The following is a 461,373-nucleotide window of genomic DNA, read 5'->3' on the forward strand; positions in this document are numbered from 1 at the left end:
TTGCCGAGCTTAGCAGAGATCGTTCCATCAACGATAAAGTCAAGGAGCTCGGATAAAGCATCTGCTTTAATTGGAGAGCTAACAATATCAATATTTGTTTTATTTAAACGACCGAAAAGCTCGACGGTTAACCAGGTAACTGCAATCTTTGAATCATGCTTTTTTGCTAATTTTTCAAAATAATCGGCAATTTCTTTATCAGAAGTGATAACGTCTGCATCATATTCATTGATACCTAATTCCTCTATGTATCGAAGTTTTTTTTGATCTGGCAACTCGGGTAAAGATGATTTAATAGAATCAATTTTGTCTTGGCTTATTTCAACAGGTAGTAAATCAGGTTCAGGGAAATATCTATAGTCACTTGAATCTTCTTTGCTTCTCATCACTTTTGTTTTTCCTAAAGTGACATCAAACAATAAGGTATCTTGACTTATTTCTCCTCCGCTTTCCAAAATTTTGATCTGCCTTTGTGCTTCATAATCTATAGCTTGTACAATATAACGTATTGAATTTAAGTTTTTTATTTCACAACGAGTGCCAAATATGCTACTACCCTTTGGGCGAACAGAAACATTTGCATCACAGCGAAGTGACCCCTTTTCCATATCACCATCACATGAACCGATGTAACGCAAAATCTGCCTCAATTTTTTCATGAATTCTGCAGCTTCTGCAGATGAACGGAGATCTGGCTCTGAAACAATTTCCATTAAAGCAACGCCTGCACGATTTAAATCTATGTAAGTTTTGCTTTCTTCATGAATACTCTTTCCTGCATCTTGCTCTAAGTGAATTCTTGCGATTCTTATTTCTTTTTCATTATTTTTGATAAAAACTTTGCCATTTTTAACTATTGGCTCAAAGAACTGGGTTATTTGATAACCTTGTGGTAAATCGGGATAAAAATAATTTTTCCGGTCAAAGTAAGAGCATTTATTAATTTCTGCAGAAATTGCAAGTCCGGTGCATATTGCTTGCTCTATGCAGCTATAATTTAATACTGGTAGTGTACCTGGCATTGCTGCATCAACTAGAGAAACTTGAGTATTGTGCTCAGTGCCAAATTCCGTTAGTGAACTAGAAAATAGCTTTTTCTTAGAAGAAACCTGAGCGTGTACCTCAAGTCCAATTACTGTCTCCCAGTTTTCTTTTGTCATGTATTTTATTCAATAAATAACTTTATATTCTGCAAACTAGCACAAAAAGTCAAATAAAACTCATTTAACCTATGATCCAAGAGCGGTATATATCAATAATATAAGAGTTACTACAGTTTCTATTGACTAGGCTATTATATAGTAAAGTTAAGTGCTGCCAAAAAATATCTATGGTAGGCCAAAACATAATTTTGATGGCAACTGATTAGCTAACAAATTTATAAACATCAGTATATAGTTCATCAATGCCTGGCTCTTTACTATTTTTAGCAAAATCTTCTGACTTTTTTACTAAATCTCGTATTTCCTTATCAATAGCTTTGCATTCTTCATCAGAAGCGATTTTATTGTCTGTTATGTACTGCTTTAGGGTGCTTATAGGATCATGATTTTGCTTCATATCTTCAACTTCTTCTTTTGAGCGATAAGTAGCAGGATCTGACATTGAATGGCCACGATATCGATATGTCTTCATTTCAAGCAAGAGAGGTCCTTTTCCCCCACGTACGTGCTCAGTTATTTCACTTGTTAACTCATAGACAGAGAAAAAATCCATTCCATCAACTTGTTTTCCAGGAATACCAAAACTCTCTCCTCTTTTATATAGTTCAGTTACTAAAGTTGATCTTTGTACAGAAGTTCCCATTGCGTATTCGTTATTTTCTATGATATAAACCACAGGTAACTTCCACAAAGATGCCATATTAAATGATTCATATACTTGTCCTTGATTTGCAGCACCGTCACCAAAATATGTGAATACAACGTTATCTTTTTTCTTGTATTTATTAGCAAATGCTATTCCTGTGCCAATTGGGACTTGTGCACCTACTATTCCATGTCCACCAAAGAAATTTTTTTCAACATCAAATATGTGCATGGAGCCACCTTTGCCTTTTGAACACCCTGTTTCTTTGCCGGTTAGTTCTTCCATCACAACATTCGGATCAGAATTACATGCAAGCATTAAGCCATGGTCTCTATAGCTTGTGATAAAAGCATCACCAGGTTTTGATGCAGCTTGAGTCCCAACTGCAATTGCTTCTTGCCCTATTGATAAGTGACAGAATCCGCCTATTAATCCCATTCCGTATAATTGTCCTGCTTTTTCCTCAAATCTGCGTATGAGAAGCATTTTTCTGTAGAATCCAATCACCTGTTCTTTAGTGAAATTTTCTGCTTTCATATTGACTTTCTTTTATTAAATTGAGATCATACCAGAAATTTTTAACATTTTATAATACTATCTATATGGGCTACTATCACTGGCTTGAAGCTTTTCACGTTATCTCTGTAATTATGTGGGTGGCAGGTATGCTCTATTTGCCAAGGCTTTATGTTTATCATGCATCTGTAAAACCAGGGTCAGAAAATGACAGCTTACTTCAAATAATGGAGAAGAGACTCCTTAGATATATCGTAAACCCTGCAATGCTTTTCTCCCTTAGTTTTGGAATTATGCTAATGATTATTAGGGAAGCATATCGCGAAGGGTGGTTTCATGTAAAAGCGCTAGCATTATTCTTAATGTTTGCTATTCATGTCCTACTTGCAAAGCATAGGAAAAATTTTGCAGTGGGCTTGAATAAGAAAACTCACGTTTATTTTCGTATTTTAAACGAAGCAGTAACAGTGTTAATAATAATTATAGTTATTATGGTTGTTGTAAAACCTTTTTGATTTTCTAGCCTAATGATGAACCATTGAATGGAGTATAAGAATTGTTACTAAATAGTTTATTCTGATGTTCCGTAGTCTAAGTAAAGTACTTAAGGTATAGATTCTTTGTTTTTGTGTGTTATCCTGGTTAACAAGAATTCGCAGTAGTATTATAATGAGTAAGTTAAAAAAGCTTAGTGCTGGACTTTCTTTGACAGGCCTAGTTGGTAGTGATGATATAGATATGCAAAGGGCAGGAAATAGAAAGAAGAAATATCAATTTTTGGATAAGACGTTCGCATGGATTGATGCGATGATAAATTTTATTTTGAAACGTGAGAGTAATAGCGTAAATGAAGTCCTAAAAGTCACATGGGGACCACTATTTTTTGGTTTAGTGGTGATATTCATCTTTTTTGGAATAGGTGGTATTTGGTCAGCTATAGCTCCAATTGACGGAGCAGTGCATGCAAGTGGAGAAGTTATTGTCTCTTCAAATAGAAAAATAGTGCAACACTTGGGTGGGGGGATAATAAGCAAAATTTTAGTAAAAGAAGGTCAAGCAGTTAAAAAAGATGAGCCTTTAGTTTTATTAAGTGATGTTAACGAAAAGGCAAATTTGAGTATAATTAAAGAAAAACTCTTATCACTTTTGGCAACTGAAGCAAGACTTATTGCAATCAGGGGAGACTTAGATACGCTAGAATTTTCTGATGAGGTTAAAAGATTATCTAACGATGAACTTGTAAATAAAGCGATAAAGAATCAGGTAAAGTTGTTCAACTCTCAGAGAAAGAGTATATTAGGAAAAACTGACATACTGCAACAACGTATAAAGCAGTTAAATGATGAATTAGCAGGGCTAAATTTTCAACTAAATGCAGCCCATAAGCAATATGACTTGATAACTGAGGAGTTAGAAACAAAAAGACAATTACTTGATAGTGGCCATATAAGCAAACCACACATTTTAGCTTTAGAAAAACAGTTTGCTGAAATTGAGGGTAGAGTTGGACATTACCGTTCTGCAATATCTCAAGTACAGCAAAAGATTGGAGAAAATGAGTTAGAGATTATAAATGTGAAGAATGATGCTCAAGAAAGAGCAAATGCTGAGCTTAAGGAAGTTAATACATCTATTGCAGACTTAAAAGAGAGGCTGATGGTTGCTGAAGATTCGTTAGCACGTACAATAATTAAATCACCTCAAGATGGTATAGTTACAGATATAAGATACCACACTGAAGGTGGTGTTATACAATCTGGAGTCCCAATCCTGAGTATAGTACCATCAGATGATGATCTAATAATAGATGCTAAAGTTCTAACCAGAAACATAGAAGAGATACTGTCAGCAAAAAAGAAAGATAGCAATATAGTCTCTATCGACGGACTAGAAGGGCTGAAAGTTAAAGTAAGGCTGAGCGCTTATAGTGCACGTCGCTTAAGTTTAATTAACGGTATAGTAAACCATATTTCCCCTGATGCTCTTGATGATCCAAGGATGGGGCGTTATTATTCAGTGCGAGTGGTGATACCAAAATCAGAACTTGCTCAATTTAAAAACGTATACCTATATCCTGGTATGCCAGTAGAAGTATATATAGTTACTCAATCTCGCACTCTTTTATCGTTCTTGTTTACACCTATAATTGCAACATTCGATAGATCTTTCATAGAGAGATAATTTATTTGGCTTTTCTAGAAAATTTGTTTACAGAGTTTGATATGCAAAAAAAAATTTACACACAAGTAGTGTATTATTTTATAATTATTTTCTATAATATGTAAATCTTTGATTTAAGATGCAAATGCTAACGTAAACATTAAAGGTTAATTAGTAAACTCAGCTGTATAATAGAATTAAAGGAATCAGTAAGATTTTTACCTCAATGAATTATAAATAGGCAAACTTACTTAAAGTTTAATAGTGTCTGTTACTGCTTTTAGGTGTGAGGCTAGAGGGTTATTAGCAATAACAGACACTATTAAACTTATTATAGAACTTCCTTAAAGTAAATACTTAACTTAAAATAATATAATATTTTAACTTAAAGTAGATTCATGTAAATGCTTTTTCCTCAAGTTAGTATCGTATTATTATATTTATTAAATGCTAAAAAAACATTAATCATCATTTACTTTTGATTCAATATTTAGCAAAACACTTGTGTAAATTCTATAATCTCTGTTTGCATAGTAAGTGTATATATATTATTATACAGTTAGTTTTACAGCAAAAAATATGGTGAAGTTATTTGCATTATTGATAATGTTTTACTCAAATATATCAGTTGCTTCTGCTCCTACTTCTTGGCAATTTGGATTTCCTGCTCCTGCAACTGAGATAATGGAGGTTATAGTTAAGTCACATTCGTTTGTAATGAGTGTAATGATTGCAATTATGCTTTTTGTATGGGCCCTGCTTGCTTATGTAGTATTTCGCTTTCGTAAGGGCAAAGTGAAAAATGTCAGTAAAATAACTCATAATATCTTTGTAGAAATTATCTGGTTTGTTATACCAACGATTATTGTTGGGGTATTGGCTTTTAAAAATGCTGAATTAATTAAACTACAGGAGAAAGTGCCAAAAGCTGACATAACACTAAAAGTTATTGGTCATCAATGGTATTGGAGTTACCAGTACCCAGAATATCAAGGTATTTCATTTGACAGCTATATAAAAGGAAAAGAAGACTTTACCGAAAGAGATTTAAAACTGTTCTCTGTTGATAATGACGTTATTTTACCTATTAATACTAATATTCGTTTGCAAGTGACAGCAGGAGATGTAATACATAGCTGGGGAATACCTGCTTTTGGTATAAAAATTGATGCAATACCAGGTAGGCTGAATGAAGCATGGTTTAACGTTACAAAGCCCGGTATTTATTATGGGCAATGTTATGAACTATGTGGTCAAGGTCATGGATTTATGCCAATTGTTGTTGAAGCAGTGAGTAAAGAAGATTTTAATAAGTGGATTGAAGATAAAAAATTAGTAAGTTAAGTTTGGAGTATAGATATGAGTGATGTACCAAAAGGTATAAGACGTTGGCTGTTTTCTACTAATCACAAAGATATAGGGACACTATACATTATTTTTTCCATATTAGCTGGAATTATTGGTGGATTATTATCGGTAATTATTCGTACTCAGCTAATGCACATTAATATACTTAACAATAATTACCAGCTATATAACGTAATGATTACAGGGCATGCGGTAATAATGGTGTTTTTTATGATAATGCCAGCATTAATGGGAGGATTTGGTAATTGGTTCGTACCTCTCATGATTGGTTCACCAGATATGGCATTTCCTCGTATGAATAATTTAAGTTTTTGGTTATTAGTATCATCTTTTATTCTGCTCATTCTCTCGGTGTTTGCTGGCGAAGGTCCTGGGACAGGATGGACTTTATACCCACCTCTATCGCAAATCATGTCTCACCCAAGTGCAGGAGTTGATCTTGCTATACTTGCACTTCATGTTGCTGGTATGTCATCAATTGTTGGGGCGATCAACTTTATAGTCACTATATTCAATATGCGTGCAAAAGGCATGTCACTCACTAAAATGCCACTATTTGTTTGGTCTGTTTTACTAACGTCATTTATGTTAATTGTTGCCTTACCGATACTTGCTGGTGCTATAACTATGCTGCTCACTGATCGTAATATAGGTACCTCCTTTTTTGATCCTGCTGGTGGTGGTGATCCTGTGTTATTTCAACATCTGTTTTGGTTTTTTGGTCATCCCGAAGTTTACATAATTATTTTTCCTGCATTTGGTATCATCAGTCAGATTGTGTCAACTTTTTCTCATAGGCCAGTATTTGGTTATATGGGAATGGTTTATGCTATGATAGGAATAGCAACGTTTGGCTTCATGGTTTGGGCTCACCATATGTTTACTGTTGGGCTTAGCGAGGATGCTGCTATATTTTTTAGCACTAGCACAATTTTCATTGGTGTTATAACTGGTGTAAAAGTCTTTAGTTGGATTGCAACTATGTGGGGTGGAGCGATTGAATTGAAGACACCAATGCTATTTGCATTAGGTTTTATTTTCATGTTTGTTGGAGGTGGTATAACAGGGATAATTCTTTCTCACGGTGGAATAGATAAGCTTTTGCACGATACCTATTATGTCGTTGCTCACTTTCACTATGTCATGTCGCTTGCTGCATTATTTGGAGCTTTCGCCGGTTTTTATTATTGGATAGGCAAAATGTCAGGTAAGCAATATAACGAGTGTTTAGGCAAGATACACTTTTGGCTCACTTTTATTAGCACCAATGTCACTTTCTTACCCCAGCATTTCCTGGGATTAGCAGGTATGCCAAGGCGTATACCTGATTATCCCGACGCGTTTATCCCTTGGAATTATATATCCTCAATTGGCTCATATATGTCCTTTGTTTCAGTTATGTTTTTTGTATTTATAGTTATACATCTCTTTAAGTGGGGCAAAAAAACTGGAGATAATCCTTGGGGGGGTGATACCTTAGAGTGGACGGTATCTTCACCACCACCTTTTCATACTTTCGAAAAGCCACCAGTGGTAAAATAAAGTGTATATAAGTGCTTTGTTAAACGTTGAATCGACAATATTGGACTTTTGGCATTTGCTGAAGCCAAGGATAATGTACCTTGTAGTGTTTACTGCAATTGCTGGAATGGTTGCTGCACCAGGTAGCATTCATCCTTTCCTTGCACTAATATCTCTTATGTGCATTGCTCTTGGTTCAGGATCTGCAGGTGCAATAAATATGTGGTATGACAGAGATATAGACTTGGTTATGGAGAGGACAAAAAATCGTCCTATACCTTCAGGTAGAGTTTTTGCAGAAAGCGCGCTTGAGTTTGGCATAACTATTGGAATATTGTCAGTATTTATCATGGCAATAGCAGTAAATTATATTTCTGCTGCTTTACTTGCAGTTAGCATATTATTTTACGTTTTCGTATATACAATTTGGCTAAAAAGGCGTACTCCGCAGAATATCGTTATCGGTGGTGCAGCAGGTGCTTTTCCTCCAATGATTGGCTGGGCGGTTGTAACTGACTCTGTAAGTTGGGAAAGTTTTATTCTATTTTTAATAATTTTTATGTGGACTCCACCACATTTTTGGGCTCTATCTTTAAATAGATCTGAGGACTATGTAAAAGCATCGATACCAATGTTTAATGTTATCCATGGACCGAAAAAGACAAGAAAACATATATTAATTTATAGTATATTGTTGGTATTAACTAGCTTACTCCCAGCACTATTTTTGAAAAAGTCATTATTCTACCTCAGTATGGCAATTATTGAAGGTTGCGTTTTTATTTGGTTTGCCATATCAGTTATAAGGCTTAAGAATCATAGCTCGCAGAAAAAAATGTTTTCTTACTCAATTTCTTATCTATTTTCTCTATTTGCTAGTATTATTTTTTGTTCTATTGACTTATTTTAACTATGAAAGAACATAAAAACTATCTTTTACTTTCTCTTCTAATAATGCTCGTTGTAGCACTTTTTTTTATTTCCATAATAAAGTTTAAAGATGTGGCTTAAATTGCCTCTATATCTATAAAAATAGTATTTTCATAGAGGTAACGGTATACTTTCATTCATTCACTACAGTAAAGATGAATAAAAAGGAAGTGACAATATATACAGATGGAGCATGCCTTGGTAACCCTGGTTTAGGGGGATGGGCAGCAATCATATTATTTCAAAATCATAGAAAGAACATCTGTGGTAGAGAAGAAAATACTACAAATAATAAAATGGAGTTAACAGCAGTGATCAATGGACTGAAGGTATTAAAATTTCCTTGTAATATTAGTTTGTATACGGATAGCCTCTATGTTAAATACGGTATAACAGAATGGATAAATAAGTGGAAAATGAACGGCTGGAAGACAAGTAATAAGAAGTCAGTAAAAAATATAGAATTATGGAAAGAATTAGATAATGCTGCTTTGCAACACGAAATTAATTGGAATTGGGTGAAAGCGCATAATGGTGACAAATACAATGAGGAAGCTGATATTCTAGCAAGAAAAGCAATAATCAATGCTTAAAAAAATTACTATATTATTTTCTATAATTTTATTATTTATATCCTGCTTCTTTATCTTTTTTAAAGGTGAGGGACCTCTAGAAATCAATATTAGTTATATTAATTTCTACATAAAGAAAAAAATATCAAAAATATTCGCCAATTCGGATGTCAGCATGGAGAGTACTTCGGTTATTTGGCATCAAGATGGCAAGCTAGTCATTACAGATTTAAAAATAACAAGTCCTGATTTTACAATAGAAGTTCCTGAGCTTTTCGTACACTTTAAGTTAAGTTCCAAAAAGTTCTCTCAGGTTTTAGCTGATAATGTACACATATATATCAAGAGGGAGGAGAGCAAAGAGATAACATCTGTAATGACAGAGAAGATGAGTAGTACAAAAAATCTGCTAAAGACAATAAGAAAATTTTTTTTCTACTTCAATGCAGACTCAAGGATTAAAATTACTAACATCGCTATCAATAAAAGCATGGAAGGTGAATTTTTTATTGATAAAGTATATGTAGGGAAGGGGGAAGATTTCAATGTTTTGGATATTCGTGTCCATACAAAAGAAGGTAAAGGGTTTCTAGATGATTTATCCATTACGATAAAAAACCGTAATAATTTACTAAATTTCTATGGAACATTCTATAACCTAAAGTTGGGGCTATTTAACGAATTTTCCACACTAGTTAAAAGTCACAATTTGGACAAAGAAATAGGATTCAAAGGAAACTTTTCAATTAGAATTAATGGAAAGGATGAAGTTGTGGACGGAAACATATACGTGTTAAATACAGAGAGTCACTCAGGTAAAAACTTAGCCTTGACTAATGTAAATGTAAATTTGACATATAGTGATGAAATCATTAGCATAAAAAACTTTCATTTTAAGTTAAATGATACTTACCTTTCTTTGATTGGCAAAATGAACTTTGGCACAAATCATGCTTTGCTTAGAGTTAATATTAGTAAACTTGTTGCAAAAGATTTATGTACTTATGTACCAGATGGTCTAGTGAACAATGAATTTAGAAAGTGGTATTGTAATAATATTGATGGGAATATTATAAATACAATTATAAGTTTTAACGGTAAAATCGATAGTTTAATAAATGATGATCTGTCAGGTATTGTAATTGTTGCTGATATAGAAAATGGCAGCGTTCAATTTGATGAGGATTTTGAACGAGTAGAGAACTTGAACGGTGAGTTAACTATCAAGGATAACAATCTCAAAATTATTGTAAATAGCGCTAAGTTCCAGAATTTCAATATTGATGGTGGCGAAATTGAGATGCAATCTCTCAATAAAGAGGATTCTGTTCTCACAATTAATGGTCAGGCTGTAAGTGATGCTTATGGGTTATATGAACCTATAAAATTTAAGCTGGATGATATGATGAAGATTGCAAGGGACAGTATAGGTGGAATAGCAAAATCTGTATTCAGTTTTCACATTTTTAATTTAAATGCTGATGATAAAAAAGTAGATTTTTTAGCCAAATTTCATTCTGAAATTGATAATTTTGTCGCGTATAATGGCAGTCTTGGTAAATATGAGATTAAGCTTGATTTCGGCGGAGATTTTATTGATTTAAATGGCAGTGGTATGGTAAATAATACACAGCTGCTATTTGACCTCAAAAGTAGCAATAAAAATGAAAATTTTGCCTGGAGTTTGACTGGAGATTTGCCTGCTCAAATACTTAATTTCGGTGATGGCTATATCAATGCAAATATAGAGTCAGTAATGTATAAAGACAAAACAGGGTATGTTAATGGTAATATAGATTTATCAGAGCTCGAGTTGCGTTCAAGCTACTTAGGGTGGAAAAACCATTTTGAAGATCACAATGAAGTTTTATTTTCTACAAGGCTAAAAGGAGTAGGTAAGTTACTAATAGATAAACTAGATGTTGTAGTAAATGATCTAGACATAAAATTTAGCGGAAGAGTAGAAAATGGAAATCTATATTTAAATTCTAGCAACTTTAAATTACCTGATAATAATTTTAGTATAGAAATTGAATCAGGTAAGGAGAAAAATTCCATAACTATTCACGGTGAGAAAATCAACTTAAGTGATGTGTTAGGTTTACTTGACAAAGATAGTAATCGATTAAATAACAAAATAGAAGTTACTATGAATGTTGATAATATAATTATGAAAGAAGGAATTATCATAAAAGATGCTAAGCTAAATGTAACTTGTGCTAAAGGTGATTGTAGTGGAAGTCAATTCACAGGACAGTTTTTAGAAGATAACAGTAATATACTAGTAGAACATAGTGAAATAGGGCTTGAAATATATTCGGATAATTCAGGTATGCTTTTGCGTTCTTTAGGTATTGGTAAATCAGTTAAAAATGGCAAATTATCTCTTTATCTATCTTCTAAGAGAGAAAATGGAGAACATTATGGTATGTTATCTATCAGCAATTTCTATATCAAAGATGCTCCGCTGCTTACCACTTTATTATCAATGTCTTCACTGCCTGGTATTGTAAATGCTATAAAGAACGAAGGTGTACATTTTTATAAGTGTAATGCACCTTTTTCATATAAAGATGGCACTGTTGAAATTGAAGAATCTTGGTTTGAAGGAGAGGAACTAGGCATTAGCACTAGTGGTACGCTCGATATTAAGGGTTATAAATTCCAGGTTGAAGGACAAGTAATACCGGCATACTCAATTAACAAATCTTTGTTGAAAATCCCTATAATCGGAAAACTTCTGACTGGTGGAAAGAGTAGGGGGATTATTTCAATAGACTACAAAGCAAATGGTGATGATAAAAACAACAACGTATCTGTTAATCCTATCTCTTCGCTAACCCCAAGCTTACTTAAGAGGTTATTAGGAGTATTTGATCGTATTATGACAAAAACTAATAAAAGCATTTTAAAAGGTAGTTTGAAGAAGAAATTTAGCTCAATATGACCAGAAGAAAAGTTGTTTATTGATGTTTAGTTAGATGGTAAACGTTAGATACAACAAACAGAGGAAGTTAGATAAAATAATTAAGGGAACAAGAATATAAAGGTTTAACTTGAAGTAACCGGATAAAATCTGAGTCACACTTCCAAGTGCTGGTACCCACGAAAGCAATGCAACTGCACAAATCAGTAGGTGCCTTACAATTTTTGGTGTTTTGTCTTCATTCTCTAATTTGTGATGTGATCTTCTGATAAAAATTGTTATTCTACCTAAATACCAGTTAGCTATTCCACCAAGAGTGGATCCTAATACTCCAAAAAGTAATATAAGTAGTTGATCGTAGTTTGACCTAAAGCATAACATAGTGTAAAGTACAAAACCTTGATGTATGGGTAAGATAAGCGATGATACTAGGCTATCTATAAACAATAGGAGATAATTTTCCATACCAAGTTGTTGTACCATCTTCGTTGTCAGAAATTGTAACCCCCATTTGTTCCAATTGCTCTCTTATTTTGTCTGCAGTATCATAATCTTTATTTTGTTTTGCTACTTTTCTTAAGTCTATCAACCTTTCTATTTCTTGATGACTCACACCACTTGCAAACCACTCTTGATAACTTGACTCAAGAATACCAATGAACCTTGCGCTTTTAACAAACTTCTTAGTTAATTTGAGCTTCTCATATTCATTACTTGTCTTATTGATTTCTGTAGCCATTTCATGCAATATGGCTACAGCTTCAGGAATGTTTAAATCGTTTTTCAAAGCCTCTATAAAATCTTTAGAGACTTCTGTATCACTTTCCTCAATACATGTACTACGTAATAACCGATAAAACTTGTTTAAAGTTTCTTGCGACTCAGAGATAACATTTTCTGTCCAATCAAGTGGTTTTCTGTAGTGAGTTTTAAGCAGCGCATAACGTATTACTTCACCCTTTATTCCACTATCTAACAAATCCCTTACTTTGACTATATTAAATAAGGATTTGCTCATTTTCTCTTCATTTACCGTAAGAAACCCGTTGTGTACCCAATATTTTGCAAACGTTGACTCAGCAAATGCAGATTTACTCTGTGCAATTTCATTCTCATGATGAGGAAATTGCAAGTCTATACCCCCACCGTGAATGTCAAAATCTTTGCCAAGGTAAGCATATGACATTGCTGAACATTCTATATGCCACCCTGGTCTTCCCTCTCCCCATGGACTATTCCAGTGACTTGAAAGTTTATAGTCAGTTTCGTTTGCAGGTTTCCAAAGTACGAAGTCTCCTGGGTGTTTTTTATTTTCACCAACTTCAACTCTACTACCGTAGTTTAATTCATCAATTTTTTTTCCTGATAAAACGCCGTATTCAGGGTAAGATTCTACACTAAAATATACATGTTTATTGGATTCATAAGCATGACCAGCTTGAAGCAAAGACTCAATTAACTTGATAATGTTATCTATGTTTTCCGTTGCTTTTGGTTCATATGTTGGTTCTGCACAATTTATGCTTTCCATGTCTTCATGAAAAGTTTTAGTGTAATATTTGCTAATACTTTCTATATTACTATTTTTCTCATTTGCTGCATTGATTATCTTGTCATCGATGTCGGTTATATTACGTACATAAGTAACTTTTCCATAACAAAATTTAAGCAGTCGAAATAATACATCGTAAACAACAATAGAACGTGCGTTACCTATATGTGCTGTATCATATACTGTTGGCCCACAAACGTACATTTTTATATGATCTTTATCGATCGGTGTAAAGGGCTCTTTTTTTTTTGTTAAAGTGTTGTAAAGCTTAACCATATACAAAGCTTTTTAGAAAAGAAAATGCTCCAAATATAAGCTGTGGTCCTTTAACTATTACGACAAGAGTAAGTAATAACCCACACAATGATACTAATACTCCCATTATAGAGAGAAATCCATCTTTGCTCATGATACCCAGTGAAATGAGAGTTGTACCAATTGCAGGAATGAAGTTAGTTAAAGGAAGTGGGATTGCTATCGATAATGCACAAAGCAGCATTATAAATGCTAAAATATTTTCACCAGGACCACGAAAAATGAAAGACATTCTTGGTTTCATGAACTTTTCTATTTTTTTTAATGTAGGTGAAGTTTTCTCTACCACGAGAGCTAGTGTTGAACGTTGAAAAGATTTCCTTTCTAGCCAATTAGGCATCCAAGGAGAATCAAACCCAAATAGAAGCTGCAGTGAAAATAAGATTAAAGGTATAGAAAGAATGGTTGTATAGCCAGGTGGAACAGGTATAGGTACTGATAGCGGTAAAGAGAAGATGATTATTAAAATACCAAAACCACGCTCATGTAAAGCTGTTTTAATATCAAATAATGTTACTTTATCATTATCGTTATTATTAGTATCTGCAACCTCTTTTAGAATATCAGAGGCCAATTTTTTATCTTCAGTCAATTTCACACTTTTTTCCATAGTTACCCTTTAATAACAATATAACTTCTAACTAACATAGTTATTGCTATATTTCAATATCGATTATTCATTTCATGCTGTACTTCATTCTTTTATTAAAGTGTTGTAAAGCTTTGAAGTTATAAGGCTTTTAAGAAGAGAAAGTGTTCCGGCTATAAGTTTTGGTCCTTTAACTATTACAATAAGGGTAACCAATAACGCACAGAATGAAACTAACACTCCTAACGTAGATAAAAATCCATCTTTACCCATAATGCCGAGTGAAATAAGAGTTATACCAATTGCAGGAAGGAAGTGAGTAAAAGGTAATGGAAGAGCTATTATTATTGCACAAAGCAACATCATAAAAGCTAGAATCTTTTCACCCGGACCAAGAAAAATAAAAGACATTCTTGGTTTCATGAACTTTTCTATTTTTTTTAATATAGGTGAAGTTTTCTCTACCACGAGAGCTAGTGTTGAACGTTGAAAAGATTTCCTTTCTAGCCAATTAGGCATCTACCGTCTTATACCAAATTCCATTACTAATCGAACAAATAAGAAACATTACAAACTCGTTTAATAGTAGCACTGGAAATACTGACAATAAAATTACACAGAACATCTTCAAGTAAGCCTATGGTATCGTAGACTCTGTTGCGTAAAGTATTGTGTTTGATATATTGCCACAACCTCTCAACAGGATTCAGTTCTCACTTTTACCCACAACTTTGAGAGGTCATTATGCGAAGCATAACCATGCTTTCCCTGAGGTTTTCATAACCACGCCATAGAGTCATAGTTCCTGGTAAATTATCACTTTTTCTATTCATAAATCCACCTAATTTTCCTAACCAAATAATAGCTTGTTTTATGTTTGGAGGTTCTTCTGGCAATTTGGCTACTTTATGCTCACGTATGTAAAGGGTTTTCCACTCTTCATTACTTAAAACCTTAGTACAAACCTCCATAGGATTCGATAAAGCGATTTTTGTTAAATATAAAATATTAAATGCAATAATGCTCTTTATAGCGATTAATTTCTCTAATCTTTCTTTTGTAGCTAAACGAGAGCTTTCTACCTTACATCCTGATTTTAAAATCCTAAAATACTCCTCGATTTTCCATCTTAGCTTATACCAATTTATCCTTTCTATAGCATCTAAAGTGCTATTAACTGGTACATTAGTCAGCAAAGTCCAATCAATAGCTTCTACTCTTTCAGGAGGATTTGTTTCTTTGGCACTTACTACATATATAGCGATTTTATCACTTATTTTATGCTCTGTATCTTTCGATCCATAAATGTAAGGAGATCTGATAGGTATATAGCCTTTCATATACCTGACTTCAATGTTAGCTTTTCTTGAGATCTGGTATTTATTTTCAGCAACATTCAAGACAATTTCCTTTTTTACAGGCAGTTGAGTTATACGTGTTTGCAAATCCGTTTTTCCCCCTTCAATACAGATGAATTTCCTATTAGTTCGGTTGCGGATTACATAAAAACTGTCCAATGATTCAACAGTCCATAAAAACTTAAAAATATCTGCTTCCCTATCACCAATAGTAACAAGCTGTACACCTTCTGCGAGGTTATTTAGGGTTTCTTTTAGTGCCGCTATCCACTTATAGCTTTCTTTCTCCTTTATAGCAGTACGGTATTTCCTGTTTGCTTTTTCTTGGGCTGTTTCTTCCCTGATAGAACGTGCCCAACACTGTTGAGAAGATAGCCCTAAAGGTAATCCGTCTTTGTTAACCATTAAGTTACTGTGCAATAACAAACCCTTTTTATATTTTGTATAGGCTTTAGAAATACTACCTAGACCCTTAGTCTTTATATGAGAGTCAAAATCCAAATAACTTGTATCTTGAACTGAAAATACCAGCTCATTTCCTTTTATCCTTTCCATAGTTTCTTTATAATGGGAAGAATAAATTTCCTTAGCTTCAAGCTTCTCATTGCTAAATAATCTGTATGCACCTTTAGCTTCTTTCCATCCTACACAGCTTTGACTAATTGACCCAGACGCCTTATTCTCTATTAAATAGCTTGTTTTAATAAGTCTTGTATTAAGCCTTACATCTCCCAGATTAACATGTCTCAACTCTTTTTCTAGCCATTTATCTCCTAAGCCATCAGCACATTGTACATTTCTATTTACTTCACACATTTTTACCTCATCTTAAGTATATTTTTCTCTATCTTACTTGCTTTTTATACTTGTGGGTAAAAGTGAGGATTCAGTTCTGGTGAATAAGGAGGCAAGTATATAATGGTAATGTTTTTCTGAATTTTCAAACTTTTTGATCTATGCCAGCCTGCACAATCCATTACAAGAAAGGCTTTTTTCGTGCCTAAATCTTTCGACATCTGCTCCAGAAATATATTCATACAATCAGTGTTTACATATGGAGCAAGTAGGCTAATTTTCTTACCACTTCTTGGATTTACCGCACTGTAGATATAGAAATTTTGTCTACCAATTTTCATTTAACCTGCGTTCTGACCCCTTTTTTAAACCATCCGTGTCCGATTTTTGAATGAGTTCCAAATCGTGATTCATCAAAAAAATACCTCCTTTTCAGGGTGGGAATTGACTATTTTATTGAAGTATTTTTTAAACTCTTCTTGCTTGTTTTTATCTTGTTTATGGTGAATTGGCCTCGGTGTTATATAAGAAAACTTCATCCTTTGTATCTCACGATGCACTGTTGATTTGCTAATGTTTAGGCCAAATTCCTCTGAGATTTTTATTTGCACTTCCTTAATAGTAATATTTGGATTTCTTTCTACCCATATTTCAATTTGCTCACGTTGATTTTTGTTTAATTTGCTTTTTCTTCGCCGCTGAGAAGGGGAAAATAATTTTTCTACTCTACCAAATTTTAGATGCTTTATCCATTCAGTCAAAGCAGTCCTTAAAATTTTACATATTCTTGCCACAGCGCTTATACTACTTTCTTTTCCTGCTATCACCGCTTGTAACTTTTTTGAAACATATGCGTTATTTCTGACCTTTTTTAACATTTCTTTCGCCAAATTTACAACTTTTTCGTCTAACAGTTTTGACCTTAATGCCATTTATACCTCTCTATTTTATCTACTCTAGTATCACTTCTTTCCCATTATTGTCTATCTGTTCTTTACATAGTGGGAATTGGTATCAGTTCATGATATGTTCTATCCAGTTTTATCATCAACATTGACTAAATTAGCAGTGTTTTTCCCTCTGTTACTCTGGCCCGATACAATCGGTAAATTTATGCAGTGCATACCAATTACAATAATTCTAACTTTAACTGGATTGCTAATTATGGCTTTGGTTTTTATACCAACACTTGGTGCAATATTTGGTAAACCTTCAATAACTTCAAAAAAAGAAATAATAATACCAATTCTCATTATTAATGAACCAAATAAGAAGCATAGCAGAGTTGTTTAACCGTGGAAGGGGAAAGAGAGGTAATAAATTTACACAAAGCGCATTCAAGCAGAACAATTGTATTGTAGATTTTATTGCGTAAAATGTTCTGTTTTATATATAACCAAAACCTCTCAACAGGATTGAGTTCAGGTGAGTATGGTGGTAGGTATATAATTTCGATATTTTTAGGTGCCTTCCATTTCTGGGATTAACTGCACTATAGAGATAAAAATTTTCCCTACCTAATTTTACCTTAACCTGTGTCCTACTGCCTTTTTTAAACCACCCATGTCCAACTTTTGAATGTGTACCAAACCGTGATTCATCGAAGAAAAATAGTTCTTTTTCAGAATGCATGACAATAGTTTCATTGAGGTTTTTTTTTAAACTCCTCTTGCTTGTTTTTATCTTGTCCACTATGAACTGGTCTTGGTGTGATATATGAGAATTTCATTCTTTGCATATTACGATGTATTGCGGATTTGCTGATATTCAAACCAAATCTTTCTTGGATTCTTATTCTCATTTCTCTAATAGTAATATTGATAACGCTAATTCTGGATTAAGGAAGGAAGAAAGTATAGGAAATGGAAGGCTTTTTGGATTTCAAGGAATAGGAAATGAGAGTAGAAAAGATGTGAACCAAGAAATTAACGGGAGATCTATGGCGAGTATGTTCAATTTCAAGTCTATTTTTGAGGTAGCCAAAAATCGTCTCAATGATCGACCTTTTTCTCAGCAAAATCTTTTCATGTAGTGAAATTAATGCGTTTTTCATCCCCTTTTTCACCTTGGTAACAAGTTTCAAACCGCGGTTAAACAACTCTTGGAAAAGCTCTTTTTTAATATAGCCTTTATCACCAAACAAAAGACCGGTTAATTTCTTAGTTAGGTTTGCTACAGGCTCTCTATCGTCAACATTACCTCTTGTAAGCGTAAAAGCTTGAATTTCACCTTTCTCGTTAATTATCAAATGTAGTTTAAAGCCGAAAAACCAGCCATATGTACTCTTGCTTAATTTTGCAATTCCAGCAAAAACCTTATTTCTTGATATTCTTTTTGCATGGCAAACTGCAATAGGAGTTGTATCTATGTATGAGATTCCAGTAAGTTCTGACCATCCGCAAAGGCACTGTAATAGCATGGCTAAATGCCACAAAACCCTGGACTTTAGAGCAACAAACCTAGTGTATGAAGGCAACTTCGAAAACTCTGATTTGTAGAGCAATGTTAGGTAATGCAGGTAGAAAGCCTTAAAATTTTCACAGGGAGATTGCTGATACAGGAGGATTATTGTGATAATTTCCGAATGTGTAATTTCTGGCACTCTTGTGGGTTTTTTACCGTTTGGCAGTAGTTTATCTGCAAAATTTTTCTCTATATCTCTGCAAAAATCATCGACCAGACAAAACAGTTTTGTTATATCTTCCATGGGTAACCTCATCTATTTTTTTCTATTTGTTGAGTTTACCCTACTCTCCTGACTTTTCTATTCTCTTTTTAATCCAGAATTAGCGTTTTAAAAAAGGCAGTAGGACACAGGTTAAGGTAAAATTAGGTAGGAAAATTTTTATCTCTATAGTGCAGTTAATCCCAGAAATGGAGAGAATTTTAGCTTATTTGCACCAAACGTCAACACTGATTGTATAAATATATTCCTTGAACAGATGTCGCAATATTTAGGAATACGAAAGGCTTTTCTCGTGATGGATTGCGCTAGTTGGCATAAGTCAAAAAATTTAAAGGCACCTAAAAATATCGAAATTATATACCTACCACCATACTCACCTGAACTCAATCCTGTTGAGAGGTTTTGGTTATATATAAAACAGAACATTTTACGCAATAAAATCTACGATACAATTGTTCTGCTTGAATGCGCTTTGTGTAAATTTATTACCTCTCTTTCCCCTTCCACGGTTAAACAACTCTGCTATGCTTCTTATTTGGTTCATTAATAATGAGAATTAGTATAAGAAATTAACCGGTCTTTTGTTTGGTGATAAAGGCTATATTAAAAAAGAGCTTTTCCAAGAGTTGTTTAACCGCGGTTTGAAACTTGTTACCAAGGTGAAAAAGGGGATGAAAAACGCATTAATTTCACTACATGAAAAGATTTTGCTGAGAAAAAGGTCGATCATTGAGACGATTTTTGGCTACCTCAAAAATAGACTTGAAATTGAACATACTCGCCATAGATCTCCCGTTAATTTCTTGGTTCACATCTTTTCTACTCTCATTTCCTATTCCTTGAAATCCAAAAAGCCTTCCATTTCCTATACTTTCTTCCTTCCTTAATCCAGAATTAGCGTTAATAGTAATATTGGGGTTTTCCTCTATCCACAACTCAATTCGTTCAAGTTGACTTTGGTTCAATATAGTTTTTCTACGGCGTTGAGGTGGAGCAAATAATTTTTCTTCTCTTCCAAATTTTATGTGCTTTATCCATGTAGTAATTGCCTTTCTCGAAATGCAACATATTTTTGCTACAGCTGTTATACTGTGCTTTTTTGCTGCAATTACAGCATTTAGTTTTTTTGCAACATACGCATTATTTCTTACTCTCTTCAGCATCTCTTTTGCTGATTTCACCACTTTTTCATCCAATAATTTTGATCTTAATGCCATCTAAACCTCGCTATTTTACTTACTTCAGTATGGCTTTTTTCCATTATTTTCTATTCGTTGCTTGTATAGCGGGAATTGGTATTAGTAGTGTAGCTAATGATACTATATCAAAATATCTAAGTTTACATCTTCAGAGTTTTGAAATAATTTTTTCCGCTTTCTGTTTACCACTATTACCCTTGTACCTTTTATGTTTTACTATGGAATAGAAACTTTTAAAACAAGTCAAATATCTACTCAAATAACCAGGGGTGGATTGTTGTTTTGTGGAATGACCTTATGGACTTACGGGTTGACTGTTTTCCCCATAGTAACTGCAACGATTATAAGTTTTTCTATACCATTATTTGTTATACTTCTTGCAATCCCTTTGCTAAACGAAAATATAATTTGGCAAAGATGGATAGTAACTGTTATTGGCTTTGTTGGTATTGCTATTACTACCAAAGCTATAGTGAAGATTTTAATCCTAAAATCTTATTTTTATTGTATCTGCATTGATCTTTGCTATATTAGATATACTTAATAAGAAACTTGTAATAAAAGAGTCAGTAATAAGTATGTCATTTTATTCAGCTCTAACGACAACTATTTTTTCTACTCCACCTTTGTTATTTTATTGGCATATGCCTTCCTTGTTGGAATTAGTATTACTGCTGATTTTGGGAATTAATTCAAATCTAATTTTGCTCTTTATGTTAAAAGCTTTTACTCTTACTGATGCTACTGCACTTGCACCTTATAGATACATAGAGCTAATAATTTCTGCAATAGTAACATACGTTATATTTAATGAATTACCTGATAAAAGTGCTTTATATGGTACTTTGATATTAATACCATCAACCTTATTTATAGCTTATTCGGAAGGTAAGGCAATTAAGAAAAATAATGTAACAACAAAAGTTTATAATTGTTAATGGTATTTATTCTAGATGCTAAGCTATATTTTTAAGGTGATAATAAAATGCACATAACTATTATAGGAGTAGGGTATGTAGGCTTAGTATCTGGTACAATGTTATCAGAACAGGGCCATAAAGTTGATTGCATTGACATAAATACTAAGAAAATTGAACTTTTGAAATCAGGGAAAATTCCCTTATATGAACCTGGATTAGCAGATTATTTAGAGAATAATATAAAGTCACAAAGGATAAGATTTTTCGATTCGTATTTTCAAACAAATCCCAATACAGAAGTAGTATTTATAACTGTAGATACTCCATCAGACTCCCTAGGAAATGCAAATTTAAAGAATGTATATAATGCAGTAAGTGAAGTTTCTGAGAGAGTTAATCAAGATTGCTTAATAGTGATAAAGTCAACTGTTCCTCCTGGTACTGCAGAAAATATATATAATTATTTATCTAATAAGGGCTATAACTTTGATTTGGGGGTTAATCCAGAGTTTCTCAAGCAAGGCTCTGCAGTATTAGATTTTTTATACCCAGATAGGATAATAATAGGAGTAAAAACTAAGCTAGCTAGGGCAAAACTAGAAGTTATATATAAATCATTTATAGATAAGAATATTCCGTTAATAGTCACTGATACAGTTACTGCTGAAATGATTAAATATGCTTCTAATGCTTTTCTAGCAACAAAGGTTGCTTTTATCAATGAGATGGCAGGTTTATGTGAGCTATTAGGAGCAGACATTGACCTTTTAGCTAACAGTATGGGAATGGACCATAGAATAGGTAAGGAATTTCTCAAAGCTGGTCCAGGATTTGGAGGATCATGTTTTCCTAAAGATTTGTCAGCTTTAATAAGGCTTGCTGAAGATCACAATGTCAAGCTACAAATTTTAAATTCAGTTAAGGAATCTAACTATAATCATATAACAAACATTGCTAAAAAGGTAGAATATGTATTAAATGGAGTCCAAAATAAAAAAATAGCAATATGGGGGCTAACTTTTAAGTCTGGTACTGATGATGTAAGAAATAGCCCAGCTATAGATATTGCACAATTGTTAGCGAATAACAAGGCTAAAATTACTGCATATGACCCAATGGGGATGGATAATGCTAGGCAAGTTCTAAAGGATATAGAATACGCGGACAATGCTATAGGGGCTGCAAGGGACGCGGAAGCCTTGTTATTGTTAACGGAGTGGAAAGAATTTAAAAATCAAGATTTTGCAAGTTTAAAGAGTATTATGGCTGCACCTAATGTTTTTGATTTCCGTAATTTATTAGATAGCGAGCTATTACTAAGATATGGTTACCATGTTTATTCCTTGGGTAAAAAGTCTATCTACAAAGTTTAACTGTTGAGAAATTTTTTTTACACCGCTTTACTTAGTTTTTTTAGATCTTTGCTTGATAGTATGGAAAAGCAAACGAGTGCAACAACAGAGCAGATGGAAAAAAATGAAAACATAATACTGTTACCACAGTGCTTAACAAGTACTCCTAAGAGCACGCATGAAAATATTGAACTTGCAATATACCCAAATAATCCTGTTAAGCTTACAATTGCACATACATTATTTTGTGGAGCAATTTCTACAGCTATAACACCTGTCAGTACTTGCACTCCAAATATAAAGAATCCTGATAAGATTGCACCAAGGTTCATAAGAATTATGTTTTGACCAAAGTTCATTGCAATAAAAGTGAGTGCTATACCCAACATATAAAGTGATGCCAGCAAGCTTCTATTTTGAAAGAAGTACATATCACTAATTCTTCCTGTGATTAAAGTTCCAAGGATTCCACCTAAATCATATACGCCTGTTATTAGTGAGGATTGTACAAGAGAAATTTGTAATTTATTCTTTAAAATTATAGGAAACCAAAAGAAGATTCCCATTTTTATAATATAAGCACAAAAAGTAGCACAACATAGAAACCATATGGAACTTGTTACCTTGATACCTATTTGAGATTTCTGCACCTTATAATAGGTAGTAAAGTTGGCACTTTCTTTGTAATATGCCTTTAATATTATATAAATTCCAAAAAGTAAGCATAAGAAACCAGAGTACAAAAATGCACTTTTTGCATCATATATTTTAATTATACTTGGTAATACAATTAAAGTAATACAAGAACCAAGTTGCTGAGATGCGCTCATAACTCCCCATGATGATGCAATTGAAGAGATGCTAGAGTTTGTAACTATAAACTTGGTAATAGCTGGCCAACCTAACCCTTGTGTCCAAGCTAATAATATTAATGTTAACAGTAATAAAGTTAGATTATTATATGATAAAGTTATACCAATGGTTAATAATCCAGTTGCAATATTGCATAGCCCAAACATAAATAATGGATTATTTTTGGAGTCCATGATTATTCCATTAACAAATTTTGATACTCCATAAAAAAAAGAAAAGCAGGCAAAAAAATAGCTTAATTTTACATGGTCAGTATCTATTAACAGTGGTAGAGCAATTGGTATACTTTGTCTTGATAAATAAAGCAGCATATATCCACAGAAGAATAGTAAATATTGAAAGAAGACAAATTTCACACCTATTCCCAAATAGCTCTATGCAGATGCTAGAATAATACTATATTGGTATAATATTGTTTGACAAGAAGTTTGCAAACAATTAGTGCAGAAAATTACTTAGTATCTTTCTTATAGCAGATACAGTAGTATTAATATCTTCATAGCTTATATCTCTATGTGTTATAGCTCTGATTTTACCTTTGATGTTAGCCATTCTAATTCCATAATTTGTCATTAGTACGTTTATTAATTCTTGAGTAGATATACAATTAGTACGTAATGAAAAATACGCTATATTAGTTTTATACAGGTCGATATCAATTATAACTTGATCTATGGAGTCTAGGCCTTCTATAAGGTGCTGCATTTTTTTATGATCTTCTTCTAAAGAATTTACATTATTACGTAGAGCATATAAACATGCAGCTGAAATAATGCCAGCTTGGTGCATACCTCCGCCAATTTGAAACTTATAGTACCAAGCTTTTTCAATAAACTCTTCACTTCCAAGCAATATTGCGCCCATTGGAGCACCTAATCCTTTACTAAAATCAATAAATACCGAATCAAAATAACTTGCATACTCCTTTGGAGATATTTTAGTATGAGCACAAGCGTTGAACAGTCTTGCTCCATCTAAATGAGTGAATACGTCATTCTCTTTGCAGAGACTTGAGATCTCTTGAATATATTCTAAAGGCCACACAGCTCCACCACCAAAATTTGTCGTTTGTTCGATAGAAACAAGCCCAACTCTCGGAATATTTCTTAAACTAGGACGAGTAATAAACTCAACAATTTGTTCTCCAGTAAATATTCCTCTCGTACCTTTGATGGGCAAAGGAGTGGCATGTGCCTGGGCTGCGATCAAGCCAGATTGTACTATGAGTGGATGTGAAGTTTCATCAAGCAGCAAGTAATCACCAGGTCTTTGAATGTGTACTTTATAAGCAATTACATTGGACATCGTTCCTGAAATCAAAAAGATTCCTGCAGGTTTACCTAATATTTTACATGCGGTTGCCACTAATTCGTTCACAGTTGGATCTTCACATGCAGCTTCGTTTCCAACTTTTGCTTTAGCCATCGCTTCCCTCATTTTAGCTGAAGGGTCAGTGTTTGAATCGCTAAAGAAATCTATTTTTACTCTCATATTAAATTTAACACAACCTCCTTTATAATTTCAGCAGCTTTCATGATGTCTGTTTCCTTTGTGCCAAGATGGGTAACTGCTCTTATATGAGACTCGAGCCAAGGAAAAAGCAATAAACCATAAGCTTGGCACTTACTCAAGAAAACCTCATTAGTTACATTTAGTGCTTTTATACTAAAGCTTACTATATTAGTTTCTGGATAAGGTAGTACCAGTTTTATATGTGGAATTTCTTTAATCTTATCTGCAAGTAATTTAGCGAGCTTATTATCTTCTTTAAGCCTAGAGATATTATTCTGTAGTACGTATTTTGCTGCATTAGCACAATACCCTATCTGATGATAACCACTACCTAGCCAAACCTGTAGCTTTTTAGCCCTTTCAATTATCTCTCTTTTACCCATAAGCATTGAACCAAAAGGAGCGCCAAGTCCTTTAGTAAAAGAAAAGCTCATTGTATCCACATATTTAGCATAATCTGCTAAAGCAATATTTGTTTCGATATGAGCATTAAATATTCTTGCACCGTCTAAATGAAGATTTACATTGTGAGCTTTTAAAAAGTGATATAACTCGACTTGTTTTTCAAAAGGATAAATTTTACCATTAAACCCATTTATACTATTTTCTATAGAAACAAGACTCACCTGAGCAAAAATTTTATACCTCGGCTTAGAATTAATAGCATATTCTACTTCATCAACATCTAAGATTCCGCTATTATTTCTAATACAATTAAATACGATATTATTTACTTTTGCATTGCCTGCACTATCGAAAAAATTAATGTGATAATTATAATTAGTTATTAGTTCATCACCAGGACTTGTTTGACTGGCAATGGCTAATCTATTTGCAAGCATACCGCTGGTTACAAATAATGCTTCTTCTACTTTGAATAATTGTTTGCAATATTCTGATAAGTCATTACAGCTTTTGTCTTCACCATAAGCAAAATCTCCAACTGTTGCATTACTTATTGCATGTATAACGTTGGAGCTCTGCAGAGTTGTAGTGTCACTTCTCAGATCAATAATTTTTTCCATCTTATTTCTTGCCATTCAAACAACCAATTTGAGCATTCCAAAGTTCCTTGTAAAGACCTTGCTTAGAAACTAATTCAGCGTGTTTACCATCTTGGACAATTTTTCCTTTGTTAAATACTAGAATTCGGTCCATGTGTAAAAGTGTAGAAATACGGTGTGCTATAGTAATCGTAGTTTTATTTTTCATCAATTTGAATAAATTCATTTTAATTGTTTTTTCTGTTATAGAATCTAACTGACTAGTTGGTTCATCGAGAAATAATATTGGAGCGTTTTTTAAAAATGCCCTTGCTATTATTATTCTTTGTCTTTCTCCTCCAGATAGCTTGATGCCTTTTTCTCCAACTGTAGTTCCATATTGATCTGGTAGAGTCATAATGAAATCGTGAATACCAGCCAGCTTTGCAGCTCTCATTATTTCTTCGATAGTAGATTGAAGTTTACCATATATGATGTTTGCTAAAATAGTATCATGAAATAACAATGGGTCTTGAGGTATTACAGATATTTGTTGCCTCAAAGAACTCTGTGTAACTTCTGATACTATTTGATTATCAATCTGTATATTACCTTTTTTAACATCAAATAGCCTTAGAATTAAGTTTATAAAAGTAGATTTACCACCTCCAGAATAACCAACTAGACCTACCTTTTCGCAAGGATTAATGGTAACTGAGAAATCTTGAAATAATGGCTCCTGACCTTCATAAGAAAAAGAAACATTGTTAAACGTTATTCTTCCACTTAATAAATTTAATTCTTTAGCATTTTCCTTATCTTGAATTTCTGGTACGGTAGTCAAGATTGGCAATGCATCTGAAACTTTGCCGAAATGAGTAGAAAATTGGGTAAGATTCCTAGTTAGATGGTTAAGAAACTCTATAATCGATATATTAATTCCAAGTACAAGAACAATATCTCCTATTGCGATTTTGTTCAATTGATAATCATGAATTAAAAAATACAAGTTTACTGCTTGGAGTATATCAAATGAATAGCCGTATATAAACCAAAGCCAAAAGTATGCCCATTGTAATTTTCTCTCTGCAACAGTTCTTTTCTTGCATATTTGAAAAAATTTGTGTCTCTCATGTGCTTGCTGAGAAAATAACCTTACTGATATAACATTTAAAATACTATCTGCTATACTAGCTATTACCTGTGAATTTTGTTTAGAGTAATTATCAGCTAATTCAGTAAGCACACGAAAGCTGAAAATCGAGAATAAAATAAAAATGCTTACCCAAGTGAATGTAGCGATTGCAAACTTTATGTTTACTAATGATAAGGTATAAATAGCTAAGACTAATGCTATACTGTAACCGAAAAAACAATCTATAAGCAATCTTATTAACTCTATCACACTATCCATTAAGCTACTGATCTTATGTACTAAGCTTCCAGATAAATTGTTCTGATAATAGGAATGGTCTTGTTGGAGTAGCCTACAAAAAGATATATCAGCTATCTTTTGACGCATTAAGGTAAACATTTGAATGTCAACAAAATAGCCATAGAATCTAAAAGCAGTAGTGATAAGTAATGCCATACCAAGATAAGCGCTTACAGGTAATAAAAGATTTTCAATTACATTACCTTCCTGATATTTTACAGCTGTATCTAGAATATTTTTTACTAAATACTTTCTAAAAGACAAATCAACAGCTACCACCAGGGCAACTAAAGACATTATAAGTACATTAAGTTTAAATTTAGATGCTATATTCAAGATGAACATCAATACACATTTGAAGCTATCAACTCTACTTCTGTTCATTTATAATGCTAGCTCCACTACGTTGACTTTTTTATTGAGAAATACAAGTAGTGAAAACCATAAATTTTTGTATATTTTTCCTGAGATGTCTCCAGCATCATGTAGTGCTGATGCTCGATTCAGAATAAGTAGCTTATATAAATCTCGCTTAGCCTCAGTAGTGTCGATCTCAGAAATATTTGTAGTTGTGTCTGTAATAAAGGCTAACCAGCTCTTGATAAGTTCTTCCATGTTTTGTACTTTTATACTTTCCTGGTAGCAAAATAATGACAAGCATTCTCTCAGTATAGATTCTGTTAACCCACCACAATTGAGTATACCAAAAACTGAAGGCTGAGGTTTTGGCACATAGGGAAGATCTTGATCTTTTACAATCCACCTTGTTACATAAGCAAATCTATCTTTAGCATCTGTATTCTTATCACTACCATGCCATAACCGTGAATCAAAAACTATCGCATCTCCTGCTGAAATAGGTAGTGACTTAATTTTGTAATTTTCCCGATTACTTGAGTACTGATCAAAAAAATATGGGTACCAAAAATCAACTAAAGGCTGTATTTCCCATTTATGACTGTTTTCTATAATTTGCAGTGCACCTGAAGTTTCACTTACATTATTCAAAGCTAACCAAACAGAAAAGTGGTAAGGATCATTGAAACTATAGGAGATGTCTTGATGGAAGGGAACTGCATCTATTAAATCAGCAGTTTTACATATAACATTTGATTTTTTCTGCAGTATCTGACACTGAAGTGACTTTTCAAGGTAATTTTTAATAATTTCATCTAATGCTTGAGAGATAATTCTAGTTACTTGAGATGACGTGCCCCATCTGCCGGTACAGTTTAAGTAGTCAGAAGTTGAAACACTTAGTTCTTGGGATAGCTTTGATATCTTATTTGTTATATTACTTAAAGACTGAGTTATTAGCTCTAAAGGAACCAGATTTTTGATAATAAAAAAACCATTTTTTTGTAATGTTTCCATATGATTAACACCTGACATCAATAACTGATAAGTAATCTGTTAAAGGTATAACAGCAAAAATTTTGAATCCTTTTACTTGTTTGAGTATTTTTTCCCAATTGCTTAATGTTCTTAGTTTACCTCCTGTTTCAACCATTACATTAATATCTACAGAGCCTCCATCTGGAGAGCGGTAATCTAAAATAGTTTCTATCAATAAAATACGAGATATTCCTTTGACCAATTTTAAATAAGATAATACTTTATCATCATCATAATGCTGTAGAAAGCGGCAAAAGACACCTAATTCATAATTTGTAGCTGATAGTTCTTCCTGAGTTATAAGTTTGACTTTTAAATTTTCTACTAACTGTCTTGGCACTTTATGTTCGTTATATAGGCCTATGGAACCTTTATTGTGTATATCAGAATAAGCAAGAAATAAAGAGTGTACACCAAATAGCAATATATTCTTAGCACCATCTATATTAATCCTAGAATTAAACTCTTTAGTATCAAACCTAGAATATCCTAGCAATGCTTGGTAAAACGCTATTTTCTTATCTTCTGATGATTCTCTTTCCTTAAAAGATTCAAATGAAGAGATTGACTTCTGTTTTAGTATATCGGCAATATTTAACCAATTCTTTTCAGCGGCAACTCTTGCCCACATTGTTGCTGCTTTTGGCAAAAATGGTATTTCCTTAAAACACTTACCTTTTGATGATAGTTTCCATAAGTCCTCGTCCTTATCATAATCAATAAACCCTATTTCCCACAACGCCCTTAACAGCCTTTCTAGATTTGGTACGATAATGTTTAACTTTTTAGATAAAAACGGCACAGTTGCAGGTAAAATATTTAACAAATCAAGTTCAATAGCAACGCTTGTTAGGTAAGTTTTCCAAAAGGCTGAAAGTTCTGCAGAAATCCTATGCACTTGAGATTCTTTACCTAAATCAAAAATACTAAACTTTACATTTCCGGTAATATCGATTTGTCCTAACACACCTTCAAAAGTTTCAACTTTTGCCATCCCATTATAGAATGCTTCTACCATTTTAAATCTCTGCTGGTAAACAGGATCACCATTAATATCTATATGAAACCAACCATGTTGATCTTCTGCAATAGAATAACCTTTATGAAAAACATTAAGTTTTTTATACCATTTATTATGTACTAACTTTCCATGATGATTAATATGTGTAGCTTTACCATCCTTATAGACTACAGCGATACCATCCTTAAAATCTCCAACATAATCATATTCCTCCTGATAAATCCTGTTGCCATTTAAATTAATATGAAAACATTTATCATGTCTTCTAACTACACAAGCATCTTCCTGATAATTTCCAATCCATTGATAAGACTGTTTGTATACTCTACATCCAAATGAATCAATATGGTAACACCCTGTATCATCTTCTACGGCTGCTCTATTAAAGTAGAATCCAAAAGTTTTTAGAAATCTATTATGATAAACTGCTTCTCCTCTTACATTGATATGATAAGCACCTGTCTGATCATAAACCGGTGCAAGACCGGGCTCATGAAATTTACCAACCTTTATAAACCTATTTTCATACAAAGGATTTCCTAGTAATTCGTGAAAGCTCTCACACGGTGAAATTTTAATAGATCTAAGATTATCTTTGATTAATTGATCAAAGGTTTTCTCATGTTGCATGTTTTGCATAATTTGTAATTTAAATAATTCTTTTGTAAGCTTAGGTACTCACTACTCTGCCATATTTCCTCGAGTTTAACCTCATTAACATTACCAAAATTTCCTAATGTCTTACGGAATTCATCTGGAGCACAGCAAGGACTAAACTTTCCTTCATTGTTTATCCATGCTTCTTTACCTAAAAATGGGCATTGACCACCTGGAGCCAAATCCTTAATACCTTCTTGAGAAAGAATTGTAAAATTTTCTAATTTTATCTTTTTACCATTTGGTAATAGCATATTATCTCTAAGCTCATATAACCTTCTCACCTCTGTATTCCATCTACTAATTGCTAACTCATCTCTTCTCATAGATAGATCCTTAATTTCATCAAAATGTGCCCAAAGATGATGTCCTTTAACTCTATCTATGCCATTTTTTATGGCCATCTTAACTATGTCATAGAGTTCATGTAAATTACTTTCCAAAAATGTTAATTGTAAAGTAACGGTACACCTTTCACCTGTATCGCTAAAGTATTTATCTCTAACTTCAAGGAAAGTTTTTAAATTTTCTGTCACTACTTCCCATTTTGAACCTTTCATGATTCTTTCATGAGTTTCTTTAGTTGCCCCATTCCAGGAAATCTTAACATCAGATAAAATTGGTACCAATAGTTCAGCCCATTTTCTAGCTCCTTTAATGGGAAAAGAACCATTGGTTGTGAGGTTAAGCTTAAGGCCGAACTCATGGCACAAATTGATTATTTCATCAAAGCTTTTATACATTAAAGGCTCACCCATAGTAGAAGGAATGATTTCCCTTAAAGGTGTGCCAGCTGCTTCCTTAATTACTTTTCTGATAGTTTCTATCGACAGTATCTTAGGTTTTATTCCTTTAGCTTTCTTCTCTTCTTTAACTTTGCTGTATGGTGAAAAACATTCGCACATTATACAAGCAAAATTGCAGTAATCTGGATTAGTATCAAAAGTAATTCTCCAAGGACCAGGTTTCAAAGCTACTGATTTGCCTTTCTTTTCAATAGCATTACGGTAAATCTTGTTAAGTTTCTCAGTATGCTCACCTATAGAAGGTATATTTCCATTTTCAGTATAAGGATAGCCTTTTTGGGTAAGTTTATTATATAACTCCTGATCTGTAGATAGGACTTGCATTTTTTCTGACAAACTACTTGCATCTCTGTGCTTAAATAATAGTCCATCTCTTACATATTCTGCCATGCCACCATAATCGGCTGTTATAACTGGTATTCTAAGTTGCTGTGCTTCATGTATTACTAACGGTGAATTTTCACCCCAAATTGAAGGAACGACTATTGCATCGACTTTATTAAATACGTCAGTAACTATATTCTTATTATCATAACTTCCCATCCATTCTATTCTTTCTTTAACAACAGGTGAAAACTGATCGGCAATCGCTTTTAAAGCTTTAGTTTCTTCTCTTGCTGCTCCCCAAATTCTAAGTTTTGCTTTAGATGATAAGTGAGAAAAAGCTTTCAATAATAGATCAACACCTTTTTCGGGAGTATGAGTACCAATATAACCGAAAATAAACTCTTTTTCTTGTACTCTATTTCTCTTCTTAAGACGATTGAGATCAAAACCATAATCAAGATAAGAAATTTTGTTTATCGGAACATTAAAATCCTGAGTAAATTTGTCCATCAAGAATTTCGATGGGGAAATAAAGTAATCTATATAGTCTATTATTTTCCTTGTGTGCTTCATTCTAGTTGCAACCCATTGTTCCCAATAATTTATGTCTGAATTCAGGAATTCTTCATCTCCTGTAAAATATCCCTTGTAACATTGGGTTGCACATTTTTGATCATTTTGTCCATCACAAAGCTGTAATAAATCTTCAGAATTACGTTGAATAAACCTTCCTCTTGGACACATTAACCAAAAGTCATGTAGCGTAAAAATTGTAGGTATATTTTCTTTAAAAGCAATTTCTGGTAAAGTAATTGATAGATGATTAAGATGACCAAAATGTATAAGATCTGGCTGAAAGTTATCTATTATTCTTTTAAATTTTACATTTACTTCTTCATTGATAAATTTATAACGATATTTAGCTGTAGGTATATTAATTAAATGCAGTAAAATCCGGGAATCACTACGATCTAGGACTGTAGTGTAATAAAAATTAGGTAAAAAGCTATTTTCATACCTAGTAAATACTTGTACCTCATTGTTATTTGCTAGTTCATGAGCAAGAGTTTGGCTATAAACCTCTGAACCAGCACTATAATAAGGAGGGTAACCATGAATAACTTTTAATATTTTCATATATTACCATATCTATATTGTTAGGATATTCTTGTGTATTGTTTTGTAGACTTTTTATAAATTTACTTAATCCTACTTCTAATGAATGTTTTGGAGACCAACCAAGTAGCTCTTTAGCTCTAGTAAAATCACCATGGAACTTAGTTACATCAAAATTTCTTGGAGGATAAAAATCAATTCTAGAATCACTTTTCGTGACTTTTAATATTGTTTTTGCTAAGTTTTCTAAAGTACATGGGCTATTAGTAGTAAGATGAATAGCAGGAAGGGAAGATTTTTCGCTTTGTAAATATTTAACAGTTAAGCATATACCCTCTATAACATCATCCAAATAGGTAAAATCAAAAACACATTCTTTACCTTCTATTTTAATTGGATCACCTCTTAATGCATTAATACAGAGTGCAGGAATCACTCTACTGTTATGATCTAGTAAACCACCGTATACATTTGAAAAGCGTAATATTGCTACATTAAAATCTTTTGAACTTGTTATTTGTTCCTCAATAAATGCTTTACCTTTGGCATAATTATTTATTGGATCGATACTAGCAGATTCTGTAACCGGCAGTTTCTTCTGCTCTCCATAGACTTCCCTACTACTTGCATATATAAACCACGGTTTATTTGAAAGTGACTTACATAACCCTAAAAACTGCATTGTACCATCAACATTAATTTTTTTACACAGTTCAGGATAAAGTTCACCATGTATAACTCGAGAAATTGCAGCCAGATGAATAATTCCTGTACACTTAGCAAGTAGTGGTACTATATCTTCTGAAAAAAAACTGAGTGGATTGTTGTGAAACCTAATATCACAGCTTATTACTTCATGGCCCTGGTTTTCTAACTTTTTCACCAAGGTTGACCCTATCAAACCTGCAGCACCTGTTATTAATATCCCCATGTATACCCTCTCACTACAACTAGGAAAATTTGTCGTACCAATTATCTTACAAGTAAGAATCAAAAGGTATTATAAAACCAGTATAAAACAAATGTCAACTTAAATTAATGAATAAAAAATGTAATTATGAAAGAAAAGTTGGCTGCCTTCTTTCTTGAAAATAGTGTTCGGCTTTAATCAAATCCTCCTTATTATTTACTCCCATTGCTTCTCTTTCATCAGAAACTACATAACCTACACTCAAGTTATTGTTTGCTGCAATGGGCACTATATCATTAAGACAATATTCATTGGTCGAATTATTAAATTTTATTTCTTTTACTAAGGTAAAGAGATCTTTAGGATATGAAGCTATTATTCCAGAGTTTGCAAGAAGCATTTTATCTCCATTTTTTAGGATTTTTTGAACATTGCCGTAATTATCAATTACTAATCTTCCATATTGTTCATCTTGACTATTGAATCCAAGAAGAACTAAATTATTATACTTTAAACAATCAGTCATTTTCATAACTGTATCGCTAGATATAAAAGGGGTGTCTCCATACTGTATTAAAACTATGTCTTGATCAGATAACTCCTCCAGATTTTCTAGAGCAATTTTAACTGCAGTGCCAGTGCCTGTAATATCTTCTTGAATTATTAGTTTTATATTGTATTGATCGATTATACTTTTGAGAGTATCAAAGTTTTCTAAATCTTTTAGAAGGGAGTTGTTAACAACAATTGATAAGCTTTTTAGACTCAGCGATTTTGCATTAGAAATTATATGTTCTAAAAGAGTAAGATTTCCCACTTGGTGCAACGCTTTTGAATATTCAGAATTCATTCTACTGCTCTTTCCTGCTGCTAATATTATCAAAATTTTACTCATACATAACTCAGGAATTGATTAGGTAGTGAGTTAATTTACAATTAGTAAGATGTAAAGTCCACTGTAATTTTTATATATTTTCTAGATCTTGGCACCCTCATTAGAGTTTCATTTAAGAGAGCTATAACTTTAAACTCTTTACTCGATTTTCTACGCTGACATCTTGTAAACTCTGATCTGGACTTTTTAATATTTCTAATAATCTACTTGCAAGGTTTGAGTGTTTATTGATTACTGCAACCTGGACTAATGACTTGCCTTGATCATCACGAGCATTTGTTACAGCTACGCGCTCATCGGGTTTTATTGCTTTCAGCTTACTGATAATTTCAACATTACCATTTTTTGCATTCTCAAACAGCTCTTCTACTAATTTCAATAGGTTAGTAATATTTTGGTCTCGAGAAAGATCAAGTGGTGCTTTACCTTCTTTATTCTTGATGTTATAAATTGCACCATGTCTTAATAAAGATTTTACAACTTCCAAGGAGCCACCTTTAGCTGCAACATGAAGTGATGTAGTACCACTAGAAGTAGTTTTAGCATTAACAAAGTCATTTAATTTATCACGACTGATATGTTGTAACAGAACCTCAACAATTTCTTTGTAACATTTGGAAGTAGCAGTGTGTAATGGTGTATTACCTTTATTAGTAACTTGACTAACATTAGCTCCATTTGTTAGTAAGATGTTTACTATATCTATGTGTCCATTGCTAACAGCGTAATGCAACGGTGTTCTTCCATCAATATCTTTATCGTTGGCATCAGCTCCATCTTTTAACAGACGCTGAACAGTTCGTATATCACCTTTACTAGCAGCAATGTTGATATCTTTCTGCAGATGCTGGAGAACCTCTGATGCTTCGCTACCCTCAAGCTTAAATCTAAAATTAATCATCTCTATCTTTTTTAAAATATCTAAAACACTCGGATGACTTGGTCCAAAAACAGCTTTTCTTTGATCTAAACTTTCTCTGTAGACTTTAAGTGCGCTGATCCATTTCCCTTGAGCAAAAAGTACATTTGCTATGTTGTATTGAGTATTCAAGGTTTCTGGGTGATTTTGTTGTAAAGCTTTTTTCTGGATATTTAAAACCTCTTGAAAAGCTTTCAAGGCTTCATGATGTTTATTTTGATTGAAGAGTACCCCAGCAATGTTATGTAACGTTCTCAAGGTATCAGCATGATTAATACCTAAAATTATTTTCTTCTTTTCAAAAACCTCTTTATAGATTTTTAAGGACTCTTCGTATTTACCTTGGTTAGCTAGTACCATTGCTATATTATTTTTGGCACTCACAGTGGCTAGATCATGTGTACCTAGTGTTTCTTTCCTCTTTTCAAAAACTGCCCTATTGATATTTAACGCTTCTTCATATTTTCCCTGTTTATCTAATACTAATGCCATGTGAAACTGAGTATTTAAGGTATCTGAATGATTTGACCCTAGTATTTCCTTTTGTCTCTGATAGACTTCTTGATAAATATTAAAAGCTTCTTCATCTTTCCCCTTTCTATGCAGCACTAAAGCGATTGTACTTCTTGTACTTAAAGTATCCTTATCGTTTAAACCCAGCATTTCTTTTTGTTTCTGAAAAATCTCTTCAAGCATATTTAAAGCTTCTTGGTAAATTCCTTGCTTATATAGCACTTTGGCTATATATGTCTGAATATCTAAAGTACCAGGATTGTCTGGTCCTAGTATTTCTTTTCTTCTTTCAAATGCGCCTCTGAAAATACTTAAGGCTTTTTGGTAATTGCCTTGATTCAAGAGCACTAAAGCCGTATCAATCTGAGCGGATACGTCACTTTGCGATATCTGCTTCAACTGCTCGACTTTTGAAAAGTTACTATGTACTGCAGCAACTACTAACGTTTTGTTCTCTCTATTACGAGCACTCATCACTGCTTTTACTGTATCAATATCCTTTATCTTATTTAGGTCATTAATAACTTGAGCATTACCATCTTTAACCTTTTTAAATGATTCACTGACTAGTTTAAATAAGCTAGTTATACTTTTATCCACAGTAAAACCTGATGGTGTTTTCCCACTGTCAGAGACAGCATTGTATACTGCACCATTAGACAATAGGGCCTTTACAACTTTTAAGTGAGAGAACTTAGCAGCATAATGCAGAGGAGTAAACCCCTTGTTACCAACCACATTAGGATTAGCTTTATTTTGTAATAGAATATTGACAACTCCATCATAGCCCTTCCATGCAGCATAATATAATGGTGTTACACTATCAGCATTTTTGGCATTAACAAACGCTCCTGCTTGAATGTGATTCTCAACCTCTGAAGAGCTATTACGTTTTACAGCCTCAAATAATTTCTCAGTTGATGCTAATAGATTGATAACGTCTTTATCGTTAGTCATTTCTAATGGTCTTCTACAAAGCTTGTCAACAGCGTTATAAACTGCACCATTTTTTAATAAAACTTCAATAACGTCTTTATAATCAAAATTAGCAGCAATATGCATAGGGGTTAAGCCATTAGTATCTTTAGTATTAACGTCAGCACCTTGTGCTATCAAATACTTTACAACTTCTAACCGACCTTTCATTGCAGCATAGTGTAGTAATGTCTGGTTAGCTGCACCAAGCTCATTAATACTCAACCCCTTGCTAAGGAAAAACTCTACCGTATTTTTATAACCTTCTCTAGCTGCAATGTGTATAGGCTTTGATCCAGAGGCATTTTTAGCATTAATATTAGACCCTTCATCTACTAGACATTTTACCATTTCCAAGTTACTTTCCTGTGAAGCAATGTGCAGTATAGTCCAATCATCATTGCCTTTAGCATTCATATCTACTTTTTTATACTGCAGTAACGTTTTAACCACTTGCAAATGACCATGTGACACTGCTAATTCTAAAGATGTTCTACTCTTATTGTCTTTAACATTAATTTTTGCTCCATTACTTAATAGGACTTCAACAACATTATCATGGCCGTGTCCTGCAGCTATATGTAGCGGAGCACCTTCAACATTTACAATGTTAACATTAGCCCTATTTGCTATCAAAGTTTCAGCAATTTCCCCATGACCTCCTTGTGCTGCAAGATATAACGGTGTTGTACCATTAATAGTCATAGCATCAACATTAGCTCCTTTTGTTATCAGAGCATTTACTATCTCCTTATCACCTCTTTTAGCAGCCAAATGCAATAGTGTAGTATTTTCAGGACCTTTTGTGTTAACATAAGCTTTATTTCTTAGCAAAATCTCTACAATATCTCTGTAGCCAGCAAGAACTGCGAGTAATAAAGGTTCACCACCTTCTACATTAACACTAGCTCCATTTGCTATAAGAACTTCGACGATTTCCTTATGATTATATTTAGTAGCAGAAAGCAATGGTGTTAGGTTATTGCTCTTAACATTAACATTGGCTCCATTTGCTACCAGAATCTCAACGATTTCCTTATGACCTGCTTCCACAGCTACATGTAATGGTGTACTGCCTGCAATACCTTCCGCGTTAACTTTAGCTTTATTTTTTATTAAAAGATTAACAACGTCTTTATGGTCTTCTACAACAGCTGCATGTAACGGTGTAAGACCATAATTAGCTTTAGCATTTACTTCAGCTTTATTTTTTATTAGGAAAACAACAGCATCTCCACGGCCATTTAGAGCAGCTGAATGTAATGGTGTCATACCATCATTAGTTCTAGCATCGACTTCAGCTTTATTTTTTATCAAGAGATCAATAACATCTTTGCTACCGTTCATAGCAGCTGCATGTAATGGTGTACTACCCTTAATGTCTTGAGCTCTAACTTCAGCTTTATTTCTTATTAGGAGTTCAATAATATCTTTGTGACCTTTCAGAGCAGCTACATGTAATGGTGTTAGATTATTATTGGCTTTATCATTGATTTCTACTCCATTTTTTATTAAAAGCTCAGCAACTGCCTTATGACCACTCTCTGCTGCATAGTGTAATGGCGTAGCATTATTTTTATCTTTAGCGCGAATGTTAACCCCATGCTCAAGAAGAGCAACAACTATCTTCAAGTGGCCACTCTGCACTGCAAAATGTAGTGGGGTTATACCTTCCACAGTGGCAATACTAGCATTTGCCTTATTTGTCAGTAAAGCCTTAACAATTTTCTCATGTCCATCTTTTGCTGCGTAGTGCAAAGGTGTGTTATTATAGGTTTTGTCAACAACATTAACATTAGCTCCATGCTTCAATAAAATATTAGCTATCTTTTCATGACCGTTTTCTATTGCATAGTGTAATGGTGTACAACCATTTATGACACTAGCATTAACATTTGCCCCTTCCAGAATTAAAGCGTTTACTATTTCCAGACGGCCATTAAACGCTGCTGCATGTAATGGTGTCCAATCTCTGTCATTTCTAGCATTAACGTCTGCCTTATTTTGAAGTAAGAAATTAACTAACTCCAGGTGACCACTTTCTGCAGCTTCATGCAATGGAGTAAAGCCACCCATGGCCTCATTAATATCAACATTCGTATCTTTTTCTAGTAGAACCTTAGCAACATTAACATGATTATTTCTTATTGCATAATATAAAGGTGAAAGACCACTCATATCTTGAGTAACAGTACTGGCTTTATTTTTTAATAAAACCTCAACAGTATCCTTGTGACCATTTTGGGCTGCAATGTGTAGTGGTGTTTTGCCATGATTATCTGCATCATCAACATATAAACCAGCTTCCCCTACAAAAAACTTCACAATATTTTTTCTTCCATGTGCAGCAGCGATCTGTAGTGGGCTTTGACCATTAATATCTTTAACATTAACGTCTAAATTTTGATTAAGAACAAATTTTACAATTTTAAGACTAGGTCCCTTAGCAGCAAAATGTAATGTAGTCCATAAGTTAATACTTCTAGCATTGATGTCTGCTCCTTTTTTGAGATAACTCTTTAAGTCTTCGAGATTCCCTTCTTCCAATGCGACAAACATTCTTTCCTGATTAGTAATAGTAATAAGACCTTGATCGTATTTATCCTTCAATTTGGAAGGATCGTCTCTCACTAACTTGCCAACTTTTTTCTTACTTTTCATTATGTTTTCTGAAGTAAGTTTTTTAGCGTTTAAGATAACTGCTATTGAGGGATCAGATAACAATACATCAACCAAGGCATTATCGTGTGCTAAGTGATTACGCAAACATTTTCCAGTTAGTAAAGGAGTATTCTCATCTAAGAAAAGTAAATTGTTTTCTAGATAATTCTTTGAGGTGCCTAAGATTGACATTATATCCAGAACAAGCATTTCTACTACTGCTTGCAATTTCTTATTCCTCTTATAGGAAGGGAGTTTTTCAATTAATTTACCACTCAATGCGTTATTCCTTAAAATACTTTTCAGTTCAGATAGCTTCAGTGCAAGTTGGTTATTATATTTTTCTTCTGTTATATTGTAAGTCTTCTTTTGTTTGTATGCAGGAATAAAAGAACCTTTCTCATTCAACTTTTCTCTTAATTCCTCAATCCATTTGATATCACCTGTTCCAAATTCAGCAATATAAAAAATTTCGCAAGTTAATCTATTTACTTCATCAAGGTTGTCTTCTTGTATTCTTGACTTAACACTATGAGAAATCTTCTTCGATAGCTCAGCAATCTCTTTAAGGCTGTGAGATTCTATTCGGGGAACAATATTCTCTAATGTTTTATTAGCACGAAATTTCATTCCCCTAATAACGTTATGGTCAATCTTATTATCACTAAAGCCAATACTTAAACTCTTTAATAATGCAAACCCTGTAATATAATCAGTTCTGATATTTTCTGATTGAGTTCCTGCACAATTGATTATGTTATTAATTTTATTAAACAGCTCTTGCTCGTGACTTGTCTTTTCAGTTACACTATTGCTTAGTTCTGCAATGAGCTTTTTAAGCTTTTCGTGTTCCATTGTTACAAAGTTTCCTGAGGTTATTTCATCTAATTTAGCGTTGCTAAACGCTTCGGTGACTTCTTTTATCTCATCCAAGTTCTCACTATTAATAATTTTTCTTAGAAGTATTCTGACAGTTTTAATTTTGTTGTCATAAAGAATACTAGTAATCACATCACCAACTTTCTTAGTGTCATTTTGAACACCAATAAAAAAATTAACATCTGTATTTTCCTCAATCTCTGTTCTTTTAGAGAGTGAATAAGCATGTGATAGTGAGTTACGTAAATCTATAATGACTTCTCTTGTGTTCTTTGGTAATGATAGTAGAAGAAGCTCGCTTGCAGTGCTAGATAACTTGGGAGATTCTAGAGTGTTTTTTAAATATTCACCAATAACCTGTAAAACCTTTGTAATAATTAACTGTCCTTCCCTTTCTTTAGGATTAGCTGATAATGCCAACTTTATATAATCACTTATTTTCTCTAAAGAATGAATATCCCTAATTTGTTGATAATCGCTATACAACTCTCCAAATTGAGGATAATTGCTAACGATCTCTGCAACAACCCTCTCACGTTTTAACTTCGGGAGATCAGCAAATTTACCAATGTCCACACCTTCCATAATATCTTTTTCTTCTTTAAGTTTCTTTGCAAAATTTTCCAAGTGGTCTAGTATTTTACTTTTATTCAATGTGGCATTATAGAATAGATTCATTTCCTGTCGTTTTATGTGAGAAGAAACAAAACTGATCAAACAAAATTCCATTTCTTCCCAAGGAAGTCTATCGTAGGTTGATTTCAACTGCCGCTTTAATATATGAATATTTTGTGCAATAAATTTTGCTATGAATAAAAACTTTTCATCTACTTTTTCTGTGTTTGAATACTCTGCCTCTAACAGGCTAATATTTTGAAGTACTAACTCAATCCGCTCTCTTATGTTATTAAGATAACTCTTCACATTCTGATCTTGTCCAGAAGCACTAGAGAAAAAACGGAGGTTTATCAACTTATTTTCAACAAAAATTTCTATCTCTTCTGACAAGAATACGTTCTTTAGTTTTAATTCCTCATAAGCTCGTGAAAGAATTTCATCTAATTCCCTGAAATGAACAGCAAAATAATTACCTGGCCATTTATTAATGAGTGTATCAAGAAGTTCAACATTACCTGAACGTATAGCATAATAAAACGCATTATGGCATGTTTCATCCTCATCATCTGGTAATATAGTAGTTTCTCTGATGCCAACAGATAAATTACTGAGAATTTTACTATTATTGCCAAGTAGGTATTCTAAAATCTTTACCTTATTGTGTTTACAAGCTAAGATAACTAAGTTAGTACTCTTAACAGGATTGTTAGCATTATCATAATAGTCTCTCAAAGTTACTTGATCTTCTGCATCAGTTATGTAATCAATAAAATTGCTTAATTTTTTTAAGCTGTCGACATTACCATCTGATATTGCCTCTTCGAGTTCAGTTAAAACCAGGAGATAAAGTTCTTCAGCTTTTGCTTTTCTGCGGTAGAGCTTTTTATATTCTCTAATAAACTCCTCTTTTGATGTGTAAGAACGTGATAAAAACTGTCTATCTTCTTGATAAAAACTGGTTTGTTGTTTAGGTACATGCATAAACCCTCTCTGAGATATATTTACACCAGCATTAGAATAGCAAAGTTTACTTAATATGGCAAAAATTAAAATAGCATCTTTTGTTAATAAAATATTTTTGAGAGAATATCTACTAATCCTGCAATTTCAGGACGAAAAGCCTTCACAACATTTGATTTTGGGTGTGGGAAATGTGTTGGTTGTTTAAATTTTTAGTAACACCTACTAATAATAACCCGTTTGAAAACAACAAAGAGAAATGATGATCAACTTACATAAAAAAGCACTAAGTTTAGTGTTTTGGCATTATAGCAATCTCTTATGTATCACCTCTCTGGAACCATACGACTAATTGTTGTTCATAAAAAACTCTAGTACTGACAAAAAATGTATTTATTCTAATCTTGCACGTTTGGTATCATTACTTATAGAAGTTTCATAAAGTCTTGTACCAGGCTCTACGAGATTATTTAAGGAACTTAAAGATTGAAAAGTACGTTTATTGGAATCATCAAACGCTACTATAAAGTTTAACAAGTTATCATTAGATAGATATTCAGTTATATTATATGTAGAATCATGATCCAGAATAATTTTCTTTTCTTTGGCATCTTGATCTGCCACATCTAATTTAGTATAAAATTGTATCTTACTTAACTTATTTAACAAATCTGCTCTTTCTAAAAAAGGTTTTACCTTATCTAATATGATATCATTATATATAGGATAGCGTATGGAATAATCAATTTTTGCTAGTCTTACAGATAATTGATTATTATATAGTACATGTATGTTAAAATTATTTATAACATATTCATATAGTGGAAGGCTATCTTTTATTTCATCTGTTTTCATTTGAAGAATTTCACAAACACAGTCATCTAGATAACTTGATAATTTACTGTAATTACAGCCTCCTTTATAAGGAGATAAGTCAATAATTTTTCCGTAATCCTTATTGAAGTTCCTTACTAAAGTAAATTTAATCAACAATTTAGCGCATGCTAGATCACTTACAGCGTTATCTAAAGATGTGGAACAATTATCATAAAGCCGTCGTTCACGATTTCTTATATTAATATCAGCTCCATATTCTAATAGTTCTTTAACTACTTCCAGATTTTTACCACTTTTTTTTACAGCATGGTTCAGTGCAGTATTGCCTTTACGGTTTGTTGCATTTACATCAGCACCATGTTTCAGAAGTTCTCTAACTAATTCTAATTCCTTCCCCAGTGTTATAGCAGAATGTAGTGGAGTTTCACTATACATGTTTCTTGAATTGACTTCGGCACCACCTAACAAAAGCTCTTTAGTAATTTCTACACTACTAGTAGTATGAAGTAACGTATCTCTATTCCTTTCTACTCTAAGGTTAGCATTAGCACCTGCAGACAAAAGAGCTTTAACTTTTTCTAAGTTTCGTTCATAGACTGCTTTTTCTAATTCTTTGTTAATATTATTATTTAGCATATTTTTAAAATCCTCCTAAATTTCACTATTTTGTAACAAAATTTTTGTATATTTTCTAGATCTTGGCACCCTCATTAGAGTTTCATTTAAGAGAGCTATAACTTTAAACTCTTTACTCGATTTTCTACGCTGACATCTTGTAAACTCTGATCTGGACTTTTTAATATTTCTAATAATCTACTTGCAAGGTTTGAGTGTTTATTGATTACTGCAACCTGGACTAATGACTTGCCTTGATCATCACGAGCATTTGTTACAGCTACGCGCTCATCGGGTTTTATTGCTCTCAGCTTACTGATAATTTCAACATTACCATTTTTTGCATTCTCAAACAGCTCTTCTACTAATTTCAATAGGTTATACCAATTCCCGCTATACAAGCAACGAATAGAAAATAATGGAAAAAAGCCATACTGAAGTAAGTAAAATAGCGAGGTTTAGATGGCATTAAGATCAAAATTATTGGATGAAAAAGTGGTGAAATCAGCAAAAGAGATGCTGAAGAGAGTAAGAAATAATGCGTATGTTGCAAAAAAACTAAATGCTGTAATTGCAGCAAAAAAGCACAGTATAACAGCTGTAGCAAAAATATGTTGCATTTCGAGAAAGGCAATTACTACATGGATAAAGCACATAAAATTTGGAAGAGAAGAAAAATTATTTGCTCCACCTCAACGCCGTAGAAAAACTATATTGAACCAAAGTCAACTTGAACGAATTGAGTTGTGGATAGAGGAAAACCCCAATATTACTATTAGAGAAATGAGAATAAGAATCCAAGAAAGATTTGGTTTGAATATCAGCAAATCCGCAATACATCGTAATATGCAAAGAATGAAATTCTCATATATCACACCAAGACCAGTTCATAGTGGACAAGATAAAAACAAGCAAGAGGAGTTTAAAAAAAACCTCAATGAAACTATTGTCATGCATTCTGAAAAAGAGCTATTTTTCTTCGATGAATCACGGTTTGGTACACATTCAAAAGTTGGACATGGGTGGTTTAAAAAAGGCAGTAGGACACAGGTTAAGGTAAAATTAGGTAGGGAAAATTTTTATCTCTATAGTGCAGTTAATCCCAGAAATGGAAGGCACCTAAAAATATCGAAATTATATACCTACCACCATACTCACCTGAACTCAATCCTGTTGAGAGGTTTTGGTTATATATAAAACAGAACATTTTACGCAATAAAATCTACGATACAATTGTTCTGCTTGAATGCGCTTTGTGTAAATTTATTACCTCTCTTTCCCCTTCCACGGTTAAACAACTCTGCTATGCTTCTTATTTAGTTCATTAATAATGAGAATTGGTATTAGGAATCAAAAATATTGATCACTCAAGAACTAAAGCCAATTCTCCGCAAACTAATGGCATATGCGAGAGATTCCATAAGACTATGCAAGATGAGTGTTACAATATTATTTTTCGCAAGAAAATCTACAATTCTTTGGAAGATCTGCAGATAGATGTTGATCATTGGTTGCGTTCTTATAATGAGACAAGGCCTCATTCAGGCAAATATTGCTATAGCAAAACGCCTACTCAGACTTTTCTTAATAGCAAACACATTGCTTTTCAGAAAAATATTAGTAGCATGAAACAAGAGAATGATATTAGTTTTAACTACCTCAATTCTTCTGTCAGTTAATTCTTATCTGTCAGATTAAGTTGTGTCTAATACAGTTACAGGAAAAAGAAGCTAATCTAACTGAGAGGAAAAAACTTATAATCGAATTGAAAAGAAAAATAGACAGTGATAAATATGAGGAATTATATAAGGAAGTAGAGAAATTATTCAAAGAAAAAGAGGAGTTATCTAAGGAAATAGACAAATTACGTGAAGAGAAACATATACTATATATGAAAAAAGAAGAATTACATAAAAGAAAAGAAGAACTTTGTGTGAAATTAGATGAATTACAATGTAAATTTAAAGAAATTGATCAGAAAAATAAAAACTTATCTCAAGAGTTAAAAAGGAAATTTGAAGAGCTAGATAAAGCAGACGGTTTAATTAAAAATCAATCTTTTGAGTTAGACAGAATAAGACAAGATTGTAATAACGAAGTGAAAAATTTAAGAAATTCACTTTTAGAGCGAGACAGTCAAATAAAACAACTTCAATATGTGATAGATAAGATAGAAGAATCGATAAGAGAAAATGAAACAATTAAAGATTATAGCAAAAAAAATAATATTAGGGGAGACTCAGAAAATAAAATTTATATTAGGGCAGCTTGTGCAATTCAAGCCAATGAAAGGTTCCAAAACATCGGAGGAAACGTCTGATTCTTTACAGGAAGATCTTGGATATGCCAGTCGTTCACCCACTCCGACCAGATTATCGTGTTCAGTGTCTGTACAAAGCATTGCAAGTGGACCAATCCCTGAATATGGATTGTAAAATGCAACAATTACTCTTATTATAAAAAAAAATTATACAAGATAATGAACCCAATAATATGCGCACTGGATACACAAGATTTGAATGAAGCCATATCTTGGGCTAATGGTCTGCGTGATAAGGTTGGCATGGTAAAACTTGGGTTAGAATTTTTTGCTGCACATGGTCCTTCTGGAGTGAGAGAAGTTGCAAAATGCAATGTACCAATTTTTTTAGATCTAAAATTGTATGATATTCCAAACACTGTAGCTAGAACAGTTGAAGCAATAAAAGCTCTAGATGTTGAAATGCTAACATTGCATATCAGTGGTGGAACAAAAATGCTTAAAGAAGCACTAAGTATAGTGCAAGGAAAGAAAATAAAGCTAATTGGAGTAACAGCACTAACTAGTATGGGCAATGAAGATCTGAGTGAACTCGGAGTAGCAAGGAAAGCAAAATCACAGGTAATTTTGCTAGCAAAGCTTGCAAAAAAGATTGGACTACATGGAGTAGTTTGCTCTGCACTAGAAGCTCAAGAAGTGCGCCAAGAATGTGGTAAAGACTTTAAAATTATTACTCCAGGAATCCGTATGAATCGAGGTCATGATGATCAAAAAAGGACAGCAACACCAAAAGAAGCAATAAATTCAGGAGCTGATTATATCGTAATTGGCAGACCAATTACAAAAAGCGGCAATCCCGCAAGTAGTGCAGAATTAATATTGAAATCCCTTACTGATTGAAGCAGGAGAGCGGCAAGGTAGATAAGGTACCATAGAATAAAAGCAACAAACGGTATGTATCCGTTCAGCAGGGTGGCAAAACAAGGTAGACGAGAAAAGATAACTAAATGGGTGTCATCCTAGTGCTTGACCATTTTTCTTTTTTTCTGGATTCCAGCGTCACGCGCTGGAATGACAGGGCTGTGAGTGTCATCGAAGTAGCCGATACAGGCCTTTTTCTTCTGTCATCCCAGTGCCCTGACACTGGGATCCAGTTAAATTTACAGGTATAAAAGTAATCAACGTTTCTGGTGATGATAGAAAAATGGATCCCAGCACAGGATACCATTTATTGTTTTGGCAAATTTGTACAGCTACATACTTTATTTGCACATTCTTCTGAACAGATACGCAGCGAAAAAAAATGCTTGACACAAAAAAAATGGATGCTGTATAGTACTGACAATTAAGTATAGTATTTAGGGTGGTGTAATACTACACTGCTTTTTTTACTTCAACAAGTAATCAGTATCATTTTTCTCTCGTTACCAAGCACCTTACGGTTATTTGTATCTACCATGAAGCCAATGCTGGAATCCAGAAAAAGATCGGTAAATGGCAGGCGCGAGCATTATACGTATACAGTTGTATGAACGTTGTTTACCATGAGGGCGCCTCCCAGCACTGGGATCCATATTGTAAACAAGCGTTTGAGTTATACTAAGCTGCCATTCACCGGTCTTTTTTCTGAATGCAGTTTGCATAACAACGAAAAGGTACTGGGATTAAAGATTACCTTCAAATTACAATACTATTCTAATTTTATTTTTAAAGGAGGCTATTATGTCACTTACTGATATTGCTCACCGTGTTAATGAACTCGCTTCATCATGGGAGCAATTTAAATTAATAAATGATCGCAAACTAAAAGAAATCGAAAGCAAAGGACCTGATACCAAATTCCATTACTAATCGAACAAATAAGAAACATTACAAACTCGTTTAATAGTAGCACTGGAAATACTGACAATAAAATTACACAGAACATCTTCAAGTAAGCCTATGGTATCGTAGACTCTGTTGCGTAAAGTATTGTGTTTGATATATTGCCACAACCTCTCAACAGGATTCAGTTCTGGTGAATAAGGAGGCAAGTATATAATGGTAATGTTTTTCTGAATTTTCAAACTTTTTGATCTATGCCAGCCTGCACAATCCATTACAAGAAAGGCTTTTTTCGTGCCTAAATCTTTCGACATCTGCTCCAGAAATATATTCATACAATCAGTGTTTACATATGGAGCAAGTAGGCTAATTTTCTTACCACTTCTTGGATTTACCGCACTGTAGATATAGAAATTTTGTCTACCAATTTTCATTTAACCTGCGTTCTGACCCCTTTTTTAAACCATCCGTGTCCGATTTTTGAATGAGTTCCAAATCGTGATTCATCAAAAAAATACCTCCTTTTCAGGGTGGGAATTGACTATTTTATTGAAGTATTTTTTAAACTCTTCTTGCTTGTTTTTATCTTGTTTATGGTGAATTGGCCTCGGTGTTATATAAGAAAACTTCATCCTTTGTATCTCACGATGCACTGTTGATTTGCTAATGTTTAGGCCAAATTCCTCTGAGATTTTTATTTGCACTTCCTTAATAGTAATATTTGGATTTCTTTCTACCCATATTTCAATTTGCTCACGTTGATTTTTGTTTAATTTGCTTTTTCTTCGCCGCTGAGAAGGGGAAAATAATTTTTCTACTCTACCAAATTTTAGATGCTTTATCCATTCAGTCAAAGCAGTCCTTGAAATTTTACATATTCTTGCCACAGCGCTTATACTACTTTCTTTTCCTGCTATCACCGCTTGTAACTTTTTTGAAACATATGCGTTATTTCTGACCTTTTTTAACATTTCTTTCGCCAAATTTACAACTTTTTCGTCTAACAGTTTTGACCTTAATGCCATTTATACCTCTCTATTTTATCTACTCTAGTATCACTTCTTTCCCATTATTGTCTATCTGTTCTTTACATAGTGGGAATTGGTATAACATCATTGGCAGTAACAAGAGAATCTTCTACTATCAACATTTTTAATGGAAACTTAGAACTACGTCTTGCAGATGATATTCAACAAAATCTAGAGGATTATAAGCATCCAAGAAACAAAGGTAAATATCGTATGAAAATACACTGCAATAAAAATGATTTTAATATTAATTTTAGTAAAAGAGATAACGATGATGGTTCCGTATCTCTAATTATTAATATGCTACAAAAAGATAAACGCGAACTTTATCAGGTAGCGCAAATGAAAAAGTTCTTGGGCTTCAAGAAGGGGTCAACATTTGTTGTAATAGATTCTATTGAAAGTTTTAAAGCGCGTGGCGTACCAAGCTCAGAAACTACTAGTCTGGAAGCAAAGAACGCTAACTGTAATAAATCTCTATTAGTTAATGCACATAAAGAAAAAGATGAGCATAATACTGATGCTAGTAATAAGATAATACAACAAGAGGTTAATAATGAGGATAATGAACAAGAGAGGTTTTATGATGCAGAAGAGGAATTAGATGATGATTTTCATGATGCACGAGAGGAGGACTTTTGTAATGTGTTAAAGGCACAACCTCGCTCAATAACTGGAGAACCAGAAGCACAAATACATTATATCTCTAATCCGAGCAAAGTAGGAAACGGTTATTATTAAAACAAACCCTTCATAAAAGAGCATCTTCTTTGTTGCTCTTTTTTTCTTTATAAGTTTTATTCATACGGAAAATTGACAAATTATAATCTGTATCTTCCTCGTATCTATTTTTAATAGATTCATCGATGTATAGCTATAGTTTTATCAGTGTAAGGCTAAATATGCTAAGCTTATAAAGATGACAAAGCTTCAAAAAAAGCCTAACATAGTGGAAAAAGCTTTATGAAAATCAGAGTTGGAGTAATAGGCTGCTTAGGCAGAATGGGTAAGAAAATACTCAATGAATTAATTACGAATACCAAAGTGGAAATAGCAGGTGCTGTTGCTCGCTTGGGCAGTGAGTATATAGGCTTAGATATTGGGCCTATTGTAGGCAATAATTGCAATTTAGGAATCAAAGTTACAAGTTCTATTAGTGAGGTATTTGAATCGTCCGATGTTGTAATAGATTTTACAACTAAAGAATGTATGCTAGACTGCCTTAAGGCGGCCGTGAAATTTAAAAAACCGCTAGTCAGTGGCACAACTGGAATAGAAGGTCTAAATTTAAAAGAATATGCTGCTAAAGTTCCAATATTATGGTCAGCAAATATGAGTATAGGAGTTAATGTGTTGCTGAAATTGGTAAAAGAAGCTGCCAAGCTTTTAGGTAATGAGTATGACGTTGAAATTTGGGAAATGCATCACAATTTAAAAAAGGATTCACCATCTGGAACAGCTATAGAGTTTGGTAAAGCAGTTGCTAACGCTGCAAAAGTGGATTTTGAGCTCAATCAATATTCACATAATAATTCAAATATAAGAGGGAAAGGAGGAATAGGCTTTGCAGTATCTCGTGGAGGTGGAGTAATAGGAGATCACAGTGTCATGTTTGTCAATTCCGATGAACGAGTAGAATTAAATCACAAGGCAATTGATCGTACAACGTTTGCTAGAGGGGCGGTTCAAGCAGCAATATGGTTGTGCGAGAATAAACAGGAAATACCAGGACTTTATTCAATGCAGGATTTAGTATGAGCGATAAATACGCTTTCGTTAAAAATTTAAATCTTTGGTATGGCTCTAAACAAGTTTTATTCGATATAAATTTGAATATTTGCAAAAAGAAAGTCATAACTTTTATCGGACCTTCTGGGTGCGGTAAATCGACATTTTTGCGTTGTTTTAATCGTATGAATGATTACGTACCTGGATGTAGAGCGACTGGTGAACTGGTAATCGATGGGCTGGGTAATATATATTCACGTGATATGGATGTTGTATTGCTCAGAGCAAAAGTTGGTATGGTATTTCAAAAACCCAATCCTTTTCCAAAGTCAATATATGATAATGTTGCTTATGGCCCTAAATTGCATGGCATGGTAAAAAATAAGCAAAAATTGAATGAAATAGTAGAAAGTAGTTTAACTAAGGTTGGTTTATGGGAAGAGTTGAAAGATAGATTGCAAGATAGTGCACTAAATTTATCTGGTGGCCAGCAACAAAGATTATGCATTGCTCGTGCAATTGCAGTAAAGCCAACTATTTTATTAATGGATGAACCATGCTCTGCTCTTGATCCAATGGCAACCAATGCAATCGAAAATCTTATACAAGAATTGAAATTGAGGTTCACCATAATTATGGTAACTCATTCGATGAAGCAAGCTAAAAAATTAGCTGACAGCATAGTTTTCTTTTGCAATGGCAAGATTGTTGAATTCGGAAGTACTCAAGAAATCTTTGAAAATGCTCAGTCTCCTTTAACGAAGGAGTATATTCTGGATCATTAGCTTAATAATTGATATTTTAATTTTTTCTATGTATGATTTTATCAAGTTTGTTGTGATAGGGGGTTAAAATGTTTAGTACAAGTGAAGCAATAAAAAAGTTGTTTAAAGCTATTGAATTTCAAAATGCTAGTGGTGAAAGAATAACACCTGAGGAAGCTTGGAATCATTTTCAACAAGCATTGAAAGAAGGAGCGAATGTTAATGCTTTTGAAGATGGAATGACACCTTTGATGTGCATTATTTCAGCTTTTGTTACTAGTAATAACGAGGAACATCAATATTTAGAGCTTATGGCTAAGTTGCTTGTACAGCATAAAAAATTGATGTAAATATTAAAAGCAAGCAAGCTGTTATGGAGAGAAGACCAAAGGAACATGATGGTTATCCAGTTTACGAATTTGAGGAGAGAGAAGTAGTAGATAGGAGTCCATATCTTCGCTGCATATACCTTGACAATTCACAACCTGTTAATGAAGGATTTATACCTCAAAATTATGCTCGTGCAGAGGAGGAAATTGAGACCGGCAAGAAGAAAAAATACAGCTTTACACATTGCTTGCGAGATGGGAAGTATAGATATAGTAAAAATATTACTCACACATCCAAAGATCAAAACTAATATTAAAAACTATGAAAACAAAAGTCCAAGAGATTGTATTGCAGGATATGTTAAGAAAATAATAGAACCAGAGTTCATAAAGATAGAAGCAGTTGCTCAAGAAAGGAAACAAACTAATTATGCTTATGCTTTTTTGTTATCTGGAGTATTTGCTGTTGGTCTATGTTTCGTAGTTGACAACCCAGTTCCACTTGCTGCAACTTCGTTGCTTTTTTTTGCAATAGGATGTGGTTTCCTGTATAGAGCAAATACAGTTATTAATGATGTAAGCTTCTCTCAAGTTATTGTGAACGAACGTGCTAGTGATTTATCTGTTCAGGTCATACCAAATTACATTACTAATCGAACAAATAAGAAACATTACAAACTCGTTTAATAGTAGCACTGGAAATACTGACAATAAAATTACACAGAACATCTTCAAGTAAGCCTATGGTATCGTAGACTCTGTTGCGTAAAGTATTGTGTTTGATATATTGCCACAACCTCTCAACAGGATTCAGTTCTGGTGAATAAGGAGGCAAGTATATAATGGTAATGTTTTTCTGAATTTTCAAACTTTTTGATCTATGCCAGCCTGCACAATCCATTACAAGAAAGGCTTTTTTCGTGCCTAAATCTTTCGACATCTGCTCCAAAAATATATTCATACAATCAGTGTTTACATATGGAGCAAGTAGGCTAATTTTCTTACCACTTCTTGGATTTACCGCACTGTAGATATAGAAATTTTGTCTACCAATTTTCATTTAACCTGCGTTCTGACCCCTTTTTTAAACCATCCGTGTCCGATTTTTGAATGAGTTCCAAATCGTGATTCATCAAAAAAATACCTCCTTTTCAGGGTGGGAATTGACTATTTTATTGAAGTATTTTTTAAACTCTTCTTGCTTGTTTTTATCTTGTTTATGGTGAATTGGCCTCGGTGTTATATAAGAAAACTTCATCCTTTGTATCTCACGATGCACTGTTGATTTGCTAATGTTTAGGCCAAATTCCTCTGAGATTTTTATTTGCACTTCCTTAATAGTAATATTTGGATTTCTTTCTACCCATATTTCAATTTGCTCACGTTGATTTTTGTTTAATTTGCTTTTTCTTCGCCGCTGAGAAGGGGAAAATAATTTTTCTACTCTACCAAATTTTATGTGCTTTATCCATTCAGTCAAAGCAGTCCTTGAAATTTTACATATTCTTGCCACAGCGCTTATACTACTTTCTTTTCCTGCTATCACCGCTTGTAACTTTTTTGAAACACATGCGTTATTTCTGACCTTTTTTAACATTTCTTTCGCCAAATTTACAACTTTTTCGTCTAACAGTTTTGACCTTAATGCCATTTATACCTCTCTATTTTATCTACTCTAGTATCACTTCTTTCCCATTATTGTCTATCTGTTCTTTACATAGTGGGAATTGGTATGAGAATTTCATTCTTTGCATATTACGATGTATTGCGGATTTGCTGATATTCAAACCAAATCTTTCTTGGATTCTTATTCTCATTTCTCTAATAGTAATATTGGGGTTTTCTTCTATCCACAACTCAATTCGTTCAAGTTGACTTTGGTTCAATATAGTTTTTCTACGGCGTTGAGGTGGAGCAAATAATTTTTCTTCTCTTCCAAATTTTATGTGCTTTATCCATGTAGTAATTGCCTTTCTCGAAATGCAACATATTTTTGCTACAGCTGTTATACTGTGCTTTTTTGCTGCAATTACAGCATTTAGTTTTTTTGCAACATACGCATTATTTCTTACTCTCTTCAGCATCTCTTTTGCTGATTTCACCACTTTTTCATCCAATAATTTTGACCTTAATACCATTTATACCTCTCTATTTTATCTACTCTAGTATGGCTTTTTTTTCCATTATTTTTTATTCGTTGCTTGTATAGCGGGAATTGGTATTACTTATACCAATTCCCGCTATGTAAAGAACAGATAGACAATAATGGGAAAGAAGTGATACTAGAGTAGATAAAATAGAGAGGTATAAATGGTATTAAGGTCAAAACTGTTAGACGAAAAAGTTGTAAATTTGGCGAAAGAAATGTTAAAAAAGGTCAGAAATAACGCATATGTTTCAAAAAAGTTACAAGCGGTGATAGCAGGAAAAGAAAGTAGTATAAGCGCTGTGGCAAGAATATGTAAAATTTCAAGGACTGCTTTGACTGAATGGATAAAGCATCTAAAATTTGGTAGAGTAGAAAAATTATTTTCCCCTTCTCAGCGGCGAAGAAAAAGCAAATTAAACAAAAATCAACGTGAGCAAATTGAAATATGGGTAGAAAGAAATCCAAATATTACTATTAAGGAAGTGCAAATAAAAATCTCAGAGGAATTTGGCCTAAACATTAGCAAATCAACAGTGCATCGTGAGATACAAAGGATGAAGTTTTCTTATATAACACCGAGGCCAATTCACCATAAACAAGATAAAAACAAGCAAGAAGAGTTTAAAAAATACTTCAATAAAATAGTCAATTCCCACCCTGAAAAGGAGGTATTTTTTTGATGAATCACGATTTGGAACTCATTCAAAAATCGGACACGGATGGTTTAAAAAAGGGGTCAGAACGCAGGTTAAATGAAAATTGGTAGACAAAATTTCTATATCTACAGTGCGGTAAATCCAAGAAGTGGTAAGAAAATTAGCCTACTTGCTCCATATGTAAACACTGATTGTATGAATATATTTCTGGAGCAGATGTCGAAAGATTTAGGCACGAAAAAAGCCTTTCTTGTAATGGATTGTGCAGGCTGGCATAGATCAAAAAGTTTGAAAATTCAGAAAAACATTACCATTATATACTTGCCTCCTTATTCACCAGAACTGAATCCTGTTGAGAGGTTGTGGCAATATATCAAACACAATACTTTACGCAACAGAGTCTACGATACCATAGGCTTACTTGAAGATGTTCTGTGTAATTTTATTGTCAGTATTTCCAGTGCTACTATTAAACGAGTTTGTAATGTTTCTTATTTGTTCGATTAGTAATGGAATTTGGTATTAGATCTATATTTCAATAAAACATTACAATTAGTATGCATGATCCATTTAAAAGTGAGGATTATAAAAAAATCTTGATTCTCTGATCAAAGCTATAAATCTAGGAAATCCAGAGGAACAATGTTATAAAACAGTAACAGATCTGTCTCATGCTTTAGAGGGTTTTACAGATAAGGCAGAAGATGTAGCTAGGCTTGTTATACGTGATGACTTGAATAATTGTGTAAAGAAGGTAAATAAAAAGCCATTAATTCTTAGGATATTCAATAGAATATTAGGAAGAGATGTTTCGATTAGGAATATAAGAATTTTATAAAAGATAAATTGCCTCCTTCAACTGCTAGAACAGCAATCGAATATACAGATGTTATTCAAAAAATTTCAGATTTAGAGCGAATAGAAAGAAGTCAAGATAAATATAGGTCATATGGAATAAATTTAGAAAATAGACAGCAAAAGAAAAATCTCTTATATGAGCGAGAAGATTCAGGTTATGGAGGTTCATTAAACGAAGATCCTGAGTATGAAGAAATATCAAATTATCAAGAGGAAAAAAGTAAATCTTTAACAAAAGATTTGCGTAATCTACAATCAATTAAAGAGGAGCCGATTTATGCAACAATTCCTAAAGAACATATAGAAGCAAAAAGAGAACATAAGAAGAAACAACAACTTCAATCTCTTGCACCACCAAAACCACCAAGAGTACCACCAGTACCAGAGAAAATGTTTACTGCCAATCAAAAAATTAGACAAGAACCGAAAAAAGATAAACCTGCAGTACCACCAAAGCCTAAAGATTTAGGCGAAAAAGTAAGCACAGAGCAAAAAATAGTAGTGGAAAAATCAGCTGAGAGTAACCCTATACTACCACTAAAATCTGAAAATCAAGATGGTAAAGAATCAGCAAAAAAAGCTGATGGACCAAAAGTACTAGTAGTTGCTATGAAAAAAGAAGTGACTCGCGAGAGTAGTAAAGTAAAGGCATTAAAAGAAAGATTTGAGCGAAATCAAGTAAAGAACGTGTTGCCTGCTGAAAACAAAACTGCTTCAGTAACACAAACGGATATCAGTGTGAAGAGAAAACAATCTCGTTCATTTCCAGTAGGGAATAAAAAATCTTCGATCAACCATCTTGCCAGCAAAAATTTACCTTCCACGAATGTAAGTGTAAAAGAAATGGTTAAAAATTTGAAGGGAGAAAAGGTGAAAGATAGTAATATTTGGGTATTTCCCTACTCATGAAAATTAGCTCTTATCATAACATTTTTACAGCCATAAGAGGAAGTTTTTATAAAATTGGGGCTAAAGAAAACTTGCATGTAAATGTATCAAGGTATAAAATTATAAATATTAAGAATGAATAGGTTAGTTATGAATCTTGTAACAAAATCCGCTATCGATTTTACTGCTTCGGCTGTTCTTGCTAGTGGAAAAATAGTTGATGATTTCTGTTTAAGTAAACATATAAAGGATAAGTATGCTGTCCTTTTTTTCTATCCACTTGATTTTACTTTTGTCTGTCCAACTGAGTTGATATCATTTAGCAACAAAATAGAGGATTTTTCAAAACGTGATGTTGAAGTGATAGGAATAAGTATAGATTCAAAATTTTCACATTATAAATGGCGAAACACTCCAGTTAATGATGGTGGTATTGGAGAGGTTAGCTACACTTTAGTGTCTGATATCAAAAAGTCTATATCAAGAGACTATGGGGTCTTATATGATGACTCAATTGCACTAAGAGCAACTTTTGTTATTGATGATAAGTTTATTGTACGTCATCAATCGATAAATGATTTTCCTTTAGGGCGTAATATCGATGAGTTTATTAGAATTATTGATGCAATAAAACATAATGAAGAGCATGGTGAAGTATGTCCAGCAGGGTGGAAAAAAGGTAAGCCAGCAATGCAGGCAAGCGATGAAGGAGTGGCTGATTATCTAAACTCATACAGTGCAGAATTATAAATTGAGTACAAAAGTTCTTATTATTGGATCTGGAGCAGCGGGTTATGCTGCTGCTATATATGCAGCACGTGCAAATTTAGAGCCAATTGTAGTAACAGGAATGCAACCTGGTGGTCAGCTTACAATTACTACGGATGTTGAAAACTATCCAGGTTTTATTTCTATACAAGGTCCAGAACTCATGGAACAAAAGAGGTTGCATGCAGAAAAGGTGGGGGCAAGGATAATAGATGACGAAATAAAAAGCGTTGAACAACTTGAGGATTCTAATGAGTATAGATTTAGATCTTGTGGTAATGCTAGTGACTACTATTCGAATGCAATTATAATCGCAGCTGGTGCGCAAGCGAAGTGGCTTGGCCTGGAGAGTGAAAAGAAATTTCAAGGTTACGGAGTTTCGGCATGCGCAACTTGTGATGGTGCATTTTTTAGAAATAAAGTTGTAGCTGTTGTTGGTGGTGGAAATACTGCTGTTGAAGAAGCAATATTTTTAACTCGATTTGCTAAGGAAGTTATACTGATACACAGGCGTGATAAGTTAAGAGCAGAGAAAGTAATGCAAGACAGGCTCTTTAAAAATGATAAGATAAAGGTAATATGGAATCATACCGTAGAGCAGATTCTTGGAGAAGAAAATCCTAAGAAAGTTACTGGCATTACAATTAAATCGACAGACATCAATAAAACCCAGGAATTGAAAGTAGATGGAGTGTTCATTGCAATTGGGCATGCACCAAATACAGGTATTTTTAAGGGCTTTGTTGAAATGGACCAGCAAGGTTATATAATTACGAAACCTGGAACAACTCTAACCAGTAGGGCAGGGGTGTTTGCTGCTGGTGATGTTCAAGATAAGGTATATCGCCAGGCAGTAGTTGCAGCAGGTACAGGGTGCATGGCTGCACTTGATGCAGAAAAATTTTTGGAATCATAATTAGTTCTAAAATTTTTAACTAAATTACTTGCAATTTTCTTTGTTTTTTTATAATTATGTTAATAAATTATAGATTGAGGAGAATTTAGTATGTTTTCGGCAAATAATGTAGCTTTTGAAAGAAGGTTTGTTAATGGACGAACTAAAAATCAAATAACTTCAGGACAGCTCAGTGCATCAACAGAAAAGTTATTTAAAGCTATTGATGATGAAAATCTAGGAGATTTTGAGCGAGCTCTGGAAGAAGGTGCGGATGTTAATGCGTTTAATGAAGAAGGCATGACACCTTTGATATCTATAATTGATGATTTATCTGCAGGCTCTGAAACAGAAGAAGAAAAAGAATATCAGAGTATGATTAGGTTACTTCTACTTCACCGAAGCATAGATGTTAATATTCAAGAAAAAGGTGATGGCAATACAGCTTTGCATCTAGCAATGTCCTTTCAACAAAGGAAAGTGTTACAACTCTTACTAAGTCATCCGAGAATAAGTATGTATCTAAAAAATAAAAGATTTCAAAATCCTGGGGAATTTGCTAAAAAACATCGTGCTGGGCATTTGATCATAGAAATACAAAAAGCACAAACAGGAAAACAATTATTGAATGCTCTTGCTAATGGAAATTTCCATGAAGCAAAAAGACTATTAAATAAAGAATTCAACCCTAATTGCTGGAAAAGAAATTCCAATGGAGAAATAGAAACGCTGCTTAGCCTGATTATCAAATCATGTTTACAAGGAATAACAGAGGAAAATAAAAAAGAAGTACTGACTAAACTTTTAGAACATAAAGACCTAGATTTTAATCAAATAAAACCGATACCAGCTATAGAGCAAAATCCATGGGTGAAGCAAATAATTGAGAAAGTTATGAAAGAGCGATTAACTGATGCTGTTAATAGAAAAGATTTGGATGATATAAAAAAATTAGTAGAAGATAATTGCTTTATGAATGATCAAATTGTTATTGAGTTGCTTAAAAGTTTTAATCCTGTCAGAGAATATCTAAATGGAAAATTCCCTGCAACTGTGGAACAGTCTTCAGCAAATGTACATAATGTTGCCCCGGAAATAAACGACGATTTGATTGCTCAAGAATTGCAGCAGCTCGAAAACCTTAGAAATGAGCTTGAAAGAACAAAGGCTCAACTTACAGAAAAAGAGCAAGAGCTGAATAGGGTCGTAAGTGAAAGAACAAGAGACACTGATAAAATTTCACAGTTAGAAAGGGATTTAAGGCAAGAGAGATTAGAACTTCAAGCTCAAAATCAAGACTTAAAGAAAAAAAACAGAAAACTTTCAGAAGCAAGCATTTATAATAGAAGGCAAAGTAACTATGCCTCTGCCTCTTTTGTGTTATCTGGAGCGTTTGCTATTGGTGCATGTTTAACAATATCGAATTTAGAAATATGTATTTCACTTGCTGTAGCTGCACTTGCTTTCATTGCAATTGGGTGCTACTGTTCATATAAAGCAAGTACAGTACTGAGTGATGTGACAAGCACTGAATTTGGTAATGTTGTCAGTTTAAGATAGAGTTAAGGTTTTTACTTCTTCTCTAAACTCTACTGAAAGTTTTATACATCCTAAAAATACCTTGACAATTCGAGTGAATGTGAACCTGAGTGGTTTCAAGACTTGAATAGTTGTTGTAAACTTGCTTTTATTATCTTTTAGTTCAAGAAATTAAAAATTTAACGATTAGAATTATAATTACAGACCACAATAAAAAATAGATTTTTCCATTTGATCTATTTTTAACTTGTAATTTTTTGTCAGCTATTAGGTTTAATTTTTCTATAAGGCTAAATATCCCTTGGATTGTTTTGATGGGATAAGAGCTTTTAATTTTTTCCCTATACCCTATTTTACTTTCATGTTGACTGTTTATCCATGTTTCAACTACTTTCCACATATTGATTTCTGGATAGACTTTTCTACATGTTCCTTCTAATAAAATTATAGTTTTCTGCAGCAATAGCAATTGTGTTTGAACTTTCATATCAAAATCACCAGTTATTTTTAGTAGCTGAGTAAGTAATCGAGCAAATGAAATCTTCTGTATAGGCTGTCCAACAATGGGCTCACCTATTGCTCTGCAAGCTGTAACAAAATTTCTATGCTGTGATGGAACATAACCGGCTCTAAAGTGCATTTTTGCAACGTGATCATAATCCCTATTTAAAAAGCCTTTGAGTATCTCTATAACGTAATAGCATGTCTCACGATCTATTCTACCCATGATTCCACAATCCAGGGCAATAATATTGTTATTACTATCGATCATTAAATTTCCAGGATGCATATCAGCATGAAAAAAGCAATCCCTATACACCTGATTACAAAACGATTCTATAAGATTGATAGCTATTTGCTTGCGGTTATTCAGCTTTTCAACTTCGTATATTGGTATAGCTTCCATCCATTCTAATGTTAAAACCTTTTTTGAAGTTCTACTCCAATCTATTTCAGGTACGTAGAAACCTCTGTCATGTTTAGTATTTTCCTTCAGTTCCGAAGAGTGGGCAGCCTCAAAGCGTAGATCTAACTCTAATCGGCAAATTTCAGCAAAAGTTTTGACTAATTCAACTGGCTTCAGCCTTTTTGATTGTTCACTAAATTTTTCTGCAATTTCTGCAAGCCAAGAAAGCATTTTTATATCCCTTGAGAATGTTTTCTCAATATTTGGCCTCAAAACCTTTACAGCAACTTTCTTACCCTCAATTGTAACTGCTCTATGCACCTGAGAAATTGATGCTGCTGCAATTGGCTTTTCAGAAAAACTTGAAAAAATGTCGCTTAATTTACAATTAAACTCACTTTCTATAGTTTTAACTGCTATTTTATACGAAAATGATGGCAATCTATCACATATCAATAGCAAGTTATTTGTTATGTCCTCATTTAAAATATCAGTGCGTGATGAAATGGATTGCCCAAATTTAATGAACACCGGACCTAATCTTTCAAGAGCACGCTTTAGTTTATGACCTTGTATTTTATTTATTGATTTTTTTGATGGTGGAAGTAAATAAGGTAACACATTGTAGCGTGTTAGCACTGTAGTTATTTGCAGAAGACGTAGAATATTTTGAATCATTTCGCTGCGTAACTGCCAAATATTTCATTTATCTCCATAATTTCATCAGGTTTACCTTGATAATAGATAGTATTATTTATGCAAATTATGTAATCTGAGGATGGTAGAGCAGAGTTAAGGTCATGAGAAGTCATGAGAATCGACACTGATCGTTCTTTTGCGATTTTATTTATAATATCATAAAATTTAGCTCGTGCGTTAATATCCATTGCACTGACTGGCTCATCTAAAATGATCAAATCAGATTCTGAAATTAAACAGCGTGCAAGCAGCAGTAATTGTGTTTGTCCTGCAGAGATTTCTAATACTTGATTTTTTAGGATGTTACCGATACCAACCAATTCTATTGCTTCTGTAACAATGGGTTGATTTTTCTTCAATTTCTTCGAGGAGCTATTGAAAAGGAAAGACTCAACTGTTATTGGCATCAAATTACCAATACTAAAATTTTGTGGCATATAGCTAATTTTTATATTGTCAGCAAATACAATACTGCCAATAAAACCTTTATTTATACCAGCAACTGCTTTCACTAAAGAGGTTTTACCTCCGCCATTTGGACCAAGTATTGTAACTATATCTCCTCTTTTTACTGATATGTTGACATTATCAAGAACTTTTTTATTACCGTATGAAAGAGTAAGGTTTTCTATTTTTAGAATGCAGTTATTGACACTACTTAATTTTTTGGCAAAAATTAACTTCTTCTCAACATTTATATGAGACATTTACTATTTTTTTTTCTATTACTTTTATTTACATTATACTACAATAGTGCCTTTTCATCCAATTTAAAAATTGTAGCTACAATCAAACCTATACACTCACTTGTAGCTTCTGTTACAGATGGAATTTCAAAGCCAGAACTACTAATGTACGAAGTAGTGTCTGAACATAACTACATGCTCAGGCCTTCAGACGCAAGTAAATTAGAATCTAGCAATATTATATTTTATATCGATGATTCTTTGGAAATATTCATTAAAACTTTCGCTAAAGAAAATAAGAAGTTAATACCGCTATCAAGTGCAATCGATCTACTTCCTGCTCGACCACATTCGTTTTCTAGTCACATTCAAGATGAAAAAGATTTGCATATTTGGCTGAGTCCTGAAAATGCAAAAAGTATGATACTTTCTATCAGTGCAACATTATCTAATATAGATAAAGAAAATGCCTATCGATACAATACTAACGCAGAGGAGGCTATAAGAAAGATAGACCAAGAAGTAGAAAAAATTACGAAAGAATTGGATGAGTTAAAAAATCAAAAATACATAGTTACTCACGATGCTTATCAATATTTCGAAAAATATTTTGATTTAAGTTACCCAAGCGCCATTCTTTCTATAGAAGAAGATTCTTACATAGGTATGAAGAGTTTAATGAAATTAAAAAAGGTAATGAAAGAGGAAAACGTTAAATGTATTGTTTCTCATTCACGAGAGGATAGCATAAAGCCTAATGTCTTTTCTAGTGACGTAAAAATGGTGATTCTTGATCCTATTGGATCAGATGTAGAGCCTGGAAAGGATGCATATCTAGATATAATCAGCAGCATTGCACAAAATTTCAAGTCTTGTTTCACTGAGTAATGAGTTCTTTTATCTATTCAGATAGCATTGCAAACTTAGTGCTTTCTATTCCAATCACAACTATACCGACATTATCTACCAGAAGTATATCATCCCAGTCTGGGATTCAGTTAAGTTGGTAAGCATAAAAATATCATGTTAAAGCACAACGTTCTTGATGAGATTAGGGCAAGCCAATGTCAGCTACTTGAATGACACCATTTGCTATGCCCTCAAAAATGAATGCTCGTACAGCTGTGTGCCAGCTACTTGCATCTGCTATTTTTACTCATAATTATCTTGCCTGAACGAACTTAAATTCAAGTAGTTAATCATAGAAATAATCGAGAAAAAAAGAAGATAACCAATATCTTCTTTTAAAAAGACATTGAATTGTAATTGTCTATTTCATCTGATATAAGCGATAATTTTATGCTCTCAAAACGGAGATCACTTGCAATATCTGTTAACTGTTCACTAAGTGTTACTTTTTCTGATGAATGGTGTTTAGGAGCTTTTAATTTTCTATTAACGCTAATTCTGGATTAAAAAGAGAATAGAAAAGTCAGGAGAGTAGGGTAAACTCAACAAATAGAAAAAAATAGATGAGGTTACCCATGGAAGATATAACAAAACTGTTTTGTCTGGTCGATGATTTTTGCAGAGATATAGAGAAAAATTTTGCAGATAAACTACTGCCAAACGGTAAAAACCCACAAGAGTGCCAGAAATTACACATTCGGAAATTATCACAATAATCCTCCTGTATCAGCAATCTCCCTGTGAAAATTTTAAGGCTTTCTACCTGCATTACCTAACATTGCTCTACAAACAGAGTTTTCGAAGTTGCCTTCATACACTAGGTTTGTTGCTCTAAAGCCCAGGGTTTTGTGGCATTTAGCCATGCTATTACAGTGCCTTTGCGGATGGTCAGAACTTACTGGAATCTCATACATAGATACAACTCCTATTGCAGTTTGCCATGCAAAAAGAATATCAAGAAATAAGGTTTTTGCTGGAATTGCAAAATTAAGCAAGAGTACATATGGCTGGTTTTTCGGCTTTAAACTACATTTGATAATTAACGAGAAAGGTGAAATTCAAGCTTTTACGCTTACAAGAGGTAATGTTGACGATAGAGAGCCTGTAGCAAACCTAACTAAGAAATTAACCGGTCTTTTGTTTGGTGATAAAGGCTATATTAAAAAAGAGCTTTTCCAAGAGTTGTTTAACCGCGGTTTGAAACTTGTTACCAAGGTGAAAAAGGGGATGAAAAACGCATTAATTTCACTACATGAAAAGATTTTGCTGAGAAAAAGGTCGATCATTGAGACGATTTTTGGCTACCTCAAAAATAGACTTGAAATTGAACATACTCGCCATAGATCTCCCGTTAATTTCTTGGTTCACATCTTTTCTACTCTCATTTCCTATTCCTTGAAATCCAAAAAGCCTTCCATTTCCTATACTTTCTTCCTTCCTTAATCCAGAATTAGCGTTATTACAGTCAGCCTTACACCAAGATCTATTAATTTTTGTCAATAAATCATTACCCTCGTATTTATTTTCACACTGTCTGTGGCACAAATTAAGTAAATCAACACCATGCAATGTCAGCAATGTCAATGAAGCAGAATCTTGTGTAAATTTTACCATAATATAATCCTTAATCTTATTATATCTATATTAATATATAAATGTGAATATTATACTAATATAGTTACTTTTTATGGCAAGTGGTTTTTGGTTATTTTCTAAACTTTCTTTATAAAAACCATAGGCGCCTATTGGTTTTTAGCTAAAGTAAAGATCAAGTATCTGGAATTCTGGACATAAAATCCTCCTGTGTAAAAAAGATTAGAAAAAAAGTGCGGCGCACATACGACAGAGATTAAGTATGTGTGTGCACCCACGTACGCTGAAGAAGATACGCCACACTTTTTAATGAATTTAATGAAAAAAGTCTGCAGATAAAGATAGATTTTGAGCTCTTAAAATATCTTTTACTATGGTTATAGTAAGATTTAAAATATGCGCAAGCAATTTTTTGCTGTACAAGTTTAACAAAAGAATTCAAAAGTTTGTGAACAACCTCTAAGTGTATGGTCCCAGAGTGTGATGGTATATAGACTATCTGGATCATTTAAAGTGTCAGATCAAGTCCCATTTAAGCAATAAAACCAGATCAGGACAAAAACGCTACCACTTTCAGCCCTTATTCAGGTGGCTCAATTCCCGGTAACTTATATAAGTTACCGTAATCTTTCAAAACCTCAAACAGACTTTCTCTAATGCAAAACAGTATAACTAGTGAGCAACAAGCTACACTCCTTTTAGCTGTAAGCTTTGCATGATAATATACTTACTTTAATTTTTCTTCTTTAAATAATACGTGTCTTCTGACCACTGGGTCATACTTTCTAAACTCGAGCTTCTTGGGAAGGTTCTTAGGGTTACGTTTTTTTACACAAAAATAGCCTGTTAGTTTCTCTTCTCCAGTCTTTGTTGTTTTAGTTGCAGTGCTAACTAGCTTGACAAGCAAAGAAGCATTTTTTTTCGCCATAATTGTTAGTGACATAATAAACTCTATGCAAGTTTATTACGCAAAACACTGAAAGTCAACCCAATAATGCAGATCGCAAAATTCTTGACAATCAATAATATATTAAGTAGTATAAGAACATTTCAGAATGAAAAGTAGACGGTAAATAAGTGGTGAGTGATGGCAAAAGGTTATTGTTGATAGAAAGTACTACCTGTTCTAACGAGGTAAGGGTTGCCCTACTAGTTAATGGTAGGGTTGTAGAGTTTGAGCAAGAATTCAAGGAAAAAAAACAATTGAGAGGTAATATATACGTTGCTTATGTAAAGCGTATAGAGCCTGCTTTGCAGGCCGTGTTCATTGAGTATGGAAAAAATAAGCAAGGTTTTTTGTCTTTTTCTGAGATATCTCTAAATTACTTTAATATTCCAGAAAAAGAGAAGGAAATTTTCCCTAATGAAGACTATTCGAGCGGTGTGGACTGTTCAAATGATAATTGCACAGAAGAAGGCCTAGATTCTACAGCTAGTAATGAATCCAGCAGTGGTTTTGTGAGGGAGGTACCTTTACATAGAAAATATAAGTTACAAGATGTGATTTCAGTAAATCAAAAGTTATTGGTTCAATTAACTAAAGAAGAACGAGGAAATAAAGGAGCTTCATTTACAACATACGTAACTTTGGTCGGTAGATACTGTGTTTTCATGCCCAATTCCATAAGTAGGGGTGGAGTATCTCGCAGAATTGAAGATACCAACGTTAGAAAACAGTTAAAGGATATATTAAATTCAATAAATTTACCAAAAGGTTCAGGTTTAATAGTAAGAACTGTTGGTGCAGGAAAAAGTAAGAAAGAAATTGAGCAAGATTACAATAATTTGACCTTATTATGGCAAAATATCCAGCAAAACTTCTCTTCTTTAAATGTTCCATCATTAATTTACAACGAAGCAGATGTAGTTATGAGATCTGTACGTGACTTTTGTAATAATGATACAGAAATTATAGTATCTGATAGAGAAGTTTATGAAGCGGTAAGAAAATACACTAAAAATGTGTTACAAGGAAAATTACGTCCTAGGTTATATAGAGGCTCTGTTCCAATCTTGACTTACTATCGAGTCGAAGATCAAATTTCTGAATTATATGGCAATAGAGTAGAATTACCATCTGGTGGGTCTTTGGTGATAACCTTAACTGAGGCATTTGTTTCAATAGACGTAAATTCAGGGAAAATGACAGGAGAAGATAACATAGAAGAAACAGCTTATAGAACTAATATGGAGGCATTATCTGAAATATCAAGGCAAGCGAATCTCAGGGGCTTATCAGGGTTAATAGTCGTTGATTTTATTGACATGTTGAAACTTGAGTATTGCAAAAATGTTGAATTTGCTATCAAGCAGGCGTTTAAAGATGATAGAGCTAAAGTTCAATTTAGCTTTATCAATGACTTTGGTTTAATGGTCTTTTCAAGACAAAGAATTAAACCAAATGTACAGGAAATTAATACTACAGAGTGCTTACGCTGTAAAGGTATTGGAAGAGTGAAATCAAACGAAGTGGTTGTTGCATCGATACTAAGGGATTTGCAACATATTGCTAGTAAAAATCAAAATAAGTCCTTTGATTTAATAGCACGCAGTGCAGTTATAGCGCACATTTTTAATAATAAGCGTGATATGGTTTCTACAATCGAAAAAGAGTTCAATATTACGTTAAATGTTAGTATTGATAATAGTTTAGATGCAGATACATTTATTTTAAAGCAAGGAGACCATATTAATTTTAATGATTATAAGCCATTGCAGAATTCTGGATGTCAAGTTGTGAATAGCAGGGATAAAGAAGCTGGTAGTTCAGATAAACTACCGGGCAACTTTTGGTTAACTAAATGGCTTTCGCGCCTTTTGGGCTCTAACAACTAAACGGGACTTGTAATTAACGAGTTTTATACTTATATATTTTACATCAGATAATATTTAAAAGGGAGTATTCATTATGGGAAGAGCAATAGGTATAGATCTCGGAACAACAAATTCTTGTGTTGCAATAATGCAAGGCAAGGATGCAAAAGTAATCGAGAATAAAGAAGGAGCAAGAACTACTCCGTCTATAGTTGCGTTTACTTTGTCTGGAGAAAGGTTGATTGGTGCTCCAGCAAAAAGGCAAGCAACTACCAATGCAAATAATACTTTTTTTGCAACTAAGAGATTGATAGGTCGCCAATATAGCGATCCTGAAATGAAGAATCTAGGTGTACCGTATAAGGTATTTGCAGCAAAAAATGGTGATGCATGGGTTAAAACAACTGATAGTAAAGAATACTCTCCTAGTCAAATTGGTGCATTTATACTACAAAACCTGAAAGAAGCAGCTGAGGCTTATCTTGGGGAAGAAGTAAAGGATGCTGTGATAACAGTGCCGGCGTACTTCAATGATTCTCAACGTCAAGCAACAAAAGATGCAGGAAAAATTGCTGGATTAAATGTTCTCAGAATAATTAACGAACCAACTGCTGCAGCACTTGCTTATGGTCTTGATAAAAAGCACGGGCACACAATAGTAGTGTATGATCTTGGTGGTGGTACATTTGATGTTTCAGTTCTTGAAATAGGTGACGGAGTTTTTGAAGTAAAGGCTACAAATGGTGATACTCACCTTGGAGGGGAAGACTTCGATAATGCAGTAGTAAATTATTTACTGGCTGAATTCAAGAAAAGTAATGGCATTGATTTGAAAAACGATCCAATGGCTATGCAAAGAATCAAAGAAGCTGCAGAAAAAGCAAAGGTAGAATTATCAAGTGCAATGGAAACAGAAGTAAATCTACCGTTTGTTACAGCTGATGCAAGTGGCCCAAAACACTTAAATATGAAGCTAACAAGAGCAAAGCTTGAAAGTTTAGTGAATGATTTAATTGAAAGGACTATAATTCCTTGCAAAAAAGCTCTTGAAGATGCTGGTTTGTCTGCTAGTCAAATTGGTGAAGTAGTTCTTGTTGGTGGCATGACTCGTATGCCAAAAGTCATAGAGAAAGTTAAAGAATTCTTTGGCAAAGATCCACACAGAGGGGTTAACCCTGATGAAGTTGTAGCAATTGGAGCTGCAATACAGGCGGGAATCATTCAAGGTGATGTAAGAGATGTGTTACTACTTGACGTAACTCCACTTTCTCTTGGTATTGAAACTCTAGGGGGAGTGTTCACTCCACTTATTGAACGTAATACTACTATTCCTACTAAAAAATCTCAGGTATTTTCAACTGCAGATGATAACCAAACAGCTGTTACAATTAAGGTGCATCAAGGTGAAAGAAAATTGGCGGTTGATAATAAACTGCTTGGTCAGTTTAGTTTAGAAGGAATACCACCTGCTCCTCGCGGGGTTCCTCAAATTGAGGTGACATTTGATATAGATGCAAATGGAATAGCGCATGTTTCTGCAAAGGATAAAGCTACTGGAAAAGAGCAAAAAATACGTATTCAGTCTTCAGGTGGTTTATCGGAGGATGAAATAAATCGGATGGTGAGAGAAGCTGAGGAAAAAGCACAAGAAGATGAAAAGCGTAAGAAATTTATTGAAGTGAAGAATCAAGCGGATAGTTTAGTTCATTCTACAGAAAAATCTCTGACAGAATATGGTGATAAAATTTCTCCAGAAGATAAATCTGCTATTGAAAATGCAGTTAATGAGTTAAAGGAAGTGAGTAAATCTGACAACACTGATGATGCTGATTCAATGCAACAGAAAGTTACTAACCTCTCTCAGTTATCTATGAAACTTGGAGAAGCTATGTATAAGGAATCTCAACAACAACGAGGTGGAGAAAGCTCATCCACAACAAATAATGAGGAAGAAAAAGTAGTAGATTCTGATTATCAAGACATGGATAATAAAGAAGAGAATAAGTAATTCGATTGTCATCCCAGTGCCCAGATACTGTGGGATGACAAGAGGAGCGTATTGTTGCTTAAGGGAACTATTGTGGATATTATTAAGACAATAGAGGAAAAATTACGCGATTCAATAGGTGTAATTGATATCGATGTTATCGATGAATCAGCAAGGCATGTAGATCATTATTTTGCTTCTTCTTCGACACTACCTTCACATATCAAATTAGTATTAATATCTAACGACTTTTCTGGAATGAGCTCTTTGAAGAGGCATAAATTGATCTATGAATTATTAAAGAGTGAAATAGAACGAGTACATGCGATTTCTCTTAACTTATATACGCAAAGTGAATATAATTTAAAAAATAAATAGTAGAAACGTGAGAGGAGAGTCTTTATTGGTTAAAGCAGGAAGAAAATTTAATGATTATAAAGGATCGATGAACCCACCAATTTATCATTCTTCTACTATATTATTTCCTACTTACAAGGATTACTTAAGTGCAGCGAATGGGGAGAGTATATATGATGTGATCAATGATGGTGTTGCAAGGGATTACAGCTATAGTAATGTTGGTACGCCTACTGTTCATTATTTTTCAAATGCACTGGCTGAAATTGAGGGTAGGGGGCAAGCACTCATCTACCCTTCTGGATTATTTGCACTTACTTTTGCTATTTTGACTTTCACTAAAGCAGGTTCGCATGTTCTGATACAAGATAATAGTTATTATAGGCTAAAGAGATTTGCCGAAAATGAACTACCAAAAAGAGGAGTAGAAGTAACTTTTTATGATCCGACACAGGATATAACTGATTTAGTTCAGAGTAACACTTCACTCATCATGATTGAGACGCCTGGTTCTATAACGTTTGAGATTTCGAATGTAGAGCATATAGTGAAAGTTGCTAAAGAACGTGGAATTGTAACCGTTTGTGACAATTCATGGGCCACTCCTTTGTTGTTTAAGCCGCTTGATTATGGAATTGATATTGCACTATATGCGGTGACAAAGTATCTAGCCGGTCACTCAGATTTAGTGATGGGAGCTATGGTTGCTGAAGGTAAAATTTTTAAATTGCTTTATGAGAGCTATAAAAATTACGGAGTAACCATTCAATCGCATGACTGTTACCTTGCACACAGGGGACTTAGAACACTGCAAACACGCATGAGGAAACATCAAAGTACAGCAATGCAAGTGGCAAAGTGGCTGGAAAAACATCCAAAAATCAAAAGAGTTTTGTATCCAGCACTTCCCTCCCATCCTCAACATGAATTATGGAAAAGTTATTTCAAAGGGGCAAGTAGTATATTTAGTATAGCACTAGATAGAGAATATTCATGTGAGAAACTAAGCTGCATGGTTGATCACATGAAAATTTTTGGCATCGGTGCTTCTTGGGGAGGATGTGACAGTTTGATATTACCAATAGAACATAGATCTATGTCAAGATCTGTAATGAATTCAGATTATGGTGGAAGTTTTGTGCGAATATTTTGCGGACTAGAAGATCCTGAAGATTTGATTTTTGACTTGAATACTGCATTAATAAGACTGCCATGTTCAAGTGTTAAAGATGATTGTGAGACTGAAAGAGCTACTGCATAACATTGTAAATGCTGACTTTGATATTGAAATCAAAGGCGTCACGTGTAACCCTAGTAGGGTTAAAGAAGGTTACCTTTTTGTTTGTATATCAGAAAGGAGTAAAGAACACGCAACATGTCTTCCTACTGGATGTGTACACAACTGTGTAGACGTTGTAATACAAGGGGCCAAGAAAGATGTCATCCCAGTGCTCAGACACTGGGATCCAGAAAATTTAATTGTAAACAAGCATACTAGACAATTGTATAATGAAAACTGGATTCCAGTGTCCGCTACTCGAATGACAAGTACTCCAAGTTTTGCAGTGCTTTACCACTCGGACCCTCAAGGAATATACAGTGAAATAGTCAGCAGGTTTTATCAATTCAAACAACCTAAATATATTGCTGCTGTAACTGGTACGAATGGTAAAACTTCAGTAGTGGAGTTTTGTCGCCAGATTTGGCAAGATAATGCAGCGTCTATAGGAACACTGGGAACATGTGTCAATAATAATAAAAAAGATAATAGCCTTACAACGCCAAGTGCAGATGATCTTTATTCCACATTGCGTGACATAAATAATAAGAACGTAGAACACTTAGCATTAGAAGCTTCAAGCCATGGAATCGATCAATACAGAATCCATGGACTTAGGCTCAATGCTGCAGCTTTTACTAATTTCTCTCAAGATCATTTGGACTATCACAAAAGTATCGATGAGTATTTTGAGGCCAAGAAAAGGTTGTTTGATGAGGTATTGCCAAAAGAAAAAACAGCGATTTTAAATGCAGATATAGGCGAATATGGAGAGTTGCTCAACATAGCTGAAAAGCGTGGCAACAAAGTTATAACCTATGGAAAAAAAAACTCTGACATTACTTTATTAAAGCAGATACCCACTGCCAATGGTCAATACCTAACAATTCAAATTGGTGATGAAATTTATAACGCATTTTTTCCGATTTTTGGGCAATTTCAAGCATATAATTTGTTGTGTGCAATCGGTATAGTTATTTCATCTGGTATGGACTATCAAAGAATGTGTATAGATAAACTCGCTTCTCCACCTGGAAGAATGGAAAAAGTGAACACTTTTGCATTTGTCGATTACGCTCATACTCCAAGTGCACTCAAACAAGCTCTGTTGTCTTTAAAATGGCACTTCAATAAAAAGATAGTTCTAGTGTTCGGTTGTGGCGGGAATCGCGATCAAACAAAACGTGCAGAAATGGGTAAAATAGCACAAATGCTTGCAGGTAAAGTTATAGTCACAGATGACAATCCGCGTGATGAAGATCCGGGGAAAATTCGTCACGATATTTTGTTACATTGCCCTGATGCAGTGGAGATAGGAGATAGAAAACAAGCTATAGAGAAAGGTATAAATATAGCACATGATGAAAATATGATTCTGCTAGTTGCAGGAAAAGGACATGAAAGATTCCAAATAATAGAAGGCCAATCCCTTGAATTTAATGATGTTGAAGTTATTAGAGAGGGCCAAAAATTTGCTACTGCTGTTTTGCTCTCTCCTTCATCCAACGCCTGAATGGCTTTTTTCCTTAAGTCATAACTGTACGCTGCTGGCATTTTTACCTTCTTGTTATACTAAATCACTATCTTATCTTGTTCCTACTATTATGAGAAGAACTATACAAGGATATGAAAGTGGAGATTGTGGTTACAAGATTAGTGAGAGAATATAGAAAAATTGAGGATGAAATATTGCGTGATATAGTTCATTTAGTGATAAAGGCTCTTACAGGTATAGTAGCGCTTCATAAGTAAGAATATTTTTACAAAGAATTTAATAATCACAATTTAGGCAATGATGAAAGTTCTTTAAGAAAAAAGTTTAATACTATCAAGAAAAGTTTGCATAGGCATAGCAATATAATACATAATAATCAAAATATTCCAAATTCTGTCAATTTGCTTGCATAGTCAATTACTTCAGAACTTGGGAACTGGTTTTTAAACCAAGTGTACTGGCGTTTTGCGTAGTGTCTTGTGTTTGTTTGAGCAATCTGTATTGCTTCGTCTAAAGTAATCTCCCCTTTTAAGTATCTTATAATTTCTGGTACTCCATGTGCTTTCATAGCTGGCAAATGTGGAGATGGGTTCATGCTAAGTAGGTTTTTTACTTCATCAATTGCTCCATTTTCAACCATTTCAATAAAACGAGAATTTATTTTTCGGTATATATCCTCACGTTTAGGTAGAATTGTATATACCTTAAAATTATTGAACAAAGGAGGCTGTCTATTTTCTTGCCATACAAAGATTGTCTTGCCAGTTTCAGTGATAACTTCAAGTGCTCTTGAGAGGCGATGTGAGTCATTAATAAATATTTTACCTTGAATCCTTGGATCTTTGCTTAGCACTAATTTGTAGAATTCCTCTTTACTTAAATTTTTTCTAAGTTCATTTACGTTTTCTCTCACTTCCTGGCTTATTTGTGGAATCGATGATAATCCCTTGATTAAGCTGCTAATGTAAAGCCCACTTCCTCCAGTGATGATCGGTATTCGTGAATTTTTCAGCGCGTTGTTAACTTCCCTATTTAAATCCTCTAGCCATAAACCTACGGAATAATTTTCTTTTGCTGAAACATAACCGTATAGCCTATAAAATTCTTTCTGCTTTGGTGGTTGAGCAGTAATTACGGGAATCTCTTTGTATACCTGCTTTGAGTCACAGTTTATTATGCTAATGTTTTTATGCTTTTTTATCAAGTTATCGCATAATTCTGATTTACCTGAGGCTGTAATTCCTGTAATAATTACTATATTATCTTTCATTTATATTAATTTAACTAACCTATGATAGGGTGTAGTAAAAATTTAGATTCTACAATCTAAAATTTGGAGACTTTTATGGCAGAAAATGATAACGATAACTCATTTACTAAGCGTTTTACAAATAGGACTTCTAATGAGACAAGAGGAGGTTTTTCCAGTAAGTATTCATCTCAAAATACCAAAGAACATGCACTAGGAGCAAAAGGAAAAATTTCTGAATTGGCAAACAAAAAAGCTGAAGCCAAGGAAGCTTTTTCTGAAAGTGGCGGCATAAAGAGTAAAAGCAGAACTATCAATGAAAGATCCTTTGCTGATGCAACAAGAAGAAGTAGATCAGATCTCATATATCTAGTTCGTGGTAAAGATCGAGGAAGATCAGCTTGGCACTATGTATTAGTTGATAAAGATAAAAGAGAAATGTTTCTGGCAAAAAGTAGAACTGGCTCTATAGATGTTGCAGATTATGGAGAGATTTTATATTCAGGATGGGGAGATGATCCACCACAGACGATAGTCGATAAAATCAATGAGGAGTTCGGATTGTAGTAAATCTGTTGTAAAAGCAACAAGGACAACATTGCAAATTTAGAGTTCAAAAGGGTTATTCCTCGAGAACTACTGCGTCAGAAAGCTGGCGTTGAATTTGTATATAATGTTGACCTTGGAGGTTTTTATGAGTAATAGTGAGAGAAAAGAAAAATTGGAAACTCGCATTTTATCAAGTAGAGGCAGGTCTTTACTTGACCATGAGCTACTGGAACGTACTCTATCTGAATGTGAAGAAGGAAGAGAAGTGGCCAAAAAGCTAATAGAGCTCTTTAGTAGTTTAGGAAGGGTAACTAACGCTGACTTTCATGAGCTAAAAAATGTTACAGGAATGAATGATGGAGCAATAGCAAGTATCTTTTGTCTGAAAGAGATTTTCGATAGGATACTGAAAGGTAAGTTAAAAAAGCTGTCGATTCTTGATAACAGAGAAGAGCTACTAAAATACTTTAAAACAGCAATAGGGCAGTCACGAAAGGAAAGCTTGCGAGTAATATACTTAGATCGAAGTGGTCATTTGATATACGAGTATATTCAAGACTGTGGAACTATAGACAGAGTACCTCTATATGTGAGAGAAATAATCAAACAGGGATTACTGATCGATGCATCATCTATTGCAATTTCACATAATCATCCAAGTGGAGATACAGAACCATCAAAGGAGGATGAGGATAACACACTTACATTAGCTGCAACCTGCGAAAATGTAGGAATGAAATTAATAGATCACATAATCGTAACACAGAAGAGCCACTTTAGTTTTTATGACAGTGGTTTATTATAATCTGTAGACCGGAAGGAAAGTTCTCCAACTTTCCTTCTTTTTTCTACTTCATAAATTAAAAAATTCAATATAAGCTTGAGCAGCTAAAATTAGTAATGAAAGGTGGAATTAGGCAAAAAAATAAAAGAGCTTAGATTATACTGTGGTTTAACACAAACTGAGTTGGGAAAGAAAATAGGCGTTTCGTATAGACAAATACAAAGGTACGAAAATAGTTCAAACCAAATTTTGGCCAGTAGGCTATACGACTTAGCAAAAGCACTATCGATTAATGTGGCTGATTTTTTTACTGATGTCCATGTCGACTCACATGAAACTTATGATGAAGAAATACTAAAATTAGTCAAAGGATATAATGAAATTAAAAGCAAAAGGTTACGTAGCGTAGTTTATATATTGGTAAAATCTTTTTCTCAAAGTTACAATGAGAGTTAGTATTGCTTCAATACCTCAGTTAATATACTAATAAATGATTGTACAAGATGAACAACATCCTATTGATAAACAAATAGGTGAAAGAATAAGGAAGAGAAGGTTAATATGCGGTTTTAGCCAAAGAGACTTAGGAAAAAAGCTCGGAATTTCATTTCAGCATATACAAGGATATGAAACTGGAGAGGTAAGGCTTGTAATTGATAGATTGTATAATTTGGCAGAAGCTTTGTCCGTTGATATGTCATATTTTTTTACCAAAGCTTCTGAAGACTTATACGATAAGGCCTTTTGTAGCGATGTGGGTAGTGAAGAAATATCAAGGCTAGTGAGGGAATACAGGAAAATTAAGGATGAAACGTTGCGTGATATTGTGCATTCAGTGATAAAAGCGCTTGCCAATAAATAATATTGCCTGAATATATTTTCAATCCACTTCTACAAGCAATGCTATAGTATTTCCTAAAGTAAATGATAAAGGTATAATAAAGTATTTGAGTTATAATGGCATATGGTGTGGATTTAAGGGAAAAGGCAGTATTGATGATAGAAAAAGGGAAGGCAAAGGTTGAGATAGCAGAGCTCATGGAGATAGGAATAGCAACGCTGTACCGCTGGTTAAAAAAGAAAGCTGCTGGTGAAAGCCTAAAGCCATCTAAAAACGGTAGCTTTATTCGAAAAATAGACCCAAAAATACTCGAAGAATATGTTACAAAGAATCCAGATCATACTCTGGCAGAGATGAAACAAAATCTTGGATTTGGAATAAATTCAATTTGGTATAGACTAAAACAGCTAAAAATTACTTTAAAAAAAAGTCACACTATATCAAGAGCGCAATCAAGAAGATAGGCAGCAATTTATTGATAAAATCTCAAAAATAGACCATTCCAGCATCTTATACCAATTCCCACTATGTAAAGAACAGATAGACAATAATGGGAAAGAAGTGATACTAGAGTAGATAAAATAGAGAGGTATAATGGCATTAAGGTCAAAACTGTTAGACGAAAAAGTTGTAAATTTGGCGAAAGAAATGTTAAAAAAGGTCAGAAATAACGCATATGTTTCAAAAAAGTTACAAGCGGTGATAGCAGGAAAAGAAAGTAGTATAAGCGCTGTGGCAAGAATATGTAAAATTTCAAGGACTGCTTTGACTGAATGGATAAAGCATCTAAAATTTGGTAGAGTAGAAAAATTATTTTCCCCTTCTCAGCGGCGAAGAAAAAGCAAATTAAACAAAAATCAACGTGAGCAAATTGAAATATGGGTAGAAAGAAATCCAAATATTACTATTAAGGAAGTGCAAATAAAAATCTCAGAGGAATTTGGCCTAAACATTAGCAAATCAACAGTGCATCGTGAGATACAAAGGATGAAGTTTTCTTATATAACACCGAGGCCAATTCACCATAAACAAGATAAAAACAAGCAAGAAGAGTTTAAAAAATACTTCAATAAAATAGTCAATTCCCACCCTGAAAAGGAGGTATTTTTTTGATGAATCACGATTTGGAACTCATTCAAAAATCGGACACGGATGGTTTAAAAAAGGGGTCAGAACGCAGGTTAAATGAAAATTGGTAGACAAAATTTCTATATCTACAGTGCGGTAAATCCAAGAAGTGGTAAGAAAATTAGCCTACTTGCTCCATATGTAAACACTGATTGTATGAATATATTTCTGGAGCAGATGTCGAAAGATTTAGGCACGAAAAAAGCCTTTCTTGTAATGGATTGTGCAGGCTGGCATAGATCAAAAAGTTTGAAAATTCAGAAAAACATTACCATTATATACTTGCCTCCTTATTCACCAGAACTGAATCCTCACTTTTACCCACAACTTTGAGAGGTCATTATGCGAAGCATAACCATGCTTTCCCTGAGGTTTTCATAACCACGCCATAGAGTCATAGTTCCTGGTAAATTATCACTTTTTCTATTCATAAATCCACCTAATTTTCCTAACCAAATAATAGCTTGTTTTATGTTTGGAGGTTCTTCTGGCAATTTGGCTACTTTATGCTCACGTATGTAAAGGGTTTTCCACTCTTCATTACTTAAAACCTTAGTACAAACCTCCATAGGATTCGATAAAGCGATTTTTGTTAAATATAAAATATTAAATGCAATAATGCTCTTTATAGCGATTAATTTCTCTAATCTTTCTTTTGTAGCTAAACGAGAGCTTTCTACCTTACATCCTGATTTTAAAATCCTAAAATACTCCTCGATTTTCCATCTTAGCTTATACCAATTTATCCTTTCTATAGCATCTAAAGTGCTATTAACTGGTATATTAGTCAGCAAAGTCCAATCAATAGCTTCTACTCTTTCAGGAGGATTTGTTTCTTTGGCACTTACTACATATATAGCGATTTTATCACTTATTTTATGCTCTGTATCTTTCGATCCATAAATGTAAGGAGATCTGATAGGTATATAGCCTTTCATATACCTGACTTCAATGTTAGCTTTTCTTGAGATCTGGTATTTATTTTCAGCAACATTCAAGACAATTTCCTTTTTTACAGGCAGTTGAGTTATACGTGTTTGCAAATCCGTTTTTCCCCCTTCAATACAGATGAATTTCCTATTAGTTCGGTTGCGGATTACATAAAAACTGTCCAATGATTCAACAGTCCATAAAAACTTAAAAATATCTGCTTCCCTATCACCAATAGTAACAAGCTGTACACCTTCTGCGAGGTTATTTAGGGTTTCTTTTAGTGCCGCTATCCACTTATAGCTTTCTTTCTCCTTTATAGCAGTACGGTATTTCCTGTTTGCTTTTTCTTGGGCTGTTTCTTCCCTGATAGAACGTGCCCAACACTGTTGAGAAGATAGCCCTAAAGGTAATCCGTCTTTGTTAACCATTAAGTTACTGTGCAATAACAAACCCTTTTTATATTTTGTATAGGCTTTAGAAATACTACCTAGACCCTTAGTCTTTATATGAGAGTCAAAATCCAAATAACTTGTATCTTGAACTGAAAATACCAGCTCATTTCCTTTTATCCTTTCCATAGTTTCTTTATAATGGGAAGAATAAATTTCCTTAGCTTCAAGCTTCTCATTGCTAAATAATCTGTATGCACCTTTAGCTTCTTTCCATCCTACACAGCTTTGACTAATTGACCCAGACGCCTTATTCTCTATTAAATAGCTTGTTTTAATAAGTCTTGTATTAAGCCTTACATCTCCCAGATTAACATGTCTCAACTCTTTTTCTAGCCATTTATCTCCTAAGCCATCAGCACATTGTACATTTCTATTTACTTCACACATTTTTACCTCATCTTAAGTATATTTTTCTCTATCTTACTTGCTTTTTATACTTGTGGGTAAAAGTGAGAACTCAATCCTGTTGAGAGGTTGTGGCAATATATCAAACACAATACTTTACGCAACAGAGTCTACGATACCATAGGCTTACTTGAAGATGTTCTGTGTAGTTTTATTGTCAGTATTTCCAGTGCTACTATTAAACGAGTTTGTAATGTTTCTTATTTGTTCGATTAGTAATGGAATTTGGTATAAGATATGATGACGGTGCAACTTTTTTTAGTATTTTGTGTTTTTGAACTCAATTTCAGAAAATACGGCTTTAGGTTCAATATTATCGCTGAATCTTACTTTTAACGCTAATTCTGGATTAAAGAGAGAATAGAAAAGTCAGGAGAGTAGGGTAAACTCAACAAATAGAAAAAAAATAGATGAGGTTACCCATGGAAGATATAACAAAACTGTTTTGTCTGGTCGATGATTTTTGCAGAGATATAGAGAAAAATTTTGCAGATAAACTACTGCCAAACGGTAAAAACCCACAAGAGTGACAGAAATTACACATTCGAAAATTATCACAATAATCCTCCTGTATCAGCAATCTCCCTGTGAAAATTTTAAGGCTTTCTACCTGCATTACCTAACATTGCTCTACAAACGCTAATTCTGGATTAAAAAGAGAATAGAAAAGTCAGGAGAGTAGGGTAAACTCAACAAATAGAAAAAAATAGATGAGGTTACCCATGGAAGATATAACAAAACTGTTTTGTCTGGTCGATGATTTTTGCAGAGATATAGAGAAAAATTTTGCAGATAAACTACTGCCAAACGGTAAAAACCCACAAGAGTGCCAGAAATTACACATTCGGAAATTATCACAATAATCCTCCTGTATCAGCAATCTCCCTGTGAAAATTTTAAGGCTTTCTACCTGCATTACCTAACATTGCTCTACAAACAGAGTTTTCGAAGTTGCCTTCATACACTAGGTTTGTTGCTCTAAAGCCCAGGGTTTTGTGGCATTTAGCCATGCTATTACAGTGCCTTTGCGGATGGTCAGAACTTACTGGAATCTCATACATAGATACAACTCCTATTGCAGTTTGCCATGCAAAAAGAATATCAAGAAATAAGGTTTTTGCTGGAATTGCAAAATTAAGCAAGAGTACATATGGCTGGTTTTTCGGCTTTAAACTACATTTGATAATTAACGAGAAAGGTGAAATTCAAGCTTTTACGCTTACAAGAGGTAATGTTGACGATAGAGAGCCTGTAGCAAACCTAACTAAGAAATTAACCGGTCTTTTGTTTGGTGATAAAGGCTATATTAAAAAAGAGCTTTTCCAAGAGTTGTTTAACCGCGGTTTGAAACTTGTTACCAAGGTGAAAAAGGGGATGAAAAACGCATTAATTTCACTACATGAAAAGATTTTGCTGAGAAAAAGGTCGATCATTGAGACGATTTTTGGCTACCTCAAAAATAGACTTGAAATTGAACATACTCGCCATAGATCTCCCGTTAATTTCTTGGTTCACATCTTTTCTACTCTCATTTCCTATTCCTTGAAATCCAAAAAGCCTTCCATTTCCTATACTTTCTTCCTTCCTTAATCCAGAATTAGCGTCAGGATTGTGATTCGATCTTTTTGATCCCCCTACCGTTCGTACTCCATTTTTTAAAGCAAGGAGTGTACTGAGATGCCTACGATTTCTATTAATCAATCCAATTGACAGTATCACTCCTTGCTCATTATAGCCTTGCGGCTTTGATTTAATATACAATCCAAGGAGAATCAAACCCAAATAGAAGCTGCAGTGAAAATAAGATTAAAGGTATAGAAAGAATGGTTGTATAGCCAGGTGGAACAGGTATAGGTACTGATAGCGGTAAAGAGAAGATGATTATTAAAATACCAAAACCGCGCTCATGTAAAGCTGTTTTGATGTCGAACAATGTTACTTTATCACTATCGTTGTTATTGGTATCTGCAACCTCTTTTAGAATATCAGAGGCCAATTTTTTTTCTTCAGTCAATTTCTCACTTTTTTCCACGATTAACCTTTAATAACATTCTAACTAACATAATTATTACTGTACTTCAATCATACCTCTTCAATTCTTTAGCCTTGTTTAAACAAATGACACGCACTTTAGTGCGTGTCACGAAACATAAGGAAGCTAACGATCTGGTTCATTAGATGATAGTTTCTCTGAATCCTTAAGTTCTTGTTTAAGGTTTTTAATGCCTTTGCCTAAATCACCCATAACTTGTGGTAACCTACCTGCACCAAATAGAACTAAGATTATTATTAAGACTAGAAACAGCTGCCATGGACCTAAACTCATTTGTACCTCCGTTGAAAATATTAACTTTTAGGTATTAAAACTTGACTGAAGCCAAGTGATACATAAATTATATCACTTTTATTAAATTATAAATCAAGAGTTTTTAATTATCTTATAATAGTTTTAGCCTAACATTAAGTTTAGTTTAGCTGTAGAGTAAAAGGAAGCTCACTAAAAAATTTTGCTAACGTATCATCTTTAGGTCTGTGGTATATGTAGCTAGGAACTCCTGATTGAATAATTTTACCATTTTTCATCACGTAAATAAAATCTGCAACTTTCAACGCTTCTTGCGGATCATGAGTTACCATGAGTACAGGAATATTTTTGCTTCTAAAAAGTGACAATATATGGTGCCTTATTCGATATTTGAGCAGTATATCTAAATTAGAAAATGGTTCATCGAGCAAAACAACATCAGGATTTTGCGCCATTACTCTTGCTATTGCAACTAATTGTTGCTGTCCTCCTGATAAAGCATGAGGGTACATGTTTTCATATTTTTCTATATTAAATAGCTTTAAGATTTCCAATGCAGTAAGGTATTTTTCTTTTTTAGAAGTACTGCAAATAGCAAAAGTTATATTTTCTATTACTGTTTTATGAGGAAATAATGCAGAATGCTGAAAAATCAATCCGATATTTCTACGCTCTATAGCAATTGACACTTTGTTACTTGCAACTAATTTATCATTTATAACAATGGTTCCAGATTTTGGATTTTCTATTCCTGCGATTAATTTTAGAATTGTTGACTTGCCACAGCCAGAATGACCTAGTAAACAGGCAACACTTCCTTTCTTCACTTGAATGTTGATGTTGCTTAAAGCAAAGCCATCTTGATTACTATAAAAGTAACTAATATTGTTAACTAGCATTAATCTTTCAATTGGAATCGTATTATTAAATATAACAGTATTACATTCAAGAAATACAGAAATATTTTTTATTATTGTGAATTAATTGTACAGGGTGCCTAGAAAAATGCGAGACTTTTTGCTATAATTTTGCATAAATAGCAGAAGACATGGGACTATAGCTCAGTAGGATAGAGCGTTGGATTCCTAATCCGAAGGCCGTGCGTTCGAATCGCACTAGTCCCACTTAATTTTGATAAAGTGGTTTAACAATCAAGAAATTATAATTGGTTTGAAAAGTGATTCTAGGAGCTAGATTGCATGGTTTCTCAAACTTGAATTTACAGGTTCAACCTTATTTTCTCTCATTTCGCTGTAACTTGGAAGTGTAAAATTTTTTACATGTAATCCAGTTACCATTACAACTAAAATAGCTAGGACACTGCAAACTAATGCACCAGCTAAAGATGGAACCGTCACAGCAGCAGCAACAAACAATCCTGCAATAACAACTCCAATAACATCACTCCTTAATGAGGTGTAAAAACTCTCCTTACTTTTTTTGTATTTAGTTTCTTTTTCATGTGGTGGAGAAAATTGAGCCTCTACAAAGCCGTTAGCTTTCTTATCATTATTTGGTGTGACAGTTGGGCCAGTCCTTGTTGATACAGGTGCTTCATTTTTGTTATTATTACCATTAGTACTAACTGGAGGCGCTGTTGCTACAGGTCTATTATCAATGTTCCCATTACTTCTGCAAGGCTTTGCTCTATTTTCTTCTACATTAGTTGTTTCTGATGTAATAAAGTTTAAAAGCACATAAATAATTTCTTCTTGTGTATTATTCATAGCCAAATCTAAAGCTGCTTGTCTGCTTTCATCATTTACATAACCTAAAAATGCTTCAACTTCTTGAACATTACCTTGGATAATAGCAAGACGCAGAGCGTTAAATTTTTCTTCTTCATTAAATTTGCCACTATCCAAAAGTATCTTTATAATATCAGTTTGTTTATTTATTGCAGCTGTACCCAACACAGTTTTGGAAGCAGTATCTTTAAAATCGATTCCGATATTTAAATTTGTGAGTAACTCAACAGTCTTTAAAAATATACTACGATCTTCGGTAATATAAGGTCCTTCTGAACGGACAGCATAATAAAGCAAGGTCCAACCATCTTGGTTTGTTATTTTTATATCTATTTTCTCTTTTTTAAGCTCATTACTAAACTCCTCAGCAGTTATATTAGAATTATTAGTTACAATTTTCCTTATCTTATTGTATGACATAGAAAATTGATCATCTTCATTTTTGTTGCTAAGTTCTGCTCTATCTTCTTCTACATTAGGTGTATTTTGCTCTTCCTTTTCCTTATTTTCATCAGCAGTTACTTGTTCTTGCTCAGGAAGCTTGAATCCATTTTTAAGGAAAAATTCCCTAACACGTAGGTAGTCATTTTCATATGCAAGTTTTAAAAGTAAATCTCCTAATGAATTGTTCCCTTCGCATTTACTTTGCAAATCAATGTCTTTAAATTTAGTCTTTCTTCCTAACCTATTTTGCAAGCTTTCAAGGGTGATTTTATTGTTGTACCTATTATCATTAATTAAAAAGCTATCTGCATCTAGACATAACTCTCTGGTGTCCTCCTTACTGTACAGCATAATTAAACCTACTATTACGATGTTTTATTATATCGATTCCATCAAAATTAGTCAAGTAATCTTGCAGTCTCAAATGGCATGATATATATTGATTTATGATTCTCGAGTAAATGATGGAAGATTTAGCCTATAAGTTAGTGAAAGTAACCGAAGCTGCAGCACTTGCTGCATATAAATTGGCAGGCCTTGGTAATGAAAAAAAGGCCGATCAGGTTGCAGTTGATGCAATGCGTACGGTGCTAAACTCAATGGAAATAAATGGTACAATTGTGATTGGGGAAGGGGAGAGGGACGAAGCACCGATGCTATATATCGGAGAAAAAGTTGGCACAGGAAGTGGCCCTGAGATTGACATCGCTGTTGATCCACTTGAAGGCACTACGATTTGCGCTCATTATAAACAAGGGGCAATGTCTGTTCTTGCTGCAACGAAAAAAGGTAATTTTTTACACGCACCTGATGTTTATATGGAAAAAATAGCGGTGGGAAAAAATCTCCCAGAGGGTGTAGTCTCACTAAAAAATAGGATTGAGAAGAATCTGGATAATTTAGCCAAGGCAAAAGGATGTAAAGCAAGTGATCTTATAGTAACTGTACTTAAACGTGAAAGACATGATGAATTAATAGCAAAAATTAGGAAGCTAGGAGCAAAAGTGAAATTAATAGATGACGGTGATGTTGCAGCCATATTTTCGCTAATAAATGGCAATCACGATATGTATATCGGCACAGGAGGAGCTCCAGAAGGAGTGCTTGCAGCAGCAGCGCTAAGCTCAATCGGTGGGCAGATAGAAGGAAGATTAATATTTGACACGGATCAATTAAAAGAAAGAGCAAAAAATTTGAATATCACTGACCCAGAAAAAATCTACACCGTGAAAGACATGGCAAGAAGTGAATCAGTGTTCATTGCAACTGGAGTAACAAATGGAGAGTTTGTGGATGGAGTAAAGTTTGGCCAAGATATTTGTCTGACTAATTCATTAATAATATTGCCTGGTAAAGTAATAAAAATACAAACAAAATCAATATCTTAAACATTTGTCATATGCTGATTATAAAATTTTTATAGAAGGAAGATACTTATAATCGTCTTAAAAGATGAATTTACATATTAATTTTAGCTTTACAACATTTGGCATTAAGTTATAGTTAAATAGTAATACTAAGAGGTGCTTAATGTTTAGTTCACTAACTAATTTTTTTACTAATACATCTAAAAAGAAAAGTTCTCAATCTGAAGAAAATAATCATTCTTTCTCTAACAGCACAGAAAGTTTATTAGTCCAATCTACTAAAAAAAGTCCTCAACTTGATGATCAAAGTAGAACTGACGCGTCTCCTCAAACAAATCTTCAATTTAGTGAGGATGATGTAAAAAACGTGCTCCAAGACTTCGAAAAATTGGATTTTAAGAACAGTAATGAGTGTTTTAACGAAATAGCAGAAGATTATGGAAGGAGGAAAAAAAGTGACCTTTTTAACTACGTAATATTGAATAAGCGAAAATACATAACAGATATATTAGACCAGAGGCTTGCCCACAAAGATCAAGAAAATTTTAGGAAGAAATTTAGTGAATATCTTCTTAAAATAAATGAGAAAATGAATTATGGGAAAGAATTTCAAAATAAACTTCAATTTTTTGAAGATAGGGTAGAAAAAGTATTATCAGATTTTAGAAAATTGAATTTTGGCCTTAAGGATAATTTGTGTAAAGATGATAAGGATAACGTAAATTATAATAAAGGCTGGCCTGCAGATCCATTTGATAAAATAGCGAATTATTATCGATGGAATAAGAACATTTTCCTTTTTAATTATGTGGTATTAAGTAAGCAAAAAGAAATAATAAGTATATTGAATGAAAAGTCTATTCCTGAAGACAAGCAAAAGAATTTTAAAAAGAGGTTGGGTAGATATCTTCTTCGAGTCGAAGAAGGGATGAGTAACGGACAGGAATTTCTCAAAACTGATAGTGCAGTTGCTTTTTTTGATGGATGTTATGTGCCATGCGCATATGCAAAGCGTTCTCTTAATCATTATGATCATCTTAGTATTAATATTTCTAAGCCTGGGTGTAGCTTAGAAATCAGCCGTCTTTTCACTGACAAAATTGAAGGGATGGAAAGAAATAAAAATGAGGTAAAGATAGTAGAAATACACAGTAACGATAAAAGAATAGTAACGGTTGAGAAGAATGATAATGGAAAAAGAAATTACTATTTTGCAGAAGATGCAACATGCGATATGAAAATTAGGTGGAGTACAGAAGATGAGAAAGGTAATTCTGTTAACTGCTTTATTAGTTTAAATGTAAATCCTAGTGAAATTGAGATTGGTCAGGCAACTATTAATGGTAAAGATGTTGAACTAGACGGAATTTTGAAATTAGCTGAGCAAAGCGAAGATGTGCTTATAGAAGGTAAAGCTTTACATGAATTTTTAGAAGGATATCTGGAGCAAGATGTGCAATCACAGGAAGAGATAATAAAGAGATGTGATGAAACTCCTGGAACTAAAATTGATAATTTGGAGATAGGGCAGTTCTCTTTCTCTCCTTTATCTGAAGAGGAGATAGAGGAAGAAGAGAGAAGAGAATATAAAAATTCACGGGCTGCATCAGGAAGGTGCTAGACTAATTAGACATTAAACCTAAAGTGCATTATATCGCCATCTTGCACGATATAATCTCTGCCTTCGAAGCGAATTTTCCCTGCATCTTTGCAAGCTGATTCGCTTCCATATTTTATATAGTCTTCAAAGCTTATGGTTTCTGCTTTTATAAAGCCCTTTTCAAAATCAGTGTGAATTACACCTGCTGCTTTGTCAGCTGTTGATCCTATCTTTATTGGCCATGCACGTGCTTCTTTGGGTCCCACAGTAAAAAAAGTTATCATACTTAGCACTTCATACATAATACGTGCTACTCCATCAAGTCCTGATTCTTGCAAGCCAAATTCTAATAAAAAATTCTGTTTTTCCTCTTCACTATCAAGATTTGCAATATCTGCTTCAAGTTTCGCTGAAATACAATAAAATTTGCTTTTATTTTCTTCCGCCATTTTTTCCACCCTTTTAGATAGTTCATTACCAGTTATGATATTCGTATCTTCAACATTGCATACATACATAACAGGCTTTGTTGTTAGCAATTGAAGCAACTTCATCTCATCTTCATCGATATTTTCCAAGCTTCTTGCCGGTTTGCCTAATTTTAAAGTAGCTAATACCTCTTGCATTAATTCAAGTTGTCTCTTTAGCTCTTTATCACCTTGCTTTGCTTTCTTTTCCAATTGAGGAAGCCTTTTTTCTATGCTATCAATATCAGCTAGAATTAACTCCATTTCCACTATTTCAGCATCTGATATTGGATCTATTTCACTGTTTACATGGCTGATATCGTCATCCGTAAAGCACCTGAGCAGATGAACAATGGCATCAACTTCTCTGATATGACTCAAAAATTTATTTCCTAGTCCTTCACCCTTGCTCGCACCCTTAACCAAGCCGGCAATATCGACAACTTCCAGTTGATTGTAGATTATTTTCCCTGAGTGAGCAATCGCGGCAATTTGTTTCAAACGCTGATCTCGTATTGGCACTTTGCCAACATTTGGCTCGATTGTGCAAAAAGGATAATTTGCAGCTTCAGCTGCACTTGACTCTGTAAGTGCATTAAATAAAGTTGATTTTCCTATATTTGGTAACCCAACTATACCACAGTTAAAGCTCATATTTGCTATTTAAAGCCTTAATTGTTGCATAATTAAAAAATTTTTGCTATACCTAATTAGTTACTTATTAATAAGTTAGTTGATATAATAACATATAGCTTGAATTAAAGTAGAAATTATGGTTGGGCTTAGAAAACGGAAATTACCAAATGGTTTTGACAGTATTGAAAATGCTAAAGGACGCAAGACTTCAGAGAGTAATGTAGAAAAAGAACCTTCTAATAACCAAGTAGTTAAATATGATACTGCAGGTGATGGCAATTGCTTTTTTCATGCAGTGTTTGGTGATAACAGTTCTGGTACATATAAAGCTGAAAGAGCGCAAGATATGAGAATGGAATGGCACAAATTTTTAAGTCGATTTACGTCTTTGGATGATCCAAGTATGCCAGCTCCTTTAAAGGATCAGCTAGAAAAGGTTTTTAATATGTTTTTTAATAAGCCAGGGGATTTAACTGGCAAGTCTGATAAAATAAAGGGTCTGGTTAAGCAAACAAATAGGAAAATTAAAAATGCTGAAGGTAATGTGAAGAGGTTAGTAAGTAGAGCTGTTAGCAAATTTAATATATCGCATAATCAAGCTGTGCTTAATCTAAGTGAATATGCAGAGGCTCTTGATGGCATTGGTGAGAGTGACTATAATGCCGAATATAACAGTGATTTCATTACACGCTCATTTCTTAATGAATCTAAACTTTACCAAGCTTACCTTAAGGCAATAGAAAGACCAAATTATTTTATTTTCATTGAAGAAGTTCAGGTATTAGCTTCTTTAGCTAATATTGAAATTAATGTCCATTGTGAAGTGGATGGTAGAGAGGAACAACAAAAATTTGAACCAAATCCTGAAATGATAAACAATGATCAACTAAATGAGTTCTTGAATCGTGAGAGTTATAAATTAAATGACGAGTTATGGGGTAGTAAAGAGAGAGAAACAATATATCTTGAAGGAAATCATTACTCTAGAGCTAAGACTAAGGAAATTCAAGAACAAGAAGACTTCCTATTAGCAAAACGGTTTCAGATAGATGAGATTTTAGAATATTGTAATATTCCAAAAAACATTTCTGAGAGAGCAAAAGTTGAGAAGAGATTTGATGAGTTATTGGCAAAAAATGCTGATGGAAAAATTGGTGATATTATAGGGCAGTGCATTAATGATGTACAACAACGTATAAAATGTCTTGAGGAGCCAGTCTTATCAAGAAGGTGCAGTGTGGAAAAAGTACATGTAGAAAAAACATTTTATCAACAACACGTACCACAACCTGTAAAATAAGTCTTCATAGTCTATAATACTTCTATAGGGGGCATTCTATAATAAAAGCCATGCTCATTTTAACGGTTCTGTCGCATTTGTAGGGAAGTAGAAAGAAGAATGATATAATTGTCTAAAAATAAAGCAAAGATGTTTCGTATCAATCAAAAATTATTGCCATCCTTCAAAGGATTTAGCTTTTCAGCGATGTTATCTGTATACATGAAATGTCGATTCTCTTTGAGCTATCGAGATTTGGAAGAAATTATGAGTATAAGGGGAGCAAAAATTGACCATGCTACGTTACAAAGTGGGTTATCACCACTGATAGACTAGGCAGTAAGGAAAAGAAAGAAGCAGGTTGGTAGTAGTTGGAGAGACCTACATTAAATTAAACGGTAAATGGGTTTATTTATATAGAGCACTATTGGTAATACTGTAGACTTCCTCTTGTGTGTTAGTAGAGACAAGTCTGCAGCACTTGCATTCTTTCGTAAAGCCTTCAGGAGTAACTATCTTCCCGAGAAAATTGTCATTGATAAAAGCGGCAGTAATACTGCTGCTCTTGATGATTTGAATGCAGAAATTTCTGAAGATTATAGAATCACAGTTCTTCAAATAAAATATCTTATACCAAATTCCATTACTAATCGAACAAATAAGAAACATTACAAACTCGTTTAATAGTAGCACTGGAAATACTGACAATAAAATTACACAGAACATCTTCAAGTAAGCCTATGGTATCGTAGACTCTGTTGCGTAAAGTATTGTGTTTGATATTTGGATTTCTTTCTACCCATATTTCAATTTGCTCACGTTGATTTTTGTTTAATTTGCTTTTTCTTCGCCGCTGAGAAGGGGAAAATAATTTTTCTACTCTACCAAATTTTAGATGCTTTATCCATTCAGTCAAAGCAGTCCTTGAAATTTTACATATTCTTGCCACAGCGCTTATACTACTTTCTTTTCCTGCTATCACCGCTTGTAACTTTTTGAAACATATGCGTTATTTCTGACCTTTTTTAACATTTCTTTCGCCAAATTTACAACTTTTTCGTCTAACAGTTTTGACCTTAATGCCATTATACCTCTCTATTTTATCTACTCTAGTATCACTTCTTTCCCATTATTGTCTATCTGTTCTTTACATAGTGGGAATTGGTATAAATAATATTGTTGAGAGGTTTATCAAGAAGCGAATAAAGCCTATGCTTAGTTTTAAAAATTTTCATTCCGCAAAGATTACTATTACAGGTATAGAAAATATTCGCATGATTCAGAAAAAACAAATTATCGGAGCTAGTGACAATGTTTCTACTTTTGAGAATTTTGCTATGTTAATGGCTCTATAACTCCTATAATCCCAGCTTTAATGATCTTCTTTTCTATGGTTTATAGATGCGACAGAACCAGATAGGTTGCTGTGTAAAAATTTGGGAAATGTTTTTGTTAGTATTGAAAATTACATAATGTGTATTATGGAAAATATAAGAAACACAAGCTTTCAGCAAGAGAAAATGCAATTTTTGCTCTTCTCAAACAGCATAAAAAAGTGCCTGTTGAACCTTCAGATTAATGCTCAAAAATATTCAATTGATACTTTAAAAGTATTACTTTAATAATACCTAAAGTATCACTTCAAAAGCACTTAAAAATTTTATCTTTTAGGAAAATTTTTCCAAGACTACCCCCTTATTGGCTTTTGTTAGAAAAGTATTAAAATTATAACTAAATATGTAATCTTTTATATGATTGTATTAGCTTGGCTCCCTTAATGGTTGTTTCTTTTTTTTTAAATATTAAAATAAATATAACTTTTTAGAGTTATCCACAGTTCTTTTGCTTTCAATTATATATATTAGTATTTGGAGATCATATTTATTATAGATCTCCAAAGTACTCAGAAATGTAAAATTATATACTCTACTAGGTTATCAACTTAGTTATTAACAATTCTGTGAATAACTTAAACAAGAAAAAGAGGCTTTTGCACGAGTTTATGGTTACACCTATTATCAGATCTAGGTACCCTGAATAGGATTAAGGGTACCTAACGAAGTAAAAAATTTGGAGAAAAAGGAAGAAGAAACTTCTTCGCTCTACTTAATTAAACTGATATACCTGTCGCTGTATTAGTTTCTTGTTTTACAGTGTCAAACCCTTTTGTCGTATAAACGGTACCTATACAACTCTTAGGCTTTAAAACATCGTACGTAATAGCACCAATCGTAGCTCCAACTAATAATGCAGCGACTAAAGCTATACCAATTATAGTCGGCAATGCCGTTAATGCGGCACCAGTACCAAAATACAATCCTAACCCAACTGCCAATGTAGTTATAGCACCACCAATAGCACCAAATTTCATTCCTTTCTTAGCTGCATTTTTCCTTAACTCACGGTTATCTCCAAAATCTAGTGTCCTTTCCATTCCCCTTAACGTTATTGTATTGAGCTCTTGTTCCAATTCGATTATCCTGATTTCTTCTAGAAAATTTTTATATTTACTTTTCTCTTGATCATCTTCCAGTTTCCCCATCTCTCTTTCTAAAGCACCTTTAATCATATTACGATCTGAATCTTCAGGTAAAGCTTTCCAAAACTCTTTTAATCCAAATTTGTCTTTGATTAAATCTAAAAATTCAGTTATATTAACTGAAGATTTCACAATAATATCAACCATTCTATAATCTTCGCGAATACCATTATCCGATTCTACAAAGCCAAGATCGATACTTAAAAATTCTTTTAATATATTTCTCTTTTTAACCATATCGAAAACGGCTGATTCGCAAATTTTATTCTTACCAAGAAGATCGAATAAAAGGCTAACTCTTGTATAAGAAGAATCTTCGTCTCCTTTTTCGCCTCTATATAATTTAAAAACAGCAAAAAGATCTTCTGTTTTAGCTTCTTCAAGTATTTGAACTATATCCTTAGTTCCGGTTCCTTTTATTACAAGCTCTAGATCATTGCATAAAGTTTTTTGTTCTTCTGTTATAGCACTTCTCATAATAGTCCAAAAAAGGTAAGATATGGATTTATAGTAGTGATGGTAAGCATGCCAGCAGCATATATAGCCCTTCCCATAATAGTCCAAAAAAATCATAAGAAGGAAGAATCGACAGCATGACGAAAAGATGTGAATAGAGGAATGTTTTTCCTAATTCTGTTTTTTATAGCAAACCAATTATGCTCAATTTTGTTAAAATCTGGAGAATAAGGAGGTAGATATAAAATTTCTGCACCAACTCCTTTAGCAAGTTCAGTAATCTTATTAGACTTATGAAAAGTAGCATTATCAAGGATAACAGTTTGTCCAGGTTTCAAAATCGGTGTCAGAAACTGCTCAAACCATTTATTAAAGATATCCATATTGCAGTGGCCTTCAAAGGTTAACGGAGCAATTATTTTTCTTCCACTTAAGGCTGCAACCATGCTGATTCGCTGAGTTTTCTTGCCAGATTTTAGGGCATAAAACCGCTGTCCTTTCTGACAATATCCATAAGGGTAGTCTTCACTGCTATCAATGCCAGACTCATCTATATACACTAATTCTTTAAGTTCTTTTGTCGCTATAACCTTTGCAAATTGAGATCGCTTTTCCTCATTTCTTTCTTTGTATCCATAGGTCTTTTTTTCTTGTGAATCCTATATTTTAAGTGCTCGATGAATTGTTTGTCTACTAATATTGCCCCAAAGCCTAGCCATCTCTGACTGAGTTTTGCCACCTTGCTCATTTGCAAATTCGGCAAATGCATTCCAGTCGGTAATTTTATGGTTATAGCCCATGCTTCCAGGCTTTTTTGACTGAAAATCTCACGTTTTCTCACGTCTTTTCTTCCACTCATATAAAGTTGTTTTTCCGATCTTAAATCTCTTGGCAACAGTTTCTCCACTCTCTCCTTCATCCAACGCTTCCATTACCCTTTTCCTTAAGTCATAACTATATGCTACTGGCATCCTTACCTTCACTACTATAAATCTATATCTTACCTTTTTTGGACTATTATGAGAAGTGCTATAGTTGCTCCATTAACCTTTGAAGGCCACTGTAATATGGATGTTTTTAATGGATGGTTTGAGCAATTTTTGACACCAATCTTGGAACCTGGACAAACTGTCATTCTTGACAATGCTACTTTTCATAAGTCTGATAAGATTATCGAGCTTGCTAAAGGAGTTGGTGCAGAAATTTTGTATCTGCCTCCATATTCTCCAGATTTCAACAAAATTGAGCATTATTGGTTTGCTATAAAAAACAGAGCCAGGAAAAACATTCCTCTATTCGAATCCTTTCGTCGTGCTGTTGATTCTGCCTTCCTATGACCTGTTCGGACTATTATGAGAAATGCTATAACGCCATATCAAACTCTCCTACTAAAAATAATAATATACTTTAGTTATGATATATTTAAATAATAAAGTCAATAATTTAACTAAATATCACAAACACTTAAACAAGAAAAAGGGGCTTTTACTCGAATAGATATTTTATAACGTCTTAATGCTAACTCCACTGACATATAAATTTGCGTGGCTTTTTCCAGTATCAAGCAATGCAAGTCCAATATTGTCGACACTAGAGCGTAGTTCTCCTACTTCTTCATTATGTTCACTGATTACTTTAGTGCCAATATTTGGAAGTACATTTTTTCCCTCAACAAGGTAAAGTTTCCTTCTGAATCTTTCTTGTCTGCTCATTCGATTTACAACTTCCTGACCTATATAGCACCCTTTATTAAAGCTTATACCATTTATCTTATCGATTAAATATTGCAGCGGAAATGATGAATTTTGCACCATATCTTTTGCTCCATCTGGGACAAGGTTTTTAATTCTAACTTTTTCATACTGAATAAAATCTCCAACCGGTTCTTTTATTTCATCTTTATGTATGATCCTCATTCCTAGCAGCTTGTGCCTTGGATCTTGAAAAATAACTTGTGACTTACTACTACACTTCGCCAACTTAGCATCAAACAAAACTCCAACCTTATATACTGAACTGATGTCTTTAATCCTCACTCTAAGGTAAGTTTTGAGCAAGTCTAATTTTTCAATTATTTGCTGTAGATGGGTATTTTCACACTCCAAATAAATATATTTATCATGCTCAATGAGGAAAAAATCGTACAGATATTTTCCCTGAGGGTTGAGTAATAAAGAGTAAATTGCCTGCTGGCTACTTAGTTTATTAATATCATTTGTTATAACACCCTGAAGAAAATCTCTCGTATCTGGTCCGTATAAAGATATTAGACTACGGTTTGCTAGCGGTATATAACCCATAAAACTTCTGTTCAAACCTTAAATTATACACTTTTACTAACTCCAACCCTTGAAATGTAACCTTTAGATGACTACATAGAATTGTAGGTTAATCTATTAATGAGGAAACATAAATGTCAAGTGTAAATTTGAATGTATTAGATGATAACGTGCTAATAAAGCCTATTACTGAAGAAAAACAAGGTGGAATTGTACTACCATCAAGTGCTGAAAAGAAGCCTACTAAAGGTGAAGTTATAGCAATTGGTGGTGGTTCACGCAACTCAAGCGGAGAGCGTATACCTTTAACTGTAAAAACTGGTGATAAGGTTTTCTACAGGCAGTGGGCTGGCACAGAAGTAGAGCATGATAATGAAAAGTATGTCGTGATGAAGGAGTCAGACCTACTTGCTGTTATCAAGTAGGTATCCCTATTTTACTAAACTAATACGCTATATAGTGCATTATGTATTTTAATATTCTAAATTTTTTATTAATTTAAGGAGTGATAAAAATGGCTAACATAATAGTATCAGGCGAACAGTTGCAAGAAGCCTTTCGTGAAGTTGCAGCAATGGTTGACTCAACGGTGGGAGCAACTGCAGGGCCTAGGGGAAATACAATAGGAATTAGCAAGCCATATGGTGGACCAGAGGTCACAAAGGATGGCTATAAGGTAATGAAAGGTATAAAGCCTGAAAAACCATTACACTCTGCGATAGTAAGCACCATTGCTCAAAGTGCTTCTCAGTGTAATGACAAAGTTGGTGATGGTACCACAACATGCTCAATACTGACTAGCAATATGATAATGGAAGCTTCAAAGTCAATTGCAGCTGGAAATGATCGTATTTGTATCAAAAATGGAATACAGAAGGCAAAGGATGTGATATTAAAGGAAATTACATCAATGTCTCGCACAATTTCTTTGGAGAAAATGGATGAAGTTGCACAAGTTGCAATAATTTCTGCAAATGGTGATAAAGATATTGGTAATAGCATTGCTGATGCTGTTAAAAAGGTTGGAAAAGAAGGCGTCATCACTGTTGAAGAGAGTAAGGGTTCAAAAGAATTAGAGGTTGAACTTACAACTGGTATGCAGTTTGACCGTGGTTATCTCTCTCCATACTTTGTTACAAATAATGAAAAGATGAGCGTGGAGCTTGATGATCCATATTTGCTGATTACAGAAAAAAAACTTAATATTATTCAACCTTTACTTCCTATTCTTGAGGCTATTTTTAAGTCTGGCAAACCTCTGTTTATCATTGCAGAAGATGTTGAAGGTGAAGCATTAAGCACTTTAGTGATCAACAAATTACGTGGTCTAAAAGTTGCTGCAGTAAAAGCTCCAGGTTTTGGTGATAGGAGAAAGGAGATGCTCGAAGATATAGCAGCTTTAACAGGTGCTAAGTATGTCATAAAAGATGAGCTTGGAATCAAGATGGAAGATTTGACTCTTGAAGATCTTGGTACTGCTAAAAATGTTAAAATCACTAAAGACAATACCACAATTGTTAGTGAAGACAGCGACTGTGACAAACAAAACAGAGTAAATGCTAGAATTAACCAGATTAAATCTCAGATTGAAACTTCAACCTCTGATTATGACAAAGAAAAGCTAAGAGAGCGTTTAGCAAAATTATCAGGCGGCGTTGCTGTACTCAAAGTTGGTGGAGCAACTGAAGTAGAGGTAAAAGAACGTAGAGATAGAGTAGAAGATGCACTTCATGCAACAAGAGCTGCAATTGAAGAAGGGATAGTTCCAGGTGGAGGAGTTGCACTTCTTTACGCTGCATCTGCTCTTGATAAGCTAAAAGCTTCAAGCGATGAAGAGCAAATAGGTATCAACATTGTCAAAAAAGTTCTCAGTGCTCCAATCAAAAGATTGGTTAAAAATGCTGGTCTTGAATCTGCTGTTATAATTGACTATTTGATTAAGCAGAATGATAAAGAGCTTATATACAACGTTGAGGCTATGAACTACGCTAATGCATCAACAGCTGGTGTAATTGATCCGGCAAAAGTAGTTCGTATTGCTTTTGAGACGGCAGTGTCTGTAGCAAGCGCACTTATTACTACTGAATCTATGATAGTTGATCTACCAAACAAAGAAGAAAATGCTTCATCACCTATGGGTGCAGGAGCAATGGGCGGAATGGGTGGATTCTAAGTAAACAAGAGCCTTGGAGCAACTTGCTCCAAGGTATCTTTCTAGTTCTAAAAAGTCTTACATTTATAAAGGAAATAAGTTTGTGATTTTCTATGCAAAGCCACTACTATTTATATTTGTTACGTCTCTTTAATATTATAACTGCTTAAAAATAAAAAAATAATATATGAAAGTTATAATTGCTAGTATATTACTATTAATATAATATTATATTAACAAATGATTTATATAATATTTTTATTGTAATAGATAGAACTTAAATTATTTTCTTCATAAATAGAGTATTTATGAAAATACGTATATACTCAATCCTACTTTTACTTTTTTCTTGCACTCAATTGTGCGCTGAAGAAGAAGTTGCAAAATTTGATCTGCTCATTGGTAAGGTAAATAAAGCAAACCTTACCATTGAAGGCGCAATAAAGGTTACAATAAAACCAGGTTGGCATATATATTACAAAGACCCTGGAGATTTCGGCCTTCCTACTTCCTTTGACTGTCAGGGTAACATATCAAATATAGATATTCATTGGCCTACTCCCAAGGAACATGAAGATAAAGTTGGGGAAGTTACATTTGTTAGTAACATATATGAAGATATGGTGTTATTTCCCCTTAAAACTAATATCATTTCAAATAAAGAATACGTTGATATTAACTTTCATATAAAGTACGCAATATGTAAAGATAGGTGTATCCCTAAAAATGCCGAGATAAAAACCAGTCAACCACTAAAGGATTTTATAGATTCTGATATCAATAAACTCATAAATGAGTGGTATGAAAAATAGAGCTCCCAGCGAGCAAGTGATAGTTATACGATAGCTTAAAAATGTTATTCCTGTCCCTGAATTTTCCAATAAAGATCTTTCCAAAAATTTCGATCATTAAGCCTTTTGGGGCCCAAAAAGCTTCATTTCAATTAATAACGAAAACTATAACTGCGAAAGAGCTGCTTGCTTAACTCCTGTAGTAATTTGTATGCTTTCCACACTTGTTGAAGGATAAAATCCTCTTATTGTTTCAGAGCCTTCTCGCCTTAAATATGACAATGCTTCATATAAAGGCTTCGCTTCATATTGTCTCCCTACTTTTACTTCTTTATATGCAGCTACTTGCTCCCAAGTAACACCATTGCTTTTAATAAACTCTACAGAACCATTATCACTAATGCTAATTTTCATTTCACACTCTTCTCCTTTATCATACCAATTTAAAGTCATATAATATGAGCCGTTAGCTACTTCATAAATTCTTGTTCCATTCTCATCAACTCTGCAGCGTATTCCTCTTGTTTCACACTTGCTTTGACTAGGCAGTAATAATGTAATTCCATCTACACCATATTTTCTGCATATATCACTATTTAAAACATCAACCACATTTATTGATTTTGTAGGATCGCCAAGCATAATTCTGAGTGCAGGCTTAATCTTACCTTTCTTTCTACTTTCTTTAATTCCTATATATTCTAAAGTATTGTCTTTTATACTTTCCTTTACATCTTTTGCAATTTTCTGAGCAATTGCACCTACGACATTTTTGCTATCGTACTTATTGGCATGTTTATATTCATACCTGCCATTAACCTCATATCTATACTTTTCCTGCCCTTCTTCATTGGGAAGTACAGTAGAAAAGTGTTTAAACCACTTTTCATCATCATCAATACTAACTTCTTCGTTCTTATCTTCAGTATCCATAGATACTTTACTATCTGGGCTCAGATTTTTAAAAAAATTATCTTTTAAGCGCAAATAAAAACGATTACTTTTATCAAAATAATCCTGATTATTAACTGCTTTTGGATTATCTACCACCATATTACCTCCACACATTAGCTATATAGAGGTATATATCAGTGTTGACCTTCTAGGTCAACACTAAACAATAACGAAAACTACAGTTGTTTCTTTTCACCTGCTAAAGATTGTGCTTGTGCTCCATCTACACTTGTTGAAGGTTGCTTCTCAATATGTGTGATTTAGATATTCTCGTGCTTCATCACTATATTTAATGCTCTTGTAGCTTAAACTTCTTATCAACACCTTGCCTAAATGAAAATATTCCTCTTTCTTGGAAAAATCTTGGAAAAATTTGTTATATTTACCTTGGTTACTGACTCTCATTTTTTATGATATATTTATCCTTAAGCGGTTAAATGGCTATTTTATAATGAATTTTGTCAGTAATCGCTAGTTTTTCTCCTGCTATGCAACAAAGCCCTCTGGCATCCAGATTAGACACTAAGTTGATAAGTATAAAAGCAGCTAACCTTATGTAAAAACACAATATTCCAGTGTTAAGCACTGGAATGACATTGTATGAACATTGTACCATATTACAATCAGTTGTGATTGGTATGACAAGATTAAGAGGTGCTAGAATAATGAAACCGAAGTCATACATAGAAAATAGGTTGGGTATTTTCAACTTTTGCTATATACTCAAGTAAAATCTCTCTTTTACAGATGGATACAGTAAAGTTTGTTTTCTTACTGCCAACAATACTACTCATACTAGTTGCTGGTGTTTACCTATCGGTTAAACTAAAATGGTTACAGGTGTTTAGACTACCGTATGCCGTTTCACTTATTGGAGCTAAAAGAGGAGAAAATAAATTTTCTTCTATAGCCGCCCTGTTTACAATCTTAGGAGGAAATTTAGGAGTAGGAAACGTTTCAGGCACTGCTGTTGCTCTAAAAACCGGAGGACCAGGATCCATTTTATGGATGGTAATAATTATTGTTGTTACTTCTGTGATAAAATATGTTACTTGTTACCTAAGTATAAAAACCAGAAAAGAAAAAAATGGACGATTTATAGGTGGACCTGTAGCCTACATGACTGATGCATTTAATTCTAGAAAAGCTACAGTTGTGTTTCTAGTTATTATGATGATGGTTTCAATAACAGTTGGTAACCTTGTTCAGGTAAATTCTCTATCAATACCACTCAGCATGGTAGATATACCTGTAGTCATTGGCGCCATTGTAATGGCCATAATATTTTTTGTTGTTGCAGCTCTCAGCTTAAAAAAAATTAAAATTTTTATATCGGCTATGATACCGATAATGACGGTAAGTTACCTCACACTTTGCGGTATCATATTATTTAAGTTTAGTGAAAATATTCTTCCTTCTCTAAAACTAATAACAAGCAATTTTTTTACAACTAGTAGCTTTAACTCTGGCTTATCTTTAGGTTTAATTTTAGAAATGTTGACTATTATTCAAGTAGGAACCCTGCGAGGTATTTTTGCAACAGATATAGGACTTGGCCTCGAAGGAATTGTACACTCCTCGATTACTCCTAAAAAAAATAACAATAAATTTATCATTGAACAGAGTCTAATCACAATAATATCTCCTTTTATAGTTGCACTCATAGTGTTCATTACAGCAATGGTACTGCTTGTCACAGATTCTTGGATTACTGATTTAGAGAGCACTAACATGTGCATTTTTGCTTTTAGAAAAGCTATGAATTGGCCCTATACTGACTATTTAATTATGGCTATAATGTTTTGTTTTGCCTTTACTACTATCTTCACTTGGTTTTTTTGTTCAAAACAAACAATACGCTATGTATCTATGGATAATAAATACACTAAAATCTGGACTGTAGTTTTTACCTTAATCATTCCATTTGGTGCAATCGGTGGAGTTAAGTTACTCTGGGATATCGCTGATATTTCAATTGCTGCTTTGCTACTCATAAACATACTTGCTATACTCAAGCTCACTTCTCAAGATCCAGAAGTATTTACTATGAGTAGCAAATACTTGAAGTTGCAAAAACAGAGCTAAAGCAATATTTTAAGTTGTCATCCCAGTCTGGAATCCAGCCTTTCATGAACTTCATCAAAAATTTTATGTTTTAACATAATACTTTTATGCTCACTAACTGAGTGCTACTGGATCCCAGTATCAGCTACTCAAATGACATACTTTTTGGTGAAAATTACTCTTATATTACAACGTTTGTAGTTATGAATTTGACTATAGGATCAAGTCTAGAAAAATCTAGATTCCAGACTAGGATGACAACTTAAATTGCTTGATGTGAACATAAAATAGCTCATGTCATCACGTTAGCAATACAACTTCTTTAATAAAAACTAAATCAATTCCCGTAATAATTGTACTAGCTAAGGCTAAAAGGCAGAGGGTTATTAGTGAGGGAAAATATGAATACTCAAAGCACACAACAATATCATGAATTCATTCGAGGATTTTTTACTTTATTCGATGAAATAAAAAAGGAAGACGACCCAATTTATAATTCCAGAGTTGGTTTTAATGCAGTAAAGTTTCTAATAAAGCACCCCATCTGGAATTTGGAGACAGATGAAGACAAAAATAAAGCTTATGAAGTTATTCTTCCAGAGCAGAACAAGATAAAGAAAGCTAAACAAAAGCTTGAAAGTGAAGTTAAAGCAAGGTTAAAAGAGTATGTTGATGATATCGCAGGAGTTTCAATATATGGCGATCACGCAAGTATTACACTGGGAGATGACAAAAAAGAGTTTAAAATCAGCGAGTTTTTAAATAGTGACCTTTGTCAGAAGAAAGGAATTTTGGGATTTTCAACGCTGCATAGTGATGGAAAGAGCGGAATGCACGGTTTTGTTGCCGAAGAAGGAGAGAAAAGAATAAGGCATTATGTTGTAACCGATGGTTCATATGAAATGACTTTGAATTGGCATGACAAAAATGGAAAAAAATGTACTATCAAAATCAAGATTGATAAAGATGGTGTAGATCTCACTGAACGTAATGGTGTTACTGAGGAACAATTAAAAGCAAACACAGATGTAAAAATAGGTGGCTTATTCCTATATCAAATACAATTCAAGGAGAAAGGACAAGAACAAGAGAATCAACAATCATCTGAAACTTTCATAGAAAATGATATTAGTAAAGGTGTTGGCGTTCAAGCTACTCAAGATCAAGAAGTTGAGTTTAAGCATGCAACGACTAGCACTACAAATTCTAATAACGCATCTGCTAAAAAGATTCCACCGTCACTGCCAACTAGAACTAGTTCATTACCTAATAATCAGCAAAAAGGTGAGTATCAGCCAATACGGATTAATAGTGGAAATAACTACAATTCTCCATATTCTGATCATTCAAACAGTACTGCTTTCACCAAATCTGTAAGCCAAAATCAAAACGATAGGCAATCTACATTTACTACGTTTGGATATACTGCATCTGGAAGCCGAAGATCAGATGAAAGTAAGCAAATATCTAATAATCGGCAAAAAGGTGCAATTTTTGATCCTACAACTACTGAAAGCGCTGCAGCAGCACAAGACGTTGCATTCAAAAAAGTTAAAGGTGCATTTAAGTATGAAAGCGCTAAAGAATCAAGCAATACTGGAAATAAGCAACCACTAAATGGTGTAGCTTCGATTCTTGCATGGAAAGCAGAAAATGAGTTATTACGTAGTGAAAGTGAGTATGGTGAAGAATTTTCTTACTTCGAAGATGGTTGGAGCGATAACGAAGATGAGTATATAACGCTTTCAAAGCCTCAATCAGATTATAAACGAGAAAAAGATTATCTTAGCACTAAGGAAAACGAAGAAAGAGGAAACGATAAACAAAAAGAAACCGAACAAGAAAATGAATCGCTAGAATACAGCTCAACAGACATAAAAACAAACGATTCGGGCTATTCATCTCCAACTCACTCTAATCATGAAAAATCTCGAGTAAATTCCGGACAGTTAAAAGCGAGCCTAATGAATGTTGAACAAAGAGATGATACCCTACTTACGGAATTTACCAGTAAGTTGGATAAAGAAACTCAGAAGTTCCCACTAAAACCGGTGGATCAGAAAGAAATGAGCGAACAAATCAAAGAACATTTATTAGCAACTGGATTGCTAAAAGACAATGCAGCGGAGAAAGAAATAAACGACTCAGGTTACTCATCTCCAACTTACACTAGTAACTATAATTTTCAGGTCAATTCTGAGCAATTAGAGAAGAAATTAGAAACCATTGAACCAAAAGATACAGTGGAAAAATTGAATAAAGGATTGAGAGAACCTTCACACCAGGCTACTAAAGATTTATTCTCAGAAAGTATGTTGAAAGAAATAAAAGAAGGTAAAAAATATGACCCTGTACGTAAGTTATTAGAAAGAAAAGTGGCAGAACAAGAAGCAGAACAAGAAAATGATAATACTAATCTGATTATAGACAAAAATAGCGAACTATATAAATTGCTAGAAAAAGATGCAGCACAACTGAAAGCTGGAATAGTAGAAGAGGAAAGAAAAGATACTTTAACAGAACGCAATGATAGTCCTGATCGCAATAGAATTGCATTAGCAAATAGAAATAGAATCTGGGCTAAACTTATTGCTGAAGAAAAACAAAAAAAGGACAATGGTATTAGTATAGGTTAAAGTAATTACTTAGCAAGCAATGGGTTTCATGTAATGGTAACCCTATTACAGAAGAGTATGAGCCACGTAAAAATAATACAAACATTCCTGCAAGACCTTGTATGTTGCACCCCCCTGCCCTGTTTTTCCACTCTTCTGATGCTAAATAATATTTAATCTCTTGTTCGCTGAGACGCTTAAATTTCACTATTGTAACTACAGTCCTAATATGCTGTTTAGATTGATCAGGAATTAATAAACACACACTGGTGTATACTCTATGCCTTCTTCCTGATAACAAGCGAACGCATTTTTCTGCTTGTTCAACGTTTTCAGCTTTGAGCAATATCCTTCTACCACAAGCAACAACTGTATCCACACCAAGCACAAAGTAATTTGGATTTGCACTTTGTATTTTCTCGGCTTTACTTTTTGCCATACGGATTGAGTAATCTTTTGGCAGCTCTTTCTTCAAAGGCGATTCATCTATATCTGCTGGCAAAACCAAACCTGGCTTAATATTTATTTGTTTGAGTAAGGCTACTCGCCTTTCTGATGATGAAGCAAGAATAAGATTATCTAGAGATTGTTCTATCACTTTAGCCTTTTTATTATCCTACCCTTTCTTGCATTCCTATCATAAATACTCATCTCAACTAACACTCTATCGCCTATAATAATACGTATTTTACTTCTTCTCACTCTTCCTGATACATGACAGATAATCTCATGTTCATTGTCCAGCTTCACTCTAAATTCTGCTGCAGGTAGTAAAGCAGTTACTGCCCCTTCCACTTCAAAAAGTGTTTTTGATTTGTCTTCTTTTATCATTGTCGTATTATAATTTAATAATCTTTTTCAGTCTACTATAGATTTTAAATTATTATCAATACAAGAGATTTTTGTGAGTATTCCTCTTGCAACTTATCTCTATATAATACGAGAGGAAAGCAAGTTACCTACTTTTCTACTCTCTGCCACCTTCTCAACAGAACTTATAGAACTTATGTTAGAAGATAAATCATTATCACAACTTTCCCCATCGCTATCAAGTCCACTATCAAAACTTGAAGATCTGGATAACTCTGTCTTCTTTTGTGAGGCACTATTAGGCTCACTAAAAACGTTTCCTGCTAGAGTATAAAATTGATGATTGAAGCTTCTTTGTTCAATAGAACTCATGTTAGAAGATAAACCATTATCACTACCATATCCGACATCAGAGCTTGAAGATCCGAGTAACGTCATCTTTTCTTCCAGTGGAACACAAGACTCATTATTAGTCTCATTAAAAATATTTCTTGTTGGAGTATAAAATTGATTATTTAGGCTTCTTTGTTCATCAGCATGAATTTTTTCTCCCAGTCCATCAGCTATTTCTACAACTTTATCATCCCATTCATTCTCACACTCTAGTTTGCTTCTTAACTCTTCAACTTCCCATGCTAGTTTGTATATCCCTTGTTCATAAGATTCCAGTTGTGCTTTATGCTCATCTTTCAACTCTTGCACTTGAAGTTTTAAATTGCTTATATACTGCTCCTTTTCCTTCATTATGTGTGCTGCTTCTTTTAATTTGTCTTCTAACTCCTTCTTTTCTGTATTAACATCTTTTAGCTTACCCTCTAGCTTTCCTTTTGCTTCACATACATTTTTAAGTTCTTGTGCTTTCTCTTGTAACTCTGCTAACACACTTGCTAACTTTTCATTTTTTTTGTGCCAGTTCAGTTTGCAATTCTGTGTTTTTCGCTCTTCTTTTCCAAAACTGTTTTGTAAATCAGTTATTTGTTGTGAAGCAACTTCTGGTTGAGTTTCAGTGTGCTGTAAATTGACTTCCAATGCATTGCTATTAATAGAAGGAGAAGAAGGAAGGCTATTATCAGCATCAACTTTATGATCTAACTTCCCCTCTGGTTCCTTACCTTGATAAGCCACCATAGATTCATTGTAAAAATTAATAGGAGTAGCCCTATCCTCTTCTAGTGATTCCATTACAGCATCATATAAGGAGAGACCTTGAATATATAATTCATCGTTTTGCTTTATTAATTCTAGAATCTCCTTCGATGACACAAAATCTTCACCATCAAATTTTAGTACTTCAGTTATGCCATCACTACTCACATTCATAATCATGGTACACATTCCGGATCCATGCTTTACAGGCCAAGTGCTTGTCATTTCATAACATGCACCTTCTTTAAATTTATAATATCTTTTCTTATCTTTTTGATGAGCGTGTATTTCATGTTTTTTATTGCAATAGATATTCAGTTCTTTAATATCTTTCTCTTGCTGTAAAACTTCACTAATCTTTGTTGGCTCACTCTTATCGTAATTAATAAGGTTAATATTCAAAACTCTATGATCGTTACCAGTTTCTGTGTAATAAGCTTGAAGCTCTACGTCTTTCCTCTCAAAATATTTACTTGCAGCTTTTTTTCCCTGCTCTGCCAATTCTATGCATTTATTTATATCTTCCTCAAAGCTCTTATTAGCAGACTCTGTTACTGCTTTATCTATGTACGTTTGTTTGAAATCTCTATCGTTTATTAGGTTATAAAAACTCCACTCATCCCCAAAAGCCCTCTGCACATAAGTGAAATTCTTTTTTTCCTTTAGTTTTCTTAAGAACCACACCTTTTCTTTAAGATTTTTCAGTTGAAAGCTTATCCTTGCCTTTACACTAGAGTTTTCTGCGGGAATACTAACTTCTTCTAATTCTTTAAATAATTTATTATCTTTTATAATTGAGTAGCAAAACTTCACAATAGCAGAATTTGCAAACGAAGGATCTTTTTTTATACCTTCATCAAGAATTTCTTTAAAATGTGCAAATTGAGGTAGAACATAAAAATTTATTATTTCTTTTTCTGATCTCGTTTTGTTAGCATGAGAGATATTATCTAATTGTGAATATAACTCTTTGAATGTATGGTAGATAAGTGTAGAGTAATAAACTTCCCTATTCAGTGAAGTTGGTCCTATACAAAAATGCTTTTCAAATTGATCACCTATTTTTCCTGCATCTACTGCTTTATCTCCCTTAGTCAAACCTGCAATCATAATACGCCTCCTTTAACTATGTTTATATTATAACAATCAACATGTATTTAAGAAAAATCACACTGCTCACTGTACGTTTACGCTGCTACTTTGCATAATAGATTGCTTGAAGTCACACAAGTATCGTTTTTTATTGGATAAAAGTTAACAAGACGTTTTCATAGATTTTTAATCTCAATAACATCCTCTCTTTTTGGACTGGTTGAAATTAGATGAATTGGTACACCTATTAATTCTTCTATTTTTCTCACATATTTCATCAAATTTGCAGGTAATTCCTTAACTGACCTTTTGCCTTGAGTTTTCTCTTTCCAACCAGGAAATTCTTCATATATTGGCTCTAATTCTTTTTGTATTGAATGTGATGCGGGTAAATAATCATACATCTTTCCGCCATACTTATAACCAGTGCCTATTTTAATAGTATCAAAAGAATCAAGAATATCTAATTTGGTTAATACAGTGCTTGAAACTCCAGAGAGTTGTACGGCCTGGCGCACTAAAACTGCGTCAAACCATCCGCAGCGCCTTCTTCTATTGCTTACTGTTCCAAGTTCCTTACCTATAGAAAATAAGCTGTCTCCAATCTCGTTATTTTGTTCAGTAGGAAATGGACCATTACCCACTCTTGTTGTATACGCTTTTGCTACACCAATAATGTGAGCATTGTAGGATAATCCTGAGCCTGTTATCGCTTGCGATGCTACGGTATTACTTGAAGTAACAAAAGGGTAAGTTCCGTGGTCGATATCTAAAAATGCGCCTTGAGCGCCTTCAAATATTATTTTCTTACCTTCTTTCATAAAATCATTTAGTATCTTCCACACAGGTTTTTTATATAAAAGAATTTTTTCTGAAATCTCTTGAATTTCCTTTAATATTTCTTCTTTTTTAACTACCTGGTAGTTAAGTCCTTTTCTGATAGCATTATGGTAACTCAGGAGAGCATCCACTCTTTGATTGAGCTCATCTGTGTTTTCTAAGTCACAAAGGCGTATAGCTCTCCTGCCAACTTTATCTTCATAACATGGCCCTATCCCTTTGTTTGTTGTACCAATTTTGTGATTTCCGTTTAAATCTTCAAATAGCTTTTCCTTGTCCTTATGTACGCTAAGTATTAATGGACAGCTTTCGGATACCATCAAGTTGTTATAGTTTATGTCCATTCCTTTAACTTTCAATGACTCTATTTCTGAGACTAGAGCATGTGAATCAAGAGCAACACCGTTTCCTATAATAGATATTTTGTCCGCTCTCAAAACAGCAGAGGGCAGTAAATTTAATTTATAAACCTCATCATTTATTACTATAGTGTGCCCTGCATTATTTCCTCCCTGAAATCTCACAACTACATCTGCATTCTCAGAAAGATAATCTACTATTTTACCCTTGCCTTCGTCACCCCATTGCAGACCAACAATTACAATATTATTCATCACTATTTTCTAGATTAATACGTAAATATTAATGCAGCATGCTACAAATGAAAAGAGAAATCTACGCCTTTCCTATATCCCTAAAATAAAGAAATAGACTATCGACTTTTTTATATATTAAAAAATTATTCATCATTATATGGTACAACTTACAGCATATTTATAGTAAGGTGTTAATTATGAAAGAGGCAAAGAAGAGTCCGGTAGTTAGATTAAAGACCACAGCTAAAGAGTTCGATTTTAATAAATTAAGAGCAGATCAAGCTAATAAATTAGCAAATTCTGGTGAAACAATGTTCTTAGATTTTCAAAGGATGAATTTTATTATTAACGAAAAAGAAATAGATAAAAATTTTATTATTGCACTTAAGGAAGGAGCTAAAGATTATAAAAATGAGATTTTTAACCGTGATAATTTTGATAATCTCTCTGAAGAAGGTAAAGCTTTTATGGAACCAGTACTTAGGGAGCTTGATCAAGATAGACTATCTGAAGTTTGGGAAAATCATTGTAATAGCCCTACAGTTGCTGATGAGAAAAAAATTGATGAATATAGAAAGGAATTTGAGAGATTTTATAACGCAGGGAGAAGCTCTTATCATCTATTCTCCAAAAAAGATTACCGTGCATTAGCAAAGGAAATTTTCAAGGAAATGTTCAGGTACGCTGGGGCAGAAGTTCCAAGTAATGCTATTTTAGAAGAGCTAGTCACCAATTGTAATCAAGCAGGGTATGAAGCTGGTATATTTAATGAATCTCATGCAGCACTCAGTAGTTGTAGCTTGATTCCACATAGTCCTAAAAAAGCGCTAAACATTTACTGCACTGATCACAACCACATAAAAGTGAAGTCTGATATGGCAATGCCTATAACCACGCTTAACAATCCGAAAGAGAAAATATGTGACCTATCCAGCTCATTAGAATTCACACTTGAATCTCAAGATAGCAAAAATGGTATAATATATAAAGAAGGTAAGTTATCACTTACTATTCCTGAAGAGCTAAAAAACTATAAAGATAATGGCAAGAGCTTGTTTGACATTATTAAAGAATATTTTCAGAAATTCTGTGCAGAACTAGGATTTAAATATGAGACAAAAATACAAATAGAGCATGACTTAGGTACTCAAATCAAAGTAAATAACTATTTAGATGGTACGATATCAACCATAGGATCAGATGCAAATAAAGAATTTATTAATCTTTTAAGCAAAAACCTCAGAGAGAAGTTATTGGAATCAGGAGTTGCTCTAGGAGGTGAAGATGTTGATGATATTATTGAAGTCAGAGTATCTGCAGTTATGGATCTACTGCGTGATTATACTAAATTGGAAGATAATAAAGAAAACAGAGAGTTATTAATAAGTGAAGTAGCAGATAATTTAGGGCTTTCCACTCAAGATAAAACAGCATCAGAAGTATTGATGGAATTAAACTCTTTACCTTCTTCGATAAAAGATCAGGCTAATCATAATCAAGTGCAGTTTGTTGTAAATATTTTTACCAATTTAATTGTTGAAGGAAAAAGCGAAGTATACAAAGAAAAAAATGCAATTAATGCAATTGATGCAATTCATCAGAAGATAGATAAGGCAATTGTTGAGCAAGAAAAAAGAGCAACCAACAAACAAGATATAGAGAATGATAAATGGACAGATAAAATAAAAAAACAGAGATTATCTATGGAATCACATGGGCACTTGCATTAAAGATACTGTGTACAGAGGCGTAGTATGCTCAATTTTCGCCTTTCATTTAAAGCACTCAAATTGACCAAACACACTCAATCCAAAGCGTTTGTAGATTCGATATCTTGAGTAACTTGACGCAGAGAGAATTGTATACCTTAGTCAACTTTTCTAGCGGTATCCATAAGGTAAATCATTATTTGAGTGTTACACCCAAGCCCTCTTTATTTTCCTCTGTTATCAAGCTAAAAATACCATTTGGTTTCATTATGTATACGAAACCATTATGCTTGCAAGAAAAAAAACCCTAAAAAACTGGAAAAGAGAACAGGAATTTGACATAAGCTATTCCCAAATTTTCAATGTTCATATGGTTATAAGCAGTACAGCTATTAATCATCCATTATTGATATACCTGAATTATTCTCAGTAAATAAATCAAGTATAATGTTAGGTACTCTACCGTCAACTATGTGAACAACCCCTGCACATTCTTCTACCATTTTAATATATGACATAAGCCTTTCAACAAATTTTTCTCCTTTAATTTTTCCACAATCAATCGATTCTTTTAAATTTTTAATCAAGACTCTTCCATTGCCAACTTTGTTTATTTCTTCATCTGTATCACTCAAGATTATCATTTTAGATGCGTAAACTGCAAGTGCAATTGCATTTGCAGTGCTATCAGTATCAATATGATATGTTTCTCCATTTTTTCCATAACCGATAGGTGCAATAACTGGTATAGAATCTGATTCTTCAATAAAGAATAATATATCAGGATTGATTTCAGTTGGTCTACCGATAAATCCCATGTCTAGTATTTTTTCAATATTATTTAATCTATTTTCCCTAAGCGTAGTGCTTATCTTTTCAGCTTTTATGAGGTTGCCATCTTTTCCACATAGTCCAATAGCTGAACCACCAGCAGCATTTATATGCTGAACAATTTTTTTATTAATTGAACCACACAGTGCCATTTCAATGATTTTCATAGTGCTTTTGTCTGTAAGTCTGACACCATTTATAAACTTATCATTCATATCTAGCATTTTTAACACTAAGTTAATTTCATATTCTCCGTCATGAACTACCACCGGATTTATACCAAGCTGTTTCAACAGAACAACATTATGCGCAAAAGCACTAAGCAGCGTTTCATCTGAGATTATTACACTGCTGCATTTGATGATAAAAGTTTCGCCTACAAATTTAGGTATGTTAGACAGAACTTCAAATAATATTTCTGTTTTTTCCTTCAATGGCATCTTACCATTTAAAGATTCATCACTTTTCATTTTTTTATCTTGTAAATTTGAAAAACTCATCTCTTACCTTGGTGATTTTATGCTTAACACGAATGCTTATTTGATGAATTGATACATGTTCATTATTAACCCACTTTTGAGTATTTTCTAGAATAGCATTTAGACTTTCCTGATTCACTTTATCTATTTTTGTTAGCACAATATTAAAGTTAATATTATTACATATTAACCAATAAACAAAGTCTTTGTCTATTTCTTTTAATCCTACCTTGCTATCTATAAGCACAAACACTCTTTTTAGATTTCTCCTGTGAATTAGATAGTACTCAATTAGGTTTAAGTATTGTACTGCTTCTTCCTTGCTTGCACAAGAATAGCCATAACCCGGTAGGTCGACAATCCTAAACTTATCATTGTACATAGAGTAAAAATTTATTTGTCTAGTGCATCCAGGTTTAGAAGAAACTCTTGCAGCTTTTTTGCTGTTTATCAGCAAGTTGATTAAACTTGATTTTCCTACGTTTGATCTACCAGCAAATGCAATCTCTGGAGCCGACTCATCTGGTAATGATTTTTTGTCTGAAGCTCCAAATATGAAGCTGCAGATTGATGTTATCTGTTTTGCCATTGTACTTATACCAATTCTCATTATTAATGAACCAAATAAGAAGCATAGCAGAGTTGTTTAACCGTGGAAACGCTAATTCTGGATTAAGGAAGGAAGAAAGTATAGGAAATGGAAGGCTTTTTGGATTTCAAGGAATAGGAAATGAGAGTAGAAAAGATGTGAACCAAGAAATTAACGGGAGATCTATGGCGAGTATGTTCAATTTCAAGTCTATTTTTGAGGTAGCCAAAAATCGTCTCAATGATCGACCTTTTTCTCAGCAAAATCTTTTCATGTAGTGAAATTAATGCGTTTTTCATCCCCTTTTTCACCTTGGTAACAAGTTTCAAACCGCGGTTAAACAACTCTTGGAAAAGCTCTTTTTTAATATAGCCTTTATCACCAAACAAAAGACCGGTTAATTTCTTAGTTAGGTTTGCTACAGGCTCTCTATCGTCAACATTACCTCTTGTAAGCGTAAAAGCTTGAATTTCACCTTTCTCGTTAATTATCAAATGTAGTTTAAAGCCGAAAAACCAGCCATATGTACTCTTGCTTAATTTTGCAATTCCAGCAAAAACCTTATTTCTTGATATTCTTTTTGCATGGCAAACTGCAATAGGAGTTGTATCTATGTATGAGATTCCAGTAAGTTCTGACCATCCGCAAAGGCACTGTAATAGCATGGCTAAATGCCACAAAACCCTGGACTTTAGAGCAACAAACCTAGTGTATGAAGGCAACTTCGAAAACTCTGTTTGTAGAGCAATGTTAGGTAATGCAGGTAGAAAGCCTTAAAATTTTCACAGGGAGATTGCTGATACAGGAGGATTATTGTGATAATTTCCGAATGTGTAATTTTTGGCACTCTTGTGGGTTTTTTACCGTTTGGCAGTAGTTTATCTGCAAAATTTTTCTCTATATCTCTGCAAAAATCATCGACCAGACAAAACAGTTTTGTTATATCTTCCATGGGTAACCTCATCTATTTTTTTCTATTTGTTGAGTTTACCCTACTCTCCTGACTTTTCTATTCTCTTTTTAATCCAGAATTAGCGTTATAGAGATAAAAATTTTCCCTACCTAATTTTACCTTAACCTGTGTCCTACTGCCTTTTTTAAACCACCCATGTCCAACTTTTGAATGTGTACCAAACCGTGATTCATCGAAGAAAAATAGCTCTTTTTCAGAATGCATGACAATAGTTTCATTGAGGTTTTTTTTAAACTCCTCTTGCTTGTTTTTATCTTGTCCACTATGAACTGGTCTTGGTGTGATATATGAGAATTTCATTCTTTGCATATTACGATGTATTGCGGATTTGCTGATATTCAAACCAAATCTTTCTTGGATTCTTATTCTCATTTCTCTAATAGTAATATTGGGGTTTTCCTCTATCCACAACTCAATTCGTTCAAGTTGACTTTGGTTCAATATAGTTTTTCTACGGCGTTGAGGTGGAGCAAATAATTTTTCTTCTCTTCCAAATTTTATGTGCTTTATCCATGTAGTAATTGCCTTTCTCGAAATGCAACATATTTTTGCTACAGCTGTTATACTGTGCTTTTTTGCTGCAATTGCAGCATTTAGTTTTTTTGCAACATACGCATTATTTCTTACTCTCTTCAGCATCTCTTTTGCTGATTTCACCACTTTTTCATCCAATAATTTTGATCTTAATGCCATCTAAACCTCGCTATTTTACTTACTTCAGTATGGCTTTTTTTCCATTATTTTCTATTCGTTGCTTGTATAGCGGGAATTGGTATAAGATGCTGGAATGGTCTATTTTTGAGATTTTATCAATAAATTGCTGCCTATCTTCTTGATTGCGCTCTTGATATAGTGTGACTTTTTTTTAAAGTAATTTTTAGCTGTTTTAGTCTATACCAAATTGAATTTATTCCAAATCCAAGATTTTGTTTCATCTCTGCCAGAGTATGATCTGGATTCTTTGTAACATATTCTTCGAGTATTTTTGGGTCTATTTTTCGAATAAAGCTACCGTTTTTAGATGGCTTTAGGCTTTCACCAGCAGCTTTCTTTTTTAACCAGCGGTACAGCGTTGCTATTCCTATCTCCATGAGCTCTGCTATCTCAACCTTTGTCTTCCCTTTTTCTATCATCAATACTGCCTTTTCCCTTAAATCCACACTATATGCCATTATAACTCAAATACTTTATTATACCTTTATCATTTACTTTAGGAAATACTATACTTCATCAAACATTCAGGGATTAGCTAGATAACTAGAGTAGGCTCTTAGCATAAAGTATTAGCTCCTCCTTTGTTAAAGTGTAGGAGCTGTCTTCCCAGTGTTGTCGTAGCAATTCCAAGTTTCTACCTAAATTTTTTCCCGGTTGATGACCTATAGTTATTAAATCATCACCAGATAAAGGAAATTTTGGAATATTGAATATATGAGCAAATAAAATATACTCATCAACATTTATTCCAGACTCAATACCACAAATCTTCATTAAGTCACAATATAATTCCTTACCAAATAAAGATATATATTTCTTTTGCTCTTTTTCTGAAAGCTCTGTTTCGATATTGTTTGATAATAAAAATAATATTTTTTTCTTTTGCTTATTTGAAAGACGTAAAAACTTACTCACTTCTTCCCCAAGACTAATCCTATCTTCAGCAGTCCTAATAAGCAACGCTAATTTTGTTAGTGCATCGATTGTGGGATCTAGGAAAGGCGTATGGACATACGCTGAGGGTTTTGTAGGAGGTTTAGTGTTGATAAGAAGTGGTGAAGATAAAATTTCGCATTTTACTTCTTTTGGAATAATTTTTTGTAAAACATCAGATTTTTGCATGCTCTTAAGTGTTGGAGCAGGATCATTGCATTCCAAGAGTTTAAATATTTCTTCTCTTATCCTCTCTCCAGAGAGGTTTTGAATCATGTGTGAATGCTTTTTGCACACATCCAATATTTCATCACTTAAATCTCCTATGCATATTTTAGCGTGAAAACGAAACGCTCTTAAAATACGTAGATAGTCTTCCTTAATCCTATCTTCAGCGTTGCCTATGAAGTTTAACTTTCGCGCTTTTAAATCTTCAATTCCACCAAAGTAGTCGTATATATGGCCATATTTGTCTTCATAAAGAGCATTAAACGTAAAGTCGCGCCTTGAAGCATCAGCTTGCCAATCATTAGTAAATTCTACCTTCGCATGTCTACCGTCACACTTTACATCATGCCTTAGCGTTGTAATCTCAAAGGATCTTTTATTTAAAATCGCAGTAATAGTTCCATGTTTTAAGCCAGTTGGAATAGTTTTTATATTACGGAGTTTTAACGCTTTAACTGCTTGATTAGGCAGCAGATTAGTAGCAAGATCAATGTCGTGAATTTCACGCTGCAAAATTGAATCTCTAACACATCCACCAACAAGTCTTGCCTCACCACCAAATTTCTCTATGGCCTCAATAATTACACTAGTTTCGTGATCAATTTGCATTTAGGTTACACATACTGAAAATCATGTTACAAAAAATGCGAAACTTTTGCAAAAGTCCTCATATAAAAATATATAGGCAGGAGAGTGGTAAAATAAGAGGGTAAAGTGATAGAGTAAGTCTACAACAAATCCAGTGCCTAGAAACTTATAAGTATAAAAGTAATACAACGTTTCTTATAAAAAGCTAGATTCCAGCGTCACGCGCTGGAATGACATCTTTCTACAGACAATAGCCTTCTCTTGTCATCCCAGTACCTGCTCAAGTAACTGACACTAGTTCCCTTTATGATGGTGTTATTCGAGTAGCTGACACTGGCATCCAGATTTTTATCAGGAACGTTGATTACTCTTTATTCTTCGCCCTTCCTGCACGTTTACGTTCATTTGGATCGAGGAACTTCTTACGCAAACGTATAGATTTTGGAGTTACTTCTACTAATTCATCATCGTCTATATATGCTATCATATCCTCCAGTGTCATTATTTTTGGTGGAGTAAGCTTTATAGCTTCATCGCTACCTGAAGCTCTTACGTTTGTTAATTGCTTACCTTTAAGTACATTTATTTCTAAATCATTGTCACGACTATGCTGACCGACGATCATGCCACAATATACTTTATCCTGTGGCTTAATAAACATAATTCCCCTATCTTGCAGATTGAAAATTGCATACGCTACTGCTTCGCCTTTGTCTGTTGAAATTAAAACCCCATTACGCCTTCCGGAAATTGAACCTTTATGTGGAGCATAACTGTGAAATAAACGGTTGATTATACCAGTGCCGCGAGAATCAGTTAAAAATTCTCCTTGATAGCCAATTAATCCCCTTGATGGCACTAAAAATGTCAACCTAGTTCTGCCACTACCAGAAGGTCTCATGTCAGTTACTTCACCTTTTCGAAAGCTAAGTTTTTCCATGATGATTCCACTATACTCATCATCTACATCAATTACTACTTCCTCTATAGGTTCAAGTTTTTTGCCATCTTCTTCTTTAAACAGCACTCGAGGCCGTGAAACTGAAAGTTCAAAACCTTCCCTTCTCATATTTTCAATCAGTACCCCAAGCTGCAACTCACCACGTCCACCTACTTCAAATGCTTCACCACTTGGAGCCAAAGTTACAGTAATTGCAACGTTTGTTTCTGCTTCTGCATATAAACGATCTTTTATAACAGTTGAGGTAAGTTTTGTTCCCTCTTGCCCAGCAAAAGGTGAGTCATTAACGCTTATAGTAATCGCCATTGTTGGCGGGTCAACTGGAGTTGAGCTGATCGCAGTTGTAACTTCTGGTGCTGCTATAGTGTCTGAAACTGAAGCTTTCTCAAGTCCTGCAATGGCAATGATATCACCAGCTACAGCTTGCTCTACTGGAACGCGTTTTAAGCCAGAAAATGAGAGTAACTTAGTTAATCTCCCTCGCTCAACCACTTGACCATCAAGATCAATTACCTTAAGATCTGAGTTAACTTGCGCGATTCCTTGGTAGATCTTTCCTGTCAATATTCTGCCAAGAAATTTATCAGATTCAAGTAAAGTAACTAGCATAGCAAAAGGTGCATTTTGATCATAAACGGAAGGTTTTATGTAATCTATCACCGTTGAAAATAATGGGCTTAAATCTTTTCTCTCATCAGATAGCTCCTTAGCACACCAACCATTTCTACCTGAAGCATAGAGTACTGGAAAATCTAGTTGCTCGTTGGTTGCATCAAGGTTAAAAAATAACTCATATATTTCATTTAGTACTTCATCAATTCTGCTGTCTGGTCGATCAACCTTATTGATTATCACAATCGGTTTTAAATTCGCCTTTAGTACTTTTGACAACACAAACTTAGTCTGTGGCATTGGACCTTCTGCAGCATCAACCAGTAGTAATACACCATCTGCCATGCAGAGCACCCTTTCCACTTCTCCACCAAAATCCGCATGTCCTGGTGTATCAATGATATTGATTTTCTCATCACCCCACATTATTGACGTACATTTTGCAAGTATTGTAATCCCACGTTCACGTTCTTGATCACCACTATCCATCACTCGTTCTTGAACTTCTTGATTCTCACGAAACGTGCCACTTTGTTTTAACATGTTATCAAGTAAAGTAGTTTTTCCGTGGTCAACGTGTGCAATTATTGCAATATTGCGGATCGATTTAAATTCACTCATTTCTTATCATTTCAAATTTAATTTAATAACAAGTATACGTATAATATATTTAGAGTAAATAACTAAAGCCGTGCTTTCAGAACGCTAATTCTGGATTAAAAAGAGAATAGAAAAGCCAGGAGAGTAGGGTAAACTCAACAAATAGAAAAAAATAGATGAGGTTACCCATGGAAGATATAACAAAACTGTTTTGTCTGGTCGATGATTTTTGCAGAGATATAGAGAAAAATTTTGCAGATAAACTACTGCCAAACGGTAAAAAACCCACAAGAGTGCCAGAAATTACACATTCGGAAATTATCACAATAATCCTCCTGTATCAGCAATCTCCCTGTGAAAATTTTAAGGCTTTCTACCTGCATTACCTAACATTGCTCTACAAATCAGAGTTTTCGAAGTTGCCTTCATACACTAGGTTTGTTGCTCTAAAGCCCAGGGTTTTGTGGCATTTAGCCATGCTATTACAGTGCCTTTGCGGATGGTCATACCAATTCCCGCTATACAAGCAACGAATAGAAAATAATGGAAAAAAGCCATACTGAAGTAAGTAAAATAGCGAGGTTTAGATGGCATTAAGATCAAAATTATTGGATGAAAAAGTGGTGAAATCAGCAAAAGAGATGCTGAAGAGAGTAAGAAATAATGCGTATGTTGCAAAAAAACTAAATGCTGTAATTGCAGCAAAAAAGCACAGTATAACAGCTGTAGCAAAAATATGTTGCATTTCGAGAAAGGCAATTACTACATGGATAAAGCACATAAAATTTGGAAGAGAAGAAAAATTATTTGCTCCACCTCAACGCCGTAGAAAAACTATATTGAACCAAAGTCAACTTGAACGAATTGAGTTGTGGATAGAGGAAAACCCCAATATTACTATTAGAGAAATGAGAATAAGAATCCGAGAAAGATTTGGTTTGAATATCAGCAAATCCGCAATACATCGTAATATGCAAAGAATGAAATTCTCATATATCACACCAAGACCAGTTCATAGTGGACAAGATAAAAACAAGCAAGAGGAGTTTAAAAAAAAACCTCAATGAAACTATTGTCATGCATTCTGAAAAAGAGCTATTTTTCTTCGATGAATCACGGTTTGGTACACATTCAAAAGTTGGACATGGGTGGTTTAAAAAAGGCAGTAGGACACAGGTTAAGGTAAAATTAGGTAGGGAAAATTTTTATCTCTATAGTGCAGTTAATCCCAGAAATGGAGAGAATTTTAGCTTATTTGCACCAAACGTCAACACTGATTGTATAAATATATTCCTTGAACAGATGTCGTAATATTTAGGAATACGAAAGGCTTTTCTCTTGATGGATTGCGCTAGTTGGCATAAGTCAAAAAATTTAAAGGCACCTAAAAATATCGAAATTATATACCTACCACCATACTCACCTGAACTCAATCCTGTTGAGAGGTTTTGGTTATATATAAAACAGAACATTTTACGCAATAAAATCTACGATACAATTGTTCTGCTTGAATGCGCTTTGTGTAAATTTATTACCTCTCTTTCCCCTTCCACGGTTAAACAACTCTGCTATGCTTCTTATTTGGTTCATTAATAATGAGAATTGCTATAAGTTATATACATAACAATCTGTGCAATGAAAAATATAACTTGATATTGTGGTTCCCTGTTTTTCAGTGTGCAGGAATTTTAACCTATTTCTCATTAAATTTTGAACCAAGCTGTGCTTTCACTATATCTATTTTTCTCTTGCTTTCACCTATACTAATTCTGATTGCAATATTATACAGGAAATACGCAATATTATGCATTTCTTTAATTGCAGTGCTCATAACGCTAATTCTGGATTAAAAAGAGAATAGAAAAGTCAGGAGAGTAGGGTAAACTCAACAAATAGAAAAAAATAGATGAGGTTACCCATGGAAGATATAACAAAACTGTTTTGTCTGGTCGATGATTTTTGCAGAGATATAGAGAAAAATTTTGCAGATAAACTACTGCCAAACGGTAAAAAACCCACAAGAGTGCCAGAAATTACACATTCGGAAATTATCACAATAATCCTCCTGTATCAGCAATCTCCCTGTGAAAATTTTAAGGCTTTCTACCTGCATTACCTAACATTGCTCTACAAATCAGAGTTTTCGAAGTTGCCTTCATACACTAGGTTTGTTGCTCTAAAGTCCAGGGTTTTGTGGCATTTAGCCATGCTATTACAGTGCCTTTGCGGATGGTCAGAACTTACTGGAATCTCATACATAGATACAACTCCTATTGCAGTTTGCCATGCAAAAAGAATATCAAGAAATAAGGTTTTTGCTGGAATTGCAAAATTAAGCAAGAGTACATATGGCTGGTTTTTCGGCTTTAAACTACATTTGATAATTAACGAGAAAGGTGAAATTCAAGCTTTTACGCTTACAAGAGGTAATGTTGACGATAGAGAGCCTGTAGCAAACCTAACTAAGAAATTAACCGGTCTTTTGTTTGGTGATAAAGGCTATATTAAAAAAGAGCTTTTCCAAGAGTTGTTTAACCGCGGTTTGAAACTTGTTACCAAGGTGAAAAAGGGGATGAAAAACGCATTAATTTCACTACATGAAAAGATTTTGCTGAGAAAAAGGTCGATCATTGAGACGATTTTTGGCTACCTCAAAAGTAGACTTGAAATTGAACATACTCGCCATAGATCTCCCGTTAATTTCTTGGTTCACATCTTTTCTACTCTCATTTCCTATTCCTTGAAACCCAAAAAGCCTTCCATTTCCTATACTTTCTTCCTTCCTTAATCCAGAATTAGCGTTCAGAGTATTTTAGGCAGATCATGGAACTCTAACAAAAAGGTTTCATGTTCGCCGTACTTTGTAGCAACTATAGTATTTTCTAAAATGAATGATAAATTACCATTATGGTATTACCAACCAAAAGTTGTAAGTCTGTACATTTATACATCAGAGGTCTGAGGCGGCTTTTGATGGTATGCCAACAGTGTTCTATGGGATTCAAATCTCACTTTTACCCACAAGTATAAAAAGCAAGTAAGATAGAGAAAAATATACTTAAGATGAGGTAAAAATGTGTGAAGTAAATAGAAATGTACAATGTGCTGATGGCTTAGGAGATAAATGGCTAGAAAAAGAGTTGAGACATGTTAATCTGGGAGATGTAAGGCTTAATACAAGACTTATTAAAACAAGCTATTTAATAGAGAATAAGGCGTCTGGGTCAATTAGTCAAAGCTGTGTAGGATGGAAAGAAGCTAAAGGTGCATACAGATTATTTAGCAATGAGAAGCTTGAAGCTAAGGAAATTTATTCTTCCCATTATAAAGAAACTATGGAAAGGATAAAAGGAAATGAGCTGGTATTTTCAGTTCAAGATACAAGTTATTTGGATTTTGACTCTCATATAAAGACTAAGGGTCTAGGTAGTATTTCTAAAGCCTATACAAAATATAAAAAGGGTTTGTTATTGCACAGTAACTTAATGGTTAACAAAGACGGATTACCTTTAGGGCTATCTTCTCAACAGTGTTGGGCACGTTCTATCAGGGAAGAAACAGCCCAAGAAAAAGCAAACAGGAAATACCGTACTGCTATAAAGGAGAAAGAAAGCTATAAGTGGATAGCGGCACTAAAAGAAACCCTAAATAACCTCGCAGAAGGTGTACAGCTTGTTACTATTGGTGATAGGGAAGCAGATATTTTTAAGTTTTTATGGACTGTTGAATCATTGGACAGTTTTTATGTAATCCGCAACCGAACTAATAGGAAATTCATCTGTATTGAAGGGGGAAAAACGGATTTGCAAACACGTATAACTCAACTGCCTGTAAAAAAGGAAATTGTCTTGAATGTTGCTGAAAATAAATACCAGATCTCAAGAAAAGCTAACATTGAAGTCAGGTATATGAAAGGCTATATACCTATCAGATCTCCTTACATTTATGGATCGAAAGATACAGAGCATAAAATAAGTGATAAAATCGCTATATATGTAGTAAGTGCCAAAGAAACAAATCCTCCTGAAAGAGTAGAAGCTATTGATTGGACTTTGCTGACTAATGTACCAGTTAATAGCACTTTAGATGCTATAGAAAGGATAAATTGGTATAAGCTAAGATGGAAAATCGAGGAGTATTTTAGGATTTTAAAATCAGGATGTAAGGTAGAAAGCTCTCGTTTAGCTACAAAAGAAAGATTAGAGAAATTAATCGCTATAAAGAGCATTATTGCATTTAATATTTTATATTTAACAAAAATCGCTTTATCGAATCCTATGGAGGTTTGTACTAAGGTTTTAAGTAATGAAGAGTGGAAAACCCTTTACATACGTGAGCATAAAGTAGCCAAATTGCCAGAAGAACCTCCAAACATAAAACAAGCTATTATTTGGTTAGGAAAATTAGGTGGATTTATGAATAGAAAAAGTGATAATTTACCAGGAACTATGACTCTATGGCGTGGTTATGAAAACCTCAGGGAAAGCATGGTTATGCTTCGCATAATGACCTCTCAAAGTTGTGGGTAAAAGTGAGGATTCAAATCTGGTGAATATGTTGGAAGATACAGCACATGACAGCCAAAAGACTCTATTAATGATTTTGTTTTAGTGGTCTTATGAAATGTAGCATTATCCATAACTATGGTTGTGCCAAGTGGCAATTTAGGTTTCTCCAACCATATATTGAATACCTCTTTGTCACACCCACCTTTGAAAGTCATTGGTGCAATAAATCTCATTCCAATCCACCCGGCTACTATACCGATTCTCTCTCGCTGGAATATCTGCATAAATTTTCTTTCCTCTTGGAGCACGTCCATATTCTCGGTATAACTTATACCAATTCTCATTATTAATGAACCAAATAAGAAGCATAGCAGAGTTGTTTAACCGTGGAAGGGGAAAGAGAGGTAATAAATTTACACAAAGCGCATTCAAGCAGAACAATTGTATCGTAGATTTTATTGCGTAAAATGTTCTGTTTTATATATAACCAAAACCTCTCAACAGGATTGAGTTCAGGTGAGTATGGTGGTAGGTATATAATTTCGATATTTTTAGGTGCCTTCCATTTCTGGGATTAACTGCACTATAGAGATAAAAATTTTCCCTACCTAATTTTACCTTAACCTGTGTCCTACTGCCTTTTTTAAACCACCCATGTCCAACTTTTGAATGTGTACCAAACCGTGATTCATCGAAGAAAAATAGCTCTTTTTCAGAATGCATGACAATAGTTTCATTGAGGTTTTTTTTTAAACTCCTCTTGCTTGTTTTTATCTTGTCCACTATGAACTGGTCTTGGTGTGATATATGAGAATTTCATTCTTTGCATATTACGATGTATTGCGGATTTTCTGATATTCAAACCAAATCTTTCTTGGATTCTTATTCTCATTTCTCTAATAACGCTAATTCTGGATTAAGGAAGGAAGAAAGTATAGGAAATGGAAGGCTTTTTGGATTTCAAGGAATAGGAAATGAGAGTAGAAAAGATGTGAACCAAGAAATTAACGGGAGATCTATGGCGAGTATGTTCAATTTCAAGTCTATTTTTGAGGTAGCCAAAAATCGTCTCAATGATCGACCTTTTTCTCAGCAAAATCTTTTCATGTAGTGAAATTAATGCGTTTTTCATCCCCTTTTTCACCTTGGTAACAAGTTTCAAACCGCGGTTAAACAACTCTTGGAAAAGCTCTTTTTTAATATAGCCTTTATCACCAAACAAAAGACCGGTTAATTTCTTAGTTAGGTTTGCTACAGGCTCTCTATCGTCAACATTACCTCTTGTAAGCGTAAAAGCTTGAATTTCACCTTTCTCGTTAATTATCAAATGTAGTTTAAAGCCGAAAAACCAGCCATATGTACTCTTGCTTAATTTTGCAATTCCAGCAAAAACCTTATTTCTTGATATTCTTTTTGCATGGCAAACTGCAATAGGAGTTGTATCTATGTATGAGATTCCAGTAAGTTCTGACCATCCGCAAAGGCACTGTAATAGCATGGCTAAATGCCACAAAACCCTGGGCTTTAGAGCAACAAACCTAGTGTATGAAGGCAACTTCGAAAACTCTGTTTGTAGAGCAATGTTAGGTAATGCAGGTAGAAAGCCTTAAAATTTTCACAGGGAGATTGCTGATACAGGAGGATTATTGTGATAATTTCCGAATGTGTAATTTCTGGCACTCTTGTGGGTTTTTTACCGTTTGGCAGTAGTTTGTCTGCAAAATTTTTCTCTATATCTCTGCAAAAATCATCGACCAGACAAAACAGTTTTGTTATATCTTCCATGGGTAACCTCATCTATTTTTTTCTATTTGTTGAGTTTACCCTACTCTCCTGACTTTTCTATTCTCTTTTTAATCCAGAATTAGCGTTAATAGTAATATTGGGGTTTTCCTCTATCCACAACTCAATTCGTTCAAGTTGACTTTGGTTCAATATAGTTTTTCTACGGCGTTGAGGTGGAGCAAATAATTTTTCTTCTCTTCCAAATTTTATGTGCTTTATCCATGTAGTAATTGCCTTTCTCGAAATGCAACATATTTTTGCTACAGCTGTTATACTGTGCTTTTTTGCTGCAATTACAGCATTTAGTTTTTTTGCAACATACGCATTATTTCTTACTCTCTTCAGCATCTCTTTTGCTGATTTCACCACTTTTTCATCCAATAATTTTGATCTTAATGCCCATCTAAACCTCGCTATTTTACTTACTTCAGTATGGCTTTTTTCCATTATTTTCTATTCGTTGCTTGTATAGCGGGAATTGGTATAAGATGCTGGAATGATCTATTTTTGAGATTTTATCAATAAATTGCTGCCTATCTTCTTGATTGCGCTCTTGATATAGTGTGACTTTTTTTTAAAAGTAATTTTTAGCTGTTTTAGTCTATACCAAATTGAATTTATTCCAAATCCAAGACTTTGTTTCATCTCTGCCAGAGTATGATCTGGATTCTTTGTAACATATTCTTCGAGTATTTTTGGGTCTATTTTTCGAATAAAGCTACCGTTTTTAGATGGCTTTAGGCTTTCACCAGCAGCTTTCTTTTTTAACCAGCGGTACAGCGTTGCTATTCCTATCTCCATGAGCTCTGCTATCTCAACCTTTGTCTTCCCTTTTTCTATCATCAATACTGCCTTTTCCCTTAAATCCACACTATATGCCATTATAACTCAAATACTTTATTATACCTTTATCATTTACTTTAGGAAATACTATAAATGGTCAAGTAGCCCCATTTCATACTCCTGTCATCCTAGTAGCTGACACTGGGATCCAGAAAAATTTACAAGTAAACTGAGCTTATGCTAAATTCAATGAGATTAAATGAAAACCAGCATCAAGTGCTGGAATGACACCTTATACCAATTCCCACTATGTAAAGAACAGATAGACAATAATGGGAAAGAAGTGATACTAGAGTAGATAAAATAGAGAGGTATAAATGGCATTAAGGTCAAAACTGTTAGACGAAAAAGTTGTAAATTTGGCGAAAGAAATGTTAAAAAAGGTCAGAAATAACGCATATGTTTCAAAAAAGTTACAAGCGGTGATAGCAGGAAAAGAAAGTAGTATAAGCGCTGTGGCAAGAATATGTAAAATTTCAAGGACTGCTTTGACTGAATGGATAAAGCATCTAAAATTTGGTAGAGTAGAAAAATTATTTTCCCCTTCTCAGCGGCGAAGAAAAAGCAAATTAAACAAAAATCAACGTGAGCAAATTGAAATATGGGTAGAAAGAAATCCAAATATTACTATTAAGGAAGTGCAAATAAAAATCTCAGAGGAATTTGGCCTAAACATTAGCAAATCAACAGTGCATCGTGAGATACAAAGGATGAAGTTTTCTTATATAACACCGAGGCCAATTCACCATAAACAAGATAAAAACAAGCAAGAAGAGTTTAAAAAATACTTCAATAAAATAGTCAATTCCCACCCTGAAAAGGAGGTATTTTTTTGATGAATCACGATTTGGAACTCATTCAAAAATCGGACACGGATGGTTTAAAAAAGGGGTCAGAACGCAGGTTAAATGAAAATTGGTAGACAAAATTTCTATATCTACAGTGCGGTAAATCCAAGAAGTGGTAAGAAAATTAGCCTACTTGCTCCATATGTAAACACTGATTGTATGAATATATTTCTGGAGCAGATGTCGAAAGATTTAGGCACGAAAAAAGCCTTTCTTGTAATGGATTGTGCAGGCTGGCATAGATCAAAAAGTTTGAAAATTCAGAAAAACATTACCATTATATACTTGCCTCCTTATTCACCAGAACTGAATCCTGTTGAGAGGTTGTGGCAATATATCAAACACAATACTTTACGCAACAGAGTCTACGATACCATAGGCTTACTTGAAGATGTTCTGTGTAATTTTATTGTCAGTATTTCCAGTGCTACTATTAAACGAGTTTGTAATGTTTCTTATTTGTTCGATTAGTAATGGAATTTGGTATGAATTGATTTATTCTTTTCTTTTATCTTACCGAGCAAAAACAAAAACCTTTGAATGAAGTCATGATAATCATCTTTTTGCTCTTCAATTTTATTATTATATGAATTACCTAATCATTATTACCTCACAACTAAATAATTAGTATAGTAATACGAATGCTAAGTTACATTAATCAATAAACTTACAGTAAATTTTCCATTCTCAGTTATAAGTTGTGCTTCTGTACCCTCAACCCATTCTATCACTTCAGCATTGCAAACTGACTGCAAATCATGCTGAGCAGAATAATTTAACTCATCCTCTTTTACACTCGCTTTTATCATCAACTTTTGTATAAGATGCTTAACTGATACGTTATTATCTGCTTTTATTTTTCTCACAAGGTTTAATATCTGCACGAAATTATCTCCCATTTCCTCAGAATACTTATCATAGGTAAGTTCTTCCTTGTTAGGCCAATTACTTTTATTGTGAACGGAGTTATAACTATACAACTGATGATATATTTCCTCTGTAATGTATGGCAAAAATGGTGCAAATAACCTCAAAATAATATTGAGTACATATGCCAAACTCTGTTTCGCACTCATGTTTGCCTCGCTGTCCAATGCATCTCCATATGCACGTTTTTTAACTAACTCTAAGTAATTATCACAAAAATCTTTCCAAAAAAATTCTTCTATTGCGCTCAAAGCTTCGCAGTATTCAAACTGTAATAGGTTGTTCGTCGTTTTTTCTATCACTTTATATAATTTGGACAATATCCACTTATCCATCGTCTCACTGATGGAATTTATGCTCAATGCTTGATGTTTTTCCATAAACATGGAAACAAATTTGCTAGCATTCCAAAGTTTCGTAACAAGTCGTTTGCCAATTTTGAAGATATTTTCAGAGTAGACTGTATCAACTCCAAGTCTTGAGTTTGCTGCCCAATAGCGTACTACGTCAGCTCCATAGGTTTCAAGCATTACATGAGGAGTGATGATATTACCTTTTGATTTACTCATCTTTTTTTTATCATCAGCCAAACACCAACCACTAATCATGATATTTTTCCACGGCAGTGAATCTGCATGATAATGTGCCTTCAAAATCGTATAAAAAGCCCAAGTTCTTATTATCTCATGGCTTTGGCTGCGCAGATCTGCAGGAAATATCTTATCATACCGATGGCTTGGTAAACCGAGCTCACTGTTTACTGCCAGTGCACTTAATTGAGGAGTGATCGCACTTGTTGCCCAAGTATCCATCACATCTTGATCTGGAGTAACTTCTTCTTTAATATACCCTTTCGGTAAATCTTTGAGTGGATCTACAGGTAAATCCTTTACTTCAGCTAGAATGATTTTGCCTTCTTCTCCCTTACGTTTTGAATACCAAACTGGAAATGGTACACCAAAATAACGCTGTCTTGAGATGCACCAATCCCAACTTAGCCCTTCTATCCACACCTCTATACGTTTACGCATAGATTCTGGATGCCAATTACATTTACTCACTTTATCTAATACTTGAGTTTTTTGCTCTAAAGTCTTGACAAACCATTGATAAGTAGGTAATATTTCAAGCGGCGCACCAGATCTTTCAGCACATTTAACAGAATGAGAAATGCTAGTGCTTTCTATTAAAAGGCCCTTTTCAGTTAGGATTTCAATAATTCTCTTTCTTGCTTCTTTAACTCTTAGGCCATTTACTTCATCGTAGATTCCAGCGTCACGCGCTGGAGCGTGTGTCTCCTCTAATGGCTGGATTCCAGTGTCAAGCACTGGAATGTCACTCCCCTTTGTCATCCCAGTGCCTTGACACTGGGATCTATTATTACCATACACTGAATCTAGACTTATCCTACCATCCTGATCGATAATAATTTTCATCGGCAGACCATGCTTTTGCTGCCAATATATGTCGAGCTCATCACCAAACGTACAGCACATAACAAGCCCAGTACCTTTATCTATTTTAACTTTATCATCAGCTATTATTGAAACTTTTGCTCCTGTTATTGGCACCACGGCTATTTTTCCAATCAGCTGAGTGTAGCGTGCATCTTCTGGATGGCAAAAAACTGCAACACATGCTGGAAGCAACTCAGGCCGTGTAGTTGCAATCTTAATCTGCTCATTTTCTTCAGTGGAAAAAACTATCGTGTTCAAAAATGACTCAAAGACTTTATCCTCTATTTCTGCTTGTGCAATTGCAGTTTTATCGACTGGGTCCCAAAGAATAGGTTGCATTTTTTTGTATGCATACTCTTTATTATATAGATCAATGAATGACATTTGAGAAAGTGCCACAGCTTCTTTACTAATTGTGTGATACTCTAAATTCCAGTCATAACTAATACCGACTGATTTAAACAATTCCTTGAATTCCTGCTTTGACTTCTCAATAACTTCATGGCACATCTCTATAAACTCTTCTCTGCCAACTTCTTTTGCACGGGTTTTATAGGTCTGCTCAACTAACCTTTCAGTGGGAAGCCCATTATCATCAAACCCAATTGGATAAAATACATCTTTCCCCAGCATACGTTGAAACCTTGCAATAAAGTCCGTATGGCAATAGCTAAATATATGACCAATATGCAACTTTCCAGATATCGTTGGTGGAGGCGTATCTATAGTGAAAGTATTATCCTTTTCACCATTCCATTTATAAACTTTACTCCCTTCCCATAATATGTTGTATTTGTCTTCAATTTCCCTAAAGCTATACTTTTCTTCTAACATAAATATTTCTCAGTTTTAAGCTTTAAGTTAGCACAATTGAGCAAATACAGCAATTTTAATGTCTGCCATTTAATTTAGCCTTGTTATGATACAAATTTTTCTTGATCTTATAATTTTTAATGTATTACATAATAAATTTTTAGTATTGAGGTTTATTATGCTTAACTTTCATAACTTAAAAGAGCTTATAGATATTCTAATACCAATTCTCATTATTAATGAACTAAATAAGAAGCATAGCAGAGTTGTTTAACCGTGGAAGGGGAAAGAGAGGTAATAAATTTACACAAAGCGCATTCAAGCAGAACAATTGTATCGTAGATTTTATTGCGTAAAATGTTCTGTTTTATATATAACCAAAACCTCTCAACAGGATTGAGTTCAGGTGAGTATGGTGGTAGGTATATAATTTCGATATTTTTAGGTGCCTTCCATTTCTGGGATTAACTGCACTATAGAGATAAAAATTTTCCCTACCTAATTTTACCTTAACCTGTGTCCTACTGCCTTTTTTAAACCACCCATGTCCAACTTTCGAATGTGTACCAAACCGTGATTCATCGAAGAAAAATAGCTCTTTTTCAGAATGCATGACAATAGTTTCATTGAGTTTTTTTTTTAAACTCCTCTTGCTTGTTTTTATCTTGTCCACTATGAACTGGTCTTGGTGTGATATATGAGAATTTCATTCTTTGCATATTACGATGTATTGCGGATTTGCTGATATTCAAACCAAATCTTTCTTGGATTCTTATTCTCATTTCTCTAATAGTAATATTGGGGTTTTCCTCTATCCACAACTCAATTCGTTCAAGTTGACTTTGGTTCAATATAGTTTTTCTACGGCGTTGAGGTGGAGCAAATAATTTTTCTTCTCTTCCAAATTTTATGTGCTTTATCCATGTAGTAATTGCCTTTCTCGAAATGCAACATATTTTTGCTACAGCTGTTATACTGTGCTTTTTTGCTGCAATTACAGCATTTAGTTTTTTTGCAACATACGCATTATTTCTTACTCTCTTCAGCATCTCTTTTGCTGATTTCACCACTTTTTCATCCAATAATTTTGATCTTAATGCCATCTAAACCTCGCTATTTTACTTACTTCAGTATGGCTTTTTTCCATTATTTTCTATTCGTTGCTTGTATAGCGGGAATTGGTATTACTACATATATAGCGATTTTATCACTTATTTTATGCTCTGTATCTTTCGATCCATAAATGTAAGGAGATCTGATAGGTATATAGCCTTTCATATACCTGACTTCAATGTTAGCTTTTCTTGAGATCTGGTATTTATTTTCAGCAACATTCAAGACAATTTCCTTTTTTACAGGCAGTTGAGTTATACGTGTTTGCAAATCCGTTTTTCCCCCTTCAATACAGATGAATTTCCTATTAGTTCGGTTGCGGATTACATAAAAACTGTCCAATGATTCAACAGTCCATAAAAACTTAAAAATATCTGCTTCCCTATCACCAATAGTAACAAGCTGTACACCTTCTGCGAGGTTATTTAGGGTTTCTTTTAGTGCCGCTATCCACTTATAGCTTTCTTTCTCCTTTATAGCAGTACGGTATTTCCTGTTTGCTTTTTCTTGGGCTGTTTCTTCCCTGATAGAACGTGCCCAACACTGTTGAGAAGATAGCCCTAAAGGTAATCCGTCTTTGTTAACCATTAAGTTACTGTGCAATAACAAACCCTTTTTATATTTTGTATAGGCTTTAGAAATACTACCTAGACCCTTAGTCTTTATATGAGAGTCAAAATCCAAATAACTTGTATCTTGAACTGAAAATACCAGCTCATTTCCTTTTATCCTTTCCATAGTTTCTTTATAATGGGAAGAATAAATTTCCTTAGCTTCAAGCTTCTCATTGCTAAATAATCTGTATGCACCTTTAGCTTCTTTCCATCCTACACAGCTTTGACTAATTGACCCAGACGCCTTATTCTCTATTAAATAGCTTGTTTTAATAAGTCTTGTATTAAGCCTTACATCTCCCAGATTAACATGTCTCAACTCTTTTTCTAGCCATTTATCTCCTAAGCCATCAGCACATTGTACATTTCTATTTACTTCACACATTTTTACCTCATCTTAAGTATATTTTTCTCTATCTTACTTGCTTTTTATACTTGTGGGTAAAAGTGAGATTTGAATCTGGTGAATATGTTGGAAGATATAGCACATGACAGCCAAAAGACTCTATTTGTGACTTTTTTTTAAAGTAATTTTTAGCTGTTTTAGTCTATACCAAATTGAATTTATTCCAAATCCAAGATTTTGTTTCATCTCTGCCAGAGTATGATCTGGATTCTTTGTAACATATTCTTCGAGTATTTTTGGGTCTATTTTTCGAATAAAGCTACCGTTTTTAGATGGCTTTAGGCTTTCACCAGCAGCTTTCTTTTTTAACCAGCGGTACAGCGTTGCTATTCCTATCTCCATGAGCTCTGCTATCTCAACCTTTGTCTTCCCTTTTTCTATCATCAATACTGCCTTTTCCCTTAAATCCACACCATATGCCATTATAACTCAAATACTTTATTATACCTTTATCATTTACTTTAGGAAATACTATAAATTGGACATGTGGTTAATCGTTGTTATAGCAACAGTATCTGCATTCTTAGCTGGTGATTTAATAATGAAACCTAGCTCTCAAGTAAATGGAACACAAGAACCACAAGGAGTAGCAAATAAGAATTCAGTGTAGCTTGATATACGCTAATTCTGGATTAAAAAGAGAATAGAAAAGTCAGGAGAGTAGGGTAAACTCAACAAATAGAAAAAAATAGATGAGGTTACCCATGGAAGATATAACAAAACTGTTTTGTCTGGTCGATGATTTTTGCAGAGATATAGAGAAAAATTTTGCAGACAAACTACTGCCAAACGGTAAAAAACCCACAAGAGTGCCAGAAATTACACATTCGGAAATTATCACAATAATCCTCCTGTATCAGCAATCTCCCTGTGAAAATTTTAAGGCTTTCTACCTGCATTACCTAACATTGCTCTACAAACAGAGTTTTCGAAGTTGCCTTCATACACTAGGTTTGTTGCTCTAAAGCCCAGGGTTTTGTGGCATTTAGCCATGCTATTACAGTGCCTTTGCGGATGGTCAGAACTTACTGGAATCTCATACATAGATACAACTCCTATTGCAGTTTGCCATGCAAAAAGAATATCAAGAAATAAGGTTTTTGCTGGAATTGCAAAATTAAGCAAGAGTACATATGGCTGGTTTTTCGGCTTTAAACTACATTTGATAATTAACGAGAAAGGTGAAATTCAAGCTTTTACGCTTACAAGAGGTAATGTTGACGATAGAGAGCCTGTAGCAAACCTAACTAAGAACGCTAATTCTGGATTAAAAAGAAAATAGAAAAGTCAGGAGAGTAGGGTAAACTCAACAAATAGAAAAAAATAGATGAGGTTACCCATGGAAGATATAACAAAACTGTTTTGTCTGGTCGATGATTTTTGCAGAGATATAGAGAAAAATTTTGCAGATAAACTACTGCCAAACGGTAAAAACCCACAAGAGTGCCAGAAATTACACATTCGGAAATTATCACAATAATCCTCTGTATCAGCAATCTCCCTGTGAAAATTTTAAGGCTTTCTACCTGCATTACCTAACATTGCTCTACAAATCAGAGTTTTCGAAGTTGCCTTCATACACTAGGTTTGTTGCTCTAAAGCCCAGGGTTTTGTGGCATTTAGCCATGCTATTACAGTGCCTTTGCGGATGGTCAGAACTTACTGGAATCTCATACATAGATACAACTCCTATTGCAGTTTGCCATGCAAAAAGAATATCAAGAAATAAGGTTTTTGCTGGAATTGCAAAATTAAGCAAGAGTACATATGGCTGGTTTTTCGGCTTTAAACTACATTTGATAATTAACGAGAAAGGTGAAATTCAAGCTTTTACGCTTACAAGAGGTAATGTTGACGATAGAGAGCCTGTAGCAAACCTAACTAAGAAATTAACCGGTCTTTTGTTTGGTGATAAAGGCTATATTAAAAAAGAGCTTTTCCAAGAGTTGTTTAACCGCGGTTTGAAACTTGTTACCAAGGTGAAAAAGGGGATGAAAAACGCATTAATTTCACTACATGAAAAGATTTTGCTGAGAAAAAGGTCGATCATTGAGACGATTTTTGGCTACCTCAAAAATAGACTTGAAATTGAACATACTCGCCATAGATCTCCCGTTAATTTCTTGGTTCACATCTTTTCTACTCTCATTTCCTATTCCTTGAAATCCAAAAAGCCTTCCATTTCCTATACTTTCTTCCTTCCTTAATCCAGAATTAGCGTTTGATATAGTTTTTTCATTTCACTGCCTTTCCAAATTTGAAGCAGGTTGTTTGAGCCATAGTACAAAGTAAATATAGTAATTTTACACTAAAATTTTTAGTTTTGTTTCTGTGGGTTAGTTGGTACGAGCCTTGCCTTTAAGAAGATGTAAAATCACAATTATTACGAATAACATTCCACCAATAACTGATATAGCTCCACCCGTAATAAAACAAGCACGTGCCAACATTGATGAAATACTTGGCAGATCTGCAACTTTTCTTAAGGCACCATATCCACCAAGCCAAACAAGTCCAGTAATGTGGAGAAAATGTCCCAAGCTATATGCATAAATCTGTAATCTTACTATGGAGCTTTTTATTTCTTTACAGCCCAATTTTGGTAACAGCCAGTAGATAAAATTCATAAAAGCTATAGTAATACCAACTACAGAACCATGATAATGCGCAGGAATAGTGACATTTCCTTCAATAGTTAGCACTCCAAGCACACCTCCATAAATGAACAATACAAACGAGTGAAGAAGATAATTGCCCTTATCATTGAGCAGAGTTTTTATGTTGCAATACACTAATATTGTTAAAAAGCACGGCAGAACTGCTCCAGCAATTCTCATATGCCAGGTAAAAAACTGTATTAATTCAGCACTATCCGCCGAATAAATAAAGTATATAAACGGCGCACCTACGGTCAAAACTGTGTTTATAAATAGTGGTAAAATGGTAATTTTATTTAGACTAATATAGCGAGCATTCAGTATGATCAAATAAACTAAAAACATTGCTTGAGCAAAGGCAAACTGCAGTAAATGCCCGCCTCCCCAAAAGAGATATTCATAAAATAAATTCTTGTCTGAGTGATATAGACCTGGAGGCATATTTTTATGTGCTAAAACAACACAAAGAAATGATGACACAAGTATAATGACCAGGCCAATTTGTCCGATTGAAAGATATGAGTCTTGTTTATTTGATATGTAGGTTAGAGCTGTATTTATCAATATGCTGGTAATGAAAAGACTGAGTCCAAGTAAAAATAATTTGTTTTGTAATACAGGTATATAGTTACTTTTGATAACTTCAGTATTTGGAACAAATGCAGATATAAACATTAGCAGCATGGAAAGGATTGAGAGAATCCATGAGAAGTTAAACCAATGATTGGTGTTTTTTAAGTTTATGATGAAGAGCAGAGATATTATAGAGCACATCCATACCAAAATTGACAAATTTACGTGTATCACCAGTGCATTATCAAAAATATATTGTGCAGAAGGAATGAGAGAAGAAATAAAAGGCAATCGTAGAAAAATAACAATTATTGACAGCACTCCAGAACAAGCAAGAGCAAGTACTGCCAAGAATATCCATTGCCTGCAAAGTGAAGCGTTATTTTGTATGTTGAGCATTTACTTTTAGGTACTATAGCATAAGATAGTATACATTTTTCAAATTGATATGAGTAGTTCAAATGAATGACATCACAACAATATCTTTCATCCTGAAAATGCTGCCTGTTTCATATTGGAGTAGTATTACTGACAGCATTAGTTTGAGCTATAGATATTTCTTTTAGTCCATACTTGATAAAAGTTATTACAGTAAGAGAATCTTTACATAATGGTATGATATTACGTTAATGCTTTTGATCCACAATTAAGAACATTTTCGTTGTGATTTACGTTTCTAGTATGTATATTAATGAATCTTGTTTTCACTAAATAATGAAAATAATAATTGTCATGATAATGTTATTGTATAGTAACTATACAATGGCAAGCGAACGAATAAGTTTAGTAGATAAAAAATTATCTCAAGGATATGTAGCTCCAATACTTACAGAAAATAGCGTTATTTTACCAGACAAGCACGGTACCTTATATTCCTTTGATATCGATAACCCAAGAGTTATAAATTGGAAATTATACCTCTCAAGTAGGAAAAAAATTGGTAATATGAGTTTATCGAGCTACAAAGAAAATGTTTTCTTTGTAGTGGATAACATTCTACACACAATAGATGCGAAAACAGGGGAGATTCAATGGGAAAAAGAATTAAGAGCTCCGGCAAGAGGGAAAGCAATAGTAATAAACAATAAGTTGGTAGTATTGACTATTGATAACTATCTAAATATATTTGATATAAAAGATGGCAGCCCCATTTGGGCTTATCAAAATGGTATAAATGAAGTTCGAGGTTTATATTCCATCTCACCAGCAGTCTCTAGTGATAAAATAATGGCACCATTTTCAAATGGAGAGTTAATAGCTTTTAATGAAGAAGGTAAAAAACTATGGAGCCAAAAATTAGCTACAAATCTTTTAGACACACAGCTTACAGATGTAACTACTACACCTAGAGTACACGATAATATCTTAATAGCTACGAGCAACTCTTATATTTATAGCATCGACGTAAACTCAGGAAATATTTTATGGTCAAGGCCACTACAAGTAAAAAGTATATCAAACATTGAGTCATATTATAGCCCTCTTATTCCTGCAGAGAAACAAAAAGAAGGCGGAAGAATTTTCATGGTGACTAAAGATAATAAGGTAATTGGCATCGACATACAAAGTGGAAAAACAGTTTGGACATCTGATTTTATAGAGAATGTGCAGTTGTTTGTTCCAATTATGTATGCCCATACGCTTTGGGTAACAAGTAATAAAGGTTCAATATTTGCTTTTCCTGGATCTGAAAGTACAGGAAGGGTAATTAAAATACCTGGTAATGTGTTTCATGCTCCAGTATTTACCCATGGTAAGATGTATGTAACGACTGAAGGAAATGGTGTTTATTCTTTAGAGAATAGGTTTGTTTTTTATGACTGATTATGATTTAATTATTATAGGTGGTGGTCCAGGTGGTTACAAATGCGCTATTGCTGCTGCAAAACTTGGACTCAAAGTTGCTTGTATAGACAAAAATAGCATTTTTGGTGGCACGTGTTTGCGAGTTGGGTGTATACCATCAAAAGCATTACTCCATTCCTCTTATCAGTATGCTAGTGCGAAAAATAATCTATCAAAATTTGGCATAAAAGTTAAGGATGTCAGTCTCGATTTTAGAGAAATGATAGGCTATAAAGACGCTAGAGTTCAGGAACTTGGAAAAGGCATAGAATATCTGTTTAACCTTTACAAAATTACTAACATCAATGGACTTGGAAAAATTACTTCTTTTGATCAAGGCAATCTTGAAGTTTTAGTTGAAGGTAAGGTACTGAAGGCAAAAAATATAGTAATTGCAACTGGTTCTGATGTTAGTTCTCTACCAGGAATTGATATTGATGAGAAAAATATCATTTCATCAACTGGTGCATTGTCTTTAACTGAAGTACCAAAAAAACTTGTTGTAATTGGAGCTGGGGCAATAGGACTTGAAATGTCTTCTGTGTGGAATAGGCTGGGCTCTGAAGTTACTGTAGTAGAGTTTTTTGATAGAATCGCTGCAGCAATGGATGGCGAACTAAGTAAGTCTTTACTTTCTAGTCTACAAAAGCAGGGAATAAAATTTTTACTCAGCACCAAAGTTGAAGAGATAAAACAAAGTAGTAATTCTTTGAGTGTGAAAGTTTGCTCTGTAAAAGATAATCAAACAAACTCTATAGAGGCGGATAAGGTATTGGTTGCAGTAGGACGCAAACCATGCTCTGAGGGTCTTGAAAAAATAGAAAAAGACAGTCGTGGCTTTATTAAAGTCAACAATAGTTATGAAACCAACGTAAAAGGAATATTTGCTATTGGTGATGTGATTGGTGGAGCAATGCTTGCTCACAAAGCTGAGGAAGAAGGGGTGACAGTTGCAGAGATACTAGCAAGGCAATTGCCTCACGTTGATTATGAAATCATACCGTCAGTCATTTACACCCACCCTGCAGTTTCTTCAATCGGTAAAACTGAAGAAGAACTAAAAAGTGCTGGTCGAAAGTATAAAGTTGGTAAATGTCAATTTGCTGCAAACGGTAGAGCAAAAGTCACTGACGATGCTGAGGGATTCGTGAAAGTTCTGACTTGTAGCAAAGCAGATACAATACTCGGTGTACATATCATAGGAGCATACGCTGATACGCTAATCAATGAAGCAGCGGTTGCAATGGCATATGGTGCAGCAGCAGAGGATATATACAGAATTTGTCACTCTCATCCTGATATAAATGAAGCCTTTAGGGATGCGTGCATCGATGCTTTCTTTAAAAAGTAACTGTGGACCTCGGTTCAATCATTGAAAAATGGTACGATTGGCTAAAGTACAACAGGTCTTACTCACCAAATACTTTGGAATCATACATGAGGGACCTCAAGGATCTTATAAGTTTCCTAAACACTCACATTGGTGAAGAAGTAAATGTTGGCGCTTTAGAAAAATTAAGCATACCTGAACTGAGAAGTTGGTTTACCTCTCGTTATGCAAGAGGTGTAAATGCGAGATCTAACACTCGCGCATTGTCAGTAATCAGAAATTTTTTCAAATATATAAAAAACAATTATGAAATAAATAATGAAGCGGTATTTTCTTTATCAAGGCCAATTCAGAGAAGAACTCTACCTAAAGCACTTTCAATATCTAACATAGAAACTCTATTGAAAGAAATGAAATTGCCTGATCTAGGCGAGCCTTGGGTGGTAAAAAGAGAAATTGCAATTGTCGTTCTGCTATATGGTACGGGCTTAAGAATCACTGAAGCACTGAATCTTAAGGTTAGTGATATTAGCAATGAAAGTTTAATAGTAACAGGTAAGGGAGATAAACAAAGGCAGGTATTTATTCTTCCAGTAGTAAAAAAGTGTATACAAAAATATATAAAAGCTTGTCCCCACTTTGACGAAGCGGGACATCTTTTTGTCGGGGTAAGAGGAAAAAAATTGGGAAGAACTTATGTTGCTAATCGTTTGCAAAAAATAAGAAGATTTTTAAACTTACCAGAAATTTTATCTCCACATGCATTTCGACATAGTTTTGCTACTCATTTGCTTCAGGAAGATATTGACATAAGATCAATACAACAGCTGCTTGGCCACTCAAGCCTTGAAACTACTCAAGTTTACACTCACCTAAACTATCAAGATGTCTTCAATATGTATAAAAACTTTCAGAAGAGTTTGAATAAAAAATCGAAATCTTAACTTCGTCTTAAATCGATAATATTGCCGAACTGAGTGCTTGCAACATCATTCAGTACTATACTTGCTTTATATAAGCAATAGTGACCAGCAGAGAAGAAAGCAAAAACGTTTTGCAAAAGGTTATGAATGAAAGAGAATAGACAGCAGAATTTAAATTAGAAGCTATGTCAAGAAACAAGTCAAGCAAATAGCAAAAGAGCTAGGCTCTGTGTACAAAATGTTAGCAGGTCAAATTAATTGAGGACGGGGATTTGTGACTAAAGTTCATGCACTTGTTGACGTGCTGGGAAACCCATTCAAATTTATTTTGACCTCAGGCTAGAGGAACAAAATTACTCAGTTGACTAAAAATGTCTCTAGCTACACTATAAACGCTAATTCTGGATTAAAAAGAGAATAGAAAAGTCAGGAGAGTAGGGTAAACTCAACAAATAGAAAAAAAATAGATGAGGTTACCCATGGAAGATATAACAAAACTGTTTTGTCTGGTCGATGATTTTTGCAGAGATATAGAGAAAAATTTTGCAGATAAACTACTGCCAAACGGTAAAAAACCCACAAGAGTGCCAGAAATTACACATTCGGAAATTATCACAATAATCCTCCTGTATCAGCAATCTCCCTGTGAAAATTTTAAGGCTTTCTACCTGCATTACCTAACATTGCTCTACAAACAGAGTTTTCGAAGTTGCCTTCATACACTAGGTTTGTTGCTCTAAAGCCCAGGGTTTTGTGGCATTTAGCCATGCTATTACAGTGCCTTTGCGGATGGTCAGAACTTACTGGAATCTCATACATAGATACAACTCCTATTGCAGTTTGCCATGCAAAAAGAATATCAAGAAATAAGGTTTTTGCTGGAATTGCAAAATTAAGCAAGAGTACATATGGCTGGTTTTTCGGCTTTAAACTACATTTGATAATTAACGAGAAAGGTGAAATTCAAGCTTTTACGCTTACAAGAGGTAATGTTGACGATAGAGAGCCTGTAGCAAACCTAACTAAGAAATTAACCGGTCTTTTGTTTGGTGATAAAGGCTATATTAAAAAAGAGCTTTTCCAAGAGTTGTTTAACCGCGGTTTGAAACTTGTTACCAAGGTGAAAAAGGGGATGAAAAACGCATTAATTTCACTACATGAAAAGATTTTGCTGAGAAAAAGGTCGATCATTGAGACGATTTTTGGCTACCTCAAAAATAGACTTGAAATTGAACATACTCGCCATAGATCTCCCGTTAATTTCTTGGTTCACATCTTTTCTACTCTCATTTCCTATTCCTTGAAATCCAAAAAGCCTTCCATTTCCTATACTTTCTTCCTTCCTTAATCCAGAATTAGCGTTCTTGGTAGTACTCCATCAAAAACCAGCAATAGCACTCAATTAAAAAGAGGTCTATCTGAGGTTACTAATCCAAATTTGCTTGAAGATTTGAAAAATAAGATAAAACACAGGAAAGAAGAAGAAAAAGAAAATAATGCGAGTGACAAAACTGCAGATAAAGGAAGCAAGAATAGTATTCATGTTAAGAATCCAGAAATCAGAAATAGCGCTCAGTCAAAAGAAGAAGATAATGCGAGTGACAAAACTAAAAATGACAGAAGCAATACTAAACAGGTTGTGCCGAAAAAACCTATGACTAAACAACATAATGGTGTACAGTCTGATAGTGAAAATCAAAAGTCATCTGTAGCAGAACAAAAAAAGGCAACTGCCTTAAAATATTCAATTGCTATTTTGTTATTGTGTACATCCGGTCCTGTAGCTGGAGTATGCACGTATTTCATCATTTCAGCGGTATTAAGTAGTGCTGCAGTGCCAGTGTCTTCTGCAGTTATTGCTTTTGTTTCTGCATCGGTTATGTTGAGCTTAGCTGCATATCTTATCAATTCACACCTTTCTGCAATAAACAGCGAGAAAGGAGTTGATCCTGGTAGAAAACAATCACAAGATTTACAGAAAGCAAAAGGACTTGAACATAGCAATACTCCTACACCATCATTTCCAGTAATGTCTGGAATACCCATTGTACCACTACTACCTCCACCACCTCCTCCATTGCCACAAAATGCTGCACCACTACCATCTCCGCCGCCTCCTCCTCCTACAGCTTCCAAGTATACGGAGAAACCTAAGAATGGTGCACCGAAAAAGGCTAATGAATCTAAGCATGATCGTTCTGATCTGCTTGAACAGATAAGAAAAGGTACGAAGTTAAAACCTATTAATGATGGTGCACCGGAGAAGGCTATTGATTCTGAACAAAACAAGTCATTACCTGCGGGTGCCAAACAAGAAACAAAAGAAGAGTATTTTGCAAGAATTGAGAAGTTGCGAGAAGAGAATAAGCAACGTGCAATGAGGAATGCTCAATGTCATGATTCTGGGATAGCTAATATCCTGAAGAGGAGACCAGCAATAGAATTTTCTAGTAGTGAAAGTGAAGTTTCTGACCACAGTGAAAGTGATGATTGGAGCAATGATAAATCGAAAAAACCGAAAGAGAAAAAGCTGACAAAATCCAGGAAAAAACCTACGCCTTCAAACTCCCAACCAGAAGATGAAAGAGGAAGCAAGAGTCCTGACAGTGGTCATGAATCTGATGATAATGTAAAACCTAAATCCACAACTCCACCACGTTCTACACTAAAGGCAGAGAAGCCACCGATATCGCCTAAGCCTGTTAATTCAAAAACGAAATATGAAGCTTCTCCTGCAGCACAAGCAAATAATGTTGACTCAGTGAATAGTGAGGTGCAAAAACCATTTCAAGTTCAAAGTGTCGTAGATCGAGGTAAGAGAAAGTAGTACACTCTTCTTAAAATAAGTTTACCTACAGGCCTGATTGTATTAAGATTACTTAGTACAATCAGATTTATCAAATGCGTTTATCTCAATATTACCTGCCAACTTTAAAAGAAACCCCGGCTGGTGCTGAAATTATTTCTCATCAATATTTGTTACGTGCGGGCTTAATCAAGCAGACAGCATCTGGAATTTATTCTTGGCTGCCGCTTGGTCTTTTGGTACTTAAAAATATTAAAAATATTATCAGAGATGAAATTGGTGCAATTGAAGTGTTGATGCCTTGTGTGCAGCCAGCAAGTCTTTGGCGAGAGTCAGGACGTTACGATGATTACGGCAAAGAAATGCTACGTATTAAAGATAGGCATGAAAGCGATATGCTTTTTGGTCCAACACATGAGGAGGTGGTAACTGATTTGATTAGAAATACGGTAAAAAGTTACAAAGATTTACCACTTTATTTATATCAAATTCAGTGGAAGTTTCGTGACGAAGTAAGACCTCGTTATGGCGTTATGAGAGGCAGAGAATTTCTGATGAAGGATGCATACAGTTTTGATGTAGATTACGAAGGTGCACTGAATTCATATAATTTGATGTATAAAACTTACATAAAAATCTTCAAACGCATGGGACTTACTCCAATTGGAGTGAGGGCGGATACAGGACCAATTGGAGGAAATTTAAGTCATGAATTTCATATATTGGCAAACACCGGTGAGAGCACTCTATATTATGACAATAAACTTTTTGAATTACTAGAAAGCGAAGATATTGAAAGCCTGAAGAGCATATATGCAGTTGCAGACGATATGCATGATCCTAAAATTTGTCCTATACCGCAAGAACAGTTAAATGTTAGTAAAGGTATTGAAATAGGGCATATTTTTTATTTTGGCGACAAATATTCAAAGCCTATGAAGGCAAGTGTTACTTCTCAAGATGGAAAAAATGTTAACATGCATATGGGTTCGTATGGTATTGGAGTTTCAAGGCTTGTTGGCGCAATAATAGAAGCTTTCCATGATGACAAAGGAATTATCTGGCCAGAGGCAGTAGCTCCTTTTAAAGTTGGTTTGATCAATTTACAAACGAAAGTAACGGAGGCTGCAGATAAAATATACAAAGCTTTGAAAAGCGATGAAGTGCTTTATGATGATACGGACGAAAGTGTAGGAGTGAAATTTGCCAGAATGGATCTGATAGGCTTGCCGTGGCAAATAATTATTGGAAAGAAAGCAGTAACTTCAAATATAGTTGAAGTAAAAAATAGGGCAACTGGAGAGGTAGAGGAAATACAAGTTGAAGAAGCAATAAATCGTTTTAGCGCAAAATGATATACGGTATTGGCACTGACATAGTATATATACCCAGAATATTGAGAATATCACAAAAATACGGGGAAAAATTTCTCAATAAAGTCTATACTAAGAAGGAAATAGAGATAAGCAAAAAATATAATAGCCAAGAAGTAAGAGCAAAATATTTTGCTAAACGCTTTGCTGCAAAGGAAGCTTTTGTTAAAGCGCTAGGCACTGGATTCAGCCAAGGAATTATAATGAAAGATATAGAAATATACAGTACTATCAGGGGAAAACCACATCTTGCTATCACAAAGGATTTCATCTCGAAAGACTACAAGATACACCTTTCTCTAAGTGATGATCAAGATTATGCTACTGCGTTTGTTGTAATTTGCGTTGAGTAGATATTGTTTAGTACATATGATTTCAAAAAAATTTTTGAAATTATACTTTGACCTACACAGATCGACCTTTCTGTGAATCCTGGTTTCTGCTTTCTTCAACTTGTTTTGCAAAAGACGTCTCTTGTGTATTCATATGTTGAAGTGGTTTAGCAATTTCGCGCACAACAGCAGCAACTGCAGTTAAAAACGCCTTGAATAATCCACCTAAAACTCCACCAACTGCTTCTCTACCGTACATACGAGCTTGCTTTTCATTGTCATCAGCAGTTTCCCCTGCCCTCCTTCGTGGATCCATTCTATGAGCAATAACTGAAAACAACACCCCCCTAATTGAAGACTTCACTCGTGCTTTTGCCTTCTGAACATCCCCATCACTTGCTACTTCATGTTTTTCCCTGCTATTCATTAGCTCCTTTTGTTGTTGAAAACTTAAGATCTCTTCCATCAGTTGTTTCTTTCTCTTTTCCAGAACTCTTTTCTTGGACTCTGATTTATCGCGAGTGTGTTTTGTGGTTTCAAGTTCTACATCAATATCCTCAGATGCTGCTTGGCTATATAAGGTTTCTATGAGCCTATCTATACTTCGCTTTACTTGCATAGTCCTTTCGTAACTATCTAAATTATCAACTCCTTCATCAATTTGACTTAAAATATCCTCGAAAGGTTTTAAATACTCTTTGCACTGCTCTTCAAGCTGATTTTCATTCTTCAAATTCCTTTCTCTTCTGTCATCGCTATTCTCTTCAACATTATCATCGCCTTCTTCGAAAAGATCCTCATCGTTCATAATTTTTTTTAATTTATTCCCACTTATTATTATTGTATATGAAAAAATTAAATTAACACTAATGAAAAGTGTTCACAACTTCAGCACTGGCTAAAACTACAGTGAAGCTGTCAAAGGTGGCAGGATCATAATATCTCTCATACAATTCAACCGAACACCTGAGTTTTATCTTCTCCTTAGCATTAAAACTAATCTAATAATCATTATTAGAGTTTAACATTGCAGAATTACGCAATAATTCATCAGCCAATACTGAATTAAAATGCCATTAATTTTTATTGTAATCTTTCTACTTCCAGCACAATCAAACACTTTTCTCCAGCCAAAAGAGGAAATATCTTTCATCTCCTCTTTGTTATTACGCAAAGTAAACCTTAAGTTTCGTATATTATTCAGCACAACAAAATTATTGTCATGACCTTTAATTTTCAGCTGTAATTTGCTCATCGCTACCTCCTTGTATTAAAATATCAAAATTAATTGTTGAATGTAAAACTTCATCGTGCTGATTTATAGCACAATTACTTTCCAAAATGGTCTCACTACTAATGCTCTTTACCACCAAGCCAACATGCTTTATAGCAGCAAGCATGCTGCTTATATGATAAGTATATATGTCGCATGAAAATCTTACTTTTGTAGCAAAATTAGATAGCATATGCAGGTTAACATAATTTACTATGCGCAATCTCAGATAAGGAATAGTAACCTGCTTAGGCAGGTAATCATAGATGTTATAGTATTTTCTAAAATGAATGATAAATTACCATTATGGTATTACCAACCAAAAGTTGTAAGTCTGTACATTTATACATCAGAGGTCTGAGGCGGCTTTTGATGGTATGCCAACAGTGTTCTATGGGATTCAAATCTCACTTTTACCCACAAGTATAAAAAGCAAGTAAGATAGAGAAAAATATACTTAAGATGAGGTAAAAATGTGTGAAGTAAATAGAAATGTACAATGTGCTGATGGCTTAGGAGATAAATGGCTAGAAAAAGAGTTGAGACATGTTAATCTGGGAGATGTAAGGCTTAATACAAGACTTATTAAAACAAGCTATTTAATAGAGAATAAGGCGTCTGGGTCAATTAGTCAAAGCTGTGTAGGATGGAAAGAAGCTAAAGGTGCATACAGATTATTTAGCAATGAGAAGCTTGAAGCTAAGGAAATTTATTCTTCCCATTATAAAGAAACTATGGAAAGGATAAAAGGAAATGAGCTGGTATTTTCAGTTCAAGATACAAGTTATTTGGATTTTGACTCTCATATAAAGACTAAGGGTCTAGGTAGTATTTCTAAAGCCTATACAAAATATAAAAAGGGTTTGTTATTGCACAGTAACTTAATGGTTAACAAAGACGGATTACCTTTAGGGCTATCTTCTCAACAGTGTTGGGCACGTTCTATCAGGGAAGAAACAGCCCAAGAAAAAGCAAACAGGAAATACCGTACTGCTATAAAGGAGAAAGAAAGCTATAAGTGGATAGCGGCACTAAAAGAAACCCTAAATAACCTCGCAGAAGGTGTACAGCTTGTTACTATTGGTGATAGGGAAGCAGATATTTTTAAGTTTTTATGGACTGTTGAATCATTGGACAGTTTTTATGTAATCCGCAACCGAACTAATAGGAAATTCATCTGTATTGAAGGGGGAAAAACGGATTTGCAAACACGTATAACTCAACTGCCTGTAAAAAAGGAAATTGTCTTGAATGTTGCTGAAAATAAATACCAGATCTCAAGAAAAGCTAACATTGAAGTCAGGTATATGAAAGGCTATATACCTATCAGATCTCCTTACATTTATGGATCGAAAGATACAGAGCATAAAATAAGTGATAAAATCGCTATATATGTAGTAAGTGCCAAAGAAACAAATCCTCCTGAAAGAGTAGAAGCTATTGATTGGACTTTGCTGACTAATGTACCAGTTAATAGCACTTTAGATGCTATAGAAAGGATAAATTGGTATAAGCTAAGATGGAAAATCGAGGAGTATTTTAGGATTTTAAAATCAGGATGTAAGGTAGAAAGCTCTCGTTTAGCTACAAAAGAAAGATTAGAGAAATTAATCGCTATAAAGAGCATTATTGCATTTAATATTTTATATTTAACAAAAATCGCTTTATCGAATCCTATGGAGGTTTGTACTAAGGTTTTAAGTAATGAAGAGTGGAAAACCCTTTACATACGTGAGCATAAAGTAGCCAAATTGCCAGAAGAACCTCCAAACATAAAACAAGCTATTATTTGGTTAGGAAAATTAGGTGGATTTATGAATAGAAAAAGTGATAATTTACCAGGAACTATGACTCTATGGCGTGGTTATGAAAACCTCAGGGAAAGCATGGTTATGCTTCGCATAATGACCTCTCAAAGTTGTGGGTAAAAGTGAGGATTCAAATCTGGTGAATATGTTGGAAGATACAGCACATGACAGCCAAAAGACTCTATTAATGATTTTGTTTTAGTGGTCTTATGAAATGTAGCATTATCCATAACTATGGTTGTGCCAAGTGGCAATTTAGGTTTCTCCAACCATATATTGAATACCTCTTTGTCACACCCACCTTTGAAAGTCATTGGTGCAATAAATCTCATTCCAATCCACCCGGCTACTATACCGATTCTCTCTCGCTGGAATATCTGCATAAATTTTCTTTCCTCTTGGAGCACGTCCATATTCTCGGTATAACTTATTATCAACTCCTGCTTCATCTATATATAAGATGCTGGAATGATCTATTTTTGAGATTTTATCAATAAATTGCTGCCTATCTTCTTGATTGCGCTCTTGATATAGTGTGACTTTTTTTTAAAGTAATTTTTAGCTGTTTTAGTCTATACCAAATTGAATTTATTCCAAATCCAAGATTTTGTTTCATCTCTGCCAGAGTATGATCTGGATTCTTTGTAACATATTCTTCGAGTATTTTTGGGTCTATTTTTCGAATAAAGCTACCGTTTTTAGATGGCTTTAGGCTTTCATTAGGCTTTCACCAGCAGCTTTCTTTTTTAACCAGCGGTACAGCGTTGCTATTCCTATCTCCATGAGCTCTGCTATCTCAACCTTTGTCTTCCCTTTTTCTATCATCAATACTGCCTTTTCCCTTAAATCCACACTATATGCCATTATAACTCAAATACTTTATTATACCTTTATCATTTACTTTAGGAAATACTATAACACCCATAATTAATCTCCGATAGCTTTTTACCTCTTGATTTATTAAATTAACATCCGCACCGTTTTCTATTAAGGCCTTAGCTCCTTTGAAATTGCTTTTTGCAATTTGCAGATGAAGTAAGTAACGACCAAGATGATCAGTTGCATTAGGATTTGCACCTTGTTCAATCAAATACCTTGCAATTTTATCATTAAATTTGTGATCATAAGTTGCAGATTGTAGTGGCTCAGGATTTCGCGATAACTCATTTTAGCTATTGATTTATTCATCTGACAGATTGATTTGACTAACTCTAAATCTTTTTTCATAACTGCCTTTCCGACTACAGTGACGAATTTTACACCTTGCTCTATTAGATATTTAGCCATTTTACTATCAATAGCATAACCTAATAAATTTGTACCATTTTGGGAATTAATCTCAGTAACAACATCTTTAATAATAGCGCTGTTTTTCTCAAAAATTGATTTTACTTTTTCTAAGTCATTCTCCTTAACATCTCTAAGAAGCTTTTTTAATACAGAATCTTTCTTCTTATTTTCAGCTAGAATTTTCTCTAGTTCTTCAGGATTCATAAATACACCTCAACACACACAATCAAAAAAATTATATCCAAATCAGAATTGTTTGTAAAGGATCTTTAGATATTATCTTGCCCAAAGGTTAATTTATTTTATAATCTTTCTGTATTCTAGAAATTTCAATTAAATGAACTGCTATAAAACTCACGCGTGTAATGAATTAAGGAAGAATGATGTAGAAAAGGAAGTTACTCTCTCTGGGTGGCTGTACCGTAAACGTGACCATGGTAACATAATCTTTGTTGATTTAAGAGATTTTTATGGAATTACTCAACTGGTATTCAACAATGACAAAGACTTTTTTGATGAAATTTCAAATTTAAAATCGGAAAGTGTGATTACTGTCACAGGAATAGTCAAAGCTAGAACTGAAGACACGGTAAATAGCTCTATTTCCACAGGAGAAATTGAAGTTATAGTTAGTAAATTACAAGTTGAATCGGAAGTTGAGTTCCACTGTGATGAAGAAATAGCAAAAGAAGAAAGGAGTATATTAGCAAGTATCGCCGGTGAGCAAGAATACCCAGAAAACATGAGATTTAAATATCGTTTTCTTGACTTAAGACGTGAAAAAGCCCGTAACAACATTATTCTGCGTTCACAGATCATTTCAGAGCTCAGGAGGCTCATGATAGAGCAAGGATTTTTGGAAATTCAAACTCCAATACTTACTGCTTCATCTCCTGAAGGTGCACGTGACTACTTAGTGCCAAGCAGACTAAATCCTGGTAAATTCTATGCATTACCACAAGCTCCGCAGATTTTTAAGCAGTTGCTTATGGTTTCGGGGTTTGATAAATATTTTCAAATTGCACCTTGTTTTCGTGATGAGGACGCAAGGGCTGACCGTTCTCCTGGGGAGTTTTATCAGCTAGATCTTGAAATGTCTTTTGTAATTCAAGAAGATATATTTCAGGTTATTGAATCTACCTTATATAAAGTATTTGCCAAATTTTCTCGCAAGTCTGTCGATAAAGATTTTCCACGCATTACATACAAAGATGCAATGCTCAAATACGGTTCTGATAAACCAGATCTGCGCAATCCACTATTGATTAGTGATGTAACAGAAATTTTCCGTGATTCAGGGTTCAATATTTTCAAAAGCAACGTTGAGCGTGGTATGGTAGTAAGAGCCATTCCTGCACCTAAAACAGCAGAGGAACCACGCAGCTTTTTTGATAAAAAAATAGAACATGCACAGAAAGAATTCGGTGCTAAAGGTCTTGGATATATAACATTCGATAAAGATGGAATTGCAAAAGGACCAATTGCTAAATTCCTTGATGACAATAGGTTAAATTCCATAAAAGAAATAACAAATATAGAACCTGGAGATAGTGTATTTTTTGCTTCTGATAAGGAAAATGAAGCAGCAATAATTGCAGGGAAAGTGCGTACTCTTTTGGGATCAGAACTGGGTCTTATAGATGATAATATCTTCAAATTCTGCTGGGTCATCGATTTTCCATATTTTGTATATGATGATAAAAGTAAAAAAATAGATTTCTTTCATAATCCATTTTCCATGCCACATGGTGGCTTGAAAGATTTAGAAGAAAAAGATCCGCTGGACATCCTTGCTTACCAATATGATCTTGTTTGCAATGGAATAGAGCTGTCAAGTGGGGCGATTCGTAATAACAAGTTGGATATTATGTATAAGGCTTTTGCCATTGCAGGCTACAGTAAAGAGGAAGTTGATACAAAATTCGGCGCGCTTGTTCGTGCATTCAGATTCGGTGTTCCTCCTCATGGTGGAATAGCACCGGGGGTTGATAGAATGGTTATGCTGCTTGCTGATGAGCCGAACATTCGTGAAGTAATCTGTTTTCCTATGAATCAGCAAGGAGAAGATGTTCTAATGGGTGCTCCTTCTAAAGTGGACAATAAACATTTACGTGAGTTGTCTTTAAATGTTATTGAATAAAAATTTTTATAGCGGAGTGTGGTAAGCTGGAAGTCATGAACGATATTCAAAAAGCAATACTATCAAGCATAATCTGCAATATGATTATATGGTATGAAGCAACTCTGTTTGGAGTTTTAACTCATATAATAAGCAACGTTTTTTTTCCTTCAGAAAATGATTATTTGAGCACAATCAAATTTCTTGGCAGTTTTGCAATTGGCTTTGGATTTAGACCACTTGGTGCGTTTATTTTTGGTTACATTGGAGATAAGCACGGCAGAAGGAAAATTTTGCTGACTTCCGTAATATTAGCTTCGATATCGTCTACTGCAATTGCGGTTATACCAAGCTTTAGAGAAATAGGAATATTTTCTCCTATACTGCTTCTGTTTTGTAGGATAGTACAAGGAATGGCAGCAGGTGGAGAAACAAGTGTTAACTCTGCTTTTTTAATAGAGCATTCAAGCGATAAAAAAAATCTAGGATTCTTAGGGAGCATGAAAGCGTTTAGTGGTGCTCTCGGTTCTATCACATGCTTTGTAATGATAGCTATTTGCAAAAAGTTTACAGGTGAAAATTATGAAATTTGGGGCTGGAGGTTGCCCTTCTATTTCTGCTTCATTATGGGCATAATAGGCTTTTTAACAAGATATATAATGGAAGAGAGTTTAGCATATAAAATTCATGATCAAAATAGAAGCTTATCTGATTCTCCATTTTTAGAATTAATCAAAACCTACAAAAAAGCATTTATATTAGCAATTGGGCTTGGTATCGCTCAAAATGCAATCGTTTATTCGGTAATAATGTTTTATAACATATCTGTAAAAGCGCTTACTCTGTCAGGTATTGATATTAAAAATGTAGTAAGGATTATAGTTGAAATTACATTTGGAACGTCCGCAGTGCTATTTGCAATACTGTCTGATAAAGTTGGAAGAAAAAATGTAATGATTCCTATATTAGTAGCTCTAGCTTGCACTGGTTTGCCGGTACTTTCGCTATTATCAAATGATAACCACTATATTGTCACGCTCTCTTTTCTGTTGATAAGTGTGCCGATAGGTGCATCTTTTGGAATATATAATTCTCTTGCCTGCGAGTTATTTCCAACAAAAGTTAGGTGCACCGGCTTTAGCCTCGCACATAACATATCTGCAGGTATTTTTGGCGGCCTTTCTCCATCGATATGCATGTGGCTTATAGAAAAAACCGAAACAAAACTTGCCGCAGGGATTTACCTTACTGTTTGTGCATTGATTAGCCTAATATCTGTACTTCAAATTAAAGCCAAAGACAAAAAAATTGATTGGTGAAATCGCTTTAGTCAAAAGATAGCGCTTCAATAGATTTTTCGATGTGTTTAGGGACAGGAGCAGTAATAGTGACTTCTTTATTATTTGGCAATTTTAAAGACAAAGAATATGAATGTAGGTGAATCTGATTTGCTACTCCATCAATAAAAGCTTTTTTACCGCCATATTTACCGTCACCAAGAATAGGACAATTTATATGAGCTAAATGTGCACGTAATTGATGAGTTCTGCCAGTAATTGGTTGTAATTTTAAATAAGCAACATTATGTTTTAACCTTGCTATAATTAAAAAATGCGTAGTGGCATTTTGAGGTGAATCTTCATCAACGACTACTTTTTCTTGCCCTGAAATATATTTTTTCACCAACGGATAGTCTATTGTTCCATTATCTTTGCTCGGTATACCAAAAGTTAATGCTAGGTAAGTTTTTTTTATCCTCCGTCCTTTAAATTCTTCCATAAGGTATTTGGCAACGCTGGCATTGCGTGCGAATATTATTACTCCGCTTGTATCCCTATCCAGCCTGTGAACAATTTTAAATATTTCTCTCTCTCTTATTTGGTCAAGTAAATCACTAATGCTAATTTTTACCTTTATGCCGCCTTGAACAATGACCCCTGCGGGTTTGTTTATAGCTAGTATATATTCGTCTTCATATAATATGTTCTCTCTTAGTAGATTCACTAACTTTTCATTATATTTGCAGTCAGAATTAGTGTTCTCAATATAGTCTAAGTATCTTATCATTATAGTTTGCCCAGAGCTTACCCTATCGCTGGATTTTGCCGTGCAATTATCAACCTTGATTAATCCTTTCCTTAAAGACTTCTCAATTGCAGATTGTTTCAAATTGGGAAAAATTCTTCTAATGTACCTATCGAGCCTAGCATTATTGTCTTCTACTAATATGGTTTTGATACCTTCTGACATCTTACTTATAAAAATTTTATTGTGTAAACTAAAATCTAACATACCTAATGTACTTCTCAGTTTCAGCTACTTGCATCGAGTGCTACGTGCTGGAATTTAGAGGATTATTTAACTATTTATAACGGCTTCATATTTTCCTACAGCTGAGTAAAGTGGTAACAATGATAGTTTCTCGATCATAGAGAGGTGAGTATTAGGCTCTTTAGTACTAGGGCCTTGACACGCTTCAGTGTTAGGCCCTAACTTCATACACTCAATGCCGTTAGCTAAAGATGTTACTCTTCTTACATTAACATTTTTAGTGCGATATGACCACCTGCAAGGACTATGTAATATTTGTTCTTTTACTCCATCCATTTCAGCTGAACACGCTTTAGTGTTAGTCTCTAACTGCACACATTTAATGTGGTCAGTTATAAATGCTACTCCTCTTTCATTAAGTTTAGCGTTATACTGTAATTGTTCAATTTGATTAGCTTGATCTCTTATCATACGTTCAAAGCTGATAGATAGATTATGTGATTCTATTTCTCTCAACATATGTGATTCTATGTGTTGCACTGTCATTAATTTTTTGTTTCTGAGTATACTTGATTCTAAGTTAAGCCGCGTAAGTATATCTAGTGCTCTTTGTTCTGCTTCCACTAGAAGATTACTTATGCCTTGATGTTCAGCTAAATCTCTTACAGTTTCACCGCAGTGATCAGGCAATAAAGTACTTGCGCCATAACATAGTAAAGTCATTACTACTATCCAGTGTCTATGTTCGAAAGCATAAGCTAAAGGAGATTGCCCTGAGCTATCCTGTGCATTAACATTTGCTCCATATAAAATTAAGGTCCTTACTACTTCCGCATGGCCACTTTTGGCAGCTTTATGTAAAGCAGTTGATTCTAAATCGTCACGTGCATTAGCATTTATTCCAGATTCTAATAGAGCATGTACCATTAGTGTATCACCATGTCCGGCAGCACAACGTAAAAACTCAGCTACCATCAATTTCATCACATCCTTCCATATTCCAAGTTGTGTTATAGCAGTTACTGCTTCTAGATAATTATATGGACAAATAGAAAGTAATATTTTCTGTGGATCATTTGTCTCAATACTTGCTCCATGGGCTATTAGATAATTCATTACTTTTCTATTGCCTTTTGCGGCAGCACAATTAAAAGGAGTCCATCCCCATGCATCCTTATGGTTAACATTTGCTTCATAGTTTATTAAGAGCTCTACTGCTTCCACATTATCATTCGTAGCAGCAATATGTAAGGGAGATCGCCCAATTAACTTATCCTCTATATCAACACTTGCTCTATATCGTGATGTGGCCTGTAATAGGATCTCTAATATTAATGTATTATTCTTTGCAGCAGCCCAATATAAAGGACTCCATCCAAATACATCTACTATCTCAATATTTTCAACAATATTCTTATCATTTTTTATTATACAATTCACCATTGCTTCATCAACATTTGCAACAGCAATATGTAAAGGAGTAAGTTTAAGCGCTCCATTCTTCTTAACATCTGCTCCATTCTCCATTAAGTACTTTGCTACTTCTTCATGGCCATTATCGGCAGCCTTATATAAAGCAGTCAATCTCGCTAGATCCTCTGCATTAACATCTGCATTATTTTTTACTAAGATTTTTGTTATTTCTATATCGCCATTTACAGCTGGCTGATATAAAGTAGTTCGTTGAGATGAATCCAACTGATTAACATTTGCCCCTTTTTCTATTAGCTTGCGTGCTACTTCTGTGTTCCTATCTTCAACAGCCCAATGTAAAGCAGTCCATTCGGAAAACGGACTTGGTGCATTAATATCGATTCCTTTTACTTTAAGCATAGCATTTATTAAATTGTTCAGCTTAAAATCAATAGCTAAATACAATAACGTGTATGAAAAGCGTTCATGCAAACAATCTACTTTAAACCAATGATTTACATCAAACTTATTTTTCTCCCACTCTCTATACACATTTTTACTTGCTCTCTTTAGTGCCTTTAGTGTCTCTAATATCTTTCCTACATCTAGCATCACTGGTACCTTTTCTGAGATCTTTCGTGCATTTAGCACATCCTCTAGCGCCACTGCTTTTGATTCTTCTGATGTCTCTTGTACACCTAACCTTTTTAGCATTCTTTTTACCATCTGTTGAGCATTTGATACCCTTGACTCCTTTAGTATCTTTTTGCTTCTTCTTTTGTCTGCGGTACATTTACCACCTTTAGTCTCTTTTTTAATGGCTCTTGTGTCTCTTGTACTCTTGGAATCTTGCTTGGTACTTCTAATCCATGCGATATCTCTTCTAACATTCTTAATATTTCTGCTTGCCCTAGTATCTTTACTTCCTTTAATAGCTCTTTTATTCTTTCAATTACATTGTCTTCACTTAAATTTACCTCTTGATCAATTACACCTAATATTAGGTTCCACTGTTCATATGTCATTACCATAGCTTTACCTCATACTATAGAGTATTTTTTGATGCTATATATTATGGTAGAATAGTCAACGCATTTTCCATAGCGTAACTTGAGAGTCTAAAAGGACTGTTATTAACTTACAGAAAACCAAGCTTGCCTGAAATCACTTAATTGATTATAATCATAGCTTTTAAGGCAGTAAAATGACAGCTTTTTTTCCTTTGGTTATTTTTTTAGTCTTATACCTTGGAAGTGGTGTCTATTTTTTCTTTATTGGAATTGATAATCCGCTTCGCCAAGTTTCACCGGTAATTTGCCTACTACCGGCGCTATTTTTTGCTGTTGCATTCAGTGCAGGTAAAATTCAACGTCACATCGATACTGTCATCGAGGGTATGGGCGATAAAAACACCCTTACTATGTGTTTAACTTTTCTATTTTCTGGAGCATTTTCTGTGGTGACTCAATCAATTGGTAGTGCAGATACTGTTGCTGATTTAATTCTCAAATTCCTTCCAGCAAGATTACTACTGCCTGGAGTATTTTTGGCTTCCGCTTTTATATCAACTGCAATTGGTACGTCTATGGGAGTTGTTGTATTAATGGTACCAATAGCTGTTAACTTAGCAAAAAATGGGGCTTTTGGTCTTGAAATAGGAACTGCAACTGTAGTTGGAGGTGCCGTATTTGGTGATAATCTTTCAATGATATCTGACACTACTATTGCATCTGTTTCTTCACAGGGGGCCACGATAAAGGATAAACTTAAAGTGAATTCTAAAGTAGCATTTGTTGCCAGCATTATAACGCTTGTCTATCTGGCAATTATGGCAGATAGTACAAAAATTATTCCTACATCAAATTTAGATTATTTATCAGTAATAAAGATTATTCCTTATATTTCTTTAATAATCATGGGGTTATTTGAAGTTACTACTTTAGTAACAATAACTATAAATATAATTGTTGCTAGTGTATTAGGGATGACTTTTTTTGACTATACTATCATTCAACTCTCTCATGACATATATGACGGTTTCAAAAAAGTAAACGAGATAGTGATATTTGCTCTATTTATTGGCGGATTGAGTCATATAATGTACAAGCAGGGTCAAAAGGCATTACACAAACTTATTGATGAAAGCAATATCACAAAAACTAAAGCTGAATTTGTAATAGCGGGCATAGCATCTATGTTTACTGTTTTAGTTGCTAATAATACCATTGCTATTTTATTAAGTGGCGATATTGCAAAAAGGCTCGCGCAAAAGCATAATATTCCGTCATACCGTAGTGCATACTTGTTAGACATTTTTGCTTGCGTTACAAAAGGCATTTTGCCTTATGGTTCCCAGCTGCTGCTAGCAGGTAGCATTGCTTCTGTCTCACCTATTTCTTTGTTAACACAAGTTTATTACTGCTTTATTTTAGCAGCAGTTACAGTAGGTGAAATAATCATCAATGGCAGACGTTGCGTGGCTACAACTTAATGTACGAAGATTTCTCTTCATATTACATTTTTGTGCCCATAAGAAACGAGTTGCCATTTTCATCAGCTACTTGGATAATAGATATGTTCACAAAATTGTTCCATTTTTCTCAATAGATTTTGGTTTTCTTTTCCCCTTATTAGCAGAGCATAAAACTTAGCTTTTTAATAAATCTCATTTTAACTCCAATACACTAACTATGAAACAATCTATATTGCCATCAAAAACGGAATTTATATTGCCAACTTCATGTCCAGTCCTTAAATCCTTTACCATTTGATATGGATGCATAACATACGATCTGATCTGACTGCCCCAACCTATATCGCATTTCTTGCCATATTCTTCGGCCATTTTCTGTTCTTTTTTTTTCAATTCAATTTGATATAAACGTCCTTTAAGTAGTTTAAGTGCTTCATCTTTATTTTTATGTTGAGAACGACCATTTTGGCATTGAGCTACAACGCCTGTTGGAATATGCGTAATACGTACCGCGCTTTCAGTCTTATTTACATGCTGACCACCTGCTCCAGAAGCACGGTAAGTGTCGATCTTTAAATCCTTTTCATCCACAACAATATCTATTGAATCTTCAATCACTGGAGTTACTCCTACACTTGCAAAACTGGTATGACGTTTACCATTTGCATCAAATGGTGATATTCTAACCAATCTATGAACTCCACTTTCGCTTTTTGCCCACCCGTAAGCTTTTTCTCCGATGATCTTTATTGTTGTAGATTTTATACCAACTGCATCACCATCTAATTTTTCTACAACTTCAACTTTAAAATTGTGATAAATTTCTGCCCATCTTGTATACATGCGCATGAGCATCTCAGTCCAATCATTGCTCTCTGTTCCACCAGCTCCTGAGTGGATTTCTAAAAAGCAGTTATTGTTATCTGCTTCACCAGTAAATAAGGATTCTGTCTCTTTGAGTTTGATTAATTTCTCTAGCTTTACTAACTCACCTTTAACTTCAGAAAAAAATTCTTCATCATTCTCATCAACAGCAGATTTCATCAAGCTGATAGAATCGTTGTAATTGCTTTCTAGCTTTGAAAACGATTCTATTTCATGCTTAATTTTAGAGCGTTCTTTTAAAATCTCTTGTGCTTTTTGATTGTCTTGCCACATATTATCATTCGACGCTTGAGAATCCAGCTCTTCAAGACGCAACTTCAATTTTTCTATGTCAAAGACACCTCCTGATAAGAGAAATACTTTTATTTAAGCCTTGAAAGTATTCAAGGATTTCTGGATGGGTTTTCATTATACTTTAGACTTTAATATATTTATTATCACTAACAATAACAGCAAACAAAATAGAAATTTAACCATATAATAGTTAATTCAAAACAATTCTATTATACTTGAATGTTCAATAAAATCAAGTGTGTATATTTATTAAAAAAATAAGGTAAAGTAATGAATATTAAAACAAGTTCTCATTATGGTTTAGACAAAAAGGCTATTGATGATTTAATAGAGTCTCTCGATAATCAAGAATTAGAGAATGTTCGTAATATTGTAAAAACGATAGATAGCGTTCAGTTAGCTTATTTTTTATCTACTTCGATCAGTGATCACAGGGAGAAATTAGTTAATATCCTCGATCAACATTTGTTAAGTGATGCCTTAGTACATGTAGTACCAGATTTACAAGTAGAGATCATAGAAATATTGGGAATAGAAAATACAGCAAAGTTACTAATGCTTCTTGATATAGAAGACATAGTAGCTATAGTGAAAGATTTAGATAGAAAGTCTATAGAAAATATACTTAACTACTTACCCAATGCAACTCAAAAATTAGTAGAGGAATTGTTATCATACCCAGAAGAAAGTGCAGGAAGGTTGATACATAAAAATATGGTTATAGCTCCATATTATTGGACGATAAATCAGCTAATGGAATTCTTACGCAACTATAAAAAAATACCAGAAACATTTTATCAAATTTTCATCATTAACTCAAAATTAGAACCCATAGGCATTTTCAACTTAAATAAGGTAATATCTCACTCAGGAGAAACAATAATAAAAGAGATAATGAGTCAAGATATAAAAATAATTAAAACTGGAATGGACCAAGAAGAAGTAGCAAGAATATTTAAAGATTACTCTCTATTATCAGCTCCAGTAGTAAATAAGAATGGTAAAATTATAGGTGTAATCCTTATTGAAGATGTAATCAAAATTGTTCAACAAGAAGCAGAAGAGGATGTGCTTAAAATAAGCGGTGTATCTTCTAAATCTGATATAAATGCCCCTATACATAAAACTATAATTAAAAGACTACCTTGGTTACTGTTTAACCTCTTAGCTGCAACAATATGTTCTATAGTAGTTGGCTTTTTCGATAACGTAATACAAAGTTTTATAGTACTGCCAATAATTATGCCAATCATTGCATCGATGAGCGGAAATGCAGGATCCCAAACAGTAACACTAACTATCCGGGCAATCGCAACAAAATATCTAACTGAGCAAAATGCAAAAAGAATACTGATGAAAGAATTTTTAATAGGTCTTATAAACGGGGTGATCTTATCTACTATTTCATTAGTAGTGTTAGCAATAAGGTTTCACAATGTCAAAGTGGAGATGATTTTTGTGGTCTCCATGATTATGATGTCAATTATTGCAACGTTCATCGGAACTTTCATTCCTATAATGCTTCATCGTTTAAGATCCGATCCTGCTGTTTCGTCTTCAATCTTAACATCAGCAACAACTGATATTCTCTCAGCTCTTATATTTTTTGGTCTAGCCACGATCTTTTTATTAAATAGCTGAATCTTGCTATCTAAAAATTGCTTTACAAGCTTTAACTGCCACGTTATCGTGACTCACAGGTGCATTGAAGAAGAAAAATAACAGTCGACAAAGAAATAAAAGTACATGAAGCTGAGCTGCTTTAGTTTTAAAATACAAACTAAAATAAAATGCTCAAACATGTAAAAGAGTTCTTGCTCTGCTAGATCTTTTTAGCTATAATACAGTTTAATGTAATGAATACATAGAATGTGAGTTAGATGCATTGTATTATATACATCATTCGGAAAGCAATCCTGACTTTTTTAAGCAAGTATTTAATTTAGTGAGAAATCAAAAGAAAGACACACTGCTACTCAGCAATCAAAGTTACCTAGGGTTACCGTGAGGTTTCTACAGTAAATTTGTAGAGCATTTTAGTACAGCTGTATAAGAATCAAATGAATTAGATATTAAAACCAATCTTCAGAAAAGAGATTTACGGTAAAATAATCAAGTATGAATATTAAAATATAGGGGGTTTTATGTTAGGTAAAGGAAATAAAGGAGAACAAGTAGCAGATGATCGAATTGATTATGTATAGTATTTTCTAAAATGAATGATAAATTACCATTATGGTATTACCAACCAAAAGTTGTAAGTCTGTACATTTATACATCAGAGGTCTGAGGCGGCTTTTGATGGTATGCCAACAGTGTTCTATGGGATTCAAATCTCACTTTTACCCACAAGTATAAAAAGCAAGTAAGATAGAGAAAAATATACTTAAGATGAGGTAAAAATGTGTGAAGTAAATAGAAATGTACAATGTGCTGATGGCTTAGGAGATAAATGGCTAGAAAAAGAGTTGAGACATGTTAATCTGGGAGATGTAAGGCTTAATACAAGACTTATTAAAACAAGCTATTTAATAGAGAATAAGGCGTCTGGGTCAATTAGTCAAAGCTGTGTAGGATGGAAAGAAGCTAAAGGTGCATACAGATTATTTAGCAATGAGAAGCTTGAAGCTAAGGAAATTTATTCTTCCCATTATAAAGAAACTATGGAAAGGATAAAAGGAAATGAGCTGGTATTTTCAGTTCAAGATACAAGTTATTTGGATTTTGACTCTCATATAAAGACTAAGGGTCTAGGTAGTATTTCTAAAGCCTATACAAAATATAAAAAGGGTTTGTTATTGCACAGTAACTTAATGGTTAACAAAGACGGATTACCTTTAGGGCTATCTTCTCAACAGTGTTGGGCACGTTCTATCAGGGAAGAAACAGCCCAAGAAAAAGCAAACAGGAAATACCGTACTGCTATAAAGGAGAAAGAAAGCTATAAGTGGATAGCGGCACTAAAAGAAACCCTAAATAACCTCGCAGAAGGTGTACAGCTTGTTACTATTGGTGATAGGGAAGCAGATATTTTTAAGTTTTTATGGACTGTTGAATCATTGGACAGTTTTTATGTAATCCGCAACCGAACTAATAGGAAATTCATCTGTATTGAAGGGGGAAAAACGGATTTGCAAACACGTATAACTCAACTGCCTGTAAAAAAGGAAATTGTCTTGAATGTTGCTGAAAATAAATACCAGATCTCAAGAAAAGCTAACATTGAAGTCAGGTATATGAAAGGCTATATACCTATCAGATCTCCTTACATTTATGGATCGAAAGATACAGAGCATAAAATAAGTGATAAAATCGCTATATATGTAGTAAGTGCCAAAGAAACAAATCCTCCTGAAAGAGTAGAAGCTATTGATTGGACTTTGCTGACTAATGTACCAGTTAATAGCACTTTAGATGCTATAGAAAGGATAAATTGGTATAAGCTAAGATGGAAAATCGAGGAGTATTTTAGGATTTTAAAATCAGGATGTAAGGTAGAAAGCTCTCGTTTAGCTACAAAAGAAAGATTAGAGAAATTAATCGCTATAAAGAGCATTATTGCATTTAATATTTTATATTTAACAAAAATCGCTTTATCGAATCCTATGGAGGTTTGTACTAAGGTTTTAAGTAATGAAGAGTGGAAAACCCTTTACATACGTGAGCATAAAGTAGCCAAATTGCCAGAAGAACCTCCAAACATAAAACAAGCTATTATTTGGTTAGGAAAATTAGGTGGATTTATGAATAGAAAAAGTGATAATTTACCAGGAACTATGACTCTATGGCGTGGTTATGAAAACCTCAGGGAAAGCATGGTTATGCTTCGCATAATGACCTCTCAAAGTTGTGGGTAAAAGTGAGATTTGAATCCCATAGAACACTGTTGGCATACCATCAAAAGCCGCCTCAGACCTCTAATGTATAAATGTATAGACTTACAACTTTTGGTTGGTAATACCATAATGGAAATTTATCATTCATTTTAGAAAATACTATAGTAAAAGGTTGGTAATTTGATCTTATAACGTCAATGGGCACACCAGCCTTTATTTTGTATGCATTCAAGCAATGTGTGACTATTACGCAACCTAAAAAAATAATCATACACTGTCTTCCATAGAGGAAAATCTTTTGCTCTACTGGCAAATACCTTTCATTATGTATTGTATAACATTAATAATTGTTCCTATTTGTGCTTTCTTGGCCACAACTTGTGCAACTCTTGGCTCAAGAAATTTCCATTCTTTGTCACTTACATCACCTGGATATATTTTTACTGATCCTATCATATTATCTTCCTGATTTCCTTTCAAGATATGTTCTAAAAAGTAGAATCCGTTCAGCAGCGTGACAAAATAAGATAGAAAAGACAGCCATAGAAATAAATGGTGTCATCCCAATATGATGCTTTCTCTGTCATCTCAGTACTTGACACTGGAATGACACCATTTTTGCTTCGATATTTACACATTAGCCATGCATCTGAACGGATACAAAAGTAGAATTTACAATTCTATCTAAAAGGATACCGAAAAAGAGCAGGAGTCCTATCTGGTAATTATTTTTAAATATGGACATGCATTGATTAGAATCGTCTGGATTGAAATTTTTGTGTTGGTGGTGAAATATGAAGCCTATGGCAAGTAAAGCAATATAAAAGATGTTATTTAATGATGATAGTATACCAGCATACAACCATGCCATTAAGGATATTAAATAAAATCTTTTCAACCAAGATTTTGTTGTATTGCCAAAATATAATGCAGTAGATTTCATTCCTAATTTCTCATCATCTTTTTTATCTTGATGAGCGTATATAGTATCATAACTAAGCGTCCAAAAGACGCATCCTATATAAAATAGCAAGGATTCTATGCTAATCTGGTTTGTTATTGCTGCTGAACCCATGAGTGATCCCATGTTGAAAGTAAACCCTAAAAACAATTGTGGCCACCAAACGTAACGCTTTAGCAAGGGGTAGATAACTATCATGCACATTGAAATTATTCCAAGTATAAGAGTAGTTTTATTGGTTAATAATAAGATTAACAGGGCAATAGACAGTAACAGTGAAAGTAAAGCCAAAGCCTGCTTTATGTTTAATGCACCACTTGCAAGTGGCCTATATTTTGTTCGTTCAACGTGCGCATCTATTTCTCTATCGAAGATATCATTGATTATGCACCCTGCGGGTCTCATTAAAAATGCACCTATAGTAAACAAAACAAGGAGAAAAAGAGCCTGATACGATAGAGAAGTTGAGGCTAAAAGGATGCCGCTTAAGCTAGAAAATAGCACAAGCCATAAACCTGTTAAACTGTGTATTCTCATTAATGAGAAATAATGGTTGAAATACATTAATTAAGTGTGATTATGCAATATTTTGCTTACATTGACAAAATTATCGAATGCTAAATCAGGCTTAAAAACTAACTCAGGTATAAATCGCAAATCAACATAACACAATATAGATTTACGTATTGACCATGCAGATTGGTTCATTTCATTAACAACAGTGCTGATATCATCATTATCATTTTGGATGTTCAATGAAGATAACACAATATATACATCTGCTTTCTTCAAATCTTTGCTTAGCTTTACATCAGATACTACTACTTTTTCATTAAGAACATTACTTTCCATTAAGACTTTTGATATTGCCCTATGTAATACCGATGCTACTTTTAGGTTTCTAATTTCCTTTTTCATATCCAGCTACTATAATTTCCTTTCTTCTTGCACTAATTGATAAGCTTCCAAAATGTCTCCAACTTTAATATCGATATTACCCTCTAGCGATATTCCGCATTCAAAATTTACACCCACTTCTTTAACATCATCTTTAAATCTACGTAGTGCTTTTAACTTTCCTTCATGCACCAATTTGCTGCCACGTACTACCTTAATTAAAGAATCTTTTTTTATAACTCCATCAGTGACATAACATCCGATTATATTACCGGCTTTGGATGCATTAAATATTTGCCTTACAGATGCAGAACCAACACGAACCTCTCGTGTAACAGGCTTTAACATTTTAGTTAGATACATCCTCATGTCTTCAATAAGCTCATATATTATATTGTAAGTATGTATTTCTATACCTCTTTGTTTTGCTAATTCTCTGATTTTTGAATCCACTTTTACATTAAAAGCTAAAATTACTGCGCTTGATGCTTCTGCAAGCAGCACATCTGAATCTGTTACTCCTCCTACTGCTTTGTGTAGAATATTTAATTTCACTTGATCTTTACCAAGCTTATCAATTGAGCTTGATATTGCTTCAATAGAACCAGTGACATCGCACTTTAAAACTACAGATAGTTCTTCTGTTTCACTATCATTACGACTGAATATATCTAAATTATTGTCGTCTAAATCTTCTTTCTTTTTCCTGATTAATTCTAACCTGTATTCAACAATTTCACGAGCCTGCCTTTCAGAGTTTACAACAACAAATTTATCTCCAGCATTTGGTACACCATTTAAACCAGTAACTTCAACTGGAGTAGAAGGTAGTGCCGCTTTTTCTCTTTGACCAAGGTGATTAATCATACTGCGTACTTTGCTGTATGTTGTACCAACTATCAATATGTCACCAATCTTTAATGTTCCTTCTTCAACTATTAATGTAGCTGATATTCCTTTAGCTTTATCTATTTTCGATTCTATCACCCATCCAAGTGCCCGACAATCCTCTATTCCTTCTAGCGTCATTAATTCAGCAATTAATAAAATTGCCTCTTCTAGTTTATCTAAGTTGATTTTCTTTTTTGCTGATACTGGCACAATTATAACATCACCACCAAGTTCTTCGGGGATGAGGTCATACTGAGGCAAACTATTAATTATTCTTTCTACATCGCCAGGTTGTGATTTATCAATTTTATTAATGGCAACTATAATAGAGACATTTGCTGCTTTTGCATGGTTTATTGCTTCAACTGTTTGTTTCATGATTCCATCATCAGCTGCAACTACTATCACAACTATATTAGTAATATTGGCACCACGTGCACGCATTGCAGTAAATGCCTCATGCCCTGGTGTATCAATGAAAGTAATTTTTTGCTTATTTTCTGTCGTTAATTGATAAGCACCTATATGTTGAGTGATGCCACCTGACTCTCTTTCTGCAACATTGGATTCACGAAATGCATCAAGCAATGATGTTTTACCATGATCCACATGTCCCATAAAAGTAACGATAGGTGGTTTTGGTCTTTTAGGTAAGTTTTCTCTGTTGCTTATGAAGAGTAAATTCTTTTCTTTATCAGCATCACTTACTCGTTTAGCCGTATGACTAAATTTTTTTGCTATTTCGCATGCTATATCTGGATCTACTAGATCATCTACTCTGTAGCTCTCCCCAACTTCTTCTTTGAGCATTTTTAGCACACTCTTGCTATCTTCTGCCATACGAATAGATAACTCCCTGATAGTTATTTTGTCTGATATAACAACTTCTCTTGATATATTTTTACCCTTAGTAAACTTTGATTGTTTGCTTCTTATACCAAATTTTTGCTTAAATACAGGGAGGTATTCATTTCTTTCATCTATTGCCTGTGTAATTACTAGCTTAGAATACTTAGAGTATATATCTTTGCTAGCTTTAAAAGACTTTTTATCATTGTTCTCATATTCAATACTATCTTCTTTTTGTTCAACTGAGTTAGTATTACTTAAAACTTCCTTATTTATTTCTTTAGGTACAGAGTGTGATTCATTTTTATCTTCAACTTCTTGATTGCTTTCTTCTTTTTTTATTTTCTCTTCTTGTTCTCTCTGATTCCTTTCTTTCAGCAAAGTAGCATTCTGTACAGCATTAATGCGGGAAATTTGTTCTTTTTCAGTTAAAGAGCCTAATTTACTCTCGTCAAATAAACTATATTCTTCTGCAGAATGAATTTTTCTTCTTTTTTTTACTATTGTAGTACCAGTACTTTGACTATCTAAAGAGTTTAAATTAATGTCTAATTTAAGCTTGCTTAAGCCTTGTAGGGTTAATTTTTTATTACTGATATCTTCATTATTCATATTGTTTTTATATTAATCCAAGCTTTTTACGTGCTTCTATGATTATTAAATCTGCTGTATCTTTTAGATTGTCTTTATTATTAGTTGAGGAAGAGAGTATGCTACAAAACTCATAATTTGATAAATCTGCTATGTCCTCTAAAGTTTTAATATTATGTTTACTAAGAGTAATTTTATTATCTATTGATAAGGCTAAGTTGATTACATCGTCTTCCATACCTAAATTTTTTAGCTCTTCTATTTTTCTATCATTCTCTGCTTTCAGGTAATTATTTGCTCTATTATGAAGTTCATTTGCAATATCTTCATTGAAGCCCTCCATTGAAGCAAGTTCCTTAATTGAAGTGTTAGATATATCTTCTACACTTGAAAAACCTTCTGTTACCAATAATTGGCCCATAATCTCTTCTAAGTTTAAAGCTTCAGCAAATAAAACTGAACATTGACTAAATTCTTTATTTCTTCTTTCTGATTCTTGCTGAGTGCTTAATATCTCAATTTTCCATCCAACAAGCTCTGAAGCTAATCTTACATTCTGACCCTTTTTTCCTATAGCTAAACTCAATTGATCTTCAGCAACTATTAACTCTATACAATTTTCATTTTCGTCAATAATGACCTTTGATACTTCTGCAGGAGTAATGGCTTTAATAACAAATTGACCCAAATCTGATGAGTAATGTATGACGTCGATTTTTTCACCGTTTAATTCGTGTATAATAGTTTTTATTCTATCTCCTTTAACTCCAACGCAAGCACCTACTGGATCGATATTCTTATCAGATGAAAAAACAGCAATTTTAGATCTTGAACCAGCGTCTCTAGCTATACCCTTAATTGTTATCAATCCGTCAGCAACTTCTGGTACTTCTTGATTCAACAATGCTTCTAAAAAGCCTTCATGAGTCCTAGAAAGAATGATTTGACGTCCATCGTCAGAGCGCTTAACAGCCTGTATGTAAGCTTTAACCTTATCGCCTTCACGAAATGACTCACCACCAATTAAGTTTCGTAAAGGGAGGTATGCTCCAATTCCGTTTATGTCTATAATAAGATCTGAATATTCTACTTGTTTAACGATGCCATACCTCATTTCTCCTACCTTATCTTTAAATTCCTCATATTGCTTTTTTAACTCTTCATTTTTGATTATTTCAGAAATCTTTTGCTGGGCAATTCTTGCTGAAACAAGATCAGTGTTAAGAGAAATCAACTCACTAATAGTATCTCCAACTTTTGCATCTTCTTTTATTAACTTAGCTTGTGTCAACTTAATTAAGTCACACTCATTTTCATTTGATTCATCATTAATGACTTTTAATTGTCTATATGAGGTAACTTTGCCTGTGTTTTTATCTATATTAACTACAATTTTACTTTTGCTACCATACTTTTGTTGAGCTACTGCTTCGATAGCACTTTTAAGTGCATTTATTATAATATTAAAATCCAAACCTTTTTGAAGTGAGAGCTCTCCCGCTGTTTTTATTACATCAAGGCTTCCAACTATGTTATTCTTGTTGTTTTTCTGCTTAACACTGCTTTTATGATTAGCAATCATATAAATAAATCCAATCTAATTAGTTATAATTATAGCTTCAACAGGTAAAGAACGCTATCTTAAATGTTAAATGATTGCTAGTTTAAGTCAAGTTTTTTCATGTCTTTGTATGATAAGCAATGCCGGAGTAAAGAATAAAGTTAAGACCGTTGCAGCTAATATTCCACTTGCTATGGTTGCTGAAATATCAACCCACCACTGGCTTGATGGAGCATCATATGTGATTTGTAGCGTAAAAAAACTGATATTTAACCTAGTAATCATCGGTATTAAACCAAGAACTGTAGTTGCAACGGTAAGTAGTATTGGCCTTATGCGAGAAATTGAAGCGTTTATTATACATTGCTTAATGTTATTTTTGCGCACCTTAATTTGCTGATGAAAGGCATCAAGCAATAGTATATTATTATACACTATAATTCCTGCTAAAGCAATTAGCCCCACTCCACACATGACAACTACAAAAACTTTCTGAATAAGAAAGAAAATGAAAAATACACATGTTGTTGATAAAAACACTGCTGTCATTACGATAAATGTATAGTATATGTTGTTAAACTGTGCCACTAGCACCAATATCATCAATGTAATTGCTAATATAAAAGCCTTTAATAAAAATGCTCCTGATTTTTGTTGATCTTCCTTGTCACCTTTGAAATCAATCTTTACTCCTTTACTACAGTCTTGAGTAATCGAATTTTGAATGAACTTAACTCTTTCATCAACAAGATAGCCAGTATCAACGTCAGCAGAGATTATTACTGTGCGTGATCCATCAATCCTACTTATTTTATTTGCTTTTTTTCGGGAACGTATTGCACTATGCCACTCATAGAATATGGTCCATTTGCTGTATTAATAAAAAGGTTATCTATAGTTTCATGTTGCGATTCTTTCTGGGAAAGCGTAGTACAATATCAATTTCTTCATCTGCGTTATTTGGTCTATATTTTCCAATTAATACTCCATTTGTAGCCATCTTTATAAAATCACCGATGGTTGCAACACTTATTCCAGAGCTTGTAGCCTTACTCTTATCAATACTCATATTCCACTCTATTTCAGGTGCTGATCTACTATCTTGAATATTTATAAATCCAGATGAAGGTTGGTCCATAATTTTTAGGATTTTCTCTGCTACTGAATTCAAGTTGGATGCACTTCCGCTTAAGTTAATTTGTATTGGCTTGTCAGCTGATGGTCCTGACTTTTGTTCGTGTGCATCAATTATTACTCCTTTTATGTTTTGCACACTGCTCCTTATATCATTTAGTATTTGCTTAGCTTTGCGCCTGCAGCGCCAATCTACAAGTTCCAATTGAATTTTGGCAATAACGTTGTCTGAAAATTTTCCTGATCGAGCATAAAAAACATAAATTTCTTTTTCAACACCCAAAATACGTTCTTCTACTTTCTTAAGTATCAAATCTCGTTCTTTGGCTGATAAGCTTTCTTTTACTTTAACGCTGATTAAAATGTTATCTGAATCTACATTCGGAAAGAACTTTAATCCAGGACCAAAAGTAAAATATAATATACTAGACAAAAATAAAACAAATACAACAACACGTACAAATTTTTTGGGGCGATCTAAGACTTTCTCTAGCATACGTACATAAGTTCTTATTATAAGCCCAGTATTTTTACCTCACCACTTTCTATAGCACTCATTCTTATACCAATTCCCGCTATACAAGCAACGAATAGAAAATAATGGAAAAAAGCCATACTGAAGTAAGTAAAATAGCGAGGTTTAGATGGCATTAAGATCAAAATTATTGGATGAAAAAGTGGTGAAATCAGCAAAAGAGATGCTGAAGAGAGTAAGAAATAATGCGTATGTTGCAAAAAAACTAAATGCTGTAATTGCAGCAAAAAAGCACAGTATAACAGCTGTAGCAAAAATATGTTGCATTTCGAGAAAGGCAATTACTACATGGATAAAGCACATAAAATTTGGAAGAGAAGAAAAATTATTTGCTCCACCTCAACGCCGTAGAAAAACTATATTGAACCAAAGTCAACTTGAACGAATTGAGTTGTGGATAGAGGAAAACCCCAATATTACTATTAGAGAAATGAGAATAAGAATCCAAGAAAGATTTGGTTTGAATATCAGCAAATCCGCAATACATCGTAATATGCAAAGAATGAAATTCTCATATATCACACCAAGACCAGTTCATAGTGGACAAGATAAAAACAAGCAAGAGGAGTTTAAAAAAAAAACTCAATGAAACTATTGTCATGCATTCTGAAAAAGAGCTATTTTTCTTCGATGAATCACGGTTTGGTACACATTCGAAAGTTGGACATGGGTGGTTTAAAAAAGGCAGTAGGACACAGGTTAAGGTAAAATTAGGTAGGGAAAATTTTTATCTCTATAGTGCAGTTAATCCCAGAAATGGAAGGCACCTAAAAATATCGAAATTATATACCTACCACCATACTCACCTGAACTCAATCCTGTTGAGAGGTTTTGGTTATATATAAAACAGAACATTTTACGCAATAAAATCTACGATACAATTGTTCTGCTTGAATGCGCTTTGTGTAAATTTATTACCTCTCTTTCCCCTTCCACGGTTAAACAACTCTGCTATGCTTCTTATTTGGTTCATTAATAATGAGAATTGGTATTATTATTTCTTTTTTTGAAGTTATTGAAGGTTTACCAAATATTGCACCAAGTGTTGGTATAAAAACCAAAGCCATAATTAGCAATCCAGTTAAAGTTAGAATTATTGTAATTGGTATGCACTGCATAAATTTACCGATTGTATCGGGCCAGAGTAACAGAGGGAAAAACACTGCTAATTTAGTCAATGTTGATGATAAAACTGGATAGAACATATCATGAACTGATACCAATTCCCACTATATAAAGAACAGATAGACAATAATGGGAAAGAAGTGATACTAGAGTAGATAAAATAGAGAGGTATAAATGGCATTAAGGTCAAAACTGTTAGACGAAAAAGTTGTAAATTTGGCGAAAGAAATGTTAAAAAAGGTCAGAAATAACGCATATGTTTCAAAAAAGTTACAAGCGGTGATAGCAGGAAAAGAAAGTAGTATAAGCGCTGTGGCAAGAATATGTAAAATTTTAAGGACTGCTTTGACTGAATGGATAAAGCATCTAAAATTTGGTAGAGTAGAAAAATTATTTTCCCCTTCTCAGCGGCGAAGAAAAAGCAAATTAAACAAAAATCAACGTGAGCAAATTGAAATATGGGTAGAAAGAAATCCAAATATTACTATTAAGGAAGTGCAAATAAAAATCTCAGAGGAATTTGGCCTAAACATTAGCAAATCAACAGTGCATCGTGAGATACAAAGGATGAAGTTTTCTTATATAACACCGAGGCCAATTCACCATAAACAAGATAAAAACAAGCAAGAAGAGTTTAAAAAATACTTCAATAAAATAGTCAATTCCCACCCTGAAAAGGAGGTATTTTTTTGATGAATCACGATTTGGAACTCATTCAAAAATCGGACACGGATGGTTTAAAAAAGGGGTCAGAACGCAGGTTAAAATGAAAATTGGTAGACAAAATTTCTATATCTACAGTGCGGTAAATCCAAGAAGTGGTAAGAAAATTAGCCTACTTGCTCCATATGTAAACACTGATTGTATGAATATATTTCTGGAGCAGATGTCGAAAGATTTAGGCACGAAAAAAGCCTTTCTTGTAATGGATTGTGCAGGCTGGCATAGATCAAAAAGTTTGAAAATTCAGAAAAACATTACCATTATATACTTGCCTCCTTATTCACCAGAACTGAATCCTGTTGAGAGGTTGTGGCAATATATCAAACACAATACTTTACGCAACAGAGTCTACGATACCATAGGCTTACTTGAAGATGTTCTGTGTAGTTTTATTGTCAGTATTTCCAGTGCTACTATTAAACGAGTTTGTAATGTTTCTTATTTGTTCGATTAGTAATGTAATTTGGTATTAGATGTTTGCTATTTATTCTTAAGCTCATTTTAACAGCATTTTGCTTTTTTTAGTATGTAGGGGGTTTCTAGGAATTATCCTACTGAATTCTATGATATTATTTTTTGTAACATTGTTATACATTATAATGCACCCATTTGTCTAGACCATTTTTTTCAAAGTGATCCGATTTTTAAAATGAATATGTTGATAAATACGTCGACACATATTTAAAGTATTTATGAATATATTCATTTACTGTTTGTGATAATAGAGATCAGCAGGAACTTTATAATGTAGAGTCTGATGTCGCCTTCTATAGTTATACCAAGCAACAAAATCGTTTATTATAAGATTCAAATCTCTGATACTATTTGGTCTATAATAATATATAGCTTCTTGCTTTAAAGTTCTCCATAAGCGCTCAACAAATATATTGTCGAAGCAACGTCCTTTATGGTCCATACTGATTTTAATATTAGCACGCTCTAATTCCATAATAAAGTTGTAGCTAGTAAACTGCATCCCTTGATCACTATTAAAAATCTCAGGTTTACCTTGTTTTAGAGCTTCTTTGAGAGTATAAACGCTAATTCTGGATTAAGGAAGGAAGAAAGTATAGGAAATGGAAGGCTTTTTGGATTTCAAGGAATAGGAAATGAGAGTAGAAAAGATGTGAACCAAGAAATTAACGGGAGATCTATGGCGAGTATGTTCAATTTCAAGTCTATTTTTGAGGTAGCCAAAAATCGTCTCAATGATCGACCTTTTTCTCAGCAAAATCTTTTCATGTAGTGAAATTAATGCGTTTTTCATCCCCTTTTTCACCTTGGTAACAAGTTTCAAACCGCGGTTAAACAACTCTTGGAAAAGCTCTTTTTTAATATAGCCTTTATCACCAAACAAAAGACCGGTTAATTTCTTAGTTAGGTTTGCTACAGGCTCTCTATCGTCAACATTACCTCTTGTAAGCGTAAAAGCTTGAATTTCACCTTTCTCGTTAATTATCAAATGTAGTTTAAAGCCGAAAAACCAGCCATATGTACTCTTGCTTAATTTTGCAATTCCAGCAAAAACCTTATTTCTTGATATTCTTTTTGCATGGCAAACTGCAATAGGAGTTGTATCTATGTATGAGATTCCAGTAAGTTCTGACCATCCGCAAAGGCACTGTAATAGCATGGCTAAATGCCACAAAACCCTGGGCTTTAGAGCAACAAACCTAGTGTATGAAGGCAACTTCGAAAACTCTGTTTGTAGAGCAATGTTAGGTAATGCAGGTAGAAAGCCTTAAAATTTTCACAGGGAGATTGCTGATACAGGAGGATTATTGTGATAATTTCCGAATGTGTAATTTCTGGCACTCTTGTGGGTTTTTTACCGTTTGGCAGTAGTTTATCTGCAAAATTTTTCTCTATATCTCTGCAAAAATCATCGACCAGACAAAACAGTTTTGTTATATCTTCCATGGGTAACCTCATCTATTTTTTTTCTATTTGTTGAGTTTACCCTACTCTCCTGACTTTTCTATTCTCTTTTTAATCCAGAATTAGCGTTAAAAGTACGCAGAAACTATCTGCTGCAGACTTGCTATTACGGTATGGGAATGTAAATAATGATGTGAGGAAAGTGCTAGAATGGCCAATTACCTCAAAGGAGTTTAATGGGTTAGGGTTTAACAGGTAGTTGCTATATCAAACTCTCCATCTTATATTGAGGATCAGATGCAATCCCATACACTCTATCTGGCGGAGCAATTTTGTTCTCTATACCAAAAACTATACCTTCAATTATTGCTGTAAGTACTTTTTCAAGGTTACAATCTGCTCCAGGAACGCGGTGCTCTAGGCGGCATCTTTTGGAATCGTTGCCAAAATAGGGGATTCTTATTGCAGCAGTTCTGTTATTCACTCCCCAACTAATCGTCGTTGGAGTATGAATATCTGGGTACTGAAATCTTAAATATGAATCATCATTTGGAGCAAAAAACAACATATGTTTTTTCATCATTGCACATAATCCACCTATGCTGTGAATCAGGTGTTCACTATATTTTTGCTTCTTGCCATAAAATAAGTTATTATTATTTGAATCCATGAGGCTAACATGTACATTTAGTGCGCTGCCTGCTCTATCCAAATAAGGTTTTGCTTTAAAAGAAACATTACCATCGAACTCTTGTGCTGTTCCAATCAGTAATTGTTTTGCCAACTCAAAATGCATAATTAAATTATCAGAGCTCGTATAACAGTCACTTTTTATTTCATATTGGTTTAAAGAACTCTCTTTCTCACAAAAAAATCCAAGAGAAGCTATTTTATTTTTGATGCTATTCAGAAATAAATATTCTTTTTTTATTCCCTCAGTGTAAAACTCCAGTTCAATACCGAATACAGTATTATGACTCAAATTACTTAATATAATCACAAATTTACTTCAATAAATTTATACTAAATAAGCTATATTTATACAAGTACTTTACTTATTTATCAGTAAATTTAATATCTTATTTATACATAATATATTACTATTTTTTAATAACATACTTCTAATCCTCGGTACAAGCGACATTTACAAATTGATTGTTTTTATTTCAAAAAAATGATCAATTTTAGTACTTTTATACTCTTTACAACTTATCAAAAAATCCTCATAATTTTAGGTATGTATTAAGTAGTGTTAGCTTTTTATCTTACAGTAAGCTATTGATTATCTTGCATCTTTCTGATTATTGTTCTTTCTTGGTGTGGTATATGAACTTAACTAACCCTAAGGTTTCTACTATGTTTTTTGATCAGATTATTACAGTAACGGACCACAATGTTACTTGGGAAAAAATCCAAAATTATCTCCATAATCTCTATGGAGAGGCAACATATAACAGCTGGCTGAGTTCACTAAGATTTATCAGCAACAGAAATGGAGAAGTTTTGTTGTCTGTACCAACAAGATTTATAAAGGAGTGGATTACAGTTCACTACATGGAAAAAATATTGTCATTATGGCAAAGCGAAGATCAAAGTGTATGTTCTATTGATATTCAATTAATTGAAGAAAGCAATTCAAATTCTAATACGGTACTAAAAAATAGAGAGGAAAATAATCATAATCTTGGTTCACCACTAGATACCAGATTCACTTTTGATAATTTTGTGGTAGGAAAGTCAAATGAGTTAGCATTTACAGCGGCAAAGCGTGTAGCGGAATCTATAGATCCAATATCAGGAAGCAACCCTTTATTTCTATATGGTGGAGTGGGACTTGGTAAAACACATTTAATGCATGCTATAGCTTGGGACATAGTCAATTCTCCGTCAGCAAAAAGAAAAGTGGTATATTTATCAGCAGAGAAATTTATGTATCAATATATTACGGCGCTGCGGAGCAAAGATATTATGTTATTTAAAGAGCAATTTAGATCAGTAGATGTATTGATGGTAGATGATGTGCAATTTATCAGTGGTAAAGATAGTACACAAGAAGAATTTTTTCACACTTTCAATGCATTGATAGATCAAAATAAACAATTGGTTATATCAGCTGATAGGTCTCCTAGTGATCTTGATGGAGTAGAAGAAAGAATAAAATCACGACTTGGTTGGGGATTAGTTGCAGATATTAATGAAACAACTTTTGAATTAAGACTTGGTATATTGCAGGCGAAAGTGGAACGAATGAATATGTATGTTCCAAAGGATGTCCTAGAATTTTTGGCAAGGAATATAAAATCCAATATAAGAGAACTAGAAGGAGCATTAAATAAGGTTGCTCATACCTCTTTAATTGGAAGAAGCATGACAGTAGAATCAGCTAGTGAGACCCTAATTGATCTTCTTAGGTCAAATCATAGGTCAATCACAATAGAAGAAATACAGAAAAAAATAGCTGAATTTTTCAATATAAAGATTGCAGATATGCAATCTAATAGAAGGCTCCGCAGTCTTGCGAGGCCGAGACAAATAGCTATGTATTTCGCAAAGAAGTTTACGCAAAAAAGTTTACCAGATATTGGAAGAAATTTTGGTGGTAGAGATCATGCTACTGTTATACACGCAGTCAAACAAGTGGAAAATTTCATAAGAACTGACCCAAAATTTGCTGATGAAATCAATCGATTAAAAAAGATGTTTAAGTAGCACTTTATTAATGACAACCAGGCTGTTTTCATTTTTTTGATCAAATATCTTTTTCAAGTAGATTAAGTAAATCAAAGATCATTATTAGTATAAGCTAAGAGAAAATAGCTAGTCGATTGCTTAAAAAGTATATAAAATCACAATTTAAGTAGGAAATATGGCAATTAGACTTATTCCAGATAATCTTGATATAAGATTTAGTAAATATAGAAATTTGACAGCACTTGTTAGCGTTATTCTTATCATTCTTTCAATGCTTACTTTTATGCTGCGTGGAATGAATTTGGGTATAGACTTTACAGGTGGAATTTTGATAGAGATAAAATCTTCAAGCAAGGATGATGCTATTCTCGGTATATTAAAAGAGAGTGGATTCACGATACAGAGTTCAAAAGCTGGTGATAACTTAGTTGTGCGGTTTAAAGATGAGGGAGATGAAGATAAAATTAAAAAGGTTAAAAGTATATTAGAAAGCAAATTAGGTAATTTAGTAACTTATCGTAAAATAGATTATGTTGGTCCACAAATAGGCTCAACGCAGATATTTGAAGGGATATCAGCCATATTAATTGCAATTATTGGAATATTTTTTTATGTTTGGCTTAGATTTAACTGGCAGTGTGGACTTGGTGGAATAATGGCACTGATCCATGATGTGATTTTAACTCTTGGCTTTATCAGCTTAACGAGTATTGAGTTTAATATTTCATCAGTTGCAGCTCTACTTACCGTGATTGGCTATTCAATCAATAATTCAGTGGTTATATACGATCGGATTCGAGAGTATAAAAAAAATAGAAAAGATGTAGAAATGGATGAAATAGTTGATGCTAGCATTAATTCTACACTATTTCGTACTATGTTAACTTCAGGTACTACTCTTCTTGCTGCTCTTCCTTTAGTGCTGATTTGTACAGGTGTCGTCAGAGACTTCTGCTTAATCATTTCTTTTGGCATTGCAATCGGCACCTGTTCCGCAATATTTATCTCTGCTCCTATATTGACCTGCAGAGCGTTCATAAGTAGAGTATAGGACGTTTAACTACGATATAATATTAGCTTATTATCCCTAATAGTGAAATGAAAATATCTCAAAAAGCTCATACCAAGTAATGAATGGGACATAGAGTGAGTATTAACACTAGCGTGTACATCATTAATTAAAAAATTTCCTATTTTAACTTGAGGGATGTGAACAACACCAGCTTTTATTTGACCTTTTGCAGTTTCATATATTTTAAAGTCTTGAATGTTTTGTAAGTTAATACCAGCATGTAACGCATCTTTTTGCGATAGAACAATATCAGTTGCTCCGGTATCAAGCAAAAACGTTATAGTACGATCATTGACTTGAGCTTGAATATAAAAGTGTCCATCGTATGACTTTGTAAATTCAATACTTCCGCCATTTTGAACCCTTCCTTTGTACGGTAGAAAAGTGCTCAGAAACCTATTGCTTAGTTTATCCCCTTGTGAATCAATAAACATTGCAGTAATGACTATTATCAGTAGCCAAATAACTAGATTTTTTGCTGCATTCATATTATTAAAATTTGAAGCCATAAGAGTAAATTTTTAAGATTAGCGTTAAAAGCTATTATTAAAAATAAGTAAATTTTATTGTTTTAGTACAATATTTAATATATACTTTAAGGAGGTATGTTCGATTTAATTTCATGTCAGAAGCAAAAAATTTAATTTTAGCAACAATTCTTTCTATATTGATTATAGTATTATGGCATATTATGTATGATAATTTTCTTAACACGAGCCAAAGCCAACCATCGATTGAAAATATTGAACATATCGAATCTTCTAACGACCTTGCTCCTATGATATACCAAAATCGTTCTGAAATTATTAGGTCTACTAGAGAACAGAGAGTTAATTTAACCAATAACATGCTTGAAGGATCAATTTCTCTGAAAGGTGCAAGGTTTGATGACTTAATCCTAACTAACTACCACTTAGAACCGAGTTCTTCTTCTCCACAAGTGGTGTTACTGTCACCTGCAGAATCAAAAGATGTATATTTCGCAGAATTTGGGTGGCTCGATCCGAATGAAAAGATTAAAGTTCCAGATTCTAAAACAGTGTGGCAAGCAGATAAACTCAATCAAAAAGAGGTCAATTTATTTTGGGATAATGAAAATGGCATTTTATTTAGAATGAAAATTAGCCTTGACGATAACTACATGTTTAAAGTTGAGCAAATTATTGAAAACAATACAAAAGATAATGTAGTTTTAGTTCCCTATGGTAAAATCAATCGTAAGCGTGATAATATTAACGAATCCTATTGGATATCACATGAAGGAGTACTAGGTGCATTTAACAATAAGCTAGAGGAGTGGACATATAAGGATATTTCTAAGAAGCGTTTAATAAAGGCAAGCACGAGTGAAAAAAATTGGTTTGGTTTTGCTGATAAATACTGGCTTACAGCCATCATACCTGAGAAATCAGATAAAATAAATGTGAGCATTAAACACACGAATGTTAATAACATTGATAAGTTTCAAGCAGATTTTGTTAGACCTTACACACACATACTCCCTGGTACAAGTACTTCTACTCTGAACTACTTTTTTGCTGGGGCAAAGAAATTGAATTTACTTGATTCTTATAAAGACACTCTCAATATACCTTTGTTTGATAAGGCTGTAGATTTTGGTGTTCTTTATTTTATAACCAAGCCGGTGTTTTTACTGCTTGAATATTTTAACTTTGTTTTGAAAAATTTTGGCTTAGCAATATTATTGCTAACTTTAGTAATCAAACTTTTGATGCTTCCCTTATCTAATAGATCATATATTTCGATGTTCAAGGTGAAAAGCCTGCAGCCTGAATTAACTCGTATAAAAGAGTTGTATAAAAATAACAGCTTAAAGCAGCACAAAGAGACAATTGCGTTGTTCAAGAGAAACAATGTAAATCCAATTTCGAGCATTTTCCCTATGCTCATACAAATACCAGTATTTTTTGCTCTGTATAAAGTATTATTTGTTACTATAGAGATGAGACACGCCCCTTTTTATTTATGGATTAAGGATCTTTCAGCTTCTGATCCAACAAACATTTTTACATTATTTGGGTTGTTTAATTATAACTTTCCTATTTCTATAGGCATTTTACCTATAATTTTCGGCGCTACCATGATAATTCAGCAGAAGCTAAGTGAGAACGATCAAACCAGTAAAGATGATATTCAAGTAAATGTTATGAAGTTTTTACCTTACATTTCTGTCTTTATTTTTTCTTCTTTTCCTGCCGGCCTGGTAATATATTGGATATTTAGTAATATTATAACTCTGGTTCAACAATCATTAATAAAGTTACTTTTAACAAGAAAAGTAGGAATGAATGTCGAAAATACTAATAGTTAATTCAGTTTATTATACTGAAATAGCAAACCTTTTGCTTGAGGGTGCAACTGATAAATTCAAAGGAAATAATATTGGTTACGAGATAATTAAAGCGCCTGGTACGTTTGAGGTACCAGCTGCAATTCTTTTTGCGGTCAAAGGCAAGAATACTAATTATGATGGTTATTTAGCTCTTGGATGTGTAATTCGTGGTGAAACTGATCATTATAAATACGTTTGTAAAGGAGTAATCGAAGGCTTAAATGCAATTGTTATGCATCATGCAATACCTCTTGGTATGGGAATAATCACAGCAGATAGTAAAGATAAAGCACTAATTAGAGCTGACAAAAATAAAAAGAACGTTGGTGGCCATGCAGCCTCAACTGTTTTGCATATGATAGATCTACACAATAAATTAAAATAATGGAGGAAAAACCAGTAGATAAAAAGTGGCGCATAAAAAGAAGTACGGCAAGATTTCTTGCTGTACAAATTGCTTATTCAAATATTTTTGTAAGTTACAACAAAAGCACTTTTAAATTGGAAAATTGTGAGCTTAAGGACTACATAAGTACGTTGAAAGATATATTTGGATGTGAAGAATTTGAACATCAGTTCTTAGAAAACTTGTTATGTAAGGTTATAAAAAGCAGTGAAGAATATGATAAAATAATAGAGTCTTATTTACACCCAAGCTGGTCACTTTCACGATTAAATCTTATAAGCTTATCTATTTTGCGTATTGCGGTATGTGAGTTAATTGATTTTGATACACCAGCACCAATTGTTATTAATGAATATACTAACATTGCATCTGATTTACTTGATGCTCCAAACAAAATTGGCTTTATTAATGGGTTGTTAGATAAGGTAAAGGATGCAGTCAGACTAAATAAAAATCCTTAGTAACTTCTCGTAAGGTATTCGGTTTGGTAAGTATGGATTTTGCGTTATAGAATGAAACACTTTTGGTAAAGAAAACTGGATCCCAGTGTCAAGCACTGGGATGACACCACTTTTGCTTCGATATTTACACATTAGTCATGCATCTGAACGGATACTTTGAGACAGCTTCTATAATAAGCTTAAGTAACCTAACACTAAAAAGTGAAGGGCAGACTTATTTAGTCTGCCTCTTTTATACTTGATCTTTTAATGATCTTCCTTCCTCTTGTCGTTGTTCAGCTTCTGGTGATTTAACAGTTGAGCTTGGCACAAATTCGATGGTTATACCAATTCTCATTATTAATGAACCAAATAAGAAGCATAGCAGAGTTGTTTAACCGTGGAAGGGGAAAGAGAGGTAATAAATTTACACAAAGCGCATTCAAGCAGAACGATTGTATCGTAGATTTTATTGCGCAAAATGTTCTGTTTTATATATAACCAAAACCTCTCAACAGGATTGAGTTCAGGTGAGTATGGTGGTAGGTATATAATTTCGATATTTTTAACGCTAATTCTGGATTAAAAAGAAAATAGAAAAGTCAGGAGAGTAGGGTAAACTCAACAAATAGAAAAAAAATAGATGAGGTTACCCATGGAAGATATAACAAAACTGTTTTGTCTGGTCGATGATTTTTGCAGAGATATAGAGAAAAATTTTGCAGATAAACTACTGCCAAACGGTAAAAAACCCACAAGAGTGCCAGAAATTACACATTCGGAAATTATCACAATAATCCTCCTGTATCAGCAATCTCCCTGTGAAAATTTTAAGGCTTTCTACCTGCATTACCTAACATTGCTCTACAAATCAGAGTTTTCGAAGTTGCCTTCATACACTAGGTTTGTTGCTCTAAAGTCCAGGGTTTTGTGGCATTTAGCCATGCTATTACAGTGCCTTTGCGGATGGTCAGAACTTACTGGAATCTCATACATAGATACAACTCCTATTGCAGTTTGCCATGCAAAAAGAATATCAAGAAATAAGGTTTTTGCTGGAATTGCAAAATTAAGCAAGAGTACATATGGCTGGTTTTTCGGCTTTAAACTACATTTGATAATTAACGAGAAAGGTGAAATTCAAGCTTTTACGCTTACAAGAGGTAATGTTGACGATAGAGAGCCTGTAGCAAACCTAACTAAGAAATTAACCGGTCTTTTGTTTGGTGATAAAGGCTATATTAAAAAAGAGCTTTTCCAAGAGTTGTTTAACCGCGGTTTGAAACTTGTTACCAAGGTGAAAAAGGGGATGAAAAACGCATTAATTTCACTACATGAAAAGATTTTGCTGAGAAAAAGGTCGATCATTGAGACGATTTTTGGCTACCTCAAAAATAGACTTGAAATTGAACATACTCGCCATAGATCTCCCGTTAATTTCTTGGTTCACATCTTTTCTACTCTCATTTCCTATTCCTTGAAATCCAAAAAGCCTTCCATTTCCTATACTTTCTTCCTTCCTTAATCCAGAATTAGCGTTTGTAGCAGTAATGTAGTAACTGTTACTTCCTAAGCTAAAATCTATACGATACTCATCGGAGATAACACTGCCATCTTGATTCTTATCTTGGTTGTGTTTTTTGATATACTCAAAATCTTCATTTTCTACTTTCATAAATAGATCTCTTTCCTTACTTATAATAACAATGTTCAGAGTTTTAGACTCAGATATTTTATTGTTTTTGATGATGGAATATATTGCTAAACTAACCAGTGCAACAGCAACAAATGCTAAAACACTTATTCCAAGTGGTGTAGCTGCAAAAACTGCAATTGGCGCTAAAATCGAAGTTGAAGACACCCAATACGGTGTTGAAAGTGCTACTGCTGTGCCTATAACATACAGAGAAGTAAGCGCTGCAAGTGAAATGTTTGTTTTGTGACGGTGTTTTTTTTAAATTGACATAATTTCCTCTTAAAATAAGTTAATAATATATTAATATTATATATCAAAAAATCAATACGGTCAACTTACATATAATGAACTACCTACCGCTTGAGCCAAAGCCCCCTTCATTGCGGACGGTTTCTTCTGTGCAGAATTCTTCTCTGTCATCCCAAATTACCTGAGATACAGGAGTGATGAGGATTTGTGCGATTCTATCTCCTCTTTTTATTTCATATGGCTGATTACTTAGATTGATTAGGCAAACTTTAACTTCACCTCGATAATCGGAGTCTATAGTGCCCGGAGAATTTAAGACAGTGATTCCATGTTTTGCAGCAAGCCCAGAACGTGGGCGAACTTGTCCTTCAAAACCGTTTGGTATTGCAATCACAATGCCAGTTGGAATAAGTAACCTTTCAAGTGGATTTAAAATAATAGAGTCGTCCAATGCAGCATAAAGATCCATGCCAGCACTCTGCATAGTTGCATAACAGGGAAGAGGCAAGCTTTTGCCATGTGATAACTTTTTTACTTCTACTTTAATTTTATCTCTTTGCATTTTTATTCACCAGTTATGAAAATTTGATTGTAGCATGTAAATTATGCCTGTAAAAGATAAGAAAATTACTTGACAAATCTTTCAGCTTCCTTACTTTGAAATTCAAAGTGTTTTATTACCTTCAATCTGTTCAGATTAAACGACAAAAGTATTATACAGTTGGCGTCTTATAAATCTTTCCGCTATGTGCACTTTATGCCTTCACAATAATTTCTACCTAATATAAGCTGAAGCGGGCTTATAAAATGTTTAAATACAGTATAGAACGCCAATTTTAGGATGAGAGAGTAACAACTAACTAACGCTTTTGCCTTTTTTTATTAGTAAATTTCTTAACGTTTATATAGAGGGTGTCATTCCAGCACTTGATGCTGGAATCCAGCCTTTCTGCAATCTCATCGAAAACGTTGTACCACCTTTCTATGCTATAGTATTTTCTAAAATGAACGATAAATTTCCATTATGGTATTACCAACCAAAAGTTGTAAGTCTGTACATTTATACATTAGAGGTCTGAGGCGGCTTTTGATGGTATGCCAACAGTATTCTATGGGATTCAAATCTCACTTTTACCCACAACTTTGAGAGGTCATTATGCGAAGCATAACCATGCTTTCCCTGAGGTTTTCATAACCACGCCATAGAGTCATAGTTCCTGGTAAATTATCACTTTTTCTATTCATAAATCCACCTAATTTTCCTAACCAAATAATAGCTTGTTTTATGTTTGGAGGTTCTTCTGGCAATTTGGCTACTTTATGCTCACGTATGTAAAGGGTTTTCCACTCTTCATTACTTAAAACCTTAGTACAAACCTCCATAGGATTCGATAAAGCGATTTTTGTTAAATATAAAATATTAAATGCAATAATGCTCTTTATAGCGATTAATTTCTCTAATCTTTCTTTTGTAGCTAAACGAGAGCTTTCTACCTTACATCCTGATTTTAAAATCCTAAAATACTCCTCGATTTTCCATCTTAGCTTATACCAATTTATCCTTTCTATAGCATCTAAAGTGCTATTAACTGGTACATTAGTCAGCAAAGTCCAATCAATAGCTTCTACTCTTTCAGGAGGATTTGTTTCTTTGGCACTTACTACATATATAGCGATTTTATCACTTATTTTATGCTCTGTATCTTTCGATCCATAAATGTAAGGAGATCTGATAGGTATATAGCCTTTCATATACCTGACTTCAATGTTAGCTTTTCTTGAGATCTGGTATTTATTTTCAGCAACATTCAAGACAATTTCCTTTTTTACAGGCAGTTGAGTTATACGTGTTTGCAAATCCGTTTTTCCCCCTTCAATACAGATGAATTTCCTATTAGTTCGGTTGCGGATTACATAAAAACTGTCCAATGATTCAACAGTCCATAAAAACTTAAAAATATCTGCTTCCCTATCACCAATAGTAACAAGCTGTACACCTTCTGCGAGGTTATTTAGGGTTTCTTTTAGTGCCGCTATCCACTTATAGCTTTCTTTCTCCTTTATAGCAGTACGGTATTTCCTGTTTGCTTTTTCTTGGGCTGTTTCTTCCCTGATAGAACGTGCCCAACACTGTTGAGAAGATAGCCCTAAAGGTAATCCGTCTTTGTTAACCATTAAGTTACTGTGCAATAACAAACCCTTTTTATATTTTGTATAGGCTTTAGAAATACTACCTAGACCCTTAGTCTTTATATGAGAGTCAAAATCCAAATAACTTGTATCTTGAACTGAAAATACCAGCTCATTTCCTTTTATCCTTTCCATAGTTTCTTTATAATGGGAAGAATAAATTTCCTTAGCTTCAAGCTTCTCATTGCTAAATAATCTGTATGCACCTTTAGCTTCTTTCCATCCTACACAGCTTTGACTAATTGACCCAGACGCCTTATTCTCTATTAAATAGCTTGTTTTAATAAGTCTTGTATTAAGCCTTACATCTCCCAGATTAACATGTCTCAACTCTTTTTCTAGCCATTTATCTCCTAAGCCATCAGCACATTGTACATTTCTATTTACTTCACACATTTTTACCTCATCTTAAGTATATTTTTCTCTATCTTACTTGCTTTTTATACTTGTGGGTAAAAGTGAGATTTGAATCCCATAGAACACTGTTGGCATACCATCAAAAGCCGCCTCAGACCTCTAATGTATAAATGTACAGACTTACAACTTTTGGTTGGTAATACCATAATGGTAATTTATTATTCATTTTAGAAAATACTATAGTGAGTTGAAGGGTGAAACTGCGTTGAGTTTTGCAATTAGAAAATATTACGAATATAAAGGCATAGACGATCAAAAATCTGATGAAACCTTAAAATTTATAAGTTATTTAATAGAACAAAAAGCAAACTTAAATATCAAAAATTGTAATGAGATGGTCCCTTTAGATATTGCTATATTTCATAATTCTCCAAAGAGAGTAGAATTATTGATAAAAGCTGGTGCTGATCTTAATGTTGGAAGGGAAAAAGCAGAAGGTGTTTTAAAGTATGCAATTACTGAAGGGCATATAGATATAGGGAAAGCTACAATTCGATATATTTTGGAACATAACTCACGGTCAAATAAACTAGATCTTCTTAATAATCAAGAAGAGTTATCAGTCTACTGGGACGAATATAAAGCTCAAGTTAAAGAACTTCATGATATAGTGGAAGATAGAATTGACTTGACTGGTGACGGCTCTACCCGTCCTATAATGAGAACGGTGAGTGGCTTTTTAGATCATGAAAGTAGAAAAAATCTAGTAAAATCATCATTCATATCTAGTGCTGAGGCACCAGAAAATTTTTGTCCGAGAAAGCTGGCTGTTATAAGTGTAGCTGCAATAACCTGTGCTTTAGCGATATACTTTCTTGCTCCATTAATAATGGGTTCCTCTATTGGGGTTGGCACTCAATTGGCATTAGGAGCTGTAGGTGCAGTTGTAGGTGGTGGAATTGGAATCTTGACCAATGTGGCAATAGATCAATGCTACGTTAATTTAGCTGCTCAGAAAGCTGACTAAAATTAAAGCGTCATAGATTGCTAAAACTCCATGATTGTGTAGTAATATAATATTACTTTCCTCAAGCCTTTAGCTCCTCAAACACTTCACTTGCTCTATTTAAAACAGAGTCAGGAAAACCAGCAAGTTTTGCTACATGTATTCCATATGACTCATCTGCAATGCCTTCAATTACTTCATGTAAAAAGATGACTTCTCCTTTCCATTCTTTTATTTTCATACAAAAACATTTCACATTTTCTAAGTATTCACCTACTTTAGTTAATTCATGATAATGAGTTGCAAAAATGGCGCGGCACTTATTTACATTGTGAATATGTTCAATCACCGCCTGTGCAATAGATAATCCATCATATACCCCTGTGCCCCTACCAATTTCATCAAGTATCACCAAGGAACGGTCCGTTGCCTGATTTACTATCATTGCTGTTTCGATCATCTCTACCATGAAGGTAGAATAACCAGCTGTTATATTATCTGTTGCACCAACCCTGCTAAATATCTTGTCAATCACTCCTACATGCGCACTCTCTGCTGGCACAAATGACCCCATGTGAGCTAAAACTGCAATGAGAGCATTTTGCCTCAAGAAAGTGCTTTTTCCAGCCATATTAGGACCAGTAATTAGATGTATACCAGCTAAATTGATGCTATTTGCAATGAATTTATCGTTAACTTCAACCACTGGATGTCTTCCGCTACAGATATTGAACTCTTTGCTGTCATCAATGATGGGTTTTACGTAATTATTTTGCACTGCAAGCTCTGCAAACGCGGTTCTAATATCAAGTTTTGCCAAAGCATTTGCAGCAAGAGCAATTTTTTCAGATTCTTTAGCGACTTCACTACACAGTTCACTAAAAATTTTCATTTCTAAGCCGATTGCAGCATCACGTGCCGTAAGAATTTTATTTTCTAGTTCTTTCAACTCATTAGTAGTGTAGCGCATGCTATTTGCTAAGCTTTGTCTATGGATAAATATATCCGAAGTTATTTTGTGATTTGCCGACACTTCAACGTAATAACCGAGTATGTTGTTATGTAATATTTTAAGTGCGGCAATACCAGTTAGGTCGCGATAAGATTCACGGAGTTTGGTTATTAGTTTATTACTATTATTTAATATGTAGGATAACTCAGATAATTCTGAGTTGTATTTTGAGTGAATAAATCCTCCTTCTTTCACGGAACTGAGGTTATTATCAAGTATAGCACTATTTAACAGTTCAAATAGGTCTTTATGATTGCCAAGGCTTTTATGTATTGTGCTTAGTTCACTTTCGTCACTACTTATCACCTGAGTAGTAGACACTGGTTCCTTTTCTCTGGTCAAGCACTGGAATGACATCTGAGAGTTAATTTCTGATTTTTCACTTAAACAATAATTATGCAAGGTAGACAGAAACTCAGACAACTCTAAAGTTTTTCCTAGGCCTATTTTTAATAGGTTCATATCCTTTGGTGAACCACGCCCTAGTATTAAGCGCGATAAAGACCTCTCAATATCTGGAATGTTAGATAATATCTCTCGTATTTTTCTGCGTGGCTCATGATTATTTACAAAAAATTGAGCGGTGCTGAGCCTCAAATTAATTGCCTTAGAGCAAGCAAGGGGTGAAGCGAGCATTTGTTTGAGCAGGCGTCCACCAGAAGCTGTAACTGTGTGATCAATAACTGAAATTAGTGAACCTTTCTTTTCACCAAATTGAGTTGTAAACAACTCAAGATTTCTCCTTGCTGAAGCATCAATAAGCATGAAATTTTGTTGCTTATAGGTTTTTGGGAATTCAAGCCTTGGAATGGAGCCCCTTTGTGTTACTCTGACATATTCAAGCAGTGCACCGCACGCTATGATTTCTACTTTGCTGAAATTTCCTATACTCCCAAGTTCCCTGATTTTATAAAACTCGCATAACGTTCTGTGAGATTTACTATACTCAAAAAAACTCTGTGCGTGTTGTGTAATTGATATTTTATAATTTTTTAAAATCGATCTAATTTTTTCGTCCTCAATGAATTTTTCAGAAATTAATAATTCTCTTGGTGATATACGCAATAAATCACTATCTAGAGCCTTCAAACTTGTTAAAGTGTGAAAAAATTTTCCCGTCGATAATTCAAGCCAACTAATAGCATATTCGTCATTTTGTTCAACTATGGACGCGAGATAATTATTGCTTTTATCCTCCAGTAGCGAATCTTCTATAATTGTACCTGGAGTTACAACTCGTACTACATCACGTTTTACTATGGATTTATAGCCCCTCTTTTTTGCTTCATCAGCAGTTTCTAATTGGTCACAGATTGCTACTTTGAATCCTAAATCTATTAGCTTATGCAGGTAAGATTCACTACTGTGCGCTGGCACTCCACACATTGGTATTTCTTGCCCATTTGAATTGCCCCTCTTGGTTAGCACTATATTCAGCAATTTCGCAGCTTTAATAGCATCATCGAAAAACAACTCATAAAAATCTCCTAGCCTATAAAATAGCAGATGATCCTTGTATTGAGCTTTCAAATTTAAATATTGCTCCATTACAGGGGTATTTTTTTCTCTTATTAAGTTCATAATATTTTAAATATGTTAGCAGCAAACCGCTTACTCTGGTGTTGGTTATTTTATTATGGATCAATAATTTTTTTTAGCTATAGTACAAAAACAAATAGTTTGAGGTAGAATTATGGAATATGAACGGTTGTTAAAAATATTAAGGACAATAAGTGACTTAAATGAGAACAATATAATCGAAAGGGTAAAAGAGGAATTGGAAAAAGAAGATCCAGACACGTACAAAAAGTGGCAAGATAATGGATTTAACATAAATTATACATTCGATGATCAAAGTACATTGTTACATATAGCTGCTAGAAATGATCTTGTAAAGATAGCAGAGCTTTTAATAAAAAAAGGGGGTAATGTTAATACAGCAGATCAAGATGGATGGAATCCTTTACACTTTGCTGTTGCAAGTGGCAGTATAGGAGTGGTAGAGATTCTCATAGCAAACGGGGTTAATGTTAATGTAGCAGATCAAAATGGGTTTACTCCTTTGCATTGTGCTGCTCACAATGCAAATAAAGAGATAGTAGAACTCCTATTAGACAAGGGGGCTAATGTTGATGCAGTAAATCAAAATGGGTGTACTCCTTTGCATTGTGCTACTATCAATGGACATGAAGAAATAGTAGAACTCCTATTAGAGAAAAGGGCTAATGTTGACGTAGCGGATGAATACGGGCGTACTTCGTTATGCTGGGCTATTAGAAATGGCTATTCAGAAATAGCAAGAATTCTACTTGAAAACAAAGCAGATCCTTTATTGGGATATAAAAGTTTTAACACATTAAAGCTTTTAATTGAATGAATAAAAAATGATTTTAAGCACTCTAAGAAAGCAGAAGAAACACAGCAACAAGAAGATGATGAATATGAATTGATTAAATACTCGTTGCTACTTCGCAATGACTGCTCCTTAACGGATGTTGTCGAAAGAAGTGCATTTGGCAAGCTGATATCTACGTGGCTTGTTGACATGTCCAACTTAACAGAGAGTCAGAAGGAGTTGAATAAAAAATTCTTAAGTACTTTTAAAGACTTTCCACATGTTATACCAAATTCCATTACTAATCGAACAAATAAGAAACATTACAAACTCGTTTAATAGTAGCACTGGAAATACTGACAATAAAACTACACAGAACATCTTCAAGTAAGCCTATGGTATCGTAGACTCTGTTGCGTAAAGTATTGTGTTTGATATATTGCCACAACCTCTCAACAGGATTCAGTTCTGGTGAATAAGGAGGCAAGTATATAATGGTAATGTTTTTCTGAATTTTCAAACTTTTTGATCTATGCCAGCCTGCACAATCCATTACAAGAAAGGCTTTTTTCGTGCCTAAATCTTTCGACATCTGCTCCAGAAATATATTCATACAATCAGTGTTTACATATGGAGCAAGTAGGCTAATTTTCTTACCACTTCTTGGATTTACCGCACTGTAGATATAGAAATTTTGTCTACCAATTTTCATTTTAACCTGCGTTCTGACCCCTTTTTTAAACCATCCGTGTCCGATTTTTGAATGAGTTCCAAATCGTGATTCATCAAAAAAATACCTCCTTTTCAGGGTGGGAATTGACTATTTTATTGAAGTATTTTTTAAACTCTTCTTGCTTGTTTTTATCTTGTTTATGGTGAATTGGCCTCGGTGTTATATAAGAAAACTTCATCCTTTGTATCTCACGATGCACTGTTGATTTGCTAATGTTTAGGCCAAATTCCTCTGAGATTTTTATTTGCACTTCCTTAATAGTAATATTTGGATTTCTTTCTACCCATATTTCAATTTGCTCACGTTGATTTTTGTTTAATTTGCTTTTTCTTCGCCGCTGAGAAGGGGAAAATAATTTTTCTACTCTACCAAATTTTAGATGCTTTATCCATTCAGTCAAAGCAGTCCTTGAAATTTTACATATTCTTGCCACAGCGCTTATACTACTTTCTTTTCCTGCTATCACCGCTTGTAACTTTTTTGAAACATATGCGTTATTTCTGACCTTTTTTAACATTTCTTTCGCCAAATTTACAACTTTTTCGTCTAACAGTTTTGACCTTAATGCCATTTATACCTCTCTATTTTATCTACTCTAGTATCACTTCTTTCCCATTATTGTCTATCTGTTCTTTACATAGTGGGAATTGGTATCAGTTCTTCATTAGAAAATATATCTTTATTTCCTGTTGTACAACAGAACACAGAGAAAATTCGCTAGCGAGGTTAGTGTTGCTTAGCTTAAGTTTAAATTGCCAAAAAAATGCAAACTTTATGATACTGAAGGAACTACTTTTTTGGTAGAAGGCAAAGCAGCAAGGAGCGAGCCAAAAGCGATAAGAAAGGATCCTAGCCAGATTATAGACATTCCAGGTTTATAGTGCACTTTAGCTGCGATTTTGCTCTTACTCTTATCAATCTCTCCAATTACAACATAAATATCAGAAAATAAATTGTGGTAGATACTGCTTTCAACATTTTTCTGACCTTCTGCAAGGTAAAATCTATATTCAGGAGTTACATCACCTATTACCTTACTATTAAGCAAATTCCTGATATCCATTGTACCTCTTACTGCATGGAAGTTTTTTTCTTTTATAAATTCAATGTTTCGTAAAGTGACTTTAAATTTATTGATTGTTATGCTGTCTCCTATTCCCAAGTAGTTTTCTTTTTTTTCCTGCCAACCTACTGAGCAGGCTATACCAAGCACAAGGATTGCCAATCCAGCATGAGCAAGCATCATTGCATAGTAGGACTTAGAAACTCTTCTTGCTAATAAAATTGATTCACCAAATATTACCTTAAATAAACAAATTCTTTTACTATATGCTTCTAAAACAAAGATTAATAATGCTATGGAGATGGTAATTGATAGCACAATCATTAGCTCCATGTGAAAGATAAACGGCAAAATAGCTGCAGCACTACAAAATGAAAATCTATATTCACGGAATATTGGCAATAGACTATTTCCCTGCCAACTGCAGTATTGCCCTATCATGGTGAGCACTAGAATAGCTAGTGCAATAGAGTTAAATAAAGAATTGTAATATGGTGCTCCAACTGAAATTAATTCACCGGTTAAATACTCAAGCACTGTAGGGTATAAAGTGCCAACGAACACGATGAAAAAGGCAGTGATAAATAATAGATTGTTCATCAGCATCATCGTAAGGCGTGAAAAGAATCTTCTACCCTCTGTCACTTGAGTAGCAGATTTCTTTTCAGATTCCAATATCGAATACTGGAAAGATGTGTGATTCTTTCTCGTAAACACTACAAATATTACTAAGCTACTGACTGTAATTACACCAAGTAGAGCTAATATATATAGTCCATACCTTGAGTCATCTGCAAACGTGTGCACTGAGGTGAGTATTCCTGAGCGGACTAGAAATGTTCCAGTTACACTCAATATAAAAGTTGTAAGCGTAAGTAAAATAGCGAAATTCCTTAAAGTATTGAAATTTCGTACAACAAGCAACAAATGTGTCAGTGCCACTGCAATTAGCCACGGCATCAAAGAAACGTTTTCCACTGGATCCCAGAACCAAAATCCACCCCAACCGAGTTCACGATATGCCCACCAGCTACCCAAGCTGATGCCCAAAGTGAGCAGCGACCAAGAAATAAGTACCCAAGGCCTGACAATTTTAGCCCAAACATTTCCTTCAGTATTTAAAATTAATCCAGCTATAGAGAGCGAAAAAGGAACGCTAAATCCAAGGTACCCCAAATATAATATCGGTGGATGAATAGCAAGGCCTATATCCTGCAATATCGGATTAAAACCAAGACCATCTGTTTCGATGCCTGGCATTTTAGTGAAGGGGTTTGATTCAAGTAAAGTGAACAGTAAAAAACAAAAGCAAATCAGCCCATGAGTGATAAGAGATATTTTTTTTAATTTACTACCACTAGTTCGTTCTGGTGTCATTCCAGTGCTTGACACTGGAATCCAGTTTTTATTACACTGCCATTTGATGTACTCATTTGCAATTAAATTGTCTGGATCCCAGTTTCTGGGCACTGGGATGACAGAAGGTATATAAATATACATTAGTAATAAATACATGACAAGCACTAAGGTCCAAAGCAACATAGACCCTTCTTTATTTCCCCAAACACCACAAATCTTATAGATCAAAGGTTTTGTTGTGTGTGAGTGGTAATATACGTTTTCAAGTGAGAAATCATTTTTAATGTGGCAGTAGATCAAAATAGCCATTGATGCTGACACACAAAAAAATATGGCAGAGGAGACGAATCGGTAAGAACTAAACGGTAGAAACAAATACGTTAAAGATAACAAACAGGCTACCAACAACAATATATTCCCAAATTCAGGCATAAGATTCATATAATGATACTACTAATAATAAATTGGGAGTTAAAGTTTTAATATAGGAACAAAGTTAATCTTCAATTATATTAATAGTAAGTAAAAATTAAGAATTAAGCTTTTATACTTTATATTATATAACATTAATATTGTGAGGTAATATTATGGGCACAACTAATACCAATTCTCATTATTAATGAACCAAATAAGAAGCATAGCAGAGTTGTTTAACCGTGGAAGGGGAAAGAGAGGTAATAAATTTACACAAAGCGCATTCAAGCAGAACAATTGTATCGTAGATTTTATTGCGTAAAATGTTCTGTTTTATATATAACCAAAACCTCTCAACAGGATTGAGTTCAGGTGAGTATGGTGGTAGGTATATAATTTCGATATTTTTAGGTGCCTTTAAATTTTTTGACTTATGCCAACTAGCGCAATCCATCAAGAGAAAAGCCTTTCGTATTCCTAAATATTGCGACATCTGTTCAAGGAATATATTTATACAATCAGTGTTGACGTTTGGTGCAAATAAGCTAAAATTCTCTCCATTTCTGGGATTAACTGTACTATAGAGATAAAAATTTTCCCTACCTAATTTTACCTTAACCTGTGTCCTACTGCCTTTTTTAAACCACCCATGTCCAACTTTCGAATGTGTACCAAACCGTGATTCATCGAAGAAAAATAGCTCTTTTTCAGAATGCATGACAATAGTTTCATTGAGGTTTTTTTTTAAACTCCTCTTGCTTGTTTTTATCTTGTCCACTATGAACTGGTCTTGGTGTGATATATGAGAATTTCATTCTTTGCATATTACGATGTATTGCGGATTTGCTGATATTCAAACCAAATCTTTCTTGGATTCTTATTCTCATTTCTCTAATAGTAATATTGGGGTTTTCCTCTATCCACAACTCAATTCGTTCAAGTTGACTTTGGTTCAATATAGTTTTTCTACGGCGTTGAGGTGGAGCAAATAATTTTTCTTCATACGCATTATTTCTTACTCTCTTCAGCATCTCTTTTGCTGATTTCACCACTTTTTCATCCAATAATTTTGATCTTAATGCCATTTATACCTCGCTATTTTACTTACTTCAGTATGGCTTTTTTCCATTATTTTCTATTCGTTGCTTGTATAGTGGGAATTGGTATTACTTATACCAATTCCCACTATGTAAAGAACAGATAGACAATAATGGGAAAGAAGTGATACTAGAGTAGATAAAATAGAGAGGTATAAATGGCATTAAGGTCAAAACTGTTAGACGAAAAAGTTGTAAATTTGGCGAAAGAAATGTTAAAAAAGGTCAGAAATAACGCATATGTTTCAAAAAAGTTACAAGCGGTGATAGCAGGAAAAGAAAGTAGTATAAGCGCTGTGGCAAGAATATGTAAAATTTCAAGGACTGCTTTGACTGAATGGATAAAGCATCTAAAATTTGGTAGAGTAGAAAAATTATTTTCCCCTTCTCAGCGGCGAAGAAAAAGCAAATTAAACAAAAATCAACGTGAGCAAATTGAAATATGGGTAGAAAGAAATCCAAATATTACTATTAAGGAAGTGCAAATAAAAATCTCAGAGGAATTTGGCCTAAACATTAGCAAATCAACAGTGCATCGTGAGATACAAAGGATGAAGTTTTCTTATATAACACCGAGGCCAATTCACCATAAACAAGATAAAAACAAGCAAGAAGAGTTTAAAAAATACTTCAATAAAATAGTCAATTCCCACCCTGAAAAGGAGGTATTTTTTTGATGAATCACGATTTGGAACTCATTCAAAAATCGGACACGGATGGTTTAAAAAAGGGGTCAGAACGCAGGTTAAATGAAAATTGGTAGACAAAATTTCTATATCTACAGTGCGGTAAATCCAAGAAGTGGTAAGAAAATTAGCCTACTTGCTCCATATGTAAACACTGATTGTATGAATATATTTCTGGAGCAGATGTCGAAAGATTTAGGCACGAAAAAAGCCTTTCTTGTAATGGATTGTGCAGGCTGGCATAGATCAAAAAGTTTGAAAATTCAGAAAAACATTACCATTATATACTTGCCTCCTTATTCACCAGAACTGAATCCTGTTGAGAGGTTGTGGCAATATATCAAACACAATACTTTACGCAACAGAGTCTACGATACCATAGGCTTACTTGAAGATGTTCTGTGTAATTTTATTGTCAGTATTTCCAGTGCTACTATTAAACGAGTTTGTAATGTTTCTTATTTGTTCGATTAGTAATGGAATTTGGTATTACTTACTTCAGTATGGCTTTTTTTCCATTATTTTCTATTCGTTGCTTGTATAGCGGGAATTGGTATAAGATCAGTGAATTTCTATTCAATATAAAAGGTAAAGTGGCAAAACAACATGCTGAACCAATAATTGAAAAAAATCTCTATACTATTTTAGGATTCAAAGATGTAGAAGATTTAGAACATAAGACAAGTAAGTCTGTTAACAAAAAAATTTGGCAATCATTTGTTGACTGCTTTGCAAAAGAAATAGATTATGCAGCAACTAAGCAAGTTGTAAAAAACGTTGTTTGTAATATTGCCAAAGTGCCCAAGGCAATGCTTTTACTGAAGCTGAAAGCTTAATCTTAAACGAAAAACAAAATAATAAAAAGAGAGAAAGAGCGATTAAAAAAGCTACTAGTATTTTAAAAAAAATCAATCCAGAAAAAGCCTTCAATGAACTTTCAGTAATAAAAAAACAAGCCGAAGATTTTTTACAAACCGATTTTTATAAGGCGCAGAGCAAACCACTGCCAGGATTTGCTACATCTGGTGCGCAGCTTTTTGCGGAAACTTTGAAATATATAGAAACACTAGAAAAATTATCAGAAGTTAAAAAGGAAGATTTAACTAAGAGTTTCCTATTAAATTATATTAGTTCACTGAACAAAAAGTATCCTAAATCACAAGGTAAAAGAGAAGATGCTATACGAATACTATCAAGCGATGAGTTGAAGAATTTTTATAATAAAGGTGTAGAGGAAGGAATACTACAACCGCTGGTATCATATAAAGAATGCAGAAATCTGTATGATAAAATGAGCCAAACAAAGAATGAATGTATAATCAAAAAAGAAGAACATGAGAAAGCAAGCAAGTCAATAACCAGTATAATTAGTGACATAAAAAAATGTAGAGAAGCAGTCCTTAATTGCAAAAATTTTCAGAGCTCCTATATAAAGGAAAAAGCAGAACACCCATTTAGAGGCACCTCATGTCAAAAAATGATTGATATATATCAAGAGAGAATTGCTGGATATCAGGAAAAAATTCGTCAAAACCTAAACCAAATAAGAGCAATATTAAAAGATACGCCGCAAGATGTGGAAGAATTTAAGGAAATAATCAATTGTGTGCGTGAAGCAGAGCAGTATGATGAAATTTTTGATTCGGCTTTAATTTGTTTATCGAACATACAGAATAAGCTAGATATTCAACCAGAAAATCCCCTAACAGAACTCAGAGCTTCACAAATTAACGTTGAAATTGAGCTAACTAGGCTCTGTGAACAAAATATTAGAGTAAGCATGTGAGTGCTTCAACAAAATTCAAAAAACCAATAAAGACCTCATAAGTCTTATCAAAATAGGAGATTTCTAATAGCGGCAAATACCATGTATTTCTTTCAATTTGCCACTATTACGCCACCTAAATCACACATTGTCTTCCAGAAGGAAAATTTTTGTTCCACTGGCAACCACCTCATGTATAGCTTTACTTTCATAATAAGAAAAATGGCAAAAGCAATTTTAGATCTACTCTAATAAAAGCCTATTTTCCTTGAAACTAAAATAGCTACTATAATATTTCCCAAAGTAAATGATAAAGGTATAATAAAGTATTTGAGTTATAATGGCATATAGTGTGGATTTAAGGGAAAAGGCAGTATTGATGATAGAAAAAGGGAAGACAAAGGTTGAGATAGCAGAGCTCATGGAGATAGGAATAGCAACGCTGTACCGCTGGTTAAAAAAGAAAGCTGCTGGTGAAAGCCTAATGAAAGCCTAAAGCCATCTAAAAACGGTAGCTTTATTCGAAAAATAGACCCAAAAATACTCGAAGAATATGTTACAAAGAATCCAGATCATACTCTGGCAGAGATGAAACAAAATCTTGGATTTGGAATAAATTCAATTTGGTATAGACTAAAACAGCTAAAAATTACTTTTAAAAAAAAGTCACACTATATCAAGAGCGCAATCAAGAAGATAGGCAGCAATTTATTGATAAAATCTCAAAAATAGACCATTCCAGCATCTTATATATAGATGAAGCAGGAGTTGATAATAAGTTATACCGAGAATATGGACGTGCTCCAAGAGGAAAGAAAATTTATGCAGATATTCCAGCGAGAGAGAATCAGTATAGTAGCCGGGTGGATTGGAATGAGATTTATTGCACCAATGACTTTCAAAGGTGGGTGTGACAAAGAGGTATTCAATATATGGTTGGAGAAACCTAAATTGCCACTTGGCACAACCATAGTTATGGATAATGCTACATTTCATAAGACCACTAAAACAAAATCATTAATAGAGTCTTTTGGCTGTCATGTGCTGTATCTTCCAACATATTCACCAGATTTGAATCCTCACTTTTACCCACAAGTATAAAAAGCAAGTAAGATAGAGAAAAATATACTTAAGATGAGGTAAAAATGTGTGAAGTAAATAGAAATGTACAATGTGCTGATGGCTTAGGAGATAAATGGCTAGAAAAAGAGTTGAGACATGTTAATCTGGGAGATGTAAGGCTTAATACAAGACTTATTAAAACAAGCTATTTAATAGAGAATAAGGCGTCTGGGTCAATTAGTCAAAGCTGTGTAGGATGGAAAGAAGCTAAAGGTGCATACAGATTATTTAGCAATGAGAAGCTTGAAGCTAAGGAAATTTATTCTTCCCATTATAAAGAAACTATGGAAAGGATAAAAGGAAATGAGCTGGTATTTTCAGTTCAAGATACAAGTTATTTGGATTTTGACTCTCATATAAAGACTAAGGGTCTAGGTAGTATTTCTAAAGCCTATACAAAATATAAAAAGGGTTTGTTATTGCACAGTAACTTAATGGTTAACAAAGACGGATTACCTTTAGGGCTATCTTCTCAACAGTGTTGGGCACGTTCTATCAGGGAAGAAACAGCCCAAGAAAAAGCAAACAGGAAATACCGTACTGCTATAAAGGAGAAAGAAAGCTATAAGTGGATAGCGGCACTAAAAGAAACCCTAAATAACCTCGCAGAAGGTGTACAGCTTGTTACTATTGGTGATAGGGAAGCAGATATTTTTAAGTTTTTATGGACTGTTGAATCATTGGACAGTTTTTATGTAATCCGCAACCGAACTAATAGGAAATTCATCTGTATTGAAGGGGGAAAAACGGATTTGCAAACACGTATAACTCAACTGCCTGTAAAAAAGGAAATTGTCTTGAATGTTGCTGAAAATAAATACCAGATCTCAAGAAAAGCTAACATTGAAGTCAGGTATATGAAAGGCTATATACCTATCAGATCTCCTTACATTTATGGATCGAAAGATACAGAGCATAAAATAAGTGATAAAATCGCTATATATGTAGTAAGTGCCAAAGAAACAAATCCTCCTGAAAGAGTAGAAGCTATTGATTGGACTTTGCTGACTAATGTACCAGTTAATAGCACTTTAGATGCTATAGAAAGGATAAATTGGTATAAGCTAAGATGGAAAATCGAGGAGTATTTTAGGATTTTAAAATCAGGATGTAAGGTAGAAAGCTCTCGTTTAGCTACAAAAGAAAGATTAGAGAAATTAATCGCTATAAAGAGCATTATTGCATTTAATATTTTATATTTAACAAAAATCGCTTTATCGAATCCTATGGAGGTTTGTACTAAGGTTTTAAGTAATGAAGAGTGGAAAACCCTTTACACGCTAATTCTGGATTAAAAAGAGAATAGAAAAGTCAGGAGAGTAGGGTAAACTCAACAAATAGAAAAAAAATAGATGAGGTTACCCATGGAAGATATAACAAAACTGTTTTGTCTGGTCGATGATTTTTGCAGAGATATAGAGAAAAATTTTGCAGATAAACTACTGCCAAACGGTAAAAACCCACAAGAGTGCCAGAAATTACACATTCGGAAATTATCACAATAATCCTCCTGTATCAGCAATCTCCCTGTGAAAATTTTAAGGCTTTCTACCTGCATTACCTAACATTGCTCTACAAATCAGAGTTTTCGAAGTTGCCTTCATACACTAGGTTTGTTGCTCTAAAGCCCAGGGTTTTGTGGCATTTAGCCATGCTATTACAGTGCCTTTGCGGATGGTCAGAACTTACTGGAATCTCATACATAGATACAACTCCTATTGCAGTTTGCCATGCAAAAAGAATATCAAGAAATAAGGTTTTTGCTGGAATTGCAAAATTAAGCAAGAGTACATATGGCTGGTTTTTCGGCTTTAAACTACATTTGATAATTAACGAGAAAGGTGAAATTCAAGCTTTTACGCTTACAAGAGGTAATGTTGACGATAGAGAGCCTGTAGCAAACCTAACTAAGAAATTAACCGGTCTTTTGTTTGGTGATAAAGGCTATATTAAAAAAGAGCTTTTCCAAGAGTTGTTTAACCGCGGTTTGAAACTTGTTACCAAGGTGAAAAAGGGGATGAAAAACGCATTAATTTCACTACATGAAAAGATTTTGCTGAGAAAAAGGTCGATCATTGAGACGATTTTTGGCTACCTCAAAAATAGACTTGAAATTGAACATACTCGCCATAGATCTCCCGTTAATTTCTTGGTTCACATCTTTTCTACTCTCATTTCCTATTCCTTGAAATCCAAAAAGCCTTCCATTTCCTATACTTTCTTCCTTCCTTAATCCAGAATTAGCGTTAATAATGTGCTAACGCTTAAAATAAGCGCGTTTTGGCTGAATGTAGAAAAAATAAAAAAGACATGCAGCCGCTATAATTTTTATGTAATTTGCCAATAAATATCTGAGTTTTTTACTGAATTTTTGTTGTTGAACCCGCGCGGATCGAAAACAAGGATAAATACTCTTATTATCATAATAAGGGGGCTGGCGCAGTCTGTCAAGGAAGTTTTATGCGAGAGATCTATTGAAATTCTCGTGCAAAATCATACTATTAATTAGTACACTATAAATTTAAAATTATAAATATGTTAAGCAAATTAGTAACTTTGCTATTAATTTTTATATTTCCTTTTTACTCATACTCATATCACTTTAGAACCAAAGCAAAGCAAGCAATTGTCTTAGATTTAGCTTCAGACTCGTTCATTTTTGAACACAATTCCAGGGAAAAAATGGCCCCATCTTCAATGAGCAAATTGATGACTTTATATGTAGCTTTTGATTATCTAAAAGCTGGAATAATAAAAATGGAAGATAAATTTCGAGTAAGTAGAAAAGCATGGGAAAGGAAAGGCTCTTCTATGTTTTTGAAAGAAGGTCAATTTGTTACGGTAAAAGAACTACTTGAAGGAGTTACAATTGCCTCAGGTAATGATGCATGCATAGCGCTAGCCGAGGGTATTGCAGGATCAGAGGAGAATTTTGTTGCTGAAATGAATGAAGTTGCACAAGATTTAAATCTTAATGATAGTCATTTTGTTAACTCAAGCGGGTGGCCAGATGAAAACCATTTTATGAGCGCAAAAGACTTGGCAACACTGGCAAAAAGGATTTTTACTGATTTTCCTGAATACTATGATCTATTCTCTGAACAATATTTGACATATAACGATATTGTACAAAAAAATAAAAATCTTTTACTTTTCCATGATATTGGAGTTGATGGTCTAAAGACAGGTCATACAAGTGCTGGTGGTTATGGTATTATAGCATCTGCAAAACGGAACGATAGAAGAATTTTTGCTGTCGTGAATGGCTTGGATACCGAGAAAGAGCGAATAGAGGAAGCAAAAAGACTAATACAATATTCCTTAAATCATTTTAATACCAAGAAAATATTTGCTAAGGATAGCGTGGTTGAAGAAATAAATATTGTTTATGGAAAAGATAAAAAAGTGCCCGTTACAGTTGCAAACGATGTTACCATAACTTATAACCGCAGATTACATGATAAAATTAAAGTGCGTATTGAGTATAAAGATATGGTACCCGCACCAATTAAAAAAGGTCAAGAAGTGGGCAAAATTTTTGTAGAAATACCTGGTACTGAGCAACAAACTATACCTGTTTATGCAGCAAATGATGTGCAGAAATTGAGCTGTATAAAAAAAATTTTTAGAAAGTTGTTTTAATCAGCAAGTGTAAGTTAAGGAGACCTGAAATACTAATCTACTTTCAACCTCTCAGCATGTAAACTGCGTGGTAAAGATTCCAACTCTTTTGCAGCAGTGAGTTCTTTATTTTTTGCATGTATACCAAGCTTATTGAATTCTCGGGCAGCAGGAAACACTCTTGCCTCAAGCGAACCAGCAGTTTTATTGTAATGATCAACAGCACTTTTTAAGCTTCTGCGTAAATTATCAAAATTTTCGCCCATTGTGCAGATTCGCTCATATAAAATATGGCCTAGTTCACTTATTTTCTTTGCATTTTCAGCTATCATCTCTTGCTTCCATCCATAGGCTACTGCCCTAAGTAGCGCGATTAAAGTGATTGGTGTTGCAATAATTACTTTTTTTTCTATTCCAATTTCTATCAAAGCTGGTTCACATTCTAGTGCTGCACTGAAAACCCCTTCTCCTGTTAAAAAAAGTACCACAAGCTCTGGCGTATTTTCAAATTGGTTCCAATATTCCTTTCTGCCTAGATCATTTATATGTTTTTTTATTGCCAGAGAATGATTCTTCAATTTTTCCTTTTGTATCTGTAAATCATTTTGCGACATAGCATCCATGTAAGAATCAAGTGGTACTTTAGCATCTATTATTATTTGCTTTCCTGATGGCATTTTTATTATTAAATCAGGACGTAACAAATTGCCCTCATTTTTATCAATTACTGAGGATTGAGTAAAAAAATCGCAATATTCAATCATTCCCGCCATTTCTACCACTCTTTTGAGCTGCATTTCACCCCACTTGCCCCTAATGTGAGGTTTCCTCAGGGCGTTGGCAAGGTTAGAGGTTTGGCTCATTAGCGCTCCAATTTGCTCTCTTAAACCTTCGTAAGCCCCTACCCTCTCCTTCTCTAGCTCACGTATTTCGCTGTCGAATTTTTCTAATTTTTCTTTTATTGGAGTGACAACTTCGTTGATCGTTGCTTGCCTTTTTTTGAAGTCACTTTCTGTTTCTTTTAGCTTACTATCGATTACTTCCTTCGCTAAATTCAGAAAATTATTATTGTTTACCTGCAAAGCATTAAGAGAGAGAGCTTTAAAAGTGTTTGTAAGCCTCTCCTCTGCTTTTGTCAGTAATTCCATCTCTTTTTTCTTTTCCTCACGTTCTTTTTGCAAAATTACTTCAAGTTCTGCGTTCCTTACTTTCAAATTAACTATTTCCTTATTTTTATCTACTGAAGCCTGTTTTGCCTCTTGAAGTTCATGTTCTACTTTAAATAAATTCTTCTCAAGATTCTCACTAAATTTTCTGTTCTTTCTTATAACAATATAGAGAAATAGTAGTAAAAAAAGGAAATTCAATACAAAAGCTATAGAATTGAAAAGCATCAGAACACAGAAAAAACCGCACTCACAATACTATCTAATTTTTTTATATATAAAAAAGAAAAAAGAGCACCTGAAGAGATGCGCTTACTGAAGGGTTTGGTTTGCTAATTAGTAACTGTTTTCTCCTACACTTGGATTAGTAACAGAATGTCTTTTTATTGAAAATCTTATGTAATAGTTATTTTTATAATATCAAATATATTAACAACTCAATTTTACTCTCATTATTACAATACTTACATACCAGTTACTTCACTAAAAACTTAGCTTCAATCCGGCCAAAAGCACATACCCTGAGTTATTATCTTCCACTGCAGGCTCCTTAGTACTAAATCTTACAATATCAAAGTAATATGAGGTACCAACAGCTAATGGATATTCAAGACTGAAAGCCTGTGATGTTAATTCGTTTGTACCTTTGTCTGCAATATCCCTAACACTATTAAAATATGTTAAGCTCACTTTACGAGAATCAGAATGATAAGCAATACCTGCATTTATATAATGCATATTATTTGTTTCAAGACTACGCTTCTCACCAGATTTACCACCATTCCCGTACGACAAAATGCAATCAAGTTCAAAAAGTTTTAGTTTCACACCAAAATTCCAGTGTAGTAATTGATTATGACACTGAAGATCGCTAGAATTTTTATTTGTACAGTCAGTTAAATTTTCCCTTGCAAATTCGCCAGTCAAAGCAGTAGTAAAATTTATTTCATCTGATAGGGCATTTTTATAAGAAAGACCAGCGGCTATTGAATTATTATATTGTAAATTATTTTTACCTGGAACATAACTGAATCCAAGTTGAAAGTTATGAATCTCAGGAGAAATATAGTTTATCATTGGTTGTTTTAACTTCAGCTCTAGTCCATTATAGTCGCTGTAAACATTGGGTTTTACCCAAAATACCTTGTCCTTATCATACCCAGAGTCATCATCTTTTTTTCCATTACCGCGCAGATTTGCATAGTTTGTCCAATGACCATTTATTCCTCCAGCAGCTGTATAAATTTTTGAAGTGTTAATTAACATACTCTGACTAATTAAACTTCCTTTACCATATTCAAATGATCCAAACTTCTGATTCTTTATGATAAAATACCACTTCTCCATTTCTAACTTTTCTATGTCTAGTGCCTTTAAGTTTGCAATACCAGAAACTCCTGCCTTAACATCAAAACCCATTTTAGTATTTGGATAAACTTGCTGTAAATAAAGCAAGCGCAGGTCTGAATAACTTGAGGTCTTGTCTTTGGTAGAGCTAAAAGAATCTTTATTGAAAGCGTAGCCAAATCTTAAATCTACTTTTCCATCTAGTTCTACATAAAACATCTCCTTATCCAGAATTACCCTGGAGTTAGCACTTCCTCCCACAAGTAATGATAAAAATAGTGTGATTAGTAACCTCATAGGTAAGCTTAAATTCTTAATATAAGCTTAACAGAAATAAAAAACAATCCTTATATTGTGTAGAACTTAGATACTATAGTATTTCCTAAAGTAAATGATAAAGGTATAATAAAGTATTTGATACCAATTCCCGCTATACAAGCAACGAATAGAAAATAATGGAAAAAAGCCATACTGAAGTAAGTAAAATAGCGAGGTTTAGATGGCATTAAGATCAAAATTATTGGATGAAAAAGTGGTGAAATCAGCAAAAGAGATGCTGAAGAGAGTAAGAAATAATGCGTATGTTGCAAAAAAACTAAATGCTGTAATTGCAGCAAAAAAGCACAGTATAACAGCTGTAGCAAAAATATGTTGCATTTCGAGAAAGGCAATTACTACATGGATAAAGCACATAAAATTTGGAAGAGAAGAAAAATTATTTGCTCCACCTCAACGCCGTAGAAAAACTATATTGAACCAAAGTCAACTTGAACGAATTGAGTTGTGGATAGAGGAAAACCCCAATATTACTATTAGAGAAATGAGAATAAGAATCCAAGAAAGATTTGGTTTGAATATCAGAAAATCCGCAATACATCGTAATATGCAAAGAATGAAATTCTCATATATCACACCAAGACCAGTTCATAGTGGACAAGATAAAAACAAGCAAGAGGAGTTTAAAAAAAACCTCAATGAAACTATTGTCATGCATTCTGAAAAAGAGCTATTTTTCTTCGATGAATCACGGTTTGGTACACATTCAAAAGTTGGACATGGGTGGTTTAAAAAAGGCAGTAGGACACAGGTTAAGGTAAAATTAGGTAGGGAAAATTTTTATCTCTATAGTACAGTTAATCCCAGAAATGGAGAGAATTTTAGCTTATTTGCACCAAACGTCAACACTGATTGTATAAATATATTCCTTGAACAGATGTCGTAATATTTAGGAATATGAAAGGCTTTTCTCTTGATGGATTGCGCTAGTTGGCATAAGTCAAAAAATTTAAAGTGTGTGATTCATAGAGGTTATTGCAACTAATTTGTCAGATCAAGTCTGAACTTGAAATATCTGTTAAGAGGTTTTGTATTTTTGAAGTGACTTTAACTCTTGGTTATGTTTGTAATTTTGCATGACAAATGTTTCTTTTGATGAAGTATAATTTTTTTGTATTTCACTTAGACAAGGAATTGTTTTTTCCAGTTCTTTATATTTTTCCCAAGGAGTCTTTCCCTGAAGAGAGCTATGAGGACGTTGTTTATTATAATATTCTTCCCAATCCCTAAGCTTGACTTGCAATTCATAATCCTTAATGTTAACGCTACTATAAAATTCATCTAAATCTGTACGCTGCGCTCTTTCTACTTTACCATTTCAATGTGGGGAAAACGGCTTAATTGGACGGAATTTTATTTTCCATTCTTTTAGACACTCTTGCACTTCGTAAGTAAAAAATTCTTGTCCTCTATCGGTTTGAATCCTTTGACAATGAAATGGAGCCCTTTCCCTTAATTGTTTTAAGAAATCCAGAGTATTTTTTGAAGTACGCCTTGAGTATAATGCGATAACTTTATAACGCGTACAATCATCTATAGCAGTATATTGATAAAGCCCCGAGGATATTTTGCAAACATCCATTTGTACACGCTCTCCTGGCACTTTGCAGTTATAACGCTTAATCTGCTTGCGATAGTGGCGTTTAATACGTAAAAGACTTACATCGTGTTTCTTCAAAATTTTGTGTATAGTAGCCAATGCAAAAGAGATATCATGTAAACGCTTCAATTCAGCTTGAATACGTCTTGCTCCTAATTTTCTAGCTTTTCTCAGATGAAGAATGAGCTGCTCATTTGACTCGTTGATTTTTTGTAAGGGTAAAGTTTTAGGCCTGCTACTAAGGTTTGACAATCCCTGTGCACCTAGCTTTTCATAACGTTTGTACCATTTTCGTAAGGTAAAGCGTGAAATGTTATAGTGTTGACACACTTTACCTGCATGACCTAATTTTTTGTATAATTCTATCCAATTCAAACGCAACTTAACTTTGGTATCCATTTACTGATTGCCTCTTGTTGATGAATTTATTCATATTGTTGTAATAAGGTATTTAAACTATCACAAGTCAAAGTTTTTATTTTATCTTACATTTTTGCTGTAATAACCTCTATGAATCACACATCTAAACTATTACATAGTTTCACGCCACCTTTATGCCGGACGCCACCTACCCAGTAAGCAAGTTCTTTGTAGATCTATCCCAGGAGAGATGGGAGCTCCTGGTTTTGACGTCGTTTCAGCCCTTTCGACACTTCATCAGTGGTTCATTTTCATTCGCCTCTCTATTTCGTACATGACACGTATTTGTGCCTTTATCCATAACTCTCACTACCTTGACTCTTTATCAAAGCAGCTTATGGTTGTTTAAAGCCTGCTCTTGCAAGCCGACTGTGAGGGACCTTCCCTCATCTATTGTGCAGCTTAAGCACTTAGTTTGCTCATTTCTGATCTTTCTTTGTGTCTCTACGGCACACCCCATCCTTGGCAAACTAATTTTATTGAAGAATCTTTAAACCCTTTTGTACCAAATTTTAATGAAGCAAAAAATTCTTCTAATTCTTCAAAAGGACAACTATTTTTCTCTAATTTTACTTTTATAATATTGCTTAACATTGTAACTCCACTAACCGTTTTATACATGTAGCTTAAGACTATTTTAATAATTTATCAAGAAAGTTTAATTATTAATTATAATATTTAATAAAATAAATAGACTCTTTTACATTTCATCTGCAAGAATCTTTTCCTTAGTTCGTAAATAAAGATTTTCTGAATCTAATTGCCGCAGGTTACGTTTAGTAATATAATCTCATATTAAATAAAACTTTACCTAAGTTTATGCCAGACTCTACGTTAGTTTTAACAACTATTCTTATACTCTTCATCTTTACGTTGTCACTTTTTTTTATAAAAAGGATATTTGGATCAACGAACAAGAAGATAATAAAATCCTTCAGAAAAATTGCTCAGCAGATTAATGCGCTAGAGCAAGAAATGCAGAGCTTATCTGATGAGGATCTTGCTAGTAAAACTGCGGAATTAAAACAAGAACTGAAAAATGGAAAAACACTAAATGACCTTCTCGTACCTGCATTTGCGGTTGTACGAGAAGCATCACGAAGATTCCTTAACATGAGGCATTTCGACGTTCAGCTAATTGGTGGCATGGTTCTCCATAATGGCATGATATCAGAAATGAAAACAGGAGAAGGAAAGACACTCGTCGCAACTTTAGCTGCATATCTAAATTCTTTAGAAGGAAAAGGTGTGCACATCGTAACTGTTAACGACTATCTTGCAAAACGAGATACAGAGTGGATGAGTAAATTATATAATTCTCTTGGAGTTTCTGTTGCATTTATTACAAACAATTTGACAGACGACGAGAGAAAAAAGGCTTATAGCGCAGATATCGTATACTCAACAAATAATGAACTTGCCTTTGATTATCTACGAGATAATATGAAATTTTCTCAAGAAGATATGGTTCAGAGAGGCTTTAATTACGCGATAGTAGACGAAGTAGACTCTATACTGATTGATGAAGCGCGTACTCCGCTCATTATTTCTGGCCCACTTGAGGAAAATAATCAGATATATAAGCATATCAATAAAATAGTAATCAAATTAGTTGATTCTGACTATGAAGTCGATGAAAAGAGTAGAGCAGTTTTCCTCACTGAAAATGGCATTTCACGAGTGGAGGAATTACTAAAATCGTATAACATCATTCCTGAAAATTCCTCGCTCTATGATACTAGCAATATTATACTGACTCATTATATAGATCAAGCACTTCGTGCACATAAGCTGTTTACTGCTGATAAAGATTATATAGTGAAAAACGGTAAGGTGGTAATTATTGATGAGTTTACTGGGCGCATGATGGAAGGTAGGAGATATTCTGATGGTCTTCACCAGGCATTGGAGGCAAAGGAGAATCTTGAAATTCAGCATGAAAGTCAAACTTTAGCATCAGTCACATTTCAGAACTACTTTCGTATGTACAACAAACTTTCTGGTATGACAGGAACAGCAGTAACAGAGGCAGAGGAGTTTCATGATATATATAGATTAAATGTGGTAAAAATTCCAACTAATGTGTCTGTTAAAAGAATAGATGTTGACGATGAAATTTATGGCACAGAAAAAGAAAAATTTAGTGCTGTATTGAAGTTCATAGAAGAATGCCACAAACGCCTACAACCAGTCCTTGTTGGTACGGTAAGTATTGAAAACTCTGAAAAACTTTCTGCGCTTTTGCAAAGCTATTCTCTTAAGCATTCAGTACTAAATGCTCGTTATCATGAACAAGAAGCGTACATAATAGCGCAAGCTGGAATACCAGCCAGCATTACTATAGCAACAAACATGGCAGGACGTGGAACTGATATTCAGCTTGGTGGAAATGTTGAAATGATTGCAAAAATAGAGCTCGAGAAAATAAAAAATGCTGATGAAAGAGAAAAAAAATATCAAGAAATAGTCGAAAGAGTAAAAAAAGATAAGGAAATTGCTATAAAAGCTGGTGGCTTATGTGTTATCGGAACCGAAAGGCATGAAAGCAGGAGAATAGATGATCAACTGCGTGGCCGTTCTGGTCGTCAGGGTGACCCTGGACTTTCTAAGTTCTTTCTATCACTGGAAGATGATTTAATGAGAATATTTGGCTCTGATAGAATGAGGAATTTTTTACAAAAAGTGGGACTAAAGAACAATGAAGCTATTCATCACCCATGGATTAATAAAGCACTTGAGAAAGCACAGAAGAAAGTTGAAGTTAGAAATTATGATGTGCGGAAGTCTTTGCTAAAGTTTGATGATGTAATTAACAATCAACGTAAGGTTGTTTTTAAGCAGAGAAATCATATTTTAAACAATGAAATCAATGATTTAGTTGAAGTATATAGTGAAGTAAATGAGGATATAATAGAAGGTATAGTACAAAGTGGTTATTACGAAGATTATGTTGAAGATATTGCAAAAGAATTCCACATAAGATACGGGATAACGCTTAATCTAGCAGAGTTTTTGAATAAACAAGAAGCCTTGGATTATATAAATGACAAAATACAAGAATTTTTTACTGAGAAAGAAAAATATTTCAATAGTCAACAAACTACAAATTTGTGGAATACGATAGTGAAACAAGTGATGATCATGACACTTGATCATTTATGGAGGGAGCACCTTTCGGTCTTAGAGAGCCTAAGACAAAGCATAAATTTGCGTGCCATGGGGCAAAAAGACCCACTGAATGAATTTAAACGCGAAGCTTTCTTAATGTTTGAGTCGATGCTTGAAAAGTGGAGGGAGCTTACCATTCACCGCCTAGCGCACTTTAAGTTGCTAGACAATCAAGAAATAGGCAATAGGTCACGCTCTACTAAAAATAGCAGACTTCCAAAAGTTTCAAGAAATGACAAGTGCCCTTGTAACTCTGGAAAAAAATACAAACACTGTCACGGTGCAGTTGCCGTAGTGAATTAGTTGTTGCAAGCACATTATAGCTGCTATAGCTAACCGAAGTCAGATCTGCTCGAGCACTCTGAAAGACAAAATCAATAGCCGAATTAATATTGGGCCAAAAGGTTTGTAGAGACTTTCTTATGGCGTGCTTGATCAGAACTTCTCAATCAGATTCAAATCTCACTTTTACCCACAAATAAAAAAGTGAGTAAAATGGATACCAAATAAATTTGGGATTAAAATTAGTGAAGTAAGTACAAATGTGCAATATAGTGATGGCTTAGGGGATAAATGTCTGGAAAGAGAGTTAAAACACGTTAATTTAGGAGATACAAGACTTAATAAGAGACTTATTAAAACAGGCTATTGTATAGAGGGTAAGGCGTCTGGATCAATTAATCAAAGCTGTAGTGGATGGAAAGAAGCTAAGGGTGCATACAGATTATTTAGCAATGAAAAGCTTAAGGATAAGGAAATTTATTCTTCCCATTACAAAGAAACTATGGAGGGAATGAAAGGAAATCAGTTTGTTTTGTCAGTTCAAGATACAAGTTATTTGGATTTTGACTCTCATATAAAAACCAAGAGGCTAGGTAGTATTTCTAAAACGCTAATTCTGGATTAAAAAGAGAATAGAAAAGTCAGGAGAGTAGGGTAAACTCAACAAATAGAAAAAAATAGATGAGGTTACCCATGGAAGATATAACAAAACTGTTTTGTCTGGTCGATGATTTTTGCAGAGATATAGAGAAAAATTTTGCAGATAAACTACTGCCAAACGGTAAAAACCCACAAGAGTGCCAGAAATTACACATTCGGAAATTATCACAATAATCCTCCTGTATCAGCAATCTCCCTGTGAAAATTTTAAGGCTTTCTACCTGCATTACCTAACATTGCTCTACAAATCAGAGTTTTCGAAGTTGCCTTCATACACTAGGTTTGTTGCTCTAAAGCCCAGGGTTTTGTGGCATTTAGCCATGCTATTACAGTGCCTTTGCGGATGGTCAGAACTTACTGGAATCTCATACATAGATACAACTCCTATTGCAGTTTGCCATGCAAAAAGAATATCAAGAAATAAGGTTTTTGCTGGAATTGCAAAATTAAGCAAGAGTACATATGGCTGGTTTTTCGGCTTTAAACTACATTTGATAATTAACGAGAAAGGTGAAATTCAAGCTTTTACGCTTACAAGAGGTAATGTTGACGATAGAGAGCCTGTAGCAAACCTAACTAAGAAATTAACCGGTCTTTTGTTTGGTGATAAAGGCTATATTAAAAAAGAGCTTTTCCAAGAGTTGTTTAACCGCGGTTTGAAACTTGTTATACCAATTCTCATTATTAATGAACCAAATAAGAAGCATAGCAGAGTTGTTTAACCGTGGAAGGGGAAAGAGAGGTAATAAATTTACACAAAGCGCATTCAAGCAGAACAATTGTATCGTAGATTTTATTGCGTAAAATGTTCTGTTTTATATATAACCAAAACCTCTCAACAGGATTGAGTTCAGGTGAGTATGGTGGTAGGTATATAATTTCGATATTTTTAGGTGCCTTTAAATTTTTTGACTTATGCCAACTAGCGCAATCCATCAAGAGAAAAGCCTTTCGTATTCCTAAATATTGCGACATCTGTTCAAGGAATATATTTATACAATCAGTGTTGACGTTTGGTGCAAATAAGCTAAAATTCTCTCCATTTCTGGGATTAACTGTACTATAGAGATAAAAATTTTCCCTACCTAATTTTACCTTAACCTGTGTCCTACTGCCTTTTTTAAACCACCCATGTCCAACTTTCGAATGTGTACCAAACCGTGATTCATCGAAGAAAAATAGCTCTTTTTCAGAATGCATGACAATAGTTTCATTGAGGTTTTTTTTTAAACTCCTCTTGCTTGTTTTTATCTTGTCCACTATGAACTGGTCTTGGTGTGATATATGAGAATTTCATTCTTTGCATATTACGATGTATTGCGGATTTGCTGATATTCAAACCAAATCTTTCTTGGATTCTTATTCTCATTTCTCTAATAGTAATATTGGGGTTTTCCTCTATCCACAACTCAATTCGTTCAAGTTGACTTTGGTTCAATATAGTTTTTCTACGGCGTTGAGGTGGAGCAAATAATTTTTCTTCTCTTCCAAATTTTATGTGCTTTATCCATGTAGTAATTGCCTTTCTCGAAATGCAACATATTTTTGCTACAGCTGTTATACTGTGCTTTTTTGCTGCAATTACAGCATTTAGTTTTTTTGCAACATACGCATTATTTCTTACTCTCTTCAGCATCTCTTTTGCTGATTTCACCACTTTTTCATCCAATAATTTTGATCTTAATGCCATCTAAACCTCGCTATTTTACTTACTTCAGTATGGCTTTTTTCCATTATTTTCTATTCGTTGCTTGTATAGCGGGAATTGGTATAAGAGAGATCTTTGTGATGTTTCTGTCTTAAAACATTCTACTCCAGATCAAGGCTTTTTGTTTAGTAATGGTTAATGCTTCCTTCTATAATGCAAACCCCATACTCACCCAACCTAATTGATTACTTGCAATCTGGATTTCAGTTTTAAGCTACTCGGATGACAGAGAAAGGGCTACTTGCATGACATGAAAAGGAGCACCGAGCAGATCACTTCTTCACAAGGATCTTATCAGCAACACGCATATCAATTATGCTCCAATTGCTAAAAGTAAAGTCGGTTGTATTTTGCAAGTGGCTTAAATAATCCCATGAGCTATAAGGATTATCTTCAGGCAATTTTACTGTGGCACTGTCATCGAGTATGATATTCCATCTTCTATTGCCTACATAAACACAAGAAGAAATATGATCACTTAATTGAGTTTTCCTCTCTAGTATATATTTAATGAATTTTAGGCTTGATAACGAATTTTGTCCTTTAATTATAACAAGGTTATCTATCTGGTAATCATCTACGATTACTTTACCTTCAGAGTCAATTACTGAAGTTCTGTTATCATCTTTCCAAAGAGCAAAAGGTTTGTGTTCATTTACATCAATGCGTAAGGTGTTGGGTAAAATCCTATAAATTCTTACATGTTTTATCCATTCGCTTACAGATTGTATATTATCTGTTAGTTTTGAGAGTGATACATACATGATAGGTTGTGTTCTATCTACTAAACTTAGAATGTCCTGTTCATTTGTAAATTTGTTTCCAGTAACGGTTACTTTGTCGATTGAAAATCCATTGCTAATTAATAAGTTCGATAAGCGATTGTTACACCAAGTAAAGTAGTAATTGAATCGATTTGTTATTTTGTCAAGTGAACTATAAAGTACTAATGTGAGAAAAAGTGCAGTGATAATAACAAGAGCGCACTTGCGCAAAAAACTTCTTTGGCTTCTAGTAACATTGTTCAACATCGGCTTGATCTCTAATATTCCTGTGGTGTAAACTGTCTTCGACAATAATTTTGACTAATTCATTAAAATCAATTCCTCTTGTCAATTTTGCAATTTCTGGTACTAACGACAATTCAGTAAAGCCAGGATGTGTATTAACCTCAAGCATTTTTAAAGTGTTATTTTGGGGATTATAACGGAAGTCTGAGCGGGAAACAGTTTTACATCCTAAAAATTGATGAACTTTTAACGCGTGTTCCAAGGTTATTCTATATATGTTGTTAGGAATTTCAGCAGGAAATATATGTTCTGCAAATCCATCTGTATACTTTGCTTCATAATCATAGAATTTATTTTTCGGTCGTATTTCCATAGTGCCAATTGCTTCATTCAGTAATACAGCAGTATGTAACTCTATACCCGGTATGTATTCTTCTATGATCATCTTTTCCATTATAGTAGAACTATTATTTTTCAGCTCTAAGTAATCCTCATGTGAGAAAATCATGTGTACTCCAATGCTTGAGCCTTCGTTAATCGGTTTTAAGACGTACGGATAATCAACTTTAATATCATTTTTTAGCACATCTTCTCGACTAATTACATAGCCTCTTGGAGTGTCGATATTAAGAGAATGGAATATATGCTTTGACATCACTTTATTCATAGCAACAGCCGAAGCCATAACTTCTGAGTGTGTATATTTTATACCTAAAATCTCCAGTAAACCTTGAATACAGCCATCTTCACCATAAGGTCCATGTAGAGCAATAAAAGCAAGAGCGGGATTAGTTTTTTTAAGCTTTTGAGCAATGTTGCTATCAACATCTATTTCTATTGCATTATATGAAAGGCTATCAAGCGCCTTCTTTACTGCTTTTCCGCTCATAAGCGATATTTCTCTTTCGCAAGAAAATCCACCACTTAAAATTGCTATATTTGGAACCATAAGCACCCTAATATTTTGCTATATATCATATATAAAAGATACTTTTATCTTCAATAGAAAAAACGCTTTGAAAAATTCCACAGCTGTACAGATATTGAAACTTGCAGATGGTTTCATGCAAACTGGTTCCTTTATGATCAGACACCAGATTGCAAGTAAAACTGGAAGATCTTTTTCAGTAATATTCTTTAAAAATTTAATTTTGTAATCCGCTTGATTTCCACTTTACATCTTTGTAATCAACTGTTTCTACACCTTCAATGTCATATTGATCAGCAACTACAGATAGTTCCATTTCATGATCTATTAAATAGTCTTTCTGCTAATTCTTGAGTGGGCTGCTTAGTAAACTCAACTAGCTTAGCAAAATGCTGTAAGGTTTTTTTACTGAAAGATACATTAGCGTTTGCCGTGAGTTTTACCAAAGTTCATGAGTAATTGTACAATATTTTCCTGAAATTTTCAATAAAGTAAACTTATCTGGAAAGTAATTATGCTGATATAAATATTACAATTTTATTAACACATAAATGCTACCGTGGCGTTAGTTTTTTAATTTAGGAGTATATTATGGTTATACCTACACAAAACTCGAATTCATTAACGTTTCAGGCACGTAACCTATCTCATATTTGCCACAAAAACTGTGAAGAGGCGTTCAATGAAACAGACAAACCTCTATGCAAGGCTAGATGTGACGTTTTCTTTCCAGTGCCTGAACCTCGTTCACAAATTAGTGAGAAATTAATAGATATTGCAAACAATCTCCGTTTTGAGAGTGCACAATTATCGTCTATGGCAGATGAAATAGACGCTTACAATTCAATGTCTATTTAATCAAAAAAATGTAAGTCTATTTTTGTACTCTATGACCCTAAATTTTCATCAAAATAAGCTGTCTTATCCCTTTTTTCTTTATACTCTTCTGCTGTATCTAGGGGTTGCTTTTTAGCTGTAATGTTTGGCCATTTTTGCGAATATTCTACGTTTATATTGTAAAATGATTTAAAGATTTTTTGTTCATTATTCAGTAAGCCTTCATCTAACTCTAGAATATCTTTTATGGAATCATCAGTTACAATTGCATCTACTGGACATTCAGGTATACACACTCCACAATCAATACACCCATCTGGGTTAATCACGAGCATATTTTTACCTTCATAAAAGCAGTCAACGGGACATACTTCCACACAGTCTGTATATTTACATTTTATGCATTTATCTGTAACAAAATGCGTCATAAAACACTGTATATTTACATTATCTTGGGTACACTAAATTGATAAGAAATTCAAGCCTTTTATGAAGATAAATAAATTAAATAACGAAGAATTAGAAATATGGCTAAGCTTGGCTAGAACTGTGGGACCAGTAAAGTTCTTTAGTATACTTAGAGCATGTGGGTCGCTATATGAAGTGCTTAAATATCTTAATAAGTTGACTAACAAGGATTATGGAATTCAAAATGCACGAGAAGAAATTAAGAATGCAGAAAAAATTGGAGCTAAAATAACACCAGCATGTGATCCAGATTACCCTGACATTTTAAGGAATATCTCTGGTTTTCCTCCTGTAATAACTACACTTGGTGATGTATCATTATTAAGTCGTGAGATAATTGCAATAATCGGTGGACGTAATTCTTCAATGAATGGAAGAAATTTTGCCAATAAGTTGGCACTCGATTTAAGCCAAGCTGGTTTCATCATAATTTCTGGGCTTGCAAGAGGGATTGATACTGCAGCAAACAGTGTAATATACAAAAATTACCCCACTATTGCTGTTACAGCAAGCGGAATTGACGTAGTATACCCAAGAGAAAATTTTGATCTATACAAAAAAAATACTGAAAATGGCGGATTAGTAATGACTAAGCTTCCATTTGCTACTAAACCAAAACCTCAGTATTTTCCTCAAAGGAATCGAATTATATCTGGTCTATCGCTGGGTGTTGTAGTGATTGAAGCATCGAAACGTTCTGGCTCTCTAATAACAGCAGATTTTGCTTTAAATCAAGGGAGAGAGGTATTTGCAGTTTCTGGTTTCCCTCTAGATTCACGCTGTAGTGGTAGTAATTATTTAATTAAAAACGGTGCTAAGCTTATCGAATCCGCTGATGACATAATAGAGAGTATTAGGTTTAGTTTACCTCCGCAGCAAAAAAAAACTATTTAATGTTGAGCACTATGCTGTTAACCAAAAACAAGAAAAATTGCAACAGGCAAAATATGTTATAGTTGATCATATTAACTCTGTACCTGTTGATATAGATGAACTTATATTAGCAAGCGGACTTTCTGCCAACATAGCTCTAATGGCTCTTTTAGAACTAGAGTTGGAAAACAAAATAGAGCGTTCTCCGGGGAATAAAATGTCATTAATTTTCTAGATTGCTTTAGTTATAAGTCCACAACCGTACAAACATTATGGTTTGAGTCCACCAAGAAAGATGTCATTCCAGCGTGTGACGCTGGCTTTCCGTAATCTCACTAAAAACGTTGTATTTTTACATAACTTTTATACTTATACCAATTCCCGCTATACAAGCAACGAATAGAAAATAATGGAAAAAAGCCATACTGAAGTAAGTAAAATAGCGAGGTTTAGATGGCATTAAGATCAAAATTATTGGATGAAAAAGTGGTGAAATCAGCAAAAGAGATGCTGAAGAGAGTAAGAAATAATGCGTATGTTGCAAAAAAACTAAATGCTGTAATTGCAGCAAAAAAGCACAGTATAACAGCTGTAGCAAAAATATGTTGCATTTCGAGAAAGGCAATTACTACATGGATAAAGCACATAAAATTTGGAAGAGAAGAAAAATTATTTGCTCCACCTCAACGCCGTAGAAAAACTATATTGAACCAAAGTCAACTTGAACGAATTGAGTTGTGGATAGAGGAAAACCCCAATATTATACCAAATTCCATTACTAATCGAACAAATAAGAAACATTACAAACTCGTTTAATAGTAGCACTGGAAATACTGACAATAAAACTACACAGAACATCTTCAAGTAAGCCTATGGTATCGTAGACTCTGTTGCGTAAAGTATTGTGTTTGATATATTGCCACAACCTCTCAACAGGATTCAGTTCTGGTGAATAAGGAGGCAAGTATATAATGGTAATGTTTTTCTGAATTTTCAAACTTTTTGATCTATGCCAGCCTGCACAATCCATTACAAGAAAGGCTTTTTTCGTGCCTAAATCTTTCGACATCTGCTCCAGAAATATATTCATACAATCAGTGTTTACATATGGAGCAAGTAGGCTAATTTTCTTACCACTTCTTGGATTTACCGCACTGTAGATATAGAAATTTTGTCTACCAATTTTCATTTTAACCTGCGTTCTGACCCCTTTTTTAAACCATCCGTGTCCGATTTTTGAATGAGTTCCAAATCGTGATTCATCAAAAAAATACCTCCTTTTCAGGGTGGGAATTGACTATTTTATTGAAGTATTTTTTAAACTCTTCTTGCTTGTTTTTATCTTGTTTATGGTGAATTGGCCTCGGTGTTATATAAGAAAACTTCATCCTTTGTATCTCACGATGCACTGTTGATTTGCTAATGTTTAGGCCAAATTCCTCTGAGATTTTTATTTGCACTTCCTTAATAGTAATATTTGGATTTCTTTCTACCCATATTTCAATTTGCTCACGTTGATTTTTGTTTAATTTGCTTTTTCTTCGCCGCTGAGAAGGGGAAAATAATTTTTCTACTCTACCAAATTTTAGATGCTTTATCCATTCAGTCAAAGCAGTCCTTGAAATTTTACATATTCTTGCCACAGCGCTTATACTACTTTCTTTTCCTGCTATCACCGCTTGTAACTTTTTTGAAACATATGCGTTATTTCTGACCTTTTTTAACATTTCTTTCGCCAAATTTACAACTTTTTCGTCTAACAGTTTTGACCTTAATGCCATTTATACCTCTCTATTTTATCTACTCTAGTATCACTTCTTTCCCATTATTGTCTATCTGTTCTTTACATAGTGGGAATTGGTATTACTATTAGAGAAATGAGAATAAGAATCCAAGAAAGATTTGGTTTGAATATCAGAAAATCCGCAATACATCGTAATATGCAAAGAATGAAATTCTCATATATCACACCAAGACCAGTTCATAGTGGACAAGATAAAAACAAGCAAGAGGAGTTTAAAAAAAACCTCAATGAAACTATTGTCATGCATTCTGAAAAAGAGCTATTTTTCTTCGATGAATCACGGTTTGGTACACATTCAAAAGTTGGACATGGGTGGTTTAAAAAAGGCAGTAGGACACAGGTTAAGGTAAAATTAGGTAGGGAAAATTTTTATCTCTATAGTACAGTTAATCCCAGAAATGGAGAGAATTTTAGCTTATTTGCACCAAACGTCAACACTGATTGTATAAATATATTCCTTGAACAGATGTCGCAATATTTAGGAATACGAAAGGCTTTTCTCTTGATGGATTGCGCTAGTTGGCATAAGTCAAAAAATTTAAAGGCACCTAAAAATATCGAAATTATATACCTACCACCATACTCACCTGAACTCAATCCTGTTGAGAGGTTTTGGTTATATATAAAACAGAACATTTTACGCAATAAAATCTACAATACAATTGTTCTGCTTGAATGCGCTTTGTGTAAATTTATTACCTCTCTTTCCCCTTCCACGGTTAAACAACTCTGCTATGCTTCTTATTTGGTTCATTAATAATGAGAATTGGTATAACAAGTTTCAAACCGCGGTTAAACAACTCTTGGAAAAGCTCTTTTTTAATATAGCCTTTATCACCAAACAAAAGACCGGTTAATTTCTTAGTTAGGTTTGCTACAGGCTCTCTATCGTCAACATTACCTCTTGTAAGCGTAAAAGCTTGAATTTCACCTTTCTCGTTAATTATCAAATGTAGTTTAAAGCCGAAAAACCAGCCATATGTACTCTTGCTTAATTTTGCAATTCCAGCAAAAACCTTATTTCTTGATATTCTTTTTGCATGGCAAACTGCAATAGGAGTTGTATCTATGTATGAGATTCCAGTAAGTTCTGACCATCCGCAAAGGCACTGTAATAGCATGGCTAAATGCCACAAAACCCTGGGCTTTAGAGCAACAAACCTAGTGTATGAAGGCAACTTCGAAAACTCTGATTTGTAGAGCAATGTTAGGTAATGCAGGTAGAAAGCCTTAAAATTTTCACAGGGAGATTGCTGATACAGGAGGATTATTGTGATAATTTCCGAATGTGTAATTTCTGGCACTCTTGTGGGTTTTTACCGTTTGGCAGTAGTTTATCTGCAAAATTTTTCTCTATATCTCTGCAAAAATCATCGACCAGACAAAACAGTTTTGTTATATCTTCCATGGGTAACCTCATCTATTTTTTTCTATTTGTTGAGTTTACCCTACTCTCCTGACTTTTCTATTCTCTTTTTAATCCAGAATTAGCGTTAGCAGAGCAGTCTATTTCTCCATCGCAAGCAAGAGATTATGCCTTAAGTATTACAGACAGCTTCGAAAAGATATTAGCTAAAAGCTCCGAATGTGCAATATCAAAGATGGACTTTTATTGGTTTAATAAGTTATTTAGGTCTATAGAAGGTAGTGTGATTAGCGGTCAGTACTCTAAAGTGCCCAGAATATTGCATGAATCTGCTAAGAATATTTGTAACAATCCAAGTGAAAAGTTTTTTAGCGATTTGGAAAGAAACATAGAAAAAATGCTTAATGACATGGTTAAAGAGAATTCTCTGAGTTTAGAGAAAAGATCTACTACACCTTTGTCTTCACTCAGCAATATTGCTATAGAACCTGTAAATAGAAGAAGAGCTATAGGTTAAGCAGCAAAATGGTTTAACTTTTCGTAGACTACTCAAGTGCTTTATATTATGGAATAAAATAAGATAGAAACTAAAAATATTACTTTTGAAGTTTTTTGATTTCATCTATAGAAAGTCCGGTTATTTCAGCTATAACATCTATAGACATACCAGCCTTAAGTGATTTTTTGGCCACTGCTACTTTAGCTTTCATTTCACCCTCTTCTCTACCTCTTTCCTCGCCGATTTGAATACCTTCTTGTCTACCTTCATGTTTAGCATCATCAAGTTTTTGAGCAAGGACAGCCTGTTCATCACGAATACGCTTGATCTCTTGTTCATAGGCAATAAATTCTTTTTCTGACCAGTTGAACCTATTGAGTTCTTCATATGCTCTTTTAATTATTAGATCACTTCCTATTATTCTTTCTAACTCTTCTTCACTAGTTTCATCTGCATATCTAAAAAAGTAGACCCATTTTTCAACTATACTTGAAAGCTGATCTTCTTTGGTTTTTGGAAATTTAGGCAGCTCAATAAATACAAAATAAAAATCTTTTAGATCATGTTCATTAGTATCTTCATCCCGAATGGTGTGTTTTGATTTATACTCAGCCTTATCCGGAAATAGTATACAATCTGCTATAGCAATAAAGATAATTTCCTTAAGGTCATGGTATTGATCACCTTTATCCGCTTGTCTTGAGTAAGCTTTAGCTGCGTAGTATTGGGCACGTTTTTCAAAGCCTTTGGTTTTAGCGACCTGCATCTCAATTATCCATTGCACTCCTGTAGAATCTCTACATAGCACATCAACAATACTTTGCTTTTTAGATGCAATATCAGGATCTTGAATAGTACTTAAAAACTCTATATCCTGTATTGCATTTTTGCCAGTAAAGCTCAAAATATCATTTAGAAAGTGAATGAGGATATCTTTATTCTTTTCAGTACCAAAGATACGCCGAAACGCAACATCATTTTTTGGATCGAGAAACTTAGAAAGAGCCATGAGAAAGTAAGATAAAAAGCATTAATAATTATACGCAATTCTGAAGAAATATTCAACAATTAAACGTAATGTTAACCCGTATAATATTTATGACAAATATCTCGATAAGGTATCAGATAGAACACAAAGTAAGAAGCTGGAGGTTAAAGAGAAAATATACTCTGAAAGATTTAGCAGGCAAAGTAAACATAAACTATCATACGCTGCTAAGATATGAGCAAGGAGCATGTGGCATTCCAATTGGGAAGTTAAAAATATTAGCAGATGCATTATCAGTTCCTATTAGAAATCTATTTCCCAAACGAAAGGTGCTAAAAGAAAGTAGTTGTTTCGACAAAGCTATAGTATTTTCTAAAATGAATGATAAATTACCATTATGGTATTACCAACCAAAAGTTGTAAGTCTGTACATTTATACATCAGAGGTCTGAGGCGGCTTTTGATGGTATGCCAACAGTGTTCTATGGGATTCAAATCTCACTTTTACCCACAAGTATAAAAAGCAAGTAAGATAGAGAAAAATATACTTAAGATGAGGTAAAAATGTGTGAAGTAAATAGAAATGTACAATGTGCTGATGGCTTAGGAGATAAATGGCTAGAAAAAGAGTTGAGACATGTTAATCTGGGAGATGTAAGGCTTAATACAAGACTTATTAAAACAAGCTATTTAATAGAGAATAAGGCGTCTGGGTCAATTAGTCAAAGCTGTGTAGGATGGAAAGAAGCTAAAGGTGCATACAGATTATTTAGCAATGAGAAGCTTGAAGCTAAGGAAATTTATTCTTCCCATTATAAAGAAACTATGGAAAGGATAAAAGGAAATGAGCTGGTATTTTCAGTTCAAGATACAAGTTATTTGGATTTTGACTCTCATATAAAGACTAAGGGTCTAGGTAGTATTTCTAAAGCCTATACAAAATATAAAAAGGGTTTGTTATTGCACAGTAACTTAATGGTTAACAAAGACGGATTACCTTTAGGGCTATCTTCTCAACAGTGTTGGGCACGTTCTATCAGGGAAGAAACAGCCCAAGAAAAAGCAAACAGGAAATACCGTACTGCTATAAAGGAGAAAGAAAGCTATAAGTGGATAGCGGCACTAAAAGAAACCCTAAATAACCTCGCAGAAGGTGTACAGCTTGTTACTATTGGTGATAGGGAAGCAGATATTTTTAAGTTTTTATGGACTGTTGAATCATTGGACAGTTTTTATGTAATCCGCAACCGAACTAATAGGAAATTCATCTGTATTGAAGGGGGAAAAACGGATTTGCAAACACGTATAACTCAACTGCCTGTAAAAAAGGAAATTGTCTTGAATGTTGCTGAAAATAAATACCAGATCTCAAGAAAAGCTAACATTGAAGTCAGGTATATGAAAGGCTATATACCTATCAGATCTCCTTACATTTATGGATCGAAAGATACAGAGCATAAAATAAGTGATAAAATCGCTATATATGTAGTAAGTGCCAAAGAAACAAATCCTCCTGAAAGAGTAGAAGCTATTGATTGGACTTTGCTGACTAATATACCAGTTAATAGCACTTTAGATGCTATAGAAAGGATAAATTGGTATAAGCTAAGATGGAAAATCGAGGAGTATTTTAGGATTTTAAAATCAGGATGTAAGGTAGAAAGCTCTCGTTTAGCTACAAAAGAAAGATTAGAGAAATTAATCGCTATAAAGAGCATTATTGCATTTAATATTTTATATTTAACAAAAATCGCTTTATCGAATCCTATGGAGGTTTGTACTAAGGTTTTAAGTAATGAAGAGTGGAAAACCCTTTACATACGTGAGCATAAAGTAGCCAAATTGCCAGAAGAACCTCCAAACATAAAACAAGCTATTATTTGGTTAGGAAAATTAGGTGGATTTATGAATAGAAAAAGTGATAATTTACCAGGAACTATGACTCTATGGCGTGGTTATGAAAACCTCAGGGAAAGCATGGTTATGCTTCGCATAATGACCTCTCAAAGTTGTGGGTAAAAGTGAGATTTGAATCCCATAGAACACTGTTGGCATACCATCAAAAGCCGCCTCAGACCTCTAATGTATAAATGTATAGACTTACAACTTTTGGTTGGTAATACCATAATGGAAATTTATCATTCATTTTAGAAAATACTATAGTATATTTTCTCTTGGTTTAGCTAAGGGTTTTATGGGTTTTTTAAATTTTGCCCATAAAACCCCTTTCATGATTAAAAATACACTAAATCTTGGTTTTCACATGTTTCATCTCGTTCAGCAGAAAACAATAAGTCTGCACTCTCATTCAAACTATTTGCAGCAGTCTTTAAAACCTCAGATTTTGCTTCTATAAGTTCGCATTCAATCTTGTCTATTCTTGCATCCAAATCCCTATGTGCATTTTCGATTAACTTATTCATTTCATATTCTAGAAATTTGCTTGATTTTTCACTTTGTTCAGTGAGGAAATCACCTATTTTGCTTGTGATTTCAGGTTTGATAAGACTTTCAATTTTTTCTTCAGTGTATTTTTTTACTGCTTCTTCTACCTGAGTTTTTATTTCTGGCTTTAGCAAATCTGCAACTTCTGGTCCTACTTTTTTCACTGCTTTTTCAGCTGCATTTTTTGCTGCTTTTTCAGCGTTTGCTTCTACTGACTTTACTGTCTTATCAATTGAAGTCGATATTTTTTTTTTCTATTTGATTAGCTTTTTCGGTAGCTATTTTGTTAGCTTTCTCTTCAGCTAAAGTTAGCATTTTTCCTTCTATTTTTTTACTTCATCTTGAGCTGCTTTTCTAGCTTCTAGTTTTAAATCGTTACCCATTTTAGATATTATACCAAATTCCATTACTAATCGAACAAATAAGAAACATTACAAACTCGTTTAATAGTAGCACTGGAAATACTGACAATAAAATTACACAGAACATCTTCAAGTAAGCCTATGGTATCGTAGACTCTGTTGCGTAAAGTATTGTGTTTGATATATTGCCACAACCTCTCAACAGGATTCAGTTCTGGTGAATAAGGAGGCAAGTATATAATGGTAATGTTTTTCTGAATTTTCAAACTTTTTGATCTATGCCAGCCTGCACAATCCATTACAAGAAAGGCTTTTTTCGTGCCTAAATCTTTCGACATCTGCTCCAGAAATATATTTATACAATCAGTGTTTACATATGGAGCAAGTAGGCTAATTTTCTTACCACTTCTTGGATTTACCGCACTGTAGATATAGAAATTTTGTCTACCAATTTTCATTTAACCTGCGTTCTGACCCCTTTTTTAAACCATCCGTGTCCGATTTTTGAATGAGTTCCAAATCGTGATTCATCAAAAAAATACCTCCTTTTCAGGGTGGGAATTGACTATTTTATTGAAGTATTTTTTAAACTCTTCTTGCTTGTTTTTATCTTGTTTATGGTGAATTGGCCTCGGTGTTATATAAGAAAACTTCATCCTTTGTATCTCACGATGCACTGTTGATTTGCTAATGTTTAGGCCAAATTCCTCTGAGATTTTTATTTGCACTTCCTTAATAGTAATATTTGGATTTCTTTCTACCCATATTTCAATTTGCTCACGTTGATTTTTGTTTAATTTGCTTTTTCTTCGCCGCTGAGAAGGGGAAAATAATTTTTCTACTCTACCAAATTTTAGATGCTTTATCCATTCAGTCAAAGCAGTCCTTGAAATTTTACATATTCTTGCCACAGCGCTTATACTACTTTCTTTTCCTGCTATCACCGCTTGTAACTTTTTTGAAACATATGCGTTATTTCTGACCTTTTTTAACATTTCTTTCGCCAAATTTACAACTTTTTCGTCTAACAGTTTTGACCTTAATGCCATTTATACCTCTCTATTTTATCTACTCTAGTATCACTTCTTTCCCATTATTGTCTATCTGTTCTTTACATAGTGGGAATTGGTATAAGATGCTGGAATGGTCTATTTTTGAGATTTTATCAATAAATTGCTGCCTATCTTCTTGATTGCGCTCTTGATATAGTGTGACTTTTTTTTAAAGTAATTTTTACCTGTTTTAGTCTATACCAAATTGAATTTATTCCAAATCCAAGATTTTGTTTCATCTCTGCCAGAGTATGATCTGGATTCTTTGTAACATATTCTTCGAGTATTTTTGGGTCTATTTTTCGAATAAAGCTACCGTTTTTAGATGGCTTTAGGCTTTCACCAGCAGCTTTCTTTTTTAACCAGCGGTACAGCGTTGCTATTCCTATCTCCATGAGCTCTGCTATCTCAACCTTTGTCTTCCCTTTTTCTATCATCAATACTGCCTTTTCCCTTAAATCCACACTATATGCCATTATAACTCAAATACTTTATTATACCTTTATCATTTACTTTAGGAAATACTATAGTGTTTCGATTGAAAGAACTTGCTCGAAAGGGAGTGTTAAATAAACTGTATCAAACCTCCATTTTATCAATTTATTACTTTACTTCTCGGTTTGACACAGTTTATTTAACACTCCCCAACATTCTATCGGGATGCCAGTGTCAGCTACTTGCATGACATCCTCTTGCTTCTATAGGTGTCTTTATCTCGTCTACTTTATTTTGCCACACAGATACAATGGTTTCACATGCACTTGGTAGGCTATCTATTTTGACAAAGAAGGACTACCAACACCTTCGGCGTTTGCATCACTAAACTTACTTGCTACTTTATCATTAGTCCAAATGAGTGGCGTAACAACGAGCGTAGCAGCCCAAATAACAGCACTAACAACATCACTCAAAACTGTGTTAACAAATTTAGATAATGCACTACTATGGTCCCATGTCTCACGTGACAACATGGATGAATAATCTATGAACGATTTTGTGTTACGCTTAAGATCAAAACTATCTACTACTTTCGCTAATCCTTTTGCCGGCCAGTATGGCAAATACGCCAATGCTAGATATAAAGGTTGCAGAACTACACTAGCTAACGCAAAAGTAGTAGTCTGAATCATAGAAGGATTTTGGTAACTACCAAGAGCTACATTTTTCACTGGCCAAACAACACTGTTGATAAGGTAAACGAATTTATAGAAACTATTTTGTGGAATTTTGTTACATCCAACACTTTTGGTAGGAACATCTCCGAATTTAACATATTTCTTAAAATTACTATATGAACTTGGAATATTAACCCTCTAAAAATAAAAAAATAGTTACCTTGTCGGTATAGATTATTTTAGAATAACTGCAACAAACATCACTAAATTATCTGTTGCGCAAAAGCACATATTACCATACCATCGAAAATAAAGAGGTCAACATGAGTTTTACTTTACCTGAGCTGCCATATGATAAAGCAGCTTTAGAACCTTACATATCTGCAAATACATTGAATTTTCATTATGATAAGCACCATAAGGGATATTTAAATAAACTCAACGAACTGGTTGGAAACACAGATTATCAACATATGGAAATTGAGGAATTAGTAGCGAAAGTTCATGGAAATAATAATACAGTTCCTATTTTTAACAATGTAGCACAAGTTTGGAATCACACTTTTTATTGGAATTCAATGAAAAAAAATGGTGGTGGTAAACCTAAAGATGATGGTCTTCTAGCAAAAAAAATTCAAGATGATATCGGTGGCTTTGACAAATTTTGTGAAGAATTTTCACATTATGGAGTAAGCCAATTTGGTAGTGGATGGGTGTGGTTAGTGCTTGAAAAAGGAAAACTCAAAATCACTAAAACTCCAAATGCGGATCTACCGCTAATTTATGGCCAAGTGCCACTACTTACTATGGATGTATGGGAGCATGCATACTATTTGGATTGCCAAAATCGCAGAATTGACTACATAAAAGTTTTTCTTGATCATTTGATCAATTGGAATTTTGTAGAAGAGAATTTAAAGAAGAATATATAAGATGAATATACCACAAGTAACAAAACTAGATAATGGTCTGCGCATAATAACTGAGAGAGTGCATGAAGTTGATTCCGTAGCTTTAAATATACGAGTTGGTGTTGGCAGTAGAGCTGAAAGTGCAAGTCAAAATGGAATATCTCATTTCCTAGAGCACATGGCTTTCAAAGGAACAAAGACAAGAACTGCTTTTGAAATTGCAAAAGCTTTTGACGACATAGGTGGAGCCTTCAATGCCTGCACCGGTAGAGAAAGCACCAGTTATTATGCAAAGGTTCTTAAAAAAGATATAAAAACTGGCATTGATATATTAATAGATATATTAATAAATTCTACATTTCCAGAGGATGAATTGGAACGCGAAAAGGGTGTTGTGATACAAGAGATTTTTCAAACTAATGATTCACCGAACGATATCATTTTTGATAAGTATTTTGAAGCAGCTTATAAAGATCAACCATTTGGTAGGTCAATCTTGGGTACGCAAGATACTGTCAAATCTTTTACTCGAGCTAATCTAGATAACTACATAAATGAGCATTACTTTGGCGAGAACATTATATTTGCTGTTGCAGGAGATGTTGAACATGAGGAGGTTGTTCAATTAATCAAAGACTTTCTCTCAAAGATTCATTCAAAAGAGCTGAAAAAAAGCGAGAATGCAAGTTATACCGGTGGTGAGTATTTAGAACATCGTAAATTAGATCAAGTACATTTATTAATTGGTCTACCTAGTGTTTCTCGTGATGATAATAGATATCACACATTCAAAGTTCTTGATGCCATACTGGGAAGTGGCATGTCATCACGCCTGTTTCAGGAAGTAAGAGAAAAGCAGGGGCTTGCTTATTCCATTTACTCATTCAACTCTAGCTATGCTGATACAGGAATGCTTTCGATTTTTGCTGGTACAGATAGCAGTAATCTAGATAAGCTTTTGAAAGCTATAACGACAGAGTTGAAGAAATTGTCTACAGATGATTTAAAGGAAGAAGAAGTAAATAGAGTAAAAGAACGAGTAAAATCTCAAATTTTAATGTCACGAGAAAGTGTTAGCTCACGCGCTGAAACATTAGGCCACTATTACGGCAACTATAATAAATACATCAGTAAAAACGAATTAATAGAAAAAATTAGTGCTGTTACTATTTGCGATATAAAAAAAGCAGCAGAAGAATTGCTATCTCAGCATGAAAAAATTACTTTAGCTGCGATTGGAGAAATTAATTCACTGCCAAGTTACGATAAAGTGGTTTCTATACTTAGTGTACTTTAGTTATGTTGCTTATGCTCACTAAAAAGTTCAATGAATGGTTGCAAAATCCTTTCTATAAAAAGTTTGCTTTCTGGTCCATCGTGTATACCACTAATCATTTTATTGAAAGTTTTTTCGCTGTTTTGTAAAAATAAATAGCTTTCTACTGATTGCACAATAGACAAGGCAATTAAAATTCCTCCTGTCACTAAACAAGAAGCTATAGCAGGTACAGTACCCACTGCAATTCCAATTGCGATCAGTGATAAACCAGCTAAGAGTGTAAAGGCTGAAACGCAAAACGCTATTTGATGTTTTTCTTTATTTTTAACCATAAATGCCTCACAAAATTATACTTCTAGTATGTCCGTATATATACGGTACTGTCAAGTTTTTAAAGAAGATTAAAAAATGCAACGCACATGTGCAAAATATGAACTAGGTATATAATTCACAATGCAGCGGTATTTCACTAATCCAATTATTTTTTTCCTGATCTAGCCTATCATTCAATATTGCTTGTCTTATTGATTCCATCAACTTATTCATGAAGAAAACATTGTGAATGGTAACGAGTGTGTAAGCCAGCAATTCCTTCGCTTTTAGTAAATGGTGTATATAGGCTCTTGAATGTTTTCTGCAAGTAAAGCACAAACAGTCATTTTCAATCGGGTTATCATCTAGTTCGAATCGTTGATTTCGCAAATTAATATGCTCTTTACGCTTTGAAGAAATAGAATCTCTGTTTTTTACTTTAACAAGTGCGCCACCATGTCTTGCGAGGCGAGTTGGATGCACACAATCAAATGTGTCAACACCAAGCTCTACTCCACGAAAAATGTCCACAATTCCACCGATACCAAGCAAATGAGTAGGCCTCTCTTTTTTTAAACGTTCCATAGTAAAGGAAACTACGTTATACATCTGCTCTTTACTCTGACCAAGCGATCCACCTATTGCTTGACCAAAAAATGGCAAATTGTTGATAAAGTCACAACTTTCTGCACGTAAATCTTGATACACTCCGCCTTGGCTAATTCCATACAGCGCCTGTTTGCCATCATTATTTTTTTCAAACTCATTTAAAGAACGTTCAGCCCATCTATGGCTCATGAGCATTGATTTTCTTGTGTATTCTTTACTGACATGGAATGGAGTACATTCATCTAAAACTAGGATTAAATCTGCACCTAATTTTTGTTGAATTTGTATAGACTTTTCAGGAGTGAGACAATAAGTTTTACCATTTATGTAAGAACGAAAAATTGCCCCATCTTCGTTAATTTTGATCAGAGTTTTTTGCTTCTGTCTTATTCCCTTTATTTCTTCCGAAACTGACCCGTGCCCTAAACTAAATATCTGGTATCCACCAGAATCAGTGAGCATTGGTCCACTCCATCCCATCATCTTGTGCAAGCCACCAAGTTTTGCCACAGTATCCTCTCCAGGTTGAAGCATTAGGTGATAAGTGTTGGAAAGTATTATCTGAGTACCTGCTTCTCTGATTCTTTCGATATCTGCAGCTTTAATGGCAGCTTTGGTTGCACAAAATATAAATGCTGGTGTTTCTATGTTTCCATTTGGAGTTTTAATTGTGCCAACTCTTGCAGAACCTGATTGCTTGGTTATTCTAAACGAAAACTTTTCCATCTATTTGCTTGAAAGCTCTGCTATGATATTTTCCACTTTTTCAGGAGTGAGTTTTTCATAAAAGTCATTATTGATCTGCACCACAGGGGCATTAACGCATGCACCAAGACATTCAACTTCCTTTAAAGTAAATAGATTATCTTTAGTAGTTTCACCGATATTGATTCCTAGTTTCTTTTTAAAGGTATTTAACACTTCTTCGCTATTGCACAACCAGCAAGGAGTTGTTCTACAAATTTGTATGAGATATTTACCTACTGGTTTTAAATTATACATGGTGTAAAAATTTGCCACTTCATATACACGAATATGTGGAATATGAAGCATGTCAGCAACGCAGCGCATGGCAGATTCAGGAACCCATCCGCATTGTTCTTGAACCAGGTATAGTAAAGGCATGACGGCACTACCTTCTCTACCTTTAGGATACATCTCTATAGACTTTTTCGCTTTTCTGAGATTGTCTGATGTAAAACTAAACTGTTCTTCTTTCTCTTTCATCTAATAAAGTTCGTGTAAATCTCAACAAATTATACTTGAAGAGTTAACAATTGCAATTGTTGGTTTTTTGAGCTCTACAATATTATATCTGTAGAGTGGTATTGCTCGTGCACTCAATTTGTGAATTCTTTACTGCTACTCATTTTCCATATTTCGCTTTGCAGATTATAAAGGTATTAATTTCTTAATTTTAGTTAAAATTTTATTGACGTTACATATAGAAATAATCATAATAGCGTTTTATTAAAATTTTAAATATAATTATGTCTATATTAAGTAGATTATTTAGAGTTAATACAACTACACTGAAAGTTAAAGAAGCGATAGGTTTTAACCCAGTAAACGTAGGGTTGATTGAAGGAAATGGAGTTACTTATGGACTCATACCAATTCCCGCTATACAAGCAACGAATAGAAAATAATGGAAAAAAGCCATACTGAAGTAAGTAAAATAGCGAGGTTTAGATGGCATTAAGATCAAAATTATTGGATGAAAAAGTGGTGAAATCAGCAAAAGAGATGCTGAAGAGAGTAAGAAATAATGCGTATGTTGCAAAAAAACTAAATGCTGTAATTGCAGCAAAAAAGCACAGTATAACAGCTGTAGCAAAAATATGTTGCATTTCGAGAAAGGCAATTACTACATGGATAAAGCACATAAAATTTGGAAGAGAAGAAAAATTATTTGCTCCACCTCAACGCCGTAGAAAAACTATATTGAACCAAAGTCAACTTGAACGAATTGAGTTGTGGATAGAGGAAAACCCCAATATTACTATTAGAGAAATGAGAATAAGAATCCAAGAAAGATTTGGTTTGAATATCAGAAAATCCGCAATACATCGTAATATGCAAAGAATGAAATTCTCATATATCACACCAAGACCAGTTCATAGTGGACAAGATAAAAACAAGCAAGAGGAGTTTAAAAAAAAACCTCAATGAAACTATTGTCATGCATTCTGAAAAAGAGCTATTTTTCTTCGATGAATCACGGTTTGGTACACATTCGAAAGTTGGACATGGGTGGTTTAAAAAAGGCAGTAGGACACAGGTTAAGGTAAAATTAGGTAGGGAAAATTTTTATCTCTATAGTACAGTTAATCCCAGAAATGGAGAGAATTTTAGCTTATTTGCACCAAACGTCAACACTGATTGTATAAATATATTCCTTGAACAGATGTCGCAATATTTAGGAATACGAAAGGCTTTTCTCTTGATGGATTGCGCTAGTTGGCATAAGTCAAAAAATTTAAAGGCACCTAAAAATATCGAAATTATATACCTACCACCATACTCACCTGAACTCAATCCTGTTGAGAGGTTTTGGTTATATATAAAACAGAACATTTTACGCAATAAAATCTACGATACAATTGTTCTGCTTGAATGCGCTTTGTGTAAATTTATTACCTCTCTTTCCCCTTCCACGGTTAAACAACTCTGCTATGCTTCTTATTTGGTTCATTAATAATGAGAATTGGTATAACAAGTTTCAAACCGCGGTTAAACAACTCTTGGAAAAGCTCTTTTTTAATATAGCCTTTATCACCAAACAAAAGACCGGTTAATTTCTTAGTTAGGTTTGCTACAGGCTCTCTATCGTCAACATTACCTCTTGTAAGCGTAAAAGCTTGAATTTCACCTTTCTCGTTAATTATCAAATGTAGTTTAAAGCCGAAAAACCAGCCATATGTACTCTTGCTTAATTTTGCAATTCCAGCAAAAACCTTATTTCTTGATATTCTTTTTGCATGGCAAACTGCAATAGGAGTTGTATCTATGTATGAGATTCCAGTAAGTTCTGACCATCCGCAAAGGCACTGTAATAGCATGGCTAAATGCCACAAAACCCTGGGCTTTAGAGCAACAAACCTAGTGTATGAAGGCAACTTCGAAAACTCTGATTTGTAGAGCAATGTTAGGTAATGCAGGTAGAAAGCCTTAAAATTTTCACAGGGAGATTGCTGATACAGGAGGATTATTGTGATAATTTCCGAATGTGTAATTTCTGGCACTCTTGTGGGTTTTTACCGTTTGGCAGTAGTTTATCTGCAAAATTTTTCTCTATATCTCTGCAAAAATCATCGACCAGACAAAACAGTTTTGTTATATCTTCCATGGGTAACCTCATCTATTTTTTTCTATTTGTTGAGTTTACCCTACTCTCCTGACTTTTCTATTCTCTTTTTAATCCAGAATTAGCGTTTATACTACTTTCTTTTCCTGCTATCACCGCTTGTAACTTTTTTGAAACATATGCGTTATTTCTGACCTTTTTTAACATTTCTTTCGCCAAATTTACAACTTTTTCGTCTAACAGTTTTGACCTTAATGCTATTTATACCTCTCTATTTTATCTACTCTAGTATCACTTCTTTCCCATTATTGTCTATCTGTTCTTTACATAGTGGGAATTGGTATAAGATGCTGGAATGGTCTATTTTTGAGATTTTATCAATAAATTGCTGCCTATCTTCTTGATTGCGCTCTTGATATAGTGTGACTTTTTTTTAAAGTAATTTTTACCTGTTTTAGTCTATACCAAATTGAATTTATTCCAAATCCAAGATTTTGTTTCATCTCTGCCAGAGTATGATCTGGATTCTTTGTAACATATTCTTCGAGTATTTTTGGGCCTATTTTTCGAATAAAGCTACCGTTTTTAGATGGCTTTAGGCTTTCATTAGGCTTTCACCAGCAGCTTTCTTTTTTAACCAGCGGTACAGCGTTGCTATTCCTATCTCCATGAGCTCTGCTATCTCAACCTTTGTCTTCCCTTTTTCTATCATCAATACTGCCTTTTCCCTTAAATCCACACTATATGCCATTATAACTCAAATACTTTATTATACCTTTATCATTTACTTTAGGAAATACTATAGAATGATAGTAGAGCATAAAATTCGTGAAATTAAGGTTTTTAAAATCATGTCGCATACCTATCGCAATTTTCAGAAAACATGAGATTTTACATAATTGCTGGTCTGGTAAACCTCAAACATGAGTTTTAATTGATCCTGCTGTTGACCTAACTCATGCTTCAATTAATTCCATACCTTTTCGCAGTAGGTCTATATTCTTTTTATTTCATTTCTCTCAAATTCTCAAACACATAGGGCTTTTTATGTTAAGTAAAGCTACTCAAAAAGTGTCTAAATTAGGCATTTTTAGCTATTTTACATAACGCAACAGAGAAGAAGTTCGAAAAGTATGGTAAGGTCCACCAATCCACCACAACAAACCACTTACCATCTTCAACACATAATCAAGAAAATCCTTCAAAAACAGAGAACTTTAAGCCAGAACAAATAGAGAATTCTACCTCAATTATTTTTCATAAAAACTCTCTACTTTTACATAATTCATTAACAATGTTCTCTGTTTCTCTACAATATAGGGTATTTTTCAACAATTTAGAGATACTCATAGAGTAAACAAGTAAATAAAAGAATTTAATTTGACAGTAGAGAGAGGTGTGTTTTTAAAATGTTTTAATTGTTGATAACCAAAACAGAGATTTTACTGTGATTTTTAAATCAAATTGTACTCCTTAAAAGCTATAAATTTTGTTGCACTGGAAAGTGTTCTGTGTAATATTACATGACTGGTATTGTTAAAGAAGCCTAACAATTTCCTAAATGATTCTTTTGAAGTTGTTATAAAACAGAGAAGGTAAAACATGCTTACTAAGAAACAATTGCAAGAAATAAGTAAAGAAAAAAGACTTAATCCAGTACACGGTAACATTTATCAGTTAAAGTTGTTAATGCTATTTCTTTACCGTGGTGTTTCTAATCAGTATTCCTTTCTTCTAGCTACGGAAGTAAAAGAAGCTGGAAAGTTTGATGATCTGGTATTTCAGTATATTGAAGATGGTAAAATAAAGTATCGTCTATTGCAGGCAAAACATAAATTAGATGAATCTAAGAAGATTACATTAGATGATTTACTTGGAAAAAATGACAATAACTATAATTTAGCCAAATATTTCTTTTCTTACAGAGATGCTAAGAAGAGTAAGTTGTTTCAAGATGGTATAATAGAAAACGTAATAATATGTACTAACATTGGCTTAGATTTGCTAGACCTAAAAAGAAATGGAATAGAGGTTAAAAATATAGAAGGTCTTGATTGTGTTCTTGATATTAAGAATAGCGCAAGTAAAAGATATGGCTTTAATCAAGGACTTATTTCAAAGTTAAAGCCAATACTGGACAAAAACTTGAAACATGGTAATCTAATTAGTGACGAAGAAATACAAGACTTCCTCAACCACTTAGTATTTGCAATAAATCAACCTAACGAAGAAGAGCTAGGCAAAATTATCAAAGATGAAATAGGTGAAGACTTAGATTTAGTCACAACAGAGAATACATATAATAAATTCTTTATAACAATGTTAAGGTGGCTACAGGGAAAGGAAAGAGGAAGGTTTTTATCATATGAAGAAGGAAAAGAGTTTTTTGAAGAAGCAAAAAGAGGACTGCCTATCTTATTTAACGTCAGAGATCCAGTAAGTTCTTTTACCGGAAGAATTGAACAGCTAGATAATTTACATAAAGCAATGATGGATGGTGGCCGTGCTATAGTATCACAATCTGTTTCAATAAGTGGTCTTGGTGGAGTAGGAAAAAGCGAGTTAGCGAGGAAATACATTAGAGAGTACAGCCAAGATTATGATAACAAGGTTATATGGATAAATGCTGAAAATCAAAACACTCTTTCAGAGTCTTTTCGTAGATTGGCATGTGATAAGTTAGGAATTAGTCTAAAAAATAGAGATGGAAAAGAAAAAGATATAAAGTCTATAGTTGAAGATGTATATAGGTTCTTTTCTAAGGGAAAGAGTCTTTTTGTTTTTGATAATGCTGAGAAATATAGAAGTCAAAGAGAAGATGATGATGGAATAGATAAGTTTTTACCTTCTTTACCAGAGAATATGAATAAGCCACATATTTTGGTAACATCACGTAATAAAATATGGCCACAAAATGTAAAGTTGCTTGAATTGGATGTATTCACTCTAAAAGAAGCAATTGAGTTTATTCAAAAAGCTTTAAAACTAGAAAATAATGAGCAACAGCAAGATGTAATAAAGTTAGCAGAAAGGCTTCAATACCTTCCTTTAGCATTACAGCAAGCGGTAGCATATATAAAAGTAAAGAACGAAGAATTAAAAAACTTAGGTTCAGGATTTAGTGTTGATGATTACCTAAAGAGATATGAAGAGAAAACGAGAGAATTGCTTGATTTTCAGTTTCCGGAGGATAGTGATAACACCTATACTAAAACAGCTCTTGCCGCTTGGAAAATTACTTTAGACAGTATAAAGCAGATAGAAAATGGAGATAAAGCGATAGAAATTATGAATATAATCGCTTATTTTGCACCTGATAACATTTCGACAAAAATGTTTTTTAGCTTAATAAGCAATAAAGAAGATCTAGGGTCTGCTATTAAATTACTAAAGCAATATTCAATGGTAAGCTCAAGTCATGAGCGAACAGCATTAAATGTTCATAGGTTGGTGCAGCAAGTAACAAGAATAAACTTGAAGGAACAAGAATTAGAAGTTTTAAATAAGACTTTGAGATTATTGACAGATGATGTAATTCAAAGTAACGTTAATCATGCTTTATATGTTTGGAATTACGCAAGTAAATATGATAAACTAGTAAGAGGATTTAGCAAACTGCCATACAAAGTTGTTATTGCGTTAAGTGCTGATGCTAGATATGAAGAGGGTTGTTTCTTTGGAGGGCAGGCGTTCAAATTGTTATCTAGAAAACTAGGATCTGATCATCTAGATACTTTAACCACTCTCTATCATAAAGCCACAGTACTTTTGCAGCACAGTAAATACAATGAAGCCCTACTTGACTATAACGAGACTTATAATAAAAGAAAGAGTATTTTAGGTCCTGATCACCCAGACACTTTGACCACCTTAAATGATATAGGTTTAGTATTTGAAAAGCAAGGTAAACATGATAAAGCTCTTTCTATACATGACGATGTGTGCAAAAGAAGAAGAGATATTTTAGGCCCTGATCATCCGCATACCTTGGTCTCTCTACATAACACTGCTTTTACACTTGAAAGCACAGGTAAATATGATGAGGCTCTTCTGCTATATAAAAAAGTTTATAACAAAAAGAAAAATATTCTGGGTTCTGATCACGAGTCTACTTTAACTACTCTCAATAGTATTGCGGGTATACTTTTAGATAAAGGCAAACATGACAAAGCTCTTTATTTGTATACAGAAATCTATGATAAAAAAAAGAATATTTTAGGTCATAATCACCCAGACACTTTGATTATTCAAAGTAACATCGGCCTTGTACTTTCTAGACAACGTAAATATGATAAAGCTCTACAGGCTTATCAAGAGGTTCTTAATATTCAAAAAAGACCAGATGTTTTAGGTTCAGAGCATCCAAACACTTTAACTACTCAACATAATATAGCAGGACTGCTCTTTGATCAACGTAAATACGATGAGGCCCTTAGAGCCTTTAATGAGGTTTACAACAAGAGAAAAAATATTTTAGGTCCTGATCACCCAGATACCTTAACCACCAAGCAAACTATTGAAGTGTTAAAGACACTGACTACAAATGTTGATTTTCAAACACATAAAGGTGGTTTTAGTAGAAGAGAAGATGACCGTATAACATTACATTCTGCTATTAATGATGATGATATAAAAGCTGTAATCTCTTTGTTAGACAAGGGAGCTGATATTACTCAAGTTACTGCTGAAAAGGGTAATACAGTATTACATATATCTAGCTCCAAAGGTAACAATGAAATTATTAAACTATTATTAGAATATGCTAGACAACTTAGTCCTGCTAAGTTTAACTACTTCATAAATGTTAAAACAACTACCAAAGGTAGCACAGCGCTACATGTTGCTTCTGAGAGAGGCAACCTATATGCTGTGAGACTTCTATTGGAAAATGGTACAATATATAACACTCAAAATAAAGACAATAAAGCGCCTTTAGAACTTACTAAAGATAATGAGCTCAAAAAGCTATTTTATTTAGTAGAAAATCTCTTTGAATCTGTAAAGAGAGGAAATCATCAACAGGCTTTTAAATGTCTTAAGGAGGAAAAAGCAATTGTTAATGCAAGAGATAATGATGGAGGGGGAACTCCTCTATACTGGGCTGTTCATAATGGTCATATGAATACTGCACAGCTTCTTTTAGAAAACGGAGCTGATCCTACTTTAGTGACTAATAAAGGTAATACACCTTTACATATCGCTTCAAATAAAGGAAACACAAAAGCCGTTAAGATTTTACTAGCTCACGTAAAAAATAAATATTCTGATAAGTTAGGCCAATTTATTAATACACAAACAACTGCAGGTGAAACCTCAGCATTACATATTGCCTCTAATATAGAAGTTACTAGATCTCTGTTGCAATATGGTGCAGTTTATAACATCAAAAATAAGGAAGGTAAAACACCTCTTGATCTTGCTAAAAATGATGACATTAGAAAGTTACTAAGTTTCACTAATGAGCTTTTTGAAGGTGTAAAAAAAGGTAATCTTCAAATTATTAGCAAGCTACGTAGTTTGAAAGCAGATGATTTCATAGCAGTTACCAATGCTCGTAATTATCAAGGCCATACATTACTACAAGTTGCTATAGCCAGTAAACAAAGAGATATTGCAACTGAGTTGTCAAAAATGCTAAAAAACCTTGCACCGTCTAGCAGTATGGAAAGTGTAAATGTAGCTGGTCCAAGAAGCTGTGGAAACCTTCCTTTGTAAGGTACTAATATTAAATAACTATAAAATTTAGAGTAAAAATTATGAAATACAAAAAATGGTTAGAAATATTAAATGTAATAAATGCTGATAGTGAATTAAATTCAAGTAATGTCATTGAAAAAGTAAAAGACAAGTTAAGATATGTTAAAAAGGAAACATGCTTGAACTTACTGATTTGTAGACAAGCTCTAACTAAATTAAAATTTGACTACTAGGACAAGGAACAATACAATACCAAAGTATTACTTGCACTTCTAACTATTATTTGGAGCAAAACGAGATAGGTTGTAAATCCTCTTAGTTCACTAATTATAGGCAAAAATAGCTTTTTCTCGCATACTTTATTACTAACACAAATCGGAGTTAATACTATGAGTGACGACAAACACAGACAACTATCTTCTCAAAATGGGGTGAACCCAAGCTCTTCTTATAGCACCTCAAGCTTTCTAGGTGCATATGATGCTAGTCACTCTACGAATCTTACTAAGTATGGCAATTCAGCACGTCGATCGGTAGAACGTTGTACTTTGGCACTAGATGGACAAGAATCCTCCTATTCCGATCAACAAACTAATATCAAACGTTATCCAACTCCTAATACTATTTATTCATCCTACCCTAATCTTGTACAATCAAGTTATTCTACAAGTGGTGAAATGAGCACTCCGGTCCAGAGTCAAAATCTTGATAATGATAAGAGACTTTTGGGAGAACAGCTAAGTTCCTTAATAATAGGACAGAAGATAAGTTTCCTTGCTGCCAGTTATACTGTAGGGACGATGGATCCAATATCAAGGGTACTTGGTAGCATTTATGAAAAAAAAATCATCTACTGATAAGAAGCAGAGCTATGACTTATCAACTTTAAAATCCAGATTAAAGTCTCGAGTTGATTATGCCTATCAACAAGGTTCGACTCTTTATAAAGGTTGGGCTCTTTATAAAAAGAGGCAATATTTAGTTTCTTACTTATTTGGTTATCTAGGTGAAGATATACTTGACATTGTCGTTCCGACAAAAGGTCAACCTAAGACAATTAACTACGAGCTGATTTCTGATGTGATCTTATATTGCCAATATATGAGTTCTTGTACAGAAAGGCATAATTATATCAAGAGACTAGTTAACAACCTTGTAATATATATTGCTGGAAATAAGTTTAAAACCCGTGAACTTGTCTATGCTCTTGAAGACGAAGTTATCCTAATCCTTGTTGATTTGATAAATACTAATCGTGGTATTTTTAATGATGCAAGGCTCATTGAAGATATACAAAAGTTTTCTGTAGAAAAAAAAGAATTCTCAAAGTTCAAGTCGTGCTTGTAGCCAAGAGCAGCAATCTCATAAACAACGTCCAATAAATTACCTTAGAAGCAGCGAAACCAATACAGTATATCCACTTTTCAGTATTCATCCTCTCCTACGCGGGAAAAGCTCATCTGGTGAGAATGATAAGGAAAAATTATGCTCACTGAAATCACAATTAAGGGTTAAAATTCGTAAGGCCTATGAACGACTTTTGACTCTTGAAGATAGGCAACATTTAATTTCTTACTTATTTGCTGTTATAAATGAACATATGTTTAATATTGCCCTTCCTAAAAAAGCTAGGAGTGATCAACTTCACTACGAGCTGGTTTCTGATGTGATCTTACACTGCCAACGTATGAGTTATGGTGAAGAAAGGAATAATTATATTGAGAGACTAATTGAAAACCTTGTAACGCTAATTCTGGATTAAGGAAGGAAGAAAGTATAGGAAATGGGAGTAGAAAAGATGTGAACCAAGAAATTAACGGGAGATCTATGGTGAGTATGTTCAATTTCAAGTCTACTTTTGAGGTAGCCAAAAATCGTCTCAATGATCGACCTTTTTCTCAGCAAAATCTTTTCATGTAGTGAAATTAATGTGTTTTTCATCCCCTTTTTCACCTTGGTAACAAGTTTCAAACCGCGGTTAAACAACTCTTGGAAAAGCTCTTTTTTAATATAGCCTTTATCACCAAACAAAAGACCGGTTAATTTCTTAGTTAGGTTTGCTACAGGCTCTCTATCGTCAACATTACCTCTTGTAAGCGTAAAAGCTTGAATTTCACCTTTCTCGTTAATTATCAAATGTAGTTTAAAGCCGAAAAACCAGCCATATGTACTCTTGCTTAATTTTGCAATTCCAGCAAAAACCTTATTTCTTGATATTCTTTTTGCATGGCAAACTGCAATAGGAGTTGTATCTATGTATGAGATTCCAGTAAGTTCTGACCATCCGCAAAGGCACTGTAATAGCATGGCTAAATGCCACAAAACCCTGGGCTTTAGAGCAACAAACCTAGTGTATGAAGGCAACTTCGAAAACTCTGATTTGTAGAGCAATGTTAGGTAATGCAGGTAGAAAGCCTTAAAATTTTCACAGGGAGATTGCTGATACAGGAGGATTATTGTGATAATTTCCGAATGTGTAATTTCTGGCACTCTTGTGGGTTTTTACCGTTTGGCAGTAGTTTATCTGCAAAATTTTTCTCTATATCTCTGCAAAAATCATCGACCAGACAAAACAGTTTTGTTATATCTTCCATGGGTAACCTCATCTATTTTTTTCTATTTGTTGAGTTTACCCTACTCTCCTGACTTTTCTATTCTCTTTTTAATCCAGAATTAGCGTTATTAGAGAAATGAGAATAAGAATCCAAGAAAGATTTGGTTTGAATATCAGCAAATCCGCAATACATCGTAATATGCAAAGAATGAAATTCTCATATATCACACCAAGACCAGTTCATAGTGGACAAGATAAAAACAAGCAAGAGGAGTTTAAAAAAAACCTCAATGAAACTATTGTCATGCATTCTGAAAAAGAGCTATTTTTCTTCGATGAATCACGGTTTGGTACACATTCAAAAGTTGGACATGGGTGGTTTAAAAAAGGCAGTAGGACACAGGTTAAGGTAAAATTAGGTAGGGAAAATTTTATCTCTATAGTGCAGTTAATCCCAGAAATGGAGAGAATTTTAGCTTATTTGCACCAAACGTCAACACTGATTGTATAAATATATTCCTTGAACAGATGTTGCAATATTTAGGAATACGAAAGGCTTTTCTCTTGATGGATTGCGCTAGTTGGCATAAGTCAAAAAATTTAAAGGCACCTAAAAATATCGAAATTATATACCTACCACCATACTCACCTGAACTCAATCCTGTTGAGAGGTTTTGGTTATATATAAAACAGAACATTTTACGCAATAAAATCTACAATACAATTGTTCTGCTTGAATGCGCTTTGTGTAAATTTATTACCTCTCTTTCCCCTTCCACGGTTAAACAACTCTGCTATGCTTCTTATTTGGTTCATTAATAATGAGAATTGGTATTACTATCTCTTCTCCCTCATACCCTTTCTCATTTAATACTTCTTGTCCGCAAACTAGATCTCTAGCAGTTGTTGATAATGCTTCTGCTAATTCATATAACTTCTTAATTGAAATTCTGCGTGTTCCTTTTTCATATTGCAGTATTACCTGATATGTTGTTCCGATTTTTTTTTGCTAATTCTTTTTGAGTATATCCCTTTGCTAATCTACGATTTCTTACTTCCTTTTCTATTACTTTGTAATCTAAAAATTAGAGCATTTATTCTCTTTTTTCACATTTTATACTCCATAACCAGAAGAGCTGTTACGTATACTTAATTGGGAACCTTTTTGACAAACTGAACTCATCTCCTTTCAAACAATTTTTCTATATCACTTAGTTTCATTTCTATATAAGTTGGTCTTTCATGACCAGAATATGGAGTTTTCTCAATTTGTCTTAGTATCTCATTCATCTCTTCCAATTTCATTTTTCTTCCTGCTCCATGGCAAGCGATTGTGGCTGATATTTTATTCACCTTATCCTCTATTGGCAACGTATCTTCCATTTCCGTTAACTTATCTACTATATCAACTAGCATCTCTTTTATATCTATTGTTCCCAAGATTGCAGGTATTTCTTTCACAATTATTTTATCTTCTGATTCTATTTCAATACCAAAACCCATTTTAAAAAGCCCATCTTTATAAGTTTTAACCATCTCCATCCCTGCTTGGTTTTTAATCTCAACTATTTCAGGAATGAGAAGTTTTTGTCTTTTTATGCTTGTTAAGCACTCGTATATCAACCTCTCATAGGCTGCATGTTGATCTACTATAATCAGCCTATCTCCAGCCTCAGCAATAATGTAAGTATTGTGGACCTGACAACGTGCATATCCTAGAGGATGATCCTCTACCAAATCAATTTGCTTCCTTTCTAAAACCATCGTTCCCTTTTGGGGTGGAGATTCTCCATATTTAAACGTTTTTGGTAAGCTTTGCCTTCTTTCATCTGGTGAATTGAATTCTTGCATTAGACGATTTTCTAAAAGACTTGGCCTCTTTTCATAAAACTCTTTTTGATTTTTTTTCTCTTTACTATTAACCGGCTCTTGGCTATCAAACTCCTCAATACTTTGAGACTCAACATCACTTGCTGCGAACCTAGTCGATAATGCTTTTATTATTCCTCTTCTCACTATTTCATATACTAGCCTCTTGTTCTGAAATCTTACCTCTGATTTATTTGGATGCACATTTACATCTACTTGATCGTATGGTATCTCTAAGTGCAGCGCTGCAAAAGGATACCTCCCAACTGGAATTAAATCTTGATATGCGTATCGAATTGCACCAACAAGTAGATTGTCTTTTATTGGCCTTCCATTAACAAACGTATAGATCTGAGTTGAGTTGCCACGACTAATAGTTGGTTTACAGATGTGTCCCGTAAGTTTGATGCCGTCTTCTTCCTCTTTAACTTCCAGCGAATTGCTCTGAAATTCTTCTTCTATTTCACATAGTCTGTTAAATAATGAAGTTTGCTTAATATATTTTAAGAGCTTTTTATTACCGGAAGTGAGAGTAAACCCAATACTATAGTTAATCATTGCTAAGTTATTTACAATATCAACTATAGCTTGTGTTTCTGCCCTTTCGGTTTTTAGAAATTTTAGTCTATTTGGAGTCGCAAAAAATAAGTCACGAACTTCAATATACGTACCTTCCAACAGAGAACAAAGGATAACTTCTCCTACTTTTTCTCCTCCCTCATAACTTATAGACCATGCTTCATCTGCTCCATTTGCCTTAGATGATAATTTCATTCTACTTACTGCTGCAATTGAAGGCAAAGCTTCTCCCCTAAATCCAAGATGCTTGATTTCTATTAACTCACTATCGCTTAATTTTGAAGTAGCGTGGCGCATAAACGCAAGTTCCAAATCTTCTTTTTCTATTCCATTTCCATTATCTGTCACAGTTATAAGGTTGCGCCCACCACTTTCTATTTTGATCTCTATTTCTGAACTTCTAGCATCTATTGCATTTTCTACTAATTCCTTTACTACACTTGCTGGCCTCTCTATTACCTCTCCTGCTGCTATACGATTTATAGTTTTTGTGTCTAAAAGAATTATTGCCATATTTCCAACTCTCAGTCTGATGAAGATATAGCTTTAATGTTAATAAAAATCAATCTCTATTAGGCATCTTCACTAATTTCAAAACAGAAATAATTGTAATAAAGATGTATAGAAACCCTATAAAGCCTAAAATGCTAGTCCTTCTGAGTAGATCATTTTCTGACTAACATGTTTGAATTTTAGTTGAATATTTCTTCAGAATTGTGTATAATTATTAATGCTTTTTATCTTACTTTCTCATGGCTCTTTCTAAGTTTCTCGATCCAAAAAATGATGTTGCGTTTCGGCGTATCTTTGGTACTGAAAAGAATAAAGATATCCTCATTCACTTTCTAAATGATATTTTGAGCTTTACTGGCAAAAATGCAATACAGGATATAGAGTTTTTAAGTACTATTCAAGATCCTGATATTGCATCTAAAAAGCAAAGTATTGTTGATGTGCTATGTAGAGATTCTACAGGAGTGCAATGGATAATTGAGATGCAGGTCGCTAAAACCAAAGGCTTTGAAAAACGTGCCCAATACTACGCAGCTAAAGCTTACTCAAGACAAGCGGATAAAGGTGATCAATACCATGACCTTAAGGAAATTATCTTTATTGCTATAGCAGATTGTATACTATTTCCGGATAAGGCTGAGTATAAATCAAAACACACCATTCGGGATGAAGATACTAATGAACATGATCTAAAAGATTTTTATTTTGTATTTATTGAGCTGCCTAAATTTCCAAAAACCAAAGAAGATCAGCTTTCAAGTATAGTTGAAAAATGGGTCTACTTTTTTAGATATGCAGATGAAACTAGTGAAGAAGAGTTAGAAAGAATAATAGGAAGTGATCTAATAATTAAAAGAGCATATGAAGAACTCAATAGGTTCAACTGGTCAGAAAAAGAATTTATTGCCTATGAACAAGAGATCAAGCGTATTCGTGATGAACAGGCTGTCCTTGCTCAAAAACTTGATGATGCTACTGAAAAAGGTACTCAAATCGGCCAAGAAAGAGGTAGACAAGAAGGTAGAGAAGAAGGTATCCTAATCGGTGGAGAAAAAGGTAGAATTGAAGTTGCAAAAAATTTACTTAAAGCTGGCATCTCTATTGACGTTGTATCGCAAACTACAGGTCTTTCTTTCGATGAGATCAAACAGTTACAGGCAGAAAAGACCTCATAGCTCCCTCAATTTATCCCTCTGCTTATTCCTTTAACTACTGATGTTCCATTTAAGAATGTATCAGGCTTTTTAGATAACTCTACTTTACTTGAAACTTCCTGACTCAAGTCTTTGTAAGGCTTTTCTACTTTCTGTTGTAGCACTTTTTCCCCTTCTAATTGACTTCTTAAGTGAACTAGAAACTTATCAGTTTGTTTGAATTCTGGACATGCTTCTTTTGCAAATGAATATAGGGTTTTTGCTATTTCAGAAAGTCTTCCATTTATTATTCTTCTAACTATAGCTGATTGCACTGCCACAGGATCTAAGTTTAGGTTTGTCAGTGATATTCCTGACTTAATAGCAGTTTTATTTAGCACTTTCTCAAATCTATTTGTAATATTGAGTGCATAGCCCTGTGCTTCTGGTGGAGATATAGACTGCTCTGCTGTAGAATTATATTTTTGACCTGTAACCCTTCTAATCAGTAAGTCAAGTAATAGTATTGTACTATTTATATCCGTTTGTACATTAACTTGTGATATTGAACTCTCAGGTTTATATCCATTAAAAGAGCTTTTATAATTACTAGGCTTATCATCTATATGACATTGAGTTGAATACCCTGATGCAGAAGTTCTAGCTGAAATAAATTGAGTAATACCTTGTAAAGTACCTATTACAGCATTAGTGAAAGTACTTGCTATAGTATTTATAAATGAAGTTGGTCTATTAGCTGCACTTTTTACATTACTTTCTATATTTCTTCTATTCCTTATGAAGGATTTCACACTTGTCTCAGTCGAATTACTTGCCTCAGTTGCCTCAGTAGAATTGTTGAAACTATTGATAATATTAGCAGTATTGTTTCTATACTCTTCTTTTAAATCATCAAAACTTCTTACATTATTTAACTCATCCTTTATTGTTACTTCTTTATTTGCAAATCTAATAGTTAGTGTTTCCATTTCTTTGTTTTTATAAAATTCACTGAGTATCAAACTTGCATTGTTATTAAAGGTCATTATTAGATCGTTTTCTAATTTACTGAAAGTATAATCTTCAATTTTCTGTGATATAATGATCTTATTATTTTTATCTACATCTTCCGCTGCTATTCTAATTATTTCCTCGTTATTATCGAATACTAAAGGTAGTGGTCTTAACTTAAATTCCTCTATTTTCATTGGTACGTGATTCATAATTACATGTAGTCTTTCATACCAATTTGTTAATAGACCATTCTTTAATCTTACTTGTACTACAGTACCTTCTACTATGGTACCTTTTGATACTTCGTGATCTTTTTCATAAAAGAGCCATATTATTAAATCTTTGTCACTTGTAATAATTCTTGCTTTAAGCTTTACATTTAAATCACTTTCTACTTGTTTTCTTACTTGACGTAAATCTAGAGTGTCTATTTTATTTTCTTGATCAAGATCATAAAGTACTATTTCTGGTATAGGTAGTTTATCAGATGTAACCACAAATATGTTCTCACCACCGTTACCAACTAGATGACTCTTGTACTTAGGATTATTCTCTATAACATCATGTTTTCCATGCCCAACTACAATAGATTCGTTGTTTAGTAATGAGTGGACAAAGATAGACATTTTCAAATTATTCGCTACTCTAGAGTAACTATTAATTATTTCATCAACTGATTTGTTGCTGTTTTGTAACAAAAATAGTTCTCCCTTTATTATTCTTATCTCAGAATTGTCCCCTAAGTGATATATTGGGGAATTATGACCATGTATTGTTATACTAAAAGTAGTGCCCTCTGATTTATAGTTGTGGTTACCTAGATTTATTCTTGTTAATTCTGGAGTAACTTTTCTGTCACCAGCATCAGTTTTAAAGTTAAATTTTACAGTAGTGTCTTCAACATAAATGCTATCTATATCATATAGAGTGTAGTTAAATACAAATGTGTGTGTACCTGGAACTTGTTTTAGGTTAATGAAAGCTTTGCCTTTACTTGTTGCAAAGGGCACCATATAGGTGAAATCACCTTGAGAATAGTTGGTAATTTTCGTATAAGTCCTGATAACAAACTTGATATCATGTGAACAACTATTGCTACTCTTATATACAATAATATCGTCCATGTTCTCCTCATTCCTTCCTCCTCTACCATCTATATATCTAGTTTCACAATCATTGATCACTAGGGAATCAATAATATCTTCTCTTAATAGAAAGTTATGTATTTTATAGAGTTCTAATTTTGTCCCATATTCACCAGTAATATATATATTTTGATCGATTAATATATGCTTTTGCTTAGAAAAATCTCTCAGATCTAAAGTGTTGATACCAGAACCTCCAGCAATACTACCTGTAATTTTGTCACCTTTTAAAATAATAGTATCATCTCCTGTATTTAGACGAACAATTTTCTCTCCGTCCTCAAGAACAACCACATGATTATCATGTGGAAAACCGATTATCTTATCATAACCAGTACCTAGGGAGATATATGTATAGTTTGCTGTCCTATCATAAGGATACTCTAACCCAATTGCGTTTTCACAGATATAGGCATCCTCGCTTGAAGCAGGATAATCACCTTTAAACATAGGAAAAGCAGTGGGTAAACAAAATAATTCTCCACCATGTACCCTTTCAGGAATTGCCCTACTTGATCTGATATCCGACATCTTATGTAAAAATGCAGCTGTATGACTTCCTGATGTTATATATTTAGTCACGCATTTTGGTAGGTACGTTAAGCCGCATGAGTCCGAAATTGCAGTACATGGGTACGCAAGTGTTTTTACAAACTGACAATTTCTTTCTGATTTCATAGTCGGGAAAACATACTTTCTAACATCAGTATGATGCTTTAAGTAATCAACAGCTTTATAGATATATTGGCTGGCAAATAATTGTTCACGAAGCAATTCTTCTATATAAGGCTCAGGGCTCACATGCAAAAATGCACGTATTCCTTCAATAAACCTTTCCTTTTCTGTTAGATGTACTAGTCTATCAATGTTTTCTACTTTTTTTACAGCTTGATAAATATCAGTACCAACAAACACAACAGCACCAATTGTAGCACCTATAGGACCTGTAACTGATGAAACTCCCTCTAATATTCCGAACCCTTCAGCAACTTCTATACCAAGTTCCGCAGCATCAACTCCTAAATAGACGCTATCTCCTACAACACCAACAAGAGCATCTTTGTTACCTTTTTTATACTCTTTTACCTCATTATATAAATCATATGCAATAAAACCTGATGTACCACGAGCAAGGAAAGAAGATGATAATTTGAAGGACTGAGCAAGAGATGACTCTACAAGTGGAGCTAGTTTAAATCCTCGAGCATATGAGGCCTGCGAAGCTGCGTTTAAACCTTCAAGAGCAGCATTTTCTGCAGCTTTAACTCCAGATGGTAGAGCAGTAAACCCTAGATTGATAGCTAGACCTTGATAATCACCATTAACAGCATCAGCTAAAATATTCTTAGCCATCATGCCTTGCATAGCAGCTCCCGATACTTTTCCTATTCTATCAAGATGACTCATTACCCTTTGATTGCTGATTAGTTTGTTTGCTAATACCAATTCTCATTATTAATGAACCAAATAAGAAGCATAGCAGAGTTGTTTAACCGTGGAAGGGGAAAGAGAGGTAATAAATTTACACAAAGCGCATTCAAGCAGAACAATTGTATTGTAGATTTTATTGCGTAAAATGTTCTGTTTTATATATAACCAAAACCTCTCAACAGGATTGAGTTCAGGTGAGTATGGTGGTAGGTATATAATTTCGATATTTTTAGGTGCCTTTAAATTTTTTGACTTATGCCAACTAGCGCAATCCATCAAGAGAAAAGCCTTTCGTATTCCTAAATATTGCAACATCTGTTCAAGGAATATATTTATACAATCAGTGTTGACGTTTGGTGCAAATAAGCTAAAATTCTCTCCATTTCTGGGATTAACTGCACTATAGAGATAAAATTTTCCCTACCTAATTTTACCTTAACCTGTGTCCTACTGCCTTTTTTAAACCACCCATGTCCAACTTTTGAATGTGTACCAAACCGTGATTCATCGAAGAAAAATAGCTCTTTTTCAGAATGCATGACAATAGTTTCATTGAGGTTTTTTTTAAACTCCTCTTGCTTGTTTTTATCTTGTCCACTATGAACTGGTCTTGGTGTGATATATGAGAATTTCATTCTTTGCATATTACGATGTATTGCGGATTTGCTGATATTCAAACCAAATCTTTCTTGGATTCTTATTCTCATTTCTCTAATAACGCTAATTCTGGATTAAAAAGAGAATAGAAAAGTCAGGAGAGTAGGGTAAACTCAACAAATAGAAAAAAATAGATGAGGTTACCCATGGAAGATATAACAAAACTGTTTTGTCTGGTCGATGATTTTTGCAGAGATATAGAGAAAAATTTTGCAGATAAACTACTGCCAAACGGTAAAAACCCACAAGAGTGCCAGAAATTACACATTCGGAAATTATCACAATAATCCTCCTGTATCAGCAATCTCCCTGTGAAAATTTTAAGGCTTTCTACCTGCATTACCTAACATTGCTCTACAAATCAGAGTTTTCGAAGTTGCCTTCATACACTAGGTTTGTTGCTCTAAAGCCCAGGGTTTTGTGGCATTTAGCCATGCTATTACAGTGCCTTTGCGGATGGTCAGAACTTACTGGAATCTCATACATAGATACAACTCCTATTGCAGTTTGCCATGCAAAAAGAATATCAAGAAATAAGGTTTTTGCTGGAATTGCAAAATTAAGCAAGAGTACATATGGCTGGTTTTTCGGCTTTAAACTACATTTGATAATTAACGAGAAAGGTGAAATTCAAGCTTTTACGCTTACAAGAGGTAATGTTGACGATAGAGAGCCTGTAGCAAACCTAACTAAGAAATTAACCGGTCTTTTGTTTGGTGATAAAGGCTATATTAAAAAAGAGCTTTTCCAAGAGTTGTTTAACCGCGGTTTGAAACTTGTTATACCAATTCTCATTATTAATGAACCAAATAAGAAGCATAGCAGAGTTGTTTAACCGTGGAAGGGGAAAGAGAGGTAATAAATTTACACAAAGCGCATTCAAGCAGAACAATTGTATCGTAGATTTTATTGCGTAAAATGTTCTGTTTTATATATAACCAAAACCTCTCAACAGGATTGAGTTCAGGTGAGTATGGTGGTAGGTATATAATTTCGATATTTTTAGGTGCCTTTAAATTTTTTGACTTATGCCAACTAGCGCAATCCATCAAGAGAAAAGCCTTTCGTATTCCTAAATATTGCGACATCTGTTCAAGGAATATATTTATACAATCAGTGTTGACGTTTGGTGCAAATAAGCTAAAATTCTCTCCATTTCTGGGATTAACTGTACTATAGAGATAAAAATTTTCCCTACCTAATTTTACCTTAACCTGTGTCCTACTGCCTTTTTTAAACCACCCATGTCCAACTTTCGAATGTGTACCAAACCGTGATTCATCGAAGAAAAATAGCTCTTTTTCAGAATGCATGACAATAGTTTCATTGAGGTTTTTTTTTAAACTCCTCTTGCTTGTTTTTATCTTGTCCACTATGAACTGGTCTTGGTGTGATATATGAGAATTTCATTCTTTGCATATTACGATGTATTGCGGATTTTCTGATATTCAAACCAAATCTTTCTTGGATTCTTATTCTCATTTCTCTAATAGTAATATTGGGGTTTTCCTCTATCCACAACTCAATTCGTTCAAGTTGACTTTGGTTCAATATAGTTTTTCTACGGCGTTGAGGTGGAGCAAATAATTTTTCTTCTCTTCCAAATTTTATGTGCTTTATCCATGTAGTAATTGCCTTTCTCGAAATGCAACATATTTTTGCTACAGCTGTTATACTGTGCTTTTTTGCTGCAATTACAGCATTTAGTTTTTTTGCAACATACGCATTATTTCTTACTCTCTTCAGCATCTCTTTTGCTGATTTCACCACTTTTTCATCCAATAATTTTGATCTTAATGCCATCTAAACCTCGCTATTTTACTTACTTCAGTATGGCTTTTTTCCATTATTTTCTATTCGTTGCTTGTATAGCGGGAATTGGTATTACCAAGGTGAAAAAGGGGATGAAAAACACATTAATTTCACTACATGAAAAGATTTTGCTGAGAAAAAGGTCGATCATTGAGACGATTTTTGGCTACCTCAAAAGTAGACTTGAAATTGAACATACTCACCATAGATCTCCCGTTAATTTCTTGGTTCACATCTTTTCTACTCTCATTTCCTATTCCTTGAAATCCAAAAAGCCTTCCATTTCCTATACTTTCTTCCTTCCTTAATCCAGAATTAGCGTTCCAAATGTACAAGGAGGATTCTTCGTGTTATACCAAATTCCATTACTAATCGAACAAATAAGAAACATTACAAACTCGTTTAATAGTAGCACTGGAAATACTGACAATAAAATTACACAGAACATCTTCAAGTAAGCCTATGGTATCGTAGACTCTGTTGCGTAAAGTATTGTGTTTGATATATTGCCACAACCTCTCAACAGGATTCAGTTCTGGTGAATAAGGAGGCAAGTATATAATGGTAATGTTTTTCTGAATTTTCAAACTTTTTGATCTATGCCAGCCTGCACAATCCATTACAAGAAAGGCTTTTTTCGTGCCTAAATCTTTCGACATCTGCTCCAGAAATATATTCATACAATCAGTGTTTACATATGGAGCAAGTAGGCTAATTTTCTTACCACTTCTTGGATTTACCGCACTGTAGATATAGAAATTTTGTCTACCAATTTTCATTTAACCTGCGTTCTGACCCCTTTTTTAAACCATCCGTGTCCGATTTTTGAATGAGTTCCAAATCGTGATTCATCAAAAAAATACCTCCTTTTCAGGGTGGGAATTGACTATTTTATTGAAGTATTTTTTAAACTCTTCTTGCTTGTTTTTATCTTGTTTATGGTGAATTGGCCTCGGTGTTATATAAGAAAACTTCATCCTTTGTATCTCACGATGCACTGTTGATTTGCTAATGTTTAGGCCAAATTCCTCTGAGATTTTTATTTGCACTTCCTTAATAGTAATATTTGGATTTCTTTCTACCCATATTTCAATTTGCTCACGTTGATTTTTGTTTAATTTGCTTTTTCTTCGCCGCTGAGAAGGGGAAAATAATTTTTCTACTCTACCAAATTTTAGATGCTTTATCCATTCAGTCAAAGCAGTCCTTGAAATTTTACATATTCTTGCCACAGCGCTTATACTACTTTCTTTTCCTGCTATCACCGCTTGTAACTTTTTTGAAACATATGCGTTATTTCTGACCTTTTTTAACATTTCTTTCGCCAAATTTACAACTTTTTCGTCTAACAGTTTTGACCTTAATGCCATTTATACCTCTCTATTTTATCTACTCTAGTATCACTTCTTTCCCATTATTGTCTATCTGTTCTTTGCATAGTGGGAATTGGTATCAATACCTCGCTTGCCTCTTCCTACTTGTATACCAGAGTTATCATCTTATTGGTATGACTGTAAGGATGAGCTCAATAAAATGAAGGAAGAAGATAGTGAATTATATAATTTTCTTGTAAGTAAGAGAATTAATGAACAGGTAAGAATTTGGACAGAGAGTGAGACAATACGAAATATTTCACAAGATAGATTAAATATAGAATACTCAATCTATGCTAAAGATTTAACAGGTAAAATAGAATTAGTGATATTTTTTCTTAACAACAGGGAAATAATCAATTCTTTATCGCGGTATTATAAGGTAAGAATTCAAACAATTGATCAGGTAAAAAGGCTACTCGATCGTTTCACAAGAGAACATGTAGAGCTTGAAGTAGAAATTGTTCCAGCACAATTAAACTTTAATACTCAAGAGTTACAACCCCCTAAACTAAAAACATTATCATTTGCACAAATGATTAACAATCATGCAGGATTATTTTCAGCTGCCAAAAATGGTCAATTAGAAACAGTAAGATACCTGATAGAAAAACAGAAAGAAGATATTAATTCAACAGATCACTATGGAAGAACTGCTCTAATGTGGGCTGCTGGAAGTGGCTATTTAGAGGTAGTAAAGTACCTGATAGACAAATGTTAATGTGAAAGATGGCTATGAAAACACTGCTCTGAATTATGCTACTAGAAACGGGCATTTAGATGTAAAAGAATATCTGAAAGGTTACATACAAAAAGAACTGCGGAAGAAATACGTCTGCATTGGCGTGAGTGGTGCAATAGGTTATGTTGCAGGTATGACAATATCATGTTCTGCGGGAGCAGCGATTGCAGTTTGTGCAGCATCAGCTACCATTAGTCTAGCGTTAGGTGCAATTTTTGGTTATACAGTTGTAGAAGTAAAAAAAGAGAAAGCAAACACAGGTATAGCTTCTGCGCTTAAAGATGTTTTCACTATTCAAGCTCTAAGTAGAATAGCCTTATAGAGAGTGAAAGTAGGTTTATTGCTTAAGGTTGCATGATTGCCTTAATAACAATTAAAAAATAATAGAAGCAAAAGATATGGCTTGAAAGTTTTCTAAGGTCTTCACTAAAAGTGTGAAGCTTGACACTGAAATACAATTTGATTTAATTAATTCATATATGTAGGTAACGTCAAGCACTAGAAGGAGGAAATATGGATAAAAAAATTAGGATAGAATCAGATAGCTTAGGAGAAGTAAAAGTACCAAGTGAACGTTACTGGGGAGCTCAGACTCAGCGTTCTTTGGAAAATTTCAAAATTGGTACAGAGAAAATGCCAGAGCCCCTGATTAAAGCGCTAGCAATAGTAAAACTTGCAGCAGCACGTGTTAACATGAAACAGGGTAGCATAGATAATAGAGTAGGGGATGCAATCTGCACAGCGGCACAGGAGGTAATAGACGGTAAATTTAATAATCAATTTCCGCTTGTTGTTTGGCAAACCGGTTCTGGAACGCAGACCAATATGAATATGAATGAAGTGATCAGCAATCGTGCAATAGAAATTTTGGGCGGTGATTTAGGTAGTAAGTCTCCAGTGCATCCAAATGATCATGTAAACTGTGGTCAGTCATCAAATGACACTTTTCCAACAGCAATGCATATAGCAGTAGCAGAACAAATAGACCGCTTGCTTATTCCCAATCTTGAAGAATTATATAAAGCGCTAAATAATAAGGTTCATGAATTTAAAGATATAATAAAAGTAGGGCGTACTCATCTGCAAGATGCAACTCCTCTAACACTTGGGCAGGAATTTTCTGGCTATGCAGTTCAGATTAAAAAGGGAATAGAGAGAGTAAATTCAACTCTAAGCAATGTATATGAACTTGCACAAGGTGGTACCGCGGTTGGCACGGGAATCAATACTAAAAAGGGTTTTGCTGAGGATTTTGCTAAAGAAGTGGCAAAAATCACTAATTTTCCATTTATTTCAGCAAAAAATAAGTTTGAAGCACTAGCAGCAAATGATGCTTTAGTTGAGCTCAGTGGAGCACTCAATACAGTAGCAGTAAGCTTGATGAAAATTGCAAATGATATAAGGCTACTTGGTTCTGGTCCAAGATGCGGGATTGGAGAAATAATGTTACCAGAAAATGAGCCTGGCTCTTCAATCATGCCGGGTAAGGTGAATCCAACTCAATGCGAAGCAGTGACTATGGTATGTGCTCAAGTTATGGGAAATCATGTTGCCGTGACAATTGGTGGCTCAAATGGTCACTTTGAATTGAACGTGTTTAAGCCGGTGATAATTTACAATGTTTTGCAGTCTATAAGACTTTTAGCTGATGCAAGTTTAAATTTTGCAGAGAAATGCGTAGTTGATATTAAAGCAAACGAAGAAAGAATAAAGGATTTACTAAATCAGTCGTTAATGCTAGTTACCATATTAAATACGCATATAGGATATGACAATGCAGCAAAAATAGCGAAGCTTGCTTATAAAGAAAATATCACTCTAAAAGAAGCAGCAGCAAAACTTCAACTGCTCACTGAGGAGGAGTTTGAAAGGATAGTGAAACCAGAGGAGATGGTAGGTTAATCTACCACCTTTTTTTTGTCCCTAGTTAATTGTGGTAATATGTATGGACTTTGCTGGTTGCTCTACATATACCTCTTCTAACGCTAATTCTGGATTAAAAAGAGAATAGAAAAGTCAGGAGAGTAGGGTAAACTCAACAAATAGAAAAAAATAGATGAGGTTACCCATGGAAGATATAACAAAACTGTTTTGTCTGGTCGATGATTTTTGCAGAGATATAGAGAAAAATTTTGCAGATAAACTACTGCCAAACGGTAAAAACCCACAAGAGTGCCAGAAATTACACATTCGGAAATTATCACAATAATCCTCCTGTATCAGCAATCTCCCTGTGAAAATTTTAAGGCTTTCTACCTGCATTACCTAACATTGCTCTACAAATCAGAGTTTTCGAAGTTGCCTTCATACACTAGGTTTGTTGCTCTAAAGCCCAGGGTTTTGTGGCATTTAGCCATGCTATTACAGTGCCTTTGCGGATGGTCAGAACTTACTGGAATCTCATACATAGATACAACTCCTATTGCAGTTTGCCATGCAAAAAGAATATCAAGAAATAAGGTTTTTGCTGGAATTGCAAAATTAAGCAAGAGTACATATGGCTGGTTTTTCGGCTTTAAACTACATTTGATAATTAACGAGAAAGGTGAAATTCAAGCTTTTACGCTTACAAGAGGTAATGTTGACGATAGAGAGCCTGTAGCAAACCTAACTAAGAAATTAACCGGTCTTTTGTTTGGTGATAAAGGCTATATTAAAAAAGAGCTTTTCCAAGAGTTGTTTAACCGCGGTTTGAAACTTGTTACCAAGGTGAAAAAGGGGATGAAAAACACATTAATTTCACTACATGAAAAGATTTTGCTGAGAAAAAGGTCGATCATTGAGACGATTTTTGGCTACCTCAAAAATAGACTTGAAATTGAACATACTCACCATAGATCTCCCGTTAATTTCTTGGTTCACATCTTTTCTACTCTCATTTCCTATTCCTTGAAATCCAAAAAGCCTTCCATTTCCTATACTTTCTTCCTTCCTTAATCCAGAATTAGCGTTTATATATAGATGAAGCAGGAGTTGATAATAAGTTATACCGAGAATATGGACGTGCTCCAAGAGGAAAGAAAATTTATGCAGATATTCCAGCGAGAGAGAATCAGTATAGTAGCCGGGTGGATTGGAATGAGATTTATTGCACCAATGACTTTCAAAGGTGGGTGTGACAAAGAGGTATTCAATATATGGTTGGAGAAACCTAAATTGCCACTTGGCACAACCATAGTTATGGATAATGCTACATTTCAGATGTGTGATTCATAGAGGTTATTGCAACTAATTTGTCAGATCAAGTCTGAACTTGAAATACCTGTTAAGAGGTTTTGTATTTTTGAAGTGATTTTAACTCTTGGTCATGTTTGTAATTTTGCATGACAAACGTTTCTTTTGATGAAGTATAATTTTTTTGTATTTCACTTAGACAAGGAATTGTTTTTTCCAGTTCTTTATATTTTTCCCAAGGAGTCTTTCCCTGAAGAGAGCTATGAGGACGTTGTTTATTATAATATTCTTCCCAATCCCTAAGCTTGACTTGCAATTCATAATCCTTAATGTTAACGCTACTATAAACGCTAATTCTGGATTAAGGAAGGAAGAAAGTATAGGAAATGGAAGGCTTTTTGGATTTCAAGGAATAGGAAATAAGAGTAGAAAAGATGTGAACCAAGAAATTAACGGGAGATCTATGGCGAGTATGTTCAATTTCAAGTCTATTTTTGAGGTAGCCAAAAATCGTCTCAATGATCGACCTTTTTCTCAGCAAAATCTTTTCATGTAGTGAAATTAATGCGTTTTTCATCCCCTTTTTCACCTTGGTAACAAGTTTCAAACCGCGGTTAAACAACTCTTGGAAAAGCTCTTTTTTAATATAGCCTTTATCACCAAACAAAAGACCGGTTAATTTCTTAGTTAGGTTTGCTACAGGCTCTCTATCGTCAACATTACCTCTTGTAAGCGTAAAAGCTTGAATTTCACCTTTCTCGTTAATTATCAAATGTAGTTTAAAGCCGAAAAACCAGCCATATGTACTCTTGCTTAATTTTGCAATTCCAGCAAAAACCTTATTTCTTGATATTCTTTTTGCATGGCAAACTGCAATAGGAGTTGTATCTATGTATGAGATTCCAGTAAGTTCTGACCATCCGCAAAGGCACTGTAATAGCATGGCTAAATGCCACAAAACCCTGGACTTTAGAGCAACAAACCTAGTGTATGAAGGCAACTTCGAAAACTCTGATTTGTAGAGCAATGTTAGGTAATGCAGGTAGAAAGCCTTAAAATTTTCACAGGGAGATTGCTGATACAGGAGGATTATTGTGATAATTTCCGAATGTGTAATTTCTGGCACTCTTGTGGGTTTTTTACCGTTTGGCAGTAGTTTATCTGCAAAATTTTTCTCTATATCTCTGCAAAAATCATCGACCAGACAAAACAGTTTTGTTATATCTTCCATGGGTAACCTCATCTATTTTTTTCTATTTGTTGAGTTTACCCTACTCTCCTGACTTTTCTATTCTCTTTTTAATCCAGAATTAGCGTTATAAAATTCATCTAAATCTGTACGCTGCGCTCTTTCTACTTTACCATTTCAATGTGGGGAAAACGGCTTAATTGGACGGAATTTTATTTTCCATTCTTTTAGACACTCTTGCACTTCGTAAGTAAAAAATTCTTGTCCTCTATCGGTTTGAATCCTTTGACAATGAAATGGAGCCCTTTCCCTTAATTGTTTTAAGAAATCCAGAGTATTTTTTGAAGTACGCCTTGAGTATAATGCGATAACTTTATAACGCGTACAATCATCTATAGCAGTATATTGATAAAGCCCCGAGGATATTTTGCAAACATCCATTTGTACACGCTCTCCTGGCACTTTGCAGTTATAACGCTTAATCTGCTTGCGATAGTGGCGTTTAATACGTAAAAGACTTACATCGTGTTTCTTCAAAATTTTGTGTATAGTAGCCAATGCAAAAGAGATATCATGTAAACGCTTCAATTCAGCTTGAATACGTCTTGCTCCTAATTTTCTAGCTTTTCTCAGATGAAGAATGAGCTGCTCATTTGACTCGTTGATTTTTTGTAAGGGTAAAGTTTTAGGCCTGCTACTAAGGTTTGACAATCCCTGTGCACCTAGCTTTTCATAACGTTTGTACCATTTTCGTAAGGTAAAGCGTGAAATGTTATAGTGTTGACACACTTTACCTGCATGACCTAATTTTTTGTATAATTCTATCCAATTCAAACGCAACTTAACTTTGGTATCCATTTACTGATTGCCTCTTGTTGATGAATTTATTCATATTGTTGTAATAAGGTATTTAAACTATCACAAGTCAAAGTTTTTATTTTATCTTACATTTTTGCTGTAATAACCTCTATGAATCACACATCTTATGAAATGTAGCATTATCCATAACTATGGTTGTGCCAAGTGGCAATTTAGGTTTCTCCAACCATATATTGAATACCTCTTTGTCACACCCACCTTTGAAAGTCATTGGTGCAATAAATCTCATTCCAATCCACCCGGCTACTATACCGATTCTCTCTCGCTGGAATATCTGCATAAATTTTCTTTCCTCTTGGAGCACGTCCATATTCTCGGTATAACTTATTATCAACTCCTGCTTCATCTATATATAAGATGCTGGAATGATCTATTTTTGAGATTTTATCAATAAATTGCTGCCTATCTTCTTGATTGCGCTCTTGATATAGTGTGACTTTTTTTTAAAGTAATTTTTACCTGTTTTAGTCTATACCAAATTGAATTTATTCCAAATCCAAGATTTTGTTTCATCTCTGCCAGAGTATGATCTGGATTCTTTGTAACATATTCTTCGAGTATTTTTGGGTCTATTTTTCGAATAAAGCTACCGTTTTTAGATGGCTTTAGGCTTTCATTAGGCTTTCACCAGCAGCTTTCTTTTTTAACCAGCGGTACAGCGTTGCTATTCCTATCTCCATGAGCTCTGCTATCTCAACCTTTGTCTTCCCTTTTTCTATCATCAATACTGCCTTTTCCCTTAAATCCACACTATATGCCATTATAACTCAAATACTTTATTATACCTTTATCATTTACTTTAGGAAATACTATATTACAGATAAAAATGATATCGCAAAATAAAAATAGTGGAATTATTGCTGCAAAAAATTGCTGAGTATCGTTTAAATTTTTCAGTTTTATTTGATGTAATGAGGCAAAAACTCTATCAAGTACTTATTGGAACCAAAAAACTTTCAGGCCATTTTTAAGTATACGCGCCAAAGTTAAAATCCGGCCAGATAGACGCGATAAAGTGGATAAGCCTAAACGCCACCATGTCTTTAGGAGAGTTTGCTAATTGAGGCTCTTAAGTTGACGCCATTGCCTGAACGGATACATAAAAAATTAATAACTTGAGAGTTTACCTAAAAAAACTTACCACAGATTGGTCACAATTTTCTCTGAAAGACAGGTATAGAAAAACTAGAGTATCTACCTTAACTTCCCCAAATTTGCTTTAACTTGACGCGTATGATTTATTTAACACTCCCGTACCTTTAGCTGTTAGTGGTGTTGTTGTGCTACCCTGTATTTTGCTATTTTTTATATTAATTTCTATGGAGTCTTAAATTGATTCCATTACATGAATGGGTGCCTTTTCTTCTCTTGGTTCCTCTAATGTAGAATTAGGGCCATTTGTTTTTTGAAACATATTATTATATACTAGCCACACACAACCAAGTAAAGCTATTGCTGCTGCTAATGTCGAATAATAAACTGCTATAATAATAGTTGTTAACACAGAAGCCACTACAATAGTAAACAAACATACTTTTTTATTTGATGAAACACTGTCTTTTTTACTTTTTGGACTATAATTATTTTGTGGATCAACTGTTTTAATATTTTTTAACTTATTAGGAGATCCGACAGGTTCAGAATTAAAATTTGTTTCTTTGGCTTTTCTTCCTTTTATGTTATTTGTATCATTATCTGTTTGTTCACTTTTTTCCATCATACTGTCTATCTTCGGTAATTTTGCGGGTTGAGAATCAGCTTGCTCTAATTCAACCTGTATTATAGTTTTATTCTCTAACTTATTAAGGTCTTCATCAAGTTCTCTTATCAACTTATATAATACTTCCAATAATTTATCCAACTGCCTTTGTGCTGACTGTTCTCTTTGATAACTAATATGATCTAATATTCCATCTGTGCCTTTTGCTACTTCCGCTTTGTTTTGATTTATATAAAAAACATCAACTGTTTCTTCTGTTATTCCGTCTATTACCCTCAAATCTTCAACCTTCTCTGCTTTTTTGAGATTGTTTCTTACAAAAAACTTGTTTGTAATTTTACTGTATATTGTCATAATTACTTTTTCCCATAATTGGTACACTGTCTTATTTAAGATATAGTAAATGACACTGATTCAAAAAAATAACATTATTGCCGCTAAGCCCTAAACTATTATAAATTTTTCAATACAAGTAGTTTTATTTATTATACTTTAGGGCTTTATATCAGTAATACTACTGTTTGAAATCTCTATTTCACTTACAGAACTATCTGGTTGCTTTGATTTGTTAACCTGCAGTAAAGCAACATAAATAATAGAAAACACTGTTGCAGTTAAAGCACCTATAGCTGTAGGTGATACAAAGTTAGAAGACACTAAACATGCTCCAATTGTAAACGCAGCACTCACTTTTATTAGACTACTTACAGATGATTTAATGCCAAAACTAATTTTAATTGTAGAGTTAATATCAGGTACAATAATGTCTAAATAATCATTTTTGTTGTAGTATCTCAATGTATCAGTTATGGCAGATGACAATAACATTGACACAGAAGCAATAACTCCGCCTTTAATGAACGACATGCTGGTAAAACTGAGAATATAACCTGTAAGAGTTCCTATACTAGCTCCCAATCCTATTAAGATTCCCATATGTAATATAGTTATTAATATTGTCAGTAATTCAAATAGTATAATGTATAGTGTAATCTTATTTTTCATATTCTTCTTAAAATGTATTATATTAGAGTACTTTATTTTCAATATTCTTTCCTTTTGTCTAGATTCTGTAATGTTAGGTTTTTAATCTATTTTTAATATATTAAAATTTAAAAATTATACTTCAGTGCAGATAATAGTGGAAAAAAACAATAATAAGCTGTGTGATTCATAGAGGTTATTACAGCAAAAATGTAAGATAAAATAAAAACTTTGACTTGTGATAGTTTAAATACCTTATTACAACAATATGAATAAATTCATCAACAAGAGGCAATCAGTAAATGGATACCAAAGTTAAGTTGCGTTTGAATTGGATAGAATTATACAAAAAATTAGGTCATGCAGGTAAAGTGTGTCAACACTATAACATTTCACGCTTTACCTTACGAAAATGGTACAAACGTTATGAAAAGCTAGGTGCACAGGGATTGTCAAACCTTAGTAGCAGGCCTAAAACTTTACCCTTACAAAAAATCAACGAGTCAAATGAGCAGCTCATTCTTCATCTGAGAAAAGCTAGAAAATTAGGAGCAAGACGTATTCAAGCTGAATTGAAGCGTTTACATGATATCTCTTTTGCATTGGCTACTATACACAAAATTTTGAAGAAACACGATGTAAGTCTTTTACGTATTAAACGCCACTATCGCAAGCAGATTAAGCGTTATAACTGCAAAGTGCCAGGAGAGCGTGTACAAATGGATGTTTGCAAAATATCCTCGGGGCTTTATCAATATACTGCTATAGATGATTGTACGCGTTATAAAGTTATCGCATTATACTCAAGGCGTACTTCAAAAAATACTCTGGATTTCTTAAAACAATTAAGGGAAAGGGCTCCATTTCATTGTCAAAGGATTCAAACCGATAGAGGACAAGAATTTTTTACTTACGAAGTGCAAGAGTGTCTAAAAGAATGGAAAATAAAATTCCGTCCAATTAAGCCGTTTTCCCCACATTGAAATGGTAAAGTAGAAAGAGCGCAGCGTACAGATTTAGATGAATTTTATAGTAGCGTTAACATTAAGGATTATGAATTGCAAGTCAAGCTTAGGGATTGGGAAGAATATTATAATAAACAACGTCCTCATAGCTTTCTTCAGGGAAAGACTCCTTGGGAAAAATATAAAGAACTGGAAAAAAACAATTCCTTGTCTAAGTGAAATACAAAAAAATTATACTTCATCAAAAGAAACATTTGTCATGCAAAATTACAAACATAACCAAGAGTTAAAGTCACTTCAAAAATACAAAACCTCTTAAACGCTAATTCTGGATTAAAAAGAGAATAGAAAAGTCAGGAGAGTAGGGTAAACTCAACAAATAGAAAAAAATAGATGAGGTTACCCATGGAAGATATAACAAAACTGTTTTGTCTGGTCGATGATTTTTGCAGAGATATAGAGAAAAATTTTGCAGATAAACTACTGCCAAACGGTAAAAACCCACAAGAGTGCCAGAAATTACACATTCGGAAATTATCACAATAATCCTCCTGTATCAGCAATCTCCCTGTGAAAATTTTAAGGCTTTCTACCTGCATTACCTAACATTGCTCTACAAATCAGAGTTTTCGAAGTTGCCTTCATACACTAGGTTTGTTGCTCTAAAGCCCAGGGTTTTGTGGCATTTAGCCATGCTATTACAGTGCCTTTGCGGATGGTCAGAACTTACTGGAATCTCATACATAGATACAACTCCTATTGCAGTTTGCCATGCAAAAAGAATATCAAGAAATAAGGTTTTTGCTGGAATTGCAAAATTAAGCAAGAGTACATATGGCTGGTTTTTCGGCTTTAAACTACATTTGATAATTAACGAGAAAGGTGAAATTCAAGCTTTTACGCTTACAAGAGGTAATGTTGACGATAGAGAGCCTGTAGCAAACCTAACTAAGAAATTAACCGGTCTTTTGTTTGGTGATAAAGGCTATATTAAAAAAGAGCTTTTCCAAGAGTTGTTTAACCGCGGTTTGAAACTTGTTACCAAGGTGAAAAAGGGGATGAAAAACACATTAATTTCACTACATGAAAAGATTTTGCTGAGAAAAAGGTCGATCATTGAGACGATTTTTGGCTACCTCAAAAATAGACTTGAAATTGAACATACTCGCCATAGATCTCCCGTTAATTTCTTGGTTCACATCTTTTCTACTCTCATTTCCTATTCCTTGAAATCCAAAAAGCCTTCCATTTCCTATACTTTCTTCCTTCCTTAATCCAGAATTAGCGTTCAAAGTTATCAAAAATTTCAGAGAACTGGCGGAGATCTTGGATTAGTAATATGTCGCTTTCAGTTCGATAATAACCATATTAAATTGTTATCTCCAGAAAAATATGATATGTTTCGTTTTACTGGTGGTATAGTATTTTCTGAAATGAATAATAAATTTCCATTATGGTATTACCAACCAAAAGTTGTAAGTCTGTACATTTATACATTAGAGGTCTGAGGCGGCTTTTGATGGTATGCCAACAGTGTTCTATGGGATTCAAATCTCACTTTTACCCACAACTTTGAGAGGTCATTATGCGAAGCATAACCATGCTTTCCCTGAGGTTTTCATAACCACGCCATAGAGTCATAGTTCCTGGTAAATTATCACTTTTTCTATTCATAAATCCACCTAATTTTCCTAACCAAATAATAGCTTGTTTTATGTTTGGAGGTTCTTCTGGCAATTTGGCTACTTTATGCTCACGTATGTAAAGGGTTTTCCACTCTTCATTACTTAAAACCTTAGTACAAACCTCCATAGGATTCGATAAAGCGATTTTTGTTAAATATAAAATATTAAATGCAATAATGCTCTTTATAGCGATTAATTTCTCTAATCTTTCTTTTGTAGCTAAACGAGAGCTTTCTACCTTACATCCTGATTTTAAAATCCTAAAATACTCCTCGATTTTCCATCTTAGCTTATACCAATTTATCCTTTCTATAGCATCTAAAGTGCTATTAACTGGTACATTAGTCAGCAAAGTCCAATCAATAGCTTCTACTCTTTCAGGAGGATTTGTTTCTTTGGCACTTACTACATATATAGCGATTTTATCACTTATTTTATGCTCTGTATCTTTCGATCCATAAATGTAAGGAGATCTGATAGGTATATAGCCTTTCATATACCTGACTTCAATGTTAGCTTTTCTTGAGATCTGGTATTTATTTTCAGCAACATTCAAGACAATTTCCTTTTTTACAGGCAGTTGAGTTATACGTGTTTGCAAATCCGTTTTTCCCCCTTCAATACAGATGAATTTCCTATTAGTTCGGTTGCGGATTACATAAAAACTGTCCAATGATTCAACAGTCCATAAAAACTTAAAAATATCTGCTTCCCTATCACCAATAGTAACAAGCTGTACACCTTCTGCGAGGTTATTTAGGGTTTCTTTTAGTGCCGCTATCCACTTATAGCTTTCTTTCTCCTTTATAGCAGTACGGTATTTCCTGTTTGCTTTTTCTTGGGCTGTTTCTTCCCTGATAGAACGTGCCCAACACTGTTGAGAAGATAGCCCTAAAGGTAATCCGTCTTTGTTAACCATTAAGTTACTGTGCAATAACAAACCCTTTTTATATTTTGTATAGGCTTTAGAAATACTACCTAGACCCTTAGTCTTTATATGAGAGTCAAAATCCAAATAACTTGTATCTTGAACTGAAAATACCAGCTCATTTCCTTTTATCCTTTCCATAGTTTCTTTATAATGGGAAGAATAAATTTCCCTAGCTTCAAGCTTCTCATTGCTAAATAATCTGTATGCACCTTTAGCTTCTTTCCATCCTACACAGCTTTGACTAATTGACCCAGACGCCTTATTCTCTATTAAATAGCTTGTTTTAATAAGTCTTGTATTAAGTCTTACATCTCCCAGATTAACATGTCTCAACTCTTTTTCTAGCCATTTATCTCCTAAGCCATCAGCACATTGTACATTTCTATTTACTTCACACATTTTTACCTCATCTTAAGTATATTTTTCTCTATCTTACTTGCTTTTTATACTTGTGGGTAAAAGTGAGATTTGAATCTGGTGAATATGTTGGAAGATACAGCACATGACAGCCAAAAGACTCTATTTGTGACTTTTTTTTAAAGTAATTTTTAGCTGTTTTAGTCTATACCAAATTGAATTTATTCCAAATCCAAGATTTTGTTTCATCTCTGCCAGAGTATGATCTGGATTCTTTGTAACATATTCTTCGAGTATTTTTGGGTCTATTTTTCGAATAAAGCTACCGTTTTTAGATGGCTTTAGGCTTTCACCAGCAGCTTTCTTTTTTAACCAGCGGTACAGCGTTGCTATTCCTATCTCCATGAGCTCTGCTATCTCAACCTTTGCCTTCCCTTTTTCTATCATCAATACTGCCTTTTCCCTTAAATCCACACCATATGCCATTATAACTCAAATACTTTATTATACCTTTATCATTTACTTTAGGAAATACTATACTACTTATTTGAAAGAACTTCAACCAGTAACCACTCTATTTCTACCACTGTTTTTTGCTTTATATAAATATTTGTCAGCACGTACTATAAATTTTTTAACATCATCAAGGTCAGATCTTTGCATTGCTGAAATTCCAATGCTCACAGTTACATTATGGGTTGTATTTTTACCCACAAGTATAAAAGGTTCTTTGGCAATAATTTTCCTTATTCTCTCTGCAATAGTATACGCATCTGATACATTGGTATCTGGCATTACAACAACAAATTCCTCACCACCAAACCTAGCTAATAAATCTGTCACTCTGATATTTTCAGAAATTCTTTTCTGTATTTCCTTTAAAAGTTCATCTCCAGCATTATGCCCAAAGTTATCATTCACCATCTTAAAATAATCTATATCAAGTATCATAAGAGATAAACTTCTATCTTTTTCCACAGAATCCTTAACAATATTTCTTAAGTGTGCATCAAAATATCTTCTATTATAACAGTTAGTTAATGGATCCTTTATAGACATTTCTACATTATTAAATAAATTCATTCTCAAGGCATCTTGATACCTTTTGCGTTTCACTTGCAAATTAACCCTAGCTATTAATTCACTCTCATCTAAAGGTACTGTTAAATAATCATTAGCACCTACATCAAGTGCCTTTACTAAATTGCTTTTATCATAATCTTCAGAAAGGATCAGAATTGGTGTATAACGTGTTTCTACTTTACTACGAAACTTAGAACACAACCGTAGGCCGTCAGTTTTTGAAAACTGCATGTCAGAAATAATCAGGTCGTAATTATCCTTAATACCAACCTTTAATGCTTCTTTTGGATCGTGCAGTATTTTAATTGATCTGAAGCGTTGCTTTAGAACATTGTGTATCTGCTCTGCTTGAAAGGTGTCCTCATCTACAACAAGTATGTTAGCATCAAAAATCTGATTAGAATAATCCATAATACTGCTTTCTGCTACTCCACCAATCTCAGCATTAGTTTCTCCTCTCAAGCACAACTCATCTATTATCATCTTTAAGCGCACAAGAGACTTAATTCTTGCAGATAAAGCAGTTTCATCTATCGGCTTAGTTAGAAAGTCATCCGCACCAGCATTAATTCCTTCCACTCTATCATGAGTGTCATGCAGCGCAGTTACCATAATGATTGGAATATAAGTCGTTAAGGGATCATTCTTTAGCTTCTTACAAACCTCAAAACCACTCATTTTTGGCATCATGACATCAAGTAAGATAATATCTGGCTGCTGTTCCGCTACTAAATCTATCGCCTCCTCGCCATCATAAGCTACAATAACTGTATAGTACTCTGCTTTTAGCTGAGCCTCCAAAAGCTTAACATTAGATGGTATATCATCTACTACTAGGATTTTTGCTGTCATTTTTTGTACTATCTACATTGTAAGTAGGATAAAGCTTACCATCTTCACCAATTATGTAATTGACTTTTTCAACGTTATGCCCTTCATATAATTCTTTAATTCCGGTATCCTTCAACAATTTCCTAACTCTTGATTTTACAACCCAGAAATACCTATATATATTTTTAATAAGATTAAGAAATACAGGTACTTTACTTTTATCAAAAACAATTATACTCACTAAAGCTACAACTAAAATTTCTGAAAGACCTATATTAAACATTTTTCCTATGAAGCAAGTACTTTAATTCTCCTGATTATGAGTATTAATTTACTTAAATCAAGTTTAGAAGCAACCATCTCATCTAAAAAGCTATTGTAACGCTCTATATAATCCTTATCATTAAGAGCCCAAGTTTGAACCTTATCTATATGATTATCAGTAGCTTTTATAACTTTAACAGCTAGCTTATGATGATAATTGCTTAAATCATCTAATAAATCATTAATTAAGCTGCGATCCCAATAAGAAGAATGGCTTTTAATCTTGACAGCAATTGTTCTAATCATATCAAACCTTAGCAGCGACTTTAATTTAAAGTATATTCTACCAGCTTCAAAGATTGATAAAGATGTCTGTTCAGCAATAGATATAACGTCCAGCGCATAAATAAGAATACGTAAATCAGCAACCTTTTTTGCTAGATCTTTATTTACGTTAAGCTCTGCCAAAGAGGTTAATCCATGATTATAGATCTTTAACAGGCGATCATCTAAAATATCATGGCCTAAAGTTTCAATTGTACCCCTAAATTTTGTAACACCATCTAGTTCTACAAGATTAAGCTTACCAAGATTTTTTACTAACCAAAATGATACCCTACCAATAAATTTTTGCACACTTCTCACTACTTGCAAATATGAATCAACATCAATTTTTCCATCCAATTCATCAATTTTCTGCCAAAGGCTACTTAAATTATATAGGTGATTAACAACGATATATATGTTCACTGCTTCATGTACTTTAATTCCAGTACTCTCAACCAAATTATTAATAAATATACAGCCCATCCTATTTACTACATCGTTTGTAATGCAAGTAGAAATAATTTCCCTACAAAGTTGGTGTTTCAATATGGAATCCTTGAACTCTGTTACCATCCTTTGTGGAAAGTAATTTAGTAAGTAATCACGGCACAAAAAATCTTTTTCAGGTAGCTCAGAGTGTATAACTTCATTTTTTATTGCTGTTCTTGCATAAGACATCAGAACAGAAAGCTGAGGAGAACAGAAACCTTCTCCATCAGTCAACATTCTTGCTACCTCTTCTTCAGCTGGAAGAAATTCTACATCTCGGTTTAGCAGCCCAAATTTCTCTAAACTGAGTAATAATTTATGGTGCTGCTCCAACTTTTCTTTAGCTTGCAAGCACTCAAGAAGAAATGCTTTTGTTTCAATCCTGTTATGGTTTTCAAGTACCTTAGATGCAACTTCATCTATCATGCTAGCCAGTATTTCATTCCTTTTTTCCAAGGAAATTCCCCCTTCTTTCATAATTGCAACAAAAGCAATCTTGATGTTAACTTCAAGATCAGAACATATTACTCCTGCTGAATTATCAATAAAATCTGCATTGATATACCCACCTATTTTAGCGTATTCTACCCTTCCAAGCTGCGTGCAACCAAGGTTGCCACCCTCTATAAACATAGAAGCTCTAATATCATGACCGTTTACTCTTAATTCATCATTTGCTTTATCGCCAACCATGCCATGGCTTTCACTTTTTGCCTTAACAAAGGTGCCAATTCCTCCATTCCATATGAAATCCACTTTTGCCTTGAGCAAATATCGAATCAAATCATTTGGAGATAATGTATCTTCCGTTATATCAAAGCACTTTTTCATTTCTTGAGAAATTTCTACTTGTTTGCTACTACGTTCAAATACCCCGCCACCATGAGAAATCAAATCTCTATTGTAATCCATCCAAGTGGAAAACGGTAATTCAAAGAGCCGTTTACGCTCCACGAAACTCTTTTCCGCATCAGGATTTGGATCAACAAAAATATGCATATGATTAAATGCTCCAATTAAACTCATATTTCTTGAAAGCAGCATGCCGTTCCCAAATAGATCGCCAGCCATATCTCCAATTCCAATAACAGTTGTATCCTGGTAAATGTCCTTATTCATTCTCCAAAAATGGCGTTGTGCTGCAATCCATGCACCTCTTGCTGTAATACCCATCTTTTTGTGGTCATAACCTGCTGATCCACCAGATGCAAATGCATCTTCGAGCCAAAAGTTACATTCAGAGGATATTTCGTTTGCATAATCAGAAAATGAAGCAGTGCCTTTATCTGCTGCAACTACCAAATATGGATCATCTTCGTCATACCTAATCACATTTTCTGGTGGAGTTATTTTGCCATCAACTACATTATCAGTAATATCAAGCATTCCTCTGATGAAATTCTTATAGCATTCAACACCTTTCTCCCTTAAAATGTTTTTGTCTTTATAAACTTGCTTTATTACAAACCCACCCTTTGCGCCAACAGGTACAATGACCGCATTTTTTGTCATCTGGGCTTTCATGAGTCCCAAAACTTCAGTGCGAAAATCTTCCGTTCTATCCGACCATCTCAAACCACCACGAGCCAACTTCCCTCCTCTTAGATGTATTCCCTCAAAAAGATTTGAATAAACATACAATTCACGGTATGGGCGCGGGTCAGGTAAACCATTTATTTTACTTGAATCAAATTTGATAGATAAGTATGGCTTATCATCTTGATAATAACTGGTTCTCAAAATTGCCATTATCAAGTTAAATATCGAACGCAAAACGTAATCATGTGAAACGTTGCTGATCTCTTTTAGTAGTTCTTCAATTTTTTCTATCAAAATGCTAGTAGTTTCTACCCTATCAATATCTATTTTAGTATCAAATCTTGAATGAAATAATTCTACTAAATACCTTACTACTTTTGGATACTCTGATACTACTTTCTGGATATATTCTGGGTTATAGCTAAATGATGTCTGCTTTAGGTAGGCGCTTAGCGCTCTAATCAGAAGCACTTCCTTCCACTCGAGCCCAGCAATAATGATCAAGCTGTTAAAATAGTCATTTTTTATTTCCTTGCTGAACACTTTTACAAGTGTTACCTCAAACTGCTCTTTTAAAGTAATGTTGTCTATTAATTCATCAACTCTTGACAACACAAAATGATGTATCCATATTCCACCGTTGATTTCTATATAATAACCATTATGAGATAGAATCTTAGCCCCTAAATTCTTAGTAACCTTTAATATCTTTGACAATTCAAGGCCTCCGGTGCTTGGAGTGTAAACCTTCAATTGATAGTTGAGATTGTCACGAGTAAGCCTCAAATCAACTTCGCTGACTTTTTTCTTTCTCACTATCTCCAATTTTTTCATATCATAATACGCATCATGAGGTTCAAAATTCTCTTGATAACTTATCGGAAATGCCTTGCAATAGCGGATAAATATATCCTCAACAGTGCTAAAAGTATTATATAAATTGTCTATAAAACGATCTTCCCACTTTTCTGTAATGTTTCTTAACTTGTTTTCGATACGCAAAACTTCATCATCAAAAATGCTAGCGCTTTTGGTTCTTAGCACCACGTGTAATTTCATCAAATCATATTCATTGATAATGTGATTGTTATAAATATCTGAACTTTCTGCATTCGTTTCATCTTTCAATATATCGCGTATCTTAAACATTAGTCTTGCACTAGCATAACGCATCGGTATCAATACTATGCAACTAATAAAGTTCCCTACCTTTCTCAAAAATAATTTGACTCTTGGTCTAATCGCAAGAGACATGATCGAGGTGCAAATTTCAAATAACTCGTCTTCATTTGATTGGAATAATTCGTCACAAGAAAATGCCTGTAAAATGGAAATTAAAGCTTTATTGTTATGGCCACCAGGAACAAATCCTGCCTTTTTTTCTATTGTTGTAACCTTATCCTTTATTACCGGAATAGTTCGAATATCTTGCACTTCTGCTATAGAAGTAAATAGCCCAAAAAAATGCTGTTCCCTTATTACATCACCCTGATCATTAAATTCTTTCACTCCTATACAATTCATATAGGTACGCAGATGAACTATTGAGATTAGGTCTGATCTTAGTATGTATAAAGAATTCAAGCTTTCAAAAAAAATTGATGAATTTTGGTACTCTTCACTTGCTCTCATTAACCCGAGGCTCTCCTTACCACTTAGAGCAAGCTTTCCTTCTTTATTAGTAATGTATTCTTGATAACCCAAAAATACAAAATTGTTATTTTTCAACCAAGCTAGAAAATCTCTGCCTCCAGCATCCAATGCCGGATGCTCAAGAAGCTTCTTGAGCATCAATTGCCAGTCCTTTACAACGCAGTTAACTGCTTTTAGCGTCTTTCGTAGAGATTCTTCTAGTGTATCAACAAAGCTACCACTTATGCCTTTAATAATTACATATATTACTGACTCTTTGATTCCATTACTTTCTTCCAAAAGATGAATTTTATCTATTAGGCTATTTTTTCTTTGAACATTAATTATGCTGTTACTATAATAGCATATAGTTAAACCGTGTGACTTAATAGTGGAAATGACAGAATCCACTAAAAAAGGCATGTCATAATTTGTGATTTTAATTGTAGTGAAATTGCCTTCTATTCCTGAAATATCATTTACATTACTTACTGCCAATTTACTTTCTTCTTTTTCTTTTTTAAGAATGAAGTTGTATGCATCTTCTGCAATGTATAAAAGAAATTTATCGTTGACTTTTAGGTCACTATTGTAAACAAAATTATAAAAGTACTGTATAAACTCTTTAATTTTTTCTTTCTCTTTTTTATTCCCTTGATCAACTAGCTTAAATAAAGACTCAACATTAACATTATGATTTATACACATTTTTCAAAACAAAAATACACAGCGAATCTAGATCTTTTTAACTAAGATTTCGTTACCAGAAGTATACACTATTAGCTCATCTCCTTCTACTATTTCCCCCGATAAAACTAACTTAGCTAGATTATTTTGAATGCATTCTTGTATTACCCTTTTCAGAGGCCGCGCTCCATATTCAGGGTCATATCCAGTTTGTGCTATTAGTTCTTTAGCTTCTTGCGATAAACTAATACTCAGTTTACGCTTAGCAAGCATCTTTTGTAAATAAGAGAATTGAACATCTATAATTTTATCAATGTCATCTTTGGTTAAGCTGTGGAATATAATAATTTCATCCAGTCTATTTAAAAATTCTGGACGAAACGCTGACTTAACTATTTTCATCACCTCATCTTTCACAGATTCGGTAGCTCCTCTTAGCATCACCTCAGCACCAAGGTTAGAAGTTAGAATCAGTATGGTATTGCGAAAATCAATCAATTTACCGTGGCTATCGGTGAGCCTGCCTTCATCCAAGATCTGCAGCAATATATTAAATATATCTGGATTTGCCTTTTCTATCTCATCAAACAAAATTACCTGATATGGTCTTCTCCTTACTGCCTCAGTTAACCTGCCACCTTGTTCATAGCCAACATATCCTGGAGGCGCACCAATTAACTTTGAAACGGAGTGTTTTTCCATATATTCTGACATATCAAAGCGTAGAAGTGCTGATTGATCATCAAACAAAAATTCGGCAAGGGATTTTGCCAACTCTGTTTTTCCAACTCCGGTTGGACCTAAGAATAAAAATGAACCAAAAGGTCGATTAGTATCCTGAACACCAGAGCGGGAGCGCCTTACTGCATTACTTATCGCTTCAATTGCATCTCTCTGCCCTATTACTCTTTTTCCTATTTCATTTTCCATGTTAAGGAGCTTTTCCTTTTCACTATGCATCATGTTATCAACTGGAATGCCTGTCCATTTTGAAACAATATTTGCAATATCACTCTCAGTAACTTCTTTCTTTAGGAAACTATCAGTAACTTTTTCCTGATTTTTTAACTCATTTTCAAGTTGAGGAATCACACCATACATCAATTCCCCTGCCCTTCCTAAATTTCCATTCCGCTGAGCCAATTCTAGCTCTTTCCTCGCATTATCCAATTTTTCAGCAGTTTCTTGTATTTTAGCTATTTTATTCTTTTCCATCTGCCATTTACTGCTTAAGTCAGCAAATTTACTGTTTAAACTCTCAATTTCCTCATTTATCTTTTTTAAACGTTGCTTAGAGTTTTCATCACTTTCTTTTTTCAAAGCCTCTGACTCAATTTTCAGCTGTATAATCTTTCTTTCAAGCTCATCAACAACCTCAGGCTTGCTGTCCATTTCAATTCTAACCCTACTTGCTGCTTCATCAATTAAATCGATCGCTTTATCAGGTAAAAACCTATCTGTTATATATCTATTAGAAAGCGTTGCAGCAGCGATTATTGCACCATCTGTGATTCTAATACCATGGTGCACCTCATACCTCTCCTTCAAACCCCTCAGTATTGAAATAGTATCAGTCTCAGTCGGTTGAGAAATAAACACAGGCTGAAAACGCCTTGCAAGCGCAGGGTCTTTCTCTATATGTTGACGATACTCATCCAAAGTTGTAGCCCCTATACAGCGAATTTCTCCACGCGCAAGAGCAGGCTTGAGCAAATTTGAAGCATCCATCGCACCACTTGTCGCTCCTGCTCCCACTAAAGTATGAAGCTCATCTATAAACAAAATAACTTTGCCCTCTGCTTTTAAAATCTCATTAATCACTGCTTTTAGTCTCTCTTCAAACTCCCCTCTAAATTTTGTTCCAGCAATTAATGCACCAAGATCCAAAGCTAAAACTTTTGCATCACGCAAACCAAGTGGTACATCATTTGCAACAATTCTGTTTGCTAAACCTTCAACTATTGCAGTTTTTCCAACACCAGGTTCACCTATCAGTACTGGATTATTTTTTGTTCGCCTCAACGATACCTGCATAGTTCTTCTGATTTCCTCATCACGACCAATTACAGGATCAAGCTTACCTTGCATAGCAAGCTCTGTAATATCTTTTGTATACCTCTTTGCCGCATTTAATTTTTCCTCGCTATTTGGAGAGTCTGCACTGCCACCTTTTCTCATTTCTACAATAACTGAATTTAATTTTTGCGGTGTTACACCACCTTCTGCTAAAATTTTACCTACAATTTCATCTTTTTGTGCAGCAAGGCCCTGCAACAACCGCTCAACAGTAACAAATGTGTCTTTATTTCTCCTCGCAATACCAATTGAATCATCAAAAACTTTTGCTACCTCTCTTGAAAGCTGAAGTCCAACACTACCTGGTCCTCCAACTACTGGAAACTTTTTAATTGTACTACTCACAGCATCAGAAATATTCTGAACATTTCCACCACAGGTGCCTATCAAATCCTGAACTAAACCTGACTCATCTTCAAGCATTACTTTAAGTAAATGTTCAGGCATAAAAATCTGATGCCCAGCTCCCAATGCTTTCATTTGAGCGCTCTGGATTAGGCTTTTTGCTTTTTCGGTAAATTTATTCAAGTCCATAATACAAATTTAACTCATACTTGCTGATATATATAACAACTACTTTCTCAATTTTAAACTTAAAGTCATTCAGCATTCAACCACTATGGATTGAAATCCATAGTGGTTGAATATTTGATCGTAGGGCTTATCTTTGTTATGCCTTGACCTTAACACAGCTACATTTCTAGGTTTTTCCATCATCGTTTATAATGTTAGGATTAGCGCCTTTTTCTAGCAAAAATTTGATAATCCTTAAAATCACCATAATATGCAACATTATGTAGTGCTGTGCTTACATACTTGTTAATAATGTTTACGTTAACTCCCTCATCTATTAAAAACCTAACTATCTCTAAATATCCCCTTCTGCAGCATAATGTAACGCAGTTAACTTAGGCATGTGTGTATCAGTATCTAATACCAAATTCCATTACTAATCAAACAAATAGGAAACATTACAAACTCGTTTAATAGTAGCACTGGAAATACTGACAATAAAATTACACAGAACATCTTCAAGTAAGCCTATGGTATCGTAGACTCTGTTGCGTAAAGTATTGTGTTTGATATATTGCCACAACCTCTCAACAGGATTCAGTTCTGGTGAATAAGGAGGCAAGTATATAATGGTAATGTTTTTCTGAATTTTCAAACTTTTTGATCTATGCCAGCCTGCACAATCCATTACAAGAAAGGCTTTTTTCGTGCCTAAATCTTTCGACATCTGCTCCAGAAATATATTCATACAATCAGTGTTTACATATGGAGCAAGTAGGCTAATTTTCTTACCACTTCTTGGATTTACCGCACTGTAGATATAGAAATTTTGTCTACCAATTTTCATTTAACCTGCGTTCTGACCCCTTTTTTAAACCATCCGTGTCCGATTTTTGAATGAGTTCCAAATCGTGATTCATCAAAAAAATACCTCCTTTTCAGGGTGGGAATTGACTATTTTATTGAAGTATTTTTTAAACTCTTCTTGCTTGTTTTTATCTTGTTTATGGTGAATTGGCCTCGGTGTTATATAAGAAAACTTCATCCTTTGTATCTCACGATGCACTGTTGATTTGCTAATGTTTAGGCCAAATTCCTCTGAGATTTTTATTTGCACTTCCTTAATAGTAATATTTGGATTTCTTTCTACCCATATTTCAATTTGCTCACGTTGATTTTTGTTTAATTTGCTTTTTCTTCGCCGCTGAGAAGGGGAAAATAATTTTTCTACTCTACCAAATTTTAGATGCTTTATCCATTCAGTCAAAGCAGTCCTTGAAATTTTACATATTCTTGCCACAGCGCTTATACTACTTTCTTTTCCTGCTATCACCGCTTGTAACTTTTTTGAAACATATGCGTTATTTCTGACCTTTTTTAACATTTCTTTCGCCAAATTTACAACTTTTTCGTCTAACAGTTTTGACCTTAATGCCATTATACCTCTCTATTTTATCTACTCTAGTATCACTTCTTTCCCATTATTGTCTATCTGTTCTTTACATAGTGGGAATTGGTATAAGTAATACCAATTCCCACTATACAAGCAACGAATAGAAAATAATGGAAAAAAGCCATACTAGAGTAGATAAAATAGAGAGGTATAATGGCATTAAGGTCAAAATTATTGGATGAAAAAGTGGTGAAATCAGCAAAAGAGATGCTGAAGAGAGTAAGAAATAATGCGTATGTTGCAAAAAAACTAAATGCTGTAATTGCAGCAAAAAAGCACAGTATAACAGCTGTAGCAAAAATATGTTGCATTTCGAGAAAGGCAATTACTACATGGATAAAGCACATAAAATTTGGAAGAGAAGAAAAATTATTTGCTCCACCTCAACGCCGTAGAAAAACTATATTGAACCAAAGTCAACTTGAACGAATTGAGTTGTGGATAGAGGAAAACCCCAATATTACTATTAGAGAAATGAGAATAAGAATCCAAGAAAGATTTGGTTTGAATATCAGAAAATCCGCAATACATCGTAATATGCAAAGAATGAAATTCTCATATATCACACCAAGACCAGTTCATAGTGGACAAGATAAAAACAAGCAAGAGGAGTTTAAAAAAAACCTCAATGAAACTATTGTCATGCATTCTGAAAAAGAGCTATTTTTCTTCGATGAATCACGGTTTGGTACACATTCAAAAGTTGGACATGGGTGGTTTAAAAAAGGCAGTAGGACACAGGTTAAGGTAAAATTAGGTAGGGAAAATTTTTATCTCTATAGTACAGTTAATCCCAGAAATGGAGAGAATTTTAGCTTATTTGCACCAAACGTCAACACTGATTGTATAAATATATTCCTTGAACAGATGTCGTAATATTTAGGAATATGAAAGGCTTTTCTCTTGATGGATTGCGCTAGTTGGCATAAGTCAAAAAATTTAAAGTGTGTGATTCATAGAGGTTATTGCAACTAATTTGTCAGATCAAGTCTGAACTTGAAATATCTGTTAAGAGGTTTTGTATTTTTGAAGTGACTTTAACTCTTGGTTATGTTTGTAATTTTGCATGACAAATGTTTCTTTTGATGAAGTATAATTTTTTTGTATTTCACTTAGACAAGGAATTGTTTTTTTCCAGTTCTTTATATTTTTCCCAAGGAGTCTTTCCCTGAAGAAAGCTATGAGGACGTTGTTTATTATAATATTCTTCCCAATCCCTAAGCTTGACTTGCAATTCATAATCCTTAATGTTAACGCTACTATAAAATTCATCTAAATCTGTACGCTGCGCTCTTTCTACTTTACCATTTCAATGTGGGGAAAACGGCTTAATTGGACGGAATTTTATTTTCCATTCTTTTAGACACTCTTGCACTTCGTAAGTAAAAAATTCTTGTCCTCTATCGGTTTGAATCCTTTGACAATGAAATGGAGCCCTTTCCCTTAATTGTTTTAAGAAATCCAGAGTATTTTTTGAAGTACGCCTTGAGTATAATGCGATAACTTTATAACGCGTACAATCATCTATAGCAGTATATTGATAAAGCCCCGAGGATATTTTGCAAACATCCATTTGTACACGCTCTCCTGGCACTTTGCAGTTATAACGCTTAATCTGCTTGCGATAGTGGCGTTTAATACGTAAAAGACTTACATCGTGTTTCTTCAAAATTTTGTGTATAGTAGCCAATGCAAAAGAGATATCATGTAAACGCTTCAATTCAGCTTGAATACGTCTTGCTCCTAATTTTCTAGCTTTTCTCAGATGAAGAATGAGCTGCTCATTTGACTCGTTGATTTTTTGTAAGGGTAAAGTTTTAGGCCTGCTACTAAGGTTTGACAATCCCTGTGCACCTAGCTTTTCATAACGTTTGTACCATTTTCGTAAGGTAAAGCGTGAAATGTTATAGTGTTGACACACTTTACCTGCATGACCTAATTTTTTGTATAATTCTATCCAATTCAAACGCAACTTAACTTTGGTATCCATTTACTGATTGCCTCTTGTTGATGAATTTATTCATATTGTTGTAATAAGGTATTTAAACTATCACAAGTCAAAGTTTTTATTTTATCTTACATTTTTGCTGTAATAACCTCTATGAATCACACAATTTATTACCTCTCTTTCCCCTTCCACGGTTAAACAACTCTGCTATGCTTCTTATTTGGTTCATTAATAATGAGAATTGGTATAAGATATTTAAAGAGCATACCAGTGTTTTTAATGTAAATGTTTATGTGGTTCCATAGATAATCTCTGTTTTTTGATTCTATCTGTCCATTTATCATTTTCTATATCTTGTTTATTGGTTGCTTGTTTTTCTTGTTCAATAATTGCCTTATCTACCTTCTTATGAATTGCATCAATTGCATTAATCGCACCTTTTTTTTCGCATATTTCTCTTTTCCCTTCAATAATTAAATTGGTAAAAATATTTACAACACACTGGACTTGATTATGATCAACCTCACCTTTTATCAAAGAAGGTAAAGATTCTAATTCCATTACATGTTGATCTATATTACTTTCTATACCTTCGCTATTCATCAACTTTATTATTTTATCATCAAACTCTTTCAATACTTCTGGTGCTATTTTACCTTGAAAGAAAAGCCCTAAATTATCTGCTACTTCACTTATTAATAACTCTCTATTTTCTTTATTATCTTCCAATTTAGCATAATCACTTAATAGATCCATAACTGCAGATACTCTGACTTCAATAATATCATCAATATCTTCACCCCCTAGAGTAACTCCTGATCCCAATAACCTCCCTCTGAGATTTTTCCTTAAAAGATTGATGAACTCTTCATTTGCATCTGATCCTGTGGTTGATATCGTACCATCTAAATGGTTACTTACTTTAATTTGAGTACCTAAGACATGCTCTATTTGTATTTTTGTCTCATATTTAAACCCTAATTCTGCACAGAATTTCTGAAAATATTCTTTAATAATGTCAAACAAGGTCTTGCCATTATCTTTATAGTTTTCCAACTCTTTAGGAATAGTAAGTGATAATTTACCATCTCTGTATGTTACAAAGTCTTCACCATCACAAGATTCAATTATAAATTCCAATGAACTGGACAGATTACATATTTTATCTCCATGTATATGATCTTTGACAGAAAGTATTGGTAGCTTCATGTTAGATCTAATTCTTACATTATTTTGGTTAGCACAATCAATGTTTATTACTTTTTTAGGATTTTCTACTATGAACGACTGTCCAAGTGCAAGTTGGATTTGTATAAATAGAGCAGCCTCATACCCAGCTTGATTACAATTGGTGACTAGCTCTTCTAAAATAGCATCACTTGGAACTTCTGCCCCAGCGTATCTAAACATTTTTTTGAAAACTTTTTTTGCAAAGGAACGGTAATCCTTGTTTTCATCTCTCTCTATAGGTAGTAGATCGGTATACTCTTGACCAGCATTGTAAAATTCTTCAAATTCTTTCTTATATGAATCAGTTTTTTGATTATCAGCAGTTTCAGGATTTTCGCAATGATCCTTCCACAACTCGCCAAATGCATCTTGTACAAGCTCTTTCTCAATATCTTTAAGTACTGAAGCAACAAATGCTTTGCCATGATCCGTATCTATTTCTCTTGTTCCTTTTTTGTTAAATATTTCGTCATTATATATATCATCACTATTAAAAAGTTCGCTTCTGCGGTACTTAGCTCCTTCCTTAAATGCAATAATAAAATTTTTATCTATTTCTTTTCCGTTAATAATAAAATTCATCCTTTGAAAATCTAAGAACATTGTTTCACCGGAATTCGCTAATTTATTATCTTGATTTGTTCTTAATTTACTAAAATTGAATTCTTTAGCTGTAGCCTTTAATCTAACTACTGGATTCTTCTTTGCCTCTTTCATGATTAACACCTTACTATAAATATGCTGTAAGTTGTATCATATAATGATAAATAATTTGATAATATATTAAGAAAACTGATAGTATATTTTAGAATCCCTATTTATAGTATTTTAAACCTGTATGAGGGATTTGTAAATAAAGATAGAGACTTATAAGCTGTGTGATTCATAGAGGTTATTACAGCAAAAATGTAAGATAAAATAAAAACTTTGACTTGTGATAGTTTAAATACCTTATTACAACAATATGAATAAATTCATCAACAAGAGGCAATCAGTAAATGGATACCAAAGTTAAGTTGCGTTTGAATTGGATAGAATTATACAAAAAATTAGGTCATGCAGGTAAAGTGTGTCAACACTATAACATTTCACGCTTTACCTTACGAAAATGGTACAAACGTTATGAAAAGCTAGGTGCACAGGGATTGTCAAACCTTAGTAGCAGGCCTAAAACTTTACCCTTACAAAAAATCAACGAGTCAAATGAGCAGCTCATTCTTCATCTGAGAAAAGCTAGAAAATTAGGAGCAAGACGTATTCAAGCTGAATTGAAGCGTTTACATGATATCTCTTTTGCATTGGCTACTATACACAAAATTTTGAAGAAACACGATGTAAGTCTTTTACGTATTAAACGCCACTATCGCAAGCAGATTAAGCGTTATAACTGCAAAGTGCCAGGAGAGCGTGTACAAATGGATGTTTGCAAAATATCCTCGGGGCTTTATCAATATACTGCTATAGATGATTGTACGCGTTATAAAGTTATCGCATTATACTCAAGGCGTACTTCAAAAAATACTCTGGATTTCTTAAAACAATTAAGGGAAAGGGCTCCATTTCATTGTCAAAGGATTCAAACCGATAGAGGACAAGAATTTTTTACTTACGAAGTGCAAGAGTGTCTAAAAGAATGGAAAATAAAATTCCGTCCAATTAAGCCGTTTTCCCCACATTGAAATGGTAAAGTAGAAAGAGCGCAGCGTACAGATTTAGATGAATTTTATAGTAGCGTTAACATTAAGGATTATGAATTGCAAGTCAAGCTTAGGGATTGGGAAGAATATTATAATAAACAACGTCCTCATAGCTCTCTTCACGCTAATTCTGGATTAAGGAAGGAAGAAAGTATAGGAAATGGAAGGCTTTTTGGATTTCAAGGAATAGGAAATGAGAGTAGAAAAGATGTGAACCAAGAAATTAACGGGAGATCTATGGCGAGTATGTTCAATTTCAAGTCTATTTTTGAGGTAGCCAAAAATCGTCTCAATGATCGACCTTTTTCTCAGCAAAATCTTTTCATGTAGTGAAATTAATGCGTTTTTCATCCCCTTTTTCACCTTGGTAACAAGTTTCAAACCGCGGTTAAACAACTCTTGGAAAAGCTCTTTTTTAATATAGCCTTTATCACCAAACAAAAGACCGGTTAATTTCTTAGTTAGGTTTGCTACAGGCTCTCTATCGTCAACATTACCTCTTGTAAGCGTAAAAGCTTGAATTTCACCTTTCTCGTTAATTATCAAATGTAGTTTAAAGCCGAAAAACCAGCCATATGTACTCTTGCTTAATTTTGCAATTCCAGCAAAAACCTTATTTCTTGATATTCTTTTTGCATGGCAAACTGCAATAGGAGTTGTATCTATGTATGAGATTCCAGTAAGTTCTGACCATCCGCAAAGGCACTGTAATAGCATGGCTAAATGCCACAAAACCCTGGGCTTTAGAGCAACAAACCTAGTGTATGAAGGCAACTTCGAAAACTCTGTTTGTAGAGCAATGTTAGGTAATGCAGGTAGAAAGCCTTAAAATTTTCACAGGGAGATTGCTGATACAGGAGGATTATTGTGATAATTTCCGAATGTGTAATTTCTGGCACTCTTGTGGGTTTTTACCGTTTGGCAGTAGTTTATCTGCAAAATTTTTCTCTATATCTCTGCAAAAATCATCGACCAGACAAAACAGTTTTGTTATATCTTCCATGGGTAACCTCATCTATTTTTTTCTATTTGTTGAGTTTACCCTACTCTCCTGACTTTTCTAGTCTCTTTTTAATCCAGAATTAGCGTTGAAAGCAGTGGTAAGAGCCCATTCCTGGAAACGGCAATTAGAGGAAGGGAAATATGCGAGTATAAAAGAACTGAGTGCTAAAGTTAATATAGGTACAAGACGTATACAACAAATTTTAAGATTAAATTATTTAGCACCAAAGATTAAAGAAGACATAGTAAATGGTAGGCAACCAAGGAGTTTGAAGTTAGCCGATTTGAAGGAAATACCGATGCTGTGGAGTGACCAACTAGAGAAATTTTATGGATCAGCGGCATAATTACATCATATAGATGATGAAAATTTTAGCATACTAGATGCAACAGTGGTAGAAAATGTATCCAATTTTAGCTGCATATTTTATGGCAAATTAGCAATTTCTCCCCTAGAATCAGAAACTCTTCTTAACTCTTCACGTTCTACCCATGAATCTTTGTTCTTGTTAGACTCGCTTATTATTTCAGGACGTATTAATCCACTAGACCTTTCAAAATATCCCTGTTCAATAGCATCGTAGACCCAGTAGTTGCCAAGCTCGCAATCATTGCCTAACTCTTCTTCGCGACCTTTGAATTTTTCTAATATTTCCTCTCTATTACTCACTTCTACTATAATTTTGCTTTTATTCTGTACGTCAGGATACAGCCTAACGTCTACATTTCCCCAACTAGTATAGAAGGTTAATACTATATCGCTGCCTTCTGTAAGATCTGTGTAATTCCTTATACCATCTTCAGTTTGAATTTCTACTTCACTTTTACCGATCTTTACTATATTTCTTCCACACTTTACATCTCCATCGGTTAGGCCTAAATCCCTTGTCCCATCTGTTAACTTTATAATGTCTATTTTACTATCTTTAGAATATTCTAAGTAAAAAACGGAGTTGTCTACTCTTGCATCTTTTAGCTGGCTATTGGTTGCACTTTTTGCGATTTCAATAAACTTATGAGAATTGCTAATATAATCTCTATAAGCTTTTTTTAGGTTAGTTTTATGCTCTTTAAATTCTGATGTCAGTGTGTTAGCATCAACTTTATTACCAAACACCGCCCCTTTTGATACTAATTGACATACTATATTACTAGCAACTCTAGGATTCTTTTCTAATTCACTGATTTTTTTCATCACATAATCGGTAAAAGTGTAATCATTACTTGAAAAGAAATCTTGTGAAAGAGAATAGTTTAATCGTACACCAGACTTTATAGCATCGTTTACGATCTTTTTAAGTTCAGCCATATTTTGAGCTTGAAACACCTTATCAGAAAACTTATTTAACTTTTCCTTTTGATTTGAGGTTAAATTAACGAGCAATTTACTCGCCTGTCCTTTCTTTTGCTGACTATAACTGATATTTATATCATAATCTAATGCTCCCGCTTCTAGAAACATTTTTCTTAATTCTTGAGCAAAATCTTCATTATCCCAAGCAAAACGATCAACATATGAGAATACTTTTGATTCACCTATTCCTCGCCGAATATTTAGCACCACTTTTAGGTCTGAATCTCTTTTATGCTTACTTAAAAACTCCTTTAAATTTTTAGTGAAGTCCGAATCGAGTGCAAGTAAATCATACAATTCCTTATTCATCTTTTTCTGTTTATCAGTTAAAAATAATTCTCCAATATCATAGAAGAGGTTATCAGTTGCTATTCGTTGTGGAGTTTTACCCTTTCTACTTGTTATATTAGGTTTAGCTCCTTTCAAAAGAAGAGAGTTTGCATTATCGTAATGACCTTTGGCAGCAGCAAAGTATAATGGTGTTTTTCCTTTATTATCTTGTATGTTAGGATCTGCGCCTGCTTCTAAGAGTAAATCTATAGCCTTATTTCCTGTGCAACGAAACTCACCAAGATTTGCTCCTGCAACCGCATGCAATACTGTTGATTGAGATTCTCCTCTTCTTAGGTTAAGAACTACTTTTAAATCTTTATTATTTTTATTATCATGTAAAAATTCTTCAAGGGGCTCAGTATTATCAAATGAACAACAGTTAGAAGCTAAACATTTTAGAGTACTAAGTAACTTTTTGTTTAAATTTTTTTGACTTGGCGTAAGATCGTGAACTAGAGCAAACCAAACACAAATCTGTTCACTTAATCTAAGTTTGCTATCCATTAAAGATGATGGTTCATTATAATTTCTAACTGATGGTAAATCTCCTGAGTACCACATATCATTCATCAGTTCATTTAATAAATGCTTTTTAGATGATAAATGTTCTATAATCGATTCATATTCAAAGTCAGATGGTTCTGGTCTGGATTTTGGTTTTAGTAGATTGATGATAGATTTTACTATCCCAGTAGATTCACCCATACTTATCCCTCAAGCTAAGATATATAATACATTGTATGTGATATGTAACATTAAGTCAATAACCATAATCTTTTTATTACTTATATCATTAAGCTTTTGTGAAGTTTTTATGGTGAGTAATATAAGATCTTTAGACAATCAAGCAGTGTAGCATTTACCCTACAGTACGGCTTGTTGTCTGTTTTGAATTTGTTATACCAATTCTCATTATTAATGAACCAAATAAGAAGCATAGCAGAGTTGTTTAACCGTGGAAGGGGAAAAAGAGGTAATAAATTTACACAAAGCGCATTCAAGCAGAACAATTGTATCGTAGATTTTATTGCGTAAAATGTTCTGTTTTATATATAACCAAAACCTCTCAACAGGATTGAGTTCAGGTGAGTATGGTGGTAGGTATATAATTTCGATATTTTTAGGTGCCTTTAAATTTTTTGACTTATGCCAACTAGCGCAATCCATCAAGAGAAAAGCCTTTCGTATTCCTAAATATTACGACATCTGTTCAAGGAATATATTTATACAATCAGTGTTGACGTTTGGTGCAAATAAGCTAAAATTCTCTCCATTTCTGGGATTAACTGTACTATAGAGATAAAAATTTTCCCTACCTAATTTTACCTTAACCTGTGTCCTACTGCCTTTTTTAAACCACCCATGTCCAACTTTTGAATGTGTACCAAACCGTGATTCATCGAAGAAAAATAGCTCTTTTTCAGAATGCATGACAATAGTTTCATTGAGGTTTTTTTTAAACTCCTCTTGCTTGTTTTTATCTTGTCCACTATGAACTGGTCTTGGTGTGATATATGAGAATTTCATTCTTTGCATATTACGATGTATTGCGGATTTGCTGATATTCAAACCAAATCTTTCTTGGATTCTTATTCTCATTTCTCTAATAGTAATATTGGGGTTTTCCTCTATCCACAACTCAATTCGTTCAAGTTGACTTTGGTTCAATATAGTTTTTCTACGGCGTTGAGGTGGAGCAAATAATTTTTCTTCTCTTCCAAATTTTATGTGCTTTATCCATGTAGTAATTGCCTTTCTCGAAATGCAACATATTTTTGCTACAGCTGTTATACTGTGCTTTTTTGCTGCAATTACAGCATTTAGTTTTTTTGCAACATACGCATTATTTCTTACTCTCTTCAGCATCTCTTTTGCTGATTTCACCACTTTTTCATCCAATAATTTTGATCTTAATGCCATCTAAACCTCGCTATTTTACTTACTTCAGTATGGCTTTTTTCCATTATTTTCTATTCGTTGCTTGTATAGCGGGAATTGGTATAACCAGAAGTTAGCTCCCTCACTTTCGGCTAAATAAAAGCCTAGTACTTCTTTTCTGCCATTTTGATCTATGCCTAATATATTATACATGCATTTACTTACGCAATGCCCGTCCTCCTTGACTTTGAAAAACATGCCATCCATGAATACTATTGGATATACAGATTGCAGTGGACGACTGCGCCATTCATTGATTAACGGCAGTAATTTGTCGGTGATATTGGATATTTCTGCTGCAGATATTTTGTTGGTCATACATCTCCTCTACATGCGATGCTATGTCCCTATACCCTTACTATTACCCACAAATATAAAGTTCAGTAGCAAGTCTCCATCCTTCTGCTAAATCAAAAAGACGTCTCCACCCTTTCCAAAGAGTAATGGGACCTGGTTCTGGATCATTTTTCCTGGCTAAATGACCTCCAAGTTGGGCGATCCATGAAACAGCTTCTTTTATAGTAGGGGTTATATTTGGGTATGACTTTACTTTATGTATTTTGACATATAAAACTTTCCATTCTTCTTCAGCTAATAACGCTAATTCTGGATTAAAAAGAGAATAGAAAAGTCAGGAGAGTAGGGTAAACTCAACAAATAGAAAAAAAATAGATGAGGTTACCCATGGAAGATATAACAAAACTGTTTTGTCTGGTCGATGATTTTTGCAGAGATATAGAGAAAAATTTTGCAGATAAACTACTGCCAAACGGTAAAAACCCACAAGAGTGCCAGAAATTACACATTCGGAAATTATCACAATAATCCTCCTGTATCAGCAATCTCCCTGTGAAAATTTTAAGGCTTTCTACCTGCATTACCTAACATTGCTCTACAAACAGAGTTTTCGAAGTTGCCTTCATACACTAGGTTTGTTGCTCTAAAGCCCAGGGTTTTGTGGCATTTAGCCATGCTATTACAGTGCCTTTGCGGATGGTCAGAACTTACTGGAATCTCATACATAGATACAACTCCTATTGCAGTTTGCCATGCAAAAAGAATATCAAGAAATAAGGTTTTTGCTGGAATTGCAAAATTAAGCAAGAGTACATATGGCTGGTTTTTCGGCTTTAAACTACATTTGATAATTAACGAGAAAGGTGAAATTCAAGCTTTTACGCTTACAAGAGGTAATGTTGACGATAGAGAGCCTGTAGCAAACCTAACTAAGAAATTAACCGGTCTTTTGTTTGGTGATAAAGGCTATATTAAAAAAGAGCTTTTCCAAGAGTTGTTTAACCGCGGTTTGAAACTTGTTACCAAGGTGAAAAAGGGGATGAAAAACACATTAATTTCACTACATGAAAAGATTTTGCTGAGAAAAAGGTCGATCATTGAGACGATTTTTGGCTACCTCAAAAATAGACTTGAAATTGAACATACTCGCCATAGATCTCCCGTTAATTTCTTGGTTCACATCTTTTCTACTCTCATTTCCTATTCCTTGAAATCCAAAAAGCCTTCCATTTCTTATACTTTCTTCCTTCCTTAATCCAGAATTAGCGTTAATAATGTAGTACATGGTAGTGTTGAATCAGTTCTTGCAATTGTTGTAATAAAGAAAATTCTCCAAGCAATAATACTCATGACTGTTAGATATCGCATTAATCTTTCTGCTGTTACCAGTCTACATTCTTCAACTTTAAGGCCAGATTTTAAAATTTTATGTAAGACTTCTATTTTCCACCTAAGACAATACCAATTAACTTTTTCAATAGCTTCATCAAAAGTATTAACTGAAAGATTCGTTAAAAGCATCCACTCTAGTGGTGTTGATTCAGGAGGAGGATTTTTCTCAATAACTTGAACTACATAGAGCGGTAGGTCAGGTAGCTCTTCTTTATGTCTTAATCTTATATTGCCTATATCTGGGTTCATAGTAAATTTTCCAAATCTAACTTCTAAAGATGCTATCCTTTTTTGGCTTGTTATCTCTAGCCGAAATTTCAACTTCTACTTTTCCAGTACAAGGAACCCTTTCTATAAATTGCCATAATTTTTCTTCTCGAGAATACCTAGATGTTTTATTTACGTTTCGGTTTCTACAAGCTCTTATCAAAACCGCTGAATTAAGACGGTAAGCAAGCTCAAAAAAAATCATAAATATCTGCTTCTCTATCACATACCGTTATAGTTTCTGTTTGAGTTGAATCTATAATTTCATTTGTTTTCTTTAAACTTTCTAGCCACTTTATGCTTTCTTTATCTTCAATACTAACGTTTCTACAACGTCTTCTTTTTTCTAGCTCTTGGTCTTCTTTAGATATAGATGGTCTCGAGTAAAGCTTTTGGTCTAGTATTCCTAATGTCAAGCCTTCTGTACTAATCGCAAAAGCTGTGTGCATCATAATACCTTTACTTTGTTTTTTTGAAACAACTGCCAATCCTCTTATTTTTTCATGTCCCATATATGAAATGCAACTTGTATCCTGAATCACAAGAATCCTTTTATGAGTTTTTGTTCTTTCAACAGTTTTTGCAATATGCGATGTTAAGATATCACTTCCTTTTACATTCTCATTTTGAAAAAAACGATAAGCTGCTTTTGCTTCTGACCAACTTCCACATGCTTGATTGATTGAACTTTCAGGTAAACTTATTAAACTATCAGCAATATTTACTAATCGATCTGTCAGTCTTTTATCTCCAAGTGCAGCATCCCCCAATTCATTTCTAGCCCATTCATTACCCTTGTTTGCCATTTTTATACCCTCAATATTCACAAACTTTAATATTCTAATCCTTTATTTATAAATCCATTTACATTTGTGGGTAATAGTAAGGGTATAGGGACATAGCATCGCATGTAGAGGAGATGTATGACCACAAAATATCTGCAGCAGAAATATCCAATATCACCGACAAATTACTGCCGTTAATCAATGAATGGCGCAGTCGTCCACTGCAATCTGTATATCCAATAGTATTCATGGATGGCATGTTTTTCAAAGTCAAGGAGGACGGGCATTGCGTAAGTAAATGCATGTATAATATATTAGGCATAGATCAAAATGGCAGAAAAGAAGTACTAGGCTTTTATTTAGCCGAAAGTGAGGGAGCTAACTTCTGGTTAGGAGTGTAAATGACCTAAAAGAGAGAGGGGTAGAGGATATTCTGATTGCATGTGTTGATGGTCTAAAAAGTTTTCCTGCGGCTATAAATAGTGTATTTCCCAAAGCAGAAGTACAAATATGTATAGTGCATCAGATAAGAAATTCATTGAAATATGTATCCAGCAAAGATGTGAAAATTTTCATGAATGATTTGAAAAAAATATATCGTGCTTCAAGTAAAGAAATCGCTGAAAATTATTTGCTTGAGCTGGAAGAAAAATGGGGTGAAAAATATCCTTTGGTCATAAAATCGTGGCAAAACAATTGGGAAAATTTGTCTGGTTATTTTAAGTATTTTGGCCCTGTTAGAAGGCTAATTTATACCACCAATCCAATTGAGGGGTTGCATAGACGAATCAGGAAATTCATTAAAACCAAGGGCCCATTTACCAGTACAAATGCCTTGTATAAGTTGGTATATTGTGCTATAAAAAAAGTGGAGCAAAAGTGGATTATGGCTCTCCCTAATTGGGCTTTAACTATGTCTCAACTTGACATCTTCTTTCCCAACAGATTGAAAATTGAGTTGAACTAAAAATGCGGCTTGACACACTTTTTTGAACATTCCCGCCTATTCGAATTTGCCTCGTAAATCCCTTACATCACACCTTCTCATTGGTAGCCATGCAACAAAGCCATCCAATATCTCCAACTAATACTGGATATCGATATTTTGTTATCCACACTATGTGATATATATACAGAGTGACTGCTTTTTCTATAATATTCCACATTCTTTGAGATTTTTCACCTTAAAATTATATTCTTAAAAGGATGGACTTTAAGTCCAGTGTTTTTCTCCTAAATTTGGGACAATAAAATCTAACGTGACTTCGCGCCAAATGTGATGCTGCTCAGCAGGTAAGCCAATTAACGGGCTACATTTATATACTGCACGCATTGCATTATCTGCTGCTGATCTAAAAAGAGGATTATTTTGATAAGAACTACTATCTGCTACGTTGGCTACAACGATCTCGCCTTTACTGGATAATAATAAGTTAATTTTTATACTAAAATTTTCTTTATAAACTATGCTCTCAGGAATGCTCCAACACTCTGTCAGTTTATCCCTTATAGAATTAATAATTTCTGTTACAGCCAATTCATCATCTTTGTTCTCAATATTTTTCTTATCTCTTATTTCATTTTTCACCTCTTTGATGTCTTCTCTTAGTTTTCTTTCTACACCCTTTTTTCTTTTGGGAATTGGAATACCCTCATCAATTTCCTGTATTTCAATAATTTGCCTCGGTTGTACTAACTCAACTAATTCTTTTCTTCTTTGTGGTATAGGAATAACTGACGAATCATCCGTTTGGGCTTTCATTGAAAAAAGCAAAAAACAACATAGAGACAAAAGAAGAGTATAATTAAAATAGAGAGGGCGCATATGTTAAGCAGCTTGTTTTACTGGTTTAAAGCTAATATTGCACATAAAGTCAATATATTTCAGTTGACTTAAACTCAAATTTGCTACACTAATTTTATTATCTCTATAATATCATATGGTCAATATACTCCGAATGAGATGGAAAGATGAAGGTGTTATTATAGCTGTTAAAAAATACGGTGATAAAAATTTAATTCTTTCTCTATTTACAAAAAATCATGGAAAGTGCAGAGGATTAACTAGGTTAGCAAACAATAGCAATTATAAGTTTCAAATAAGTAATCTATTACATGCAGAATGGAGTGCTAAGCTACCTGAAAATCTAGGTTTTTTAAAGTGCGAATTGATTGAATCTCCATTTCATCATTTCTTTCAAGATAGGTTAAAAAGCATTGCTATTGTTTCTTTCTCGTCTATATTAGAAAAAGTGCTTCCAGAAAGTGAATCCTGCATCAAGTTATATGATAATTTTAGACACTTCATCGATGTAATAAAACATAATAGCCAGTTTTGGCAAAGTCATTACCTTAACTTAGAGCTTCTGCTTCTTACGCAACTTGGATTTAAGTTAGACCTATCAAAATGTGCTGTAACAGGTGTGAAAGAAAATCTACAATTTATTTCTCCAAAAACTGGTAGAGCAGTGTCAAAAAAAGTAGGTGACTGTTATGCAGATAAATTACTACCTTTTCCACAGATGTTGCATGATGTATACAATAACAACCTACAAAATAGCTACTCATATCAAGAATTCAGACTAGGGTTAAAAATTACAGGGTATTTTTTAAATAAATATCTATTTCTGCAGTTAAATGCGAAATTTCCGGAGTTGAGAAATTTTATGCTATCATTTGAATCTTAGTTATAGTATTTTCTAAAATGAATAATAAATTACCATTATGGTATTACCAACCAAAAGTTGTAAGTCTGTACATTTATACATTAGAGGTCTGAGGCGGCTTTTGATGGTATGCCAACAGTGTTCTATGGGATTCAAATCTCACTTTTACCCACAAGTATAAAAAGCAAGTAAGATAGAGAAAAATATACTTAAGATGAGGTAAAAATGTGTGAAGTAAATAGAAATGTACAATGTGCTGATGGCTTAGGAGATAAATGGCTAGAAAAAGAGTTGAGACATGTTAATCTGGGAGATGTAAGACTTAATACAAGACTTATTAAAACAAGCTATTTAATAGAGAATAAGGCGTCTGGGTCAATTAGTCAAAGCTGTGTAGGATGGAAAGAAGCTAAAGGTGCATACAGATTATTTAGCAATGAGAAGCTTGAAGCTAGGGAAATTTATTCTTCCCATTATAAAGAAACTATGGAAAGGATAAAAGGAAATGAGCTGGTATTTTCAGTTCAAGATACAAGTTATTTGGATTTTGACTCTCATATAAAGACTAAGGGTCTAGGTAGTATTTCTAAAGCCTATACAAAATATAAAAAGGGTTTGTTATTGCACAGTAACTTAATGGTTAACAAAGACGGATTACCTTTAGGGCTATCTTCTCAACAGTGTTGGGCACGTTCTATCAGGGAAGAAACAGCCCAAGAAAAAGCAAACAGGAAATACCGTACTGCTATAAAGGAGAAAGAAAGCTATAAGTGGATAGCGGCACTAAAAGAAACCCTAAATAACCTCGCAGAAGGTGTACAGCTTGTTACTATTGGTGATAGGGAAGCAGATATTTTTAAGTTTTTATGGACTGTTGAATCATTGGACAGTTTTTATGTAATCCGCAACCGAACTAATAGGAAATTCATCTGTATTGAAGGGGGAAAAACGGATTTGCAAACACGTATAACTCAACTGCCTGTAAAAAAGGAAATTGTCTTGAATGTTGCTGAAAATAAATACCAGATCTCAAGAAAAGCTAACATTGAAGTCAGGTATATGAAAGGCTATATACCTATCAGATCTCCTTACATTTATGGATCGAAAGATACAGAGCATAAAATAAGTGATAAAATCGCTATATATGTAGTAAGTGCCAAAGAAACAAATCCTCCTGAAAGAGTAGAAGCTATTGATTGGACTTTGCTGACTAATGTACCAGTTAATAGCACTTTAGATGCTATAGAAAGGATAAATTGGTATAAGCTAAGATGGAAAATCGAGGAGTATTTTAGGATTTTAAAATCAGGATGTAAGGTAGAAAGCTCTCGTTTAGCTACAAAAGAAAGATTAGAGAAATTAATCGCTATAAAGAGCATTATTGCATTTAATATTTTATATTTAACAAAAATCGCTTTATCGAATCCTATGGAGGTTTGTACTAAGGTTTTAAGTAATGAAGAGTGGAAAACCCTTTACATACGTGAGCATAAAGTAGCCAAATTGCCAGAAGAACCTCCAAACATAAAACAAGCTATTATTTGGTTAGGAAAATTAGGTGGATTTATGAATAGAAAAAGTGATAATTTACCAGGAACTATGACTCTATGGCGTGGTTATGAAAACCTCAGGGAAAGCATGGTTATGCTTCGCATAATGACCTCTCAAAGTTGTGGGTAAAAGTGAGATTTGAATCCCATAGAACACTGTTGGCATACCATCAAAAGCCGCCTCAGACCTCTAATGTATAAATGTACAGACTTACAACTTTTGGTTGGTAATACCATAATGGAAATTTATTATTCATTTCAGAAAATACTATACCACCAGTAAAACGAAACATATCATATTTTTCTGGAGATAACAATTTAATATGGTTATTATCGAACTGAAAGCGACATATTACTAATCCAAGATCTCCGCCAGTTCTCTGAAATTTTTGATAACTTTGAACGCTAATTCTGGATTAAGGAAGGAAGAAAGTATAGGAAATGGAAGGCTTTTTGGATTTCAAGGAATAGGAAATGAGAGTAGAAAAGATGTGAACCAAGAAATTAACGGGAGATCTATGGCGAGTATGTTCAATTTCAAGTCTATTTTTGAGGTAGCCAAAAATCGTCTCAATGATCGACCTTTTTCTCAGCAAAATCTTTTCATGTAGTGAAATTAATGTGTTTTTCATCCCCTTTTTCACCTTGGTAACAAGTTTCAAACCGCGGTTAAACAACTCTTGGAAAAGCTCTTTTTTAATATAGCCTTTATCACCAAACAAAAGACCGGTTAATTTCTTAGTTAGGTTTGCTACAGGCTCTCTATCGTCAACATTACCTCTTGTAAGCGTAAAAGCTTGAATTTCACCTTTCTCGTTAATTATCAAATGTAGTTTAAAGCCGAAAAACCAGCCATATGTACTCTTGCTTAATTTTGCAATTCCAGCAAAAACCTTATTTCTTGATATTCTTTTTGCATGGCAAACTGCAATAGGAGTTGTATCTATGTATGAGATTCCAGTAAGTTCTGACCATCCGCAAAGGCACTGTAATAGCATGGCTAAATGCCACAAAACCCTGGACTTTAGAGCAACAAACCTAGTGTATGAAGGCAACTTCGAAAACTCTGTTTGTAGAGCAATGTTAGGTAATGCAGGTAGAAAGCCTTAAAATTTTCACAGGGAGATTGCTGATACAGGAGGATTATTGTGATAATTTCCGAATGTGTAATTTCTGGCACTCTTGTGGGTTTTTACCGTTTGGCAGTAGTTTATCTGCAAAATTTTTCTCTATATCTCTGCAAAAATCATCGACCAGACAAAACAGTTTTGTTATATCTTCCATGGGTAACCTCATCTATTTTTTTCTATTTGTTGAGTTTACCCTACTCTCCTGACTTTTCTATTCTCTTTTTAATCCAGAATTAGCGTTTAAGAGGTTTTGTATTTTTGAAGTGACTTTAACTCTTGGTTATGTTTGTAATTTTGCATGACAAATGTTTCTTTTGATGAAGTATAATTTTTTTGTATTTCACTTAGACAAGGAATTGTTTTTTTCCAGTTCTTTATATTTTTCCCAAGGAGTCTTTCCCTGAAGAAAGCTATGAGGACGTTGTTTATTATAATATTCTTCCCAATCCCTAAGCTTGACTTGCAATTCATAATCCTTAATGTTAACGCTACTATAAAATTCATCTAAATCTGTACGCTGCGCTCTTTCTACTTTACCATTTCAATGTGGGGAAAACGGCTTAATTGGACGGAATTTTATTTTCCATTCTTTTAGACACTCTTGCACTTCGTAAGTAAAAAATTCTTGTCCTCTATCGGTTTGAATCCTTTGACAATGAAATGGAGCCCTTTCCCTTAATTGTTTTAAGAAATCCAGAGTATTTTTTGAAGTACGCCTTGAGTATAATGCGATAACTTTATAACGCGTACAATCATCTATAGCAGTATATTGATAAAGCCCCGAGGATATTTTGCAAACATCCATTTGTACACGCTCTCCTGGCACTTTGCAGTTATAACGCTTAATCTGCTTGCGATAGTGGCGTTTAATACGTAAAAGACTTACATCGTGTTTCTTCAAAATTTTGTGTATAGTAGCCAATGCAAAAGAGATATCATGTAAACGCTTCAATTCAGCTTGAATACGTCTTGCTCCTAATTTTCTAGCTTTTCTCAGATGAAGAATGAGCTGCTCATTTGACTCGTTGATTTTTTGTAAGGGTAAAGTTTTAGGCCTGCTACTAAGGTTTGACAATCCCTGTGCACCTAGCTTTTCATAACGTTTGTACCATTTTCGTAAGGTAAAGCGTGAAATGTTATAGTGTTGACACACTTTACCTGCATGACCTAATTTTTTGTATAATTCTATCCAATTCAAACGCAACTTAACTTTGGTATCCATTTACTGATTGCCTCTTGTTGATGAATTTATTCATATTGTTGTAATAAGGTATTTAAACTATCACAAGTCAAAGTTTTTATTTTATCTTACATTTTTGCTGTAATAACCTCTATGAATCACACAATCTGTTCCACTGTTCTTCATCTAAAATTTCCACACCCAATTCCATTGCTTTTTTATATTTTGAACCTGGATCTTCTCCTGCAATTAAATAGTCAGTTTTAGTAGAAAGGCTTGAACTGATCTTTGCCCCTAAAACTTTAGCTCTTACTTTTGCCTCCCCTCTGCTCATAGCACGTAGCTTACCAGTAAACACTATAATTTTGTTATTCAAAAAAGAATCGCTAGAGTTGGAGCTCACGGGAAGAATTTGCAGATATGCAGTAAGATCATTTAACATTTTAATGTTACGTTCCTGAGAAAAAAACGATTTTAAAGATTCAGCTACTTTTTCTCCTATACCATCTATACCTACCAACTCAACATCATTTGATGACATCGAATTATACCAGTTATCATAAGATACATAATAATTTGCGAGCAATTCTGCTACAACTTGGCCGATAAATCTGATACCCAAAGAAAATATGAACCTATCTAGAGTGATTACTCTTCTGTTTTGTATAGCACTTAATAGATTAGCTATTGACTTCTCGCCCCAACCATGATGCTCTTTTAAGGAAAACTCTTTTAATCTTTCCTCTAAAATAAAAATGTCTGGAATTTGTCTTATTAGGCTAAGATCATAAAAAAACTTTATTTGTTTTTCACCAAGGCCAACAATGTCAAATGCATCTTTTGACACAAAATGTTTTAGTTTTTCTACTATTTGAGCCTTGCAATTAAATTCTTCAGGACATCTTACTGCCACTCCTTCAATCTGCACTTTACTACCACATTCAGGACATATGTCAGAAAAAACAAATTCAGGCATATTTGTATGACGAGAACCTTCATCTACTTTGACAATTTGAGGAATTACATCTCCAGCTCTTTTAATTGTTACAACATCTCCTTCTCTTATATCTTTACGTTTTATCTCATCTTGGTTATGTAGACTTGCTCTGCTAACTAGCACTCCGCCAATATTAACTGGTACCAAATCTGCAACTGGAGTTAAAACCCCCGTTCTACCCACCTGTATAAATATTTTATTTAACTTTGTCTTCGCATAAATCGCAGAAAACTTATATGCAAGCGCTGAGCGTGGCGCTTTGTGTGTACTTCCCAGACGACTTTGTAGCACCAAATCATTCACTTTATAGACTATCCCATCGATATCATAATCTAAGTTATAACGACAATCATAGATCTCGTTATAGAACTTTAGCATTCCATTCAAACTACTTGTTAAGGAACGATGCTCATTTACGCAAAAACCAAGTTTCTCAAGTTTTTCTAGTACTTCACTTTGACTTTTCTCTATTCCACCAATTAAAGAATAAGCAAAATATCTAAGAGGCCTTTTTGCTGTAATGTTCGCATTCAATTGCTTTAAAGAACCAGCAGCTGCATTTCGAGGATTAGCGAATTCATTATTTTCATTTAACTTTAAAAAGTCGCTGTTACTGATATATATTTCACCCCTTACTTCTAGTCTTCCTTGCACATCTTGTAAAAACTTAGGAAAGCCTTTTATTGTTGCAACATTGTGAGTTACATCCTCTCCTACAAAACCGTCACCTCGAGTTGCAGCTTTAACAAATTTCCCATCTTCATAAATTGCAGAAAATGACAATCCATCAATTTTTGGCTCACATAATATCTCTATTTCATCTACAATTAAAAATCTCTTTATTTTAGACAAAAATTTTTCTACACCTTGTTCATCATAAGCATTCTCAAGAGAAAGCATAGGTTCTTGATGTTCCACCTTAGAAAATCTCTCATCAGGCGGAGCACCAACACTATCTTGTGTTGCATAAGCTTCTGGCTCTATTGCAGCTAACTTTTTTTTCAGTTCATCATATTCAGCATCACTTATCTCTGGCTTACTTTTTTGATAATATAAGATATTATGATAATTAATTTGATTTTGCAGTTTTTCTCTCATCTTTTCCAAGTCAGTCATGATACCAATATAATGCTCTTTGCCGTCAAGTCATGAATTTTTTCAAAAGGTACTATAAATTTATACTACTGCCCTGAAAAGCAATACTATTATTAGTATAATTTTTGTACTTGTATATTAATGTTAGTATAGTTTTTAAATTAAGGAGTACATTATGAAAGAATACAATTACAAAAATTTGGCTGACGAATCAAACTTCGGCTCTCAAGTGTATCGTACAGGAATGTTTGATAAAATTCTTGGTATAAGCAAAACAGCAAAAGAAGCTGCGAATCAAGTAATACCAATTCCCACTATGCAAAGAACAGATAGACAATAATGGGAAAGAAGTGATACTAGAGTAGATAAAATAGAGAGGTATAAATGGCATTAAGGTCAAAACTGTTAGACGAAAAAGTTGTAAATTTGGCGAAAGAAATGTTAAAAAAGGTCAGAAATAACGCATATGTTTCAAAAAAGTTACAAGCGGTGATAGCAGGAAAAGAAAGTAGTATAAGCGCTGTGGCAAGAATATGTAAAATTTCAAGGACTGCTTTGACTGAATGGATAAAGCATCTAAAATTTGGTAGAGTAGAAAAATTATTTTCCCCTTCTCAGCGGCGAAGAAAAAGCAAATTAAACAAAAATCAACGTGAGCAAATTGAAATATGGGTAGAAAGAAATCCAAATATTACTATTAAGGAAGTGCAAATAAAAATCTCAGAGGAATTTGGCCTAAACATTAGCAAATCAACAGTGCATCGTGAGATACAAAGGATGAAGTTTTCTTATATAACACCGAGGCCAATTCACCATAAACAAGATAAAAACAAGCAAGAAGAGTTTAAAAAATACTTCAATAAAATAATCAATTCCCACCCTGAAAAGGAGGTATTTTTTTGATGAATCACGATTTGGAACTCATTCAAAAATCGGACACGGATGGTTTAAAAAAGGGGTCAGAACGCAGGTTAAAATGAAAATTGGTAGACAAAATTTCTATATCTACAGTGCGGTAAATCCAAGAAGTGGTAAGAAAATTAGCCTACTTGCTCCATATGTAAACACTAATTGTATGAATATATTTCTGGAGCAGATGTCGAAAGATTTAGGCACGAAAAAAGCCTTTCTTGTAATGGATTGTGCAGGCTGGCATAGATCAAAAAGTTTGAAAATTCAGAAAAACATTACCATTATATACTTGCCTCCTTATTCACCAGAACTGAATCCTGTTGAGAGGTTGTGGCAATATATCAAACACAATACTTTACGCAACAGAGTCTACGATACCATAGGCTTACTTGAAGATGTTCTGTGTAATTTTATTGTCAGTATTTCCAGTGCTACTATTAAACGAGTTTGTAATGTTTCTTATTTGTTCGATTAGTAATGGAATTTGGTATAAGATATAACAAAACTGTTTTGTCTGGTCGATGATTTTTGCAGAGATATAGAGAAAAATTTTGCAGATAAACTACTGCCAAACGGTAAAAACCCACAAGAGTGCCAGAAATTACACATTCGGAAATTATCACAATAATCCTCCTGTATCAGCAATCTCCCTGTGAAAATTTTAAGGCTTTCTACCTGCATTACCTAACATTGCTCTACAAACAGAGTTTTCGAAGTTGCCTTCATACACTAGGTTTGTTGCTCTAAAGTCCAGGGTTTTGTGGCATTTAGCCATGCTATTACAGTGCCTTTGCGGATGGTCAGAACTTACTGGAATCTCATACATAGATACAACTCCTATTGCAGTTTGCCATGCAAAAAGAATATCAAGAAATAAGGTTTTTGCTGGAATTGCAAAATTAAGCAAGAGTACATATGGCTGGTTTTTCGGCTTTAAACTACATTTGATAATTAACGAGAAAGGTGAAATTCAAGCTTTTACGCTTACAAGAGGTAATGTTGACGATAGAGAGCCTGTAGCAAACCTAACTAAGAAATTAACCGGTCTTTTGTTTGGTGATAAAGGCTATATTAAAAAAGAGCTTTTCCAAGAGTTGTTTAACCGCGGTTTGAAACTTGTTACCAAGGTGAAAAAGGGGATGAAAAACGCATTAATTTCACTACATGAAAAGATTTTGCTGAGAAAAAGGTCGATCATTGAGACGATTTTTGGCTACCTCAAAAATAGACTTGAAATTGAACATACTCGCCATAGATCTCCCGTTAATTTCTTGGTTCACATCTTTTCTACTCTCATTTCCTATTCCTTGAAATCCAAAAAGCCTTCCATTTCCTATACTTTCTTCCTTCCTTAATCCAGAATTAGCGTTTATACTACTTTCTTTTCCTGCTATCACCGCTTGTAACTTTTTTGAAACATATGCGTTATTTCTGACCTTTTTTAACATTTCTTTCGCCAAATTTACAACTTTTTCGTCTAACAGTTTTGACCTTAATGCCATTTATACCTCTCTATTTTATCTACTCTAGTATCACTTCTTTCCCATTATTGTCTATCTGTTCTTTACATAGTGGGAATTGGTATAAGATGCTGGAATGGTCTATTTTTGAGATTTTATCAATAGATTGCTGCCTATCTTCTTGATTGCACTCTTGATATAGTGTGACTTTTTTTTAAAGTAATTTTTAGCTGTTTTAGTCTATACCAAATTGAATTTATTCCAAATCCAAGATTTTGTTTCATCTCTGCCAGAGTATGATCTGGATTCTTTGTAACATGTTCTTCGAGTATTTTTGGGTCTATTTTTCGAATAAAGCTACCGTTTTTAGATGGCTTTAGGCTTTCACCAGCAGCTTTCTTTTTTAACCAGCGGTACAGCGTTGCTATTCCTATCTCCATGAGCTCTGCTATCTCAACCTTTGTCTTCCCTTTTTCTATCATCAATACTGCCTTTTCCCTTAAATCCACACTATATGCCATTATAACTCAAATACTTTATTATACTTTTATCATTTACTTTAGGAAATACTATATATAGAATTACTTTGTTAAATATTCTCTACTCCCAGGTTTCGTTATGGGTAATTGTTTTAACTCACTTGGCAGTTCTTTCTCGCTATAGTTTTGAATGTTCAGTTCAATCAAAGATATAATAGAAAAAGGTAGTTTTGTTTCACTACTTCTCTTTATCAAAGAAGCTTCAACAACAACTTTACCTCCCTTCTCTTCTGCACATTTTACTGCTTCAAGTGAAGATTTACCTGTGGTAATCACATCTTCAATTAGTAATATCTTCTCACCTTGTTTAATCTCAAATCCACGGCGTAATTCAAATTTACCATTAACACGTTCGCAAAATATTGTTCGGATTCCAAGCTGTCTACCAATCTCATAACCCACAATTATTCCACCAATTGCAGGAGATAGTATTAAGTCTATGGGTTCAACAAGCTCTTTTCTTATTTTATTTGCCAATAGCTCACAAACCTTCATTGCTCTGCTTGGATTTTCAAAAATTTTAGCGCATTGTATGTAAGTGTTGCTGTGCAGCCCTGACGAGAGTACAAAATGTCCGTGCAAAATCGCACCAGCCTCTTCAAACTCTTTTATTATCGGATTGTCTAGTATCATTCTAAGTTTTACATTCTTTATTAATTATCTGCGTTACACAGACATCAGACCAAACATTTATTGCAGTTTCAAACATATCAATGATTGTATAAATAGGTAAAATCAGCCCCATAATGTACAAAGGAACGTTCATTGATACCAAATAACTAGTTGCCATAAAATAGCACCCCATCGGCACTCCAGCGTTGCCAATTGCAGCTCCTGTAGCTAAGAAAATCCATATGAACATCTCACTTAAGGAAAATGTGTGCCCATTCATCTCCGCAACAAACATCACTGTGATTAAAATAAATGCAGCACACGCATTCATATTGACTGTTGTGCATATTGGTAGAATAAAAGATGACAATTTCTTTGGCACTTTTAGCTGATTTTGCACACAGTCTATGGTTGTCGGTAGTGTCGCACTGGATGATTTAGAAAAAAATGCCAGTATGAGTGCTGGCATAACTCCCCTTAGCGTCTGAATTGGTGATATACCTTTATACCACATGAGTAGTGGTAAAATCACAAATGCTTGCACGAAATTTGCAGACATTATGCAAGCAAAATACCAAAAAAGACTATGGAATTCGCTGCCACCTTTTAACTCGTATAAAAAACATGTGATAAAAGACCATACAGCAAAAGGAATAAACTTTAACAACCCTTGAGCAATTTTAAGAAGTGTATCAAACAGTGCAGAGAATATTTGGTGTAATATATCCTGTTTTTCTTTTGAGAGCGAAATAATGGCTCCACCCATCAAAAAAGCAATCAATATGCTGCCAATAACGTTATTTTCAAGAAAAACTTGCACAAAATTTGATGGAATGAGTGATTTTAAGTATGAGAAGTAATTGTGGTTGCTGTCACTCACACTTTCTATTGTGTTACTTATGAAATTTTTTCTTACTGGATCTATGAATAAATAGAAAGATAGCGCAACAAATGCAGCTATAATGGTTGTAAGCAGCGTATAAAACAGCGTCTTCTTAAGTAATACTTTAATTTCAATTGAGTCTTTAAGACCTGAAATTGTGGATACGATAGATAGAAAAACCAAAGGTAAACTGATTAATTTCAACAAACTGATGAATATATCACTAAATAGCTTTGCTACTTCAAATATCACTTCATTATTTAAATAGTAAGCGACAACTGCAAATAGTATAGAAAAGAATATTGCAAGTTTGCGCATTGAAAATAAAACCTCATAATAATATTATACAATAATTTTTGGAATTAGGTTAAGATAATCAGCAGCAGCTATCTACCTAACACTCTTATCTCCCACTCAAGTTCAATGTTAAATTTATCTTTAACTGCATCTTTTACTCTGTTGCCAAGGTTTTCTAAGTCAAGTGCAGTTGCATTATTGTAATTGAGTAGAAAATTACAATGTTTCTTAGAAATTTTAGCTACACCATTATCTAATCCTCGGCAGCCAGATTCATCAATCAGTTTCCATGCCTTGCAGCCTATTGGATTTTTGAATATACAACCAGCAGTTTTTCCTCTTACTGGTTGGCTTTTATTTTTTTTATCAATAACTTCTTTCAATCTTTGCAATATAAGCTCATACTCTGAACTTACTCCTTTAAATTCAGCTTCAATAAAAATCCACCTGCCTTTTAGACTATGTCCACGATAAAAATATCCCATTTCTTCGCTGGAGAATTCATATAGGTTCCCATCCTCTAGGTTTACTGCTTTTATGGATTGTACAACACTTGCGATATCACTACCATATGCACCTGCATTCATTTCTATTCCACCGCCAACTGTTCCTGGAATTCCTGCAAGAAACTCAAGTCCACTAATTTGCTTCTCCCCGGCAAAGTATGCAAGGTTAATAAGCAATGCAGCACCACCTGCAACAATGGAGTTATTATCTTTACATTTTATATATGCAAATTCCTTGCCTAATTTCACCGTTATTCCTCGAATGCCACTATCTCGAATTATTATGTTGGATGTTGCACCGATAATGCTAATTGGTAACTCAGTATCTTTTATCAAGCACATTAGATCTTCAACGTCACGTGGTTTAAATAGTACATCAGCTTGGCCACCAACATTTAACCAAGTCATTTTAGACATTGAAACATTATAACGGTAGATTCCACATACTTTAGGTAAGCTTATAAGCATTTTGATTTTAACTCTAATCCTGCATCCATACCCATTTTTTCTGCATCTTCTACAAACGAAGTGCGTTCAGTAAAGTATATACCTCTCTCGCCCGCTAACATACAACGAAGACGTAGCATGTTTTCACTCATATATTCTGCTAAGGCTGCAAGCGGCGTAAAGCATGAACCATTTACTGTCTTAATGAAACTGCGCTCTGATTTTGCCCTTATAAAAGACATATTATTATTAATTTTCTCTAAAAGATCGATAACTTTTCTATCATTCTTTCGGCATTGAATGCAAATTGCCCCCTGCCCTACTGCGCTTAACATGACTTTTGGTGGCAATACCTCTGTAATTAAGTAATATTTTTTTAATCTTATCAGCCCTGCTTCAGCTAAAATCATTCCATCAAAATTCTGATTTTGCAGTCTAGTTGTCACATTTCCACGCAGTGGCACTACATTTAAGTCTGGCCTGAGATTTAACAGCTGAACTTTTCTTCTTATTGAAGAAGTTGCAATTGTAGCCTGCTGTGGCAAAGTTTTTAGGCTCTTATATTTATGAGAAATAAATACATCACATGGACTTAGCCTCTCTAAAACACAAGGAATTGTTAAGTCCTTCGAGAAAAACGCAGGTACATCTTTTAGCGAATGAACCGCCATATCTATATTATTTTTGAGTAATTCAGCCTCAATCTCCCTGAGGAACAGTCCTTTACCTCCTATTTCAGCAAGGGTTACATTAGCATATTTATCACCAGAAGTTTTGATTTTAATGATCTCAACGGATAGATTAGGAAAAGACTCTAATAATCTTTGTTTTGCTTCCAAAGCTTGGATGATCGCAAGGTCGCTTCCTCTCGTACCTATTTTAACTAGCATATATCCTTCATATTATATGTCTATATTCTATGCCCATTTTTTATTATCTCCAATTTAGTTATTGAACATTTTACAATTAGCCCTTAGTATCACGAACATTTAGTAATCTAGGAGTATGTATGTTTGATCTTTTAAAAGATTCTAACTGCAGATTTAATAAAAAGAATATTTTACCTCTTGTATGTACCACTGTCGCTATTATTCTAACAGCATTAAGTGCAGTAGTAGCAATTCCCAGATTTTCCTCTCACCCCTCTCTATCTAGTCCTCTCGGTTGGAAAGATTTAAGTTATAATAAATTTCTTGCTAATCACATACCACTTAGCATAGTTATTTTCTTAACACTTGGTTTATGCACTTACCTTGCAATTGACAAAATTAGACAAAACAAACAAACAGAGAATCTGAGAGCCAACTCTGAACCTAATACATGTGTTTATACTGCTTCAATAAATGATGTTCTAGAAGAACAAAATCAATTATAGAGATATTGGTTCTAGGCTTGTTTTTTATCTTTCACGGACCTTTTCATTTAGGTGCTTGTGATTAGCAACCATTCAGTTTACACTGTACCTAAGTACAGTTTAAATTTATGCTAAACAAGCTCACAGTTAAATCTCTTTCAGTATTGCTAATTTTTTTGCTATCTCTATATATAATACTGCCAAACTTCTTTGATAATAAGTTTCTCACCTCAAAAAAGAGAATAAATTTAGGGCTTGACCTGAAAGGTGGATCATCTCTACTTCTAAATGTAGACTTAGATTTTTACTTCAAAGAGAAACTAAGCATGCTAACCGATGAAATAAAAGAAGGTCTGTTAACACAAAAGATTGAATTTAGCGCAAAAAACGATAAACAAGTGGTTGTAACTTTAAATAATATTGATGATTACAAAAAAGTTTCAACGTTAATACATAAAATAAACCCAAATTTAGAATTGAGTAGAAAAAATACTGCAATTTTCATTTCATATAAACCGCATTATAAGAATTCATTAATCAATGAAGTAGTTTCAGAGTCAATAGTTAATGTTCAAAGACGCTTAGATAAGCTTGGTACTAAGGAAGTAAGTGTGCAAAAACAAGGACAAAATAAGATATTAGTCCAAGTTCCTGGAGTAGAAGACACTCAGCAGATAAAATCTCTGCTTGGCAAAACAGCCAAGCTGGCCTTCCATTTGGCAAACACCAATGTAGCTAAAATGCAAGATATCGATCATGACACTACGATTATGCTCAAGGATTCTTTGGGTAATTCCTACCCGATATTCCGCAAAACTGAAATAGGCGGTGATTCATTAGTTAACGCATCAGTTAGATTTGGCAATTTAGGTAAACCAACAGTACATTTCAAATTCGACAGCATAGCAAGTAAAAAATTTGCAAAAATTACTAAAGAAAATGTAGGAAAGCCTTTTGCAATTGTTTTAGATAACACAGTCTTAACTGTACCAACAATACGTGAACCTATTCTAAATGGAGAGGGAGAAATTAGCGGTAATTTCACTGAAAAACAAGCGAGTGAACTTGCAATACTTTTAAAATCAGGTGCGCTACCTGCACCACTTAAAATAATTGAAGAAAAAAACATTGGTCCAAGCCTTGGAGAAGAGTCAATAAAAGCAGGAGAAATTGCAGCAATAATCTCTATTATAGCCGTTGGTTTATCTATAATCATTACTTACGGCAAATTAGGCTTATTAGCGTCTGTTGCACTCGTTTTTAATGTAATCTCTATACTACTCATTCTTACCTTACTTGAAGCAACTCTTACTCTCCCTGGAATTGCTGGAATTGCGCTAACTGTTGGCATGTCAGTGGATGCAAATGTTTTAATATTTGAACGCATCCGCGAAGAAATAAGAGCAGGAAAAAGAACAGCTCGTGCCATTGAAGAAGGATTTAAAAACGCAATAAAAACAATTCTTGATTCAAACCTCACTACACTAATTGCTTCAGGAATAATGTTCATTATTGGTAGCGGAGCAATTAGAGGATTTTCTATCACTTTATCGATAGGAGTTTTATGCTCGATGTTTTCTGCAATTATAGTCACAAAACTTCTGATAGAATTGTGCATGAACCCAAAAAAGCTAGTACTTTAGTATCTGTTCAGCAGAGTGACAAAATAAGATAGACGAGAAAAGACAACTAAATGGTTGTCATGAAAGTAGCTATCTAGTCTTTTCGTCGTCAAAAACGTTGTAACATGCTCACCAATTTAGTGAGCATAAAACCAATATATTTGTGGAGGAAAAGGAAAGAAGAAACAGAAACCATCTTCAGGCTATCACAAAGGATATGGACATAAGATTAAAGATATGGATAGATTTATCAAATTTCTGGATGGATATTAGAATTGAGATGGATATTAGAATTGAAAAGATAATTGAAGAATTTGGTAATATGTGTAGAAGCACAGTATATAACTACCTTAGCAAAGTAAACTATACATATAAAAAAAACTTTTCTTTATCGAGAAAGAGAAACGCAAAGAGTTCATAAAAAAAAGTAGAAGAAAGAAAACTTGATATACATAGATGAGTCTGGAATAGAGGACAATGAATTTTATGAATGTGGGTGGTCTCAAAGAGTCAAGAGGTTATTTGCCCAGGGTTTAAAAGAAAGAGGGTAAGCATGATTGGAGCACTGAATGAAGGAAAAGTTAAAGCACCATGGATAATTGATGGCTACTGCAACAGCGAGATTTTTGATGCTTATGTAGAAAATGTACTTGTTCCTGTATTTAAACCTGGACAGACTATTGTTCTCGACAATGCGAGCTTTTATAAATCTGCAAGGACGAAAAATTTGATAGAAAATATTGGGTGTAAAATTTTGTTCTTACCTCCATACTCGCCAGATTTAAATCCGATTGAGAAGTTCTGATCAAGCACGACATAAGAAAGGCTCTACAAACCTTTTGGCCCAATATTAATTCCGCTATTGATTTTGTCTTTCAGAGTGCTCGAGCAGATCTTACTTCGGTTAGCTATAGTATTTCCTAAAGTAAATGATAAAGGTATAATAAAGTATTTGAGTTATAATGGCATATAGTGTGGATTTAAGGGAAAAGGCAGTATTGATGATAGAAAAAGGGAAGACAAAGGTTGAGATAGCAGAGCTCATGGAGATAGGAATAGCAACGCTGTACCGCTGGTTAAAAAAGAAAGCTGCTGGTGAAAGCCTAAAGCCATCTAAAAACGGTAGCTTTATTCGAAAAATAGACCCAAAAATACTCGAAGAATATGTTACAAAGAATCCAGATCATACTCTGGCAGAGATGAAACAAAATCTTGGATTTGGAATAAATTCAATTTGGTATAGACTAAAACAGCTAAAAATTACTTTAAAAAAAAGTCACACTATATCAAGAGCGCAATCAAGAAGATAGGCAGCAATTTATTGATAAAATCTCAGAAATAGACCATTCCAGCATCTTATACCAAATTCCATTACTAATCGAACAAATAAGAAACATTACAAACTCGTTTAATAGTAGCACTGGAAATACTGACAATAAAATTACACAGAACATCTTCAAGTAAGCCTATGGTATCGTAGACTCTGTTGCGTAAAGTATTGTGTTTGATATATTGCCACAACCTCTCAACAGGATTCAGTTCTGGTGAATAAGGAGGCAAGTATATAATGGTAATGTTTTTCTGAATTTTCAAACTTTTTGATCTATGCCAGCCTGCACAATCCATTACAAGAAAGGCTTTTTTCGTGCCTAAATCTTTCGACATCTGCTCCAGAAATATATTCATACAATCAGTGTTTACATATGGAGCAAGTAGGCTAATTTTCTTACCACTTCTTGGATTTACCGCACTGTAGATATAGAAATTTTGTCTACCAATTTTCATTTAACCTGCGTTCTGACCCCTTTTTTAAACCATCCGTGTCCGATTTTTGAATGAGTTCCAAATCGTGATTCATCAAAAAAATACCTCCTTTTCAGGGTGGGAATTGACTATTTTATTGAAGTATTTTTTAAACTCTTCTTGCTTGTTTTTATCTTGTTTATGGTGAATTGGCCTCGGTGTTATATAAGAAAACTTCATCCTTTGTATCTCACGATGCACTGTTGATTTGCTAATGTTTAGGCCAAATTCCTCTGAGATTTTTATTTGCACTTCCTTAATAGTAATATTTGGATTTCTTTCTACCCATATTTCAATTTGCTCACGTTGATTTTTGTTTAATTTGCTTTTTCTTCGCCGCTGAGAAGGGGAAAATAATTTTTCTACTCTACCAAATTTTAGATGCTTTATCCATTCAGTCAAAGCAGTCCTTAAAATTTTACATATTCTTGCCACAGCGCTTATACTACTTTCTTTTCCTGCTATCACCGCTTGTAACTTTTTTGAAACATATGCGTTATTTCTGACCTTTTTTAACATTTCTTTCGCCAAATTTACAACTTTTTCGTCTAACAGTTTTGACCTTAATGCCATTTATACCTCTCTATTTTATCTACTCTAGTATCACTTCTTTCCCATTATTGTCTATCTGTTCTTTGCATAGTGGGAATTGGTATTACATATAGATGAAGCAGGAGTTGATAATAAGTTATACCGAGAATATGGACGTGCTCCAAGAGGAAAGAAAATTTATGCAGATATTCCAGCGAGAGAGAATCAGTATAGTAGCCGGGTGGATTGGAATGAGATTTATTGCACCAATGACTTTCAAAGGTGGGTGTGACAAAGAGGTATTCAATATATGGTTGGAGAAACCTAAATTGCCACTTGGCACAACCATAGTTATGGATAATGCTACATTTCATAAGACCACTAAAACAAAATCATTAATAGAGTCTTTTGGCTGTCATGTGCTGTATCTTCCAACATATTCACCAGATTTGAATCCTCACTTTTACCCACAACTTTGAGAGGTCATTATGCGAGGCATAACCATGCTTTCCCTGAGGTTTTCATAACCACGCCATAGAGTCATAGTTCCTGGTAAATTATCACTTTTTCTATTCATAAATCCACCTAATTTTCCTAACCAAATAATAGCTTGTTTTATGTTTGGAGGTTCTTCTGGCAATTTGGCTACTTTATGCTCACGTATGTAAAGGGTTTTCCACTCTTCATTACTTAAAACCTTAGTACAAACCTCCATAGGATTCGATAAAGCGATTTTTGTTAAATATAAAATATTAAATGCAATAATGCTCTTTATAGCGATTAATTTCTCTAATCTTTCTTTTGTAGCTAAACGAGAGCTTTCTACCTTACATCCTGATTTTAAAATCCTAAAATACTCCTCGATTTTCCATCTTAGCTTATACCAATTTATCCTTTCTATAGCATCTAAAGTGCTATTAACTGGTACATTAGTCAGCAAAGTCCAATCAATAGCTTCTACTCTTTCAGGAGGATTTGTTTCTTTGGCACTTACTACATATATAGCGATTTTATCACTTATTTTATGCTCTGTATCTTTCGATCCATAAATGTAAGGAGATCTGATAGGTATATAGCCTTTCATATACCTGACTTCAATGTTAGCTTTTCTTGAGATCTGGTATTTATTTTCAGCAACATTCAAGACAATTTCCTTTTTTACAGGCAGTTGAGTTATACGTGTTTGCAAATCCGTTTTTCCCCCTTCAATACAGATGAATTTCCTATTAGTTCGGTTGCGGATTACATAAAAACTGTCCAATGATTCAACAGTCCATAAAAACTTAAAAATATCTGCTTCCCTATCACCAATAGTAACAAGCTGTACACCTTCTGCGAGGTTATTTAGGGTTTCTTTTAGTGCCGCTATCCACTTATAGCTTTCTTTCTCCTTTATAGCAGTACGGTATTTCCTGTTTGCTTTTTCTTGGGCTGTTTCTTCCCTGATAGAACGTGCCCAACACTGTTGAGAAGATAGCCCTAAAGGTAATCCGTCTTTGTTAACCATTAAGTTACTGTGCAATAACAAACCCTTTTTATATTTTGTATAGGCTTTAGAAATACTACCTAGACCCTTAGTCTTTATATGAGAGTCAAAATCCAAATAACTTGTATCTTGAACTGAAAATACCAGCTCATTTCCTTTTATCCTTTCCATAGTTTCTTTATAATGGGAAGAATAAATTTCCTTAGCTTCAAGCTTCTCATTGCTAAATAATCTGTATGCACCTTTAGCTTCTTTCCATCCTACACAGCTTTGACTAATTGACCCAGACGCCTTATTCTCTATTAAATAGCTTGTTTTAATAAGTCTTGTATTAAGCCTTACATCTCCCAGATTAACATGTCTCAACTCTTTTTCTAGCCATTTATCTCCTAAGCCATCAGCACATTGTACATTTCTATTTACTTCACACATTTTTACCTCATCTTAAGTATATTTTTCTCTATCTTACTTGCTTTTTATACTTGTGGGTAAAAGTGAGATTTGAATCCCATAGAACACTGTTGGCATACCATCAAAAGCCGCCTCAGACCTCTAATGTATAAATGTACAGACTTACAACTTTTGGTTGGTAATACCATAATGGTAATTTATTATTCATTTTAGAAAATACTATATATTATTAAAATCTCGTATTCTACATTTGACTTTAATAGCTCTTTATCTTCCTGAAATCTGAATGTTTTATCAATGCATCTTCTATTCAGCCGTTAGCAATACTTTCACTTATTCCGTAGCTTTGCGCTATATGGAAATATGCACGGTATTTACGCAAATATTCTAGTGCTATTAACAAACATGCATTGTTTATTTGGTTTTCCCCCTCTTGCCTTTTTCTTGCCTCTTCCTCTATTAAAATTTCTATTATTTTTCCAATGTTTTTCTTTTTACTCCTCTTAGTCTTCGAAGCTTCTCTTCATCAAGTTTACTTACCTGCTCAAAATTTATACCTTCCCTAATATTGCTTCTACTACTTGTTTCTTAAGTTATCCAAGAAGTCTAATGGCAAGCACTGACCACTTTTGCTTCAGATGCCCTTGAACAGATATTATTACTAGAAATTAAACATCAAACCAACTTCAATATTATGAGTGGATATATCATCTGCAATAGGTATTGGGATACTAAAGTAACGATAGCCGAAAAAGGTTTTAACTTCTGGGATTATTGAGTAGTCAACACCAAGCTTTGCTTGATAAGCAAACCAAGGAACATTCAGTGGCATTGAATTTTCTGGTGACCCATTAATCTTTTTTAATCTAAAAACTGTTGGCCCTATACCAAGACTAATATATGGAGCAAATTGTGTATCTTGAATGCTGGAGTTATAATAGAAGTTTAATAAAAATGCAAACACGCTTGCTGATTTCTCAAATACCGGAGGAGAATTACTATCTTTAATATTGGCTGCAGAATACATAGCTTCAAAATCAACTCGGCCATTTTCCCCAGCATAGTAACCTAAAGATACACTCCTAAGCCACTGGAAATCAATTTTGCCGTTAAATTTCTCTATACTCTGAATTTCATCCACTAATCCCGCTTTGATAAACAATGATACTACTTTTTCTTGTAAAGAAAGATTAGGATTAGCTGTATTGATTAAATTAATAAACCTTTCTCCTATTGCCTTTATACCCTTTACAAATGTTTCTGAATTATCATTGTATATCTTACCACCGTTAGCACTAACATAGAAATCAAGTTTTTTTGATTTTTCCTTTGTAGGTTCAGCTTGATCTGCAATACTTGGCCACATATTTTTCTGATTAGCTACTTGGAAAACAGAAGGTGAACTACTTTCAAGTTCTTGACATTTTATTGGCACTTCTTTTTCAGTAACTTCTTCAGAATGTATCACACTTTCATTATTGTCCGTTTCTAATTTTAAGGGCTGCACTTGCTCAATGTGTGTATTGTTGTTGATATAAGTAATAAAAAAATAGACACACGGAATGAAGATGAAAAATAAAGCAATAGATATTCTAATTATCATAAATGAATTATCACTTATAGTATAACTACTATATCATATATTCCTTTAATGTACAAAAATTAAGAAATAATATTTCCAATTAAACAATTATTTTCTATTCCTTTAACATGAGCTTTCACAATACTTTTAGCTTGAACTCTTGATGTAAGTTTTATTAATGCAAAATTTTCTGTTCTACCAATATTATTCTGCTCAACCAAAACGCTTTGCTCAGTGCCGAGCAAAGATTGATAAAAACTGCTCATCATTTCTTTATTTATTTCTCTTAGATGCTTTACTCGTTCTTTACGTACATTCTCTGGTACTTGTGGCATCCGTGCAGCAGGTGTGTTTTTCCGCTCTGAATATGGAAAAGCATGTAGATAAACTACATTTATTTTTTTCAGTAAATCAACTGTATCCTGAAACATTTCATCAGTTTCTGTTGGAAATCCAGCAATAATATCAGCGCCAAATGCTATATTAAGTCTTAAGCTCTTCATTTTATGATAAAATTCTATCACTTGTTCTCTATTGTGACGACGTTTCATTCTCTTTAGTATTAAATTATTACCAGACTGTAGACTCAAGTGTAAGTGAGGCATAAGTCTTGACTCATTAGCTATTAAATCCATTAGTTCATCATCAACTTCAGCAACATCAATAGAGGAAAGTCTTAGTCTCTTTAACTGTGGTATATCCTTTAAAACTCTTCTAATCATTGAACTGAGTGATTGCTTACCAAACAAATCTGTACCAAAGTCAGTAATATCAACACCTGTAAACACCACTTCTTGATACCCATTTTCTATAAAAATCTTAATTTGCTCTATAATATTGCTTACTGGCACAGATCGATTATTTCCTCTTGCCTCAGTAATTGAGCAAAATGTACAACTATGATTACAACCATTTTGAATTTCAATAAATGCCCTTGATTTATCTTCAAATCCATTAATGAGAATAGGTTCTACTTGGTTATCACTGACTAAGATTTCATCATTATTTAGTAGATAATTTTCAGCTCTTAGCTTGTCTTGATTACCTAGCACTTTACTTACACCAGGAATATCACTATATGATTTAGGATCTAATTGAACGGCACAGCCAACTACGATAATTTCTTTACTTGGGTCGTTTTTATAGATCTTACGTATTTTTTGCTTCACTTGGCGTTCTGCTTCGTTTGTCACTGCACAGCTATGCACTACAACAACATTTTCTCTCTTTGCTTTTTTTAATGCTTCTTTGATTAACTCACTCTCGTAGAAATTTAGACGACAACCAAATGTTATTACTTCATTCATGCTTTTGCTTTAATAGATCTAAATTATATCAAATATCCAAGCAAAATGACTATTTTTTTGGTAGATATTATAATTTAAACATAACCTCTAGAGTTGAAAATCACAGGAAGAATTTGTAGATATACAGTAAGATCATTTAGCATTAAAAAAAGCTTAAGGCCAATGATGTTAACCTCAAGCGAATATAAACCAAAAAACATTTTGCTAAACCTTGAAGCTCTACCATGCAAATTCATCTATATCATTTGGTACATAAGTGTCAGAATAAGCTTCATCCAAACTTTCCGTGTGATTCATAGAGGTTATTGCAACTAATTTGTCAGATCAAGTCTGAACTTGAAATATCTGTTAAGAGGTTTTGTATTTTTGAAGTGACTTTAACTCTTGGTTATGTTTGTAATTTTGCATGACAAATGTTTCTTTTGATGAAGTATAATTTTTTTGTATTTCACTTAGACAAGGAATTGTTTTTTCCAGTTCTTTATATTTTTCCCAAGGAGTCTTTCCCTGAAGAGAGCTATGAGGACGTTGTTTATTATAATATTCTTCCCAATCCCTAAGCTTGACTTGCAATTCATAATCCTTAATGTTAACGCTACTATAAAATTCATCTAAATCTGTACGCTGCGCTCTTTCTACTTTACCATTTCAATGTGGGGAAAACGGCTTAATTGGACGGAATTTTATTTTCCATTCTTTTAGACACTCTTGCACTTCGTAAGTAAAAAATTCTTGTCCTCTATCGGTTTGAATCCTTTGACAATGAAATGGAGCCCTTTTCCTTAAGTCATAACTATATGCTACTGGCATCCTTACCTTCACTACTATAAATCTATATCTTACTCTTTTTGGACTATTATGGGAAGGGCTATACATCATCTTTCCCATCTTGATACTGAAGTGTGAATTTGATTGAACTTTGTATAGTAGCTATAGCTGCATCTTTTGAGTTTTCATATTCCTTTGTCTTGTTAGGGTCTAATACAGATATAGACATTTTAGATTCAATTTTTGTATAACTTGATTCAGTGCAATTAATATTTATTGTTTTCTTGAGAACCCCAGTTACGAGGTTGTGGCTTGCCAACGCAGGTGTATCAACATGAAAAGATAAATTACCATCATAACCAAGTTAGTTACAACTGGTGATTAACTCTTCCAAAATAGGATCACTTGGAACTTTTGCTGCAGCATATTTGAACATTTCCCTGAAAACTTCTTTTGCAATTAGGCGATAATTATTGTTTTTATCTCCTTTTTTTTGGTAATAGATGAGTGTACCCTTTACCTAGATTGTAAAACCTTTCAAACTCCTCTTTATATTGGTCGGTTTTTTTTATTGCCAGGTATCTCTTGCTTTTTATAATGTCTATCCCAAACTTTATCAAAATTATGTTGATCTACTCCATCTATCAATGCACCAATTAAAATTTCGTCTAGACTTTTGCTGTTAATAACAAACCTCATTCTTCGAAAATCGTCATACATCTGTTTTCCAGTAGTTGCTAACTTGTTGTTTTTGTCAGCCCTTAACCTGCTAAAATCAAACTTTTCCGCTTGAGCCTTGAGCGTAACTACTGGATTTCCCTTTTTTTCCTGTATAGAGTTGTTCATTGTTAATACTTTGATATGAATTGCTGATAGTATAATAATACATAAAAATAGTTAATATATCAATAATACACTTAACATAGACAGTCATAATAGGGTGACAGGATTTTAGTAAGGCTCTATTATGAATAAACGGTTTTATACAGTATGAATGTTGATGAGCAGTCAAGTGTGCTGACTTTTCTAAATAGTAAAATTGAGAATATACCAAGGTTTCATTCCGCAATATTGCCTAAACTTTGCGGTGGAGACAGAGTAATCGACTTGCTGTTTTATAGGCCGCTCAGCTATGTGGATAGAAGTAAATCACTACCTGATGCTCAAGTGGGAGAATTTACAACTTTTATGGCAAAAGTGTATGAGCACCAGCGCCCCACTGTTAGAGGTAGGCCATATAAAATAATCGTTGAAAGTGAAAGTCAGTATTTATTTATAGTTTTTTTTAATTACTCAGTTAAATATTTGTATAAATTATTTCCAGTTGGAACAGATATAGTAATCAGTGGTAAACTTGAAAAGTTTGCCGAACATTGGCAAATTACTCACCCAGATTACATGTTGTCTGATATCAATCTATTTAAAGAAATAGCCTGCATAGAGCCAGTTTACCAATTATGTCGCGGTATTACTAACAAGAGCATTAGAAACATAATAAGTTCTAATCTAAAAGATTTGCCTGATTTATCAGAGTGGATAGATGAAACATTAATCAAGCAAAAGAAATGGCTGAATTGGAAAGAAAGCATCATAAGATTGCACAGACCGAGCTCACTCGTAGAAGCAGAAGTTTGCAGAGAAAGACTTGCTTATGATGAGCTATGTGCCTATCAGCTGGCGCTAAAACTTGCGAGGGAAAATCATGTAAAAAAAGGAGGAAGGGAATTTGTAATATTGAATAAATACAAAGAGCAGATCTTAAATGAATTACCGTTCCAATTAACAAATGATCAAATTCGAGCGATAGGTGAAATTTCAGAGAGACAAAAATCTAAATACCGCATGGTAAGTCTGCTGCAAGGTGACGTTGGGAGTGGCAAAACTGTAGTTGCACTCTTTGCGATGCTGAATGTGGTAGAAAATAACATGCAAGTAGCTCTAATGGCACCAACTACTATCTTGGCTGAGCAACATTATAATTGGATCGAAGAAGCTCTATCTTGTACTGATATAAAAGTTGCTTTGCTTACCGGCAAAACTGCGCGCAAGGAAAGAAAGATTATTATGAACGAACTTGCAAGTGGTATTTTAAATATAGTAATTGGTACTCATGCATTATTTCAAGCCAACGTTACATTTAAAAATTTAGGACTCGCAGTCATAGACGAACAACAGCGATTTGGAGTGATACAGAGGAATCGGTTGGTAGGAAAAGGAGAAGATACCGATATACTTTTTATTACTGCAACTCCCATTCCAAGAACCTTGCAGCAAGCTATGTATGGTGATGTTGAATGTTCTATTTTAAGGGAAAAACCAAAATCTAGATTGCCAATAAAAACCGTTATTATGAACGTTAAAAAAGTATCAGATATTATTCAAAAACTGAAAGATGCTATAAATAGAGGCGAAAAAGCATATTGGATTTGTCCATATATAGAAGAAAACGAAGAACTCAATATTGCCGCAGCAGAAATGCGCTTTCAGGAACTACAAAAGACATTTTTTGATAGAGTTGGAATAATACACGGAAAACTAACTCAAGAGCAGAAAGATCAAGTGATGTTTTCCTTCAAGAGAAATGAATTTTCTCTGCTTGTTGCAACTACTGTGATAGAAGTTGGCATAGATGTACCAGATGCAACTATTATGATTATAGAGAATGCAGAGCAGTTCGGGTTATCGCAATTACATCAGTTAAGAGGTAGAGTAGGACGAGGAAATAAACCGTCTTTTTGTGTACTGTTATATGACAATCTCAGTAAAAGTTCGTATTCAAAGTTAAAGATTATGTGTGAGTCACAAGATGGATTTTATATTGCTGAAAAGGATATGATGCTGAGGGGTAGCGGAGATATTCTAGGCACAAAACAATCAGGGTGCATGGAGTTTAAATTTGCTGATTTATATGAGGACAGAGAATTGCTCAACCTTGCATATAATAGTGCAAAAGGTACAATAGCTAATTTTGAATTACTGCTTGATATATTTGAATATAGAAGTAGACTACATTTTTCAAAATTTCAGTAATCTTCCAAGCCATAACCTTCATGAGTAGAAATTCCTTGACAGACGGGAGTATTTAAAAAACCATACGCGTCAAGTTAAGGAAAAATAAGAGTGAAGAAGAAGTTTTTACCATAAGAATAAATTGTGCAGAGTTAATAGCAGGCCCTGTAAACAAAATGTTAGCAGGTCAAATTAATCAAGGGCAGGAAGTATAAAAATGAAAAAAAAGCGGTAACTTAGCCTAATGACAATAAATATATATATATAGAAGGTACCGCTTTAAAGAGCACAAAAGGAATACACAGTAAAAGCGAGAAGAAGTTGAGAATATGTATGGAAGCAGTGTGGAGAAGTGGCTGCCAATGATCAAAAATTTACCACAATTACAGAAGTATACACAAGAGGTTTAAAAGGTGATGCAAAAAGGGAATTTTGGCAAAATGACTTAAGTATGCACAACAAGATCCAGATTTGCATAATTGATGATCAGATGTCATTCATGCTCAGCCTATATATAGAAAAAATTCTCAAGCTCAAGAGGGCTTAGGGTGGAACTAAAATTCATGGACTTGTTGACGCACGTAATTAATTTCTTTTTTTTAAGTTAATTAATGTTAACAAGCCACGTCTGCCTGTAATCAGGTTAATACCAAAATATAATGTAAGAGAAGAAATGGGCAGTGCTATGGTTAAATACAACAATTTTTGTTTCTTTCTAACCATGCTTCCATATGAAAAACATATGACATAAAAAGGAAAACAAAAAGCTAAGAACCTTGACGCGCTTTACATCTTGGCTTTACCTTATTTATAATATAAACCTTACCACCCCTTTTCACAACTTTACAATTTTTATCTCTGTTACGATGAGATTTTAGTGACCCTTTAACTTTCATATCTACAGTAAGAATAGAATTACCTTACATTATGATCACTGACAGAGAGTTAGTCAATTGATAAATTTTTCACATTTTATTAAAATACTGTATAATTGTCGCTGATACTTCTTCGATTGACTTTTGCGTGACATCAATAATTGGCCAGTTATTTTGCTTAAAGAACTCCTCTGCTTCTTTAATTTCCTTTTCTACTTTTCTAGGGTCAGCATATATATTATTACCTTCATTATTAATTGAAGTCAGTCTATTTTTGCGTATTTCTATTAGCCTTCTTACGTCTATTGTTACTCCTATAGTCAGTTTATTTCTTAATTTTGCTAAGTCGACGTAAAAGGGTATCTCGCTAACAAAAGGAACATTTGCAACTTTATAGCCTCGGTAAGCTAAATACATACTGGTGGGAGATTTTGATGTGCGTGAAACTCCAACCAAAATTATATCGGCTTTATCAATATCTTGAATATTTTGTCCATCATCATGATTAATGGTATAGTTTATTGCCTCAATGCGCTGAAAATATTCGTTATTTATCTCAGCATGTAAGTCAAGTTTTTCGTCTTTTTTAATTTCAAGATAGGATGAGATTTCCCTCATAATGTGTGATAATATCGCTCTGTAGGGGATTTTTAGCTTTATACAATTATTTTTTAGATATTTTCTTAGCTCATCATTAGTAATAGTGCATATAACAAAATTATGCTCATCACTTTTTCTATTAATTTCCTCTAAAATTTTGTCAATCTGCTCTTCTCCTTTTACGAAAGACCAAACATATTCGATCGTTTCTACAGAACGAAAGTGTTTCAGAGCTGATTTTGCAACTGATATAACAGTTTCACCACTTGAATCTGACACTAAGTGTAGGTTAAGCTTTTTAAGGATCATCAACGTTATACTAAAAATAATAGCAAGCAATCTGCTACTGAAATTGTGCTAATTTATTATACTACGTAAATATAGAAAAACTATCTTGTTGATAAAACTCAAACTAATTGATAAATTCTTAACACAATTATTCTCAAAACGAATGTTTTTATTAAAGCCTACAAATTTCACTTCTTTTACTAAAAAAGCTCTACCTTGGCTTGGGGTTATTTGTTTCGCATGTTTTTTAATTGGAATGTTCTTGGCATTATTCTTCTCCCCAGGAGATTATAAACAAGGAGAAATTGTACGAATTATGTATCTTCATGTGCCTTCTGCATGGCTTGCTCTTGGAATATACGGACTCATTGCATCACTCAGTTTCATTTCATTGGTGTGGAACAATAGCGTTGCTAGTGTTTTGGCACATGCTGCTGCTCCTGCAGGGACAGTCTTTTCGGCAATATGCTTAATCACAGGTAGCGTCTGGGGAAAAGGAACATGGGGTACTTGGTGGGTATGGGATGCAAGGCTTACTTCAATGCTGATTTTGTTTTTTCTGTATGTTGGTTATCTTTCATTGTGGAGCGCTTTTGATAATCAAGCAAGAGCAGAGAAATCATCAGCAGTATTTGCCATTTTTAGTGCTATAAATATTCCCATAGTAAAATTTTCTGTGAATTTATGGTCTACTCTTCATCAGCCAGCAAGTATTTTTAGAAAAGGTGGAGTAGCAATAGAAGGTTCTTTACTGCTGCCACTCGTTGCAATGTTTATATTTTGTGCAACATTCTTTTTAGTAGTGTGGATACTTAATGCCCTTCATTTAATTAATTTGCAGAAGATAAAGAGAGAAATCAGCATGCGATATTAGGTATATGGTTCCAGAGTGTAATGTTGTGAACAGCGACAGAGATTAAAATGTAGAGCAATCATCCATTAGCAGGTTCCAGAACTAATTACGTACAAACCACACTTCAAGATTATAGTGATTAATCACAGGAAAGTAGAAGAATCATGACTCTCTAAGGTGAACTGTATGCAAAATTAGCAAAGATACGTTAGAAATTGAAAGAAAATTTCTATTGATAGATATGCTATATTTATAATGCAAGTTATTAAATTTTTAATTACTTTAGCTTTTAACGCTAATTCTGGATTAAGGAAGGAAGAAAGTATAGGAAATGGAAGGCTTTTTGGATTTCAAGGAATAGGAAATGAGAGTAGAAAAGATGTGAACCAAGAAATTAACGGGAGATCTATGGCGAGTATGTTCAATTTTAAGTCTATTTTTGAGGTAGCCAAAAATCGTCTCAATGATCGACCTTTTTCTCAGCAAAATCTTTTCATGTAGTGAAATTAATGCGTTTTTCATCCCCTTTTTCACCTTGGTAACAAGTTTCAAACCGCGGTTAAACAACTCTTGGAAAAGCTCTTTTTTAATATAGCCTTTATCACCAAACAAAAGACCGGTTAATTTCTTAGTTAGGTTTGCTACAGGCTCTCTATCGTCAACATTACCTCTTGTAAGCGTAAAAGCTTGAATTTCACCTTTCTCGTTAATTATCAAATGTAGTTTAAAGCCGAAAAACCAGCCATATGTACTCTTGCTTAATTTTGCAATTCCAGCAAAAACCTTATTTCTTGATATTCTTTTTGTATGGCAAACTGCAATAGGAGTTGTATCTATGTATGAGATTCCAGTAAGTTCTGACCATCCGCAAAGGCACTGTAATAGCATGGCTAAATGCCACAAAACCCTGGGCTTTAGAGCAACAAACCTAGTGTATGAAGGCAACTTCGAAAACTCTGATTTGTAGAGCAATGTTAGGTAATGCAGGTAGAAAGCCTTAAAATTTTCACAGGGAGATTGCTGATACAGGAGGATTATTGTGATAATTTCCGAATGTGTAATTTCTGGTACTCTTGTGGGTTTTTTACCGTTTGGCAGTAGTTTATCTGCAAAATTTTTCTCTATATCTCTGCAAAAATCATCGACCAGACAAAACAGTTTTGTTATATCTTCCATGGGTAACCTCATCTATTTTTTTCTATTTGTTGAGTTTACCCTACTCTCCTGACTTTTCTATTCTCTTTTTAATCCAGAATTAGCGTTTCGAGTATTTTTGGGTCTATTTTTCGAATAAAGCTACCGTTTTTATACCAATTCCCACTATGTAAAGAACAGATAGACAATAATGGGAAAGAAGTGATACTAGAGTAGATAAAATAGAGAGGTATAAATGGCATTAAGGTCAAAACTGTTAGACGAAAAAGTTGTAAATTTGGCGAAAGAAATGTTAAAAAAGGTCAGAAATAACGCATATGTTTCAAAAAAGTTACAAGCGGTGATAGCAGGAAAAGAAAGTAGTATAAGCGCTGTGGCAAGAATATGTAAAATTTCAAGGACTGCTTTGACTGAATGGATAAAGCATCTAAAATTTGGTAGAGTAGAAAAATTATTTTCCCCTTCTCAGCGGCGAAGAAAAAGCAAATTAAACAAAAATCAACGTGAGCAAATTGAAATATGGGTAGAAAGAAATCCAAATATTACTATTAAGGAAGTGCAAATAAAAATCTCAGAGGAATTTGGCCTAAACATTAGCAAATCAACAGTGCATCGTGAGATACAAAGGATGAAGTTTTCTTATATAACACCGAGGCCAATTCACCATAAACAAGATAAAAACAAGCAAGAAGAGTTTAAAAAATACTTCAATAAAATAGTCAATTCCCACCCTGAAAAGGAGGTATTTTTTTGATGAATCACGATTTGGAACTCATTCAAAAATCGGACACGGATGGTTTAAAAAAGGGGTCAGAACGCAGGTTAAATGAAAATTGGTAGACAAAATTTCTATATCTACAGTGCGGTAAATCCAAGAAGTGGTAAGAAAATTAGCCTACTTGCTCCATATGTAAACACTGATTGTATGAATATATTTCTGGAGCAGATGTCGAAAGATTTAGGCACGAAAAAAGCCTTTCTTGTAATGGATTGTGCAGGCTGGCATAGATCAAAAAGTTTGAAAATTCAGAAAAACATTACCATTATATACTTGCCTCCTTATTCACCAGAACTGAATCCTGTTGAGAGGTTGTGGCAATATATCAAACACAATACTTTACGCAACAGAGTCTACGATACCATAGGCTTACTTGAAGATGTTCTGTGTAATTTTATTGTCAGTATTTCCAGTGCTACTATTAAACGAGTTTGTAATGTTTCTTATTTGTTCGATTAGTAATGGAATTTGGTATAACATCTTCTCCAACCATATATTGAATACCTCTTTGTCACACCCACCTTTGAAAGTCATTGGTGCAATAAATCTCATTCCAATCCACCCGGCTACTATACTGATTCTCTCTCGCTGGAATATCTGCATAAATTTTCTTTCCTCTTGGAGCACGTCCATATTCTCGGTATAACTTATACCAATTCTCATTATTAATGAACCAAATAAGAAGCATAGCAGAGTTGTTTAACCGTGGAAGGGGAAAGAGAGGTAATAAATTTACACAAAGCGCATTCAAGCAGAACAATTGTATCGTAGATTTTATTGCGTAAAATGTTCTGTTTTATATATAACCAAAACCTCTCAACAGGATTGAGTTCAGGTGAGTATGGTGGTAGGTATATAATTTCGATATTTTTAGGTGCCTTTAAATTTTTTGACTTATGCCAACTAGCGCAATCCATCAAGAGAAAAGCCTTTCGTATTCCTAAATATTGCGACATCTGTTCAAGGAATATATTTATACAATCAGTGTTGACGTTTGGTGCAAATAAGCTAAAATTCTCTCCATTTCTGGGATTAACTGTACTATAGAGATAAAAATTTTCCCTACCTAATTTTACCTTAACCTGTGTCCTACTGCCTTTTTTAAACCACCCATGTCCAACTTTTGAATGTGTACCAAACCGTGATTCATCGAAGAAAAATAGCTCTTTTTCAGAATGCATGACAATAGTTTCATTGAGGTTTTTTTTAAAACTCCTCTTGCTTGTTTTTATCTTGTCCACTATGAACTGGTCTTGGTGTGATATATGAGAATTTCATTCTTTGCATATTACGATGTATTGCGGATTTGCTGATATTCAAACCAAATCTTTCTTGGATTCTTATTCTCATTTCTCTAATAGTAATATTGGGGTTTTCCTCTATCCACAACTCAATTCGTTCAAGTTGACTTTGGTTCAATATAGTTTTTCTACGGCGTTGAGGTGGAGCAAATAATTTTTCTTCTCTTCCAAATTTTATGTGCTTTATCCATGTAGTAATTGCCTTTCTCGAAATGCAACATATTTTTGCTACAGCTGTTATACTGTGCTTTTTTGCTGCAATTACAGCATTTAGTTTTTTTGCAACATACGCATTATTTCTTACTCTCTTCAGCATCTCTTTTGCTGATTTCACCACTTTTTCATCCAATAATTTTGATCTTAATGCCATCTAAACCTCGCTATTTTACTTACTTCAGTATGGCTTTTTTTCCATTATTTTCTATTCGTTGCTTGTATAGCGGGAATTGGTATAAGATGCTGGAATGGTCTATTTTTGAGATTTTATCAATAAATTGCTGCCTATCTTCTTGATTGCGCTCTTGATATAGTGTGACTTTTTTTTAAAGTAATTTTTAGCTGTTTTAGTCTATACCAAATTGAATTTATTCCAAATCCAAGATTTTGTTTCATCTCTGCCAGAGTATGATCTGGATTCTTTGTAACATATTCTTCGAGTATTTTTGGGTCTATTTTTCGAATAAAGCTACCGTTTTTAGATGGCTTTAGGCTTTCACCAGCAGCTTTCTTTTTTAACCAGCGGTACAGCGTTGCTATTCCTATCTCCATGAGCTCTGCTATCTCAACCTTTGCCTTCCCTTTTTCTATCATCAATACTGCCTTTTCCCTTAAATCCACACTATATGCCATTATAACTCATACCAAATTCCATTACTAATCGAACAAATAAGAAACATTACAAACTCGTTTAATAGTAGCACTGGAAATACTGACAATAAAATTACACAGAACATCTTCAAGTAAGCCTATGGTATCGTAGACTCTGTTGCGTAAAGTATTGTGTTTGATATATTGCCACAACCTCTCAACAGGATTCAGTTCTGGTGAATAAGGAGGCAAGTATATAATGGTAATGTTTTTCTGAATTTTCAAACTTTTTGATCTATGCCAGCCTGCACAATCCATTACAAGAAAGGCTTTTTTCGTGCCTAAATCTTTCGACATCTGCTCCAGAAATATATTCATACAATCAGTGTTTACATATGGAGCAAGTAGGCTAATTTTCTTACCACTTCTTGGATTTACCGCACTGTAGATATAGAAATTTTGTCTACCAATTTTCATTTAACCTGCGTTCTGACCCCTTTTTTAAACCATCCGTGTCCGATTTTTGAATGAGTTCCAAATCGTGATTCATCAAAAAAATACCTCCTTTTCAGGGTGGGAATTGACTATTTTATTGAAGTATTTTTTAAACTCTTCTTGCTTGTTTTTATCTTGTTTATGGTGAATTGGCCTCGGTGTTATATAAGAAAACTTCATCCTTTGTATCTCACGATGCACTGTTGATTTGCTAATGTTTAGGCCAAATTCCTCTGAGATTTTTATTTGCACTTCCTTAATAGTAATATTTGGATTTCTTTCTACCCATATTTCAATTTGCTCACGTTGATTTTTGTTTAATTTGCTTTTTCTTCGCCGCTGAGAAGGGGAAAATAATTTTTCTACTCTACCAAATTTTAGATGCTTTATCCATTCAGTCAAAGCAGTCCTTGAAATTTTACATATTCTTGCCACAGCGCTTATACTACTTTCTTTTCCTGCTATCACCGCTTGTAACTTTTTTGAAACATATGCGTTATTTCTGACCTTTTTTAACATTTCTTTCGCCAAATTTACAACTTTTTCGTCTAACAGTTTTGACCTTAATGCCATTTATACCTCTCTATTTTATCTACTCTAGTATCACTTCTTTCCCATTATTGTCTATCTGTTCTTTACATAGTGGGAATTGGTATCAAATACTTTATTATACCTTTGTCATTTACTTTAGGAAATACTATACATGAAAAGATTTTGCTGAGAAAAAGGTCGATCATTGAGACGATTTTTGGCTACCTCAAAAATAGACTTGAAATTGAACATACTCGCCATAGATCTCCCGTTAATTTCTTGGTTCACATCTTTTCTACTCTCATTTCCTATTCCTTGAAATCCAAAAAGCCTTCCATTTCCTATACTTTCTTCCTTCCTTAATCCAGAATTAGCGTTTAAAAATATAGGATTCATAAGAAAAAAAAGACCTACGGGTATAAAGAAAGAAATGAGGAAAAGCGAGCTCAATTTGCAAGGGTTATAGCGACAAAAGAACCTAAAAACTTAGTGTATATAGATGAGTCTGGCATTGATAACACTGAACCTATGGGTATTGCCAGAAAGGACAGCGGTTTTATGCCCTAAAATCTGGAAAGAAAACTCAACGAATCAGTATGGTTGCAGCCTTAAGTAGAAGAAAGATAGTTGCTCCATTAACCTTTGAAGGCCACTGTAATATGGATGTTTTTAATGGATGGTTTGAGCAATTTTTGACACCAATCTTGGAACCTGGACAAACTGTCATTCTTGACAATGCTACTTTTCATAAGTCTGATAAGATTATCGAGTTTGCTAAAGGAGTTGGTGCAGAAATTTTGTATCTGCCTCCATATTCTCCAGATTTCAACAAAATTGAGCATTATTGGTTTGCTATAAAAAACAGAGCCAGGAAAAACATTCCTCTATTCGAATCCTTTCGTCGTGCTGTTGATTCTGCCTTCCTATGACCCGTTCGGACTATTATGAGAAATGCTATAAATACATTTTTAACATTTTTATAGAAAACTATTAGTATAGATTTGTATGCTGCCCTCATGGCTATTTTAAAATGTTTAATACTCCTTTTCATTATTTCTTGCACACATTTACCTAACAAGCAACATTCTGTTAATATAGACAATTATAAGCACGATTATTCGTTGCAACAATATAATACTCCTTTGAAGAATAACGAACCAGCAATACCAGAAATGATACCTCTACCGGTAGAGTTTCCCGATCTTAGAACCAGTAATCAGTTTCTTTCGATTAATGTTGATGAAAAAGTACCAGTAAAGGATTTACTGATTGAAATAGGAAAACTTTCTGACATTAACTTAGACATAGATCCCAAAATATCAGGTAATATTACTTTAAAGCTAAAAGATAAGAACATAAACGAAGTAATTCAGAATATAGCCAACAGCGCCAAATTGCGTTACTCAATGAATAATGGTGTAATTAGAATTGAACAAGATTTGCCATATGCACAAAATTATTACGTAGACTTCATCAATATTCAACACTCTGCTCAAAGCAATTTTGTCGTTAGTGGCAATGTTACAAGCAGCGATGCTGACAGGAATGTTAGAAAGTCTCAATATAGCAGTGACTTATGGAGTTCATTAGAAAAAGGCTTAAATGCAATAATGGATGTTAATGGAGTGGATGATGGTGAATTTCTTTCATCCAACAGAGAAGCTGGTGTCATTATTCTAAATGCTAAAAAAGATATTCACAAAGCTGTTGAAGAATATATTAATAAAGTTAAGAAATTGGCGTCTTCTCAAGTAATGATCGAGGCCAAAATAGTTGAAGTTGTATTAGACGATAAATACCTTTCTGGTATCAACTTAAATGATTTGCATAATGAAACAAAATCTATAACAAATCAAGATAGTTCCATTACTAGCCTGGTAATGAACTCTGATTTAGAAAATTTAGTAAAAACTTTAGACAAGTTTGGCACTTCAACCGTAATTTCAAGCCCTAGAGTACATGCTATAAATAATCAGCAAGCAATGATTTCATTTACTAAAAACCATATCTATTTTACTTCCGATATACAGAAAGATAACGGAAACTCCAATCATGCCTTAATTACCAAGATGAATAGCACTCCAATAGGTGTGGTGTTAATAATCCACCCAAGCATTAACATTGATACTAACGAAATATTTATGGATATACACCCAACCTTATCAAGAATTAACAATTACACTAAAGACCCAAATATAGAATATGTCGCACAACAGAATAAAATGAAATTAAATAGTGACATTCCAATTATTGAAACCAGAGAAATGCACTCTACGTTAAAAATTAAGAGCGGCGAAGTTATGGTAATTGGTGGGCTTATAGAGCATAGAAAAGATAACCAAAACTTATTGCATCAAAAGTCAAAAAAACTGGCTAAGACAGTAGAAACCGTCATCTTCCTGAAAGCAACAATCGTACCAACACTTGGTTTATTAGATATAAAAGATAGGAATTTATATATATTAAACGTATCCGTTCAGGCAATGGCATCAACTTAAGGAAAGATGTTGGGGTTGCTATTATGATAAGAAGAGAGTATCAGAATGATAATTAAGACAGCTTAATCATAAATCTGTTGCAGTAAATTTAAGTTACTTTAGTCATATATTGAAGTTTTTAAACAGGTCTTAGTTTACTTACTTTATTGTTTTCTTTATTATCAAATATTGCTTTAAATAATATGGAGGAGCACATTGTCAGCAATTGCCGTTATTGATTTTGGTTCACAGTTTACACAGCTTATTGCGAGACAAATCAGGGAAATGGGCGTTTACTGTGAAATATTTCCAAGCAATATCGATTTCGAAACAGTATCAAAATTCAATGGATTTATTTTTTCTGGAGGACCGCAATCTGTAAATGACAATTGCTCTGAAGTAAGTGAAGTAGCACATAAAATCATAAAACTTAACGAAACAATAAACACTCCTATACTTGGAATATGTTATGGACAGCAACTCATTTGTCACTATTTCGGGGCAAAGGTAAGAAAAGAATTCAATCAGGAATTTGGCAAAACTAAAATCAAGATACTAAAAGAATCCCCAATTATAAAGGATACTTGGGACGTTAATTCCGAAGTCGATGTGCTAATGAACCATGCAGACAGTGTCGAAACTATACCGCAAGGATTTACTGCTATTGCCTCAGGTATAATAAATCAAACAATCGCAATAATTGCCAACGAACAGCGGAAGATTTACTGTACTCAGTTCCATCCTGAAGTTAAGCCTACGACAAATGGTAGTAAACTTCTCTCTAATTTCTTAGATATTGCAAATTGTGAGAGAGATTGGACAATGAAGTCATTCATTGAAAAACAGAAGGAAAAAATTCAAAACTTAGTAGGGGAGAAAAAAGTAATTGCTGCAGTAAGTGGGGGGGTTGATTCAAGTGTTGCAGCAGTTCTTACACACAAAGCTATAGGAAAACAATTAAACTGTATTTTTATCGATACGGGGTTATTGCGTAAGAGCCAGACCACTGCTATGTTAAAAGAAATTCCAATAAATTACGTTGATAAATCAAACTTGTTTTTAAGTAGGTTAAAGGGAATAACTGATCCGGAAGAAAAGCGAAAAATTATCGGCAATACTTTTATCGAAGTATTTGAAGAAGAGGCAAAAAAAATAGGTGATGTGGATTTTTTAATGCAAGGCACCATTTACTCTGATGTAGTTGAATCAGGGCACGCTTCAGGAAACACTAGTACAATTAAATCTCATCACAATGTTGGTGGGTTGCCAGAAAAAATGAATCTGAAATTAGTAGAACCTTTACGCTATCTCTTTAAAGATGAAGTAAGGCTGCTTGGCAAAGAAATTGGGCTTTCAGATGAGATAATATTTCAACATCCATTTCCTGGGCCTGGACTTGCAGTGAGGATCATAGGTGAAGTTGATGAAGAAAAGGTACGAATATTGCAAGAAGTAGATGAAATATATATCAACACAATGAAAAATTATGATCTGTATGATAAAATATGGCAGGCTTTTGCTGTACTGTTACCAGTAAAAACTGTGGGAGTTATGGGAGATAATCGTACATACGGATATGTTTGCGCTTTAAGGGCTGTGACTTCATCTGATGGCATGACAGCTGATGCATTTCCATTTGAAAATAAAGATCAACATTCGTTAGTATTTTGGAGGTTTTTGCAAGACGTCAGTAGTATAATTGTTAACAAAGTTTCCGGAGTAAATCGAGTTGTGTATGATTTAACTTCCAAGCCACCAGCAACTATTGAGTGGGAGTAGCAATAATTTCATTCCAGTTTCAGCTACTCGAATCACACCAAAGAGGCTGCTTGCATAACTCAAATTTTAAGGAAAACTATTTAATGTCATTCCAGCGCGTGACGCTGGAATCCAGAAAAAAAGAACCAGTGTCAGCTACTCGGATGACATCGAAATGTTCGTACAGATATTCGTCACACACCGGAATAAAAATTAGACTTTTGCCTTGTGCAAAATAATTTCAAGGCCGCATTGTCTTTATTTTGCTTATAGCTTCCACAAGCACTGCAAACATAAATGAAGAATACAAATATGCTTTTGGTAGTTCTATGTGAAGCCCTTCAAGTGTTAGATATACACCGACGAGTAAAATAAATAGAATGGCAATTACTTTTAAGCTTGGGTTGGATTTTATTAACTGAGCGGTATAACTTGATGAAAATAGCATTGCTAATATGGAAAATGTAAATGCTATAGCAACGATTATCATATTATGAGTTAATGCTATAGCAGTTAATATTGAATCAACAGAAAAAACTAAATCTATTAATATAATTTGTAGCAGAACTAAAAAAAATTGTGATTTAACGTTTGCCTTTGTTTTGTTCTCGTTATGTACAAAAATTTCGCTCCATAACTCCATAGAACTTTTAACAATAAGGAATAACCCTCCTGCAATCATAAGCAAATCTTTTACTGAAATATCTAGTGATACAGAGTGAAATATAGGCTTTTGCATTGATAATATATGTGATGTAAAAAATAGTATTACAAAACGCATCAATAGCGCCAAGCCAAAACCTATAAGACGTGCTCTTTCTCTCAGCAGATTTGGCACCTTATCTATTGCTAGAGAAATAAAGATTAAATTGTCTATACCAAGTATAGTTTCAAGTAGCGTAAGTATCAATAAAGTCCAAGCATCAGCTAGCATTTTCATTCCAAAGTCAGATTTTGTACTTTACAATAGATGTGTAAAAATTAAGTAACTTCGATTAGGTAATTAAAAAATCAGCCTTACCCGAAAAAGAAAGAGGCAAAAGGGCATTTTTATAATAAAAGTACTTTTGTAAGAGAAATAATGAAATTAAAAATTTAACTCTCTTTACGAAAATTTTAAATAGATTGTAAAATAGTTGTACCATGAAAATATATGCCTTCTTTGTAGACTAAGATTTTTCTTTAAATTAAGATAGATACACGATAAAAGGAACATATGACAAAAGAATCATTAGCAAAAACTGATATAGTAAAAGTTGAAGATAAGAAAGCAACAAAGGGATTTTTTAAAATATTAGGTGAAGTAGCAGATGCTGTAAGGTCATGGGTTGGCAATATTGGCCCTGATTTAAGTAGTAGTCGCGATGTCGATAGTTTAGTCTTGAAGATGAACGAATGCTTAAACCCAAAGGGGGGTGAAGTCTCAGCACGTAAGAACACTGTATCTCTTGGTAATTTGTACTTGAGTTTATCAGAGGCAGGTCAAATAAAATTTTTACAAACCCTGGCAGAAAAGTTCAATCCGGATAAAACGAAAATAGATAAAGAAATAAAAGTATATAAGAAAAATCAAGATTCTGAGTCGAGCTATAAGTTTGAACAAGACTTAATAAAAGTCCTTGTATCACCACGCTCTAAAATATTGAAGCAGTTTATCTCCTTACCGGAGGGCCTTAAGTTTATTGTTGATATGCGTTCTGATGTACTCAAGCTGAAGAATCAATATAAAAGTCTAAGTCCACTAGAAAACGAATTAAAAAGTATACTTTGTACTTTGGTTGATGTTGATCTACTTGATCTTCATCAAATCACCTGGGATTCACCTGCATCATTGTTGGAAAAACTTATAAAATATGAAGCTGTACATAAAATTTCCTCTTGGGGTGACTTAAAAAACAGACTAGATTCTGATCATCTCTGTTTTGCTTTCTTTCATTACAAAATACCAAATGAACCTTTAATTTTTGTAGAGGTTGCACTGATGAATGAGATTGCAGATAGTATTCAACACGTTTTGGACGAGTCAGTTCCTTCAAGTGACCCAAGCAGTGCAAGTACTGCTATATTCTATTCAATATCAAACACTCAAACTGGTTTATCTGGAATTAGCCTAGGTAACTTTTTAATAAAGAGAGTCGTAGAAAAACTATCGCAAGAATTTAAAAGCGTAAAAGTGTATGCAACTCTTTCTCCAGTTCCTGGATTTACAAAATGGCTAAAAAATCAAGACGTAGCTTTATTAGGTAAGCTTAATATAAAACAATCAGGTACAGAAATTTTAGAAAGCATAAAAACTAACATTGAATGCGAAAAACAGTCCCTACTGAAACTTTGTGCACATTATTTGCTAAAGGTTAAAAGCAGTGGTGGGGGTGCTTATGATCCAGTAGCACACTTTCATTTAAGCAATGGTGCATCAATCAAACAAATCAACTGGATGGCTGATACTTCTGAAAAAGGCATTAGTCAGTCAGCCGGAATAATGGTGAATTATTTGTACGAATTGCCTAAAATAGATAACAATCATGAGAATTATATGATTGATAAAGTGATTTCTCATTCAAAAAGAGTGTCAACTATGTTGAAGGATTAATAAAAAAGATGTTGAAAGTTTTCTCATATAGGTATACATAATACTAGATAGCTTTTTGAGGAAAAGTGTATAAGTAATGAGATATTAAAGGCAATAAAACAAAAAATACAAGATAGAGTATCGAGTAATGAACCGTACAGTCTCTTTATAGATCCTGAAGAAATAAAGTCGTTCAATGATTGTGTTAGTAGTATTAAACGTGATGAAACAATCTCAGAGGAATCAAATGAATTGATAGCCATTTATGAAGGACTTATTTAATATTTAATAACATTGCTAGCGACTGGGATGACAATAAGAGTAGCCTAAGTGGTCAAAAATTAGTGTACATTATAAAAATTTAGAGTCTATCTTAAAGATGGTGACTATAATTAAAGGATTGAAGACAGGAGTGGGCAGAGCATTCGTGATCCCCGGCCTTGATGAATCTGCGTTAATTTGTGATATCAAATCACTTCAGAAAAAAAATGAAAGAAGCGCTAGAAAAAGTGCAACAACAACAAAATGCAGCAAGGCAAAAAGAGTTAGAAGAGAAAGCTAAAGAAGAGCTTAGCAAGTACATAGAAAACGGCACTATTGATGCGATATCAATCGAAAAGCATAGTAATCCAGATCTTCTTTATACAATAATCAAACTAAAAGAAGACAATAAAAGCACAGATATTAAAATAAGCGAGTTTTTAAATAGTGAATTTTGTAAAGAAAATAAGATTGCTGGTTTTCTTATTTCAAATGGCAATCAAGAGGAAATTATCCATGGCTTTATAAAAGAAGAGATAAGGTATTATGATTTAGGTACCACAGCTCAATATGGAATAAAGTTTAACTGGTATGTAGATGGAAAGGAATGTAGCATTACGCTTGGTATTAATAGCGATGGCAATATGAAAATAGTAAGTAATAAACCAGATGATAAAGATTTAGAAAAAAATAAAGATGTAAAGATTAAAGTTGGTAATGCTTACCTAAGTCTTGCTGATGCAGTAAAAACGTGTAGACAGCAAGGAGATCCAAGTAGCACAGTGAAGCAAGCATCAGCTAATGAGCATTGCCGCCCATTGGCAAGGACTTCAGCTTAATGTTTTTAGCAAAAAAAGATATAAATAATTGCTCTTGTAATACTTAAAATGTAAAATAGATCTACTTAAATAAGTAGATCTATGAACAATATAAGAAATTTTGCAATAATAGCACATATAGATCATGGGAAGTCAACTCTTGCTGATCGTTTGATAGAAGAATGTAACGGTCTTGAGACAAGGGAAATGACCAATCAGGTACTTGACTCAATGGATATAGAGCGTGAACGCGGAATCACAATCAAAGCACAAACGGTAAGACTCAATTACACTGTAAATAATGGTAATAAATATTGCCTCAACCTCATGGACACACCAGGTCATGTTGACTTTTCATATGAAGTCAGCCGAAGCTTAGCCGCATGTGAAGGCTCACTTTTGGTAGTAGATAGCAGCCAAGGAGTTGAAGCTCAGACTCTGGCAAATGTCTACAAGGCAATTGACAATAATCATGAGATAATAGTTGTGCTTAATAAAGTCGATCTTCCTGCTGCAGATCCAGAAAGGATAAAGCTTCAGATTGAAGAAGTAATTGGTATTGATGCAAGTGAGTCAATTTTGATATCGGCAAAAACTGGTTTTGGGATAAAGGATGTACTTGAAGCTATAGTGACAAAACTTCCCGCTCCTCAAGGTGATACAAATGCTCCACTGCAAGCAATTTTAGTTGATAGTTGGTATGATCCTTACCTAGGAGTAGTAATTTTAGTGCGAGTTAAAAATGGAGTACTAAAAAAAGGCATGAGAATCGTTATGATGTCTAATAATGCTACATATCAGGTCGATAATATCGGTATTTTCACTCCTAAAAAAGTTATGACTGGTGAACTTTCAGCAGGTGAAGTTGGTTTTATAACTGCTTCAATGAAAGAAGTAGCAGACTGCAAAGTAGGAGACACTCTTACTGAAGAGAAAAGGCCGTGCAGCAAGGCATTACCTGGCTTTAAAGAAGTACATCCTGTAGTATTTTGCAGTATTTTTCCCAATAACACAGATGATTTTAAATATTTAAGGGAAGCACTAGAAAAATTACATTTAAATGATGCTAGTTTTACATTTGATGCTGAAACGTCAAATGCCCTAGGTTATGGATTTCGTTGCGGTTTCTTAGGAATGCTACATCTTGAAGTCATTCAAGAAAGACTCGAAAGAGAATTTGATTTAGATCTAACAGCAACTGCACCGAGTGTTATATATAAAGTTGCAACACAAAATGGTAAAGTTTTAAATATCCATAACCCAAGCGATATGCCAGACCCTACAAAAATTGAAATAGTGGAAGAACCGTGGATCACTGCAACTATAATGGTACCTGATCAATATTTAGGAGAGATTCTATCTCTGTGTGAAGAGAGGAGAGGAGAACAGCAGGATTTATCTTATGTTGGTAACACGACAACAGCACTACTGAAGTATAAATTACCGCTGTCTGAGGTTGTTTTTGATTTTTACGATAGACTAAAATCAATTTCCAAGGGATATGCAAGTTTAGATTGGGAAATATCCGATTATCAGGAAAGTCAGATAGATAAATTAAGTTTTTTAGTTAATGGAGAACCTGTGGATGCGTTAGCCTGCATTGTTCATAAAAGCAGGGCAGAAAAAAGAGGCCGTGAAATATGTGCACGTTTGAAAGACTTGATACCACGCCAGCAATATAAAATCGCGATTCAAGCGGCAGTAGGCGGAAAAATTATTGCTAGAGAAACGATTAACCCGTATAGAAAAGATGTAACAGCCAAGCTCTATGGTGGAGACGTCACACGAAGGATGAAGCTGCTTGAAAAGCAGAAGAAAGGTAAGAAAAGATTGCATTCTGTGGGAAACATAAACATCCCACAAAATGCTTTTATTGAGGCTTTGAAAATAAATGATTAATATATATCCAAAAACATAAATTTAAAGAACTAAGTGATATTTTCTCAATAAATTTACTGACATTGATATGGGTAAATTTGAAATAGCTATGTGAATTTGTAAAACACTATATAAGATACAATACAACGAAATCATCCCAGTGTTAAACGCTGGGATGACAGAGAGCAGCTCAATTTCTCCACTCAATCAGTAAAAATCAGATATATGTAGACATTGGCTAAAACCATTCCAACAACATTTTAGTGAAACTTAACAAGCTTATCTATAGTTTTAGTGATGATTCTTGGAGTATTTGGAGAGACTTCTGAGCCCAGTCTATTTAACCGCTCTATAGCAAACCCGCTGTTCTCATTTATTATGAAATCACATAAAATATTTTCTATATCTTTAATAACACTTTCATGCTTTCTCAGAGGATGGTTATTCGGATATCTATGAATGGTTTTGATGCTAGAATACTCAACGAAAGCTTGATCTTTAAAAGCAAGTTGTCTTAATTTCTCTTTGAATTTTTCTTCTTCATCTCTTGCTAAAAGGCAAGACTTTATAAGTGATTTTATAATCGAGTTTATAGCCTGATGTATTTCAGAATGCACTATAACTTTGATGATATTTTCTTCCACTATGAAATCATAAGTGCTTTTTTCGCTCTTTAATGACTCTATAAGCATTTTGCTATTTTGCGAATTCAATTCCAGATTCTCTTCACTTATAGGAGTCATTATAAAGGTATTCTTATTTACCCTGATGTAAAATTGTGGCAACCCTTTAGAACAGGCAAATGCTACATCCTTAGACTCAAGTGCGTGATTGTATGAAGAAGAAAGGGTGCTTGCTATAACGCTACTTGGTACTTTCATTCCATGATTACTTAGGTGATTTAACACATTCTCAACATCATGATATGTAAAACCTGTATCTTTTATCAATTCAACAACTTCTATGCAATTGTGTTGTTTATACTCTATTGTCACTTCTTCTGTAAAAAGAGTTTTAGCTGCTATATGCTTATCAAGCACTGTGAAAATCTTGATGAAACTCTCTAAATCTTGTTTGTTAATTAATTCAATGCTAATTAAGTTTTTGCTAACAATTATAATATTTTTTATCATTTTTTCCCACTAAAAAAACTCACTAGATGAATTGTATTTTTAATTCATTAAAAATTGTTTAAAGTGGGTATGCCAGCAACAGTAAGACAAAAAAATCACATAAAATCTTCATTATGTATTATATTACATCCCTCGTGTTCATCACTGCCGCTTGTGTAAGCTGTTGCATTAATGCTATCTTCATTGTTATTTAACATATTATCCAACTTTCCTTCTTTTTCAAGATCCATCAATTTGTCACATCCAGCAATATGATGTACATAATCACCATTTTCATCAGTAATAAAAATTTGTGGAACTGTCCTGACGTTATATTTTGATTTTATACCGTCAAACAAATCCGAGTTTCTAAGTACATCAATTTCTTCGTATTTCACACCTTTTTCATCCAATAACTCTTTTGCTTTCTTGCAGAATGGGCAGTACTTCTTCACATATATTACAACTTTTCCTTTAGTGTTTTTCACGATTTATCTCCATAGTTTATAAAATACAACTATTATATATAAAAAATATATATATAAAATATCAAATTGTATGAAAATTATTTACAACTGTGAGCAAGGGATAAAAGATAATGTGGCACTAACTTTCGGAAATTTCGATGGCGTTCATTTAGGACATAAGTTTGCAATTTCCAATCTAAAGAAGGTAGCACAAGAAAGAGGATTACCCTCTGCAGTTTTAACTTTTGAGCCTCACCCATCAACTGTTTTATTTAGTAGGAACAATTTTAGGTTAATAGACCAAGAACAAAAAAAAGAACTAATCAGCAGCTATGGTATAGATTACTTGTATATTATTAATTTTAGTAGAGGTTTTTCTGAGGTTAGCTGCGATGACTTTATTGGTAAGATTTTGGTAAAGAAGTATGGTGCTAAACATATAATTGTTGGAGAAAGTTGTACTTTTGGTCACAAACGATTGGGTAACATATTAACTCTAGAAAAATATTCTCAGGTGTATGAATATTCTTTAACTAAATTAGAGCCATTGATAATCGATAGAAAAATTTGCTCTTCTTCCTCAATCAGGGAATGTTTACAAAAAGGCAAAATAGAAATTGCTAATAAATTGCTTGGTAGGTCTTATCAAGTTTCTGGTATTGTAACAAAAGGTGCATGTAGAGGTAGAGAAATAGGGTTTCCAACCATAAACATTCCGATAGAAGATTACATGATAAAACCTAAGCTTGGTACATATTACGCCAAAGTTGCATTTTCTGAAAATAGTTCAAGTTGGCTATATGGAGTAGTCAACATTGGTATGAGACCTACATTTAAGGACTTAAAAAAACCTATAGTAGAAATGCATATATTTGACTTCAACGAAAATGTATACAATTTTAAGGTTGATATACAACTTTTAAAATTTATTAGGGCAGAAAAAAAATTCCATAGTATTAACGAGTTAACAAAACAGATAGATCGTGATATAATGAAGGCTTACCAGTTAAAGGTAAATTTATGAAAAGGATATGTTTAGTTATTATATTGATTATAGTATCATTCGATCAAACAAGTAAATTGTATATAAACTCATTGATTGATGAGGGGGAGTCAATCGAGATTACTAGTTTTATGAAATTAGTGGAAGTTTGGAATTCAGGAATTAGCTTTGGAATGTGTAGTACTCTGCCGCATGGCAGCTTCTTTTTTTCGGCATGTTCAGTATTAATAATTGGTATACTTGCATACTTGATATATAAATCTAATGATAAGTCAATTTACCTTAGTTTTTCTCTGATGATTGGTGGAGCGATCGGAAATGTAATTGATAGAATCTATTGGGGCGCTGTATATGATTTCATATATTTTCATATCAATGATTGGTATTGGCCAGCCTTTAATTTAGCTGATCTATCTATAGTTTGTGGAATGTGTACATCGTTATATAAGTGGTATATATATGATAGGTCTATCTCTAAGTAAAATGAGGAATGAAATAATGCTTCGCAAATTCTTTAGTTTTTTTATACTATCTGTGTTTTTTTTCATTTGTCCGATTTCTTTGGAAGCTGAAATCATAAAGCATGCTAAGCTCAGTAACGGATTGGATGTTTATGTAGTACCTAATCACCGAATTCCAGCTGTTTTTCATGCAATAATATATAAAGTTGGGGGAATGGATGACCCAATTGGCAAAGCAGGATTGGCTCACTACTTTGAACACTTAATGTTTGAAACTACAGGAAAATTTAAATACATAGAATCCACTTTGGGCAGCATTGGAGCCCAATTTAATGCTTTTACCACTAAAGAATACACCTGCTACTACGAATTAGTTCTCAAAAAAGATTTACCACTAGCAATGGAAATTGAAGCAGATAGAATGGGCAATTTTGATGTTACTCAAGACAAAATAGATAGAGAAAAAAATATCGTATTAGAAGAAAGAAAGATGAGATTTGATAATAATCCTGAAGCTTTACTATGGGAGGAAATGAACAGTGCATTTTATCGTAATGGTTATGGTAGGTCTGTTATTGGTTGGGAGAGCGATATTAAAACTTACAATCAAGATGACATAACAAGGTTTCATGATAACTATTATCATCCAGGTAATGCTATACTGCTCGTTGTTGGTGATGTAGAATTTGAAGAAGTAGTGGGATTAGCAAAGGAAAAATATAGTGCAATTAAAGCTGAGCCTGTAGTGAAGCATTATCCGAACCAAGATTCAATACATAATGCAGATATATCGGTAATTTTAGAAAGCACTGAAGTAAAAGAGCCAGTTTTATACTTTCGCTATAGTGTTCCTTTATTTGAGCAAATAAGTGAAACTTTTCCTGTTGATTTGGCAGTTGATGTTTTGGGGAATGGCAAGTCTAGTAAGCTATATAAAGATTTAGTTCTAGATAAGAATGTAGCAGTAGAAGTGTTTGCTTATTATAATAGCTTAGCTTTTAGTAATGGTTACATTGAGATTCGGGTAACTCCAAAAAGCGGGGTGAATTTGGATGCTGTTGCAAGAGAGTTAGAAAATTCTATTAATCACTTTAACTCTGAAGGAATAACAAGTGAAGAGTTGCAAAGTACAAAGTCTAAATACAAAGCAGCACAGCTTGATAATCTATCTGATTTAACTAATATAGCAATGTTTTATATACCACGTCTAGCACTAGGTATTCCACTTGATGAAATAGACATCTCATATAGCAAAATTAATGATGTCAATCTAGAGGATGTAAATAATAAAGTTCACTCTATCTTTTCTACTAATAAATTAGTTGGTCGTTTGCTACCAAAAGGAGGTAATAATGAAGATAAGTAAATATGTATTTCTATTTTTTTTCTGTCTAGGCTTTAATTTGCAAGCAAGCAGTCACTTAAATATAGAGGAGGTTACTACTAATAAAGGATTTAAGTTTTTATTTGTTGAAAACCATGATCTACCAAAAGTTTCACTTAATATATCATTCAAAGATGCAGGTTGTGTGTATGAAAGTGCAGAAAAGCAGGGGCTTGCTTGGTTTACTTCTCTTGTAATTCAAGAAGGAGCAGGAAAAAATGATGCCAAAGATTTTGCGAAAAAGCTTGAGGATAAAGGAATTAGTTTAAATTTTACTGCTGGTTTAGAAGCATTTAGGGTTTCATTGAATACTTTATCTGAGAATCTAGAGGATGCAATTTCACTACTGAGTGATGCTATAATGCGCCCTAAAGTTGATCCTGAGGGGTTAAATAGAGTATTCGAAAAAGCCAAAGTAAACTTTAATAATTTTGAAAAAGACCCTTATTTTATTGCTGCAAAAGAGTTAGATACATTGTTGTTCAAAAAACATCCTTACTCAAGAGATCCATATGGAACTCTAGACACTATAATGAACATTACTAGAGACGATGTTTTAACATACATAAAGCGTAGTTTTACTAAGGATAATATCGTTATTAGTATTGTTGGTTGTGCAACAAAAGAAGAAGTTAGTACGCTGCTCGATAAATATTTATCTAAGTTACCATCAAAAAGATCGAAAGTTAGGAAGGTATCTGTAAAAAATGAATTTGGGCCTGCAGAAAGTAAGAGCGTTTTTATGGATATACCACAGAGTGTAATACTTTTTGCTCAAAAAGGCATAGCATATGAAGACCCTAATTACTATAATGCTAGTGTTTTGATTAATGCGCTTGGTGGTATGAGTCTAAACTCAATACTGATGAAAGAGTTGAGACAAAATCTAGGTATTACTTATGGTGTTAGTGCACGTAATGTTCCTAATAAGCATGGAAATATTATATCTGGATTTATGAGTACTGATAGTTCCACTGCTAGCAAAGCTATATCAGCAGTAAAAGATACATTTAGCAGAATAAAAGAGGAAGGAATTGACGAACAATTATTCAAGGATGCAAAAACCAGTTTAGTAAATAACCTTATCTTCTCTTTTCTATCCAATAATGCGAATACAGCAACGTTACTGGATAGTATGCAGATAGATGATCGTGATATTAACCATATAAATAATTATGCAAATATCATTAATGATGTTCAATTGGAAAAAGTAAACAAGCTGGCAAGTTCTTTACTGAATCCTGAAAATTTATTTTTTGTTGAAGTTGGAAGAAACGCTCAAGGTCAATAGTTAATACCTTCTGCTATTGATCTTACTGCTTTTACATAACACTTATGCTCTTCAGCTAGAATGCGCTCTGAGAGACTGTGAACATCATCATTTGGTAACACTGGAACAGTAGCTTGAGCGATTATGGCTCCAGCATCAATTTCAGGAGTAACATAATGCACAGTACATCCTGTAATTTTTACACCCGCTTTCAGAGCTTGCTCCTGAGCATTTAGGCCCTTAAATGACGGAAGTAAAGAGGGATGAATATTTATAACTTTGTTATGCCATTTATTCAGGAAATTGGCCTTTATAATTCTCATAAACCCTGCAAGGCAAATTAAATCAACCTTATGTTGAACAAGTATTTCATGAATTTTATCAGTATCAAGTGGCTTATCTTCAACAACAAACGCTGAAACTCCTGCTTGCTTTGCTATTTTAAGGCCTCCAGCTTCACTATTATTTGTGATAACACACACAGTTTCAGCAGGGAAATTCTGATCTTGACATGCTTCTATTAAAGCCTGCATGTTTGATCCTCTACCTGAAATTAGTATTCCGAGTTTTATCTTTTTCATTTTAGTGCAGCCGTAAGAATGGATATTAATAAAATAGCTCAAAAGGAAAGTTTATTTTAGAATAAATACTATTGTGTAGCAATATTTTACACTGCTGGATAACATGGAATTAAAGAAATCATTCAGTTTGAAGTAACTTTAACATTTCATTTTAGGTATATTAAACAATTTATGGTAAATAAATGCATATTTTTATGGCTGCGTTATTATTTATTTAACAAAGTATTAGTATAATTTACTACACTGAATTAAATGGAGAAAATTCAATGAATAAATTACCAAGCAATGCAAAAACAAGCAAGTCTCAGGTTACTCAGTGGGAGGTAATAAAAAATTGTGAATATTCTGATAATTGTTTATCAAAAGTAGTAACTTTATACGTCATTAAAATGGCAGAATTATCAGATATTTATACGAGTAATGAACCTGAAATTAATACTATACTTACAAGAATAAGCATAACAAGTGAAAATGCATTTTTAAATAAGGTTGTTGATATTGAAATTATGGAGGGCATTTTTCCGTACAAATTCAACAGCAAGAAGAAAAATAACATATCAAGGCTAGAAGATTTGTACAATTATTTATGTTCTACTGTTATTGATAGCCTTCCAAAAGAAATGCTTGAAAGCCTAAGAAGAGAATACAGAGACGCTGTTAACTTATTTAAAGCAATTACTTAACTAGGTGTAGCATTTTTAAGACTTTACCTTCTATTTCAGAAATGCCACTTTCAAGATCTTTATCTATCAAACATATGGTAGATAAATATGTTTTCTGCTTCTTTTCAACATTGATAGTTAAAGTTCCAGGAGTAATCGTAACCGAGTTAGCAAATAATGCAATGGTCTTATCATTATGTCCTATGCATTTTCTTACAATAACAATTGGCTCAACTGTAGATTTGAATCGTAGCACCTTTTTTGTTACATAAATACTTGAAAAAATAATTTGGTAAATTAGCCAAGGTATATAACTTATAAGCTGACAAAGTGACAGCCTACCACTATCATTTAGAATTTGACTAAGGGCACTTTCAGCATCAATTAACCTTTTAAAGATAATCAATGTGAACACAGAAGAAAATACTCCACAGAGAATAAAAAAAGGCTCAAAATAACCAGACAATGTAATCCATAGAGAAGACAAAATCACAAATGATAGAGAAAAAAACTTAATATTTTGCCTGACTTTCATGATTTGGAGTATAACTTAAATGATTTTTTAGAAAAATAAAAAGTTCTTGATTTTTGTGTCAAAGAACATAATAACCAAGTTATTTTAATAAGTAGTGGAGATTATGACGCTTGATGATTTTCTAAAAATGCTTGAAGAAATAAATGATACTTCAGGTTTAAGCAAGAACAACATAGTTGAACGAATAAAAATAAAATTAGAAAGAATTGATTTACGGAGGTGGGAAGATAGTGGATTTAATATCAATCATATATTCACTACACATAGTGATCTAGATCCTGTAGAAACTACATTGTTGCATTTTGCTGCTAAGAGTGGCTATGAGAACATAGTAATAGCTCTAATTGAATATGGAGCATATGTTGATGCATGGGACAGCGATGGATGCACTCCTTTACATTTTGCTGCTGAATGGAACCACAAAGGCATATTAGATATTTTAATTGAAAGTGGAGCAAATGTTAATGCGTGGGACAATGATGTATGTACACCTTTACATCTTGCTGCCGAAGGTGGGAATGAAAGTGTAGTAAGAGCTCTAATTGCATGTGGAGCAGATGTTAACGCGCAGAACAATGATAGACACACTCCTCTACATTTTGCTACTAAGAGTGGCTATGAGAACATAGTAATAGCTCTAATTGAACACGGAGCATATGTCGATGCGTGGGATAATTATAGAAGCACTCCCTTGCATTTTGCTGCTGAAAGTGATAATGAAAACATAGTAAGAACTCTGATTGAACATGGAGCATGTGTTAATGTGTGGGATAGTTGTGGACGCACTCCTTTGCATTTTGCTAGCGATCATGAAAGTATAAGAGATATTTTAATTGAAAGTGGGGCATATGTTAGTAAACAGAACAATAATAGATATGCTCCTTTACACTGTGCTATTGAATGGGGCTGCAAAGATGTGATAAGTTCTTTGTCAGGTAATGCTAGTCCTAGGGCTGAAATGGCAGTAGGAAGAGTGGAACAAATTACACTTGCAGGAAGATTGGAGCTTTTTTAACCAAACTTGCATTTACTGAGATAATTGTTTTGTTATGAATTAAACCAAAAGTTCTGTAATATATTGAAGCTTAAAGATATCTTTAGATATGGAAGTTATTGCAGAAAATAGAAAAGCAAGGTTTGAATACTTTATCTTAGAAGAATTTGAAGCAGGTATGATCCTCTTAAGTAGTGAAGTAAAATCACTAAGGGAAAGAAAAGCAAACATTTCTGATGCTTACGTTACCGAAAAAAAAGGTGAAATATGGCTAAACAATATGCATATCGCAGAGTATAAAGCTGCAAACCAAAAGAATCACAAGCCAAAAAGAGAACGAAAATTGCTTTTGCATAAAAAAGAGATAAATAAGCTAATTGCTCAAATCAAAACCTCTGGAATAACTGTTGTGCCACTTTCTATCTATTTTAATGATAAAGGGTTGGCAAAAACTAAAATTGCCATTGTGAAAGGAAAAAAACTCCATGATAAGAGAGCAACCATAAAGCAGAGAGAGTGGGAACGTGAGAAAAGTAGATTGTCTAAGAATAATTTGTAGTAAAATATGTCTTTAAGTCCAGTTATTTTTAGCATCGGTCCTGTTTCTATATATTGGTACTCTTTAGCATATGTTTTGGGTATAGTTTTTGCATATTGGTATTTACATAAGCTAGACAATCAAAAAATATTTACTAAGAATTTTTACGATTCGTTATTAACAGCCGTTATTATAGGCATTATCCTTGGAGGTAGGCTTGGGTACGTATTGATATATGATCGAGTTCTCTATATAAGCAATCCTATCGAAATACTAAAGACCTGGGAAGGAGGTATGTCATTTCATGGCGGTGCTATAGGAGTTTTGCTTGCAGTAATAATCTCCTGTAGAAGACATAACATTCCTATATTTTACACACTGGATCTAATTTCTTGTGGAGTTCCGATAGGTTTACTTCTAGGCCGCATAGGTAATTTTATAAATGGAGAGTTATTTGGCAGGGTTACAACTATGCCGTGGGGTATGGTATTTCCAGAAAGTGGTGATAATTTATTGCGCCATCCAAGCCAACTTTATGAGGCATTTTTTGAAGGAGCGCTACTTTTCGTAGTTGTAAATTCACTATTTTACTTGAACAAAATGAGATTGTATTATGGTGCAACAACTGGAGTTGCAGTTATGTTGTATGGAGTAGCACGTTTTATGGTTGAATTTTTCCGCGAGCCAGACTATCAAATTGGCTATTTATGGTTCAATTTAACTATGGGACAGTTGCTTTCTATACCTATGATTTTGTTGGGAATGCTTATATATTTAGGTGCGTTGAATTTTAGGTTTAATACAAAATCTATTCAATAGACAAGAGGTAAGTTGAATAAAAAAATATAGTAGAAGTTTATCTATAGTATTTTCTAAAATGAATAATAAATTACCATTATGGTATTACCAACCAAAAGTTGTAAGTCTGTACATTTATACATTAGAGGTCTGAGGCGGCTTTTGATGGTATGCCAACAGTGTTCTATGGGATTCAAATCTCACTTTTACCCACAAGTATAAAAAGCAAGTAAGATAGAGAAAAATATACTTAAGATGAGGTAAAAATGTGTGAAGTAAATAGAAATGTACAATGTGCTGATGGCTTAGGAGATAAATGGCTAGAAAAAGAGTTGAGACATGTTAATCTGGGAGATGTAAGGCTTAATACAAGACTTATTAAAACAAGCTATTTAATAGAGAATAAGGCGTCTGGGTCAATTAGTCAAAGCTGTGTAGGATGGAAAGAAGCTAAAGGTGCATACAGATTATTTAGCAATGAGAAGCTTGAAGCTAAGGAAATTTATTCTTCCCATTATAAAGAAACTATGGAAAGGATAAAAGGAAATGAGCTGGTATTTTCAGTTCAAGATACAAGTTATTTGGATTTTGACTCTCATATAAAGACTAAGGGTCTAGGTAGTATTTCTAAAGCCTATACAAAATATAAAAAGGGTTTGTTATTGCACAGTAACTTAATGGTTAACAAAGACGGATTACCTTTAGGGCTATCTTCTCAACAGTGTTGGGCACGTTCTATCAGGGAAGAAACAGCCCAAGAAAAAGCAAACAGGAAATACCGTACTGCTATAAAGGAGAAAGAAAGCTATAAGTGGATAGCGGCACTAAAAGAAACCCTAAATAACCTCGCAGAAGGTGTACAGCTTGTTACTATTGGTGATAGGGAAGCAGATATTTTTAAGTTTTTATGGACTGTTGAATCATTGGACAGTTTTTATGTAATCCGCAACCGAACTAATAGGAAATTCATCTGTATTGAAGGGGGAAAAACGGATTTGCAAACACGTATAACTCAACTGCCTGTAAAAAAGGAAATTGTCTTGAATGTTGCTGAAAATAAATACCAGATCTCAAGAAAAGCTAACATTGAAGTCAGGTATATGAAAGGCTATATACCTATCAGATCTCCTTACATTTATGGATCGAAAGATACAGAGCATAAAATAAGTGATAAAATCGCTATATATGTAGTAAGTGCCAAAGAAACAAATCCTCCTGAAAGAGTAGAAGCTATTGATTGGACTTTGCTGACTAATGTACCAGTTAATAGCACTTTAGATGCTATAGAAAGGATAAATTGGTATAAGCTAAGATGGAAAATCGAGGAGTATTTTAGGATTTTAAAATCAGGATGTAAGGTAGAAAGCTCTCGTTTAGCTACAAAAGAAAGATTAGAGAAATTAATCGCTATAAAGAGCATTATTGCATTTAATATTTTATATTTAACAAAAATCGCTTTATCGAATCCTATGGAGGTTTGTACTAAGGTTTTAAGTAATGAAGAGTGGAAAACCCTTTACATACGTGAGCATAAAGTAGCCAAATTGCCAGAAGAACCTCCAAACATAAAACAAGCTATTATTTGGTTAGGAAAATTAGGTGGATTTATGAATAGAAAAAGTGATAATTTACCAGGAACTATGACTCTATGGCGTGGTTATGAAAACCTCAGGGAAAGCATGGTTATGCTTCGCATAATGACCTCTCAAAGTTGTGGGTAAAAGTGAGATTTGAATCCCATAGAATACTGTTGGCATACCATCAAAAGCCGCCTCAGACCTCTAATGTATAAATGTATAGACTTACAACTTTTGGTTGGTAATACCATAATGGAAATTTATCATTCATTTTAGAAAATACTATAGTATATTTTCTCTTGGTTTAGCTAAGGGTTTTATGGGTTTTTTAAATTTTGCCCATAAAACCCCTTTCATGATTAAAAATACACTAAATCTTGGTTTTCACATGTTTCATCTCGTTCAGCAGAAAACAATAAGTCTGCACTCTCATTCAAACTATTTGCAGCAGTCTTTAAAACCTCAGATTTTGCTTCTATAAGTTCGCATTCAATCTTGTCTATTCTTGCATCCAAATCCCTATGTGCATTTTCGATTAACTTATTCATTTCATATTCTAGAAATTTGCTTGATTTTTCACTTTGTTCAGTGAGGAAATCACCTATTTTGCTTGTGATTTCAGGTTTGATAAGACTTTCAATTTTTTCTTCAGTGTATTTTTTTACTGCTTCTTCTACCTGAGTTTTTATTTCTGGCTTTAGCAAATCTGCAACTTCTGGTCCTACTTTTTTCACTGCTTTTTCAGCTGCATTTTTTGCTGCTTTTTCAGCGTTTGCTTCTACTGACTTTACTGTCTTATCAATTGAAGTCGATATTTTTTTTTTCTATTTGATTAGCTTTTTCGGTAGCTATTTTGTTAGCTTTCTCTTCAGCTAAAGTTAGCATTTTTCCTTCTATTTTTTTACTTCATCTTGAGCTGCTTTTCTAGCTTCTAGTTTTAAATCGTTACCCATTTTAGATATTATACCAAATTCCATTACTAATCGAACAAATAAGAAACATTACAAACTCGTTTAATAGTAGCACTGGAAATACTGACAATAAAATTACACAGAACATCTTCAAGTAAGCCTATGGTATCGTAGACTCTGTTGCGTAAAGTATTGTGTTTGATATATTGCCACAACCTCTCAACAGGATTCAGTTCTGGTGAATAAGGAGGCAAGTATATAATGGTAATGTTTTTCTGAATTTTCAAACTTTTTGATCTATGCCAGCCTGCACAATCCATTACAAGAAAGGCTTTTTTCGTGCCTAAATCTTTCGACATCTGCTCCAGAAATATATTTATACAATCAGTGTTTACATATGGAGCAAGTAGGCTAATTTTCTTACCACTTCTTGGATTTACCGCACTGTAGATATAGAAATTTTGTCTACCAATTTTCATTTAACCTGCGTTCTGACCCCTTTTTTAAACCATCCGTGTCCGATTTTTGAATGAGTTCCAAATCGTGATTCATCAAAAAAATACCTCCTTTTCAGGGTGGGAATTGACTATTTTATTGAAGTATTTTTTAAACTCTTCTTGCTTGTTTTTATCTTGTTTATGGTGAATTGGCCTCGGTGTTATATAAGAAAACTTCATCCTTTGTATCTCACGATGCACTGTTGATTTGCTAATGTTTAGGCCAAATTCCTCTGAGATTTTTATTTGCACTTCCTTAATAGTAATATTTGGATTTCTTTCTACCCATATTTCAATTTGCTCACGTTGATTTTTGTTTAATTTGCTTTTTCTTCGCCGCTGAGAAGGGGAAAATAATTTTTCTTCTCTTCCAAATTTTAGATGCTTTATCCATTCAGTCAAAGCAGTCCTTGAAATTTTACATATTCTTGCCACAGCGCTTATACTACTTTCTTTTCCTGCTATCACCGCTTGTAACTTTTTTGAAACATATGCGTTATTTCTGACCTTTTTTAACATTTCTTTCGCCAAATTTACAACTTTTTCGTCTAACAGTTTTGACCTTAATGCCATTTATACCTCTCTATTTTATCTACTCTAGTATCACTTCTTTCCCATTATTGTCTATCTGTTCTTTACATAGTGGGAATTGGTATTACTGAGGTTAAACGATCCTGTGATGACTTTTTGATTATCAACAATTAATTACCTTATTATGAGCGATTTTTGGCTTATTATCGATCCAAATCGGTATTCCATTTGAAAACAATTCGCTTATGACACTATATTTTGAATGGAGTTGTGATTTATCTAAGACGACTTTAACATCAACACCACGCTCTTTGGCGTTAATCAAAGATTTTGCAACTGTTCCAAGAGTAAATGTATATTCTTGAACTAAGATAGATTCTTTAGATTGGTCTATCTCGCTTATTATCGGTACAGCACAGTCTTCTTCAGGTGAGAAGCAAACTGTTGCTTTTGGGCAAGAGGAGGATATAGGACCCGCATAGTAGTACAGAGAAAAACATGCCGACAAAAATAAAAGATATAAAAGATATAAAAGCCTCACAAACCACACCTAAATACACGTCGGCAGTCTACATCATAGCTCAATCATCTGTCAACCCATATTCCTTCCACTTCTCTGTAACTTTCTTTATTATTTCCTCGCTCATTTCAATTTTTCTTCCCCATTCTCGTTTGGTTTCAGGTGGAAGTTTGTTTGTTGCATCAAACCCTATTTTACCTCCGAGACCGCTTTCAGGGGAAGCAAAATCTAAATAATCAATTGGGGCATTCTCTATCGTAATTGTATCACGCACAGGGTCCATTCTTGTTGACATTGCCCACATTACCTCTTTCCAATCACGTATATTTATATCATAATCAACAACTATAATAAATTTCGTGTATAAGAACTGTTTGAGAAAAGATAGTGTGCCCATAACAATTCTTTTTGCATGCCCTGGATAAGCCTTTTTTATCGACACTACCGCTATTCTATATGAACAACCTTCTGGAGGCAGATAAAAATCTACTATCTCCGGAAACTGATTGATGAGAATCGGCACAAAAATTTCGTTGAGTGCTTCACCAAGAATTGATGGTTCATCTGGTGGCTTGCCAGTGAAAGTGCTGAGATAAATTGGATCTTTGCGCATTGTAATTGCAGTAATGTTAAACTCAGGAAACTGTTCAACAGCATTATAGTAACCGGTATGGTCTCCGTATGGCCCTTCATCTCTATACTTATCTAAACTTACATATCCTTCCAGAACGATCTCAGCATGAGCTGGAACCTGAAGAGGAATAGTTTTACAATTTACAAGCTCAAGTGGTTTTTTTCGCAGCAGCCCGGCAAATTGGTATTCTGATAAAGTCTCCGGCACCGGAGTTACCGCAGCAATAATCGTTGCAGGATCGCTACCAATCACAGCAGCCGCAGGAAACTTCATATTTTGCCCCCTCTCCTCCTTCCACCGTTTATGGTGACCTGCACCACCACGATGTGCAAGCCAGCGCATGAGAGTCGTTTTTTTATTCACAACCTGCATACGATATATTCCAAGATTGAAATTATCTTGCTTGTCTGCTGTTGGTCCTTTTGTTACCACAAGTGGCCAAGTGATAAGCGGTGAAGGCTCGTTTGGCCAGCATGTCTGAATAGGTAGCAAACTAAGATCCACCTTATCCCCAGTTAGCACCACCTCTTGACATGGGGCTTTGCTCACAACTTTGCTCCGCATCGACAATACAACTTTTAGTAGAGGAAACATTTTCACAGCATCTTTGAAGGTTTTTGGCGGCTCAGGTGATCGCAAAAATGCTAGAAGTTTACCCAGATCCCTTAATTCATCAGAATTTATACCAAGTCCGAATGCAATTCTCTCAATAGTACCAAATAAATTCACTAAAACGGGAATTGAATTTTTGCCATTTTCTGTGACAACATTTTCAAAGATGATAGCTGGTCCCTTGTTTGACAAAACCCTACGATGAATTTCTGTCATTTCAAGAATAGTTGAAACTTCTTTTTTAATTCTAATTAGATCTTTTTTTTCTTCTAATGCTCTGATGAAGTCGCGTAAGTTATTGTACATATTTTAAAAATTTTAAGCCTTTTAAGAAGTGCTTTTCCCAGCACAACTCATTCACTTATTATTATAGAGGCTCTAGAAAAATTATTCTCCAATTCGCTTTTTAAGTTTTTATATTCAGCAGTCTTTAACTCTTCATTGGTAATAAAACTTTTCTTTATGATTATTAAATTGCTAAATTCGGCTCCATCATTTTGATATTTACACGACCTATTTACATATAACCAAGGAGAATTTATTTCAAAATTCAAATTTTCACAATTTTTAATTTTGATATCTTTTATTATCATATGGCTTTCCTTAGTTTTAGGAACACCAATAAAAAGATCTGACACTTGGTCAGAAGCTGTATTGACAACATCATTAAGCCAATTATCTCCTAAATTCAAAGCAGGTCCTAGATTTGTCTTGAAAATCTTATTTTTTTGCTGGAACTCATATTTAATTGTAAGATCCTCTACATTACGCAAGGTAAGGTCAGGCAATTCTAAGAACTTCTTTTCTTCTTCATCAAGATATACTCCACTAATCATACGAAAAACAGAATCTCTTAATTGCTCATCTGAATAATATAATCCAACACCTGTTAAGCCTAAGGCTGCTTCCCCTTGCACGGTAAGCTGGCCATATTCATTTACAACGTTATCTTCTATAGTTAATTCACTATGGAATATCACTTTTGAATTTTTACCTTGTACAGCAGGAATTTTTATGTAACTAGCTTCCTCATAATCCAGTACTAGAGCGTTCCTATCAGCAATGTCTGGAAAAATACCCTGTGCCATACTGATGGTATTAGTTGGATCAATCCAGTATATTTTTCCATCTTCATTCATTACTCTAAGCATCACATGATTAAAATTACCCATATTGGGTAATGCTTCAGGATTGGAAATACTAGTAGTTCCTCTCATAACTAAAATAGGTTGAACTTTGTAACCAAGTTTTTGCAGAATAGCAGCTGTGCTAGCAGAAAAGTCTTTGCAATCCCCGACTTGAGAATCAGCAATTTTCTCTAAATCTCGTGGAAAATATTTTCCTGAGACTGTGCGCCAATCTCCCATATATTGAACTTTTTCATTCAATAAAGAAGTGACTGCATTAATTTTCTCCTCATCAGTATTTTTATTGGCAGCAGATTCTGCTATAGCTATAAAAGTTGCAGGAAGTGGCTGATTAATGACGCTATGATATTCAGGAGCTAATTTTTTAGCTAAATCATCCCATTTAGATAGGCTCGACAATGATACCCAAGTGTTGTGTTTTGTATTCAATATTCCATTATGTGGCTCATTTATTGTGTTTTCATAAACTGCTCTCTTTAAAGCAATGCTTATAGAATGTACATCATCCTTTTTTTCCTCAGCAATCTCTAATACGCTTCTTGGATCATTAACTTTAATCTCTAGAGGCAATTCAGAATTGATTTTAGTATTTTCTGCTTGTAAATAATCCCCATAATACGAAAAGCTCAAGCCATAAAAATTATCAACGGGAACCTTTTTGTTAACTTGCTTATATCTTAAATATACTTCCGTACCAATTTCTATTTTAGGGAATGAGATGGTTACTTGCCTTAACTGATCGAAACCTTTGCTAGGTCTAGCCAGCGGTTTATCCTCCATCATGTCTTCAGTTACTATATATTCTTCTCCGTTGTAAGTTGTTTTAGCCTCTAAAACAGTAAAATCTGCACTATCATCATTGTAAATAAGACTGTATAGAGAGAACCTATCACGTCCGGATTCCTTGAGTATTTTTGCTTGTAGTTCTACTTCCGTTTCGTAGGTACCATCTCTATTAACATTAATGTTAACATTAGAAAATTCAACCTCAACGGAAGCATCTTCGTACTTAGCCCACCTTGCTTCAACTGAAGGAGTTATAAAAAGCACTAACAACGTTAAGTTAAAAAGAGTTTTTAAAAATTTCATTATGTTCTCACATTTATTGAAAAGTCATTCTATTAGACCCGCACAATACTACCCACAGTGTATAAACTCAGCTATTGGTTCGTTGATATAATTTATGGCCGTGTTTGTCAGTATTATACGCAGCGGTTATAAAATAATCAACTTTTTACTGCGATGTTTATAATTGCTATACGTGTCGGTAAAGACTATCTAAAGTTTTTCAAATGACCGATATCGCCAAAATTTCTGATATAATAATATACTAAATTTACATTTTTTGATGCAAATATTTTAACATTCAACATTTCTTTACTATAATGTGTCTTATTATTTCCTTTAAGTAAGTTCATGTCTAAGATACAATTTTTATTGATTTTTATATTTGCAGTAGCAAGTTTACCAGTAATAAATAATTGTCTTTCACATCGCAGTCAAGTCTTAAACGATGATCATATAAGTGAGAGATTAGATGACTACATCAGTAAAAATTTTGATAAGATCATAAAAACTCTCCAGGAAGAGTCAGCTAAAAATAGTTATGCTCATGCAACTAAAAATAAAATTTCTCAGCATAAAAATGAAATATTCGACTCTACTTATCCTTACTCAGGAAATGAAAATAGCAATATCATAGCTGTAGGTTTTTTTGACTATTCTTGTGGATATTGCAAAGCTATAAAGAACGATGTAAAACAATTGATCAATGATGGCAAAGTTAAGTATATCTTTAGGGATGCTCCAATACTTGGTAACAATTCTTTAAAGGCAGCAAAAGGTGCTTTAGCAACTTATTTTATCGATAAAGAAAAGTACTTAGATTTTCACTACGCTGCACTAGATCACAGAGGAGAATTTTCAGATGAAACTATATTAGGTATAGTGAAAAATATAGGGGTTAACGAGAACGATTTTAACAACTCTATGAAAAATAATGCAGACAAAATTGAGCAAATGATAAACAACAGCAAACTTTTAGTAAGGGATTTGGGAGTAGGCGGTACACCTTTTTTGATAATAGGAGATAGTCTTTTTGTAGGAAAAACTGATTTGAATATATTACGTAAAAAAGTGAATGAGTTAAAAGATTAATAAATTTCCTGCTTGACAGCACAAAAGAGTTTAAGTATAGTTAAGATATAGTAAGTAACAATATGTATAGGCTACATATTAGTTCAAGAGAAGCAGGTGATGTTTGCTTGCAACACAGCACGACCTTAGGTAATTAGCCTTCCTAGGCTGGTTAATCTATTAAAATACAATTATTATTTTGGAGTTATAACATGAGAGATTCTAACTATGCAAGAGAGCCAATTGCTCTTTTTCAAAAAATCAAAGAAAATAAAAAATCAAGTGATTTATTGCATAATCTAAAGAGCGCTTATCCTGAAAAGCTAAAAATCGGGGCTGCTATAAAGACAGGGGATTGCTTTTTTGACTCCGTTGCTCAAGGATTGAATGAGTTAAATATAAAACCAGATCATTATTTTACTGCAAAATCATTAAGAAAAGACTGCGCAGATTATGTTGAGCAACATGGTAAACAAGATAGTTGGGCCTATAAAGCAGTAATAAAAGACACTGCTATTGGTGGCTACTTTGTTGAGCTAGAAGGTCCATATGGTCCTATACAAGATCCAAAAACTAAAATAAATATGATAGATGAGAAAAAGACTTTTCATCAATACTTAAAAAATATTAAGAATATGGCCACAGGAGATGGTTCTACACCTATATGGGGTCGTCCAAACATTGAAGGTAGAATGATATGCGACAAGTACAAAGTGGAGCTTTATATTTATTCAATAGAGGAAGACAGTCAAAAAGTTACGGTAACTAAAATTACAGCACATGATGATGATCCAGCAGTTTTTATACAAGATATAGATCTCAATCAACTAGAGATAGATAGTAGCAAAAAAACTGTAGGAGTAGTGAATTACATGAGGCATTTTGTGCCACTTCTTAGCAAAATCCCTTCTGATATAACAGAAAATCAATCAGTTTCTAATGAAGAAATCTTTGGTGAGGTTACAGAAGCTTCTGCTTCTGAGCAACCAGTACGACAAAAAGGCAGCACTAGTGAGCCGATTTTTTCGAATAAAAGCACTCCTATTTCCAATCAATCAGAGCAGAAACCACTAAAAGAAAGAGCTGCTGATAGAAGTATTGATGAAAGGAATTCACAAAATCATGAAGCAATGTTAGAAAAAACACACAATAGAACTTGTGAAAATACAGCAAAGATCTTGAGTGAAACTTCTAAGGATATGAAAAAAAATTCCAGTGAAGAAATTCTTGAAATAGGTAAAAGAGTTCCTGCTTCTGATCAATCAGAGCAAGAAGAACAATATAATATCAGAACTAGCAAAGCAGCAATTGCGCAAGATCATAAAGAACAAAAAACACAAAAAGAGAGAATTGATACCAGCGCTAGTGAGCCAATTCATACAGATACAGCAATTACTATTTCTCATCAACAAGGGCAAGAAACACAACAAGAGGCAATAGAAAAGAAATTAATCAATAGTTACAGAAGAGAAGCTATTTATAGCATAGCTGCTGTAATAACAGCTATAGCATTCACAGCATCTGCTATAGCTACTGTTTTTACTCAACCAATTCCTTTAGCATCTCTTGCTGGAGTTGCTTTAGTTGTTTCGTGTGTTTGTGTATATCAGTTAATGCAAAGTCATCAAGACATTAACGAACTGAAAGGTAAGGTAGGAGAAAACAACACCTTTACTTTTTTAGAAGAAACGGGATTTAAAATTTATAGCCTGATTGATAAAGCAGCTTCAAAAATTTAAGATCTTTCCTACTTCATCTATATCAACTCAATTTTATTTTTACAGGAGGGCATATGTCATTCACAGAAATTAGATTTCCAGAAAATATATCTTATGGTTCCACTGGAGGACCAGAATTTTCCACTGACATTGTAACAACTCATAATGGCTGTGAGCAGCGCAATATTAATTGGTCTCGTGCACGTGCCAGGTATAACATAGCTTATGGAGTTAGGTCAAACGAGCAGCTATAGTATTTTCTAAAATGAATAATAAATTACCATTATGGTATTACCAACCAAAAGTTGTAAGTCTGTACATTTATACATTAGAGGTCTGAGGCGGCTTTTGATGGTATGCCAACAGTGTTCTATGGGATTCAAATCTCACTTTTACCCACAAGTATAAAAAGCAAGTAAGATAGAGAAAAATATACTTAAGATGAGGTAAAAATGTGTGAAGTAAATAGAAATGTACAATGTGCTGATGGCTTAGGAGATAAATGGCTAGAAAAAGAGTTGAGACATGTTAATCTGGGAGATGTAAGGCTTAATACAAGACTTATTAAAACAAGCTATTTAATAGAGAATAAGGCGTCTGGGTCAATTAGTCAAAGCTGTGTAGGATGGAAAGAAGCTAAAGGTGCATACAGATTATTTAGCAATGAGAAGCTTGAAGCTAAGGAAATTTATTCTTCCCATTATAAAGAAACTATGGAAAGGATAAAAGGAAATGAGCTGGTATTTTCAGTTCAAGATACAAGTTATTTGGATTTTGACTCTCATATAAAGACTAAGGGTCTAGGTAGTATTTCTAAAGCCTATACAAAATATAAAAAGGGTTTGTTATTGCACAGTAACTTAATGGTTAACAAAGACGGATTACCTTTAGGGCTATCTTCTCAACAGTGTTGGGCACGTTCTATCAGGGAAGAAACAGCCCAAGAAAAAGCAAACAGGAAATACCGTACTGCTATAAAGGAGAAAGAAAGCTATAAGTGGATAGCGGCACTAAAAGAAACCCTAAATAACCTCGCAGAAGGTGTACAGCTTGTTACTATTGGTGATAGGGAAGCAGATATTTTTAAGTTTTTATGGACTGTTGAATCATTGGACAGTTTTTATGTAATCCGCAACCGAACTAATAGGAAATTCATCTGTATTGAAGGGGGAAAAACGGATTTGCAAACACGTATAACTCAACTGCCTGTAAAAAAGGAAATTGTCTTGAATGTTGCTGAAAATAAATACCAGATCTCAAGAAAAGCTAACATTGAAGTCAGGTATATGAAAGGCTATATACCTATCAGATCTCCTTACATTTATGGATCGAAAGATACAGAGCATAAAATAAGTGATAAAATCGCTATATATGTAGTAAGTGCCAAAGAAACAAATCCTCCTGAAAGAGTAGAAGCTATTGATTGGACTTTGCTGACTAATGTACCAGTTAATAGCACTTTAGATGCTATAGAAAGGATAAATTGGTATAAGCTAAGATGGAAAATCGAGGAGTATTTTAGGATTTTAAAATCAGGATGTAAGGTAGAAAGCTCTCGTTTAGCTACAAAAGAAAGATTAGAGAAATTAATCGCTATAAAGAGCATTATTGCATTTAATATTTTATATTTAACAAAAATCGCTTTATCGAATCCTATGGAGGTTTGTACTAAGGTTTTAAGTAATGAAGAGTGGAAAACCCTTTACATACGTGAGCATAAAGTAGCCAAATTGCCAGAAGAACCTCCAAACATAAAACAAGCTATTATTTGGTTAGGAAAATTAGGTGGATTTATGAATAGAAAAAGTGATAATTTACCAGGAACTATGACTCTATGGCGTGGTTATGAAAACCTCAGGGAAAGCATGGTTATGCTTCGCATAATGACCTCTCAAAGTTGTGGGTAAAAGTGAGGATTCAAATCTGGTGAATATGTTGGAAGATACAGCACATGACAGCCAAAAGACTCTATTTGTGACTTTTTTTTAAAGTAATTTTTACCTGTTTTAGTCTATACCAAATTGAATTTATTCCAAATCCAAGATTTTGTTTCATCTCTGCCAGAGTGTGATCTGGATTCTTTGTAACATATTCTTCGAACGCTAATTCTGGATTAAGGAAGGAAGAAAGTATAGGAAATGGAAGGCTTTTTGGATTTCAAGGAATAGGAAATGAGAGTAGAAAAGATGTGAACCAAGAAATTAACGGGAGATCTATGGCGAGTATGTTCAATTTCAAGTCTATTTTTGAGGTAGCCAAAAATCGTCTCAATGATCGACCTTTTTCTCAGCAAAATCTTTTCATGTAGTGAAATTAATGCGTTTTTCATCCCCTTTTTCACCTTGGTAACAAGTTTCAAACCGCGGTTAAACAACTCTTGGAAAAGCTCTTTTTTAATATAGCCTTTATCACCAAACAAAAGACCGGTTAATTTCTTAGTTAGGTTTGCTACAGGCTCTCTATCGTCAACATTACCTCTTGTAAGCGTAAAAGCTTGAATTTCACCTTTCTCGTTAATTATCAAATGTAGTTTAAAGCCGAAAAACCAGCCATATGTACTCTTGCTTAATTTTGCAATTCCAGCAAAAACCTTATTTCTTGATATTCTTTTTGCATGGCAAACTGCAATAGGAGTTGTATCTATGTATGAGATTCCAGTAAGTTCTGACCATCCGCAAAGGCACTGTAATAGCATGGCTAAATGCCACAAAACCCTGGGCTTTAGAGCAACAAACCTAGTGTATGAAGGCAACTTCGAAAACTCTGATTTGTAGAGCAATGTTAGGTAATGCAGGTAGAAAGCCTTAAAATTTTCACAGGGAGATTGCTGATACAGGAGGATTATTGTGATAATTTCCGAATGTGTAATTTCTGGCACTCTTGTGGGTTTTTACCGTTTGGCAGTAGTTTATCTGCAAAATTTTTCTCTATATCTCTGCAAAAATCATCGACCAGACAAAACAGTTTTGTTATATCTTATACCAAATTACATTACTAATCGAACAAATAAGAAACATTACAAACTCGTTTAATAGTAGCACTGGAAATACTGACAATAAAATTACACAGAACATCTTCAAGTAAGCCTATGGTATCGTAGACTCTGTTGCGTAAAGTATTGTGTTTGATATATTGCCACAACCTCTCAACAGGATTCAGTTCTGGTGAATAAGGAGGCAAGTATATAATGGTAATGTTTTTCTGAATTTTCAAACTTTTTGATCTATGCCAGCCTGCACAATCCATTACAAGAAAGGCTTTTTTCGTGCCTAAATCTTTCGACATCTGCTCCAGAAATATATTCATACAATCAGTGTTTACATATGGAGCAAGTAGGCTAATTTTCTTACCACTTCTTGGATTTACCGCACTGTAGATATAGAAATTTTGTCTACCAATTTTCATTTAACCTGCGTTCTGACCCCTTTTTTAAACCATCCGTGTCCGATTTTTGAATGAGTTCCAAATCGTGATTCATCAAAAAAATACCTCCTTTTCAGGGTGGGAATTGACTATTTTATTGAAGTATTTTTTAAACTCTTCTTGCTTGTTTTTATCTTGTTTATGGTGAATTGGCCTCGGTGTTATATAAGAAAACTTCATCCTTTGTATCTCACGATGCACTGTTGATTTGCTAATGTTTAGGCCAAATTCCTCTGAGATTTTTATTTGCACTTCCTTAATAGTAATATTTGGATTTCTTTCTACCCATATTTCAATTTGCTCACGTTGATTTTTGTTTAATTTGCTTTTTCTTCGCCGCTGAGAAGGGGAAAATAATTTTTCTACTCTACCAAATTTTAGATGCTTTATCCATTCAGTCAAAGCAGTCCTTGAAATTTTACATATTCTTGCCACAGCGCTTATACTACTTTCTTTTCCTGCTATCACCGCTTGTAACTTTTTTGAAACATATGCGTTATTTCTGACCTTTTTTAACATTTCTTTCGCCAAATTTACAACTTTTTCGTCTAACAGTTTTGACCTTAATGCCATCTAAACCTCGCTATTTTATCTACTCTAGTATCACTTCTTTCCCATTATTGTCTATCTGTTCTTTACATAGTGGGAATTGGTATTACATGGGTAACCTCATCTATTTTTTTCTATTTGTTGAGTTTACCCTACTCTCCTGACTTTTCTATTCTCTTTTTAATCCAGAATTAGCGTTACAAGTGTTGTACCATTTTCCTTAAAGAGGTAGTCCATCCTATTGGTTTTCTGTATGTGATTGACAAAATTTCTAGCTTCCTCATTAAAAGCCTCGATTGTGTTGATACAAGATAATACTAAATCCGAGCTATTTATTGCTAAAATTCCATTTACGAAAATATCTAATTTTGTTTTATCTTCAGTCAAATCTTCAGCTAACTTATTTCTGATATTATCATTATCAAACAAAATGTACTCTAGGTACGAGGAAGACTCAATAAGTATAAAGTCTTCTAAAGGTACTGATTCTAAACATTCGTCAATATAAGTAAGTATTCCAAACTCAGTAATACACCCTTCTTTTCTCACAACATAGCACTTAGGAAGACCACGATACATTGATAGCAAAGAAAAAAGACGTATTATACTTGTACCTCTATCTTTCATTTCCTCGAGAAGCTTTCTATCATTTATTAGTTTGTGCAAAATGTAATCCGTAGCAGGACCTGGTTTACGAAAACGAAACATATTATTTTCTGCAAAAATAGCCTCAGCTAATTCTATAGACTTTTTATCCTCATCTATAAAAGCCTTCTCGCTTCTATTTAATTGTATGATTTCAGCCTTGCTATTGCTGCGTAGCTTAGTTTGCCCTATTAATCTCTCAAATGCTTCTGTATTCATATATATCTTAAAATAGTTAAGATTAACATTAATTATATTAACTATTTTAAGAAAAATAAATGAAAATCTTAATAAAGATTAAGTTTTTATTAAAAAAGTAAAGTCTTTTTATATTTGTATGAGTATATAAAAGGTTTGATTGTTGTAAGTTATCTAAGTGCTAGAGTCTAATTAATAAGTCTGCTTGAAGCCGCTCAGTGTTTGTACAGTTGTGCCTGCACAACTTGCTTCAAAATTTCTGCTTGTTGCTGAGCATGGATATTAGCATAACCACATGCAGGAGATGCAGCAGCAGGTCTTGCAATGCACTTAGGTCTTTTTGCTTGAGCATTGAGGCCAGACAATACCTCTTCTATCAATGGGTTGACAAAGAACCATCCTCCCATATTTTTTGGTTCCTCTTGACACCATGTAATTTCAGCGTTCTTATATTTTTCAAGTTCACTGCCTAGTTTATCAGCCGGGAATGGATAAAATTGTTCTAAACGCACTACTGCTATATCGTTTATTTTTTGTGCTTCAAGCATTTCAATTATGTCGTAATAAACTTTACCACTACATATTACAACTTTACGTATTTTATCACTTGCAACTAAACCTTTTCTACACTCTGGAATTACCGTAAGAAATTTTCCTTCAAAGTCAGAAAGGTTAGAAACTGCGCTTTTATGACGCAATAGTGATTTAGGTGTAAACACCACTAAAGGCTTACGAAAATCTCGATTAATTTGTCGGCGTAAAGCATGAAAATAATTCGCAGGAGTAGAGCAATTAACCACCTGCATATTATCCTCTGCACAGAGCTGCAAAAACCTCTCTATACGAGCAGAACTATGCTCAGGCCCCTGCCCTTCATAACCATGAGGCAAAAGTAGAACTAGACCACTTGACCGCAACCACTTTGTTTCTGCAGATGAGATAAATTGGTCGATCATAATTTGCGCGCCATTTGCAAAATCACCGAACTGCCCTTCCCAGAGCACAAGTGAATATGGAGAGTCAAGGCTATATCCATATTCAAAACCCATCACAGCATACTCAGATAGTGCGCTATCTATAACTTCAAAGCGAGCTTGCTTCTCACTTATGTTGTTTAGTGGAATAAACTCTTCCTCCGTTGCTTGATTGATAAGTCTTGAATGACGGTGCGAGAAGGTGCCGCGACCAGAATCTTGTCCTGACAAGCGCACTCCTATTCCTTCTCTAAGCAATGACGCGAATGCGAGACTTTCAGCAGTTGCCCAGTCTATGTTGCTACCGGAATTTATACTTTCTATTCTTCCATCAAGTATTTTTCTGACCTTATTATTGATATTAAAACTGCTTGGAATATTGCTATTTATGTGTACGCCCAATTTTTTTAGCTCATCTGGTGAAACACCAGAGTCCGTATAATATTCACTCAAATCGTTCAATTTTGCTCTCCTGAGTTTTAACCACACTCCATCAAACCAGTCAGCTTTCTTCGGAGTATAAGTCGTTGACTCAGTAAGGCTTTTATCTAATCTTGTTCTAAATTCGCTGCGTAATTTACTTACTTCATCGCTACTTAGCACTTTCTCTGCAGTCAGCTTCTCTTCGTACAGCGTGCCTGGAGTTTTATGCTTTGATATTGCTTTATACATAAGTGGCTGAGTAAAATTTGGCTCATCGCCTTCATTATGGCCATATTTGCGGTAGCATATTATGTCAATCACCACATCCTTTTTAAATTTCTGCACATACTCCATTGCCAAATTCGCAACAAAACTCACAGCTTCTGGATTATCTCCATTAACATGAAATACTGGAGCTTCTATTGATTTTGCTACATCAGTGCAATAAAAAGATGAGCGTGCGCAGGATGGGTTGGCGGTAAAACCAACTTGGTTATTAATAACAATATGCACGATACCACCTACTGTATAACCTTCAATGTTGCTCAAAGTAAGGGTTTCGGCAACCACTCCCTGCCCGATGAAAGCTGCATCACCATGAATTGACACTCCAAGCACAGATCTTATATTTTGCTTCGCTCTTACTCTTCCAGCTAGAACTGGATTTACCGCCTCAAGGTGAGATGGGTTAGGACATAAACTTAAGTGTATTTTTTTACCACCAGCAAGTGCTCGATCAGAAGAGTAACCAAGGTGATATTTGACATCACCAGATACCTCAAGACCACTTGGGTATGCAAGATTGCCTTGAAATTCAGACAGCATTGCCGCATATTCTTTCCCCATAACTTTGGTTAGAACATTAAGCCGTCCTCGGTGGGCCATACCAAGAACTATTTCTTCAATACCAAAAGCTGCAGAATCACTAATAACTCTTTCAATTGCAACAATAGCTGACTCCCCACCTTCGATAGAAAAACGCTTATATCCAGGAAATTTCATATGGAGAAATTGCTCGAACATCTCAGATTCAATCAAGTGCCTTAGTATTTCTTTTTTATCCTGAGGGCTTAGCGTGTAGACCTGATTTTCAATTTTCTCCTGCAGCCACACTCTTTCCTCATAAGAGGAAATATGCATAAATTCAAACCCGATGTTCTTGCAGTAAATATCTCTATATATTTTAGCATCATGCGCTGGAGAGATATTCAAATATTTCTGATAATCTATTTCTTTATTTACATGCGGTGATAATGGATTTAAGTCCGCAAAAAAATGACCGTAAGATCTGAAAAAATTTGCTAAGCTAGAAATTGAATCATCCGACTTGACTGCGTGCTGTACATTGCAGGCTTCCGTTTTATTCATTTCTAAATTGCTTGAAAAAATCCTATTCCAATCCTCCCCGATTGATTTATCGCCCTGCAGATAACGGCTATACATTTCTTCTACAAATTCTGCATTATCACCATAAAGGCAGCTTAGACTTAGCATAATCACTACAAAAGATATCAAATACTTATAAGTATAACTTAAGTTTTTTAAAAAAGAACTCCTTTAGTTTCTAATTATTAAGTTATACAAACACTGTAATCCTAGTTTTCCAGAAAGGGTGTCATCCTAGACTGACATCTAATCTTTCCATAAATGCTGTATTTCAAAATAAAACAACTATACTCATCAACTTGTGCCCAATCATAATTCCTAGATTCCAGTGTTATAGTATTTTCTAAAATGAATAATAAATTACCATTATGGTATTACCAACCAAAAGTTGTAAGTCTGTACATTTATACATTAGAGGTCTGAGGCGGCTTTTGATGGTATGCCAACAGTGTTCTATGGGATTCAAATCTCACTTTTACCCACAAGTATAAAAAGCAAGTAAGATAGAGAAAAATATACTTAAGATGAGGTAAAAATGTGTGAAGTAAATAGAAATGTACAATGTGCTGATGGCTTAGGAGATAAATGGCTAGAAAAAGAGTTGAGACATGTTAATCTGGGAGATGTAAGGCTTAATACAAGACTTATTAAAACAAGCTATTTAATAGAGAATAAGGCGTCTGGGTCAATTAGTCAAAGCTGTGTAGGATGGAAAGAAGCTAAAGGTGCATACAGATTATTTAGCAATGAGAAGCTTGAAGCTAAGGAAATTTATTCTTCCCATTATAAAGAAACTATGGAAAGGATAAAAGGAAATGAGCTGGTATTTTCAGTTCAAGATACAAGTTATTTGGATTTTGACTCTCATATAAAGACTAAGGGTCTAGGTAGTATTTCTAAAGCCTATACAAAATATAAAAAGGGTTTGTTATTGCACAGTAACTTAATGGTTAACAAAGACGGATTACCTTTAGGGCTATCTTCTCAACAGTGTTGGGCACGTTCTATCAGGGAAGAAACAGCCCAAGAAAAAGCAAACAGGAAATACCGTACTGCTATAAAGGAGAAAGAAAGCTATAAGTGGATAGCGGCACTAAAAGAAACCCTAAATAACCTCGCAGAAGGTGTACAGCTTGTTACTATTGGTGATAGGGAAGCAGATATTTTTAAGTTTTTATGGACTGTTGAATCATTGGACAGTTTTTATGTAATCCGCAACCGAACTAATAGGAAATTCATCTGTATTGAAGGGGGAAAAACGGATTTGCAAACACGTATAACTCAACTGCCTGTAAAAAAGGAAATTGTCTTGAATGTTGCTGAAAATAAATACCAGATCTCAAGAAAAGCTAACATTGAAGTCAGGTATATGAAAGGCTATATACCTATCAGATCTCCTTACATTTATGGATCGAAAGATACAGAGCATAAAATAAGTGATAAAATCGCTATATATGTAGTAAGTGCCAAAGAAACAAATCCTCCTGAAAGAGTAGAAGCTATTGATTGGACTTTGCTGACTAATGTACCAGTTAATAGCACTTTAGATGCTATAGAAAGGATAAATTGGTATAAGCTAAGATGGAAAATCGAGGAGTATTTTAGGATTTTAAAATCAGGATGTAAGGTAGAAAGCTCTCGTTTAGCTACAAAAGAAAGATTAGAGAAATTAATCGCTATAAAGAGCATTATTGCATTTAATATTTTATATTTAACAAAAATCGCTTTATCGAATCCTATGGAGGTTTGTACTAAGGTTTTAAGTAATGAAGAGTGGAAAACCCTTTACATACGTGAGCATAAAGTAGCCAAATTGCCAGAAGAACCTCCAAACATAAAACAAGCTATTATTTGGTTAGGAAAATTAGGTGGATTTATGAATAGAAAAAGTGATAATTTACCAGGAACTATGACTCTATGGCGTGGTTATGAAAACCTCAGGGAAAGCATGGTTATGCCTCGCATAATGACCTCTCAAAGTTGTGGGTAAAAGTGAGGATTCAAATCTGGTGAATATGTTGGAAGATACAGCACATGACAGCCAAAAGACTCTATTAATGATTTTGTTTTAGTGGTCTTATGAAATGTAGCATTATCCATAACTATGGTTGTGCCAAGTGGCAATTTAGGTTTCTCCAACCATATATTGAATACCTCTTTGTCACACCCACCTTTGAAAGTCATTGGTGCAATAAATCTCATTCCAATCCACCCGGCTACTATACTGATTCTCTCTCGCTGGAATATCTGCATAAATTTTCTTTCCTCTTGGAGCACGTCCATATTCTCGGTATAACTTATTATCAACTCCTGCTTCATCTATATGTAATACCAATTCCCACTATGCAAAGAACAGATAGACAATAATGGGAAAGAAGTGATACTAGAGTAGATAAAATAGAGAGGTATAAATGGCATTAAGGTCAAAACTGTTAGACGAAAAAGTTGTAAATTTGGCGAAAGAAATGTTAAAAAAGGTCAGAAATAACGCATATGTTTCAAAAAAGTTACAAGCGGTGATAGCAGGAAAAGAAAGTAGTATAAGCGCTGTGGCAAGAATATGTAAAATTTCAAGGACTGCTTTGACTGAATGGATAAAGCATCTAAAATTTGGTAGAGTAGAAAAATTATTTTCCCCTTCTCAGCGGCGAAGAAAAAGCAAATTAAACAAAAATCAACGTGAGCAAATTGAAATATGGGTAGAAAGAAATCCAAATATTACTATTAAGGAAGTGCAAATAAAAATCTCAGAGGAATTTGGCCTAAACATTAGCAAATCAACAGTGCATCGTGAGATACAAAGGATGAAGTTTTCTTATATAACACCGAGGCCAATTCACCATAAACAAGATAAAAACAAGCAAGAAGAGTTTAAAAAATACTTCAATAAAATAGTCAATTCCCACCCTGAAAAGGAGGTATTTTTTTGATGAATCACGATTTGGAACTCATTCAAAAATCGGACACGGATGGTTTAAAAAAGGGGTCAGAACGCAGGTTAAATGAAAATTGGTAGACAAAATTTCTATATCTACAGTGCGGTAAATCCAAGAAGTGGTAAGAAAATTAGCCTACTTGCTCCATATGTAAACACTGATTGTATGAATATATTTCTGGAGCAGATGTCGAAAGATTTAGGCACGAAAAAAGCCTTTCTTGTAATGGATTGTGCAGGCTGGCATAGATCAAAAAGTTTGAAAATTCAGAAAAACATTACCATTATATACTTGCCTCCTTATTCACCAGAACTGAATCCTGTTGAGAGGTTGTGACAATATATCAAACACAATACTTTACGCAACAGAGTCTACGATACCATAGGCTTACTTGAAGATGTTCTGTGTAGTTTTATTGTCAGTATTTCCAGTGCTACTATTAAACGAGTTTGTAATGTTTCTTATTTATTCGATTAGTAATGGAATTTGGTATTAGAAGCTCAAATGAGCCTGCACTTGTTCGCAAAGTTTTTCCACTCCTACCATTTCTTCGATTATTTCCTTCATCTTCATTTGATAAGTGATTTTCTATTTCACCTTCCAAGCTTGCCTCTAAACGCTAATTCTGGATTAAAAAGAGAATAGAAAAGTCAGGAGAGTAGGGTAAACTCAACAAATAGAAAAAAATAGATGAGGTTACCCATGGAAGATATAACAAAACTGTTTTGTCTGGTCGATGATTTTTGCAGAGATATAGAGAAAAATTTTGCAGATAAACTACTACCAAACGGTAAAAACCCACAAGAGTGCCAGAAATTACACATTCGGAAATTATCACAATAATCCTCCTGTATCAGCAATCTCCCTGTGAAAATTTTAAGGCTTTCTACCTGCATTACCCAACATTGCTCTACAAACAGAGTTTTCGAAGTTGCCTTCATACACTAGGTTTGTTGCTCTAAAGCCCAGGGTTTTGTGGCATTTAGCCATGCTATTACAGTGCCTTTGCGGATGGTCAGAACTTACTGGAATCTCATACATAGATACAACTCCTATTGCAGTTTGCCATGCAAAAAGAATATCAAGAAATAAGGTTTTTGCTGGAATTGCAAAATTAAGCAAGAGTACATATGGCTGGTTTTTCGGCTTTAAACTACATTTGATAATTAACGAGAAAGGTGAAATTCAAGCTTTTACGCTTACAAGAGGTAATGTTGACGATAGAGAGCCTGTAGCAAACCTAACTAAGAAATTAACCGGTCTTTTGTTTGGTGATAAAGGCTATATTAAAAAAGAGCTTTTCCAAGAGTTGTTTAACCGCGGTTTGAAACTTGTTACCAAGGTGAAAAAGGGGATGAAAAACGCATTAATTTCACTACATGAAAAGATTTTGCTGAGAAAAAGGTCGATCATTGAGACGATTTTTGGCTACCTCAAAAATAGACTTGAAATTGAACATACTCGCCATAGATCTCCCGTTAATTTCTTGGTTCACATCTTTTCTACTCTCATTTCCTATTCCTTGAAATCCAAAAAGCCTTCCATTTCCTATACTTTCTTCCTTCCTTAATCCAGAATTAGCGTTCCAAATGTACAAGGAGGATTCTTCGTGTTATACCAAATTACATTACTAATCGAACAAATAAGAAACATTACAAACTCGTTTAATAGTAGCACTGGAAATACTGACAATAAAATTACACAGAACATCTTCAAGTAAGCCTATGGTATCGTAGACTCTGTTGCGTAAAGTATTGTGTTTGATATATTGCCACAACCTCTCAACAGGATTCAGTTCTGGTGAATAAGGAGGCGAGTATATAATGGTAATGTTTTTCTGAATTTTCAAACTTTTTGATCTATGCCAGCCTGCACAATCCATTACAAGAAAGGCTTTTTTCGTGCCTAAATCTTTCGACATCTGCTCCAGAAATATATTCATACAATCAGTGTTTACATATGGAGCAAGTAGGCTAATTTTCTTACCACTTCTTGGATTTACCGCACTGTAGATATAGAAATTTTGTCTACCAATTTTCATTTAACCTGCGTTCTGACCCCTTTTTTAAACCATCCGTGTCCGATTTTTGAATGAGTTCCAAATCGTGATTCATCAAAAAAATACCTCCTTTTCAGGGTGGGAATTGACTATTTTATTGAAGTATTTTTTAAACTCTTCTTGCTTGTTTTTATCTTGTTTATGGTGAATTGGCCTCGGTGTTATATAAGAAAACTTCATCCTTTGTATCTCACGATGCACTGTTGATTTGCTAATGTTTAGGCCAAATTCCTCTGAGATTTTTATTTGCACTTCCTTAATAGTAATATTTGGATTTCTTTCTACCCATATTTCAATTTGCTCACGTTGATTTTTGTTTAATTTGCTTTTTCTTCGCCGCTGAGAAGGGGAAAATAATTTTTCTACTCTACCAAATTTTAGATGCTTTATCCATTCAGTCAAAGCAGTCCTTGAAATTTTACATATTCTTGCCACAGCGCTTATACTACTTTCTTTTCCTGCTATCACCGCTTGTAACTTTTTTGAAACATATGCGTTATTTCTGACCTTTTTTAACATTTCTTTCGCCAAATTTACAACTTTTTCGTCTAACAGTTTTGACCTTAATGCCATTTATACCTCTCTATTTTATCTACTCTAGTATCACTTCTTTCCCATTATTGTCTATCTGTTCTTTACATAGTGGGAATTGGTATTAGATGGCTTTAGGCTTTCACCAGCAGCTTTCTTTTTTAACCAGCGGTACAGCGTTGCTATTCCTATCTCCATGAGCTCTGCTATCTCAACCTTTGTCTTCCCTTTTTCTATCATCAATACTGCCTTTTCCCTTAAATCCACACTATATGCCATTATAACTCAAATACTTTATTATACCTTTATCATTTACTTTAGGAAATACTATAGCTACTTGTTTTTTGGATTTCTATACTATTGCTGATTGAAGATTATTGAAATTTTTTGCACATTAAGGAACGCAAGCGTTTATGAGTCAGAGGATAAGTCATATAACATTTACTCGGTCTTAATACTTTAAATTTATATTTAAGTAAACGATAAACAGTAATTGGTATGAGTGATCTATTTAAAAGTGACAATTATGGTAAAAATCTCAATTCTTTGATAAGAGTCATAAAGCTGAAGGATACAAAAAAAATTAATGAACAATATGATGAAACACTGAAAGATTTATCTCAAGCTCTGAAGAATTTTACAAACAACGCAAAAGATGTAGCCAAATTTGTTATATATAGCGACTTGAATAGTTATGTAGAACCTTTGAGCACAAAGCCACTCGGTTTTATTGGAACATTAAAAGGGATATTAGATAGAGTCTTGGGAAAAGATATTCCAACCAATGATAATGACATAAAAAATTTTGTTGGTGATGAATTATCAGGTTTCACTATAGAAAAAGCAGCCGAATACACAAATATTTTAAGTACAATTAATCTATTCAAGAAAGGACTTAAAGAAATTTTAGATTCGAAACAGAGTGGAAAAGGCAATAAAGAACATAAATCATACGAAGTAAGCACGGAAAATAAAACGACATCAAAGCAGAAGGAAGATACTCCTAAGCTGCAAAAAGGAAAACAGCCGGCAGGAAAATCAGGTATGAAGAAAATAAAACGGCCAACAACGGCACCTCCGCCACCTCCTACTGCCTCAACAAAGGTACACTTTAAACCAGAAATAGAGAATGTATCTCCTGAAGATTCAGGCTATGAAAGTTCATTAAGTGAAGAGTCTGGAAATGAGGAAATATCAAATTATCAAGAGAAAAGTAGTAAATCTTCAACAAAAGATTCGGAAGACTCAAAGTTAGCTAAAAAGGAGCCAACTCACAAAACGAAACCTAAGAAAAATGCAGGAACAAGAAGAGGATATAAAAAGAGACAGGCTCCAGAGCCACCAGCGCTAAACGCTACCAATCAAGAAATTAGGCAAGAAACTAAAGAAGATAAATCTAAAATACTGTCAAATCCTAAAAGGCTAGATATTGTTGATCAACAAATGAGCACGAAACCAATAATAGTAGAAGTGACTTCGCAAAAATCAGCTGAAAGTAAACCAATCCTGAAAAAATCTGCTGATAAAGCAGCATCAGAAGTAAAAGCGGTTATTATAAAAGAAAAAGTAAATAGCAAGAAGGACGGTAGAGTAAAGTCAATAGTAGGAAAGTTTGAGCAAAATCAAGTTGCTAAGAGCAAAGCCACCCCTGCAACACAAGCAGATATCGGTATGAAGAAAGATCCTGCACCATCGCAAGAAACTGCCTCCCAATCTCACTCATTTCCGGTAGGAAATAAAAGATCTAAAATGAACCCCATAACAGCAAAGTCCGATTCTAAACTTCCGGTTAGTAAAAAACCTCTTCTCACTCATGTTAGTGTAAAGAAAATAGCTGCACGATTTGAAAGCCATGGAAAGAAATAGTTGTAACCTATTGAACAAACCCTATAATATCCTTGATCTTTTTTATATTGTTATTTGCAATCTCTGCTGCTTTTTCTGTACCTTCTTTTAATATTTTATGTAAATGGAGCTGATCCCTCAAAAGACCGTTCAACTTCTCACGTATGGGTGATATAACACTGATGATTAAGTCAGCTAACTCTTTTTTAAAGTGTTTCATATCATGTTTATTCACTTCTTCACACACTTTTTCCACATTTAAATCACTAAGCACTGAATAAATGTTTACCAAATTGTTTACTTCTGGACGGCACTTTAAAGTAGCAAAATCAAAGCCTAGAATTGAATCTGTTTTTGCTTTTTCTATTTTCTTGACAATCAAGTCATCTGTATCGTCAAGGTTAATGCATGAGTATTCTGAAGAATCAGATTTGCTCATCTTGCTTGCTCCATCTCTTAAGCTCATTATTCTTGATGTGCAATCCAAAGTTAAGATTTCAGGTATGATGAAATGACTACATTTATAATGATTGTTAAAAGCTGATGCAATATCACGTGCAAGTTCTAAATGCTGTTTTTGATCATCGCCAACAGGAACATATTTAGTTTGATACAGCAATATATCCGCAGCCATAAGTACTGGGTAGCTATACAACCCAAGAGAAGCTTTTTGTCTATCGCTTCCAGCCTTATCTTTAAATTGAGTCATACGATTAAGCCAACCAATTGGTGTATAGCACCCTAGCAGCCAGCCCAATTCTGCATGACCACTAACTGCGGATTGATTGAAAATAATCGACTTTTCCGGATCTATTCCACATGCAATATAAGTTGCTGCTGCTTTAAAAGTATTATTTTTTAATTCATTTGCGGGAAGCTTATTTGCTGTGATTGAATGCAGATCAACAACACAAAAAAGAGATTTATATTTATCCTGCAAGCCTATCCACTGCTTAATTGCACCAAGATAATTGCCCAAGTGTAATACTCCACTTGGCTGAATACCTGAGAAGACAACTTCTTCCATACCTTGAGTGTGTTATTAGTTACTTTCGCAATCAGCAGATTTTTTAGAAAGAATAACCATTGCAGGACGAAGCAACCTATTTTTAATTGTATAACCAGTTTGTAGTACTTCTACAATAGTGCCAGGCTCTTTTTCATTATCTTCTCTTTCCACAACAGCTTGATGTAAATTGCTGTCAAAAGAGTTACCTATTGGATCTATTTCTTCTATTCCATGTTTTTTTAGATCACTCACAATCTTTTGGTGCGCCACTTTTATTCCTTCATGAATAGGATCATCACCTTTCAAGTTTTCCATTGCTTTTTTTAAATTGTCACAAGAGTCGATCATATCACGTGCAAATTTTGTGACTGCATAATCACTTGCATCGCTAATTTGCTTTTGCATTATACGTTTAACGTTTTCATTATCCGCAACAGCGCGACGTAAATGATCTTCAAGCTGAACTGCACGTTCTTTTAATATATTAAGCTCTTCACTTAAATCACCTGTTTGCTGATCTTCTTGATCATCCCCTTTTCGTTTACTGACCATATCTGCAAATTTCTTTTTTTTCTCTTTATTACTATCTGACATATCATTCACCCTTACAAACTTAATAAATATATAACAATCAATCTAAAAATATCAAGCGTTAGCTATCCTTGTCTTTCTATGCTTGCATTTAAAAAGTCAATCAAAGCAGTTTTATAAAGAGAATCAGAAAAAGTATCAATATTACTTTGCGCCATATTAATATAGTGTTTAGCTTCTTCCATAGAAACATGAATGGCATTATGATGATTAATATATTGTAATGCTTGGTCAAAATTGTGTCTAGCTGAAGAAAAAGATTTCTCCCAGAATTTTTGTTCTGATGGGCTGCCTTTTTCATATGCTATAATAGAAGGTAAAGTAACTTTACCTTCAAAGAAATCTTTTCCAAGTTGCTTTCCTAAAGTGCCTTGATTAGCAGTATAATCTAGCACGTCATCAATTATTTGGAATGCCATACCAAAATTAAACCCGAAATTCCTTAACCTCTCTGTTTCGTCACTTGTGGCTCCAGATACTACTGATGCAGCCTCGCAGCATGCAGAAAATAAAGATGCTGTCTTTTCTCCAATGATATTAAAATAATTTTTCCTAATTGTGTTAGGGTCAAAACGCGTTGTCATCTGCTTTATCTCACCCTTGACAAGCAAATTAGATGCCTTAGATAGAATAGAGAGAACACTTAAATTCCCACATTCTATAAGCCATTTAAACGCTAAGGTCAATAATAGATCACCAACTAAAATGCTTGATTTATTCCCCCAAATTTTATTTGCTGTTGCAACTCCATGGCGTGCCTTACTTTCATCAAGCACATCATCATGAAGTAAAGTAGCGTTGTGTATAAATTCTACCGATGCAGAAATGTTGACCCTACTCTCTCCAGAGTAATTCAGCATTTTACATATAATAAAAATGAGCTTAGGCCTTATCTTTTTTCCTCCTGAATTAATAAGATGAGATGTAATATCGGTAGCAAGCTTAGTACCTTCATCATTGACATTTTTGAAGATAAAGTCATTCATAGCCAATAAATCAGAAGATACAATATCATCTAATTTACTACTTTTTGTTAAATCAGTGTTTAGCATTTAAGAGGACTTATGCTTCTTGCCCTTGTACTTTCTCAACTTTTTTCTTTTCTATTTTTTTTCGATTCTGTTTCTAAATCTACTATGCCTTTTTTAATGAACCACATTACCCTTTCAGTTGCTTGCGCTCCTACACTTAGCCAATGTTTTAATCTATCAGCTTTTACCACAACACGACTTTTATTGTCTTTTGGCAACATTGGATCATATTGTCCTATTCTCTCAATAAAGCGCCCATCTCTTGGTGCTCGTGAGTCGGCTACAACTATCCTATAAAAAGGACGTTTCTTTGCCCCAAACCTTGCTAACCTTATTTTAACTGCCATGTCAACCTTTATTCATATATTAATTACAATTTAAATACAATAAACAGCTCAAGTCAAACTAATTGTACCTCTTTCACCTAAAAATACAATATAGCCCCCTCCCATCACTCATAAAAGGAAGATCTAGGATAATAAACTTTTTTATATATCATCAATCATAGCATGATTAACTTCTACTCTATACTTTGATTTTAGATAGCTAATTAACTGTTCCTTTAGCGATATCATCACACGTTTTCCGGTGTCAAGCATGTTTAATTTACCATTTGATGAATGCATTTGTTTTAGAACGCCTATCATAATTTCATTATTGTATTGAATAGGATCTGTTACCGAATTAGTTGTTTTCATATTGAAAATCTCTTCTATGAAAGAAAAAGGGTAGTTTTGTTCATTGCGTTGTATTTGCTGGCCTTTAACCAATTTTATACCTTGCATTTCTTCCAAATCTGTCTTTTCTCTTAGTTGAACTACTACTTCTTGTCCCATTTTAAACATTCTTTCTTTTATAAATTCACTACGCCAAAGCTTTATGGCTGATTCCCTACTTTCTTCAAAATTTTGTAATTTAGGAGGAACGATATCACTGATTTTTACACCAACAACAGTATCTCCAACACCCTTAAAATAACTCTTCTGATCTTTCTCGCGTGAAAAAATGAAAGAAATGAAATCACTGGAATTTCCTACTTCATTACCACTTTGGTCTTTTCCACTAGCATCTACTGGACCAATAGTTTGTATAGGTAAATTGTAATTATTGGAGATTTCTTCAATCGTTGCACCATTGTATATCTTATAATTCACTTGATTTATGAAATCATTGACTTTTTCAAAAGACTTTTGATTGGTTAAAACTGACCTTATGTCTTTTTTTAAATCAACCAAGTCTTCATCAGAGATTTGATGTATGCTTTCTACCTTTATTACGTGCCATCCAAAATTGCTTGTTAAAACTTCACTTACTTCACCTGTTTTGAGAGCAAATACCTTTTCTCTCATATTTTCAGGTAAGAAATCCTTAGTTATATTATTTACTCTGGTTTCATCGAGTTTCACTTTATTAAACTCTTCTATTATTTGTTCAAAGCTTGCTTTACTTTCTTCAAGTGCTCTTCTTGCTATTTCAGCTTTTTCTTTGGTAGGAAATATCACATTGAATATGTCTCTTTGATTTTTAAGTTCCTGATGTTCTATTATACTATCAACCTCTTCATCTGAAATTCTGATTTGATCTTCAAAATATTTTTGATCCAGAAAAATGTATTGCGCAGTTCGATACTCAGGGTAATAAAAATTGGACTTATTTCTTTCATACAAATCAAGTAAGGCTTGATCATCTGGTTCAGGAACGTCTGTAATTGCATCTTCAGTTATTTTAACAATATCAACTACTCTAGTTTGGTAGCGATTTTTGTATATCTGCTCATCAACACTCTCACCAAAAGTTACCGGATAATTATCTTTAAATAACGAAGTCATGAACATCATTGCAGGCAGGATTTTCTCTAGTTTTTCTATATATTCCTTTTCTGTTATATGCAGGCTATTTAGAGTTTGATGGAATTTATTATGGTCAAATTCTCCTTTATCGTCCTGAAAGTACTTGGTATTTTTTATATGGCTTTTGATAGATTCTTCTCCAACTTTTAATCCAAGTTCGCTAATTAGGTTAAACAATAGTTTTTGCTCTATAAGTGCGTTAAGTAAATCATATTTCAGCTTTTTTACTTGTTCTTTACTTACATCAGATCTAGAAATTTGCTTTTCATAATTTTGATATAGTAATTTATATTCATCTGATGTTATAACTTCCTTTCCTACTTTAGCTAATTCTTTCCTTTCATAATCATTTGATAAAAGATTGCCAATCCCCATAAAGATTAATAAGCAAACTAAAAGGAGAACGATTGCCTTGGTAAAAAAATTTCTAATACTCATTGTAAACTCAGTTAACTAACACTTAAATTTAGAATAGCAATAATTTAATATTTGTAAATCTATTAACAAATTAGCTAATATATGTAATATTGTAGTGTATTAAATTGAATGGAAGCTTATATTAACCTAAGAGCCTGTAAGTGATCTCTGAATATGGTAAGATGAGGTATAGTTGACATGAGCTAAAGTATGAGGAATACATATCCAAGTGACATAAGTTGTGAAAAATTCGAAAAGATTAGACTAATTTTAGAAAGCGTGCGCAAGAAAACAAAGCCAAGAAGATTAGGTTTATATGAGTTATTTTGTGGTGTGCTTTATGTACTAAAAAGTGGCTGTCAATGGCGAATGCTTCCAAAAGAGTTTCCAAGATGGCGAAATTGTTACGATTACTTTAAGAAATGGAGTAAAAAAACGAATGAAGATAGAGAAAGTGTTCTAGAAATTGTCTTTAAAAAAATTGGTTGGAGAGAACAGTGGTCGAAATACCAAAACAAGCTTCTGCATCATTGATGCCCAAAGTGTAAAAAATACCGATACTGCTGAAAAAAAGGTTATGATGCTGGCAAGAAAATTTCAGTAATAAAGCGTCATATCGCAGTTGATATACAAGGTTTGGCACACGCAATTCATATAACAACGGCAGAAATAACCGATCTTATACCAATTCTCATTATTAATGAACCAAATAAGAAGCATAGCAGAGTTGTTTAACCGTGGAAACGCTAATTCTGGATTAAAAAGAGAATAGAAAAGTCAGGAGAGTAGGGTAAACTCAACAAATAGAAAAAAATAGATGAGGTTACCCATGGAAGATATAACAAAACTGTTTTGTCTGGTCGATGATTTTTGCAGAGATATAGAGAAAAATTTTGCAGATAAACTACTGCCAAACGGTAAAAACCCACAAGAGTGCCAGAAATTACACACTCGGAAATTATCACAATAATCCTCCTGTATCAGCAATCTCCCTGTGAAAATTTTAAGGCTTTCTACCTGCATTACCTAACATTGCTCTACAAATCAGAGTTTTCGAAGTTGCCTTCATACACTAGGTTTGTTGCTCTAAAGCCCAGGGTTTTGTGGCATTTAGCCATGCTATTACAGTGCCTTTGCGGATGGTCAGAACTTACTGGAATCTCATACATAGATACAACTCCTATTGCAGTTTGCCATGCAAAAAGAATATCAAGAAATAAGGTTTTTGCTGGAATTGCAAAATTAAGCAAGAGTACATATGGCTGGTTTTTCGGCTTTAAACTACATTTGATAATTAACGAGAAAGGTGAAATTCAAGCTTTTACGCTTACAAGAGGTAATGTTGACGATAGAGAGCCTGTAGCAAACCTAACTAAGAAATTAACCGGTCTTTTGTTTGGTGATAAAGGCTATATTAAAAAAGAGCTTTTCCAAGAGTTGTTTAACCGCGGTTTGAAACTTGTTACCAAGGTGAAAAAGGGGATGAAAAACACATTAATTTCACTACATGAAAAGATTTTGCTGAGAAAAAGGTCGATCATTGAGACGATTTTTGGCTACCTCAAAAATAGACTTGAAAGTGAACATACTCGCCATAGATCTCCCGTTAATTTCTTGGTTCACATCTTTTCTACTCTCATTTCCTATTCCTTGAAATCCAAAAAGCCTTCCATTTCCTATACTTTCTTCCTTCCTTAATCCAGAATTAGCGTTGGAAGGGGAAAGAGAGGTAATAAATTTACACAAAGCGCATTCAAGCAGAACAATTGTATCGTAGATTTTATTGCGTAAAATGTTCTGTTTTATATATAACCAAAACCTCTCAACAGGATTGAGTTCAGGTGAGTATGGTGGTAGGTATATAATTTCGATATTTTTAGGTGCCTTTAAATTTTTTGACTTATGCCAACTAGCGCAATCCATCAAGAGAAAAGCCTTTCGTATTCCTAAATATTACGACATCTGTTCAAGGAATATATTTATACAATCAGTGTTGACGTTTGGTGCAAATAAGCTAAAATTCTCTCCATTTCTGGGATTAACTGTACTATAGAGATAAAAATTTTCCCTACCTAATTTTACCTTAACCTGTGTCCTACTGCCTTTTTTAAACCACCCATGTCCAACTTTCGAATGTGTACCAAACCGTGATTCATCGAAGAAAAATAGCTCTTTTTCAGAATGCATGACAATAGTTTCATTGAGGTTTTTTTTAAAACTCCTCTTGCTTGTTTTTATCTTGTCCACTATGAACTGGTCTTGGTGTGATATATGAGAATTTCATTCTTTGCATATTACGATGTATTGCGGATTTGCTGATATTCAAACCAAATCTTTCTTGGATTCTTATTCTCATTTCTCTAATAGTAATATTGGGGTTTTCCTCTATCCACAACTCAATTCGTTCAAGTTGACTTTGGTTCAATATAGTTTTTCTACGGCGTTGAGGTGGAGCAAATAATTTTTCTTCTCTTCCAAATTTTATGTGCTTTATCCATGTAGTAATTGCCTTTCTCGAAATGCAACATATTTTTGCTACAGCTGTTATACTGTGCTTTTTTGCTGCAATTACAGCATTTAGTTTTTTTGCAACATACGCATTATTTCTTACTCTCTTCAGCATCTCTTTTGCTGATTTCACCACTTTTTCATCCAATAATTTTGATCTTAATGCCATCTAAACCTCGCTATTTTACTTACTTCAGTATGGCTTTTTTCCATTATTTTCTATTCGTTGCTTGTATAGCGGGAATTGGTATTAGTAGTGCTTTGACAATGGTTAAAAATGCTAAAGAAAGTCTCTCTGAAGTTAAAAACATACTGGTTGATGCAGGCTACACTGGAGAAAATTTTGCAACACAGATGAAAGTAACTATTGATGCAACTGTTGAGGTGAAGCGAATTACACACCTTTGCTGTATTGCCAAAAAGATGGGTTGTTGAGAGATCTTCTTTTGCCTGGTTGGAAAAATGTAGGCGACTTTGGAAAAATTGCGAGCGTAAATTTAATACTAGCCTACAAGTTTGCTTTTGCTTCTTTCCTCTTCAAAAGATTATGAACAGGTTCTAAGAGATAAGAAATATAAACCAAAAAGCCATTGGATGACAAAGTTAATGCTTTTTTAGTTTTAATGGTTTATATTTTATTTCTATAACAGCAGAGGAATATTAAAATGGGAGATGTTTTTTCGATGTCAATGGAATCTTCTAAAGACAATAAAGATAGAAATGAACAATTTCTCATGCAAGTAGCTGCTTGGTTGGTTGATAACACTAGCTTAACTTTTGATCAAATAGCACAATGTTGCAAGTTATCCCTTGAAAAAGTACAAGACATAGCTGATGAGGAAATAGAAGTTGAAAAGTATGACCCTATTATTTCTGAAATAATTACTGAAAAAGAAATCGATAATTGCAAAAAAAATCCAAATCGTGTACCAAATTTGATTATAAAAAATATGAAAAAAAGGGCAAAGACGATTAGCTTTCTTGCCTTTGCTTCCACAGCAAGGCGTAGAGATAAACCTAATGCGATTTATTATTTGGTAAAAAAATTTCCTATCTTGAACAATAATGTAATAGCTAAGCTAGTTGGTACAACAAATTACACAGTTGAGCAGGTAAGAGATAGATCTCATCATAACATACTCAATATCAAACCTCAAGATCCTGTACTACTTGGTTTATGTAGCCAGGAAAATTTAGAAGCGGAAGTAGAAAAAGCGAAAGTAGAAGAAGAGAAGAAACAAAGATTAAAAAATATAAATAATAGCTATTGATGATTCTCAAATTCTTGTACTTTGTTAATATTAAATTGACTTGACTTGTTAGTTTTTATCAGTATAATGCAAGCAAAGTATCTAGTTTAATAATAATTAAGTCTAAATACGCACTAAAAACTAGCTCAGCCTAATTTATTGTTTTATATTCACATTTTAGGTTAGTAAGCATCAATTAAAATTTTTGGAGGATTATGACAACAATCAATGAAGATGTCTTAGCAAAAGGAGGGGTTGTAGGTCAACCTGAAAAAAGCGAACAAATTCATAATGCTGACGCAGTAAAACAAATGACCAGTGAAGGTGCTGAAAAAAACAAGAAAACATTGGACCTGAGCGAATTGAAAGAGAAAACAGCAGAAGAATTGTTAGAGCTAGCTGAAGAAAGAAAAATTTCAACTAGCGGTAAAGGCAATGGCAGGATGCTAAAACAGGAAATGATATTCAGTTTAATGAAGAAAATGAGTGAAGAAGGAGGCATAACCACAGGAAGTGGAGTAGTGGAAATATTGCCTGATGGTTTTGGTTTCTTACGTTCATCAAGTGCAAATTATGCTCCAAGTACCGATGATGTTTATATTTCCAATGGCCAAATAAAGAAGTTTAATTTACGTACAGGAGATATGGCATGTGGAGAAATAAGGCCACCTGGTGATAAAGAAAGATATTTTACTTTAACTAAGGTTCAAAGTATAAACTCTACTGAAATCAGTGAATTAAGAAAGTACGTCCATTTTGATAATTTGCTTCCGCTTTATCCTGAAAAAAGCCTCATCCTTGAAAACAACAGTAGCGGAGATAATAAAAAAGATATAAACATGCGTGCTGTAGATATAGTTACACCTCTTGGAAAAGGACAAAGAGCATTGATAGTTGCTCCACCTCGTACAGGAAAAACGATATTGCTTCAGCAAATGGCTCACTCTATAGCTACAAATCATCCTGAAATAGAACTAATAGTATTACTTATAGATGAAAGACCCGAAGAGGTGACAGATATGATACGCTCTGTAAAGGGTGAAGTGGTAAGCTCTACATTTGATGAACCTGCCTACCGTCATGTCCAACTTGCTGAAATAGTAATAGAAAAAGCTAAAAGAATGGTTGAACACAAAAAAGATGTAGTGATTTTGCTTGATTCTATAACTCGTCTTGCACGTGCTTATAATGCAGTCATTCCTTCGTCTGGAAAGGTTCTAACCGGCGGTGTAGATTCAAATGCGCTGCAAAGACCAAAACGCTTTTTTGGAGCAGCTCGTAATATTGAAAATGGTGGTTCTTTGACAATCATCGCTACAGCCCTTATAGAAACTGGTTCAAAAATGGATGATGTTATTTTTGAAGAGTTTAAAGGCACAGGTAATGCTGAAATTATACTAGATAGAAAACTTGCTGATAAACGTATATTCCCTGCTATTGATATTACAAAATCCGGAACAAGGAAGGAAGAGCTATTAGTTGATAAGGCCATACTAAATAAAATATGGGTATTGCGTAGGATACTTAACCCTATGGGATCTGTTGAAGCAATGGAGTTTTTACGTGACAAATTACTTTTAACAAAGAGCAATGCGGACTTTTTTAACTCCATGAATCACTAAAAGTAAGCCAATTCTGATGGAGCAAAAAAGCAAAGCTCTCTTATAGCTAAAATAATTTGGATTTATCAAAATATATTAAGCTGGCAATCTACCTTAAGTTGCTATTCCAACTTATAGCACTGATTTTGATCAAAAATTTTATGTAGTCAGTTTATTTACAATCGATTTTCCAGTGTCAGGCACTTAGATGACATCTTTTTGACTCTTAATATTAATATGTTTATACAATTGTGTACCAGTGTTGAAATGACCCACTCAAAAGGGGATTGTATTTACTCTGAATCAGATGATAAATTAGATGCTTGGTAAGCGTAATTTGGAGCTTCCTGTGTAATGATTATATCATGAGCATGACTTTCTCTTAACCCTGATGAAGTAATAGTGACAAATTTGCAGTTTTTTTTCATCTCTTCTATATTACGGTTGCCAGTGTAACCCATTGCAGCTTGCAACCCACCAATTAACTGACAGATCACTCCTGAAGCTGGACCTTTAAAAGGAACTCTTGCTTCTACTCCTTGTGGGACTAAATCAAGTTTTGAATCTTGAAAATAACGGCTAGCTGACCCTCGTTTCATTGCACTAATAGATCCCATTCCTCGATATTCCTTATATGCTCTACCCTTATACATGATAATCTCACCTGGGCTTTCCTCAGTACCAGCAAAGATTGAACCTATCATCACAGTATCAGCACCAGCTGCAATAGCTTTTGCAACATCTCCCGAATATTTTATTCCACCATCAGCAATTAGTCTGACGTTTTTTGTTTTACAAACCTCTGCAATATTCTTGATCGCAGAGAATTGTGGCATACCAACGCCTGTAACTATTCTGGTAGTACAAATTGATCCTGGCCCTATTCCAACTTTCACTGCATCAACACCAGCATCAATCAACGCTTCAGCAGCCTCCTTTGTTGTAATATTTCCGCCGATTAATTGCGTATTCGGATACATCTTTTTTATTTCCTTAATAGTGCTGATAACGTTCTCGGAATGACCGTGAGCGGTATCTACAATAACCACATCAACTTCTTCTTCGACCAAAGCTTCACATCTTTCTATACCATCTTTTTTACCAGTACCAATTGCAGCGGCAACTCTGAGTCGACCTTTACTGTCTTTACATGAATTTGGATATCTATTGTATTTTTCGATGTCTTTAACTGTGATTAGACCTATGCAACAAGAATTTTCATCAACAACCAAAAGCTTCTCTATTCTATTTGCATGCAACAATTTCATTGCTGAGGCGCTGTTTACTGCCTGCTCTCGAACTGTTACTAACTTATCTTTTGTCATTACCTCGGAAACTTTTATATTCATGTTCTGGTCTTCAATAAACCTCACATCTCGATTAGTTAAAATTCCCACTAACTTGCGTTGATCAACTACAGGAATGCCGGAATAATTATACTCTCTCATTAATGAAACTGCTTCTGCAACTGTTTTATCTGGGGAAATTGTAATTGGGTTATACACGATCCAGCTTTCATATTTTTTCACCCTTCTTACTTCTAACACTTGTTCATCTATTGATAAATTCTTATGTATGCAACCTATTCCACCATGTTGGGCAATAGCTATTGCAAAGCCTGATTCAGTTACAGTGTCCATTGCAGAGGATATGAGAGGGATATTTAGTTCTATATTATTTGTTAGATAAGTTCTTGTGTCTGCATCACGAGGCAATACATCAGAATAGGCCGGTAAGAGAAGTACATCGTCAAACGAATAACAAGCTTCCATTTTTTTCATATGCTTTATTTAAAGCTTATACGCCAATTAATGAAATTGCAATAGAGCTTTTACAAAATTAGCCTGGCTCCAGCTATTTTAGATCAAAATAGGATAGAAGAGGTATGTAGCTCCTAATATATTTATCGCATAATTATATTATTTGCTAGCAAACAGAACTGCTCAATAGTTAAGCTTTCTGGACGTTCGTCTCCACTCAGTTTAGTATTCTCAAGAATAGTTGAGACATCACTAGTTATACTTTGCAAGCTATTTCTCAGCATCTTTCTTCTTTGAGCGAACACAGCACGTGTTAGCTTTGTTAAGGTTTCTAAATTTACTGCGAATCTTGGAGTGGGTAAAGGTTTTACTGTAATTACTGAAGAATATACTTTTGGTCTTGGAAAAAATTCCTTAGGTTCAATATCAAATTCCTTTTTTATGTTGCATAGTAACTGGCTTAGCACTGATAGGGAACCATAATCTTTAGAATTAGGTTCTGCTGTAATACGCTCTGCTACCTCCTTTTGGAACATTAACGTCAAATTCGTAAAAAATTTTATATTATTTAACCACTTTAAAAATAACGCTACTGAGATATTGTAAGGCAAGTTAGCAATGACTTTGACTGGACATTCTACCAGCTCTTTTTCTACAACATTAAGTGCATCTGCTTCTATAATTCTATATTTTCCCTGATGCTCATTTAGCAATTGTTCGTGATGTTTCACTAAACTACTATCTTTTTCTATAGAAAGTAGAAACTTTGGATTATACGCCAATATTTCTCTTGTTAACGCACCATACCCAGGACCAATTTCAATAACATTAAAATCTTTCAGGCTACCAGCTAAGGCAACTATTCTTTTTGTTATCTCATTCGATAAAATAAAATTTTGCCCTAGACTCTTTTTTGGCTTCAGTGAAAATTTTTTCATATGATCTTTACCAATTCTCATTATTAATGAACCAAATAAGAAGCATAGCAGAGTTGTTTAACCGTGGAAACGCTAATTCTGGATTAAGGAAGGAAGAAAGTATAGGAAATGGAAGGCTTTTTGGATTTCAAGGAATAGGAAATGAGAGTAGAAAAGATGTGAACCAAGAAATTAACGGGAGATCTATGGCGAGTATGTTCAATTTCAAGTCTATTTTTGAGGTAGCCAAAAATCGTCTCAATGATCGACCTTTTTCTCAGCAAAATCTTTTCATGTAGTGAAATTAATGCGTTTTTCATCCCCTTTTTCACCTTGGTAACAAGTTTCAAACCGCGGTTAAACAACTCTTGGAAAAGCTCTTTTTTAATATAGCCTTTATCACCAAACAAAAGACCGGTTAATTTCTTAGTTAGGTTTGCTACAGGCTCTCTATCGTCAACATTACCTCTTGTAAGCGTAAAAGCTTGAATTTCACCTTTCTCGTTAATTATCAAATGTAGTTTAAAGCCGAAAAACCAGCCATATGTACTCTTGCTTAATTTTGCAATTCCAGCAAAAACCTTATTTCTTGATATTCTTTTTGCATGGCAAACTGCAATAGGAGTTGTATCTATGTATGAGATTCCAGTAAGTTCTGACCATCCGCAAAGGCACTGTAATAGCATGGCTAAATGCCACAAAACCCTGGGCTTTAGAGCAACAAACCTAGTGTATGAAGGCAACTTCGAAAACTCTGTTTGTAGAGCAATGTTAGGTAATGCAGGTAGAAAGCCTTAAAATTTTCACAGGGAGATTGCTGATACAGGAGGATTATTGTGATAATTTCCGAATGTGTAATTTCTGGCACTCTTGTGGGTTTTTACCGTTTGGCAGTAGTTTATCTGCAAAATTTTTCTCTATATCTCTGCAAAAATCATCGACCAGACAAAACAGTTTTGTTATATCTTCCATGGGTAACCTCATCTATTTTTTTCTATTTGTTGAGTTTACCCTACTCTCCTGACTTTTCTATTCTCTTTTTAATCCAGAATTAGCGTTATAGAGATAAAAATTTTCCCTACCTAATTTTACCTTAACCTGTGTCCTACTGCCTTTTTTAAACCACCCATGTCCAACTTTTGAATGTGTACCAAACCGTGATTCATCGAAGAAAAATAGCTCTTTTTCAGAATGCATGACAATAGTTTCATTGAGGTTTTTTTTAAACTCCTCTTGCTTGTTTTTATCTTGTCCACTATGAACTGGTCTTGGTGTGATATATGAGAATTTCATTCTTTGCATATTACGATGTATTGCGGATTTGCTGATATTCAAACCAAATCTTTCTTGGATTCTTATTCTCATTTCTCTAATAGTAATATTGGGGTTTTCCTCTATCCACAACTCAATTCGTTCAAGTTGACTTTGGTTCAATATAGTTTTTCTACGGCGTTGAGGTGGAGCAAATAATTTTTCTTCTCTTCCAAATTTTATGTGCTTTATCCATGTAGTAATTGCCTTTCTCGAAATGCAACATATTTTTGCTACAGCTGTTATACTGTGCTTTTTTGCTGCAATTACAGCATTTAGTTTTTTTGCAACATACGCATTATTTCTTACTCTCTTCAGCATCTCTTTTGCTGATTTCACCACTTTTTCATCCAATAATTTTGATCTTAATGCCATCTAAACCTCGCTATTTTACTTACTTCAGTATGGCTTTTTTCCATTATTTTCTATTCGTTGCTTGTATAGCGGGAATTGGTATTAGTATGCAGTATTTTAAAAATTAGTTGACGAAAATTCATCAATAATTGTATATTGTCAGTGTATTTAATGCCGGCTTAGCTCAATTGGTAGAGCAACTGACTTGTAATCAGTAGGTTGTCAGTTCAAGTCCGACAGCCGGCACTCTTATCCATACAAGTAAAGTTGATGTCCTTCTTAATAGTAGCAAATTGGAAAATGAATGGAACACGTTCTTCATTTGTTAACTTTATAGGCAAACTTAACAACAAGAGCAGCGAAATTACCTCTAAATTAGTAATTTGCCCTCCTTTTACATCATTTCCAAGCAGTATAGAGTTGAACAATAATATTAAAATAGGAGGACAGAATTGCCATCATAAAGAGTTCGGTTCTTACACAGGTGAAATTAGTGCAGTAATGTTGAAGGAACTAGGATGTAGTTACGTAATACTTGGACATTCTGAAAGGGCTCATGAAAAAGATAGTGAAATAAAACTTAAATCGAAAACAGCAATAGAATCAGGATTACACCCAATCATCTGTGTAGGTGAAAACTCAGAAGATTATAAAAATAAAAAAACAAAAGAAGTAATAGAATATCAATGCAAAAACCGTTTGCCAACACAAGGTGAATATACCATAGCATACGAACCGATATGGGCAATAGGAACAGGAAATGTGCCAAATAATGACGCAATTGCTGAGGTGATAGAGATAATAAAATTGTGTACTGGTAAAAAACACATTATATATGGTGGCTCAGTCAGCTCAGAAAATATAGGAAACTTGCTCAGTATTCCAAATCTATTGGGAGTTTTAATTGGTAGTGCAAGCTTAGATTTTGATCACTTTTATCAAATTATACAACAAGTCGAGAAAAAACTTTCTCTTAATTAATTCTAAAGGATAAATACTCTTATTGTCATGGCAAGGGAGTTGGCAAAATGTGTCAAGGAGTTTTCTATTGGCTAAGGTTGTGACAATAAAGTTAAGCACTGCCAAAAACTATGGAAGAAGTCATTATAATTTGTATTATATCTTTATAAAATGGTTCGCATAAGTTATCTAGAAGTGCAACTAAACAAATACAAAAATCAAAGTGTTGCGGTTTTCGGCCTTGGTAAAACTGGTTTGTCCGTTATTAATGCTCTAACAAAAAGCAGTGCAAAAATATATGCATGGGATGATAATAAAGAGCAAATAGCAAATGCAAAAAAGATATATAAAGAGTGTAACTTTACTCATCCCAATGAGTATAATTGGCATGAGATAAGCACACTAATTTTGAGCCCTGGAGTGCCAATACCAGCGCATTGGGTAGTAAAACTTGCAAGAAGCTTTGACTGCAAAATAAAATCAGACATTGAGCTATTTCTTGAAACTAAAACTACAAGCCAGAAGGTTGTAGGCATCACTGGAACAAATGGCAAATCAACCACCACGTCACTAATAGGGCACATATTAAAATCCACAGGGAAAAAAGTAGCTATTGGCGGGAATTTAGGTGTGCCTATTTTGGATTTAGAAAGAGATGCAGAAATTTATGTAATTGAATTCTCCTCTTTTCAATTGGAGCTAATAAATAAAATTAATGTAGACATTTCTGTATTGCTCAACATCACACCAGACCACATAGATAGACATGGAAGTATGAATAACTACATAGCAACTAAATTAAAACTGATAAACAGTAGCAAGATTGCCGTGATAGGATATGATAACAAAATTACCGCTGATGTATTCAATAAATTCACTGGGAACAAAATTCCAATTTCAGTAACATATTCCCTGGTGTCATTCCAGCGCGTGACCAGAAAAGAAAAACCATTGCCAACTACTCAGATGACAGAGGGTAGTGCAAGAGATCTAATATCATTGGCAGATAACAATTTGCTTGATTATAGTGAACAGATTACTGTTATAGATCGAAATTATCTGGATCCCAGTGTCAGCTACTTGGATGACAAAAGGAGTGCTGAGATCCAGGATATCTCGCTAAAACTAGAGAATCACAACTTATCAATGAGTGATATGAAAGTAAACCTAGTATCCAATGTAGAAAATATAGTAGCTGCACACGCTGTGTGCAAGTTACTTGGAGTAGATAGCAGCACTATTGTCAATGAAATCAAATCCTTTCCAGGGCTAAGACACAGAAATGAATTTCTTGGCAAAATACATAATGTACTTTTTATCAACGATAGCAAAGCAACCAATGCAGAATCGACCGAAAAGGCAATTTTATCTTATAAAAACATATATTGGATTGTTGGCGGAAAAAGCAAAAAAGGCGGAATAGAATCATTAAGTAAGCATTTCACCAAGATTAGAAAAGCTTTTCTTATTGGAGAATCAACTGAAGTTTTTGCAAACATTATGGAGAACAAAATAGATTATATGAAGTGCTATAATCTAGAAAACGCATTTAAACTGGCTTTTGAAGAGGCCATAAATAGCAAAGAAGAAGTAGCGATATTACTTTCTCCTGCATGTTCTTCTTTTGATCAGTGGAAAAATTTTGAAGAGCGCGGTGAAGCATTTTGCAGAATGTTTGAAAATCTCAGGTATAATTATATGTGATGTTTAGTATAATATTGTATGGAACAAAAGTTAATAGTAGATGAGCTGATTAAGGTTATTCCATTTGAAGGAATAAGTGATGCAACCTTATTGAAAGCGTGCACGAACCTTAACCTAGCCAATAGTTTTTGTAAATTTCAAAATGGAATATATAGTGCTTTGGAGTACATAGCAGAGGACTTAAATAGCTCAATGGAAACTGAACTTTGGAATTCCAATTTAGAAGATATGAAGGTAAGAGAGCGGATAAAGTTAGCTGTCCAAATACGCCTTTCAAACTATGCTAAGTTACAAAATTACAGAGAGTTTTTAAAAAATGTTTTATCATTCTCTATATTACCCCAAAATACATATTTTTCTAGTAAACTCTTGTACAGAACTGTTAGCGCGATTTGGTATGGCATTCATGATCAATCAACAGATTTTAACTACTATACAAAAAGAGCAATATTAGCTGGAGTGTACTTAAGTACGATACTTTTTTTTATCAATGATTATTCAGAAGATTTTGCAGATACCCTGTCGTTTCTTGACAAACGTATCAACAATGTCATGACATTTCAAAAGTTTAAAACCCATTTGAATAGAATGGTAAGAAACTTCTTATAGCCTCTTTACTTATACGAGTTACTCGTATTTATACCTAAAGCTGCCTTGATTTTTATGTTAAGATAATTGAACATCCACTAACAGTGAGCTTAACAAAGAACTTGATTGAAAGCAACACATTAGAAAGTAGTTTTGCTGGAAACTTGAAGTAGACAGAATTGATACACATAAAGCTGATCTATGTACAAAAGTATCTGTCCAGATACACGACTAATGCTGTGTGATCCATAGAGGTTATTACAATAAGAATGTAAGATCAAATAGAAATTTGGATTTGCAGTAGTTTACAGACCTTATTACAATTGCAAAGGATAAAATTAGTTAATCTAGGGTTAAACTACGTCTGAGTTAGATAAAACTATACAAAGAGCTATTTTTCTTCGATGAATCACGGTTTGGTACACATTCGAAAGTTGGACATGGGTGGTTTAAAAAAGGCAGTAGGACACAGGTTAAGGTAAAATTAGGTAGGGAAAATTTTTATCTCTATAGTACAGTTAATCCCAGAAATGGAGAGAATTTTAGCTTATTTGCACCAAACGTCAACACTGATTGTATAAATATATTCCTTGAACAGATGTCGTAATATTTAGGAATACGAAAGGCTTTTCTCTTGATGGATTGCGCTAGTTGGCATAAGTCAAAAAATTTAAAGGCACCTAAAAATATCGAAATTATATACCTACCACCATACTCACCTGAACTCAATCCTGTTGAGAGGTTTTGGTTATATATAAAACAGAACATTTTACGCAATAAAATCTACGATACAATTGTTCTGCTTGAATGCGCTTTGTGTAAATTTATTACCTCTCTTTCCCCTTCCACGGTTAAACAACTCTGCTATGCTTCTTATTTGGTTCATTAATAATGAGAATTGGTATAAGACAAACTAGAAAGCTAGGGGCAAGGCGTATTCAAACCGAGTTAAGACGTCTATATGATTTATCCTTGTCATTGGCTACTATACACAAAATTTTCAAAAAACATGATGTAAGTCTTCTGCATGTTATACCAATTCCCACTATGTAAAGAACAGATAGACAATAATGGGAAAGAAGTGATACTAGAGTAGATAAAATAGAGAGGTATAAATGGCATTAAGGTCAAAACTGTTAGACGAAAAAGTTGTAAATTTGGCGAAAGAAATGTTAAAAAAGGTCAGAAATAACGCATATGTTTCAAAAAAGTTACAAGCGGTGATAGCAGGAAAAGAAAGTAGTATAAGCGCTGTGGCAAGAATATGTAAAATTTCAAGGACTGCTTTGACTGAATGGATAAAGCATCTAAAATTTGGTAGAGTAGAAAAATTATTTTCCCCTTCTCAGCGGCGAAGAAAAAGCAAATTAAACAAAAATCAACGTGAGCAAATTGAAATATGGGTAGAAAGAAATCCAAATATTACTATTAAGGAAGTGCAAATAAAAATCTCAGAGGAATTTGGCCTAAACATTAGCAAATCAACAGTGCATCGTGAGATACAAAGGATGAAGTTTTCTTATATAACACCGAGGCCAATTCACCATAAACAAGATAAAAACAAGCAAGAAGAGTTTAAAAAATACTTCAATAAAATAGTCAATTCCCACCCTGAAAAGGAGGTATTTTTTTGATGAATCACGATTTGGAACTCATTCAAAAATCGGACACGGATGGTTTAAAAAAGGGGTCAGAACGCAGGTTAAATGAAAATTGGTAGACAAAATTTCTATATCTACAGTGCGGTAAATCCAAGAAGTGGTAAGAAAATTAGCCTACTTGCTCCATATGTAAACACTGATTGTATGAATATATTTCTGGAGCAGATGTCGAAAGATTTAGGCACGAAAAAAGCCTTTCTTGTAATGGATTGTGCAGGCTGGCATAGATCAAAAAGTTTGAAAATTCAGAAAAACATTACCATTATATACTTGCCTCCTTATTCACCAGAACTGAATCCTGTTGAGAGGTTGTGGCAATATATCAAACACAATACTTTACGCAACAGAGTCTACGATACCATAGGCTTACTTGAAGATGTTCTGTGTAATTTTATTGTCAGTATTTCCAGTGCTACTATTAAACGAGTTTGTAATGTTTCTTATTTGTTCGATTAGTAATGTAATTTGGTATAAGAACTATGAGTATTGACGATCAAGTAGTTTTTAAGATTTATAAGCCAACAAAAACTGCAACACAATCTGGCTTAGGTAATACAAAATTCTGGTACCTAAAAATTGAGCCTTGTTCTTACTATATTGAACCTTTGATGGGATGGGTTGGCTCAAAAGATCCCCAAAAACAGATTGTATTAAAGTTTGATTCTCTTGAAAAAGCAATATCTTACGCAAAGAAACACAACACAAAGTACACAATTGAAATGCCAAAAGATGTTAAAAGACTGCCAAAATCTTATGCAAATAATTTTATACTAAAGTAAATTTTATTGTAGTATGTTTACCTAAAAGCTTAAATCTAAGAACATATCTTGAAAGGACTTAAGTGGTTAAGCATATATTAAAGAGTTCTTGCAGTAAGGAGAGCACGCTCATACGTCAAGCAAATAATGTTTACCTAAAATTCTTTGACATTCGCAGCTTTCTTGGCAATCGTATCCCATTTTCAGTAAACAGTGATTCTTCTATATATTAGAAAAATTTTTATTTTAATTAGCGTTAAACAATAGGCGCCTATTGGTTTTTAGCTAAAGTAAAAGTCAAATATCTGGAATTCTGGACATAAAATCCTCCTGTGTAAAAAAGATTAGAAAAAATGCAGTGGACATACGACAGAGATTAAGTATACGTGTATACACTGAAGAAGACACACTACATTAATGAGTTTGATTGTTTAATAGAAAAAGTCTGCAGACAAAGATAGATTTTGAGCTCTTAAAATATCTCTAACTGTAATTAGAATCAGATTTGAAATATGCGCAAGCAATTTTTCATGTTAATATTTCAAATTAGGCCTCTTGCATAACTATATTAAAGGTTACCACTCCCTCATTATATATTTTATTGCATTAATAATTGTTATCTTCCCTTGTGCAACATTTGGCCTTGTCACTGACATCACTCGTTACCCTACTATTTTTTGCTTACCTCATCTTATTTTTTCCCTTTCAAGATAGGTTCTAATTGTTATTCTGGGTTTTAATACCAATTCTCATTATTAATGAACCAAATAAGAAGCATAGCAGAGTTGTTTAACCGTGGAAGGGGAAAGAGAGGTAATAAATTTACACAAAGCGCATTCAAGCAGAACAATTGTATCGTAGATTTTATTGCGTAAAATGTTCTGTTTTATATATAACCAAAACCTCTCAACAGGATTGAGTTCAGGTGAGTATGGTGGTAGGTATATAATTTCGATATTTTTAGGTGCCTTTAAATTTTTTGACTTATGCCAACTAGCGCAATCCATCAAGAGAAAAGCCTTTCGTATTCCTAAATATTGCGACATCTGTTCAAGGAATATATTTATACAATCAGTGTTGACGTTTGGTGCAAATAAGCTAAAATTCTCTCCATTTCTAGGATTAACTGCACTATAGAGATAAAAATTTTCCCTACCTAATTTTACCTTAACCTGTGTCCTACTGCCTTTTTTAAACCACCCATGTCCAACTTTCGAATGTGTACCAAACCGTGATTCATCGAAGAAAAATAGCTCTTTTTCAGAATGCATGACAATAGTTTCATTGAGGTTTTTTTTTAAACTCCTCTTGCTTGTTTTTATCTTGTCCACTATGAACTGGTCTTGGTGTGATATATGAGAATTTCATTCTTTGCATATTACGATGTATTGCGGATTTGCTGATATTCAAACCAAATCTTTCTTGGATTCTTATTCTCATTTCTCTAATAGTAATATTGGGGTTTTCCTCTATCCACAACTCATACCAAATTCCATTACTAATCGAACAAATAAGAAACATTACAAACTCGTTTAATAGTAGCACTGGAAATACTGACAATAAAATTACACAGAACATCTTCAAGTAAGCCTATGGTATCGTAGACTCTGTTGCGTAAAGTATTGTGTTTGATATATTGCCACAACCTCTCAACAGGATTCAGTTCTCACTTTTACCCACAACTTTGAGAGGTCATTATGCGAGGCATAACCATGCTTTCCCTGAGGTTTTCATAACCACGCCATAGAGTCATAGTTCCTGGTAAATTATCACTTTTTCTATTCATAAATCCACCTAATTTTCCTAACCAAATAATAGCTTGTTTTATGTTTGGAGGTTCTTCTGGCAATTTGGCTACTTTATGCTCACGTATGTAAAGGGTTTTCCACTCTTCATTACTTAAAACCTTAGTACAAACCTCCATAGGATTCGATAAAGCGATTTTTGTTAAATATAAAATATTAAATGCAATAATGCTCTTTATAGCGATTAATTTCTCTAATCTTTCTTTTGTAGCTAAACGAGAGCTTTCTACCTTACATCCTGATTTTAAAATCCTAAAATACTCCTCGATTTTCCATCTTAGCTTATACCAATTTATCCTTTCTATAGCATCTAAAGTGCTATTAACTGGTACATTAGTCAGCAAAGTCCAATCAATAGCTTCTACTCTTTCAGGAGGATTTGTTTCTTTGGCACTTACTACATATATAGCGATTTTATCACTTATTTTATGCTCTGTATCTTTCGATCCATAAATGTAAGGAGATCTGATAGGTATATAGCCTTTCATATACCTGACTTCAATGTTAGCTTTTCTTGAGATCTGGTATTTATTTTCAGCAACATTCAAGACAATTTCCTTTTTTACAGGCAGTTGAGTTATACGTGTTTGCAAATCCGTTTTTCCCCCTTCAATACAGATGAATTTCCTATTAGTTCGGTTGCGGATTACATAAAAACTGTCCAATGATTCAACAGTCCATAAAAACTTAAAAATATCTGCTTCCCTATCACCAATAGTAACAAGCTGTACACCTTCTGCGAGGTTATTTAGGGTTTCTTTTAGTGCCGCTATCCACTTATAGCTTTCTTTCTCCTTTATAGCAGTACGGTATTTCCTGTTTGCTTTTTCTTGGGCTGTTTCTTCCCTGATAGAACGTGCCCAACACTGTTGAGAAGATAGCCCTAAAGGTAATCCGTCTTTGTTAACCATTAAGTTACTGTGCAATAACAAACCCTTTTTATATTTTGTATAGGCTTTAGAAATACTACCTAGACCCTTAGTCTTTATATGAGAGTCAAAATCCAAATAACTTGTATCTTGAACTGAAAATACCAGCTCATTTCCTTTTATCCTTTCCATAGTTTCTTTATAATGGGAAGAATAAATTTCCTTAGCTTCAAGCTTCTCATTGCTAAATAATCTGTATGCACCTTTAGCTTCTTTCCATCCTACACAGCTTTGACTAATTGACCCAGACGCCTTATTCTCTATTAAATAGCTTGTTTTAATAAGTCTTGTATTAAGCCTTACATCTCCCAGATTAACATGTCTCAACTCTTTTTCTAGCCATTTATCTCCTAAGCCATCAGCACATTGTACATTTCTATTTACTTCACACATTTTTACCTCATCTTAAGTATATTTTTCTCTATCTTACTTGCTTTTTATACTTGTGGGTAAAAGTGAGGATTCAGTTCTGGTGAATAAGGAGGCAAGTATATAATGGTAATGTTTTTCTGAATTTTCAAACTTTTTGATCTATGCCAGCCTGCACAATCCATTACAAGAAAGGCTTTTTTCGTGCCTAAATCTTTCGACATCTGCTCCAGAAATATATTTATACAATCAGTGTTTACATATGGAGCAAGTAGGCTAATTTTCTTACCACTTCTTGGATTTACCGCACTGTAGATATAGAAATTTTGTCTACCAATTTTCATTTAACCTGCGTTCTGACCCCTTTTTTAAACCATCCGTGTCCGATTTTTGAATGAGTTCCAAATCGTGATTCATCAAAAAAATACCTCCTTTTCAGGGTGGGAATTGACTATTTTATTGAAGTATTTTTTAAACTCTTCTTGCTTGTTTTTATCTTGTTTATGGTGAATTGGCCTCGGTGTTATATAAGAAAACTTCATCCTTTGTATCTCACGATGCACTGTTGATTTGCTAATGTTTAGGCCAAATTCCTCTGAGATTTTTATTTGCACTTCCTTAATAGTAATATTTGGATTTCTTTCTACCCATATTTCAATTTGCTCACGTTGATTTTTGTTTAATTTGCTTTTTCTTCGCCGCTGAGAAGGGGAAAATAATTTTTCTACTCTACCAAATTTTAGATGCTTTATCCATTCAGTCAAAGCAGTCCTTGAAATTTTACATATTCTTGCCACAGCGCTTATACTACTTTCTTTTCCTGCTATCACCGCTTGTAACTTTTTTGAAACATATGCGTTATTTCTGACCTTTTTTAACATTTCTTTCGCCAAATTTACAACTTTTTCGTCTAACAGTTTTGACCTTAATGCCATTTATACCTCTCTATTTTATCTACTCTAGTATCACTTCTTTCCCATTATTGTCTATCTGTTCTTTACATAGTGGGAATTGGTATTAAACGTCATTATCGCAAACAGGTCAAGCGTTATAACTGTAAAGTACCTGGAGAGTGTGTGCAGATGGATGTGTGCAAAATATCGTCAGGGCTTTATTCAGGAAATTGTGGACTTTAATATATCGGATTTAGTAACTTCAATAAATTGTGATATCTCTCTTACAGATTCATTCAAACTTAATTAAGTGGGAGTATTGTTAATGCGAAAAGGGTTTAATTAAAATGGTATGGCGTGTGAGGAAGACATACATCAATTGGTAGAAAGTGGATTTGATATTAACTCAAAAGATGTAAGCGGAGTCACTCTCTTGCATAAGTTTACAAAAGAAGGCGATTTAGTTGGAGTAAAATCATTATTAGAGCACGAAGCTGACTTTAATGTTGTGGACAACGAAAATAGAAATCCACTGCATTATGCTATTATGCATGGACACAAAAAAATTGCTAAACTTCTTGTTAATCAACTGACAATTAATTCTAGAGATAAAAATGGATTTACTCCACTTCATCTTGCTACACTACAAGATGACACAGAATTAATGGATTTTTTAATAACAAAAGGTGCAAAAGTTAATGAAAAAGATGCTGAGGAAGGCTATACTCCTCTTCACATAGCTTCATTATACGGTTCTAAAAAGAGCGTCCAGATTTTAATTGATAGCGGAGCAAATCTTGAATGTGAAGATAACAACTTTCGTACTCCCTTATTTTTGACCATTTATCAATGTACTACACATTATGAAAGTAGAGCAGAGATTATAGAATATCTGATAAAGAAAGGTGCAAACATAGAAGCAAAAGATGCAGAAAATAATACTACGCTTTTTCTAGCAGCATATAACAACAAAATGCAACTGGTAAAGCTTATTGTAAAGCAAGCAAAAGCTAAGTTAAAAGAGTTTATTTGCACAAAAAATAAACATGGTTTTGATGCACTGGATTGCGCTATTAAGCATAATAATAGGCAAATGGTAACATTTCTTGTTTCAAAGGGAATAGAAGCAGATGACCAAGATTGTAGCGGTAACACCAGGTTACATAAAGCTAGCTATAATGGTGATACTAAAGCAGTTAAGTTCTTATTGGAGCTTAAGGTAAACGTTAATGCCGTCACTAGATGCAACAGAACTCCTCTGCTACTTGCAGCTAAAAAAGGCCATGTAGAAATTGTAAGAATGTTGTTAGCAGTAAAAGCCAATATGAATATTTGTGATCAACAAGGTTTTTCACCTCTGCATCTTACTATTCAAAAGGATTATTTTGATATAGCTCAGCTATTAATAGAAAAAGGGGCAATTAAGTGTAGTAAAGATTATACTATAATAGGATTATTTATTGACAAGGCTCATAGCAAAAAAAATATTGAAGAAAATTACAAAAAATTTTGTAGGTTTTTGATGCTTTACTTGAAAGAGCTACATAGTAAACACAAAGCCTTTTGTGTACTTTCAATCCTAGCTCTAAGCTTAACAATTATAGGTTTACCATTTATTTTCAAGCCTATTATTAAATATAGAGAAAGAAGTAAAATATATAAAAAAATTAGGGCTATGCTGATTTATATTTAAGTATAACAGGAGAACTAAGCTAATATATGACAATTATCTGCTCGATAAAAATGGAATTAAATGTATCCGTTTAGCAGAGTGGCAAAATAAAATACACAAAACCATAAAAATAAATGGTGTCATGCAAGTAGCTGACACTGGCATCCAGCAAAATTGATCGAAAACAAGACAACACTTTCGATCAAAAAATTGGATTCCAGCAGGCTTTGTTGCATCGCTATCTACGACGGATTAAAGATAAAAAAGATGAAGAATATTAGTAGCTTATTATTCTACAGCTAACCCAAGAAAGGCTTAGCTGATTGCTGAAAAACAAAATCAATAGCCGAATTAATATTGGGCCAAAAGGTTTGTAACCCCAGTTATGGATTAGAAAGTAGAATTAATAAAGAGAGGAATAGGGTAAACTCAAGTATTTTAGCAATAATTAAGAGGTTACCCATGAAGAAAGATATTTTACTGTTTCATAGAAGATTTTTGTCGCATTGCTGATGAAAAACTTTCAGAAAAGAAGTAGCAAAAAAATAACAAGAATACCTGAAATTACTGTGCCAGAAATACTTATAACGCTAATTCTGGATTAAGGAAGGAAGAAAGTATAGGAAATGAGAGTAGAAAAGATGTGAACCAAGAAATTAACGGGAGATCTATGGCGAGTATGTTCAATTTCAAGTCTATTTTTGAGGTAGCCAAAAATCGTCTCAATGATCGACCTTTTTCTCAGCAAAATCTTTTCATGTAGTGAAATTAATGCGTTTTTCATCCCCTTTTTCACCTTGGTAACAAGTTTCAAACCGCGGTTAAACAACTCTTGGAAAAGCTCTTTTTTAATATAGCCTTTATCACCAAACAAAAGACCGGTTAATTTCTTAGTTAGGTTTGCTACAGGCTCTCTATCGTCAACATTACCTCTTGTAAGCGTAAAAGCTTGAATTTCACCTTTCTCGTTAATTATCAAATGTAGTTTAAAGCCGAAAAACCAGCCATATGTACTCTTGCTTAATTTTGCAATTCCAGCAAAAACCTTATTTCTTGATATTCTTTTTGCATGGCAAACTGCAATAGGAGTTGTATCTATGTATGAGATTCCAGTAAGTTCTGACCATCCGCAAAGGCACTGTAATAGCATGGCTAAATGCCACAAAACCCTGGGCTTTAGAGCAACAAACCTAGTGTATGAAGGCAACTTCGAAAACTCTGATTTGTAGAGCAATGTTAGGTAATGCAGGTAGAAAGCCTTAAAATTTTCACAGGGAGATTGCTGATACAGGAGGATTATTGTGATAATTTCCGAATGTGTAATTTCTGGCACTCTTGTGGGTTTTTACCGTTTGGCAGTAGTTTATCTGCAAAATTTTTCTCTATATCTCTGCAAAAATCATCGACCAGACAAAACAGTTTTGTTATATCTTCCATGGGTAACCTCATCTATTTTTTTCTATTTGTTGAGTTTACCCTACTCTCCTGACTTTTCTATTCTCTTTTTAATCCAGAATTAGCGTTATAAGGAAAAACAGCAAGGCATTTTAGGATTTGCTATAAATCGCATCAGGAGCTCAAGAGTACAGCTTACAATTACAGATAGGTATAGTTGAGTTTAAAGTAACTACATAAATTTACTACAATTTTCATACCTATAAGCTGCTATGCAACAAAGCCCTGTGTGGGTATAATTTTGACAGGATACAAAGCTTAATGGAGAAAGTTACGAACATCAGTGAAAAACATGGCAATTTTATTCTCATTTGCAGCTGCTATCACGTCTTGATCTTTCAATGAGCCACCTGGCTGAATTATAGCTGTAATTCCATGCTTTGCACTTTCTACTATACTATCTGGAAATGGAAAAAATGCATCTGAAGCAAGCGCTGCGCCTTTACATTTTTCACCTGCTTTTTTTACTGCAATATTCACACTATCTATTCTGCTTGTTTGTCCTGCACCGATGCCAATAGCACAACCGTCTTTTGCTATCACTATTGCATTGGATTTTACATGTTTACATATTTTCCAAGCAAAAATAAGATCTTCCTTCTCTTTTTTTGTTGTAGTGCATTCTGTCACTCGGTTTATTTCTTCTACTTTTACTGTATGGTTATTATTTTCTTGCACTAAGAACCCGCCAACAACATTTTTGATTTGATATTTTGCATTTTGCTGAAGAGATTGATGAATAATCACTCTTAAATTTTTCTTTTTTTGTAAAATTTTTAGTGCCTCATTGTTTACCGATGGTGCTATCACCACTTCCAAAAATATCTCGTTTAATTTCTCTGCTAGCTTTAAATCTATCTCCCGATTGAAAACAACTATTCCACCAAAACTGCTTATTTCATCACATGATAGAGCTTTTTCATATGCTTTTAAAGCACTATCACTAACAGCAGCGCCACATGGATTATTGTGCTTTATTATCACTGCTGCAGGTTCTTGAAACTCAGAAATTATGTTAAGTGCAGACTCTATGTCGACTATATTATTATAGCTCAACTCTTTTCCATGTATTTTCTCCAGTGGATACTTGCTAAATTGATTGCTATAAAATGCAGCTTTTTGATGAGGATTTTCACCATATCTGAGTCCTTGTGCTTTACATCCATATAAAGTAAAAAACTCTGGTAACTCATTGCTTTTACCCTGTGATAAAAACCAATTGTAAATATTAGAATCATACTGTGCAGTCAGAGCAAATGCTTTAGTTGCTAGATGTTTTCTATATTCTAATGTTGTCTGATTGTTATTTTTGATCATCTCAGCTTTCAGTGTTTCGTAATCTTGAATGCTAGAAATCACTGAAGTGAAATGAAAGTTTTTTGCTGTAGCTCTAATTAATGCTACTCCACCTATATCTATTTGTTCTATGATTTGCTTCTCACTTGAGTTGCTATTAACCGTTTTCCAAAATGGATATAAGTTAGTTATAAGCAGATCTATCGGCTTAATTTCTAGATTCTGCATTTCCTTTTCGTGCCTTTTTCGATCACAGAGTATTCCTCCATGAATTTTAGGATGTAAAGTTTTCACTCTGCCATCTAGTATTTCTGGAAATTGTGTGTAATCTGAAACTTCTTGCGTTTTTATTCCCGCACCTGATAGCACTTTATAAGTATTCCCTGTTGAGAGAATTTCTATTTGTTGCTGCATCAAAAACGATGCAAGTTCAATTATATTTGTCTTATCGTATACTGATATTAAAGCTCTTTTAATTTTCATATGGAAGGTTTCTTAAGATTATATCTAAGAAAAGAAAATTGTCTATATGTAGCTACTACGTAATACCACTGCGTTATCTCGTTGTAGATTCCGCTAACAAGCACATAGCTGTACGAACATTGTGATACAAGAGATCAAGAAAGATGTCATCCCAGTCCCCAGACACTGGGATCCAGAAAACTTCACTTTAAATGAGCACACCAGGTGGCTGTACAATAGAAACTGGATTCCAGTGTCAAGCACTGGAATGACACCATCTACTGCTCAAATTACCTGCAAATTGCAATGTTCGTACACCAAACGCGGTATCTTGTTGTAGATTCCGCTAACAAGTAGCGGAATACCAAATTGTAGAAGTTGCTTTAGCTCTCCTCACCCTCCTTTCAAAGTAGTCTATTCTATAAATTTTTTTGTTAAACTTGATTTTAAGCCACGAACAAAATCTTTAATATCGCAAGGATTTCTTCCTTCCATTTGTACAACTTTAGGAATTAAAGTACCACCTTTTAAACTTATATGCATATTATCATTAATGATCTCACCTTGTCCTGAAGTGAAGGCTTCAAATTCAGCATCAAGTATCTTGATACGTTTATTCTCTACCTTAATGAATGCTTTTGGATAAAATGCTTTAATCTTTCTATAAGCAATTTCACAGGCGTCACTTGCGTAAATTTTATAGTCTTTTACTTTGTTAGCATAGCACGCATCGTTATCGCTCTGTTTTAAGGGAACTTGCTTTTCAATTTCGTTTAGTACTTTCAGCAGTAAATCACTACCTAATTCAGACAATTTATCATACAACGTCTTATAATTATCGCTTTTTTCAATAAGAAATTTTTTCTGTTTTAAAATAGGGCCAGAATCTAATCCTTCATCTAGCTGCATAATGCTAACTCCGGTTTCTTGATCTCCGGCTAAAATTGTGTGCTGTATCGGAGCTGCACCGCGCCACCTAGGCAGCAATGATGGATGAATATTAATACAACCATATTTGGGAATATTTAAAATTTCTTTTGGAAGTATCAATCCATACGCAGCAACAACTGCAACGTCTGGCTTAAAATTTCCAAACTTTTCTTGCTCTATCGAAGATTTTAAAGAGGCAGGAGTACGTACCTCTATGTCACTTTTTTCAGCAACGATGTGTACTGGCGATTTTGTTAACCTCTGCCTACGTCCAGAAGGCTTTGGAGCTTTGGTATATACTGCTACTACTTCACTCTGTAATTTCAATAGTAAGTTTAACGCACCAACAGCAAACCCCGGTGACCCCATGAAAATAATTCTCATGTTTTCAGGTGTGTTTGCTTTAGGAATTTTCTGCTAACTTACTGCTTACAGTTTCTATTAATTTAGCAAAATCATCCTTATGATTAACAGCCATCTCAGCAAGAATTTTTCTATTCAAATCAACTCCAACAAGTTTAAGACCATGCATAAACCTACCATAAGTAAGTCCATGTTCTCTTGCTGCTGCATTAATACGTATTATCCACAAACCACGAAAATCACGCTTGCGATTTCTTCTGTCTCTATAAGCATACTGTAGTGCTTTTTCAACCCTTTGTAATGCAATTCTATAACAATTCTTTGCCCGTCCTCTATAACCCTTTGCTAATTTTAATACCTTTTTATGACGAGCATGAGTAGCGGTTCCACGCTTTATCCGAGCCATTTTTATCTTACCTCCATTTTATTAAATACCATAAGGCATATAAAGTTTAACTATACGCGAGTCAGATTTATTGAGAATCGTTGTACCGCGTTGATTACGAATATTAGATTTACTTCTTTTTACCATTCCATGTCTCTTACCTGACTGAGTAGAGATGACTTTACCCTTAGCTGTAAGGTGAAAGCGCTTTTTGACAGAAGATTTTGTTTTTAATTTTATTTTCGTCATATTCTAAACAAATTTACAAACACCACTATTTAGTTCTTTATTAGTAATTAAGTATGAGTATAGATAATTTTATTAAAGAATCAAATTAAAATTGTATTTTAAAGCAGCTTGAATGTAATCACACCCAGTATATGTGTTATACCTTCTTCATTCCCAATCGGTAGCAATACTTGCCTTATTTTAACACTTTCACTTTCTTCCTCTTCGTTAATTGAGCATTTACTCTCTATTACAGTCTCAAGTTTATCAATAACTGCATCTATTTTATATAACCGCAAAAATGGTGCATCAATTGCACACTTATCATCGATGTACATCTTTTTTTCAAAACCATAGAATTCAATAGCTTTTTCTCCTGCATTTTCACAAATATAACCTTGATCTTTAACTTCAATGATAAAACAATGCTGCCATGACTCCATGATTTCTGCAGTGTCTATTTCATGTCTTTCTGGCCATTCTCTATCTGATCCTTTTATATCACTCCAATGTTGAGTAACTATATTCACTATTCTTCTTTCTTTGCCTGCATAATTTTCCATTCGAAATTCCACATATAAAACACAGATATGAGGTAAATTTATCGTGAATGTATTGATTTTTTCTTACTAAAGGATGTAGATTATTGAAAATTCTCATCCTGTTTACACAACAGGTAATGATAAATTAAGTATAATAATTAGAGCATAAAAATTATTAAATGAGGAAACTGTAAAAAAATAATAAAAAATTCTATTTTTGCAATATTTTGGCTAACGAATAGAATTAGTTCCACTTTCTAAAGTTATTGCACTTAATAAATAACTAGATGGAGTTTCTTCCTTAGCACTACTATGGCTTTTATTTTTTCTATTATAAAACCAACATTTAAATGGTACAGCTGCTACCAAAGCTACTGTTACTGCTAACATACCTACTGTGAACAGTATATTATTTTTCTCGTTTGAAGGTGTTTCCAATAATTTAAACTCTCTCAAGTTTGTATCATGAATCATAGGATTACCCAAAATATTCGTCGTATTTTGAACACTTTCTATATTTCGCATTGTAATTCCATTGCTAGTGTTTGATTTTTTCATTTCTTCCATTACTTGTTTTAAGTTTGGTAGTTCTGCTGTTGTATTTTCAATATCACCAGCTTCCAGCTTTTGCAAGTTCTCATTACTCAAAAACTCTTTGAGATACTTTTCATAAAACTCTTTGGCATTATATCTTTTATAACTTCGTATTTTTCCACTCTTGAGATCAGAAACAATATCATCAATCATCACTTTTGGATTTTCTGCATGCACTATTTCTCCTTCAGCAACAAGAATACGATAAGATGTATCGTCAAGCATACATACATACTTAAGTTTTAAATCACCTCCTCCCAATAGAAAATATATTGTTCTGTTTTGTTCTACATCTCGCAATTCTGATTCAATACTAATCCATCTATTCCTTTTTTCCTTATTGATTGATCTTTTTTTTCCTACAGTATTTTTAAATCTTCTTGACATATATGACCCCCAAGCTGACCAATATTTCCTTATGTGTAAAAGATAAATTATTTAAGTCCACATCTTTTCACTAAGATTTTTATATTTTTATTATACTAAATAATACATATATTAATATCTGAATTTCTCATTGCAATTTATTATACCTTAGTAAAAACGATATAAAATTAGAGAAAGAGTTATAAAATTTTTTGTAAGACAGGAAGATTTCTTCTCCTTTGGTTCCAGAGCATATAAGTGCTGTAAGAGCTAAGTTGATGGCACTGTTGTGCCATCAAACTCTGGAATCTTACTCGACACTAATCTGAGAAGATAGATGTGCTACCGATGTAGCATTGTTGAGCAAAGATTCTATTTCTGATGTAGATCCGGAATGCTCAAGTTGAGCTTGTTCAGGAAGGTTTTTCATCGCTTTTTCAACATCGTAGCTACCTTCCCTATTTTTCTATGCCATACAAAGTATCCTAATCCTGCAAAAGCTACTGCTAGCACTCCACCAAATATACCACCAGCAATCCCTGCTATTCCTATATACTGTCCTCCATTTATTTCGGGTAATTTAGGCCCTTCCACATCTGTGCTATTAAATATAGAATGATCTAACACTTCTTGTGAATTACTATCAAAACGGGAAACACTACTTATATCTTCAGGAGTAATTCCATAACTATAGTATTTCCTAAAGTAAATGATAAAGGTATAATAAAGTATTTGAGTTATAATGGCATATAGTGTGGATTTAAGGGAAAAGGCAGTATTGATGATAGAAAAAGGGAAGACAAAGGTTGAGATAGCAGAGCTCATGGAGATAGGAATAGCAACGCTGTACCGCTGGTTAAAAAAGAAAGCTGCTGGTGAAAGCCTAAAGCCATCTAAAAACGGTAGCTTTATTCGAAAAATAGACCCAAAAATACTCGAAGAATATGTTACAAAGAATCCAGATCACACTCTGGCAGAGATGAAACAAAATCTTGGATTTGGAATAAATTCAATTTGGTATAGACTAAAACAGGTAAAAATTACTTTAAAAAAAAGTCACAAATAGAGTCTTTTGGCTGTCATGTGCTGTATCTTCCAACATATTCACCGGATTTGAATCCTCACTTTTACCTACAACTTTGAGAGGTCATTATGCGAAGCATAACCATGCTTTCCCTGAGGTTTTCATAACCACGCCATAGAGTCATAGTTCCTGGTAAATTATCACTTTTTCTATTCATAAATCCACCTAATTTTCCTAACCAAATAATAGCTTGTTTTATGTTTGGAGGTTCTTCTGGCAATTTGGCTACTTTATGCTCACGTATGTAAAGGGTTTTCCACTCTTCATTACTTAAAACCTTAGTACAAACCTCCATAGGATTCGATAAAGCGATTTTTGTTAAATATAAAATATTAAATGCAATAATGCTCTTTATAGCGATTAATTTCTCTAATCTTTCTTTTGTAGCTAAACGAGAGCTTTCTACCTTACATCCTGATTTTAAAATCCTAAAATACTCCTCGATTTTCCATCTTAGCTTATACCAATTTATCCTTTCTATAGCATCTAAAGTGCTATTAACTGGTATATTAGTCAGCAAAGTCCAATCAATAGCTTCTACTCTTTCAGGAGGATTTGTTTCTTTGGCACTTACTACATATATAGCGATTTTATCACTTATTTTATGCTCTGTATCTTTCGATCCATAAATGTAAGGAGATCTGATAGGTATATAGCCTTTCATATACCTGACTTCAATGTTAGCTTTTCTTGAGATCTGGTATTTATTTTCAGCAACATTCAAGACAATTTCCTTTTTTACAGGCAGTTGAGTTATACGTGTTTGCAAATCCGTTTTTCCCCCTTCAATACAGATGAATTTCCTATTAGTTCGGTTGCGGATTACATAAAAACTGTCCAATGATTCAACAGTCCATAAAAACTTAAAAATATCTGCTTCCCTATCACCAATAGTAACAAGCTGTACACCTTCTGCGAGGTTATTTAGGGTTTCTTTTAGTGCCGCTATCCACTTATAGCTTTCTTTCTCCTTTATAGCAGTACGGTATTTCCTGTTTGCTTTTTCTTGGGCTGTTTCTTCCCTGATAGAACGTGCCCAACACTGTTGAGAAGATAGCCCTAAAGGTAATCCGTCTTTGTTAACCATTAAGTTACTGTGCAATAACAAACCCTTTTTATATTTTGTATAGGCTTTAGAAATACTACCTAGACCCTTAGTCTTTATATGAGAGTCAAAATCCAAATAACTTGTATCTTGAACTGAAAATACCAGCTCATTTCCTTTTATCCTTTCCATAGTTTCTTTATAATGGGAAGAATAAATTTCCTTAGCTTCAAGCTTCTCATTGCTAAATAATCTGTATGCACCTTTAGCTTCTTTCCATCCTACACAGCTTTGACTAATTGACCCAGACGCCTTATTCTCTATTAAATAGCTTGTTTTAATAAGTCTTGTATTAAGCCTTACATCTCCCAGATTAACATGTCTCAACTCTTTTTCTAGCCATTTATCTCCTAAGCCATCAGCACATTGTACATTTCTATTTACTTCACACATTTTTACCTCATCTTAAGTATATTTTTCTCTATCTTACTTGCTTTTTATACTTGTGGGTAAAAGTGAGATTTGAATCCCATAGAACACTGTTGGCATACCATCAAAAGCCGCCTCAGACCTCTAATGTATAAATGTACAGACTTACAACTTTTGGTTGGTAATACCATAATGGTAATTTATTATTCATTTTAGAAAATACTATAGCATTTGATTCTTCTATTTCATTTATTACGTCATTAATCTCTTTAGTAGTTACTTTGCTTGATGCAAAATCGAATTCTTGTTTTGTTAAAGAAGCTGATTCGATAGTTACATCTTCCTGCATCTGATAATCAATTTCTTCAGTAGTAGATTCTCTCAATTGGCTATTTTCATCAGTTCTTTCTTTTAGCTTTTTTGAACTATCCTTACCCAATTCATCTACAAACGCTAATTCTGGATTAAGGAAGGAAGAAAGTATAGGAAATGGAAGGCTTTTTGGATTTCAAGGAATAGGAAATGAGAGTAGAAAAGATGTGAACCAAGAAATTAACGGGAGATCTATGGCGAGTATGTTCAATTTCAAGTCTATTTTTGAGGTAGCCAAAAATCGTCTCAATGATCGACCTTTTTCTCAGCAAAATCTTTTCATGTAGTGAAATTAATGTGTTTTTCATCCCCTTTTTCACCTTGGTAACAAGTTTCAAACCGCGGTTAAACAACTCTTGGAAAAGCTCTTTTTTAATATAGCCTTTATCACCAAACAAAAGACCGGTTAATTTCTTAGTTAGGTTTGCTACAGGCTCTCTATCGTCAACATTACCTCTTGTAAGCGTAAAAGCTTGAATTTCACCTTTCTCGTTAATTATCAAATGTAGTTTAAAGCCGAAAAACCAGCCATATGTACTCTTGCTTAATTTTGCAATTCCAGCAAAAACCTTATTTCTTGATATTCTTTTTGCATGGCAAACTGCAATAGGAGTTGTATCTATGTATGAGATTCCAGTAAGTTCTGACCATCCGCAAAGGCACTGTAATAGCATGGCTAAATGCCACAAAACCCTGGGCTTTAGAGCAACAAACCTAGTGTATGAAGGCAACTTCGAAAACTCTGTTTGTAGAGCAATGTTGGGTAATGCAGGTAGAAAGCCTTAAAATTTTCACAGGGAGATTGCTGATACAGGAGGATTATTGTGATAATTTCCGAATGTGTAATTTCTGGCACTCTTGTGGGTTTTTACCGTTTGGTAGTAGTTTATCTGCAAAATTTTTCTCTATATCTCTGCAAAAATCATCGACCAGACAAAACAGTTTTGTTATATCTTCCATGGGTAACCTCATCTATTTTTTTCTATTTGTTGAGTTTACCCTACTCTCCTGACTTTTCTATTCTCTTTTTAATCCAGAATTAGCGTTACAAGGTTTTTTAGATATATTTTCTTAAATTCTCTATAATTATATTCTTTACCTTTTTCTATTTCTCCACTCTTAAGACCTAAAATAATTCCATCTATTGTCGATTCACGAATTGCTTGAGGAATGTCTATTGAATTTACTATTCCTGTAACCAAGCCTATCTCAGCTGCTCTAGAAGATATAGAGAGGTCTTTTACTGTTAAATTCTCTCCTTTAATTAAAAATTCTACCCTTCTGTTTTGTTTTATACTTTTCAAGTCAGATACAATTCTAATTATTGGACCATCCATCTCCTGCTTATTTGTTGTTTCTCTCTTTCGCATGCTATTCTTATACCAATTCTCATTATTAATGAACCAAATAAGAAGCATAGCAGAGTTGTTTAACCGTGGAAGGGGAAAGAGAGGTAATAAATTTACACAAAGCGCATTCAAGCAGAACGATTGTATCGTAGATTTTATTGCGTAAAATGTTCTGTTTTATATATAACCAAAACCTCTCAACAGGATTGAGTTCAGGTGAGTATGGTGGTAGGTATATAATTTCGATATTTTTAGGTGCCTTTAAATTTTTTGACTTATGCCAACTAGCGCAATCCATCAAGAGAAAAGCCTTTCGTATTCCTAAATATTGCGACATCTGTTCAAGGAATATATTTATACAATCAGTGTTGACGTTTGGTGCAAATAAGCTAAAATTCTCTCCATTTCTGGGATTAACTGCACTATAGAGATAAAAATTTTCCCTACCTAATTTTACCTTAACCTTTGTCCTACTGCCTTTTTTAAACCACCCATGTCCAACTTTCGAATGTGTACCAAACCGTGATTCATCGAAGAAAAATAGCTCTTTTTCAGAATGCATGACAATAGTTTCATTGAGGTTTTTTTTTAAACTCCTCTTGCTTGTTTTTATCTTGTCCACTATGAACTGGTCTTGGTGTGATATATGAGAATTTCATTCTTTGCATATTACGATGTATTGCGGATTTGCTGATATTCAAACCAAATCTTTCTTGGATTCTTATTCTCATTTCTCTAATAGTAATATTGGGGTTTTCCTCTATCCACAACTCAATTCGTTCAAGTTGACTTTGGTTCAATGTAGTTTTTCTACGGCGTTGAGGTGGAGCAAATAATTTTTCTTCTCTTCCAAATTTTATGTGCTTTATCCATGTAGTAATTGCCTTTCTCGAAATGCAACATATTTTTGCTACAGCTGTTATACTGTGCTTTTTTGCTGCAATTACAGCATTTAGTTTTTTTGCAACATACGCATTATTTCTTACTCTCTTCAGCATCTCTTTTGCTGATTTCACCACTTTTTCATCCAATAATTTTGATCTTAATGCCATCTAAACCTCGCTATTTTACTTACTTCAGTATGGCTTTTTTCCATTATTTTCTATTCGTTGCTTGTATAGCGGGAATTGGTATTAGTGTTTTGGAATTTTTTTGGCATTTCACACTCCTTAAATGAATTAATAAAAGTATTATTTGAATTAACAAATACTTCTCTATGTTAGTGGATAAAATATTTAAACCTATATCTTTTTGTTAAAATTTTTATGTAAAAGTTACCTTTATTATACTAAGTAATGTATATATTAATATTTAGATTGATAAATTGATTTTACTTCTGTTACAACTTATTATGCATAGATAACCTCAGTAAAAACGATGAAGCTAAACGAAATTAGAGAAAGATTTATAAAATTTTTTGTAAATAATAATCATGAGCAAGTTCCTTCTTCTCCTTTGATTCCAGAGCATGATCCAACACTCATGTTTACAAATGCTGGTATGGTACAGTTCAAAAACATCTTTACCGGCACGCAAAAAACTGAAATGAAACGTGCCGTCTCAAGTCAAAAGTGTCTCAGAGCAGGTGGTAAACACAATGATCTTGAAAATGTTGGCTATACATCTCGGCATCACACATTTTTTGAAATGCTCGGAAATTTTAGCTTTGGTGATTACTTTAAAGAAATTGCGATAGAATTTGCGTGGAAATTTATTACTGAAGAATTGTCTCTTGATAAAAATAGACTATCCATAACTGTTTACCACACTGATGATGAAGCATATGAAATTTGGCGTAAGATAAGTGGCTTTTCAGATGATAAAATCATAAGAATTACAACAGATGATAACTTTTGGAGCATGGGCAATACTGGTCCATGTGGACCATGTTCTGAAATCTTTTACGATCATGGAAATTCCGCTTTACATGAAGACGACAGAATTGTTGAAATTTGGAACCTGGTGTTCATGGAATTTAATAAAGATGAAGAAGATAATTTACAAAAATTACCAAAAAAATGCATCGATACCGGAATGGGCCTTGAAAGAATAGCAGCTGTTATGCAGAACGTTCATGATAACTATGATATTGACCTATTTTCTGCTCTGGTAAGTAAATCGCAAGAGTACTGTGGAAATACGGAAAATAAAGTAGCTCATAAGATTATCGCAGATCACCTTCGTGCAGCTGCATTTCTCATCGCAGAAGGAGTGCTTCCTGGAAATGAAGGAAGAAATTATGTACTACGCAGATTGATCAGGAGAGCAGTACGTTATATCCACCTACTTGGATATAATGATTCTCTATTGAACCTTGTTTTTCCTGCACTCATAGATGGCACAAGTTTGGCTTATATGGGAGATGCTTATCCAGAGCTAATCAGAGTTAAAAGCTTAATAGAAACAACGTTAAAATCAGAGGAAGAAAACTTTAAAGACACTTTAATGAAAGGCATTAATCTCTTGGACAAATTCACTGCAGATTTAAAATCAGGTGACACTCTATCTGGAGAATCAGCATTCAAACTATATGACACTTATGGATTTCCTTTGGATATCACACTTGATATTTTGAAAGAAAGGAAAATAAATTTTGACCAAAAAGGTTTTGATAATGCAATGAAAGAGCAAAAAGAAAGAGCACGTGCTAATTGGACTGGATCTGGTGAAAAATCTGTTGAACAAGTATGGTTTAATTTAATCGATCAGTTTGGCAAAACGGAATTTGTTGGTTATGAACGTGATGAAGTAAAGGATGCAACAGTACTCGCAATAATTTCCTCTAAAAATGAAGTAATTGATTCTGCAAAAGAAGGAGAAAAGATAACTATTATACTTGATAAAACACCTTTTTATGGAGAGTCAGGTGGACAAGTGGGAGATATTGGAAATCTTATACAGTCTGATGGAAGTATGGTAACAGTCGAAAATACCAACAAGATTAATGACTTGTATTTGCACAGGTGCGTCGGCTCAATTTGTAAAGGTAACACAGTTACAGCTAGTATTAATAAAAAAAGAAGACAAGACTTAAGAAGAAATCATTCAGCTACACATCTTCTACACTTTGCACTCAGAAAAATCTTAGGTGATCACGTTACTCAAAAAGGTTCTCTAGTCGCACCAAATAGACTAAGATTTGACTTTAGTCACAATAAGCCAGTCACTCAGGATCAGCTGTCTTCAGTAGAAGATATAGTAAACTCTCTAATCAGAGAAAATCTTTCTACGTCCACAAAAGTTCAAGGTATGGATGAGGCAATAGACGAAGGAGCGATGGCCTTATTTGGTGAAAAATATGGTGATAATGTTAGGGTTGTAAAAATTGGAGATTCAAAAGAATTATGTGGTGGTACACACGTGGAGCGTACCGGAGAAATTGGTTTGTTTAAGATAGCAGCAGAATGTTCCGTTGCATCTCGAGTAAGAAGAATTGAAGCTTTAACCGGTCAAGAAGCAATTAATTATGTACGCAGTAACGAAATTAGCTTAAAAAAAGTTGCAGAATGCGTAAAAGCACCAGTAAATGAAATAATAAGTCGACTCAGTATTTTAAGCCAGGAGCGCAAAGAATTTGAAGTCAAAATAAAAAATCTTTATAAAAAGCTTATCAGTGTAGAAGCTGTAAAAAGTACCGAAATAAATGGAATAAATTTCGTAAGCCACACTTTCAATAACGTTCCAGGAAGTATAATAAGGGAATTTGCTCTACAGCAACAAAAACCGAAAACTGTAATAGCCTTCATGGTAACAGAAAAGGATAAAACAGTTTTGATTGTCAAAGTAAGTAAAGATTTAACTAATAAGATCAATGCAAAAGAGCTGGTATCTACTGTAACCAGAAGGGATTGCGGTGGAAATGCCGAACTTGCCCAAACAGGCTGTGATAACAATAAAATAGATGATGCCATTACAGCAATCCATAGCAAAATAACAGCTTGCAAAAACTAATACACCCTACTACCTCGGTATCTTTTAACCGTGAACGGAATCGTCAAGGTATTATGCAAATAGGGGTAGAGAAGACTTAACTGTCAAATGAGCATATCAGGTAATAAGAACTGGATTACAGCTCCATGCTCTGGAATGATATCTAGGTTTAAAGTCTACATAAAAATCATTTACAATCTACGTTCAATATGATAAGTTAAAAGCAGTTTATTCCTCGGTAGCTCAGTGGTAGAGCAGTTGGCTGTTAACCAATTGGTCGCTGGTTCGAATCCGGCCCGGGGAGCATTGTTTTATACAATCTGTACATTTCATTTTTGGCCCAGAATTCACTAACTTTTCTCTGTCTCTTAAACAGACAAAACTGTGGAGTTATATAGCTTTAAAACCTTTACTTTCAAAGTGCAAAGATGCCTGTACCTCACTTAGCTTACTACCTGATTCTTCCCCTATTTTTCTTTTATTACACCTACTTTTCAGTGAAGGCAGGACATTTTTAGGGAACGTGCTATCAATATAACAATAATTAAAAATAATTGAAGTAAGACGCACCAAATTTCCACTCGCCAAAGTCTGTGAACCTCTGTAATTAATGCTGTTATCATATACTTTAAGTGTAATAAGATTTATAAGATTCCCACTCGCTAAAGCCTCTGCACCTTTTTCACTGATTTCATTCCATCCTAAACTAAGCAACGTAAGATTTGTAAGATTTCCACTCGCTAAAGCTTTTGCCCCCCTATCGCCAATTTTATTATCATATAATTTAAGCTCAGTAAGACTTGTAAGATTTCCACTTGCTAAAGCCTCTACACCTTCATCACCAATTTCGTTTCCTCCTAAATCAAGCGAAGTAAGATTTACAAGATTCCCGCTTGCTAAAATCTTTGCACCTTCTGTACCAACATAACTGCAACTTAGATCAAGTGAAGTAAGATGAGAAAGCTGAGCTAATTCTTTTATAACCTCATAATTAATTTTTGAACATCGTAAAATAAGTCTTGTAATCTTTGTATTGCTTTTTAAAAAGTTTACTAATCTATCAACATTAATTATAGCACCTGATGTTGCTAAAGTGTTATCCTTTATATATTGGCTATAACTCATTTGACCTCACTATTAAAGCTATGCAAGTGTTTTAGTAAACACTTCAGCAACTGTCAATCACTTTAATAAAATATTTTATGAAAAACTTCATATACCATTGTCTCTACGCAGCTTTTTCTATCTCCTACTTTAACACAAAAGTTGTGAGAAGAGTTTATTTTTGGTATCATCGGGGGTTTTCGATGTTAATTTTTATATGAACTTTAAATCAGTCGTTTTATGTATATTAGATGGCTGGGGTAATGGAATAGAAAATAGTAAATACAACGCTATTAGCAATGCAAATCTCCCTTGTTGGCAACATATTAACTCTAATTATCCAAAGTGCAGTTTATCTGCCTGTGGAACTGATGTTGGATTACCAGAAGACCAAATAGGCAATTCAGAAGTTGGTCACATGAATATTGGTAGCGGTAGAGTGGTAATGCAAAGCCTTCAGCGTATTAATCAAGCAATCGAAACGATAGAAAATAATGCAAATCTACAGAATTTTATTAATGATCTAAAAAGTAAGAATGGCATATGCCATATAATGGGATTGATATCAGATGGAGGTGTTCATTCGCATCAAAAGCACATTTCATCTTTAGCAAACAAGATATTACAACGCGGAATTAAAGTTGTAATACACGCATTTTTAGATGGCAGAGACACACTGCCAAATTCAGGGAAAAGATGCATTCAAGAATTTACAGAAAGCATAAAGGAAAATGATATAAGAATCGCCACTGTCTCTGGGCGTTATTACGCTATGGACCGTGATAATAGGTGGGAAAGAACAATTGAAGCTTATGAAGCCATCGCATTTGCAAAGGCGCCTCGTTATGATGATGCAGTATCGCTTATTGATGAAAATTATCAAAATAATATAACCGATGAATTTATCAGGCCCGCAATAATAGGCGATTATCAAGGTATAAAACCAGAAGATGGATTGCTATTGGCTAACTTTCGTGCTGACCGAATGATACAATTGGCAAGTATTTTGCTAGGCAAAACGAACTACATAGAAGTAGCAAAATTCTCATCAATTCTAAGTATGATGCAATATAAAGCGGATTTAAAAATCCCTTATCTCTTTCCTCCTGAATCTTTTGCCAACACTTTGGGACAGATAATAGAAGACAATAAATTACGGCAACTGCGCATTGCTGAAACTGAGAAATACGCGCATGTGACCTTCTTTTTTAATTGCGGAAGAGAAGAACCTTTTTCCGGTGAAGAAAGAATACTAATTCCTTCACCAAAAGTTAAAACTTATGATTTGCAGCCTAAAATGTCAGCCTTTGAGCTCACAGAAGAGCTTGTAAAAAAAATTCATTCTCAAGAATTTGCGCTGATAGTTGTAAACTACGCTAACCCTGATATGGTGGGACACACAGGTAATATAAAAGCAGCCGAGCAAGCTGTGCTCGCTGTAGATGATTGCCTTGCAAAAGTACTCAGCGTTGTCAAAGAAGTGGGTAATACTGCACTCATTGTTACAGCAGACCATGGTAATGTGGAATGTATGTTCGATGAAGAAAATAACACACCTCACACAGCGCACACTCTAAATAAAGTTCCATTCATTGTATCTTGTAATAATCTAAAACTAAGAGATGGAAAATTATCTGATATTGCCCCCACTATCTTACAGCTACTTGGACTCAAAAAGCCAAATGAAATGACAGGTAGTTCGTTGATTATATAATTTTTCGTATTACTCTCTATTCACAACTGTTGTATAGTATTTTCTAAAATGAATGATAAATTACCATTATGGTATTACCAACCAAAAGTTGTAAGTCTGTACATTTATACATTAGAGGTCTGAGGCGGCTTTTGATGGTATGCCAACAGTGTTCTATGGGATTCAAATCTCACTTTTACCCACAAGTATAAAAAGCAAGTAAGATAGAGAAAAATATACTTAAGATGAGGTAAAAATGTGTGAAGTAAATAGAAATGTACAATGTGCTGATGGCTTAGGAGATAAATGGCTAGAAAAAGAGTTGAGACATGTTAATCTGGGAGATGTAAGGCTTAATACAAGACTTATTAAAACAAGCTATTTAATAGAGAATAAGGCGTCTGGGTCAATTAGTCAAAGCTGTGTAGGATGGAAAGAAGCTAAAGGTGCATACAGATTATTTAGCAATGAGAAGCTTGAAGCTAAGGAAATTTATTCTTCCCATTATAAAGAAACTATGGAAAGGATAAAAGGAAATGAGCTGGTATTTTCAGTTCAAGATACAAGTTATTTGGATTTTGACTCTCATATAAAGACTAAGGGTCTAGGTAGTATTTCTAAAGCCTATACAAAATATAAAAAGGGTTTGTTATTGCACAGTAACTTAATGGTTAACAAAGACGGATTACCTTTAGGGCTATCTTCTCAACAGTGTTGGGCACGTTCTATCAGGGAAGAAACAGCCCAAGAAAAAGCAAACAGGAAATACCGTACTGCTATAAAGGAGAAAGAAAGCTATAAGTGGATAGCGGCACTAAAAGAAACCCTAAATAACCTCGCAGAAGGTGTACAGCTTGTTACTATTGGTGATAGGGAAGCAGATATTTTTAAGTTTTTATGGACTGTTGAATCATTGGACAGTTTTTATGTAATCCGCAACCGAACTAATAGGAAATTCATCTGTATTGAAGGGGGAAAAACGGATTTGCAAACACGTATAACTCAACTGCCTGTAAAAAAGGAAATTGTCTTGAATGTTGCTGAAAATAAATACCAGATCTCAAGAAAAGCTAACATTGAAGTCAGGTATATGAAAGGCTATATACCTATCAGATCTCCTTACATTTATGGATCGAAAGATACAGAGCATAAAATAAGTGATAAAATCGCTATATATGTAGTAAGTGCCAAAGAAACAAATCCTCCTGAAAGAGTAGAAGCTATTGATTGGACTTTGCTGACTAATATACCAGTTAATAGCACTTTAGATGCTATAGAAAGGATAAATTGGTATAAGCTAAGATGGAAAATCGAGGAGTATTTTAGGATTTTAAAATCAGGATGTAAGGTAGAAAGCTCTCGTTTAGCTACAAAAGAAAGATTAGAGAAATTAATCGCTATAAAGAGCATTATTGCATTTAATATTTTATATTTAACAAAAATCGCTTTATCGAATCCTATGGAGGTTTGTACTAAGGTTTTAAGTAATGAAGAGTGGAAAACCCTTTACATACGTGAGCATAAAGTAGCCAAATTGCCAGAAGAACCTCCAAACATAAAACAAGCTATTATTTGGTTAGGAAAATTAGGTGGATTTATGAATAGAAAAAGTGATAATTTACCAGGAACTATGACTCTATGGCGTGGTTATGAAAACCTCAGGGAAAGCATGGTTATGCTTCGCATAATGACCTCTCAAAGTTGTAGGTAAAAGTGAGGATTCAAATCCGGTGAATATGTTGGAAGATACAGCACATGACAGCCAAAAGACTCTATTTGTGACTTTTTTTTAAAGTAATTTTTACCTGTTTTAGTCTATACCAAATTGAATTTATTCCAAATCCAAGATTTTGTTTCATCTCTGCCAGAGTGTGATCTGGATTCTTTGTAACATATTCTTCGAGTATTTTTGGGTCTATTTTTCGAATAAAGCTACCGTTTTTAGATGGCTTTAGGCTTTCACCAGCAGCTTTCTTTTTTAACCAGCGGTACAGCGTTGCTATTCCTATCTCCATGAGCTCTGCTATCTCAACCTTTGTCTTCCCTTTTTCTATCATCAATACTGCCTTTTCCCTTAAATCCACACTATATGCCATTATAACTCAAATACTTTATTATACCTTTATCATTTACTTTAGGAAATGCTATAGTTAGCAGTTTGCTTTTTTCCTTCAAATCAGGATCAGAGTTTATTATATCTTCTATGTCTTGCCTAACTTGCTCTAATTGTTTTTTTGCAAATTCTATCTGTTTTTCTATATATTCCCTGGCTTTTCCTGTAACCTTATGCAAACGACACTTATTTGCGTGAACTTCATCGTTTAGATTGCGCTCAATTGCTCTTAGCTCTTTTAGTTCTTCTTGCTTTTGTGAAACTATGTATTCTATTACTTCGTCATTTTTTGTGATAAATTCAGCATATTTTTCTAGTAATTTTGCATCTAATTTATCTGTTTTTGCAAAGTGGTTGCAGGCTTTTGCAAATGCATATACCCGATTTGGGTGAGCTCTGTGAACAGCTATTTTATATTCCCGTAACAACTTTATGACAAGTTTTTTATAACCACCTGTTGATTCTACTACACATAACCTAACAAATACGTTAACTATTTTTGACTTTATAAACTCAGATATAGCTCTTTCTACATTTTCTATACGCTGATGTTTATTATTAATTGAGATATCAAGTGTTTCTTTTGAAACATCAATACCAATGAAAACTGTTCTAGCCATTTTTGTACCTATAAATATAATCAAATAATAATGTAAATGTTGTACAGGATTGTGATTCGATCTTTTTGATCCCCCTACCGTTCGTACTCCATTTTTTAAAGCAAGGAGTGTACTGAGATGCCTACGATTTCTATCAATCAATCCAATTGACAGTATCACTCCTTGCTCATTATAGCCTTGCGGCTTTGATTTAATATACAATCCAGTCCTTTTATACAAAAAACGTTGTAAAGTGTTTACCAACTTAATGCCCAATCTGGATCCCAGTGCCAAGCACTGGGATGACACCATCATAAAGGAACTAGTATTAGCTACTTGAATGATATTACATAGATATGCTTTAACTTAACCCAACTTTTAAATTTTTCGCTGTTAGTACTAATGATTCATCAAAGAAGCTATTAATATCACCAATACTATCTATATTTTTCACACTGATAGACTGATCAATTCTTTTAACTAAATTGGATAAAACTTTATTAGGCCCAATTTCAACGAATTTATTAGTGCTACGGTTTGTCATATGTAAAATCATTTCTCTCCACCTCACTCTGCTTATGACTTGCTTAGCGAGCAAAGCTCTTATGATCTCTGGATCACTTTCTTCCTTAGCTGTAACGTTTGATACAAAAGGAATCGAAGGGCGAGTTATGTTGATGCTTTTTAAAAATTCCAGAAGTTTTTCATCAGCAGGTTTCATAAAAGATGAATGAAAAGGCCCACTAACTTGTAATTTTATCATTTTCTTGACACTTGAGTTTTTGAATAAATCAGGTAAGACCTCAAGAGCCTCTGCAGTACCACTCACCACTACCTGCCCACCACCATTATCGTTTGCAATTTCACAATCAATTTGAGCTGATTTTAATATACCTTCTACTTCACTTATTTCTGCTCCAAGTAGAGCAAACATTCCACCTTTGCATTTTAGTGAAGCTTCATGCATTGCTTCGCTACGAACTTTTAGCAATTTGACTGCAGACTCAAGCGTCAATGCCCCTGCAGCACATAGCGCTGTATACTCGCCAACTGAATGCCCACAAACATACTGAACGCTGTAAAGAGATTCACCAAATACGTGCTTCATAACACGTAGCGTTGCAATTGACACTGCCATTATAGCTGGCTGAGCGTTTTCCGTGATGGTTAATTTCTCAATAGGGCCATTGAAAATCAAATGAGACAGCTTTCTACCCAATATGTCATCTACTTCATCAAATACGTTCCTTGCAACTGAAAATTCATCATACAAGCTCTTTCCCATTCCTACAAATTGGGAGCCCTGACCAGGAAAAGCAAAAATCATAAAAAGTTTTTCATTCTTCATTGAGAATACTACTTTATTTATTTTTTGTCAATATTTCACAATAATGATTGACCAAATGAACCAGATTCACTAAAATCTTAGCTGGTAAGAAATTTGTAAGAACAATGGCAGAAATCGATTATCACAAAGTTACTATAGTTATGACAGATGGTCAAGAGTTTGAAACTTATTCCACTTATGGAAAAGAAGGTCAAAGAATAAAGCTTGATAGAGATCCTCTTACTCATCCTGCATGGACTGGAAGTTTGACAAGCGGTTCAGGGGAGAAGGATAGTAAAATAGCTAAGTTTAATGATAAATACGGGAGTCTTTTTTAGTTCCTCCCCTCTTTATTTAACATGTATAAATATAAAAATGTAGGCTATATTGCTTCTTCGCTACCCAAGTCTCAGGAAGTATCTAAACTACTACAGAAACTCAATTTTATCAATATAGCAGAAGCAGGTAAGCATGAAGTTGATTTGCTGATAGTTGTTGGCGGTGATGGTTTTATGCTACGCACTCTGCACAACTACGTCATAGGAAATAAAGATATACATGTATATGGAATAAATACCGGTAACGTCGGATTTTTGATGAATAAATGCTTTGAAGATCTAATTGATCATATAGAACATGCAGTTCCTACTCAGCTAACTTTACTAAAAATGGAAGCCAAAGACATAAATGGCAAAAAACACCATTACATAGCAGTAAATGAAGTGTATGTCTTTAGAAAAGCAAATCAAATAGTGGAGATGAATATTACCATTAATGATAAGCTAAAAGTAGAAAAATTCAGAGGAGATGGAATTATATTGTCTACCCCAACAGGTAGCACTGCATATAACTTCTCTGCCGGTGGGCCAATCTTACCACTTAATTCAAATTTACTTGCACTGACTTCCATCAATAGCTACTACCCAAGGCGTTGGAATGGAGCGCTAATCTCAAATGATACAATAGTGCAAATTGATATCAACGACGTGGAAAATCGTCCAGCACTTGTAGTATCAGATTACAAGGAATTTCCTGATATATCGCAGATAAAAATGCAGAAAGATCACGAAAACACAGTCACTCTGCTTTTTGATAAAGATTGCTCATTAGACGAGAGGATTTTTGATAAGCAATTTTTATACTAAATTCTTCATACTTATCTTTAAATTAGTATTTACCATATCTTAATAATTATAACGTAATCAACACAATATAGTGATTAATTTTGGAGCAAATATGCCTGAATCAGCAAACGGAGAGAACGTCAGAATAACTGAAAAAGATGGAATAGAAAAAACAAGTCTACCAAAACCAGCACGCAGAAGCACGGTGCCAAAAACAAATGGTGAAAATGAAACTTTACAACATACAAGTTCGGCTAGCGAATCAAGTTCTTATGAAGAAAGGCAAGAAGCATCGAATGTGAACAGTTCAGAACCTCTTTATGCATCCATAGATAGAAGTAAAAAAACTTCGAAAAAGAGTTTAGATAATGGAGTAGATAATCAAAGATTAGAAAGATCGGCTTCTAAAGAGACAGTATTTGATGAACCTTGGGATAGAGATGAAAGTGAGAAAAATCTTTTTGAAAAGCTCAGTCAGCATAGCGATACACCCCCAAGTCTTCCGCCATCATATAAGACAGACGGCTCTGAAAAATCTTTGCTTGGAGATAATAAAAAGACAAACAGATTTTTACAGAAAGTAAAATATACGATGCAAAAGAAGAAAGTTACAATGCCTTTCGTAGGTCTTATTACGGCATGTTGTATTACGTCAATCGTTTTAGCTGCGAAGCAAAGAGAATTCATTGGATTCATCGGCAGCATAAATCCTGTTACTATATTTGGCGGAGTATTAGCGTCTTGTTTAGTCTTGGGAATTACATGGGAACTTATGCAAGCAGTCCGTACTAAGGAGCACAAGATTACAAAAAGAGACACTCAAGAAGTTTTAGGTGAGATATTAGATACACTTAAGCAAGATGAGAAATGCATCAAGTCTTTGGTATTAAAATATAGCAACGGTAATCGTGTTTACTTTACGTTTCACTCTCTTCCAGAAAAAGCAAAAAGTAATTCAAACATCGTAGAACTTACAGGCCAGCCAATCTGTTACAAGAGTAAAGTAAATTCATTAATCAATGATAGAATATGGCTTCCTATCTTAGGAACAGTTCTTATTACTGGAAACATAACCTTCCCTTTAGCACTTTATTCAACAGGTGGTTTGAGCAACATAGTAAGTTCATACACAAATCCTACTATTTACTGGCCAATCGTCGCAATTTCAGGCACTCTACTGCTTTTCACTTTAGCTTGCACAATTCATCATTGGAACAAAACTGATTTTAAAGATTATTTGTTATTACATAAACAAAATGCTAATAGTGAAAATCCTAATGAAACAGCTATTAAAACTGTAAAAAGCAGTCAAGAAAAGATTAGTTCAAAATTGTTACAAGTAGTTGCTGAACGATGTGGCCATCCAGATATTACTTATATTATTAATTAAATCTGGCTCGTACTTCTTTTTATCGCTATTCCAGTACTGTAACTGCAACGTTTTGAAGATTTACACTTGCTAAGACCTTGCTATTTTGATAGCTTGAGATGATGAAAAGGAAGGGGTTTGTTTATGAAAAAAGGTTTAATATTTATATCTTTAGTAGCGGCTGTATTGATAGTCGTTAACTTTTTATATAAAAATAGCGGAACTGATGATTCACAAGTAGTAAACGTTTATTCATCACGTAAAGAAGAATTAGTACATAGTTTATTTGATGAATTTACAAAAAATACCGGTATCAAGGTACGTTATATCATTGACGATTATTCTCAATTGCTTTCACGCATGGAAAATGGTGGTGAAGCTGATTTGTTTTTAACTGCAGATGCGGTGAATTTGATTTTAGCGAAAAAAAGAGGGCTCTTATCTCGAGTGGATTCAGAGACTCTAAAAAATGCCATACCTGCAAAATTTAGAGATAATGAAGATTATTGGTTTGGGCTAACAAAAAGAGCTAGAATATTGGTTTATAATAAAGAATCAGTAGATCCTAAGGAATTAAGTACTTATGAAGATTTAGCGGATGAAAAATGGAAAGGGAAAATATTAGTGCGTTCTTCCACAAGTCCATATAACCGATCATTGATCGCTTTTATGATTGCAAAAAATGGTTTTGAAAAAACAAAAGAATGGGTGAGTGGAATTGTAAGCAACATGGCAAGAAAACCAAGCGGTGGTGATACAGATCAAATTTATGCTGTAGCCGCTGGTGAAGGCAATGTTGCAATAGTAAACAGCTACTACTTTGCAAGAATCCTTTCATCAGAAAATAAAAAGAATATCACAGAAAAGTTAGGAGCTTTCTTTCCGAGTGATGGTGTAATGGTGAATATTAGTGGTGCAGCAGTAACAAAAAACGCAAAACACAGAGAAAATGCCATAGCTTTATTGGAGTTTTTTGTAAGCAAACAGGCTCAAGAGCTATATGCTAAAAAAAATCAAGAATATCCTATTGTTGAAGGTATTGAAACTTCTGATGTGTTAAAATCTTGGGGAAATTACCTACAAAGTACTCTGCCTATAAGTGAGCTTGAGAAGCATCTCTTTGAGGCTGTTATGATAGCAGATGAATGTAAGTGGAAATAAAATTTTATAGCTTCCTTCTACTTTACTTTACAGTTGTGTAATTGAAATTAAGAAAGTAGAATAAGCTCAAAAAAGGAGCTATGGACAAGAGAAGGAATTTATTAAATATCTCAGACCTCACAATCGGTGATGTAGGAAATATAACTAAATTAGCCAACCAATACCTTGAAGAAAAAGTTGAAAATAGTCATGTTCTGAAAAATAAAATAGTCATAAACCTATTCTTTGAAGATTCAACACGTACGCTCGCATCTTTTGAAATAGCAGCAAAAAGCCTTGGAGCAAATGTTATAACTTTACCAATAAAATCTTCTTCTATTAACAAAGGGGAAGATCTAAAAGATATGATAAAAACATTAAATGCAATGAATCCTGACTATATGATAATCAGGCATAAAAGTAGTGGCATCATTAATACATTGGCAAAGCATATTAACTGCTCGCTAATCAACGCAGGCGATGGAAGCAGTGAACATCCAACTCAAGCTCTTGCAGATTATCTGGTAATTATCAGTCATAAAAAGCAAATAAAGGACCTAAAAGTTGTAATATGTGGAGATATCTTGCACAGTAGAGTTGCAAGATCAAATATAAGATTGCTGAAAATGTTTGGAGCAAAAATAAGCTTAGTTGCACCACCAGCTTTGATGTGTAAACATTTTTCTGAAGTAGATTCACTTCACTACTCACTAACTGAAGGTATAAAGGATGCTGACGTAATTATGCTTTTAAGATTGCAAAAAGAGCGCATGAATAATAATTATTCAGAAAAAGAATATTTTCACTTGTATGGACTTGATGCACAAAAACTATCGCACGCAAAACCCGATGCAATTGTTATGCACCCAGGACCAATAAATAGAGGTATCGAAATTAGCAATGATATAGCAGATTGTGTTATTTTACAGCAAGTAAAGTTTGGATTAGCAACGCGTAAGGCAGTACTGCACTATTTAATAAATGTTTAAGTTAAAAATTAATGTTTAAGGAACTTTAGACATAATGACCCTCCTATAAAGAAAAGATTTAGAAAAATATAACACACCTTATGACAGAAATTAAGCGTACGTGTACGCACTGGAGTAGACTGTGCTATATTTTTTATTGAGAAATTAATTGAAAAGTCTGTAGACTTGAATAAGGTGGACTTCGAGCTCTAAAATACCCTCATTTTCACTGAAAATAATCAACTTACCAAATGTATCAAGTATTTTTTTGCATTTAATTTACAACTACGAACGTTTATTTGCAAAAAATACTATAAACATAAAATGATAGATGTCATGCCAGTAGCTGACACTGGCATCTACCGTCTTAAACATCAAGATAAAAATTATTGTTTTTTATCATAGCATTTAAACAAATGATGATTTTTCTCATTACATTAACTAAAGCAACTTTAGCGGCTTTGCCGGAGTCAACTAAACGCTGGTAAAATACTTTCATTTTTTTATTATGACGCATTGCAACCACAGCAGACATGTATAATGCTTTTCGAGCATAAAATCTGCCACCTATGACTTGGGCCTTGCTTACTTTCCTTCCGCTTTCACTAGTTTTTGGTGCAACTCCAACTAGACAAGCTATTTCCTTATTATCTAACCTACCAAGTTCAGGTACCTCTATGAGTAGGATACTTGCGGTTTTCCGTCCAACATTTATAACGCTAATTCTGGATTAAGGAAGGAAGAAAGTATAGGAAATGGAAGGCTTTTTGGATTTCAAGGAATAGGAAATGAGAGTAGAAAAGATGTGAACCAAGAAATTAACGGGAGATCTATGGCGAGTATGTTCACTTTCAAGTCTATTTTTGAGGTAGCCAAAAATCGTCTCAATGATCGACCTTTTTCTCAGCAAAATCTTTTCATGTAGTGAAATTAATGTGTTTTTCATCCCCTTTTTCACCTTGGTAACAAGTTTCAAACCGCGGTTAAACAACTCTTGGAAAAGCTCTTTTTTAATATAGCCTTTATCACCAAACAAAAGACCGGTTAATTTCTTAGTTAGGTTTGCTACAGGCTCTCTATCGTCAACATTACCTCTTGTAAGCGTAAAAGCTTGAATTTCACCTTTCTCGTTAATTATCAAATGTAGTTTAAAGCCGAAAAACCAGCCATATGTACTCTTGCTTAATTTTGCAATTCCAGCAAAAACCTTATTTCTTGATATTCTTTTTGCATGGCAAACTGCAATAGGAGTTGTATCTATGTATGAGATTCCAGTAAGTTCTGACCATCCGCAAAGGCACTGTAATAGCATGGCTAAATGCCACAAAACCCTGGGCTTTAGAGCAACAAACCTAGTGTATGAAGGCAACTTCGAAAACTCTGTTTGTAGAGCAATGTTAGGTAATGCAGGTAGAAAGCCTTAAAATTTTCACAGGGAGATTGCTGATACAGGAGGATTATTGTGATAATTTCCGAATGTGTAATTTCTGGCACTCTTGTGGGTTTTTTACCGTTTGGCAGTAGTTTATCTGCAAAATTTTTCTCTATATCTCTGCAAAAATCATCGACCAGACAAAACAGTTTTGTTATATCTTCCATGGGTAACCTCATCTATTTTTTTCTATTTGTTGAGTTTACCCTACTCTCCTGACTTTTCTATTCTCTTTTTAATCCAGAATTAGCGTTTCGAGTATTTTTGGGTCTATTTTTCGAATAAAGCTACCGTTTTTATACCAATTCCCACTATGTAAAGAACAGATAGACAATAATGGGAAAGAAGTGATACTAGAGTAGATAAAATAGAGAGGTATAAATGGCATTAAGGTCAAAACTGTTAGACGAAAAAGTTGTAAATTTGGCGAAAGAAATGTTAAAAAAGGTCAGAAATAACGCATATGTTTCAAAAAAGTTACAAGCGGTGATAGCAGGAAAAGAAAGTAGTATAAGCGCTGTGGCAAGAATATGTAAAATTTCAAGGACTGCTTTGACTGAATGGATAAAGCATCTAAAATTTGGTAGAGTAGAAAAATTATTTTCCCCTTCTCAGCGGCGAAGAAAAAGCAAATTAAACAAAAATCAACGTGAGCAAATTGAAATATGGGTAGAAAGAAATCCAAATATTACTATTAAGGAAGTGCAAATAAAAATCTCAGAGGAATTTGGCCTAAACATTAGCAAATCAACAGTGCATCGTGAGATACAAAGGATGAAGTTTTCTTATATAACACCGAGGCCAATTCACCATAAACAAGATAAAAACAAGCAAGAAGAGTTTAAAAAATACTTCAATAAAATAGTCAATTCCCACCCTGAAAAGGAGGTATTTTTTTGATGAATCACGATTTGGAACTCATTCAAAAATCGGACACGGATGGTTTAAAAAAGGGGTCAGAACGCAGGTTAAATGAAAATTGGTAGACAAAATTTCTATATCTACAGTGCGGTAAATCCAAGAAGTGGTAAGAAAATTAGCCTACTTGCTCCATATGTAAACACTGATTGTATGAATGTATTTCTGGAGCAGATGTCGAAAGATTTAGGCACGAAAAAAGCCTTTCTTGTAATGGATTGTGCAGGCTGGCATAGATCAAAAAGTTTGAAAATTCAGAAAAACATTACCATTATATACTTGCCTCCTTATTCACCAGAACTGAATCCTGTTGAGAGGTTGTGGCAATATATCAAACACAATACTTTACGCAACAGAGTCTACGATACCATAGGCTTACTTGAAGATGTTCTGTGTAATTTTATTGTCAGTATTTCCAGTGCTACTATTAAACGAGTTTGTAATGTTTCTTATTTGTTCGATTAGTAATGGAATTTGGTATTAGATGGCTTTAGGCTTTCACCAGCAGCTTTCTTTTTTAACCAGCGGTACAGCGTTGCTATTCCTATCTCCATGAGCTCTGCTATCTCAACCTTTGTCTTCCCTTTTTCTATCATCAATACTGCCTTTTCCCTTAAATCCACACTATATGCCATTATAACTCAAATACTTTATTATACCTTTATCATTTACTTTAGGAAATGCTATAGTTAGCAGTTTGCTTTTTTCCTTCAAATCAGGATCAGAGTTTATTATATCTTCTATGTCTTGCCTAACTTGCTCTAATTGTTTTTTTGCAAATTCTATCTGTTTTTCTATATATTCCCTGGCTTTTCCTGTAACCTTATGCAAACGACACTTATTTGCGTGAACTTCATCGTTTAGATTGCGCTCAATTGCTCTTAGCTCTTTTAGTTCTTCTTGCTTTTGTGAAACTATGTATTCTATTACTTCGTCATTTTTTGTGATAAATTCAGCATATTTTTCTAGTAATTTTGCATCTAATTTATCTGTTTTTGCAAAGTGGTTGCAGGCTTTTGCAAATGCATATACCCGATTTGGGTGAGCTCTGTGAACAGCTATTTTATATTCCCGTAACAACTTTATGACAAGTTTTTTATAACCACCTGTTGATTCTACTACACATAACCTAACAAATACGTTAACTATTTTTGACTTTATAAACTCAGATATAGCTCTTTCTACATTTTCTATACGCTGATGTTTATTATTAATTGAGATATCAAGTGTTTCTTTTGAAACATCAATACCAATGAAAACTGTTCTAGCCATTTTTGTACCTATAAATATAATCAAATAATAATGTAAATGTTGTACAGGATTGTGATTCGATCTTTTTGATCCCCCTACCGTTCGTACTCCATTTTTTAAAGCAAGGAGTGTACTGAGATGCCTACGATTTCTATCAATCAATCCAATTGACAGTATCACTCCTTGCTCATTATAGCCTTGCGGCTTTGATTTAATATACAATCCAGTTAAATTTGTGAGTTAAAAGTTATGCTAAAATATAACGTTTCTAATGATGATGGAAAATGGATCCCAGTGTCGGAGCACTGGGATGACATTGTTTAGTACGCAAATTACCACAATGTTCATACAGCTGTATACTGATTTCTTTAATGTCCGTACAGTTGTATGTCAGCTACTCGAATGGCAATTTCAGATAAAACCTAGATAAAAGAGAAAAATAAATTTTTACATAATCATACTTGTACAATAACTAAAGCACTTTTTACTGTAGATTAATCATTTGATTATAGTATCATTTTAATTAAGCCTATATTTGCAATGTTTATGAAATATAAAGCATTCTTCATACTATTAATTGTTATATCTAACCTGCTTGCTGCAGAACAGCCTGAAGAAAATAAAAATGAAAGCAGTATAAATCAAGAAGACGTATCGAAAAGCAACACTGATGCTGAAAAAACTTCTCCGCTTCTGAGCGAACTCAAAGAAATCACAGACCCAACAAATGTAATCAATGAAGAAGTACCTTCAAGTAATCAAACAAACCTACAGTCTGAAGAGGAGACTAATATAAAAGATACCAAAGCTCTAACAAGTCCTTTATCAGAAGAAAAAAAAGAAGAACATGAAGAGAAGAAAATCAGTCACAATAATCAAACAAACCTACAGCCTGAAGAGGAGATTAGCAAAAAAGACACCGAACTTTCAACAAGCCAATTAACAGAGAAAAAGAAAGAAGAACAGCCTGACAATATAACACCTGTGAACAAAGAAAATGAAGAAAGCGAAAAATGGACAAAGTTAAACAAAGAAATAAAAAAACATAAAAGCAAGTCTATATACAAAAGACAATATGATAGCCTAAATGAGCACCTTCCTAAAACTATATTTACTGATGATTACAGTAAGCAATTTTTTTACTGCATCAAGAAGGGCAACTTAATTTGTCTAAGAGGAGTAATAAATAAGCTAGAAAAAATTGGATTAACAATTCAAGAAATACTAAGATTTAGAAATAAGTTGGGTGATACTCCTCTAATTTATGCAGTGAAACAAGGTCAAATAGACACAGTTCGCTTTCTCTTATTACAAGGTGCTGATCCTAGAGTAGTTGATAATAATTTTAAGTCCCCTATCGACATAGCAATTGAGAAAAAGAAGATCGATATAATAAATGCAATTGCTGAAATGATGCCATACCTTTTAGAGGATAAAGAAATAAACAATGAAGAAGACTCAGAGATGTATAACTTTGCTATAAAAACAAAAGAAAGTACCTGCGATGCAAAAGATAATTAGACTTTTGATATTAATTTTAGTTGGTCATTTATGCTATGGAGATGATGCAATCAATGATTTTTTAAGTGCTCTGCACGATGTAAAATACGTATCTTACAATACAAAAGATTTTGCTAAATTTTTAGTACAGTGTAATAAAGCCAGCATACCACAAGATTTTAAGAAAGGTTTTGGTCCTAATTTAAATGGTGCTAATTTTAGTCAATTGTATTTAAGCAAATCTATTTTTGATGGAGTAAGTTTAATTGGTGCCGATTTTTCTAACACCGATTTATCAGATGTGTCTTTTATCGATGTTGATTTACGTGGTGCCAATTTTTCCAATGCTAATTTACATGGCGTTAAAGTAAAAGGCACAAATTTAAGTTTTTCAAAATTTGCTTCTACAAATTTAACAGATATCATATTTGATCAGTCTAATATCAGTTATGCTGATTTTATCAATTCTAATCTCAACAAAGTAAGTATGCGTAATATAATTGGTTTGCATACCAAGTTTTTGAATGTAAAAATGAATTTCTCCAATTTATCAAACTCAAGTGCAAGCTACATCAATTTTAGTGATAGTGAAATAAATGACACTGTTATGCAGAAAAATAATTTCGACAACGCAAGTTTCTTTGGAGTGGATGCACATAAGCTCAAGGTACAATTTTCTTCATTAAAAAATGCTAACATATATGGTGCAGAAATAAAAAAATCGGATTTTACAGGTAGCAATCTTTCAAACGCCTATTTTAATTCTTCCATTATAGTCAACAGTAATTTCGAAAAAGCCAATTTAAGCAATTCACAAATTTCCTATGTGAAAGGGGATAATTCAAACTTCATTAAATCTATACTAAATGGTTCCAAGATAAAACATGCATATGTTTTCGAAGCAGACCTTCAGGATGCTGATTTATCTAATATTGATTTTAGTTTTAGTGAATTGTATAAAGTTAATACCTATAACGCTAACATTTGTCATGGAAAGTTTCATAATACTAAAGTTGTGAATTCTGACATGAGTGGTTCGTTCTTTGATCATTCATTGTTTACCTCTGCAAAAATAGAAGATTCAGATCTTTCTAGAACTTCAATTTATAAGACAAAAATTAAAGGCTCTCAAATTTATAATAGTACTCTTTCCCACCATAATATGGATTCGAGTGAGATAGAAAATTCAATATTCTTCAAATTATTAGCTGATAATTCGAGCTGGTCTAAGTCAAAAGTCACTAATTCAAACTTTATTGAAAGTGATTTCAAATCCTCCGTGTTTTATGATAATGCCTTTAGAAAGACTAGTTTTTTTCTTAGCAATTTGAATAATTCAACAGTGAGTGATGTCTCTTTCCTCTCTTCAAGCATATATAAAAGTTCAATTGCTGATATTCATTTAACAGATTGCAAATTTGATAATTCAATTATGATTGACAATCAGGGACAGAGCAAAATTACAGGTCTAGAGAGTGCTATAACTTCAATTAAAGATCTGCAAGAGAAAATATCGCAGGGTGAAAAATTTGATGTAAATTATTCTTACTTTGAGTTTAAAGATATGAATTTAGAAAATGCTATTTTTTCTAATTCAATATTAAGCAGAGCAAAGTTTGTAAACGTTAATTTGAATAAGGCAAATCTTGAAAAAGCCGATTTACGTTATACTGTCTTTGATAATTCCTCTCTTATTGATACCAATTTATCAAATTCTAATTTAGAGGGCTCTAGTCTTTTAAACTTTGATTTAAAAAATACAAAGTCTTAAAAAAGCTCTATAATGTACTTGTTAAATAAAGAAAAATGACCGTAAAAAATGAGGGCATACTACTGATTCTATCCTCTCCTTCTGGAGCTGGAAAAACTACTATATCAGAAAAATTACTTGAGCAATCAACTGATTTAGTTATGTCTGTTTCTATGACTACACGCAAACCTCGTCCCGGTGAAGTAAATGGAAAAGACTATTTTTTCGTTACTGAAGAAAAGTTTCATGAACTATGTAAGGCTGGTCAAATGCTTGAATATGCCAAAGTTTTTGAGAATTTTTACGGTATACCAAAAGATTTTATAGAACAAAACCTGAGTAGTGGAATAAGTGTTTTGCTGAATATAGATTGGCAAGGAGCATTTCATTTGTTTGAAATCTTAAGAGAAAAAGTTGTAAGTGTTTTTATACTACCTCCCTCAATGGAAGAGCTTAGACTGCGTCTGCAAAGGCGTAATAGTGATGATGAAATTGAAATAGAGCGTAGATTAGCCGAAGCGCAAAAAGAGATAAGTAAAAGTAATAAATATGATTACGTAATAATTAATGATGATCTTGATAAAAGCGTAGAAGAGATAAAATCAATACTAAGTAAAGGAATGCTTAAAAAATTAGAAGAAAAATCAAGTTTGAAAGATCTATAAAAACATTGGTTTGTCTCTTTCAGAGCACTCATGCTTCACAGTTTAGCCACATTTATTATTTTTTAAGATAAAATAGTTAAAATAGTAGACAAGTGCTAAAGTGGGGATTTGACTATGACAATAGATTTTCTAATAGAAACTAGTTTTCTGCCTTTTCACCTATATTTCGATAACATCTAGCTCAATTTAAAAGTTTAATACAATTCGTTAACGCCAAATAGCTTTTAATATTGAGATTTTAATATGAGTATAGATCTAAGTGTATCAGTTACTAATGCAAACAAACTAGATAAACATATAAACAAAAATGAAAAACAAGATAAAAAAGACAAGCAATTGTATAATATTATAGAGAGAAAGGTAAAAAAAGAAAAACATCAGCATAAAAAACCAGGAAGTCGAGATGGAACACTCAAGGAATGTAAAAGGTTATTTAAGGAAGGCGCTAGTCCTGAAGTATTAACTAAATTAGAAGAATCGCTTAGAGAACAGGAAAAATATCACAGATATTATGTCCAATGTTTCCTTCCAGTGCTAGGTGAAGTAATAGAACGATCGAAAAGAATATCAAATGAAACAAAAAAACAAGTAATTTCTGAAGTCACTAAAAGTTGTTTTAGTAGGTACAGCGAACAAGACAGTGGCTACGGTAGCGATTTTGAAGATGAAATAAACGGAATATCAGATTCTGATAGCGATTTTGAAGATGGAATAAACGGAATATCGGATTCTGATAATGACGTTCAATTACTAAATGCAATCCAAAATGGAAACAACAGGAAATTTAGAAAATACCTAAAAGATTGCACAAATGTCAGTGGCATAACAGATGAAAAAGGAAATAATATTTTACACCTTATTGCATCGCTCAAAAAGAAACAAAAGCTTAAGTTTCTAGATACCTTGATAAAAATAGCTAACGAGAAAAATTTAGTACAACTTGTTGATAGTGAAAATCAAGAAGGAAAGACTCCTTTTCAGGTAGCACTAATTAACAAGATAATAAAAGGGAAACATGAGTCTAATACAGTTAGAAGTAGCGATAATACACTTAAGTTTCTTGCAAAATTGTTAAAGTATGGAGCCAAGCTAAGCTTACCTACAGAGGATTTAGAAAAATTATCTAAAAAGCAAAATGAATACTATCTTAAATTTTTAGAGAAATTGGCTGAGCGAAAACCAGAAATAAAAACAAAAGTTGAAGAAGTTATAGCCCATACCATAAATACTCCAGATAGTAATGATAATTATCAACTACATTTAGCAATTAAAGATAAAGATGAAAAATCTTTTAAGGAATTATTGAAAAAAGGAGCAGATATTAACCTTAAAGATACAAATGGCAATAATGCTTTACACCATATTGCCTTGCTGAGAGGGAAGCAAAAAGTTACATGCTTGAAATTAATATCAGCCTTAGTAAAAGAAAGAAAAATATCTGAAGATAAATTAGATGAAGCTATAAAAGCAACTAACAGGCAAGGAAATACACCTCTAGAATTAGCACTAAAGAAAAAAGCAGAAAAAAAAAGTATCGAATACCTATCGCAAGAAACAATTTTTGATTTAGCAACTAATTATGATAATACAACAAAGTTTTGTGCAGCATTATTACAAAACGGTGCTAACCCTGATTCTTTATGGTTAGAAGATCCAGAACTCCATACTAAAAAGTACTATTTAACTTTACGAGATCTAAAAGATTGTTCAAGTACTCCACAGAAAGCACAGGAGAAAGCTAAAGAACTAAAAGAGAAGCTTGAGGAAAAATACCACTGTGGAACTGCTTCGAAAAAATGTCAATCAGGCATTAAAAAGCTAGGTTCTGGTGTAAAAAAAGGAGCATCTGCTGTATGGAAATGCATTGATCCGGGCAGGAGAGCTAGTGTATTGTTAGCAATCACAGTAGCAACTACTATTATTACAATGGTAACACTTTCTTGCTTCCAAGGACAAATTGCAATTGGAGCAGCGTTACCCATCATAGCTATAACAGGAGTGGTCTGTCTGATATTCACTTTGGGACTTAGCGACATTAGGAAGTCTGTTAAGGAATTAACCAACGATAAGCAAAGCCGTAAAGATGATCACCTAGCTGCAAAACAACCTGAAAATATTACTGAACAACAGAATTTAGCTAACAACTCAGCAGAGCAAGAAGTACAAAGATCGTCAAATCAATCGGAGCATACAGAAAGCCCAGCTACTCAAATGAGCTATGTATCAATACTACGTCAATTTATAAATAAACCAGATGGGTTAACTAATAAATTCTCTTTTCCGGGGCGATGAAATCAATCTCATCGCTCAGAGTTTTTTCAGCAACTTTTTTATAGTCAATTTCTACACTAACTTGGCTTTTCTCTTCTTTAAGCCATGCTATAGTATGCTTCATCCAGTTTTTATCATCACGTTCAGGGAAATCTTCACGAGCATGAGCACCCCTGCTTTCCTCGCGATTAGCTGCGCATTCCATGGTAATAACTGCTTGTGGAATCATATTGGCAAGCTCCAGCGCTTCAACCAAATCACTATTCCATATCATACTGCGATCTTCAACTGCAATGTTAGGCATCATTTTTGCTACTTCTTTTATAGCTTTTTTACCTTCCTCTAAAACTTCAGCAACACGGAATACCGATGCATATTTCTGCATAGTGTGCTGCATTTCACTTCGTATTTTTGCTACTTTGAACTCTCCAGAAGCAAATCGCATTTTATTAAATCTATCTACTATCCAGTCTGTGCAGTCTAAATGCAATTTTTTATGTGGTGTATCAGGTTTCAATTTTTCTTTTGCCCTAAGCGCGGCAGCTCTACCAAAAACCACAAGATCAAGAAGCGAGTTAGAGCCAAGTCGATTTGCACCATGTACAGAAACACATGCCGCTTCTCCAATTGCAAACAATCCATCCACTACTTCTTCCTTACCTTCCTTCAGTGTTATCACTTCCCCATGATAGTTGGTTGGAATACCTCCCATGTTATAGTGAACAGTTGGAATAACAGGTATCGGATCTTTAGTAACATCAACTCCTGCAAAGGTCTTTGCTGTTTCACTAATACCTGGCAATCTGAGCTTTATTACTTCCGGATCAAGATGAGCTATATTCAAGTACATGTGATCTTTCTTTGGCCCAACTCCCCTTCCCTCTCTAATTTCAATTGTCATTGCTCGACTTACTACATCACGAGAAGCCAAATCTTTTGCCTTTGGCGCATAACGTTCCATAAACTTCTCACCCTGAGAATTAACGAGGTACCCACCTTCACCGCGGCATCCTTCCGTCATCAAGCACCCTGAGCCATATATTCCTGTTGGATGAAATTGCACAAACTCCATATCTTCAAGTGGCAACCCAGCTCTTACCACCATGCCATTACCATCACCTGTGCAGGTGTGTGCACTTGTTGCAGAAAAATAAACACGTCCATAACCACCTGTTGCTATTACCACAGAATGTGCACGAAATCTATGCAACGTACCATCACACAGCGACCAAGCTATCACCCCACAGCATGTCCCTTTGTCCATAATCAAATCGATTACAAAATATTCGACAAAAAATTCAGCGTTAAATTTAAGACATTGCTGATATAGAGTATGAAGAATTGCATGCCCAGTTTTATCTGCTGCTGCACAAGTACGCTGAGCCGATTTTCCTTTACCAAAGTGAGTTGTCATTCCACCAAAGGCACGCTGATATATTTTTCCATCTTCCGTACGAGAAAAGGGTACACCAAAATTTTCAAGTTCAATCACAGCTTTGGCAGCATTTTTACACATATACTCTATTGCATCTTGATCGCCAAGCCAGTCTGAACCTTTTATTGTATCATATGCATGCCAGCGCCAGTCATCTTCAGCAATATTACTCAAAGCTGCACTAATTCCTCCTTGCGCTGCAACTGTATGACTTCGTGTAGGGAAAATTTTAGAAATGCAGGCAACTGAAAAATTAGTTGCAGCCATTCCAAGTGTTGCTCTAAGCCCTGCTCCACCTGCACCTACTATCACCACATCATACTCATGCTCTATGATTTCATACGCTGACTTATCCATATCCACTTATTTTATCATCACAGGCTTATAATATCACAGAAGTAGAAAAAATCTATACAAGTTTTCTGGATGCAAGCTTCTGAAACAAATCTATAGTAAACGATGTAATAACAATCATAGGGCGTCATGAAAGTAGCTGAAATTGGAATGACACTATCATAAAGGAATAAGTGTAGTTATTTGCATAACATTGATGACTTATGCCTATTTAATTAGATCTGAAATTAGATAGAAAAAGGTAATCTTGATAAAACTCATTTACAACAAGTTCTCTCGCACTTGAATTTTCCGTTTGCACTTTTTTGTATCCTAATTTATGGCTTATTGCATCTTTATATGCACTAACTGCTTTATATATCTTACTTACCTCTCCTGGAAAGATACCACCAACAATTATAACGCATAACCCTGCAACTGTTGCAAAAGCTAGAGTTAAACTTTGCTTCCAGTTAGCTTTTTTTTCTTGTATACCAGCAGGGCACAATTCACTTGACATTTCTTTTAGATACTCATGCCACATGTGATTGCAGTTTGTACATTTCACTTTTCTTCCAGATTCACCTATTTGCCCACGAGATACTAAGTAATTTTTAGTACAATTATGACATTGTATTTTCATAGTGCTTACGTATAAAATAATATAAATTTGATATCAATATGTATATAATAAATGAAAAATTTGCAACTAAAAAATTACAAGATGAGATAGAAAATATTTGGAAAGATAAAGAAAAACTTAACGACTATAATCTAAAACACGAAGCAAGATTAATAATCAAAGAAGTAATTGAGTTACTTGACAGTGGTAAAATTAGAGTAGCAGAAAAGCTATCAAGTGGAGAATGGATAGTACATAAGTGGATAAAGCAGTCAATATTATTACATTTCCTCACTGAGGAAAGCAAAATAATAGACAACACCAATTGCTGGTTTGACAAAATCGGTAGTAAGTTTAGTGAATGGAATGAAGAAAAATTTTACCATTCAAAAATTAGAGCAGTTCCTGGGTGTTTTGTCCGCCAATCTGCTTACATAGGTAAAAATGTTGTTCTAATGCCAAGCTTTATCAACGTTGGTGCATACATTGATTCTGGCACAATGATAGACACTTGGTCAACAGTTGGTAGTTGTGCACAAATAGGGAAAAACTGCCATATTTCCGGTGGAGTGGGAATAGGCGGAGTTCTTGAGCCCATTCAAGCTTCTCCAGTCATTATAGAAGATAATTGCTTCATTGGAGCGCGTAGTGAGGTAGCCGAAGGTGTTATAATAAGAGAAGGATCAGTCCTTGGCATGGGTGTGTTTATTGGAGCATCAACAAAAATTATTGACAGAGAAACAAGCAAGATATTTTATGGTGAAGTACCACCTTACTCTGTAGTTGTACCAGGATCTACTCCACCTAAAAACAACATTTCAACCTATTGCGCAGTTATAGTAAAAAAAGTGGACGAGAAGACGAGATCAAAAACTTCTATAAATGAAATATTGAGAATCTAACTACTTACCGTCACTTTTTTTATCATTATTACTAACTACAGTAATAGCATATGCACATAATTCTGAGAAAGAGATTCCGTTTTCTTTAGATAACTTATATAATTTTTGCAGACTTTCTTTGACTCTATTAGGTATTTTTCCTCCACGCTCCTTTGCAAGCCAGGAATCTTGATAGTGAATTGGATGAGTATCACTCTTTGGATCTCCTATATATATTGCAAAAGGTGAACTTTGCCCTTTGAAATCACACTGTACAGTAAATTTTTTTATAGACTCAACCATTTAAAGACCTCTGCTTTTCTTTTTAACCGATTTTATAGAAGGTACAAGAGGTGGTTTTTTGATAAAATCTTGCCTATTGAAAACGCTTTCTTCCCCTTCTAAAGCTCTGCGAATATCAGCTCTGCTCAATTGTGACTCTTTTGCTAACCTCATTCCATGCTTTACCATAATATTAGTATATGCTAACACTTTTTTTACTAACTCTAGATCACCATTCAACATTTGAACCAATGCTTGAAATACCTCCGCTAAAGTTAATCCATCAGCAGTTACAACCTTATTTTCTACAAAATTGATAGCTTCTTTAAATTTATATTCAATACCATCATCTTGAGGTATAAGGGTAACATAATCCGTATCTTGATTGTCCATAACCAAAGCAATACTACTCATATGTTTTTAAACTTATATTATATATATAAATACTCCACTATTTTATAGTATGGAACGCTATAGTTAAATGTTTATTAATAATATGCTTACTTATATACACGAATTAATTGATAAAAGCCAAGGATCAATATCCATCAGTAATTTTATGAATGCTGCTCTATATCATAAAGAGTACGGCTATTACATGAATAAATTACCACTTGGCAAAGATGGTGACTTCATTACTGCACCTGAAATTAGTCAGCTATTTGGTGAAACAATTGCAGTGTGGATAATGAATACATGGGAAAAATTAGGAAAGCCATCAAAATTTTCTCTAGTTGAACTTGGACCAGGTAAAGGAACACTCGTTCACGATATAATAAGAGTTACTAAAAAATACAGCTGTTTTTTTAGCTCAATGGACATTCATCTAGTTGAGATAAGCCCTATTTTACAGAAAATACAAAAGGAAAAATTAAAGGGATTAGATATTAACTGGCACACAAATGTCAACAACTTACCAAATCAGCCAACTATTTTTTTTGCAAATGAGTTCTTTGATGCTCTTCCAATTGATCAGTTTGTTTATCGTGATGGGCAGTGGTATGAAAATAGAGTGATGAAACAGGATGGCGGTCAGTGTTTGACACTCAAATCCAGAAGAAAAGGATCATGTGTTCCAGCATCATCTATTCAGATAACAAATGGAAAACTTTTTAATGGTGCGGTAGTAGAAGTATGCTTAACTGGAATTGAAATATTAAGAAAGCTTGAGAAGAAGATAGTCAATAATGGAGGAGCTGCTTTGATCATAGATTATGGCTATATATATCCTTCATACAAGAGCACTTTGCAATCGATAAGGCAGCATCAGTATGCTAATTTTCTTGAAAATATTGGTAACAGTGATATTACTGCACTTGTAAACTTTCAAGCATTAAAAGATTCATTAAAATACTTAAATTGTGAGATTTTAACTCAAAGAGAATTTTTATATTTGTTTGGTATAAAGGAAAGAGCGCAAGCTTTAATGGAAAATGCAAGTAATGAACAGAAGAATAAGATCTTCAGTGAATTTTTAAGGTTAACTGAAAATATGGGTACTCTCTTTAAGGTAATGCTGATTCACCATTTGTAGTCTTGTGTAGTTCTTATGTTAAACATACAAATACTAAAAAATTTACAGAATAAAAAAGGTAAAAGAAACGTATCTGTTCAGCAGAGTAGCAAAATAAGATAGACAGATAAGACTATCATAGGAACAAATAGGTGTCATGAAAGTAGCTGATACTGGCATGACAACAAAAAAGTTACTCAAATGACACCCTTTTGATGCACAATTTTTGGTGCATCACGTACTGATTTTCATCCAAGACGATGTCATGCCAGTAGCTGACACTGGCATCTACCGTCTTAAACATCAAGATAAAAATTATTGTTTTTTATCATAGCATTTAAACAAATGATGATTTTTCTCATTACATTAACTAAAGCAACTTTAGCGGCTTTGCCGGAGTCAACTAAACGCTGGTAAAATACTTTCATTTTTTTATTATGACGCATTGCAACCACAGCAGACATGTATAATGCTTTTCGAGCATAAAATCTGCCACCTATGACTTGGGCCTTGCTTACTTTCCTTCCGCTTTCACTAGTTTTTGGTGCAACTCCAACTAGACAAGCTATTTCCTTATTATCTAACCTACCAAGTTCAGGTACCTCTATGAGTAGGATACTTGCGGTTTTCCGTCCAACATTTATAACGCTAATTCTGGATTAAGGAAGGAAGAAAGTATAGGAAATGGAAGGCTTTTTGGATTTCAAGGAATAGGAAATGAGAGTAGAAAAGATGTGAACCAAGAAATTAACGGGAGATCTATGGCGAGTATGTTCACTTTCAAGTCTATTTTTGAGGTAGCCAAAAATCGTCTCAATGATCGACCTTTTTCTCAGCAAAATCTTTTCATGTAGTGAAATTAATGCGTTTTTCATCCCCTTTTTCACCTTGGTAACAAGTTTCAAACCGCGGTTAAACAACTCTTGGAAAAGCTCTTTTTTAATATAGCCTTTATCACCAAACAAAAGACCGGTTAATTTCTTAGTTAGGTTTGCTACAGGCTCTCTATCGTCAACATTACCTCTTGTAAGCGTAAAAGCTTGAATTTCACCTTTCTCGTTAATTATCAAATGTAGTTTAAAGCCGAAAAACCAGCCATATGTACTCTTGCTTAATTTTGCAATTCCAGCAAAAACCTTATTTCTTGATATTCTTTTTGCATGGCAAACTGCAATAGGAGTTGTATCTATGTATGAGATTCCAGTAAGTTCTGACCATCCGCAAAGGCACTGTAATAGCATGGCTAAATGCCACAAAACCCTGGACTTTAGAGCAACAAACCTAGTGTATGAAGGCAACTTCGAAAACTCTGATTTGTAGAGCAATGTTAGGTAATGCAGGTAGAAAGCCTTAAAATTTTCACAGGGAGATTGCTGATACAGGAGGATTATTGTGATAATTTCCGAATGTGTAATTTCTGGCACTCTTGTGGGTTTTTACCGTTTGGCAGTAGTTTATCTGCAAAATTTTTCTCTATATCTCTGCAAAAATCATCGACCAGACAAAACAGTTTTGTTATATCTTCCATGGGTAACCTCATCTATTTTTTTCTATTTGTTGAGTTTACCCTACTCTCCTGACTTTTCTATTCTCTTTTTAATCCAGAATTAGCGTTTTTAATCCAGAATTAGCGTTATCCGATAAGCGATGCAACAAAGCCATCCCAGTGTAAGCTACTCGGTTGACACCATCATAGAGATCAGCTACTTGGATGATAAAAGTAAGAAATATCGAAGTGTTGTGCTAGACTTTATACCTCTTGCATTCAAACTCACATAAATCATGAATTGTGCACGCTTCACACAAAGGTTTTTGTGCCTTGCAAATGTATCTACCGTGTAAAACTAGCCAATGATGAGCATAAAGTAGGTATTTTTTTGGCACTACATTCAAAAGAGACTGCTCTGTTTTAAGTACATCTTTTTCTTTCACAAGCCCAACTCTATTGCTCACTCTCAAAACGTGAGTATCAACTGCCAATGTTGGAATACCAAGCCCTGAATTTAAGAACACATTAGCGCTCTTTCTCCCAACCCCTGGTAAAGATACCAAATCATCGAAATCAGTAGGCACTTTGCTATTGTACCTCTCAATCAATATTTTGCTGAGCCCGATTATATTTTTTGCTTTGGAATTATATAAACCAATACTGCTTATACGTTTTTTCAGCTCACTTTGCCCAAGATTCAGCATTTTTTCTGGCGTATCAGCGATACTAAATAGCTCATTTGTAATTTTATTAACACTTATATCGGTCGTCCGCGCTGACAGAATTATTGCAACTAATAACGTAAAATGATCGGTATAATTTAGCTCTATTTTTGGCGCAGGATTTGACTGTTGAAATTTTTCAAATATTAATTCTACTTTTTTTGAGTCCATGCATAGAGCTAAAAGCTTATACTATACTGTTTGCTGTGCAAATTCAATTGCTTGAGGATTAGATAGTCCTTCAGTATTAACATCAGACATATCAGTTTTTACCTCATCAAAATTCCTCTCAGCAAATTCGCTTGCCACTTCTGCAAAACACTTTCTAACAAGAGGCATAATTATCGGCATTAATAGCCTCCGTGGATCATACCGTCCTAACAGATCAGTTTCCTTTTGTACTCTATCTCTTAGATCTTCCTCAAGTAAATCTTTCATGTGTTTTTCAGTGTATATTTCACAACCTTTTGAAAAAATAGGAGCTAATGCTTCAATTAATACTGCCAATAACAATAGTGGACCAAGTACAGCTCCACCAACAGTTAATCCATTAGCAATGAAATTTATTGTAACTAAATAAACAGAAAAAGCAGCTAAAGGATAGTTGATAAGAAGCTTACTACTTAGCTCGATATAGCTCATTTTACTCATGAATTCATCAGTAGAAATTTCTGAATTTTTATACTTTTCCATATAATAATTCACTAATAAACCAGAGGCTCTACTAATAGCGATGTTAAATGCTATGATCCACCATGAAAAATAGCAACCTATAGTAACTGTAGTTAACAGGCCTAAGGGTAGAACACTAAGAGTCCGAATAAATAGTAAGGCATTTTTACGTTCTATAAATCTTAACGCTAATTCTTTTTTATCCTCATCTACTAGGTTCTTTTTTTCCTTTAGAGGAGAAATATAATTGAATAATTGTATGCTTGGCTTTGCTATATATTGATATAACTCTTGCATTAACTTTGCACTTTGTATACTCCTCTAAAAATTATCTAAATTTGGATTTAGCAAAATCCTCTCTATTTGAGCCTGAAGTTCATTATAGCTTTTTAGGTCTTCTCCAAACGAACAATCATTTCTTTTTAGTATAGCAATCAACCCATCAAAATCTTTACCTACAGCTTCTTCCTCACTGATTTTTAGCTCGTTAAACAACTTTCTCCTATAGTGAAACTCTCTTGCCGTTAAACGTCCATTACTTTCAGCACCAACACTGACTTTAACACAAGGATTTCCTGACTCCAAAGGTTCAATGTACTTTTTTAGCCCTTGATAAGCTTTATAAAGCTGATCAAATCTATTTTTGTCTCCACCCTTGTCAGGATGGTTTACAAGTATCAATTTATTATATTGTTTTTTCAGAAACTTGCTAAGAGCTTGATAATCCTTACCTACAATTTGTTCAGCTTTTATCTCTAGTACGTTAAACAGATCATTATTATCATAAGACTCCTGAACAGATAACTTGAAATGTTGACTCATTACTACACCTCACATAAATACACGATGCTATTATCATAATATATTTATGTTTCACACAAGCATAAAAATATCAAGCAACCACTAAGAGAAGAAACCCTCTTTCCCATCATACAAATACAACTTATCCATTCTCACTACATTAAAGTTATTTTCTTCGAGTTTGATTAGTAAATTATTCACGTCACTATTTGTAATAGTTTTCTTTTCACTATTCGCAATAAACCTACAAGTTATTTGGTCACTTAAAGATTTTGAACTTCCTGGCCAAACTGCAAGACCCTTTGAGTATATTGCTATCATTTTCAGATTACTCGATTCAAATAATCTAATTATCTGGTCAAAGCTGCTAGATTTATTCCAAGCAAGCATTATATCACTGCCCACTAGCTTTTTAACTTTGTAATCTTGTTTGTAATTGTCTTGTACTTTATTTATTTTACTATCCGAATCACTGCTAATTATAAGCTCAGGTAATGTTGCAGGTTTCTTTCCTAGATTATCTATGACGGCTTGTGCAAATTCTTTTGTCCCAACTTTCTGCTTGCTCCTTTTCTCCTTATATAAATCAGCGGTATGTACTCCATCTTCCAAAGTCTTGAGCCATGCATCGTAGATTAGTTTTGCAGTACTCACTTGACCAATATAGACCAACATATGTACTGCGGCATTTAAAAGACCAGAAGGATTAGCTATGTTTTTTCCTGCAATATCAGGAGCAGAGCCGTGAACCGCTTCAAACATTGCATATTCATTCCCTATATTGCTACTTCCTGCAAGCCCTACAGAACCTGAGGTTTGTGCCACTATATCTGATAATATGTCGCCATATAGATTTTCAGTTACTATAACATCGAAATTCTCGGGTTCTGTGGCAACACGTGCCATTCCAATATCAACTATATAATGTTCCGCCTTTATATCCGGATATTCTTTTGCAATACGATCAAACGCTGCATGAAAAGCGCCGTCAGTCATTTTCATTATGTTGTCTTTAGTCAGGCAAGTTACTTTCTTTCTATTATGTTTTTTCGCATATTCAAAAGCGTACCTGCATATTTTTTCTGAGCCAGATCTAGTAATAATTTTAGTGCATTGGTACGAGTCACCAGTGAGCCTATGCTCTATTCCGGTGTAAATATCTTCTTCATTTTCGCGTATTACTACGATATCAAACTTACCGAATTTATTTTCTATAACAGGATGATATGAAATGCATGATCTGATATTTGCATATAACCCTAGGTTCTTTCTGAGCGCCACATTTAGGCTTTTGTGCCCTTTGCCTTGAGGAGTTGTCGTCGGAGATTTTAGTAATATCTTTGTCCTTTCAATAGATTCCCAACCACTTGGAGAAATGCCGTGAGACCATTCTTTACTATAAACACACTCTCCTATTTCAATAATATCTACTGAAATCTTTGCTTTCGCTTCACGCAATATCGACAGCACCGCTTCCATAATTTCTGGTCCGATACCATCACCATACGCAACTGTGACTGATGTTGACATAACTTCCTTAACTGTAAATGATTTAATGTTAATTCAAATAATATAGTGGCACAAGCAGCTAGTACTGTACAAGTTGACATATTTACAGTTATTTAATAACATGTTCTTATGTCAGTTAGTAATGCGGGTGGGGTTGTATGGATACTAAAATAAGCTATGCAAGAGTTACGAGACGCATTTTTGCATTTGCGTTTGATCATATTTTATTAACGGCGATAAAGTATTTTATTGGATTTAACGTTGGATGTACCTTAGGTTCTTTAACACCCAATCCGGTTAAAATAATTTCAGACAACGCAACAATTCTTAATGTAACAGCGCTAATATTGGCATTAGCATTTTATGCATTTACGATAATAGAATTCGGCGGAACTCCGGGACAATTATTGCTTCGTATGCATATAAAAGACAAAAATACACTTGAAAAAATCACTATAACACAAACAATAATCAGAACAGGAACTTTTGGAGTGTTATATTTTATAATTTTTTATACAATATTGAGTATTTCTAGTCTATTTATAATTTTACCAATTATTATCATATTGTTTGCAACATTTGATAAGCATAAACAGTTCCTTAATGACAAAATTGCAAAAACAGTAGTGATAGACTATAAACCTAGTTGATATTTTTCTTTAGTTGTTATCACCAAGGGTGTTATTCCAGCGCGTGACCCACATCTGTACGAACATTGCAATTAGCAGGTAATTTGCATAATAGACGGTGTCATTCCAGTGCTTGACACTGGAATCCAGTTTTCCATATAATCTCATCGAAAACGTTGTAACCACTTTCTATGCTAGTGTGCTTTCATCAACCTGGATCCCAGTGTCAGCTACTTTCATGACAAGAAAAGAAGCACTGGTTTCACATAAATCTGAACAGATATCATGTTTTTCTTTAGTTTACTGCTTACAAAGTGACTCTTTTTGTTTCTGCATGAGCTAAATTAACTACCGATATCATACCTGAAGAACCCACCTGACCATTCTAGAAAATTTAACGCTGAGTACACTTTACTTTTAGCTTCTTCCACAGTATTTCCTTCTCCTACTATATTTAGCACCCTTCCGCCATCGGAAATCCAATTACCACTTTCATCCAACTTAGTACCAGCATGAAAAACTAGCACACCAGGAATGTTTTCAATTTTATCCAATCCTTTAATTACCTCTCCTTTTTGATAATCACCAGGATAGCCTTTACTTGCAACAACTACACAAACTGTAGTTTTGTGATTAAACTCCACCACTTTTGTATTTAACTTGCCTTCTGCAACTGACAACATCAACTTTAACAAATCACAATTTGGATCAAGTCTAGGTAAAATAGATTGTATTTCCGGATCCCCAAACCTAACATTATACTCAAGAAGCTTTGGACTATCTTTGCAAATCATTAAACCAGCAAAGAGTACGCCTTTATAGGATGTTCCCATATTAGTCAGTGCTTGAATTGTAGGATATATTATTTTTTGGATAATTTTTTGCTCCATCTCCTTACTTATAATCGAAGGTGATGAGTATGACCCCATGCCTCCAGTATTTTGTCCCTCGTTATTTTCACCAACTCTCTTGTAATCTTTTGCACACCCAAGGGTTACTACCTTCAACCCATCAATAAGAGCAAAAAAACTTACTTCCTCTCCAATTAAAAACTCTTCTATGATTATTTCTTCACCTGACTCACCAAGATTTTTCTCCACTAGCATTGAATCTATTGCTGAAAAAGCTTCATTTTCTGTGTGGCATATTATGACGCCTTTCCCTGCTGCAATTCCATTTGCTTTAATTACAAGCGGAAATTTTATTTTATTACTACGGACAAAATTTTTAGCTAACCTTTCATCAATAAAACGCTCATACTTTGCAGTTGGTATACCATACTGTTTACATAGTTCCTTCGTAAAAGACTTTGATGCCTCAAGTTTTGCAGCTGCTTGACTTGGAGCAAAAACATTTATTCCCTCTGCAGATAAATCATCAGCAAGTCCATTAATTATCGGTTGCTCTGGACCAATAATTACTAGCTCTATATTTTCTTTCTTGCAAAATTGTATAACATCCACTGAATCTTGAATATTTATATTCACAAGAACTCCAAAATTCTCCATGGCCGGGCGACCAGGAGTAACATATAACTTAGTCAAGGTAGGAGACTTCTTTAAAGCCCAAAGTAAAGCATGCTCACGCCCACCAGAACCTATAACCAAAACCTTCATCTTTATTTCCTCGCTTTTCTATATGTCAAAATTATCGTTTGCTTATAACAGTATCATTACTCATGTATCTTTGCAACACGTTTGGTATTGTAACTGACCCATCGGAATTTTGATAGTTCTCTATTATGGCAACAATTGTTCTTCCTATGGCTAAAGCTGAGCCGTTTAAAGTGTGAACGTATTTTTTTGTTTTTCTGTCAATTTCTAAGAAGTATTTAGTGTTCATTCTTCTTGCCTGGAACGTACCGCAATTTGAGCAGCTTGATATTTCTCTGTACTTATTTTGCTCAGGTAACCATACCTCTATATCATAAGTCTTTTGTGCAGCAAAGCCCATATCACCAATACAAAGCAGCATTATTCTATACGGTAGTTCTAATTTTTTTAATATTTCCTCAGCAGCATTTGTCATGCGTTCAAGCTCATCATTTGACTGGTCTTCAGTTGTGATGCTTACTAATTCCACTTTACCAAATTGGTGTTGCCTTATCATACCTCTTGTATCTCGTCCTGCACTGCCAGCTTCTTTACGAAAACATTCTGAATATGCAGTAAAACGAATAGGCAGTTCTTTTTCTTCTATTATTTTGTCAGCAACTAAATTTGTTAAAACTACTTCACTTGTGGGAATTAATCTTAATTTATCGGTAGTTAAATATGAGTCATCAGAAAATTTTGGTAGCTGACCAACGTTATACATCGCCTCGTTTTTCACCAAGGCTGGGTGATAAACCTCAGTATAGGCAAATTCATTAACATGTGTTTCCAGCATAAAATTTATTAATGCTCGTCCAAGCTTAGCTAACTGTCCTTTTAATATTGTAAACCTTGATCCAGAAATTTTTGCTGCTTGCTCAAAATCCATCAAGCCTAACCTTTCTCCGAGTTCATAATGAAATTTTGGCATAAAACTAAATTGCCTTTTTTCTCCATATTTTCTGATTTCTACGTTGGAGCTCTCATCTTCACCTATTGGTACATTTTGTGCAGAAATATTTGGTAAGTTAGATAAAATATCCACTAACTTATTTTTTTCTGTTTGCTCCTTGAGGCTGATTGTCTCTATCTCACTTATGATGCTTTTTGATAACTTTACTTGTTCTTCACATGGGCTTTTGTTCATTTTAAGCCTCTTTATTTCTTCCGTGACCTCGTTTCGTTGCTTATTTAAAGCTTGCAATTTAGTAGTCAGTGATCTTTTTTTATGGTCTATCTCTAATATTTCTTCTGTAGTAAATTCTTTCACCCCTCTGCTTTTTATTGCTTTTTCAAATCCTTTAGGGTTTTTGCGTATATGTTCTATATCATGCATATGTTGTGCTATTACTAACATCATTACTCTACTTCAAAAGCTTTGAATGCTCAATATTTTTACATATAAATGCTAATATTGATTTTACCTTCATAATTTGCTAGAATTGATAAACGTGAAATATAATATGTTAGCCATCATAGAAAGATACAATAAATCTAAAGAGAGTACTCACTTCACTAAACTTAAGGCTGGCGGAAGATTTGCCATTTATGCGCTTGGTATATACTTAGCAGCTACAGTTACTATTGGCTGTTTGGGGTTAATAATAGGATCTACTTTCTTAACTTTACCACTTGCTATGCTAATTTTTCATCCTGTAGCTTGGATCTTAATGGGAATAGTGCTTACAGTGACATACAAAATGGTCGTTGAACCTTTATTTTACTTGGTAAAAGATTATGTTGATGGAAAAGGAGTTTCAGAGGGAAAAGAAAGCGATGCTAAAACTGATGAGCTATTAAAATCACCAAAGCAAGAGCAAGCTGTAAATAATCAAGGAAATCCAAAAACCCCAGATGGGGATAGTGGTATTGTACCAGGAAGTAAACCTGCCTCAAGTAACAATAGTCGTAGAAATTCTAATGCTTCAGGAGATAGTGGTTTGGGTGGCAAAGAGTTGCATGAAGATTTACAAACTCTTATGCATCAGACAAATAGAGAAAATTACTATTACTGGCTACAAGAACATGATATTTCTCATGTTGCAAGAGCTGTATATAACTATTCAGAAAATTCAAGTGGCAATGTACTTTTTTGTATTCCTAGTGATGTGAGTACTTTAAACTCAAAACTGAAAGAGTATAAAATAGAACAAGGGAACACAAAAAAAATCTTTGCCTCGATTATTAATTTAGGAGGAAATCACTGGGTAACACTGATAGTCACATGTAATGGTAACAGACAATTTAGAGCTTATTATTGTGACTCATTTGGTAATAAATTACCAAATGAGGTTGAAGGAAAGGTAAAAGACGATATAAGTCTTACTAATGAGATTGCTGAGAAGTGTCTAGTACCCTTAAATAATGAGGTGGGAAGTTTAATACGGAAAAGAGAAAATAATCCAGACAATGCTAGCCTTAAAGAGAAAAAAGATGATGTTGAAAAAACATTAGGTCATGCAAGAGAATATAGAAATAAGTTAGTTAGTAAGCCAATTGATACTAGTTATATAGTGGGCATATTGCAGGAAACCTTAGAGATAGGAAATAATAGCATAAAGAGTTCTGCAGTTGATCGGCGAAAAGATGTCTGTAATTGTGGAGTATTTGCTTTAGAAAATGCTCATAGGATTACGGAAATGCTCAACGAGGATAAATCATTTGATGAAATTGACAGAGAGTTATCAAAGTACAATCCTAGGCCAGGACAATTGCACGAGAAGAGAAGAGAGTTCGCAAAAGCACTTATGGAGGATGAAGAGTGGAAAGAATCCATTGCTGAAGGTGGAATTTTACATGATACTATACAGCAGCTCATTTCTGAAGATAGTAAGAAAGAGGAGGCACAATCTACCATAAGTTCGATTATTCAAAATGTTACTACAACGTGTGCAAGACGTTTGGGCTTAAGTAATTAATCTATAAAATCTATGTCCCTACAAATAGGAAGTTTGACGATTGATTCTCCAGTTATTTTAGCGCCAATGTCTGGAGTGACTGACTATCCATTTAGGAGTATTGTAAAGAAACTTGGTGCAAGTTTGCTAGTCTCAGAAATGATTGCAAGCAGAGCTATGATCATGCAAACTCGCCAGAGCATGCAAAAAGCAAAAGTCGATGAACTAACCGCTGTACAACTTGCTGGTTGTGAGCCTGATGTTATGGCGGAAGCTGCAAAGTTAAATGAGGGCATGGGTGCAAAAATCATAGATATAAATTTTGGTTGTCCAGTTAAAAAAGTTGTAAACGGTTACGCAGGGTCAGCACTTATGCGTGATGAAAAAAAGGCTGCTGAGATAATAGGAGCTGTAGTCAAGGCAGTGAGTGTGCCAGTTACAGTAAAAATGCGTACTGGATGGAATGACGAAAATCGTAATGCTCCGCGCTTGGCAAAAATTGCAGAAGATTTGGGAGCAAAGATGATTACTGTACATGGAAGGACAAGGGCACAGCTTTATAATGGTCAAGCAGATTGGAAATTCGTTAGAAATGTTAAAGAGCAGGTAAAAATTCCAGTTATAGTAAATGGAGATATTAAGAGTTTGAATGATGTTCAAAGTGCACTTAAAGAATCTGAGGCAGATGGAGTAATGATAGGTCGTGGTGCTTACGGCAAACCTTGGCTGATTAATCAAGCAATAAACTTTTTGAGTGGAAATAAAGTTTCTGAGCCAACAGCCTCAGAGAGATTAAGCATAATACTCAAGCATTATGACAGTATTCTTGAGTACTATGGAAGCGATACAGGAATAAAGATGGCCCGCAAACATATAGGATGGTACAGTAGCGGGCTTCAAAACTCATCTGAATTTCGTGTAAGAGTAAATAACATAATAGACAGCACAGAGGTGAAAGAAAATATAATTGATTTTTTTAGTTAAAAACAGATTAAACATACTACCTCATTAGATATATTCAATTTGACTGATCATAGTGCGATGCCACCACACTCTCTTCTTCATCAGAATGTAATTGATAACTATTATCACTCAGCAATTTTTCGTCATAAGTCTCAATATCAAAATATTTTTCATATTTATCTATATTTTCACAAAGCGAAAGTGCTTTCACCTTATTCATAATCAGACCCGTACCAGCAGGAATTAACCTTCCTACTATAACATTTTCTTTTAACCCACTCAAAGGATCACTCTTTCCGCAAAATGCTGCTTCCGTAAGTACTTTTGTTGTTTCTTGGAAAGAGGCAGCAGAAATAAAGGAATTAGTTTCAAGGCTTGCTCTAGTAATTCCCTGCAGAATAGGAAGATAATGAGCAGGTCGTTTTCCAGAGTTATTCATAGCATCATTTTCTCTATCAATTTCCAGCCTGTCGATATTTTCTCCAATTAAGTACATAGTATCACCAGGATCGGTAATTTCTACTTTTTGTAGCATTTGCTTTAAGATCACTTCTAAATGCTTGTTATCTATGCGCACACCTTGCAATCTATAAACTTGCTGTATTTCAGAAATCATATAGTGTGCTAACGCTTCTAACCCAAGCACACGTAGAATATCATGAAGATCAGGATCGCCATCCATCAATAAATCACCTTTACGCACAAAATCACCTTCATTGACTATTACATGCTTACTTCTTGATACTAAATACTCAACTTGAGAAGCTTGCTCATCTACAGGTTTAATTACTACACTGCGTTTTCCTCTACGGTCTTTTTCAGAGAACGTCACATAGCCATCTATTTCACTAACGATAGCATGCTCTTTAGGACGACGTGCTTCAAATAATTCTATAACCTTAGGCAAGCCACCAGTAATATCACGAGTTCTAACTGACTCTCTCGGCGTTCTTGTGATAACATCACCTGCATGAACCTTTTGGCCATCCTGTACATTAAGCACTGCACCAACTGGTATAAAGTAACATGCTTCCACACCACTTGAAAGTGTTATTACTTTTTCATTATCATCAAGCAGTGCAATACGAGGACGTAAATTAGCTACACCAGAGTACAATTTCCAATCTTTTACTACTCTATTTGATATCCCTGTAGATTCATCCATCACTTCAGTGATTGAAATTCCATCTTTTAAATCCTGGTAAGATATTGTACCACTCTTTTCCGTAATAATAGGTAGTGTATACGGATCCCATTCCGCAACTTTATCACCAATTTTTACTAACTCACCCTCATTTACATAAAGTTTAGCACCATAAGGCACACTGTGCTTCAATTTTTCACTACCAAGGCTATCAATTAAAACGACTTCACAGGAACGGCTTATCACAATTTTATTTCCGTTTTTATCTATAATTATATTACTATTGTTTAATTTTATTCTAGCATTAATAGAAGCTATAATATTTGAGGATTCAACACCTCTAGTCATTACCCCACCTATATGGAAAGTACGCATCGTTAACTGAGTACCTGGCTCTCCAACAGATTGAGCAGCGATAACACCAACTGCTTCACCTATTGAAACAATTTTACCAGTTGCAAGGTCTCTTCCATAACACAAAGAACACACACCAGGACTTATTTCACAAGTTAAAGGCGATCTAATTTTTATAACATCAAGACCTGCAATGTTGATTTGCTTTACTTTATCTTCATCAATTAGTTCCCCTGCTTTTAATAACAACTCTTTGGTTACTGGGTTATATATATCATTTGCAGCTGTTCTACCCAGTACAACACTCTCTAGAGATGCAACTATAGTACTACCTTCAACTATAGCTCTTACAATAAGGCCATTTTTCGTTTTACAGTCATGTTTTGTAACTATGCAATTTTGAGATACATCAACCAAGCGACGAGTTAAGTATCCAGAGTTTGCAGTTTTAAGTGCAGTATCAGCTAAACCTTTACGCGCACCGTGAGTAGAATTAAAGTATTCAAATACATTTAATCCTTCGCGAAAATTAGAAATTATAGGTGTTTCTATAATTTCACCAGAAGGTTTGGTCATTAACCCTCGCATTCCTGCTAACTGCTTCATCTGGGAAGTAGAACCTCTTGCACCGGAGCTAACCATCATATATATTGAATTGTACTTACTATTTTCATCATACAGAGATATCGCTTTTAACATATCATTCGCTATTATATCTGTGCACTTAGACCACTCATCTATAACTTTATTATACCTCTCACTTTTAGTGATTAGTCCGTCTTGATACTGTGCAGAAAATTTCTTAATTTCACCCCTTGTATAATCAACGTGTGTAGCTTTAGTTTCAGGTATGACCATATCGCAACGACTAAAAGAAGTACCAGAAAATGTAGCATACTCGAAGCCAAGTGTCATCAATTTATCAGAAAATACCACTGTAGCACTTTGACCGCAGCTACGATATACCAAATCAACAATACTAGTTATTTCCTTAACTGTTAATACCTGATTTATTAAATCGAAGCTTAGATTCTCATGTTTAGGAAAAATCTGCCATAATATTAAACGTCCAGGAGTTGTACAAATAGTTTTATACTGAATGTTTCCATCGCTATTGATGTGTTCCATTTTGTACTTTATATGAGAATGAATATGCAGAGTACCGTTGTTTAAGGAATGCTCAACTTCACAAAAAGCACAAAAAAGTGGTAGATCATCCTTCTTAAGTTGCTGTAAAGTTAGGTAGTATATACCAAGCACTATATCTTTACTAGGAACTATAATCGGTCTTCCATTAGAAGGACTTAAAACGTTATTAATTGACATCATCAACACTCTAGCTTCAAGTTGAGCTTCCAATGAAATTGGCACATGTACTGCCATTTGATCACCATCAAAGTCAGCGTTAAATGCTGTACAAACAAGTGGATGAAGCTGTATTGCTTTACCTTCAATAAGGACTGGCTCAAAAGCCTGAATACCAAGCCTGTGTAGCGTAGGCGCTCTATTTAGCAAAACAGGATGCTCTTTTATTACTTCTTCAAGCATATCCCAGACTTCTGGCTTTTCTGCTCTTATTAACTTACTAGCAAATTTAATAGTTGGAGCCATTCCATATATTTTAAGCCTTGAGTAAACAAAAGGCTTGAATAACTCAAGAGCCATTCTTTTCGGTAATCCACACTGATTTAGTTTTAAAGTTGGACCAACAACTATTACAGAACGTCCAGAATAATCTACCCTTTTTCCTAAAAGATTCTGACGAAAACGACCTTGCTTTCCTTTCAGCATATCGCTAATGGACTTTTTATATCCAGTAACGCCAGCTTTATTTACCAGAGCATTACGACGACTATTATCAAAAAGAGAATCAACTGCCTCTTGTAACATTCTTTTCTCATTACGAATCATAATCTCAGGAGGATTCAAACTTAACAATTTTCTCAATCTATTATTTCTATTAATAATAGTTCTATAATGATGATTTAAATCAGAAACTGCAGGTCGACCACTTTCAAGCGATACCAAGGGACGCAAGTCAGGTGGTAAAATAGGTATAGCTGTAAGTATCATCCACTCAGGTCTGTTTCCAGACTTGATAAAATTTTCAACAATACGTAATCTCTTTATAATTTTCTTTCTTCTCATTTCAGAAGCAACAGACTCTAACTCCTGTCTTAAATTCTTCCTAATTTCATGTAAATCAAGGCGTATTAGCAATTCTCTTATAGCTTCAACACCTTGCATAGCTATAAAGCTATCGACCCCATAGCTATCTTTAGCTTCATTATAAGCTTTCTCACTAATAATTTCACCTTTTTCAAAAGAGGAAACAAGAGGATCTATTACAACATAATTATCACTATATAAAATACTTTCGATATCTCTAAGAGACATATCTAATAATGCTCCAATTCTTGAAGGAAGTGACTTCAAAAACCATATATGAGCAACAGGAGATGCAAGCTCTATATGACCCATTCTTTCTCTTCTTACTTTAGAAGATGTAACTTCTACTCCACATTTTTCGCATATACGGCCCCTATGTCTTCTTTTTTTGTACTTTCCACATAAACATTCATCATCATTGACAGGACCAAAAATTTTAGGACAAAATAATCCACCTTTCTCAACTTTGAATGTACGGTAGTTTGCAGTTGAAACATCTGTTATCTCTCCATAAGACATACGTTTAATACTTTCAGGGCTAGCAATGGAAATGCTAACCTCATTAAAAGATTGTGCGATATTAGTGTGAGATATATCTTCAATTACTATGTCATTTTGCTTCAAATCCACATTAAAACACAAGGAACGCAACTCTTTTATCATGACATTAAAGGATTCAGGAATTCCACATTCAAAGTTACTGTCACCTTTTATTACCGATTCATAAATCTTAACCCTGCCATCAATGTCATCAGACTTCACAGTTAACATTTCCTGCAAAGTGTAAGCAGCACCGTAGGCTTGCAATGCCCAACATTCCATTTCACCAAAACGCTGACCACCAAAATGAGACTTTCCTCCAAGAGGTTGTTGAGTAACTAAGCTATAAGGTCCTACTGAACGCGCATGAATTTTACCATCTACTAAGTGATGCAACTTAAGCATGTACATGTAACCAACTGTAACTTTGCGATCAAACTTCTCACCCGAGCAACCATCATATAATACAACTTGCCCAGAGTTATCCAATCCAGCAAGTTCAAATAGCTTTACTATTTGTTCATCTTTTGGACCTTCAAATACAGGTGCAGTAACAGGAATGCCATCACGCAACTTATACGCAAATTCAATGAGGTGATTATCATTAATATCGCGAATGTTATTACAAATAGATAAATTACTGCCACAACTATAAACCTCAATCAGGAAGTGACGTAAACCACTGTGTGCATCTTTACAAGAGTTGAAATAATTCTCTACTAATGTAGTCAATTCATTATTTAATTCATCCTTATTAGGCGTATCTAAAATAGAAGCCGTTATTTCATCATCATTAATATACTCAAATTTTTTATTATCAAGATATAATGCTGCAAATTTTTCAAAATCATCATCACTGAGAGATCTAATTGCCTCACAAAAAGCACGTTTGATTTTATTGATCTCATCAAGAATATTGCCTACTTTTTCTCCTAATTTTTTACAAGCCCAACCTACATGCGTTTCCAATATTTGACCTACATTCATTCGCGAAGGAACGCCAAGAGGGTTAAGAATAATATCAATAGGAGTACCATCTTCTAAATAAGGCATATCTTCTACTGGAACAACTCGAGAAATCACACCTTTATTTCCATGTCTACCAGCCATTTTATCCCCTGGCTGCAAACTATGTTTTACAGCAATAAAAACTTTTACTGACATCGACACACCTTGAGGCAGATCATAGCCTTCATGCAATTTTTCTACTTTTCGCTTAAAGTTTGCTATCGCATGTGATACTTTTTCATCAAAATCTTTTTTTAAGCTCTCAACTTGCTTAGAAATAGATTGGTTTTTCAATCCTATATCCCACCATCCCTCACGTTCAATAAAATTAATACTTTCTCGATCTTGAGAGCCAGAATTAATAAGAATTTTTCTTAATTCATCATAGAAATATTGATTAATAACATTGATTATATGGTCTCGTTCTTTCTCAAAGTCGTTTGCCTCTTTTTGTTTAATAAGAAACGCCCTTTCGTTTTCTTCTTCCCCTCTGCGTGTAAAGACCTGCACATCAATCACTATCCCTTCAATATCTGGAGATGTATATAAAGAGGAATCCACACAATCAAATGACTTTTCACCAAAAATTGTCATTAACAATTTTGTCTCAGGAGGCAATGAAAGAGAATGCTTAGGTGTAACTTTCCCCACCAAAATATAACCTGGACCAACTCTTGTACCAACCTTTACTATACCACTATCATCCAAGTGATAAAGATTTTCTTCATTAACACCGGGTATGGCACGAGTTATTTTTTCCGACCCTAAAGGAGTGTCATGTACAACACATTCAAATTCTTCTATATGAATAGAAGTAAATAGATCTTTTTTAACAACTTCACTAGAAATAATGATTGAGTCTTCAAAATTATAACCTTGCCAAGACATAAAAGCGACTAGCAAGTTTTGGCCAAGTGCCAATTCACCGTTATTAACAGCAGGACCATCAGCTATCACATCACCTTCCTTAACACAATCACCTACATGCACCAGTGGTTTCTGGTTAATACAAGTATTATGGTTAGAACGCTGAAATTTTCTTAGATGATAAATATCTACATCCAAGTAGTTAATTCCTCCTTTGTCAAAAGCACGTATAACTATAGAGTTACTATCTGAGCTGTCAACTATGCCACCACGTTTTGCTAAAACTACAGCACCAGAGCCAGAAGCTACGAAAGATTCCATGCCAGTAGCAACCAAAGGAGCAGTAGGCTTCAATAAAGGTACAGCTTGACGCTGCATATTTGAACCCATTAACGCTCTATTAGCATCATCATTTTCTAAAAATGGAATTAAAGAAGCAGCAACCGATATTACCTGCTTAGGAGATAAATCAATGTAACTTACTTGATTACTATTTACCATTACAAAGGTACCAGCATACCTACAGTATAACATATCATCAACAAAGCAGTTGTTCTCATCAAGCTTTGCGCTGGTATCGGCTATATAATATAAACCTTCATCTATAGCAGACAGATACTCAATTTGATCAGTAACAACCTTATTAACTACTTTCCTATAAGGACTTTCAATGAACCCATATTTATTAATACGAGCGTATATAGCTAAGCTATTAATTAAGCCTATATTCTGCCCCTCAGGAGTTTCAATAGGGCAAATTCTTCCGTAATGAGTTGGATGAACATCACGCACTTCAAATCCCGCCCTCTCTCTTGTTAAACCACCAGGACCTAACGCTGACAACCTTCTTTTATGTGTTATTTCAGATAGTGGATTAGTCTGATCCATAAATTGAGATAATTGGGAAGAGTTGAAAAAATCTCTTAAGACATTGGTTAACACTTTTGGATTTATAAAATCAGATGGAGAGACTTTATCTAAACTAGAAGTAGACATAGAATCAACTACTGCCCGTCCCAATTTTAATAATCCAGTTCTAAATTGATTTTCTATAAACTCTCCAACTGAACGGACTCTTCTATTTGCTAAATGATCAATATCATCTACAGATCCTTGACCATCACGTAACAATACTATTTTTCTTATAATTTCAATAATGTCTTCATGTGTTAAAGTAGTTAAATTTTCCTCATAATTTAACCCAAGGCAAGAGTTAAGTTTTAATCTACCAATGTTAGACAAATCATAATATTCCGAACTGAAGAAAAGATTACGAAAAAACTCCTCTACTATCTTTAAAACAGGAACTTCACCAGGACGCAAAACCTTATATATTTCATATAGAGCGTTCTCATAAGACATGTTTTCATCTAAGAAAAGTGTGTTTAATATGTAAGGTCCAACAGAAACATTATCTATGTTCAACACTGATATTTTATCTATAGATAATAATTCAAGCTTTTTTATATCCTCTAATTTTATAGATTCACCAGCAGATAAGACTTTTGTAGAACTAGCACTATCTATTAAATCTTCTGCAAGAAATAAACCACATATAGAATCATAAGGAATTAGATACTCTTTCAATCCGTTATCATATAGATTTTTAGCTAATTTTGAAGTAATACGAACATTAGCTTTAAGTAACACATTGCCTTCAACATTCTTTAAATCAAAAGGAAGCCTCACTCCCTTGAATTTATCAGGGGAAAAAGGCACTCTCCAGCCACTTTTATGTTTTATATACTCTATTTTTTCATAAAATTTATTAAGTATGTCATTATTTGATAAGCCCAAAGCCTTTAATAAAACTGATATTGGCAACTTTCTCTTTCTATCAATACGAAAATACAAATGATCTTTAACATCAAACTCAATATCAAGCCAAGAACCTCTATAAGGAATAACTCTAGCAGAATAGATCAATTTGCCAGAATTGTAAGTTTTTCCCTTATCACTATCAAAAAACACTCCAGGAGATCTATGCATTTGTGAAACGATAACTTTCTCTACGCCATTGATGATGAAAGTACCTTTATCAGTCATCATAGGCAGTTCACAAAAGCGAACCTCCTGCTCTTCAGCAGATTTTATAACAGTTGCAAGCTTAGAATGATCATCATCTTCTTTAATCTCTTGATATTTTTCAAGAGAAACACCATCCTGCATAATAACAAGACGTATAGAAGCAATAACCTGAGCAGAAAAAGTTATACCACGTTTTATACATTCAGATTCACTATACTTAAGATCATCTACCCTACAATTCAAAAATTCGATAGTAGCCCTATGCAAAGGATCAGATATTGGAAAAATTGTATGAAAGATAGCTTCAAGTCTTTCATTACTCTCATTATTAGGAGTAAAGGAATTATATGACCCCTTTTGGACTTTAACCAAATCCAACAAAGAATCTTTTAAATCAATCGACCTGGAATAAGAAACTCTAGGAACAAAAGCACTAGAAGCACACATATAAGAAGAATCAACCATTAAAATACCTTCACTAATTAAAAGAGCTATATCAACATAAAATTAATATACTAACATTTTATTCAAGCTCAACTTTAGTTGCTCCTGCTTCAATAAGTTTTTGCTTTATTTTTTCTGCTTCGTCTTTAGAAACATTAGCAGTCAAATCTTTGGGTAAAGACTCAACTAATTCTTTCGCTTCTTTTAAATTCAATGTAGAATTAACTTCTCTAATAGCTTTAATCACTCCTATTTTTTTGCTTGCATCAATCTCTTTGATTACAACTTTATATTCAGCTTTTTCTTGAGCAACAGGAGCATTAGCATTATCACTAATAGGTACCCCAGCACCAACAGCTCCACCAAGAAAAGAACCACTAGGCAACCCTATTTTCTCTTCTAGAACTTTTACAAGTTCAGAAGCTTCTAATAGATTTAAAGATAATATTTTATCAACCAAATCACTTGTTACATTATTCATACTGACCACCTTATTTAACAACAAATTTATTTTTTAGAACTATAGTAATCCAAAACTCTCATAAGCCTCATAGAAGATGAATTAATAGACAATGCTAACCGAGCAGGAATATCATAAGATATTAAACGCATAATTTTAACACGCAATTCATCCAGAGAGGGAAGCTTAGCCAATTTGTTAACATCTTCCACTGTTAACAATTCATTTATATGAGCCGCACAAATCACAGACATTTTTTCTTTGTTAGCATTAATAAAATCAACTATTAACTTTGCAGCTTCTACTATAGCACTAGAATATATAATAGCAACGGAACCAGAAAATTTACCTGATAAATAAGAAAATTTACCAGTCCTTTCCAAAGCCAAGCAAGCTAGAGTATTTTTAACTACTAACATCCCACCCATTACAGATTTTAGACTATTCCTAAGAATTAATGAATTGCTAACATTCATAGACTTGAAATTTACCAATATTAAGAAATCATTATTTACAAACACATTCATTATGTTTTGTATAAATTCATCCTTATCTTTACGCTTCACAATTTCGCTCCCTTAAATTATATCTTCTACTTTGTTTATTTTATGAGCTTTACCCATAGTTGAATTTAAAAAAACGCTTTTAAAGTAAACTCCTTTCACAGAAGCAGGTTTATTGTCTCTAATTACTTTAAGAAAGGCTTTTAAATTTTCCAGCAAATCATCAACATCAAATTTAATACTTCCTAATTTACCATGAATAACCCCATTTTTATCCGTCCTGAATTTTATTTGACCAGACTTAATGGTTTTAGTAGCTTCCGCAATGTTAGAAGTCACAGTACCAAATTTAGGGTTAGGCATCAGCCCTTTAGCACCCAATACTTTTGCAATAGGAGTGATTTTTGCCATGAAATCAGGAGTAGTGATGCACCAATCAACATTCAACTTTCTACCTTTTTTTATCTCTTCAATTAAATCTTCTCCTCCTGTAATATCAGCACCAGCTTTTTCAGCTTCTAATAAATGTTTATCTTGAGCAAAAACAGCTACTTTAATATTCTTTCCGATACCTTTAGGCAAAACTACTGTACCACGCACCTGCTCTTCAGATTTACGCGAATCTACACCTAAATTGACTGCGATATCAACTGATTCATTAAATTTTGCTGAAGCAGACTCAACAACCTTCTCCAAACATTGCTTAGAATTATCATTATATGTACTCATTTACCTAACCTTCCACAACTTCTATACCCATAGATTTTGCAGTGCCTATAACCATCTTTACTGCTGAATCTTCATTATCCACTTTCATATCAACCATCTTACACTTTGCCACTTTAATGATAGCAGACATAGATAATTTAGCCACTAATTCTTTACCAGAATTACCAGAAGCTTTACTTAATTTAGCTTCCTGCTTAAGCAAATAAGCCACAGGCGGACCGCTGACAGTAAAATCATGAGAGCGATCATCCTTTATGGAAATTCTCACTGTTACTAAATCACCTACTTTATAACTAGCGTTAGCAGCGCTAGTAGCTTTATTAAAAGCTTCACAAAATTTAGGAACAGGTATACCACGCGGGCCAAGTACTGAAGCAATTTTCGGTCCTGGAACTGCTTTTCCAGCTTCCATAAGCAAGTTAATCTTAGCAACTACATTACTCATAATTAATCCTCTATTTTCTCTACTTGAGCCAAATCAAGCTCTATTATTGTCGGCTTACCTAAGATTGATACTTCAATATTAATAATTTTTTTCTCATCATTTACCATATCTACCTTACCAGTAAAATTTTGAAAAAGACCATCATTAATTTTTACTTTTTCACCTTTCTCATAACCATAACTCAACTTTTTCGTTTCTTGAGCATTGTAAAGCGCACTACACATTGAGCGAATCTCATTATCCTCAATCACCTTTGGAACATTACCATTTTTCAAAAATCCATAAACCTTAAGAGATTTTGGTATATTATTAATAAAATTTAATACCTCATCGCATAAATTCATGTATAAAAAGACATAACCAGGAAAGGACTTCCTTCGTTTAGCATTTTTTTTAGATTTTAAATCCATCTCACTTAATTCTTCACAAGGAATAAAAACCCTATTAAAATAATTATTAATATTCAATCTCATAGAATTTTCTAATATATATTGGCGCACTTTCTCTTCATAATTAGAGGCAACTCTTAAAATGTACCACTTATATCTATTAAATTCCTTACGTTTTAAAATTACCTCATCATCTGAAATCATCTCAAAATGACCAGACTCATCACCACAAAACCCAGTCATTTGATTCAAAATATTTTTGCTTTCATCACACAGATGCATACATATATATACTTCACATAACTCTTTTATATCAGATTTTACATCACATACTGTCTGATAAGGAATAAACACCTCCTTAAAGTAAACAGTATTGGTTACCAACTCGCATATATCCTTCTCATACCCGTAATCGACTTTAATGATATACCATTTATACTTATATTCCATAAATAATTCCAAATAAAGTCTTAATTACGTAAAGAGACATAAAATCTACGAAGCAAAAGAAAATCGAAAAGCATAATATAACAGTTATTACAATAAACAAAGATGACAATACCTGCTGTTTTTTTATCCAAGCAATTCTCCTTATTTCTTGCTTTATATCGCAAAAAAAAACATACAGGTTTTTTAACATTTCTACCATAATATTAATGCAGGAGCGATAGGAATTGAACCTACAACCTCTGGTTTTGGAGACCAGCGCTCTACCAATTGAGCTACACTCCTATAATTCAAAATTTACTCTAAAATTTCCGAAACAACGCCAGAACCAACAGTTCTACCACCTTCTCTTATCGCAAAACGTAATCCTTTATCCATTGCTATTGGTACTTGCAACTCCACTTCTATACTTACATTGTCCCCTGGCATTACCATCTCCTTTCCATCTAGCAATTTTATGCTCCCAGTTACATCCGTTGTCCTTAAATAAAACTGCGGCTGATAATTTCCAAAAAATGGTGTATGCCTTCCTCCTTCTTCTTTCTTCAATATATATACCTCCGCATTAAATTTCTTATGCGGGGTTATTGTCCCTGGTTTTGCCAATACTTGCCCTCTCTCCACTTCTTCTCTCTTTGTTCCTCTTAGTAGTATTCCTACATTGAGTCCTGCACTTCCCTTATCTAGCAACTTCTTAAACATCTCAACACCAGTACATATCGTCTTTTGCGTCGCTTTCAGACCTATTATCTCTATCTCATCCCCTGTCTTTATCTCCCCCTTCTCTATTCTTCCTGTTACTACCGTCCCTCGGCCCGATATTGAAAATACATCTTCTATTGGCAACAAAAACGGCAAATCTATAGGCCTTGGAGGCACTGCCACATACTCATCTAACTTCTCCATCAATTTATCTATCGATTTCTTTCCATACTCACTACTATCATCCTCTAATGCTTTTAACGCAGACCCAACTATCATAGGCACTTCATCACCTGGAAATCCATACTTACTCAGCAACTCTCTCACTTCCATTTCTACCAAATCTATCATATCAGCATCAGCAACATCAGCTTTATTTATATACACCACGATATATCCAACACCCACCTGTTTTGCCAGCAATATATGCTCTCTCGTTTGTGGCATCGGCCCATCAACCCCTGACACTACCAATATCGCTGCATCCATCTGTGCTGCACCTACTATCATATTCTTTACATAATCAGCATGTCCAGGGCAATCAACGTGTGCATAGTGTCTCTTTTCTGTTTGATATTCAACATGCGCTGTTGCTATTGTTATCCCTCTCTTTCTTTCTTCTGGCGCTTTATCTATTTGATCATATGCTACAAAGTTACCATAATGCTTTGTTATCGCCGCTGTTAACGTTGTCTTCCCATGATCCACATGTCCTATCGTTCCCACGTTTACATGCGGCTTTCCAAATGCTTCTACTATCGCTGTCATAATTACTAACCTTTAATTATACTTTAACTCATCAACCACATATTGTGGCACTTGTTCATAACAAGAAAAATGCATGCTATACTGAGCTCTTCCCTGAGATATAGAACGCAAAACATTTATATAACCAAACATATTTGCAAGAGGAACCGAAGCAGTAATTATTTTGCTATTATTACCTAAATCCAGCATATCAACAACACTGCCTCTTCTACTATTTATATCACCCATAACATCACCCATATATTCTTCAGGAGTAATGATTTCCACTTTCATTATAGGTTCTAGCATTTTTGGACCAGCTTTATTTGCCATTTCCTTAAAAGCACCTTTAGCAGCAAGTTCAAAAGCCAAAGGACTAGAATCAACATCATGAAAAGCACCATCAAGAAGAGTAGCCTTAAAATCAATCAATGGAAAGCCAGAAATTATACCACCTTCTTTTATCAACTCTAAGCCATTTTGCACTCCAGGTATATACTCTTTTGGAATAGCACCGCCTACAATTTTACTTTCAAACTGAAAGCCAAAACCAGGCTCAAGAGGTTCGAATTTTATTTTAACTTTAGCAAACTGACCAGCACCACCTGATTGTTTTTTATGAGTGTAATCAATTTCAACAGATTTAGTGATAGTTTCACGATATGCAACTTGAGGCGCACCAACGTTAGCTTCAACATTAAACTCGCGCTTCATTCTATCAATAATAATCTCAAGATGCAGCTCACCCATACCTTTCAATATAGTCTGCCCACTCTCCGCATTTACTGACATCCTTAAAGAAGGATCTTCTGCAACCAATCTATTCAAAGCAACACCTAATTTTTCCTGATCTGAGGTAGTTTTCGGTTCTATAGCAGTTTCAATAACAGGATCAGGAAATTCCATACGCTCTAATAGTATAGGAAAATCAGATGAACATAAAGTATCACCAGTAATTGTTTTCTTTAATCCAACTAAGGCAACTATATCACCAACTTTAGCTTCGTTTATATCTTCTCTGTTATTTGCATGCATAAGCAACATTCTACCAATTCCTTCAGTCTCATTCTTTCCAGCATTTAACACAGCAGATTTAGATTTTAACTTACCGGAATAAATACGAATAAACGTCAAGCTACCTACAAATTTATCCGTCATCACTTTAAACGCAAGAGCAACGAATTTCTCTTTTTCTGAAGGTTTGATCTCAATTTTCTTTTCTGAATCTTTAGGATCAGTTCCAATAATTACATCAACATCAATAGGAGAGGGTAAAAAATCAACCACACCATCTAAAAGTGATTGCACGCCTTTGTTTTTAAAAGCTGACCCACATAATACAGGGACAAATTTTCCTTTAATGGTCCCTCTTCTCACGCACTTTTTCAATAAATCAATTGGCAGATCGTTAGATTCAAAGTAAGTATTTATCGCCTCGTCATCCATTTCAGCTGCAGCATCTAATAAAAGATTTCGATACTCTTGAGCCTTATCAAGCAAATCAGAAGGAATATCTTCATAAGAAAATTTAGCGCCTAATGTTTCTTCTTGCCATATAATAGCTTTCATAGAAATAAGATCGATTATGCCTTTAAAATATTTCTCACTTCCTATTGGCAACTGAATAACTAAAGGTGACGCGCCAAGCTTCGTTTTTATCATATCGATACATCGATAAAAATTTGCCCCTATTCTATCCATTTTATTAACAAAGCAGATACGAGGAACGGTATATTTATCAGCTTGACGCCAAACCGTTTCAGACTGAGGCTCAACTCCAGCAACTCCATCAAATACAGCAACTGCACCATCCAAAACCCTCAAAGATCTCTCAACCTCAATAGTGAAATCAACATGACCAGGAGTATCTATTATATTAATCCTATGATCATTCCAAAAACATGTTGTTGCAGCAGAGGTAATTGTAATGCCACGCTCCTTCTCTTGTTCCATCCAATCCATAGAAGCCGCACCATCGTGCACTTCACCAATCCTATTTTGTTTACCAGTATAAAATAAAATACGCTCTGTTGTGGTGGTCTTGCCAGCATCTATATGAGCCATTATTCCTATATTTCTATACCTAGATATTAAAACTTCCATACCACAATCAATCAGCTAATATTAAAAACGAAGATGAGAAAATGCTTTATTAGCTTCAGCCATTTTATACTTTTCTTCACACATCTTAAATGCACCACCACATTTATTATAAGCATCTAATATTTCAGACTGCAAACAATAAACAGTAGTTCTACCACTCTTTTTGCGAGCAGCAGAAGTTGCTCTAGCAATCCACCTTAATGCCAAAGAAATTGCTCTATCTTGACGAATTTCAACAGGGACTTGATAAGTTGCACCACCAATACGCCGAGAGCGTACTTCTATAGAAGGGGTAACATTTTCTACTGCTGTTTCAAAAATTGATAAGGCATCTTTGCCTATTTTCTTTTCAGCTAAGGACAAAGCACTATAAGCAATCTTTTCTGCAATAGACTTTTTACCACATTTCATAATTATATTAATAAAACGCATAAGCAAGACACTACCATAACGAGAGTCAGGGCTTGTTCTTTTTTTTGCTTTATTACGACGTGCCATAAATTTTAACCAGATTTCTTTACACCATATTTTGAACGGGCTTTCTTTCGATTTTGCACACCACGTAGATCAAGAGCACCTCTTATTATGTGATAACGCACACCCGGCAAATCCTTAACTCGCCCACCACGTATTAAAACAACGGAATGCTCTTGTAAATTATGACCTTCGCCAGGTATATAAGCCGTCACTTCACCGTATCCACTAATCTTTACTCTAGCTACCTTACGTAGTGCTGAATTAGGCTTTCTAGGAGTTGTAGTATATACCTTAGTGCAAACACCCCTTCTTTGAGGATTGCATTTTCCCAAAGCTGGCACCTTCTTCTTGCGAGTTAACCCTGATCTACCCTTACATATCAATTGATTTATCGTAGGCATATACTGTAAATTTAAAACTCTGAAAATAACTAAGTCTTAGTTATAAAATAATAAACCTCAATAGTCAATATAAAAATAAACATTACTACTCTAATAATCTCAGCCCAATTGCTTTGAAAGCTACTGATAATTATATGCTAAAGCGCATATTGGTTTTAATATTAAGAAATTATCACTTGCTGTGGTCGAATTAATATAGATATGGAAGAAGTAATATACTGTGATAGCTATCAAAGAATATGCAGAAAATAATCCTTATAATAACGCTAATTCTGGATTAAGGAAGGAAGAAAGTATAGGAAATGGAAGGCTTTTTGGATTTCAAGGAATAGGAAATGAGAGTAGAAAAGATGTGAACCAAGAAATTAACGGGAGATCTATGGCGAGTATGTTCACTTTCAAGTCTATTTTTGAGGTAGCCAAAAATCGTCTCAATGATCGACCTTTTTCTCAGCAAAATCTTTTCATGTAGTGAAATTAATGCGTTTTTCATCCCCTTTTTCACCTTGGTAACAAGTTTCAAACCGCGGTTAAACAACTCTTGGAAAAGCTCTTTTTTAATATAGCCTTTATCACCAAACAAAAGACCGGTTAATTTCTTAGTTAGGTTTGCTACAGGCTCTCTATCGTCAACATTACCTCTTGTAAGCGTAAAAGCTTGAATTTCACCTTTCTCGTTAATTATCAAATGTAGTTTAAAGCCGAAAAACCAGCCATATGTACTCTTGCTTAATTTTGCAATTCCAGCAAAAACCTTATTTCTTGATATTCTTTTTGCATGGCAAACTGCAATAGGAGTTGTATCTATGTATGAGATTCCAGTAAGTTCTGACCATCCGCAAAGGCACTGTAATAGCATGGCTAAATGCCACAAAACCCTGGGCTTTAGAGCAACAAACCTAGTGTATGAAGGCAACTTCGAAAACTCTGATTTGTAGAGCAATGTTAGGTAATGCAGGTAGAAAGCCTTAAAATTTTCACAGGGAGATTGCTGATACAGGAGGATTATTGTGATAATTTCCGAGTGTGTAATTTCTGGCACTCTTGTGGGTTTTTACCGTTTGGCAGTAGTTTATCTGCAAAATTTTTCTCTATATCTCTGCAAAAATCATCGACCAGACAAAACAGTTTTGTTATATCTTCCATGGGTAACCTCATCTATTTTTTTCTATTTGTTGAGTTTACCCTACTCTCCTGACTTTTCTATTCTCTTTTTAATCCAGAATTAGCGTCAAGAGTGTAAAGAACGCAGACACTGATGAAGAAAAAGGCTATGACGCTGGTAAAAAAATCTCAGGAATAAAACGCCATATCGCACAAGATATAGATGTTTGCTATTTATTCTTAAGCTTATTTAAATAGCATTTTACTTTTTTTAGTATGTAGAGATTTTCTAGAAATTATTCTATTGAATTCTATGATATTATTTTTTGTAGCATTGTTATACATACCATAAGAGTGAACTGACGAAATTTGTAAAGTAGCTTTATGGCTTAGCTACATGATACTAACACTCAAGTAAATTTTCATCAATGGCGCAATTTGCTATGTCTATATCTCACATAACTTACAACTTGCTTTACTCCTTTTACTTTTCTTGCAATTGCTATTACAGCTTTTAATTCTGCCTTATTTTGAGCTATGCCCATCAAATAAACGACTCTATCAACTGTATTAACGCTATAATTAATTGATTTAATATTTCTTTTTCCCAAAAGCCTTGTGCTTATCTCTGCTGTTATCATACCATCTACAGTAACATCTAGCATAGAAGCCATTTTAATTGGTGTGACTCTTATTTCATTTATCACTTCTTTAATCTCTTTTTGCTGCCAAGCTATTTTCTCTGCTGTGAGTTGCTTTTCATGATTATCAACATTTCCAATGAGTAATACTCTTCCTTCACTCACTTTAACTTTTATAGATGAGAACAGTCCGTGTTTTAAGAGTCCCTTATTGATTCTTATTACTATAGTTGTATCATCAATAATGTTTCCCAAGGATTTATCTTGCATTGTTATTGCTGTAGCCGCTGCAGTTGCTGTTACCACTATACCACTTACAAGAGTCGTACAGCCACTCTGTGTAATCAGAAAAATTGTGAGCAAGAAGCTTGCTATTAATCTCATTATTAATTTCCAGAGTTTAGAGCCTTAATTAAAGGATATTAATAAGCTTTTTTTATTGTGTAAATACTATAAATTGAATAAGCCTTGAATATTTCTAAGACAGTACTTATCTTAATAGTGTTAGTTAAAGTAATTCAGGCTTAGATTCATAGTGGAGTTAACCAGTATTATAAGTTCAGTCTGTGGTACTAAAATCTAATCTTTAAATTGCATAAGATGACAGAAATGGTTATCTATAAGTTAATGAAGGGCTCTTGCGGATATGGCGGAATTGGTAGACGTGCCAGGTTTAGGTCCTGGTGAGCTTGCTCGTGGGGGTTCAAGTCCCTCTATCCGCACTTAAAGTCATGTAACTCAGGTTTTAAGAGAAAATTTATAATCACTAAGTACACTTTTGTTTGTATAAGAACCTGTTCTTAAGGATTGTATTTAACTTAAATTCTGGTAAAATGGCTTTATTAAAACACAAATAAAATATTGATAACAGGTTGTGATGTCTAGTAATATACCTCAAAATGCAGTCGAAGCAGATACATTAAGTAATATATATACCTATAAGGAACTTAGTGTAGATAAACTAAAGTATGAGTATGAAATCACAGTTAGTAGTGATTATATAGAACAAAAGATAAACTCTAGATTACAAGAAATAGCGAAGA

At 34.0% G+C, this 461,373-nt stretch carries 336 protein-coding genes, 5 tRNA genes and 125 pseudogenes (2 of these 466 cut by a window edge); 211 read left to right on the forward strand and 255 right to left on the reverse strand.

The features are described 5' to 3' along the window. Both gatB and pdhA read right to left on the reverse strand, forming a co-directional pair. Window positions 1-1,160 carry the 5' portion of an Asp-tRNA(Asn)/Glu-tRNA(Gln) amidotransferase subunit GatB gene (gatB, locus tag O1Q06_RS01745; protein WP_410542853.1) on the reverse strand. 262 nt of this gene lie to the left of the window's left edge, so only the first 1,160 of its 1,422 coding nucleotides appear in the window; it begins with the start codon at window positions 1,158-1,160; its stop codon lies off the left edge, out of view. Between the two features lie 205 nt (window positions 1,161-1,365). Beyond that, window positions 1,366-2,346 carry a pyruvate dehydrogenase (acetyl-transferring) E1 component subunit alpha gene (gene pdhA, locus O1Q06_RS01750; protein WP_410542854.1) on the reverse strand — a complete coding sequence of 327 codons (981 nt, stop codon included), beginning with the start codon at window positions 2,344-2,346 and terminating at the stop codon, window positions 1,366-1,368. A gap of 65 nt (window positions 2,347-2,411) precedes the next feature. Between pdhA and hemJ the strand changes: the two genes are divergently transcribed. The 7 genes from hemJ (at window position 2,412) to O1Q06_RS01785 (ending at window position 11,823) form a co-directional block, all read left to right on the forward strand. Next, window positions 2,412-2,840, forward strand: a complete 429-nt coding sequence (gene hemJ, locus O1Q06_RS01755) for a protoporphyrinogen oxidase HemJ (protein ID WP_410543128.1) — start codon at window positions 2,412-2,414, stop codon at window positions 2,838-2,840. Between the two features lie 154 nt (window positions 2,841-2,994). Continuing rightward, window positions 2,995-4,506 carry an HlyD family type I secretion periplasmic adaptor subunit gene (locus O1Q06_RS01760; RefSeq protein WP_410542855.1) on the forward strand — a complete coding sequence of 504 codons (1,512 nt, stop codon included), beginning with the start codon at window positions 2,995-2,997 and terminating at the stop codon, window positions 4,504-4,506. A 558-nt stretch (window positions 4,507-5,064) separates the two neighbouring features. Next, complete coding sequence (gene coxB, locus O1Q06_RS01765; RefSeq protein WP_410543129.1) at window positions 5,065-5,829, forward strand: cytochrome c oxidase subunit II; 765 nt, start codon at window positions 5,065-5,067, stop codon at window positions 5,827-5,829. A 15-nt stretch (window positions 5,830-5,844) separates the two neighbouring features. Then, window positions 5,845-7,395, forward strand: a complete 1,551-nt coding sequence (ctaD, locus tag O1Q06_RS01770) for a cytochrome c oxidase subunit I (protein WP_410542856.1) — start codon at window positions 5,845-5,847, stop codon at window positions 7,393-7,395. Window position 7,396: 1 nt separating this feature from the next. Beyond that, entirely contained in the window at window positions 7,397-8,284 is an 888-nt protein-coding gene (locus tag O1Q06_RS01775) for a heme o synthase (protein ID WP_007302763.1), read from the forward strand. Between the two features lie 175 nt (window positions 8,285-8,459). Further along, window positions 8,460-8,897 (forward strand): ribonuclease HI, encoded by a 438-nt coding sequence (gene rnhA / locus O1Q06_RS01780; RefSeq protein WP_410542857.1) that lies wholly within the window; start codon window positions 8,460-8,462, stop codon window positions 8,895-8,897. Beyond that, complete coding sequence (locus tag O1Q06_RS01785; RefSeq protein ID WP_410542858.1) at window positions 8,890-11,823, forward strand: AsmA-like C-terminal domain-containing protein; 2,934 nt, start codon at window positions 8,890-8,892, stop codon at window positions 11,821-11,823. The genes rnhA and O1Q06_RS01785 overlap by 8 nt, the downstream gene beginning before the upstream one ends. 30 nt (window positions 11,824-11,853) lie before the next feature. Here O1Q06_RS01785 and O1Q06_RS01790 read toward each other — a convergent pair whose 3' ends face one another. The 7 genes and pseudogenes from O1Q06_RS01790 to O1Q06_RS01820 all read right to left on the reverse strand — a co-directional run. Further along, complete coding sequence (locus O1Q06_RS01790) at window positions 11,854-12,267, reverse strand: YqaA family protein (RefSeq protein WP_410543130.1); 414 nt, start codon at window positions 12,265-12,267, stop codon at window positions 11,854-11,856. Then, the gene (cysS, locus tag O1Q06_RS01795) at window positions 12,236-13,630 is read right to left on the reverse strand and encodes a cysteine--tRNA ligase (protein WP_410542859.1); all 1,395 of its coding nucleotides are present in this window, start codon (window positions 13,628-13,630) and stop codon (window positions 12,236-12,238) included. The genes O1Q06_RS01790 and cysS overlap by 32 nt, the downstream gene beginning before the upstream one ends. After that, window positions 13,623-14,279, reverse strand: a complete 657-nt coding sequence (locus tag O1Q06_RS01800; protein WP_007302767.1) for an exopolysaccharide biosynthesis protein — start codon at window positions 14,277-14,279, stop codon at window positions 13,623-13,625. Before O1Q06_RS01800 ends, cysS begins: the two co-directional genes overlap by 8 nt. Before the next feature lie 84 nt (window positions 14,280-14,363). Next, window positions 14,364-14,777: pseudogene (locus tag O1Q06_RS01805) on the reverse strand (exopolysaccharide biosynthesis protein); the annotation flags it as partial. Window positions 14,778-14,803: 26 nt separating this feature from the next. After that, window positions 14,804-14,971, reverse strand: a pseudogene (locus tag O1Q06_RS01810) (IS630 family transposase); the annotation flags it as partial. A gap of 6 nt (window positions 14,972-14,977) precedes the next feature. Beyond that, window positions 14,978-16,432: an IS4 family transposase gene (locus tag O1Q06_RS01815; protein ID WP_410542423.1), complete on the reverse strand. Its 1,455-nt coding sequence runs from the start codon at window positions 16,430-16,432 to the stop codon at window positions 14,978-14,980. Between the two features lie 65 nt (window positions 16,433-16,497). Then, window positions 16,498-17,343: pseudogene (locus O1Q06_RS01820) on the reverse strand (IS630-like element ISWpi10 family transposase); the annotation flags it as partial. Between the two features lie 94 nt (window positions 17,344-17,437). On the opposite strand from O1Q06_RS01820, the gene O1Q06_RS01825 reads away from it, so the two are divergent. After that, window positions 17,438-17,704 carry a hypothetical protein gene (locus O1Q06_RS01825; protein ID WP_410543131.1) on the forward strand — a complete coding sequence of 89 codons (267 nt, stop codon included), beginning with the start codon at window positions 17,438-17,440 and terminating at the stop codon, window positions 17,702-17,704. Here the strand turns inward: O1Q06_RS01825 and O1Q06_RS01830 are convergent. The 3 genes and pseudogenes from O1Q06_RS01830 to O1Q06_RS01840 all read right to left on the reverse strand — a co-directional run. After that, window positions 17,667-17,876, reverse strand: a pseudogene (locus tag O1Q06_RS01830) (transposase); the annotation flags it as partial. The gene O1Q06_RS01825 and the pseudogene O1Q06_RS01830 sit on opposite strands and share 38 nt — an antisense overlap. A gap of 11 nt (window positions 17,877-17,887) precedes the next feature. Beyond that, a pseudogene (locus O1Q06_RS01835) lies at window positions 17,888-18,230 on the reverse strand (winged helix-turn-helix domain-containing protein); the annotation flags it as partial. 18 nt (window positions 18,231-18,248) lie between these two features. Beyond that, window positions 18,249-19,118 (reverse strand): IS982 family transposase, encoded by an 870-nt coding sequence (locus O1Q06_RS01840; RefSeq protein ID WP_410542661.1) that lies wholly within the window; start codon window positions 19,116-19,118, stop codon window positions 18,249-18,251. Window positions 19,119-19,204: 86 nt separating this feature from the next. On the opposite strand from O1Q06_RS01840, the pseudogene O1Q06_RS01845 reads away from it, so the two are divergent. Beyond that, window positions 19,205-19,644: pseudogene (locus O1Q06_RS01845) on the forward strand (IS630 family transposase); the annotation flags it as partial. 16 nt (window positions 19,645-19,660) lie between these two features. After that, window positions 19,661-19,984: pseudogene (locus O1Q06_RS01850) on the forward strand (transposase); the annotation flags it as partial. Here the strand turns inward: O1Q06_RS01850 and O1Q06_RS01855 are convergent. Then, a pseudogene (locus tag O1Q06_RS01855) lies at window positions 19,895-20,314 on the reverse strand (IS630 family transposase); the annotation flags it as partial. The pseudogenes O1Q06_RS01850 and O1Q06_RS01855 overlap by 90 nt on opposite strands. A gap of 29 nt (window positions 20,315-20,343) precedes the next feature. On the opposite strand from O1Q06_RS01855, the pseudogene O1Q06_RS01860 reads away from it, so the two are divergent. Both O1Q06_RS01860 and O1Q06_RS01865 read left to right on the forward strand, forming a co-directional pair. Next, window positions 20,344-21,234: pseudogene (locus tag O1Q06_RS01860) on the forward strand (DMT family transporter). Window positions 21,235-21,281: 47 nt separating this feature from the next. Beyond that, window positions 21,282-22,589: a UDP-glucose dehydrogenase family protein gene (locus O1Q06_RS01865; protein ID WP_410542860.1), complete on the forward strand. Its 1,308-nt coding sequence runs from the start codon at window positions 21,282-21,284 to the stop codon at window positions 22,587-22,589. A gap of 17 nt (window positions 22,590-22,606) precedes the next feature. Here O1Q06_RS01865 and O1Q06_RS01870 read toward each other — a convergent pair whose 3' ends face one another. The 10 genes from O1Q06_RS01870 to O1Q06_RS01915 all read right to left on the reverse strand — a co-directional run bounded on the left by O1Q06_RS01870 (window position 22,607) and on the right by O1Q06_RS01915 (window position 42,044). Then, complete coding sequence (locus O1Q06_RS01870; RefSeq protein ID WP_410542861.1) at window positions 22,607-23,809, reverse strand: MFS transporter; 1,203 nt, start codon at window positions 23,807-23,809, stop codon at window positions 22,607-22,609. A gap of 70 nt (window positions 23,810-23,879) precedes the next feature. Further along, a complete protein-coding gene (locus O1Q06_RS01875; RefSeq protein WP_264377389.1) occupies window positions 23,880-24,932 on the reverse strand; it encodes a threonine aldolase family protein in 1,053 nt (350 codons plus the stop codon). After that, complete coding sequence (locus O1Q06_RS01880) at window positions 24,929-25,978, reverse strand: GntG family PLP-dependent aldolase (protein ID WP_338482831.1); 1,050 nt, start codon at window positions 25,976-25,978, stop codon at window positions 24,929-24,931. The genes O1Q06_RS01875 and O1Q06_RS01880 overlap by 4 nt, the downstream gene beginning before the upstream one ends. A 1-nt stretch (window position 25,979) precedes the next feature. Further along, window positions 25,980-27,755, reverse strand: a complete 1,776-nt coding sequence (locus O1Q06_RS01885) for an ABC transporter ATP-binding protein (protein ID WP_410542862.1) — start codon at window positions 27,753-27,755, stop codon at window positions 25,980-25,982. Beyond that, on the reverse strand, window positions 27,756-28,745 hold the full coding sequence (locus O1Q06_RS01890) for a phytanoyl-CoA dioxygenase family protein (RefSeq protein WP_410543132.1): 990 nt from the start codon (window positions 28,743-28,745) through the stop codon (window positions 27,756-27,758). It lies immediately after the preceding gene. A gap of 4 nt (window positions 28,746-28,749) precedes the next feature. After that, complete coding sequence (locus tag O1Q06_RS01895; RefSeq protein WP_026097218.1) at window positions 28,750-30,426, reverse strand: WG repeat-containing protein; 1,677 nt, start codon at window positions 30,424-30,426, stop codon at window positions 28,750-28,752. Continuing rightward, complete coding sequence (locus tag O1Q06_RS01900; RefSeq protein ID WP_410542863.1) at window positions 30,387-32,714, reverse strand: glycosyltransferase; 2,328 nt, start codon at window positions 32,712-32,714, stop codon at window positions 30,387-30,389. Before O1Q06_RS01900 ends, O1Q06_RS01895 begins: the two co-directional genes overlap by 40 nt. Next, entirely contained in the window at window positions 32,671-33,624 is a 954-nt protein-coding gene (locus O1Q06_RS01905) for an NAD-dependent epimerase/dehydratase family protein (protein WP_410542864.1), read from the reverse strand. The genes O1Q06_RS01900 and O1Q06_RS01905 overlap by 44 nt, the downstream gene beginning before the upstream one ends. Before the next feature lie 124 nt (window positions 33,625-33,748). Next, window positions 33,749-34,498, reverse strand: a complete 750-nt coding sequence (locus O1Q06_RS01910) for an NTP transferase domain-containing protein (protein WP_410542865.1) — start codon at window positions 34,496-34,498, stop codon at window positions 33,749-33,751. Between the two features lie 121 nt (window positions 34,499-34,619). Continuing rightward, window positions 34,620-42,044 carry an ankyrin repeat domain-containing protein gene (locus tag O1Q06_RS01915; protein ID WP_410542866.1) on the reverse strand — a complete coding sequence of 2,475 codons (7,425 nt, stop codon included), beginning with the start codon at window positions 42,042-42,044 and terminating at the stop codon, window positions 34,620-34,622. 55 nt (window positions 42,045-42,099) lie between these two features. Here O1Q06_RS01915 and O1Q06_RS01920 point away from each other — a divergent pair, with 55 nt between their 5' ends. Then, window positions 42,100-42,231, forward strand: a complete 132-nt coding sequence (locus O1Q06_RS01920) for a hypothetical protein (RefSeq protein ID WP_264954044.1) — start codon at window positions 42,100-42,102, stop codon at window positions 42,229-42,231. 185 nt (window positions 42,232-42,416) lie between these two features. On the opposite strand, the gene O1Q06_RS01925 is transcribed toward O1Q06_RS01920, so the two are convergent. Beyond that, window positions 42,417-43,496: an ankyrin repeat domain-containing protein gene (locus O1Q06_RS01925; RefSeq protein WP_410542867.1), complete on the reverse strand. Its 1,080-nt coding sequence runs from the start codon at window positions 43,494-43,496 to the stop codon at window positions 42,417-42,419. 95 nt (window positions 43,497-43,591) lie between these two features. After that, entirely contained in the window at window positions 43,592-43,849 is a 258-nt protein-coding gene (locus O1Q06_RS01930) for a hypothetical protein (protein WP_410542868.1), read from the reverse strand. Between the two features lie 88 nt (window positions 43,850-43,937). On the opposite strand from O1Q06_RS01930, the pseudogene O1Q06_RS01935 reads away from it, so the two are divergent. From O1Q06_RS01935 to O1Q06_RS01960, 6 genes and pseudogenes are all read left to right on the forward strand, one after another. Beyond that, window positions 43,938-44,582: pseudogene (locus O1Q06_RS01935) on the forward strand (IS630 family transposase); the annotation flags it as partial. 11 nt (window positions 44,583-44,593) lie between these two features. Beyond that, window positions 44,594-44,803 (forward strand): annotated as a pseudogene (locus tag O1Q06_RS01940) (transposase); the annotation flags it as partial. A 6-nt stretch (window positions 44,804-44,809) separates the two neighbouring features. Next, a pseudogene (locus tag O1Q06_RS01945) lies at window positions 44,810-45,154 on the forward strand (integrase core domain-containing protein); the annotation flags it as partial. Window positions 45,155-45,174: 20 nt separating this feature from the next. Further along, complete coding sequence (locus O1Q06_RS01950; RefSeq protein ID WP_410542869.1) at window positions 45,175-45,795, forward strand: hypothetical protein; 621 nt, start codon at window positions 45,175-45,177, stop codon at window positions 45,793-45,795. Between the two features lie 159 nt (window positions 45,796-45,954). After that, window positions 45,955-46,635 (forward strand): orotidine-5'-phosphate decarboxylase, encoded by a 681-nt coding sequence (gene pyrF / locus O1Q06_RS01955; protein WP_410542870.1) that lies wholly within the window; start codon window positions 45,955-45,957, stop codon window positions 46,633-46,635. 822 nt (window positions 46,636-47,457) lie between these two features. Then, window positions 47,458-47,568, forward strand: a pseudogene (locus O1Q06_RS01960) (phage major capsid protein); the annotation flags it as partial. 14 nt (window positions 47,569-47,582) lie between these two features. On the opposite strand, the pseudogene O1Q06_RS01965 reads toward O1Q06_RS01960, so the two are convergent. Beyond that, window positions 47,583-48,584 (reverse strand): annotated as a pseudogene (locus O1Q06_RS01965) (IS630-like element ISWpi10 family transposase). Between the two features lie 81 nt (window positions 48,585-48,665). Between O1Q06_RS01965 and O1Q06_RS01970 the strand changes: the two are divergent. From O1Q06_RS01970 to O1Q06_RS01995, 6 genes and pseudogenes are all read left to right on the forward strand, one after another. After that, window positions 48,666-49,211 (forward strand): annotated as a pseudogene (locus O1Q06_RS01970) (hypothetical protein); the annotation flags it as partial. A gap of 339 nt (window positions 49,212-49,550) precedes the next feature. Further along, on the forward strand, window positions 49,551-50,345 hold the full coding sequence (gene dapB / locus O1Q06_RS01975; RefSeq protein WP_410542871.1) for a 4-hydroxy-tetrahydrodipicolinate reductase: 795 nt from the start codon (window positions 49,551-49,553) through the stop codon (window positions 50,343-50,345). Then, a complete protein-coding gene (pstB, locus tag O1Q06_RS01980; protein WP_410542872.1) occupies window positions 50,342-51,100 on the forward strand; it encodes a phosphate ABC transporter ATP-binding protein PstB in 759 nt (252 codons plus the stop codon). The genes dapB and pstB overlap by 4 nt, the downstream gene beginning before the upstream one ends. Before the next feature lie 68 nt (window positions 51,101-51,168). Then, window positions 51,169-51,429, forward strand: coding sequence for a hypothetical protein (locus O1Q06_RS01985; RefSeq protein ID WP_410542873.1), 261 nt, complete (start codon window positions 51,169-51,171; stop codon window positions 51,427-51,429). A gap of 23 nt (window positions 51,430-51,452) precedes the next feature. Then, on the forward strand, window positions 51,453-51,719 hold the full coding sequence (locus O1Q06_RS01990; protein WP_410542874.1) for a hypothetical protein: 267 nt from the start codon (window positions 51,453-51,455) through the stop codon (window positions 51,717-51,719). Beyond that, window positions 51,664-52,095 carry a hypothetical protein gene (locus O1Q06_RS01995; protein WP_410542875.1) on the forward strand — a complete coding sequence of 144 codons (432 nt, stop codon included), beginning with the start codon at window positions 51,664-51,666 and terminating at the stop codon, window positions 52,093-52,095. The genes O1Q06_RS01990 and O1Q06_RS01995 overlap by 56 nt, the downstream gene beginning before the upstream one ends. Here the strand turns inward: O1Q06_RS01995 and O1Q06_RS02000 are convergent. Together O1Q06_RS02000 and O1Q06_RS02005 are read right to left on the reverse strand one after the other, a co-directional pair. Continuing rightward, window positions 52,058-53,059 (reverse strand): annotated as a pseudogene (locus O1Q06_RS02000) (IS630-like element ISWpi10 family transposase). The gene O1Q06_RS01995 and the pseudogene O1Q06_RS02000 overlap by 38 nt on opposite strands. Before the next feature lie 70 nt (window positions 53,060-53,129). Next, window positions 53,130-53,546 (reverse strand): annotated as a pseudogene (locus O1Q06_RS02005) (helix-turn-helix domain-containing protein); the annotation flags it as partial. A 172-nt stretch (window positions 53,547-53,718) separates the two neighbouring features. Between O1Q06_RS02005 and O1Q06_RS02010 the strand changes: the two are divergent. From O1Q06_RS02010 to O1Q06_RS02030, 5 genes and pseudogenes are all read left to right on the forward strand, one after another. Beyond that, window positions 53,719-54,720: pseudogene (locus O1Q06_RS02010) on the forward strand (IS630-like element ISWpi10 family transposase). A gap of 339 nt (window positions 54,721-55,059) precedes the next feature. Continuing rightward, the gene (locus O1Q06_RS02015) at window positions 55,060-55,980 is read left to right on the forward strand and encodes a hypothetical protein (protein ID WP_410542876.1); all 921 of its coding nucleotides are present in this window, start codon (window positions 55,060-55,062) and stop codon (window positions 55,978-55,980) included. Between the two features lie 129 nt (window positions 55,981-56,109). Next, window positions 56,110-56,709 (forward strand): peroxiredoxin, encoded by a 600-nt coding sequence (locus O1Q06_RS02020; protein ID WP_410542877.1) that lies wholly within the window; start codon window positions 56,110-56,112, stop codon window positions 56,707-56,709. After that, a complete protein-coding gene (gene trxB / locus O1Q06_RS02025; protein ID WP_264682645.1) occupies window positions 56,696-57,643 on the forward strand; it encodes a thioredoxin-disulfide reductase in 948 nt (315 codons plus the stop codon). The genes O1Q06_RS02020 and trxB overlap by 14 nt, the downstream gene beginning before the upstream one ends. A gap of 90 nt (window positions 57,644-57,733) precedes the next feature. After that, window positions 57,734-59,182, forward strand: a complete 1,449-nt coding sequence (locus tag O1Q06_RS02030; RefSeq protein ID WP_410542878.1) for an ankyrin repeat domain-containing protein — start codon at window positions 57,734-57,736, stop codon at window positions 59,180-59,182. Window positions 59,183-59,324: 142 nt separating this feature from the next. On the opposite strand, the gene ubiB is transcribed toward O1Q06_RS02030, so the two are convergent. Next, a complete protein-coding gene (ubiB, locus tag O1Q06_RS02035) occupies window positions 59,325-60,746 on the reverse strand; it encodes a 2-polyprenylphenol 6-hydroxylase (RefSeq protein WP_410542879.1) in 1,422 nt (473 codons plus the stop codon). Then, window positions 60,743-61,474, reverse strand: a complete 732-nt coding sequence (locus tag O1Q06_RS02040; RefSeq protein WP_410542880.1) for a metal ABC transporter ATP-binding protein — start codon at window positions 61,472-61,474, stop codon at window positions 60,743-60,745. The genes ubiB and O1Q06_RS02040 overlap by 4 nt, the downstream gene beginning before the upstream one ends. Here O1Q06_RS02040 and O1Q06_RS02045 point away from each other — a divergent pair. After that, window positions 61,466-62,341 (forward strand): zinc ABC transporter substrate-binding protein, encoded by an 876-nt coding sequence (locus tag O1Q06_RS02045; RefSeq protein WP_410542881.1) that lies wholly within the window; start codon window positions 61,466-61,468, stop codon window positions 62,339-62,341. The genes O1Q06_RS02040 and O1Q06_RS02045 overlap by 9 nt on opposite strands. A 596-nt stretch (window positions 62,342-62,937) precedes the next feature. Beyond that, window positions 62,938-63,805 (forward strand): annotated as a pseudogene (locus tag O1Q06_RS02050) (IS982 family transposase). A gap of 877 nt (window positions 63,806-64,682) precedes the next feature. Here the strand turns inward: O1Q06_RS02050 and rpmG are convergent. Next, window positions 64,683-64,883, reverse strand: coding sequence for a 50S ribosomal protein L33 (gene rpmG / locus O1Q06_RS02055; RefSeq protein WP_012481745.1), 201 nt, complete (start codon window positions 64,881-64,883; stop codon window positions 64,683-64,685). Window positions 64,884-65,032: 149 nt separating this feature from the next. Here rpmG and O1Q06_RS02060 point away from each other — a divergent pair, with 149 nt between their 5' ends. The 5 genes from O1Q06_RS02060 (at window position 65,033) to O1Q06_RS02080 (ending at window position 71,905) form a co-directional block, all read left to right on the forward strand. Beyond that, window positions 65,033-66,790, forward strand: coding sequence for an Rne/Rng family ribonuclease (locus O1Q06_RS02060; RefSeq protein ID WP_410542882.1), 1,758 nt, complete (start codon window positions 65,033-65,035; stop codon window positions 66,788-66,790). 73 nt (window positions 66,791-66,863) lie between these two features. Beyond that, complete coding sequence (dnaK, locus tag O1Q06_RS02065; protein ID WP_410542883.1) at window positions 66,864-68,777, forward strand: molecular chaperone DnaK; 1,914 nt, start codon at window positions 66,864-66,866, stop codon at window positions 68,775-68,777. Window positions 68,778-68,849: 72 nt separating this feature from the next. Then, window positions 68,850-69,134, forward strand: coding sequence for a BolA family protein (locus tag O1Q06_RS02070; protein WP_410542884.1), 285 nt, complete (start codon window positions 68,850-68,852; stop codon window positions 69,132-69,134). A 7-nt stretch (window positions 69,135-69,141) separates the two neighbouring features. Then, window positions 69,142-70,374 carry a cystathionine beta-lyase gene (metC, locus tag O1Q06_RS02075; protein ID WP_410542885.1) on the forward strand — a complete coding sequence of 411 codons (1,233 nt, stop codon included), beginning with the start codon at window positions 69,142-69,144 and terminating at the stop codon, window positions 70,372-70,374. Then, window positions 70,343-71,905, forward strand: a complete 1,563-nt coding sequence (locus O1Q06_RS02080) for a Mur ligase family protein (protein WP_410543133.1) — start codon at window positions 70,343-70,345, stop codon at window positions 71,903-71,905. The genes metC and O1Q06_RS02080 overlap by 32 nt, the downstream gene beginning before the upstream one ends. A 358-nt stretch (window positions 71,906-72,263) precedes the next feature. Here O1Q06_RS02080 and miaA read toward each other — a convergent pair whose 3' ends face one another. After that, window positions 72,264-73,157, reverse strand: a complete 894-nt coding sequence (gene miaA, locus O1Q06_RS02085) for a tRNA (adenosine(37)-N6)-dimethylallyltransferase MiaA (protein ID WP_410542886.1) — start codon at window positions 73,155-73,157, stop codon at window positions 72,264-72,266. 75 nt (window positions 73,158-73,232) lie between these two features. Between miaA and O1Q06_RS02090 the strand changes: the two genes are divergently transcribed. The 6 genes and pseudogenes from O1Q06_RS02090 to O1Q06_RS02115 all read left to right on the forward strand — a co-directional run. Beyond that, entirely contained in the window at window positions 73,233-73,703 is a 471-nt protein-coding gene (locus O1Q06_RS02090) for a hypothetical protein (protein ID WP_019236353.1), read from the forward strand. A 127-nt stretch (window positions 73,704-73,830) separates the two neighbouring features. Beyond that, window positions 73,831-74,490 (forward strand): JAB domain-containing protein, encoded by a 660-nt coding sequence (locus tag O1Q06_RS02095; RefSeq protein WP_410542887.1) that lies wholly within the window; start codon window positions 73,831-73,833, stop codon window positions 74,488-74,490. 102 nt (window positions 74,491-74,592) lie between these two features. Next, window positions 74,593-74,925 carry a helix-turn-helix domain-containing protein gene (locus O1Q06_RS02100; RefSeq protein WP_041582615.1) on the forward strand — a complete coding sequence of 111 codons (333 nt, stop codon included), beginning with the start codon at window positions 74,593-74,595 and terminating at the stop codon, window positions 74,923-74,925. A 34-nt stretch (window positions 74,926-74,959) separates the two neighbouring features. After that, complete coding sequence (locus tag O1Q06_RS02105) at window positions 74,960-75,331, forward strand: helix-turn-helix domain-containing protein (protein WP_410542888.1); 372 nt, start codon at window positions 74,960-74,962, stop codon at window positions 75,329-75,331. Between the two features lie 95 nt (window positions 75,332-75,426). Then, window positions 75,427-75,774 carry an IS630 transposase-related protein gene (locus tag O1Q06_RS02110; protein WP_410542889.1) on the forward strand — a complete coding sequence of 116 codons (348 nt, stop codon included), beginning with the start codon at window positions 75,427-75,429 and terminating at the stop codon, window positions 75,772-75,774. 130 nt (window positions 75,775-75,904) lie between these two features. Beyond that, window positions 75,905-76,750, forward strand: a pseudogene (locus O1Q06_RS02115) (IS630-like element ISWpi10 family transposase); the annotation flags it as partial. Window positions 76,751-76,755: 5 nt separating this feature from the next. Here the strand turns inward: O1Q06_RS02115 and O1Q06_RS02120 are convergent. After that, window positions 76,756-78,210 (reverse strand): IS4 family transposase, encoded by a 1,455-nt coding sequence (locus O1Q06_RS02120; RefSeq protein ID WP_410542309.1) that lies wholly within the window; start codon window positions 78,208-78,210, stop codon window positions 76,756-76,758. Window positions 78,211-78,276: 66 nt separating this feature from the next. On the opposite strand from O1Q06_RS02120, the pseudogene O1Q06_RS02125 reads away from it, so the two are divergent. After that, window positions 78,277-78,444, forward strand: a pseudogene (locus O1Q06_RS02125) (IS630 family transposase); the annotation flags it as partial. Between the two features lie 506 nt (window positions 78,445-78,950). Further along, window positions 78,951-79,818, forward strand: a pseudogene (locus tag O1Q06_RS02130) (IS982 family transposase). A 169-nt stretch (window positions 79,819-79,987) separates the two neighbouring features. Here the strand turns inward: O1Q06_RS02130 and O1Q06_RS02135 are convergent. The 3 genes and pseudogenes from O1Q06_RS02135 to O1Q06_RS02145 all read right to left on the reverse strand — a co-directional run. Continuing rightward, window positions 79,988-80,260: pseudogene (locus tag O1Q06_RS02135) on the reverse strand (exopolysaccharide biosynthesis protein); the annotation flags it as partial. Between the two features lie 126 nt (window positions 80,261-80,386). Beyond that, a complete protein-coding gene (locus O1Q06_RS02140) occupies window positions 80,387-80,554 on the reverse strand; it encodes a twin-arginine translocase TatA/TatE family subunit (protein WP_006013840.1) in 168 nt (55 codons plus the stop codon). Between the two features lie 140 nt (window positions 80,555-80,694). Continuing rightward, on the reverse strand, window positions 80,695-81,432 hold the full coding sequence (locus tag O1Q06_RS02145; protein WP_007302769.1) for an ABC transporter ATP-binding protein: 738 nt from the start codon (window positions 81,430-81,432) through the stop codon (window positions 80,695-80,697). A gap of 151 nt (window positions 81,433-81,583) precedes the next feature. On the opposite strand from O1Q06_RS02145, the gene O1Q06_RS02150 reads away from it, so the two are divergent. Then, window positions 81,584-81,657 (forward strand) — tRNA-Arg (locus O1Q06_RS02150). 66 nt (window positions 81,658-81,723) lie between these two features. On the opposite strand, the gene O1Q06_RS02155 is transcribed toward O1Q06_RS02150, so the two are convergent. Continuing rightward, the gene (locus O1Q06_RS02155; protein WP_410542890.1) at window positions 81,724-82,977 is read right to left on the reverse strand and encodes an ankyrin repeat domain-containing protein; all 1,254 of its coding nucleotides are present in this window, start codon (window positions 82,975-82,977) and stop codon (window positions 81,724-81,726) included. A 212-nt stretch (window positions 82,978-83,189) separates the two neighbouring features. Here O1Q06_RS02155 and glpX point away from each other — a divergent pair, with 212 nt between their 5' ends. Together glpX and O1Q06_RS02165 are read left to right on the forward strand one after the other, a co-directional pair. Further along, complete coding sequence (gene glpX, locus O1Q06_RS02160) at window positions 83,190-84,113, forward strand: class II fructose-bisphosphatase (RefSeq protein WP_410543134.1); 924 nt, start codon at window positions 83,190-83,192, stop codon at window positions 84,111-84,113. A gap of 142 nt (window positions 84,114-84,255) precedes the next feature. Beyond that, a complete protein-coding gene (locus tag O1Q06_RS02165) occupies window positions 84,256-85,713 on the forward strand; it encodes a hypothetical protein (RefSeq protein WP_410542891.1) in 1,458 nt (485 codons plus the stop codon). Window positions 85,714-85,718: 5 nt separating this feature from the next. Here the strand turns inward: O1Q06_RS02165 and ychF are convergent, their stop codons facing one another. Next, the gene (gene ychF / locus O1Q06_RS02170) at window positions 85,719-86,813 is read right to left on the reverse strand and encodes a redox-regulated ATPase YchF (protein WP_410542892.1); all 1,095 of its coding nucleotides are present in this window, start codon (window positions 86,811-86,813) and stop codon (window positions 85,719-85,721) included. Window positions 86,814-86,931: 118 nt separating this feature from the next. Between ychF and O1Q06_RS02175 the strand changes: the two genes are divergently transcribed. Both O1Q06_RS02175 and O1Q06_RS02180 read left to right on the forward strand, forming a co-directional pair. Continuing rightward, window positions 86,932-88,095 (forward strand): hypothetical protein, encoded by a 1,164-nt coding sequence (locus O1Q06_RS02175; RefSeq protein WP_410542893.1) that lies wholly within the window; start codon window positions 86,932-86,934, stop codon window positions 88,093-88,095. Window positions 88,096-88,224: 129 nt separating this feature from the next. Continuing rightward, window positions 88,225-88,743 (forward strand): annotated as a pseudogene (locus O1Q06_RS02180) (IS6 family transposase); the annotation flags it as partial. Here the strand turns inward: O1Q06_RS02180 and O1Q06_RS02185 are convergent. Beyond that, window positions 88,721-89,160, reverse strand: a pseudogene (locus tag O1Q06_RS02185) (hypothetical protein). The pseudogenes O1Q06_RS02180 and O1Q06_RS02185 sit on opposite strands and share 23 nt — an antisense overlap. A gap of 80 nt (window positions 89,161-89,240) precedes the next feature. Here O1Q06_RS02185 and O1Q06_RS02190 point away from each other — a divergent pair. Beyond that, window positions 89,241-89,429 (forward strand): annotated as a pseudogene (locus O1Q06_RS02190) (IS6 family transposase); the annotation flags it as partial. 755 nt (window positions 89,430-90,184) lie between these two features. Here the strand turns inward: O1Q06_RS02190 and O1Q06_RS02195 are convergent. After that, entirely contained in the window at window positions 90,185-91,090 is a 906-nt protein-coding gene (locus tag O1Q06_RS02195) for a hypothetical protein (RefSeq protein ID WP_410542894.1), read from the reverse strand. 92 nt (window positions 91,091-91,182) lie between these two features. Beyond that, window positions 91,183-92,040: pseudogene (locus O1Q06_RS02200) on the reverse strand (IS630 family transposase). 24 nt (window positions 92,041-92,064) lie between these two features. Between O1Q06_RS02200 and O1Q06_RS02205 the strand changes: the two are divergent. Next, a complete protein-coding gene (locus tag O1Q06_RS02205) occupies window positions 92,065-92,406 on the forward strand; it encodes a transposase (RefSeq protein WP_410543135.1) in 342 nt (113 codons plus the stop codon). A 165-nt stretch (window positions 92,407-92,571) separates the two neighbouring features. On the opposite strand, the gene O1Q06_RS02210 is transcribed toward O1Q06_RS02205, so the two are convergent. Then, window positions 92,572-93,369 carry a YgfZ/GcvT domain-containing protein gene (locus O1Q06_RS02210; RefSeq protein WP_410542895.1) on the reverse strand — a complete coding sequence of 266 codons (798 nt, stop codon included), beginning with the start codon at window positions 93,367-93,369 and terminating at the stop codon, window positions 92,572-92,574. A gap of 113 nt (window positions 93,370-93,482) precedes the next feature. On the opposite strand from O1Q06_RS02210, the gene O1Q06_RS02215 reads away from it, so the two are divergent. The 3 genes from O1Q06_RS02215 (at window position 93,483) to O1Q06_RS02225 (ending at window position 96,312) form a co-directional block, all read left to right on the forward strand. Then, the gene (locus O1Q06_RS02215; RefSeq protein ID WP_410542896.1) at window positions 93,483-93,773 is read left to right on the forward strand and encodes a co-chaperone GroES; all 291 of its coding nucleotides are present in this window, start codon (window positions 93,483-93,485) and stop codon (window positions 93,771-93,773) included. A gap of 89 nt (window positions 93,774-93,862) precedes the next feature. After that, window positions 93,863-95,521: a chaperonin GroEL gene (gene groL / locus O1Q06_RS02220; RefSeq protein ID WP_410542897.1), complete on the forward strand. Its 1,659-nt coding sequence runs from the start codon at window positions 93,863-93,865 to the stop codon at window positions 95,519-95,521. 287 nt (window positions 95,522-95,808) lie between these two features. Then, entirely contained in the window at window positions 95,809-96,312 is a 504-nt protein-coding gene (locus O1Q06_RS02225; RefSeq protein WP_410542898.1) for a protein-disulfide reductase DsbD domain-containing protein, read from the forward strand. A 144-nt stretch (window positions 96,313-96,456) separates the two neighbouring features. Here the strand turns inward: O1Q06_RS02225 and O1Q06_RS02230 are convergent, their stop codons facing one another. Then, window positions 96,457-97,344, reverse strand: a complete 888-nt coding sequence (locus O1Q06_RS02230) for a hypothetical protein (protein ID WP_410543136.1) — start codon at window positions 97,342-97,344, stop codon at window positions 96,457-96,459. Window positions 97,345-97,992: 648 nt separating this feature from the next. On the opposite strand from O1Q06_RS02230, the gene O1Q06_RS02235 reads away from it, so the two are divergent. Both O1Q06_RS02235 and O1Q06_RS02240 read left to right on the forward strand, forming a co-directional pair. Further along, complete coding sequence (locus tag O1Q06_RS02235) at window positions 97,993-99,330, forward strand: alanine:cation symporter family protein (RefSeq protein WP_410542899.1); 1,338 nt, start codon at window positions 97,993-97,995, stop codon at window positions 99,328-99,330. 380 nt (window positions 99,331-99,710) lie between these two features. After that, window positions 99,711-101,945, forward strand: coding sequence for a hypothetical protein (locus O1Q06_RS02240; RefSeq protein ID WP_410543137.1), 2,235 nt, complete (start codon window positions 99,711-99,713; stop codon window positions 101,943-101,945). Here the strand turns inward: O1Q06_RS02240 and O1Q06_RS02245 are convergent. From O1Q06_RS02245 to O1Q06_RS02260, 4 genes are all read right to left on the reverse strand, one after another. Further along, window positions 101,932-102,522: a Maf family nucleotide pyrophosphatase gene (locus tag O1Q06_RS02245; RefSeq protein ID WP_410542900.1), complete on the reverse strand. Its 591-nt coding sequence runs from the start codon at window positions 102,520-102,522 to the stop codon at window positions 101,932-101,934. The two genes, O1Q06_RS02240 and O1Q06_RS02245, sit on opposite strands and share 14 nt — an antisense overlap. After that, window positions 102,519-102,755 (reverse strand): translation initiation factor IF-1, encoded by a 237-nt coding sequence (gene infA / locus O1Q06_RS02250; RefSeq protein ID WP_410542901.1) that lies wholly within the window; start codon window positions 102,753-102,755, stop codon window positions 102,519-102,521. Before infA ends, O1Q06_RS02245 begins: the two co-directional genes overlap by 4 nt. Window positions 102,756-102,854: 99 nt before the next feature. After that, on the reverse strand, window positions 102,855-104,990 hold the full coding sequence (locus tag O1Q06_RS02255; protein ID WP_410542902.1) for a hypothetical protein: 2,136 nt from the start codon (window positions 104,988-104,990) through the stop codon (window positions 102,855-102,857). A gap of 158 nt (window positions 104,991-105,148) precedes the next feature. Then, window positions 105,149-106,426 carry an adenylosuccinate synthase gene (locus tag O1Q06_RS02260; protein ID WP_410542903.1) on the reverse strand — a complete coding sequence of 426 codons (1,278 nt, stop codon included), beginning with the start codon at window positions 106,424-106,426 and terminating at the stop codon, window positions 105,149-105,151. Between the two features lie 179 nt (window positions 106,427-106,605). On the opposite strand from O1Q06_RS02260, the gene O1Q06_RS02265 reads away from it, so the two are divergent. Then, window positions 106,606-108,138, forward strand: coding sequence for a hypothetical protein (locus O1Q06_RS02265; RefSeq protein ID WP_410542904.1), 1,533 nt, complete (start codon window positions 106,606-106,608; stop codon window positions 108,136-108,138). 371 nt (window positions 108,139-108,509) lie between these two features. On the opposite strand, the gene argB is transcribed toward O1Q06_RS02265, so the two are convergent. The 7 genes and pseudogenes from argB to typA all read right to left on the reverse strand — a co-directional run bounded on the left by argB (window position 108,510) and on the right by typA (window position 115,646). After that, window positions 108,510-109,448, reverse strand: a complete 939-nt coding sequence (argB, locus tag O1Q06_RS02270; protein WP_410542905.1) for an acetylglutamate kinase — start codon at window positions 109,446-109,448, stop codon at window positions 108,510-108,512. Continuing rightward, window positions 109,423-110,016 carry a ribosome biogenesis GTP-binding protein YihA/YsxC gene (gene yihA / locus O1Q06_RS02275; RefSeq protein ID WP_007302825.1) on the reverse strand — a complete coding sequence of 198 codons (594 nt, stop codon included), beginning with the start codon at window positions 110,014-110,016 and terminating at the stop codon, window positions 109,423-109,425. The genes argB and yihA overlap by 26 nt, the downstream gene beginning before the upstream one ends. Window positions 110,017-110,099: 83 nt before the next feature. After that, window positions 110,100-110,968 (reverse strand): annotated as a pseudogene (locus O1Q06_RS02280) (IS982 family transposase). Between the two features lie 81 nt (window positions 110,969-111,049). Continuing rightward, window positions 111,050-111,682 (reverse strand): annotated as a pseudogene (locus tag O1Q06_RS02285) (IS630 family transposase); the annotation flags it as partial. Window positions 111,683-111,813: 131 nt separating this feature from the next. Then, window positions 111,814-112,161, reverse strand: a complete 348-nt coding sequence (locus O1Q06_RS02290; RefSeq protein ID WP_264336399.1) for a transposase — start codon at window positions 112,159-112,161, stop codon at window positions 111,814-111,816. 85 nt (window positions 112,162-112,246) lie between these two features. Beyond that, a complete protein-coding gene (locus tag O1Q06_RS02295; protein WP_410542906.1) occupies window positions 112,247-113,473 on the reverse strand; it encodes a CCA tRNA nucleotidyltransferase in 1,227 nt (408 codons plus the stop codon). A 343-nt stretch (window positions 113,474-113,816) separates the two neighbouring features. Next, a complete protein-coding gene (gene typA / locus O1Q06_RS02300) occupies window positions 113,817-115,646 on the reverse strand; it encodes a translational GTPase TypA (RefSeq protein WP_410542907.1) in 1,830 nt (609 codons plus the stop codon). Between the two features lie 167 nt (window positions 115,647-115,813). Here typA and O1Q06_RS02305 point away from each other — a divergent pair. The 4 genes and pseudogenes from O1Q06_RS02305 to O1Q06_RS02320 all read left to right on the forward strand — a co-directional run. Next, window positions 115,814-116,122 (forward strand): annotated as a pseudogene (locus O1Q06_RS02305) (IS982 family transposase); the annotation flags it as partial. 90 nt (window positions 116,123-116,212) lie between these two features. Continuing rightward, a pseudogene (locus O1Q06_RS02310) lies at window positions 116,213-117,218 on the forward strand (IS630 family transposase). Between the two features lie 325 nt (window positions 117,219-117,543). Next, window positions 117,544-118,413 carry an IS982 family transposase gene (locus O1Q06_RS02315; protein ID WP_410542908.1) on the forward strand — a complete coding sequence of 290 codons (870 nt, stop codon included), beginning with the start codon at window positions 117,544-117,546 and terminating at the stop codon, window positions 118,411-118,413. A 286-nt stretch (window positions 118,414-118,699) separates the two neighbouring features. Beyond that, entirely contained in the window at window positions 118,700-120,154 is a 1,455-nt protein-coding gene (locus O1Q06_RS02320; RefSeq protein ID WP_410542423.1) for an IS4 family transposase, read from the forward strand. On the opposite strand, the gene O1Q06_RS02325 is transcribed toward O1Q06_RS02320, so the two are convergent. The 5 genes and pseudogenes from O1Q06_RS02325 to O1Q06_RS02345 form a co-directional block, all read right to left on the reverse strand. Further along, on the reverse strand, window positions 120,139-120,477 hold the full coding sequence (locus O1Q06_RS02325; RefSeq protein WP_410542833.1) for a transposase: 339 nt from the start codon (window positions 120,475-120,477) through the stop codon (window positions 120,139-120,141). The two genes, O1Q06_RS02320 and O1Q06_RS02325, sit on opposite strands and share 16 nt — an antisense overlap. A gap of 2 nt (window positions 120,478-120,479) precedes the next feature. Continuing rightward, window positions 120,480-121,034: pseudogene (locus O1Q06_RS02330) on the reverse strand (transposase); the annotation flags it as partial. A 15-nt stretch (window positions 121,035-121,049) separates the two neighbouring features. After that, window positions 121,050-121,918 (reverse strand): annotated as a pseudogene (locus O1Q06_RS02335) (IS982 family transposase). Between the two features lie 87 nt (window positions 121,919-122,005). Then, window positions 122,006-122,365: pseudogene (locus O1Q06_RS02340) on the reverse strand (hypothetical protein); the annotation flags it as partial. A 54-nt stretch (window positions 122,366-122,419) separates the two neighbouring features. Further along, window positions 122,420-122,800 (reverse strand): IS630 transposase-related protein, encoded by a 381-nt coding sequence (locus O1Q06_RS02345; protein ID WP_410542909.1) that lies wholly within the window; start codon window positions 122,798-122,800, stop codon window positions 122,420-122,422. A 278-nt stretch (window positions 122,801-123,078) separates the two neighbouring features. Between O1Q06_RS02345 and O1Q06_RS02350 the strand changes: the two are divergent. Further along, window positions 123,079-124,080 (forward strand): annotated as a pseudogene (locus O1Q06_RS02350) (IS630-like element ISWpi10 family transposase). Window positions 124,081-124,253: 173 nt separating this feature from the next. On the opposite strand, the gene O1Q06_RS02355 reads toward O1Q06_RS02350, so the two are convergent. The 5 genes and pseudogenes from O1Q06_RS02355 to O1Q06_RS02375 all read right to left on the reverse strand — a co-directional run bounded on the left by O1Q06_RS02355 (window position 124,254) and on the right by O1Q06_RS02375 (window position 129,362). After that, complete coding sequence (locus O1Q06_RS02355) at window positions 124,254-126,827, reverse strand: valine--tRNA ligase (RefSeq protein WP_410542910.1); 2,574 nt, start codon at window positions 126,825-126,827, stop codon at window positions 124,254-124,256. Window positions 126,828-127,042: 215 nt separating this feature from the next. Then, window positions 127,043-127,252, reverse strand: a pseudogene (locus tag O1Q06_RS02360) (transposase); the annotation flags it as partial. A gap of 11 nt (window positions 127,253-127,263) precedes the next feature. Continuing rightward, window positions 127,264-127,909 (reverse strand): annotated as a pseudogene (locus O1Q06_RS02365) (IS630 family transposase); the annotation flags it as partial. A 43-nt stretch (window positions 127,910-127,952) separates the two neighbouring features. Continuing rightward, window positions 127,953-128,918 carry an IS4 family transposase gene (locus tag O1Q06_RS02370; RefSeq protein ID WP_410542679.1) on the reverse strand — a complete coding sequence of 322 codons (966 nt, stop codon included), beginning with the start codon at window positions 128,916-128,918 and terminating at the stop codon, window positions 127,953-127,955. A gap of 120 nt (window positions 128,919-129,038) precedes the next feature. Continuing rightward, complete coding sequence (locus tag O1Q06_RS02375; protein ID WP_410542911.1) at window positions 129,039-129,362, reverse strand: IS630 transposase-related protein; 324 nt, start codon at window positions 129,360-129,362, stop codon at window positions 129,039-129,041. A gap of 281 nt (window positions 129,363-129,643) precedes the next feature. Between O1Q06_RS02375 and O1Q06_RS02380 the strand changes: the two are divergent. Together O1Q06_RS02380 and O1Q06_RS02385 are read left to right on the forward strand one after the other, a co-directional pair. Then, window positions 129,644-130,191 (forward strand): annotated as a pseudogene (locus O1Q06_RS02380) (IS982 family transposase); the annotation flags it as partial. 87 nt (window positions 130,192-130,278) lie between these two features. Continuing rightward, window positions 130,279-131,146 (forward strand): annotated as a pseudogene (locus O1Q06_RS02385) (IS982 family transposase). A 129-nt stretch (window positions 131,147-131,275) separates the two neighbouring features. On the opposite strand, the gene O1Q06_RS02390 reads toward O1Q06_RS02385, so the two are convergent. Further along, window positions 131,276-132,568 carry a cbb3-type cytochrome c oxidase subunit I gene (locus O1Q06_RS02390; protein ID WP_410542912.1) on the reverse strand — a complete coding sequence of 431 codons (1,293 nt, stop codon included), beginning with the start codon at window positions 132,566-132,568 and terminating at the stop codon, window positions 131,276-131,278. 315 nt (window positions 132,569-132,883) lie between these two features. Here O1Q06_RS02390 and O1Q06_RS02395 point away from each other — a divergent pair, with 315 nt between their 5' ends. The 7 genes and pseudogenes from O1Q06_RS02395 to O1Q06_RS02425 all read left to right on the forward strand — a co-directional run bounded on the left by O1Q06_RS02395 (window position 132,884) and on the right by O1Q06_RS02425 (window position 140,799). After that, window positions 132,884-133,993, forward strand: coding sequence for a PQQ-binding-like beta-propeller repeat protein (locus O1Q06_RS02395; protein WP_410542913.1), 1,110 nt, complete (start codon window positions 132,884-132,886; stop codon window positions 133,991-133,993). After that, window positions 133,986-135,365 carry a dihydrolipoyl dehydrogenase gene (lpdA, locus tag O1Q06_RS02400; protein ID WP_410542914.1) on the forward strand — a complete coding sequence of 460 codons (1,380 nt, stop codon included), beginning with the start codon at window positions 133,986-133,988 and terminating at the stop codon, window positions 135,363-135,365. The genes O1Q06_RS02395 and lpdA overlap by 8 nt, the downstream gene beginning before the upstream one ends. A 2-nt stretch (window positions 135,366-135,367) precedes the next feature. Further along, window positions 135,368-136,288 (forward strand): tyrosine-type recombinase/integrase, encoded by a 921-nt coding sequence (locus O1Q06_RS02405; protein WP_410542915.1) that lies wholly within the window; start codon window positions 135,368-135,370, stop codon window positions 136,286-136,288. A gap of 458 nt (window positions 136,289-136,746) precedes the next feature. Next, window positions 136,747-137,615: pseudogene (locus tag O1Q06_RS02410) on the forward strand (IS982 family transposase). Between the two features lie 90 nt (window positions 137,616-137,705). Then, a complete protein-coding gene (locus O1Q06_RS02415; protein ID WP_410542916.1) occupies window positions 137,706-139,094 on the forward strand; it encodes a WH2 domain-containing protein in 1,389 nt (462 codons plus the stop codon). 74 nt (window positions 139,095-139,168) lie between these two features. Continuing rightward, complete coding sequence (proS, locus tag O1Q06_RS02420; RefSeq protein ID WP_410542917.1) at window positions 139,169-140,428, forward strand: proline--tRNA ligase; 1,260 nt, start codon at window positions 139,169-139,171, stop codon at window positions 140,426-140,428. Beyond that, a complete protein-coding gene (locus O1Q06_RS02425; protein ID WP_010401163.1) occupies window positions 140,425-140,799 on the forward strand; it encodes a holo-[acyl-carrier-protein] synthase in 375 nt (124 codons plus the stop codon). The genes proS and O1Q06_RS02425 overlap by 4 nt, the downstream gene beginning before the upstream one ends. 52 nt (window positions 140,800-140,851) lie before the next feature. Here the strand turns inward: O1Q06_RS02425 and O1Q06_RS02430 are convergent, their stop codons facing one another. The 3 genes and pseudogenes from O1Q06_RS02430 to O1Q06_RS02440 form a co-directional block, all read right to left on the reverse strand. Beyond that, window positions 140,852-141,586 carry a hypothetical protein gene (locus O1Q06_RS02430; protein WP_214303365.1) on the reverse strand — a complete coding sequence of 245 codons (735 nt, stop codon included), beginning with the start codon at window positions 141,584-141,586 and terminating at the stop codon, window positions 140,852-140,854. Between the two features lie 58 nt (window positions 141,587-141,644). Further along, a pseudogene (locus O1Q06_RS02435) lies at window positions 141,645-142,033 on the reverse strand (phage tail tube protein). After that, a pseudogene (locus O1Q06_RS02440) lies at window positions 142,008-142,334 on the reverse strand (DUF3168 domain-containing protein); the annotation flags it as partial. The pseudogenes O1Q06_RS02440 and O1Q06_RS02435, both read right to left, overlap by 26 nt. A 190-nt stretch (window positions 142,335-142,524) precedes the next feature. Between O1Q06_RS02440 and O1Q06_RS02445 the strand changes: the two are divergent. Continuing rightward, window positions 142,525-143,979 carry an IS4 family transposase gene (locus O1Q06_RS02445; protein WP_410542423.1) on the forward strand — a complete coding sequence of 485 codons (1,455 nt, stop codon included), beginning with the start codon at window positions 142,525-142,527 and terminating at the stop codon, window positions 143,977-143,979. On the opposite strand, the gene O1Q06_RS02450 is transcribed toward O1Q06_RS02445, so the two are convergent. The 4 genes and pseudogenes from O1Q06_RS02450 to O1Q06_RS02465 all read right to left on the reverse strand — a co-directional run bounded on the left by O1Q06_RS02450 (window position 143,964) and on the right by O1Q06_RS02465 (window position 144,949). Further along, the gene (locus tag O1Q06_RS02450; RefSeq protein WP_410542578.1) at window positions 143,964-144,308 is read right to left on the reverse strand and encodes a transposase; all 345 of its coding nucleotides are present in this window, start codon (window positions 144,306-144,308) and stop codon (window positions 143,964-143,966) included. The two genes, O1Q06_RS02445 and O1Q06_RS02450, sit on opposite strands and share 16 nt — an antisense overlap. Window positions 144,309-144,364: 56 nt before the next feature. Further along, window positions 144,365-144,553, reverse strand: a pseudogene (locus O1Q06_RS02455) (IS630 transposase-related protein); the annotation flags it as partial. A 14-nt stretch (window positions 144,554-144,567) separates the two neighbouring features. Next, window positions 144,568-144,723, reverse strand: a complete 156-nt coding sequence (locus tag O1Q06_RS02460; RefSeq protein ID WP_410542829.1) for an IS630 transposase-related protein — start codon at window positions 144,721-144,723, stop codon at window positions 144,568-144,570. Further along, window positions 144,713-144,949, reverse strand: coding sequence for a hypothetical protein (locus tag O1Q06_RS02465; protein ID WP_410542918.1), 237 nt, complete (start codon window positions 144,947-144,949; stop codon window positions 144,713-144,715). The genes O1Q06_RS02460 and O1Q06_RS02465 overlap by 11 nt, the downstream gene beginning before the upstream one ends. 537 nt (window positions 144,950-145,486) lie before the next feature. Here O1Q06_RS02465 and aspS point away from each other — a divergent pair. Both aspS and O1Q06_RS02475 read left to right on the forward strand, forming a co-directional pair. Beyond that, window positions 145,487-147,289 carry an aspartate--tRNA ligase gene (gene aspS / locus O1Q06_RS02470; protein WP_410542919.1) on the forward strand — a complete coding sequence of 601 codons (1,803 nt, stop codon included), beginning with the start codon at window positions 145,487-145,489 and terminating at the stop codon, window positions 147,287-147,289. 35 nt (window positions 147,290-147,324) lie between these two features. Beyond that, complete coding sequence (locus O1Q06_RS02475; RefSeq protein WP_410542920.1) at window positions 147,325-148,587, forward strand: MFS transporter; 1,263 nt, start codon at window positions 147,325-147,327, stop codon at window positions 148,585-148,587. 7 nt (window positions 148,588-148,594) lie between these two features. On the opposite strand, the gene O1Q06_RS02480 is transcribed toward O1Q06_RS02475, so the two are convergent. The 3 genes from O1Q06_RS02480 to O1Q06_RS02490 form a co-directional block, all read right to left on the reverse strand. After that, window positions 148,595-149,518, reverse strand: coding sequence for an RluA family pseudouridine synthase (locus O1Q06_RS02480; protein ID WP_410542921.1), 924 nt, complete (start codon window positions 149,516-149,518; stop codon window positions 148,595-148,597). Window positions 149,519-149,626: 108 nt separating this feature from the next. Then, entirely contained in the window at window positions 149,627-151,666 is a 2,040-nt protein-coding gene (locus tag O1Q06_RS02485) for an ankyrin repeat domain-containing protein (protein WP_410542922.1), read from the reverse strand. A gap of 41 nt (window positions 151,667-151,707) precedes the next feature. After that, the gene (locus O1Q06_RS02490; protein ID WP_410542923.1) at window positions 151,708-151,977 is read right to left on the reverse strand and encodes a hypothetical protein; all 270 of its coding nucleotides are present in this window, start codon (window positions 151,975-151,977) and stop codon (window positions 151,708-151,710) included. Window positions 151,978-152,156: 179 nt separating this feature from the next. Here O1Q06_RS02490 and O1Q06_RS02495 point away from each other — a divergent pair, with 179 nt between their 5' ends. After that, window positions 152,157-153,443 (forward strand): Na+/H+ antiporter NhaC family protein, encoded by a 1,287-nt coding sequence (locus O1Q06_RS02495; RefSeq protein ID WP_410542924.1) that lies wholly within the window; start codon window positions 152,157-152,159, stop codon window positions 153,441-153,443. A gap of 174 nt (window positions 153,444-153,617) precedes the next feature. Here O1Q06_RS02495 and prfB read toward each other — a convergent pair. Further along, a protein-coding gene (gene prfB, locus O1Q06_RS02500; RefSeq protein WP_410542925.1) for a peptide chain release factor 2 occupies window positions 153,618-154,719 on the reverse strand; the annotation gives its coding sequence in 2 pieces (ribosomal slippage) (window positions 153,618-154,652 and window positions 154,654-154,719; 1,101 coding nt in all). A gap of 155 nt (window positions 154,720-154,874) precedes the next feature. Here prfB and mgtE point away from each other — a divergent pair. Both mgtE and O1Q06_RS02510 read left to right on the forward strand, forming a co-directional pair. Further along, complete coding sequence (gene mgtE / locus O1Q06_RS02505; protein ID WP_010405243.1) at window positions 154,875-156,245, forward strand: magnesium transporter; 1,371 nt, start codon at window positions 154,875-154,877, stop codon at window positions 156,243-156,245. A 761-nt stretch (window positions 156,246-157,006) separates the two neighbouring features. Then, window positions 157,007-158,461, forward strand: a complete 1,455-nt coding sequence (locus O1Q06_RS02510) for an IS4 family transposase (RefSeq protein ID WP_410542423.1) — start codon at window positions 157,007-157,009, stop codon at window positions 158,459-158,461. A gap of 282 nt (window positions 158,462-158,743) precedes the next feature. On the opposite strand, the gene O1Q06_RS02515 is transcribed toward O1Q06_RS02510, so the two are convergent. From O1Q06_RS02515 to O1Q06_RS02545, 7 genes are all read right to left on the reverse strand, one after another. Continuing rightward, window positions 158,744-158,920, reverse strand: coding sequence for a hypothetical protein (locus O1Q06_RS02515; protein WP_410542926.1), 177 nt, complete (start codon window positions 158,918-158,920; stop codon window positions 158,744-158,746). A 157-nt stretch (window positions 158,921-159,077) separates the two neighbouring features. Next, complete coding sequence (gene ubiA, locus O1Q06_RS02520) at window positions 159,078-159,965, reverse strand: 4-hydroxybenzoate octaprenyltransferase (RefSeq protein ID WP_410542927.1); 888 nt, start codon at window positions 159,963-159,965, stop codon at window positions 159,078-159,080. 3 nt (window positions 159,966-159,968) lie between these two features. Then, a complete protein-coding gene (locus O1Q06_RS02525) occupies window positions 159,969-160,319 on the reverse strand; it encodes a ribosome-binding factor A (RefSeq protein WP_264374680.1) in 351 nt (116 codons plus the stop codon). A gap of 9 nt (window positions 160,320-160,328) precedes the next feature. Continuing rightward, window positions 160,329-162,650 (reverse strand): translation initiation factor IF-2, encoded by a 2,322-nt coding sequence (infB, locus tag O1Q06_RS02530; RefSeq protein ID WP_410542928.1) that lies wholly within the window; start codon window positions 162,648-162,650, stop codon window positions 160,329-160,331. 7 nt (window positions 162,651-162,657) lie between these two features. Further along, window positions 162,658-164,211 carry a transcription termination factor NusA gene (gene nusA, locus O1Q06_RS02535; RefSeq protein WP_410542929.1) on the reverse strand — a complete coding sequence of 518 codons (1,554 nt, stop codon included), beginning with the start codon at window positions 164,209-164,211 and terminating at the stop codon, window positions 162,658-162,660. 87 nt (window positions 164,212-164,298) lie between these two features. Further along, entirely contained in the window at window positions 164,299-165,051 is a 753-nt protein-coding gene (locus O1Q06_RS02540; RefSeq protein ID WP_410543138.1) for an efflux RND transporter permease subunit, read from the reverse strand. 31 nt (window positions 165,052-165,082) lie between these two features. Next, window positions 165,083-165,820 carry an efflux RND transporter permease subunit gene (locus O1Q06_RS02545; protein WP_410542930.1) on the reverse strand — a complete coding sequence of 246 codons (738 nt, stop codon included), beginning with the start codon at window positions 165,818-165,820 and terminating at the stop codon, window positions 165,083-165,085. A gap of 148 nt (window positions 165,821-165,968) precedes the next feature. On the opposite strand from O1Q06_RS02545, the pseudogene O1Q06_RS02550 reads away from it, so the two are divergent. Next, a pseudogene (locus tag O1Q06_RS02550) lies at window positions 165,969-166,614 on the forward strand (IS630 family transposase); the annotation flags it as partial. Between the two features lie 11 nt (window positions 166,615-166,625). After that, a pseudogene (locus O1Q06_RS02555) lies at window positions 166,626-166,835 on the forward strand (transposase); the annotation flags it as partial. Here O1Q06_RS02555 and O1Q06_RS02560 read toward each other — a convergent pair. Then, the gene (locus O1Q06_RS02560; RefSeq protein ID WP_410543131.1) at window positions 166,798-167,064 is read right to left on the reverse strand and encodes a hypothetical protein; all 267 of its coding nucleotides are present in this window, start codon (window positions 167,062-167,064) and stop codon (window positions 166,798-166,800) included. The pseudogene O1Q06_RS02555 and the gene O1Q06_RS02560 sit on opposite strands and share 38 nt — an antisense overlap. A 94-nt stretch (window positions 167,065-167,158) precedes the next feature. On the opposite strand from O1Q06_RS02560, the gene O1Q06_RS02565 reads away from it, so the two are divergent. Beyond that, window positions 167,159-168,161 (forward strand): IS630-like element ISWpi10 family transposase gene (locus O1Q06_RS02565; protein WP_410542931.1). Its coding sequence is split into 2 segments (ribosomal slippage): window positions 167,159-167,668 and window positions 167,670-168,161, totalling 1,002 coding nucleotides; the frame shifts between segments, so codons are not numbered across the junction. Between the two features lie 252 nt (window positions 168,162-168,413). On the opposite strand, the pseudogene O1Q06_RS02570 reads toward O1Q06_RS02565, so the two are convergent. The 3 genes and pseudogenes from O1Q06_RS02570 to O1Q06_RS02580 all read right to left on the reverse strand — a co-directional run. After that, window positions 168,414-168,746, reverse strand: a pseudogene (locus O1Q06_RS02570) (transposase); the annotation flags it as partial. A gap of 12 nt (window positions 168,747-168,758) precedes the next feature. Next, window positions 168,759-169,627, reverse strand: a pseudogene (locus tag O1Q06_RS02575) (IS982 family transposase). A 220-nt stretch (window positions 169,628-169,847) separates the two neighbouring features. Further along, window positions 169,848-170,585: a glutamine synthetase gene (locus O1Q06_RS02580; RefSeq protein ID WP_410542932.1), complete on the reverse strand. Its 738-nt coding sequence runs from the start codon at window positions 170,583-170,585 to the stop codon at window positions 169,848-169,850. Between the two features lie 326 nt (window positions 170,586-170,911). Between O1Q06_RS02580 and dnaA the strand changes: the two genes are divergently transcribed. Both dnaA and secF read left to right on the forward strand, forming a co-directional pair. Then, on the forward strand, window positions 170,912-172,294 hold the full coding sequence (dnaA, locus tag O1Q06_RS02585; protein ID WP_410542933.1) for a chromosomal replication initiator protein DnaA: 1,383 nt from the start codon (window positions 170,912-170,914) through the stop codon (window positions 172,292-172,294). Between the two features lie 157 nt (window positions 172,295-172,451). Then, window positions 172,452-173,327, forward strand: a complete 876-nt coding sequence (secF, locus tag O1Q06_RS02590; RefSeq protein ID WP_410542934.1) for a protein translocase subunit SecF — start codon at window positions 172,452-172,454, stop codon at window positions 173,325-173,327. Window positions 173,328-173,332: 5 nt separating this feature from the next. On the opposite strand, the gene O1Q06_RS02595 is transcribed toward secF, so the two are convergent. Continuing rightward, window positions 173,333-173,857, reverse strand: a complete 525-nt coding sequence (locus O1Q06_RS02595) for a TIGR02281 family clan AA aspartic protease (protein WP_410542935.1) — start codon at window positions 173,855-173,857, stop codon at window positions 173,333-173,335. Between the two features lie 113 nt (window positions 173,858-173,970). On the opposite strand from O1Q06_RS02595, the gene yidC reads away from it, so the two are divergent. From yidC to nusB, 3 genes are read left to right on the forward strand one after another with little or no spacing between them, the layout of a single operon-like run. Next, entirely contained in the window at window positions 173,971-175,680 is a 1,710-nt protein-coding gene (yidC, locus tag O1Q06_RS02600; protein ID WP_410542936.1) for a membrane protein insertase YidC, read from the forward strand. After that, window positions 175,658-176,086, forward strand: coding sequence for a 6,7-dimethyl-8-ribityllumazine synthase (locus tag O1Q06_RS02605; RefSeq protein WP_410542937.1), 429 nt, complete (start codon window positions 175,658-175,660; stop codon window positions 176,084-176,086). Before yidC ends, O1Q06_RS02605 begins: the two co-directional genes overlap by 23 nt. After that, window positions 176,086-176,568 (forward strand): transcription antitermination factor NusB, encoded by a 483-nt coding sequence (gene nusB, locus O1Q06_RS02610; protein ID WP_410542938.1) that lies wholly within the window; start codon window positions 176,086-176,088, stop codon window positions 176,566-176,568. The genes O1Q06_RS02605 and nusB overlap by 1 nt, the downstream gene beginning before the upstream one ends. A gap of 339 nt (window positions 176,569-176,907) precedes the next feature. On the opposite strand, the pseudogene O1Q06_RS02615 reads toward nusB, so the two are convergent. Beyond that, window positions 176,908-177,114 (reverse strand): annotated as a pseudogene (locus tag O1Q06_RS02615) (transposase); the annotation flags it as partial. 88 nt (window positions 177,115-177,202) lie between these two features. Between O1Q06_RS02615 and O1Q06_RS02620 the strand changes: the two are divergent. Both O1Q06_RS02620 and O1Q06_RS02625 read left to right on the forward strand, forming a co-directional pair. Further along, window positions 177,203-178,072: an IS982 family transposase gene (locus O1Q06_RS02620; protein WP_410542661.1), complete on the forward strand. Its 870-nt coding sequence runs from the start codon at window positions 177,203-177,205 to the stop codon at window positions 178,070-178,072. 181 nt (window positions 178,073-178,253) lie between these two features. Then, a complete protein-coding gene (locus tag O1Q06_RS02625; protein WP_410542939.1) occupies window positions 178,254-178,490 on the forward strand; it encodes a hypothetical protein in 237 nt (78 codons plus the stop codon). 102 nt (window positions 178,491-178,592) lie between these two features. Here the strand turns inward: O1Q06_RS02625 and dut are convergent, their stop codons facing one another. Together dut and O1Q06_RS02635 are read right to left on the reverse strand one after the other, a co-directional pair. Continuing rightward, window positions 178,593-179,054, reverse strand: a complete 462-nt coding sequence (gene dut / locus O1Q06_RS02630) for a dUTP diphosphatase (RefSeq protein WP_265031032.1) — start codon at window positions 179,052-179,054, stop codon at window positions 178,593-178,595. Window positions 179,055-179,623: 569 nt separating this feature from the next. Then, window positions 179,624-181,078 carry an IS4 family transposase gene (locus tag O1Q06_RS02635; RefSeq protein ID WP_410542423.1) on the reverse strand — a complete coding sequence of 485 codons (1,455 nt, stop codon included), beginning with the start codon at window positions 181,076-181,078 and terminating at the stop codon, window positions 179,624-179,626. Window positions 181,079-181,286: 208 nt separating this feature from the next. On the opposite strand from O1Q06_RS02635, the gene O1Q06_RS02640 reads away from it, so the two are divergent. Further along, window positions 181,287-182,066, forward strand: a complete 780-nt coding sequence (locus tag O1Q06_RS02640) for an ankyrin repeat domain-containing protein (RefSeq protein WP_410542940.1) — start codon at window positions 181,287-181,289, stop codon at window positions 182,064-182,066. Between the two features lie 61 nt (window positions 182,067-182,127). Here the strand turns inward: O1Q06_RS02640 and mutS are convergent, their stop codons facing one another. Next, window positions 182,128-184,638: a DNA mismatch repair protein MutS gene (gene mutS / locus O1Q06_RS02645; RefSeq protein ID WP_410542941.1), complete on the reverse strand. Its 2,511-nt coding sequence runs from the start codon at window positions 184,636-184,638 to the stop codon at window positions 182,128-182,130. Between the two features lie 112 nt (window positions 184,639-184,750). Here mutS and O1Q06_RS02650 point away from each other — a divergent pair, with 112 nt between their 5' ends. Next, a complete protein-coding gene (locus O1Q06_RS02650) occupies window positions 184,751-185,434 on the forward strand; it encodes an ankyrin repeat domain-containing protein (RefSeq protein ID WP_410542942.1) in 684 nt (227 codons plus the stop codon). Between the two features lie 259 nt (window positions 185,435-185,693). On the opposite strand, the gene O1Q06_RS02655 is transcribed toward O1Q06_RS02650, so the two are convergent. The 3 genes and pseudogenes from O1Q06_RS02655 to O1Q06_RS02665 form a co-directional block, all read right to left on the reverse strand. Continuing rightward, window positions 185,694-186,696 (reverse strand): IS630-like element ISWpi10 family transposase gene (locus tag O1Q06_RS02655; RefSeq protein WP_410542208.1). Its coding sequence is split into 2 segments (ribosomal slippage): window positions 185,694-186,185 and window positions 186,187-186,696, totalling 1,002 coding nucleotides; the frame shifts between segments, so codons are not numbered across the junction. A 201-nt stretch (window positions 186,697-186,897) separates the two neighbouring features. Beyond that, window positions 186,898-188,988: a heme lyase CcmF/NrfE family subunit gene (locus O1Q06_RS02660; RefSeq protein WP_410542943.1), complete on the reverse strand. Its 2,091-nt coding sequence runs from the start codon at window positions 188,986-188,988 to the stop codon at window positions 186,898-186,900. 175 nt (window positions 188,989-189,163) lie between these two features. Then, window positions 189,164-190,046, reverse strand: a pseudogene (locus O1Q06_RS02665) (IS630 family transposase). Between the two features lie 170 nt (window positions 190,047-190,216). On the opposite strand from O1Q06_RS02665, the pseudogene O1Q06_RS02670 reads away from it, so the two are divergent. From O1Q06_RS02670 to O1Q06_RS02710, 9 genes and pseudogenes are all read left to right on the forward strand, one after another. After that, a pseudogene (locus tag O1Q06_RS02670) lies at window positions 190,217-191,218 on the forward strand (IS630-like element ISWpi10 family transposase). A 2-nt stretch (window positions 191,219-191,220) separates the two neighbouring features. Further along, window positions 191,221-191,580: a hypothetical protein gene (locus O1Q06_RS02675; RefSeq protein WP_410542944.1), complete on the forward strand. Its 360-nt coding sequence runs from the start codon at window positions 191,221-191,223 to the stop codon at window positions 191,578-191,580. A 212-nt stretch (window positions 191,581-191,792) separates the two neighbouring features. After that, window positions 191,793-192,530: a hypothetical protein gene (locus O1Q06_RS02680; RefSeq protein ID WP_410542945.1), complete on the forward strand. Its 738-nt coding sequence runs from the start codon at window positions 191,793-191,795 to the stop codon at window positions 192,528-192,530. Window positions 192,531-192,849: 319 nt separating this feature from the next. Continuing rightward, window positions 192,850-193,005, forward strand: coding sequence for an IS630 transposase-related protein (locus O1Q06_RS02685; protein ID WP_410542829.1), 156 nt, complete (start codon window positions 192,850-192,852; stop codon window positions 193,003-193,005). Between the two features lie 44 nt (window positions 193,006-193,049). Beyond that, window positions 193,050-193,241 carry an IS630 transposase-related protein gene (locus O1Q06_RS02690; RefSeq protein ID WP_410543139.1) on the forward strand — a complete coding sequence of 64 codons (192 nt, stop codon included), beginning with the start codon at window positions 193,050-193,052 and terminating at the stop codon, window positions 193,239-193,241. A 24-nt stretch (window positions 193,242-193,265) separates the two neighbouring features. Further along, window positions 193,266-193,610 (forward strand): transposase, encoded by a 345-nt coding sequence (locus tag O1Q06_RS02695; protein ID WP_410542566.1) that lies wholly within the window; start codon window positions 193,266-193,268, stop codon window positions 193,608-193,610. A gap of 44 nt (window positions 193,611-193,654) precedes the next feature. Further along, window positions 193,655-194,926: an IS4 family transposase gene (locus tag O1Q06_RS02700; RefSeq protein ID WP_410542946.1), complete on the forward strand. Its 1,272-nt coding sequence runs from the start codon at window positions 193,655-193,657 to the stop codon at window positions 194,924-194,926. A 69-nt stretch (window positions 194,927-194,995) separates the two neighbouring features. Further along, a pseudogene (locus O1Q06_RS02705) lies at window positions 194,996-195,864 on the forward strand (IS982 family transposase). 302 nt (window positions 195,865-196,166) lie between these two features. Beyond that, on the forward strand, window positions 196,167-197,273 hold the full coding sequence (locus tag O1Q06_RS02710; protein ID WP_410542947.1) for a D-alanyl-D-alanine carboxypeptidase family protein: 1,107 nt from the start codon (window positions 196,167-196,169) through the stop codon (window positions 197,271-197,273). Window positions 197,274-197,305: 32 nt separating this feature from the next. Here the strand turns inward: O1Q06_RS02710 and O1Q06_RS02715 are convergent, their stop codons facing one another. Together O1Q06_RS02715 and O1Q06_RS02720 are read right to left on the reverse strand one after the other, a co-directional pair. After that, window positions 197,306-198,646: a DNA recombination protein RmuC gene (locus O1Q06_RS02715; protein WP_410542948.1), complete on the reverse strand. Its 1,341-nt coding sequence runs from the start codon at window positions 198,644-198,646 to the stop codon at window positions 197,306-197,308. Between the two features lie 255 nt (window positions 198,647-198,901). Beyond that, window positions 198,902-200,062 (reverse strand): porin, encoded by a 1,161-nt coding sequence (locus O1Q06_RS02720; protein ID WP_410542949.1) that lies wholly within the window; start codon window positions 200,060-200,062, stop codon window positions 198,902-198,904. A gap of 202 nt (window positions 200,063-200,264) precedes the next feature. Between O1Q06_RS02720 and O1Q06_RS02725 the strand changes: the two are divergent. Then, a pseudogene (locus O1Q06_RS02725) lies at window positions 200,265-200,999 on the forward strand (IS630 family transposase); the annotation flags it as partial. Between the two features lie 120 nt (window positions 201,000-201,119). On the opposite strand, the pseudogene O1Q06_RS02730 reads toward O1Q06_RS02725, so the two are convergent. Then, a pseudogene (locus O1Q06_RS02730) lies at window positions 201,120-202,100 on the reverse strand (IS481 family transposase). Between the two features lie 465 nt (window positions 202,101-202,565). Then, a complete protein-coding gene (locus O1Q06_RS02735; protein ID WP_410542950.1) occupies window positions 202,566-202,715 on the reverse strand; it encodes a hypothetical protein in 150 nt (49 codons plus the stop codon). A 225-nt stretch (window positions 202,716-202,940) separates the two neighbouring features. Between O1Q06_RS02735 and secA the strand changes: the two genes are divergently transcribed. The 3 genes and pseudogenes from secA to O1Q06_RS02750 form a co-directional block, all read left to right on the forward strand. Beyond that, entirely contained in the window at window positions 202,941-205,592 is a 2,652-nt protein-coding gene (secA, locus tag O1Q06_RS02740; RefSeq protein ID WP_410542951.1) for a preprotein translocase subunit SecA, read from the forward strand. 241 nt (window positions 205,593-205,833) lie between these two features. Further along, on the forward strand, window positions 205,834-206,196 hold the full coding sequence (locus O1Q06_RS02745) for a transposase DNA-binding-containing protein (protein ID WP_410542952.1): 363 nt from the start codon (window positions 205,834-205,836) through the stop codon (window positions 206,194-206,196). A 68-nt stretch (window positions 206,197-206,264) separates the two neighbouring features. After that, window positions 206,265-206,908, forward strand: a pseudogene (locus tag O1Q06_RS02750) (IS982 family transposase); the annotation flags it as partial. 7 nt (window positions 206,909-206,915) lie between these two features. On the opposite strand, the gene O1Q06_RS02755 reads toward O1Q06_RS02750, so the two are convergent. The 4 genes from O1Q06_RS02755 to O1Q06_RS02770 all read right to left on the reverse strand — a co-directional run bounded on the left by O1Q06_RS02755 (window position 206,916) and on the right by O1Q06_RS02770 (window position 211,142). After that, window positions 206,916-207,921 (reverse strand): IS630 family transposase gene (locus tag O1Q06_RS02755; RefSeq protein ID WP_410542215.1). Its coding sequence is split into 2 segments (ribosomal slippage): window positions 206,916-207,458 and window positions 207,460-207,921, totalling 1,005 coding nucleotides; the frame shifts between segments, so codons are not numbered across the junction. Window positions 207,922-208,211: 290 nt separating this feature from the next. Continuing rightward, window positions 208,212-208,970 (reverse strand): cell division protein FtsQ/DivIB, encoded by a 759-nt coding sequence (locus O1Q06_RS02760; RefSeq protein ID WP_410542953.1) that lies wholly within the window; start codon window positions 208,968-208,970, stop codon window positions 208,212-208,214. Continuing rightward, complete coding sequence (locus tag O1Q06_RS02765; RefSeq protein ID WP_410542954.1) at window positions 208,951-209,904, reverse strand: D-alanine--D-alanine ligase; 954 nt, start codon at window positions 209,902-209,904, stop codon at window positions 208,951-208,953. Before O1Q06_RS02765 ends, O1Q06_RS02760 begins: the two co-directional genes overlap by 20 nt. An 860-nt stretch (window positions 209,905-210,764) precedes the next feature. After that, the gene (locus tag O1Q06_RS02770) at window positions 210,765-211,142 is read right to left on the reverse strand and encodes a ferredoxin family protein (RefSeq protein WP_410542955.1); all 378 of its coding nucleotides are present in this window, start codon (window positions 211,140-211,142) and stop codon (window positions 210,765-210,767) included. Window positions 211,143-211,203: 61 nt separating this feature from the next. On the opposite strand from O1Q06_RS02770, the pseudogene dprA reads away from it, so the two are divergent. Beyond that, window positions 211,204-212,290: pseudogene (gene dprA, locus O1Q06_RS02775) on the forward strand (DNA-processing protein DprA). A gap of 218 nt (window positions 212,291-212,508) precedes the next feature. After that, window positions 212,509-212,817 (forward strand): annotated as a pseudogene (locus tag O1Q06_RS02780) (IS630 family transposase); the annotation flags it as partial. A 16-nt stretch (window positions 212,818-212,833) separates the two neighbouring features. On the opposite strand, the gene O1Q06_RS02785 reads toward O1Q06_RS02780, so the two are convergent. Then, window positions 212,834-213,836, reverse strand: a protein-coding gene (locus tag O1Q06_RS02785) for an IS630-like element ISWpi10 family transposase (RefSeq protein WP_410542208.1) whose coding sequence is annotated in 2 segments (ribosomal slippage) — window positions 212,834-213,325 and window positions 213,327-213,836 — 1,002 coding nt in all. Because the reading frame shifts where the segments join, the coding sequence is not laid out codon by codon here. An 81-nt stretch (window positions 213,837-213,917) separates the two neighbouring features. On the opposite strand from O1Q06_RS02785, the pseudogene O1Q06_RS02790 reads away from it, so the two are divergent. Further along, window positions 213,918-214,616: pseudogene (locus O1Q06_RS02790) on the forward strand (IS630 family transposase); the annotation flags it as partial. Window positions 214,617-214,623: 7 nt separating this feature from the next. On the opposite strand, the pseudogene O1Q06_RS02795 reads toward O1Q06_RS02790, so the two are convergent. Beyond that, window positions 214,624-215,267 (reverse strand): annotated as a pseudogene (locus tag O1Q06_RS02795) (IS982 family transposase); the annotation flags it as partial. A 193-nt stretch (window positions 215,268-215,460) separates the two neighbouring features. Between O1Q06_RS02795 and O1Q06_RS02800 the strand changes: the two are divergent. Then, window positions 215,461-215,742, forward strand: a complete 282-nt coding sequence (locus O1Q06_RS02800; protein ID WP_410542956.1) for a hypothetical protein — start codon at window positions 215,461-215,463, stop codon at window positions 215,740-215,742. A 79-nt stretch (window positions 215,743-215,821) separates the two neighbouring features. On the opposite strand, the gene O1Q06_RS02805 is transcribed toward O1Q06_RS02800, so the two are convergent. Further along, window positions 215,822-216,733, reverse strand: a complete 912-nt coding sequence (locus O1Q06_RS02805) for an Rpn family recombination-promoting nuclease/putative transposase (protein WP_410542957.1) — start codon at window positions 216,731-216,733, stop codon at window positions 215,822-215,824. An 89-nt stretch (window positions 216,734-216,822) separates the two neighbouring features. Here O1Q06_RS02805 and O1Q06_RS02810 point away from each other — a divergent pair, with 89 nt between their 5' ends. Both O1Q06_RS02810 and O1Q06_RS02815 read left to right on the forward strand, forming a co-directional pair. Continuing rightward, window positions 216,823-217,164, forward strand: coding sequence for a helix-turn-helix domain-containing protein (locus O1Q06_RS02810; protein ID WP_410542958.1), 342 nt, complete (start codon window positions 216,823-216,825; stop codon window positions 217,162-217,164). A 112-nt stretch (window positions 217,165-217,276) separates the two neighbouring features. Next, window positions 217,277-218,731: an IS4 family transposase gene (locus O1Q06_RS02815; RefSeq protein ID WP_410542309.1), complete on the forward strand. Its 1,455-nt coding sequence runs from the start codon at window positions 217,277-217,279 to the stop codon at window positions 218,729-218,731. Window positions 218,732-218,946: 215 nt separating this feature from the next. Here O1Q06_RS02815 and O1Q06_RS02820 read toward each other — a convergent pair whose 3' ends face one another. The 4 genes and pseudogenes from O1Q06_RS02820 to O1Q06_RS02835 form a co-directional block, all read right to left on the reverse strand. Further along, window positions 218,947-219,321, reverse strand: a complete 375-nt coding sequence (locus O1Q06_RS02820) for a hypothetical protein (RefSeq protein ID WP_410542959.1) — start codon at window positions 219,319-219,321, stop codon at window positions 218,947-218,949. A gap of 245 nt (window positions 219,322-219,566) precedes the next feature. After that, window positions 219,567-220,568: pseudogene (locus tag O1Q06_RS02825) on the reverse strand (IS630-like element ISWpi10 family transposase). A 131-nt stretch (window positions 220,569-220,699) separates the two neighbouring features. After that, window positions 220,700-221,047: an IS630 transposase-related protein gene (locus O1Q06_RS02830; protein ID WP_410542358.1), complete on the reverse strand. Its 348-nt coding sequence runs from the start codon at window positions 221,045-221,047 to the stop codon at window positions 220,700-220,702. A gap of 297 nt (window positions 221,048-221,344) precedes the next feature. Beyond that, a complete protein-coding gene (locus tag O1Q06_RS02835; RefSeq protein ID WP_410542960.1) occupies window positions 221,345-221,701 on the reverse strand; it encodes a hypothetical protein in 357 nt (118 codons plus the stop codon). A 308-nt stretch (window positions 221,702-222,009) separates the two neighbouring features. Here O1Q06_RS02835 and O1Q06_RS02840 point away from each other — a divergent pair, with 308 nt between their 5' ends. Then, the gene (locus tag O1Q06_RS02840) at window positions 222,010-222,618 is read left to right on the forward strand and encodes a superoxide dismutase (RefSeq protein ID WP_410543140.1); all 609 of its coding nucleotides are present in this window, start codon (window positions 222,010-222,012) and stop codon (window positions 222,616-222,618) included. A gap of 1 nt (window position 222,619) precedes the next feature. After that, on the forward strand, window positions 222,620-223,894 hold the full coding sequence (locus O1Q06_RS02845) for a M16 family metallopeptidase (protein WP_410542961.1): 1,275 nt from the start codon (window positions 222,620-222,622) through the stop codon (window positions 223,892-223,894). Here the strand turns inward: O1Q06_RS02845 and O1Q06_RS02850 are convergent. The 3 genes from O1Q06_RS02850 to nuoE form a co-directional block, all read right to left on the reverse strand. After that, window positions 223,891-224,208, reverse strand: coding sequence for a hypothetical protein (locus O1Q06_RS02850; RefSeq protein ID WP_410542962.1), 318 nt, complete (start codon window positions 224,206-224,208; stop codon window positions 223,891-223,893). The two genes, O1Q06_RS02845 and O1Q06_RS02850, sit on opposite strands and share 4 nt — an antisense overlap. Before the next feature lie 103 nt (window positions 224,209-224,311). Then, complete coding sequence (tgt, locus tag O1Q06_RS02855; RefSeq protein ID WP_410542963.1) at window positions 224,312-225,523, reverse strand: tRNA guanosine(34) transglycosylase Tgt; 1,212 nt, start codon at window positions 225,521-225,523, stop codon at window positions 224,312-224,314. Then, complete coding sequence (nuoE, locus tag O1Q06_RS02860) at window positions 225,524-226,024, reverse strand: NADH-quinone oxidoreductase subunit NuoE (protein ID WP_410542964.1); 501 nt, start codon at window positions 226,022-226,024, stop codon at window positions 225,524-225,526. Window positions 226,025-226,489: 465 nt separating this feature from the next. Between nuoE and O1Q06_RS02865 the strand changes: the two genes are divergently transcribed. Beyond that, window positions 226,490-227,495, forward strand: a protein-coding gene (locus tag O1Q06_RS02865; RefSeq protein WP_410542743.1) for an IS630 family transposase whose coding sequence is annotated in 2 segments (ribosomal slippage) — window positions 226,490-226,951 and window positions 226,953-227,495 — 1,005 coding nt in all. Because the reading frame shifts where the segments join, the coding sequence is not laid out codon by codon here. Between the two features lie 7 nt (window positions 227,496-227,502). Here the strand turns inward: O1Q06_RS02865 and O1Q06_RS02870 are convergent. The 4 genes and pseudogenes from O1Q06_RS02870 to O1Q06_RS02885 form a co-directional block, all read right to left on the reverse strand. Beyond that, window positions 227,503-228,146 (reverse strand): annotated as a pseudogene (locus O1Q06_RS02870) (IS982 family transposase); the annotation flags it as partial. A gap of 81 nt (window positions 228,147-228,227) precedes the next feature. Beyond that, window positions 228,228-228,365 (reverse strand): annotated as a pseudogene (locus O1Q06_RS02875) (IS630 family transposase); the annotation flags it as partial. 131 nt (window positions 228,366-228,496) lie between these two features. Further along, window positions 228,497-228,685, reverse strand: a pseudogene (locus tag O1Q06_RS02880) (IS630 transposase-related protein); the annotation flags it as partial. A 14-nt stretch (window positions 228,686-228,699) separates the two neighbouring features. Continuing rightward, window positions 228,700-228,855 (reverse strand): IS630 transposase-related protein, encoded by a 156-nt coding sequence (locus tag O1Q06_RS02885; RefSeq protein WP_410542829.1) that lies wholly within the window; start codon window positions 228,853-228,855, stop codon window positions 228,700-228,702. A gap of 52 nt (window positions 228,856-228,907) precedes the next feature. On the opposite strand from O1Q06_RS02885, the pseudogene O1Q06_RS02890 reads away from it, so the two are divergent. The 4 genes and pseudogenes from O1Q06_RS02890 to O1Q06_RS02905 all read left to right on the forward strand — a co-directional run. Continuing rightward, window positions 228,908-229,038: pseudogene (locus tag O1Q06_RS02890) on the forward strand (IS5/IS1182 family transposase); the annotation flags it as partial. A 668-nt stretch (window positions 229,039-229,706) separates the two neighbouring features. Beyond that, entirely contained in the window at window positions 229,707-233,819 is a 4,113-nt protein-coding gene (gene fxsT / locus O1Q06_RS02895) for an FxSxx-COOH system tetratricopeptide repeat protein (protein WP_410542965.1), read from the forward strand. A gap of 371 nt (window positions 233,820-234,190) precedes the next feature. Continuing rightward, entirely contained in the window at window positions 234,191-234,658 is a 468-nt protein-coding gene (locus O1Q06_RS02900) for a hypothetical protein (protein ID WP_410542966.1), read from the forward strand. Beyond that, window positions 234,636-235,148 carry a hypothetical protein gene (locus O1Q06_RS02905; RefSeq protein WP_410542967.1) on the forward strand — a complete coding sequence of 171 codons (513 nt, stop codon included), beginning with the start codon at window positions 234,636-234,638 and terminating at the stop codon, window positions 235,146-235,148. The genes O1Q06_RS02900 and O1Q06_RS02905 overlap by 23 nt, the downstream gene beginning before the upstream one ends. A 411-nt stretch (window positions 235,149-235,559) precedes the next feature. On the opposite strand, the pseudogene O1Q06_RS02910 reads toward O1Q06_RS02905, so the two are convergent. After that, a pseudogene (locus O1Q06_RS02910) lies at window positions 235,560-236,395 on the reverse strand (IS982 family transposase). 87 nt (window positions 236,396-236,482) lie between these two features. Between O1Q06_RS02910 and O1Q06_RS02915 the strand changes: the two are divergent. Further along, window positions 236,483-237,174, forward strand: a pseudogene (locus O1Q06_RS02915) (IS630 family transposase); the annotation flags it as partial. 16 nt (window positions 237,175-237,190) lie between these two features. On the opposite strand, the pseudogene O1Q06_RS02920 reads toward O1Q06_RS02915, so the two are convergent. Together O1Q06_RS02920 and mutL are read right to left on the reverse strand one after the other, a co-directional pair. Continuing rightward, window positions 237,191-237,466, reverse strand: a pseudogene (locus O1Q06_RS02920) (helix-turn-helix domain-containing protein); the annotation flags it as partial. 68 nt (window positions 237,467-237,534) lie between these two features. Further along, window positions 237,535-239,316 carry a DNA mismatch repair endonuclease MutL gene (mutL, locus tag O1Q06_RS02925; protein ID WP_410542968.1) on the reverse strand — a complete coding sequence of 594 codons (1,782 nt, stop codon included), beginning with the start codon at window positions 239,314-239,316 and terminating at the stop codon, window positions 237,535-237,537. A 239-nt stretch (window positions 239,317-239,555) separates the two neighbouring features. Between mutL and O1Q06_RS02930 the strand changes: the two genes are divergently transcribed. Beyond that, window positions 239,556-240,491, forward strand: coding sequence for an Rpn family recombination-promoting nuclease/putative transposase (locus O1Q06_RS02930; RefSeq protein ID WP_410542969.1), 936 nt, complete (start codon window positions 239,556-239,558; stop codon window positions 240,489-240,491). Window positions 240,492-240,496: 5 nt separating this feature from the next. Here the strand turns inward: O1Q06_RS02930 and O1Q06_RS02935 are convergent, their stop codons facing one another. Both O1Q06_RS02935 and O1Q06_RS02940 read right to left on the reverse strand, forming a co-directional pair. Then, window positions 240,497-244,015, reverse strand: coding sequence for a latrotoxin-related protein (locus O1Q06_RS02935; protein WP_410542970.1), 3,519 nt, complete (start codon window positions 244,013-244,015; stop codon window positions 240,497-240,499). A gap of 48 nt (window positions 244,016-244,063) precedes the next feature. Continuing rightward, a pseudogene (locus tag O1Q06_RS02940) lies at window positions 244,064-244,755 on the reverse strand (IS630 family transposase); the annotation flags it as partial. Between the two features lie 87 nt (window positions 244,756-244,842). Between O1Q06_RS02940 and O1Q06_RS02945 the strand changes: the two are divergent. Beyond that, window positions 244,843-245,486, forward strand: a pseudogene (locus O1Q06_RS02945) (IS982 family transposase); the annotation flags it as partial. A gap of 7 nt (window positions 245,487-245,493) precedes the next feature. Here the strand turns inward: O1Q06_RS02945 and O1Q06_RS02950 are convergent. Continuing rightward, window positions 245,494-246,499, reverse strand: a protein-coding gene (locus O1Q06_RS02950; protein ID WP_410542743.1) for an IS630 family transposase whose coding sequence is annotated in 2 segments (ribosomal slippage) — window positions 245,494-246,036 and window positions 246,038-246,499 — 1,005 coding nt in all. Because the reading frame shifts where the segments join, the coding sequence is not laid out codon by codon here. A gap of 80 nt (window positions 246,500-246,579) precedes the next feature. On the opposite strand from O1Q06_RS02950, the pseudogene O1Q06_RS02955 reads away from it, so the two are divergent. Further along, a pseudogene (locus tag O1Q06_RS02955) lies at window positions 246,580-246,816 on the forward strand (transposase); the annotation flags it as partial. A 60-nt stretch (window positions 246,817-246,876) separates the two neighbouring features. On the opposite strand, the pseudogene O1Q06_RS02960 reads toward O1Q06_RS02955, so the two are convergent. Further along, window positions 246,877-247,878: pseudogene (locus O1Q06_RS02960) on the reverse strand (IS630-like element ISWpi10 family transposase). A gap of 163 nt (window positions 247,879-248,041) precedes the next feature. On the opposite strand from O1Q06_RS02960, the gene O1Q06_RS02965 reads away from it, so the two are divergent. The 5 genes and pseudogenes from O1Q06_RS02965 (at window position 248,042) to O1Q06_RS02985 (ending at window position 251,839) form a co-directional block, all read left to right on the forward strand. Beyond that, a complete protein-coding gene (locus O1Q06_RS02965; RefSeq protein ID WP_410542971.1) occupies window positions 248,042-248,602 on the forward strand; it encodes an ankyrin repeat domain-containing protein in 561 nt (186 codons plus the stop codon). Between the two features lies 1 nt (window position 248,603). Continuing rightward, a complete protein-coding gene (locus O1Q06_RS02970; protein ID WP_410542972.1) occupies window positions 248,604-248,945 on the forward strand; it encodes a hypothetical protein in 342 nt (113 codons plus the stop codon). A 191-nt stretch (window positions 248,946-249,136) separates the two neighbouring features. After that, the gene (fumC, locus tag O1Q06_RS02975) at window positions 249,137-250,525 is read left to right on the forward strand and encodes a class II fumarate hydratase (protein WP_410542973.1); all 1,389 of its coding nucleotides are present in this window, start codon (window positions 249,137-249,139) and stop codon (window positions 250,523-250,525) included. 166 nt (window positions 250,526-250,691) lie between these two features. Then, a pseudogene (locus tag O1Q06_RS02980) lies at window positions 250,692-251,560 on the forward strand (IS982 family transposase). Between the two features lie 24 nt (window positions 251,561-251,584). Next, the gene (locus O1Q06_RS02985; protein WP_410542536.1) at window positions 251,585-251,839 is read left to right on the forward strand and encodes a hypothetical protein; all 255 of its coding nucleotides are present in this window, start codon (window positions 251,585-251,587) and stop codon (window positions 251,837-251,839) included. A gap of 49 nt (window positions 251,840-251,888) precedes the next feature. Here the strand turns inward: O1Q06_RS02985 and O1Q06_RS02990 are convergent, their stop codons facing one another. From O1Q06_RS02990 to O1Q06_RS03015, 6 genes and pseudogenes are all read right to left on the reverse strand, one after another. Beyond that, entirely contained in the window at window positions 251,889-252,113 is a 225-nt protein-coding gene (locus tag O1Q06_RS02990; protein ID WP_410542974.1) for an integrase core domain-containing protein, read from the reverse strand. A gap of 45 nt (window positions 252,114-252,158) precedes the next feature. After that, window positions 252,159-253,028, reverse strand: a complete 870-nt coding sequence (locus tag O1Q06_RS02995; protein WP_410542661.1) for an IS982 family transposase — start codon at window positions 253,026-253,028, stop codon at window positions 252,159-252,161. Between the two features lie 135 nt (window positions 253,029-253,163). After that, a complete protein-coding gene (locus O1Q06_RS03000; protein WP_410542975.1) occupies window positions 253,164-253,844 on the reverse strand; it encodes a DDE-type integrase/transposase/recombinase in 681 nt (226 codons plus the stop codon). A 109-nt stretch (window positions 253,845-253,953) separates the two neighbouring features. Further along, entirely contained in the window at window positions 253,954-254,211 is a 258-nt protein-coding gene (locus O1Q06_RS03005; RefSeq protein ID WP_410542535.1) for a hypothetical protein, read from the reverse strand. A 56-nt stretch (window positions 254,212-254,267) separates the two neighbouring features. Further along, window positions 254,268-254,456: pseudogene (locus tag O1Q06_RS03010) on the reverse strand (IS630 transposase-related protein); the annotation flags it as partial. A gap of 14 nt (window positions 254,457-254,470) precedes the next feature. Then, window positions 254,471-254,626 (reverse strand): IS630 transposase-related protein, encoded by a 156-nt coding sequence (locus O1Q06_RS03015; RefSeq protein WP_410542829.1) that lies wholly within the window; start codon window positions 254,624-254,626, stop codon window positions 254,471-254,473. Window positions 254,627-254,731: 105 nt separating this feature from the next. Here O1Q06_RS03015 and O1Q06_RS03020 point away from each other — a divergent pair. Continuing rightward, window positions 254,732-254,925 (forward strand): annotated as a pseudogene (locus O1Q06_RS03020) (IS4 family transposase); the annotation flags it as partial. A gap of 267 nt (window positions 254,926-255,192) precedes the next feature. On the opposite strand, the gene O1Q06_RS03025 reads toward O1Q06_RS03020, so the two are convergent. Continuing rightward, window positions 255,193-255,939 carry a hypothetical protein gene (locus O1Q06_RS03025; RefSeq protein ID WP_410542976.1) on the reverse strand — a complete coding sequence of 249 codons (747 nt, stop codon included), beginning with the start codon at window positions 255,937-255,939 and terminating at the stop codon, window positions 255,193-255,195. Window positions 255,940-256,077: 138 nt separating this feature from the next. Beyond that, window positions 256,078-256,521 (reverse strand): hypothetical protein, encoded by a 444-nt coding sequence (locus O1Q06_RS03030; RefSeq protein ID WP_410542977.1) that lies wholly within the window; start codon window positions 256,519-256,521, stop codon window positions 256,078-256,080. Window positions 256,522-256,871: 350 nt separating this feature from the next. On the opposite strand from O1Q06_RS03030, the pseudogene O1Q06_RS03035 reads away from it, so the two are divergent. Both O1Q06_RS03035 and O1Q06_RS03040 read left to right on the forward strand, forming a co-directional pair. Further along, window positions 256,872-257,853: pseudogene (locus tag O1Q06_RS03035) on the forward strand (IS481 family transposase). Between the two features lie 86 nt (window positions 257,854-257,939). Then, window positions 257,940-258,808 (forward strand): annotated as a pseudogene (locus tag O1Q06_RS03040) (IS982 family transposase). 286 nt (window positions 258,809-259,094) lie between these two features. Here the strand turns inward: O1Q06_RS03040 and O1Q06_RS03045 are convergent. The 9 genes and pseudogenes from O1Q06_RS03045 to O1Q06_RS03085 form a co-directional block, all read right to left on the reverse strand. Next, window positions 259,095-260,549, reverse strand: coding sequence for an IS4 family transposase (locus O1Q06_RS03045; RefSeq protein WP_410542832.1), 1,455 nt, complete (start codon window positions 260,547-260,549; stop codon window positions 259,095-259,097). 120 nt (window positions 260,550-260,669) lie between these two features. Next, entirely contained in the window at window positions 260,670-260,993 is a 324-nt protein-coding gene (locus tag O1Q06_RS03050; RefSeq protein ID WP_410542978.1) for an IS630 transposase-related protein, read from the reverse strand. A gap of 72 nt (window positions 260,994-261,065) precedes the next feature. After that, window positions 261,066-262,442, reverse strand: a complete 1,377-nt coding sequence (locus O1Q06_RS03055) for a PleD family two-component system response regulator (RefSeq protein WP_007302914.1) — start codon at window positions 262,440-262,442, stop codon at window positions 261,066-261,068. Then, on the reverse strand, window positions 262,414-262,704 hold the full coding sequence (locus O1Q06_RS03060; RefSeq protein WP_007302915.1) for a twin-arginine translocase TatA/TatE family subunit: 291 nt from the start codon (window positions 262,702-262,704) through the stop codon (window positions 262,414-262,416). The genes O1Q06_RS03055 and O1Q06_RS03060 overlap by 29 nt, the downstream gene beginning before the upstream one ends. Before the next feature lie 5 nt (window positions 262,705-262,709). After that, window positions 262,710-267,380, reverse strand: a complete 4,671-nt coding sequence (locus tag O1Q06_RS03065; protein ID WP_410542979.1) for an NAD-glutamate dehydrogenase — start codon at window positions 267,378-267,380, stop codon at window positions 262,710-262,712. Window positions 267,381-267,407: 27 nt separating this feature from the next. After that, window positions 267,408-269,969: an ATP-dependent chaperone ClpB gene (clpB, locus tag O1Q06_RS03070; protein ID WP_410542980.1), complete on the reverse strand. Its 2,562-nt coding sequence runs from the start codon at window positions 269,967-269,969 to the stop codon at window positions 267,408-267,410. 166 nt (window positions 269,970-270,135) lie between these two features. After that, window positions 270,136-270,198 (reverse strand): hypothetical protein, encoded by a 63-nt coding sequence (locus O1Q06_RS03075; RefSeq protein ID WP_410543141.1) that lies wholly within the window; start codon window positions 270,196-270,198, stop codon window positions 270,136-270,138. Further along, window positions 270,170-270,301, reverse strand: coding sequence for an ankyrin repeat domain-containing protein (locus tag O1Q06_RS03080; protein ID WP_410543142.1), 132 nt, complete (start codon window positions 270,299-270,301; stop codon window positions 270,170-270,172). Before O1Q06_RS03080 ends, O1Q06_RS03075 begins: the two co-directional genes overlap by 29 nt. An 83-nt stretch (window positions 270,302-270,384) precedes the next feature. Next, window positions 270,385-271,386 (reverse strand): annotated as a pseudogene (locus O1Q06_RS03085) (IS630-like element ISWpi10 family transposase). Between the two features lie 168 nt (window positions 271,387-271,554). Between O1Q06_RS03085 and O1Q06_RS03090 the strand changes: the two are divergent. Next, window positions 271,555-272,289 (forward strand): annotated as a pseudogene (locus O1Q06_RS03090) (IS630 family transposase); the annotation flags it as partial. Window positions 272,290-272,409: 120 nt separating this feature from the next. Here the strand turns inward: O1Q06_RS03090 and O1Q06_RS03095 are convergent. Next, window positions 272,410-273,391 (reverse strand): annotated as a pseudogene (locus O1Q06_RS03095) (IS481 family transposase). Between the two features lie 234 nt (window positions 273,392-273,625). Continuing rightward, window positions 273,626-275,296, reverse strand: a complete 1,671-nt coding sequence (locus O1Q06_RS03100) for a hypothetical protein (RefSeq protein WP_410542981.1) — start codon at window positions 275,294-275,296, stop codon at window positions 273,626-273,628. 281 nt (window positions 275,297-275,577) lie between these two features. On the opposite strand from O1Q06_RS03100, the gene O1Q06_RS03105 reads away from it, so the two are divergent. Both O1Q06_RS03105 and O1Q06_RS03110 read left to right on the forward strand, forming a co-directional pair. After that, complete coding sequence (locus tag O1Q06_RS03105) at window positions 275,578-276,258, forward strand: DDE-type integrase/transposase/recombinase (protein ID WP_410542975.1); 681 nt, start codon at window positions 275,578-275,580, stop codon at window positions 276,256-276,258. A gap of 12 nt (window positions 276,259-276,270) precedes the next feature. Then, window positions 276,271-276,387 (forward strand): annotated as a pseudogene (locus O1Q06_RS03110) (IS481 family transposase); the annotation flags it as partial. Between the two features lie 24 nt (window positions 276,388-276,411). Here the strand turns inward: O1Q06_RS03110 and O1Q06_RS03115 are convergent. Beyond that, window positions 276,412-277,279 (reverse strand): annotated as a pseudogene (locus O1Q06_RS03115) (IS982 family transposase). Window positions 277,280-277,364: 85 nt separating this feature from the next. Here O1Q06_RS03115 and O1Q06_RS03120 point away from each other — a divergent pair. Beyond that, a pseudogene (locus O1Q06_RS03120) lies at window positions 277,365-277,625 on the forward strand (recombinase family protein); the annotation flags it as partial. An 80-nt stretch (window positions 277,626-277,705) separates the two neighbouring features. On the opposite strand, the gene O1Q06_RS03125 reads toward O1Q06_RS03120, so the two are convergent. The 4 genes and pseudogenes from O1Q06_RS03125 to O1Q06_RS03140 form a co-directional block, all read right to left on the reverse strand. Next, the gene (locus O1Q06_RS03125; RefSeq protein ID WP_410542982.1) at window positions 277,706-279,670 is read right to left on the reverse strand and encodes an ankyrin repeat domain-containing protein; all 1,965 of its coding nucleotides are present in this window, start codon (window positions 279,668-279,670) and stop codon (window positions 277,706-277,708) included. A 210-nt stretch (window positions 279,671-279,880) separates the two neighbouring features. Further along, a pseudogene (locus tag O1Q06_RS03130) lies at window positions 279,881-280,885 on the reverse strand (IS630 family transposase). A gap of 81 nt (window positions 280,886-280,966) precedes the next feature. Continuing rightward, window positions 280,967-281,258: pseudogene (locus O1Q06_RS03135) on the reverse strand (transposase); the annotation flags it as partial. Between the two features lie 6 nt (window positions 281,259-281,264). Continuing rightward, window positions 281,265-281,513: pseudogene (locus O1Q06_RS03140) on the reverse strand (IS4 family transposase); the annotation flags it as partial. 74 nt (window positions 281,514-281,587) lie between these two features. Between O1Q06_RS03140 and O1Q06_RS03145 the strand changes: the two are divergent. Next, window positions 281,588-282,455 (forward strand): annotated as a pseudogene (locus O1Q06_RS03145) (IS982 family transposase). 14 nt (window positions 282,456-282,469) lie between these two features. Here the strand turns inward: O1Q06_RS03145 and O1Q06_RS03150 are convergent. Continuing rightward, window positions 282,470-283,665: pseudogene (locus tag O1Q06_RS03150) on the reverse strand (IS4 family transposase); the annotation flags it as partial. An 80-nt stretch (window positions 283,666-283,745) separates the two neighbouring features. Here O1Q06_RS03150 and O1Q06_RS03155 point away from each other — a divergent pair. Further along, window positions 283,746-284,611: pseudogene (locus tag O1Q06_RS03155) on the forward strand (IS256 family transposase); the annotation flags it as partial. 103 nt (window positions 284,612-284,714) lie between these two features. On the opposite strand, the pseudogene O1Q06_RS03160 reads toward O1Q06_RS03155, so the two are convergent. Next, window positions 284,715-284,808, reverse strand: a pseudogene (locus tag O1Q06_RS03160) (IS200/IS605 family transposase); the annotation flags it as partial. A gap of 49 nt (window positions 284,809-284,857) precedes the next feature. Then, the gene (locus tag O1Q06_RS03165) at window positions 284,858-285,469 is read right to left on the reverse strand and encodes a hypothetical protein (protein WP_410542983.1); all 612 of its coding nucleotides are present in this window, start codon (window positions 285,467-285,469) and stop codon (window positions 284,858-284,860) included. A 133-nt stretch (window positions 285,470-285,602) separates the two neighbouring features. Here O1Q06_RS03165 and recO point away from each other — a divergent pair, with 133 nt between their 5' ends. Continuing rightward, entirely contained in the window at window positions 285,603-286,331 is a 729-nt protein-coding gene (recO, locus tag O1Q06_RS03170) for a DNA repair protein RecO (RefSeq protein WP_410542984.1), read from the forward strand. Between the two features lie 204 nt (window positions 286,332-286,535). Continuing rightward, window positions 286,536-287,990 (forward strand): IS4 family transposase, encoded by a 1,455-nt coding sequence (locus O1Q06_RS03175; protein WP_410542832.1) that lies wholly within the window; start codon window positions 286,536-286,538, stop codon window positions 287,988-287,990. A 286-nt stretch (window positions 287,991-288,276) separates the two neighbouring features. Here O1Q06_RS03175 and O1Q06_RS03180 read toward each other — a convergent pair. The 3 genes and pseudogenes from O1Q06_RS03180 to ligA form a co-directional block, all read right to left on the reverse strand. Next, a pseudogene (locus O1Q06_RS03180) lies at window positions 288,277-289,144 on the reverse strand (IS982 family transposase). 86 nt (window positions 289,145-289,230) lie between these two features. Further along, window positions 289,231-290,212, reverse strand: a pseudogene (locus O1Q06_RS03185) (IS481 family transposase). Between the two features lie 109 nt (window positions 290,213-290,321). Next, the gene (gene ligA / locus O1Q06_RS03190; RefSeq protein ID WP_410542985.1) at window positions 290,322-292,283 is read right to left on the reverse strand and encodes an NAD-dependent DNA ligase LigA; all 1,962 of its coding nucleotides are present in this window, start codon (window positions 292,281-292,283) and stop codon (window positions 290,322-290,324) included. Window positions 292,284-292,437: 154 nt separating this feature from the next. Here ligA and O1Q06_RS03195 point away from each other — a divergent pair, with 154 nt between their 5' ends. The 3 genes and pseudogenes from O1Q06_RS03195 to O1Q06_RS03205 all read left to right on the forward strand — a co-directional run bounded on the left by O1Q06_RS03195 (window position 292,438) and on the right by O1Q06_RS03205 (window position 294,529). Beyond that, window positions 292,438-292,602: a hypothetical protein gene (locus O1Q06_RS03195; RefSeq protein ID WP_410542986.1), complete on the forward strand. Its 165-nt coding sequence runs from the start codon at window positions 292,438-292,440 to the stop codon at window positions 292,600-292,602. Between the two features lie 44 nt (window positions 292,603-292,646). Continuing rightward, a protein-coding gene (locus O1Q06_RS03200; protein ID WP_410542987.1) for an IS630-like element ISWpi10 family transposase occupies window positions 292,647-293,649 on the forward strand; the annotation gives its coding sequence in 2 pieces (ribosomal slippage) (window positions 292,647-293,156 and window positions 293,158-293,649; 1,002 coding nt in all). Between the two features lie 21 nt (window positions 293,650-293,670). Continuing rightward, window positions 293,671-294,529: pseudogene (locus O1Q06_RS03205) on the forward strand (IS982 family transposase). Window positions 294,530-294,538: 9 nt separating this feature from the next. Here O1Q06_RS03205 and O1Q06_RS03210 read toward each other — a convergent pair. From O1Q06_RS03210 to hemC, 6 genes and pseudogenes are all read right to left on the reverse strand, one after another. After that, window positions 294,539-294,676: pseudogene (locus O1Q06_RS03210) on the reverse strand (IS630 family transposase); the annotation flags it as partial. A 131-nt stretch (window positions 294,677-294,807) separates the two neighbouring features. Beyond that, entirely contained in the window at window positions 294,808-295,155 is a 348-nt protein-coding gene (locus tag O1Q06_RS03215; protein WP_410542988.1) for an IS630 transposase-related protein, read from the reverse strand. Window positions 295,156-295,215: 60 nt separating this feature from the next. Further along, the gene (gene pyrE / locus O1Q06_RS03220; RefSeq protein ID WP_213863764.1) at window positions 295,216-295,806 is read right to left on the reverse strand and encodes an orotate phosphoribosyltransferase; all 591 of its coding nucleotides are present in this window, start codon (window positions 295,804-295,806) and stop codon (window positions 295,216-295,218) included. Between the two features lies 1 nt (window position 295,807). Next, window positions 295,808-296,986 (reverse strand): dicarboxylate/amino acid:cation symporter, encoded by a 1,179-nt coding sequence (locus O1Q06_RS03225; RefSeq protein ID WP_410542989.1) that lies wholly within the window; start codon window positions 296,984-296,986, stop codon window positions 295,808-295,810. Window positions 296,987-297,054: 68 nt separating this feature from the next. After that, complete coding sequence (gene murB, locus O1Q06_RS03230; RefSeq protein ID WP_410542990.1) at window positions 297,055-297,939, reverse strand: UDP-N-acetylmuramate dehydrogenase; 885 nt, start codon at window positions 297,937-297,939, stop codon at window positions 297,055-297,057. Then, complete coding sequence (hemC, locus tag O1Q06_RS03235; protein ID WP_410542991.1) at window positions 297,930-298,808, reverse strand: hydroxymethylbilane synthase; 879 nt, start codon at window positions 298,806-298,808, stop codon at window positions 297,930-297,932. Before hemC ends, murB begins: the two co-directional genes overlap by 10 nt. Before the next feature lie 119 nt (window positions 298,809-298,927). On the opposite strand from hemC, the gene O1Q06_RS03240 reads away from it, so the two are divergent. The 5 genes from O1Q06_RS03240 to O1Q06_RS03260 all read left to right on the forward strand — a co-directional run bounded on the left by O1Q06_RS03240 (window position 298,928) and on the right by O1Q06_RS03260 (window position 302,204). Further along, complete coding sequence (locus tag O1Q06_RS03240; RefSeq protein ID WP_410542992.1) at window positions 298,928-299,293, forward strand: hypothetical protein; 366 nt, start codon at window positions 298,928-298,930, stop codon at window positions 299,291-299,293. 107 nt (window positions 299,294-299,400) lie between these two features. Beyond that, complete coding sequence (gene secD / locus O1Q06_RS03245; protein WP_410542993.1) at window positions 299,401-300,915, forward strand: protein translocase subunit SecD; 1,515 nt, start codon at window positions 299,401-299,403, stop codon at window positions 300,913-300,915. Window positions 300,916-301,111: 196 nt separating this feature from the next. Next, complete coding sequence (locus O1Q06_RS03250; RefSeq protein WP_410542994.1) at window positions 301,112-301,315, forward strand: hypothetical protein; 204 nt, start codon at window positions 301,112-301,114, stop codon at window positions 301,313-301,315. Between the two features lie 69 nt (window positions 301,316-301,384). Beyond that, window positions 301,385-301,699, forward strand: a complete 315-nt coding sequence (locus tag O1Q06_RS03255) for a transposase (RefSeq protein WP_410542995.1) — start codon at window positions 301,385-301,387, stop codon at window positions 301,697-301,699. Window positions 301,700-301,856: 157 nt separating this feature from the next. After that, the gene (locus O1Q06_RS03260; RefSeq protein ID WP_264336399.1) at window positions 301,857-302,204 is read left to right on the forward strand and encodes a transposase; all 348 of its coding nucleotides are present in this window, start codon (window positions 301,857-301,859) and stop codon (window positions 302,202-302,204) included. Between the two features lie 64 nt (window positions 302,205-302,268). Here O1Q06_RS03260 and O1Q06_RS03265 read toward each other — a convergent pair. Then, window positions 302,269-303,270: pseudogene (locus O1Q06_RS03265) on the reverse strand (IS630-like element ISWpi10 family transposase). A gap of 92 nt (window positions 303,271-303,362) precedes the next feature. Between O1Q06_RS03265 and O1Q06_RS03270 the strand changes: the two are divergent. Next, window positions 303,363-303,707: a transposase gene (locus tag O1Q06_RS03270; RefSeq protein ID WP_410542514.1), complete on the forward strand. Its 345-nt coding sequence runs from the start codon at window positions 303,363-303,365 to the stop codon at window positions 303,705-303,707. Here the strand turns inward: O1Q06_RS03270 and O1Q06_RS03275 are convergent. The 7 genes and pseudogenes from O1Q06_RS03275 to O1Q06_RS03305 form a co-directional block, all read right to left on the reverse strand. Then, window positions 303,692-305,146, reverse strand: coding sequence for an IS4 family transposase (locus tag O1Q06_RS03275; protein WP_410542272.1), 1,455 nt, complete (start codon window positions 305,144-305,146; stop codon window positions 303,692-303,694). The genes O1Q06_RS03270 and O1Q06_RS03275 overlap by 16 nt on opposite strands. 289 nt (window positions 305,147-305,435) lie before the next feature. Beyond that, complete coding sequence (locus O1Q06_RS03280) at window positions 305,436-305,528, reverse strand: transposase family protein (RefSeq protein WP_410542996.1); 93 nt, start codon at window positions 305,526-305,528, stop codon at window positions 305,436-305,438. Window positions 305,529-305,786: 258 nt separating this feature from the next. Next, window positions 305,787-306,728, reverse strand: coding sequence for an outer membrane protein (locus O1Q06_RS03285; RefSeq protein ID WP_410542997.1), 942 nt, complete (start codon window positions 306,726-306,728; stop codon window positions 305,787-305,789). A 59-nt stretch (window positions 306,729-306,787) separates the two neighbouring features. After that, the gene (gene mtaB, locus O1Q06_RS03290) at window positions 306,788-308,014 is read right to left on the reverse strand and encodes a tRNA (N(6)-L-threonylcarbamoyladenosine(37)-C(2))-methylthiotransferase MtaB (RefSeq protein ID WP_410542998.1); all 1,227 of its coding nucleotides are present in this window, start codon (window positions 308,012-308,014) and stop codon (window positions 306,788-306,790) included. Between the two features lie 348 nt (window positions 308,015-308,362). Further along, window positions 308,363-308,650 (reverse strand): annotated as a pseudogene (locus tag O1Q06_RS03295) (integrase core domain-containing protein); the annotation flags it as partial. 12 nt (window positions 308,651-308,662) lie between these two features. Further along, window positions 308,663-308,824, reverse strand: coding sequence for a hypothetical protein (locus O1Q06_RS03300; protein ID WP_410542999.1), 162 nt, complete (start codon window positions 308,822-308,824; stop codon window positions 308,663-308,665). Window positions 308,825-309,331: 507 nt separating this feature from the next. Next, window positions 309,332-309,628, reverse strand: coding sequence for a hypothetical protein (locus O1Q06_RS03305; RefSeq protein ID WP_410543000.1), 297 nt, complete (start codon window positions 309,626-309,628; stop codon window positions 309,332-309,334). A 144-nt stretch (window positions 309,629-309,772) separates the two neighbouring features. Between O1Q06_RS03305 and recG the strand changes: the two genes are divergently transcribed. Then, complete coding sequence (gene recG / locus O1Q06_RS03310) at window positions 309,773-311,812, forward strand: ATP-dependent DNA helicase RecG (RefSeq protein WP_410543001.1); 2,040 nt, start codon at window positions 309,773-309,775, stop codon at window positions 311,810-311,812. Window positions 311,813-312,143: 331 nt separating this feature from the next. Continuing rightward, the gene (locus tag O1Q06_RS03315) at window positions 312,144-312,338 is read left to right on the forward strand and encodes a hypothetical protein (protein ID WP_010402151.1); all 195 of its coding nucleotides are present in this window, start codon (window positions 312,144-312,146) and stop codon (window positions 312,336-312,338) included. A gap of 220 nt (window positions 312,339-312,558) precedes the next feature. Here O1Q06_RS03315 and ykgO read toward each other — a convergent pair whose 3' ends face one another. Together ykgO and O1Q06_RS03325 are read right to left on the reverse strand one after the other, a co-directional pair. Next, window positions 312,559-312,687, reverse strand: a complete 129-nt coding sequence (ykgO, locus tag O1Q06_RS03320) for a type B 50S ribosomal protein L36 (RefSeq protein WP_006015378.1) — start codon at window positions 312,685-312,687, stop codon at window positions 312,559-312,561. 69 nt (window positions 312,688-312,756) lie between these two features. Continuing rightward, a complete protein-coding gene (locus O1Q06_RS03325; protein WP_410543143.1) occupies window positions 312,757-313,575 on the reverse strand; it encodes a pyruvate, water dikinase regulatory protein in 819 nt (272 codons plus the stop codon). Window positions 313,576-313,717: 142 nt separating this feature from the next. Between O1Q06_RS03325 and ccmC the strand changes: the two genes are divergently transcribed. Beyond that, on the forward strand, window positions 313,718-314,428 hold the full coding sequence (ccmC, locus tag O1Q06_RS03330) for a heme ABC transporter permease CcmC (RefSeq protein WP_410543144.1): 711 nt from the start codon (window positions 313,718-313,720) through the stop codon (window positions 314,426-314,428). A 285-nt stretch (window positions 314,429-314,713) separates the two neighbouring features. Here the strand turns inward: ccmC and O1Q06_RS03335 are convergent, their stop codons facing one another. After that, complete coding sequence (locus O1Q06_RS03335) at window positions 314,714-315,583, reverse strand: IS982 family transposase (protein WP_410543002.1); 870 nt, start codon at window positions 315,581-315,583, stop codon at window positions 314,714-314,716. Window positions 315,584-315,797: 214 nt separating this feature from the next. On the opposite strand from O1Q06_RS03335, the pseudogene O1Q06_RS03340 reads away from it, so the two are divergent. Then, window positions 315,798-316,799: pseudogene (locus tag O1Q06_RS03340) on the forward strand (IS630-like element ISWpi10 family transposase). On the opposite strand, the gene O1Q06_RS03345 reads toward O1Q06_RS03340, so the two are convergent. The 4 genes and pseudogenes from O1Q06_RS03345 to O1Q06_RS03360 all read right to left on the reverse strand — a co-directional run bounded on the left by O1Q06_RS03345 (window position 316,710) and on the right by O1Q06_RS03360 (window position 319,516). Beyond that, window positions 316,710-317,003, reverse strand: a complete 294-nt coding sequence (locus O1Q06_RS03345; protein WP_410543003.1) for a hypothetical protein — start codon at window positions 317,001-317,003, stop codon at window positions 316,710-316,712. The pseudogene O1Q06_RS03340 and the gene O1Q06_RS03345 overlap by 90 nt on opposite strands. Window positions 317,004-317,005: 2 nt before the next feature. After that, window positions 317,006-318,011, reverse strand: a protein-coding gene (locus O1Q06_RS03350; protein ID WP_410542215.1) for an IS630 family transposase whose coding sequence is annotated in 2 segments (ribosomal slippage) — window positions 317,006-317,551 and window positions 317,553-318,011 — 1,005 coding nt in all. Because the reading frame shifts where the segments join, the coding sequence is not laid out codon by codon here. A 131-nt stretch (window positions 318,012-318,142) separates the two neighbouring features. Continuing rightward, a complete protein-coding gene (locus O1Q06_RS03355) occupies window positions 318,143-318,490 on the reverse strand; it encodes an IS630 transposase-related protein (RefSeq protein ID WP_410543004.1) in 348 nt (115 codons plus the stop codon). Window positions 318,491-318,514: 24 nt separating this feature from the next. Further along, a pseudogene (locus tag O1Q06_RS03360) lies at window positions 318,515-319,516 on the reverse strand (IS630-like element ISWpi10 family transposase). 123 nt (window positions 319,517-319,639) lie between these two features. Between O1Q06_RS03360 and O1Q06_RS03365 the strand changes: the two are divergent. From O1Q06_RS03365 to guaA, 4 genes and pseudogenes are all read left to right on the forward strand, one after another. Next, a pseudogene (locus O1Q06_RS03365) lies at window positions 319,640-319,837 on the forward strand (transposase); the annotation flags it as partial. Window positions 319,838-319,870: 33 nt separating this feature from the next. After that, window positions 319,871-320,403 (forward strand): annotated as a pseudogene (locus tag O1Q06_RS03370) (IS630 family transposase); the annotation flags it as partial. A gap of 87 nt (window positions 320,404-320,490) precedes the next feature. Then, the gene (locus O1Q06_RS03375) at window positions 320,491-321,972 is read left to right on the forward strand and encodes a secretion system protein (RefSeq protein ID WP_410543005.1); all 1,482 of its coding nucleotides are present in this window, start codon (window positions 320,491-320,493) and stop codon (window positions 321,970-321,972) included. A gap of 195 nt (window positions 321,973-322,167) precedes the next feature. Continuing rightward, window positions 322,168-323,730: a glutamine-hydrolyzing GMP synthase gene (gene guaA, locus O1Q06_RS03380; RefSeq protein WP_052265035.1), complete on the forward strand. Its 1,563-nt coding sequence runs from the start codon at window positions 322,168-322,170 to the stop codon at window positions 323,728-323,730. A gap of 220 nt (window positions 323,731-323,950) precedes the next feature. Here guaA and O1Q06_RS03385 read toward each other — a convergent pair whose 3' ends face one another. Then, on the reverse strand, window positions 323,951-324,643 hold the full coding sequence (locus tag O1Q06_RS03385) for a TerC family protein (protein ID WP_410543145.1): 693 nt from the start codon (window positions 324,641-324,643) through the stop codon (window positions 323,951-323,953). A 282-nt stretch (window positions 324,644-324,925) separates the two neighbouring features. Here O1Q06_RS03385 and O1Q06_RS03390 point away from each other — a divergent pair, with 282 nt between their 5' ends. The 3 genes from O1Q06_RS03390 to lepA all read left to right on the forward strand — a co-directional run bounded on the left by O1Q06_RS03390 (window position 324,926) and on the right by lepA (window position 329,259). After that, a complete protein-coding gene (locus O1Q06_RS03390; RefSeq protein WP_410543006.1) occupies window positions 324,926-326,302 on the forward strand; it encodes a malonyl-CoA decarboxylase in 1,377 nt (458 codons plus the stop codon). A 467-nt stretch (window positions 326,303-326,769) separates the two neighbouring features. Next, window positions 326,770-327,381, forward strand: coding sequence for a hypothetical protein (locus O1Q06_RS03395; RefSeq protein WP_410543007.1), 612 nt, complete (start codon window positions 326,770-326,772; stop codon window positions 327,379-327,381). Window positions 327,382-327,462: 81 nt separating this feature from the next. Beyond that, window positions 327,463-329,259 carry a translation elongation factor 4 gene (lepA, locus tag O1Q06_RS03400; RefSeq protein WP_410543008.1) on the forward strand — a complete coding sequence of 599 codons (1,797 nt, stop codon included), beginning with the start codon at window positions 327,463-327,465 and terminating at the stop codon, window positions 329,257-329,259. A gap of 239 nt (window positions 329,260-329,498) precedes the next feature. Here the strand turns inward: lepA and O1Q06_RS03405 are convergent, their stop codons facing one another. Together O1Q06_RS03405 and O1Q06_RS03410 are read right to left on the reverse strand one after the other, a co-directional pair. Further along, a complete protein-coding gene (locus O1Q06_RS03405) occupies window positions 329,499-330,371 on the reverse strand; it encodes a hypothetical protein (RefSeq protein WP_410543009.1) in 873 nt (290 codons plus the stop codon). Between the two features lie 95 nt (window positions 330,372-330,466). Continuing rightward, entirely contained in the window at window positions 330,467-330,838 is a 372-nt protein-coding gene (locus tag O1Q06_RS03410; protein WP_006015443.1) for a glutaredoxin, read from the reverse strand. A 70-nt stretch (window positions 330,839-330,908) separates the two neighbouring features. Between O1Q06_RS03410 and ribF the strand changes: the two genes are divergently transcribed. Genes ribF through O1Q06_RS03430 form a run of 4 tightly spaced genes read left to right on the forward strand, consistent with a single transcriptional unit; the run spans window position 330,909 to window position 334,956 of the window. Next, the gene (gene ribF / locus O1Q06_RS03415; protein WP_410543010.1) at window positions 330,909-331,841 is read left to right on the forward strand and encodes a riboflavin biosynthesis protein RibF; all 933 of its coding nucleotides are present in this window, start codon (window positions 330,909-330,911) and stop codon (window positions 331,839-331,841) included. Continuing rightward, window positions 331,838-332,302 (forward strand): signal peptidase II, encoded by a 465-nt coding sequence (lspA, locus tag O1Q06_RS03420; protein ID WP_410543011.1) that lies wholly within the window; start codon window positions 331,838-331,840, stop codon window positions 332,300-332,302. The genes ribF and lspA overlap by 4 nt, the downstream gene beginning before the upstream one ends. A gap of 16 nt (window positions 332,303-332,318) precedes the next feature. Continuing rightward, window positions 332,319-333,647, forward strand: coding sequence for a M16 family metallopeptidase (locus tag O1Q06_RS03425; protein ID WP_410543012.1), 1,329 nt, complete (start codon window positions 332,319-332,321; stop codon window positions 333,645-333,647). Further along, window positions 333,634-334,956, forward strand: a complete 1,323-nt coding sequence (locus tag O1Q06_RS03430; protein WP_213863774.1) for a M16 family metallopeptidase — start codon at window positions 333,634-333,636, stop codon at window positions 334,954-334,956. Before O1Q06_RS03425 ends, O1Q06_RS03430 begins: the two co-directional genes overlap by 14 nt. Here the strand turns inward: O1Q06_RS03430 and purN are convergent. Further along, window positions 334,950-335,516: a phosphoribosylglycinamide formyltransferase gene (gene purN, locus O1Q06_RS03435; RefSeq protein WP_010402201.1), complete on the reverse strand. Its 567-nt coding sequence runs from the start codon at window positions 335,514-335,516 to the stop codon at window positions 334,950-334,952. The genes O1Q06_RS03430 and purN overlap by 7 nt on opposite strands. A 389-nt stretch (window positions 335,517-335,905) precedes the next feature. Here purN and O1Q06_RS03440 point away from each other — a divergent pair, with 389 nt between their 5' ends. Beyond that, window positions 335,906-336,199, forward strand: coding sequence for a hypothetical protein (locus O1Q06_RS03440; RefSeq protein WP_410543013.1), 294 nt, complete (start codon window positions 335,906-335,908; stop codon window positions 336,197-336,199). Here the strand turns inward: O1Q06_RS03440 and O1Q06_RS03445 are convergent. Next, window positions 336,192-336,713 carry a Na+/H+ antiporter subunit E gene (locus O1Q06_RS03445; protein ID WP_410543014.1) on the reverse strand — a complete coding sequence of 174 codons (522 nt, stop codon included), beginning with the start codon at window positions 336,711-336,713 and terminating at the stop codon, window positions 336,192-336,194. The genes O1Q06_RS03440 and O1Q06_RS03445 overlap by 8 nt on opposite strands. A gap of 103 nt (window positions 336,714-336,816) precedes the next feature. Here O1Q06_RS03445 and O1Q06_RS03450 point away from each other — a divergent pair, with 103 nt between their 5' ends. From O1Q06_RS03450 to O1Q06_RS03465, 4 genes are all read left to right on the forward strand, one after another. Next, window positions 336,817-337,728, forward strand: a complete 912-nt coding sequence (locus tag O1Q06_RS03450; protein ID WP_410543015.1) for an ankyrin repeat domain-containing protein — start codon at window positions 336,817-336,819, stop codon at window positions 337,726-337,728. 88 nt (window positions 337,729-337,816) lie between these two features. After that, window positions 337,817-338,266, forward strand: coding sequence for an SsrA-binding protein SmpB (gene smpB, locus O1Q06_RS03455; RefSeq protein ID WP_410543016.1), 450 nt, complete (start codon window positions 337,817-337,819; stop codon window positions 338,264-338,266). Window positions 338,267-338,272: 6 nt separating this feature from the next. Continuing rightward, the gene (gene lgt, locus O1Q06_RS03460) at window positions 338,273-339,064 is read left to right on the forward strand and encodes a prolipoprotein diacylglyceryl transferase (protein WP_410543017.1); all 792 of its coding nucleotides are present in this window, start codon (window positions 338,273-338,275) and stop codon (window positions 339,062-339,064) included. A gap of 245 nt (window positions 339,065-339,309) precedes the next feature. Further along, on the forward strand, window positions 339,310-340,764 hold the full coding sequence (locus O1Q06_RS03465; RefSeq protein WP_410542423.1) for an IS4 family transposase: 1,455 nt from the start codon (window positions 339,310-339,312) through the stop codon (window positions 340,762-340,764). A gap of 215 nt (window positions 340,765-340,979) precedes the next feature. On the opposite strand, the gene O1Q06_RS03470 is transcribed toward O1Q06_RS03465, so the two are convergent. The 5 genes and pseudogenes from O1Q06_RS03470 to O1Q06_RS03490 form a co-directional block, all read right to left on the reverse strand. Beyond that, window positions 340,980-341,354 carry a hypothetical protein gene (locus tag O1Q06_RS03470; RefSeq protein ID WP_410542959.1) on the reverse strand — a complete coding sequence of 125 codons (375 nt, stop codon included), beginning with the start codon at window positions 341,352-341,354 and terminating at the stop codon, window positions 340,980-340,982. A gap of 245 nt (window positions 341,355-341,599) precedes the next feature. Beyond that, a pseudogene (locus O1Q06_RS03475) lies at window positions 341,600-342,601 on the reverse strand (IS630-like element ISWpi10 family transposase). 78 nt (window positions 342,602-342,679) lie between these two features. Further along, window positions 342,680-343,109, reverse strand: a pseudogene (locus O1Q06_RS03480) (phospholipase D family protein); the annotation flags it as partial. A 31-nt stretch (window positions 343,110-343,140) separates the two neighbouring features. Further along, entirely contained in the window at window positions 343,141-344,631 is a 1,491-nt protein-coding gene (locus O1Q06_RS03485; RefSeq protein WP_410543018.1) for a UbiD family decarboxylase, read from the reverse strand. Between the two features lie 47 nt (window positions 344,632-344,678). Beyond that, entirely contained in the window at window positions 344,679-346,562 is a 1,884-nt protein-coding gene (locus O1Q06_RS03490) for a DUF3857 domain-containing protein (protein WP_410543019.1), read from the reverse strand. 327 nt (window positions 346,563-346,889) lie between these two features. On the opposite strand from O1Q06_RS03490, the gene O1Q06_RS03495 reads away from it, so the two are divergent. The 4 genes and pseudogenes from O1Q06_RS03495 to O1Q06_RS03510 all read left to right on the forward strand — a co-directional run bounded on the left by O1Q06_RS03495 (window position 346,890) and on the right by O1Q06_RS03510 (window position 351,234). Then, entirely contained in the window at window positions 346,890-347,630 is a 741-nt protein-coding gene (locus O1Q06_RS03495; RefSeq protein WP_410543020.1) for a DsbA family protein, read from the forward strand. Window positions 347,631-347,821: 191 nt separating this feature from the next. Then, window positions 347,822-349,348: a hypothetical protein gene (locus O1Q06_RS03500; RefSeq protein WP_410543021.1), complete on the forward strand. Its 1,527-nt coding sequence runs from the start codon at window positions 347,822-347,824 to the stop codon at window positions 349,346-349,348. Between the two features lie 53 nt (window positions 349,349-349,401). Beyond that, window positions 349,402-349,578 (forward strand): annotated as a pseudogene (locus O1Q06_RS03505) (DUF2460 domain-containing protein); the annotation flags it as partial. 201 nt (window positions 349,579-349,779) lie between these two features. After that, a complete protein-coding gene (locus O1Q06_RS03510) occupies window positions 349,780-351,234 on the forward strand; it encodes an IS4 family transposase (protein ID WP_410542423.1) in 1,455 nt (484 codons plus the stop codon). A gap of 61 nt (window positions 351,235-351,295) precedes the next feature. Here the strand turns inward: O1Q06_RS03510 and O1Q06_RS03515 are convergent, their stop codons facing one another. The 5 genes and pseudogenes from O1Q06_RS03515 to O1Q06_RS03535 all read right to left on the reverse strand — a co-directional run bounded on the left by O1Q06_RS03515 (window position 351,296) and on the right by O1Q06_RS03535 (window position 357,033). Then, window positions 351,296-351,460 (reverse strand): IS630 transposase-related protein, encoded by a 165-nt coding sequence (locus O1Q06_RS03515; RefSeq protein WP_410543146.1) that lies wholly within the window; start codon window positions 351,458-351,460, stop codon window positions 351,296-351,298. Then, window positions 351,441-352,300, reverse strand: a pseudogene (locus tag O1Q06_RS03520) (IS982 family transposase). Before O1Q06_RS03520 ends, O1Q06_RS03515 begins: the two are co-directional and overlap by 20 nt. Before the next feature lie 21 nt (window positions 352,301-352,321). Further along, window positions 352,322-353,323: pseudogene (locus tag O1Q06_RS03525) on the reverse strand (IS630-like element ISWpi10 family transposase). 156 nt (window positions 353,324-353,479) lie between these two features. After that, complete coding sequence (locus O1Q06_RS03530; protein WP_410543022.1) at window positions 353,480-354,163, reverse strand: hypothetical protein; 684 nt, start codon at window positions 354,161-354,163, stop codon at window positions 353,480-353,482. Window positions 354,164-354,357: 194 nt separating this feature from the next. Then, window positions 354,358-357,033: a 2-oxoglutarate dehydrogenase E1 component gene (locus tag O1Q06_RS03535; protein WP_410543147.1), complete on the reverse strand. Its 2,676-nt coding sequence runs from the start codon at window positions 357,031-357,033 to the stop codon at window positions 354,358-354,360. A gap of 427 nt (window positions 357,034-357,460) precedes the next feature. Here O1Q06_RS03535 and O1Q06_RS03540 point away from each other — a divergent pair, with 427 nt between their 5' ends. Then, window positions 357,461-358,915: an IS4 family transposase gene (locus tag O1Q06_RS03540; protein ID WP_410542272.1), complete on the forward strand. Its 1,455-nt coding sequence runs from the start codon at window positions 357,461-357,463 to the stop codon at window positions 358,913-358,915. On the opposite strand, the gene O1Q06_RS03545 is transcribed toward O1Q06_RS03540, so the two are convergent. Beyond that, window positions 358,900-359,244, reverse strand: coding sequence for a transposase (locus tag O1Q06_RS03545; protein WP_410542514.1), 345 nt, complete (start codon window positions 359,242-359,244; stop codon window positions 358,900-358,902). The two genes, O1Q06_RS03540 and O1Q06_RS03545, sit on opposite strands and share 16 nt — an antisense overlap. Window positions 359,245-359,336: 92 nt before the next feature. Here O1Q06_RS03545 and O1Q06_RS03550 point away from each other — a divergent pair. Beyond that, window positions 359,337-360,338: pseudogene (locus tag O1Q06_RS03550) on the forward strand (IS630-like element ISWpi10 family transposase). Window positions 360,339-360,348: 10 nt separating this feature from the next. Here O1Q06_RS03550 and O1Q06_RS03555 read toward each other — a convergent pair. Beyond that, a pseudogene (locus O1Q06_RS03555) lies at window positions 360,349-360,477 on the reverse strand (IS256 family transposase); the annotation flags it as partial. Between the two features lie 86 nt (window positions 360,478-360,563). Here O1Q06_RS03555 and O1Q06_RS03560 point away from each other — a divergent pair. Then, window positions 360,564-361,431, forward strand: a pseudogene (locus O1Q06_RS03560) (IS982 family transposase). Between the two features lie 60 nt (window positions 361,432-361,491). Here the strand turns inward: O1Q06_RS03560 and O1Q06_RS03565 are convergent. Together O1Q06_RS03565 and O1Q06_RS03570 are read right to left on the reverse strand one after the other, a co-directional pair. After that, window positions 361,492-362,493, reverse strand: a pseudogene (locus O1Q06_RS03565) (IS630-like element ISWpi10 family transposase). Between the two features lie 51 nt (window positions 362,494-362,544). Continuing rightward, complete coding sequence (locus O1Q06_RS03570) at window positions 362,545-362,730, reverse strand: IS630 transposase-related protein (RefSeq protein WP_410543023.1); 186 nt, start codon at window positions 362,728-362,730, stop codon at window positions 362,545-362,547. 219 nt (window positions 362,731-362,949) lie between these two features. On the opposite strand from O1Q06_RS03570, the gene O1Q06_RS03575 reads away from it, so the two are divergent. Then, window positions 362,950-364,317 (forward strand): hypothetical protein, encoded by a 1,368-nt coding sequence (locus O1Q06_RS03575; RefSeq protein ID WP_410543024.1) that lies wholly within the window; start codon window positions 362,950-362,952, stop codon window positions 364,315-364,317. Between the two features lie 7 nt (window positions 364,318-364,324). Here the strand turns inward: O1Q06_RS03575 and trpS are convergent, their stop codons facing one another. The 5 genes from trpS to O1Q06_RS03600 form a co-directional block, all read right to left on the reverse strand. Continuing rightward, on the reverse strand, window positions 364,325-365,323 hold the full coding sequence (trpS, locus tag O1Q06_RS03580; RefSeq protein ID WP_410543025.1) for a tryptophan--tRNA ligase: 999 nt from the start codon (window positions 365,321-365,323) through the stop codon (window positions 364,325-364,327). Window positions 365,324-365,338: 15 nt separating this feature from the next. After that, the gene (locus O1Q06_RS03585; RefSeq protein ID WP_410543026.1) at window positions 365,339-365,899 is read right to left on the reverse strand and encodes a nucleotide exchange factor GrpE; all 561 of its coding nucleotides are present in this window, start codon (window positions 365,897-365,899) and stop codon (window positions 365,339-365,341) included. Window positions 365,900-365,961: 62 nt separating this feature from the next. After that, window positions 365,962-366,948 carry a polyprenyl synthetase family protein gene (locus O1Q06_RS03590; RefSeq protein WP_410543027.1) on the reverse strand — a complete coding sequence of 329 codons (987 nt, stop codon included), beginning with the start codon at window positions 366,946-366,948 and terminating at the stop codon, window positions 365,962-365,964. Between the two features lie 35 nt (window positions 366,949-366,983). Then, entirely contained in the window at window positions 366,984-367,274 is a 291-nt protein-coding gene (rpsP, locus tag O1Q06_RS03595) for a 30S ribosomal protein S16 (RefSeq protein ID WP_410543028.1), read from the reverse strand. Window positions 367,275-367,415: 141 nt separating this feature from the next. Beyond that, a complete protein-coding gene (locus O1Q06_RS03600) occupies window positions 367,416-369,215 on the reverse strand; it encodes a SurA N-terminal domain-containing protein (RefSeq protein WP_410543029.1) in 1,800 nt (599 codons plus the stop codon). Window positions 369,216-369,404: 189 nt separating this feature from the next. Between O1Q06_RS03600 and O1Q06_RS03605 the strand changes: the two are divergent. Further along, window positions 369,405-369,872, forward strand: a pseudogene (locus O1Q06_RS03605) (IS5 family transposase); the annotation flags it as partial. Between the two features lie 151 nt (window positions 369,873-370,023). Beyond that, window positions 370,024-370,892 (forward strand): annotated as a pseudogene (locus O1Q06_RS03610) (IS982 family transposase). 21 nt (window positions 370,893-370,913) lie between these two features. Here the strand turns inward: O1Q06_RS03610 and O1Q06_RS03615 are convergent. Continuing rightward, window positions 370,914-371,871 (reverse strand): annotated as a pseudogene (locus O1Q06_RS03615) (IS630 family transposase); the annotation flags it as partial. 137 nt (window positions 371,872-372,008) lie between these two features. Between O1Q06_RS03615 and O1Q06_RS03620 the strand changes: the two are divergent. From O1Q06_RS03620 to rho, 3 genes and pseudogenes are all read left to right on the forward strand, one after another. Then, window positions 372,009-372,264 (forward strand): annotated as a pseudogene (locus O1Q06_RS03620) (hypothetical protein); the annotation flags it as partial. Between the two features lie 103 nt (window positions 372,265-372,367). After that, on the forward strand, window positions 372,368-372,973 hold the full coding sequence (locus O1Q06_RS03625; protein ID WP_007301964.1) for a cell cycle transcriptional regulator TrcR: 606 nt from the start codon (window positions 372,368-372,370) through the stop codon (window positions 372,971-372,973). Between the two features lie 194 nt (window positions 372,974-373,167). Further along, window positions 373,168-374,574 carry a transcription termination factor Rho gene (gene rho, locus O1Q06_RS03630; RefSeq protein ID WP_007301965.1) on the forward strand — a complete coding sequence of 469 codons (1,407 nt, stop codon included), beginning with the start codon at window positions 373,168-373,170 and terminating at the stop codon, window positions 374,572-374,574. 272 nt (window positions 374,575-374,846) lie between these two features. Here the strand turns inward: rho and guaB are convergent, their stop codons facing one another. From guaB to O1Q06_RS03650, 4 genes and pseudogenes are all read right to left on the reverse strand, one after another. Continuing rightward, window positions 374,847-376,334, reverse strand: coding sequence for an IMP dehydrogenase (gene guaB / locus O1Q06_RS03635; protein ID WP_012481851.1), 1,488 nt, complete (start codon window positions 376,332-376,334; stop codon window positions 374,847-374,849). Window positions 376,335-376,456: 122 nt separating this feature from the next. Further along, complete coding sequence (gene rsmA / locus O1Q06_RS03640) at window positions 376,457-377,251, reverse strand: 16S rRNA (adenine(1518)-N(6)/adenine(1519)-N(6))-dimethyltransferase RsmA (RefSeq protein ID WP_410543148.1); 795 nt, start codon at window positions 377,249-377,251, stop codon at window positions 376,457-376,459. An 83-nt stretch (window positions 377,252-377,334) separates the two neighbouring features. After that, window positions 377,335-378,202: pseudogene (locus O1Q06_RS03645) on the reverse strand (IS982 family transposase). Between the two features lie 81 nt (window positions 378,203-378,283). Continuing rightward, a pseudogene (locus O1Q06_RS03650) lies at window positions 378,284-378,916 on the reverse strand (IS630 family transposase); the annotation flags it as partial. A gap of 152 nt (window positions 378,917-379,068) precedes the next feature. Between O1Q06_RS03650 and O1Q06_RS03655 the strand changes: the two are divergent. From O1Q06_RS03655 to O1Q06_RS03685, 7 genes and pseudogenes are all read left to right on the forward strand, one after another. Continuing rightward, window positions 379,069-379,141: transfer RNA gene (locus tag O1Q06_RS03655), tRNA-Thr, on the forward strand. Between the two features lie 24 nt (window positions 379,142-379,165). Then, on the forward strand, window positions 379,166-379,876 hold the full coding sequence (locus tag O1Q06_RS03660) for a triosephosphate isomerase (protein WP_410543149.1): 711 nt from the start codon (window positions 379,166-379,168) through the stop codon (window positions 379,874-379,876). 150 nt (window positions 379,877-380,026) lie between these two features. Continuing rightward, the gene (murD, locus tag O1Q06_RS03665; RefSeq protein ID WP_410543030.1) at window positions 380,027-381,559 is read left to right on the forward strand and encodes a UDP-N-acetylmuramoyl-L-alanine--D-glutamate ligase; all 1,533 of its coding nucleotides are present in this window, start codon (window positions 380,027-380,029) and stop codon (window positions 381,557-381,559) included. Between the two features lie 18 nt (window positions 381,560-381,577). Then, window positions 381,578-382,168 (forward strand): COQ9 family protein, encoded by a 591-nt coding sequence (locus O1Q06_RS03670; protein ID WP_410543031.1) that lies wholly within the window; start codon window positions 381,578-381,580, stop codon window positions 382,166-382,168. Between the two features lie 376 nt (window positions 382,169-382,544). After that, window positions 382,545-383,036 (forward strand): annotated as a pseudogene (locus O1Q06_RS03675) (IS630 family transposase); the annotation flags it as partial. Window positions 383,037-383,262: 226 nt separating this feature from the next. Next, a pseudogene (locus O1Q06_RS03680) lies at window positions 383,263-384,264 on the forward strand (IS630-like element ISWpi10 family transposase). 23 nt (window positions 384,265-384,287) lie between these two features. Continuing rightward, the gene (locus O1Q06_RS03685; RefSeq protein ID WP_264336389.1) at window positions 384,288-384,587 is read left to right on the forward strand and encodes an ETC complex I subunit; all 300 of its coding nucleotides are present in this window, start codon (window positions 384,288-384,290) and stop codon (window positions 384,585-384,587) included. A gap of 734 nt (window positions 384,588-385,321) precedes the next feature. Here the strand turns inward: O1Q06_RS03685 and O1Q06_RS03690 are convergent. The 4 genes and pseudogenes from O1Q06_RS03690 to O1Q06_RS03705 all read right to left on the reverse strand — a co-directional run. Continuing rightward, window positions 385,322-386,048, reverse strand: a pseudogene (locus O1Q06_RS03690) (IS630 family transposase); the annotation flags it as partial. Window positions 386,049-386,064: 16 nt separating this feature from the next. Then, window positions 386,065-386,211: a hypothetical protein gene (locus O1Q06_RS03695; protein WP_410543032.1), complete on the reverse strand. Its 147-nt coding sequence runs from the start codon at window positions 386,209-386,211 to the stop codon at window positions 386,065-386,067. A 27-nt stretch (window positions 386,212-386,238) separates the two neighbouring features. Continuing rightward, window positions 386,239-387,693, reverse strand: a complete 1,455-nt coding sequence (locus O1Q06_RS03700; protein ID WP_410542272.1) for an IS4 family transposase — start codon at window positions 387,691-387,693, stop codon at window positions 386,239-386,241. A 65-nt stretch (window positions 387,694-387,758) separates the two neighbouring features. Then, window positions 387,759-388,604: pseudogene (locus O1Q06_RS03705) on the reverse strand (IS630-like element ISWpi10 family transposase); the annotation flags it as partial. Between the two features lie 69 nt (window positions 388,605-388,673). On the opposite strand from O1Q06_RS03705, the gene O1Q06_RS03710 reads away from it, so the two are divergent. Continuing rightward, window positions 388,674-388,805, forward strand: coding sequence for a hypothetical protein (locus O1Q06_RS03710; RefSeq protein ID WP_410543033.1), 132 nt, complete (start codon window positions 388,674-388,676; stop codon window positions 388,803-388,805). 109 nt (window positions 388,806-388,914) lie between these two features. Next, window positions 388,915-390,255: an ankyrin repeat domain-containing protein gene (locus tag O1Q06_RS03715; protein ID WP_410543034.1), complete on the forward strand. Its 1,341-nt coding sequence runs from the start codon at window positions 388,915-388,917 to the stop codon at window positions 390,253-390,255. 580 nt (window positions 390,256-390,835) lie between these two features. On the opposite strand, the pseudogene O1Q06_RS03720 reads toward O1Q06_RS03715, so the two are convergent. Continuing rightward, a pseudogene (locus tag O1Q06_RS03720) lies at window positions 390,836-391,671 on the reverse strand (IS982 family transposase). Window positions 391,672-391,947: 276 nt separating this feature from the next. Continuing rightward, window positions 391,948-393,468, reverse strand: a complete 1,521-nt coding sequence (gene purH, locus O1Q06_RS03725) for a bifunctional phosphoribosylaminoimidazolecarboxamide formyltransferase/IMP cyclohydrolase (protein WP_410543035.1) — start codon at window positions 393,466-393,468, stop codon at window positions 391,948-391,950. Window positions 393,469-393,571: 103 nt separating this feature from the next. Here purH and O1Q06_RS03730 point away from each other — a divergent pair. Then, window positions 393,572-393,721 (forward strand): annotated as a pseudogene (locus O1Q06_RS03730) (WPE palindromic element domain-containing protein); the annotation flags it as partial. A 140-nt stretch (window positions 393,722-393,861) separates the two neighbouring features. Here O1Q06_RS03730 and fmt read toward each other — a convergent pair. The 6 genes from fmt to O1Q06_RS03760 all read right to left on the reverse strand — a co-directional run bounded on the left by fmt (window position 393,862) and on the right by O1Q06_RS03760 (window position 397,482). Further along, window positions 393,862-394,761 (reverse strand): methionyl-tRNA formyltransferase, encoded by a 900-nt coding sequence (fmt, locus tag O1Q06_RS03735; protein ID WP_410543036.1) that lies wholly within the window; start codon window positions 394,759-394,761, stop codon window positions 393,862-393,864. Window positions 394,762-394,780: 19 nt separating this feature from the next. Then, on the reverse strand, window positions 394,781-395,146 hold the full coding sequence (gene rplT, locus O1Q06_RS03740; RefSeq protein WP_007302081.1) for a 50S ribosomal protein L20: 366 nt from the start codon (window positions 395,144-395,146) through the stop codon (window positions 394,781-394,783). Window positions 395,147-395,167: 21 nt separating this feature from the next. Beyond that, entirely contained in the window at window positions 395,168-395,374 is a 207-nt protein-coding gene (gene rpmI / locus O1Q06_RS03745) for a 50S ribosomal protein L35 (RefSeq protein WP_006013548.1), read from the reverse strand. A gap of 98 nt (window positions 395,375-395,472) precedes the next feature. Beyond that, window positions 395,473-395,916: a PAS domain-containing protein gene (locus tag O1Q06_RS03750; RefSeq protein ID WP_410543037.1), complete on the reverse strand. Its 444-nt coding sequence runs from the start codon at window positions 395,914-395,916 to the stop codon at window positions 395,473-395,475. Window positions 395,917-396,126: 210 nt separating this feature from the next. Beyond that, window positions 396,127-396,876, reverse strand: a complete 750-nt coding sequence (locus O1Q06_RS03755; RefSeq protein WP_410543038.1) for a hypothetical protein — start codon at window positions 396,874-396,876, stop codon at window positions 396,127-396,129. Between the two features lie 405 nt (window positions 396,877-397,281). Beyond that, window positions 397,282-397,482, reverse strand: coding sequence for a hypothetical protein (locus O1Q06_RS03760; protein WP_410543039.1), 201 nt, complete (start codon window positions 397,480-397,482; stop codon window positions 397,282-397,284). Between the two features lie 115 nt (window positions 397,483-397,597). On the opposite strand from O1Q06_RS03760, the gene O1Q06_RS03765 reads away from it, so the two are divergent. Beyond that, window positions 397,598-397,921, forward strand: coding sequence for an IS630 transposase-related protein (locus O1Q06_RS03765; RefSeq protein ID WP_410543040.1), 324 nt, complete (start codon window positions 397,598-397,600; stop codon window positions 397,919-397,921). Between the two features lie 61 nt (window positions 397,922-397,982). Here the strand turns inward: O1Q06_RS03765 and O1Q06_RS03770 are convergent, their stop codons facing one another. The 5 genes and pseudogenes from O1Q06_RS03770 to O1Q06_RS03790 form a co-directional block, all read right to left on the reverse strand. Continuing rightward, window positions 397,983-399,437: an IS4 family transposase gene (locus O1Q06_RS03770; protein ID WP_410543041.1), complete on the reverse strand. Its 1,455-nt coding sequence runs from the start codon at window positions 399,435-399,437 to the stop codon at window positions 397,983-397,985. Window positions 399,438-399,549: 112 nt separating this feature from the next. Further along, window positions 399,550-399,852: a hypothetical protein gene (locus tag O1Q06_RS03775; protein WP_410543042.1), complete on the reverse strand. Its 303-nt coding sequence runs from the start codon at window positions 399,850-399,852 to the stop codon at window positions 399,550-399,552. A 25-nt stretch (window positions 399,853-399,877) separates the two neighbouring features. Continuing rightward, a pseudogene (locus O1Q06_RS03780) lies at window positions 399,878-400,745 on the reverse strand (IS982 family transposase). A gap of 68 nt (window positions 400,746-400,813) precedes the next feature. Then, a complete protein-coding gene (locus O1Q06_RS03785) occupies window positions 400,814-401,203 on the reverse strand; it encodes a hypothetical protein (RefSeq protein WP_410543043.1) in 390 nt (129 codons plus the stop codon). Further along, window positions 401,181-402,186 (reverse strand): IS630 family transposase gene (locus tag O1Q06_RS03790; protein ID WP_410543044.1). Its coding sequence is split into 2 segments (ribosomal slippage): window positions 401,181-401,723 and window positions 401,725-402,186, totalling 1,005 coding nucleotides; the frame shifts between segments, so codons are not numbered across the junction. The genes O1Q06_RS03785 and O1Q06_RS03790 overlap by 23 nt, the downstream gene beginning before the upstream one ends. Window positions 402,187-402,511: 325 nt before the next feature. Here O1Q06_RS03790 and alaS point away from each other — a divergent pair. Together alaS and O1Q06_RS03800 are read left to right on the forward strand one after the other, a co-directional pair. Then, window positions 402,512-405,085 carry an alanine--tRNA ligase gene (gene alaS, locus O1Q06_RS03795; protein ID WP_410543045.1) on the forward strand — a complete coding sequence of 858 codons (2,574 nt, stop codon included), beginning with the start codon at window positions 402,512-402,514 and terminating at the stop codon, window positions 405,083-405,085. Between the two features lie 211 nt (window positions 405,086-405,296). Then, window positions 405,297-405,368 (forward strand) — tRNA-Asn (locus O1Q06_RS03800). 86 nt (window positions 405,369-405,454) lie between these two features. Here the strand turns inward: O1Q06_RS03800 and O1Q06_RS03805 are convergent. Continuing rightward, window positions 405,455-406,189, reverse strand: a complete 735-nt coding sequence (locus O1Q06_RS03805; RefSeq protein ID WP_410543046.1) for a hypothetical protein — start codon at window positions 406,187-406,189, stop codon at window positions 405,455-405,457. A gap of 196 nt (window positions 406,190-406,385) precedes the next feature. On the opposite strand from O1Q06_RS03805, the gene gpmI reads away from it, so the two are divergent. Both gpmI and O1Q06_RS03815 read left to right on the forward strand, forming a co-directional pair. Beyond that, window positions 406,386-407,882 carry a 2,3-bisphosphoglycerate-independent phosphoglycerate mutase gene (gene gpmI, locus O1Q06_RS03810; RefSeq protein WP_410543150.1) on the forward strand — a complete coding sequence of 499 codons (1,497 nt, stop codon included), beginning with the start codon at window positions 406,386-406,388 and terminating at the stop codon, window positions 407,880-407,882. Between the two features lie 235 nt (window positions 407,883-408,117). Next, window positions 408,118-409,572, forward strand: coding sequence for an IS4 family transposase (locus tag O1Q06_RS03815; RefSeq protein WP_410543041.1), 1,455 nt, complete (start codon window positions 408,118-408,120; stop codon window positions 409,570-409,572). 61 nt (window positions 409,573-409,633) lie between these two features. On the opposite strand, the gene O1Q06_RS03820 is transcribed toward O1Q06_RS03815, so the two are convergent. The 3 genes from O1Q06_RS03820 to fabD all read right to left on the reverse strand — a co-directional run bounded on the left by O1Q06_RS03820 (window position 409,634) and on the right by fabD (window position 411,900). Beyond that, complete coding sequence (locus tag O1Q06_RS03820; RefSeq protein WP_410543040.1) at window positions 409,634-409,957, reverse strand: IS630 transposase-related protein; 324 nt, start codon at window positions 409,955-409,957, stop codon at window positions 409,634-409,636. Next, complete coding sequence (locus O1Q06_RS03825; protein WP_410542778.1) at window positions 409,947-410,795, reverse strand: IS110 family transposase; 849 nt, start codon at window positions 410,793-410,795, stop codon at window positions 409,947-409,949. The genes O1Q06_RS03820 and O1Q06_RS03825 overlap by 11 nt, the downstream gene beginning before the upstream one ends. A 139-nt stretch (window positions 410,796-410,934) precedes the next feature. Then, a complete protein-coding gene (fabD, locus tag O1Q06_RS03830) occupies window positions 410,935-411,900 on the reverse strand; it encodes an ACP S-malonyltransferase (RefSeq protein WP_410543151.1) in 966 nt (321 codons plus the stop codon). A 125-nt stretch (window positions 411,901-412,025) separates the two neighbouring features. Here fabD and rpmE point away from each other — a divergent pair, with 125 nt between their 5' ends. From rpmE to O1Q06_RS03855, 5 genes are all read left to right on the forward strand, one after another. After that, window positions 412,026-412,238: a 50S ribosomal protein L31 gene (gene rpmE, locus O1Q06_RS03835; protein ID WP_006013575.1), complete on the forward strand. Its 213-nt coding sequence runs from the start codon at window positions 412,026-412,028 to the stop codon at window positions 412,236-412,238. 21 nt (window positions 412,239-412,259) lie between these two features. Further along, on the forward strand, window positions 412,260-413,045 hold the full coding sequence (locus O1Q06_RS03840; protein ID WP_410543047.1) for an NAD kinase: 786 nt from the start codon (window positions 412,260-412,262) through the stop codon (window positions 413,043-413,045). 91 nt (window positions 413,046-413,136) lie between these two features. Beyond that, window positions 413,137-414,414, forward strand: a complete 1,278-nt coding sequence (locus tag O1Q06_RS03845) for a hypothetical protein (protein WP_410543048.1) — start codon at window positions 413,137-413,139, stop codon at window positions 414,412-414,414. 123 nt (window positions 414,415-414,537) lie between these two features. After that, entirely contained in the window at window positions 414,538-415,554 is a 1,017-nt protein-coding gene (locus tag O1Q06_RS03850; RefSeq protein WP_410543049.1) for an extracellular solute-binding protein, read from the forward strand. 80 nt (window positions 415,555-415,634) lie between these two features. Next, on the forward strand, window positions 415,635-416,522 hold the full coding sequence (locus tag O1Q06_RS03855; RefSeq protein WP_410543050.1) for an aspartate carbamoyltransferase catalytic subunit: 888 nt from the start codon (window positions 415,635-415,637) through the stop codon (window positions 416,520-416,522). A gap of 346 nt (window positions 416,523-416,868) precedes the next feature. Here the strand turns inward: O1Q06_RS03855 and O1Q06_RS03860 are convergent, their stop codons facing one another. Next, window positions 416,869-417,225 carry a transposase gene (locus tag O1Q06_RS03860; RefSeq protein WP_410543152.1) on the reverse strand — a complete coding sequence of 119 codons (357 nt, stop codon included), beginning with the start codon at window positions 417,223-417,225 and terminating at the stop codon, window positions 416,869-416,871. 6 nt (window positions 417,226-417,231) lie between these two features. Beyond that, window positions 417,232-418,100, reverse strand: a pseudogene (locus O1Q06_RS03865) (IS982 family transposase). Between the two features lie 214 nt (window positions 418,101-418,314). Between O1Q06_RS03865 and O1Q06_RS03870 the strand changes: the two are divergent. Continuing rightward, window positions 418,315-419,316, forward strand: a pseudogene (locus tag O1Q06_RS03870) (IS630-like element ISWpi10 family transposase). On the opposite strand, the gene O1Q06_RS03875 reads toward O1Q06_RS03870, so the two are convergent. After that, complete coding sequence (locus O1Q06_RS03875; RefSeq protein ID WP_410543051.1) at window positions 419,313-419,486, reverse strand: IS630 transposase-related protein; 174 nt, start codon at window positions 419,484-419,486, stop codon at window positions 419,313-419,315. The pseudogene O1Q06_RS03870 and the gene O1Q06_RS03875 sit on opposite strands and share 4 nt — an antisense overlap. Next, a complete protein-coding gene (locus O1Q06_RS03880; protein WP_410542778.1) occupies window positions 419,476-420,324 on the reverse strand; it encodes an IS110 family transposase in 849 nt (282 codons plus the stop codon). Before O1Q06_RS03880 ends, O1Q06_RS03875 begins: the two co-directional genes overlap by 11 nt. A gap of 324 nt (window positions 420,325-420,648) precedes the next feature. Here O1Q06_RS03880 and O1Q06_RS03885 point away from each other — a divergent pair, with 324 nt between their 5' ends. From O1Q06_RS03885 to O1Q06_RS03900, 4 genes are all read left to right on the forward strand, one after another. Beyond that, window positions 420,649-421,623, forward strand: coding sequence for an ankyrin repeat domain-containing protein (locus O1Q06_RS03885; protein ID WP_410543052.1), 975 nt, complete (start codon window positions 420,649-420,651; stop codon window positions 421,621-421,623). Further along, window positions 421,607-423,373, forward strand: coding sequence for a pentapeptide repeat-containing protein (locus tag O1Q06_RS03890; RefSeq protein ID WP_410543053.1), 1,767 nt, complete (start codon window positions 421,607-421,609; stop codon window positions 423,371-423,373). Before O1Q06_RS03885 ends, O1Q06_RS03890 begins: the two co-directional genes overlap by 17 nt. Before the next feature lie 35 nt (window positions 423,374-423,408). After that, window positions 423,409-424,017 (forward strand): guanylate kinase, encoded by a 609-nt coding sequence (gene gmk, locus O1Q06_RS03895; RefSeq protein ID WP_010406904.1) that lies wholly within the window; start codon window positions 423,409-423,411, stop codon window positions 424,015-424,017. 243 nt (window positions 424,018-424,260) lie between these two features. Continuing rightward, complete coding sequence (locus tag O1Q06_RS03900) at window positions 424,261-426,309, forward strand: ankyrin repeat domain-containing protein (protein ID WP_410543054.1); 2,049 nt, start codon at window positions 424,261-424,263, stop codon at window positions 426,307-426,309. Here O1Q06_RS03900 and sdhA read toward each other — a convergent pair. Together sdhA and O1Q06_RS03910 are read right to left on the reverse strand one after the other, a co-directional pair. Further along, window positions 426,281-428,080, reverse strand: coding sequence for a succinate dehydrogenase flavoprotein subunit (sdhA, locus tag O1Q06_RS03905; protein WP_410543153.1), 1,800 nt, complete (start codon window positions 428,078-428,080; stop codon window positions 426,281-426,283). The genes O1Q06_RS03900 and sdhA overlap by 29 nt on opposite strands. Before the next feature lie 208 nt (window positions 428,081-428,288). Beyond that, window positions 428,289-428,699, reverse strand: coding sequence for a zinc-ribbon domain-containing protein (locus tag O1Q06_RS03910; protein WP_410543055.1), 411 nt, complete (start codon window positions 428,697-428,699; stop codon window positions 428,289-428,291). A 38-nt stretch (window positions 428,700-428,737) separates the two neighbouring features. On the opposite strand from O1Q06_RS03910, the gene dapD reads away from it, so the two are divergent. Continuing rightward, window positions 428,738-429,580, forward strand: coding sequence for a 2,3,4,5-tetrahydropyridine-2,6-dicarboxylate N-succinyltransferase (dapD, locus tag O1Q06_RS03915; protein ID WP_410543056.1), 843 nt, complete (start codon window positions 428,738-428,740; stop codon window positions 429,578-429,580). On the opposite strand, the gene O1Q06_RS03920 is transcribed toward dapD, so the two are convergent. Beyond that, entirely contained in the window at window positions 429,581-429,862 is a 282-nt protein-coding gene (locus tag O1Q06_RS03920) for a DUF2610 domain-containing protein (protein ID WP_410543057.1), read from the reverse strand. After that, window positions 429,863-430,255: a hypothetical protein gene (locus tag O1Q06_RS03925; RefSeq protein WP_410543058.1), complete on the reverse strand. Its 393-nt coding sequence runs from the start codon at window positions 430,253-430,255 to the stop codon at window positions 429,863-429,865. Between the two features lie 82 nt (window positions 430,256-430,337). On the opposite strand from O1Q06_RS03925, the gene O1Q06_RS03930 reads away from it, so the two are divergent. Continuing rightward, on the forward strand, window positions 430,338-431,375 hold the full coding sequence (locus O1Q06_RS03930) for a class I SAM-dependent methyltransferase (protein WP_410543154.1): 1,038 nt from the start codon (window positions 430,338-430,340) through the stop codon (window positions 431,373-431,375). 275 nt (window positions 431,376-431,650) lie between these two features. Here the strand turns inward: O1Q06_RS03930 and O1Q06_RS03935 are convergent, their stop codons facing one another. The 6 genes and pseudogenes from O1Q06_RS03935 to icd all read right to left on the reverse strand — a co-directional run bounded on the left by O1Q06_RS03935 (window position 431,651) and on the right by icd (window position 436,568). Beyond that, on the reverse strand, window positions 431,651-432,007 hold the full coding sequence (locus O1Q06_RS03935) for a transposase (RefSeq protein ID WP_410543152.1): 357 nt from the start codon (window positions 432,005-432,007) through the stop codon (window positions 431,651-431,653). A gap of 6 nt (window positions 432,008-432,013) precedes the next feature. Next, window positions 432,014-432,882: pseudogene (locus O1Q06_RS03940) on the reverse strand (IS982 family transposase). A 215-nt stretch (window positions 432,883-433,097) separates the two neighbouring features. Then, a complete protein-coding gene (nth, locus tag O1Q06_RS03945; protein WP_410543059.1) occupies window positions 433,098-433,736 on the reverse strand; it encodes an endonuclease III in 639 nt (212 codons plus the stop codon). A 21-nt stretch (window positions 433,737-433,757) separates the two neighbouring features. Beyond that, window positions 433,758-434,534 carry a molecular chaperone DnaJ gene (locus O1Q06_RS03950; RefSeq protein ID WP_410543060.1) on the reverse strand — a complete coding sequence of 259 codons (777 nt, stop codon included), beginning with the start codon at window positions 434,532-434,534 and terminating at the stop codon, window positions 433,758-433,760. Window positions 434,535-434,558: 24 nt separating this feature from the next. Further along, window positions 434,559-435,059, reverse strand: coding sequence for a hypothetical protein (locus O1Q06_RS03955; RefSeq protein ID WP_410543061.1), 501 nt, complete (start codon window positions 435,057-435,059; stop codon window positions 434,559-434,561). Window positions 435,060-435,140: 81 nt separating this feature from the next. Then, window positions 435,141-436,568, reverse strand: a complete 1,428-nt coding sequence (gene icd / locus O1Q06_RS03960; RefSeq protein ID WP_410543062.1) for an isocitrate dehydrogenase — start codon at window positions 436,566-436,568, stop codon at window positions 435,141-435,143. 137 nt (window positions 436,569-436,705) lie between these two features. On the opposite strand from icd, the gene O1Q06_RS03965 reads away from it, so the two are divergent. Then, the gene (locus O1Q06_RS03965) at window positions 436,706-437,197 is read left to right on the forward strand and encodes an RDD family protein (protein WP_410543063.1); all 492 of its coding nucleotides are present in this window, start codon (window positions 436,706-436,708) and stop codon (window positions 437,195-437,197) included. Window positions 437,198-437,520: 323 nt separating this feature from the next. Here the strand turns inward: O1Q06_RS03965 and purD are convergent, their stop codons facing one another. Both purD and serS read right to left on the reverse strand, forming a co-directional pair. Beyond that, on the reverse strand, window positions 437,521-438,792 hold the full coding sequence (gene purD / locus O1Q06_RS03970; RefSeq protein WP_410543064.1) for a phosphoribosylamine--glycine ligase: 1,272 nt from the start codon (window positions 438,790-438,792) through the stop codon (window positions 437,521-437,523). A 31-nt stretch (window positions 438,793-438,823) separates the two neighbouring features. Next, on the reverse strand, window positions 438,824-440,104 hold the full coding sequence (gene serS / locus O1Q06_RS03975) for a serine--tRNA ligase (RefSeq protein ID WP_410543155.1): 1,281 nt from the start codon (window positions 440,102-440,104) through the stop codon (window positions 438,824-438,826). A gap of 115 nt (window positions 440,105-440,219) precedes the next feature. On the opposite strand from serS, the gene O1Q06_RS03980 reads away from it, so the two are divergent. Beyond that, entirely contained in the window at window positions 440,220-441,686 is a 1,467-nt protein-coding gene (locus O1Q06_RS03980) for a hypothetical protein (protein ID WP_410543065.1), read from the forward strand. A 12-nt stretch (window positions 441,687-441,698) separates the two neighbouring features. After that, window positions 441,699-442,649, forward strand: a complete 951-nt coding sequence (gene dusB / locus O1Q06_RS03985) for a tRNA dihydrouridine synthase DusB (protein WP_410543066.1) — start codon at window positions 441,699-441,701, stop codon at window positions 442,647-442,649. 34 nt (window positions 442,650-442,683) lie between these two features. On the opposite strand, the gene O1Q06_RS03990 is transcribed toward dusB, so the two are convergent. The 13 genes and pseudogenes from O1Q06_RS03990 to O1Q06_RS04050 all read right to left on the reverse strand — a co-directional run bounded on the left by O1Q06_RS03990 (window position 442,684) and on the right by O1Q06_RS04050 (window position 459,731). Continuing rightward, window positions 442,684-451,203 (reverse strand): DNA-directed RNA polymerase subunit beta/beta', encoded by an 8,520-nt coding sequence (locus tag O1Q06_RS03990; protein ID WP_410543067.1) that lies wholly within the window; start codon window positions 451,201-451,203, stop codon window positions 442,684-442,686. A gap of 58 nt (window positions 451,204-451,261) precedes the next feature. Then, complete coding sequence (gene rplL / locus O1Q06_RS03995; RefSeq protein ID WP_007301986.1) at window positions 451,262-451,663, reverse strand: 50S ribosomal protein L7/L12; 402 nt, start codon at window positions 451,661-451,663, stop codon at window positions 451,262-451,264. Window positions 451,664-451,689: 26 nt separating this feature from the next. Next, window positions 451,690-452,208, reverse strand: coding sequence for a 50S ribosomal protein L10 (rplJ, locus tag O1Q06_RS04000; protein ID WP_007301987.1), 519 nt, complete (start codon window positions 452,206-452,208; stop codon window positions 451,690-451,692). Between the two features lie 12 nt (window positions 452,209-452,220). Continuing rightward, window positions 452,221-452,874 carry a 50S ribosomal protein L1 gene (rplA, locus tag O1Q06_RS04005; RefSeq protein WP_410543068.1) on the reverse strand — a complete coding sequence of 218 codons (654 nt, stop codon included), beginning with the start codon at window positions 452,872-452,874 and terminating at the stop codon, window positions 452,221-452,223. 4 nt (window positions 452,875-452,878) lie between these two features. Next, window positions 452,879-453,319, reverse strand: coding sequence for a 50S ribosomal protein L11 (locus tag O1Q06_RS04010; protein ID WP_007301989.1), 441 nt, complete (start codon window positions 453,317-453,319; stop codon window positions 452,879-452,881). 2 nt (window positions 453,320-453,321) lie between these two features. Beyond that, entirely contained in the window at window positions 453,322-454,158 is an 837-nt protein-coding gene (gene nusG / locus O1Q06_RS04015; protein WP_410543069.1) for a transcription termination/antitermination protein NusG, read from the reverse strand. Beyond that, window positions 454,148-454,357, reverse strand: a complete 210-nt coding sequence (gene secE / locus O1Q06_RS04020; protein WP_012481857.1) for a preprotein translocase subunit SecE — start codon at window positions 454,355-454,357, stop codon at window positions 454,148-454,150. Before secE ends, nusG begins: the two co-directional genes overlap by 11 nt. A gap of 10 nt (window positions 454,358-454,367) precedes the next feature. After that, a tRNA-Trp gene (locus tag O1Q06_RS04025) sits at window positions 454,368-454,440 on the reverse strand. 12 nt (window positions 454,441-454,452) lie between these two features. Beyond that, window positions 454,453-455,625, reverse strand: coding sequence for an elongation factor Tu (tuf, locus tag O1Q06_RS04030; protein WP_007301992.1), 1,173 nt, complete (start codon window positions 455,623-455,625; stop codon window positions 454,453-454,455). Window positions 455,626-455,637: 12 nt separating this feature from the next. Further along, window positions 455,638-457,707, reverse strand: coding sequence for an elongation factor G (gene fusA / locus O1Q06_RS04035; protein ID WP_410543070.1), 2,070 nt, complete (start codon window positions 457,705-457,707; stop codon window positions 455,638-455,640). Window positions 457,708-457,728: 21 nt separating this feature from the next. Then, on the reverse strand, window positions 457,729-458,205 hold the full coding sequence (gene rpsG / locus O1Q06_RS04040) for a 30S ribosomal protein S7 (RefSeq protein WP_006014699.1): 477 nt from the start codon (window positions 458,203-458,205) through the stop codon (window positions 457,729-457,731). 5 nt (window positions 458,206-458,210) lie between these two features. Then, window positions 458,211-458,585, reverse strand: a complete 375-nt coding sequence (gene rpsL, locus O1Q06_RS04045) for a 30S ribosomal protein S12 (RefSeq protein ID WP_010406837.1) — start codon at window positions 458,583-458,585, stop codon at window positions 458,211-458,213. Window positions 458,586-458,862: 277 nt separating this feature from the next. Further along, a pseudogene (locus O1Q06_RS04050) lies at window positions 458,863-459,731 on the reverse strand (IS982 family transposase). Between the two features lie 78 nt (window positions 459,732-459,809). On the opposite strand from O1Q06_RS04050, the pseudogene O1Q06_RS04055 reads away from it, so the two are divergent. Next, window positions 459,810-459,908 (forward strand): annotated as a pseudogene (locus O1Q06_RS04055) (IS5/IS1182 family transposase); the annotation flags it as partial. Window positions 459,909-460,114: 206 nt separating this feature from the next. On the opposite strand, the gene O1Q06_RS04060 reads toward O1Q06_RS04055, so the two are convergent. Beyond that, the gene (locus O1Q06_RS04060; protein ID WP_410543071.1) at window positions 460,115-460,714 is read right to left on the reverse strand and encodes a BON domain-containing protein; all 600 of its coding nucleotides are present in this window, start codon (window positions 460,712-460,714) and stop codon (window positions 460,115-460,117) included. 256 nt (window positions 460,715-460,970) lie between these two features. On the opposite strand from O1Q06_RS04060, the gene O1Q06_RS04065 reads away from it, so the two are divergent. Further along, window positions 460,971-461,052, forward strand: a tRNA-Leu gene (locus O1Q06_RS04065). Between the two features lie 155 nt (window positions 461,053-461,207). Then, on the forward strand, window positions 461,208-461,373 hold the 5' portion of the coding sequence (tig, locus tag O1Q06_RS04070; RefSeq protein ID WP_410543072.1) for a trigger factor. 1,178 nt of this gene lie beyond the right edge of the window; 166 of the gene's 1,344 nt are visible here — the first part of the coding sequence; it begins with the start codon at window positions 461,208-461,210; the stop codon falls past the right edge of the window.

This window comes from Wolbachia endosymbiont of Tetranychus urticae (assembly GCF_046529255.1).
Taxonomy (GTDB): Bacteria; Pseudomonadota; Alphaproteobacteria; order Rickettsiales; family Anaplasmataceae; genus Wolbachia.

Excerpts from the sequence above, each read along its gene's own strand:
- O1Q06_RS02355 (WP_410542910.1), bottom strand. The coding sequence starts at position 126,827 with ATGTTAGAAGAAAAGTATAGCTTTAGGGAAATTGAAGACAAATACAAC.
- aspS (WP_410542919.1), top strand. The coding sequence starts at position 145,487 with ATGAACTGCTATAAAACTCACGCGTGTAATGAATTAAGGAAGAATGAT.
- O1Q06_RS02370 (WP_410542679.1), bottom strand. The coding sequence starts at position 128,918 with ATGTGTGAAGTAAATAGAAATGTACAATGTGCTGATGGCTTAGGAGAT.
- O1Q06_RS01995 (WP_410542875.1), top strand. The coding sequence starts at position 51,664 with ATGGGAAGTATAGATATAGTAAAAATATTACTCACACATCCAAAGATC.
- mutL (WP_410542968.1), bottom strand. The coding sequence starts at position 239,316 with ATGGCAATAATTCTTTTAGACACAAAAACTATAAATCGTATAGCAGCA.
- O1Q06_RS03275 (WP_410542272.1), bottom strand. The coding sequence starts at position 305,146 with ATGTGTGAAGTAAATAGAAATGTACAATGTGCTGATGGCTTAGGAGAT.
- O1Q06_RS02995 (WP_410542661.1), bottom strand. The coding sequence starts at position 253,028 with ATGGAAGATATAACAAAACTGTTTTGTCTGGTCGATGATTTTTGCAGA.
- O1Q06_RS01905 (WP_410542864.1), bottom strand. The coding sequence starts at position 33,624 with ATGGGGATATTAATAACAGGTGCTGCAGGTTTGATAGGGTCAACCTTG.
- clpB (WP_410542980.1), bottom strand. The coding sequence starts at position 269,969 with ATGGACTTGAATAAATTTACCGAAAAAGCAAAAAGCCTAATCCAGAGC.
- O1Q06_RS02635 (WP_410542423.1), bottom strand. The coding sequence starts at position 181,078 with ATGTGTGAAGTAAATAGAAATGTACAATGTGCTGATGGCTTAGGAGAT.
- O1Q06_RS03285 (WP_410542997.1), bottom strand. The coding sequence starts at position 306,728 with ATGATAATTAGAATATCTATTGCTTTATTTTTCATCTTCATTCCGTGT.
- glpX (WP_410543134.1), top strand. The coding sequence starts at position 83,190 with ATGGAAGATTTAGCCTATAAGTTAGTGAAAGTAACCGAAGCTGCAGCA.
- O1Q06_RS03530 (WP_410543022.1), bottom strand. The coding sequence starts at position 354,163 with ATGAATACAGAAGCATTTGAGAGATTAATAGGGCAAACTAAGCTACGC.
- lgt (WP_410543017.1), top strand. The coding sequence starts at position 338,273 with ATGTCTTTAAGTCCAGTTATTTTTAGCATCGGTCCTGTTTCTATATAT.
- O1Q06_RS03000 (WP_410542975.1), bottom strand. The coding sequence starts at position 253,844 with ATGGATACCAAAGTTAAGTTGCGTTTGAATTGGATAGAATTATACAAA.
- O1Q06_RS02105 (WP_410542888.1), top strand. The coding sequence starts at position 74,960 with ATGATTGTACAAGATGAACAACATCCTATTGATAAACAAATAGGTGAA.
- O1Q06_RS02715 (WP_410542948.1), bottom strand. The coding sequence starts at position 198,646 with ATGCTTTTCAATTCTATAGCTTTTGTATTGAATTTCCTTTTTTTACTA.
- O1Q06_RS03570 (WP_410543023.1), bottom strand. The coding sequence starts at position 362,730 with ATGGCATATAGTGTGGATTTAAGGGAAAAGGCAGTATTGATGATAGAA.
- O1Q06_RS02800 (WP_410542956.1), top strand. The coding sequence starts at position 215,461 with ATGGACTTTTATTGGTTTAATAAGTTATTTAGGTCTATAGAAGGTAGT.
- O1Q06_RS02965 (WP_410542971.1), top strand. The coding sequence starts at position 248,042 with ATGAAGGAAGAAGATAGTGAATTATATAATTTTCTTGTAAGTAAGAGA.
- ctaD (WP_410542856.1), top strand. The coding sequence starts at position 5,845 with ATGAGTGATGTACCAAAAGGTATAAGACGTTGGCTGTTTTCTACTAAT.
- tgt (WP_410542963.1), bottom strand. The coding sequence starts at position 225,523 with ATGGAAAAGTTTTCGTTTAGAATAACCAAGCAATCAGGTTCTGCAAGA.
- O1Q06_RS02390 (WP_410542912.1), bottom strand. The coding sequence starts at position 132,568 with ATGCTCAACATACAAAATAACGCTTCACTTTGCAGGCAATGGATATTC.
- rplT (WP_007302081.1), bottom strand. The coding sequence starts at position 395,146 with ATGGCTCGGATAAAGCGTGGAACCGCTACTCATGCTCGTCATAAAAAG.
- tuf (WP_007301992.1), bottom strand. The coding sequence starts at position 455,625 with ATGACAGCGATAGTAGAAGCATTTGGAAAGCCGCATGTAAACGTGGGA.
- O1Q06_RS03440 (WP_410543013.1), top strand. The coding sequence starts at position 335,906 with ATGGCAGAATTATCAGATATTTATACGAGTAATGAACCTGAAATTAAT.
- O1Q06_RS02210 (WP_410542895.1), bottom strand. The coding sequence starts at position 93,369 with ATGGGTTATATACCGCTAGCAAACCGTAGTCTAATATCTTTATACGGA.
- O1Q06_RS03925 (WP_410543058.1), bottom strand. The coding sequence starts at position 430,255 with ATGAGTAGTATTGCTTTGGTTATGGACAATCAAGATACGGATTATGTT.
- coxB (WP_410543129.1), top strand. The coding sequence starts at position 5,065 with ATGGTGAAGTTATTTGCATTATTGATAATGTTTTACTCAAATATATCA.
- O1Q06_RS01875 (WP_264377389.1), bottom strand. The coding sequence starts at position 24,932 with ATGAGAGTAAAAATAGATTTCTTTAGCGATTCAAACACTGACCCTTCA.
- O1Q06_RS02695 (WP_410542566.1), top strand. The coding sequence starts at position 193,266 with ATGAAGCAGGAGTTGATAATAAGTTATACCGAGAATATGGACGTGCTC.
- rnhA (WP_410542857.1), top strand. The coding sequence starts at position 8,460 with ATGAATAAAAAGGAAGTGACAATATATACAGATGGAGCATGCCTTGGT.
- O1Q06_RS02030 (WP_410542878.1), top strand. The coding sequence starts at position 57,734 with ATGTTTTCGGCAAATAATGTAGCTTTTGAAAGAAGGTTTGTTAATGGA.
- O1Q06_RS02485 (WP_410542922.1), bottom strand. The coding sequence starts at position 151,666 with ATGCTAAAAAGGTTAGGTGTACAAGAGACATCAGAAGAATCAAAAGCA.
- O1Q06_RS01825 (WP_410543131.1), top strand. The coding sequence starts at position 17,438 with ATGTTCTATCCAGTTTTATCATCAACATTGACTAAATTAGCAGTGTTT.
- ccmC (WP_410543144.1), top strand. The coding sequence starts at position 313,718 with ATGTTTTTATTAAAGCCTACAAATTTCACTTCTTTTACTAAAAAAGCT.
- O1Q06_RS03785 (WP_410543043.1), bottom strand. The coding sequence starts at position 401,203 with ATGCTTCTTATTTGGTTCATTAATAATGAGAATTGGTATAAGAATAGC.
- O1Q06_RS02395 (WP_410542913.1), top strand. The coding sequence starts at position 132,884 with ATGAAAATAATAATTGTCATGATAATGTTATTGTATAGTAACTATACA.
- O1Q06_RS03005 (WP_410542535.1), bottom strand. The coding sequence starts at position 254,211 with ATGAAGCAGGAGTTGATAATAAGTTATACCGAGAATATGGACGTGCTC.
- O1Q06_RS02475 (WP_410542920.1), top strand. The coding sequence starts at position 147,325 with ATGAACGATATTCAAAAAGCAATACTATCAAGCATAATCTGCAATATG.
- O1Q06_RS02985 (WP_410542536.1), top strand. The coding sequence starts at position 251,585 with ATGAAGCAGGAGTTGATAATAAGTTATACCGAGAATATGGACGTGCTC.
- gmk (WP_010406904.1), top strand. The coding sequence starts at position 423,409 with ATGACCGTAAAAAATGAGGGCATACTACTGATTCTATCCTCTCCTTCT.
- cysS (WP_410542859.1), bottom strand. The coding sequence starts at position 13,630 with ATGGTTAAGCTTTACAACACTTTAACAAAAAAAAAAGAGCCCTTTACA.
- O1Q06_RS03575 (WP_410543024.1), top strand. The coding sequence starts at position 362,950 with ATGAGTGATCTATTTAAAAGTGACAATTATGGTAAAAATCTCAATTCT.
- O1Q06_RS02195 (WP_410542894.1), bottom strand. The coding sequence starts at position 91,090 with ATGAGAAGTGCTATAACAGAAGAACAAAAAACTTTATGCAATGATCTA.
- O1Q06_RS03545 (WP_410542514.1), bottom strand. The coding sequence starts at position 359,244 with ATGAAGCAGGAGTTGATAATAAGTTATACCGAGAATATGGACGTGCTC.
- O1Q06_RS03325 (WP_410543143.1), bottom strand. The coding sequence starts at position 313,575 with ATGATCCTTAAAAAGCTTAACCTACACTTAGTGTCAGATTCAAGTGGT.
- O1Q06_RS01790 (WP_410543130.1), bottom strand. The coding sequence starts at position 12,267 with ATGGAAAATTATCTCCTATTGTTTATAGATAGCCTAGTATCATCGCTT.
- lspA (WP_410543011.1), top strand. The coding sequence starts at position 331,838 with ATGAAAAGGATATGTTTAGTTATTATATTGATTATAGTATCATTCGAT.
- O1Q06_RS03495 (WP_410543020.1), top strand. The coding sequence starts at position 346,890 with ATGTCTAAGATACAATTTTTATTGATTTTTATATTTGCAGTAGCAAGT.
- nusA (WP_410542929.1), bottom strand. The coding sequence starts at position 164,211 with ATGATTGCTAATCATAAAAGCAGTGTTAAGCAGAAAAACAACAAGAAT.
- murB (WP_410542990.1), bottom strand. The coding sequence starts at position 297,939 with ATGCTTATAAGCTTACCTAAAGTATGTGGAATCTACCGTTATAATGTT.
- ychF (WP_410542892.1), bottom strand. The coding sequence starts at position 86,813 with ATGAGCTTTAACTGTGGTATAGTTGGGTTACCAAATATAGGAAAATCA.
- fxsT (WP_410542965.1), top strand. The coding sequence starts at position 229,707 with ATGCTTACTAAGAAACAATTGCAAGAAATAAGTAAAGAAAAAAGACTT.
- O1Q06_RS01890 (WP_410543132.1), bottom strand. The coding sequence starts at position 28,745 with ATGGAAACATTACAAAAAAATGGTTTTTTTATTATCAAAAATCTGGTT.
- dapB (WP_410542871.1), top strand. The coding sequence starts at position 49,551 with ATGAAAATCAGAGTTGGAGTAATAGGCTGCTTAGGCAGAATGGGTAAG.
- O1Q06_RS02425 (WP_010401163.1), top strand. The coding sequence starts at position 140,425 with ATGATATACGGTATTGGCACTGACATAGTATATATACCCAGAATATTG.
- pyrF (WP_410542870.1), top strand. The coding sequence starts at position 45,955 with ATGAACCCAATAATATGCGCACTGGATACACAAGATTTGAATGAAGCC.
- O1Q06_RS02760 (WP_410542953.1), bottom strand. The coding sequence starts at position 208,970 with ATGTTGAACAATGTTACTAGAAGCCAAAGAAGTTTTTTGCGCAAGTGC.
- O1Q06_RS03770 (WP_410543041.1), bottom strand. The coding sequence starts at position 399,437 with ATGTGTGAAGTAAATAGAAATGTACAATGTGCTGATGGCTTAGGAGAT.
- ribF (WP_410543010.1), top strand. The coding sequence starts at position 330,909 with ATGAAAATTATTTACAACTGTGAGCAAGGGATAAAAGATAATGTGGCA.
- O1Q06_RS03045 (WP_410542832.1), bottom strand. The coding sequence starts at position 260,549 with ATGTGTGAAGTAAATAGAAATGTACAATGTGCTGATGGCTTAGGAGAT.
- alaS (WP_410543045.1), top strand. The coding sequence starts at position 402,512 with ATGAAGCTAAACGAAATTAGAGAAAGATTTATAAAATTTTTTGTAAAT.
- O1Q06_RS02525 (WP_264374680.1), bottom strand. The coding sequence starts at position 160,319 with ATGAAAAAGGAAATTAGAAACCTAAAAGTAGCATCGGTATTACATAGG.
- O1Q06_RS02315 (WP_410542908.1), top strand. The coding sequence starts at position 117,544 with ATGGAAGATATAACAAAACTGTTTTGTCTGGTCGATGATTTTTGCAGA.
- O1Q06_RS03930 (WP_410543154.1), top strand. The coding sequence starts at position 430,338 with ATGCTTACTTATATACACGAATTAATTGATAAAAGCCAAGGATCAATA.
- O1Q06_RS02710 (WP_410542947.1), top strand. The coding sequence starts at position 196,167 with ATGTTAAGCAAATTAGTAACTTTGCTATTAATTTTTATATTTCCTTTT.
- O1Q06_RS03700 (WP_410542272.1), bottom strand. The coding sequence starts at position 387,693 with ATGTGTGAAGTAAATAGAAATGTACAATGTGCTGATGGCTTAGGAGAT.
- recO (WP_410542984.1), top strand. The coding sequence starts at position 285,603 with ATGAGATGGAAAGATGAAGGTGTTATTATAGCTGTTAAAAAATACGGT.
- O1Q06_RS02650 (WP_410542942.1), top strand. The coding sequence starts at position 184,751 with ATGGAATATGAACGGTTGTTAAAAATATTAAGGACAATAAGTGACTTA.
- ykgO (WP_006015378.1), bottom strand. The coding sequence starts at position 312,687 with ATGAAAGTTAAAGGGTCACTAAAATCTCATCGTAACAGAGATAAAAAT.
- O1Q06_RS03100 (WP_410542981.1), bottom strand. The coding sequence starts at position 275,296 with ATGAAAGAGGCAAAGAAGAATCCAGTAGTTAGATTAAAGGCTACAGCT.
- O1Q06_RS03355 (WP_410543004.1), bottom strand. The coding sequence starts at position 318,490 with ATGGCATATAGTGTGGATTTAAGGGAAAAGGCAGTATTGATGATAGAA.
- secA (WP_410542951.1), top strand. The coding sequence starts at position 202,941 with ATGCCAGACTCTACGTTAGTTTTAACAACTATTCTTATACTCTTCATC.
- nusB (WP_410542938.1), top strand. The coding sequence starts at position 176,086 with ATGGAGGAAAAACCAGTAGATAAAAAGTGGCGCATAAAAAGAAGTACG.
- O1Q06_RS03845 (WP_410543048.1), top strand. The coding sequence starts at position 413,137 with ATGCCTGAATCAGCAAACGGAGAGAACGTCAGAATAACTGAAAAAGAT.
- O1Q06_RS03195 (WP_410542986.1), top strand. The coding sequence starts at position 292,438 with ATGAAAGAATACAATTACAAAAATTTGGCTGACGAATCAAACTTCGGC.
- recG (WP_410543001.1), top strand. The coding sequence starts at position 309,773 with ATGAATGTTGATGAGCAGTCAAGTGTGCTGACTTTTCTAAATAGTAAA.
- O1Q06_RS02165 (WP_410542891.1), top strand. The coding sequence starts at position 84,256 with ATGTTTAGTTCACTAACTAATTTTTTTACTAATACATCTAAAAAGAAA.
- O1Q06_RS03490 (WP_410543019.1), bottom strand. The coding sequence starts at position 346,562 with ATGAAATTTTTAAAAACTCTTTTTAACTTAACGTTGTTAGTGCTTTTT.
- ligA (WP_410542985.1), bottom strand. The coding sequence starts at position 292,283 with ATGACTGACTTGGAAAAGATGAGAGAAAAACTGCAAAATCAAATTAAT.
- O1Q06_RS02040 (WP_410542880.1), bottom strand. The coding sequence starts at position 61,474 with ATGTCTCATATAAATGTTGAGAAGAAGTTAATTTTTGCCAAAAAATTA.
- O1Q06_RS03445 (WP_410543014.1), bottom strand. The coding sequence starts at position 336,713 with ATGAAAGTCAGGCAAAATATTAAGTTTTTTTCTCTATCATTTGTGATT.
- O1Q06_RS01880 (WP_338482831.1), bottom strand. The coding sequence starts at position 25,978 with ATGGAAAAAATTATTGATCTGAGAAGTGACACTACAACTCTGCAGAGC.
- O1Q06_RS02345 (WP_410542909.1), bottom strand. The coding sequence starts at position 122,800 with ATGGCATATAGTGTGGATTTAAGGGAAAAGGCAGTATTGATGATAGAA.
- hemC (WP_410542991.1), bottom strand. The coding sequence starts at position 298,808 with ATGCTAGTTAAAATAGGTACGAGAGGAAGCGACCTTGCGATCATCCAA.
- O1Q06_RS03395 (WP_410543007.1), top strand. The coding sequence starts at position 326,770 with ATGAAAGAAGCGCTAGAAAAAGTGCAACAACAACAAAATGCAGCAAGG.
- O1Q06_RS03850 (WP_410543049.1), top strand. The coding sequence starts at position 414,538 with ATGAAAAAAGGTTTAATATTTATATCTTTAGTAGCGGCTGTATTGATA.
- O1Q06_RS03375 (WP_410543005.1), top strand. The coding sequence starts at position 320,491 with ATGGCTATTTTAAAATGTTTAATACTCCTTTTCATTATTTCTTGCACA.
- O1Q06_RS02095 (WP_410542887.1), top strand. The coding sequence starts at position 73,831 with ATGAGTAATAGTGAGAGAAAAGAAAAATTGGAAACTCGCATTTTATCA.
- O1Q06_RS03405 (WP_410543009.1), bottom strand. The coding sequence starts at position 330,371 with ATGATAAAAAATATTATAATTGTTAGCAAAAACTTAATTAGCATTGAA.
- smpB (WP_410543016.1), top strand. The coding sequence starts at position 337,817 with ATGGAAGTTATTGCAGAAAATAGAAAAGCAAGGTTTGAATACTTTATC.
- O1Q06_RS02430 (WP_214303365.1), bottom strand. The coding sequence starts at position 141,586 with ATGAACGATGAGGATCTTTTCGAAGAAGGCGATGATAATGTTGAAGAG.
- O1Q06_RS03485 (WP_410543018.1), bottom strand. The coding sequence starts at position 344,631 with ATGTACAATAACTTACGCGACTTCATCAGAGCATTAGAAGAAAAAAAA.
- lpdA (WP_410542914.1), top strand. The coding sequence starts at position 133,986 with ATGACTGATTATGATTTAATTATTATAGGTGGTGGTCCAGGTGGTTAC.
- secD (WP_410542993.1), top strand. The coding sequence starts at position 299,401 with ATGCTAAACAAGCTCACAGTTAAATCTCTTTCAGTATTGCTAATTTTT.
- O1Q06_RS02295 (WP_410542906.1), bottom strand. The coding sequence starts at position 113,473 with ATGCAAATTGATCACGAAACTAGTGTAATTATTGAGGCCATAGAGAAA.
- purH (WP_410543035.1), bottom strand. The coding sequence starts at position 393,468 with ATGAAAATTAAAAGAGCTTTAATATCAGTATACGATAAGACAAATATA.
- O1Q06_RS03125 (WP_410542982.1), bottom strand. The coding sequence starts at position 279,670 with ATGGGTGAATCTACTGGGATAGTAAAATCTATCATCAATCTACTAAAA.
- miaA (WP_410542886.1), bottom strand. The coding sequence starts at position 73,157 with ATGAAAGATAATATAGTAATTATTACAGGAATTACAGCCTCAGGTAAA.
- O1Q06_RS02805 (WP_410542957.1), bottom strand. The coding sequence starts at position 216,733 with ATGGCTCTTTCTAAGTTTCTCGATCCAAAAAATGATGTTGCGTTTCGG.
- O1Q06_RS03510 (WP_410542423.1), top strand. The coding sequence starts at position 349,780 with ATGTGTGAAGTAAATAGAAATGTACAATGTGCTGATGGCTTAGGAGAT.
- O1Q06_RS03500 (WP_410543021.1), top strand. The coding sequence starts at position 347,822 with ATGAGAGATTCTAACTATGCAAGAGAGCCAATTGCTCTTTTTCAAAAA.
- O1Q06_RS02545 (WP_410542930.1), bottom strand. The coding sequence starts at position 165,820 with ATGCTAGAGAAAGTCTTAGATCGCCCCAAAAAATTTGTACGTGTTGTT.
- purN (WP_010402201.1), bottom strand. The coding sequence starts at position 335,516 with ATGAAAAAGATAAAACTCGGAATACTAATTTCAGGTAGAGGATCAAAC.
- ubiA (WP_410542927.1), bottom strand. The coding sequence starts at position 159,965 with ATGTATTTCAACCATTATTTCTCATTAATGAGAATACACAGTTTAACA.
- O1Q06_RS02480 (WP_410542921.1), bottom strand. The coding sequence starts at position 149,518 with ATGTCAGAAGGTATCAAAACCATATTAGTAGAAGACAATAATGCTAGG.
- yidC (WP_410542936.1), top strand. The coding sequence starts at position 173,971 with ATGTCAGAAGCAAAAAATTTAATTTTAGCAACAATTCTTTCTATATTG.
- O1Q06_RS01785 (WP_410542858.1), top strand. The coding sequence starts at position 8,890 with ATGCTTAAAAAAATTACTATATTATTTTCTATAATTTTATTATTTATA.
- O1Q06_RS03255 (WP_410542995.1), top strand. The coding sequence starts at position 301,385 with ATGTGGGTGGTCTCAAAGAGTCAAGAGGTTATTTGCCCAGGGTTTAAA.
- O1Q06_RS03450 (WP_410543015.1), top strand. The coding sequence starts at position 336,817 with ATGACGCTTGATGATTTTCTAAAAATGCTTGAAGAAATAAATGATACT.
- O1Q06_RS01865 (WP_410542860.1), top strand. The coding sequence starts at position 21,282 with ATGCACATAACTATTATAGGAGTAGGGTATGTAGGCTTAGTATCTGGT.
- O1Q06_RS02445 (WP_410542423.1), top strand. The coding sequence starts at position 142,525 with ATGTGTGAAGTAAATAGAAATGTACAATGTGCTGATGGCTTAGGAGAT.
- O1Q06_RS02460 (WP_410542829.1), bottom strand. The coding sequence starts at position 144,723 with ATGGCATATAGTGTGGATTTAAGGGAAAAGGCAGTATTGATGATAGAA.
- hemJ (WP_410543128.1), top strand. The coding sequence starts at position 2,412 with ATGGGCTACTATCACTGGCTTGAAGCTTTTCACGTTATCTCTGTAATT.
- O1Q06_RS03765 (WP_410543040.1), top strand. The coding sequence starts at position 397,598 with ATGGCATATAGTGTGGATTTAAGGGAAAAGGCAGTATTGATGATAGAA.
- sdhA (WP_410543153.1), bottom strand. The coding sequence starts at position 428,080 with ATGGATAAGTCAGCGTATGAAATCATAGAGCATGAGTATGATGTGGTG.
- rpmE (WP_006013575.1), top strand. The coding sequence starts at position 412,026 with ATGGCAGAAATCGATTATCACAAAGTTACTATAGTTATGACAGATGGT.
- O1Q06_RS02900 (WP_410542966.1), top strand. The coding sequence starts at position 234,191 with ATGAGTGACGACAAACACAGACAACTATCTTCTCAAAATGGGGTGAAC.
- O1Q06_RS03165 (WP_410542983.1), bottom strand. The coding sequence starts at position 285,469 with ATGCGCCCTCTCTATTTTAATTATACTCTTCTTTTGTCTCTATGTTGT.
- fabD (WP_410543151.1), bottom strand. The coding sequence starts at position 411,900 with ATGATTTTTGCTTTTCCTGGTCAGGGCTCCCAATTTGTAGGAATGGGA.
- O1Q06_RS03305 (WP_410543000.1), bottom strand. The coding sequence starts at position 309,628 with ATGAACAACTCTATACAGGAAAAAAAGGGAAATCCAGTAGTTACGCTC.
- O1Q06_RS02450 (WP_410542578.1), bottom strand. The coding sequence starts at position 144,308 with ATGAAGCAGGAGTTGATAATAAGTTATACCGAGAATATGGACGTGCTC.
- O1Q06_RS02835 (WP_410542960.1), bottom strand. The coding sequence starts at position 221,701 with ATGATTCAGACTACTACTTTTGCGTTAGCTAGTGTAGTTCTGCAACCT.
- O1Q06_RS03990 (WP_410543067.1), bottom strand. The coding sequence starts at position 451,203 with ATGGTTGATTCTTCTTATATGTGTGCTTCTAGTGCTTTTGTTCCTAGA.
- rpmI (WP_006013548.1), bottom strand. The coding sequence starts at position 395,374 with ATGACGAAAATAAAATTAAAAACAAAATCTTCTGTCAAAAAGCGCTTT.
- purD (WP_410543064.1), bottom strand. The coding sequence starts at position 438,792 with ATGAAGGTTTTGGTTATAGGTTCTGGTGGGCGTGAGCATGCTTTACTT.
- icd (WP_410543062.1), bottom strand. The coding sequence starts at position 436,568 with ATGTCAACATCAGTCACAGTTGCGTATGGTGATGGTATCGGACCAGAA.
- O1Q06_RS03175 (WP_410542832.1), top strand. The coding sequence starts at position 286,536 with ATGTGTGAAGTAAATAGAAATGTACAATGTGCTGATGGCTTAGGAGAT.
- rplL (WP_007301986.1), bottom strand. The coding sequence starts at position 451,663 with ATGAATAATGTAACAAGTGATTTGGTTGATAAAATATTATCTTTAAAT.
- O1Q06_RS03670 (WP_410543031.1), top strand. The coding sequence starts at position 381,578 with ATGGAACAAAAGTTAATAGTAGATGAGCTGATTAAGGTTATTCCATTT.
- rpsL (WP_010406837.1), bottom strand. The coding sequence starts at position 458,585 with ATGCCTACGATAAATCAATTGATATGTAAGGGTAGATCAGGGTTAACT.
- O1Q06_RS03050 (WP_410542978.1), bottom strand. The coding sequence starts at position 260,993 with ATGGCATATGGTGTGGATTTAAGGGAAAAGGCAGTATTGATGATAGAA.
- O1Q06_RS02840 (WP_410543140.1), top strand. The coding sequence starts at position 222,010 with ATGAGTTTTACTTTACCTGAGCTGCCATATGATAAAGCAGCTTTAGAA.
- O1Q06_RS03425 (WP_410543012.1), top strand. The coding sequence starts at position 332,319 with ATGCTTCGCAAATTCTTTAGTTTTTTTATACTATCTGTGTTTTTTTTC.
- O1Q06_RS02595 (WP_410542935.1), bottom strand. The coding sequence starts at position 173,857 with ATGGCTTCAAATTTTAATAATATGAATGCAGCAAAAAATCTAGTTATT.
- nuoE (WP_410542964.1), bottom strand. The coding sequence starts at position 226,024 with ATGAAAGAGAAAGAAGAACAGTTTAGTTTTACATCAGACAATCTCAGA.
- O1Q06_RS03250 (WP_410542994.1), top strand. The coding sequence starts at position 301,112 with ATGGACATAAGATTAAAGATATGGATAGATTTATCAAATTTCTGGATG.
- rplA (WP_410543068.1), bottom strand. The coding sequence starts at position 452,874 with ATGAGTACATATAATGATAATTCTAAGCAATGTTTGGAGAAGGTTGTT.
- O1Q06_RS03815 (WP_410543041.1), top strand. The coding sequence starts at position 408,118 with ATGTGTGAAGTAAATAGAAATGTACAATGTGCTGATGGCTTAGGAGAT.
- nusG (WP_410543069.1), bottom strand. The coding sequence starts at position 454,158 with ATGGAATATAAGTATAAATGGTATATCATTAAAGTCGATTACGGGTAT.
- dapD (WP_410543056.1), top strand. The coding sequence starts at position 428,738 with ATGTATATAATAAATGAAAAATTTGCAACTAAAAAATTACAAGATGAG.
- O1Q06_RS03300 (WP_410542999.1), bottom strand. The coding sequence starts at position 308,824 with ATGCCAGTAGCATATAGTTATGACTTAAGGAAAAGGGCTCCATTTCAT.
- O1Q06_RS03965 (WP_410543063.1), top strand. The coding sequence starts at position 436,706 with ATGGATACTAAAATAAGCTATGCAAGAGTTACGAGACGCATTTTTGCA.
- O1Q06_RS02735 (WP_410542950.1), bottom strand. The coding sequence starts at position 202,715 with ATGTTAAGCAATATTATAAAAGTAAAATTAGAGAAAAATAGTTGTCCT.
- dnaK (WP_410542883.1), top strand. The coding sequence starts at position 66,864 with ATGGGAAGAGCAATAGGTATAGATCTCGGAACAACAAATTCTTGTGTT.
- O1Q06_RS02290 (WP_264336399.1), bottom strand. The coding sequence starts at position 112,161 with ATGGCATATAGTGTGGATTTAAGGGAAAAGGCAGTATTGATGATAGAA.
- O1Q06_RS02225 (WP_410542898.1), top strand. The coding sequence starts at position 95,809 with ATGAAAATACGTATATACTCAATCCTACTTTTACTTTTTTCTTGCACT.
- O1Q06_RS03900 (WP_410543054.1), top strand. The coding sequence starts at position 424,261 with ATGAGTATAGATCTAAGTGTATCAGTTACTAATGCAAACAAACTAGAT.
- O1Q06_RS03685 (WP_264336389.1), top strand. The coding sequence starts at position 384,288 with ATGAGTATTGACGATCAAGTAGTTTTTAAGATTTATAAGCCAACAAAA.
- rpsG (WP_006014699.1), bottom strand. The coding sequence starts at position 458,205 with ATGGCACGTCGTAATAAAGCAAAAAAAAGAACAAGCCCTGACTCTCGT.
- O1Q06_RS03885 (WP_410543052.1), top strand. The coding sequence starts at position 420,649 with ATGAAATATAAAGCATTCTTCATACTATTAATTGTTATATCTAACCTG.
- O1Q06_RS03890 (WP_410543053.1), top strand. The coding sequence starts at position 421,607 with ATGCAAAAGATAATTAGACTTTTGATATTAATTTTAGTTGGTCATTTA.
- O1Q06_RS02770 (WP_410542955.1), bottom strand. The coding sequence starts at position 211,142 with ATGACGCATTTTGTTACAGATAAATGCATAAAATGTAAATATACAGAC.
- guaB (WP_012481851.1), bottom strand. The coding sequence starts at position 376,334 with ATGAAAAAAATGGAAGCTTGTTATTCGTTTGACGATGTACTTCTCTTA.
- O1Q06_RS03105 (WP_410542975.1), top strand. The coding sequence starts at position 275,578 with ATGGATACCAAAGTTAAGTTGCGTTTGAATTGGATAGAATTATACAAA.
- O1Q06_RS03025 (WP_410542976.1), bottom strand. The coding sequence starts at position 255,939 with ATGACAATATACAGTAAAATTACAAACAAGTTTTTTGTAAGAAACAAT.
- O1Q06_RS03030 (WP_410542977.1), bottom strand. The coding sequence starts at position 256,521 with ATGGGAATCTTAATAGGATTGGGAGCTAGTATAGGAACTCTTACAGGT.
- O1Q06_RS03590 (WP_410543027.1), bottom strand. The coding sequence starts at position 366,948 with ATGCTAAACACTGATTTAACAAAAAGTAGTAAATTAGATGATATTGTA.
- O1Q06_RS02700 (WP_410542946.1), top strand. The coding sequence starts at position 193,655 with ATGTGTGAAGTAAATAGAAATGTACAATGTGCTGATGGCTTAGGAGAT.
- O1Q06_RS02660 (WP_410542943.1), bottom strand. The coding sequence starts at position 188,988 with ATGAATCTTATGCCTGAATTTGGGAATATATTGTTGTTGGTAGCCTGT.
- O1Q06_RS03805 (WP_410543046.1), bottom strand. The coding sequence starts at position 406,189 with ATGAGTTATAGCCAATATATAAAGGATAACACTTTAGCAACATCAGGT.
- O1Q06_RS02090 (WP_019236353.1), top strand. The coding sequence starts at position 73,233 with ATGGCAGAAAATGATAACGATAACTCATTTACTAAGCGTTTTACAAAT.
- O1Q06_RS02140 (WP_006013840.1), bottom strand. The coding sequence starts at position 80,554 with ATGAGTTTAGGTCCATGGCAGCTGTTTCTAGTCTTAATAATAATCTTA.
- murD (WP_410543030.1), top strand. The coding sequence starts at position 380,027 with ATGGTTCGCATAAGTTATCTAGAAGTGCAACTAAACAAATACAAAAAT.
- O1Q06_RS02320 (WP_410542423.1), top strand. The coding sequence starts at position 118,700 with ATGTGTGAAGTAAATAGAAATGTACAATGTGCTGATGGCTTAGGAGAT.
- secE (WP_012481857.1), bottom strand. The coding sequence starts at position 454,357 with ATGGTAGAAATGTTAAAAAACCTGTATGTTTTTTTTTGCGATATAAAG.
- O1Q06_RS01920 (WP_264954044.1), top strand. The coding sequence starts at position 42,100 with ATGGCAAAAATTAAAATAGCATCTTTTGTTAATAAAATATTTTTGAGA.
- O1Q06_RS01885 (WP_410542862.1), bottom strand. The coding sequence starts at position 27,755 with ATGAACAGAAGTAGAGTTGATAGCTTCAAATGTGTATTGATGTTCATC.
- O1Q06_RS03955 (WP_410543061.1), bottom strand. The coding sequence starts at position 435,059 with ATGAGTCAACATTTCAAGTTATCTGTTCAGGAGTCTTATGATAATAAT.
- typA (WP_410542907.1), bottom strand. The coding sequence starts at position 115,646 with ATGAGTGAATTTAAATCGATCCGCAATATTGCAATAATTGCACACGTT.
- O1Q06_RS02495 (WP_410542924.1), top strand. The coding sequence starts at position 152,157 with ATGACAGCTTTTTTTCCTTTGGTTATTTTTTTAGTCTTATACCTTGGA.
- O1Q06_RS03335 (WP_410543002.1), bottom strand. The coding sequence starts at position 315,583 with ATGGAAGATATAACAAAACTGTTTTGTCTGGTCGATGATTTTTGCAGA.
- O1Q06_RS01815 (WP_410542423.1), bottom strand. The coding sequence starts at position 16,432 with ATGTGTGAAGTAAATAGAAATGTACAATGTGCTGATGGCTTAGGAGAT.
- O1Q06_RS01840 (WP_410542661.1), bottom strand. The coding sequence starts at position 19,118 with ATGGAAGATATAACAAAACTGTTTTGTCTGGTCGATGATTTTTGCAGA.
- pstB (WP_410542872.1), top strand. The coding sequence starts at position 50,342 with ATGAGCGATAAATACGCTTTCGTTAAAAATTTAAATCTTTGGTATGGC.
- rho (WP_007301965.1), top strand. The coding sequence starts at position 373,168 with ATGACAACAATCAATGAAGATGTCTTAGCAAAAGGAGGGGTTGTAGGT.
- mgtE (WP_010405243.1), top strand. The coding sequence starts at position 154,875 with ATGAATATTAAAACAAGTTCTCATTATGGTTTAGACAAAAAGGCTATT.
- O1Q06_RS03585 (WP_410543026.1), bottom strand. The coding sequence starts at position 365,899 with ATGTCAGATAGTAATAAAGAGAAAAAAAAGAAATTTGCAGATATGGTC.
- O1Q06_RS02810 (WP_410542958.1), top strand. The coding sequence starts at position 216,823 with ATGACAAATATCTCGATAAGGTATCAGATAGAACACAAAGTAAGAAGC.
- proS (WP_410542917.1), top strand. The coding sequence starts at position 139,169 with ATGCGTTTATCTCAATATTACCTGCCAACTTTAAAAGAAACCCCGGCT.
- O1Q06_RS03950 (WP_410543060.1), bottom strand. The coding sequence starts at position 434,534 with ATGCAAGAGTTATATCAATATATAGCAAAGCCAAGCATACAATTATTC.
- O1Q06_RS03715 (WP_410543034.1), top strand. The coding sequence starts at position 388,915 with ATGGCGTGTGAGGAAGACATACATCAATTGGTAGAAAGTGGATTTGAT.
- O1Q06_RS02905 (WP_410542967.1), top strand. The coding sequence starts at position 234,636 with ATGAAAAAAAAATCATCTACTGATAAGAAGCAGAGCTATGACTTATCA.
- dut (WP_265031032.1), bottom strand. The coding sequence starts at position 179,054 with ATGCAAAGAGATAAAATTAAAGTAGAAGTAAAAAAGTTATCACATGGC.
- O1Q06_RS02830 (WP_410542358.1), bottom strand. The coding sequence starts at position 221,047 with ATGGCATATAGTGTGGATTTAAGGGAAAAGGCAGTATTGATGATAGAA.
- O1Q06_RS01800 (WP_007302767.1), bottom strand. The coding sequence starts at position 14,279 with ATGGAAAAAAGTGTGAAATTGACTGAAGATAAAAAATTGGCCTCTGAT.
- rpmG (WP_012481745.1), bottom strand. The coding sequence starts at position 64,883 with ATGGCGAAAAAAAATGCTTCTTTGCTTGTCAAGCTAGTTAGCACTGCA.
- O1Q06_RS03465 (WP_410542423.1), top strand. The coding sequence starts at position 339,310 with ATGTGTGAAGTAAATAGAAATGTACAATGTGCTGATGGCTTAGGAGAT.
- O1Q06_RS02325 (WP_410542833.1), bottom strand. The coding sequence starts at position 120,477 with ATGAGAATTGGTATAAGTTATACCGAGAATATGGACGTGCTCCAAGAG.
- O1Q06_RS03055 (WP_007302914.1), bottom strand. The coding sequence starts at position 262,442 with ATGACAGCAAAAATCCTAGTAGTAGATGATATACCATCTAATGTTAAG.
- O1Q06_RS03910 (WP_410543055.1), bottom strand. The coding sequence starts at position 428,699 with ATGAAAATACAATGTCATAATTGTACTAAAAATTACTTAGTATCTCGT.
- pdhA (WP_410542854.1), bottom strand. The coding sequence starts at position 2,346 with ATGAAAGCAGAAAATTTCACTAAAGAACAGGTGATTGGATTCTACAGA.
- pyrE (WP_213863764.1), bottom strand. The coding sequence starts at position 295,806 with ATGATACTAGACAATCCGATAATAAAAGAGTTTGAAGAGGCTGGTGCG.
- O1Q06_RS03820 (WP_410543040.1), bottom strand. The coding sequence starts at position 409,957 with ATGGCATATAGTGTGGATTTAAGGGAAAAGGCAGTATTGATGATAGAA.
- O1Q06_RS01990 (WP_410542874.1), top strand. The coding sequence starts at position 51,453 with ATGGAGAGAAGACCAAAGGAACATGATGGTTATCCAGTTTACGAATTT.
- O1Q06_RS03260 (WP_264336399.1), top strand. The coding sequence starts at position 301,857 with ATGGCATATAGTGTGGATTTAAGGGAAAAGGCAGTATTGATGATAGAA.
- O1Q06_RS02120 (WP_410542309.1), bottom strand. The coding sequence starts at position 78,210 with ATGTGTGAAGTAAATAGAAATGTACAATGTGCTGATGGCTTAGGAGAT.
- O1Q06_RS01925 (WP_410542867.1), bottom strand. The coding sequence starts at position 43,496 with ATGCTAAATAATAATATTAACAAAGAATTAGAAAAAGCAGTCTATGAA.
- O1Q06_RS03240 (WP_410542992.1), top strand. The coding sequence starts at position 298,928 with ATGTTTGATCTTTTAAAAGATTCTAACTGCAGATTTAATAAAAAGAAT.
- O1Q06_RS02240 (WP_410543137.1), top strand. The coding sequence starts at position 99,711 with ATGAATACTCAAAGCACACAACAATATCATGAATTCATTCGAGGATTT.
- O1Q06_RS02675 (WP_410542944.1), top strand. The coding sequence starts at position 191,221 with ATGGAATTTGGTATTACTTACTTCAGTATGGCTTTTTTTCCATTATTT.
- rpsP (WP_410543028.1), bottom strand. The coding sequence starts at position 367,274 with ATGGCAGTTAAAATAAGGTTAGCAAGGTTTGGGGCAAAGAAACGTCCT.
- infB (WP_410542928.1), bottom strand. The coding sequence starts at position 162,650 with ATGAATAATGAAGATATCAGTAATAAAAAATTAACCCTACAAGGCTTA.
- O1Q06_RS03015 (WP_410542829.1), bottom strand. The coding sequence starts at position 254,626 with ATGGCATATAGTGTGGATTTAAGGGAAAAGGCAGTATTGATGATAGAA.
- O1Q06_RS03225 (WP_410542989.1), bottom strand. The coding sequence starts at position 296,986 with ATGCGCAAACTTGCAATATTCTTTTCTATACTATTTGCAGTTGTCGCT.
- O1Q06_RS02375 (WP_410542911.1), bottom strand. The coding sequence starts at position 129,362 with ATGGCATATGGTGTGGATTTAAGGGAAAAGGCAGTATTGATGATAGAA.
- O1Q06_RS03855 (WP_410543050.1), top strand. The coding sequence starts at position 415,635 with ATGGACAAGAGAAGGAATTTATTAAATATCTCAGACCTCACAATCGGT.
- O1Q06_RS02110 (WP_410542889.1), top strand. The coding sequence starts at position 75,427 with ATGGCATATGGTGTGGATTTAAGGGAAAAGGCAGTATTGATGATAGAA.
- O1Q06_RS02685 (WP_410542829.1), top strand. The coding sequence starts at position 192,850 with ATGGCATATAGTGTGGATTTAAGGGAAAAGGCAGTATTGATGATAGAA.
- O1Q06_RS03625 (WP_007301964.1), top strand. The coding sequence starts at position 372,368 with ATGGGAGATGTTTTTTCGATGTCAATGGAATCTTCTAAAGACAATAAA.
- O1Q06_RS02260 (WP_410542903.1), bottom strand. The coding sequence starts at position 106,426 with ATGAATAATATTGTAATTGTTGGTCTGCAATGGGGTGACGAAGGCAAG.
- O1Q06_RS02265 (WP_410542904.1), top strand. The coding sequence starts at position 106,606 with ATGAAAGAGGCAAAGAAGAGTCCGGTAGTTAGATTAAAGACCACAGCT.
- O1Q06_RS02235 (WP_410542899.1), top strand. The coding sequence starts at position 97,993 with ATGGATACAGTAAAGTTTGTTTTCTTACTGCCAACAATACTACTCATA.
- O1Q06_RS03840 (WP_410543047.1), top strand. The coding sequence starts at position 412,260 with ATGTATAAATATAAAAATGTAGGCTATATTGCTTCTTCGCTACCCAAG.
- O1Q06_RS04010 (WP_007301989.1), bottom strand. The coding sequence starts at position 453,319 with ATGAGTAATGTAGTTGCTAAGATTAACTTGCTTATGGAAGCTGGAAAA.
- O1Q06_RS02885 (WP_410542829.1), bottom strand. The coding sequence starts at position 228,855 with ATGGCATATAGTGTGGATTTAAGGGAAAAGGCAGTATTGATGATAGAA.
- rsmA (WP_410543148.1), bottom strand. The coding sequence starts at position 377,251 with ATGAAAAAATTTTCACTGAAGCCAAAAAAGAGTCTAGGGCAAAATTTT.
- O1Q06_RS04060 (WP_410543071.1), bottom strand. The coding sequence starts at position 460,714 with ATGAGATTAATAGCAAGCTTCTTGCTCACAATTTTTCTGATTACACAG.
- fmt (WP_410543036.1), bottom strand. The coding sequence starts at position 394,761 with ATGAGAATTATTTTCATGGGGTCACCGGGGTTTGCTGTTGGTGCGTTA.
- ubiB (WP_410542879.1), bottom strand. The coding sequence starts at position 60,746 with ATGATTCAAAATATTCTACGTCTTCTGCAAATAACTACAGTGCTAACA.
- O1Q06_RS03390 (WP_410543006.1), top strand. The coding sequence starts at position 324,926 with ATGACAAAAGAATCATTAGCAAAAACTGATATAGTAAAAGTTGAAGAT.
- O1Q06_RS02560 (WP_410543131.1), bottom strand. The coding sequence starts at position 167,064 with ATGTTCTATCCAGTTTTATCATCAACATTGACTAAATTAGCAGTGTTT.
- O1Q06_RS01760 (WP_410542855.1), top strand. The coding sequence starts at position 2,995 with ATGAGTAAGTTAAAAAAGCTTAGTGCTGGACTTTCTTTGACAGGCCTA.
- O1Q06_RS02080 (WP_410543133.1), top strand. The coding sequence starts at position 70,343 with ATGATTGTGAGACTGAAAGAGCTACTGCATAACATTGTAAATGCTGAC.
- O1Q06_RS02930 (WP_410542969.1), top strand. The coding sequence starts at position 239,556 with ATGGCTCTTTCTAAGTTTCTCGATCCAAAAAATGATGTTGCGTTTCGG.
- O1Q06_RS03060 (WP_007302915.1), bottom strand. The coding sequence starts at position 262,704 with ATGTTTAATATAGGTCTTTCAGAAATTTTAGTTGTAGCTTTAGTGAGT.
- gpmI (WP_410543150.1), top strand. The coding sequence starts at position 406,386 with ATGAACTTTAAATCAGTCGTTTTATGTATATTAGATGGCTGGGGTAAT.
- O1Q06_RS03755 (WP_410543038.1), bottom strand. The coding sequence starts at position 396,876 with ATGTCAAGAAGATTTAAAAATACTGTAGGAAAAAAAAGATCAATCAAT.
- O1Q06_RS02045 (WP_410542881.1), top strand. The coding sequence starts at position 61,466 with ATGAGACATTTACTATTTTTTTTTCTATTACTTTTATTTACATTATAC.
- infA (WP_410542901.1), bottom strand. The coding sequence starts at position 102,755 with ATGATAAAAGAAGACAAATCAAAAACACTTTTTGAAGTGGAAGGGGCA.
- serS (WP_410543155.1), bottom strand. The coding sequence starts at position 440,104 with ATGCATGATATAGAACATATACGCAAAAACCCTAAAGGATTTGAAAAA.
- mutS (WP_410542941.1), bottom strand. The coding sequence starts at position 184,638 with ATGAACTTAATAAGAGAAAAAAATACCCCTGTAATGGAGCAATATTTA.
- O1Q06_RS01900 (WP_410542863.1), bottom strand. The coding sequence starts at position 32,714 with ATGAAAATATTAAAAGTTATTCATGGTTACCCTCCTTATTATAGTGCT.
- O1Q06_RS02175 (WP_410542893.1), top strand. The coding sequence starts at position 86,932 with ATGGTTGGGCTTAGAAAACGGAAATTACCAAATGGTTTTGACAGTATT.
- O1Q06_RS03065 (WP_410542979.1), bottom strand. The coding sequence starts at position 267,380 with ATGTGTATAAATCATAATGTTAATGTTGAGTCTTTATTTAAGCTAGTT.
- O1Q06_RS03600 (WP_410543029.1), bottom strand. The coding sequence starts at position 369,215 with ATGAGTATTAGAAATTTTTTTACCAAGGCAATCGTTCTCCTTTTAGTT.
- O1Q06_RS02255 (WP_410542902.1), bottom strand. The coding sequence starts at position 104,990 with ATGATTGCAGGTTTGACTAAGGGAGATAAAGCAGTAGATGCAGGAAAA.
- O1Q06_RS03660 (WP_410543149.1), top strand. The coding sequence starts at position 379,166 with ATGTCCTTCTTAATAGTAGCAAATTGGAAAATGAATGGAACACGTTCT.
- lepA (WP_410543008.1), top strand. The coding sequence starts at position 327,463 with ATGAACAATATAAGAAATTTTGCAATAATAGCACATATAGATCATGGG.
- O1Q06_RS02145 (WP_007302769.1), bottom strand. The coding sequence starts at position 81,432 with ATGCTAGTTAACAATATTAGTTACTTTTATAGTAATCAAGATGGCTTT.
- O1Q06_RS01915 (WP_410542866.1), bottom strand. The coding sequence starts at position 42,044 with ATGCATGTACCTAAACAACAAACCAGTTTTTATCAAGAAGATAGACAG.
- O1Q06_RS02620 (WP_410542661.1), top strand. The coding sequence starts at position 177,203 with ATGGAAGATATAACAAAACTGTTTTGTCTGGTCGATGATTTTTGCAGA.
- O1Q06_RS01895 (WP_026097218.1), bottom strand. The coding sequence starts at position 30,426 with ATGCAAAACATGCAACATGAGAAAACCTTTGATCAATTAATCAAAGAT.
- yihA (WP_007302825.1), bottom strand. The coding sequence starts at position 110,016 with ATGGCAAAACAGATAACATCAATCTGCAGCTTCATATTTGGAGCTTCA.
- O1Q06_RS02510 (WP_410542423.1), top strand. The coding sequence starts at position 157,007 with ATGTGTGAAGTAAATAGAAATGTACAATGTGCTGATGGCTTAGGAGAT.
- O1Q06_RS02605 (WP_410542937.1), top strand. The coding sequence starts at position 175,658 with ATGTCGAAAATACTAATAGTTAATTCAGTTTATTATACTGAAATAGCA.
- O1Q06_RS03270 (WP_410542514.1), top strand. The coding sequence starts at position 303,363 with ATGAAGCAGGAGTTGATAATAAGTTATACCGAGAATATGGACGTGCTC.
- O1Q06_RS03875 (WP_410543051.1), bottom strand. The coding sequence starts at position 419,486 with ATGGCATATAGTGTGGATTTAAGGGAAAAGGCAGTATTGATGATAGAA.
- nth (WP_410543059.1), bottom strand. The coding sequence starts at position 433,736 with ATGGACTCAAAAAAAGTAGAATTAATATTTGAAAAATTTCAACAGTCA.
- argB (WP_410542905.1), bottom strand. The coding sequence starts at position 109,448 with ATGAGTTTTTCAAATTTACAAGATAAAAAAATGAAAAGTGATGAATCT.
- O1Q06_RS03215 (WP_410542988.1), bottom strand. The coding sequence starts at position 295,155 with ATGGCATATAGTGTGGATTTAAGGGAAAAGGCAGTATTGATGATAGAA.
- trpS (WP_410543025.1), bottom strand. The coding sequence starts at position 365,323 with ATGGAAGAAGTTGTCTTCTCAGGTATTCAGCCAAGTGGAGTATTACAC.
- O1Q06_RS02935 (WP_410542970.1), bottom strand. The coding sequence starts at position 244,015 with ATGAGTCATCTTGATAGAATAGGAAAAGTATCGGGAGCTGCTATGCAA.
- O1Q06_RS03385 (WP_410543145.1), bottom strand. The coding sequence starts at position 324,643 with ATGCTAGCTGATGCTTGGACTTTATTGATACTTACGCTACTTGAAACT.
- O1Q06_RS02815 (WP_410542309.1), top strand. The coding sequence starts at position 217,277 with ATGTGTGAAGTAAATAGAAATGTACAATGTGCTGATGGCTTAGGAGAT.
- O1Q06_RS03540 (WP_410542272.1), top strand. The coding sequence starts at position 357,461 with ATGTGTGAAGTAAATAGAAATGTACAATGTGCTGATGGCTTAGGAGAT.
- O1Q06_RS02720 (WP_410542949.1), bottom strand. The coding sequence starts at position 200,062 with ATGAGGTTACTAATCACACTATTTTTATCATTACTTGTGGGAGGAAGT.
- O1Q06_RS03430 (WP_213863774.1), top strand. The coding sequence starts at position 333,634 with ATGAAGATAAGTAAATATGTATTTCTATTTTTTTTCTGTCTAGGCTTT.
- O1Q06_RS02850 (WP_410542962.1), bottom strand. The coding sequence starts at position 224,208 with ATGGTTAAAAATAAAGAAAAACATCAAATAGCGTTTTGCGTTTCAGCC.
- O1Q06_RS01985 (WP_410542873.1), top strand. The coding sequence starts at position 51,169 with ATGTTTAGTACAAGTGAAGCAATAAAAAAGTTGTTTAAAGCTATTGAA.
- mtaB (WP_410542998.1), bottom strand. The coding sequence starts at position 308,014 with ATGAATGAAGTAATAACATTTGGTTGTCGTCTAAATTTCTACGAGAGT.
- fumC (WP_410542973.1), top strand. The coding sequence starts at position 249,137 with ATGGATAAAAAAATTAGGATAGAATCAGATAGCTTAGGAGAAGTAAAA.
- O1Q06_RS02625 (WP_410542939.1), top strand. The coding sequence starts at position 178,254 with ATGTTCAGAGTTTTAGACTCAGATATTTTATTGTTTTTGATGATGGAA.
- O1Q06_RS03920 (WP_410543057.1), bottom strand. The coding sequence starts at position 429,862 with ATGGTTGAGTCTATAAAAAAATTTACTGTACAGTGTGATTTCAAAGGG.
- O1Q06_RS03345 (WP_410543003.1), bottom strand. The coding sequence starts at position 317,003 with ATGAGAATTGGTATAAGTTATACCGAGAATATGGACGTGCTCCAAGAG.
- groL (WP_410542897.1), top strand. The coding sequence starts at position 93,863 with ATGGCTAACATAATAGTATCAGGCGAACAGTTGCAAGAAGCCTTTCGT.
- dnaA (WP_410542933.1), top strand. The coding sequence starts at position 170,912 with ATGAACTTAACTAACCCTAAGGTTTCTACTATGTTTTTTGATCAGATT.
- secF (WP_410542934.1), top strand. The coding sequence starts at position 172,452 with ATGGCAATTAGACTTATTCCAGATAATCTTGATATAAGATTTAGTAAA.
- fusA (WP_410543070.1), bottom strand. The coding sequence starts at position 457,707 with ATGGAAGTTTTAATATCTAGGTATAGAAATATAGGAATAATGGCTCAT.
- O1Q06_RS02215 (WP_410542896.1), top strand. The coding sequence starts at position 93,483 with ATGTCAAGTGTAAATTTGAATGTATTAGATGATAACGTGCTAATAAAG.
- O1Q06_RS03535 (WP_410543147.1), bottom strand. The coding sequence starts at position 357,033 with ATGCTAAGTCTAAGCTGCCTTTATGGTGATAATGCAGAATTTGTAGAA.
- O1Q06_RS02020 (WP_410542877.1), top strand. The coding sequence starts at position 56,110 with ATGAATCTTGTAACAAAATCCGCTATCGATTTTACTGCTTCGGCTGTT.
- O1Q06_RS02230 (WP_410543136.1), bottom strand. The coding sequence starts at position 97,344 with ATGGTGGTAGATAATCCAAAAGCAGTTAATAATCAGGATTATTTTGAT.
- O1Q06_RS03750 (WP_410543037.1), bottom strand. The coding sequence starts at position 395,916 with ATGGAAAATTATGCAGGCAAAGAAAGAAGAATAGTGAATATAGTTACT.
- dusB (WP_410543066.1), top strand. The coding sequence starts at position 441,699 with ATGTCCCTACAAATAGGAAGTTTGACGATTGATTCTCCAGTTATTTTA.
- O1Q06_RS02845 (WP_410542961.1), top strand. The coding sequence starts at position 222,620 with ATGAATATACCACAAGTAACAAAACTAGATAATGGTCTGCGCATAATA.
- O1Q06_RS02490 (WP_410542923.1), bottom strand. The coding sequence starts at position 151,977 with ATGACATATGAACAGTGGAACCTAATATTAGGTGTAATTGATCAAGAG.
- O1Q06_RS01910 (WP_410542865.1), bottom strand. The coding sequence starts at position 34,498 with ATGAGTAAAATTTTGATAATATTAGCAGCAGGAAAGAGCAGTAGAATG.